The 456,455-nt window shown below is 65.6% G+C and carries 429 protein-coding genes, 3 tRNA genes, 4 pseudogenes and 1 riboswitch (1 of these 437 running past the window's edge); of the genes and pseudogenes, 238 read left to right on the top strand and 198 right to left on the bottom strand.

Translation table 11 applies throughout. From position 1 onward, the window contains the following. The 5 genes in view from icmH to O6X71_RS12955 are tightly spaced (at most 10 nt apart) and all read left to right on the top strand, a layout consistent with a single transcriptional unit that may run on beyond the window. Nucleotides 1-722 carry the 3' portion of a type IVB secretion system protein IcmH/DotU gene (gene icmH, locus O6X71_RS12975; RefSeq protein WP_353466205.1) on the top strand. The gene continues 709 nt to the left of window position 1, outside the view, so the window shows 722 of its 1,431 coding nt (coding positions 710-1,431); its start codon lies off the left edge, out of view; its stop codon occupies nt 720-722. Beyond that, entirely contained in the window at nt 722-4,225 is a 3,504-nt protein-coding gene (gene tssM, locus O6X71_RS12970; protein ID WP_353466204.1) for a type VI secretion system membrane subunit TssM, read from the top strand. Before icmH ends, tssM begins: the two co-directional genes overlap by 1 nt. Nucleotides 4,226-4,235: 10 nt before the next feature. Continuing rightward, nucleotides 4,236-4,688, top strand: a complete 453-nt coding sequence (tagF, locus tag O6X71_RS12965; protein WP_353466203.1) for a type VI secretion system-associated protein TagF — start codon at nt 4,236-4,238, stop codon at nt 4,686-4,688. Next, complete coding sequence (locus O6X71_RS12960) at nt 4,685-5,449, top strand: PP2C family protein-serine/threonine phosphatase (protein WP_353466202.1); 765 nt, start codon at nt 4,685-4,687, stop codon at nt 5,447-5,449. Before tagF ends, O6X71_RS12960 begins: the two co-directional genes overlap by 4 nt. Next, nucleotides 5,446-7,254, top strand: coding sequence for a serine/threonine-protein kinase (locus O6X71_RS12955; protein ID WP_353466201.1), 1,809 nt, complete (start codon nt 5,446-5,448; stop codon nt 7,252-7,254). The genes O6X71_RS12960 and O6X71_RS12955 overlap by 4 nt, the downstream gene beginning before the upstream one ends. 102 nt (nt 7,255-7,356) lie before the next feature. Here the strand turns inward: O6X71_RS12955 and O6X71_RS12950 are convergent, their stop codons facing one another. Continuing rightward, nucleotides 7,357-7,917: a helix-turn-helix domain-containing protein gene (locus O6X71_RS12950; protein ID WP_353466200.1), complete on the bottom strand. Its 561-nt coding sequence runs from the start codon at nt 7,915-7,917 to the stop codon at nt 7,357-7,359. 85 nt (nt 7,918-8,002) lie between these two features. On the opposite strand from O6X71_RS12950, the gene O6X71_RS12945 reads away from it, so the two are divergent. The 3 genes from O6X71_RS12945 (at nt 8,003) to O6X71_RS12935 (ending at nt 10,083) form a co-directional block, all read left to right on the top strand. Further along, complete coding sequence (locus O6X71_RS12945) at nt 8,003-8,467, top strand: DUF6456 domain-containing protein (RefSeq protein WP_353466198.1); 465 nt, start codon at nt 8,003-8,005, stop codon at nt 8,465-8,467. A gap of 39 nt (nt 8,468-8,506) precedes the next feature. After that, entirely contained in the window at nt 8,507-9,445 is a 939-nt protein-coding gene (gene dapF, locus O6X71_RS12940) for a diaminopimelate epimerase (RefSeq protein WP_353466197.1), read from the top strand. Between the two features lie 83 nt (nt 9,446-9,528). After that, nucleotides 9,529-10,083, top strand: a complete 555-nt coding sequence (locus tag O6X71_RS12935; protein ID WP_353466196.1) for a fasciclin domain-containing protein — start codon at nt 9,529-9,531, stop codon at nt 10,081-10,083. Nucleotides 10,084-10,305: 222 nt separating this feature from the next. On the opposite strand, the gene O6X71_RS12930 is transcribed toward O6X71_RS12935, so the two are convergent. After that, on the bottom strand, nt 10,306-11,571 hold the full coding sequence (locus tag O6X71_RS12930; RefSeq protein ID WP_353466195.1) for a NupC/NupG family nucleoside CNT transporter: 1,266 nt from the start codon (nt 11,569-11,571) through the stop codon (nt 10,306-10,308). A 141-nt stretch (nt 11,572-11,712) separates the two neighbouring features. On the opposite strand from O6X71_RS12930, the gene O6X71_RS12925 reads away from it, so the two are divergent. The 6 genes from O6X71_RS12925 to O6X71_RS12900 all read left to right on the top strand — a co-directional run bounded on the left by O6X71_RS12925 (nt 11,713) and on the right by O6X71_RS12900 (nt 15,704). Then, complete coding sequence (locus O6X71_RS12925; RefSeq protein ID WP_353466194.1) at nt 11,713-12,360, top strand: queuosine precursor transporter; 648 nt, start codon at nt 11,713-11,715, stop codon at nt 12,358-12,360. 121 nt (nt 12,361-12,481) lie between these two features. Then, the gene (gene argB / locus O6X71_RS12920) at nt 12,482-13,399 is read left to right on the top strand and encodes an acetylglutamate kinase (RefSeq protein WP_060526005.1); all 918 of its coding nucleotides are present in this window, start codon (nt 12,482-12,484) and stop codon (nt 13,397-13,399) included. A 205-nt stretch (nt 13,400-13,604) separates the two neighbouring features. Next, on the top strand, nt 13,605-13,907 hold the full coding sequence (locus O6X71_RS12915; protein ID WP_353466193.1) for a YggT family protein: 303 nt from the start codon (nt 13,605-13,607) through the stop codon (nt 13,905-13,907). Next, nucleotides 13,904-14,215, top strand: coding sequence for a DUF167 domain-containing protein (locus O6X71_RS12910; RefSeq protein WP_353466192.1), 312 nt, complete (start codon nt 13,904-13,906; stop codon nt 14,213-14,215). Before O6X71_RS12915 ends, O6X71_RS12910 begins: the two co-directional genes overlap by 4 nt. After that, on the top strand, nt 14,212-15,087 hold the full coding sequence (gene folD / locus O6X71_RS12905) for a bifunctional methylenetetrahydrofolate dehydrogenase/methenyltetrahydrofolate cyclohydrolase FolD (protein WP_353466191.1): 876 nt from the start codon (nt 14,212-14,214) through the stop codon (nt 15,085-15,087). The genes O6X71_RS12910 and folD overlap by 4 nt, the downstream gene beginning before the upstream one ends. Continuing rightward, nucleotides 15,084-15,704, top strand: a complete 621-nt coding sequence (locus O6X71_RS12900) for a MarC family protein (protein WP_254687058.1) — start codon at nt 15,084-15,086, stop codon at nt 15,702-15,704. Before folD ends, O6X71_RS12900 begins: the two co-directional genes overlap by 4 nt. Nucleotides 15,705-15,731: 27 nt before the next feature. Here the strand turns inward: O6X71_RS12900 and O6X71_RS12895 are convergent, their stop codons facing one another. Beyond that, nucleotides 15,732-17,519 carry an AcrB/AcrD/AcrF family protein gene (locus O6X71_RS12895; protein WP_353466190.1) on the bottom strand — a complete coding sequence of 596 codons (1,788 nt, stop codon included), beginning with the start codon at nt 17,517-17,519 and terminating at the stop codon, nt 15,732-15,734. 124 nt (nt 17,520-17,643) lie between these two features. Between O6X71_RS12895 and O6X71_RS12890 the strand changes: the two genes are divergently transcribed. Together O6X71_RS12890 and O6X71_RS12885 are read left to right on the top strand one after the other, a co-directional pair. After that, the gene (locus O6X71_RS12890; protein ID WP_353466189.1) at nt 17,644-18,069 is read left to right on the top strand and encodes a GtrA family protein; all 426 of its coding nucleotides are present in this window, start codon (nt 17,644-17,646) and stop codon (nt 18,067-18,069) included. A gap of 28 nt (nt 18,070-18,097) precedes the next feature. Beyond that, nucleotides 18,098-18,826 carry a class I SAM-dependent methyltransferase gene (locus O6X71_RS12885; RefSeq protein ID WP_353466188.1) on the top strand — a complete coding sequence of 243 codons (729 nt, stop codon included), beginning with the start codon at nt 18,098-18,100 and terminating at the stop codon, nt 18,824-18,826. A gap of 404 nt (nt 18,827-19,230) precedes the next feature. Here the strand turns inward: O6X71_RS12885 and O6X71_RS12880 are convergent, their stop codons facing one another. From O6X71_RS12880 to O6X71_RS12870, 3 genes are read right to left on the bottom strand one after another with little or no spacing between them, the layout of a single operon-like run. Further along, the gene (locus O6X71_RS12880; protein ID WP_353466187.1) at nt 19,231-20,262 is read right to left on the bottom strand and encodes a glycosyltransferase family 2 protein; all 1,032 of its coding nucleotides are present in this window, start codon (nt 20,260-20,262) and stop codon (nt 19,231-19,233) included. Between the two features lie 42 nt (nt 20,263-20,304). Further along, a complete protein-coding gene (locus O6X71_RS12875) occupies nt 20,305-22,410 on the bottom strand; it encodes a RelA/SpoT family protein (RefSeq protein WP_353466186.1) in 2,106 nt (701 codons plus the stop codon). Between the two features lie 47 nt (nt 22,411-22,457). Further along, a complete protein-coding gene (locus O6X71_RS12870; RefSeq protein ID WP_353466185.1) occupies nt 22,458-22,787 on the bottom strand; it encodes a CC_3452 family protein in 330 nt (109 codons plus the stop codon). A 184-nt stretch (nt 22,788-22,971) separates the two neighbouring features. Between O6X71_RS12870 and O6X71_RS12865 the strand changes: the two genes are divergently transcribed. Further along, nucleotides 22,972-23,400, top strand: coding sequence for a winged helix-turn-helix transcriptional regulator (locus O6X71_RS12865; RefSeq protein WP_056054707.1), 429 nt, complete (start codon nt 22,972-22,974; stop codon nt 23,398-23,400). Nucleotides 23,401-23,489: 89 nt separating this feature from the next. Here the strand turns inward: O6X71_RS12865 and O6X71_RS12860 are convergent, their stop codons facing one another. Genes O6X71_RS12860 through O6X71_RS12850 form a run of 3 tightly spaced genes read right to left on the bottom strand, consistent with a single transcriptional unit; the run spans nt 23,490 to nt 25,911 of the window. Then, nucleotides 23,490-23,915, bottom strand: a complete 426-nt coding sequence (locus O6X71_RS12860) for an acyl-CoA thioesterase (RefSeq protein ID WP_353466184.1) — start codon at nt 23,913-23,915, stop codon at nt 23,490-23,492. 1 nt (nt 23,916) lies between these two features. Further along, complete coding sequence (locus tag O6X71_RS12855) at nt 23,917-24,693, bottom strand: sulfite exporter TauE/SafE family protein (RefSeq protein ID WP_248522471.1); 777 nt, start codon at nt 24,691-24,693, stop codon at nt 23,917-23,919. Between the two features lie 9 nt (nt 24,694-24,702). Beyond that, on the bottom strand, nt 24,703-25,911 hold the full coding sequence (locus tag O6X71_RS12850) for an LL-diaminopimelate aminotransferase (RefSeq protein WP_093398371.1): 1,209 nt from the start codon (nt 25,909-25,911) through the stop codon (nt 24,703-24,705). Nucleotides 25,912-26,212: 301 nt separating this feature from the next. Between O6X71_RS12850 and O6X71_RS12845 the strand changes: the two genes are divergently transcribed. From O6X71_RS12845 to clpS, 3 genes are all read left to right on the top strand, one after another. Beyond that, nucleotides 26,213-27,931, top strand: a complete 1,719-nt coding sequence (locus O6X71_RS12845) for a PHA/PHB synthase family protein (RefSeq protein ID WP_353466183.1) — start codon at nt 26,213-26,215, stop codon at nt 27,929-27,931. 105 nt (nt 27,932-28,036) lie between these two features. Next, entirely contained in the window at nt 28,037-28,714 is a 678-nt protein-coding gene (phaP, locus tag O6X71_RS12840) for a phasin family protein (protein ID WP_353466182.1), read from the top strand. A 193-nt stretch (nt 28,715-28,907) separates the two neighbouring features. Then, nucleotides 28,908-29,243 carry an ATP-dependent Clp protease adapter ClpS gene (gene clpS, locus O6X71_RS12835; RefSeq protein ID WP_353443345.1) on the top strand — a complete coding sequence of 112 codons (336 nt, stop codon included), beginning with the start codon at nt 28,908-28,910 and terminating at the stop codon, nt 29,241-29,243. Nucleotides 29,244-29,394: 151 nt separating this feature from the next. On the opposite strand, the gene O6X71_RS12830 is transcribed toward clpS, so the two are convergent. Further along, entirely contained in the window at nt 29,395-30,078 is a 684-nt protein-coding gene (locus tag O6X71_RS12830) for a Crp/Fnr family transcriptional regulator (protein ID WP_056488277.1), read from the bottom strand. A gap of 251 nt (nt 30,079-30,329) precedes the next feature. Here O6X71_RS12830 and murA point away from each other — a divergent pair, with 251 nt between their 5' ends. Next, nucleotides 30,330-31,613 (top strand): UDP-N-acetylglucosamine 1-carboxyvinyltransferase, encoded by a 1,284-nt coding sequence (gene murA, locus O6X71_RS12825; RefSeq protein ID WP_353466181.1) that lies wholly within the window; start codon nt 30,330-30,332, stop codon nt 31,611-31,613. 404 nt (nt 31,614-32,017) lie between these two features. Here the strand turns inward: murA and phbB are convergent, their stop codons facing one another. The 4 genes from phbB to O6X71_RS12805 form a co-directional block, all read right to left on the bottom strand. Further along, complete coding sequence (phbB, locus tag O6X71_RS12820) at nt 32,018-32,740, bottom strand: acetoacetyl-CoA reductase (protein WP_353466180.1); 723 nt, start codon at nt 32,738-32,740, stop codon at nt 32,018-32,020. Nucleotides 32,741-32,770: 30 nt separating this feature from the next. Then, nucleotides 32,771-33,778 carry a ferrochelatase gene (gene hemH / locus O6X71_RS12815; RefSeq protein ID WP_353466179.1) on the bottom strand — a complete coding sequence of 336 codons (1,008 nt, stop codon included), beginning with the start codon at nt 33,776-33,778 and terminating at the stop codon, nt 32,771-32,773. Then, nucleotides 33,775-35,961 (bottom strand): xanthine dehydrogenase family protein molybdopterin-binding subunit, encoded by a 2,187-nt coding sequence (locus tag O6X71_RS12810; RefSeq protein WP_353466178.1) that lies wholly within the window; start codon nt 35,959-35,961, stop codon nt 33,775-33,777. The genes hemH and O6X71_RS12810 overlap by 4 nt, the downstream gene beginning before the upstream one ends. Before the next feature lie 159 nt (nt 35,962-36,120). Beyond that, nucleotides 36,121-37,809 carry a class I adenylate-forming enzyme family protein gene (locus O6X71_RS12805; protein WP_353466177.1) on the bottom strand — a complete coding sequence of 563 codons (1,689 nt, stop codon included), beginning with the start codon at nt 37,807-37,809 and terminating at the stop codon, nt 36,121-36,123. 37 nt (nt 37,810-37,846) lie between these two features. Between O6X71_RS12805 and lgt the strand changes: the two genes are divergently transcribed. The 6 genes from lgt to O6X71_RS12775 all read left to right on the top strand — a co-directional run bounded on the left by lgt (nt 37,847) and on the right by O6X71_RS12775 (nt 43,431). Beyond that, entirely contained in the window at nt 37,847-38,782 is a 936-nt protein-coding gene (gene lgt, locus O6X71_RS12800; RefSeq protein WP_435368482.1) for a prolipoprotein diacylglyceryl transferase, read from the top strand. Nucleotides 38,783-38,833: 51 nt separating this feature from the next. Beyond that, entirely contained in the window at nt 38,834-39,922 is a 1,089-nt protein-coding gene (locus tag O6X71_RS12795) for a class I SAM-dependent methyltransferase (protein ID WP_435368486.1), read from the top strand. Further along, the gene (locus O6X71_RS12790; protein ID WP_353466175.1) at nt 39,895-40,431 is read left to right on the top strand and encodes a GNAT family N-acetyltransferase; all 537 of its coding nucleotides are present in this window, start codon (nt 39,895-39,897) and stop codon (nt 40,429-40,431) included. Before O6X71_RS12795 ends, O6X71_RS12790 begins: the two co-directional genes overlap by 28 nt. A 151-nt stretch (nt 40,432-40,582) precedes the next feature. After that, nucleotides 40,583-41,368, top strand: coding sequence for a peptidoglycan editing factor PgeF (gene pgeF, locus O6X71_RS12785; RefSeq protein ID WP_353466174.1), 786 nt, complete (start codon nt 40,583-40,585; stop codon nt 41,366-41,368). Between the two features lie 77 nt (nt 41,369-41,445). Further along, the gene (locus tag O6X71_RS12780; protein ID WP_353466173.1) at nt 41,446-42,792 is read left to right on the top strand and encodes a cystathionine gamma-synthase family protein; all 1,347 of its coding nucleotides are present in this window, start codon (nt 41,446-41,448) and stop codon (nt 42,790-42,792) included. A gap of 120 nt (nt 42,793-42,912) precedes the next feature. Further along, the gene (locus tag O6X71_RS12775) at nt 42,913-43,431 is read left to right on the top strand and encodes a phosphoribosyltransferase (RefSeq protein ID WP_353466172.1); all 519 of its coding nucleotides are present in this window, start codon (nt 42,913-42,915) and stop codon (nt 43,429-43,431) included. A 214-nt stretch (nt 43,432-43,645) separates the two neighbouring features. On the opposite strand, the gene O6X71_RS12770 is transcribed toward O6X71_RS12775, so the two are convergent. Then, nucleotides 43,646-44,050, bottom strand: a complete 405-nt coding sequence (locus tag O6X71_RS12770; protein WP_353466171.1) for a glycine zipper 2TM domain-containing protein — start codon at nt 44,048-44,050, stop codon at nt 43,646-43,648. Nucleotides 44,051-44,206: 156 nt separating this feature from the next. Between O6X71_RS12770 and O6X71_RS12765 the strand changes: the two genes are divergently transcribed. Continuing rightward, nucleotides 44,207-45,232 carry an esterase-like activity of phytase family protein gene (locus O6X71_RS12765; RefSeq protein ID WP_353466170.1) on the top strand — a complete coding sequence of 342 codons (1,026 nt, stop codon included), beginning with the start codon at nt 44,207-44,209 and terminating at the stop codon, nt 45,230-45,232. A 71-nt stretch (nt 45,233-45,303) separates the two neighbouring features. Here O6X71_RS12765 and rpmB read toward each other — a convergent pair whose 3' ends face one another. Beyond that, on the bottom strand, nt 45,304-45,603 hold the full coding sequence (gene rpmB / locus O6X71_RS12760; protein ID WP_056053386.1) for a 50S ribosomal protein L28: 300 nt from the start codon (nt 45,601-45,603) through the stop codon (nt 45,304-45,306). A gap of 182 nt (nt 45,604-45,785) precedes the next feature. Between rpmB and O6X71_RS12755 the strand changes: the two genes are divergently transcribed. Both O6X71_RS12755 and O6X71_RS12750 read left to right on the top strand, forming a co-directional pair. Beyond that, nucleotides 45,786-46,004, top strand: coding sequence for a hypothetical protein (locus O6X71_RS12755; protein ID WP_107964197.1), 219 nt, complete (start codon nt 45,786-45,788; stop codon nt 46,002-46,004). Nucleotides 46,005-46,076: 72 nt separating this feature from the next. After that, complete coding sequence (locus O6X71_RS12750) at nt 46,077-46,505, top strand: nucleoside deaminase (protein WP_435368485.1); 429 nt, start codon at nt 46,077-46,079, stop codon at nt 46,503-46,505. 149 nt (nt 46,506-46,654) lie between these two features. On the opposite strand, the gene pepN is transcribed toward O6X71_RS12750, so the two are convergent. Further along, nucleotides 46,655-49,243, bottom strand: coding sequence for an aminopeptidase N (pepN, locus tag O6X71_RS12745; protein WP_353466167.1), 2,589 nt, complete (start codon nt 49,241-49,243; stop codon nt 46,655-46,657). A gap of 106 nt (nt 49,244-49,349) precedes the next feature. Between pepN and O6X71_RS12740 the strand changes: the two genes are divergently transcribed. Together O6X71_RS12740 and O6X71_RS12735 are read left to right on the top strand one after the other, a co-directional pair. Further along, a complete protein-coding gene (locus tag O6X71_RS12740; protein WP_353466166.1) occupies nt 49,350-51,056 on the top strand; it encodes a M28 family metallopeptidase in 1,707 nt (568 codons plus the stop codon). After that, entirely contained in the window at nt 51,053-51,889 is an 837-nt protein-coding gene (locus O6X71_RS12735; protein WP_353466165.1) for an NAD(P)-dependent oxidoreductase, read from the top strand. Before O6X71_RS12740 ends, O6X71_RS12735 begins: the two co-directional genes overlap by 4 nt. On the opposite strand, the gene O6X71_RS12730 is transcribed toward O6X71_RS12735, so the two are convergent. The 3 genes from O6X71_RS12730 to O6X71_RS12720 all read right to left on the bottom strand — a co-directional run bounded on the left by O6X71_RS12730 (nt 51,802) and on the right by O6X71_RS12720 (nt 56,122). Beyond that, nucleotides 51,802-52,722 carry a DMT family transporter gene (locus O6X71_RS12730; protein ID WP_353466164.1) on the bottom strand — a complete coding sequence of 307 codons (921 nt, stop codon included), beginning with the start codon at nt 52,720-52,722 and terminating at the stop codon, nt 51,802-51,804. The genes O6X71_RS12735 and O6X71_RS12730 overlap by 88 nt on opposite strands. Further along, nucleotides 52,719-53,720 carry a threonine aldolase family protein gene (locus tag O6X71_RS12725; protein ID WP_353466163.1) on the bottom strand — a complete coding sequence of 334 codons (1,002 nt, stop codon included), beginning with the start codon at nt 53,718-53,720 and terminating at the stop codon, nt 52,719-52,721. Before O6X71_RS12725 ends, O6X71_RS12730 begins: the two co-directional genes overlap by 4 nt. A 248-nt stretch (nt 53,721-53,968) precedes the next feature. Beyond that, nucleotides 53,969-56,122 carry a transglycosylase domain-containing protein gene (locus tag O6X71_RS12720; RefSeq protein ID WP_353466162.1) on the bottom strand — a complete coding sequence of 718 codons (2,154 nt, stop codon included), beginning with the start codon at nt 56,120-56,122 and terminating at the stop codon, nt 53,969-53,971. A 226-nt stretch (nt 56,123-56,348) separates the two neighbouring features. Here O6X71_RS12720 and O6X71_RS12715 point away from each other — a divergent pair, with 226 nt between their 5' ends. Further along, nucleotides 56,349-56,945, top strand: a complete 597-nt coding sequence (locus tag O6X71_RS12715; protein ID WP_243644306.1) for an NADPH-dependent FMN reductase — start codon at nt 56,349-56,351, stop codon at nt 56,943-56,945. A 101-nt stretch (nt 56,946-57,046) separates the two neighbouring features. Here the strand turns inward: O6X71_RS12715 and O6X71_RS12710 are convergent, their stop codons facing one another. From O6X71_RS12710 to O6X71_RS12700, 3 genes are read right to left on the bottom strand one after another with little or no spacing between them, the layout of a single operon-like run. After that, nucleotides 57,047-58,582 (bottom strand): efflux transporter outer membrane subunit, encoded by a 1,536-nt coding sequence (locus O6X71_RS12710; RefSeq protein WP_353466161.1) that lies wholly within the window; start codon nt 58,580-58,582, stop codon nt 57,047-57,049. Between the two features lie 5 nt (nt 58,583-58,587). Next, the gene (locus O6X71_RS12705) at nt 58,588-61,797 is read right to left on the bottom strand and encodes an efflux RND transporter permease subunit (RefSeq protein ID WP_353466160.1); all 3,210 of its coding nucleotides are present in this window, start codon (nt 61,795-61,797) and stop codon (nt 58,588-58,590) included. A 6-nt stretch (nt 61,798-61,803) separates the two neighbouring features. Then, nucleotides 61,804-63,024 (bottom strand): efflux RND transporter periplasmic adaptor subunit, encoded by a 1,221-nt coding sequence (locus tag O6X71_RS12700; RefSeq protein ID WP_353466158.1) that lies wholly within the window; start codon nt 63,022-63,024, stop codon nt 61,804-61,806. 213 nt (nt 63,025-63,237) lie between these two features. Here O6X71_RS12700 and O6X71_RS12695 point away from each other — a divergent pair, with 213 nt between their 5' ends. Further along, a complete protein-coding gene (locus O6X71_RS12695; protein ID WP_235518722.1) occupies nt 63,238-63,729 on the top strand; it encodes a TetR family transcriptional regulator in 492 nt (163 codons plus the stop codon). Nucleotides 63,730-63,838: 109 nt separating this feature from the next. Here the strand turns inward: O6X71_RS12695 and O6X71_RS12690 are convergent, their stop codons facing one another. From O6X71_RS12690 to O6X71_RS12655, 8 genes are all read right to left on the bottom strand, one after another. After that, the gene (locus O6X71_RS12690) at nt 63,839-64,870 is read right to left on the bottom strand and encodes a sensor histidine kinase (protein WP_353466155.1); all 1,032 of its coding nucleotides are present in this window, start codon (nt 64,868-64,870) and stop codon (nt 63,839-63,841) included. Then, entirely contained in the window at nt 64,867-65,307 is a 441-nt protein-coding gene (locus tag O6X71_RS12685) for a response regulator (protein ID WP_056053360.1), read from the bottom strand. Before O6X71_RS12685 ends, O6X71_RS12690 begins: the two co-directional genes overlap by 4 nt. Then, complete coding sequence (locus tag O6X71_RS12680; protein ID WP_353466154.1) at nt 65,304-66,809, bottom strand: sensor histidine kinase; 1,506 nt, start codon at nt 66,807-66,809, stop codon at nt 65,304-65,306. Before O6X71_RS12680 ends, O6X71_RS12685 begins: the two co-directional genes overlap by 4 nt. Nucleotides 66,810-66,884: 75 nt before the next feature. Then, nucleotides 66,885-67,664, bottom strand: coding sequence for an exonuclease domain-containing protein (locus O6X71_RS12675; RefSeq protein WP_056066586.1), 780 nt, complete (start codon nt 67,662-67,664; stop codon nt 66,885-66,887). A 27-nt stretch (nt 67,665-67,691) separates the two neighbouring features. Further along, on the bottom strand, nt 67,692-68,141 hold the full coding sequence (locus tag O6X71_RS12670) for a PH domain-containing protein (protein WP_353443267.1): 450 nt from the start codon (nt 68,139-68,141) through the stop codon (nt 67,692-67,694). 380 nt (nt 68,142-68,521) lie between these two features. Beyond that, entirely contained in the window at nt 68,522-69,895 is a 1,374-nt protein-coding gene (gene pgmG / locus O6X71_RS12665) for a phosphoglucomutase/phosphomannomutase PgmG (protein WP_353466152.1), read from the bottom strand. 111 nt (nt 69,896-70,006) lie between these two features. After that, nucleotides 70,007-70,261 carry a DnaJ domain-containing protein gene (locus tag O6X71_RS12660; RefSeq protein ID WP_353466151.1) on the bottom strand — a complete coding sequence of 85 codons (255 nt, stop codon included), beginning with the start codon at nt 70,259-70,261 and terminating at the stop codon, nt 70,007-70,009. Next, entirely contained in the window at nt 70,258-71,031 is a 774-nt protein-coding gene (locus tag O6X71_RS12655; RefSeq protein WP_353466248.1) for a division plane positioning ATPase MipZ, read from the bottom strand. Before O6X71_RS12655 ends, O6X71_RS12660 begins: the two co-directional genes overlap by 4 nt. 156 nt (nt 71,032-71,187) lie before the next feature. On the opposite strand from O6X71_RS12655, the gene panC reads away from it, so the two are divergent. Together panC and O6X71_RS12645 are read left to right on the top strand one after the other, a co-directional pair. After that, on the top strand, nt 71,188-72,027 hold the full coding sequence (panC, locus tag O6X71_RS12650; protein WP_353466150.1) for a pantoate--beta-alanine ligase: 840 nt from the start codon (nt 71,188-71,190) through the stop codon (nt 72,025-72,027). Nucleotides 72,028-72,105: 78 nt separating this feature from the next. After that, nucleotides 72,106-72,402 carry a sel1 repeat family protein gene (locus O6X71_RS12645; RefSeq protein WP_056487338.1) on the top strand — a complete coding sequence of 99 codons (297 nt, stop codon included), beginning with the start codon at nt 72,106-72,108 and terminating at the stop codon, nt 72,400-72,402. A 115-nt stretch (nt 72,403-72,517) separates the two neighbouring features. On the opposite strand, the gene topA is transcribed toward O6X71_RS12645, so the two are convergent. Then, a complete protein-coding gene (topA, locus tag O6X71_RS12640; protein ID WP_353466149.1) occupies nt 72,518-75,136 on the bottom strand; it encodes a type I DNA topoisomerase in 2,619 nt (872 codons plus the stop codon). A 384-nt stretch (nt 75,137-75,520) separates the two neighbouring features. On the opposite strand from topA, the gene O6X71_RS12635 reads away from it, so the two are divergent. Beyond that, a complete protein-coding gene (locus O6X71_RS12635; protein ID WP_353466148.1) occupies nt 75,521-76,012 on the top strand; it encodes a GNAT family N-acetyltransferase in 492 nt (163 codons plus the stop codon). Nucleotides 76,013-76,103: 91 nt separating this feature from the next. On the opposite strand, the gene O6X71_RS12630 is transcribed toward O6X71_RS12635, so the two are convergent. The 3 genes from O6X71_RS12630 to hemC form a co-directional block, all read right to left on the bottom strand. Beyond that, complete coding sequence (locus O6X71_RS12630) at nt 76,104-77,105, bottom strand: sensor histidine kinase (RefSeq protein ID WP_353466147.1); 1,002 nt, start codon at nt 77,103-77,105, stop codon at nt 76,104-76,106. 208 nt (nt 77,106-77,313) lie between these two features. Next, on the bottom strand, nt 77,314-78,975 hold the full coding sequence (locus O6X71_RS12625) for a uroporphyrinogen-III synthase (protein WP_353466146.1): 1,662 nt from the start codon (nt 78,973-78,975) through the stop codon (nt 77,314-77,316). After that, entirely contained in the window at nt 78,972-79,877 is a 906-nt protein-coding gene (hemC, locus tag O6X71_RS12620) for a hydroxymethylbilane synthase (protein WP_435368481.1), read from the bottom strand. Before hemC ends, O6X71_RS12625 begins: the two co-directional genes overlap by 4 nt. A 64-nt stretch (nt 79,878-79,941) precedes the next feature. Between hemC and tsaD the strand changes: the two genes are divergently transcribed. Genes tsaD through O6X71_RS12605 form a run of 3 tightly spaced genes read left to right on the top strand, consistent with a single transcriptional unit; the run spans nt 79,942 to nt 82,509 of the window. Beyond that, nucleotides 79,942-80,967, top strand: coding sequence for a tRNA (adenosine(37)-N6)-threonylcarbamoyltransferase complex transferase subunit TsaD (gene tsaD / locus O6X71_RS12615; protein WP_353466144.1), 1,026 nt, complete (start codon nt 79,942-79,944; stop codon nt 80,965-80,967). After that, nucleotides 80,964-81,941: an NAD(P)H-dependent glycerol-3-phosphate dehydrogenase gene (locus O6X71_RS12610; protein ID WP_353466143.1), complete on the top strand. Its 978-nt coding sequence runs from the start codon at nt 80,964-80,966 to the stop codon at nt 81,939-81,941. The genes tsaD and O6X71_RS12610 overlap by 4 nt, the downstream gene beginning before the upstream one ends. A 58-nt stretch (nt 81,942-81,999) precedes the next feature. Continuing rightward, nucleotides 82,000-82,509, top strand: coding sequence for an MmcB family DNA repair protein (locus tag O6X71_RS12605; protein WP_353466142.1), 510 nt, complete (start codon nt 82,000-82,002; stop codon nt 82,507-82,509). 139 nt (nt 82,510-82,648) lie between these two features. On the opposite strand, the gene O6X71_RS12600 is transcribed toward O6X71_RS12605, so the two are convergent. Then, the gene (locus O6X71_RS12600) at nt 82,649-83,257 is read right to left on the bottom strand and encodes an ankyrin repeat domain-containing protein (protein ID WP_244647334.1); all 609 of its coding nucleotides are present in this window, start codon (nt 83,255-83,257) and stop codon (nt 82,649-82,651) included. 78 nt (nt 83,258-83,335) lie between these two features. Here O6X71_RS12600 and O6X71_RS12595 point away from each other — a divergent pair, with 78 nt between their 5' ends. The 3 genes from O6X71_RS12595 to O6X71_RS12585 are packed head-to-tail and all read left to right on the top strand — an operon-like array spanning nt 83,336 to nt 85,038. Further along, complete coding sequence (locus O6X71_RS12595) at nt 83,336-83,917, top strand: SCO family protein (protein WP_353466247.1); 582 nt, start codon at nt 83,336-83,338, stop codon at nt 83,915-83,917. Next, entirely contained in the window at nt 83,914-84,348 is a 435-nt protein-coding gene (locus tag O6X71_RS12590; protein ID WP_435368480.1) for a YcgN family cysteine cluster protein, read from the top strand. Before O6X71_RS12595 ends, O6X71_RS12590 begins: the two co-directional genes overlap by 4 nt. A 15-nt stretch (nt 84,349-84,363) precedes the next feature. Beyond that, entirely contained in the window at nt 84,364-85,038 is a 675-nt protein-coding gene (locus O6X71_RS12585) for a M48 family metallopeptidase (RefSeq protein ID WP_353466141.1), read from the top strand. Here the strand turns inward: O6X71_RS12585 and O6X71_RS12580 are convergent. Genes O6X71_RS12580 through O6X71_RS12560 form a run of 5 tightly spaced genes read right to left on the bottom strand, consistent with a single transcriptional unit; the run spans nt 85,014 to nt 90,483 of the window. Further along, nucleotides 85,014-87,188 carry a transglycosylase domain-containing protein gene (locus tag O6X71_RS12580; protein ID WP_353466140.1) on the bottom strand — a complete coding sequence of 725 codons (2,175 nt, stop codon included), beginning with the start codon at nt 87,186-87,188 and terminating at the stop codon, nt 85,014-85,016. The two genes, O6X71_RS12585 and O6X71_RS12580, sit on opposite strands and share 25 nt — an antisense overlap. A 44-nt stretch (nt 87,189-87,232) precedes the next feature. After that, complete coding sequence (gene msrB, locus O6X71_RS12575; protein WP_353466139.1) at nt 87,233-87,643, bottom strand: peptide-methionine (R)-S-oxide reductase MsrB; 411 nt, start codon at nt 87,641-87,643, stop codon at nt 87,233-87,235. A gap of 31 nt (nt 87,644-87,674) precedes the next feature. After that, on the bottom strand, nt 87,675-88,763 hold the full coding sequence (locus O6X71_RS12570) for an NAD(P)/FAD-dependent oxidoreductase (protein WP_353466138.1): 1,089 nt from the start codon (nt 88,761-88,763) through the stop codon (nt 87,675-87,677). Beyond that, nucleotides 88,742-89,422 carry a methyltransferase domain-containing protein gene (locus O6X71_RS12565; RefSeq protein WP_353466137.1) on the bottom strand — a complete coding sequence of 227 codons (681 nt, stop codon included), beginning with the start codon at nt 89,420-89,422 and terminating at the stop codon, nt 88,742-88,744. Before O6X71_RS12565 ends, O6X71_RS12570 begins: the two co-directional genes overlap by 22 nt. Next, nucleotides 89,419-90,483 (bottom strand): type III polyketide synthase, encoded by a 1,065-nt coding sequence (locus O6X71_RS12560; RefSeq protein WP_353466136.1) that lies wholly within the window; start codon nt 90,481-90,483, stop codon nt 89,419-89,421. The genes O6X71_RS12565 and O6X71_RS12560 overlap by 4 nt, the downstream gene beginning before the upstream one ends. Before the next feature lie 474 nt (nt 90,484-90,957). Between O6X71_RS12560 and O6X71_RS12555 the strand changes: the two genes are divergently transcribed. From O6X71_RS12555 to O6X71_RS12530, 6 genes are all read left to right on the top strand, one after another. Next, nucleotides 90,958-91,419: a hypothetical protein gene (locus O6X71_RS12555; RefSeq protein ID WP_353466135.1), complete on the top strand. Its 462-nt coding sequence runs from the start codon at nt 90,958-90,960 to the stop codon at nt 91,417-91,419. Between the two features lie 386 nt (nt 91,420-91,805). Further along, nucleotides 91,806-92,738, top strand: coding sequence for a hypothetical protein (locus O6X71_RS12550; protein WP_353466134.1), 933 nt, complete (start codon nt 91,806-91,808; stop codon nt 92,736-92,738). A gap of 11 nt (nt 92,739-92,749) precedes the next feature. After that, a complete protein-coding gene (locus O6X71_RS12545) occupies nt 92,750-93,223 on the top strand; it encodes a hypothetical protein (RefSeq protein ID WP_353466133.1) in 474 nt (157 codons plus the stop codon). 128 nt (nt 93,224-93,351) lie between these two features. Continuing rightward, entirely contained in the window at nt 93,352-94,404 is a 1,053-nt protein-coding gene (locus O6X71_RS12540) for a hypothetical protein (RefSeq protein ID WP_353466132.1), read from the top strand. 84 nt (nt 94,405-94,488) lie between these two features. Further along, complete coding sequence (locus O6X71_RS12535; RefSeq protein ID WP_353466131.1) at nt 94,489-99,519, top strand: hypothetical protein; 5,031 nt, start codon at nt 94,489-94,491, stop codon at nt 99,517-99,519. Between the two features lie 17 nt (nt 99,520-99,536). Next, a complete protein-coding gene (locus O6X71_RS12530) occupies nt 99,537-99,788 on the top strand; it encodes a hypothetical protein (RefSeq protein WP_056064202.1) in 252 nt (83 codons plus the stop codon). Nucleotides 99,789-99,927: 139 nt separating this feature from the next. Here O6X71_RS12530 and O6X71_RS12525 read toward each other — a convergent pair whose 3' ends face one another. Further along, nucleotides 99,928-100,080, bottom strand: coding sequence for a hypothetical protein (locus O6X71_RS12525; RefSeq protein ID WP_353466130.1), 153 nt, complete (start codon nt 100,078-100,080; stop codon nt 99,928-99,930). A 78-nt stretch (nt 100,081-100,158) separates the two neighbouring features. Beyond that, nucleotides 100,159-100,245: transfer RNA gene (locus tag O6X71_RS12520), tRNA-Leu, on the bottom strand. A 139-nt stretch (nt 100,246-100,384) separates the two neighbouring features. Here O6X71_RS12520 and O6X71_RS12515 point away from each other — a divergent pair. From O6X71_RS12515 to O6X71_RS12505, 3 genes are read left to right on the top strand one after another with little or no spacing between them, the layout of a single operon-like run. Beyond that, nucleotides 100,385-100,732, top strand: coding sequence for an MATE family efflux transporter (locus tag O6X71_RS12515; RefSeq protein WP_353466129.1), 348 nt, complete (start codon nt 100,385-100,387; stop codon nt 100,730-100,732). Between the two features lie 41 nt (nt 100,733-100,773). Further along, nucleotides 100,774-101,307: a hypothetical protein gene (locus O6X71_RS12510; protein WP_353466127.1), complete on the top strand. Its 534-nt coding sequence runs from the start codon at nt 100,774-100,776 to the stop codon at nt 101,305-101,307. Beyond that, the gene (locus tag O6X71_RS12505) at nt 101,276-101,719 is read left to right on the top strand and encodes an MATE family efflux transporter (protein WP_353466126.1); all 444 of its coding nucleotides are present in this window, start codon (nt 101,276-101,278) and stop codon (nt 101,717-101,719) included. Before O6X71_RS12510 ends, O6X71_RS12505 begins: the two co-directional genes overlap by 32 nt. Here the strand turns inward: O6X71_RS12505 and O6X71_RS12500 are convergent. Continuing rightward, the gene (locus tag O6X71_RS12500) at nt 101,716-102,483 is read right to left on the bottom strand and encodes an MJ0042-type zinc finger domain-containing protein (RefSeq protein WP_353466125.1); all 768 of its coding nucleotides are present in this window, start codon (nt 102,481-102,483) and stop codon (nt 101,716-101,718) included. The two genes, O6X71_RS12505 and O6X71_RS12500, sit on opposite strands and share 4 nt — an antisense overlap. 165 nt (nt 102,484-102,648) lie before the next feature. On the opposite strand from O6X71_RS12500, the gene ftsE reads away from it, so the two are divergent. Genes ftsE through O6X71_RS12480 form a run of 4 tightly spaced genes read left to right on the top strand, consistent with a single transcriptional unit; the run spans nt 102,649 to nt 105,468 of the window. After that, complete coding sequence (ftsE, locus tag O6X71_RS12495) at nt 102,649-103,365, top strand: cell division ATP-binding protein FtsE (RefSeq protein ID WP_353466123.1); 717 nt, start codon at nt 102,649-102,651, stop codon at nt 103,363-103,365. After that, nucleotides 103,365-104,258, top strand: coding sequence for a cell division protein FtsX (locus O6X71_RS12490; RefSeq protein ID WP_353466122.1), 894 nt, complete (start codon nt 103,365-103,367; stop codon nt 104,256-104,258). The genes ftsE and O6X71_RS12490 overlap by 1 nt, the downstream gene beginning before the upstream one ends. Beyond that, the gene (locus O6X71_RS12485) at nt 104,255-104,791 is read left to right on the top strand and encodes a YdcF family protein (protein WP_353466121.1); all 537 of its coding nucleotides are present in this window, start codon (nt 104,255-104,257) and stop codon (nt 104,789-104,791) included. Before O6X71_RS12490 ends, O6X71_RS12485 begins: the two co-directional genes overlap by 4 nt. Continuing rightward, the gene (locus tag O6X71_RS12480; protein WP_353466120.1) at nt 104,788-105,468 is read left to right on the top strand and encodes a lysophospholipid acyltransferase family protein; all 681 of its coding nucleotides are present in this window, start codon (nt 104,788-104,790) and stop codon (nt 105,466-105,468) included. The genes O6X71_RS12485 and O6X71_RS12480 overlap by 4 nt, the downstream gene beginning before the upstream one ends. Before the next feature lie 65 nt (nt 105,469-105,533). Here the strand turns inward: O6X71_RS12480 and O6X71_RS12475 are convergent, their stop codons facing one another. Both O6X71_RS12475 and hisC read right to left on the bottom strand, forming a co-directional pair. Then, a complete protein-coding gene (locus O6X71_RS12475; RefSeq protein ID WP_353466119.1) occupies nt 105,534-106,442 on the bottom strand; it encodes a prephenate/arogenate dehydrogenase family protein in 909 nt (302 codons plus the stop codon). Continuing rightward, the gene (hisC, locus tag O6X71_RS12470; RefSeq protein WP_353466118.1) at nt 106,442-107,551 is read right to left on the bottom strand and encodes a histidinol-phosphate transaminase; all 1,110 of its coding nucleotides are present in this window, start codon (nt 107,549-107,551) and stop codon (nt 106,442-106,444) included. The genes O6X71_RS12475 and hisC overlap by 1 nt, the downstream gene beginning before the upstream one ends. Before the next feature lie 171 nt (nt 107,552-107,722). Between hisC and metX the strand changes: the two genes are divergently transcribed. The 4 genes from metX to O6X71_RS12450 all read left to right on the top strand — a co-directional run bounded on the left by metX (nt 107,723) and on the right by O6X71_RS12450 (nt 110,391). Beyond that, nucleotides 107,723-108,874, top strand: a complete 1,152-nt coding sequence (gene metX / locus O6X71_RS12465) for a homoserine O-acetyltransferase MetX (RefSeq protein WP_353466117.1) — start codon at nt 107,723-107,725, stop codon at nt 108,872-108,874. Beyond that, nucleotides 108,871-109,305 carry a GNAT family N-acetyltransferase gene (locus O6X71_RS12460; RefSeq protein ID WP_353466116.1) on the top strand — a complete coding sequence of 145 codons (435 nt, stop codon included), beginning with the start codon at nt 108,871-108,873 and terminating at the stop codon, nt 109,303-109,305. Before metX ends, O6X71_RS12460 begins: the two co-directional genes overlap by 4 nt. Then, complete coding sequence (gene metW, locus O6X71_RS12455) at nt 109,302-109,901, top strand: methionine biosynthesis protein MetW (RefSeq protein ID WP_353466115.1); 600 nt, start codon at nt 109,302-109,304, stop codon at nt 109,899-109,901. The genes O6X71_RS12460 and metW overlap by 4 nt, the downstream gene beginning before the upstream one ends. A 103-nt stretch (nt 109,902-110,004) precedes the next feature. Continuing rightward, the gene (locus O6X71_RS12450) at nt 110,005-110,391 is read left to right on the top strand and encodes a response regulator (protein ID WP_353466114.1); all 387 of its coding nucleotides are present in this window, start codon (nt 110,005-110,007) and stop codon (nt 110,389-110,391) included. On the opposite strand, the gene O6X71_RS12445 is transcribed toward O6X71_RS12450, so the two are convergent. The 6 genes from O6X71_RS12445 to O6X71_RS12420 all read right to left on the bottom strand — a co-directional run bounded on the left by O6X71_RS12445 (nt 110,381) and on the right by O6X71_RS12420 (nt 116,424). Beyond that, entirely contained in the window at nt 110,381-111,913 is a 1,533-nt protein-coding gene (locus tag O6X71_RS12445) for a sensor histidine kinase (protein WP_435368479.1), read from the bottom strand. The two genes, O6X71_RS12450 and O6X71_RS12445, sit on opposite strands and share 11 nt — an antisense overlap. A 5-nt stretch (nt 111,914-111,918) precedes the next feature. Then, nucleotides 111,919-112,518, bottom strand: a complete 600-nt coding sequence (ssb, locus tag O6X71_RS12440; RefSeq protein WP_353466112.1) for a single-stranded DNA-binding protein — start codon at nt 112,516-112,518, stop codon at nt 111,919-111,921. An 8-nt stretch (nt 112,519-112,526) separates the two neighbouring features. Continuing rightward, nucleotides 112,527-114,401 carry a ferrous iron transporter B gene (gene feoB / locus O6X71_RS12435; protein ID WP_353466111.1) on the bottom strand — a complete coding sequence of 625 codons (1,875 nt, stop codon included), beginning with the start codon at nt 114,399-114,401 and terminating at the stop codon, nt 112,527-112,529. A 9-nt stretch (nt 114,402-114,410) separates the two neighbouring features. Next, nucleotides 114,411-114,686, bottom strand: a complete 276-nt coding sequence (locus O6X71_RS12430; RefSeq protein WP_056487822.1) for a FeoA family protein — start codon at nt 114,684-114,686, stop codon at nt 114,411-114,413. A gap of 128 nt (nt 114,687-114,814) precedes the next feature. After that, nucleotides 114,815-115,468 carry a COQ9 family protein gene (locus O6X71_RS12425; protein WP_353466110.1) on the bottom strand — a complete coding sequence of 218 codons (654 nt, stop codon included), beginning with the start codon at nt 115,466-115,468 and terminating at the stop codon, nt 114,815-114,817. Then, nucleotides 115,465-116,424, bottom strand: a complete 960-nt coding sequence (locus O6X71_RS12420) for a DMT family transporter (protein ID WP_353466109.1) — start codon at nt 116,422-116,424, stop codon at nt 115,465-115,467. The genes O6X71_RS12425 and O6X71_RS12420 overlap by 4 nt, the downstream gene beginning before the upstream one ends. 84 nt (nt 116,425-116,508) lie before the next feature. Here O6X71_RS12420 and O6X71_RS12415 point away from each other — a divergent pair, with 84 nt between their 5' ends. Next, nucleotides 116,509-117,597, top strand: a complete 1,089-nt coding sequence (locus O6X71_RS12415; RefSeq protein WP_353466108.1) for an alkene reductase — start codon at nt 116,509-116,511, stop codon at nt 117,595-117,597. A 222-nt stretch (nt 117,598-117,819) separates the two neighbouring features. After that, complete coding sequence (locus tag O6X71_RS12410) at nt 117,820-118,314, top strand: hypothetical protein (protein ID WP_353466107.1); 495 nt, start codon at nt 117,820-117,822, stop codon at nt 118,312-118,314. Nucleotides 118,315-118,317: 3 nt separating this feature from the next. On the opposite strand, the gene O6X71_RS12405 is transcribed toward O6X71_RS12410, so the two are convergent. The 11 genes from O6X71_RS12405 to gltX all read right to left on the bottom strand — a co-directional run bounded on the left by O6X71_RS12405 (nt 118,318) and on the right by gltX (nt 126,887). Further along, nucleotides 118,318-118,692: a hypothetical protein gene (locus O6X71_RS12405; protein WP_353466106.1), complete on the bottom strand. Its 375-nt coding sequence runs from the start codon at nt 118,690-118,692 to the stop codon at nt 118,318-118,320. A gap of 161 nt (nt 118,693-118,853) precedes the next feature. Beyond that, nucleotides 118,854-119,669 carry a DUF1206 domain-containing protein gene (locus tag O6X71_RS12400; protein WP_353466105.1) on the bottom strand — a complete coding sequence of 272 codons (816 nt, stop codon included), beginning with the start codon at nt 119,667-119,669 and terminating at the stop codon, nt 118,854-118,856. 403 nt (nt 119,670-120,072) lie between these two features. Next, nucleotides 120,073-120,264: a DUF4169 family protein gene (locus O6X71_RS12395; RefSeq protein ID WP_353466245.1), complete on the bottom strand. Its 192-nt coding sequence runs from the start codon at nt 120,262-120,264 to the stop codon at nt 120,073-120,075. 1 nt (nt 120,265) lies between these two features. Beyond that, complete coding sequence (locus O6X71_RS12390; RefSeq protein ID WP_353466104.1) at nt 120,266-120,811, bottom strand: GNAT family N-acetyltransferase; 546 nt, start codon at nt 120,809-120,811, stop codon at nt 120,266-120,268. Beyond that, complete coding sequence (gene ribH, locus O6X71_RS12385) at nt 120,808-121,230, bottom strand: 6,7-dimethyl-8-ribityllumazine synthase (RefSeq protein ID WP_353466103.1); 423 nt, start codon at nt 121,228-121,230, stop codon at nt 120,808-120,810. The genes O6X71_RS12390 and ribH overlap by 4 nt, the downstream gene beginning before the upstream one ends. Continuing rightward, nucleotides 121,230-122,396 (bottom strand): 3,4-dihydroxy-2-butanone-4-phosphate synthase, encoded by a 1,167-nt coding sequence (gene ribB / locus O6X71_RS12380; RefSeq protein WP_435368478.1) that lies wholly within the window; start codon nt 122,394-122,396, stop codon nt 121,230-121,232. The genes ribH and ribB overlap by 1 nt, the downstream gene beginning before the upstream one ends. Then, the gene (locus O6X71_RS12375) at nt 122,380-122,991 is read right to left on the bottom strand and encodes a riboflavin synthase (RefSeq protein ID WP_353466102.1); all 612 of its coding nucleotides are present in this window, start codon (nt 122,989-122,991) and stop codon (nt 122,380-122,382) included. The genes ribB and O6X71_RS12375 overlap by 17 nt, the downstream gene beginning before the upstream one ends. Next, nucleotides 122,991-123,950 carry a bifunctional diaminohydroxyphosphoribosylaminopyrimidine deaminase/5-amino-6-(5-phosphoribosylamino)uracil reductase RibD gene (gene ribD / locus O6X71_RS12370; RefSeq protein ID WP_353466100.1) on the bottom strand — a complete coding sequence of 320 codons (960 nt, stop codon included), beginning with the start codon at nt 123,948-123,950 and terminating at the stop codon, nt 122,991-122,993. Before ribD ends, O6X71_RS12375 begins: the two co-directional genes overlap by 1 nt. Before the next feature lie 20 nt (nt 123,951-123,970). Beyond that, nucleotides 123,971-124,318: a hypothetical protein gene (locus O6X71_RS12365; protein WP_353466099.1), complete on the bottom strand. Its 348-nt coding sequence runs from the start codon at nt 124,316-124,318 to the stop codon at nt 123,971-123,973. 55 nt (nt 124,319-124,373) lie between these two features. Further along, a complete protein-coding gene (locus O6X71_RS12360; RefSeq protein WP_353466098.1) occupies nt 124,374-125,039 on the bottom strand; it encodes a TonB family protein in 666 nt (221 codons plus the stop codon). A 522-nt stretch (nt 125,040-125,561) separates the two neighbouring features. Then, on the bottom strand, nt 125,562-126,887 hold the full coding sequence (gltX, locus tag O6X71_RS12355) for a glutamate--tRNA ligase (RefSeq protein ID WP_353466097.1): 1,326 nt from the start codon (nt 126,885-126,887) through the stop codon (nt 125,562-125,564). A gap of 97 nt (nt 126,888-126,984) precedes the next feature. On the opposite strand from gltX, the gene O6X71_RS12350 reads away from it, so the two are divergent. Further along, nucleotides 126,985-127,923, top strand: coding sequence for a ribose-phosphate pyrophosphokinase (locus O6X71_RS12350; protein WP_056064113.1), 939 nt, complete (start codon nt 126,985-126,987; stop codon nt 127,921-127,923). A 73-nt stretch (nt 127,924-127,996) separates the two neighbouring features. On the opposite strand, the gene O6X71_RS12345 is transcribed toward O6X71_RS12350, so the two are convergent. Continuing rightward, on the bottom strand, nt 127,997-128,326 hold the full coding sequence (locus O6X71_RS12345) for a pilus assembly protein PilZ (RefSeq protein ID WP_332745100.1): 330 nt from the start codon (nt 128,324-128,326) through the stop codon (nt 127,997-127,999). A gap of 340 nt (nt 128,327-128,666) precedes the next feature. Between O6X71_RS12345 and sucC the strand changes: the two genes are divergently transcribed. The 4 genes from sucC (at nt 128,667) to O6X71_RS12325 (ending at nt 133,003) form a co-directional block, all read left to right on the top strand. Continuing rightward, a complete protein-coding gene (gene sucC / locus O6X71_RS12340; RefSeq protein WP_056053980.1) occupies nt 128,667-129,869 on the top strand; it encodes an ADP-forming succinate--CoA ligase subunit beta in 1,203 nt (400 codons plus the stop codon). Nucleotides 129,870-130,116: 247 nt separating this feature from the next. Continuing rightward, nucleotides 130,117-130,863 carry an electron transfer flavoprotein subunit beta/FixA family protein gene (locus tag O6X71_RS12335; RefSeq protein ID WP_056064107.1) on the top strand — a complete coding sequence of 249 codons (747 nt, stop codon included), beginning with the start codon at nt 130,117-130,119 and terminating at the stop codon, nt 130,861-130,863. Next, entirely contained in the window at nt 130,860-131,789 is a 930-nt protein-coding gene (locus O6X71_RS12330; RefSeq protein WP_353466095.1) for an electron transfer flavoprotein subunit alpha/FixB family protein, read from the top strand. Before O6X71_RS12335 ends, O6X71_RS12330 begins: the two co-directional genes overlap by 4 nt. A gap of 455 nt (nt 131,790-132,244) precedes the next feature. After that, the gene (locus O6X71_RS12325) at nt 132,245-133,003 is read left to right on the top strand and encodes an energy transducer TonB (RefSeq protein WP_353466094.1); all 759 of its coding nucleotides are present in this window, start codon (nt 132,245-132,247) and stop codon (nt 133,001-133,003) included. Nucleotides 133,004-133,006: 3 nt separating this feature from the next. Here O6X71_RS12325 and O6X71_RS12320 read toward each other — a convergent pair whose 3' ends face one another. After that, nucleotides 133,007-134,197 carry an acyltransferase family protein gene (locus O6X71_RS12320; protein ID WP_353466093.1) on the bottom strand — a complete coding sequence of 397 codons (1,191 nt, stop codon included), beginning with the start codon at nt 134,195-134,197 and terminating at the stop codon, nt 133,007-133,009. 3 nt (nt 134,198-134,200) lie between these two features. Between O6X71_RS12320 and O6X71_RS12315 the strand changes: the two genes are divergently transcribed. Then, nucleotides 134,201-135,430, top strand: a complete 1,230-nt coding sequence (locus O6X71_RS12315; RefSeq protein WP_353466092.1) for a dipeptidase — start codon at nt 134,201-134,203, stop codon at nt 135,428-135,430. Between the two features lie 168 nt (nt 135,431-135,598). On the opposite strand, the gene O6X71_RS12310 is transcribed toward O6X71_RS12315, so the two are convergent. The 5 genes from O6X71_RS12310 to O6X71_RS12290 form a co-directional block, all read right to left on the bottom strand. Then, on the bottom strand, nt 135,599-136,831 hold the full coding sequence (locus tag O6X71_RS12310; RefSeq protein ID WP_353466090.1) for an MFS transporter: 1,233 nt from the start codon (nt 136,829-136,831) through the stop codon (nt 135,599-135,601). Beyond that, complete coding sequence (locus O6X71_RS12305) at nt 136,821-137,825, bottom strand: histone deacetylase family protein (protein WP_353466088.1); 1,005 nt, start codon at nt 137,823-137,825, stop codon at nt 136,821-136,823. The genes O6X71_RS12310 and O6X71_RS12305 overlap by 11 nt, the downstream gene beginning before the upstream one ends. Nucleotides 137,826-137,916: 91 nt before the next feature. Then, nucleotides 137,917-138,474: a 2'-5' RNA ligase family protein gene (locus tag O6X71_RS12300; RefSeq protein WP_353466087.1), complete on the bottom strand. Its 558-nt coding sequence runs from the start codon at nt 138,472-138,474 to the stop codon at nt 137,917-137,919. 215 nt (nt 138,475-138,689) lie between these two features. Beyond that, nucleotides 138,690-140,255: a lysine--tRNA ligase gene (locus O6X71_RS12295; RefSeq protein ID WP_353466086.1), complete on the bottom strand. Its 1,566-nt coding sequence runs from the start codon at nt 140,253-140,255 to the stop codon at nt 138,690-138,692. Nucleotides 140,256-140,312: 57 nt separating this feature from the next. Then, a complete protein-coding gene (locus O6X71_RS12290; protein WP_056053958.1) occupies nt 140,313-140,618 on the bottom strand; it encodes a hypothetical protein in 306 nt (101 codons plus the stop codon). A gap of 262 nt (nt 140,619-140,880) precedes the next feature. Between O6X71_RS12290 and O6X71_RS12285 the strand changes: the two genes are divergently transcribed. Then, nucleotides 140,881-143,595: an ATP-dependent DNA helicase gene (locus tag O6X71_RS12285; protein ID WP_353466085.1), complete on the top strand. Its 2,715-nt coding sequence runs from the start codon at nt 140,881-140,883 to the stop codon at nt 143,593-143,595. Between the two features lie 8 nt (nt 143,596-143,603). Then, entirely contained in the window at nt 143,604-144,140 is a 537-nt protein-coding gene (locus O6X71_RS12280) for a SixA phosphatase family protein (protein ID WP_353466084.1), read from the top strand. A gap of 185 nt (nt 144,141-144,325) precedes the next feature. Here the strand turns inward: O6X71_RS12280 and O6X71_RS12275 are convergent, their stop codons facing one another. Both O6X71_RS12275 and O6X71_RS12270 read right to left on the bottom strand, forming a co-directional pair. After that, the gene (locus O6X71_RS12275) at nt 144,326-144,850 is read right to left on the bottom strand and encodes a YceD family protein (protein ID WP_192975341.1); all 525 of its coding nucleotides are present in this window, start codon (nt 144,848-144,850) and stop codon (nt 144,326-144,328) included. Beyond that, nucleotides 144,847-145,353 (bottom strand): ubiquinol-cytochrome C chaperone family protein, encoded by a 507-nt coding sequence (locus O6X71_RS12270; protein WP_353466083.1) that lies wholly within the window; start codon nt 145,351-145,353, stop codon nt 144,847-144,849. The genes O6X71_RS12275 and O6X71_RS12270 overlap by 4 nt, the downstream gene beginning before the upstream one ends. A gap of 134 nt (nt 145,354-145,487) precedes the next feature. Here O6X71_RS12270 and O6X71_RS12265 point away from each other — a divergent pair, with 134 nt between their 5' ends. The 8 genes from O6X71_RS12265 (at nt 145,488) to O6X71_RS12230 (ending at nt 154,008) form a co-directional block, all read left to right on the top strand. Next, nucleotides 145,488-145,991 (top strand): outer membrane protein assembly factor BamE, encoded by a 504-nt coding sequence (locus tag O6X71_RS12265; RefSeq protein WP_353466082.1) that lies wholly within the window; start codon nt 145,488-145,490, stop codon nt 145,989-145,991. A gap of 248 nt (nt 145,992-146,239) precedes the next feature. Then, complete coding sequence (locus O6X71_RS12260; RefSeq protein ID WP_353466081.1) at nt 146,240-147,217, top strand: glycosyltransferase; 978 nt, start codon at nt 146,240-146,242, stop codon at nt 147,215-147,217. Between the two features lie 305 nt (nt 147,218-147,522). Next, nucleotides 147,523-148,302 (top strand): hypothetical protein, encoded by a 780-nt coding sequence (locus O6X71_RS12255; RefSeq protein WP_353466080.1) that lies wholly within the window; start codon nt 147,523-147,525, stop codon nt 148,300-148,302. Between the two features lie 118 nt (nt 148,303-148,420). Continuing rightward, nucleotides 148,421-149,626, top strand: coding sequence for a nucleotidyltransferase domain-containing protein (locus O6X71_RS12250; protein ID WP_107963378.1), 1,206 nt, complete (start codon nt 148,421-148,423; stop codon nt 149,624-149,626). Next, nucleotides 149,623-151,353 (top strand): ThiF family adenylyltransferase, encoded by a 1,731-nt coding sequence (locus O6X71_RS12245; protein ID WP_107963379.1) that lies wholly within the window; start codon nt 149,623-149,625, stop codon nt 151,351-151,353. The genes O6X71_RS12250 and O6X71_RS12245 overlap by 4 nt, the downstream gene beginning before the upstream one ends. Continuing rightward, nucleotides 151,350-151,844, top strand: coding sequence for a Mov34/MPN/PAD-1 family protein (locus O6X71_RS12240; protein WP_107963380.1), 495 nt, complete (start codon nt 151,350-151,352; stop codon nt 151,842-151,844). Before O6X71_RS12245 ends, O6X71_RS12240 begins: the two co-directional genes overlap by 4 nt. A 1-nt stretch (nt 151,845) precedes the next feature. After that, entirely contained in the window at nt 151,846-152,994 is a 1,149-nt protein-coding gene (locus O6X71_RS12235; RefSeq protein WP_107963381.1) for an SAVED domain-containing protein, read from the top strand. A 309-nt stretch (nt 152,995-153,303) separates the two neighbouring features. Continuing rightward, nucleotides 153,304-154,008: an SLATT domain-containing protein gene (locus O6X71_RS12230; protein ID WP_146168613.1), complete on the top strand. Its 705-nt coding sequence runs from the start codon at nt 153,304-153,306 to the stop codon at nt 154,006-154,008. Between the two features lie 548 nt (nt 154,009-154,556). On the opposite strand, the gene O6X71_RS12225 is transcribed toward O6X71_RS12230, so the two are convergent. Beyond that, nucleotides 154,557-155,540, bottom strand: a complete 984-nt coding sequence (locus tag O6X71_RS12225; RefSeq protein ID WP_435368477.1) for a LysR substrate-binding domain-containing protein — start codon at nt 155,538-155,540, stop codon at nt 154,557-154,559. A 4-nt stretch (nt 155,541-155,544) separates the two neighbouring features. Between O6X71_RS12225 and O6X71_RS12220 the strand changes: the two genes are divergently transcribed. Genes O6X71_RS12220 through O6X71_RS12205 form a run of 4 tightly spaced genes read left to right on the top strand, consistent with a single transcriptional unit; the run spans nt 155,545 to nt 158,453 of the window. Then, nucleotides 155,545-156,636 carry a YeiH family protein gene (locus tag O6X71_RS12220; protein ID WP_181321202.1) on the top strand — a complete coding sequence of 364 codons (1,092 nt, stop codon included), beginning with the start codon at nt 155,545-155,547 and terminating at the stop codon, nt 156,634-156,636. Nucleotides 156,637-156,695: 59 nt separating this feature from the next. Then, a complete protein-coding gene (locus O6X71_RS12215) occupies nt 156,696-157,766 on the top strand; it encodes a sulfite oxidase (RefSeq protein WP_031440360.1) in 1,071 nt (356 codons plus the stop codon). Next, on the top strand, nt 157,763-158,275 hold the full coding sequence (locus tag O6X71_RS12210; RefSeq protein ID WP_107963382.1) for an MgtC/SapB family protein: 513 nt from the start codon (nt 157,763-157,765) through the stop codon (nt 158,273-158,275). The genes O6X71_RS12215 and O6X71_RS12210 overlap by 4 nt, the downstream gene beginning before the upstream one ends. A gap of 52 nt (nt 158,276-158,327) precedes the next feature. Continuing rightward, nucleotides 158,328-158,453: a hypothetical protein gene (locus tag O6X71_RS12205; protein ID WP_258191424.1), complete on the top strand. Its 126-nt coding sequence runs from the start codon at nt 158,328-158,330 to the stop codon at nt 158,451-158,453. A 125-nt stretch (nt 158,454-158,578) separates the two neighbouring features. Here the strand turns inward: O6X71_RS12205 and O6X71_RS12200 are convergent, their stop codons facing one another. The 3 genes and pseudogenes from O6X71_RS12200 to O6X71_RS12190 form a co-directional block, all read right to left on the bottom strand. Further along, on the bottom strand, nt 158,579-158,851 hold the full coding sequence (locus tag O6X71_RS12200; RefSeq protein WP_201780755.1) for a CrcB family protein: 273 nt from the start codon (nt 158,849-158,851) through the stop codon (nt 158,579-158,581). A 3-nt stretch (nt 158,852-158,854) separates the two neighbouring features. Continuing rightward, the gene (locus O6X71_RS12195) at nt 158,855-159,217 is read right to left on the bottom strand and encodes a DUF190 domain-containing protein (RefSeq protein WP_082471096.1); all 363 of its coding nucleotides are present in this window, start codon (nt 159,215-159,217) and stop codon (nt 158,855-158,857) included. A gap of 104 nt (nt 159,218-159,321) precedes the next feature. Next, nucleotides 159,322-159,654: pseudogene (locus O6X71_RS12190) on the bottom strand (chloride channel protein); the annotation flags it as partial. A gap of 161 nt (nt 159,655-159,815) precedes the next feature. Next, nucleotides 159,816-159,893: riboswitch (Fluoride riboswitch) on the top strand. 23 nt (nt 159,894-159,916) lie between these two features. Here O6X71_RS12190 and O6X71_RS12185 point away from each other — a divergent pair. From O6X71_RS12185 to O6X71_RS12130, 12 genes are all read left to right on the top strand, one after another. Next, the gene (locus O6X71_RS12185; protein WP_056056360.1) at nt 159,917-161,317 is read left to right on the top strand and encodes a voltage-gated chloride channel family protein; all 1,401 of its coding nucleotides are present in this window, start codon (nt 159,917-159,919) and stop codon (nt 161,315-161,317) included. Further along, the gene (locus O6X71_RS12180; RefSeq protein ID WP_056056363.1) at nt 161,317-161,739 is read left to right on the top strand and encodes a DUF190 domain-containing protein; all 423 of its coding nucleotides are present in this window, start codon (nt 161,317-161,319) and stop codon (nt 161,737-161,739) included. The genes O6X71_RS12185 and O6X71_RS12180 overlap by 1 nt, the downstream gene beginning before the upstream one ends. A gap of 8 nt (nt 161,740-161,747) precedes the next feature. Beyond that, on the top strand, nt 161,748-162,185 hold the full coding sequence (locus tag O6X71_RS12175; protein WP_056056364.1) for an EamA family transporter: 438 nt from the start codon (nt 161,748-161,750) through the stop codon (nt 162,183-162,185). A 22-nt stretch (nt 162,186-162,207) separates the two neighbouring features. Then, on the top strand, nt 162,208-164,064 hold the full coding sequence (locus O6X71_RS12170) for an alkaline phosphatase family protein (RefSeq protein WP_107963383.1): 1,857 nt from the start codon (nt 162,208-162,210) through the stop codon (nt 164,062-164,064). Then, nucleotides 164,061-164,639, top strand: a complete 579-nt coding sequence (locus O6X71_RS12165) for a histidine phosphatase family protein (RefSeq protein ID WP_056056368.1) — start codon at nt 164,061-164,063, stop codon at nt 164,637-164,639. The genes O6X71_RS12170 and O6X71_RS12165 overlap by 4 nt, the downstream gene beginning before the upstream one ends. A 160-nt stretch (nt 164,640-164,799) precedes the next feature. Continuing rightward, nucleotides 164,800-165,615, top strand: coding sequence for a universal stress protein (locus O6X71_RS12160; protein ID WP_107963384.1), 816 nt, complete (start codon nt 164,800-164,802; stop codon nt 165,613-165,615). A gap of 9 nt (nt 165,616-165,624) precedes the next feature. Beyond that, nucleotides 165,625-166,248 (top strand): 2,3-bisphosphoglycerate-dependent phosphoglycerate mutase, encoded by a 624-nt coding sequence (locus O6X71_RS12155; RefSeq protein ID WP_056056401.1) that lies wholly within the window; start codon nt 165,625-165,627, stop codon nt 166,246-166,248. Nucleotides 166,249-166,262: 14 nt separating this feature from the next. Continuing rightward, complete coding sequence (gene eno / locus O6X71_RS12150) at nt 166,263-167,564, top strand: phosphopyruvate hydratase (protein ID WP_056056370.1); 1,302 nt, start codon at nt 166,263-166,265, stop codon at nt 167,562-167,564. Further along, nucleotides 167,561-167,962 carry an undecaprenyl-diphosphate phosphatase gene (locus O6X71_RS12145; RefSeq protein ID WP_056056372.1) on the top strand — a complete coding sequence of 134 codons (402 nt, stop codon included), beginning with the start codon at nt 167,561-167,563 and terminating at the stop codon, nt 167,960-167,962. The genes eno and O6X71_RS12145 overlap by 4 nt, the downstream gene beginning before the upstream one ends. A 3-nt stretch (nt 167,963-167,965) precedes the next feature. Continuing rightward, nucleotides 167,966-168,352: a fluoride efflux transporter CrcB gene (gene crcB / locus O6X71_RS12140; protein ID WP_056056373.1), complete on the top strand. Its 387-nt coding sequence runs from the start codon at nt 167,966-167,968 to the stop codon at nt 168,350-168,352. Nucleotides 168,353-168,424: 72 nt separating this feature from the next. After that, a complete protein-coding gene (locus tag O6X71_RS12135; protein ID WP_056056375.1) occupies nt 168,425-168,691 on the top strand; it encodes a PepSY domain-containing protein in 267 nt (88 codons plus the stop codon). 69 nt (nt 168,692-168,760) lie between these two features. Continuing rightward, complete coding sequence (locus O6X71_RS12130) at nt 168,761-168,913, top strand: hypothetical protein (RefSeq protein ID WP_156364448.1); 153 nt, start codon at nt 168,761-168,763, stop codon at nt 168,911-168,913. Between the two features lie 100 nt (nt 168,914-169,013). On the opposite strand, the gene arsH is transcribed toward O6X71_RS12130, so the two are convergent. From arsH to O6X71_RS12075, 11 genes are all read right to left on the bottom strand, one after another. After that, nucleotides 169,014-169,769, bottom strand: a complete 756-nt coding sequence (arsH, locus tag O6X71_RS12125; protein WP_056056376.1) for an arsenical resistance protein ArsH — start codon at nt 169,767-169,769, stop codon at nt 169,014-169,016. After that, entirely contained in the window at nt 169,769-170,092 is a 324-nt protein-coding gene (locus O6X71_RS12120; RefSeq protein WP_056056378.1) for a YnfA family protein, read from the bottom strand. Before O6X71_RS12120 ends, arsH begins: the two co-directional genes overlap by 1 nt. After that, complete coding sequence (locus O6X71_RS12115; protein WP_056056380.1) at nt 170,089-171,375, bottom strand: arsenic transporter; 1,287 nt, start codon at nt 171,373-171,375, stop codon at nt 170,089-170,091. Before O6X71_RS12115 ends, O6X71_RS12120 begins: the two co-directional genes overlap by 4 nt. Continuing rightward, nucleotides 171,375-171,803 carry an arsenate reductase (glutaredoxin) gene (gene arsC / locus O6X71_RS12110; protein WP_056056381.1) on the bottom strand — a complete coding sequence of 143 codons (429 nt, stop codon included), beginning with the start codon at nt 171,801-171,803 and terminating at the stop codon, nt 171,375-171,377. The genes O6X71_RS12115 and arsC overlap by 1 nt, the downstream gene beginning before the upstream one ends. Nucleotides 171,804-171,813: 10 nt before the next feature. Next, complete coding sequence (locus tag O6X71_RS12105; protein ID WP_056056382.1) at nt 171,814-172,146, bottom strand: ArsR/SmtB family transcription factor; 333 nt, start codon at nt 172,144-172,146, stop codon at nt 171,814-171,816. A gap of 331 nt (nt 172,147-172,477) precedes the next feature. Continuing rightward, the gene (locus O6X71_RS12100) at nt 172,478-172,954 is read right to left on the bottom strand and encodes a hypothetical protein (protein ID WP_031439129.1); all 477 of its coding nucleotides are present in this window, start codon (nt 172,952-172,954) and stop codon (nt 172,478-172,480) included. Nucleotides 172,955-172,967: 13 nt separating this feature from the next. Continuing rightward, the gene (locus tag O6X71_RS12095; protein ID WP_197983136.1) at nt 172,968-174,212 is read right to left on the bottom strand and encodes a molybdopterin-dependent oxidoreductase; all 1,245 of its coding nucleotides are present in this window, start codon (nt 174,210-174,212) and stop codon (nt 172,968-172,970) included. 106 nt (nt 174,213-174,318) lie between these two features. Further along, nucleotides 174,319-175,470 carry a TDT family transporter gene (locus O6X71_RS12090; RefSeq protein ID WP_056056383.1) on the bottom strand — a complete coding sequence of 384 codons (1,152 nt, stop codon included), beginning with the start codon at nt 175,468-175,470 and terminating at the stop codon, nt 174,319-174,321. Continuing rightward, on the bottom strand, nt 175,467-176,339 hold the full coding sequence (locus O6X71_RS12085; protein ID WP_056056384.1) for a LysR family transcriptional regulator: 873 nt from the start codon (nt 176,337-176,339) through the stop codon (nt 175,467-175,469). Before O6X71_RS12085 ends, O6X71_RS12090 begins: the two co-directional genes overlap by 4 nt. A gap of 88 nt (nt 176,340-176,427) precedes the next feature. Next, nucleotides 176,428-177,411 carry a malate dehydrogenase gene (locus O6X71_RS12080; protein ID WP_056056386.1) on the bottom strand — a complete coding sequence of 328 codons (984 nt, stop codon included), beginning with the start codon at nt 177,409-177,411 and terminating at the stop codon, nt 176,428-176,430. Nucleotides 177,412-177,457: 46 nt separating this feature from the next. Continuing rightward, on the bottom strand, nt 177,458-178,627 hold the full coding sequence (locus O6X71_RS12075; RefSeq protein WP_056056388.1) for a YncE family protein: 1,170 nt from the start codon (nt 178,625-178,627) through the stop codon (nt 177,458-177,460). Between the two features lie 65 nt (nt 178,628-178,692). On the opposite strand from O6X71_RS12075, the gene copM reads away from it, so the two are divergent. The 3 genes from copM to O6X71_RS12060 all read left to right on the top strand — a co-directional run bounded on the left by copM (nt 178,693) and on the right by O6X71_RS12060 (nt 181,204). Then, the gene (gene copM / locus O6X71_RS12070) at nt 178,693-179,268 is read left to right on the top strand and encodes a CopM family metallochaperone (RefSeq protein WP_236698803.1); all 576 of its coding nucleotides are present in this window, start codon (nt 178,693-178,695) and stop codon (nt 179,266-179,268) included. Then, a complete protein-coding gene (locus O6X71_RS12065) occupies nt 179,265-180,683 on the top strand; it encodes a YncE family protein (protein ID WP_056056390.1) in 1,419 nt (472 codons plus the stop codon). The genes copM and O6X71_RS12065 overlap by 4 nt, the downstream gene beginning before the upstream one ends. A gap of 299 nt (nt 180,684-180,982) precedes the next feature. Next, complete coding sequence (locus tag O6X71_RS12060) at nt 180,983-181,204, top strand: hypothetical protein (protein WP_056019259.1); 222 nt, start codon at nt 180,983-180,985, stop codon at nt 181,202-181,204. Nucleotides 181,205-181,232: 28 nt separating this feature from the next. On the opposite strand, the gene O6X71_RS12055 is transcribed toward O6X71_RS12060, so the two are convergent. The 8 genes from O6X71_RS12055 to O6X71_RS12020 all read right to left on the bottom strand — a co-directional run bounded on the left by O6X71_RS12055 (nt 181,233) and on the right by O6X71_RS12020 (nt 191,111). Further along, nucleotides 181,233-183,011: a chloride channel protein gene (locus O6X71_RS12055; protein ID WP_082445489.1), complete on the bottom strand. Its 1,779-nt coding sequence runs from the start codon at nt 183,009-183,011 to the stop codon at nt 181,233-181,235. Nucleotide 183,012: 1 nt separating this feature from the next. Next, nucleotides 183,013-183,303, bottom strand: a complete 291-nt coding sequence (locus tag O6X71_RS12050) for a hypothetical protein (RefSeq protein WP_183128970.1) — start codon at nt 183,301-183,303, stop codon at nt 183,013-183,015. 16 nt (nt 183,304-183,319) lie between these two features. Beyond that, nucleotides 183,320-185,095, bottom strand: coding sequence for an SLC13 family permease (locus tag O6X71_RS12045; protein ID WP_056019265.1), 1,776 nt, complete (start codon nt 185,093-185,095; stop codon nt 183,320-183,322). A 37-nt stretch (nt 185,096-185,132) separates the two neighbouring features. Beyond that, the gene (locus O6X71_RS12040; RefSeq protein WP_056019268.1) at nt 185,133-185,570 is read right to left on the bottom strand and encodes a DUF202 domain-containing protein; all 438 of its coding nucleotides are present in this window, start codon (nt 185,568-185,570) and stop codon (nt 185,133-185,135) included. A 1,487-nt stretch (nt 185,571-187,057) separates the two neighbouring features. Then, the gene (locus tag O6X71_RS12035; protein WP_107963388.1) at nt 187,058-188,137 is read right to left on the bottom strand and encodes a tyrosine-type recombinase/integrase; all 1,080 of its coding nucleotides are present in this window, start codon (nt 188,135-188,137) and stop codon (nt 187,058-187,060) included. Further along, on the bottom strand, nt 188,130-189,032 hold the full coding sequence (locus O6X71_RS12030) for a tyrosine-type recombinase/integrase (protein ID WP_181321203.1): 903 nt from the start codon (nt 189,030-189,032) through the stop codon (nt 188,130-188,132). The genes O6X71_RS12035 and O6X71_RS12030 overlap by 8 nt, the downstream gene beginning before the upstream one ends. Then, the gene (locus O6X71_RS12025) at nt 189,029-189,823 is read right to left on the bottom strand and encodes a tyrosine-type recombinase/integrase (protein ID WP_171009540.1); all 795 of its coding nucleotides are present in this window, start codon (nt 189,821-189,823) and stop codon (nt 189,029-189,031) included. The genes O6X71_RS12030 and O6X71_RS12025 overlap by 4 nt, the downstream gene beginning before the upstream one ends. A 1,045-nt stretch (nt 189,824-190,868) precedes the next feature. Beyond that, nucleotides 190,869-191,111 carry a helix-turn-helix domain-containing protein gene (locus O6X71_RS12020; RefSeq protein WP_107963391.1) on the bottom strand — a complete coding sequence of 81 codons (243 nt, stop codon included), beginning with the start codon at nt 191,109-191,111 and terminating at the stop codon, nt 190,869-190,871. A 63-nt stretch (nt 191,112-191,174) separates the two neighbouring features. Between O6X71_RS12020 and O6X71_RS12015 the strand changes: the two genes are divergently transcribed. Then, nucleotides 191,175-191,645 carry a helix-turn-helix domain-containing protein gene (locus tag O6X71_RS12015; protein ID WP_107963392.1) on the top strand — a complete coding sequence of 157 codons (471 nt, stop codon included), beginning with the start codon at nt 191,175-191,177 and terminating at the stop codon, nt 191,643-191,645. A 343-nt stretch (nt 191,646-191,988) separates the two neighbouring features. Next, the gene (locus tag O6X71_RS12010; protein WP_107963537.1) at nt 191,989-192,594 is read left to right on the top strand and encodes a histidine phosphatase family protein; all 606 of its coding nucleotides are present in this window, start codon (nt 191,989-191,991) and stop codon (nt 192,592-192,594) included. An 86-nt stretch (nt 192,595-192,680) separates the two neighbouring features. Here the strand turns inward: O6X71_RS12010 and O6X71_RS12005 are convergent, their stop codons facing one another. After that, nucleotides 192,681-193,073, bottom strand: coding sequence for a hypothetical protein (locus O6X71_RS12005; protein WP_146168614.1), 393 nt, complete (start codon nt 193,071-193,073; stop codon nt 192,681-192,683). Nucleotides 193,074-193,520: 447 nt separating this feature from the next. On the opposite strand from O6X71_RS12005, the gene O6X71_RS12000 reads away from it, so the two are divergent. The 6 genes from O6X71_RS12000 (at nt 193,521) to O6X71_RS11975 (ending at nt 199,923) form a co-directional block, all read left to right on the top strand. Further along, nucleotides 193,521-194,159: a hypothetical protein gene (locus O6X71_RS12000; RefSeq protein ID WP_353466079.1), complete on the top strand. Its 639-nt coding sequence runs from the start codon at nt 193,521-193,523 to the stop codon at nt 194,157-194,159. Nucleotides 194,160-194,452: 293 nt separating this feature from the next. Then, nucleotides 194,453-195,163, top strand: a complete 711-nt coding sequence (locus O6X71_RS11995; protein WP_353466078.1) for a hypothetical protein — start codon at nt 194,453-194,455, stop codon at nt 195,161-195,163. A 48-nt stretch (nt 195,164-195,211) separates the two neighbouring features. Continuing rightward, entirely contained in the window at nt 195,212-196,126 is a 915-nt protein-coding gene (locus tag O6X71_RS11990) for a sulfite exporter TauE/SafE family protein (RefSeq protein ID WP_353466077.1), read from the top strand. A 35-nt stretch (nt 196,127-196,161) separates the two neighbouring features. Then, a complete protein-coding gene (locus O6X71_RS11985) occupies nt 196,162-196,881 on the top strand; it encodes a TIGR02186 family protein (protein ID WP_056064071.1) in 720 nt (239 codons plus the stop codon). Nucleotides 196,882-197,005: 124 nt separating this feature from the next. Next, on the top strand, nt 197,006-198,676 hold the full coding sequence (locus O6X71_RS11980; protein ID WP_353466076.1) for an ATP-binding protein: 1,671 nt from the start codon (nt 197,006-197,008) through the stop codon (nt 198,674-198,676). Between the two features lie 86 nt (nt 198,677-198,762). After that, entirely contained in the window at nt 198,763-199,923 is a 1,161-nt protein-coding gene (locus O6X71_RS11975; RefSeq protein ID WP_353466075.1) for an acyltransferase family protein, read from the top strand. On the opposite strand, the gene O6X71_RS11970 is transcribed toward O6X71_RS11975, so the two are convergent. Next, complete coding sequence (locus O6X71_RS11970) at nt 199,877-201,364, bottom strand: M23 family metallopeptidase (protein WP_353466074.1); 1,488 nt, start codon at nt 201,362-201,364, stop codon at nt 199,877-199,879. The genes O6X71_RS11975 and O6X71_RS11970 overlap by 47 nt on opposite strands. A gap of 439 nt (nt 201,365-201,803) precedes the next feature. Here O6X71_RS11970 and O6X71_RS11965 point away from each other — a divergent pair, with 439 nt between their 5' ends. The 4 genes from O6X71_RS11965 (at nt 201,804) to O6X71_RS11950 (ending at nt 205,929) form a co-directional block, all read left to right on the top strand. Then, nucleotides 201,804-204,296 carry a helicase-related protein gene (locus O6X71_RS11965; protein WP_353466073.1) on the top strand — a complete coding sequence of 831 codons (2,493 nt, stop codon included), beginning with the start codon at nt 201,804-201,806 and terminating at the stop codon, nt 204,294-204,296. Nucleotides 204,297-204,303: 7 nt separating this feature from the next. Then, nucleotides 204,304-204,597 carry an RNA-binding S4 domain-containing protein gene (locus O6X71_RS11960; RefSeq protein ID WP_353466072.1) on the top strand — a complete coding sequence of 98 codons (294 nt, stop codon included), beginning with the start codon at nt 204,304-204,306 and terminating at the stop codon, nt 204,595-204,597. A gap of 254 nt (nt 204,598-204,851) precedes the next feature. Beyond that, complete coding sequence (gene fdxA / locus O6X71_RS11955; protein ID WP_031393648.1) at nt 204,852-205,193, top strand: ferredoxin FdxA; 342 nt, start codon at nt 204,852-204,854, stop codon at nt 205,191-205,193. Between the two features lie 202 nt (nt 205,194-205,395). Beyond that, nucleotides 205,396-205,929, top strand: coding sequence for a CarD family transcriptional regulator (locus tag O6X71_RS11950; protein ID WP_056053923.1), 534 nt, complete (start codon nt 205,396-205,398; stop codon nt 205,927-205,929). 135 nt (nt 205,930-206,064) lie between these two features. Here O6X71_RS11950 and O6X71_RS11945 read toward each other — a convergent pair whose 3' ends face one another. Beyond that, nucleotides 206,065-208,350, bottom strand: a complete 2,286-nt coding sequence (locus O6X71_RS11945; RefSeq protein ID WP_353466071.1) for a TonB-dependent receptor — start codon at nt 208,348-208,350, stop codon at nt 206,065-206,067. A 165-nt stretch (nt 208,351-208,515) separates the two neighbouring features. Between O6X71_RS11945 and O6X71_RS11940 the strand changes: the two genes are divergently transcribed. After that, entirely contained in the window at nt 208,516-210,042 is a 1,527-nt protein-coding gene (locus O6X71_RS11940) for an alkaline phosphatase D family protein (RefSeq protein ID WP_353466070.1), read from the top strand. 10 nt (nt 210,043-210,052) lie between these two features. On the opposite strand, the gene O6X71_RS11935 is transcribed toward O6X71_RS11940, so the two are convergent. The 4 genes from O6X71_RS11935 to O6X71_RS11920 all read right to left on the bottom strand — a co-directional run bounded on the left by O6X71_RS11935 (nt 210,053) and on the right by O6X71_RS11920 (nt 214,860). Beyond that, entirely contained in the window at nt 210,053-211,252 is a 1,200-nt protein-coding gene (locus O6X71_RS11935) for an AMP-binding protein (RefSeq protein WP_353466069.1), read from the bottom strand. Beyond that, nucleotides 211,249-212,538, bottom strand: a complete 1,290-nt coding sequence (locus tag O6X71_RS11930) for a sensor domain-containing diguanylate cyclase (protein ID WP_353466068.1) — start codon at nt 212,536-212,538, stop codon at nt 211,249-211,251. The genes O6X71_RS11935 and O6X71_RS11930 overlap by 4 nt, the downstream gene beginning before the upstream one ends. 10 nt (nt 212,539-212,548) lie before the next feature. Then, the gene (locus tag O6X71_RS11925; RefSeq protein WP_353466067.1) at nt 212,549-212,917 is read right to left on the bottom strand and encodes a phosphonate transporter; all 369 of its coding nucleotides are present in this window, start codon (nt 212,915-212,917) and stop codon (nt 212,549-212,551) included. A 161-nt stretch (nt 212,918-213,078) separates the two neighbouring features. Further along, nucleotides 213,079-214,860, bottom strand: coding sequence for a putative bifunctional diguanylate cyclase/phosphodiesterase (locus O6X71_RS11920; protein ID WP_353466066.1), 1,782 nt, complete (start codon nt 214,858-214,860; stop codon nt 213,079-213,081). 260 nt (nt 214,861-215,120) lie between these two features. Between O6X71_RS11920 and coxB the strand changes: the two genes are divergently transcribed. The 5 genes from coxB to O6X71_RS11895 are packed head-to-tail and all read left to right on the top strand — an operon-like array spanning nt 215,121 to nt 220,684. Next, on the top strand, nt 215,121-216,089 hold the full coding sequence (gene coxB, locus O6X71_RS11915) for a cytochrome c oxidase subunit II (RefSeq protein WP_353466065.1): 969 nt from the start codon (nt 215,121-215,123) through the stop codon (nt 216,087-216,089). After that, the gene (gene ctaD, locus O6X71_RS11910) at nt 216,086-218,632 is read left to right on the top strand and encodes a cytochrome c oxidase subunit I (protein ID WP_353466064.1); all 2,547 of its coding nucleotides are present in this window, start codon (nt 216,086-216,088) and stop codon (nt 218,630-218,632) included. The genes coxB and ctaD overlap by 4 nt, the downstream gene beginning before the upstream one ends. Then, nucleotides 218,629-219,042 carry a hypothetical protein gene (locus tag O6X71_RS11905; RefSeq protein WP_353466063.1) on the top strand — a complete coding sequence of 138 codons (414 nt, stop codon included), beginning with the start codon at nt 218,629-218,631 and terminating at the stop codon, nt 219,040-219,042. The genes ctaD and O6X71_RS11905 overlap by 4 nt, the downstream gene beginning before the upstream one ends. After that, nucleotides 219,039-219,659 (top strand): cytochrome c oxidase assembly protein, encoded by a 621-nt coding sequence (locus tag O6X71_RS11900; RefSeq protein WP_353466062.1) that lies wholly within the window; start codon nt 219,039-219,041, stop codon nt 219,657-219,659. The genes O6X71_RS11905 and O6X71_RS11900 overlap by 4 nt, the downstream gene beginning before the upstream one ends. Further along, nucleotides 219,656-220,684, top strand: coding sequence for a c-type cytochrome (locus O6X71_RS11895; RefSeq protein ID WP_353466061.1), 1,029 nt, complete (start codon nt 219,656-219,658; stop codon nt 220,682-220,684). Before O6X71_RS11900 ends, O6X71_RS11895 begins: the two co-directional genes overlap by 4 nt. A gap of 114 nt (nt 220,685-220,798) precedes the next feature. Here O6X71_RS11895 and O6X71_RS11890 read toward each other — a convergent pair whose 3' ends face one another. The 6 genes from O6X71_RS11890 to O6X71_RS11865 form a co-directional block, all read right to left on the bottom strand. After that, nucleotides 220,799-221,278 carry an RcnB family protein gene (locus tag O6X71_RS11890; RefSeq protein ID WP_107955433.1) on the bottom strand — a complete coding sequence of 160 codons (480 nt, stop codon included), beginning with the start codon at nt 221,276-221,278 and terminating at the stop codon, nt 220,799-220,801. A 303-nt stretch (nt 221,279-221,581) separates the two neighbouring features. Next, nucleotides 221,582-222,454, bottom strand: coding sequence for an alpha/beta fold hydrolase (locus O6X71_RS11885; protein WP_353466060.1), 873 nt, complete (start codon nt 222,452-222,454; stop codon nt 221,582-221,584). Nucleotides 222,455-222,684: 230 nt separating this feature from the next. Further along, nucleotides 222,685-223,584 (bottom strand): pirin family protein, encoded by a 900-nt coding sequence (locus tag O6X71_RS11880; RefSeq protein WP_353466059.1) that lies wholly within the window; start codon nt 223,582-223,584, stop codon nt 222,685-222,687. Between the two features lie 4 nt (nt 223,585-223,588). Continuing rightward, complete coding sequence (locus O6X71_RS11875) at nt 223,589-223,972, bottom strand: NUDIX hydrolase (protein ID WP_435368476.1); 384 nt, start codon at nt 223,970-223,972, stop codon at nt 223,589-223,591. A 217-nt stretch (nt 223,973-224,189) separates the two neighbouring features. Further along, nucleotides 224,190-224,897 (bottom strand): glutathione S-transferase, encoded by a 708-nt coding sequence (locus O6X71_RS11870; protein WP_353466057.1) that lies wholly within the window; start codon nt 224,895-224,897, stop codon nt 224,190-224,192. Beyond that, nucleotides 224,897-225,184: a BolA family protein gene (locus O6X71_RS11865; RefSeq protein WP_093398431.1), complete on the bottom strand. Its 288-nt coding sequence runs from the start codon at nt 225,182-225,184 to the stop codon at nt 224,897-224,899. The genes O6X71_RS11870 and O6X71_RS11865 overlap by 1 nt, the downstream gene beginning before the upstream one ends. Nucleotides 225,185-225,306: 122 nt before the next feature. Here O6X71_RS11865 and O6X71_RS11860 point away from each other — a divergent pair, with 122 nt between their 5' ends. From O6X71_RS11860 to O6X71_RS11820, 9 genes are all read left to right on the top strand, one after another. After that, entirely contained in the window at nt 225,307-225,831 is a 525-nt protein-coding gene (locus O6X71_RS11860) for a J domain-containing protein (RefSeq protein ID WP_353466056.1), read from the top strand. A gap of 178 nt (nt 225,832-226,009) precedes the next feature. Next, complete coding sequence (cobS, locus tag O6X71_RS11855) at nt 226,010-227,014, top strand: cobaltochelatase subunit CobS (RefSeq protein ID WP_056052421.1); 1,005 nt, start codon at nt 226,010-226,012, stop codon at nt 227,012-227,014. A 2-nt stretch (nt 227,015-227,016) separates the two neighbouring features. Next, nucleotides 227,017-227,499: a DUF2778 domain-containing protein gene (locus O6X71_RS11850; protein WP_353466055.1), complete on the top strand. Its 483-nt coding sequence runs from the start codon at nt 227,017-227,019 to the stop codon at nt 227,497-227,499. Beyond that, the gene (locus O6X71_RS11845) at nt 227,496-227,744 is read left to right on the top strand and encodes a hypothetical protein (protein WP_353466054.1); all 249 of its coding nucleotides are present in this window, start codon (nt 227,496-227,498) and stop codon (nt 227,742-227,744) included. The genes O6X71_RS11850 and O6X71_RS11845 overlap by 4 nt, the downstream gene beginning before the upstream one ends. After that, on the top strand, nt 227,744-229,567 hold the full coding sequence (gene cobT / locus O6X71_RS11840) for a cobaltochelatase subunit CobT (RefSeq protein WP_353466053.1): 1,824 nt from the start codon (nt 227,744-227,746) through the stop codon (nt 229,565-229,567). Before O6X71_RS11845 ends, cobT begins: the two co-directional genes overlap by 1 nt. A 7-nt stretch (nt 229,568-229,574) precedes the next feature. Further along, nucleotides 229,575-229,832, top strand: a complete 258-nt coding sequence (locus O6X71_RS11835; protein ID WP_353466052.1) for a ribbon-helix-helix domain-containing protein — start codon at nt 229,575-229,577, stop codon at nt 229,830-229,832. Nucleotides 229,833-229,903: 71 nt separating this feature from the next. Then, complete coding sequence (locus O6X71_RS11830) at nt 229,904-232,390, top strand: TonB-dependent receptor (protein ID WP_353466051.1); 2,487 nt, start codon at nt 229,904-229,906, stop codon at nt 232,388-232,390. Nucleotides 232,391-232,448: 58 nt separating this feature from the next. Further along, the gene (locus O6X71_RS11825; protein ID WP_353466050.1) at nt 232,449-233,132 is read left to right on the top strand and encodes a Fe2+-dependent dioxygenase; all 684 of its coding nucleotides are present in this window, start codon (nt 232,449-232,451) and stop codon (nt 233,130-233,132) included. A gap of 151 nt (nt 233,133-233,283) precedes the next feature. Then, nucleotides 233,284-234,399 carry a PepSY-associated TM helix domain-containing protein gene (locus O6X71_RS11820; RefSeq protein WP_353466049.1) on the top strand — a complete coding sequence of 372 codons (1,116 nt, stop codon included), beginning with the start codon at nt 233,284-233,286 and terminating at the stop codon, nt 234,397-234,399. 160 nt (nt 234,400-234,559) lie between these two features. Here O6X71_RS11820 and O6X71_RS11815 read toward each other — a convergent pair whose 3' ends face one another. Both O6X71_RS11815 and O6X71_RS11810 read right to left on the bottom strand, forming a co-directional pair. Next, the gene (locus O6X71_RS11815; RefSeq protein WP_353466048.1) at nt 234,560-239,176 is read right to left on the bottom strand and encodes an NAD-glutamate dehydrogenase; all 4,617 of its coding nucleotides are present in this window, start codon (nt 239,174-239,176) and stop codon (nt 234,560-234,562) included. A gap of 76 nt (nt 239,177-239,252) precedes the next feature. Beyond that, nucleotides 239,253-240,434, bottom strand: coding sequence for a hypothetical protein (locus O6X71_RS11810; RefSeq protein ID WP_353466047.1), 1,182 nt, complete (start codon nt 240,432-240,434; stop codon nt 239,253-239,255). A 134-nt stretch (nt 240,435-240,568) separates the two neighbouring features. Between O6X71_RS11810 and O6X71_RS11805 the strand changes: the two genes are divergently transcribed. Then, nucleotides 240,569-240,644 (top strand) — tRNA-Thr (locus tag O6X71_RS11805). 258 nt (nt 240,645-240,902) lie between these two features. Here O6X71_RS11805 and O6X71_RS11800 read toward each other — a convergent pair. Further along, nucleotides 240,903-242,579, bottom strand: coding sequence for a primase-helicase family protein (locus O6X71_RS11800; RefSeq protein ID WP_353466046.1), 1,677 nt, complete (start codon nt 242,577-242,579; stop codon nt 240,903-240,905). A gap of 872 nt (nt 242,580-243,451) precedes the next feature. Here O6X71_RS11800 and O6X71_RS11795 point away from each other — a divergent pair. Further along, nucleotides 243,452-243,688 carry a helix-turn-helix transcriptional regulator gene (locus O6X71_RS11795; RefSeq protein ID WP_353466045.1) on the top strand — a complete coding sequence of 79 codons (237 nt, stop codon included), beginning with the start codon at nt 243,452-243,454 and terminating at the stop codon, nt 243,686-243,688. Nucleotides 243,689-244,016: 328 nt separating this feature from the next. On the opposite strand, the gene O6X71_RS11790 is transcribed toward O6X71_RS11795, so the two are convergent. After that, the gene (locus O6X71_RS11790; RefSeq protein WP_353466044.1) at nt 244,017-244,598 is read right to left on the bottom strand and encodes a recombinase family protein; all 582 of its coding nucleotides are present in this window, start codon (nt 244,596-244,598) and stop codon (nt 244,017-244,019) included. 316 nt (nt 244,599-244,914) lie between these two features. Between O6X71_RS11790 and O6X71_RS11785 the strand changes: the two genes are divergently transcribed. Both O6X71_RS11785 and O6X71_RS11780 read left to right on the top strand, forming a co-directional pair. Next, the gene (locus tag O6X71_RS11785; protein ID WP_353466043.1) at nt 244,915-246,051 is read left to right on the top strand and encodes a hypothetical protein; all 1,137 of its coding nucleotides are present in this window, start codon (nt 244,915-244,917) and stop codon (nt 246,049-246,051) included. Beyond that, nucleotides 246,048-246,731, top strand: a complete 684-nt coding sequence (locus tag O6X71_RS11780; protein WP_353466042.1) for a uracil-DNA glycosylase — start codon at nt 246,048-246,050, stop codon at nt 246,729-246,731. The genes O6X71_RS11785 and O6X71_RS11780 overlap by 4 nt, the downstream gene beginning before the upstream one ends. Here O6X71_RS11780 and O6X71_RS11775 read toward each other — a convergent pair. The 6 genes from O6X71_RS11775 to O6X71_RS11750 all read right to left on the bottom strand — a co-directional run bounded on the left by O6X71_RS11775 (nt 246,720) and on the right by O6X71_RS11750 (nt 251,195). Continuing rightward, entirely contained in the window at nt 246,720-247,532 is an 813-nt protein-coding gene (locus O6X71_RS11775; RefSeq protein ID WP_353466041.1) for a hypothetical protein, read from the bottom strand. The genes O6X71_RS11780 and O6X71_RS11775 overlap by 12 nt on opposite strands. Then, on the bottom strand, nt 247,529-248,125 hold the full coding sequence (locus O6X71_RS11770; protein WP_353466242.1) for a C1 family peptidase: 597 nt from the start codon (nt 248,123-248,125) through the stop codon (nt 247,529-247,531). The genes O6X71_RS11775 and O6X71_RS11770 overlap by 4 nt, the downstream gene beginning before the upstream one ends. Before the next feature lie 10 nt (nt 248,126-248,135). Next, entirely contained in the window at nt 248,136-249,089 is a 954-nt protein-coding gene (locus O6X71_RS11765; RefSeq protein WP_353466241.1) for a protease inhibitor I42 family protein, read from the bottom strand. 62 nt (nt 249,090-249,151) lie between these two features. Further along, nucleotides 249,152-249,499 carry a helix-turn-helix domain-containing protein gene (locus O6X71_RS11760; protein ID WP_353466040.1) on the bottom strand — a complete coding sequence of 116 codons (348 nt, stop codon included), beginning with the start codon at nt 249,497-249,499 and terminating at the stop codon, nt 249,152-249,154. Continuing rightward, a complete protein-coding gene (locus tag O6X71_RS11755; protein ID WP_353466039.1) occupies nt 249,492-249,824 on the bottom strand; it encodes a hypothetical protein in 333 nt (110 codons plus the stop codon). The genes O6X71_RS11760 and O6X71_RS11755 overlap by 8 nt, the downstream gene beginning before the upstream one ends. Before the next feature lie 126 nt (nt 249,825-249,950). Next, nucleotides 249,951-251,195, bottom strand: coding sequence for a tyrosine-type recombinase/integrase (locus O6X71_RS11750; RefSeq protein ID WP_353466038.1), 1,245 nt, complete (start codon nt 251,193-251,195; stop codon nt 249,951-249,953). A 445-nt stretch (nt 251,196-251,640) separates the two neighbouring features. On the opposite strand from O6X71_RS11750, the gene O6X71_RS11745 reads away from it, so the two are divergent. Next, a complete protein-coding gene (locus O6X71_RS11745) occupies nt 251,641-252,522 on the top strand; it encodes a 3-hydroxyacyl-CoA dehydrogenase NAD-binding domain-containing protein (RefSeq protein WP_353466037.1) in 882 nt (293 codons plus the stop codon). 145 nt (nt 252,523-252,667) lie between these two features. Here the strand turns inward: O6X71_RS11745 and O6X71_RS11740 are convergent, their stop codons facing one another. From O6X71_RS11740 to O6X71_RS11715, 6 genes and pseudogenes are all read right to left on the bottom strand, one after another. Further along, nucleotides 252,668-253,144, bottom strand: a complete 477-nt coding sequence (locus O6X71_RS11740) for a PilZ domain-containing protein (protein WP_353466036.1) — start codon at nt 253,142-253,144, stop codon at nt 252,668-252,670. A 135-nt stretch (nt 253,145-253,279) separates the two neighbouring features. Further along, nucleotides 253,280-253,657, bottom strand: coding sequence for a hypothetical protein (locus O6X71_RS11735; RefSeq protein ID WP_353466035.1), 378 nt, complete (start codon nt 253,655-253,657; stop codon nt 253,280-253,282). Continuing rightward, on the bottom strand, nt 253,654-254,238 hold the full coding sequence (locus O6X71_RS11730; RefSeq protein ID WP_353466034.1) for a response regulator transcription factor: 585 nt from the start codon (nt 254,236-254,238) through the stop codon (nt 253,654-253,656). The genes O6X71_RS11735 and O6X71_RS11730 overlap by 4 nt, the downstream gene beginning before the upstream one ends. Continuing rightward, complete coding sequence (locus tag O6X71_RS11725) at nt 254,235-255,842, bottom strand: sensor histidine kinase (RefSeq protein ID WP_353466033.1); 1,608 nt, start codon at nt 255,840-255,842, stop codon at nt 254,235-254,237. Before O6X71_RS11725 ends, O6X71_RS11730 begins: the two co-directional genes overlap by 4 nt. 61 nt (nt 255,843-255,903) lie before the next feature. Continuing rightward, nucleotides 255,904-256,650, bottom strand: a complete 747-nt coding sequence (locus O6X71_RS11720; RefSeq protein WP_353466032.1) for a substrate binding domain-containing protein — start codon at nt 256,648-256,650, stop codon at nt 255,904-255,906. Between the two features lie 52 nt (nt 256,651-256,702). After that, nucleotides 256,703-256,828: pseudogene (locus O6X71_RS11715) on the bottom strand (LysR family transcriptional regulator); the annotation flags it as partial. 113 nt (nt 256,829-256,941) lie between these two features. On the opposite strand from O6X71_RS11715, the gene O6X71_RS11710 reads away from it, so the two are divergent. After that, the gene (locus O6X71_RS11710) at nt 256,942-257,871 is read left to right on the top strand and encodes an alpha/beta fold hydrolase (protein WP_353466031.1); all 930 of its coding nucleotides are present in this window, start codon (nt 256,942-256,944) and stop codon (nt 257,869-257,871) included. 492 nt (nt 257,872-258,363) lie between these two features. On the opposite strand, the pseudogene O6X71_RS11705 reads toward O6X71_RS11710, so the two are convergent. After that, nucleotides 258,364-258,675, bottom strand: a pseudogene (locus O6X71_RS11705) (glutathione S-transferase family protein); the annotation flags it as partial. Nucleotides 258,676-258,714: 39 nt separating this feature from the next. Further along, nucleotides 258,715-259,137 (bottom strand): annotated as a pseudogene (locus tag O6X71_RS11700) (MarR family winged helix-turn-helix transcriptional regulator); the annotation flags it as partial. Nucleotides 259,138-259,253: 116 nt separating this feature from the next. Here O6X71_RS11700 and O6X71_RS11695 point away from each other — a divergent pair. Then, complete coding sequence (locus O6X71_RS11695) at nt 259,254-259,679, top strand: organic hydroperoxide resistance protein (RefSeq protein ID WP_353466030.1); 426 nt, start codon at nt 259,254-259,256, stop codon at nt 259,677-259,679. A 152-nt stretch (nt 259,680-259,831) separates the two neighbouring features. Here the strand turns inward: O6X71_RS11695 and O6X71_RS11690 are convergent, their stop codons facing one another. The 5 genes from O6X71_RS11690 to O6X71_RS11670 form a co-directional block, all read right to left on the bottom strand. Beyond that, the gene (locus O6X71_RS11690; protein WP_353466029.1) at nt 259,832-261,952 is read right to left on the bottom strand and encodes a GumC family protein; all 2,121 of its coding nucleotides are present in this window, start codon (nt 261,950-261,952) and stop codon (nt 259,832-259,834) included. Between the two features lie 64 nt (nt 261,953-262,016). Then, a complete protein-coding gene (locus tag O6X71_RS11685; protein ID WP_353466028.1) occupies nt 262,017-263,372 on the bottom strand; it encodes an outer membrane beta-barrel protein in 1,356 nt (451 codons plus the stop codon). A gap of 77 nt (nt 263,373-263,449) precedes the next feature. Then, nucleotides 263,450-264,001, bottom strand: coding sequence for a polysaccharide biosynthesis/export family protein (locus tag O6X71_RS11680; protein WP_353466027.1), 552 nt, complete (start codon nt 263,999-264,001; stop codon nt 263,450-263,452). Between the two features lie 104 nt (nt 264,002-264,105). Beyond that, nucleotides 264,106-264,666, bottom strand: coding sequence for a glycosyltransferase (locus O6X71_RS11675; protein WP_353466026.1), 561 nt, complete (start codon nt 264,664-264,666; stop codon nt 264,106-264,108). After that, nucleotides 264,663-265,109 (bottom strand): hypothetical protein, encoded by a 447-nt coding sequence (locus O6X71_RS11670; protein WP_056061499.1) that lies wholly within the window; start codon nt 265,107-265,109, stop codon nt 264,663-264,665. Before O6X71_RS11670 ends, O6X71_RS11675 begins: the two co-directional genes overlap by 4 nt. A gap of 412 nt (nt 265,110-265,521) precedes the next feature. Between O6X71_RS11670 and O6X71_RS11665 the strand changes: the two genes are divergently transcribed. From O6X71_RS11665 to O6X71_RS11645, 5 genes are all read left to right on the top strand, one after another. Further along, on the top strand, nt 265,522-266,247 hold the full coding sequence (locus O6X71_RS11665; RefSeq protein ID WP_353466025.1) for a metallophosphoesterase family protein: 726 nt from the start codon (nt 265,522-265,524) through the stop codon (nt 266,245-266,247). A gap of 177 nt (nt 266,248-266,424) precedes the next feature. Beyond that, nucleotides 266,425-266,697: a hypothetical protein gene (locus tag O6X71_RS11660; protein ID WP_353466024.1), complete on the top strand. Its 273-nt coding sequence runs from the start codon at nt 266,425-266,427 to the stop codon at nt 266,695-266,697. Between the two features lie 539 nt (nt 266,698-267,236). After that, nucleotides 267,237-269,792 (top strand): O-antigen ligase family protein, encoded by a 2,556-nt coding sequence (locus tag O6X71_RS11655; RefSeq protein WP_353466023.1) that lies wholly within the window; start codon nt 267,237-267,239, stop codon nt 269,790-269,792. 94 nt (nt 269,793-269,886) lie between these two features. Next, nucleotides 269,887-270,588 (top strand): polysaccharide biosynthesis/export family protein, encoded by a 702-nt coding sequence (locus O6X71_RS11650; RefSeq protein ID WP_082441380.1) that lies wholly within the window; start codon nt 269,887-269,889, stop codon nt 270,586-270,588. Nucleotides 270,589-270,611: 23 nt separating this feature from the next. Then, nucleotides 270,612-272,843, top strand: a complete 2,232-nt coding sequence (locus O6X71_RS11645) for a GumC family protein (RefSeq protein WP_353466022.1) — start codon at nt 270,612-270,614, stop codon at nt 272,841-272,843. A gap of 43 nt (nt 272,844-272,886) precedes the next feature. Here the strand turns inward: O6X71_RS11645 and O6X71_RS11640 are convergent, their stop codons facing one another. After that, entirely contained in the window at nt 272,887-273,342 is a 456-nt protein-coding gene (locus O6X71_RS11640) for a Rap1a/Tai family immunity protein (RefSeq protein WP_353466021.1), read from the bottom strand. Nucleotides 273,343-273,402: 60 nt separating this feature from the next. Here O6X71_RS11640 and O6X71_RS11635 point away from each other — a divergent pair, with 60 nt between their 5' ends. Then, on the top strand, nt 273,403-274,506 hold the full coding sequence (locus O6X71_RS11635; RefSeq protein ID WP_353466020.1) for a cell wall hydrolase: 1,104 nt from the start codon (nt 273,403-273,405) through the stop codon (nt 274,504-274,506). 2 nt (nt 274,507-274,508) lie between these two features. On the opposite strand, the gene O6X71_RS11630 is transcribed toward O6X71_RS11635, so the two are convergent. The 7 genes from O6X71_RS11630 to O6X71_RS11600 all read right to left on the bottom strand — a co-directional run bounded on the left by O6X71_RS11630 (nt 274,509) and on the right by O6X71_RS11600 (nt 279,193). After that, nucleotides 274,509-275,648, bottom strand: coding sequence for an acyltransferase family protein (locus O6X71_RS11630; protein WP_353466019.1), 1,140 nt, complete (start codon nt 275,646-275,648; stop codon nt 274,509-274,511). An 11-nt stretch (nt 275,649-275,659) separates the two neighbouring features. Next, a complete protein-coding gene (locus tag O6X71_RS11625) occupies nt 275,660-275,956 on the bottom strand; it encodes a hypothetical protein (RefSeq protein WP_056061473.1) in 297 nt (98 codons plus the stop codon). Then, nucleotides 275,946-276,368, bottom strand: coding sequence for a hypothetical protein (locus O6X71_RS11620; RefSeq protein WP_353466018.1), 423 nt, complete (start codon nt 276,366-276,368; stop codon nt 275,946-275,948). The genes O6X71_RS11625 and O6X71_RS11620 overlap by 11 nt, the downstream gene beginning before the upstream one ends. 96 nt (nt 276,369-276,464) lie before the next feature. Then, a complete protein-coding gene (locus O6X71_RS11615) occupies nt 276,465-277,565 on the bottom strand; it encodes an oxidoreductase (RefSeq protein WP_353466017.1) in 1,101 nt (366 codons plus the stop codon). Between the two features lie 10 nt (nt 277,566-277,575). After that, nucleotides 277,576-278,217, bottom strand: coding sequence for a heme exporter protein CcmB (locus O6X71_RS11610; protein WP_253071691.1), 642 nt, complete (start codon nt 278,215-278,217; stop codon nt 277,576-277,578). Then, a complete protein-coding gene (gene ccmA / locus O6X71_RS11605) occupies nt 278,214-278,756 on the bottom strand; it encodes a heme ABC exporter ATP-binding protein CcmA (protein WP_353466239.1) in 543 nt (180 codons plus the stop codon). Before ccmA ends, O6X71_RS11610 begins: the two co-directional genes overlap by 4 nt. Before the next feature lie 26 nt (nt 278,757-278,782). Then, the gene (locus O6X71_RS11600) at nt 278,783-279,193 is read right to left on the bottom strand and encodes a metallopeptidase family protein (protein ID WP_353466016.1); all 411 of its coding nucleotides are present in this window, start codon (nt 279,191-279,193) and stop codon (nt 278,783-278,785) included. A gap of 48 nt (nt 279,194-279,241) precedes the next feature. On the opposite strand from O6X71_RS11600, the gene O6X71_RS11595 reads away from it, so the two are divergent. Further along, the gene (locus O6X71_RS11595; RefSeq protein WP_055881974.1) at nt 279,242-279,538 is read left to right on the top strand and encodes a 4a-hydroxytetrahydrobiopterin dehydratase; all 297 of its coding nucleotides are present in this window, start codon (nt 279,242-279,244) and stop codon (nt 279,536-279,538) included. Nucleotides 279,539-279,676: 138 nt separating this feature from the next. Here the strand turns inward: O6X71_RS11595 and O6X71_RS11590 are convergent, their stop codons facing one another. After that, nucleotides 279,677-280,465 (bottom strand): SDR family oxidoreductase, encoded by a 789-nt coding sequence (locus O6X71_RS11590; protein ID WP_353466015.1) that lies wholly within the window; start codon nt 280,463-280,465, stop codon nt 279,677-279,679. 48 nt (nt 280,466-280,513) lie between these two features. Here O6X71_RS11590 and O6X71_RS11585 point away from each other — a divergent pair, with 48 nt between their 5' ends. Together O6X71_RS11585 and O6X71_RS11580 are read left to right on the top strand one after the other, a co-directional pair. After that, nucleotides 280,514-281,275: an ABC transporter ATP-binding protein gene (locus tag O6X71_RS11585; protein ID WP_353466014.1), complete on the top strand. Its 762-nt coding sequence runs from the start codon at nt 280,514-280,516 to the stop codon at nt 281,273-281,275. Beyond that, entirely contained in the window at nt 281,272-282,816 is a 1,545-nt protein-coding gene (locus O6X71_RS11580) for an ABC transporter permease/substrate-binding protein (protein ID WP_353466013.1), read from the top strand. Before O6X71_RS11585 ends, O6X71_RS11580 begins: the two co-directional genes overlap by 4 nt. Here O6X71_RS11580 and O6X71_RS11575 read toward each other — a convergent pair. The 4 genes from O6X71_RS11575 to O6X71_RS11560 all read right to left on the bottom strand — a co-directional run bounded on the left by O6X71_RS11575 (nt 282,807) and on the right by O6X71_RS11560 (nt 286,145). Next, a complete protein-coding gene (locus O6X71_RS11575) occupies nt 282,807-283,565 on the bottom strand; it encodes a sulfite exporter TauE/SafE family protein (protein ID WP_120299573.1) in 759 nt (252 codons plus the stop codon). The genes O6X71_RS11580 and O6X71_RS11575 overlap by 10 nt on opposite strands. Continuing rightward, nucleotides 283,558-284,763 (bottom strand): 23S rRNA (adenine(2503)-C(2))-methyltransferase RlmN, encoded by a 1,206-nt coding sequence (gene rlmN, locus O6X71_RS11570; RefSeq protein ID WP_353466012.1) that lies wholly within the window; start codon nt 284,761-284,763, stop codon nt 283,558-283,560. Before rlmN ends, O6X71_RS11575 begins: the two co-directional genes overlap by 8 nt. Before the next feature lie 228 nt (nt 284,764-284,991). Next, nucleotides 284,992-285,465 carry a hypothetical protein gene (locus O6X71_RS11565; protein WP_353466011.1) on the bottom strand — a complete coding sequence of 158 codons (474 nt, stop codon included), beginning with the start codon at nt 285,463-285,465 and terminating at the stop codon, nt 284,992-284,994. Then, nucleotides 285,462-286,145, bottom strand: coding sequence for a histidine phosphatase family protein (locus tag O6X71_RS11560; protein WP_353466010.1), 684 nt, complete (start codon nt 286,143-286,145; stop codon nt 285,462-285,464). The genes O6X71_RS11565 and O6X71_RS11560 overlap by 4 nt, the downstream gene beginning before the upstream one ends. Before the next feature lie 140 nt (nt 286,146-286,285). On the opposite strand from O6X71_RS11560, the gene O6X71_RS11555 reads away from it, so the two are divergent. The 7 genes from O6X71_RS11555 (at nt 286,286) to gyrB (ending at nt 295,167) form a co-directional block, all read left to right on the top strand. After that, on the top strand, nt 286,286-286,939 hold the full coding sequence (locus tag O6X71_RS11555) for an outer membrane protein (protein ID WP_353466009.1): 654 nt from the start codon (nt 286,286-286,288) through the stop codon (nt 286,937-286,939). Nucleotides 286,940-287,069: 130 nt separating this feature from the next. Next, on the top strand, nt 287,070-288,188 hold the full coding sequence (gene dnaN, locus O6X71_RS11550; protein WP_353466008.1) for a DNA polymerase III subunit beta: 1,119 nt from the start codon (nt 287,070-287,072) through the stop codon (nt 288,186-288,188). Further along, on the top strand, nt 288,185-288,832 hold the full coding sequence (locus O6X71_RS11545) for a YbjQ family protein (RefSeq protein ID WP_353466007.1): 648 nt from the start codon (nt 288,185-288,187) through the stop codon (nt 288,830-288,832). The genes dnaN and O6X71_RS11545 overlap by 4 nt, the downstream gene beginning before the upstream one ends. Before the next feature lie 181 nt (nt 288,833-289,013). Then, nucleotides 289,014-289,823: a Coq4 family protein gene (locus tag O6X71_RS11540; protein WP_353466006.1), complete on the top strand. Its 810-nt coding sequence runs from the start codon at nt 289,014-289,016 to the stop codon at nt 289,821-289,823. A gap of 179 nt (nt 289,824-290,002) precedes the next feature. Next, nucleotides 290,003-291,190, top strand: coding sequence for a DNA replication/repair protein RecF (locus tag O6X71_RS11535; RefSeq protein ID WP_353466005.1), 1,188 nt, complete (start codon nt 290,003-290,005; stop codon nt 291,188-291,190). Between the two features lie 87 nt (nt 291,191-291,277). Next, nucleotides 291,278-292,090 (top strand): OmpA family protein, encoded by an 813-nt coding sequence (locus O6X71_RS11530; RefSeq protein ID WP_353466004.1) that lies wholly within the window; start codon nt 291,278-291,280, stop codon nt 292,088-292,090. Nucleotides 292,091-292,632: 542 nt separating this feature from the next. Continuing rightward, nucleotides 292,633-295,167, top strand: a complete 2,535-nt coding sequence (gyrB, locus tag O6X71_RS11525; RefSeq protein WP_353466003.1) for a DNA topoisomerase (ATP-hydrolyzing) subunit B — start codon at nt 292,633-292,635, stop codon at nt 295,165-295,167. Nucleotides 295,168-295,178: 11 nt separating this feature from the next. Here gyrB and O6X71_RS11520 read toward each other — a convergent pair whose 3' ends face one another. Continuing rightward, on the bottom strand, nt 295,179-295,766 hold the full coding sequence (locus O6X71_RS11520) for an alpha-ketoglutarate-dependent dioxygenase AlkB (RefSeq protein WP_353466002.1): 588 nt from the start codon (nt 295,764-295,766) through the stop codon (nt 295,179-295,181). A 103-nt stretch (nt 295,767-295,869) separates the two neighbouring features. Between O6X71_RS11520 and O6X71_RS11515 the strand changes: the two genes are divergently transcribed. After that, nucleotides 295,870-296,517: a DsbA family oxidoreductase gene (locus tag O6X71_RS11515; RefSeq protein WP_353466001.1), complete on the top strand. Its 648-nt coding sequence runs from the start codon at nt 295,870-295,872 to the stop codon at nt 296,515-296,517. A 153-nt stretch (nt 296,518-296,670) separates the two neighbouring features. Here the strand turns inward: O6X71_RS11515 and O6X71_RS11510 are convergent, their stop codons facing one another. Together O6X71_RS11510 and O6X71_RS11505 are read right to left on the bottom strand one after the other, a co-directional pair. Continuing rightward, complete coding sequence (locus O6X71_RS11510; protein WP_259457500.1) at nt 296,671-296,796, bottom strand: hypothetical protein; 126 nt, start codon at nt 296,794-296,796, stop codon at nt 296,671-296,673. A 66-nt stretch (nt 296,797-296,862) separates the two neighbouring features. Continuing rightward, nucleotides 296,863-297,288 (bottom strand): DUF1810 domain-containing protein, encoded by a 426-nt coding sequence (locus O6X71_RS11505; protein ID WP_353466000.1) that lies wholly within the window; start codon nt 297,286-297,288, stop codon nt 296,863-296,865. A 100-nt stretch (nt 297,289-297,388) separates the two neighbouring features. Between O6X71_RS11505 and O6X71_RS11500 the strand changes: the two genes are divergently transcribed. Then, entirely contained in the window at nt 297,389-297,901 is a 513-nt protein-coding gene (locus O6X71_RS11500) for a hypothetical protein (RefSeq protein ID WP_353465999.1), read from the top strand. Between the two features lie 3 nt (nt 297,902-297,904). Continuing rightward, nucleotides 297,905-298,522, top strand: a complete 618-nt coding sequence (locus tag O6X71_RS11495; protein WP_353465998.1) for a YbhB/YbcL family Raf kinase inhibitor-like protein — start codon at nt 297,905-297,907, stop codon at nt 298,520-298,522. Between the two features lie 413 nt (nt 298,523-298,935). Here the strand turns inward: O6X71_RS11495 and O6X71_RS11490 are convergent, their stop codons facing one another. Further along, the gene (locus O6X71_RS11490; protein WP_353465997.1) at nt 298,936-299,991 is read right to left on the bottom strand and encodes a GGDEF domain-containing protein; all 1,056 of its coding nucleotides are present in this window, start codon (nt 299,989-299,991) and stop codon (nt 298,936-298,938) included. A 94-nt stretch (nt 299,992-300,085) separates the two neighbouring features. Continuing rightward, the gene (locus O6X71_RS11485) at nt 300,086-300,625 is read right to left on the bottom strand and encodes a peroxiredoxin (protein WP_136189147.1); all 540 of its coding nucleotides are present in this window, start codon (nt 300,623-300,625) and stop codon (nt 300,086-300,088) included. A gap of 90 nt (nt 300,626-300,715) precedes the next feature. Between O6X71_RS11485 and O6X71_RS11480 the strand changes: the two genes are divergently transcribed. Further along, a complete protein-coding gene (locus O6X71_RS11480; protein WP_353465996.1) occupies nt 300,716-301,558 on the top strand; it encodes an inositol monophosphatase family protein in 843 nt (280 codons plus the stop codon). A gap of 609 nt (nt 301,559-302,167) precedes the next feature. On the opposite strand, the gene O6X71_RS11475 is transcribed toward O6X71_RS11480, so the two are convergent. Continuing rightward, nucleotides 302,168-304,303, bottom strand: coding sequence for an AsmA family protein (locus O6X71_RS11475; RefSeq protein WP_353465995.1), 2,136 nt, complete (start codon nt 304,301-304,303; stop codon nt 302,168-302,170). Nucleotides 304,304-304,471: 168 nt separating this feature from the next. Between O6X71_RS11475 and rpmI the strand changes: the two genes are divergently transcribed. The 7 genes from rpmI (at nt 304,472) to O6X71_RS11440 (ending at nt 312,177) form a co-directional block, all read left to right on the top strand. Next, nucleotides 304,472-304,675, top strand: coding sequence for a 50S ribosomal protein L35 (gene rpmI / locus O6X71_RS11470; protein WP_031395289.1), 204 nt, complete (start codon nt 304,472-304,474; stop codon nt 304,673-304,675). 19 nt (nt 304,676-304,694) lie between these two features. Then, nucleotides 304,695-305,060 carry a 50S ribosomal protein L20 gene (gene rplT, locus O6X71_RS11465; protein ID WP_056054375.1) on the top strand — a complete coding sequence of 122 codons (366 nt, stop codon included), beginning with the start codon at nt 304,695-304,697 and terminating at the stop codon, nt 305,058-305,060. A gap of 303 nt (nt 305,061-305,363) precedes the next feature. Then, on the top strand, nt 305,364-305,693 hold the full coding sequence (locus tag O6X71_RS11460; RefSeq protein WP_353465994.1) for a GIY-YIG nuclease family protein: 330 nt from the start codon (nt 305,364-305,366) through the stop codon (nt 305,691-305,693). A gap of 22 nt (nt 305,694-305,715) precedes the next feature. Continuing rightward, nucleotides 305,716-306,810, top strand: coding sequence for a phenylalanine--tRNA ligase subunit alpha (gene pheS, locus O6X71_RS11455; RefSeq protein WP_282580605.1), 1,095 nt, complete (start codon nt 305,716-305,718; stop codon nt 306,808-306,810). After that, a complete protein-coding gene (pheT, locus tag O6X71_RS11450) occupies nt 306,807-309,221 on the top strand; it encodes a phenylalanine--tRNA ligase subunit beta (protein ID WP_353465993.1) in 2,415 nt (804 codons plus the stop codon). The genes pheS and pheT overlap by 4 nt, the downstream gene beginning before the upstream one ends. A 172-nt stretch (nt 309,222-309,393) precedes the next feature. After that, nucleotides 309,394-310,275, top strand: a complete 882-nt coding sequence (locus O6X71_RS11445) for an aldose 1-epimerase family protein (protein WP_353465992.1) — start codon at nt 309,394-309,396, stop codon at nt 310,273-310,275. 333 nt (nt 310,276-310,608) lie between these two features. Further along, on the top strand, nt 310,609-312,177 hold the full coding sequence (locus O6X71_RS11440) for a peptide chain release factor 3 (RefSeq protein ID WP_120299555.1): 1,569 nt from the start codon (nt 310,609-310,611) through the stop codon (nt 312,175-312,177). A 73-nt stretch (nt 312,178-312,250) separates the two neighbouring features. Here O6X71_RS11440 and O6X71_RS11435 read toward each other — a convergent pair whose 3' ends face one another. The 6 genes from O6X71_RS11435 to O6X71_RS11410 all read right to left on the bottom strand — a co-directional run bounded on the left by O6X71_RS11435 (nt 312,251) and on the right by O6X71_RS11410 (nt 317,524). Then, nucleotides 312,251-312,484 carry a hypothetical protein gene (locus tag O6X71_RS11435; protein ID WP_353465991.1) on the bottom strand — a complete coding sequence of 78 codons (234 nt, stop codon included), beginning with the start codon at nt 312,482-312,484 and terminating at the stop codon, nt 312,251-312,253. A gap of 328 nt (nt 312,485-312,812) precedes the next feature. Beyond that, the gene (locus O6X71_RS11430) at nt 312,813-313,943 is read right to left on the bottom strand and encodes an alpha/beta hydrolase (protein ID WP_353465990.1); all 1,131 of its coding nucleotides are present in this window, start codon (nt 313,941-313,943) and stop codon (nt 312,813-312,815) included. A 133-nt stretch (nt 313,944-314,076) separates the two neighbouring features. Beyond that, nucleotides 314,077-315,330 carry an amidohydrolase family protein gene (locus O6X71_RS11425; RefSeq protein WP_353465989.1) on the bottom strand — a complete coding sequence of 418 codons (1,254 nt, stop codon included), beginning with the start codon at nt 315,328-315,330 and terminating at the stop codon, nt 314,077-314,079. Between the two features lie 85 nt (nt 315,331-315,415). Then, entirely contained in the window at nt 315,416-315,721 is a 306-nt protein-coding gene (locus O6X71_RS11420; RefSeq protein WP_353465988.1) for a DUF3325 family protein, read from the bottom strand. Next, complete coding sequence (locus O6X71_RS11415; RefSeq protein WP_353465987.1) at nt 315,714-317,273, bottom strand: PepSY-associated TM helix domain-containing protein; 1,560 nt, start codon at nt 317,271-317,273, stop codon at nt 315,714-315,716. The genes O6X71_RS11420 and O6X71_RS11415 overlap by 8 nt, the downstream gene beginning before the upstream one ends. Continuing rightward, nucleotides 317,270-317,524: a hypothetical protein gene (locus O6X71_RS11410; protein WP_353465986.1), complete on the bottom strand. Its 255-nt coding sequence runs from the start codon at nt 317,522-317,524 to the stop codon at nt 317,270-317,272. The genes O6X71_RS11415 and O6X71_RS11410 overlap by 4 nt, the downstream gene beginning before the upstream one ends. 158 nt (nt 317,525-317,682) lie before the next feature. On the opposite strand from O6X71_RS11410, the gene O6X71_RS11405 reads away from it, so the two are divergent. Continuing rightward, nucleotides 317,683-319,977 carry a TonB-dependent siderophore receptor gene (locus O6X71_RS11405; protein WP_353465985.1) on the top strand — a complete coding sequence of 765 codons (2,295 nt, stop codon included), beginning with the start codon at nt 317,683-317,685 and terminating at the stop codon, nt 319,975-319,977. Here the strand turns inward: O6X71_RS11405 and O6X71_RS11400 are convergent, their stop codons facing one another. From O6X71_RS11400 to O6X71_RS11390, 3 genes are all read right to left on the bottom strand, one after another. Further along, a complete protein-coding gene (locus O6X71_RS11400) occupies nt 319,978-322,134 on the bottom strand; it encodes a histidine kinase dimerization/phosphoacceptor domain -containing protein (protein WP_353465984.1) in 2,157 nt (718 codons plus the stop codon). 79 nt (nt 322,135-322,213) lie between these two features. Then, nucleotides 322,214-323,191: a bile acid:sodium symporter family protein gene (locus O6X71_RS11395; RefSeq protein WP_435368484.1), complete on the bottom strand. Its 978-nt coding sequence runs from the start codon at nt 323,189-323,191 to the stop codon at nt 322,214-322,216. After that, nucleotides 323,191-324,213 (bottom strand): adenosine deaminase, encoded by a 1,023-nt coding sequence (locus tag O6X71_RS11390; RefSeq protein WP_353465982.1) that lies wholly within the window; start codon nt 324,211-324,213, stop codon nt 323,191-323,193. The genes O6X71_RS11395 and O6X71_RS11390 overlap by 1 nt, the downstream gene beginning before the upstream one ends. 133 nt (nt 324,214-324,346) lie before the next feature. Here O6X71_RS11390 and O6X71_RS11385 point away from each other — a divergent pair, with 133 nt between their 5' ends. Further along, nucleotides 324,347-325,282 carry a DUF808 domain-containing protein gene (locus O6X71_RS11385; protein ID WP_353465981.1) on the top strand — a complete coding sequence of 312 codons (936 nt, stop codon included), beginning with the start codon at nt 324,347-324,349 and terminating at the stop codon, nt 325,280-325,282. 268 nt (nt 325,283-325,550) lie between these two features. Here O6X71_RS11385 and O6X71_RS11380 read toward each other — a convergent pair whose 3' ends face one another. Beyond that, nucleotides 325,551-327,584, bottom strand: coding sequence for a S9 family peptidase (locus tag O6X71_RS11380; RefSeq protein ID WP_353465980.1), 2,034 nt, complete (start codon nt 327,582-327,584; stop codon nt 325,551-325,553). Between the two features lie 125 nt (nt 327,585-327,709). Between O6X71_RS11380 and O6X71_RS11375 the strand changes: the two genes are divergently transcribed. From O6X71_RS11375 to O6X71_RS11360, 4 genes are all read left to right on the top strand, one after another. Next, complete coding sequence (locus O6X71_RS11375) at nt 327,710-328,987, top strand: hypothetical protein (RefSeq protein WP_353465979.1); 1,278 nt, start codon at nt 327,710-327,712, stop codon at nt 328,985-328,987. A gap of 107 nt (nt 328,988-329,094) precedes the next feature. Beyond that, nucleotides 329,095-329,607: an RNA polymerase sigma factor gene (locus tag O6X71_RS11370; RefSeq protein WP_353465978.1), complete on the top strand. Its 513-nt coding sequence runs from the start codon at nt 329,095-329,097 to the stop codon at nt 329,605-329,607. A gap of 36 nt (nt 329,608-329,643) precedes the next feature. Continuing rightward, the gene (locus O6X71_RS11365) at nt 329,644-330,576 is read left to right on the top strand and encodes a FecR family protein (RefSeq protein WP_353465977.1); all 933 of its coding nucleotides are present in this window, start codon (nt 329,644-329,646) and stop codon (nt 330,574-330,576) included. A 2-nt stretch (nt 330,577-330,578) separates the two neighbouring features. Next, entirely contained in the window at nt 330,579-332,993 is a 2,415-nt protein-coding gene (locus tag O6X71_RS11360; protein ID WP_353465976.1) for a TonB-dependent receptor, read from the top strand. Nucleotides 332,994-333,127: 134 nt separating this feature from the next. On the opposite strand, the gene O6X71_RS11355 is transcribed toward O6X71_RS11360, so the two are convergent. Continuing rightward, nucleotides 333,128-333,619, bottom strand: coding sequence for a hypothetical protein (locus O6X71_RS11355; protein ID WP_133018471.1), 492 nt, complete (start codon nt 333,617-333,619; stop codon nt 333,128-333,130). Nucleotides 333,620-333,755: 136 nt separating this feature from the next. Here O6X71_RS11355 and O6X71_RS11350 point away from each other — a divergent pair, with 136 nt between their 5' ends. The 4 genes from O6X71_RS11350 (at nt 333,756) to O6X71_RS11335 (ending at nt 339,468) form a co-directional block, all read left to right on the top strand. Beyond that, nucleotides 333,756-336,962 carry an autotransporter outer membrane beta-barrel domain-containing protein gene (locus O6X71_RS11350; RefSeq protein ID WP_353465975.1) on the top strand — a complete coding sequence of 1,069 codons (3,207 nt, stop codon included), beginning with the start codon at nt 333,756-333,758 and terminating at the stop codon, nt 336,960-336,962. Nucleotides 336,963-337,038: 76 nt separating this feature from the next. Beyond that, nucleotides 337,039-337,311 carry a DUF1488 family protein gene (locus O6X71_RS11345; protein ID WP_056484951.1) on the top strand — a complete coding sequence of 91 codons (273 nt, stop codon included), beginning with the start codon at nt 337,039-337,041 and terminating at the stop codon, nt 337,309-337,311. Between the two features lie 65 nt (nt 337,312-337,376). Beyond that, nucleotides 337,377-338,120 (top strand): class I SAM-dependent methyltransferase, encoded by a 744-nt coding sequence (locus O6X71_RS11340; protein ID WP_353465974.1) that lies wholly within the window; start codon nt 337,377-337,379, stop codon nt 338,118-338,120. 151 nt (nt 338,121-338,271) lie between these two features. Next, on the top strand, nt 338,272-339,468 hold the full coding sequence (locus O6X71_RS11335; RefSeq protein ID WP_353466238.1) for a multidrug effflux MFS transporter: 1,197 nt from the start codon (nt 338,272-338,274) through the stop codon (nt 339,466-339,468). A 6-nt stretch (nt 339,469-339,474) separates the two neighbouring features. On the opposite strand, the gene O6X71_RS11330 is transcribed toward O6X71_RS11335, so the two are convergent. After that, the gene (locus O6X71_RS11330; RefSeq protein ID WP_353465973.1) at nt 339,475-340,950 is read right to left on the bottom strand and encodes a helix-turn-helix transcriptional regulator; all 1,476 of its coding nucleotides are present in this window, start codon (nt 340,948-340,950) and stop codon (nt 339,475-339,477) included. 185 nt (nt 340,951-341,135) lie between these two features. Here O6X71_RS11330 and O6X71_RS11325 point away from each other — a divergent pair, with 185 nt between their 5' ends. The 3 genes from O6X71_RS11325 (at nt 341,136) to O6X71_RS11315 (ending at nt 342,468) form a co-directional block, all read left to right on the top strand. After that, nucleotides 341,136-341,405: a GlsB/YeaQ/YmgE family stress response membrane protein gene (locus O6X71_RS11325; protein ID WP_056061356.1), complete on the top strand. Its 270-nt coding sequence runs from the start codon at nt 341,136-341,138 to the stop codon at nt 341,403-341,405. Nucleotides 341,406-341,491: 86 nt separating this feature from the next. Continuing rightward, the gene (locus O6X71_RS11320) at nt 341,492-341,803 is read left to right on the top strand and encodes a hypothetical protein (RefSeq protein WP_353465972.1); all 312 of its coding nucleotides are present in this window, start codon (nt 341,492-341,494) and stop codon (nt 341,801-341,803) included. A gap of 23 nt (nt 341,804-341,826) precedes the next feature. Then, nucleotides 341,827-342,468 (top strand): general stress protein, encoded by a 642-nt coding sequence (locus O6X71_RS11315; protein WP_353465971.1) that lies wholly within the window; start codon nt 341,827-341,829, stop codon nt 342,466-342,468. Nucleotides 342,469-342,595: 127 nt separating this feature from the next. Here the strand turns inward: O6X71_RS11315 and O6X71_RS11310 are convergent, their stop codons facing one another. After that, a complete protein-coding gene (locus O6X71_RS11310; protein ID WP_353465970.1) occupies nt 342,596-344,263 on the bottom strand; it encodes an MFS transporter in 1,668 nt (555 codons plus the stop codon). A gap of 32 nt (nt 344,264-344,295) precedes the next feature. Continuing rightward, nucleotides 344,296-345,744, bottom strand: a complete 1,449-nt coding sequence (locus O6X71_RS11305; protein WP_353465969.1) for a DcaP family trimeric outer membrane transporter — start codon at nt 345,742-345,744, stop codon at nt 344,296-344,298. A gap of 154 nt (nt 345,745-345,898) precedes the next feature. Between O6X71_RS11305 and acs the strand changes: the two genes are divergently transcribed. Beyond that, nucleotides 345,899-347,854 (top strand): acetate--CoA ligase, encoded by a 1,956-nt coding sequence (acs, locus tag O6X71_RS11300; RefSeq protein ID WP_353465968.1) that lies wholly within the window; start codon nt 345,899-345,901, stop codon nt 347,852-347,854. Further along, nucleotides 347,851-348,474 carry a response regulator transcription factor gene (locus O6X71_RS11295; RefSeq protein ID WP_353465967.1) on the top strand — a complete coding sequence of 208 codons (624 nt, stop codon included), beginning with the start codon at nt 347,851-347,853 and terminating at the stop codon, nt 348,472-348,474. The genes acs and O6X71_RS11295 overlap by 4 nt, the downstream gene beginning before the upstream one ends. A 313-nt stretch (nt 348,475-348,787) precedes the next feature. Here the strand turns inward: O6X71_RS11295 and O6X71_RS11290 are convergent, their stop codons facing one another. Continuing rightward, nucleotides 348,788-352,069, bottom strand: a complete 3,282-nt coding sequence (locus O6X71_RS11290) for a hybrid sensor histidine kinase/response regulator (protein ID WP_353465966.1) — start codon at nt 352,067-352,069, stop codon at nt 348,788-348,790. 235 nt (nt 352,070-352,304) lie between these two features. On the opposite strand from O6X71_RS11290, the gene O6X71_RS11285 reads away from it, so the two are divergent. The 4 genes from O6X71_RS11285 (at nt 352,305) to O6X71_RS11270 (ending at nt 358,356) form a co-directional block, all read left to right on the top strand. Further along, nucleotides 352,305-352,378, top strand: a tRNA-Gly gene (locus O6X71_RS11285). A gap of 192 nt (nt 352,379-352,570) precedes the next feature. Then, a complete protein-coding gene (locus tag O6X71_RS11280; RefSeq protein WP_353465965.1) occupies nt 352,571-355,774 on the top strand; it encodes an efflux RND transporter permease subunit in 3,204 nt (1,067 codons plus the stop codon). Beyond that, nucleotides 355,767-356,954, top strand: coding sequence for an efflux RND transporter periplasmic adaptor subunit (locus O6X71_RS11275; RefSeq protein ID WP_353465964.1), 1,188 nt, complete (start codon nt 355,767-355,769; stop codon nt 356,952-356,954). Before O6X71_RS11280 ends, O6X71_RS11275 begins: the two co-directional genes overlap by 8 nt. A 7-nt stretch (nt 356,955-356,961) precedes the next feature. Then, nucleotides 356,962-358,356 carry an efflux transporter outer membrane subunit gene (locus O6X71_RS11270; protein WP_353466236.1) on the top strand — a complete coding sequence of 465 codons (1,395 nt, stop codon included), beginning with the start codon at nt 356,962-356,964 and terminating at the stop codon, nt 358,354-358,356. A gap of 22 nt (nt 358,357-358,378) precedes the next feature. On the opposite strand, the gene trmB is transcribed toward O6X71_RS11270, so the two are convergent. Continuing rightward, nucleotides 358,379-359,059 (bottom strand): tRNA (guanosine(46)-N7)-methyltransferase TrmB, encoded by a 681-nt coding sequence (trmB, locus tag O6X71_RS11265; RefSeq protein ID WP_353465963.1) that lies wholly within the window; start codon nt 359,057-359,059, stop codon nt 358,379-358,381. A 65-nt stretch (nt 359,060-359,124) separates the two neighbouring features. On the opposite strand from trmB, the gene O6X71_RS11260 reads away from it, so the two are divergent. The 4 genes from O6X71_RS11260 (at nt 359,125) to O6X71_RS11245 (ending at nt 362,200) form a co-directional block, all read left to right on the top strand. Further along, a complete protein-coding gene (locus O6X71_RS11260; protein ID WP_353465962.1) occupies nt 359,125-359,949 on the top strand; it encodes a formate/nitrite transporter family protein in 825 nt (274 codons plus the stop codon). Continuing rightward, nucleotides 359,949-360,578, top strand: coding sequence for a phosphatase PAP2 family protein (locus O6X71_RS11255; protein ID WP_353465961.1), 630 nt, complete (start codon nt 359,949-359,951; stop codon nt 360,576-360,578). The genes O6X71_RS11260 and O6X71_RS11255 overlap by 1 nt, the downstream gene beginning before the upstream one ends. 141 nt (nt 360,579-360,719) lie before the next feature. Beyond that, entirely contained in the window at nt 360,720-361,004 is a 285-nt protein-coding gene (locus O6X71_RS11250; RefSeq protein ID WP_056061318.1) for a hypothetical protein, read from the top strand. 119 nt (nt 361,005-361,123) lie between these two features. After that, nucleotides 361,124-362,200, top strand: a complete 1,077-nt coding sequence (locus O6X71_RS11245; protein ID WP_353465960.1) for an AI-2E family transporter — start codon at nt 361,124-361,126, stop codon at nt 362,198-362,200. Nucleotides 362,201-362,499: 299 nt separating this feature from the next. Here O6X71_RS11245 and metK read toward each other — a convergent pair whose 3' ends face one another. Together metK and lnt are read right to left on the bottom strand one after the other, a co-directional pair. Further along, the gene (gene metK, locus O6X71_RS11240) at nt 362,500-363,717 is read right to left on the bottom strand and encodes a methionine adenosyltransferase (RefSeq protein ID WP_353465959.1); all 1,218 of its coding nucleotides are present in this window, start codon (nt 363,715-363,717) and stop codon (nt 362,500-362,502) included. 58 nt (nt 363,718-363,775) lie between these two features. Continuing rightward, nucleotides 363,776-365,308 (bottom strand): apolipoprotein N-acyltransferase, encoded by a 1,533-nt coding sequence (gene lnt, locus O6X71_RS11235; RefSeq protein WP_353465958.1) that lies wholly within the window; start codon nt 365,306-365,308, stop codon nt 363,776-363,778. A 366-nt stretch (nt 365,309-365,674) separates the two neighbouring features. Between lnt and O6X71_RS11230 the strand changes: the two genes are divergently transcribed. Beyond that, on the top strand, nt 365,675-366,094 hold the full coding sequence (locus O6X71_RS11230; protein ID WP_353465957.1) for a VOC family protein: 420 nt from the start codon (nt 365,675-365,677) through the stop codon (nt 366,092-366,094). 9 nt (nt 366,095-366,103) lie between these two features. Beyond that, nucleotides 366,104-366,406 carry a polyhydroxyalkanoic acid system family protein gene (locus tag O6X71_RS11225; protein ID WP_120299527.1) on the top strand — a complete coding sequence of 101 codons (303 nt, stop codon included), beginning with the start codon at nt 366,104-366,106 and terminating at the stop codon, nt 366,404-366,406. 2 nt (nt 366,407-366,408) lie between these two features. Here the strand turns inward: O6X71_RS11225 and O6X71_RS11220 are convergent, their stop codons facing one another. The 3 genes from O6X71_RS11220 to O6X71_RS11210 are packed head-to-tail and all read right to left on the bottom strand — an operon-like array spanning nt 366,409 to nt 369,163. After that, nucleotides 366,409-366,918, bottom strand: coding sequence for a biliverdin-producing heme oxygenase (locus tag O6X71_RS11220; protein WP_353466235.1), 510 nt, complete (start codon nt 366,916-366,918; stop codon nt 366,409-366,411). 5 nt (nt 366,919-366,923) lie between these two features. After that, the gene (locus tag O6X71_RS11215) at nt 366,924-367,112 is read right to left on the bottom strand and encodes a YbdD/YjiX family protein (protein ID WP_056061299.1); all 189 of its coding nucleotides are present in this window, start codon (nt 367,110-367,112) and stop codon (nt 366,924-366,926) included. Then, nucleotides 367,109-369,163, bottom strand: coding sequence for a carbon starvation CstA family protein (locus O6X71_RS11210; protein WP_353465956.1), 2,055 nt, complete (start codon nt 369,161-369,163; stop codon nt 367,109-367,111). The genes O6X71_RS11215 and O6X71_RS11210 overlap by 4 nt, the downstream gene beginning before the upstream one ends. Before the next feature lie 235 nt (nt 369,164-369,398). Here O6X71_RS11210 and O6X71_RS11205 point away from each other — a divergent pair, with 235 nt between their 5' ends. Together O6X71_RS11205 and O6X71_RS11200 are read left to right on the top strand one after the other, a co-directional pair. After that, nucleotides 369,399-369,638, top strand: coding sequence for a hypothetical protein (locus O6X71_RS11205; RefSeq protein WP_353465955.1), 240 nt, complete (start codon nt 369,399-369,401; stop codon nt 369,636-369,638). Next, nucleotides 369,631-370,617, top strand: a complete 987-nt coding sequence (locus O6X71_RS11200; protein WP_353465954.1) for a GGDEF domain-containing protein — start codon at nt 369,631-369,633, stop codon at nt 370,615-370,617. The genes O6X71_RS11205 and O6X71_RS11200 overlap by 8 nt, the downstream gene beginning before the upstream one ends. 52 nt (nt 370,618-370,669) lie before the next feature. Here O6X71_RS11200 and pyk read toward each other — a convergent pair whose 3' ends face one another. Further along, the gene (pyk, locus tag O6X71_RS11195; RefSeq protein WP_353465953.1) at nt 370,670-372,133 is read right to left on the bottom strand and encodes a pyruvate kinase; all 1,464 of its coding nucleotides are present in this window, start codon (nt 372,131-372,133) and stop codon (nt 370,670-370,672) included. An 80-nt stretch (nt 372,134-372,213) separates the two neighbouring features. Between pyk and O6X71_RS11190 the strand changes: the two genes are divergently transcribed. The 5 genes from O6X71_RS11190 to O6X71_RS11170 all read left to right on the top strand — a co-directional run bounded on the left by O6X71_RS11190 (nt 372,214) and on the right by O6X71_RS11170 (nt 374,313). After that, nucleotides 372,214-372,522, top strand: a complete 309-nt coding sequence (locus O6X71_RS11190; protein WP_107951876.1) for a DUF1244 domain-containing protein — start codon at nt 372,214-372,216, stop codon at nt 372,520-372,522. A gap of 214 nt (nt 372,523-372,736) precedes the next feature. Then, nucleotides 372,737-372,979, top strand: coding sequence for a DUF2312 domain-containing protein (locus tag O6X71_RS11185; protein WP_197942503.1), 243 nt, complete (start codon nt 372,737-372,739; stop codon nt 372,977-372,979). 86 nt (nt 372,980-373,065) lie between these two features. Further along, nucleotides 373,066-373,494 carry a hypothetical protein gene (locus O6X71_RS11180; protein ID WP_353465952.1) on the top strand — a complete coding sequence of 143 codons (429 nt, stop codon included), beginning with the start codon at nt 373,066-373,068 and terminating at the stop codon, nt 373,492-373,494. After that, complete coding sequence (locus O6X71_RS11175; RefSeq protein ID WP_353465951.1) at nt 373,491-373,790, top strand: DUF1294 domain-containing protein; 300 nt, start codon at nt 373,491-373,493, stop codon at nt 373,788-373,790. Before O6X71_RS11180 ends, O6X71_RS11175 begins: the two co-directional genes overlap by 4 nt. A 79-nt stretch (nt 373,791-373,869) precedes the next feature. Beyond that, the gene (locus O6X71_RS11170; protein ID WP_353465950.1) at nt 373,870-374,313 is read left to right on the top strand and encodes a nuclear transport factor 2 family protein; all 444 of its coding nucleotides are present in this window, start codon (nt 373,870-373,872) and stop codon (nt 374,311-374,313) included. A gap of 4 nt (nt 374,314-374,317) precedes the next feature. Here the strand turns inward: O6X71_RS11170 and O6X71_RS11165 are convergent, their stop codons facing one another. Further along, nucleotides 374,318-375,781 carry an ATP-binding protein gene (locus tag O6X71_RS11165; RefSeq protein WP_121904341.1) on the bottom strand — a complete coding sequence of 488 codons (1,464 nt, stop codon included), beginning with the start codon at nt 375,779-375,781 and terminating at the stop codon, nt 374,318-374,320. A gap of 112 nt (nt 375,782-375,893) precedes the next feature. Between O6X71_RS11165 and O6X71_RS11160 the strand changes: the two genes are divergently transcribed. The 5 genes from O6X71_RS11160 (at nt 375,894) to ruvA (ending at nt 379,842) form a co-directional block, all read left to right on the top strand. Next, on the top strand, nt 375,894-376,439 hold the full coding sequence (locus O6X71_RS11160) for a DUF1003 domain-containing protein (protein WP_353465949.1): 546 nt from the start codon (nt 375,894-375,896) through the stop codon (nt 376,437-376,439). A 29-nt stretch (nt 376,440-376,468) separates the two neighbouring features. Then, nucleotides 376,469-377,212, top strand: a complete 744-nt coding sequence (locus O6X71_RS11155; RefSeq protein ID WP_056051712.1) for a YebC/PmpR family DNA-binding transcriptional regulator — start codon at nt 376,469-376,471, stop codon at nt 377,210-377,212. Nucleotides 377,213-377,407: 195 nt separating this feature from the next. Next, complete coding sequence (gene ruvC, locus O6X71_RS11150; RefSeq protein ID WP_056484899.1) at nt 377,408-377,914, top strand: crossover junction endodeoxyribonuclease RuvC; 507 nt, start codon at nt 377,408-377,410, stop codon at nt 377,912-377,914. 331 nt (nt 377,915-378,245) lie between these two features. After that, nucleotides 378,246-379,160 (top strand): hypothetical protein, encoded by a 915-nt coding sequence (locus O6X71_RS11145; protein ID WP_353465948.1) that lies wholly within the window; start codon nt 378,246-378,248, stop codon nt 379,158-379,160. A gap of 82 nt (nt 379,161-379,242) precedes the next feature. Beyond that, nucleotides 379,243-379,842, top strand: coding sequence for a Holliday junction branch migration protein RuvA (ruvA, locus tag O6X71_RS11140; protein ID WP_107963179.1), 600 nt, complete (start codon nt 379,243-379,245; stop codon nt 379,840-379,842). Nucleotides 379,843-379,993: 151 nt separating this feature from the next. On the opposite strand, the gene O6X71_RS11135 is transcribed toward ruvA, so the two are convergent. Next, on the bottom strand, nt 379,994-380,902 hold the full coding sequence (locus O6X71_RS11135; RefSeq protein WP_353465947.1) for a 2-hydroxyacid dehydrogenase: 909 nt from the start codon (nt 380,900-380,902) through the stop codon (nt 379,994-379,996). Between the two features lie 53 nt (nt 380,903-380,955). On the opposite strand from O6X71_RS11135, the gene ruvB reads away from it, so the two are divergent. The 8 genes from ruvB to O6X71_RS11095 all read left to right on the top strand — a co-directional run bounded on the left by ruvB (nt 380,956) and on the right by O6X71_RS11095 (nt 390,457). Next, nucleotides 380,956-381,981: a Holliday junction branch migration DNA helicase RuvB gene (gene ruvB, locus O6X71_RS11130; protein WP_056061260.1), complete on the top strand. Its 1,026-nt coding sequence runs from the start codon at nt 380,956-380,958 to the stop codon at nt 381,979-381,981. Between the two features lie 12 nt (nt 381,982-381,993). Next, nucleotides 381,994-382,260, top strand: a complete 267-nt coding sequence (locus O6X71_RS11125; RefSeq protein WP_353465946.1) for a hypothetical protein — start codon at nt 381,994-381,996, stop codon at nt 382,258-382,260. A gap of 98 nt (nt 382,261-382,358) precedes the next feature. Further along, a complete protein-coding gene (gene ptsP / locus O6X71_RS11120; protein ID WP_353465945.1) occupies nt 382,359-384,632 on the top strand; it encodes a phosphoenolpyruvate--protein phosphotransferase in 2,274 nt (757 codons plus the stop codon). Between the two features lie 108 nt (nt 384,633-384,740). Next, the gene (locus O6X71_RS11115) at nt 384,741-385,709 is read left to right on the top strand and encodes a helix-turn-helix domain-containing protein (protein ID WP_353465944.1); all 969 of its coding nucleotides are present in this window, start codon (nt 384,741-384,743) and stop codon (nt 385,707-385,709) included. Nucleotides 385,710-385,817: 108 nt separating this feature from the next. Further along, complete coding sequence (locus O6X71_RS11110; protein ID WP_353465943.1) at nt 385,818-386,753, top strand: tetratricopeptide repeat protein; 936 nt, start codon at nt 385,818-385,820, stop codon at nt 386,751-386,753. Between the two features lie 193 nt (nt 386,754-386,946). Then, nucleotides 386,947-387,912 (top strand): tRNA lysidine(34) synthetase TilS, encoded by a 966-nt coding sequence (tilS, locus tag O6X71_RS11105; RefSeq protein ID WP_353465942.1) that lies wholly within the window; start codon nt 386,947-386,949, stop codon nt 387,910-387,912. A 196-nt stretch (nt 387,913-388,108) separates the two neighbouring features. Further along, nucleotides 388,109-390,016: an ATP-dependent zinc metalloprotease FtsH gene (ftsH, locus tag O6X71_RS11100; protein ID WP_243644099.1), complete on the top strand. Its 1,908-nt coding sequence runs from the start codon at nt 388,109-388,111 to the stop codon at nt 390,014-390,016. Between the two features lie 63 nt (nt 390,017-390,079). Further along, the gene (locus tag O6X71_RS11095) at nt 390,080-390,457 is read left to right on the top strand and encodes a hypothetical protein (RefSeq protein WP_353465940.1); all 378 of its coding nucleotides are present in this window, start codon (nt 390,080-390,082) and stop codon (nt 390,455-390,457) included. Nucleotides 390,458-390,591: 134 nt separating this feature from the next. On the opposite strand, the gene O6X71_RS11090 is transcribed toward O6X71_RS11095, so the two are convergent. Next, nucleotides 390,592-391,701 (bottom strand): DUF3667 domain-containing protein, encoded by a 1,110-nt coding sequence (locus tag O6X71_RS11090; protein ID WP_353465939.1) that lies wholly within the window; start codon nt 391,699-391,701, stop codon nt 390,592-390,594. Nucleotides 391,702-391,742: 41 nt separating this feature from the next. On the opposite strand from O6X71_RS11090, the gene O6X71_RS11085 reads away from it, so the two are divergent. From O6X71_RS11085 to O6X71_RS11035, 11 genes are all read left to right on the top strand, one after another. Continuing rightward, the gene (locus O6X71_RS11085) at nt 391,743-393,041 is read left to right on the top strand and encodes a glutamate-5-semialdehyde dehydrogenase (RefSeq protein WP_353465938.1); all 1,299 of its coding nucleotides are present in this window, start codon (nt 391,743-391,745) and stop codon (nt 393,039-393,041) included. A gap of 31 nt (nt 393,042-393,072) precedes the next feature. After that, nucleotides 393,073-393,327: a hypothetical protein gene (locus O6X71_RS11080; RefSeq protein ID WP_353465937.1), complete on the top strand. Its 255-nt coding sequence runs from the start codon at nt 393,073-393,075 to the stop codon at nt 393,325-393,327. Continuing rightward, nucleotides 393,324-393,611, top strand: a complete 288-nt coding sequence (locus O6X71_RS11075; RefSeq protein WP_353465936.1) for a type II toxin-antitoxin system RelE/ParE family toxin — start codon at nt 393,324-393,326, stop codon at nt 393,609-393,611. Before O6X71_RS11080 ends, O6X71_RS11075 begins: the two co-directional genes overlap by 4 nt. Continuing rightward, a complete protein-coding gene (locus O6X71_RS11070) occupies nt 393,608-394,222 on the top strand; it encodes a nicotinate-nucleotide adenylyltransferase (protein WP_353465935.1) in 615 nt (204 codons plus the stop codon). The genes O6X71_RS11075 and O6X71_RS11070 overlap by 4 nt, the downstream gene beginning before the upstream one ends. A gap of 1 nt (nt 394,223) precedes the next feature. Beyond that, complete coding sequence (gene rsfS, locus O6X71_RS11065; protein WP_056061225.1) at nt 394,224-394,631, top strand: ribosome silencing factor; 408 nt, start codon at nt 394,224-394,226, stop codon at nt 394,629-394,631. Nucleotides 394,632-394,649: 18 nt separating this feature from the next. After that, nucleotides 394,650-395,072, top strand: coding sequence for a 23S rRNA (pseudouridine(1915)-N(3))-methyltransferase RlmH (locus O6X71_RS11060; RefSeq protein ID WP_353465934.1), 423 nt, complete (start codon nt 394,650-394,652; stop codon nt 395,070-395,072). 3 nt (nt 395,073-395,075) lie between these two features. Next, on the top strand, nt 395,076-396,248 hold the full coding sequence (locus O6X71_RS11055; RefSeq protein WP_353465933.1) for a murein hydrolase activator EnvC family protein: 1,173 nt from the start codon (nt 395,076-395,078) through the stop codon (nt 396,246-396,248). A 456-nt stretch (nt 396,249-396,704) separates the two neighbouring features. Further along, complete coding sequence (locus tag O6X71_RS11050) at nt 396,705-398,093, top strand: S41 family peptidase (protein WP_353465932.1); 1,389 nt, start codon at nt 396,705-396,707, stop codon at nt 398,091-398,093. A gap of 20 nt (nt 398,094-398,113) precedes the next feature. Next, nucleotides 398,114-398,596 (top strand): disulfide bond formation protein B, encoded by a 483-nt coding sequence (locus tag O6X71_RS11045; RefSeq protein ID WP_353466234.1) that lies wholly within the window; start codon nt 398,114-398,116, stop codon nt 398,594-398,596. Then, on the top strand, nt 398,593-399,129 hold the full coding sequence (locus tag O6X71_RS11040; RefSeq protein ID WP_056061210.1) for a demethoxyubiquinone hydroxylase family protein: 537 nt from the start codon (nt 398,593-398,595) through the stop codon (nt 399,127-399,129). Before O6X71_RS11045 ends, O6X71_RS11040 begins: the two co-directional genes overlap by 4 nt. A 62-nt stretch (nt 399,130-399,191) precedes the next feature. Continuing rightward, on the top strand, nt 399,192-399,710 hold the full coding sequence (locus tag O6X71_RS11035; RefSeq protein ID WP_353465931.1) for a hypothetical protein: 519 nt from the start codon (nt 399,192-399,194) through the stop codon (nt 399,708-399,710). A 79-nt stretch (nt 399,711-399,789) separates the two neighbouring features. Here the strand turns inward: O6X71_RS11035 and O6X71_RS11030 are convergent, their stop codons facing one another. Next, complete coding sequence (locus tag O6X71_RS11030) at nt 399,790-400,422, bottom strand: DedA family protein (RefSeq protein ID WP_353465930.1); 633 nt, start codon at nt 400,420-400,422, stop codon at nt 399,790-399,792. Between the two features lie 80 nt (nt 400,423-400,502). On the opposite strand from O6X71_RS11030, the gene O6X71_RS11025 reads away from it, so the two are divergent. Further along, the gene (locus tag O6X71_RS11025) at nt 400,503-401,300 is read left to right on the top strand and encodes an aldo/keto reductase (RefSeq protein WP_353465929.1); all 798 of its coding nucleotides are present in this window, start codon (nt 400,503-400,505) and stop codon (nt 401,298-401,300) included. A gap of 144 nt (nt 401,301-401,444) precedes the next feature. Here O6X71_RS11025 and O6X71_RS11020 read toward each other — a convergent pair whose 3' ends face one another. From O6X71_RS11020 to O6X71_RS10990, 7 genes are all read right to left on the bottom strand, one after another. Then, on the bottom strand, nt 401,445-402,830 hold the full coding sequence (locus O6X71_RS11020) for a UdgX family uracil-DNA binding protein (protein WP_353465928.1): 1,386 nt from the start codon (nt 402,828-402,830) through the stop codon (nt 401,445-401,447). Between the two features lie 127 nt (nt 402,831-402,957). Continuing rightward, nucleotides 402,958-404,202: a putative DNA modification/repair radical SAM protein gene (locus tag O6X71_RS11015; RefSeq protein ID WP_353465927.1), complete on the bottom strand. Its 1,245-nt coding sequence runs from the start codon at nt 404,200-404,202 to the stop codon at nt 402,958-402,960. Nucleotides 404,203-404,421: 219 nt separating this feature from the next. Beyond that, on the bottom strand, nt 404,422-404,598 hold the full coding sequence (locus O6X71_RS11010; RefSeq protein WP_353465926.1) for a hypothetical protein: 177 nt from the start codon (nt 404,596-404,598) through the stop codon (nt 404,422-404,424). A 33-nt stretch (nt 404,599-404,631) separates the two neighbouring features. Continuing rightward, nucleotides 404,632-408,018 carry a chromosome segregation SMC family protein gene (locus O6X71_RS11005; protein WP_353465925.1) on the bottom strand — a complete coding sequence of 1,129 codons (3,387 nt, stop codon included), beginning with the start codon at nt 408,016-408,018 and terminating at the stop codon, nt 404,632-404,634. A gap of 372 nt (nt 408,019-408,390) precedes the next feature. After that, nucleotides 408,391-409,131, bottom strand: a complete 741-nt coding sequence (locus O6X71_RS11000; protein WP_353465924.1) for a thioredoxin domain-containing protein — start codon at nt 409,129-409,131, stop codon at nt 408,391-408,393. Between the two features lie 17 nt (nt 409,132-409,148). Further along, nucleotides 409,149-409,814, bottom strand: coding sequence for a thioredoxin domain-containing protein (locus tag O6X71_RS10995; protein ID WP_353465923.1), 666 nt, complete (start codon nt 409,812-409,814; stop codon nt 409,149-409,151). Beyond that, on the bottom strand, nt 409,814-410,377 hold the full coding sequence (locus O6X71_RS10990) for a DUF721 domain-containing protein (protein ID WP_192976822.1): 564 nt from the start codon (nt 410,375-410,377) through the stop codon (nt 409,814-409,816). Before O6X71_RS10990 ends, O6X71_RS10995 begins: the two co-directional genes overlap by 1 nt. Nucleotides 410,378-410,403: 26 nt before the next feature. On the opposite strand from O6X71_RS10990, the gene mutY reads away from it, so the two are divergent. The 8 genes from mutY (at nt 410,404) to O6X71_RS10950 (ending at nt 424,188) form a co-directional block, all read left to right on the top strand. Continuing rightward, entirely contained in the window at nt 410,404-411,453 is a 1,050-nt protein-coding gene (mutY, locus tag O6X71_RS10985; RefSeq protein ID WP_353465922.1) for an A/G-specific adenine glycosylase, read from the top strand. After that, entirely contained in the window at nt 411,450-412,802 is a 1,353-nt protein-coding gene (locus O6X71_RS10980; protein WP_353465921.1) for a serine hydrolase domain-containing protein, read from the top strand. The genes mutY and O6X71_RS10980 overlap by 4 nt, the downstream gene beginning before the upstream one ends. 5 nt (nt 412,803-412,807) lie before the next feature. Next, complete coding sequence (gene nudC, locus O6X71_RS10975; RefSeq protein ID WP_353466233.1) at nt 412,808-413,725, top strand: NAD(+) diphosphatase; 918 nt, start codon at nt 412,808-412,810, stop codon at nt 413,723-413,725. A 17-nt stretch (nt 413,726-413,742) separates the two neighbouring features. Beyond that, nucleotides 413,743-415,149 carry an L-serine ammonia-lyase gene (locus O6X71_RS10970; protein WP_353465920.1) on the top strand — a complete coding sequence of 469 codons (1,407 nt, stop codon included), beginning with the start codon at nt 413,743-413,745 and terminating at the stop codon, nt 415,147-415,149. Nucleotides 415,150-415,159: 10 nt separating this feature from the next. Then, nucleotides 415,160-417,196, top strand: coding sequence for a M3 family metallopeptidase (locus O6X71_RS10965; RefSeq protein ID WP_353465919.1), 2,037 nt, complete (start codon nt 415,160-415,162; stop codon nt 417,194-417,196). Beyond that, nucleotides 417,193-418,254: a PLP-dependent cysteine synthase family protein gene (locus tag O6X71_RS10960; protein ID WP_353465918.1), complete on the top strand. Its 1,062-nt coding sequence runs from the start codon at nt 417,193-417,195 to the stop codon at nt 418,252-418,254. The genes O6X71_RS10965 and O6X71_RS10960 overlap by 4 nt, the downstream gene beginning before the upstream one ends. 7 nt (nt 418,255-418,261) lie before the next feature. Beyond that, the gene (locus O6X71_RS10955; RefSeq protein ID WP_353465917.1) at nt 418,262-421,801 is read left to right on the top strand and encodes a hydantoinase B/oxoprolinase family protein; all 3,540 of its coding nucleotides are present in this window, start codon (nt 418,262-418,264) and stop codon (nt 421,799-421,801) included. 83 nt (nt 421,802-421,884) lie between these two features. After that, nucleotides 421,885-424,188, top strand: coding sequence for a glycoside hydrolase family 3 C-terminal domain-containing protein (locus tag O6X71_RS10950; protein WP_353465916.1), 2,304 nt, complete (start codon nt 421,885-421,887; stop codon nt 424,186-424,188). Nucleotides 424,189-424,519: 331 nt separating this feature from the next. Here O6X71_RS10950 and O6X71_RS10945 read toward each other — a convergent pair whose 3' ends face one another. Together O6X71_RS10945 and O6X71_RS10940 are read right to left on the bottom strand one after the other, a co-directional pair. Further along, nucleotides 424,520-426,331, bottom strand: coding sequence for a DUF885 domain-containing protein (locus tag O6X71_RS10945; protein ID WP_353465915.1), 1,812 nt, complete (start codon nt 426,329-426,331; stop codon nt 424,520-424,522). A 438-nt stretch (nt 426,332-426,769) separates the two neighbouring features. Further along, nucleotides 426,770-427,858 carry a mannose-1-phosphate guanylyltransferase/mannose-6-phosphate isomerase gene (locus tag O6X71_RS10940; RefSeq protein WP_353465914.1) on the bottom strand — a complete coding sequence of 363 codons (1,089 nt, stop codon included), beginning with the start codon at nt 427,856-427,858 and terminating at the stop codon, nt 426,770-426,772. A 161-nt stretch (nt 427,859-428,019) separates the two neighbouring features. On the opposite strand from O6X71_RS10940, the gene O6X71_RS10935 reads away from it, so the two are divergent. The 5 genes from O6X71_RS10935 (at nt 428,020) to O6X71_RS10915 (ending at nt 435,702) form a co-directional block, all read left to right on the top strand. Next, nucleotides 428,020-429,408 carry a TIGR03013 family XrtA/PEP-CTERM system glycosyltransferase gene (locus tag O6X71_RS10935; RefSeq protein ID WP_353465913.1) on the top strand — a complete coding sequence of 463 codons (1,389 nt, stop codon included), beginning with the start codon at nt 428,020-428,022 and terminating at the stop codon, nt 429,406-429,408. A 19-nt stretch (nt 429,409-429,427) separates the two neighbouring features. Then, a complete protein-coding gene (gene prsK, locus O6X71_RS10930; RefSeq protein ID WP_353465912.1) occupies nt 429,428-431,467 on the top strand; it encodes an XrtA/PEP-CTERM system histidine kinase PrsK in 2,040 nt (679 codons plus the stop codon). Then, a complete protein-coding gene (gene prsR / locus O6X71_RS10925) occupies nt 431,464-432,822 on the top strand; it encodes a PEP-CTERM-box response regulator transcription factor (protein ID WP_353465911.1) in 1,359 nt (452 codons plus the stop codon). Before prsK ends, prsR begins: the two co-directional genes overlap by 4 nt. 70 nt (nt 432,823-432,892) lie before the next feature. Next, nucleotides 432,893-434,836 carry a tetratricopeptide repeat protein gene (locus O6X71_RS10920; protein ID WP_353465910.1) on the top strand — a complete coding sequence of 648 codons (1,944 nt, stop codon included), beginning with the start codon at nt 432,893-432,895 and terminating at the stop codon, nt 434,834-434,836. A gap of 62 nt (nt 434,837-434,898) precedes the next feature. Further along, on the top strand, nt 434,899-435,702 hold the full coding sequence (locus tag O6X71_RS10915) for a DUF815 domain-containing protein (RefSeq protein WP_353465909.1): 804 nt from the start codon (nt 434,899-434,901) through the stop codon (nt 435,700-435,702). Nucleotides 435,703-435,745: 43 nt separating this feature from the next. Here O6X71_RS10915 and O6X71_RS10910 read toward each other — a convergent pair whose 3' ends face one another. Continuing rightward, nucleotides 435,746-435,982 carry a hypothetical protein gene (locus tag O6X71_RS10910; protein ID WP_353465908.1) on the bottom strand — a complete coding sequence of 79 codons (237 nt, stop codon included), beginning with the start codon at nt 435,980-435,982 and terminating at the stop codon, nt 435,746-435,748. A gap of 89 nt (nt 435,983-436,071) precedes the next feature. Continuing rightward, nucleotides 436,072-437,853, bottom strand: a complete 1,782-nt coding sequence (locus tag O6X71_RS10905; RefSeq protein WP_353465907.1) for an ABC-F family ATP-binding cassette domain-containing protein — start codon at nt 437,851-437,853, stop codon at nt 436,072-436,074. Nucleotides 437,854-437,974: 121 nt separating this feature from the next. Between O6X71_RS10905 and O6X71_RS10900 the strand changes: the two genes are divergently transcribed. The 3 genes from O6X71_RS10900 (at nt 437,975) to O6X71_RS10890 (ending at nt 440,386) form a co-directional block, all read left to right on the top strand. Further along, a complete protein-coding gene (locus O6X71_RS10900; protein WP_056061812.1) occupies nt 437,975-438,289 on the top strand; it encodes a hypothetical protein in 315 nt (104 codons plus the stop codon). Between the two features lie 23 nt (nt 438,290-438,312). Next, the gene (locus tag O6X71_RS10895) at nt 438,313-438,978 is read left to right on the top strand and encodes a response regulator transcription factor (RefSeq protein WP_056061146.1); all 666 of its coding nucleotides are present in this window, start codon (nt 438,313-438,315) and stop codon (nt 438,976-438,978) included. A gap of 97 nt (nt 438,979-439,075) precedes the next feature. Beyond that, on the top strand, nt 439,076-440,386 hold the full coding sequence (locus tag O6X71_RS10890; protein WP_056485281.1) for a sensor histidine kinase: 1,311 nt from the start codon (nt 439,076-439,078) through the stop codon (nt 440,384-440,386). 119 nt (nt 440,387-440,505) lie between these two features. Here the strand turns inward: O6X71_RS10890 and O6X71_RS10885 are convergent, their stop codons facing one another. Further along, complete coding sequence (locus O6X71_RS10885) at nt 440,506-441,408, bottom strand: prephenate dehydratase (protein WP_353465906.1); 903 nt, start codon at nt 441,406-441,408, stop codon at nt 440,506-440,508. A 146-nt stretch (nt 441,409-441,554) separates the two neighbouring features. On the opposite strand from O6X71_RS10885, the gene O6X71_RS10880 reads away from it, so the two are divergent. Next, a complete protein-coding gene (locus O6X71_RS10880; protein ID WP_056485279.1) occupies nt 441,555-442,274 on the top strand; it encodes a c-type cytochrome in 720 nt (239 codons plus the stop codon). Nucleotides 442,275-442,501: 227 nt separating this feature from the next. Here the strand turns inward: O6X71_RS10880 and O6X71_RS10875 are convergent, their stop codons facing one another. Continuing rightward, a complete protein-coding gene (locus O6X71_RS10875; protein ID WP_056484830.1) occupies nt 442,502-443,386 on the bottom strand; it encodes a TIGR00730 family Rossman fold protein in 885 nt (294 codons plus the stop codon). A 46-nt stretch (nt 443,387-443,432) separates the two neighbouring features. Further along, a complete protein-coding gene (locus O6X71_RS10870) occupies nt 443,433-444,086 on the bottom strand; it encodes an extensin family protein (RefSeq protein WP_435368483.1) in 654 nt (217 codons plus the stop codon). A gap of 234 nt (nt 444,087-444,320) precedes the next feature. Here O6X71_RS10870 and O6X71_RS10865 point away from each other — a divergent pair, with 234 nt between their 5' ends. The 5 genes from O6X71_RS10865 (at nt 444,321) to O6X71_RS10845 (ending at nt 450,156) form a co-directional block, all read left to right on the top strand. Continuing rightward, nucleotides 444,321-445,475: a phosphoserine transaminase gene (locus tag O6X71_RS10865; protein ID WP_353465904.1), complete on the top strand. Its 1,155-nt coding sequence runs from the start codon at nt 444,321-444,323 to the stop codon at nt 445,473-445,475. 194 nt (nt 445,476-445,669) lie between these two features. After that, nucleotides 445,670-447,247 (top strand): phosphoglycerate dehydrogenase, encoded by a 1,578-nt coding sequence (serA, locus tag O6X71_RS10860; protein WP_353465903.1) that lies wholly within the window; start codon nt 445,670-445,672, stop codon nt 447,245-447,247. A gap of 127 nt (nt 447,248-447,374) precedes the next feature. Continuing rightward, nucleotides 447,375-447,740 (top strand): endonuclease domain-containing protein, encoded by a 366-nt coding sequence (locus O6X71_RS10855; RefSeq protein ID WP_353465902.1) that lies wholly within the window; start codon nt 447,375-447,377, stop codon nt 447,738-447,740. Beyond that, nucleotides 447,737-448,837 (top strand): ATP phosphoribosyltransferase regulatory subunit, encoded by a 1,101-nt coding sequence (locus tag O6X71_RS10850; protein ID WP_353465901.1) that lies wholly within the window; start codon nt 447,737-447,739, stop codon nt 448,835-448,837. The genes O6X71_RS10855 and O6X71_RS10850 overlap by 4 nt, the downstream gene beginning before the upstream one ends. A 29-nt stretch (nt 448,838-448,866) precedes the next feature. Further along, nucleotides 448,867-450,156 carry an adenylosuccinate synthase gene (locus tag O6X71_RS10845; RefSeq protein ID WP_056061123.1) on the top strand — a complete coding sequence of 430 codons (1,290 nt, stop codon included), beginning with the start codon at nt 448,867-448,869 and terminating at the stop codon, nt 450,154-450,156. Nucleotides 450,157-450,214: 58 nt separating this feature from the next. Here the strand turns inward: O6X71_RS10845 and O6X71_RS10840 are convergent, their stop codons facing one another. The 7 genes from O6X71_RS10840 to O6X71_RS10810 form a co-directional block, all read right to left on the bottom strand. Then, entirely contained in the window at nt 450,215-450,682 is a 468-nt protein-coding gene (locus tag O6X71_RS10840) for a hypothetical protein (protein ID WP_353465900.1), read from the bottom strand. 56 nt (nt 450,683-450,738) lie between these two features. Then, nucleotides 450,739-451,806, bottom strand: coding sequence for a chorismate synthase (gene aroC / locus O6X71_RS10835; RefSeq protein WP_353465899.1), 1,068 nt, complete (start codon nt 451,804-451,806; stop codon nt 450,739-450,741). Next, a complete protein-coding gene (locus O6X71_RS10830; RefSeq protein WP_208622480.1) occupies nt 451,803-452,057 on the bottom strand; it encodes a DUF2442 domain-containing protein in 255 nt (84 codons plus the stop codon). Before O6X71_RS10830 ends, aroC begins: the two co-directional genes overlap by 4 nt. Beyond that, the gene (locus tag O6X71_RS10825; protein WP_107951924.1) at nt 452,026-452,286 is read right to left on the bottom strand and encodes a DUF4160 domain-containing protein; all 261 of its coding nucleotides are present in this window, start codon (nt 452,284-452,286) and stop codon (nt 452,026-452,028) included. Before O6X71_RS10825 ends, O6X71_RS10830 begins: the two co-directional genes overlap by 32 nt. Before the next feature lie 9 nt (nt 452,287-452,295). Then, nucleotides 452,296-453,099: an enoyl-ACP reductase FabI gene (gene fabI / locus O6X71_RS10820; RefSeq protein ID WP_353465898.1), complete on the bottom strand. Its 804-nt coding sequence runs from the start codon at nt 453,097-453,099 to the stop codon at nt 452,296-452,298. Nucleotides 453,100-453,110: 11 nt separating this feature from the next. Further along, nucleotides 453,111-453,986, bottom strand: a complete 876-nt coding sequence (locus tag O6X71_RS10815; RefSeq protein ID WP_235518308.1) for a YihY/virulence factor BrkB family protein — start codon at nt 453,984-453,986, stop codon at nt 453,111-453,113. Between the two features lie 82 nt (nt 453,987-454,068). Next, nucleotides 454,069-455,004 carry a DnaJ C-terminal domain-containing protein gene (locus O6X71_RS10810; protein WP_353465897.1) on the bottom strand — a complete coding sequence of 312 codons (936 nt, stop codon included), beginning with the start codon at nt 455,002-455,004 and terminating at the stop codon, nt 454,069-454,071. A gap of 94 nt (nt 455,005-455,098) precedes the next feature. Between O6X71_RS10810 and O6X71_RS10805 the strand changes: the two genes are divergently transcribed. Next, a complete protein-coding gene (locus O6X71_RS10805; RefSeq protein WP_353465896.1) occupies nt 455,099-455,242 on the top strand; it encodes a hypothetical protein in 144 nt (47 codons plus the stop codon). 115 nt (nt 455,243-455,357) lie between these two features. On the opposite strand, the gene O6X71_RS10800 is transcribed toward O6X71_RS10805, so the two are convergent. Then, on the bottom strand, nt 455,358-456,251 hold the full coding sequence (locus O6X71_RS10800; RefSeq protein WP_353465895.1) for a transglutaminase family protein: 894 nt from the start codon (nt 456,249-456,251) through the stop codon (nt 455,358-455,360). Between the last annotated feature and the right edge of the window lie 204 nt (nt 456,252-456,455).

Below are 456,455 nucleotides of genomic sequence, written 5' to 3'. Positions count from 1 at the left end.
TCATGACGCGGCTGCAGGGCGCGTTGCCGCACGTCCGGTCGCTGTCGCAGGTCGAACTCGTGCCCCACTGGCGCGGCGAGACCGCACCGGTCGGCCGGATCGGGTGGAGCGTGCTGGCGCTGGCATCGGCGGCCGCGCTCGCGCTGCTGTTGCTCGTGTATGTCGTGCTGCGGCTGATGCTGGGCTCCAGCGGTGAAACGCCGTCGTCCCGGCTGGCCGCGCTGACGCCCGACGCCCGGCTGACCTTGTCGCGCCCCGCCGCCGCGATGGCCGCGACGTCCAGCGCGCAGGCGAGCAAGCTCCGCCGGTTCCTCGAACCCGAAATCCGCGAGCATCTCGTCACGGTCGAGGAAGACGCGCAGACCGTTCGCGTCCGCACTACCGTCGGGCAACTCTTCGAGTCCGGCTCCGATGCGCTCGAACCGGGCCGCGAGACGCTGTTCCACCGCATCGGTCGTGCGATCGAGGGCGAAAAGGGCAATGTCGTGATCGAGGGGCATGCCGATAATGCTCCGGTCGCGACCGTCCGCTTCCCCGACAACATGGCGCTCAGCGAAGCCCGTGCCGAGACGGTCGGCGCGCTGGTTCGCCAGGACCTGTCCGATCCGGCGCGGGTATCCACCAAGGGACTAGGAGACACCGTGCCGATCGCTTCCAATGCGGATGCCGCGGGCAAGTCGAAGAACCGACGCGTCGAAATCGTCGTGCCGCGGCGCTACTGATGCGGCGTTTCTTCCGGAACTGGTATGCGGTGACGATCACCGCGGCGGTGCTGCTGGCCGCGCTGCTGGCGTTCGGCCTGCCCTTGTTCGTTGCGTTCTTCCGGCCCGTGCCGGTGCGGATCGGTGCGGTCGTCGCGGTCGCGCTGGGCTGGGGGCTATGGTGGTTCCTGCGCCGTCGCGCTGCGCGCCGCGCCGCCGATGCGATCGCCGCCGAACTCGCCGGGCCGAATGCTGCCGACGAGGAAGGCAAGGCGCTCGGCCGTCGCATGAGCGAGGCGCTGACCAAGCTGCGCGGCGCGGCGGGCGGAAAGCGCGATTACCTGTATAGCCGTCCCTGGTACGTCATCATCGGTCCGCCAGGCGCGGGCAAGACCACCGCGCTGCTGAACTCGGGGCTACGGTTTCCGCTCGTCGAACAGGCCGTCGGTGGCGTCGGCGGCACGCGCAACCTCGACTTCTGGTTCGCCGACGAAGCGGTGCTGGTCGATACCGCGGGGCGCTACACGACGCAGGACAGCGATACCGTGGTCGACGCGGCGGGCTGGGGCGCGTTCCTCGGACTGCTCAAGCGGCACCGGCCGCGGCAGCCGATCAACGGCGTGTTCGTGGCGATCGGCGTCGATACGCTGGTCGCGAGCGACTGTGCCGCGATCGATGCGCATGCTCGCGCGGTCCGTCGTCGGCTCGTCGAGCTGCGTCGCTCGCTCGAAACCGCGGTGCCGATCTACCTGCTCGTCACCAAGGCGGATCTGCTCGCCGGCTTCACCGATTATTTCGACGATCTCGACGTCGAGGGGCGGCGTGCCGTGCTCGGTGCGACGTTGCCGTACGCCGAGGGGCGACCGTCCGCCGAGATGCTGGCGCATGCGTTCGACGAGGCGACGCAGGCCGTCGCCGACCGTCAGGCGCGGCGGCTGTTCGAGGAGGTCGACCAGCGCCGTCGCGGCATGATGATCGGTTTCCCGGCGCAGTTGCGATCGCTGCGCGCGCGGATGATGCGCTTTGCCGACGGCGCGTTCGTCGCCGGCGACGAAGCGGCCGGCGTGCTGCGCGGCTTCTACCTGACCAGCGGCGTGCAGGAGGGGGCACCGCTCGATCGTATCCTCGCGTCGATGGCCGAGGTGTACGAACAGCCGGTCGATCCTGCGGTCGGCGCGCGTGGGCGTGCGTATTTCCTCAACCGGCTGCTGACCGAAGTGATGTTCCCCGAGGCCGGGCTCGTCACCACCGACACCAAGGCGAAGGCGCGGCGTCGCGGCCAGCTTGGCGCCGCGTTGGCGGGCATCGCTATCGCCGCGGCGCTGGTCCTGACCGCATGGGGCGTCAGCTTCGTGCGCAATCGTGCGTTCCAATCTGCGCTAGCCGGCCAGACCGCGCGTGCCGAACAGCAGTTCCGCGATGCCGGTGTCGACCTGACCCAGGTGCGCGAGGACGATGCCGACCTGCGTGCCGCGATCCCCGCGCTCGATACCCTGCGCAACCTGCCGCGGGGCTATGCCGAGCGGCGTAGCGGCGGGCCGGCGCTGACGATGACCTTCGGCCTGTACCAGCGTAGCCTCAGCCAGCAGGCCGAGGAAACGTACCGCGATGCGCTGCGCCGGGTGATGCTGCCTCGGTTGCTGCTGCGTCTGGAAGCCGTGATGAAGGCGAACGGACGCGATCCGATGCAGTTGTACGAGCCGCTCAAGGTCTATCTGATGCTCGGCCAGCAGGGGCCGATGGATGCAAGGGCGGTGCGCGCCTGGGTGACCGCGGATTGGGCTACCGATCTGTATCCTGGCGCCGACAGCCAGGCCGAGCGGACCGCGCTCACGCGCCACCTCGACGCGCTGATCGAAGACAAGGACATGGCGTCGGTCTGGCCGAACCGCCGTCCGCCGCTCGACGGCCAACTCGTTGCCAGTGCGCGGGCGGCCGTGCAGACCCTCAGTCTCGCCGACCGGGCTTATGCGGTGATGCGGCAGAAGGCAGCGTCGGCAGGGCCGGCTTGGGAAGTCGCCAACGTGCTGTCGCAGGGCGACGCACTGGCGTTTGCGTCGCCCGACACGCTCATCGCGATGCGCATCCCCTATTTCTTCACGCGTGCCGGGTACGAGAAGACCTATCTGCCGGGGCTTGCGACCGTGCAGCAAGACCTTAAGCGCGACCTTTGGGTGCTTGGCGGCGCGGAGGAAGCCGGCGTCGGTGAGGAACTGAGCAACGTCCGTCCCGGCGTCGCGGGGCTGTATGCCAAGGATTACATCGCAGCCTGGGAGGGTGTCGTCACCGCGATGAAGCCTGCCGCGTATTTCAGCGATCCGGCGGCGTTCGGCGCGCTGACCAAGAGCCCGTCACCGCTGAAGCGCGTGCTGCTCGAACTGCGCAAGAACACGATCTTCACCGGTGGCGCGCAGGCGGGTCTCGCGCGGGCGGGCCGATACGGCATGAACCGCTCGCGGCTCGGGCGGGTGGCGAACGAGATCGGCCGCGATCGATCGCGCGGGATCGATGCCGGCGACGAGATCAGCGGGTACTTCCAGCCGATGCACGAATATGTCGGCGATGGCCGCGGTTCGGCGCCGATCGATGATTTCGTCGCCGGGATCAAGGCGGCCGGGCAGGCGGTCATGGCGGCACGGTCGGTCGGCGGCGGTGGCGGTGCGGATACCACGCAGGCTCAGATGGCGGCGGCCTTGGCCTCGGTCCGTGCAGCGGCGGCCGGGGCTCCTCCGCAATTGCAGGGCTTCGTCAATTCGGCTGCGGGAGGGGGCACCCGTGCGCAGATCGGCGCGGCGAGCGGTGCGGTCGGCGACGCCTATGCCCAGACGGTGCTGCCTGCATGCCGGGGGGTTGCCCAGGAGCACTACCCTTTTTTCGCCACCGCAGCGGATGCCCCGATGGTTGAGGCGTTGCGCGTGTTCTCGATGGGCGGGGTGTTCGACGGCTTCGTCCAGCAGCGCCTGATGCCGATGATCGACACCTCCGGCCCGGTATGGCGGTGGAAGGACAACGACCCGGTCGCCGCCGCGCTCAACCCCTCGACCCCGGAAACGCTGGCGCGCGCGGTCCAGCTTCGCGAACTGCTTGCGGCGGGCCTGCCGATCAAGGTGTCGGTGGCGAGTTTCGGCACCGACGTCGGCATCGTCGAGGTCGCCAGCGGCGGAACCCGCTATCGCTTCACGCCGCAGAGCAATCAGCCCAAGCCGTTGATCTGGTCCGCGACCGGCAGCCTGCCGGAGGCATCGGTGGTGCTCTATCGCACCCCGTCCACCACGCCAGCCACGCTGGTCGCAGGAGCCGACGCACCGCCGGGCGTCGAACTCGCGAAGATCGAGACCGAAGGGCCCTGGGCGCTGTTCCGCCTGATGGACCGCGCCGAAAAGCAGAATGCCGGGCCCAAGGCGATCCGCGCCGGCTTCGGCGAGGGGCCGCAGCGCACGACGCTGACCGTGCAATTGCCGGGCACCACCAATCCGTTCAGCCGTGCGGGCCTGTGGTCGTTCCGGTGCCCGGCCAGCCTGTGATCGCGCACCTGTGACCGCGCGCCTGTTCGGCAAGCTGCCCGCGCACGGGGATTTCGTCTCGCGCGGCTGCACGCCGGTGGAGCAAGCGAGCCTCGACGCCTGGCTGACCGCATCGCTGGCGGACGCGCAGGATCGTTTCGGTGGAGAGTTCGTCGATCGCTTCGATGCGGCATTGCCCTGGAAAGGGTACGGAGCAGGTGCGGTTGGGATGATCGCCGCATCGCAGGACGCCGCCGGGCGGCGCTATCCGTTGCTGCTGGTCTGTGCCGCAACGGACGATATCGAGGATCTGATCTACGCCGCTATCGCCGAGCGCTGGGACGCTGATCGGCTCGCGACGATGGCCGAAGCAGGTCCCTCTTCGTCGATCGAGCGGTGGGAGTCCGCCGATCGCGCCATGTCGCTCGATGGCGACATGCCGCTCAATATCGTCACCGCCATGCTGGAGGCCGTCGGCGTATGAGCGTCCAATTCCGTATCGCCAGCGTCGCCGCGACGCATCCGGGGCTGGTGCGCCGGGTCAACGAGGATCGCCATGCCGAGCGGACCGCGGATGGTCTATGGGTCGTCGCGGACGGCATGGGCGGGCATGCATTCGGCGACTGGGCCGCGCATGCCGTGGTCCAGGCGATCGAGAGCGTGGATATCCCGCCGACATTCGATGCCGCGGTGCAGGCGGTTGCCGATGGCGTCCACAGCGCCAACCGCCGGATCTGGGCGGAGTCGCAGCGTCGCGAACAGCAGATGGGATCCACCGTCGTCGTGCTGCTGGTCCATGGCGATCGTTTCGCGGCCTTGTGGGTAGGGGACAGCCGTATCTACCTGCGTCGCGCCGATATGCTGGTGCCGCTGACCCGCGACCACAGCCAGGTGCAGGAGATGGTCGACCGCGGCCTGATCGCTCCTGAGGAAGCGGCGGATCATCCGCGAGGCCATGTGCTGGCGCGGGCGGTGGGGGTCGGCGCGCGGATCGCGGTGGATGTCGTCACCGATGCCGTCGAACCGGGCGATCGGTTCCTGTTGTGCAGCGACGGGCTGTCCGGGCAGGTCACCGACCCGGAGCTTGGCGCAATACTGGCGCTTCCCGACCAGTCGGAGGCCATCGAAGCGCTCGTCGCGCGCGCGCTCGATCGTGGTGCGCCCGACAACGTGACCGCGATCCTCGTCGGCGTGCAGGAAACGACCCGGCTCGAATTCGCCGAAGCCGGGAAGGTACCGTCATGACCGAGGACGACCGCACGGTCTTCGATCCCGACCGCACGGTATTCGACCCGGCAGGGGCAAGCGCGAGCGCAGGCGGTACGACGCCACAGCCACCGGCAGGCGGCACCGCGATCAAGGTTGGCGACGTGCTCAACCACATGTTCGCGGTCACCGGCTTCCTGGCGCGGGGCGGCATGGGCGAGGTGTTCGTCGGCGCCAACGTCATCACCGACGAGCGGGTCGCGATCAAGGTGATGCTGCCGGCTCTCGCCGCCGATCCCAACGTCATCACGCTGTTCCGGCGCGAGGCGCAGACGCTGACCCGCCTGCATCACGAGGCGGTGGTGCAATACCGCGTGCTGGCGCAGGAGCCCGAGCTCGGCGTCCTCTACATCGTCACCGAATATATCGAGGGCACCAGCCTCTCGGACGTGCTCGCGACGCTGCGACCGTCGCCCGAAGACCTCGGCGCGCTGTTGCGACGGCTCGCGTCGGGATTGGCGGCGGCGCATGCGCTCGGCGCGATCCACCGCGACGTCTCTCCCGACAACGTGTTGCTCCCGGGCGGGCGGCTTGGCGGCGCCAAGCTGATCGACTTCGGCATCGCCAAGGATCTCGACCCCGGCACGGCGACCGTCATCGGCGACGGGTTCGCGGGCAAGCTCGGCTATGTCGCGCCCGAACAGCTCGGCGATTTCGGCCGGACGCTGGGGCCGTGGACCGACGTCTACAGCCTCGGGCTGGTGATCCTCGCGGTCGCGCGCGGCAGCGATCTCGGGCTCGGGGGAACGCTGGTCGATGCGGTCGACAAGCGGCGCGCAGGGCTCGACCTGGCCGCCGTGCCGATACCGTTGCGCTCGGTCGTCGCGGGCATGGTTCGCCCTGATCCGGCCGACCGCCTTCAGTCGATGGGCGCGGTGCTGGCCGCGCTCGACGGCGCAGAGGTGCCTGGCGCCTTGGCCACCAACGGCCTCCCGCGCTGGTGGCCCGCCGCCGCCGCGGTCGTGCTGATGCTGCTGGTCGCGCTGGGCTGGTTCGCGTTGCGTGGCGATGCGCCGACCGCGCGGGCGCCATCCGTCGCGGTCGCTGCCGATCCGGTCGTGCGCGCCCGCGATGCGATAGACGCGGCGTTACCCTCGGTCAGTTGCACCTGGTTGCGGATCGTCTCGGTAAGCTCGAGCGCCGGCGGCCCGCGCGTCGCATTGACGGGTGTGGCCGGCAACCCGACCCAGGCCCAGACCGAGATCGTCCGCACGCTGCAGGCGCAGGGACTGACCGCCAGCGCGATCGATTTTGCCGAGGTGTCGCCGATCACCCAGTCGGGTTGCGCCGCGCTCGATGCGTTTCGTCAGATCCGGACGACGGGGCGCAATCGCCTGTCGGTGCCGCAACGTCGGTTCGAGATGCGCACCCAGACGGCCGGCTCGGCCTATGAAGGCAAGGTCGCGGCGAGTGCGATCGTCGGGATCGCAATCGGCGATCCGGCGCTCGACTTCGCGCTGGTCGGCCTGGAGCCCTCTGGGGCGATCGACATGCTGATCCCGAACCGCGCTGCTTTCGCCGAGCAAGTGCGCAAGTCGCGCGATGGTTTGCCGATCACTGATCTGGGCGGCGATCGGTATCGCCTGCAGATCGATCTGGATCATCAGGGCTGGTCGGGGTTGCTGCTCGTCACCGGTAAGGGGCCGTTCGATGCCAACGTTATTGCGCCGCCACTCGGTCAGCGCGACGCCGCATGGCGCAAGACGCTGGTCGAACGCGCTGCGGAGCGCGGCTGGCAGGCGGACATGATCTGGTTCCGATCGGTCGACGATTCGAAGGATTGAGCGAACTTCGGGTCGTACCCGTTTTCACTGAACAAAGGCCGCTGCGGCAAAATTGATACTGGCCGACAAATATCGGCGGTTCGAACCTGTCGCCCATAGTCGCTATAGTGCGCGGACCAGACGCATCGCGAGGGCTATCCAGGCGGGGTCTGAGATCGTCAGCGCCTGTGTCCCCGGGCCTGGTGGCAGAACGGTAACGCTGCCGTCGCATCCGGTCAGTCGTCCGAACGCGAAACGGCCTGCTGGTTGCGGGACTAGGACGTCGCGGTTGAGGGCGGTTGCGAAATTTTCGGGAGCTAGCGTTGCGGCCCAGATCACGTCGCCTGCGCGGTAGTCGCCGGTGCCGTTCGCAACGGTAATCGCGATCTGACCTGGCGCGACCTGAGGCGGTGGTACGGTCGTGGTGCGGCGGGGGGCGTGGGCTCCGTGGCTGTCGAGTATTGCGGCGACTGGCAGGTCCTTACGGTCCGGCAGTGTCACTAGATCGCTTGCCTCGACGCCCAGTGCGGCGGCGATCCGGTTGAGCCAGCCGATCGAGACGGTGCGCGTGCCGGTCTCCAGCCGCCCGATCGTCTGCGCGGTGGTCGGTGGATCGCACCGCCTGGCGACGTCCTCCAGCGTCAGTCCCTTGGCACGCCGGACGTCGCGAATGGCGGTGATCATCGAATGACTCCAAACCAGATAGGTTATTCTCCTGTCCTACAACCGCGCGGATATGGCAACCGGCAAGCGCAACGGGAGATGGCGGATGCGCGAACTGGTAGAGCGGACGGTCGATTCGGAGGGTGTTCCACAACCGGCTGGCACGCGTCGCGGTCGTACGGTCACCGTGAACCTTGCGGAGTCGCCGCTCGGATGGCTCCGGTCGCGCGCGCTGATCGACGTGAATCAGTTCGAGGCGGGGGAGCGGTTGCTGGCCGATTACGAACGCGCGTCGATCGCGCCGAGCGTGACGATGCGCTGGGTCGAGCGGATCGATGGCGGTGGTGGTGACGGGCTCGATCCGACATCGGCGCAGATTGCGGCGAAGCGCCGGTTCGACGCGGCGCTGGCGGCGGCGGGGCCGGGGTTGGCGGATATCCTCTGGCGCGTGGTTTGTGCGGGGGAGGGGCTGCCGGTGGCCGAGAAGGCGTTGCAGTGGCCGGCGCGGGCGGGGCGGGTCGTGCTGACGCTCGCGCTCGATCGGTTGGCCGCGCATTACGGGATCGGTTAGGCGCTCGCTTTGATCCGCGGGCGTGACTAAGTGACGGGTATGCGCTTCGACCTCATCAAATGCCACGGCTCCGGCAACGACTTTCCGCTGATCGACGCGCGCGCGTCGATCCTTGGCGATGCGGCTTGGGCTGCCGTTGCGCGGGCGTTGGCGGATCGCGATGGACCGGTGGGTGGCGATGGACTACTGTTGCTGACCGCCGGCGACGAGACCCATGCGTTCGGCATGCGGATGTTCAATTCGGACGGCAGCGAGTCGGAGACGTGCCTCAACGGCCTGCGCTGCGTCGCGCGTGCTGGGTTCTCGGCGACGGGTTCCGAAACCGCGATGGCGCTGCTGAAGACGAGCGACGCGGCCGTTCAGCGCGATGGTGATATCGCCGAGGGCGTGTTCACCGTGCGCGAGATCGCCGGCCCTGCGTCTCTGGATGCCGCGGCGTGGCCGATGCATGTCGGGACCGATCGCATCGTCGATACGCCGATCGCGCGCTTGCCGACGGACCGCGCCTTTACCGCCGTCGCAATGCCCAACCCGCATCTCGTGACGTTCGTGGATGCCGTCGACGAAGCCGAACTCGTCCGCGTCGGCGAGGCGTGCGAGGCGGCACCCGACTGGCTGCCGAATCGCGCGAACGTCAGTTTCGTAGAGGTGCGTGGCCGCGACCTGTTCGTGCGGACGTTCGAGCGCGGCGTCGGCCTCACCGACAGTTGCGGCAGCGCGATGGCGGCGTCGACCTATGCCGCGTGCCTGACCGGGCGGATCGCGTACGACACGCCGACGACGGTGTTCAACAAGGGCGGGCTGGTCCGCACGGAGGCGAGCGAGGCGGCGATGGTGACGCTGTCGGGCAATGCGACGTTCGAGTGGACCGGCACGATCGAGGTCGATCTCGACACGGCGATCGCTAGCGACCTGGTCGTCACGCGGCAGCACGACGACGAGATCGCGGCCTGGGCGGGACTTCTCGCGACGATCTGAGCACCGGCTGCGTCCTTCTCGTGGCACGCCCGTATCTCCCCGCAGTGGCGCCGCACACCGGCTCCGCACGCAGGAGAGAAGCCATGAACCACGTCATTCGTACCGCGATCGTCGCGGCCGCCGTTGCCGTCAGCGGCAGCGCGATCGTCGCTGCCCAGACCAACCCGATGGTCGGCGGCGCCGCGATGTATCCGACCAAGACGATCGTCGAGAACGCCGTCAATTCGAAGGATCACACGACGCTGGTCGCCGCGGTCAAGGCCGCCGGTCTCGTCGAGACGCTGTCGGGCCCGGGTCCGTTCACCGTGTTCGCGCCCACCAATGCGGCGTTCAAGAAGCTGCCAGCCGGCACCGTCGACACGCTGCTCAAGCCCGAGAACAAGGCGCAGCTCGCCAGCGTCCTGACCTATCACGTCGTCCCCGGCACGATCACCGCCGCCGACATCGCCGCCAAGGCGAAGGCGAACGGCGGCACCGCGACCTACACGACCGTGCAGGGCGAGCCGCTGATGTTCAAGAAGGTCGGCACCGGCTGGGGCATCATGGACGGCAAGGGCCATAAGGGCCGCGTCACGATTGCCAACGTCATGCAGTCGAACGGCGTGATCCACGTCGTCGACACGGTGATGCTGCCGTAATCGGCGATCCCGCGAGATAGCTGCCTCGCTTCCCCCCGCGAGGTAGTTTGCGTTGGGCCCGTCGCCGAAAGGTGGCGGGCCCGATTGCGTTAGGGCGCCTTCTAGTCTCGGCCCGTCATCTCGACCCACGTCATCCTGACGAAAGTCAGGACCCAGGGTAACAAGCGCTGCCCCTCGTGGCTCTGGGTCCTGACTTTCGTCAGGATGACGGATGGGTGGGATTCAGCCGATCAGCAGGCCCGCAAGCGCAGCCGACATCAGGTTCGCGAGGCTTCCTGCGGCGAGCGCGCGCAGGCCGAGCTTGGCGATCATCGGCCGCTGGTTCGGCGCGAGGCTGCCGGTCACCGCCATCTGGATCGCGATCGACGAGAAGTTTGCAAAGCCACACAGCGAGAAGGTGATGACCGCGATCGTCCGCGCGCTCAGCCCCTGCTGCGTCCCGAGCGAGATATACGCGACGAATTCGTTCAGCACGATCTTCTGCCCGAACAGCCCGCCAGCGATCCCGGCCTCGCTCCACGGCACGTTCAGCAGGAACATGATCGGCGCAAAGACGTAGCCGAGCAGCCCCTGGAAGCTCAGCCCCGGCAGCCCGATCATGTTGCCGAGCCCGCCGAGCAGCCCGTTCGCGAGCGCCACCAGCGCCACGAACGCCAGCACCATCGCGCCGACCGCGACGGCAAGGCGCACGCCGGTCTGCGCGCCCTGGGCTGCGGCCATGATCAGATTGGCGGGCTTCTCCTCGTCGTGCGTGGCCTGCGGCATCGGTTCGCCCGCCGACGATTCGCCGGGCAGGTCGCCGAGCGCGAGTTCGCCCTCTGGCGGCATCACGCGGTCGGGCATGATGATCTTCGCCATCAGGATGCCGCCGGGCGCCGCCATGAAGCTCGCCGCGAGCAGATAATCGATGCGGATACCCATCGACGCATACGCCGCGAGGATCGTGCCCGCGACCCCCGCCATGCCGCTGGTCATCACCGTGAACAACTGCGCTGGGGTAAGCCCCGCCAGATACGGCCGGATCACAAGCGGCGATTCGCTCTGGCCGACGAAGATGTTCGCCGCGGCGCACAGCGATTCAACCTTCGAGACGCCGATGACCTTCTCGATCCCGCCGCCGACCCAGCGCACCACGAACTGCATGATGCCGAGATAATACAGGATCGAGACGAGGCTCGCGAAGAAGATGATCACCGGCAACGCGGCGATCGCGAAACTTTGCCCGCCGATCTCGGGGGTCGCCATCTTGCCGAACAGGAACTCGGTGCCCTTCTGCGAATAGCCGAGCAGGTTCGCGACCCCGCCAGACATCTCGCCGAGCACGATCTTGCCGAAGCTCGAATACAGTACCAGCACCGCGATCCCGGCCTGCAACGCGAACGCGGCCCCGACGATACGCAGGCGGATCGCGCGGCGGTCGCTCGACAGCAGCACGGCGATACCGAGGATGACGGCGATGCCTGCAAGGCCGATGACTAGTCTTTCCATGGACGCCCTGCATTTTTGACTGACACGCGCGGCCCCCCGGCTGCGCAAGCGACCGACATGACACGCGAGCGGCGTGCTCGCCAGTCTTTATGATGGGGGAGTCATTTGACGGCGCGCGCGATTCCGCTAGCGTCCCGAGCGATGGATAAGCCTGTTCCCGCGTTCCCGCGTTCGCTCTTCGTTTTCTCGGTCCTGTACGGCGGCATGGTGTGCATCGCCGGCGTGTTGGGGGTGAAGCAGGTCGCGCTCGGCCCGCTCGCGGTCGAGGCGGGGATCTTCGGCTTCCTGCTGTTGGTGGTGCTCAGCAGCGCGATCGCCGAACTGCACGGCCAGAAGACCGCGACGTTCCTCGTCCGCCTCGGGTTCATCCCGCTGCTGGTGTCCGCGGCGCTGATCCACCTGGTGCTGGCGCTGCCGCACGATCCGGGGATGTACCCGCCCGCGGTCGACGCGTTCCCAGTCGTGGTCGGCCAGAGTTCGCGGATGATGATCGCCGGGCTGATCTCCTACGGGATTTCGCAGACGCTCAACGTGCTGATCTTCTCGAAGCTGTCGGGACAGGTCGGCAGCGGCGAGGGCAAGCTGGTGTGGCTCCGCGGCATGATCGCGAGCATCATCTCGCAGATCATCGACACGATCTTGTTCATCACCATCTCGTTCCTCGGCGAACGGCCGATCGTCGCGCTGATGGAGGGCCAAATGCTCACCAAGGTCATACTGTCGATCGTGCTGGTGCCGTTCATGATCACCTTCTTCGTAAAGCTCGGGCGGCGGTTGGACCGGGTCTGACCTCGTTGTTTCCCCGCGAAGGCGGGGACCCAGTCTGGGCTCCCGCCTTCGCGGGAGAACAAGGAAGCGAGAGCGACGTCCGCGTCTTTCGCTCCCTCACCCAACTGGCTAAGGGATCGGCATGACCGATCACACGCCCGATCCCGCCCTGCTCGCCAAGGCGGAAACGCTCACCGAGGCGCTGCCGTATCTGCAGCGCTATGCCGGCAAGACGTTCGTCGTGAAATACGGCGGCCACGCGATGGGCGACCCTGAATTGCAGCGCGACTTCGCCGAGGACATGGTTCTGCTCAAGGCGGTCGGGATCAACCCGGTCGTCGTCCACGGCGGCGGGCCACAGATCGGCGCGATGTTGAAGCGCCTCGGCGTCGAATCGCGCTTCGTCGACGGCCTGCGCGTCACCGATGCGGAGACCGCGCAGATCGCCGAAATGGTCCTCGCGGGCTCGATCAACAAGGAGATCGTCGGCTGGATCGGCCAGGCGGGCGGTCGCGCGGTCGGTATCTCGGGCAAGGACGCCGGCCTCGTCCTCGCACAGAAAGTCGGCCACGGCCGCGAGCCCGACAAGCTCCAGGGGATCGAGCGGCACGTCGACCTCGGCTTCGTCGGCGAGCCGATCGCGGTCGACCGGACGATCCTCGACACGCTGATCGCCGCCGATATCATCCCCGTCATTGCCCCGATCGGCATCGGTGCCGACGGCCACACCTACAACATCAACGCCGACACGATGGCGGGCGCGATTGCGGCTGCGATGGGCGCCGCGCGCTTCTTCCTGCTGACCGATATCGTCGGCGTGCTCGACAAGCAGGGCGAACTGCTGACCGACCTCGATCCCGCGCGGATCGCCGAACTGCGCGCCGACGGCACGGTGACCGGTGGCATGATCCCGAAGCTCGACACCTGCGTCGCAGCGGTCGAATCGGGTGTCGACGCCGCGGTGATAATCGACGGCCGCGTGCCACACGCGATGTTGCTGGAGATATTCACCAAGCAGGGCGCGGGCACGCTGGTGAGCGCCAACGGGCGCTCGCGGTAGGAGGTCGCCTCTCACGCCCGTCATCCTGACGAAAGTCAGGATCCAGAGCCACTAGGGTAACGCCTGTGGCTCTGGATCCTGGGTCAAGCCCAGGATGACGGAGGTTGGGAAGGCGAATCACCGGGCGAAAACCACCGACACCACAGGGCTTCTCGTTCTCCCCCCGCCACCTTATATCGGCAATACACCAGCGGAGACCTACGCCTTGATCGCCCTTCTTCAGATCGTCCAGTTGCTGCTCACCGTCATCTGGTGGATTATCGTCGTACAGGCGATCCTGTCGTGGCTGATCGCGTTCAACGTCATCAATACGCACAGTGATTTCGTCCGCACCGTATGGAATGCACTGCAGCGTATGACCGAGCCGATGTACCGCCCGATCCGCCGCGTGCTCCCGGATTTCGGCGCGCTGGATCTGTCGCCGCTGGTCGTGCTGCTGATCCTCTACATCCTCAGCAACATCGTCATTCCGAACATCGCGCAGAATTATCTCGTCGCGACCTATTGAGCGAGAAGGCCGCTTGGCGGGCGCTGGCTGACGGGCTGGCGATTGCCGTTCGGGTAACTCCGCGCGGGGGTCGCGATGCGTTGACCGCCGGGACCGAAGAGCATTTCGTCGCGAGGTTGGCGGCGGCGCCGGTGGACGGTGCCGCGAATGCTGGGTTGGTGGCGCTCGTCGCGAAGACCTTTGGCGTACCCAAGCGTGCCGTGACGATCGTCGCCGGCGAAACCGCCCGCCTGAAGCGCCTGCACATCGCCGGCAACGCCACTACGCTGGCGGAAATTGCCGCCGCGCTCTATGGGCCGCGGGCATGAGCGCGACCATCATCGACGGCAAGGCCTTCGCCGCCGGCCTCCGGGCCCGTATCGCAGACGGCGTCACCGCCTTTCGGGCCGAGGCAGGCCGCGCGCCTGGGCTGGCTGTGGTGCTGGTCGGCGAGGATCCCGCCTCCAACGTCTATGTCCGGTCGAAGGGCAGGGCGACGCGCGAGGCCGGGATGGCGAGCATCGAGCACCGGCTCCCAGCCGACGTGCCGGCCGAAGAGCTGCTCGCTCTGGTCGCGGCGCTCAACGCCAACCCGACGATCGACGGCATCTTGGTCCAGTTGCCCCTGCCCAAGCATATCGACGAGCAGGCGGTCATCTCCGCGATCGACCCCGACAAGGATGTCGATGGCTTCCATCCGATCAACGCTGGCCGTCTCGCAACCGGGCTTCCCGGCTTCGTACCCTGCACGCCGTTCGGCTGCGTCATGTTGTTGAAGAGCGTGTTGCCTAGCTTGAGCGGGCTTGAGGCTGTCGTCGTCGGCCGCTCGAACATCGTCGGCAAGCCGATGGCGCAGCTGCTGCTCCGTGAGAGCTGCACCGTGACCGTCGTGCATAGTCGCACCAAGGACGTTCCCGCGCATATTGGTCGCGCGGACATCGTTGTTGCTGCGGTCGGTATTCCGCAGATGATCAAGGGCGACTGGCTCAAGCCCGGCGCAACCGTCATCGACGTCGGTATCAACCGTACCGATGCCGGCCTCGTCGGCGACGTCGATTTCGCCAGCGCAGTCGAGGTTGCGGGCGCGATCACGCCGGTGCCGGGGGGCGTCGGGCCGATGACGATCGCCTGCTTGTTGCGCAATACTTTGGTCTCCGCAGGCCGCCGCGAAGGCGTCGCGATCGAGGAGTCGAGCCTGTGATCGAACTCTACATCTCGTCGCTGATCACGTTCTTCGTCGTCATCGATCCGCCCGGCTGCGCGCCGATCTACGCCGGGCTGTCGGCAAGCGCCTCATCCCTCCAGAAGCGGGCGATGGCGATCCGCGCGGTTGGCGTGTCCGCGCTGATCCTGTTCGTGTTCGCGCTGTTCGGCGAGGCGTTGCTTAAGGGCCTCGGGATCAGCCTGGCCAGCTTCCGCATCGCCGGCGGCATCATGCTGTTCCTTATCGCGCTCGAAATGGTGTTCGAAAAGCGCACCGAACGCCGCGAGGACCGCGCCGCAAAGGTGGCGAGCGATCCCGAGGTCGAGGACGTCTCAATCTTCCCGATGGCGATGCCGATGATCGCAGGCCCCGGCTCGATCGCGTCGGTGATGCTGTTGATGAGCCGCAACAGCGGGATCGAGCGATCGCTGGTGGTGCTCGGCGCGATGGTGACGATCCTGCTGCTGACTCTGGTCGCGCTGCTCGCGGCGGGGCCGATCATGCGGATTCTCGGCGCGAAGATCGAGGCGGTGATCACCCGGTTGCTCGGCGTGCTGCTGGCGGCGCTCGCGGTGCAGTTCGTGCTCGATGGCCTGTCGGTGGTGCTGCGTTGAGCCGCTCTCCCGCGGGAGCGGGAGAACTCAGTCCACCTTGAACAACCGCAGCGGCGACTTCGCCGGCAGCGGGAGTGGGGTCAGCCACGCCGGGATCTTGTTCTTCGCCAGTTCCGAGTAGAACCCCTTCGGACTGCGCGCCTTATAGTTGGTCGATTCGGCCGCGTTCGGACACAGCAGCAGCATCGTCGCGCCGTGGCGCCTGATGATCGCATGCGCCTCGTCCGCAGACCGTCCGAACGCGTGCTGCACGTCGAGGATCGCGTCGCCGTTCCGGTGATACGGCCCCGCGATCGCGTCGTGATGCGTGATCGTGATCAGCCGCGGGCCCATGTCGACGAAGGTGAAGATCGTCTGCGCGGGGTATTTGTTCAGCGCGAGCAGCACGGTGGTGCGCAGGCAGTCGCCGGTCGCCATGTTGACGCGCTTTTCATACGGCTTCGGCCGGTCGATCGGCAGGTATTTGAGCACCATCCCGGCGAACATCCCCGAGACGATCAGGAACGCCGCGGCCGTCCCCAGCACGCGCACTGCGATCGATCGGTTGCCGAGCAACCGCGGGATGATCAGCCAGGCGAGCGCGGTCGCTCCCGGGATCGCCAGCATCTGCGCGGCGGGTCCGGCGCGGACCTGCCACAACAGCATCGCGCAGGCGAACGCGGTGAACAGCGCGACCGCCGCCCAGCCGACTGCGCTTTGATCACGACGCGCGCGCCACGCTGCGATCGCCGCCCCGATCAGGCCGATGATCGGCAGCGTCGCGAGCGCGAACCCGACGCGGAAACTATGCTTGTAGATCGGCTTGGCCTCGCGAACATTGTCCAGCCAGTTGCGCTGCAGCTCGGGCGAAATGCCCTCGGGCCGTCCCAGGCACTGCGGGAAGACGAGGGCAAAACCGGCGACGATCGCCGCACCCGCCGCCACTGCCAGCGCCAGTCGCATCCCGCGCGACGCCGGCCCGAACCGCGCGAGCAGGAACAGCAGCATCCCCGCCGCGATCATCACGCTCAACCACACCGGCGTCAGCGCATCGCACCGCATCGCCTGGTTGGCGTTCGACGCGAACAGCGCGAACCCGAGCGTGCTGCCGCCTCCCAACGTCAGCGCATAGATCGACAGGCGTTCGGCTTCCGACCGGTCCCACACCCAGCGCAGCGCGATGATCGCGCCCGCCATCGCCGCGTAGGGCAACAGCTCGAGCCCGATCGACAGCGACACCGCGCTCGCGATCCCGACCATAGCGCCACCACGTCGGCCGTTCGCATCGCACAGGCCCGCTACCGTGAGGCTCAACATCGCGAGCTGCCAACCGTGGTGATCGATCCGCTCGGGCATGAACATCAGCATCGTGCCGGTCGCGCCGACCATGAACACGACCGCCAGCGGCCACGCATACGGGCTGATAAGCCGGCGCACCGTCGCGCCGATGCCGAGCATCGCGATCGACAGCGGCAGCAACGGCGCGATCCCGCAGGCGAGCCGTTCGGCCCAGCTGTTGCTGGTGAACAGGCGGAAGAACAGGATCAGCCCGGCGATCGGCAGGTCGACGATCCGGCTCCAGTGGATGTCGAACCCGACCGGCGGGTTCATCCGGTAGTTGCGCAGATCGTACCAGCCCTGGCCGTCGAGCAGCGCGCGGACCTGCATCAGGCGCATGTTGTCGTCGGTATCACCAAGCGACAGCCAGCGGATCTGGCCCCAGCGATCGACCATCGACCACGCCGCCACCGCCACCCAGGCGAGCAGCGTAAGCGCGATCCAATGCCGATCGAGTTCGTCCAGCAACGTCCGCCGCTGAAGTGGTGCCTGATCCAAAACGCTTTCCTCCGGCCCGCACGCACTCTAGATGCGCGGGCGTATATCAAGCGCCGCTCTATCGCGGTGCCCGTAAAGAACAAGGCACCGGCGCGATCGCCGGAGGGTAAAGAACAAGGCGGGCATGCAGGCGATTTGGCGACAGGTGGAGCAGATGCGGGCGAGCGGCGTGCTCGGCCAGCTCGTGCGCTTCGGCATCGCCGGCGGTATTTCCAGCGTCGTCTATTCGCTCGTGTACCTGCCGCTGACGGCGTATGTCTTCCCGCCACGCCAAGCGGTGGCCGCAGTGCCGTTCGCGTTTGCGGTCGCGGTGGTGGTCGGGTTCTTCCTGCACAGCCGCTGGAGCTTCAAGGGGCACGCGAAGGAGCCGGGTGCAGCGCGCCATGTGAAGTTCGTGATCGTTCAGGCCGCGGGGCTGAGTCTCAACGCGGTCATCACGTGGATCGGCACGGCGCTGTTGCATCTCCACCCTTGGATCCCGCTAGTTCCGGCCGTCTTTCTTGCCGCGATCGTGACGTTCGTGCTCAACCGTTTCTGGGTTTTCAACTGATACTTCCAATGAATTGGGCGACTTACTGATGGACCGCATCGTCTACGACCGGATGGCCGCCCACGATTCCACCCACTGGTGGTACCGCGCGCGCCGCGACATCCTGGCCGATTACCTGACCCGCTACGGCGCATTGCCGAAGGATGCGAAGATCCTCGAGATCGGCTGCGGCACCGGGCATAACCTGCCGATGCTGGCCGAGTTCGGTGAGATCGACGCGATCGAGATCGATCCGGCGGCGCGCAAGATCGCGAGCGAACGGCTGGGGAAGCCGGTCGGCGCCGCGCCTCTGCCCGAACTGCCGGGCGTGCCCCGCGCGCACTATGACCTGATCGCGGTGCTCGATGTGGTCGAGCATATCGAGGACGACGTCGCCGCGCTGAAGGCGATGGCGGATTGCCTCGCCCCCGGCGGCAAGATCCTGATCGCGGTCCCGGCGCACCAGTGGATGTGGAGCGCACACGACACCGTGAACCACCACCACCGCCGCTATTCGAAGGCCACGCTCAAGACAGCGATCGAGACGGCGGGCCTGAAGCCGGAAAAGCTCGGCTATTTCAATTCTCTGCTGTTCCCGCTGGCCGCGGCGGCACGGATCGCCGGCCGCCTCTCCGGCCGCGACGACAGCGACGACTCCCCGCCACCCAAGCTGGTGAACGCGCTGTTCGAGAAGATTTTCCGACTGGAGCGGCACATGGTGGGTCGCATGCCGATGACCCCGGGGGTCTCGATCGTGACGCTGGCGGTGCCCCGCTGACACGCGAGGGACGTACCGCCTTCTTACCGTTCGTCCTGAGCGAAGTCGAAGGACAAGCCGCGCGCACAGGGGCTTCGACTACACGCCGCACGAACGGAGGGTGGAGACTGGGACCTACCGCCAAATGCCACCCCGGCGAAGGCCGGGGCCCAGTTGGGGACCGTCACCGACTTCGGGCGCGCGTCGTTTCGGCGGCCTTTCCAACTGGCTCCCAGCCTTCGCCGAGGTGGCGAAACTCCGGGGCATTTCCCGCTGTCCTACACGCCCCGCCGGTGTCATGCTCGTCGTCCGGTTCGTTCAGGCCGTCGCTATCGGCTGTGTACTCCAGGCGCCCACCGGCTTGGCACGCGTATGACGATGAATACCCCTCTTCGCGGCCTGTCGAAGCGTTCCTTGGTGTGACTTTATCCTAACCTTTGGACTGGCAAACTCGGGGGCGCGTCATCCAGGTGCGGGGCCTCGACCGGCTCGGCGCGGAACCCGAGCGTCGCTTTCCCCTGGATCGGGCCCGCGACGTCCGCGACGATATACAGCGGCCGTCGTTTCGACTCGACATACAGACGCCCGAGATACTCGCCGATCATGCCCAGCACGAACATCTGCACCGCGCCTAGGAACACGGTGACCAGCATAGTCGAGGTCCAGCCCTGCACCGCGCTGCCCGAGAGCCAGCCGATCGCGATATAGACGAACAGCAGCAGCGATACGCCGGTCAGCGCAAGCCCCGCATGGCTGGCGAACCGCAACGGCGCGGTCGAGAAGCCGGTGACGGCGTCGAACGCGAGGCGGATCATCTTCGCCAGCGGGTAGTTCGTCTCGCCCGCCAGTCGCTCGGCGCGATCATACGGGAAGGGGACCTGCTTGAAGCCGATCCAGGCGACCATGCCGCGGATGAAGCGGGCCTGTTCGGGAAGCGACAGGAACGCATCCAGCGCCCGCCGGCTCATCAGGCGGAAGTCGCCGGTGTCGAGCGGGATCGGCGTTTCGGTCATCCGGGTCAGCAGGCGGTAGAAGGCGGCGGCGGTGGCTTTCTTGAAGACCGTTTCGCCCGCGCGCTGGCGGCGCACTGCGTAGACCACGTCGGCCTGGCTTGCCGCCATTGCCGCGCGCATGTCGGACAGGAGTTCGGGCGGATCCTGGAGATCGGCGTCGATGATCAGGATCTGCTCGCCAGCGCAGAGATCGAGACCGGCGGTGAGTGCGAGCTGGTGGCCGTGGTTGCGCGAGAGGTTGATCGCGACCAGCCGCGGGTCGGCGGCGGCGAGGCGCTGCATCACCGGCCAGCTGTCGTCGCGCGAGCCATCGTTGATCAGGACGATCTCGTAATCGTCGCCGACGGCGACTTTCGCCGCGCCGGAAATGCGCGCGTGCAGGATGTCGAGGCACGCCGCCTCGTTATAGCAGGGGACGACAATCGAAAGAGACGGGCGGTTCATCCGGCCCGTCTAGCGGTCGCCATGTGTAGTGCGCAACAAATCCTACACCCGCTCCACGGTGTGCACCGCATCCGCCGCGCGCAGGCCCGCCATCAGCCGCATCAGCTGCTGCACGTCGTGGACCTCGACGTCGATCTCGTTCGTATGGAAGCTCTTGTCGCGCGTATCGAGCCGCAGGTTGATGATGTTCGCCTTGTGCCCGCCGATGATCGACGAGACGATCCCGAGCGAGCCCGGCTCGTTCTTCACCATCACCGATATGCGCGCGACGGCGCCCTCGGTCTCGTCGCCCCAGGCGACGTCGACCCAGTCGGTCTCGTTCTCGGAACGCTCTGCGAGTTCGCCCAGCACCCGGCAGTCGATCGCGTGGACCTCGATCCCCGCATCGGGCCGACGCAAGCCGACGATCCGGTCGCCCGGCACGGGATGGCAGCACGTCGCCAAGTCGTAGGCGACTCCGGGGGTCAGGCCCTTGATCGAGATCGCGCTCGATTGCGGCGCGAGCGCATGCGTCACGTCCGCGCCCGCCGAGCCGGGCATCAGCGCCTCCATCACCGCGGCATCGGACAGCGTCCGCCGCGCGATCGCGACCATTAGCGACGAATCGTCGGGGAGCTTCAGCCGCTTCAGCGCGTGGCTCAGCGCATCCGTGCCGATCTGCGCAGGCAACCGCGTGACGATATCGTCGTACAGCGTGCGGCCCAGTGCAATCTGCTCCACACGTTCCTTCTGGCGGAGGTGGCGGCGGATCGCGGCGAGCGCCTTGCCCGTGGTCGCGACGTTGAGCCATTGCGGCTGCGGCGACTGGCCCTTCGAGCGGAGGATCTGCACCTGGTCGCCATTCTCGATCACCGTCGACAGCGGCACGACGCGGCCGTTGACCTTGGCGCCGACCGCTTGGTCGCCGAGATCTGTGTGCACCGCGTACGCGAAATCGATCGAGGTCGCGCCCTTGGGGAGCTGGATCAGCTCGCCCTTCGGCGTGAACGCGAAGATGCGATCGGTGTACATCGCCATCCGCGTGTGTTCGAGCAGCTCTTCAGGGCTCTCGGCGGTATCGAGGATCTCGACCAGGTCGCGGATCCAGCTGACTTGCCGATCGCTGCCGTTGATCTGCTGCTTGTACGCCCAGTGCGCGGCGAGGCCGAATTCGGCCTGTGCGTGCATGTCGGCGGTACGGATCTGGATTTCGATCCGCGCGCTGTCGGCGTGGATCACCGAGGTGTGCAGCGAGCGATAGCCGTTGCGCTTGGGCGTCGAGATATAGTCCTTGAACCGGCCCGGCACCATCGGCCAGCGCTGATGGATGATCCCGAGCACGCGGTAGCAATCCTCCTCGGTCGGCACGATCGCGCGGAAGGCCATCACGTCGGACAACTGTTCGAAGCTGATGTGGCGCTCCGACATCTTTCGGAAGATCGAATAGGGATGCTTTTCGCGCCCCGAGATATCCGCCTCGACCCCGGCGCGAGACAGGACCAGCTTCAGGCCCGAGGCGATCTTGGCGATGCGGTCGCCATCGCCCTTTTTCAGCTGTTCTAGGCGGCGGTTGATCGATTCGGAGGCTTCGGGTTCGAGCTGTTCGAACGCGAGCGACTGCATCTCGCGCATGAACTCGTACATGCCGATCCGCTCGGCGAGCGGCGCATAGATGTCCATCGTCTCCTTGGCGATGCGACGGCGCTTCTCGGGCTTCGAGATGTGATGCAGCGTCCGCATGTTGTGCAGGCGGTCGGCGAGCTTCACCAGCAGCACGCGGATGTCGTCGGACATCGCAAGCAGGAATTTGCGCAGATTTTCGGCGGCGCGTTCGTTTTCGGTCTGCGCCTCGATCTTGCTGAGCTTCGTCACGCCATCGACCAGCCGCGCGACGGAGGCGCCGAACAGCCGCTCGATCTCCTCGGGCGTGGCGACGGTATCCTCGATCGTGTCGTGGAGGATCGCGGTGGCGATCGTCTCCGCATCGAGATGGAGGTCGGTCAGGATCCCGGCCACCTCGATCGGGTGGCTGAAATACGGATCGCCGGACGCGCGTTTCTGGCTCCCATGCGCTTGCATGGAGAAGACATAGGCGCGGTTCAGCATCGCCTCGTCGGCGTCGGGATCGTAGTCGAGGACGCGATCGACCAGTTCATATTGGCGCAGCACGGACCGTAGATGGGGCCGGGCCGCGCCCTTTTGCAACAAAATCCTCGTTATTTCGCGTGGTTGTTGCACGCGGCCAGCGCTTCGGCGTCATAGGCCTTGCCCGCGACCGTAAAACTGGCGAGCGGCCCCACGCGCTTGGCGACCGCGGCGCAGAGGATCACGTCGCGCTGGGGTGCCTTGCTGGAGACGAATGCCGCATTCTCCCAGCGCCACGGCGTACCGTTGGTGATCAACCGCGTGGAGGTTGGCGCCGCGGCAGGGACGGCTACATAATAATTGATGGGGGCCTGGGCCGATGCCGGTGTCGCGACCAGTGAGGCGAACCCCGTCGTCAGGGCGGGAATGGCGGTCAGAAGGGCGCGGGTGATGACGGACATCGGTAGACTCCTAAAAGGTTTCTAATCGAGACCTATTCCGATTAGTTGCGAGTTGCAACTGAAATCGGAGGAGCATTTCGCTCCGGCGTTTTATGCGGTACCGTTGCTGTCCAATAAGGAAGACGCCGTGGGAAAATTGCGCGAACCCCTGCTCGAATGCAGCCTGCCCGCCGCGTTGGAGGCGATGGGTGAGCGCTGGTCGTTCCTGATCCTGCGCGCGTCGTTCAATGGCCTGCATCATTTCGAGGAGTTCCAGTCGGAACTGGGGATTGCGCGCAATATCCTGGCGAACCGGCTGGCGCGGCTGGTCGAGCATGGGATTTTGGAGCGGCAGCCTATTCCGGAGGATCGGCGCAAGATCGCCTACGGTCTGACCGACAAGGGTTTCGCGCTGCTGCCGACGATGATCGCGCTGCGGCAATGGGGCGAGCGGTGGGAGACGTGCGTGCCGGCGTTCCCGATCCTGGTCGACGCGCGCGATCGGCGGCCGTTGCAGCCGGTGTCGGTACGGTCGCATGACGGGCGCGTGCTGGGGAAGGGCGATCTAATCTGGGCGCTTCCGGGCGAGGTTGCCGGGGACGGGGTGGAGGCTGAGGCCGAGGCGGCGGAGTAACTGCCTTCGCCCTCTCTTCCTTGTTCTCCCGCGAAGGCGGGAGCCCAGTCTGGACCCCCGCCTTCGCGGGGGAACATGCTATCTAAGGTTTATTGGGCGGGCAGCGCTTCCAGCACCGTGCGGATCGTGTCCGGCAGAGCTACCGGGCGGCCGGTCTCAAGATCGACGTGCACGCTGACCATGGTGATGACGGTGTGCAATTCCCCGGTCTCCGCATGCGCGAGTTCGAAGCGTTTTGTCAGGCTCGTCGTCCCGAGCTTTTCGATCCGCACGAACGCTTCCACCGTATCCCCCAGGCGGAACGGTTTGAGGTAATCGATCTCGGTCCGGCGGACATTGAACTCGGTGGTCGGCCAGACATCCGGCAGCGCTTCGGCGATCCCGGTCCATTCCCAGAACTCGGTCACCGCGACGTCGGCATATTCGAGATAGCGCGAGTTGAAGACGATGCGCTGGCCGTCGATCTCCGCATAGCGCACGCGGAATCGCGTCGAGAAGGCGAACCCCGGCCTCATGTCAGAAGATCAGTTTCACGCCGACCAGCGCCAGCACGGTCGCGAGGACAGGCACCAGCACGCGGTCGGAGACGCGCGTGGCGATCAGGCTGCCGACGATGATGCCGGGGATCGAGCCGATCAGCAACGACACGAGCAGGTCGACGTCGACCGAGCCGAGAATCCAGTGGCCGATCCCGCCGAGCAGCGTCAACGGCACGGCGTGGGCGATGTCCGATCCGACCAACCGGTTGATGGGGAGGGTGGGGTACAGGATCAACAGCGCGGTCATGCCCAGCGCGCCGGCGCCGACCGAGGTCAGCGAGACGAGCACGCCGAGGACTGCGCCGAGCAGGATGGTCAGCATCGCCTGGCGCTCGCCGCCGACCGTACCCACGCGAGGTGTCAGCCACGCGACGATCTTGCCGCGGAAGAAGGTCGCGACTGCCGACAGGATCAGCGTCACGCCGAGCACGACGGTGATCGCGTGGCCGGTGTCGGACGATTTCTCGCCGAGGTGGTTGAGCACGAGCAATGTCGCGATCGCCGCGGGGACGCTGCCGGTCGCAAGCCGGCGGACGACTTGCCAGTCGACCGTGCCGCGCCAGCCGTGGACCGTCGTGCCGACCGTTTTGGTCGCCGACGCGTAGAGCAGGTCTGTGCCGACCGCGGTGGCGGGGTGGAAGCCGAAGACGAGCACCAGCAGCGGCGTCATCAACGATCCGCCGCCGACACCCGTCAGCCCGACGATGAGGCCGACGAGCACGCCGGCCACCGAATATAACGGATTGATATCCACGCTGGCGGGTTAGCCGGCGCCACGCGCGGGCGTGTTGACGCCCATCGACTGGAGATATTTCTTCACGTTGCGCGCCGCCTGGCGGAGCCGCTGTTCGTTCTCGACCATCGCGATCCTCACATAGCCCTCGCCGTTTTCGCCGTAGCCCACCCCTGGAGCCACCGCGACGTGCGCGTGGGTCAGCAATTGTTTGGTGAACTCAAGGCTACCTAAGTGCGCGAGCGCGGGCGGGAGCGGGGCCCAGGCGAACATGCTCGCACGGGGGCTCGGTATGTCCCAGCCGGCTCGGCCGAAGCTTTCCACCAGCACGTCGCGGCGCTTGTGGTAGAGCTGGCGGTTGCGCTCGACGATGTCCTGGGGGCCGTTGAGCGCGGCGCAGGCGGCGGCCTGGATCGGCGTGAACGCGCCGTAATCTAGGTACGACTTCACGCGCGTCATCGCTGCGATCAGCGTCTTGTTGCCGACCCCGAAACCCATCCGCCAACCGGCCATCGAATAGGTCTTGCTGAGCGAGGTAAACTCGATCGCGACGTCCTTCGCGCCCGGCACCTGGAGGATCGAGGGGGTCGGCTTGCCGTCGAAATACAACTCCGAATAGGCGAGGTCGGAGATCACCCACAGCTTGTGCTTCTTCGCGAACGCGACGACGCGCTCGTAGAAGGCGAGATCGACGACTTCGGCGGTCGGGTTCGACGGATAACCCATCACCAGCACTGACGGCGCGGGGACGGTGAACGCCATCGCGCGCTCGAGGCTCTCGAAATACGCCTCGTCCGGCGTCGTCGGTACCGCGCGGATCGTCGCGCCGGCGATGATGAAGCCGAAGGTGTGGATCGGATAGGACGGGTTGGGCGCAAGCACGACGTCGCCGGGCGCGGTGATCGCGGTGGCCAGACTCGCAAGGCCTTCCTTCGAGCCCATCGTGACGACGACCTCGGTCTCGGGATCGACGTCGACCCCGAAGCGGCGGCCGTAATAATTCGCCTGCGCTTTCCGGAGCCCGGGGATGCCCTTCGACTGCGAATAGCCGTGCGCGCTGGGTTTGCGCGCGACTTCGACGAGCTTCTCGATGACGTGCTCGGGGGGCGGCAGGTCGGGATTGCCCATGCCAAGATCGATGATGTCCTCGCCGCCCGCGCGCGCCGCCGCCCGCATCGCGTTCACTTCGGCGATGACATAGGGGGGTAAGCGTTTGATGCGGTAGAAGTCTTCGGACATGATCAGCCTCTAGCTGGAGGAGCGGGTGCTGTACCGCAGGTGAGAGGGGGCGTCATCCGCCTCATTCGTCGAGAGGGCGAAAGCTGGGGTATTTTGGCTGAGCGCAGGCGGGCGACGCCACAAATGCTCCGTCATCCTGACGAAAGTCAGGACCCAGGGTTACGGGTGGCGGCGTTTGCGGCTCTGGGTCCTGACTTTCGTCAGGATGACGGTGGGGGTGTTGCGAGCGGCGTGGTCGAATCTACATGTCCTTCCGCTGGACCGTTGCCTCGGCTAAGCTCCCGAAAAAGCAGAGGATGCCATGGCCGATACTCCTCCCGACGCCTCCACGCCGACCCTGCCCGATCTCCAGCATTGGACGTGGGTGATGGGGCGTGCGCAGCAGATGATGATGGAGCAGGGGCTTGCGGCGATGCAGGCCAAGCCCGACGGTATTCCCGCGATTCCGGGTTTCACCGACCCCGCGACACTGGAGCGCGCGCGCGATTTTTGGGCCGAGAGCCTGACGCTGTGGCAGCGGTTTCTCGATCCCGCCAAGGCGCCCGAGCCCGCGCCGGTCACCGACAAGCGCTTCAAGGCGCCGCAATGGCGCGAGCCGGTGTTCGACCTGATCCGGCAGAGTTACGAGCTGATCGGCGACCACATGCTTCGCGGCGTCGAGGCGGTGGACGGCCTCGACCCTAAGCAGAAGGAGCAGTTGCGGTTCGCGACCAAGGGGTTCGTCGATGCGATGAGCCCAACCAATTTCGCGCTAACCAACCCGCAGGTGATCGAGAAGACGATCGAGACGCGCGGCGAGAATCTGCTGAAGGGCCTCAAGAACATGATGGCGGACCTTGCTCGCGGGCAGGTGACGCATACGCCGGACGGCGCGTTCGAGCTCGGGCGCAACCTGGCGATGACGCCGGGCAAGGTGGTGAAACGCACGCCGCTCTATGAGCTGATCCAGTACAGTCCGACTACCGACAAGGTGCTGGCGACACCCTTGGTAATCTTTCCGCCGTGGATCAACCGGTTCTACATTCTCGACCTGACGCCGGAGAAGAGCTTCATTCGCTGGGCGGTGGAGCAGGGCATCACCGTGTTCATGGTGTCGTGGAAGTCGGCCGATTCGAGCATGAAGGACGTGGTCTGGGACGATTACGTCGGCGCGCAGGTCGAGGCGATCGACACGGTTCGCGCCGCGCTCGACGTGCCGGCGGTGCATACGATCGGCTATTGCGTGGCGGGGACGACGCTGGCCGCGACGCTGGCGTTGCTGGCGGCGCGGGGCGAGGCCGCGAAGGTCGCGAGCGCGACGTTCTTCACCGCGCAGGTCGATTTCGCGCAGGCTGGCGAACTGCAGCATTTCATCGACGACGAGCAGCTGAAGATGGTCGCGTCGCTGTCGCCCGAGGGGTTTCTCGACGGGCGGTACATGGCGACGACGTTCAATCTACTGCGCGGGCGCGACCTGATCTGGAACTACGTCACGCAGAATTACCTGCTGGGGCAGGATTACGTGCCGTTCGACCTGCTCCACTGGAACGGCGACACAACCAACCTGCCTGCGAAATGGCATCTGAGCTATTTGACCGACCTGTACCGCGACAATCTGCTGGCGAAGGGCGCGATCACGGTCGACGGCACGCCGATCGACCTGACCAAGGTCGCGACGCCGAGCTATGTCCAGGCGGGGCGCGAGGATCATATCGCCCCGGCCGAAAGCGTCTGGAAACTCACGCACTTGTTTGCCGGGCCGCTGAAGTTCGTACTGGCCGGGTCGGGGCATATCGCGGGCGTGGTCAATCCGCCGGCTGCCGGGAAGTATCAATACTGGACCAATCCGGGGGCGCACACGACGCTCGCCGACTTCGTTGCCGGTGCGACGGAAACGAAGGGCAGCTGGTGGCCGGATTGGGTCGAATGGTTGCGCGCGCTGGGTGCCGAGACGGTGGCGGCGGACGGTGCGCGGTTGCCGGGTGAGGGGGCGCTGAAGGCGCTCGGCGAGGCACCTGGGGAGTATGTGAAGAGCCGATAGCGCTACCTTACGTTTGCGTCATGGTGCAGTGCACAATTTTATTGTGCGGCGCGAGAATTGGTGTATGAAGACCGCGACATAACTCCGAAGAGAGGTGCGTGGATGGTGGATATCGTGAAACGAACGGCCAAGGTCGTTTCGAAGCCTGCCGCCACCGCGAAGGCTCCTCGGACCGTCGCCAAGCCGGCGAAACCGGCACCTGAGCCGATCGCCAAGACGCCGGCACCTCAACCTCTCGCGGCTGCTTTTGTATCGCCGCACACGGACATTCCCGCCCCGATCCAGGCCGCCGCGCCAACGGGGATCCCTGCCAGCGAAACAAAGGACGCCATGATGGACACGATCCAGAGCATCACCGAGAAGACCAAGGCCCTGTTCAGCGGCTCGAACACTGCCGAGTTCACCGAGCAGGCCAAGGGCGCAATGGAGAAGTCGGCGAAGATGGCGGAAGATTTCGTCGCCTTCGGCAAGGGCAACATCGAGGCGCTCGTCGAATCGTCGAAGATCGCCGCGAAGAACGTCGAAGCGCTTGGCCAGGAAGCGGCCGACTACGCCAAGACCTCGTTCGAGAGCGCGACCGGAGCCGCCAAGACGCTCGCCGCCGCCAAGTCGCCGACCGAGTTCATGAAGCTCCAGGGCGATTATGCACGCACCGCGTTCGACACGATGATCGCCGAGGGCTCGCGCTCGACCGAGCGGATGCTCAAGATGTTCGGCGAGTTCGCACAGCCGATCTCGAACCGCGTTGCGGTCGCGACCGACAAGATGAAGATCTCGGCCTAAGTCGACAGCGCGCCGCCTTCGCGGCAGTGCGTTACGAAAGGGGCGGCCGTCACGCGACGGTCGCCCCTTTTGCGTTTGCGGTTTTCGCGCGAGGTTTGCGGGCGCCCCCTTGCCCTTGCCCCCCGGCATGCCATATTTTGGCAGCATGCTTTTGACCCCTGAAATGACGACTCCCCAGCGGACGGGCGAGCAGATGGCCGAGCGCCGCGACGATGGTGGCGAGGACGGTAACGGCACCGGCGCCGGTATCGCGACCAAGACGCGCGCGAAGACCAAACAGCCGACGCCGTACCGCGTGCTGATGCTCAACGACGATTATACGCCGATGGAATTCGTCGTGCTGTGCCTACAGCGCTTCTTCCGCATGGACATGGAGGCCGCGACTCGCGTGATGCTGCACGTCCACCAGAAGGGCGTCGGGGTGTGTGGCACGTTCAGCTACGAGGTGGCGGAGACCAAGGTGTCGCAGGTGATGGATTTCGCCAAGCAGAACCAGCACCCGCTACAGTGCACGCTCGAGAAGGCTTGAGCTAACCGTCTGCTGATCCTCCCCCGCCAGGGGGAGGTGGCACCGAAGGTGACGGAGGGGGCGGCACGCGCCACCCCTGTTTCGTATCCTCCCCCTCCGTCTGGCAAGAGCCAGCCACCTCCCCCTTGCGGGTGAGGATTGAAGGAAGGGGTTACCGCGCCGGCGGCAACCAGCGCAGGTCGAGCCCTTCGAAACGGTCGATGTAGTTCGCGGCCTGCGCCAATTGCACCTCGTTGAGCAGCGTGACGCGGCCCATCTCGCGGCGGATCAGGCCGTCCTCTTCCAACTGCCGCAGCATCCGGTTGACGTGGACCGCGGTGAGGCCGGTGGCGTCGCCGATCTCCTCCTGCGTCAGGCCAAGCGTGAAGCTGTTGCCCATCGCGCGGTCGCGCATCCGCAGTCGGTTGCGCATCTCAAGCAGCAACGCCGCGATCCGCGCCTTGGCCGAGGTCCGGCCGAGCGCGGCGAGCCGGTCGGTCAGCGCGACCTTCTCCATCTGGTTCATCACCATGATCAACGCCGACAGCCGCGGATGATCGGTGACCAGCCCGGTCATTGCTGAGCGATCGAACGAACAGACCGTGCAATCGGTCAGCGCGACCACCGTTTCGGGCGAATCGCGATAGACGAGCGCGGAGACCGCCAGCATGTCGCCGGCATAGAGGAAGCGTAGAATCTGGCGGCTACCGTCGTCGAGCAGCACATAGCTCATCGCCATGCCGCGCTGCAGGATGAAGAGTTCGGCCTGCGGATCATTCTCGCGCACGAGGACGGCACCGCGACGCAAGTCTCGCGGGCGCTCCTCCAACCGCGCTAACGCAGCCTTCTCGTTCATCGACAGGTCGATGAGATCGCCGACGCGGTCGGCGAAGCAGCTGTCCGGCACTCTGTAATGGTCCCCAATGTTCGAGAACCACAGAGCAAAGCTAGGATTTCCGCGCATTAAAGTCGATCAAGCGGGGTGTGTTAGCGCTTCGGAAGGCGCGCCCGGTCCCGACGCGGGACTCGACCCCCGGCCAGCGTCCGCCTGTCGCCCGATCGATGCGCGGCCCTTGCGCAGAACGCCAGCCGCGATAGACACCCGGGATGGACCGTATTCTCATTCGCGGCGGCAATCGCCTGTCCGGGCGCTTGCCCATCTCCGGCGCGAAGAACGCCGCGCTCACGCTGATGCCGTGCGCGCTGCTGACCGAAGAGCCGCTGACGCTGCGTAATTTGCCGCGGCTGGCGGATGTCGATGGCTTCGGTCATCTGCTCAACCAGCTGGGCGCGTCGACCGCGATCCAGGGCACGCGGCCGGAGGATTTCGGCCGGGTGATGACGATCCGCGCGGGCAACCTCACCTCGACCGAGGCGCCCTACGACATCGTGCGAAAAATGCGCGCGTCGATCCTGGTGCTCGGGCCGCTGCTCGGGCGGGGCGGCGAGGCGACGGTGTCGCTGCCGGGCGGCTGTGCGATCGGCAATCGCCCGATCGATCTTCATCTGCGCGCTCTGGAAGCAATCGGTGCCGAACTGGAGATGGCGGCGGGCTATGTGAAGGCGATCGCGCCGGGGGGACGCCTGCCGGGCGGCCGTTTCCGCTTCCCGATCGTGTCGGTCGGCGCGACCGAGAATGTCGTGATGGCGGCGGTGCTCGCCAAGGGCACGTCGGTAATCGAGAACGCGGCGCGCGAACCCGAGATCGTCGACCTGTGCAACTGCCTCGTCGCGATGGGCGCGTCGATCGACGGGATCGGCACCGAGACGCTGACGATCGAAGGCCGCGACCGGCTGCACGGCGCGACCTATGCGGTGATGCCCGACCGGATCGAGGCGGGTAGCTACGCATGTGCTGCGGCGATCACCGGCGGCGACCTGGAACTGGTCGGCGTGGCGATCCCGGACATGGGCGCGACGATCGATGCGCTGGTCGAGGCCGGCGTTTCCGTGACGCCGACCAAGGACGGCGTGCGCGTTGCGTCGGACGGCAAGCTGAAGCCGCTGACGCTGTCGACCGCGCCGTACCCCGGGTTCGCGACCGACATGCAGGCGCAGTTCATGGCGATGTTGTGCAAGGCCGACGGCGCCAGCATGCTGACCGAGACGATCTTCGAGAACCGCTACATGCACGTGCCGGAACTGGCACGGATGGGCGCGGACATTCAGGTCCACGGCCGCACCGCGATGGTTCGCGGCGTCGACAAGCTGGTCGGCGCGCAGGTTATGGCGACCGACCTGCGGGCTTCGATGAGCTTGATTCTGGCGGGGTTGGCGGCGGATGGCGAGACGTCTGTGGGGCGGGTGTATCACTTGGATCGCGGGTATGAGCGGCTTGAGGAGAAGCTGAGCGCGGTTGGTGCGGATATCGAGCGTGTTAGCGATGGGTGACGGCTTGCCGTCCTAGTTTGAGCCGGGATAGCCCTCTCCCCTTCGGGGAGAGGGTTGGGTGAGGGGTAGCCAAGCAATGCTGCGCCTGGAACGACCCCTCACCCCGACCCTCTCCCCGAAGAGGAGAGGGAGCAGGTTGCCGGTCGTTTGGTGGTGGCATCCCTGCGCGCCGCGGATGATGTGGGATTCGGTCTAAGTAGTGCTACCTGTCCTAGTTCCCCCGCGAAGGCGGGGGCCCAGGATTAAGCAGTACCGTTCTTGGTTATCCGGTAGACATCCACTCAGCGCCGTCGGCAAAGCCGCCGTCGGACGGGTTCGGCTAGCCGAACCCGCCGGCCGTGCCGGGCGCTGCCCGCTTCGCTTTGCTCGCGGGCATCGGCTGCGCTTTGCGCTGCCTGCGCCCGTCAGTACATGTGCTGCCCGCCATTGATGCTCAACGTCGAGCCGGTAACGAACCCGCCCTCCTCCGAGCAGAGAAACGCTACGCCGCGCGCGATTTCGGTCGCCTGGCCCAAGCGTCCGACCGGGATCTTGGCGACGATCTTCTCCAGCACGTCGGCCGGCACCGCCGCCACCATGTCCGTATCGATATACCCAGGCGCGATCGCGTTGACCGTCACGCCCGCGCGCGCGCCCTCCTGCGCCAAGGCCTTCGTGAAGCCGTGGATGCCGGACTTGGCCGCAGCATAGTTCACCTGGCCGTACTGCCCGGCTTGGCCGTTGATCGAGCCGATGTTGACGATCCGCCCCCATTTGCGCGTGCGCATGCCGGGGAAGACGGCTTTGGCCATGTTGAAACAACCGCCAAGATTGGTGTCCATCACCTCTTTCCAATCCTGGTACGTCATCTTCAGGATGGTGCCGTCGCGGGTGATGCCGGCGTTGTTCACGACGATGTCGACGTCGCCCAGATCGGCGGCGACCTGCGCGCAGCCGGCTTGGCACGCGTCGTAATTGGCGACGTCCCACTTGTACGCCTTGATCCCGGTGCGCTCGGTGAACTCGCGGGCCCGGTCGTCGTTGCCCGCATAGGTGGCAGCCACCGTCAGTCCCATGTCCTGCAATGCGAGACTGATCGCTTCGCCGATTCCGCGCGTACCACCGGTTACAATTGCGACGCGTGCCATCAGTCTCTCTCCTCAGTGTTTTGCCGAAGGCTAGCCAGCCCGCACCCATCCTTCAAGCTCGCGCGCCAAAATGCTGCGCAACATTTCCACGCCGACCGGGCTGTCGTTGAGGCAGGGGAGATAGGCGAAGTGCGTCCCGCCAGCCTCTTCGAAGCTCTCGCGCCCGCGGATCGACAGTTCCTCCAGCGTCTCCAGGCAATCGGCGGAGAAGCCCGGCGCAAAGATCGCGACCTTGGTCTTGCCCGCCTTCGCCAGCGCGACGAGCGTCTCGTCGGTCGCCGGCCCCAGCCACTTCTGCGGCCCGAACCGCGACTGGAACGCGATCGTCAGCTCGCGCCCCATGCGCTCGCCGAGCAACCGCGCGGTCTTCTGGCAGTGGCAGTGATACGGATCGCCCTGCTGCAACGTCCGCTTCGGCATCCCGTGGAAACTGGCGACGGTCGCATCGGGCGTGAAATCGAGCGCGGAGAGCCCCTCTTCGAGCGAGTCCTTCAGCGCGTCGATATAGAGCGTGTCGTCGTAATAGGGCGGCAGCGTGCGAATCGCCGGCTGCCAGCGCAGACCGGCGAGATGCTTGAACGCCTTGTCGTTCGCGGTCGCGGTCGTTGCTGCGCAATATTGCGGGTAGAGCGGCGCGAGCAGGATGCGTTCGCAGCCCGCCGCCTTCATCGCCGTCAGCCGGTCTGAAATCGACGGATTGCCGTAGCGCATCGCCCAGTCGACGAGTACTTCCGGCCCGAACGCATCCTTCAGCGCAGCCGCCTGCAACCGCGTGATCGCGGCAAGCGGCGAGCCGTCCTCGCGCCAGACCTGCGAATAGGCATGCGCGGACTTTTTCGGCCGCGTGTTGAGGATGATGCCGCGAAGGATCGGCTGCCATGCGATCTGCGGGATCTCGACGACGCGTGAGTCGGACAGGAACTCGCCGAGATAGCGCTTCACCGATTTCGCATCGGGGCCGTCTGGCGTGCCGAGGTTCATCAGCAGCACGCCGATCTTGGGTTTCGGAATCGGGGGGTGATCGGGGGGCAGGGTCATGGCGCTGGTCTTAAAGGCAAATTGCGGATGCGGAAGCCCGTTGACGCATAGAGTGCGTTGGCGATCGCCGGAGCGACCGCGGGGACGCCGAGTTCGCCGACGCCGCCGGGCGCTTCGTCGCTGCGGATGACCTCTACCGTGATATCGGGCGTGTCGGCGAGACGGGGCAGGGTGATCGTGTCGAACCCGCGCGCGTCGGCGAGGCCGCGGGTGAAACCGGTCGAAGCGCCGAGCGCGGCGGCCATGCCGAAGATCAGCCCGCCCTCGATCTGTTGGCGAACGATGTCGGGATTGATCTGCGCACCGCAATCGACCGCGGCGACGAGGCGGTCGACCACCGGGCGCTGGTCGGGGCCGATGTGCGCCTCCGCCATGACGGCGATGTAGCTGCCGCGGAAGGCGTGGGCGGCGATGCCCTGGCCGCTGCCGGCGACGCCGCCGTCCCAGCCGCCGAGCGCTGCTGCGGTCGAGAGACAGCGCGCGAGTCGCGGTTCGCCGCCGAGCATGGCGATGCGGAACGACATCGGTTCGGACTGAGCAGTGCGCGCGAGTTCGTCGAGGAAGCATTCGGTGAAGAACGCGGTGTAGCCATGCGCGCCGCCGCGGAGGTGGCCGGTCGGGATGCCGATCTCGGCGGGGTGGTGGTCGATCGCATAGGCCGGGATGCGATAGACTGGCGTGGCACCTGCGACGGCGTAACGGTCGCCTTTGACGCCGATCAGCGCGTCTTCGGTCGCGAGGCCCGGCATCATCCGGCGGGCCATCTCGGCGCCGGTCGAGGGGGCTGCGATGTTGGCCGACCAGCCCATGATCGCGCCGTTGGGGGCGAGCCGTGCGGCCATCTTCGCGACGGCGGGTGGGCGGTAGTGATCGTGGAGCGAATCCTCGCCGCGCGACCAGACGAGGCTGACCGGGCGGCGGAGTTTGACCGCGAGCACCGCCGCTTGTTCGGCGACATCGTGTTCGAACGCGGCGCCGAACGACCCGCCGATCAGCATCGGATGGACGACGACCGCATCCTCGCTGAGGTCCGCCGCGCGCGCTGCTGCCGATCGTGCGAGCCCCGGCGCTTGCGTTGCCAGCCAGAGTTCGAGGCGGCCGTTGGAGAAGGAGGCGGTTGCGCTGCGGGTCTCGATCGGTGCGTGCAGGCCGAGGCCAGCGCGGTAGGTCGCGGTGACGAGCTTGGCACCCTGGAACGTCGCGGCGAGGTCGCCTGCCGAGGCCATCTGTGTGCCGGGACGGGCGAGCGCGGCGTCGAGTGCTGCGTCGATCGACCTGGTATCGGGGAGCGGGGTGTCGTTCTCGAATCGCGGGGCGAGGGCGTCGAGCGCCTTTTGTGCGGCCCACCCTGTCGTCGCGACGGCCGCCACCCAGCGCGGGTTCTCGACCACGGACAGCACGCCGCGGATGCGATCGGCGGCGGCGCGGTCGACCCTTGTCAGGCGCCCGCCGACCGGGCCCTGACGGATCGCGGCATGGACCATGTCGGCGAGGCGGACATCGCCCGCGAAATTGGCCGAGCCGTCGACTTTCGAGGGGGTGTCGAGGCGCGGGACGGATTTGCCGACCAGCTTGCCTGCACCCTGGATGCCGAGTGGGAGGGGATCGGGAAGGGTGAACTTCGCGGCCTCCTCGGCGAGTGCGGCGAAGCGGATGCGCTTGGTTTGGTAGGTGCAGAAGCCGGCGTCGACATTGACCTGGGTCCAGTCGGCGTCCCAGCGTTTGGCCGCCGCCATGCAGAGCAGCGCGCGGGCGCCCGCACCAGCCTCGCGACAGGCTTGCTCGAACATGCGGATCGAGCTTGATCCGCCGGTGAGCATTGGTGGTTGCGGGGTGCCTTGCGGGAGGCGGTCGAACAGGCCTTCGAACAGGTCGTGCATGCCGATCGGGTTGGCGTAGAGTGGGTTGAGGGGGGCGGGCTCGACACCGATCGTGCGCCAGTCCGCACCGAGCTCGTCCGCGACGATCTGGGGGAGGGTGGTGTAGACGCCCTGGCCGTGCTCGACCTGCGGGACGGCGACCGTGACGTGGCCGTCGGTGCCAATCTTGAGCCACGCGCCGAACGGGGTCTCGCCGGGGTTGGCGACGAGGTTGGGGGCGTAGGTTCGTGGCCAGAGACCCCAGGCGACGACAAGCCCGATCCCCGCGCCGCCGCTAATGAGTATGCCACGCCTGTTGATCATGAGTGCGCCTCTAATCCTTCTCCCCCACGGGGAGAAGGTGGCGCGGAGCGTCGGATGAGGGGGAGTGGGTCTCCGGGGCTGTGCCGGGAGTCTCACTGCCCCTCTCCCTTCCGTCGCCAAGCGGCTCCTCCCTCCCTCTCCCCGTAGGGGCGAGGGACTTTACGCCATCGCTCTATACGTTGCCTTGAGCGAGACCTTGTCGATCTTCTCCGTCCCGAGTCTTGGCAGCGGCTCTTCCGAAATCCAGATCCGCTGCGGTATCTTGAACGCGGCGATGTGCTGGTGGAGGAACGCGGTCAGATCGTCCGGGGTCAGCGTTTCGCCGTCCTGCGGCACTACCACTGCGCCGGGGACCTCGCCGAAGCGCTCGTCTGCCAGCCCGAACACCGCGGCTTCCGCGACCGCTGAGTGTTCGTACAGTGCGGCCTCGACCTCCTGGCACGAGATGTTCTCGCCGCCGCGGATGATGATGTCCTTCTTGCGGTCGACGATGAACAGATAGCCGTCCTCGTCGAGGTAACCGATGTCGCCGGTGCGGAAATAGCCGTCCACAGTGAACGCCGCGGCGGTCGCGTCGGGGCGGTTCCAATATTCCTTGAAGTTGCAGATCGTGCGGATGCAGACCTCGCCGCGCTGGCCCTGGTCGACCGGGTGGCCAGCGTCGTCGAGGATCGCGAGGTCGACCAATGGCGCGCCGGGACGTCCGGCGGAATTAGGCTTGGCGAGATAATTGCCGCGCCAGTTGCCGGTGCCGACCGCGTTGGTCTCGGTCAGGCCGTAGCCGATCAGCGGCGCGCTGCCGCCCATCTCCTCGTCGATGCGGCGGACGTGATCAACCGGGCGCGGTGCGCCCCCCGCGGCGAAATCGGTGACGGTCGACAGGTCGTACTGCGCGCGGTCGGGGTGGTTGAGGATCTCGAAGCTCATCAAAGGCACGCCGACGAAATAGGTCACGCCCTCCGCCTCGATCAGCCGCATCGCTTCGCCTGCATCCCATTTCGGCATCAGCACGAGTTTTCGCCCCATCGCGAAGCTTTGGAGGAACACCGGCACTTCGCCCGTGATGTGGAACAGCGGGATCGTCAGCAGCGTGACCGGCTGGCCGACCGGTGGGTTGCCCTGCGCGGTGGCGATGCCGACCATCATCATCGCCTGACCGAGATAGTTGAAGATGCCCTGCACGACCGCGCGATGTTCGGAGAGCGCACCCTTCGACTGGCCGGTCGATCCGCTCGTGAACAGGATCGTCGCATGATCCTCTGGCCCGAGCAGCGGCAGGTCGGCGGTGTGGTCGTCTTTCGCGATCACGGCTTCGAGCGCTTCGGCGAGCGGTCGCGAATCGTCGATCTCGACGACTGGCGTGCGCAGAGCCGCAATCTGGGCCAAGCGCCTTACCCGTGGCGGATCGGCGAACACGAGTGCGCAATCGACCTCGCCGATCGCGGTCTCCAGTTCCTCCGACTGCCACCAGCCGTTGAGCAGCGTCGTGACGCCGCCGGCCATAATGATGCCCATGTACAGGACGATCCACGATGGCGAATTGCGCATCGCGATGCCGACTCGGTCGCCCTTGGCGATGCCGTAGCCGCCGACGAGGGCGCGGGCGGTGCTCTCGGCCGCCGCGTAGACCTCGCCGAACGTCAGGCGCTCGGCGCCTGATACCAAGAAGACGGCGTCGCGGTGCTCGTTGGCGTAGTGCGCGAAATAGTAACTGAGTGCGGGCGGCGCGGCGGCGATCGTCGGCAGCGTCACGCCGAACCGCTCGGCCGACCCGAGCGCCAGCATGCCGTCGGGCGCGGTCAGCGCGGCCATCGTCGAATCCATAGCCAGGTCCAGCTCGGTCCGCATATCGCTCTCCTACTTGGTCTTATCGTTATCGGCCTTTATGCAGGGGCGAACGCGTGGGGAAAAGCCTTTGATCCTGTCGACCATCACCGCCGCTGCGGGTGCCGTAGCGCCTGCCGTCGGCAGTCACATCCGCTTCGAGGATCTGGGGCTCCACCCCGACGTCTTCTCGATCGGCTTCTTCACGCTGCGCTGGTACAGCCTTGCCTATATCGGCGGGATCCTGCTCGGCTGGTGGTATCTGCTGAAGCTGCTCGCCCAGCCCGGCGCACCGATGGCGCGGCGGCATGCCGACGATCTGGTATTCTACGCGACGCTCGGGATCATCCTCGGCGGGCGGCTCGGCTATGTGATCTTCTACGCGCCCGAGATGTTCCTGCATCCGCTGCGGATCTTCCGGCTCTGGGACGGCGGCATGTCGTTCCACGGCGGCGTCATCGGCACGTCGATCGGGCTGATCCTGTTTGCGCGGAAGCATCAGCTCAACTGGCTGCGCGTGCACGATTATATCGCGTGCTGTGTGCCCTTCGGGCTGTTCTTCGGGCGGCTGGCGAACTTCGTGAATGGCGAGCTGTGGGGCAAGCCGACCGACGTCGCGTGGGGGATCATCTTCGAGCGCACCGTGCCGTTCGGGATGGTCGAGCCGGCGCGGCATCCGAGCCAGCTGTACGAGGCGGGGCTGGAGGGCGTGGTCCTGTTCGCGCTGCTGTGGTTCGCGTTCTGGAAGACCAAGGCGCGGTATGACCCGGGCAAGCTCGTCGGGTTGTTCGTGCTGGGGTACGGGATCGCGCGGTTCACCGTGGAGTTCTTCCGCGAGCCGGATTCGCAGCTGCGGGCGTTTGCCGAGCATACCGGGCTGCACATGGGGCAGTGGTTGTGCGTGCCGATGATCGTCGGTGGCGCGTATCTTGTGGCGACGTCGGCCAAGCGGCGGGTGCGGGTGGAGTCGATCGCGGGGACGGCGAGCGTCGCTTAACTCCCCTCCCGCTTGCGGGAGGGGTTGGGGGAGGGCATGGCCGCAAACGTCATGGCCAACGATAATCCAGCCCCTCCCCTAACCCCTCTCGCAAGCGGAAGGGGAATAGACACCGCGCTTCCCGAACGTCTTGCCCGCGCAATTGCGCTCGCGGGTCCGATCCCCGTTGCGCAGTATATGGCGGCGGCGAACGCGCATTATTATGCGACGCGCGATCCGTTGGGGGCGGGGGGCGACTTCACCACCGCGCCCGAGATCAGCCAGATGTTCGGCGAGCTTGTCGGTTTGTGGTGCGCCGATCTGTGGGACCGCGCTGGTCGCCCCGAGGTGGCTTGGGTCGAACTTGGGCCGGGTCGCGGGACGCTGGCCGCCGATGCCGCGCGGGCGATGGCGAAGGCCGGGCTCCAACCGCCGGTACATTTCGTCGAGACCAGCCCGGCGTTGCGAAAGGCTCAAGCCGAGCGCGTGCCGGACGCGATGTGGCACGACACGATCGACACGTTGCCGACAGATCGCCCGCTGATCGTCGTCGCCAACGAGTTCTTCGATGCGCTGCCGATCCGGCAGTTGGTGAAGCGCGAGCAGTGGCACGAACGCCTTGTAGCTGCGCAGGACCTGTTGTTCCTGCCGATCGCCGGGAAGCCGCTCCCGGATGCCGTCATCCCTGAGCCGTTCCGCGACGCGCCCGCAGGCTCGATCCTCGAAACCTCACCTGCTGCCGTGACGATCATCCGTGGTCTCGCCAGGCGGATCGCCGCGCAGGGCGGTGCGCTGATCGCGGTCGACTATGGCTATGAGGGGCCGGCGCTCGGCGACACGTTGCAGGCGGTGCGTGGGCATGCGTTCGCCAATCCGTTCGAGGCGCCGGGCGAGCATGACCTGACCGCGCATGTCGACTTCACCACGCTGGCCGCCGCGGCACAGGCCGAGGGCGCGGTGGCGTGGGGACCGGTGACGCAGCGCGACCTGCTCGGTGCGCTCGGCATCGATTCGCGGACGTCGGCACTCGCCAAGGCGTCGCCTGCGCGGGCGGAAGCATTGGCGGCGGATCGTAGGCGGTTGATGGACGACATGGGTACGCTTTTCAAAGCGCTGGCGATCACCGCGCCGACTTGGCCGACACCGGCGGCGTTTGCATGATCGCCTATCGCGATGCCGCGCCCGCTGATGGCGCAGAACTCGCCGCGATGGCGAAGCGGTCGTTCACTGATACGTTCGGTACGCTGTACCGGCCTGAAGACCTTGCCGCCTTCTTGGAACAGACGTTCGGTGAGACGGGGTTGCCGGCGCAACTGTCCGATCCTGCCTTCACGGTGCGGGTCGCGGTGAACGAGGCCGGTGAGATCGTTGGGTTTGCGAAGATCGGCCCGGTGGCGTTTCCCGGCGATTGGTCCGCGACGGCAATCGAACTTCACCAGCTTTACGTGCGGGGTGACCAGCATGGTGCGGGTGTCGGCCCGGCGTTGATGGACTGGGCGATCGATGTTGCGCGCGCTGATGGTCGCACGGAGATGATCCTTAGCGTGTATGTGGATAACCACCGGGCGCACCGGTTCTATCAGCGTTACGGCTTCGTCGAGATCGGGCGGTATGTGTTCATGGTTGGGGAGCAGCCTGACGATGACCGGATCATGCGGCTCGTGTTGTGATGGTCGATAGTGCATCTAATCGGTACCACCCCGGCGGAGGCCGGGGTCCAATTGGAAAGGTCGCAGTAACGATGCGCAGTCCCCTGTCAGCAACGTCCCCCAATTGGGCCCCGGCCTTCGCCGGGGTGGAGCTATCGGAGGGGCGGTCGATATGACCATCGACGCGATCCGCGCGAAAGCACTTGGCGATATCCCCCACGCTTTTCTCGGACGGCGTGGCGGCGTCTCGACCGGTGCGTATGCGAGCCTCAACGTCGGCATCGGGTCCGACGACGACCCCGCCACGATCGCCGAGAACCGCCGCCGCGCGACCGAAGCCGTCCTTCCCGGCGCGAAACTCGTCGGTCTGTACCAGGTCCATTCCGCCGACGCGGTGACCGTGATCGAGCCGTTCGACGACGCGATCCGTCCGCATGCCGATGCGCTGGTCACCAACCGTCCCGGCCTCGCGCTCGGCATCCTTACCGCGGACTGCGCACCCGTCTTGTTCGCCGACGCGCACGCCGGCGTCGTTGCGGCAGCCCATGCCGGCTGGAAGGGCGCGCTTGGCGGCGTCACCGATGCGACGATCCTCGCGATGGAGGCGATCGGCGCGCACCGCGACCGGATCGTCGCTGCGGTCGGGCCGTGTATCGCGCGCGCCAGCTATGAGGTCGACGACGGCTTCATCCGCCGGTTCTGCGAGGCGGATCCGGAGAACGAACGCTTCTTCGCGGACGGTCGTGCCGTCGAGAACAGGGGCGATCATTACCAGTTCGACCTGGAGGCCTATGTCGTCAGCCGGCTCGCGGTCGCCGGGATCGGCCGGATCGAGGCGCTCGGGCTCGACACTTACACCGCCAAAGACGAGGGTGACGATCGCTTCTTCAGCTATCGGCGCGCGACCCATCGCGGCGAGCCCTCCTATGGGCGTCAGATCAGCATCATCGGCCTGTAACGGCTCCCAAAGCCCTTGCCGGTCGTTTAGGATCCGCACATCGGCTCGCACAAGACGGGCCACGCAGGAGCACATTGATGTCCGATACCCCCGAAAACGCCGGCGCAGTCCCCGCCGAAACCGAAGCGGACCTGACCGGCGTAGCCGCGCGCGTCGCACCGAAGCCCGAGGTCGAGAAGATCGGCGGGCGGAAACTGAAGCCGTCGACGCTGATGATGGGCCACGGTTACGACCCCGCGCTGTCGGAAGGCTCGCTGAAGCCGCCGATCTTCCTCACCTCGACCTTCGTGTTTCCCAACGCGGCGGCGGGCAAGCGTCACTTCGAAGGCGTTACGGGCAAGCGTCCGGGCGGGGCCGAGGGGCTCGTCTATTCGCGCTTCAATGGGCCGAACCAGGAGATCCTCGAGGATCGCCTCGGCGTCTGGGAAGAGGCGGAGGACGCGCTTGCCTTCTCGTCGGGCATGTCGGCGATCGCCACCCTGTTCCTGGCGATGGTCAAGCCAGGCGACACGATCGTCCATTCGGGGCCGTTGTACGCGGCGACCGAGACGCTGATCGGCCGCGTGCTCGGCAAGTTCGGCGTGAAGTGGCTCGACTTCCCGGCGGGTGCGACTCGTGAAGAGATCGATGCGGTGATGACCGAGGCGGCGACCGGCAACGTCGCGCTGATCTATTTGGAAAGCCCAGCGAACCCGACCAATGCGCTGGTCGATGTCGAGGCGGTCGCGGCCAGCCGTGACGCGATCTTCAAGGGTGAGAAGCCACCGATCGCGATCGACAACACGTTCCTCGGGCCGCTGTGGTTCCAGCCGCTCAAGCATGGCGCGGATATCGTGGTGTACTCGCTGACCAAATATGTCGGCGGGCATTCGGATCTCGTCGCGGGCGGCGTGCTGGGCACGAAGGAGCACATCAACACGATCCGGACGATGCGGAACACGATCGGGACGATCACCGATCCGAACACCGCGTGGATGCTGTTGCGGTCACTGGAGACTCTCGAACTGCGGATGAGTCGCGCGGGCGAGAATGCCGCGAAGGTCTGTGCTTTCCTGCGGCATCATCCGAAGGTGGAGCGTGTCGCATATCTGGGCTTCCTCGAGGACGAGCCGGGTATGGAGCGTCAGGCAGACATCTATCGGCGCCATTGCACGGGCGGCGGCTCGACCTTCTCGCTATATCTGAAGGGTGGCGAGCGTGAGAGCTTCGCGTTCCTCGATGCGTTGAAGATCGCCAAGCTGGCTGTGTCGCTGGGCGGGACCGAGACGCTGGCTAGCCATCCGGCTGGCATGACGCATCTGTCGGTGCCGGATGCGCGGAAGCAGGCGCTGGGGATCACGGACAACCTCGTCCGGATCTCGATTGGGGTGGAGGATCCGGATGATCTGATCGCCGATTTCGAGCAGGCGCTGGAGACGATCTGATTAGTGTTCTCCCGCGAACGCGGGAGTCCAGGGTCACGAGCGCTGTGCACGTAACCCTGGGCTCCTGCTTTCGCAGGAGAACGTCTAGCTCTCGCAACGGCTAGCCGGTAGCGTCGAAGAATGCCGATCTTTACCCCTATCCGTCAGCACGAGTTCGTCGCTGCTGTGCACATCCTCGCCGCCAAGGTCGTCGAGGATACCGCGTGGAAACCCGATTACATCATCGGCATAGGCCGTGGCGGGCTCGTGCCGGCGGTGTTCCTCAGCCATGCGATCGGGTTGCCGACGCTGTCGGTCGATTATTCGAGCCAGGTGAAGGACTTTGCCGACGAACCGCTGGTGAAGCTTGCCGCGCGGACGCGAGAGGGCGAGCGGCTGCTGTTCGTCGACGACATCAATGATTCGGGGCGGACCATCACGCACCTGCGTGGTGCGCTGGCGGCGGCGGGTGCTGTCGCGGGATCGGTGCGGTTCGCGATGCTGATCGATAACGTCAGTTCGGCGGAGCGGATCGAGTATTGTGCGCGGACGATCGACCGGGCTGTGACCAAGGACTGGTTCGTGTTTCCCTGGGAGGCGGTCGCGCCCGCGGCTGCGATTGCCGAGGATGCAGCGGAAGTGCCTGAACGGATCGCTTAGGCGGCAGACGAACAAAGGGCCGGCTCCCGTACGGGAAGCCGGCCCTCGCCCTCGATACGCTACGCGAGGGAACTGGGAAACTGGTTGGATGGCTCGAACGGGCGGGACGTCGGCAAAGCCGTCGTCGGTCGGGTCAGGCTGAGCCTGCCCGCCGTCCGTGCCGGCGGTTGCTCGACCGCTTTCGCGGCGAGCACCGGCCCGGGCTTTGCCGGGCTTACCGCCGGCAATACCCAGGGTTATCCGACTTATCGATCGCGTTGCCCGCCAGGCCACCACCGGCTGCACCGAGGACTGCGCCGAGCGTCCGGTCACCACGACCGGCGATGGTGTGACCTAGCAGGCCGCCGGCGAGGGCACCGATGATCGTGCCGCCGGTGTTGTCGCATCCGCGACGGCTGCGGTAGTTGTAGCGGCGGTCGTTGCCGCGATACTCGCGGTAGCCCCGGTCGTCGCCCCGATAGCCACGATCGTAGCCATTGTCGCGGTAGCCGCCACCCTGATAGCCATCGTAGCCACGCTCGTAGCGCGAGCCCCAGCGCTGCGCATCGGCGGCAGCGGGAACGAGGGCGGTCGCACCCAATGCGAGGGCACTGGCGGCGAGTGTAAAAGTCTTGAACATCGTGCGTCTCCCGTTGGGGATTTCGGCGGCGGCGGGGGCCGTGCTTCCATCCTCGATGAGACGCTTATGAGTGATTCGCATTGAGCCGAGCCTGAATGCCTCCGTTATCCGCTGTTCATGCTTCCGCGGATCGCCGGACGCCCTATGAGGGGCGCGATGCGGCGCCTGATCACTGTCCTGTTCGTCGCCGTAAGCGTCTGCGCGATCGTGCCGGCCTGGTCGGGTGAGGCGCGGCTCGACCTGCTCGGCAAGCGCGCGCAGCTGACCGCGACGCGCGTAATGCTCGACCGCACCAACCCGCGGCACGTCCGCGTCGGCGGGCTTACCTATCTGGGCGGCGTGGCGCTCGACAGTCGGGATCCGGCGTTCGGGGGATTCTCGTCGCTCGACGTCGCGCCGGCCGCGACTGGCAACCGCTTCACGCTGCTGAGCGACGGCGGCAACATCGTCCAGTTCGACATGGGCGCCGACTGGCTCCCGCACCGGGTCGCGTTCGAGAACCTCCCCGCGGGGCCGGGTATCGGCTGGGAGAAACGCGACCGCGACAGCGAATCGATGGCGATCGATCCGGTAACGGGGAATATCTGGGTCGGCTTCGAGGATGGCAATTCAATCTGGCGCTATGCCACGGGGTTCGCGCGGTACGAGGCGCGGGTGGCGCCCGAGGCGATGCGGAGATGGCCCGCGAACGGCGGGGCCGAATCGATGGCGCGGCTGCCCGACGGGCGATTTGTCGTGATCAGCGAGGAGGCGCATGTGCGTCGGCCGGACTGGTCCGGGTCGGAAGGCGAGCGGTTGCGCACGCGGCAGGCGCTGATCTTCGCGGGCGATCCGACGGGGGCGGGGGAGCCTGAGCGATTCGCGTATGAGCCGTTCGGGCGGTACGACCCGTCGGACGTCACCGCGCTGCCGAATGGCGACCTACTCATGCTCGATCGTGGGTTCAGCCTGCCGTTCCGATGGTCCAATCGGATATCGCTGATTGCCGCGCGTGACGTGGCGGCGGGGCGAATCGCACGTGGCCGTTTGATCGCGACGATCGATGCGCCGCTGATCCACGACAATTTCGAGGGGATCGACACGACGGTCGAGAACGGCGCGACGATCGTGTGGATCGTGTCGGACGACAACCAGATGTTTCTCCAGCGCACGCTGCTGCTGAAGTTCAGGCTGGATCGCTGACTCCACAAACGCCGACGGCCCGCCCTGCTAGGTGCAGGGCGGGCCGCGGTGATCGCAATACGACGTCGCTGTTAGGCGGCGACTGCCGAGGCTGCGATCTTCTTGACGACTTCGCGCTTCAGGCGACGAACGCGGAGCGACAGCTTGTCGTCCGAGACCTTCACCAGCCAGTTGTCGAGGCCACCGTTATGCTCGACGGTGCGCAGGCCGTGCGTCGAGACGCGCAGCTTGACGCCCTTCTCGAGCGAATCGGAAAGCAGCGTGACGTTCTGCAGGTTCGGGAGGAACGTGCGCTTGGTCTTGTTGTTGGCGTGGGAGACGTTGTTCCCGACCATCCGGCCCTTGCCGGTCAGTTCGCAGATGCGCGACATGTGATTACCTATTCAAGTGTCGGGAGGAACCCCGGAAAGGCGCGCGGATAGCTGGCACGCCGGCTTTCGTCAACCGATTCACGCGAAACGTGGCCGCGGTTGTCCGCAATGGGCATTGTGCAACCCACGGCGATCGACGACGTTGTTACGCTATCGAACTGTTCAATAAAAGGGGATGTCCCATGCGTACGCTTTTGTCTCTCGTCGCGATCATCGTGCTGGTCGTGGTCGGCCTGATGTATTTCGGGATCATCAACATCGACCAGACCCGTCAGGGCGTCGTCCAGGCGCCGAAGTTCCAGGCCGACGTCGCCAAGGTCACGCTCGGCACCGAGAACAAGACCGTGGCGGTGCCGACGATCAACGTCGAGAAGCCGGGCAACAGCCAGGCGCCGAACTGATCTTTACGCGGGTGTTTACGTGGGGCGAGCGGCGGGGCAGGGCCTGAGGCCATGTTCCCCGTCCCCGACCCTATGCGCCGCGCGCTCGACGCGGCACGCGATGCGGCGCTGGCTGGGGAAGTCCCGGTCGGCGCCGTTGTCGTTAGGGACGGCGTGATTATCGCGACGGGGGCGAATGCGCCGCGGGCGTTGTGCGATCCGACTGCGCATGCCGAGATCCAGGCGATTCGCGCTGCTGCTTTGGTTCTGGGGAGTGACCGCCTCGAGGGTTGCGATCTTTGGGTGACGCTTGAGCCTTGCGCGATGTGCGCCGGCGCAATCGCGCATGCCCGGATCGCACGGCTCTATTATGGGGCGGCGGATGCCAAGGGCGGAGCGGTCGAGCATGGCCCGCGGTTCTTTGGTCAGCCGACATGCCATCATCGGCCCGAGGTTTATGGGGGAATTGCGGAGACCGAGGCGGCGATGATCCTGCGGGAGTTCTTTGCGGGTCGCCGGTAGGAGCTGTGCAATTCCGTAATCCTCCCCCGCAAGGGGGAGGTGGCGCCGAAGGCGACGGAGGGGGAGGACGCCGCAACAGCGGTAGTCGCTTTCCTCCCCCTCCGTCTGGCAAGGGCCAGACACCTCCCCCTTGCGGGGGAGGATCAGGTTCAGCCTTCGAGGCTCTTGGACGCCTGTTCGAACAGGTCCTTCGAAAGTCCTGGCGTCCGCACGATCCGCTCTAGTTCCGCGCGCATCAGCCCCGCCCGCGCCGCATCGAACCGGCGCCACCGACCCAGCGGCGGGAGAAGCTTCGCCGCCGTCTGTGGGTTCAACCGGTCCAGGGCGATCAGCTGGTCCGCGAGGAACCGATAGCCGCTCCCGTCGGCGTTATTGAACGCCCGCTGGTTCGCGCCGAACGCACCGATCAGCGATCGCGCGCGGTTGGGGTTGGTCAGGGTGAAGTCGGCATGCTCGGCGAGCCCTGCGACGATCGCACCGGTATCGTCGCGCGACGACTGCGCTTGAGCCTGGAACCACTTGTCGAGCACCAGCGGGTTGTCGCAATATTGGCTGTAGAAGATGTCGAGCGCGGTGGTGCGGATCTCGGACGTGCTGCTGACCAGCGTCGTCAGCGCGCCCATCCGGTCGGTCATGTTGTCCGCCGAATCGAACTGCGCGAACGCGAGGTCCGCCGCATCCGCCGCGCCGCTTGCCGCGATATAGCCGAGTGCGACGGTTCGCAGGCGACGCAGGCCCTTGCCCTCCGGCGTATAGGCGTAGGACTGGCCCTTACCCCGCGCATACGCCTGCCGCCATTGCGCCTCCAGCCGCGTGCCGAGATCGCGGCGCAGCGCTTCGCGCGCGCGGAAGATCGCGTCGGGATCGACGACGGCCATCTGGTCGCCGATGAAGCTCTCCGACGGCAGCAACACCGCCTCAGCGACGAAGGCGAGATCGAGATCGGTATTGGCGAGCGTGTTCGCCACCGCGGCGATCACGGCCGCGTGATCCGCATGTCCGCCCGCCGAGGCGACCAACGTATCGAGCATCAACTGCTGCATCGCCTCGTAGCGCGCGAACGGATCGTCGTCGTGCGCGCTGAGGAAGGCGAGGTCGGCGGCGGTGCGGTCGCTCTCGACCACCACGGGGGCGGAGAAGCCGCGGTTGATCGACAGCACCGGGCGCTCGGCCAGGCCTTCGAACGCGATCGTGTCGAGCGTGTCGTCGAACAGGACGAGGCGGTCGTCGGTCAGCGCGGCGCCCGACTCGGCACCGAACAGCTTCACCCGCAACGGCAGCACCATCGGCGACTTCGCCGGCTGGCCGGGCGTCGCGGGTACCCGCTGCGCGAGCCGCAGCGTCGCGCGGTCGCCCTCATGCGATAGGCTCGCCGAGACGCGAGGCGTGCCCGCCTGCGAGTACCAGAGGCGGAACTGTGTGAGGTCGACCTTGCCGCCTTCCTCCATCGAGGTGACGAAATCCTCGCAGGTCGCGGCCGTGCCGTCGTACCGGTCGAAATACAGGTCGGTGCCGGCGCGGAAGCCCTTCGGTCCGAGGATCGCGGCCATCATCCGGATCAGCTCGGCGCCCTTGTTGTAGATCGTCGCTGTGTAGAAGTTCGAGATCTCCTGGTAGGATTCAGGCCGCACGGGATGCGCGAGCGGGCCGGAATCCTCGGGGAATTGCGACGCGCGCAGGCCGCGGACGTCCTCGATGCGCTTGACCGCGCGCGAGCCCTGGTCGGCGGAGAAGCCCTGGTCGCGATAGACCGTGAAGCCTTCCTTCAACGAAAGCTGGAACCAGTCGCGGCAGGTGATCCGGTTGCCCGACCAATTGTGGAAATATTCGTGCGCGACGACCGCGGCGATCGCGTCATAGTCGTAATCGGTCGCGGTATCCGGGTCGGCCAGGATGTAGCGCGAGTTGAAGATGTTGAGGCCCTTGTTCTCCATCGCGCCGAAGTTGAAGTCGTCGACCGCGACGATGTTGAACACGTCGAGATCATACTCGCGGCCATAGGTCGTCTCGTCCCACGCCATCGCGAGTTCGAGCGCCTTCAACGCGTGGTCGGTCTTCGGCAGGTCGGCCTCGCGCACCCAGATGCCGAGCGATACCTCGCGCCCCGACATCGTCGTGAAGCTGCTGCGGTTCACCGCGAGATCGCCGGCGACCAGTGCGAACAGGTAGGAGGGTTTCGGGAAAGGGTCGTGCCAAGTCGCCCAGTGGCGGCCGTCGTCGAGATCGCCCTGCGCGACCGGATCGCCGTTCGCGAGCAGCACGGGGAAGTGCTTCCTGTCGGCGGTCATCCGGACCGAATAGACGCTGAGCACGTCGGGGCGGTCGGGGAAATAGGTGATGCGGCGGAAGCCCTCCGCCTCGCACTGCGTGCAGAGATTGCCACCCGACGCGTAGAGCCCCATCAACTGCGTGTTGCGATCGGGGGCGATCTCGACCTGAGTCTCGATGACATGCGCGACGCCGGTGAGCGGGATGACGAGCTGTTCGCCGTCGATCCGCCAGTCGTTGATCGCCACGCCGTCGATCGTGACCGAAAGCGGCTTCTGGCCCGCGCCGTTGAGCCGGAGCGGTGCGGCGTGATCGCCGTTGCGCGTCACCGACAGTGTTGCCGTTACGCGGGTGGTGGAGGGATCGAGGTCGAAATCCAGTTTCGTCTCGGGGACCAGCCACTCGGGCGGGGTATAGTCCTCGCGGCGAATGACGAGCGGGTGGGCGAGACTGTTCTGGATATCGAGCATATGGTTGCGAATATAGGGCCGCGCCCGCCTATCGCCAGCCAAAGCTTGCGCGGGGGACGGTGGATGCTACGCCGCTGCAACACGTTCCCTTTGCAAGGATTTCCGGATGTATCGTCCTATCGGCGCGCTCGCGTTGCTCGCGCTTTCTACCTCTGCCCTTGCTCAGACTGCGCCCCAAGCTGCCCCCGCGCCGGCTCCGGTGACCGCCCCGAATACCGCCGAGTTGAACGCGAAGCTCGCCGCGCCGCTGCCCGCGGATCAGGCGGCGATGAAGGCGCATGTGCTGTTTCTCGCGTCGGATGCGATGAAGGGTCGCGAGGCCGGCAGCCCCGAGTTCGACATCGCCGCGCAATATGTCGCCGCGCAATTCTATGCGGCGGGGCTTCGTCCCGGTGGCGATCAGGGCGGGTATCTCCAGACCGTGCCGCTGGTGTCGTACAAGGCGGCGGGCAAGGGCGATTTCGTCTGGACCGGTCGCGGGCCTGCGCAGCCGCTCGTGTTCGGTGAGGATTATGTGCCCGCCGCGAACGGCGCGAAGGCGGAGACCAGCGTTTCGGCGCCCGTCGTGTTCGTCGGCTACGGCATCGACGCGCCGCAATATGGCCAGGACGATTACAAGGGCGTCGACGTCCGCGGCAAGATCGTCGCGTATTTTGGTGGCTCGCCCGCGCGGTTCGGCGGTGAGGAGCGCGCGTTCTTCGGCTCGGGCGGCACCAAGGCGGCGATCGCGCAGGCCAAGGGAGCGGTTGGCGTGATTACGCTGGAAAGCCCGCGCTCGGCCAAGGTGCGGACGTTCGGCAAGATGGCGGAGTTTTATGCGACGCCGCGGATGACGTGGGCGAATCCCGACGGCACCGGCAAGGTCGATGCGCCCGGCGCGCCGTCGCTCGGGACGGTCAGCATGGCCGGCGCGGCCAAGCTGTTCGCGGGTGCGAAGACGCCGTGGAGCCGGATCGTGAAGCAGGCGGACCGCGACAACGCCAAGTTCAAGGCGGTGCCGCTGGTCGGTACGCTGACCGTCGCGACCAAGACGAGCTTCGTGCCCGCGGCGAGCAGCAACGTCGTCGGCGTGATCCCCGGCAGCGATCCGGTGGTCGGCAAGGAGGTCGTCGTGCTGTCGGCGCATCTCGATCACATCGGCATCACCAAGCCAGTGAAGGGCGACGCGCTCAACAACGGCGCGCTCGACAACGCGATCGGCATCGCCAGCCTGATCGAGGAGGCCAAGCGCTTCAATGCCAGCGGGCAGGCGCCGAAGCGCACCATCATGTTCCTGGCGGTCACCGGCGAGGAGAAGGGCTTGGTCGGGTCCGATTACTTCACCAACCACCCGACCGTGCCGCTGACCTCGATCGTCGCCGACGTGAACCTCGACATGCCGATCCTGACGTACAAGTTCGAGGACATGGTGGTGTTCGGTGCCGAGCGTTCCACCATCGGGCCGATCGTTCAGAAGGCGGTGGCGGCGATCGGCGTCGGCCTGTCGCCCGATCCGATGCCGGAGGAGGGCATCTTCGTCCGCTCGGATCACTTCCGCTTCGTCCAGAAGGGGATCCCGTCGGTATTCCTGTGGCCGGGTCAGAAGGGGCCGGGCAAGGCGGCGGTCGCGTATTTCATGGCGAACAATTATCACAAGCCTTCGGACGATCTGACGCAGCCGATCCTGTGGGATCAGGGCGTGCGGTTCGTCGATGCGAACTACCGGATCGCGCGCGAGATCGCCGACGGGGCGCAGCGGCCGGTGTGGAATGCCGGCGATTACTTCGGGACGTTGTACAAGGGGCCGATGGCTGGCGCGGCGGTGGCGCCATGAGCCGGCTGCTAGTCCTTGGTCTCGGCTACACCGCGTCGCGGCTTGCCGAGCGGCTCGCGGCCGATGGCTGGCATGTCGTCGGCACGACGCGGGATGGGCGGGGTGATACGCTCCGGTTCGACGATACGGATGCGGTGACGGCGGAGGTCGCGGCGGCGACGCATATCCTGTCGTCGGTGCCGCCCGAGCATGAGGCGGACCCCGTGCTCGGGCGCTACGGTTCGCTGTTGCTTCGGACGCGGGCGTGGATCGGGTATCTGTCGTCGACGGGCGTGTACGGCGATGCGCAGGGCGCGTGGGTGGACGAGACGGCGCCGATCGGTGGCGGTCGTCGGAGCGCGCGCGCGGCGGCGGACTCGGACTGGCTCGCGATCGGTGCGCGGACGTTCCGCCTGCCGGGAATCTATGGTCCGGGCCGCTCGCCGCTCGACCGGGTGCGGCAGGGGAAGGCGCACCGGATCGAGCAACCCGGCCAGGTGTTCAGCCGCGCGCATGTCGACGACATCGTCTCGGGCGTGATCGCCGGGTTCGATGCGCCGGCGGGGGCGTACAACCTCGCGGACGACGTGCCCGCGTCGCAGAACGATGTCGTGGCGTTCGCGGCGATGCTGCTCGGGATGCCCGCGCCGCCGTTCGTGACGCTCGGGGAGTTGTCGGCGATGGGGCGCGGCTTTTATAACGAGACTCGGCGGGTCGCTAACGGCAAGGCCAAGCGCGTGCTTGGCTGGACGCCTGCCTGGCCCGACTACCGTGCCGGCCTGCGTGCGCTGAGTGCGATGACTAGGCCGATGCCGGACAGCACAGCGCCGGCGACGGCCAGCGTCGACCAGTGATAGCGCTCGAAGATCGTCGATAGCAGCATCGCGATCACCGGTACGATCACGCCCGAATAGGCCGCCTTGGCCGGGCCGATCGCGCGGATGACGTTGAAATAGAGCGGGAAGGCGAGTGCGGAGGCAAACACGCCGAGATAGAGGATGCCCGCGACATAGCCGAACCGCGGCTCGAACACCGGCGGCCCGGTGGTGATCCAGGCGAACGCCGCGTCGAGGCTCGCGCCGATCAGCATTGCCATCGCCAGCGTCGGTGCCATCGGATAGCGTTTGGCGAACGCACTGCCTTGGATGACGTTGGCGACCGAGGCGGCCATCACGCCGCACAGCGTCAGGACGATGCCGATCGTCGCCGAGCGCGGTCCGTGCGGATCGACCCGCGCTTCGTTGACGAACAGCAGGGCGACCCCCGCCATCGCCACCGCGCACCCGACCATCAGCTGCCGCCCGAGGCGCTGCTTGAGGAAGATGCGGCCGAAGATCGCGTTGGGGACGAGCAGCAGCGCGAACACCACCGCGACGAGCCCCGAAGTGACGTAATGTTCGGCGCGGTAGACGAAGTTGAAGTTGAACGTGAACAGCGCCACGCCGATCACCGCCGCGAACGCGTAGCCGCGCGCGTCGAACCTGAAGCTCTCGCGCTTGATGCTGGCGTAGATCGCCATCGCGATGCCGGCGACGAGGAAGCGGTAGCTGATCGACCAGCTCGGCGGCACCACCGCGATCTGGTCGCGGATGACGAGCCAGGTCGAGCCCCAGATCAGCGTGACGATGCCGAACGGGATCAGTACGGCCGCGCGGGTCGACTGGGGAGGATCGGTTGGGCCGGTCACAGCTCGCGGAGGGCGTCGGCGAGCAGGCCGATTGCGTCCGCAGGGCTGTCCCATGCGGTGACGAGGCGGATTTCGCCAGCGGCCCAGTCGTAGAAGTCGAAGCCTTTTGCGCGGAGGGCTGCGGCTTCTTCCGGCGTGGCGCGGAGGAACACTTCGTTCGCCTCGACCGGGTGGACGAGGCGGTCGCCTGCAGCGGCGGCGAGCTTCGTCGCGCCGTCGTTGGCGGCCTTGGCGTTGGCGAGCCAGAGGTCGTCGTCGAGCATCGCGAGGATCTGCGCGGAGAGATACCGCCCTTTCGACAGCAGCAGGCCTGCGCGTTTGCGGCGATATTGCGTGACGGCGGCGAGGTCGGGCTTGAAGAAGACCAGCGCCTCCGCACTCATCGCGCCGTTCTTGACGAAGCCGAAGCTCAGCGCGTCGACGCCGGCGCGCCACGTCATCTCGGCGGGGGAGCAGCCGACGCGCGCCATCGCGTTGGCGAAGCGCGCGCCGTCCATGTGGAAGCCGAGCCCGTGCGCCTTCGCCAGCGCGCCGATCTCCGCGACCTCATGAGGCTGGTAGACGCGGCCATATTCGGTGGCGTTGGTGATCGAGATCGCGTGCGGCTGGACGCGGTGGACGTCGTCGGGGATCGCGTCGAGGACGCTGCGGATGGTGTCGGGGGTAAGCTTTGCGCCGTCGCCGTTGGCGAGGAACAGCTTGGCGCCGTGCGTGTAGAATTCGGGCGCGCCGCCCTCGTCGTTTTGGATGTGCGCGTCGCGGTGGCAGACGATGCCGCCGTGGGGCGGGCAGAGTGCTGCGAGCGCGAGGCAGTTGGCGGCGGTGCCGGTGGGGACCCAGAGGACGGCGACGTCGGTTTCGAACAGCGCGGACAGGCGGCCGTCGAGCTGCTGGCTCCACGCGTCGCCGGCATAGGCGGTGTCGAGCGTGTCGGCGGCGGCGATCGCGGCCATGACCTGCGGGTGGATCGTGGCGGCATTGTCGGAGAAGAAGCGCATGCGTGAGACATGCTGCGATGCGGTGGTGGCGTCAACGGGGGGGCATCGGCTCAGGTGAAGATCAAAGCTGCTCTTCCACCCCGGCGAAGGCCGGGGCCCAATTTGGGGGCGGTAGGTGGCGAAGGCTGCGCGTCGTTACCGCGACCTTTCCAATTGGGCCCCGGCCTCCGCCGGGGTGGTGCCTGATGGCCGGGGTAGTGCCTAATCGCTGAGGTGGTGCTGACCGAGCGGGTGTCGTCGATAGCGAACTACTGCCCCTCGTCGGGCCCCTGTTCTTCCTCCGGCGGTCGGCGATCGTCGCGGGGGGGCGGGCCTTCCTGGCGGTCGCGGCGGGAGGGGCCGACTGAGATGGTGCCGTCCTCACCCATCTTCAGGTTGAAGCCCATTCCTTCGATCTCCCCGCCTAGCGGCAGAATGGAATTGTCCTGCTCGTCCGCCGGCAACGCATCCGGATCGACTTCCTCGACCGCGGGAGGAGGCGCGGCGATCGGTGCGATCCCCAGCGCGCTCTGCATGAAGTCGCGCCAGATCCGCGCGGGGATACCGCCGCCCGACAGGCCGGGGTTCGACGAATTGTCATCGTTGCCGACCCATACGCCGACCACCAGATCGCGCGCGAAGCCGACGAACAGCGCGTCCTTGTTGTCCGACGTCGTGCCGGTCTTGCCAAACGCGTCGACCGTCAGGTTCGCGCCACGCCCGGTACCGGTGCGGATCGAGGCCGCCAGCAGGTCGAGCATCTCGTCGTGGATCTTGCTCGGCATCTCGGTCGCGCCGCCGGTCAGCGATTGGTACCAGCCCTTCTCGCGCACGTCGGCGAGCCCGCGCGGCTGGACCGGATATTGCTCGCGCGCGATCGCGGCATAGGCGGCGGTCAGTTCGAGCAGCGACACGGTCGAGGTGCCGAGGCCGATCGTCGCCTCGCTGGGGATCGGCGTCGAGATGCCGAGGTCGCGGGCCGCCTTGATCACCGCCTTCACGCCGACCTGTTGCGTCAGCCGGGCCGCAGCGACGTTGGACGAGCGCGCGAACGCTTGGCGCAGCGTGATCGTCCCCTGATAGCGGCCGTCGCTGTTCTTTGGCGTCCAGTCGCCGATCGTCACCGGGCGGTCCTCGATCGTCGAATCGGGGGTGAGGCCCTGGCGCATCGCGGCGAGGTAGACGAACAGCTTGAAGGTCGAGCCGGGCTGGCGCCGCGCCTGCGTCGCGCGGTTGAACGGGCTTTTCGCGTAGTTCTTGCCGCCGATCATCGCGACGACGCGGCCATCGGGGCGCATCGCCACCAGCGCGACCTGCGCCTGCCGAAGCCCGGCGCGCGCGACGGTGCGTTCGGCGGCGCGTTGCAAGCGCGGATCGAGCGTCGTTTGGACGGTTGCTTCCGTCTTGATTTCGCCGGCTTGGTCGCGCGCTTCGGGGAGGATCCAGTCGGCGAAATAGGTGCCGTTGGGGAGCTGCGACGGGCGGCTGCCGAGCACGCGCTGCGGCTGGACCGCGTCGCCCTCCGCCTTGGTGAGGAAGCCCGCGTCGACCATCGCGCCGACCACGACGGCCTCCCGCTTGCGCGCGCCTTCGAGGTTCGACGTGGGGGCGAGGCGCGATGGCGCCTTGACCAGCCCGGCTAGCATCGCGGCCTGGCCGACGTTGAGCTTGTCGGGCGTGCGGCCGAAATAATGCTTGGCGGCCGCGCTGATCCCGTAGGTGTTGTCGCCGAAATAGACGTTCGACAGATAGCGCGAGAGGATCTCGTTCTTCGACAGCCATGCCTCGAGCCAGAACGCGATCATCGCCTCGCGGATTTTGCGCGTCGCCGTGCGATCCGAATCGAGGAAGGCGTTCTTCGCGAGCTGCTGCGTGATCGTCGAGCCGCCCTGGCGGACGCCGCCCGAGCCCATGTTTGCCCATGCCGCGCGCGCGATGCCGCGCGGGTCGACGCCCCAGTGCGAATAGAAGCGCCGGTCCTCGATCGCCAGGAACGCCTGCGTGACGTGCGGCGGGAGTTTCGAGGCATCGACCGACTTGCCGATGATCGCACCACGCCGTGCGATCGGCGTGCCATCGTCCGCGGTCAGTGTGATCGAGGGCGGGGTTGGCGGCTGGAGCGACTTCGACAGCGGCGCGGTGATCGCAAGCCAGATGACCGCGATCACCAGCAGGACGATGCCGATCCCCGCTCCGCGCAGGATCCAGCGACCGATCGGGCGCTTGCGTCGTGGCGCGCTGGGGGGTGCGTAGGCCGCGCCGAAGTCGCGATCATACGGGGCCGAATCTTCGCCGTCCCGCTCCGCTTCGTATTTCTGGCGCAGGCGTTCGCGTTCGGTGATCAGACGCTCGCGCTCATAGGCGTAGGGCTCGCGATCGCCGGTGGAGCCGGAACGGTTGGTGTCGAAGGGATCGGGGCGCATCGGTCGTTCCAGCGGGTCGGCCAAGCGGCGGACGTCAGGTGTATTATCGTTCTATGACAGCTCGGGCAAGTCTGTGCTTACGCCGTCCGTTCCTGCGCATGCTTAACGTGTACAGGGGCTTAGCGACAGCGGCACGACGTCCGCGTGACGAGAACCGACCGAAGCTGTTGTCATCGCGCGACGAAACGGGAAAGAGCATCGCATGACGTTCGAACAGGATAAAACCGTGGCCGCTTCCGACACTCTTCCCGCCGTTCTGCCGCTGGTCGTTGGCATCGGCGGCACGATCGGCGGCGTCTCGTCGACCGAGCGTGCACTGCGGATCGCGCTCGATGCGGTCGAGAAGCAAGGGTATCGCACGCAGATGTTCGGCGGCGCCGACATGGCGCGGCTGCCGCTGTACGATCCGAAGGCGACCACGCGGACAGCGGACGAGCAGGCGTTCGTGGAAGCCGTACGTGGTGCATCGGCGGTGATCATCGCAAGCCCGGGCTATCACGGCAGCATCTCGGGCGTGGTCAAGAACGCGCTCGACCTGCTGGAGGAGACGTCGCGCGACGAACGCCCATATCTGGCGGACATGCCGGTCGGACTGATCGCCACGGCGTACGGCTGGCAGGCGACGGGGAGCACGATCGCGGCGTTGCGCTCGATCGTCCATGCGTTGCGCGGGTGGCCGACGCCGTTTGCCGCCGCGATCAACACGCAGGTGACGAAGTTCGACGATGAGGGCGGGGCGAGCGATCCTGCGGTGCTCGAGCAGTTGCGTCTGGTCGGGCGACAGGTCGCGCGGTTCGCGCCGTTGTCCGAGCCGGCGAACTAGCCAGTCCGTCATCCTGGGCTCGACCCAGGATCCAGAGCCACGAACGGCGTCGTCAGCGGCTCTGGATCCTGACTTTCGTCAGGATGACGAAGGGGCGGGCCTTACTTCAGGCCACCGCCGAGCGAGCGGTAGAGTTCGACCGCGTTGCTGTCGCGGACGAGGCGCGTCGCCAGCAGGCTCTGCTGGGCGGTGTAGAGTGCGCGCTGCGAATCGAGCGTGTTGAGGAACGGGTCGATCCCGGCGCGGAAGCGGAGCTGCGACAGGTTATACGCGCCCGCCGCATTGTCCCGCAGCGACGTCTGAGCCTCCAACTGGCTGTTGATCGTGCCGCGACGTGCCAGCGCATCTGCGACTTCACGGAAGCCGGTCTGGATGCTCTTCTCGTACGTCGCCAGCATCGCGTCGCGCGTTGCCTTGGCGTATTGCAGGTTGCCCTTGTTGCGGCCGAAATCGAAGATCGGCTGCGTGATCGTCGGCGCGACCGACCATTGCTGGCTGCCGCTGCCGAACAGGTTCGACAGGCCGAGGCTGAGCGTACCGAACGCCGCGGTCAGCGAGATGTTCGGGAAGAACGCCGCGCGTGCCGCGCCGATATTCGCGTTGGCGGCGATCAAATTGTGCTCGGCCGCTGCAACGTCCGGACGGCGCAACAGCACCTCCGACGACAGGTTGGCGGGCAGATTCTCCAGCGTCGGCGTCTTGTCCGGCATCCGCGCGGGCAGCAGATCCTGCGTCACGGTCGTCCCGGCGAGCAGGTTCAGCGCGTTCTGGTCCTGCGCGATTAGCGTGGTCGCGTCGGCAATGTCCGAGCGCGCCTGATCATAGGTGGTGCGCGCCTGACGCACTTCGAGTTCGGAGGCGATGCCGATCCGGAAGCGATCCTGCGTAAGCTTCAGCGTCTGGCCGAACGCGCGCTCGGTATCCTGCGCGATCTTGAGGCGGTCCTGGTCCGCGGCCATCGTCAGCCACGCGGTCGCAGTCTCCGAGATGAGCGACACCTGGGCTGCGTTGCGGTTCTCTTCTGCGGCGAAATACGCTTCCTGCTGCGCCTGCGTCAGGTTGCGGATGCGGCCAAAGAGATCGATTTCCCAAGCCGAGATCCCGACATTGGCCGAATAGATGTCGGCGCGCCCGCTGCCGGTGACGGCAGTGCCCGCACCGCCGGTACCACCACCGGTGCCGCCACCCGTTCCGGTACCGCCACCGACGCCACCAGTGCCGCCGCCCGTGCCGCCGCCGACACCGCCTACGCCGCCGCCAACCGCACCGAACGGCGACTTCTGGTAGGTCGCACTGCCGGTTGCGCCGATCGTCGGGAACAGGTCCGCACGCTGGACGCGGTATTGCGCGCGCGCCTGTGCGACGTTGGCGACCGCGATGCGGACGTCGCGGTTATTGTCGAGCGCGAGGCGGATCACGCCGCGCAGGCGGTCGTCCGTGAAGAACGCCTCCCACGCGGTGTCCGCCGGCACGATGGCGTTCGCGGCGTTGCCGGCCGCATAGGCGGGTCCAGTCGGTCCGCTCGGCGCCACGGGAAGCTCCGGGCGGACGTATTTAGGGGCGAGGTTGCACCCCGCGAGCGTGAGCCCGGCAGCGAACGTGAGCGCGGTGCGGCTGGAGATCTTGGTCGAGAACATCTGGATCAGGCCTCCTGCGGCCGCTGGTCGTGGGGCGGATGGCCGCCGTCACGGTTGTCGTCACGGTTGCCGTCGTGGTCGGGCACCTGGTCGCGGTCCTGCCCCGAGCCGGCCTTGTCCTGCTTGAAGACGCGCTTCACGAGCAGGAAGAACAGCGGCACGAAGAAGATCGCGAGGACGGTCGCGGACAGCATGCCGCCGACCACCGCCCAGCCGATCGCGTTCTGGCCGCCGGCGCCGGCACCGCTCGACAATGCGAGCGGCAGCACGCCGAAGATGAACGCGAACGACGTCATCAGGATCGGGCGAAGGCGAAGCTTGGCCGCCTCGACCGCGGCATCGGCCGCGTTCATCCCGTCGCCCATCTTCTCCTCGGCGAACTCCACGATCAGGATCGCGTTCTTCGCCGCCACACCGATCGTCGTGATCAGCCCGACCTGGAGGTAGATGTCGTTGTTCAGCCCGAAGATCATCGCCGCGCCGACCGCGCCGAGGACGCCGAGCGGCACCACCAGCAGGACGGCGATCGGGATCGACCAGCTCTCGTACAGTGCCGCGAGGCAGAGGAACACGATTAGCAGCGACAGCGCATAGACCGTGGTCGACTGGCCGCCCGACAGGTTTTCCTCGTAGCTGAGGCCGGTCCATTCATAGCCGATGCCGGGTGGCAGCTTGGCCGCCATCTCCTCCATCGCCTTGATCGCGGTGCCGCTGCTGACGCCCGGCGCCGGCGAGCCCATGATCTCGAACGAGGCTACGCCGTTATAGCGTTCGAGGCGTGAGGGACCGTAGTTCCAGCTCGTCGTCGAGAAGGACGAGAACGGCGCCATCGCGTTGCTGGTCGTGCCACGGACGTAGAAGTTGCCGAGATCGGCGGGCGTCGTGCGGAACGGTGCGTCGGCCTGCACGAACACCTTCTTCACGCGACCGCGGTCGATGAAGTCGTTGATGTACGCGCCACCGAACGCGGTGCTGACGGTGGTGTTGATGTCTTGCTGGCTGAGGCCGAGCGCGCCGGCCTGCGCCTGGTCAACGTTCAGTTTCAGCTGTGGCGCATCCTCCAGGCCGTTCGGACGGACCTGCATCAGGCGCTTGTCCTGGCTGGCCATGCCGAGCAGCATGTTGCGCGCTTCGAGCAGTTTCTCGTGACCGACGCCGGCATTGTCCTTCAGCATGAAGTCGAAGCCGTTGGCGTTGCCGAGTTCCTGCACGGCGGGCGGCACGAAGCCGATCACCATGCCGGCCCGGATGCCTGCCAGCGCCTGGTTGGCACGGGCGGCAACCGCGGCGACGCCGTTCTCCTTGCCGCTACGATCTTCCCATGGCTTGAGCTGAATGAAGGCGATGCCGACATTCTGGCCCTGGCCGACGAAGCCGAAGCCGCTGATCGTGAAGATGCCCGCGGTGTTGGCCTTCTCGTCGATCATGAAGTGATCGCGGACCTTGTCCATCGTCCGTGCGGTCTCTTCCATCGGCGTACCCGACGGCATCGAGACCTGCGCGAACATCACGCCCTGGTCTTCCTCGGGGAGGAAGCCCGATGGCAGGCGGACGAAGATGAAGGCCATCGCGACCACGATCACGACATAGACCAGCATCGTGCGGACCCAGCCCTTCTCGACGCGGCGCAGGCCGTTGCCGTATTTGCCGACGCCCTTGTCGAAGGTGCGGTTGAACCAGCCGAAGAAGCCCTTCTTCTCGCCATGGCCTTCCTTGGCGGGCTTCAGGATCGTCGCGCAGAGCGCAGGCGTCAGGATCAATGCGACCAGCACCGATAGCGCCATCGACGACACGATGGTGATCGAGAACTGGCGGAAGATCACGCCGGTCGAGCCGCTGAAGAACGCCATCGGCAGGAACACCGCCGACAGCACGAGGCCGATGCCGACCAGCGCGCCGCTGATCTCGTCCATCGACTTCTTGGCGGCTTCCTTCGGGGAAAGCCCTTCCTCCTGGATCAGGCGCTCGACGTTCTCGACGACGACGATCGCGTCATCGACGAGCAGGCCGATCGCCAGCACCATGCCGAACAAGGTCAGCGTGTTGATCGTGAACCCCGCGACCTGGAGCACGGCGAGGCTGCCGAGCAACACGACCGGGACCGCTATCGTCGGGATCAGCGTGGCGCGGAAATTCTGGAGGAACAGGAACATCACGAGGAAGACGAGGACGATCGCCTCGATCAGCGTGTGGATGACCTGCTCGACCGACAGCCGCACGAACGTCGAGTTGTCGATCGGGAACGCGACCTTGACGTCGGGCGGGAACTGCTTGGCGATCCGGTTGACCTCGGCCTTGACCAGCTTGACGGTATCGAGCGCGTTGGCGCCCGGTGCCAGCTTTACGCCGAAGCCTGCCGCCTGCTTGCCGTTATAGCGCGCCTGGAAGCTGTAGTTCTCCGAGCCCATCTCGACGCGGGCGACGTCCGACAGGCGCACGGTCGCGCCGCTGGTCGCCGAGCGGACGATGATCGCGCGGAACTGTTCCGGCGTCTGGAGGCGCGACTGTGCGGTCACGGTCGCGTTGAGCGACTGACCCTTCACCGCAGGCAGACTGCCGACCTGGCCGGCCGAGACCTGTGCGTTCTGCGCGGTCAGGGCGGAGGTGATGTCGGTGACGGTGACGCCGAGGTTCGACATCTTGAACGGGTCGACCCAGATCCGCATCGAATATTGCGCGCCGAACACCTGCGTGTCGCCGACACCCTTGATGCGGCTGAGCGGATCCTGGAGCTTCGAGGCGATCATGTCGCCGAGATCGACCTGGTCGTGGTCGCCATTTTCCGAATAGGCGGCGATGATGAGCAGGAAGTTGGCGGTCGCCTTGGTCACGCGCAGACCGGCCTGCTGGACTTCCTGCGGCAGGAGCGGAGTCGCCTGTTGCAGCTTGTTCTGCACCTGGACCTGCGCGATGTCGGGGTCGGTGCCCTGCTCGAAGGTGAGCGTGATCGCGAGGTTGCCCGAGCCGTCCGACGTCGAGGCGAAGTAGCGAAGGTTGTCGATCCCCTTCATCTGCTGCTCGATGATCTGCGTCGTCGTGTTCTCGAGCGTCTGCGCGTCGGCGCCCGGATAGGACGTCGCGACCGTCACCTTGGGGGCGGCGATCTCAGGGAACTGCGCGATCGGCAGCGACCGGATCGCGAGAATACCGGCCAGCATCAGGATGATGGCGATGACCCATGCGAAGATGGGTCGATCGATGAAATAGCGTGACATGGGCGGTTACTTCCCGGCCTGCGCGGAACTGTTGCTGGTCGCACCGGACGCGTCGCCGCCTCCGGGTGCAGCGCCGGGTGCGCCGCCAGCGGGCTTGGCGACCTGCTGCGGGGCGGCAGGCTTGACGGTCGCGCCAGGACGCAGGTTGAGCAGACCTTCGACGATCAGCTTGTCGCCGGGCTTCAGGCCGCTGGTGACGATCCACTTGTCGCCGATCACGCGATCGGTGGTGACATTACGCTGCTCGACCTTGTTCTGCGCATTGACGACCAGAGCGGTCGCACCGCCGCGCGGATCGCGCGTGATGCCCGCGGTCGGCGCCATGATCGCCTGGCGACGCGTGCCCTCGACCAGCTTCGCACGGACGTACATGCCCGGCAGCAACAAGCCGTTGGGGTTCGGGAAGCTCGCGCGCAACGTCACCGCGCCGGTGGTCTGGTCGACCGTGACTTCGGAGAATTGCAGGCGACCCTCGATCGGATAGGTGCTGCCGTTCGGGAGGATCAGCTGGACGCGCGCGCTTCCGTCGCCGCGGGTTACGCCGCCGCTCGCCATCGCCTGCTTGAGATCGAGCAGCTGCGCCGCGGACTGGACGACGTCGACATAGACGGTGTTGGTGCGCTGGATCGTCGCGAGCGGATCGGTCTGGCCGGTCTGGACGAGCGCGCCGACGGTCACGAGCGACCGGCCGATGCGGCCCGAGATTGGTGCCTTGATGCGCGTGAAGCCCAGATTGACGCGCGCCGACTGGACCGCTGCCTGCTGCGCTGCAACATTCGCGCGAGCCTGTTGGGCGGAGGCGGTGGCGTTGTCTGCTTCCTGCTTGCTGACCGCGTTCAACTGCACGAGCTGGCCGTATCGTTGCGCTTGGAGCCGGGTCGCGTTGATCTGCGACTGGGCCGCGCCGAGCTGGCCCTGCGCGCTGGCGAGCGCCGCGCGATAGGGGGCGTCCTCGATCGCGTAGAGCACCTGGCCCTTGCTGACCATCGCACCCTCGGTGAACAGGCGATCGCGGACCACGCCGCTGACCTGAGGACGGACCTCTGAGGTTTCTACCGCGGCGATACGGCCGGGGAGCTCGGAGGTGAGCACGACTGCTTCCTCGCCGACCGTGACGACGCCGACGGTCGGTGTGGGCGGAGGCGGCGGAGCCTGCTCCTTGCCGCAAGCCGACAGCAGGGCGAGCGCGAAGAGCGCCACCGATCCCTTGAGGTTCAATTGCTGCATGTTAAGCATCCCGACGTCCGTGCAGATTAGGTTCACCGGAATGAACGTTCATTCCGCTTGCTTGCCCGCTAGGATTGTGCGAGCGGCCGGTCAACCTAAAAACGCGTTGGGAACATGATTTTGAGTGCAGTGCAGCATGAGATGGGGAGCCGGGAACGTATCGTCGCCGCGGCCCGTCATCTGTTTGCGACCCAAGGGTTTCATCAAACCCCGATGTCCGAACTGGCCGTGGCGGCGGGCGTTTCCGTCGGCCAGATCTATCGCCTGTTCACCGGCAAGAACGCGGTGATCCAGGCGATCGTGATGGAGGATGCAGCGGCCAAGATGGGCGAGCTGCAGACAATGAACGACTCAGTCAAATCGGAACGATTCTCGATCGAGGAAGGGTTCGTCGAACTCGCACGGCGCGCCCTGTCGAAGGGTGACGAGGCGCTGTCGTTCGAGATCATGGCGGAGGCGCATCGCAACGCGGACGTCGCCGACACGATCGCCGACCTGTGCCGCGATTTCCGCCGGATGATCCGCGAACTCGCGTGCGTCGCCAATCCGGACTTGCAGGAGAACGAACTGGAGGGCGCGGAGGAGCTGATCCTCGCCTTCATGTTCGGGCTGGGCCACCGTACGCTGTCGCGGCCGCGGTTGTCGGAGGATGAGACGGCGCGGTTGACCGGGCGGATGATCCTCGCCGCGGTGCGCGCGATCTGAGATCCCGTAGAAAACCCCGTCATCCTGACGAAAGTCAGGATCCAGAGTAACGCAACGCTGTCCTGCTTGGCTCTGGATCCTGACTTTCGTCAGGATGACGGACGACTGCCTACCGCACCGCCGCGCGGAGGGTGGCGCGGACGCCGGTGTGGGTCGGGTCGTATTCGACGATCGACTGCAGGCTCTGCGCCATCGCGCGGATGAGCTTCGTGCCGAGGCCCGTGCCGCGCGGGACGGCATCTTCGGGAATGCCGCAGCCATCATCCTCGACCGCGAGAAGGAAGACGTCGTCATCGACCCGGCGGAGCGCCACGCGGACTTCGCCGCCGCTGTTGGGATAGGCGTATTTGCACGCGTTGGTGACGAGTTCGGTGACGATCACGCCGAGCGACACCGCGCGGTCGGTGGGTAGGCGGATCGGCTCGGCGGCGAGGCTCAAGGCGCGGGGGAGCGCTTCGGTCGACCACGTCTCGGCGAGTTCGTCGACCAGCGCGCCGAGATATTCCTGCATGTCGACGCTCTCGACGTCGTTGCTGGTGTAGAGCCGGCGGTGGACCTGTGCGATCGCCTGGATCCGGCGCTGCGTATCCTCCAGCGCCTCGCGTGCGGAAGGGTCAGTCAGCGCAGTTGCCTGGAGGCGGACCATTGCGGAAACGAGTTGCAGCGAGTTGGCGACGCGGTGGTTGACCTCGCCGAGCAACGCCTCGAGCCGCGCATTGCTGGCGCGGAGGTCGGCTTCGGCGGACGCCTTCTCTTGCTCCAGCAGCGCCCGGGCGCGCACCTGTTCGAACGAGGCGGCGAGCAGGTCGAAGAAGTCTTCGCCGACCGTCTTTACGACATAATCGGCGGCACCGGCCTTCAGCGCAGCGACCGCTATGCGGCCTTCTTCGGAGCCGGTGACGTACACCACGGGGGGCGGATCGGGCAGGCGGCGGAGCGCTTCGAGGGTTTCGAGGCCGTCCATGCCGGGCATGTAGTGGTCGACCGCGATCAGATCGAAGCGCTCGGCCGCTGCCTTGACGACGCCTTCGGACCCGGTTTCGGCGACCGTCATCCGGTAGCCGCGGCGCTCCAGGGCACGCGCCGCCAGCCGCCGGATGCCAGCGTCGTCGTCGATGTAGAGGACGCGCGTTTCGTTCACTCGGCTTCGGGGACCTGGATCACCGACAGGAACAGCCCGAGCTGACGGATCGCCTGCGCGAAACTCTCATAGTTGACCGGCTTGGTGATGTAGACGTTGCAGCCGAGATCGTAGCAGCGCTCGATCTCGACCTTGTCGTCGGTGGTGGTGAGCACGACGACCGGCGTGCGCTTGAGCGGGCTGCCCTCCGCCTTGATCCGGGCGAGGATGTCGGTGCCGCTCATGTCGGGCAGGTTCAAGTCGAGCAGGATCATCGCCGGGCCACTCTTCGCAGGGCCGTCGGCGGCGTTGAACAGGAAGTCGAGCGCGGTGGTGCCGTCGGTGAAGTGACGGATATCGTTCAGGATCCCGGCGCGGCGGATGTTCTTCTCGATGAGGCGGGCATGACCCTCGTCATCTTCGATCATCACGATACCGACGGTCTTGTGATCGTTCATGCTGCGTCCTGGATGGTCATGTGGGTCGGCAGGTTGAGCCGGAAGGTCGCGCCGTCGCCGAGCGTCGACTGCACGTCGATCGTGCCGCCGAGACGATAGGCGAGGGCGCGGACATGCGCGAGTCCGATACCTTCGCCTGGCTGGTCCTGCGCGCCCGAGCGGCGGAACAGGTCGAACACGCGCTGGTGATCGCGCGGATCGATGCCGCGGCCATTGTCGACCACCGACAGGACCACGCGCCCGCGTTCGGTATGGCCTTTGACGACGATCTCGCCGGGGCGGCCGGGCTTCAGATACTTGGTCGCGTTCTCGATCAGGTTCGAGAGGATCTGTTCGAGCGCGAGGCGATCAGTGACGATTCCCGGCATCGGCCGCTCGACGCGCACCACGGCGGCGCGATCGTCGACGATGTGCTGCATCGCGCCGACGATCGTGTCGACCAGTTGCGCAGGGTCGATATGCTCGGGGGCGATCGTCCGGCGGCCTTCGCGCGCGAGCTTGAGGATAGCGTTGATCAGCCGGTCCATCTTCTGCGTCGAAGTGCGGATGAAGCCGATCGCCTCGGGCAGGTCTTCGCGCGCCGCTAACCGTGCGTCTTCGGTCAGGATGTGCGGCGCTTCGGCTTCGGCGCGATCGACCAGTTCGGCGAGCGGTCCTGCGGCGGTCGCGAGTTCGGCGGTGAAGCCCATCACGTTGACCAAGGGCGAGCGCAGATCGTGGCTGACGATATAGGCGAAGCGCTGGATTTCCTCGTTCGCGCGGCTGAGGTCGGCGGTGCGTTCCACGACCTGTTCCTCAAGCGTCTCGTTGAGGGTGCGCAGGCTGTCGCGCGATGCGGCGAGGTCGGCGGTGTAGCGGCGGATCAGCAGGACCGCGAGGATCGCGACGATCAGCAGCAGTGCTGCGGCAAGGCCGGCGACCGAGAGGAACAGCGCACTGGTGCGTTCCTGCCGCTCGGTGCGGATCGCGAGCAGGCGGACCTCGTCGGCGGCCATTGCCTGGGTGCGGTAGCGGATGCCACGCATCAAGGGGACGCTGGCGTCGACCGCGAACCGGCGCTGCGCCTCGGCGATTCGACCCGAGGCGACCAGGGTCATCGATTGCGTCCGGAGCGCGCGCAACTGGACGAAGCGCGGCTCGATCAGGTCGAGGCGGGCACCTTGCCGCGGATTGTCGCGGGTAAGATGGCGCAGCTTGCGGATCGACGGCACGAGGTTGCCCGCGCTCCGCGCATAGGCGGTGGCGAACAGCGGCTTGCCGGCCAGGATGTAGCCGCGCCGCGCCGTCTCGGATTGCTCCATCTGGATCTGGAGTGTGGCGATCGCCTGGCGGACGTCCTGCGTATGGAGGATCTCGGCGGTATAGGTGCGGTTGCGGACGGTGATCCAGCCGATCGCGATCGCGGCAGCGGCCAGCGCGATGAAGCCCAGCGTCATGAACACGACCAGCCAACGTGCGACTCGCCCTTCCGAAGAGGGCAGTTTCAGGCGTACGCGAACCATAGGACGGGCGATGTAGGCTGGCGGATGTCGTTACGCCAGCGATACTGCCGCGCCCGCCAGAGCAACGATATTGATTTAGAGCAGCAGGTCCTGCGCGCTCGCCTTGCCGACGCGGCCGCCACCGCTGCGCCGGTCCATCTCGTGGTTGGCGGTGAAGCGGATGTCGGGATCGCGATCGGTCATGAACGCCATCAGCGTCTCGTGATCGAGCTCGGACCATTCCTTGCCGCGATCGGGGCCATAGCGGACACGGGGGATGAGCCCCGGATCACGCGACCATTCGAGCAGCTGCGCAAGGCTCGCTTCGTTCAGCATGTCGCGGAGGTGGAAAGCGGTGACGTAGGCGTCGGGGAACGCGCGGTGCGCAGGCAGGCCGCGCTCGTGCTCCATGCCGTGCGGTTTGCGCCAATAGCGCAGCACCTGGTTCGAGAAGCTCGGCGAGTCGGGCCAGAGCCGCAGCGCGCATTTCCACGTGCAGATCCACTCCGCGTCGCGAGTGAGCGCGGGGGTGCAGAACTTCTGCTCAAAATCAGCGCGGTGCGCGGCGAGTGCGAGCCGGCGTGGCCACGGGTCGAGCACCTGGCGGGCGCAGTCATGCCAATACGGCGCGTCGGCGACATGCTCGTCGAGGATGTGGTGGATCGCCTGCGTCACCGGCGGGATCAGTCGGCCGGGATTGACGAGCAGGCTGCCGCCTTCGCCGTAGATCTCCCAGCGGCCGTCCTCGCCGAGCGCGACGTCCTGCCAGCCGATCTCGCAGACGCCGTGCGCGGGCGGGGCCGAACCGGTCGTCTCGAGGTCGACGACCCGGATCATCTGGGGTTGCGGTTTGGGCTTGGGATAGGGGGGCGCCATGCCCGCCATGTGGGGACAAAAGCGCGCTTAATCCAGCGCGTATGCGTCATCCACGTCGAGTTCGCGAACGCCGCGGCGCTGGCGGGCGCGGTCGACGAGCTTGCGCAGCCCTTCGCGACGGTCGCGTGCCATCGGGATATCGCGAAGCGTGAACTCGCCGCCGCTGGTGGTGCGGTCGCTTGAGGTGAGGATGATCGTGCCGATGTCGGTCATCTGGTTGAGCAGCGAATAGCCGAGGCGGACGTCCTTGATCCGGTAGAGTTCGATCTCGTCGATCGTCTTGAACAGGATGCCGCGCTTGATGATCAGGCGCTGGTCGGTGATCTCGTAGCTGGCGCTGCGGTTCTTGAGCCAGCGGACGCCGATGATGACGAAGCCGATGCCGGCGAGACAGGTGAGGAGGGTGCCCCAACCGGCAAAGCTGCCGAGCAGCCAGCGGCGCGTGCTGGAGCGAAATTCGTCGACTGGGCGCTCCACGTGGGGACTCCTTGGGGTGGTGGCGGGACGGTAGGCTGGGGTGGTGGCGAGTCAATCATGTGTGACTATCGTCCGGATACTGCCGCCACTCGCCACCTCATCGTCATCCCCGCGAAGGCGGGGATCCATAGTCTCCGAACGGTCGTGATCCATTGGGATGCCAGCCAGTCTGGGTTCCCGCGTACGCGGGAATGACGGGGGGTGGGGGGCACTTCACTGCTCGCAGCAAGTACTTCGTCTAATTCCGGGAGCGCCCTCTCCACCAGCACCACCCCGGCGGAGGCCGGGGCCCAATTGGGGGAGGTTGCTAACGGAAGACAGCGCGCAGTTACTTCCACCTTTCCACTTGGGCCCCGGCCTTCGCCGGGGTGGCGGCCTTGTTACGGTACCGATCTCACAACGCCGCTTGCCGCGAGTTGCGCGTCGACCTCTGCCAGAAGCGTATCAAGCGCCGCCTGGTCCGTCGCCTCCGCGCGCACCGTCAGCATCGCTTGCGTGTTCGAGGCTCGCAGCAGCCACCACCCGTCGGCGGTCGTCACCCTCGCCCCATCGGTCAGGTCCGTCGCCGCACCCTCGGATTTCAGGCGAGCGATCACCTCGTCCACCACCACGAATTTCCGCACATCCTCGACCGGAAACCGCAAGTCGGGCGTCGCCACCAGTGCCGGCATCGCATCGCGCAACTCGGTGAGCGAACGCCCCGACAGATGCACCGCGCGGATCAGCCGCACCGCGGCGTAGTGCGCGTCGTCGAAGCCGTAATATTCGCCCGCGAAGAACAGGTGCCCGCTCAACTCGCCGCCGATCGGCGCGCCGGTGCGCGTCATCGCGGTCTTCATGAGGCTGTGGCCTGTGGGGGCCATGACCGGCTCACCGCCCAATGCCGTGATTCGGTCGAACAAGGCCTGCGACGACTTCACGTCGGCGACGATCGGCGCGCCGGGGTGTTCGCGCAGCGCAGGTTCGACCAGAATGGAGAGAATCTGGTCGCCCCAGATCACGCGCCCCAACGCGTCGACCGCGCCGATCCGGTCGCCGTCGCCATCGAAGGCCAGTCCGAAATCGAGGTTCTTCTCCGCGACCAGGCGCTTGAGATCGGCGAGGTTCGCCTCTTCGGTAGGATCGGGATGATGGTTGGGAAAATTGCCGTCGACTTCGGCGAAGATCACATGATGCTGACCCGGCAGCAGTTGGACGAGCTTCTCGACGACCGGGCCGGCGGCGCCGTTCCCTGTGTCCCAGCCGATCCGGTACGCGCCGCCCGCATAGCCGGCCATCAGCCGCCCGACATAGGCGTCCAGCACGTCGGCTTCCGTCACTTCGCCCGCGCCTTCGCTCCACGTGCCCGAGGCGGCGAGCGCGGCAAGGTCCTGGATGTCGTCGCCGAAAAATGGCGCGTGGGCGTGCACCATCTTGAAGCCGTTATAGTCGGGGGGATTGTGGCTGCCGGTTACCTGGATGCCGCCGTCCACTTCTAGCGTCGCTTCGGCGTAATAGAGCATCGGGGTGGAGCTGAGGCCGATCCGGACGACGTCGACGCCGCCTGCGGTCAGGCCCGAGACGAGCGCGGCTTCGAGTTCGGGGGAGGAGTTGCGGCCGTCATAGCCGACGACCACGAGGTGGCCGCCGGCGGCGCGGATGCGGGTGGCGAAGCCGCGGCCGATCGCGACGGCGTCGGCGGGGCCGAGCGCTTTGCCGACGATCCCGCGGATGTCGTATTCGCGGAGCGAGGTCGGGTCGAACTGGTGAGTCATGGGCCTCTCGACGATTATGTCTCACTGCGGTTCCCCCGCGAAAGCGGGGGGCCAGGAGCCGAGAGCAATAGCGTTCGTAACCCTGGGCTCCTGCGTTCGCAGGAGAACGGTTTATCGCGCGCGCTTCAGGAGAAGGTCGCGCGCCGCGTTGACCCGGCGGGTCAGGTCGGTCGAGCCGCCGCGGTCGGGGTGGACCGAGGCGATCAGGCGGCGGTGCGCGCTGCGGATCGTGTCGGCGTTCGCGCTGCTGTCGATGCCGAGGATCGAGCGCGCTTCCGCTTCATCCGTCACCACGCGCTGCTTGGGCTTGGGGCGAAGGTAATGCCATGCCGCCCAGATAAACAGCGCGGCGACGATCCACTTCACGCGGCGACGCCTGGAACCTGCTCGACCACTTCGGGCAGCTGCAACGCCGCCATCATCTCGCGCAGTTCCTGGCGTGCGGCAACGTGGCCGAGGCCCATGCTGCCGAACGCTTTCGCATCGATCATGGTCAGCCCGGCGGGGAACATCTCGCGGTAGATCACGCGCTCGCCGAGCCCCGGGATGATCCGGAAGCCGACCCGCTTGGCGAGTTGCGCGAGCGCATCGGACACGCGGCGCATGTTGCGCGCCTCGATGTGCTGGAGGCGGTTGCGCAGCACGACCCAGTCGATCGTCGTGCCGTCAGCGCGCGCGCGCTGTTTCCGCGCATCCCAGATCAGCTCGGAATAGAAGCTCGGGCGGGTCACCTGATAGGTCTCGGGATCGACCTGGCCGATCAGGTCGAAGTCGACGAAGCTGTCGTTCATCGGCGTAACCAAAGTGTTCGACAGCGCGGCGGCGGTGCGCGCGAACGGATCGTCGCGGCCCGGCGTGTCGACGACCAGGAAGTCCGATCCCTCGCACAGCGAATGCCACAGATCCTCGAACTGGTCCTCGCTCTGGTCCGACAGCGTCGCGTGGCGCGGCATCGGCAGCACCGAGCCGTTGCGCTTCATCGTCTCGGCGCGGTTGTCGAGATAACGTCCAACGGTGCGCTGGCGGTGATCCAGATCGAGACAGGCGACGCGCGCACCCTTGGCGGCGAGCGCGATCGCGACGTGCACCGCGGTCGTCGACTTGCCCGTGCCGCCCTTCTCGTTGGCGAACACGATGACGTGCGTCGATGGCGCGCCCGTTGGAGGGGGGGCGGCAACGTGCGTCGAAGCTTGGGGTGTATCCGGGCCCGTGGCCAACGCGCGTTTCCTTATTGATCGTAACAGTCACCCTTCATAGAAGCCGCGACCGCACTTATCGAGTAGGAGTTTCACGTGGACACCGTCCGGGACCTTAATGCGTTGCGCGACAGCGTCGCCGCCTTCCGTGCGGCGGGGCAGCGCGTCGCGCTCGTCCCGACGATGGGCGCGCTCCACGCCGGCCATGTCGCGCTGATCGAGGCGGCGAAACGGCCGGGGACGAAGGTCGTCGCGTCGATCTTCGTCAACCCGACGCAGTTTGGCCCGAACGAGGATCTGTCGCGCTATCCGCGGCGCGAGATGGCGGATATCCGGATGCTCAACGAAGCCGGGTGCGACCTGCTCTGGCTGCCGTCCGTCGAGACGATGTATCCCGACGGGTTCGCAACGACCGTGCGCGTCTCGGGCGTCAGCGACGGCTTCGACGGCGCCGCGCGGCCCGGCCATTTCGACGGCGTCGCGACGGTCGTGTCGAAACTGTTCAACCAGGTCGGCCCCGATGCGGCGTATTTCGGCGAGAAGGATTACCAACAGCTCGCCGTCGTCCGGCGGTTCGTCGCCGATCTCGATTTCGCGATCGACATCGTCGGGGTGCCGACCCAGCGCGACGACGACGGCTTGGCGATGTCGTCGCGCAACATCTATCTCGACGACGAGCAGCGCAAGCAGGCGATCGCTCTGCCGCGCGCTCTGGGCGTTGCGGCGCGGGCGATCGCGAAGGGCGAGGACGTCGAGTCGGTGCTGGACGATGCACGGACGACGTTGGTCGGGGCGGGGTTCAGGATCGATTACGTTGCGCTGGCGGATGCGGAGACGCTGGCGGAGAATCCGGCGGCGGATCGCCCGCGGCGGCTGCTGGCGGCGGCGCGGATGGGCGCGACGCGGCTGATCGATAACATCGCGATAGAGTTGTAAAAAACGATCGTTAACCCATTAACCATTTCGTAGTCGGAATCGCCGCAGTCTGTTCTCAAGAACATTGGGGGCAAGACCATGGGCAGCAGTCTGAAGAACGCGAATATCGGAATCGAACGCCGTCTGGCGGATGCCGCGCGGGGCGACGACCGGGCGTGTTACGAACTCGGGATGGTGTATTCGACGGGAACGTCGGGCGTCGTCCTCGACCTGATCGAGGCGCACAAGTGGTTCAACCTGGCGGCGGTGTCGGGGAACATCGCGGCGCAGGAATGCCGGGCTGAGATCGCCGAGGACATGACGGCTCGGGAGATCTCGGTGGCGCAGCGTGCTGCGCGGGACTGGATGCAGCTGACGCAGCGGCGGGCTGCTTGAGCTGAAGGCTCCCCTTCCGCTTGCGGGAGGGGTTGGGGGAGGGGCTAACCGCGAACGTCGCGTTCGTGGGGTATTTCGGTCCCTCCCCTAGCCCCTCCCGCAAGCGGGAGGGGAATTAGGCCTCTGCTTTCTTCTTTGGCGCGGCTTTCTTGGCGGGGGCCTTTTTAGCTGGGGCCTTCTTCGCTGGAGCCTTCGCCTCGGCCACGTCCTTGGCCACTGCCGTCTTTGCAGGCGCCTTCTTTGCCGCCGGCTTCTTGGCGGGCGCTTTTTTCTTCTTCGTTGCCGGCGCCGCGGCGGCGCGGGCGTCGATCAGCGAGGCCGCTTCCTCGAGCGTCAGTTGATCCTTCTCGATCGACTTGGGCAGCGTCGCGTTGGTCGTGCCGTCGGTGACGTACGCGCCGTAACGCCCCTCCATCAGCTTGATCTCGGCCTCCGTGCGCGGGTGGTTGCCGAGCACCTTGAGCGGCGCCTGCGCCCCGCGTTGCTGGCGACCGCCACCTGCCGCCGCTTCGGCGAGCTTCACGACCGCAGCGTTCATGCCCGTCTCGAACACGTCCGCCGTCGTCTGGAGGCGGGCGTACTTGCCCGCGTGCTTCAGGTACGGGCCGAACTTGCCGATCGTCGAGATGATCGGTTCGCCGGTTTCGGGATGGTTGCCGACCGTTCGCGGCAGTGACAGCAGCTTGACCGCCCACTCCAGATTGAGCTCGCCGATATCCTTCGGGATCGACGCCATCTTGCGGTCTTCGCCTTCGCCGATCTGCAGATACGGACCGAAGCGTCCCGACTTGCGCTCGATCGGCTGGCCGGTGTCGGGATGCGTGCCGAGTGTCGACGGGCCGGCATCCGCCTCGGCGTCGCCACCGGGCTGTGCGAAACGACGCGTATATTTGCACTCGGGGTAGTTCGAGCAGGCGATGAACGCGCCGAACTTGCCGCCACGCAGCGCCAGCTGACCCTCGCCGCAATTCGGGCAGAGCCGCGGATCGCCGCCGTCCGCCTTGGCGGGGAACAGGTAGGGCGCGAGGAAGGTGTCGAGTTCGGCGGTGATCGCAGACGGCTGCTGCTCCATCACCTCGTTGGTGCGCGGCTTGAAATCGCGCCAGAACGCGTCGAGCACCGATTGCCATTGCGCGCGGCCGCCGGAGACGTCGTCGAGTTCCTCCTCCAGCTCTGCCGTGTAGTCGTAGCCGACGTATTTCTCGAAGAAGCGCTCCAGGAACGCCGTCACCAGCCGGCCGGATTCTTCGGCGAAGAAGCGGTTCTTCTCGATCCGGACATAGGCGCGGTCCTTCAGCGTCTTGATGATCGACGCGTAGGTGGACGGGCGGCCGATGCCGAGTTCCTCCATCCGCTTGACCAGCGAGGCTTCGGAAAAGCGCGGCGGCGGCTGGGTGAAATGCTGCTCGGCGTCGACCTTCTTCTTGGCGGGCGCATCGCCTTCGCGCATCCGCGGCAGGCGGCGCGCGTCCTCGTCGGCGGAATCGTCCGACCCTTCCTCGTACAATGCGAGGTAGCCGGGGAAGAGTACGACCTGGCCGGTGGCGCGCAGGATGTTGCGGCCGGTGCCGTCGGCCATCTCGACCGTCGTGCGCTCCATCCGCGCGGACGCCATCTGGCTCGCCAGCGCGCGCTTGAAGATCAGGTCGTAGAGGCGCGCGTGATCGCCGCCGCCAGCCTTGTCCTTGCCGAAGTCGGTCGGGCGGATCGCCTCGTGCGCTTCCTGTGCATTCTTCGCCTTCGACTGGTATTGGCGTGGCTTGTCGGGGACATAGCTCGCGTCGAAGCGGTTCGCGACGGCGAGACGCGCGGCGCTGATCGCGCTGCCGTCCATCTGCACGCCGTCGGTACGCATGTAGGTAATCGTGCCGTCCTCATAGAGGCCCTGCGCGATCCGCATCGTGTGATCCGCCGAGAAGCCAAGTTTCCGCGAGGCTTCCTGCTGCAAGGTCGAGGTCGTGAACGGCGGCGGCGGGTTGCGACCGGCGGGCTTGGTCTCGACCGACTGGACTGAGAAATTGCCGTCGAGCACCGCCTGCTTGGCGCGCAGGGCATCGCCTTCGTTGCCGATCGAGAGCCGGTCGAGCTTGTTGCCCTCGAACTGCGTCAGGCGCGCGGTGAAGGCGGTGCCGTCATGCTCCATCTCGGCGGTGACGGACCAGTATTCCTGCGGCTTGAAGACGTCGATCTCGCGCTCGCGCTGGACGATCAGGCGGAGCGACACCGACTGGACGCGACCGGCGGACTTGGCGCCGGGCAGCTTGCGCCACAGCACCGGCGAGAGCGTGAAGCCGACGAGGTAGTCGAGCGCACGGCGCGCGCGGTAGGCGTCGATCAGATCGTCGTCGAGCTCGCGCGGGTTCTTCATCGCCTCGGTGACGGTGGCCTTGGTGATCGCGTTGAAGGTGACGCGCTCGACCTCCTTGGGCAGCGCTTTCCGCGCCCGCAGGACTTCGCGGACGTGCCACGAGATCGCCTCGCCCTCGCGATCGGGATCGGTCGCGAGGATCAGGCGGTCGGCGACCTTGGCGAGATCGGTGATTGCCTTCAGCTGCTTCGACTTGTCCGCGTAATTCTCCCACGTCATCGCGAACGCATCGTCGGGATCGACCGAGCCGTCCTTGGGCGGCAGGTCTCGGACATGGCCGTAGCTGGCCAGGACGCGGTAATCGCTGCCCAGATACTTCTCGATGGTTTTGGCCTTGGCAGGCGATTCGACGATGACAAGCTGCATGAGAAAACCGGGGTCCTTACGTGTACGCGTACGAGGGTGGGGACGAAGGGGCGGTGCCGTCAACCCGGGTTGGTTCAGGGTGAAGTATGGAAAGTGCAGACGCTGGCACGTGTTTTCCAGAGGGAGAATACCGGCAGCGGCGATTTTGCAATCCGGCCGGGTGCCGTGACGTAGTGCTCAACGTTGTCCTCCCAGGGTCGGCAATCATCGAGCCGGATGCGGATGCACTGCGGGGTACCGAACGCAGTGGACGACGAAGCGCGTGTAGGACAGCGCGGGTTCGATAGACGGGCGGTCGGCGTGGATATTATGATGTGGAGTCTTGATGACTGGCCCCGCCGCCGGCATTCGGAGGATGACACGACCAGTCTGGCAGGAGGCTCAATGTTCGATATTCGCGAGGACGACCTGTCGGGCGATCAGACCCGATCCTTGTTGGCGCTTCATCTTGCAGGCATGCATGCCGCGTCGCCCCCTGGCAACGTCTTTGCACTCGACCTGTCGGGTTTACAGGTCTCGGAGGTGACGGTCTGGACGGCGTCGTGCAACGGCCGCGTGGCCAGCGTCGGGGCGATAAAGCTGCTCACCGACGGTACCGCCGAAGTGAAATCGATGCGCACGCACCCCGATTTCACGCGCCAGGGCGCTGCCGCAGCGATCCTCGACACGATCATAGCGTTCGCCCGAAAGCGCGGCGTAACCCGGTTGAGCCTCGAAACCGGTAGCGGCCCTGCGTTCGAGCCAGCACTCGCATTGTACCGCCGCCGCGGTTTCGTGAGCGGAGCAGCGTTCGGCGAGTATGAGGCAACCGCGTTCAACCAGTTCTTCCACCTGGAAATCCAGGGTTCGTGTCGCAGGAATTTTGGAGCTTCGTAACCGAGCTTTGAGGAGTGCCCCCTTATTCGGTCCACCGTCGACGCTGGCAATCGGCGGCGAGTTGAAGTCGCCTGTCTGCTTACGCCGGTACTCAGGTCGTGAGCCTATCCCGGCTCATCTTTAGTGTAATGACCACGCCAGCGGCTGACCATTCGTAGGTGATCGACCCGCCGAGTTGTCCGGCGACGCTGCGCCGAACGAGTTTACTCCCAAAGCCTTCTGCCGCGTCGGGCGCCTTGACCTGGGGGCCACCTTGCTCGAGCCAGGTCAGGATCACTTCGCTCTCATCCGCAGCGCTGGTCAGATCGAGCGTGCCTGTCGGTGACGATAATGCACCATATTTCATTGAGTTGGTCGCCAGTTCGTGAACGACCAGTCCGAGGCCAGTGGCGGCCGCTTCCCCAACGCCCATGCGCTCGACCGCAACCCGGATGCGTCCCTTGAAGGCGCCCATATCGTCATAGGGAGCAAGCAGCACCGAAAGCAGGTCACCCAACAATGCCGCTTTACCTTGCCCGCCTGGTAGTGGCCTGACGAGGTCGTGTGCACGCCCCAGAGCGGTCAGTCGCTCGGTCAACTCACGCGCCATATCTTCCGTATTTGGCGCATTGCGCGACGTGATCGCGGTGAGCCCAGTTGCGATCGTCAAAAGGTTTTTGACACGGTGACTCATTTCGCCAGCGAGCAGCTCATTGCCTTCCTCCGCTTGCTTGCGGCCGGTAACATCAAGGAAAATGCCGAACATCGTGCGTCCGACAATGCCTACGTCCTCGCCTTGTCCCCGTGCAGAAATCCATCGAACTTCGTTGCCGATCATGATCCTGAAGTCGGTTTCGTAGCTGCCGAGCACGGCGCGCGTTGCGGCAAATGCGGAACGCACACGGTCGCGATCCGATGGATGGATATGCGCCGACAATTCCTCGAATGTGACTCGATCCCGCCATGGCATGCCCCATAGTTCGAAGCCGCGTTCGTCCATCGTGAATGCGTCGGTGTCCACGTTCCACGCCCACAACGCGACCCCCGCCGCACGGACGGCCAAACGCAGATGTTCCGGTTTCCACTCGTGTATTTGGGGTATCTGGGCAGTCATTTGAACGTTCCCCAACCGGACGTAGCGTTCGGTGACTCGGCGTCATACACACTGAGTGGTATTTAACTAAACCGGACCGAATATCGTCCTGCGGCACCTCGGGCGCTCGCGCAAATTCACGCTGTCCGGCGACGGCAACAGCGATGCGCATTGTCGTTTATCGTCGTCGGACCGTCGATCTCCGGTCGAAAGACCGCAGCGCGTCGGGTCAGACGCCCGTCGCGTCCGGTGTTGCCTCGATCGCAGGCGCCGCCGGTTCGGGTGTCGGCATCACGACCGGAGCTGGCTGAGGCTGTCCCGGCTGGCCGATCAGGGCGGTGTTCTCGATCACGTCGAGCGCCTGGCGGGCGACGACGTAGCGCCGTGCCGCGTCCATCCAGTTGCCGGCCTGGGACGCGCCGGGGAGGCGGGCGACTTCGGCGCGCGCCGCCTCGACCTGGCCGGCGCTCAGGAGCCGTCGTGCGCGTGCGAGCCGGTCGGCTGGCATCGGCGAAGGCGTGCCCGCCTTGCGCAACACGATCAGCGTGTCGATCTGATGCTGGATCGTGTCGAGCCAGTTCTCGCCCGTCGAACTCGTGATGTCCGGCGCGATCGCATCGAGGCCCTGGCGCAGGTCCTCCAGCGTCACCGGTTGGCGCGCGGCCTGGATCAGCAGCATTGTCGCACGCGGCTGGGCCTGGCCGAACCGTAGGCGCAATTGCTCTTCCAGATAGCCGAGTCCAACTCCGCGATCGAGAGCACGCCTCGCGGCGAAGGCGACGAGCAGGCCTTCCGCCCGCGTCGCCTGCGCGCCAGCAGCGGCGGCGTCGGTAGTGATCGCCGCGGTGCGTGCCTCGAGCGCGGTCAACTGGCCCGCCAGCGTCGCCTCGCGCGTTGCCAGCACGGCCGTGTCGACCGGCGCGGCAGCCTGCGGCTGGCCATCCGGGCCGAGCGGCTGCGACGGAATATACCCGGCACTGCTCGCGCCGGCTTTCTGGCCCGCGACGGGTGTGCCTGCGGTGGTCGACCGCGTGGAGTCGAACCAGGGCAGCTTCCTCGCCGCATAGGCCATCAGCCCGAGCCCGGCGATAAACGCGAGCGCGGTGAGGGCGATGATGACGCCCATTCTGGGTCCGCGTGCCCGTGGGCTATCGGTCGGCACGTAGTCGCTCATGGCGTGCTTATCCCCGCCACGCACCGGATGGTCAATCGCGCGTATGTTCGCACGTGCAGCAGCGAGTGCTACGAGTGCCGGATCGCTCGGTTGCGGGGCGATCGAGACGGTCGCCCAGCCGGTTCCGGCCGCTTCGGCGACGGCGGCGCTGATCGCGGCGATTTCGATTCCGGACCGGTCGATCCCCGCCGTATCGAGCATATCGTTCAACCGGGTCGCGGCGCGTTCGGAGTGCAGCAGCACGACGGTATCGGCGAACGACTGCGCCACCGTCGCGTCGATCGGGAGGTCATCGCTCGCGTAGACCGTGACGGCCTCGATCCCGTCGCCGGTCGGGGCACGATCGCGCCCGGCCAAATGGAGCAGGCGCGCGAAACCCCGGTCGCGCGCTTCGGAAACGGCATCGCGGGCGTCGCCCGACCCGGTCACCGCGACCGCAAAGCCCGCGTCGGTTGCCGCCGCCGCGGTCGCCGCGCCGACGGCGACCACCGGCAGGCGCTTCAACGCGTCCAGTCCTGCGCCGCCATGCCGCACCGCGTTCGCGCTGGTCAGCAACAGTCCGTCGAACCCTGCCGAATGGGGCACGCTCCAGTCGACCGGCGTTACGGCGAACAGCGGAACCTGCCGTACGTCGAGCCCGAGCGCCCGCAGCGCCGCCGCGGTCCGCGCATTGCCGGGCTCCGGCCGCACGACGACGACCGCGTGAGGCGACGTCATGCCGCGAACAACCGGCGGACGCTCGCCGGCGCGCGCGTAAGCAAGTCGACCGCCAGCATCGTACCCAGGTCTTCATCCGCACTGCCCTCGATCGATCCGGCGACGTCGCACGTCCCGTCCTCGGCGATCAGCTCGGCGCGCAACGTCAGCGTCTCCCCCGCCAGCGACGCGAGCGCCGCGACCGGCGAGTGGCAATCCGCCCCGAGCCGGGCGAGCAACGCGCGCTCGGTCAGCACGCACAGGCTGGTGTCGGCGTGGTCGATCGCGGCGACGATCGCGTGCGCGGCACTGCCTTCGAGAACCTCGATCCCGACCGCGCCCTGCGCCGGTGCGGGCAGCATGATGTCGGTCGGGATCGCATGGCCGTCCTCGCGCCCGAGGCGATCGAGCCCGGCCGCGGCGAGCAGCGTGGCGTCCATCTCGCCGCTCGCCACCCGGCCGAGCCGCGTATCGACGTTGCCCCGGATCAGCACGATCTCCAGGTCGGGCCGCAGCCGCAGCATCTGCGCGCGGCGTCGCGGCGAACTCGTCCCGACGACGGCGCCCGGGCGCAGGTCGGCAAAGGTCTCCGCACCGATCAGCCGATCGCGCACGTCGGCGCGCGGCAGCATCGCGGCGATCCTCAGCGTGTGCGGCCGGATTGTCTCGACGTCCTTCATCGAATGCACCGCGCAGTCGATGTCGCCGTCGTGCAGCGCGCGGTCGAGTTCCCTGGTCCACAGCGCCTTGCCGCCGATCTCGGCGAGCGCGCGATCCTGCACGCGGTCGCCGGTGGTACGGATCACGACCGTCTCGACCTTGTCCGCCGACCAGCCATGCGCCACGCACAACGCATCGCGGACCAAGCCTGCTTGGGTGAGCGCCAGCGGCGAACCGCGCGTACCGAGCCGAAAAACTGTCATGCTGCGTGCCATGCAGAAAGGGGCCCCCTTCGACAAGCTTCACGCGGGCCTATACAGACACGCGATGATCATTCTCGGCATCGAATCCTCCTGCGACGAAACCGCCGCCGCGCTCGTCACCGGCGACCGGCAGGTCCTCGCGCACCGGCTGCTCGGGCAGGAAGCGGCGCACGCTCCGTTCGGCGGCGTCGTACCCGAGATCGCCGCGCGCGCACATGTCGAAGCGCTGGAGCCGCTGATCGTCGCGGCGCTGGCCGACGCGAAGCTGACGCTGGCCGACGTCGACGCGATCGCCGCGACCGCGGGGCCGGGGCTGATCGGCGGGGTGATGGTCGGGCTCGTCACCGGCAAGGCGCTCGCGCACGCCGCGGGCAAGCCGTTGATCGCGGTCAATCATCTCGAGGGCCACGCGCTGTCGCCGCGCCTGTCGGATCCCGACCTGGAGTTTCCCTATCTGCTGTTACTGGTGTCGGGCGGACATTGCCAGTTGCTGCTGGTCGAGGGCGTCGGTGCGTATCGTCGGTTGGCGACGACGATCGACGATGCGGCGGGCGAGGCGTTCGACAAGACTGCCAAGCTCTTGGGGCTGGGCTTCCCGGGAGGTCCCGCGGTCGAGCGGGCCGCGGCGTTGGGAGATCCAAAGGCTGTCCCCCTGCCGCGCCCGCTGAAAGGCTCGGCCGAACCGCATTTCTCGTTCGCCGGGTTGAAGAGCGCGGTCGCGCGTGTCGTCGGCCAGTATTCGCCCGAGGATATCGCCGCGTCGTTCCAGGCGGCGGTGGTGGACTGTCTGATCGACCGCACAACCAAGGCGCTGCGGACCTCGCACGGTGCCACCGCACTCGTCGTCGCCGGCGGCGTCGCGGCCAACACGGCGGTCCGTACCGCGTTGCAGGGGCTCGCGAGCGCCCACGGGCTCCGCTTCGTCGCACCGCCTCTGTGGCTGTGCACCGACAACGCCGCGATGATCGGCTGGGCAGGCGCCGAGCGGTTTGCCGCTGGCCTCACCGATCCGCTCGATGTCGCCGCGCGTCCGCGCTGGCCGCTCGATCCGAATGCCGAAGCGGTGCGTGGCGCAGGGGTGAAGGCATGAAAATCGGCGTCATCGGTGGCGGCGCGTGGGGCACCGCCCTGGCTCAAGTCGCAGCCTATGGTGGTCGTGAGCTGATCCTGTGGGCACGCGAGGGCGCGGTGGTCGAGTCGATCAACACCGCCCATGAGAACACGCTGTTCCTGGCCGGCGTCGCGCTGTCGCCGACGATCCGCGCGACCGACGACCTCGCGGCGCTGGCGGACATGGATGCGATCCTCGTCGTCGCACCCGCCCAGCACGTCGGTAGCGTCCTCGCGGCCGCCCCGATCGGCCGCATTCCGCTCGTGCTGTGCGCGAAGGGGATCGAGGCGGGAAGCAAGCGTCTCGTCGGCGAGGTCGCGCGCGCGGTGCATCCCGATGCGCCGATTGCGGTGCTCTCGGGACCAACCTTCGCGCACGAAGTTGCTGCCGGGTTGCCGACCGCGGTGACGCTGGCCTGCGAGGATGCCGCGCTCGGCGAGCGGCTCGCGACACGCCTCGCGGCGCGGCATTTCCGCACCTACGCCTCGACCGACGTCGCGGGTGCGGAGATCGGCGGCGCGGTGAAGAACGTCCTCGCGATCGGTTGCGGCGTCGTCGAGGGGGCAGGGCTCGGCCAGAACGCGCGCGCCGCGTTGATCGCGCGCGGGTTCGCCGAGATGACGCGGTTCGGCCTGGCACGCGGCGCGCGCGCGGAGACGCTGGCCGGGCTTTCCGGGCTGGGCGATCTCGTGCTGACCTGCTCCTCGACTAGTTCGCGCAACTTCTCGCTGGGAGTCGGCCTCGGGCGTGGCGATTCGGCGGCAACCTTGCTGGCAGATAGGCGGACCGTCGCGGAAGGCGCCTTTACCGCCCCCGTCCTCCGCGAAGCCGCCCGCGACGCGCGCGTCGACATGCCGATCACCGAAGCCGTCTGCCGCCTGCTGGAGGGCGCGCCGGTGAGCGACGTCATCGGCGACCTGCTCGCCCGGCCTCTGAAGGGCGAGGCGGGCTGACCGCCAGGCAATCCGCGAATGGGCTTGCCTCGTTCGCGGATTGTTCTATTTCCGGCGCATGCTCGACATGCCGCCGGACTCCTGCATCGACAAACCTGGATCGCCACCCGATTCGGTGATGTGTGCCGCCGACGTGGCGCGCGGCGTGATCCGGATGTTGCTGCGCCACGATCTCACCGCGATGACCGAAGTGCCGCTCGACGGCGGTCGCCGTGCCGACCTGATGGCGGTGGATACGCGCGGGCAGATCGTGATCGTTGAGATCAAGGTGTCGCGCGCCGACCTGCTCGGCGACGGGAAGTGGCCGGATTATCTCGGGCATTGTGATCGGTATTTCTGGGCGGTCCCGGCCGGGTTCGACGTCGGGCCGTTGAACGGGCCCGCGTTCCTGCCGGAGCGGACGGGGATCATCGTGGCGGATCGCTACGACGCGGCGATCGTGCGCGAGGCGCATACCGTGCCTCTGCCGGCGCATGTGCGGAAACGGTGTACGCTCGCGTTCGCGCGACGCGCGGCGCGGCGGCTGATCGCGCAGATGGACCCTGATGCGGACGGGTTGGCATTCTGAGACTAAATCCTCCCCCGCCAGGGGGAGGTGGCACCGCAGGTGACGGAGGGGGAGGACACGGAGCAGAGGTTTCCCTTCCTCCCCCTCCGACTGGCAAGCGCCAGCCACCTCCCCCTGGCGGGGGAGGATTAGGAAAAGTTCAGAACTTCGGGCCCGAAACCGCCTTGCGCACCTTCTTCGGCGCATCTTCCAGCAGCTTGCTCACGATCGGGTTGCGTCCATCCTGCTTGGCATAGGCGCGCGCGGACATGCCCGCCATGATGTCCGCCTGATCGGGATCGGCGTTCTCGGCCAGCAGCACCCGGATCATGCCCACGTCACGGCGCTGCACCGCGCGGATCAAGGGAGTCTCGCCCGCCGAGTTCGCCAGGTTCGGGTTCGCCCCCGCTGCGGTCAGGATCGGGATCATGTTCGTCTGGCCCAGCGTCACTGCGAGCAGCAGCGGCGTATTGCCCTTGCCGTCGCGCAGGTTCGCGTCCGCACCCTTTTGCAGCAGGAAGCGCAGATACACCTCGTCGCCGCGCTTGATGACGATGTGCAGCGCACCTTCGCCGCTGGTCACGTCGCGCGTGTTGATGATGTTGCTGCCGGGCTTGCCGAGCATCTCCAGCACCTCGTTGTTCTTCGCGTCGCGCACCGCGGACAGGAACTTGTACCCCTCCGACTGGCCTTGCGCGAACGCGGGCGCCGCGACGCAGGCGAGCGCAGGCGTCAGGAGGGTAGCGGCGAGCATCAGGCGGATACGCATCGAGAGACTTCCTTGGTTCGTCCTGGATATCGGTGACGCTTGCGCCGCAGTAGCGAACAGATCAAGGCTGGCGGGACCATGACCCTCCGTTTCCTTCTCATACCGGCACTCGCCTTATCCGCGTGCACAGCCTCGGCACCGCCCGCCAAACCGCCGCTCGAAGGCGCCCGGATAGGCGGCGCCTTCACGCTGATCGACCAGAACGGGAAGACCGTCACCGAACAGGCGTTCGCGGGCAAATACCGGATCATGTATTTCGGCTATACCTTCTGTCCCGATGTGTGTCCGACGGATGTCCAGGCGATCGGCGCTGCGGTGAAAAAGCTCGAGGCGAGCGACCCTGCGCTTGCCGCGAAGATCGTGCCGGTGTTCGTGACCGTCGACCCGGCGCGCGATACGCCTGCGGTGCTCAAGCAGTTCATCTCCGCGTTCCACCCGCGCATGGTTGGGCTCACCGGCACCGACGCGCAGATCGCGCAGATCAAGACCGAATATGCGGTGTATTCGAGCAAGGGCGACGCGTCGCCGGGTGGCGGCTACCTCGTAAACCACTCGCGCCAGGCCTATCTGATGGACCCGGACGGCAAGCCCCTCGCTTTGCTGCCGCAGGAACAAGGGCCCGACGCCGTGGTGACGGAAATCAAGCGCTGGGCCCGGTGAGCGCGCGCTTCTGGGAAGATACGCCGATCGAGCAGCTCGACCGCGGCCAGTGGGAAGCCTTGTGCGACGGCTGCGGCAAATGCTGCATCCACAAGCTCGAGGACGAGGATACGGGTGAGCTCGTCGCGACCAACGTCTCGTGCCGCCTGCTCGACCGGCGCAGCGGGCAATGCTCCGATTACCGCCATCGCCACGCCTATGTCCCCGAATGCGTGAGGCTGACGACCGGCAACGTCCGCGGGATCGACTGGCTGCCCTCGACCTGCGCCTACCGCCTGCGCGCGGCCGGCGAGCAATTGCCCGAATGGCACTACCTCGTCTGCGGCGACCGCGAGGCCGTCCACCGCGCCAAGCAATCGGTCCGTGGCTGGACGATCAGCGAGGACGAGGCCGGCGAGCTCGAATACCACGTCATCGACCGGGAACTGTGACGCAGTGATAGCCCGATGATCGAGGGCCTGGAGATCGTCCGTCACCCGCGCGCACGCCGCGCGCGTCTGTCGATCGATCCCGCGAGTGGCCGGGCAAGGCTGGTCCTGCCCAAGCGTGCGGCGCTGAAACAGGCGCTGGCCTGGGCCGAGGATAAGGCAGGCTGGATCGCCGAACAGCGCGCCTTGCTCCCGTCGCCCCGCCCGTTCGTGCCCGGTGCGGTCCTCACCGTCGCCGACGAGCCGTTGACGATCGAGTGGACCCCGGGAAGCCGCCGCACCGTAGTTCGCGAAGGCTCGGTCCTGTCGCTATCCGGCCCTTCAGAAACCATCGCCCGTCGCGTCGAAGCATGGCTCAAACGCACCGCGCTCGCCGTGCTGGAGACCGAGACCGCCGAATACGCCGCCAAGGCGAAGGTCAGCGTCGCGCAGGTCGCGGTCGGCGATGCCAAGGGCCGCTGGGGAAGCTGCGCGTCGAGCGGGATCATCCGCTACAGCTGGCGGCTGATCCTCGCACCAAGCTGGGTCCGTCGCGCCACCGTCGCGCACGAAGTCGCGCACCGCGTCCACATGAACCACGCGCCGGTCTTCCACGCACTCGTGGAGCAATTGTACGGCGAAGACCCGACGCCCGCGCGCGTCTGGCTACGCACGCACGGCGCGGAGCTTCACTGGTTCGGACGCTCTTCCTGATCGCTCTGGAAGCGCTGCGTCTGCACCTGGTCGCGTGGCACATCGCGTTGGAGAGGTTGCCGGCCAGCCGGTGACGGCTCACGCCGCTCACGCCCGGTGACCCGGTCGATCCAATCCTGGTTCATCTGCTGTGGAGGCGGAGCAGGTGCCACCTCGGGCTGATCCGCATCGGGCCGCGGGATCGTGTCGCCGGTCTGCGCGTCGGTCGGCACCGGCGGCTGGCCTTGCTCGATCGGATTGCCGTCCGCGTCGACCGCCATCTGGCCATTGTCTGGCTGGCCAAAATAGCTCTCCTCGTCGGGCTCGAGCTGCCATTCGGGTAGCGTGACCTTCGTATCGAACTGCTCGATCGGACGGTTGGCTGTCGCAGGCTTCATGAACGCAGCCCAGGCCTTGGCCGGCGCGGTGCCGCCGTGCAGGCCGGCGATCGGCTTGGCATCATCGCGACCCATCCACACGCCCGTAGTGATCCCGCTGGAGAAGCCGAGGAACCAGCCGTCCTTCGATGCGGTGGTCGTGCCGGTCTTGCCCGCGACCGGGCGACCGATCTGCGCCGCGCGACCGGTGCCGGTGTTCACCGCGGTTTGCAGCAGGTCGGTCATCTCGGCGGCGACATAGGGCGCGACCAATACGTGGCTACGGTCGACCTCATGCGTGTAGATCGTCTGGCCGTTGGCCGTGACTCGCGTGATCCCGTACGGCGTCACCGCCACGCCCTTGCTGGCGACCGAAGCGAACGCCCGCGTCATGTCGATCACGCGGACTTCCGACGTGCCCAGCACCATCGACGGATGCACGTTGACCGGCGTGGTGATGCCGAACCGCCGCGCCATGTCGGCGACCGTGTTGAAGCCGACCTCCTGGCCGAGCTTGGCGGCGACGGTGTTCAGCGAATAGGCGAACGCGGTCCGCAGCGAGACCGCACCGGAATTGCGTCGCGAATCGTTGCGTGGGCTCCAGCCGTTGATCGTGACGGGTTCGTCGACGATCGAGTCCTCCGGCTTGTGGCCGGCCTCCAGCGCGGCGAGGTACACGAACAGCTTGAACGATGAGCCCGGCTGGCGGACCGCCTGCGTCGCGCGGTTGTAGATCGACGACACGTAATCCTTGCCGCCGACCATCGCGCGCACTTCGCCGCCACGATCGAGCGCGACCAGCGCGCCCTGTGCGCCGGGTGGGGCATTGGCGCGGATCGCGTCGTCCGCCTGGCGCTGCATCGTCAGGTCGAGCGTCGTCCAGACTTCGAGCGGTTCGGTGGTCTCGTCGATCAGCGTATCGAGCTGCGGCAGTGCCCAGTCGGTGAAGTACCGCACGCTGTTCTGCTTGGGCTCGGGCGCCAGTTTCAGCCCCGAGACATCGGCATCGGCAGCCTCCGACGCGGTGATCGCGCCGGTTTCCTGCATCGTCTCCAGCACCACCCCGGCGCGGCCCATCGCGGCCTCGGCATCGGCGGTCGGCGAATAGTTGGAAGGCGCCTTGACGAGGCCGGCGATAACCGCAGCCTCGGCGAGGCTCAGGTGATCCGCACCGTGTCCGAAGAACTTCCGCGAAGCCGCGTCGATCCCGTAGGCGCCGCCGCCGTAGTAGACCTTGTTCAAATACAGTTCGAGGATCTGGTCCTTGCTGAACTTCCATTCGAGCGCGAACGCCAGGATGCCCTCGCGGAATTTGCGGCCGAACTTCTTCTGGTTGTTGAGGAAGACGGTCCGCGCGAGCTGCTGCGTGATCGTCGACCCCCCTTGCGTCCAGTGACCACGATCGAACCGCACCTTCACCGAGCGCGCGATACCGACCGGATCGACGCCGATATGCGAGCGGAAGCGGCGATCCTCGACCGAGACGGTCGCGTCGCGCATCACCTTGGGGATCTGTCCGTAGGGCAGCCACTCGCCGAAGCTCGGCCCCATCGACACGATCACGGTGCCGTCGGCGGCATGGACGCGGATCATCTGGCCGTTGGGCGACGACTTCAGGCTGTCGAAACTGGGGAGCTGCGACATCGCGATATACACCGCGATCGCCAGCGCACCGAGCGCGAGGACGCCGATCCCGACCATGACCTGGAGAAAGACGACCAGCCGCCGCCGCCAGCGTGACGCCGGGGGAGTTGGGGACCGACGGGACGGGGGAGCAGAACGCGTACGAGCCATGTGGCCGCAGAATTACGCGCGATGGTCCCGCCCTACAAGCGACATCAGGCCGCGACGTTCGCTTTGCGCGGCCGGAATTCGAGCGATAGGGAATTCATGCAATAGCGCTGCCCGGTAGGCGGCGGACCGTCCGGGAAGACGTGCCCCATATGGCTGTCGCAGCGCGCGCACCGCGTCTCGATGCGCGTCATACCGTGGCTGCGATCCGCGTGATCGGTGACCGCGTCGGGGCCGATCGGCTGGGTAAAGCTCGGCCACCCCGAGCCGGAATCATATTTGTCCGCGCTGTCGAACAGCTCGTTGCTGCACGCCGCACAGCGGTAGATGCCGTCGGCCTTGTTGTCGTTCAGTACGCCCGCAAAGGCGCGCTCGGTGCCGCCCTCACGCAGAACATGATATTGCTCGGGCGTGAGCCGCTTGCGCCATTCGGCCTCGGAAAGATTGAGCTGGTCCATGGACATGCATCTCGTGCTGGCGGGGCGGCTTTCAAGATTGCCCCAATCTGGTTGCGTTGGCGATGACCTGGATCAGTGTGGGGCGCAGGAAAGGAAGCAGCCACGCCGCACGTTCGCTTTCGGCGATATTGCGGACGATGCCGGCGATACCGATCGGGCGGGCGAGGCGGCGGGCGAAATCCTCCTGCCATGACGATGCGGCTGCGGGGCCACCGTTCTCGTAGGCGCGCGCGGCTGAGACTCCGCTGGCGAGCGCGATGCCCATGCCTTCGCCGGCGAGCGAGGGGATCACGCCGGCCTGATCGCCGAGACGGAAGAGCGCGTCGGCACCGGTGTGCTGGCGCCAGCCGTAAGGGACGTTGGCGATCGCATCGATCTGTGCGCTGGGGTCGATCAGTGCGACCCATTCGCCGAGTGCGGGCATCTCTCGGCCGAGGGCTTCGAGCAATTGCGCAGGGGAGCCGGCTGCCTGAAGCCTTGACCGGTGAACCGCCATGCAGAGGTTCGCGGTGCCGTCCTCCTGCATCGCCAGGCCGGCGTAGCCGCGGTCGAACAGGTGAAGCTCGATGCCGCCCGCGAGCGCTTTGCTAAGCGCAGGCGAAGGCGTGATCCGAACGCGGATCCCCAGCGTTGGGTCGAGGCCGCGTGCCTCCTCGGGGCGCGCCATCCCGCGAACGTCGTGCTTGCCGCTGGCCAGAAACAGCGCATCGGCCGCGATCGTCGCGCCGTCCGCAAGTCGTGCGCTCGTCGCGTCGATCTCGCGCACGGTGACACCGCGCTCGACCGGCGTGCCCAGCCGTTCGGCCTCTGCCAGCAGCACGGTATCGAGCCGGTGGCGCGTCACCGAGACCGCGGGATGGGGCAGGGCGGCTTCGGCCCGGCGATTGCCCGCGAAAATGCGCGCGCGCGTCACCCGCTCGGGGTTCAACGTGTCCGGGTCGATCCCGAGCCCCGCCAGTGTCTCTAGCGTCCGCCAACTCAGGAACCCGCCGCAGATCGCATCACCGGTCTCGCGTGATCGCTCGACGAGCAGATGCGGCAGGCCGGCACGCGCCAATCCGATAGCGGTCGCGGCACCGGCGAGCCCGCCGCCGACGATCAGCGCAGGCGTTCGACGCATAACCGGAACGGGAATACGCGGCGGACCTTCGCCTCGGTGATGCCGGCCTCGGCGAGCAGCGGCGGCCATTCGTCGGGGCGATAGCTTCGCGCGATCGACAGCGTCCCGTCGTGGCGCACGATCGGATGCCAGCGTGCGATCGTCGCAAGGACGGGGAAACCCCAGTGCGCGAAGCCGTGGCGGTGGAGGTCGTTGACGAACCACCCCGCGCTCGCATGTCCTTCCATGAACCGCAGGAACGCGATCAGCTGGTCGTGGCTCATGTGATGCGCGACGAGGCTGCTGACGATCACGTCCCACGGCTCATGCGCGAGGTCGGCATAGTCGCCCGTGACGTAGCGGATGTCGCCGCCATGCGCCCGCGCCGCCTGCTCACTGCGCGGGTTAAGGTCGACCCCGACCAGTTCCGCGTCGATACCCTTCGCCTTCGCCCAGCGTGCGATCCGCCGCAGCATGTCGCCATCGCCGAACCCGACGTCGAGCAACCGGAAGCTTTTCCGCCCCGCAGTCGCCCGCGCGAGAAAGTTGAGCGTCGGGCGGCGCGCCATCGTCACCGTGTTGACGGTGGCAAGATCGCCGACGACGTCCGCATAGGTTGCCGCATCGAGATCGTCGGCATCCATCTGCTCCTCGGCCTGGCTGCGGACCGCGAGGCTCATGCCGCGCTCCGGAACCCGAAGCCCTCCGCTGCCAGGCCGGGCCCGAACGCGAGCGCCACGCCGTGTTCGACCGGTGGCCCGGCGAGCAGTCGCTCGAACACGAACATCAACGTCGCCGACGACATGTTGCCATTGTCCGCCAGCACCTGCCGCGACGCTGCCAGCGCCTCGGGCTTCAGGTGCATCGCATGCTCGACCGCATCGAGGATCGATCGCCCACCGGCATGGACAGCCCAACCGTCGATCGATTCGGGCGGCTGACCCGCACTCACGATCGCACGGAATTCCTCGTCGGACAGCGCGGCGGCGATCCGTCCCGGCACCTCCCCCGACAAATGCATCGCAAAGCCCGCATCGGTAACATCCCAGCGGATCAGCTGCTCGCTATCGGGTAAGGACGCGGCGAACGGTGCTTCGAGCGCGAACCCGGTCGCATCCGCCGTCACCAGCGCCGCAGCAGCCCCATCGCCGAACTGCAGCATCGCCAGCAGTGCCTCGATGTCGTTGGCCGGTTGCAGGTGCAGCGTGGAAAGCTCGACCGTCACCACCAGCACGCGCGCGTGCGGCTCGGAGCGGACGATGTGCCGCGCACTTCGCAACGCGACGATCGCCGCGTAACACCCCATGAAACCGATCAGCAGCCGCTCGACGCTCGGCGAAAGGCCAAGCCGACGCGCGATGATCTGGTCGATCCCCGGCGCGACGAACCCTGTGCAGCTGGCCACGACAAGATGCGTGATGCCCTCGACCGCAACCTTCTCGCGCAACGCCTCGATCGCGCGGATCGCGAGGTCGGGCGCATGCTCGGCATACAGCACCATCCGCGCGCTCGTCCCCGGATGCGGTTCGGTCGCGTAGAAGCCGGAATCGTCGACCGGCGAGCCACCCCCCGCGGTCGGCGGCAGCACAGACCAGCGGTGCCCGATCCCCGACCGCGACGCCATCCGGTCGAAGACGCGCTCGGCACGGGCATCGACGCGCGATCGCGCCCAGGCGATGAACGCCGCGTGGATATCGTGACCGGGAACGGCGGACCCTACGGCATTGAGATAAGCGGACACGATACCCTTTCCTGCGATCGACGCCCAACGCATGGCACGTTCGATCGGACTATGGGACGCACGCGATATCGATTCATCGCAAATCGGTGTTTCGCTGCTGGCATGATCTGCCGGGTATGAAGCATCCGCAAGGCGGACTCACGCGTCTCTGTATAAGTACAATAGCGAGCCTTTGATCGAAACCGAAACGGGCGTCTGGCGCGACAATAAGATCCATAACGATTTGATTAATATATAATAAGTTTGAGTGTGATACCTAAATGTAGTTGTATTTGGATGTGACTGTCCTGTTAGTTAACAAAATGGAGGGACGCCGCCGGCTTTTTGGCGTTTAGTCCGAATATCAGGGTGTCTCAGCCTGTATCTGGGATGGTCGAAGGTTTGCGTGCGATAGCAGCGACAGGTTGCGGGCACGCGGTTTCGATCGCGTATCAGGGTCGATGGTAACGGGTCGATGGCAACGGGGAGCCTTTGGTGAAAAACGAAACCGTCGTGGAATTGGTCAAGGATCTGACTGCCAAATTGTCGGCGGTCGCGGAGGAGTTCAACGGACGGGTCGCCAAGGCTGCCGAACCGGCACCGGTAGGCAATGAACCGAACGACGCCGCGCTCGTCGAACATGCGAATGCGGTGCTCGAGCAACGGCGATTGCGGCGGAAGTTCCTGCCTGGCGAACTGTTCCACGAACCGGCCTGGGACATGCTCCTGGCGCTTTTCGCATCGCGCGACGACCGTATGCCGATGAACATCAAGGCGCTGGTCAGCATGTCCGACGCACCCGTCACCACGTCGCAGCGCTGGATTGAGCATCTCCACAAGTTGAAGCTGATCGACCGCGTCACCGACCCGACCGACCGGCGGCGCGTCGAGATTTCGCTGAGCTATACCGGCGACCAGCAGATGAAGGCCTATCTGCGCGCGCTTCTTCGCGGCTAACCCAGTCACCACGCTGCCAAGACCGGCCGCGGCGCGTCTTCTTTGAAGCGTGTCGCGGCCGCTTTTTTTACGTATTACACAATAAAGCCATTACGGGTTCAAGTTGCTTGCGATTCAACAGCAATGCAAGATGATGCCGTTTCACAGTGTAATATACTGAGCTTAAAGTTCGAAACGGATGTCGTCACATTAACTATCATAGTTTTGCTTTATGATCCCATTTTGATTTCGTAGTATTTGATTAAGTGGCTTCGGACAATTTGTTCCCGATCAAAGGATTGGGAAGAAAATTGATTCGTCTGATGTCACAGCATGGGGGAAAGAGCGGGCGGTTTCGACGCGTCGCAGCGGCACCGTGTCTGCTGACATGCATTCTGAGTACAGGATTGTCCCAGCCGGCGCTTGCCCAGGCGCCGGCTGTCGCGACGTCGATCGGCACGCCCGCGGGTACGCCGATCGTCAATACCGCCGGCCTTCGGTACGATGCCGATGGTACGGCGCAGTCGACCAGCTCGAACACCGTCACGATCATCGTCGCCGAGCGGCTCGACGTGGCGCTGGTCCGCGACGGGCGGGGCGCGGTCGTCGTCACCGCGCAGCCGGTCGCCATTCCCTTCACGCTGACCAACCTCGACAACGGCACCGAATCGTTCGTGCTGGCCGCCTCCGTGTCGCCCGGCGCGGCCGTGTTGCGCACGCTGGTGATCGATACCGACGGCGATGGCCTCTACGATCCTGCCAAGGACGTCGCGCCGGTCGATGGCAAGACGCCGCTCTTGTCGCCCGGCCAGTCGCTCAAGCTGCTCGCGATCCTGGTTGCCACGCCGGAGGGCGGCGCCGCGAACGCCGTGCTGACCGTCACCGCGCGCTCGACGACGGGATCCGGCGCGACGGGCAACGTCTATCCCAGCGCGGGTGATGGCGGCGGCGATGCGGTGGTCGGACCGACCGGCGCACTCGCCACCGTCTCGGTCCCGCTCGGCACCGCGCTCGCGGGCCCGGTGCTGCTCAAGAGCCAGTCGGTGCGTGCCGCCGACGGATCGCAGACCGCTGTCCGCGACGCGGTCATCACCTACACGCTCGAGGCGCGCTTCACCGATGCCGTCAGCGGCGCACGGATCGCCGACCCGATCCCCGTCGGCACGGTGTTCGTCCCCGGCAGCCTGACGCTCGACGGTGCGCCGCTCAGCGATGGCGCGGACGACGACGCCGGGCGCTTCGACCCGAGCACTGCGCAGGGCGCCGGCGTCACCGTCGCGCTCGGCCGGGTCGCCGCCGGGTCCAGCCACACCGTCCAGTTCAAAGCCAAGATCCAATGAGGAGCCAAGCCATGATTACGCGTCCAATGACTGCCGCCGTTCTGGTCGCCACGGCCGCCGCAGCCTCCGCGGCTGCCGGTCCGTTGCAGGTCAGCAGCAGCATCCTCGTCGAGGCCCGCAGCGCCGCAGCCGACGGCACCACCCGGGTTACGCTGGTCAAGCCGACCAAGGTGACGCCGGGCGACAAGGTGATCTTCGTTCTCGCCTATCGCAACAGCGGCGCGCAGTCGCTGGCGAACGTGGTGCTCGACAACCCGTTGCCGCGCCAGATCGCCTACCGATCGGCCAATCCCGGTTCGCCCGCACCCGACGTCTCGGTCGACGGCAAAACTTACGGTTCGCTCGCCACCCTCCGCGTCCGCAGCCCCGATGGCAGCACGCGCGCGGCGAGCCCCAACGATGTCACCAGCGTCCGGTGGCGCCTCGCAAGTCCGTTAGCGGCGGGTTCGCAGGGCCAGTTCGCGTTCCAGGCCGTCCTCAAATGATCCGGCCCATCTCTCTCTCCACACCTGACCAAAATCATCACAGAAGGAAGACCTAAACGATGTACGCAAAAGGGGTAATACGCACGCTGCTGGCCGGTACGGCCGCCATCGTGTCTGCAGGGACTGCAATGGCGCAGACCGCACCGGGACCAGCAGGTACCGCCGCCGGGACGACCGTCACCAACACCGCGCAGGCGAGCTATCTGGTCAACGGCGTCCAGCAGTCGGCAACGTCGAACGCCGCGACGTTCGTGGTCGATCGCAAGGTCAACCTGACCGTCGCCACCAACCAGCCCGCCAACACGCAGGTCTCGGTCGGCCAAGCGGGCGCCGTCCTGACGTTCAAGGTGACGAACAACACCAACGGCATACAGGATTTCCTGCTGTCGACCAGCCAGACGCCGATCCAGGGGCTGTTCACCGGCGACAATTTCGACGTGACCAACATCAAGGTGTTCGTCGATTCGAACGGCAACGGCACCTATGACGTGGGCGCAGATACCGCCACGTACATCAACGAACTCGGTGCCGATCAATCGGCGATCGTGTTCATCGTCGCGGATGTGCCCAACGTTCAGGCGGTCTCGCTCGCGGGTGTCACGCTGATCGCGCAGGTCGCGGCGGGCGGCGATGCGGCGGCGCAGGGCGCGGCCCTGGTGCCCAGCCTTCTCGCCAACGACGACAACGCGGTCGACGTGGTCTTCGCGGACAATGATTCGGATGGTCTTGGCCCCGATATCGCCAGCAACGGCTATGGCCGTGCGGCACTTGGCTATGAAATCACGACGCGCAACGTCAACCTGACGGTGACGAAGTCGTCGGTGGTGATTTCCGATCCGGTCTCCGGCCTGTTGCTGCCGAAGGCAATTCCGGGTGCGGTCGTGCAATATTGCTTGGTCGTCAACAACGCGACGCTGCTGGTGCCTGCGAGCAACGTCAATCTCACCGATATCATTCCGGCCAATACGACCTATCAGCCGGGATCGATCACGATCGGTGGGCTGGGCGTCGGCGGAGCATGCGTGCTGAACGGCTTCCCTGCGAACGACGACGGATCGGCGATCCCGCTGACTCCGTTCACCGGCTCGTACAATGCCGGCACGAAGAAGGTGACCGCGACGATTCCGACCCTGCTCGGCGGGACGTCGGTAGCGGCAAGCTTCCGCGTGACGATCAACTAAGTCCCACCACCCAGTCTCCGCTCCTCACGAACAAGGAACGACCGATCCCGGCGCGTGGAGACGCGCGTCGGGAGAGGACCCTTCATGTCCAGCTTCCGTCGCCTTTCGCGCCTTTGCGCCCTGCTCCTGACGCTCCTGCTCGGGCTGATCGTCGGCACCCTGCCGGCGGCCGCGCAGACGGGTGTCCAGACGACTCGTATCCAGAATACCGCGACGCTGTCGTTCGACGACGCGGCCAGCGATTCCGGCGTACGCGCGGTGCCGTCCAATACGGTTTCGCTCGACGTGAACCGGGCCAAGCGCCCGACCACGCTCACATTCCACCTCCCGCCGCCCAATTACGACCTGACTGGCGCGACGTGTCAGACCACCCCGACCTTCCAGTTCACACCCGCGCCGATCGACGCGGCAACCTTCGCCAAATCACCCTGGGTCGCGGCGATCGACATCTATGCCGACATGATCCTGGTGCTCGACAATCAGGCCGGCAACCACGACCCGGACGCGCGCGAGACGTCTGTCATCGCAGTCGATGTCGGCACGATCCACACGACGCTGACACTCACCGAGACCGCGGCCGACAGCGGCATCTTCGCCGGCGGCATCCCCGCCAGCGCGACCGGCAAGCATCCCGAACTCGCCGCCTGCGACATCCGCAACATGCGCGGCGCAACGATCAAGCTGAGCTTTGCCGAGGATGGCTACAGCCTTGCCTCGATGGCGTCGCTGCTGATCGATCCGGCCGGCTACACGTTCGATTCGCGGACCGGTGCGCTGGTCGACGGCACGACCGTGTCGCTGGTCGACGATGCCGGCCAGCCCGCCACCGTGTTCGGCGACGACGGCGTCAGCCGCTATCCCTCCACCGTCGTCACCGGTGAGGCAGTCACCGACGCCAGCGGCCGCGTGTACCCGGGTGAGACCGGCCGGTACCGATTCCCACTCACCGCACCCGGCCGCTATTACCTGAAGGTGACGCCGCCCGGCACCTACACCGCGCCGTCGACCGTCGATCGCGCGACGCTCGCCGCGTTGAAGGATCCGCAGGGCACACCGTTCATCCTCAACGATACCAGCTTCGGCGGATCGCTGACGCTGTCGACGCCCGAGCCATTTTCGGCCGACATCCCGCTCGACAGTCCCGGTGCAGGAACGTTGCTGCTGACCAAGGTGGCATCGGTGCGTGAAGCGGCGCCGGGCGATTTCGTCCAGTATCTGCTGCGCATCACCAACCGCGATTCGGTCCCCGCGCGCGGGCTCCACGTCGCCGACACGCTGCCCAAGGGACTACGCTACGAACGCAATTCCGCGCGCGGCGGTGACGAGCCGACCGTGTCGACCGACGGCCGCGGCCTCGATTTCGTCATACCCGTGCTCGCCGCAGGTGCCTCGGCCGAACTGAAATACGTCGTCAGCATCGCTCCCGGCGCACCCACCGGCGAAGCGCTCAACCGCGCGCGCGTCGTCGGACAGGGCACCGTCACCAGCAACGAGGCTGCCGCCTCCGTCCGTTTGCGCCCGCTGCTGTTCACCGACGCGATGACGATCATCGGCCGCGTGACCGAGGGGAATTGCGGCGATCCGGTCGACAAGCGCAAGGGCGTGCCCGGAATCCGCCTGCTGATGGAGGACGGCACGTTCGTCTCCACCGATCGCGACGGGCTGTACCATTTCGAGGGCGTCCGCGCCGGGCGCCACGTCGTCCAGATCGACACGTCGAGCATCCCCGCGACGCACGCACCGGTCGCCTGCGACATCGACACGCGCCAGGCGAACAGCCCGATCTCGCGCTTCGTCGAGGGCGACGGCGGCCTGCTCAAGCGCGTCGACTTCCAGCTCAAGCCGACCGGCAAGGCTGCGTCGGCGGACGCGGGCCTCCCCGTCACGGTCGCCGATGCCGCCGTCGCCGCGGGCAGCCGCGACTGGCTGGCGGGCGATCAGACGGCCGGTATCGATTGGCTGTTCCCACAGGCCGACCACAACCCCCGCGCGCCGATCGTCCGCGCGGTCGTCAAGCACGCGCCCGGCCAGCGTGTCGCGCTGACGATCAACGGCAAGCAGGTCGAGCCGCTCGCGTTCGACGGCACCGATCAGCGCGACGGTACCGACATCGCCGTTTCGCGCTGGACGGGTATCCCATTGATCGACGGCGACAATCGGCTTCAGGCGCGCGTGCTCGCCGCCGACGGTAGCGTCGTGAAGACGCTCGACCGCATGGTGCATTACTCAGGGCCCGGCGTTCGCGCGGTGTTCGACGCCGCCAGCAGCCGGCTCGTCGCCGACGGCCTGACGCGCCCGCTGATCGCGGTACGCGTGACCGACAAGACCGGTCGTCCGGTGCGCGCAGGCACGCTGATCCCCTTCACCGTCGACCAGCCCTATACCGCGGCGGTCGAGGCCGAACTCGAACAGGGCCGCCAGCTTGCCGGTCGCGAGCGGTCGTCCACCACCGCGCAGGTGGTCGGCGACGACGGTCTGGCCTTCATCGCGCTCCAGCCGACCACGCAGGCAGGCGCCGTCCACGCGATCGTCTCGCTGACCGAGGACAAGATCGTCCACAGCAGCGAAGTCCGCGCCTGGCTGGCCGCATCGCAAAAGGATTGGGTCGTGGTCGGGTTCGGCGCAGGCTCGCTTGGCTACGACATGCTCAGCAAGCGCCAGTCGGGGCTGCCCAGGTCGCAGCGCAACAGCGTCGTCACCGATGGCCAGCTTGCTTTCTATGCCAAGGGTCGCGTCAAGGGCTCGTGGCTGGCGACGATCGCCTATGACAGCGACCGCAAATACGATCCCGACCGCGGGCTGCTCGGCACGATCGACCCCGACCGCTATTACACCGTCTACGGCGACGGCTCGCGCCAGGGCTATGACGCGGCAACCCGCCGGAAGCTGTACCTGCGGCTCGAGCGTCGTGAGTTCTACGCGCTGTTCGGCGATTTCGAGACCGGCTTCACCGATACGCAGCTGACGCGCTACAACCGCACGCTGAACGGCATCAAGACCGCGTATGAGGGCAAGCGAGTGCGTGCGACCGGATTCGCCGCGCATACCGACACGCTCTATTCGCGCGACGAAATCCAGGGCAACGGGCTGTCCGGTCCCTACCGCCTGTCGGGGCGTAACATCGTGCCGAACAGCGACAAATTACGCCTCGAAACCCGCGATCGCTTCCGCTCCGAACTGATCGTCGCCAGCACCGAACTCACCCGCCACATAGACTACGACATAGACACGTCGATGGGCACCGTCCGCTTCCGCCAGCCGATCCTGAGCCGCGACGGCAACCTGAATCCGATCTTCATCGTCGCTGACTACGAGGTCGAGGGCGGCAGGTCGGCGAAGCTCGCAGCCGCCGCGCGCGTCGCGACCAAGCTCGCCAACGGCCGCGTCGAAGTGGGCGCTGCGGTGATCCGCGACGAGACCGTCGGCAAGGCCACCGTGCTCGGCGCAGACATCAAGGCGCGCGTCGATGCGACCACTGAACTGCGCGGCGAGATCGCCAAGGGCGGTCGCGGCGGGCTCGGCCAGGGCCTCGCCTATCTGGCCGAGGTCGATCACCACGGCACCAAGCTCGACCTGCTCGCCTATGCCCGCCAGCAGGACACCGCGTTCGGCGTCGGCCAGCAGAACCTCGTCGAGGCGGGGACGCGCAAATTCGGACTCGACGGCCGGCTACGGCTGACCGATCGGCTGAGCGTGACCGGGGTCGCCTGGTACCAGCAGCAGTTGACCAACCCGGGCACGCGCGCCGCTGGCGAGGCCCGCCTCGAATACCGCCGCGACACCGGCACGATCTTCGTCGGCGGCCAGTTCGCGTCGGACCGCGGCATGGACGGCAAGAACCGCGACAGTCGTCTGCTGACGGTTGGCGGCACGCAGGCGCTGTTCGGCAATGCGGTGACGCTCACCGGGCAGACGCAGTTCGCGCCCGGTGGCGACAGCGACAGCGTCGACTTCCCGATCCGCCACCAGATCCAGCTCGCCTATCGGATCAAGCCCGGCATCCGCCTGATCGGCGGATACGAGATCGCGAACGGCGACGGCTATGTCGCGCATACCAAGCAGTTCGGCGTCGACGTCGCCCCCTGGAACGGTGCCAAGCTGATGAGCACGCTCAACCAGCAGGCGATTGGGGAAAACGGTGCGCGGACCTATGCGCAATACGGGCTCAGCCAGTCGGTGCCGCTCGGCAAGGACTGGACCGTCGACGGTACGCTCGACGCGAGCAACACGCTGAAGGGGCAAATTCCGGACGGCGCGGTCGTCAACGCGTTCCAGCCGGTCACCTCAGGCGGCTATGTCGGGCAGGACCAGACCAATGGCGATTATGCCGCGGTGACGCTCGGCGCGACCTACCGCCAGGCACGCTGGTCGGTGAACGGGCGCCTGGAATATCGCAACGCCGACAGCGGCGATCGCTGGGGGATCACCACCAACTTCCTGCGCACGCTGGGGCAGGGCAAGACACTCGCGTCGAGCATCAAGGGGTATACGATCAAGGACAAGACCGGTGCGGTCGCCACCTATGCCACCGCCGACGTTGCGCTCGCGCTGCGTCCACTAGACAGCCGCTGGTCGGTGCTCGAACGGCTCGAATTGCGGCACGAGAGCGCGGATGCCGGGTTTACCGACACCAATTCGCTCGGCGTGCCGGCGTACGGTGGCGGCGATCAGGTGACGTCGCGGATCATCAACAACTTGGCGATCAACTATCGCACCGGTCCGGAAGGGCTCGGCCACGGCACCGAGGCGACGCTGTATTACGGTGCGAAGTACGTCGCCGGGCGCTTCGCCGACGATACCTATGACGGGTATATCGACGTGACCGGGTTCGAGTTGCGCCAGGATGTCGGCACGCGGTTCGACATCGGCGTCAGCGGTTCGGTCCAGCATGCGTGGGAGCGTGGCGCTTGGTCCTGGAGCGGCGGGCCGTCGGTCGGCGTGTCGCCCGCGCAGAACACGTGGATCAGCGCCGGCTACAACGTGTCCGGCTACCGCGACCGCGATTTCGAGGACGACCGCTACACGCGGCAGGGGCCGTACGTGACGATGCGGCTGAAATTCGACCAGACGACGATCGGTGGCGCCACGCGCGCGCTGTTCGGCGGGCGACGATAATAATGGGAGAGAAACATATGCCGATGCCGAGCCAGCCGACACCCATGCCACTGCCGCGCGACTTCACCGACCACGGTCCGTGCGTCGAGGACCTCGCACGGGCGTTTGCGGCGCAAGATGCGGCGACGAGCGAGGCGCTGATCGAGACGCTGGCGACGCAGGCGATCCGCCAATGGCGGCTCGACGACGCGACGTTCTGGCAACGCGTGAAGTTCCAGGCGCGAATGATCCGGGCAAGGCAAGGGTCAGGGAGTTCGGGGAAGCACTGAGCGTGAAATCCTCCCCCGCCAGGGGGAGGTGTCGCCGAAGGTGACGGAGGGGGAGGACGGCGATGACGCCTGTTCCGTGTCCTCTCCTCCGTCTGGCAAGCCCCAGCCACTTCCCCTGGCGGGAAGAATTTTAGCGACACTATTTCTCGTCGGTGGTCAGCTTCACCTTGTTCGGCAGCTTCTTCCCCTTGGTCCGGCGCGAGGGCAGCTGGACGGGGTTCTTCTTCTTCCACTGCGCAAACGTCATCGGCCCCTCGGGCGTATCGATGACCGTGTCGTCGATCGAACTCATGCAATGCCTCCGCAAAGCCCAACGCACAGCTGCGAAAGGGGGACCCTCGAAGGGGGTGTTTACTCGATCAGAAAAAAATGGTGCGGCCAAGAAGACTCGAACTTCCACGGGCTTTCGCCCACAACGACCTCAACGTTGCGCGTCTACCAGTTCCGCCATGGCCGCCCATGAAACATCACCGGGCGGACCCGGCATCTGGTAGGCGAGCGCCACTAGCAAGGGTTTGAACGCTACGCAACGCCCTTTGCGAAAAAGCCTTCGTTCGGTACCGCAAACAATGGCTGCGCCCTTTCTCTCTACCGATATGAAGGCTGAAACCCGGCGCATTCTCGCGCTGGCGTGGCCGGTGATGCTGACGAGCCTCAACTGGACGATCCTGCACGTCACCGACGTGATCGTCGTAGGCCTCGTCGGCGCGCATGAGGTTGCGGCGCTGGGTGCGAGCCGGTCGCTGACGTTCATCGCGATCGTCACCGGTCTCGCATGGCTGTCGGGCGTGCTCGTCCATACCGCGCGGGCCGACGGGGCGGGGGATCTGCCGCGGACCGGGCAGGTGCTCCGCGAAGGGTTGGTGCTGGGGTTGCTACTCGGGCTCGTCGTAGGTGCCGTGATGTTCGTGTTCGCGGACGGCATGCTCGCGGGATCGGCGTAGCACCCGCGCTGGTCGAGCCGGCCGGGAGGGTCGTGCGGGTGATGGCGTTCACCTATCCGCCGCAGCTGATGATCGTCGCCGCCAGCTTCTTCCTGGAGGGCGTCAGTCGACCGCGCCGCGTCGCTGTGGTCAACCTGTCGATCCTGCCGCTCAACGCAGTGCTCGCCTGGGCGATGTCGGGCGGTCATCTCGGGCTGCCGGCGATGGGGGCTGTCGGGGCAGCGACGGCCACCGCGATCGCGTCGGGATTGGGGGCGGTCGGGATGATCGCCGCGGCGCTGACCTTGCCGCGCGCAAAGGAGCGCGACGTTCGGCGAATCGATCTGGCCGCCTGGCGCGGGGTCCCGGCCGGGATCGCGGCGCTGGCGGTGTTCGGGATCGTCCCCGCGGTCGCGTCGGGGCTGGAGCTTGCCGGCTTCTCGATCCTGATCGCACTGTCGACGCAGTTCGGCGACGACGTCGCGCACGCGTTCCAGATCGTATTCTCGGTCCACAATGTCACGTTCGGGTTGGCGCTTGGGCTTGGCTCCGCGTGTGGCGTCCGTGTCGGCTGCGGTGGGCGAGGGCGATCCTAAGGCCGGTATCTCGCGTGCGCTGATCGCGACCGGGTTGTCGATGCTCGCGCTGGGCGTGTGCGGGATCGTGCTGATCGTCGCGCGGGGGCCGATCGTCGCGGCGTTTCCGGCCGATGCCGCGACTCATGCGGTCGCACTGGCGATGCTGCCGGTGTGGGCGCCGTTCATCCTGTTCGACGGCGCGCAGGTGGTACTGGTCTACGCGCTCCGCTCGCTCGGCGATCAGGTCGTGGCGGGCGTGAACAGCATCGTAGTGTATTTCATCGTCACCGGTGGCGCGGGCTGGTGGCTGGTGCGCGCCGGCGTCGGGCCGATGGCACTGGTCTATGCCTCCGGGCTCGGGATGCTGACCGCGGCGCTGTTGCACGGCGCGCGGTTCTGGATCGTGAGCCGGCGTTTGCGGCCCGCCTAGCGGGTCGCCTCGCCCGCAAAGCTCAGTTCGAGCCGCTTCGAATTCGCCGGCACGTTCAGCGTTGCGGAGTTGAAGTCGATCGCACCGCCCGGCGCCAGCGTCCTCTGCTGCGGCGTGATCGTCCAGCTATACACCAGCCGCCCCTGCGCATCGCGGAGTTCGGCGCGGATATCGGGCACGCGCTGGCGCTGGTTCGACGGGTTGGTGACCTGGCCACTGACCGCGAACAGTTCCGAGCCGTTGTCGAGTTCTCGCCGCTCGATCGGGTTGTCGCGCAGCCGCAGCGGAGTCTCGTCGCTGCCGATCCCAAGACCTAGCTTCGCCGCGACTCCGGGCGCACCGAGATACACGATCGCTCCCGCCGCGATCAGCATCAGCAGCCCGGCAAGCACCGCGACGATCGTCCAGCGGCGCGTCGTGTTGCGGCGCAGGCGAACCGGCAAGTTTTCGATCTGCGGGGTTGCCGGCGGAACGAATGTGGGTGCTACGACCGCAGGCTCGGGCGCGACCGGTGCGGCAGGAGCGAAAGGTGCGAACCGTTCGGTCGGCTCCGCGATGGGCGGCCTTGCTAGCGGAGCAAGCGGTGGCGGCGCAGGTGCGAGCGGAGCAGATTCCGGGACCTCCAGCGCATCCTCGACGTCCGGTGCGGCGGCCTGGAACCAGCTATGCTTGCAATTGGCGCAGCGCACGGTGCGCCCCTCGGTCCCGATCGCGCTGTCGGGGACCAGATAGCGCGTGCTGCACTCGGGACATTGGAGAATCATGGGTACGCTTCACCAGCGGCCGCCGGAGCGCGACCGTATCTCGTGCCGAATAAGCACGCGGCCCGCATATGTGGCAAGCTTGAAGCGGCGCGGGCTTTCATGCGAAAGCGCCGATACGGGCATTGGCACGGGCAACAAGCGGGCGAGAGCGGGCGCAACCACGTCATGGCGAATATCGTCCAATTCGAGAATGTCGGGCTTCGCTACGGCACGGGCCCTGATGCAGGGCCGGAGACGCTGGCGGACCTCAGCTTCACGCTGCGCAGCGGTGCGTTCTATTTCCTCACCGGCGCGAGTGGGGCGGGGAAGACCTCACTGCTCAAGCTGTTGTACCTTGCACAACGCCCAACGCGCGGCGTGATCCGGCTGTTCGGCGAGGATGCTGTGGTGTTGTCGCGCGACAGGTTGCCCGGATTCCGCCGGCGGATCGGCGTCGTCTTTCAGGATTTCCGGCTCGTCCCGCATCTGTCGACCTGGGACAATATCGCGCTGCCGTTGCGCGTGGCGGGGATGCCAGAGGCGGACATCGAGCAACCGGTGCGCGAGATGCTTGCCTGGGTCGGGCTCACCGAACGTGCCGACGCGCGACCCGCGACGCTGTCAGGTGGCGAGCAACAGCGCGTCGCGATCGCCCGCGCGGTGATCGCACGCCCCGAGATCCTGGTCGCGGACGAGCCGACCGGGAACGTCGATCCCGACATGGCCGAGCGGCTGCTCCATCTGTTCGAATCGCTCAACAAGCTGGGCACGACCGTCGTGGTCGCGACGCACGATTTTCATCTGCTGGGGCGGATACCGGGCGCGCAGATGATGCGGCTTGATCGCGGGCGGCTGCTCGATCCGACGGGGGCGCTGCGTTATCCGCCGACGCGGCCCGAATGATGAGGGTGTCGAAGACGCGATCATCGGTCGAGCGCCGCGTGCTCGACGAAGCGGGCGGCCTGCGCGCGATGACGTGGGTGATGGCGATCATGCTGTTCCTGACGATGCTTGCCGCCGCCTTGGGGCTGGCGACCGCGGGTGCGGCGCGCTTGCTCGATGGGCAACTGGCGGGCCGGCTGACGGTGCAGGTCGTCGATGGCGATCCGGTCCGTCGTGACGCGGTTGCGGCGCGGGTGCTGGCGGCGTTGCGGACGATGCCGGCAGTGGCGACGGCAACGCCGGTCGATCGCGCCGAACTCACGCGACTGCTACAACCCTGGCTCGGGTCCGATGGTGCAGACCCGCAATTGCCGGTGCCCGCGATGATCGACGTCGACCTCGCCGATCATGACGAAGCCTCCGCGGTGCGGGTCGCAGCCACAGTGCGGCGCCTGAGCCCGATCGTCCGCGTTGATCGCCACGAGAGCTGGATGTCGCCGGTCAACGACGTGATGCGTTCGCTGACGTTCCTCGCGCTGGCGCTGGTCCTGCTGATGGCGAGCGCGACAGCCGCGGTCGTCGTGCTCGCCGCACGCGCGGGGCTGGAAACGCACCGCGAGACGATTGCGGTGATGCACATGCTCGGCTCGACCGATCTCCAGGTCGCGCGTCTGTTCCAGCGGCGAATCGCGCTCGACGCGACGATCGGCGGACTTGGCGGCGGTGTCGCGGCGTTGCTGGTGGTAGCGTTCGTCGGCATCCGGTTGCACGGACTGGGCTCCGAACTGCTCGGCGGGGTGACGCTGGGCGGAGTCGACTGGGTGGCGCTGGCGATACTGCCGATCGCGTTCGTCGTCCTCGCCACGCTCGCCGCCCGCGTGACGATCGTCCGTGCGCTAAGGCATATCCTGTGATCGTGCGGTTCCTAGGCATCATGGCGCTCGCCTGGGCGTTCGGGTTCGCGCTGTTCATGCTGCTGCTGCCCAAGCCGCTCGACGGGTTCACGACGGATGCGATCGTCGTGCCGACCGGTGGGGCAGGGCGGATCGACCGCGGCATCGCATTGCTCCGCGATCACCAGGCGAAGCGGATGCTGGTGACGGGCGTCGCGCCAGGGGTGCGGCCGATCGATCTCGCGCTGGAGTATCGTACGTCGCCGGCGTTGTTCGCATGCTGCATCGATCTCGGCGCGGACGCGGTCGATACGCGCTCCAATGCGGAGGAAACTGCGCAGTGGGTGCGCGTGCACAAATACCGGTCGGTGCGGCTGGTGACGTCGGACTGGCACGTCGCGCGTGCGCGGATGGAACTGGCCGCGGCGCTCGACAAGAATGTCGTGATCCTCGGCGATGGCGTGCCGGGGACGCCGCGGCTCGGGACTTTGGTCAACGAATATAACAAGTTGATCCTTCGCCGGATCGCATTGTGGATTGGATTTGGCGGATGATCTGGCTGCGCAACTGGGCGTTCATGCTCGTTTTCTACACGATTTCGGTGCCGATCGTGGTGACCGTGCCGATCTCGGCGCTGTTCGGCTCCCGCGCGGTAATCGTGCATTCGACGATCTGGACGCGTTTCCATCGCTGGTGCGCGCGCGCGATCCTCGGCGTGCATATCCGCGTGGAGGGGACGCGACCGACCGAGCCGGCGTTCTACGCGTGCAAGCATCAGGCGATGTTCGAGACGCTCGAATTGCAGGCGCTGCTCGACGGTCCGGCGATTGTGCTGAAGCGCGAACTGGCGGATATTCCGGCCTGGGGCTGGGCGGCACGGCGCTACGGCGCGATCGTCGTCGACCGCGAGGCGTCGGCCAAGGCGATGCGGAACATGATGCGCGAGGCAACCGCGGCGAAGGCTACGGGGCGATCGATCCTTATTTTTCCGGAAGGGACGCGGGTGTCGCCGGGCGAGCATCCGCCGCTGAAGCCGGGGTTTGCGGGGCTGTATCGTGCGTTGAAGATGCCAACGGTGCCGATCGCGTGCGACAGCGGGCTGGTGTGGCCGAAAAAGGGGCCGAAACTGCCGGGTGTGATCACCTTCCGGTTCGGCGAAGTGGTGCCGCCGGGCTTGCCGCGCGAAGAGGCGGAGCGGCGAGTCCATGCGGCGATGAACGCGCTGGACTAAACTAAGCAGACGACCACCCCGGCCTTCACCGGGATGGTGCCTTTTAGGTAGAGCGTCGCACTTCCTTACCCGTGCGTACGCCCGAAATCCTGGACGTCGTCGTCCTGCCCTTGCTCGACGATACTCCGCCGGATCGCCCGAGTCCGCGTGAACAGGTCGAACAACGCATCGCCATCGCCCCAGCGGATCGCGCGCTGGAGGTGGCTCAGATCCTCCGAGAACCGCTGCAACATCTCCAGCACCGCCTCGCGGTTGTTGAGGAAGATGTCACGCCACATCGTCGGGTCGGATGCTGCGATCCGCGTGAAGTCGCGGAACCCGCCGGCGGAATATTTGATGACCTCCGACTGCGTCACTTCCTCGAGATCGCCCGCGGTGCCGACGATCGTGTAGGCGATCAGATGCGGCAGATGGCTGGTGACGGCGAGGACTCGGTCGTGATGCTCGGGGGCCATCGTCTCGACCTGCGCGCCAAGCCTGCGCCAGAACTCGGAGACGCGCTCGACCGCGACCGGGTCGGCGCCCTCGGGGGGCGTGACGATGCACCAGCGGTGGCGGAACAGCGTTGCAAAGCCGGCTTCGGGGCCGCTCCGCTCGGTGCCTGCGACCGGGTGCGCGGGGATCACCGTTGCTCCCGGCAACGCTTCGGTCAGCGCGCGGACGATCTCCGCCTTGCAACTGCCGACGTCGCTGACGACCGCATCAGCGGGGAGTTCGGCCGCGAACTCACTCGCGACCGCTCCCATGATCCCGACGGGGACGCATAGGATCACGAGGTCCGCGTCGATCACCGCTGCGCCGGCCGAGCCCGCAACGTCGTCGCAGAACTGGAGCCGGTCCGCCGCTTCGCGCACGGTCGCATCGGCGTCGTAGCCGGTGACGCGCACCGTCGGCATCGTCGCCTGCACTGCGCGCGCCACCGACGAGCCGATCAGTCCCAGCCCGATGATCGTGACGCGCGCGAACGGGAGCATCAGGCCGCTTCGACTAGATCGCGCAGCGCCGCGGTGACGCCACGCGTTTCCTCCTCGGTGCCGATCGTGATGCGCAGTGCGTTGGGCAGGCCCTGACCCGGCAGCCAGCGGACGATGTAGCCTGCGTCCATCAGCCCGTGATACGCGGCATCGGCGGTCAGCTTGCCCTCGAACAGCACCAGAACGAAGTTCGCCTTCGACGGCACGGCACGAAGCCCGGCATTGCCCATCTGCCCGATCTGCTCGACGAACCAGCCGCGCCACGTGTCGTTATGTGCGCGCGTCGCATCGACGAAAGCGGTGTCGCCGATCGCGGCGACCGCGGCGGCCTGACCCGCGGTGGTGACGTTGAACGGCGCGCGGATGCGGTGCATCGCGTCGATGATCGGCGCGCAGGCATAGCCCCAGCCGATCCGCTCAGCGGCGAGCCCGTGGATCTTCGAGAAGGTCCGCGTGACGAGCACGTTCGCCTCGGTCATCGCCAGCGCGAGGCCGGCATCGTCCTCTTCCGGCGAAAGATATTCAGCATAGGCCTGGTCGAGCACGAGCAGCACCGACTTCGGCAGCCCCGCATGCAGCCGTGCGATTTCCGCGCGCGGCGTGAACGTGCCGGTCGGGTTGTTCGGATTGGCGACGAACACCACGCGGGTGCGCTCGGTGACCGCGGCGAGGATCGCGTCGACGTCGGTCGCATAGTCGCGGTCGTCGACGATGACGGGCTCGGCGCCGACGCGGCGCGTCGCGATCTCGTAGACCGCGAAACCGTAGCGGACGTGGATGATCTCGTCGCCGGGACCCGCATAGGCGCCCGCGACCAGATGGAGGATCTCGTCCGAGCCGGTGCCGTAGATCACGCGCGCCGGATCGAGGTCGTAATGCGCCGCCAGCGCCTCGCGCAGTTCCGCCGCACCCGCATCCGGATAGCGTTCCAGCGTGCGGTCGGCGGCGTCGAATGCGGCCTTGGCGGCAGGGCTGGTGCCGAGCGGGTTCTCGTTCGACGACAGCTTGATCACCGTGCGGCCATCATCGGTCGTCGAGCGGCCGGGCGTGTACGGCGCGATGCCCATGATCCAGGGCTTCGGCGCAGGGGCGGGCGTGATGTTTGTCATGGCCGCGGGACATAGCGGGCGCGGTGGCGCGGTGGCAAATTTTTGTGCGTGGTGGGGACGGACTTCACGATCCTCCCCCGCCAGGGGGAGGATCAAGGAGCGCCCGCTTCGCATCACCACGGGACGACCGTCGCGCTGGCATGACCGTGGCCCCCTATGGTAGCGCGCGGCATGCTCGACACGCCTGCCATCGACCCCAGCATTGACCCCACGACCGACCAACGCTTCGGCCTCGCGCGTCGCGTCACGTTGCCGGGACCGCTGCGGCTCGATGGTGGCGTGCTGCTGTCGCCGGTCGATATCGCCTACGAGACCTACGGCACGCTCAACGCCGATGCGTCGAACGCGATCCTAATCTGCCACGCGCTGACCGGCGACCAGCATGTCGCCTCGCATCACCCCCGCACCGGCAAGCCCGGCTGGTGGACGCGGATGGTCGGCGAGGGCAAGCCGATCGACCCTGCGCGGCACTTCGTCGTCTGCGCGAATGTGCTTGGTAGTTGCATGGGGACATCGGGGCCGGCGACGATCAATCCCGCAACCGGACGGCCTTGGGCGATGAGTTTCCCGGTCATCACGATCCGCGACATGGTGCGTGCGCAGGCGATGCTGCTCGATCATCTCGGCGTCGGCGTGCTCCATGCGGTGGTCGGCGGATCGATGGGCGGGATGCAGGCGCTAAGCTGGCCCGCAACCTTCCCCGAGCGCGTGAAGGCGTGCGTCGTGATCGCCTCGACCGCGCGCCATACGGCGCAGAACATCGCGTTCCATGAGGTCGGGCGGCAGGCGGTGATGGCCGATCCGAACTGGTGTGGCGGCGAGTATCATGACGATGCGGCGCCGACCGCCGGGCTCGCGGTCGCGCGCATGGCGGCGCATATCACGTATCTGTCGGAAGCAGGGCTCACCGAGAAGTTCGGCCGCCGCCTCCAGGCGCGCGACGCGAAATCGTTCGGGTTCGACGCGGATTTCCAGGTCGAGAGCTATCTGCGCCACCAGGGGCTCGCGTTCACCGACCGGTTCGATGCGAACTCGTACCTCTACATCACGCGCGCGATGGATTATTTCGATCTGGCCGAAGAGCATGGCGGGCTGCTCGCCAACGCGTTCCGCGCGACCAAATCGCGGTTCTGCCTCGTCAGCTTCGACACCGACTGGCTCTACCCGACCGCTGAATCGCGCGCGATCGTCCAGGCACTGAACGCAGCTGGCGCGCCGGTCAGTTTCGTCGAACTGTCGAGCCCATACGGCCATGATGCGTTCCTGCTGGAGGCGCCGGATCTCAACCGGGTGGTCGACGGCTTCCTGAGGGCCGGCCGATGACGATCATCCTGTCTGACGACGCGAGCAAGTTGCAGGTCGACCGCATCCACGGCTGGCTTGCGAGCAGCTATTGGTCACCGGGGATCGAGCGCAGTCTGGTCGAGCGCGCGATCGCCGGGTCGCATTGTCTCGGCGCGTACGAGAACGAGCAGCAGGTCGGCTTTGCGCGAATGATTACGGATCACGCGACGTTCGCGTGGCTGGCGGACGTATGGGTCGACGAGTCGGTGCGCGGGCAGGGGCTCGGGCGGTGGATGGTGAACTGGTTCCTGGAGCATCCTTCGTTTGCCGGGTTGCGCAGGTTCGGGCTCGTTACCGCCGACGCGCACGGTGTGTATGCGGACCTTGGTTTCCATCCGCTGGTTCGTGCCGATCGCTACATGGAGAGGCTCGCACCGGGCCTCGCCGAGCAATTGCGGAGTGCGCCATGACGCCCCCTGAGACATTGCGGACCGACCTCGCCGTCATTGCCGAGAACGTCGCGCAGGGCAGCCGGGTGCTCGACATCGGCTGTGGCGATGGTGCCCTCATGGCCGCACTCCGCGATACGCGCGACGTCGACGCACGCGGGCTGGAGATCGATGCGCACAACGTGGCGTCGGCGGTCGCCCGCGGGCTGTCGGTGATCCAGGGCGATGCGGATGTCGACCTTGCCGGCTATCCCGACGGCAGCTTCGACTACGCGATCCTCAGCCAGACGCTGCAGACCGCCCGCGCGCCCGATCTCGTGCTCGATCACCTGCTGCGGATCGGCCGGCGCGCGTTCGTCAGCTTCCCCAATTTCGCGCATTGGCGCGTGCGGCTGTCGCTGCTCTGGGGCGGGCGGATGCCGGTGACCCGGCAGTTGCCCGAGAGCTGGTACGACACGCCGAACATCCACCACGTCACGATCGACGATTTCCGCGCCTTCGTGAAAGCGCGCGGGATCACCGTCGAGGACGCCTGGTTCCTGTCGGGCGAAAAGCGCACCGGCGCGGGCGGTGCCAACCTGCTCGCCGAGCATGCGGTGTTCCTGCTGCGTCGGTAATCGATTGCGGAAATTTGCGACGATTGGGCCATATCGGGACAAGCGGTTGATCTAAATCACCGAATTGGCGGAACCGATTAGCGGGCGACTGGTTACTTCGCCGATGACCAAGACCGCCCTCATTGTCGAAGACGAAATCTTCGTCGCGCTCGACCTTGAGAGAATTCTCATGGATGCCGGCTACGGCGTCGCGGGGATCGCCGCGGACCGCGACAGCGCGATGGCGGCGGCACCTGGGTGCAACTTCGCGTTCGTTGACATTAATCTACGCGACGGACCGACCGGGCCGGAGATCGCCAGGCGGATGGCGCAGGACTACGGCGTCAAGGTCGTGTTCGTGACCGCCAACCCTGCCCAGATCGGCGATGCGGAATGCCTTGGGTACATCCGCAAGCCGTTCAGCGATGCAGCGATTCTGGCCGCGGCGGCGCTGGCCTGCAACGATGATCCCGTCGCCCATGACGACGTGATTCGCGTCGTCAACGGCTGAAGGCAGCTTTCGGAATCTTCAGGTCGACGATCAAGCCGTCGTCGTTCCAGGTCCGGTTTACGCTACCGCCTAGCTGACGCACGGCACTCATTTCTATCAACTGCGTGCCGAAACCCGCCGGAGTCGTGGGCTTGGCGACGGACGGGCCACCCTGTTCGCACCAGTTCAAGCTCACCGTGTCGTCGTTCGCCGTGACGGCGATCCGAACCGTGCCGAGTTCGGTCGCAAGCGCGCCGTACTTCGTCGCGTTGGTGGCAAGCTCGTGAAACAGCAGGGCGAGCGGCGTGGCCGAGCGATCGTCGATCGTCACGTCGTCACCGGTGACGCTGATACGTGCGCCGTTGATTCGCTGATACGGCTCAAACAATTCCTGCAAAAGGCCGTGCAGACTGTTCTGCGCGGCGGCCGGACGCGAGTTCGCGCTGTGCGGGCGGACGAAGTCGTGCGCGCGGCCAAGCGCGTTGATCCGGTGGCGCAGGTCGGTCGCGATGCCCGCGAACTCGGGTTTTCCCCGCGCGGAAAATGCGATCAGCCCGGCGATCACCGCGAAGATGTTCTTGATCCGGTGACTCAGCTCCTGACTGATGATCTCGCGCTCTTCATAGGCAAGCTTCTGTTCGTGGATGTCGGTGCACGTCCCGAACCAGCGCTGGATCGCGCCGTTTTCGTCGTGCACCGGCAGCGCACGGCCGAGCACCCAGCGATACGTACCGTCGAAATGCCGCAGCCGGTATTCGATGTTGTACGGCTCGCCGGTGTCGAGGGACTGGCGCCAGATCGCCCAGGCGCGATCCTGATCGTCGGGATGGAACATGTCGTTCCAGCCTTCGCCATCGGTCGTTCCCGCGGGAGCACCGGTGAACTCGTACCAGCGTGCGTTATAGTAATCGTGGAAGCCGTCGGGCAGCGTCGACCACACCATCTGTGGCATGGTGTCGGCGAGCGTGCGGAACTTCAGGTCGCTCGCTTCCAGCGTACGCCGCGCCTCGGCCTCGGCCATCGCCTGCTCGCGCGCGGTGCGGCGGTCGTCGAGCCGGCCCATCGCCGCCTTGGCCAGCAGCGTGAGGCCGTCGCGCTGGAACCGGGTGAGGCCTTCGCGAGGCTCGTTCGCGAGCACGCAGAGCGCCCCCAGCGGCACACCCTCGCTGGAGACGAGCGGCGCGCCGGCGTAGAAGCGCACATACGGCTCGCCCGTCACCAGCGGATTGTCGACGAAACGCGGGTCGGCCTGCGCGTCGGGGACTTCCATCACCTCGTGATGGTGCATCGCGTGCGCGCAGAACGACATGCTGCGCGGAGTCTGCTCCAGGTCGAACCCGGTCCGCGCCAGGAAACGCTGATATTCCTCCTCGACCAGGCTCAGCAACGCGACCGGGGCACCGCACAGCTCGGCTGCGAACGCCACGATGTCGTCGAGCTGGCCTTTCGCGCGCGCGCCGGCAACGTCGTAGGCCGAGATCACGCGGGAGCGCTCGGCCTCGTCGAACGTGGCGGTCTTGGGAACGGAATACAGCGTCGTCACGGCAATCAGAACGGCACGTCGTCGTCGAGATCGTCCGAGAAGCCGCCGGTCTGGCCGAAGCTGCCACCGCGTGCGCCGCCACCGCTACCGCCACCCGAGGGTGCGCTGCCGCCGCGACCGCCACCGCCGCCGCCGTAACCGCCGCCGCCCGACGAACCACCGCCGAAGTCGTTGCCGCCGCCACCGCCGGCCCAGTCGTCGCCACCGCCACGGCTACCACCGCCGCCGCCTGCACCACCGCCTGCGCCGCCGTTCGGACCGTCGAGCATCGTCAGGACGCTGTTGAAGCCCTGCAGCACGATCTCGGTCGAATATTTGTCCTGGCCCTGCGCGTCCTGCCACTTCCGGGTCTGGAGCGCGCCCTCGATATAGACCTTCGAGCCCTTGCGGAGGTACTTTTCGGCGACGTTCGCGAGACCTTCGTTGAAGATCGCGACCGAATGCCATTCGGTCTTTTCCTTGCGCTCGCCCGACATCTTGTCCTTCCAGGACTCGGATGTCGCGATGCGCAGATTGACGACCTTGCCGCCGTTCTGGAACGCCTTGCTCTCCGGGTCGCGACCCAGATTGCCGACGATGATGACCTTGTTGACGCTGCCTGCCATGATGCCCCTCAGAGGCCGGCGAACACCGCCAGCCAATATGTGATTCCAGCCATGATGTAGGCGGCGGCGAACAAATAGCCAACCATGAAGGCGGGCCATTTCCACCCATTGGTCTCCCGACGGGTGACGGCGATCGTCGAAATGCACTGCGGCGCGAAGACGAACCACATCAGGAAGGCGAGCGCGGTCGGCAGGCTCCAGCGACCGCGGAGGTTCTCGATCATCGCCTTGCCGCCTTGGTTGCTGTCGGGGTCGTCGATCGCATAGACCGTGCCGATCGCCGCGACCGCGACTTCGCGCGCGGCCATCGCGGGGATCAGCGCGAGGACGATGTCGCGGTTGAAGCCGATCGGCGCGAATACCGGCGCGATGCCGTTCGCGATCCGCCCGGCGATCGAATAATCGACCGCCGAGATCTTCGGTGCGCCGGTGGGCTGTTCGGGCGGCTTGGGGAAGCTCAGCAGCACCCACAGGATGATCGTCGAGGTCAGGATGATGCCGCCGGCGCGCTTCAGGAAGATCTGCGCGCGGCTCCACAGGCCGATGCCGACGTCGCGCCACTGCGGCCACTGGTATTTCGGCATCTCCATCATGAAGCCCGACGACACGCCCTTGGTGACCGTCCGGCGCAGCACCAGCGCGGCGACGAACGCGCCGACGATGCCCATCACGTACAGCCCGAGCATCACCAGCCCCTGCAACCCGACGAACGGCAGCACCTGCGTGTTGGGAATGAACGCGCCAATGATCAGCGTGTAGACCGGCAGGCGCGCGGAGCACGTCATCAGCGGCGCGATCAGGATCGTGGTCAGCCGATCCTTCTCGTCGTCGATCGTCCGCGTCGCCATGATGCCGGGGATCGCGCAGGCAAAGCTCGACAGCAGCGGGATGAACGCGCGCCCCGACAGGCCGACGCTCGCCATCACCCGGTCCATCAGGAACGCCGCGCGGACCATGTAGCCGCTGGCCTCGAGCACGAGGATGAAGAGGAACAGGATCAGGATCTGCGGCAGGAACACGATCACCGCGCCGACGCCGGCGATCACGCCGTCGACCAGCAGCGAGCGGAGCAGCGAATCGGGGAATTCGGCGGTCAGGAACCCCTGCAACGCGGTAAAGCCCGCATCGATCGCGTCCATGAACGGCTGCGCCCAGCTGAACACCGCCTGGAACATCAGGAACATGATCGCGAGCAGCAGGATCGGCCCGGCGACGGGATGCAGCGCGACCGCGTCGAGCATGTGCGTCCAGCGGCGGACCTGCGTCTCGGATACGGTCGCCGACGTTGCGATCTGGCGGGCGCGGCGCTGGAGCGTGACGATATCGTCCTGCACGCTTCCGTCGGATTTGCGCAGGCGCATCGGGCCGTTGACGACGATGCCGGACAGCGCTGCCTTGAGTTCGTCGAGGCCACGCTTGCGCACCGCGACGGTCGGGATGACCGGCACGCCGAGTTCGCGTTCGAGAACCTTCGGATCGAGCTTCAGCCCGTCGCGCTCGGCGAGATCAACCATGTTGAGCGCGACGACGACCGGCAGGCCGAGTGCGATCAGCTGGAGCGTGAAGCGGAGATGGTTGTCGAGATTGGCGGCGTCGATGACGACGACCAGCGCGTCGGGAAGGCGCTCGCCGTCCTGCGTACCGGTGACGACGTCACGCGTGACGCGCTCGTCGGGGGAGGAGGGTTCGAGGCTGTACGCGCCGGGGAGGTCGACCAGCTCGATCGGCCGGCCGTCGTCGAGCATCAGCCGCCCGACCTTCCGCTCGACCGTGACGCCGGGATAATTTCCGACCTTCTGGCGTGCACCCGTCAGCGCATTGAACAGCGCGCTTTTGCCGGCATTGGGATTGCCGACCAGCGCAACCAGCGGTGCTGCATTCATTTTATGGGATTATTCAGCCGCGGCAGGCATTGGCGAGACGTGGATCGCGCCCGCGACCGCGCGGCGGAGCGCGACGGTCATCCGGCCGATGCGGCAGGCGATCGGGCCCTGGCCCAGCGTCGCGCGGTGCAAAACCTCGACATCGACACCTTCGTCGAAGCCCAGTTCGCGCAGTCGGCGCGCCTCGGGATCGGCAAGTCGCGCCCATTCGATCGCGGCAACGATGCCATGCTGCTTGCGGGGCAGCGTTTCGAGGCTGACGGAACGATCGGGGCGAGTGTCCATGATGCGAGTGATTATCAGTAACGCCCGGGGAAGGGAAGCCCTAACCGTCGTTGGTTACGACCGCCTCGACGTCTCGCGATCCGGAGGAAAGTTAGGATACATAGATACTTAGCCGAGTGTTGGTGGCTTCAGGCAGTTGGATAGCGCAGGCGGCCGACGAATCGTGACAGGCTGAAACCGTGCTCGGTGCGCTTGAGGAAGCCCGCCTTGGCCTTTTCGAACTGCATGATCCCATTGATCCGGCGACCGAGGAACGCGCGGGTTTCCGCCAGACCTTCGCTTTCGTCGTCGAGGAAGACCGTGATCGTGGATGCATACACGCCGAGCAGGATGGTCCTCTTGGTGTAGTAATTATAGTCGGTCGTGATGTCGCCGGCGGCACGCCAGATCGTGTCGACCGTCCGCCAGCCGAGCCGCGTCGCCTTCGCCAGGTTCTGCGGGAGCGCGAGGATCGCCAGCGCGCGCCGCAGCGACTCGCGATCGATCGACGTCGCGTCGAGCCGCGCCTCGACCAGCGCGGTGATCTTCTCGCGGATCTTCATCAGCGCGAGCCGTTCGGGCGGCACCGCGGCCAGCATCACGTCATCAATATGCGCGAACCACGCGTCGATCATGTCGACCGGGCCGTCCTTGAACGCGAGCGCGGCGATGTCGGTGTCGATCCCCTCGGCCTGCGCAGCCATGTCGCGCGCGGCATCGCTCCAGCCGTCGAACGCCGCGTTGGCAGCGATACCGGGGGCGAGCTTTGCGCGGATTTCGTCGAGCGTAAGGTCCTGGGTCATACCGTCTCCTGCCGTTCAAAATCAGGCGTATCAAGCGTGTCTTCAAGGGGGACTTCCGGGGGAGGTCCCCTGCGGACGAGCACCAGCGCGACCGCGACCATCACGACCCCGACCAGATCCGCCGCGCCGAGCCGCTCGCCATACACCAGCCAGCCCACCACGCCGGCGACCACCGGCTGGATCAACAACGCGATCCCGATCACCAGCGGCGAGAAGCGGCCGAGCGCATAGATCATCAACCCCTGGCCGAGCACCTGGCTGCACAGAGCGAGCCCGATCAGCGGCCCCCAATGCGTCGGCATCACCCGCTCGCCCATCGCCAGCGCGAACACGAGCAGCGGCACGATCCCCGCCAGCGTGGACAAGGTCAGCGCGGACAGCGGCGCCAACGTCGCCCGCGCGCGCGCCATCAGGATGAAATAGACCGTGTAGAGCAGCCCCGCGAGGATGCAGAGCAGGTCGCCGATGAGGTTTTTCGCATCGAGCTGATACGAGCGACCCAGCAACAGCGCAGCGCCCGTCGCCGCCAGTACCAGCGCCCAGCCCTGCGTCCGCGTCGGCCACGTCTTCGCGATCAGGAAGCCGTAGATCGGAAAGATCAGAGTCGCCGCATTGCCGAACAGCGTCGCATTGGCGAGCGTCGTGCGCCGGATCCCGAGATGCCACGCACCGAGATCGGCCGCGAAACACACGCCGCCGACGATCAACCCGATCCACACGCCGCGGCTCAACCGGGTCGGTCGCGCGCCCTGCTGGACCGCCAACGCGATCAGGAACGGTACCGCCAGCGTCAGCCGCCAGAACCCCGCGGCCACCGGCCCGACCTCGGTCGCGCGCACGAACCATGGGCCGAACGCCAGCGCGACGTTTGCCACCACCAGCGCCGCGAAGGCGATAAGTCCCGGCGCGGCAACACTTTCCGTAACCGGCGTCAAACCGTGCGGCGTATCGGGCACGCTAGATAATCTTTGCGGGTCGGGACGATGCATGCCGCCCTGTAGCCTCCTATCTTCCGCCCGTCAGGCCAATAAGGAGCCCCCATGCCTAGCCTTTTCGATCCGATTACCCTTGGTGCCGTCGAAGCGCCGAACCGCATCATCATGGCGCCGCTCACCCGCGGGCGTGCCGACAGGGATGCGGTGCCGACCGATATCATGGTCGAGTATTACACGCAGCGTGCGAGCGCCGGCCTGATCATCTCGGAAGCCACCGGCATCAGCCGCGAAGGCCTTGGCTGGCCGTTCGCGCCGGGTCTGTGGACCGATGCGCAGGTTGCCGCCTGGAAGCCCGTCACCGACTCGGTCCACGCCGCCGGCGGCCGGATCGTCGCGCAGCTCTGGCACATGGGTCGCCAGGGCCATTCGTCGGTCTACGAGACGCAGCCCGTGTCGTCGTCGGTAACCGCGACCGAAGGCCAGGCCCACACGTTCGAAGGCAAGAAGGACTTCGAGGTCGCGCGACCGCTGGAGACCAACGAGATCCCGCGTTTGCTAAACGACTATGAGCTGGCAACGAAGAACGCACTCGCGGCCGGCTTTGACGGCGTGCAGATTCACGCGGCGAACGGCTATCTGATCGACCAGTTCCTGCGCGACAACGCCAATTTCCGCACCGACGAATATGGCGGGGGAATCGAGAACCGCGTCCGCCTGCTCCGTGAAGTCGCCGAGCGCGTGATCTCGGTTGCCGGCGCCGACCGCGTGAGCGTCCGCCTGTCGCCCAACGGCGATTCGCAGGGTGTCGACGACAGCAACCCCGAGGCGCTGTTTACCGCCGCTGCCAAGGCGCTGTCCGATCTCGGCATCGCGTTCCTCGAACTGCGCGAGCCCGGCCCCGATGGTACGTTCGGCAAGACCGACGTGCCGAAGCTCAGCCCGGCGATCCGCAAGGTGTTCAACGGCGTGCTGATCGTGAACTCGGACTACACGACGGTCGAGGAGGCACAGGCCGAGCTCGATTCGGGCAATGCCGACGCGATCACCTTCGGTCGCACGTTCATCGCGAACCCGGACTTGCCCGAGCGCCTGCGGACTGGCGCGCCGCTCGCGAAGGACGACGCGAAGACGTGGTACAGCCAGGGCCCCGAGGGTTACATCGACTACCCCGCGCTCGAAACCGCGAACGCCTGAGCTTGATCTTCCCCCGCAAGGGGGAGGTGGCAGGCGCCAGCCTGACGGAGGGGGAGGCACGCGCGAACCGCCGTTCCGTGTCCTCCCCCTCCGTCACCTGCGGCGACACCTCCCCCTGGCGGGGGAGGATCACGAAGGGCTGCCTCTGGTCACCCGCGCCGCCATCGCTTAGCAGCGCGCTTCCGCGCTCTGAGTAGCGTACCGGTGACGACAGGATATCTAATGACCGACGGCTGGCCGAGCGGCGGCAGGGGAACGGGGCCGCTCATGCCCGGCACCGCCGACCGGGCCGCAAAGCGTGCGGAGGAGCGTGCCAACGGCCGCGAGCAGCGCGCAAAGGAGCGGCTTGCCGCGTCTGAACAGCGATCCGAGTCGCGCGCCGCCCAACGTGATCTCCAGTCCCAGGAGCGCGAGCGCGCCCGCGAAAGCCGGCGGATCGAAGAGGATCAGCGGATCAAGGCGCGGCTCGATGCGCCGCCGACCAACGACGTCGAGGCGCTCAAGATTTCCAAACGCCGCCGCTCGGGCGCGCTCTCGCGCAGCGGCGAGGAATCGAAGACTGACCGCGACACCCGTAGCTACAAGACCATCGTCGACACCGCGCGCATCCGCACGCTCGCCGATCGCGGCGCGTCGGTGGCGGGGCTTGCCGGCGCGTTCGGCATCACGATCGAAGAGGTCGGGGCGGCTTTGCTGGAAACGGCCCCGCAGGACTAGGAGTCAAGTGGCGGTATGATCACCGGCCAGCCATGCCTTCGCCTCATCGATGTCGAGGAACGTCCGGCAATTCTCGGCCTTCAGATAACGTTCGGTCTGGAGCTTGGCCAGATGCGAGGCGACTACCGCAGCGATCGGTGCCGACGTCACCTTCAGCGCCTTGGGCATCATCGCCTCCAGCGCATCGACGACCTTCAAAGGCTGGATCGCCGCCTTGCGCAGGTCGGCGAGCACGACGAACCGGCCGTGATACAGCCGGGCTGCCGATCCCCGGGCTAGCAGTTCCGCAGAGAACGCCGCAGTCGTCGCGACCGACCAGAACCCCTCGGTGACGATGTTGAGTGTCTTGGTCGGGACGTCGAAGCTGATCGTGTACATGACGATCTCCGTAACGTCCGCGGCTTAACGATCCCCTGATGCACACGTGATTTTTGCCAAGGGCGATCATTCCCGTTCTTCCACGAGGGCGGAAGCCAAGGTCACGAACGCCATCGTTGTACCGCCCGCCTTAGCGGGGGGACATGGGAGAGAAGAAAGCTCTAATCGGTACCTGGCAGGTCGACATGGATCCGGCGGAAGCGCGCCTCGACCAGGCTGTACGCACCGAACAGCGCCAGCCCGATACCAGTCAGCGCGAGCAACCACTTGCCGCCCGGTTGCGATTGCAGCCGTTCCAGTGCCTCTGCCACGCCGCCCGCGTCGCTGGCATGCGCGGTCCATGCAGCCAGCCCGAACAACCCGGCGACGATCAGGAACACGAGCGCCCGCGCCCCGTAGCCGATCCTCCCCATCGTGCAGACATAGCCGGGCGCAGGGGCGTCGCCACGCAGGTCGTGAATGAAGTCGCCGCGCCACGCCTTCTGCGCCTGCTGGAAGGCGGCGACCAGCACGCCGACTGCGACAGCGCCGACGAGAACCCGTCCCGCCGGTTGGTCGAGCAGCAACGCGGTCCAGTCGCGCGCGCTCTCGTCGCCGGGCGAGACGGCGGCGTCGCGCGATCCCGTCTTCATAGCGAGCTTGGCGGCGGTCCAGGCGAGGATCAGGTGCGCGATGCCGCTGACGACGTGGCCGATCCGCTTGAGGCTGCCCTTGACGTCGCTGCCGATCTGCTCGGGGTTCGCCGCCGCCTCGGTCAGTCGCCAGATCGCGTAGCCGAGCAGGCCGGCGGCGACGATCGCGAGCAGTACCGGGCCGAACGCCTCGTCCGCCATCGACCCGATCGCGCCCTGGTTGTCGGCGATCTTGCCACCCCGCAACGCGGCGTCGACCGCGAACCAGCCGACGAGAATATACACCACCCCGCGCGCGGCGAAGCCGAGTTTGGCGAGCAACGTCGCATTCGCATCCGAAATCATGACCGCCCCTTTGTTACGGAGGCATAACGGCGCGACGCGCGTGACGTTCCTGTGGTGAGGTAGTTGAGGACGGTTGGCTCGACTTCTGACGATCTTGTTTCCCCGCGAAGGCGGGGATCCAGTCTGGGCTCGCGCCTTCGCGGGAGAGCAAGTAAGGCATCATGCCGCACAACTACCGACACGTACTCGCTCAACGGGCATCGGCACCGTGGTCGTTGCGGACGGCGTGGCCGATCTGCCTTCGGTTCCGCCGAAGCTATCATGATTTTCGCCGTTCTAGGGCTCAGACCTGATCGACCTTTCCTGTGACGGGTCAGGATCGTAAATCGAACGTTGGTTCGGTCTGACGCTGCCAAGAGAAAGGGCCCCGGGACGACTTTGCTGTCGGAAGGGTGAGGGTGAGTTACTCCTCAGACGTTTCGGTCGTGGGATTATCGAGCCTCGCGCCATCGAGCGTTCTCTTGATCCGAGTCTTCGCAGCCGCGTCCGCAGCCTTCTGCGCCGTGGTCCGCCCGAACAGGCTGCGGTTCCGATCCGCCTTCGATGAAGCCTCGTCACGAGCCCGCTGTTTCCGAGCGAGTCGCAGGTTGATCACGTCACCCACGGCCTGCTCTCCGCGCTCGCCAGTCGGCAGCACTCTGACCCCAATCGTCCACCGGCAGCAATTCGAGCGGCGGGGGAAGTTTAGTTGGGCCGCGGTTGGTCGACCCGAGCCGTTGCGCAAGCGCGATCGACTCGGCGTTGTCGGGTGCGATGGTGTGGATGATGTCGGTCCAGCCGAGCACGTCCACCGCATAGTCGATCGTCGCCGTCGCAGCCTCGCTCGCGAACCCGCGACCGGCGAACTGCGATGCCAGTCCCCAGCCGATCTCAGTACCCGGCCAGTCTTCGGGCTGCCACGGACCGACGCGACCGATCCATTCGCCGGTAGCGCGCAGCGTCACGGCGAACATCGAGAAGCCGCGAATGCTCCACGCGCCCGTCATCGCGCACAGCCCACGCCAGGCGACGCTGCGCGACTGCACGCCGCCGAGATGGCGCATCGTCGCGGGATCGGCGTGGAACGCATACCACGCCTCGGCATCCTCCGGTCCCAAGGGCCGGAGCAACAGGCGCTCCGTCAGGAGCGCCGGTGCGATCATGCGATGAAGCGGTCCTTGAGCGCCAGCATCGCCAGCGCCGCGTTCGCCGCGCCACCGCCCTTGTCGCCTTCGGTGGGCTTCGCGCGGGACAAGGCCTGCGCCTCGTTCTCGGTGGTCAGGATGCCGTTGCCGATGGGCAGGCCGTCCATCGTCAGCTGCATGATCCCGCGTGCGCTTTCGCCCGCGACGATCTCGAAATGATAGGTCTCGCCGCGGATCACGACGCCAAGCGCGACATAGGCGTCGAACATCTCGCTCTCGGCGGCCAGCGCGATCGCGCCGGGGACTTCGAGCGCGCCTGGCACGGTGATCGTCTCGTGCGTGTGGCCGGCGGCTTCGATCGCGGCCTTCGCGCCCTCGACGAGGAGGTCGTTGAGGTGATCGTAGAACCGGGCTTCGACGATGAGGAGATGCGCCATCAGTTGCTCTTTTCCGTGTTCAGGGACGCGATCGGGCGCTCGCCGACGATCGACAGGCCATAGCCGTCGAGGCCGACCAGCGTGTGATGCGTGTTGGTGATCAGCACCATGTCGTGGACGCCGAGTTCGGTCAGGATCATCGCACCGACGCCGTAGTCGCGCAGTTCCTCCATGTCCGGGGTGATCTCCGCGCCCGCCTTCTTCATCACCGCCGAGGTGAAGGTGTTGCTGCGCGGGCGGTTGATGACGACGATCACGCCCGCGCCCTCGTCCGCGATCATCTGCATCGAACGCGCGAGGATGCGGCCGCGATCGCCGGATTCGCCGAAGATGTCCGCGAACGGCGACAGCGCGTGCATGCGGACCAGCGTCGGCTTGGCCGGGTCGATCTTGCCCTTGACCAGCGCGACCTGCTCGGTGCCGGTCGCCTTGTTCCAGAACGTCAGCGCGCTCCAGTCGCCACCCCATTCGGAGGTGAACTTCGCCTCGGCGCGCTTCTCGACGAGGTGATCGTGGCGGCGGCGATAGGCGATCAGGTCGCGGATCGTGCCGATCTTGACGTTGTGGAACTGCGCGAAGGTGACGAGGTCGTCCATCCGCGCCATCGTGCCGTCCTCGTTCATGATCTCGCAGATCACGCCCGAGGGGTTGAGCCCGGCGAGCCGCGCGACGTCGACCGCGGCCTCGGTATGCCCGGCGCGGATCAGCACGCCGCCGTCGCGCGCGACCAGCGGGAAGACGTGGCCGGGAGTGACGATGTCCGACTTGCCCTTGGTCGCATCGACTGCGACCGCAATCGTGCGCGCGCGATCGGCGGCGGAGATACCGGTGGTGACGCCTTCGAGCGCCTCGATCGAGACGGTGAACGCGGTCTCATGACGCGTGCCGTTGTTGCGGCTCATCAGCTCGAGCCCGAGTTCCTCGGTGCGATCCCTGGTCAGCGCGAGGCAGATCAGGCCGCGGCCGAACTTCGCCATGAAATTGATCTTCTCCGGCGTCGCCATCTGCGCGGGAATGACGAGGTCGCCCTCGTTCTCGCGGTCCTCGTCGTCGACCAGGATGAACATCCGGCCGTTGCGCGCCTCGTCGATGATCTCTTCCGGGCTCGAGAGGTAGCCGTGCTTCAGACGGGCCAATTCGGACGAACGTTCAGCGGGCAGAGGCACGGTAATGCTCCATTCTTTGGAGGTAGCGGGCAAGGACGTCGATCTCGATGTTGACCGACTGTTCCACGTGGATCTTTCCGAGCGTGGTGACCGCCCAGGTATGCGGAATGATGTTGAGGCCGAATTCGACCTCCCCGTCGATGTCTTGAACGCTGTTTACCGTGAGCGAAACGCCGTCGACCGTCACCGAACCCTTGGGCGCGATGAACGGCGCAATGTCTGAACCCGCGCGGATGGTGACGCGGTGCGAGCCGCCTTCCTCCGCGAGCGCGACAACAGTGCCGAGACCGTCGACATGGCCCGTGACGATATGGCCGCCGAGTTCGTCGCCGAGCTTCATCGCGCGTTCGAGGTTGAACTTGCGGCCCTCGGTCCATTGGTCCTTGGCCGTGCGGCTGATCGTCTCGCCGGAGACGTCGACCGCGAACCAGTTCGGGCCTTTATCCACGACGGTCAGGCAGACGCCCGAGCAGGAGATCGACGCCCCGAGATCGACGGTGGCGGTATCATAGGCGGTGCTGACAATGACGCGGGTGTCGCCCTGCGACTCCACGGTTGTGACGGTGCCTATGTCAGTGACGATTCCGGTGAACATTATGCCTCGTTTCGTTCGCGCTCGTAGACCTCGAGCCGGTCCATGCCAAGTTGCCGCGCATCGACGATCGCCCAGCGACCATGTGCTTTGGTCAGGTCGGTGAGGCCGATGTCGCGGAGTGCGTGCTTGCCGCCGCCGATCAGGATCGGCGCGCGGTAGAGAAGGAGCCGGTCGACCAGATCCGCCGTCAGGAACGCCGACGCTACGGCCGCCCCGCCTTCGACGAGAATGTGGTCGACACCGGGGAGGGTGGCGATGTCGCGCGGAGCGGCGATGACGGTCCAACCGGGCAGGTCTTTGACGGTTGCGGATAATAGCACGCGTATCGGTCCGCGAGCTTCCAACCCCGGCAACCGCACGTCGAGTCGCGGCGTATCGGCGTCATACGTGCCGCGACCGACGAGGATCGCTTCGTGCCGACTCCGCTCGAGATGCGCGTGGGCGCGAGCTTGCGAACCGGTGATCCAGCGACTCGAGCCGTCCGGCATCGCGATGCAGCCGTCGAGCGAGGTCGCGAGCTTCAGGGTGACGTGGGGACGGGCGAGCGCTTGGCGAGTGAGAAAGCCGGCCATCGAACGTCTGGCTTCGTTCGCGCGAATACCACGCGTCACGGCGATGCCAGCGGCCGCCAGCCGGGCAAAACCCTGGCCCGCCGTTCGCGTGTCGGGGTCTTCGAGGGCGGCAACGACACCCGCAACGCCGGCCTCGGTCAGCAAGTCGCTACAGGCTGGCCCACGCGGTGACCGATGTGCGCACGGCTCCAGCGTCACGTAAGCCGTAGCCCCTCGTGCTTTCGCACCAGCCTCGGCCAAGGCCATCGCCTCGGCATGCGGACGTCCGCCCCCCTGCGTCCAGCCGCGCCCGACCACGCGACCATCGGCGACGATCACGCAGCCGACATTGGGATTGGGTACGGTCCGTCCACGGCTGCGTTCGGCCAAGGCCAGCGCAACCCCCATCCAGCGCGTGTCGGGCTGGGTCAGATGCCCATGGCCTTCAGCTTGTCGTCCAGCCGCTTGAACGACTCGCGCTGGGCGTCTTCGCGGGCCTTCTGTTCGGCGACCGCCTTGGCCTTGATCGGTGCGTCGATCTTCTGCTGAGCTTCGATCTGCGCATCGGTGCGATCCGCCGGCCATTGCTCGACATAGATGATCTTCGGGCGGTATTCCTTCTCGACGTACGAATCCTTCATGAACGCGTAGATCAAGAAGCTGGTGACGCCGAGCGCCGCCACGAGAAAGATGAGCTCGTACGGCCGGCGCTGGCTGAGGAAGAGCCGCAGGTCGCGATAGGCGACGATCGGCGTGAAGCGACTGAAAAAGCCCATGTCGCGCAAGATAGGGGGGCGGAGCCGGCTAGGCCAGCCCCGCGCCCCTCAAGCTTTAGTTCTGGAGGACAAACGTCAGCGCCATCGATCGCCACGCCTCGACGGGGACGCCGTCGCGGGTTGCCGGCTTGAACCGCCATTTCGCCAGCGCGCGATCCAGCGTCGCGCGGTAGAACGCGTCGGTGGTCGCGCTGACCCGCTCGACCTGTTTCACGCGACCGTCGGTGCCAACAAGCACGCGGATCACGACCCGGCCCTCGCGTTCGGCGCGGCGTTCTTCGGACGGGTAGCTAGGCTGGAACTCGGCGGCATAGCGCGGGTCGATGCCGGGCTGGACGAACAGCGGCGAAAGCTTGGGCGGATCGACCGCGACGGTGCCAGTGCCCGTGCCGTCGATGCCGATCGGCGGCGTGTAGGGGAGCGGATCGGGGGCGACCTTGAAGCCGGTCTCCGTCTGCGTCGGTACCTGCGGGATCGGTGCGTCGGGACGCGGGGCGGGGCGCGGTTGCTGGCGGATCAGCGGATCGGCGGGCGGTACCGGCTCGGGTGGCGGCGGCGGCGTGTACGGCACATAGGTCACGAGGGGCTTGTCGGGCACGAACGGCAGCACGTTCGGTGCCGCAAAGAACAAGGCTCCGATGACCGCGCAGTTGATCGCCAGCGCGACGCCGAGGCTCCCGGGATTGAATCCGCCCGTCCGGTTCAGTCGATCCGCGTACATTACCGTCTCCTTCGCTTCTCCTCGAGGATGGCGGCGAGATAGGTACCGCCGGTTGGGATGGTACATCATTACATTCTAGGGGCAAGGGGTTTGGAGGGGGTGGGCGCGAGGTAAGCTAACCTTGCTTCGCTGCTCTCGAGCGATGTTTGCCGGTTGGCCCCAATTGGCTCGGCCAACCTACCGTACTGCGCTGGCGGTCACATTCTTCGGCCACGTGCACCACCCCGGCGAAGGCCGGGGCCCAATTGGAAAGGTTGGAATAATGGAGCGCGGCACCCGTTCGCGACGTCCCCCAATTGGGCCCCGGCCTTCGCCGGGGTGGTGGTGAGAGGGAAGTGTGGTGCGTTACTTCTTCCGAACGCGGGCAAAGTGACCGCCAGCAAAGTATTGTCTGTAACTATCGGATCGGTCGCAGCCCGCCCTTCCTTGTTCTCCCGCGAAGGCGGGAGCCCAGACTGGACTCCCGCCTTCGCGGGAGAACATGTTTTTACCAGGGACCGAACAACTTGCGGGGATGTTCGATCAGCGCACCGCCAACCGCTCCATAGCCCGCTCCCGCCCGATCAAGGGCAGCAACGCCGCCATGTCCGGCCCATGATCGCGCCCCGTCAGCGCCCGTCGCAATGGCAGGAACAAAGCCTTCCCCTTGCGTCCCGTCTCCGCCTTCAACCGAGCCGTCAGCGCGTGCCAGGGATCGCTCGACCAATCGATCTCACCCGCCGCCACCAGCGCCTGATCGAGATACGCCGCGTCGATCTCGCCCTCGACGGCAACCGGCCCCTCGATCACGCCCCACCAATCCGCCGCATCGGCCAGCGTCACGAGGTTCGGCCGGACCGCCTCCCACGCCGCCACGTCCATGCCCTCGGGCAACCGTTCGGCCACCGCCTCGAACGGCAGCGCATGCAGGATTCGCGCGTTCAACGCCGCCAGTTCCGCCTCGTCGAACCGCGCCGGCGCCCGCCCGAACCGCGCAAAGTCGAACCCCGCGATCAGCGGCGCGGCGTCGGCGATCGGCTCGACCGGGTCGCTCGTCCCGATCCGCGCCAGCAGCGCGCGGACCGCCTGCGGTTCGATCCCGACCTCACGGAAATGATCGACGCCGAGCGAGCCCAGTCGCTTCGACAGTTTCCCCTCCGCACCGGTCAGCAACGCCTCGTGCGCGAACCGCGGCGGCGCGACGCCGAGCGCGGCAAACATCTGCAACTGGAGTGCGGTGTTGGACACGTGATCCTCGCCGCGCACCACGTGCGTCACGCCCATCTCGGCATCGTCGATCGCCGACGGCAGCATATACAGCCACGACCCGTCCGCGCGCCGGATCACCGGGTCGCTCATCGTCTTCGCCTCGAAATGCGCCGCGCCGCGGATCAAATCGTCCCAAGCGATTGCCGAGTCGTGATCGAGCTTGAACCGCCAGTGCGGTTTTACGCCATCCGCCTCCAGCTTCGCCCGCGCATCGTCATCCAATGCCAGCGCAGCGCGATCGTAGATCGGCGGCAACCCGCGCCCAGCCTGGATCTTCCGCTTCAGGTCGAGCTCCTGCGTGGTCTCGTACGCCGGATACACGTGCCCGCTTGCGACCAGTGCCGCGAACCGCGCCTCGTACAGCGCGAACCGCGCCGACTGCCGCTCCTCCGCATCGGGCGTCATCCCGAGCCAGTCGAGATCGGCACGGATCGCGTCGACGAACTGCTCTTCGCTGCGTTCGGGATCGGTATCGTCGATCCGCAGCACGAACTTGCCGCCATTGGCGCGCGCGAACATCCAGTTGTGGAGCGCGGTGCGGATGTTGCCGACGTGCAGCCGGCCGGTGGGCGAGGGGGCGAAACGGGTGATTACGGTCATCCCGCCGCTGTACGGAGCGGCGCGGCGGCGGGCAAACCCTTCCACCACGCGATTCGTGCGCCTAAGGGGTGCGGAATATCGAGCGGGAAATAGCTTCATGAAACTGATGACCGGCAATTCGAACCTGCCGCTGGCGCAGGAAATCTCCGCCTATCTCGAGATTCCGCTGACCGACGTTAGTGTGCGGCGGTTCGCAGACGAGGAGGTCTTCGTCGAGATCAACGAGAACGTCCGCGGCGAGGACGTGTTCGTGATCCAGTCGACCGGCTATCCCGCCAACGACAATCTCATGGAATTGCTGATCATGATCGACGCGCTCAAGCGTGCGTCGGCGCGGCGCATCACCGCGGTGATCCCGTACATGGGCTATGCGCGGCAGGACCGGAAGCCGGGCCCGCGCACGCCGATCTCGGCCAAGCTGGTCGCCAACCTGATCACCGTCGCGGGCGCGAACCGGGTGCTGTCGGTCGACCTGCATGCCGGGCAGATCCAGGGCTTCTTCGATATCCCCACCGACAATCTCTATGCGGCGCCGGTGATGTCGGCGGACATTCTGGCGCGGTTCAAGGGCAAGAACCTGATGGTCGTGTCGCCGGACGTCGGCGGCGTCGTTCGCGCCCGCGTGCTCGCCAAGCGACTCGACAACGCCCCGCTCGCGATCGTCGACAAGCGTCGCGAGCGCGCGGGCGAATCGGAAGTGATGAACATCATCGGCGAGGTTGAGGGGCGCTTCTGCATACTGGTCGACGACATCGTCGATTCGGCCGGGACGTTGTGCAACGCGGCGGCTGCGTTGAAGGAAGCGGGTGCCGAGGACGTGGTAGCCTATGTCACGCACGGCGTTTTGTCGGGTGGTGCGGTTGCCCGAGTCGAAGGCTCGGAACTGCGCGAGCTGGTGATTACCGATTCAATCGGGAACCACGAAGTCATCAAAGACGCACATGGCAAGATCCGCCACCTGCAGATCGCGCCGCTGCTGGGTGAAGCGATCAAGCGGATCGCGGATGAGACGAGCGTGTCGAGCTTGTTCGACTGACGAAAAATTGTTTCCCCGCGAAGGCGGGGACCCAGACTGGGCTCCCGCCTTCGCGGGAGAACACTCTAGCGGCTTACCGCTGCGACAATGCCACGATATGATCGAACACCGCCGGATGCAGCGGCTTGGCGAACGCACACCCGTATTTGAACTTGTCGCGCCATGCGACCACCGCTTCAAGTGCTGCCAAGCCAGGTAAGGTCAGCCATACGACCGTCCCCGGCCACAACGTAAAGCTCGTCTCCGCGCGAAACCCCGAGAGCGACAAATCCGTCACCTCGATCTCGAATCGCGTCTGGCCCCGATCGCGCAGGTGAGCGCGCATCTTGACGGCCTTGCGTAGCGCCTGACGGAGCTCCTCGCCGGTCGGTTCGGCGGGGGGGATGGGGACGGGCTGTGTCATGTCCGGAACACTGCTCCCCAAGTGGTTACTAATCTCCAAACGCCTTACGATTCGGCCGCTTGAGGTTTGGCCGCGCGTGGCTGGACGAATGCACCACCGGCACCGGCGGGGTAACTGCGGAACGCGATGATGCGGAGTCGGATAGCCATGGCCCTCCTGTAGAGGCGGCGGGGCGCGCCGCAAAAGGAATTGCTTTAGATCAGGCCATCCGGGGTCATTAAATCGTTCTAATGATAACGACACGCAACTGCAAATGCCTTAAGGGTGGATTTGCTGGCCGCCCTGTGCTTTACGCGCAACCAATTCCCGAGTTTCCTAAAAATTGCGTGGAGCCTTCCCGATGAACATCCATGAATACCAGGCCAAGGAACTGCTGGCCAAGTTCGGCGTCCCCGTGCCTGCCGGTTTCGCGGCACTGACCGTCGAGGAGGCCGTCGAGGCCTCGAAGAAGCTTCCCGGACCGCTCTATGTCGTCAAGGCGCAGATCCACGCCGGCGGCCGCGGCAAGGGCAAGTTCGTCGAGCTCGGCCCCGACGCCAAGGGCGGCGTCCGCCTCGCCAAGACCGAGGACGAGGTTCGCGCGGCAGCGACCGACATGCTCGGCAACACGCTCGTCACCATCCAGACGGGCGACGCGGGCAAGCAGGTCAACCGCCTGTACGTCACCGACGGCGTCGACATCGACAAGGAATTCTACCTCGCGCTGACGCTCAACCGCACCACCGGCCGGGTGATGATGGTCGTCTCGACCGAAGGCGGCATGGACATCGAGGCCGTCGCGCACGACACGCCCGAGAAGATCCAGTCGATCGATATCGACCAGGCAACCGGCTTCATGCCGCATCACGGCCGCGCCGTCGCTGCCGCGCTGAAGCTGACCGGCGATCTCGCCAAGCAGGCGGCGAACACCGCGTCGAAGCTGTATGACGCGTTTATGGGCACCGATGCCGAGCAGATCGAGATCAACCCGCTCGCGGTCACCAACGACGGCAAGCTGATGGTGCTCGACGCGAAGGTCGCGTTCGACGGCAACGCGCTGTTCCGCCACAAGGATCTGCTCGAACTGCGCGACGAGACCGAGGAAGATCCCGCCGAGCTTGAGGCGTCGAAGTACGACCTCGCCTACATCAAGCTCGACGGCGACATCGGCTGCATGGTCAACGGCGCCGGCCTCGCGATGGCGACGATGGACATCATCAAGCTCAACGGCATGTTCCCCGCCAACTTCCTCGACGTCGGCGGTGGCGCCAACAAGGAGAAGGTGACCGCGGCGTTCAAGATCATCCTCGCGGATCCGAACGTGAAGGGCATCCTCGTCAACATCTTCGGCGGCATTATGAAGTGCGACATCATCGCCGACGGCATCGTCGCCGCGGCGAAGGAAGTGAACCTCTCGGTACCGCTGGTCGTCCGCCTCGAGGGCACGAATGTCGAGAAGGGCAAGGAGATCCTCGCGAACTCCGGCCTCGCGATCGTTCCCGCGAACGACCTTGGCGATGCCGCGAAGAAGATCGTCGCAGAGGTGCAGAAGGTCGCGGCCTAACCGCCTTCGACCTCGCATACTGATTCTGCGAAAAGAGGGGCTCGGACGGAAACGTCCGGGCCCTTTTTCGTTTATGTCGCACACTGTTCGGCAGGTGGTCCGATCGGCATCTCGCCGTGACGCTACGGCATAGCGATGTTTCCATACCGGACTTGCGAAAACGACGCGAAACGGCCATCTGTCGCGCCAACGCCGCCATACTTTGACGGTGATCGAAACGAATGATTTCACCTTGGAAGGAACCCCGATGAAGGTGCTGGTGCCGGTCAAGCGCGTGCTTGACTACAACGTGAAGCCCCGCGTGAAGGCGGACGGAACGGGCGTCGATCTGGCGAACGTCAAGATGAGCATGAACCCGTTCGACGAGATCGCGGTCGAGGAAGCGATCCGCCTGAAGGACAAGGGCGTCACCGAGATCGTCGTCGTCTCGATCGGCGAGCAGAAGAGCCAGGAAACGCTGCGCACCGCGCTCGCGATGGGTGCAGACCGCGCGATCCTGGTCGTCAGCGAGACCAAGGTCGAGCCGCTCGGCGTCGCCAAGATCCTCGCCAAGATCGTCGAAGAAGAGAAGCCCGACCTCGTCATCCTCGGCAAACAGGCGATCGACGATGACAACAACCAGACCGGTCAGATGCTCGCCGGCCTCCTGAACTGGGGCCAGGGCACGTTCGCGTCGAAGGTCGAGATCGCCGACGGCTCGGTCAACGTGACGCGCGAAGTCGATGGCGGCGCGGAGACCGACACGCTCAAGCTTCCCGCGATCATCACCACCGATCTTCGTCTCAACGAGCCGCGCTATGCCTCGCTGCCGAACATCATGAAGGCGAAGTCTAAGCCGATGGCGCAGAAGACGCCGGCCGATTTCGGTGTCGACGTGACGCCGCGCCTGACCACGCTGAAGGTGGTCGAGCCCGCCAAGCGCTCGGCCGGGATCAAGGTCGCCGATGTCGACGCGCTGGTCGGCAAGCTCAAGGAAATGGGAGTCGCCAAGTGAAGACGCTCGTCTGGGTCGAACATGACGGTCAGGCCGTCAAGGATGCCACGCTGTCGGCGGTTACGGCCGCCTCGCAGCTCGGTGAAATCCATCTGCTGGTCGTCGGTCAGGGCGTCGACGGCGTCGCTGCCGCGGCTGCGAAGATCGCTGGCGTTGGCAAGGTGCACGTCGCCGACGACGCTGCGTTCGCGCATGCGCTCGCCGAGAACGTCGCGCCGCTGATCGTCGAGCTGATGGCCAGCCACGACGCATTCGTTGCGCCGTCGACAACGCATGGCAAGAATATCGCGCCGCGTGTCGCCGCGCTGCTCGACGTCATGCAGATCAGCGACATCCTGTCGGTCGAGAGCGAAGACACGTTCACGCGGCCGATCTACGCCGGCAACGCCATTGCAACCGTGCAGTCGACTGACGCGAAGAAGGTCATCACGGTGCGCGGCACGGCGTTCGCCAAGGCTGCGACCGAGGGTGGCTCGGGCGAAATCGAGGCGGTCGCGTCGACCGGCGACAAGGGTCTGTCGACCTTCGCCGGCTCGGAGATCGCGAAGAACGAGCGCCCCGAGCTGACCAGCGCGAAGATCATCGTTTCGGGCGGCCGTGCGCTGGCCTCGAGCGACCAGTTCCATGCGATGATCGATCCGTTGGCCGACAAGCTCGGCGCCGGCGTGGGTGCATCGCGCGCCGCGGTCGACGCGGGCTACGCCCCGAACGACTATCAGGTCGGCCAGACCGGCAAGATCGTCGCCCCGGAAGTGTATGTCGCGGTTGGTATCTCGGGCGCGATCCAGCATCTTGCCGGCATGAAGGACTCGAAGGTCATCATCGCGATCAACAAGGACGAGGACGCGCCGATCTTCCAGGTCGCGGACATCGGCCTGGTCGGCGATCTGTTCAAGATCGTGCCGGAGTTGACTGCGAAGCTGTAGGCCTGAGCGAGGCGTGCAGCAGCACGCCGCTGCGAAGCGAAGCGCAGGTTCGCACGCGAAAGGCCGGCCGGCGGCGCTCCAGCGCCGACCGACGGCGCGGGATTTACTCCCGCGTCGCGCGCCAAGAACAGGCGGTGTGACGTAGGTCGCACCGCCTGTTCTAGTGTCTGCCGAACGTACAGGTCTGCCGACGCCGAACCGGTTTTGTTCACAAACCCAGGTCAATTTCACCCAAAGTGACCGCCTCCCCGGCGAAGGCCGGGGCCCAATTGGGAAACGGAGGTAACGACGGACGGTCCTTCGTTACATAGACCTTTCCAATTGGACCCCGGCCTACGCCGGGGAGGTGCATCTGTCGAAGCGAGATCAGTACCGAATACGTCCGGCGTACTGAGATCGTTCTCGCGGCCTCACGCGCAGTTGCCGCCCACCGCACGCCTCCCCAACTACCCAGCATGTACGGCGTCCACCCGAACCCGCGCGACCGCCTGATATCCGCGGCCAGCGCCGCGCTACTCTGCGCCATCGTCGGCTACGCCCTCATCCTCGGCCTCGGCGTCAGCATCCCCACCGCTATCCCCAACGCGCTGAAGACGTTCGCCGTTGGCCCCACACCCCCTCCACCGCCGCCTGATAAAATCGTCCCCCGCCCCGCGAAAAGCCACCGCCCCGTAGGCGCAGCGTCCCCTGCGAACCTCCGCTCGAAGGCAACCGAACTCGTCGTTCCCAACCCGATCGTCCCCCCGATCGTTCCACCGCCCCCGGTTATCGTCACACTGAAACCGGGCCCCGGTAGCGACGCCACCAGCGGCGCGGCCCCCATTCCCGGACCAGGGACCGGCGCAGGCGGCGAAGGGAACGGCACCGGCAGCGGTCGCTCCGGAAATGGCGACGGCGACGGTGGCGACGAAACCCCGCCCCGTCTCCTGAAAGGCCGCTTCAAGAACAAGGATTTCCCCAACGCCGAGGCGGTGATCGGCGCGGGCGGGGTCGTCGGCGTGCGCTACACGGTCGAAACCGACGGCCAAGTCACGCACTGCATGGTCACGCGCTCCAGCGGAAACGGGGTGCTCGATGCGACCACCTGCCGCCTGATCGAGCTCCGCTTCCGCTACCGCCCCTGGCTCGACGCCGCCGGCCGCCCGGTCCGCTCGACCGTCGTCCACAACCAGGAATGGGTGAACCAACTCGGTCCCCCGTCACGCAGTAACTGAAGCCTACCGCCCGAGCCGTCCCCCGCTCAGCACCCGCGCCATTGCTGGTGAAACCGCCATCAACCCCCGCCCCAGAACGACCGTAGTCCCGAGCACCAGCAACGGCTGGACCAGCAGATACGCCGGATACAGCGCTGCCCCCAGCGCACCGGTCGCCAGCCCAATCACCGGCCCGAACAGCCACAACAGCACCAGGTGATCGCAGAATGCGAGAAATCCATAGCGCTCGATCCTACGCAGTCGCTCCGCGACGCCACTTCCCGCCAGCGCCCAGGCCAGCCGCCAGAACAGCACCGCCGAGGCCAATCGAAACAGTATGTCGAACGCCGCCATCACATGCGGATGTGCGTCGAAGAAGACGTTCCCCAGCAACGCGGCCCAGAGTCGCGGCGCGATCAGCACCACGAACGGCAGCGCGCAGAGGACAACAGGCCACCCCGCCACCTTCTCTGCCACGCCAAGCCGCCGCACGGCGATCCCCGCGGTAAAGAACAGCAGGATCTGCGGCCTGAGGAGCAGCGGGACGTGCACCGATGACAGGCTCCATACGACCACCACAAGCGCGACCAGCGCCAGCCAGATACTCGACGCACGCACCAGCAGCGGCGCGAGCATCATGCAGACGAACAGGTCGCGCAGGAATGGCATCTGCACGTTGACGTCGTTCGCCTGCACGAGCGGCACCAGTTCGTTGAGGGTCCAGCCGATGCTGGTCGGCGTCGGCGCTTTCAGGTCGCCGAACGTCGCCGCCGCCCCCACCAGCACAATCGCGATCGCGTTCCACAGAACCATCGGCAGCAGGATCGTCCGCGCCTTGCCGAGCACGAACGCCGCGTAGCCCTGGCGCGTTGCGGTCGAGACGACCAGCCAGCCGGAGATCATCCCTAGCAGCGGCACAGCGCTACGTCCGAACACTTCGCCGAGCACCGTTCGCAGCACCGCCTGCCAACTGAACGCCACCGCCGCCAATTCCTCGGCAGTGCGTCCGGTCCAGGCGTGGACGTAGACGATCCCCATGATCCCGATCAGCCGCGCGATTGCGATCGCGGTGGAGAGCCGGCTATCCGCCTCGCGCGCCGGTTCGACCATTCCCGTGTACAATTCGGACCTCTTCTCACGTTCGGCGAGCGCCTTACCCGGCTTGTCGCGCGCGAACACCTCCTTCAGGATGGAGCGGACGCCATGGGGGACCAAGACATGATCGCCGCATTCCTGCTGCTGGCCGCGCAGGCGAGCCCCGACGCTGCCCTATCGCGACGCGTCGAACGCGTGCTTGAGCGCAGCCCGGTGATCGACGGGCATAACGACCTCGCCTGGGAAATCCGCGAATTGCACGACGCGAAGGTCGAGGCGGTCGATCTCTCAGCCGACACAGCGCGGCTGCCGAACCCGCTCCAGACCGATATTCCCCGCCTGCGCAAAGGTCATGTCGGCGGGCAGTTCTGGTCGGTCTACATTCCCGCCGATGCGCCGCGCGCGGTGGAGATGACGCTGGAGGAGATCGACATCGTCCGCCGTTTCGTCGCGGCGAACCCGGCGACGTTCGAACTCGCCACCACTGCCGCGGACATCCGTCGGATCGAGAAGGCCGGGCGGATCGCCTCGCTGATCGGCGTCGAGGGCGGGCATCAGATCGACGGGCGGCTCTCCGTACTGCGCCAATATCGCGCGCTCGGTGTGGCGTACATGACCCTGACGCACGGCAAGAGCCTGAACTGGGCGGACAGCTCGACCGACGCACCGCGCGCCAACGGGCTCAGCGACTTCGGGCGGCAGGTGGTCGCGGAGATGAACCGGATCGGCATGATCGTCGACGTCTCCCACGTCTCGGACGCAACGATGGCGGCGGCTTTGGCAGCGACCAAGGCGCCGGTCATCGCCTCGCACTCCAGCGCGCGGGCGATCGCCGACGCGCCGCGGAATATCCCCGACGACCTGCTCCGCGCGATCGGCGCGAATGGCGGCGTGGTGATGGTGAACTTCTACCCGTCGTTCCTGTCGGGCGCATGGCGCGGCTGGGACGTCGCACGCTCGGCCTATGCGAAGCGCGTCGGCGTGCCGGCGAACGTCTACGGCGCGAAATTGCCTGTGCCTTTGGCGAGCTGGGACGCGGCGCATCCGGAACCGCAGGTCACCGCCGCGACGGTCGCCGATCACGTCGAGCATATCGCGAAGGTCGCGGGCCATGATCATGTCGGGATCGGCGGCGATTTTGACGGGATCCAGGGGACCGGGCCGATTGGCCTGAAAGGTGTCGACGGGTATCCGCTACTGTTTGTCGAACTGGCACGGCGGGGGTGGAGCGATGGCGACATGGCGAAACTGTCCGGCGGCAACGTCCTGCGCGTCATGGAACGGGTCGAAGCCGTCGCGAAGGGGATGGCGGCCCTGCCGCCGGTCGATGCGACTGACGTGGCGTCGCGGTAGGGCGAATTCTGCCGTTGGATAATCGTCATCCCCGCGCAGGCGGGGATCCATATTCTCAAGCGCGCGCGATCCTATCGCAAGGCCAGCCAATATGGGTTCCCGCCTCCGCGGGAATGACGGGTATGAGGCTGCACTGCCGGGTAATACTGACCAGATGACAGCCCCGCCTCACGGATCGGGCATCCGCTGCGGTACCGGCGGCTCGATCACCAGCGGCGGCACGTCACGCAGCACCAGCCCGATCACCAACGCCGCCACACCGAGCAGCAAACAGAACGCCGTCACCCCCGGCCATCCGGCATGCGTCCACGCGAACCCGCCGGCGGATCCCAGCACGCTCGATCCCATGTAGTAGAAGAACAGGTAGAACGCCGCCGCCTGTCCGCGCGAGCCCTGCGCCCGCCGGCCGACCCAGGCACTCGCGATCGAATGCGCGCCGAAGAAGCCGATCGTCACCACCGCGATCCCCACGATCACCAGCACCAGCGGCGTCATCGCGGTCAGCGCGACTCCGGCGATCAGCAGCACGACCGGAATCCAGAACACCTTCCGTCGCCCAAGCCGCCCAGCGAGCGTGCCGAACTTCGCCGAACTCACCGATCCGAGCACGTAGAGCAGGAACACGCCACCGACTGCCGCCTGGCTGAGGCCGTAGGGCGGGCTCATCAACCGGAAGCCTGCATAATTATAGATCGTGACGAACACGCCCATCAACAGGAACGCCTCGAGATACAACAGCGGCATCGCGCGATCGGTGAACAGCGATCCGGCACTCCGTAAAAATGCGCCAGGCCGTCCAACGTTCGGCGTAAAATTGCGCGAGAGTGGTGCGAGCCGGCGGAATGCCTCCGCCATTGCGAGGCCAGCGACGCCGACTGCGGCGAGCGCCCAGCGCCAGCCTTCGAGATCGGCGACGACGCTCACGACCAGCCGCCCAGCCATCCCGCCGAGCGCGCTGCCCGCGATATACAGCCCCATCGCCGCGCCGACCGAGCCCGCGTCGACCTCCTCCGCGACATAGGCCATCGCCACCGCAGGCACGCCCGCAAGCGCAACGCCGGTCAGGAATCGCAGCACGAGCAAGCCGCTCCACCCCGGCACGACCGCCGCCCCCAACGTCAGCGCGCCGGCCGCGAACATCGCCGCGATCATCAGCGGCCGCCGGCCGACGCGGTCCGAGACGAACCCGGCGAACAATATGCCGATCGCGAGCGGTCCGGTCGCGAGCGACACCGCCAGCGAGGCGCCCTCCGCGGTCAGCCCGAACTGGGCAGCGAACAGCGGCAGCAACGGCTGCACCGAATAGAGCAGCGAAAAGGTCGAGAACCCTGCGAACAGCATCGCCAACGTCAGGCGACGATAGGCCGGCGTGCCGAGAGCGATAGGCGCTTCAGAAGCCACTCAGGAAGCTCGCGACGTTGTGGCCGAGCGCATCGACCGCGTAGCCGCCCTCCATGACGATCGCAGTCGGCCAGCCGCGCCCGGCGATGTCGCGTGCAAGGACCGCATAGTTAAGCGTCGTCAACTTGAAATGCGAGATCGGATCGCCCTCCCACGTGTCCGCGCCGAAGCTGACGACGAGGAGGCCGGGATCGAACGCGGCGATCGCGTCGAGCGCAGTGGTTTGCGCGGCCCGAAACGCATCGATCTGCGTGCCGTGGGGCAGGGGGAGGTTCAGCGTGGTGCCGAGCCCTTCGCCTTCGCCGGTTTCGTCGGCATGGCCCCAGTAGAACGGATAGTCGGTCTTCGGATCGGCGTGGACCGAGGCGTAGAACACGTCGCTCCGGGCATAGAAAATGTCCTGCGTACCGTTGCCGTGGTGATAGTCGATGTCGAGGATCGCGACACGGTCGACGCCGGCGTCGCGCGCGGCCTGCGCGGCGATCGCGGCGGTGTTGAGGTGGCAATATCCCCCGCAATAGTCCGCGCCGGCATGGTGGCCGGGCGGGCGGCACAGTGCGAACGCCGCGCGGTCGCCGTCGAGCACGGCGTGCGTCGCGGCGAGCGCGGACTGCGCGCTGCCATAGGAAGCGGCCCAGGTCTCGGGTGTGATCGGCGTGGTCGCGTCGAAGCTGTGCGCGCCGATCAGCGCGTCGATCCGGGTGAGGTCTAGTGGCCGGCGGCCGCGGATCGGGAACGTGTAGGGGATCGCATCGCCCTCTCGCCCCGCCGCGCGCCACAGTCGCGCGGCGTCTTGCAGAAACGCGACATAAGCGGGGGAGTGCACCGCAAGGATCTGCGCCTCGCCGCGATCCTCCGACGTCTCGACGGGACCGATAGCACGCAGGATCGCGTCGATCCGCGCGGGCGTCTCGGCATAGGCGGTGAACGCGCCGTTGTGGAGTTCGCGCGCAGGGGCGTGGGTTCGCTGGGCGTCGTCGAAGAACAGCCGCATGTTCGCTCCTTGGTGCGCGGTCACGAGGGAAGAACCAACCGATCGCGTCCGGGGTCCTACGGGATCGCGCGCGTTCGGCAAATTCGAAGGCTTAGAACAGCGTCAGTTGCCGATCGTCGTCGCGGCTCAGCAGCCAGCGCCCGATCACGTCGTGCCGGGTCCGGCCGACATGACTATGGACTAGCACGAACGCATCCACGTCCCAGCCGATCGGCGCGATGGGTTGCGTGAACGACACGCCGTCGCGGTAGCCGAGCGTCATGTGCGGACTGAACCGATAGCCTTCGCGGGCGCGTAGCCCTGCCGCCTCGCGTGCCACCGCAATCCGCTGATGCAGTGCGGCGAGCGAGGCGTTCTTGTGGCGCGGACGCAGGGCTATGGAGCGATCGCTGCCGACCGCGGTGTCGAACTGGAGTGCGAAAAGCGCGGCTTCGACCGCATCGCCGATCGCTTTCAGGTCGCGTTCCAGCGCGGTCGAGACGCGATCATGGTCGTCGAGGATATCGATCGTCACGTGCAGATGCTCGGGGCGCAGCTTCTCCCGGTCGGTTTCGAACCACGACGCTGCAGCGGTGATCTGACGCGCGAGCGGAAGCGGCGGGCGGATCGCAAAGAACAGGCGATGACGGGCGAGCGGTCGATGAAACATGCGGTTTCCGAATCGGGAGACGTGGGTGTGTTGCTAATATGTTCCACTGCTTTCGTCTAGTTGGCGCGCGCGATCGTACGACTCAAACACCACCCCGGCGGAGGCCGGGGCCAAATTGGAAAGGTCAGAGTAACGACACGCTGCGCTCCGTTAAGCGCGTATCCCAATTGGGCCCCGGCCTTCGCCGGGGTGGATTTCTCCTCCCGGATACGTTCTTAGCGCGCCAACGCTTCCGCGATCAGTTTCCGCGAGTTCTCCACGCCATACAGCGCAATGAAGCTCCCCATTCGCGGGCCCTGCTCAGAGCCGAGCAACGTCTCGTACAGCGCCTTGAACCAGTCGCGCAGGTTTTCGAACCCCCCGGTCTTGCCGATCTCGTAGACGATGTTCTGGATATCCTCCGCGCTCGCCTCCGGCGGCAACGCGGCGAGTTCCGCATCGAGCCGCTCCAGCGCCGCGACCTCGACACCCTCGGGCGCGCGGCGCTTCAACGTCGGCGCGACGAAATCGCGACTATAGGCCAGCGCATAGCCGATCAGCCGGTCGAGCTCGGGGTATTTGTCTGCCGACGCATCGGGCACGTAGTTCGCTAGATAGCCCCAGACCTGCTCCTTGCTCGCATCGCCCATCACGCCGACGAGATTGAGCAACAGTCCGAACGTCACCGGCAACTCGCCCATCGGTAGCTTGCCGTCGTGGATGTGATGGACCGGATTGCCGAGCTTCTGCTTCAGGTCCTGGCCGGCATAATTGCCGCGGAACTGCCAATAGTCGTCCACCGCGCGCGGAATCACGCCCATGTGCAACGACTTCGCCTTCTTCGGCTCGCGATACGCATAGAACGCGAGGCTCTCTTCGGGGCCGTAGGTCAGCCACTGTTCGAGGCTCAGCCCATTGCCCTTCGACTTCGATATCTTCTCGCCATTCTCGTCGAGGAACATCTCGTAGTTGAAGCCCTCGGGCGGGCGGCCGCCGAGCACGCGCGCGATCTTCGACGACTGCGTGACCGAATCGATCAGGTCCTTGCCCGCCATCTCATAATCGACGCCGAGTGCGACCCAGCGCATCGCCCAGTCGACCTTCCACTGAAGCTTGGCCTTGCCGCCAAGCACGGACTGCTCAATCCGCTGGCCTTCATCCTCGAAGGCGATCAGCCCGGCTTCGGCATCGATCACCTCGATCGGCACCTGCAGCACGATGCCGCTGGTCGGCGAGATCGGCAGCACCGGCGAATAGGTTGCGCGACGTTCTGCCCGCAGCGTCGGCAGCATCACGTCCTGGATGCCCTGGAAGTGGCGGAGCACACCCTTCAACGCCTCGTCGAAGCGACCCGACGTGTAATATTCGGTCGACGACGCGAACTCGTAGTCGAAGCCGTAGCGGTCGAGAAATTCGCGCAGGATCGCGTTGTTGTGTGCGGCAAAGCTCGAGTGCGTGCCGAACGGATCGGGGATCTGCGTCAGCGGCTTGCCGAGATGCTCGCGCAGCATGTCGCCGTTGGGGACATTGTCCGGCACTTTCCGGAGACCGTCCATGTCGTCCGAGAACGCGATCAGCCGCGTCGGCGTGTCGGAGAGCGCGTGGAAGGCGTTGCGCACCATCGTCGTGCGCAACACTTCGTTGAACGTGCCGATGTGCGGCAGGCCCGACGGTCCGTAGCCCGTCTCGAACAGCACCGGATCGCCCGACTTGCCGTTCGGATAGCGCTTGAGGAGTTTGCGCGCCTCCTCGTACGGCCAGGCTTTGGACTCGAGGGCGGCGGTGCGGATGTCGTCGGTCATGATACAGCGCGACTAGCGCGTGCATTCGTGTCCGTCACCCCCACCGCCGCTTGCGACTCAGCGGCAACGGTCCTTCGCGGTGATCGTCCGGTCGACCGCACGGCCACCGAGCGCACCCGCTGCACCGCCGGCCAGCGTGCCGAGCAGCCCGCCACCGACCGCATTGCCGAGCACCGCGCCGCCGACGCCGCCTGCGACGAGGCCGGTCGTGCCGCTCGAATGACGGCAACGCTTGGCGCGGTAACGGCGGTCATGCCCGCGATATTCACGCTTCGAGCGTGCTTCGGCCTTGCCCGTGGGGATGACGGCGGCGGCCGGGATTGCGAGCGAGAGCGCGCTCAGCGCCATGAGAAACTTCCGCATGATGATCGTCCCTGTTGATGTAGGTAAAGTTCGGTATTGATGAGTGCGCAACGCACGTGGACCGTGCCGGTTGCGTAACGGCCGATATCGGTGAGCTTGTTGGTGGAGGTTTGCACAACCGCGAAGGGTGCAGCACTTCAGGCTGAAACCTACGACAGCGTGTTTCCCTGCGGAGGTGGGGATCCAGACCGGGCTCCCGTCTTCGTGGGAGAACAAGCAGCGAGAGGTTGCCCTTTCGTTCTCATTGCAGCAAGGTCGCGCAGTGCTTCGCTATCCCGCCCTCCACGCCAGCCACGCCGGCATCTGGATCGCGAATGCGGACGGTGCGCGTCCGATCGGGCGGGGCGAGGCGATCCGGATCGCGGCCGATACGCCGGTCATCATGCTTAACGCGCCGCTGGTCGGCCAACGCCTTGGCTACCCCGATCTGTCGGGGCTCGACCTGCTCGAACTCTACGCTTTCCTCCGCCCCGCGCAGTTCGCGGTGCCGACGCCGAAGGGGATCGCGCGGGTTGCCGGTCTCGACGTGCCGACCGAGGATGCGGAGGTTGCGCCGTTCCTCCTCCGCGCGGCCGAGGCGATGCTCGCGCTCACCGACACCGACTGGCCCGAACGGGAGGGCGCCTGGACGGCCGCGCAATCGCTGTTCCGCCTTCGCTGGCCTTGGGCGCCGGTCGTCGCCGAGCGGCTGAAGAAGCCGTCCGTCAACGAACGCTGGCTTTTCTCGTCGCTCCCCGAATGGGAGGAGCACGCGCCGCGACCCGCTCCGCGCACCGTGACGATCGAGCCCGGCGATGCCGAAGCGCGCCTCGTCGACCTGACCGGCCACGGTGCCGAGGAACGCCCCGGCCAGCGCGCCTATGCCGGCGCCGCCACGGCTGCCTTCGCGCCACGGGCGATGCGCGACACGCCCAATCTGGTGCTCGCCGAAGCGGGGACCGGGATCGGCAAGACGCTTGGCTACCTCGCCCCAGCGTCGCTGTGGGCCGAGAAGGCCGGCGGCGCGGTATGGATCTCGACCTACACCAAGACGCTGCAACGCCAGCTCGGCCAGGAAACTGCGCGCCTGTATCCCGACGCCACGATCCGGAAAGCCAAGGTCGTCACGCGGAAGGGCCGCGAGAATTACCTCTGCCTCCTCAACCTCGAGGACGCGCTGCAGGGCGGGTTCGCCGGCCGCGCGGCGATCCTCGCGCATCTCGTAGCGCGCTGGGCTGCCTATAGCGCGGACGGCGACATGGTCGGCGGCGATCTGCCCGGCTGGCTGCCGACCTTGTTCCGCCGTAACGGCTCGACCGCGCTGACCGACCGGCGCGGCGAATGCGTCTATGCCGGCTGCCCGCACTACCGCAAATGCTTCATCGAGCGCGCCGCCCGCGCCTCGTCCGACGCCGACATCGTGATCGCCAACCACGCGCTGGTGATGGTCAACGCCGCACGGGGCCGCGAACTCGCCACCCGGCCGACGCGCTACGTGTTCGACGAGGGGCATCACATCTTCGACGCTGCCGATTCGATGTTCGCGACCGCGTTGACCGGTGCCGAGACGATCGAACTGCGCCGCTGGATCCTCGGCCCCGAATCGAGCGGTCGCGGCAGGCGGAGAGGGCTCGCCGCGCGCCTGTCCGACCTCGCCAGCTATGACGAACAGGGTGCGCGGGCGATCTCCGACGCGGTCACCGCGGCGGGGGCGTTGGCGTCCGACGGCTGGCTGCAACGCCTCGGTGAAGGTGCGCCGTTCGGACCGATCGAGACGCTGCTCGCTGCCGTCCGAGGGCTCACCTACGCGCGGGCCGAACAACCGGGCGACGCGGGTTATGGGCTGGAGACCGAACTCGCCGAACCCGACGCGACGCTGATCGAGGCCGCCGCGCCCGCCGCCGCCGCGCTCGACGCGCTGGTCCGCCCACTCGTCACGCTCGGCCGCCGCCTCGAAGCCGTGCTCGCCGAAGCGCCCGACTGGATGGACGCGCCCGCCCGAGCCCGAGTCGAGGGCGCGATCGCCTCAATCGGTTGGCGCGCGGAGACGGTGGCATCGTGGCTGTCGCTGCTCGCGCGCGTCGGCGGGCCGGTCGACGGCGATTTCGTCGACTGGCTCGCGGTCGACCGGATCGAAGGCCGCGAGTTCGATATCGGGCTGCATCGCCACTGGCTCGACCCGACTCGGCCGTTCGCCGAGATCGTCCTCAAGCCCGCGCACGGTGCACTGGTTACCTCGGCGACGCTGACCGGTGGCGGTGATTGGGAAGTCGCCGAAGCCCGCACCGGCGCGCCGCATCTCCTGCGCCCCGCCGCCCGGTTCGAGGCGAAGAGTCCGTTCGACTATACGCGTCAGGCCGAAGTCCTGATCGTCACCGACGTGAAGCGCGGTGATATCGGTGCGCTCGCCAACGCCTATGCGCAGTTGATCGTCGCCAGCCGCGGCGGGACGCTCGGGCTGTTCACCGCGATCCGGCGCCTGCGCGGCGTGCATGGCCGCATCGCCGATCGACTCGCGCGCGAAGGCCTGCCGCTTCATGCGCAACACGTCGATCCGATCGATACCGGCACGTTGGTCGACATTTTCCGCGACGATCCGGGCGCGTCGCTGCTCGGCACCGATGCGCTGCGCGACGGCGTCGACGTCCCCGGCGAATCGCTTCGGCTTGTCGTGATGGAAGGCGTACCCTGGGCGAAACCCTCCGTTCTGCACGCCGCGCGCCGGCTCGCGGGCGGCGGCTCGGCGTATGACGACCGGCTCGTCCGCGCGCGGCTCGCGCAGGCATTCGGGCGGCTGATCCGCCGCGCCGACGATTCCGGCGTGTTCGTGATGCTCTCCGCGGCGATGCCCTCGCGGTTGCTCAGCGCGTTCCCGCCGGGGGTGCCGATCGCCCGCGTGACGCTCGAAGAAGCGGTGGCCCGAGTCGCAAGCCGGCTTTCCTCCAATCCACTTTCTTCTGGCGCGCCGGTAGGGCATGAAAGCCGCGAACCGGCTTGAGGATTGCCATGAAGACGTTGACGCTGTTGCGCCACGCCAAGTCCGGCTGGGACGATCCGGTAGCGCGCGATTTCGATCGCCCGCTCAACGCCAAGGGCAAGCGCGCCGCGGCGATGGTGGGGCGGCACATGCGGTCGCTTGGGCTCGCGTTCGATCATGCGATCGCGTCGCCCGCGGTGCGGGTTTCGGAGACCCTGGAGCAGATTGAATCGGGCTATGGCCGGACGATCGCGCCGGACCTGGATCGACGGGTGTATCTGGCGTCTGCAGCGACGTTGCTGGATGTGGTGCACGGGTTTCCGGCCGAGGCGGAGAGTGCGTTGTTGGTCGGGCATAATCCGGGGTTAGAGGATCTTGTCCTGATGCTGGTCGCGGATGGGGCCGATCCGCTGCGTGATGCGGTTGAGGATAAGTATCCGACGGCGAGCATTGCTGAGCTTCAGTTCGAGGGGGAGTGGGGGGACATCGCAACCGGTACGGCTCGGCTCACCCGGTTCATCCGGCCGCGCGATCTCGACCCGACCTTAGGTCCCGACGCAGACTAAACCATGTTTCCCCGCGAAGGCGGGGACCCAGCCTGGGCTCCCGCCTTCGCGGGAGAACAAGGGGGTGGGGTTTCCCGTCACGCGCACCATTCAAGTAAGCGCCCACCCCGGCCTTCGCCGGGGTGGGGCCGGTGTGTGGATAGGCTAATCCTTATCCCTTACCCCTTATTTCCCCAGCAGGCCGCTCAGCCCTTCTCCGCCATCCTCGCCTTAAGGTCCGAGAACGCATTTGCCGGCCGAAACTCGTCCTCGCTGATCACGCCCGCCGCCGCCAGCGCCGCCGCCGCGTTGGGCCCGCGCGGGAACGGATCGATCGACAGCGCAAGCGTGTCCGCCGCCGCTTCGCCAAGATCGATAGTGCCACCCTCGATCGCGACCGTATCGAGCGCGTCGTCGGACAGTTCGACCTCGTCGCCTTCCGAAACGAGCTGATCGACGAACAGCAACGCAACCGGCTCGTCGATCTTCGTGTCGAGCGGCTCGTCGGTCACCGAACATGCCTGCACAGCAGCCCCGGTCACGCGGCCCTTTACGACGATGCCGCTGTCGGTCCGCTTGATCCCCAATCGCGCGTCGAGTCGCGTGATCGACAGCAGCGCGAACCGCTTCGCCAGCGCCGCGCGCTCGTCCTCGGTCGCGGCGATCTCGACGATCCGCTCGCGCTCGCCGATCGTGTCGAGGCGTTCGGGACGGCTGAACTCGGGCTTCACGGCAGTTCTCCAGATAACAGATTCGGTAGTGGCGTCGCAGCCAGCCCCGCATGAAACGTCATCACCGACTCGCGGACATGCGTCAGCGCGGAATGGTCCGGCTGAGCACCCCGATACAGGTTCCGCACCAGAGCCGGCGCGATATCGCCTGCCGCCAATCCGTCGCGATATGCACCGAGCCGCCCGCCAAGCATGCTCATCATCTTGCCGATATGCTTGCCGACGATGATGTCGCCGATCCCGATCTCACGCAGCTGCCCGTCCATGTCATCGACGAACCGCTCCGCCAGACGTGCCGCAGGCTCGCCGCCCGCCGGCTCCACCTCGAGTCGAAGCATGACGATCGCCAGCAACGTCGCGATCATGTCGAAGCGGCCGTCGACCGTGTCCGGCACCGCGCCCTCCCGGTACCAGTGTTCCGCGCGGGCTCGACCAACGACGGCGTTATACAGCGGCAGCGCCTCGTTGGGCTTCTCGCCGAGCAGTCTTCCCAACCAGCTCAAAATCTATCGTCCTCAACACGAAGCCGCGCTTCGGCTTGTTTGCCCGCGCATCCTCGCATATCGAGGCGATCGGCGGCCGATGCAATCGCGTGGGACCCGTCACGTGTTTTCGCGTGCCCCGGTTGGGAGTTTATATGAGCGTGTTTTCCGCCCGTACGGGTCTCGCCGCAACACTCGCGGTCGCCGCATTGGCGAGCGGGGGCTGCACCCAGCTGCGCTCGCACCAGGGCTATGTCGTCGATACTGACCTCGTCAACTCGGTCCAGCCGGGCGTCGATAACCGCCAGTCGGTGCTCCAGACGCTGGGCAAGCCAACGCTTGCGGGCCAGTTCGACCAGGGCGACTGGTATTATCTCGCGCGCGACAGCCGCAACCTCGCGTTCCGCAATCCGCGGCCGAACGCGCAGATCACGCTGCAGATCAGCTTCGACCAGAAGGGCACCGTCACCGCGATTCGCCGCGGCGGGCTCGACCAGGTTGCGTCGATCACGCCGTACGGCAAGAAGACGCCTACGCTCGGCCGCGAGCGCGGCTTCTTCCAGGATCTGTTCGGCAATATCGGCACGGTCGGCGCGGCGGGCGCAGGCGGCGGCGGCAATGGCAGCAACACTGGAGGCGGCGGCCGCAATCGGCCGTAACCTCTTAGGTCGAATGTCTAGTGTGGGGGCGGCTTAGGCCGCACCGCGTGCTACGCATCGGTGCGGCCGGGCCGGGCATCATCGGCGCCGATCCCGAAAGGGGGGAAAGGGATCATCGTCGTAACGCACGTTCGACGCGATGGTTCGCCTTCCGGCCGAAATTTCACAAAAACGGCAAACATCCGTTCTCGATGCGACTATATCCGTTGCGGCGGCAACCTGCGGTACCCTGTGGTCGGGGGTGTGGCTTGGGCGAGTCGCTGTGGATCATCGACGCGTTCGCGCGCGAGATGCTGCTGTTTGCAGGCGTCGGGCTGTTCCTCGGCGGCATCGACGATCTGCTGGTCGATCTGGTCTATATCGGTCACCGGATCAGATATGGTGGTCGGCCTCGCCTGACCCTCGCCACCTTGCCGTCGCCGCGTATCGCCGGACGGATCGCGGTGTTTGTCGCGGCGTGGGACGAGGTCGCGGTGATCGGCGGAATGCTGACGACTGCGCTCGATCGCTACGACCACGATCATTACCGAATCTACGTCGGTGCCTATCCGAACGACCGGGGGACGATCGATGCGATTGCCACGGTCGCCGAGTGCGACCCGCGTATCAGGCTCGTGATCGGGCCACGCGACGGGCCGACGACCAAGGCAGACTGCCTCAATACGCTGTGGCATGCGTTGTGTCGCGACGATCTGCGCGAGGGTGCGGAGCGGCCGACCAAAGCGGTCGTGCTGCACGATGCCGAAGACGTCGTGCATGCCAAGGAACTGCGCGTGTTCGACAGCCTGATCGAGCGATACGACGTGATCCAGCTTCCCGTCCTGCCGCTGGTCCACCGCGGCGCGCGGCTGGTGTCGGGTCATTATGCCGACGAGTTCGCCGAATCCCATGCCAAGCAGATCGTCGTCCGAACCGCGCTGGGCGCCGCGATGCCGCTTGCCGGCACGGGCTGTGCGATCGCGCCGGCCGTCCTTGCGATGATCGCGCAGGCGCGGGGCGGCGATCCGTTCGATGCGACCAGCCTGACCGAGGATTACGAACTATATGGAGTCCAAGATAAGACGTATTATGTCGGCAAGATATTTATACCGACTTGGCAGCTCGTCTTGAGGCCAACAGCCCGATGCGGGCTGCAGCCGTTCCATATAATAATTGCCGCTAATGCGGTTCGGCGCCGCCAAAATTGGTGGATTGCGGACTGGCCGCTTTCGAACGGTCGGCCCTGAAAAGCTGTCGCTCGTTCAGGAAGCACGCCAAAGGATACCGAACTCCCGTATCCCGAATGCGGCGGAGTGGCGGAGTGGCGGAACGGCGTGCTCATCGATCGGTGTCCACAATAGGCGCTGGCTTGCGTATGGACCTTATCGAACGGCTTCGGCCTGCCACCAACCCCGCCGCTCTCGCGTCGGGACTCGGCTTGTCGGGCGCTCGGGAATACGCCTCAGTTCAGGTCTTCCGCGAAACGGGGTTGATCGAGCCGTGGCCCGCCCCATAGCCGACATCTCGAGCGTCGAAGTTGGAAAGCGGCCAATTGGACGCAGCGTCGGGGGGACGAATGAAGGTAAGGATCAATCTCAGCCTTGCGGATTATGTCCGCATCGGAAACGCGAACACTGAAGGGCTGCTGGCCGGTCATCACGCACTGATGCCGCTCGTCAATGACTACTACGACTTCTTCGCGACGAAGCTGTGGAGCGACGGACAGCCGATACGGGAGGTGCCGATGTTCCTCTCGACCAACGCGTTCATGATATGGACGAGCGGCGTGCGCATGGCGCTGAGTGGTCACGAGACGGCCATCTACCCGCTTTTTCGAACCGCTCTCGAATCCGCCTGCTACGCGCTGCTCATCTCGCTCGATCCCGCGCTTGAGTCCATCTGGTCGGACCGCGACAAGGGAGATGTGGAGCGCAAGGCGTCGAGGAAGGCGTTCGGCGGGGCGGTCGCGGATGTAGTGAAGCATCTTGAAGCCGAGCAGTCGGGTTTGGGCGACTTCATCAGCTCGCTCTACGAGACGAGCATCGATTACGGCGCGCATCCCAACACTCTTGCGATCCGCAACCATGTTCAGATCGGGCCGAAAACGACCGAGCAGAAGAGGTTCGATCAGGGCAGCATCTACCCTGGTGACTCCTTCCAAGTGTTCCGCGCCCTGACATCGGCGGCGGAATATGGTCGCGGCATCGCGCTGGTGCTCATCCACTGCCTTCCGGGCATGACGCCTACGGTGGTCGAGCCTCTCCGCGCGCTTCAGCTCGAGTTCGCGCGAATCATGGAGATGGAGACGCCCGACGCCGAGAAGCAGGACTGATGAGACGCGCTCGTGGACAGCTATTCGATCCGGAATGGCTCTTCGATGACTTGAAAATCCGGCTGCCGGCTACCAAGAACATATAGGGAATAGATGCATCCTAAAGGGGTAGTTCGCGATGGCCACCGTAACCAGCACGTCTCGCCGCTACATCGAGGCCCTCGTCGACGAGCTCGACATCAGCGATAGCAGATACGAACAGGCCAATGAGAGCTATATGTCGCTTGGGCGCTGGCTTAACAGGCCGGCATCTTCGATCGCAGCGTATGCACCCGCTGTCTACGTGCAGGGCTCCTTCGGCCTCGGGACGGTGATCAAGCCAATCAATCTTACGGAGGAATACGACGTCGACGCGGTCTGCGAGCTGAAGGACCTTGGGAAGTCCCAAGTCACCCAATTCGCGCTCAAGACCATGGTCGGTGCGGAAATCGAGGGATACCGCCGCTCAAAGTCGATGTCGAAGCCGCTGCGCGAATGTCGTCGCTGCTGGGCGCTCGACTATGCCGATGGCGCCCAGTTCCACATGGACGTCGTGCCGGCGCTTCCGAACGGAGGTTCGGTCCGCAAGCTGCTGGAGGCCCGCTCGCTCGATACGCGATGGGCGTCAACTGCGATCGCCATCACCGACAAGGAGCGCTGGGACTATGCGATCAAGACCGACGACTGGCCTCGATCAAACCCCAAGGGCTATCTGGAGTGGTTCCGGTCCCGCATGATCGTGGCGCTGAACGAGCGCAAGCGTGCGCTCGCGAAGTCCATGAACGCAAGCGTCGAGAAAATCCCCGACTACAAGGTGCGGACGCCCTTGCAGGCGTCGATCATGATCCTGAAGCGTCACCGCGACATCATGTTTCAGGACGACCGGAGCAACTCTGCCCCGATCTCGATCATCATCACGACGCTGGCGGCTCACGCCTACAGCGGCGAGGAGGACGTGGCCGACGCGCTGTTTTCAATCCTGTCGGGAATGGAACGGCACATCCTGCGTGACGGAAGGGGCGCCGCGTTCATCCCGAACCCGAGCGATCCCATGGAGAACTTCGCCGACAAGTGGGCGGAACGCCCGGAGCGCGAGTCGGCTTTCTTCCGTTGGCTGAGGCAGGCTCAGTCCGACTTCTCGCGCATCGCGCAGCTCAACACGCAAGCGGGCATCGCCGAGGTACTCTCTCCCCATGTCGGTGCCGAGCTCGCGAAGCGTGCCGAAAGCCGATCCGGCGGCTCGAGGTCCATGCTGCGCAGTGCAACAGGCTTCGTCGCGGCCACGTCGTCGCCATCGTTCGGCTCCACGCCCCGCGTTCCCAGCAAACCTCAAGGCTTTGCATGATCTGGTGGGCGTCCCAACCCAGCCGTGCCCGAAGCGAACGTCGTGCAATAGCGGATCTCCAGGAGCGGTCGGACTGGCTCCGCGACGTCACCTGGCGGCTGACGCCCCAGGCGCGCCTTTGCGCCGACTTCGACCTGGTTCGGCTCGGTGAGGCCGTTCCACTGACCCTGACCTATCCCGGCTTTTTTCCCGATATGCCGCCCCAGATAACGCCGCGCGACGGAGCGAGACTGACCGGCCACCAGTGGGGCGCGGGAGGCGAGCTCTGCCTGGAGTACAGACCCGACAACTGGGATCCCTCGGTCACCGGGGCCATGATGATGGAGAGCGCTTACCGGCTTTTGACCGGCGAGCGGCCAGCGCCAGGCGAATACGCCAGCGTCGCGAGCGCTCACCGCATGACTGTCGGCCAGAACACGCGCGGCTCGTCGAACAGGCTTCTGGTCCCGGCGGATCTTGCCGCGATGATCGCGCAGCTGGCCCTTCATCAGCCGGTCGAGTTCGAGGCAGCCGAACACCTGGCGACCGGTCACTGGCTCGCCTTCCCGCGGCGGCTTGGATCTGCCGAATTGCCGATCTGGACCGGGGCTGAGATCTTTCCCGACCTCACCAAGAGGAAGGGCTTCGCCGTAAGGCTAGTCGCCGCTCTCGGCGGCAGGGTCCTTCCCACGTTCGAGTTCTTCGATGCGGTTGTCCGTAGCACGGAGCGCGAGGATCTCATCGCCAGGCTCGACTCGGCGACTGAGGAGTTCACCATGCTGGTTGAGTGTGACGGAGCGATATTCATGATGTCGCTCGCGCCCGGCACCGGCAAACGTTACGTGTTCGACTATGCCAGCGTTGCCTTGCCCGAGGACGCGCCGAGGTTGCCCGCCGAATACGGTCGGCTCGCAAGGGCGTCGGTCGCGATCGTCGGTTGCGGGTCGGTCGGCTCGAAGGTGGGGGCCTCGCTTGCGAGGGCCGGGGTCGGCCGCTTCGTTCTCGTGGACGGCGATCTCGTCTTCCCTGGCAACGTCGTGCGCAATGATCTCGACTGGCGCGCGGTCGGCCTGAACAAGCCCGATGCGGTCTCCCAACGCATTAAAAGCATCCTGCCATCGGCCATGGTGAGCAGGCGTCGGCTGCTGCTCGGCGGCCAGGAGAGTTCGGCGTCGACGGAGTCGGCTCTCGAGGAGATCGGCGGGTGCGACATCATCGTCGACGCGACTGCCGATCCGCAGGTCTACAACCTGTGCGCCGCGATCGCACGCGACGAGCGCAGGCCCATCGTATGGGGCGAGGTCTTCGCAGGAGGGATCGGTGCGCTCGTCGGGCGGCTGCGGCCCGACGTGGAGCCGGTCCCGCACCAGGCCCGCCGGCAGATTCTGGACTGGTGCGCGTCATGCGGGGTCGAGGTGCCGCAGGGGCGGGCAAACCAGTATGGACTGGATCTCGGAGAGGACCTCCCGCCGCTGATCGCCGACGATGCCGAGGTGTCCCTTCTCGCCGACCACATGTCGAGGTTCGTCCTTGATACGCTCTCCAGAAGCGAGACCATCTTCCCGCACCCCGCCTACGCGATCGGCTTCCGCAAGGGGTGGATTTTCGAAGCACCTTTCGACACCTGGCCGATCTCGCTATCGCTCGAGGAGGCGTGGGGGCCGCAGCAGGACGAGGGTCTGGAGGACGAGCTGCGGGCGTTCACGGCCGAGTTCTTCCCCGCATCCCCGGAAGGGCCTGCCGAGTGAACCTGCTGGTGCCCAGGGACGTGCGCGTCCGTCTAAACAACACCGTGAGGGCCGCGGGACGGCTGGAGATCGGCGGGGTGCTCATGGCGGAACAGCTTGCGCCCGGCCGATTTTCGCTCGTCGACTTCACGGTCGATGCCGAGAAGGGCGGCGCTGCGCATTTCGTGCGGTCCGTGGATCATCATCGGGAAGCCTTGGCCGCGTTCTTCGATCGGACCGGGTCGGATTTCGCGCGCTTCAACTATCTCGGGGAGTGGCACTCCCATCCCAACCACCCGCCGGTGCCGAGCACGGAGGACTTGCGATCCATGCAGGGGCTGGTCGGCGGCGAACGGGACATACCATTCGCGCTGCTTCTCATCGTTCGGGCAAGCTGGCGACGGCTTCTGCTAAGCGCCACCTTGTTCCAGCAGGGGGCGGCGCCGGCACCCGTCGTGGTCGAGATGGACAGCCGCGAAGAACAAGAGACCGCGCGCCTCGGGAGGAGCTAGAATGTCCAAGTCGAGCATACCGCAGAGGATCCAGTCTGCCGTCTGGGCTCGGGCGGGAGGACGCTGCGAATACCGCGGCTGCAACGTCGATCTCGTCGGCGACCTGATCGCCGGCAAGGACGGCGGCCTCTTCGGCTTCATCGCCCACATCGTAGCCGACAGCGTCAAGGGCCCGAGGGGGGACGAGCGGCGGTCGCCGGAGCTGGCCGCGGACCTCGGCAACTTGATGCTCCTATGCCATCGCCACCACAAGCTGGTGGACGTCGACGAGGTCGCGAGCCATCCTGAGGAAGTGCTGCTCGCGATGAAGGAGGAGCATGAGACCCGGATCGCCACGAACACCGGCATCAGCGCGGAGTATGCCTCACACGTGCTTCGCTTCGGCGCTACGATCGGCCCCAACGAGGCGCTGCTGTCGACCCAGGCCATCTTCGCCGCGATGCCGCCGCAGCGTCATCCGGCGACGCGGCAGACGATCGACCTGGAGCTGCTGAACCAGGTCTTCCGGGATGACGAGGCCGAATATTGGGCGATCCAGAAGCGTAACCTCGACCAGCTCTTCCGCGAGAAGGTCCAGGGCCGGATCGAGCGGCAGGAGATCAAGCACCTCAGCGTCTTTGCGCTGGCACCTCAGCCACTGCTGATCGAGCTCGGTCGCCTCATCTACGACATTGTGCCGACCACGGTCCACCAGCGTCACCGCGAGCCGGAGACCTGGAACTGGCAGCGTGATCGCCCGCCACTCGATTTTGTAGTGTCTCGTCCTCCTGAGAACGCAAGCGGACCAATTGCTCTTAAGATCGCGGTCAGCGGCGTCGTGAACGACGATCGGATCGTCGCCATCCTCGGCGAGGACGCCGCAATCTGGTCCATCACGATCGCGGATCCCGGCAACGACGTGGTTCGCCGACCTGAGGACCTGTCGGCCTTTCGGCGCACGCTGCGGGCGGTGTATGGCGAACTGCAAGCCCGCTACGGCGAGAGCACGCTCCTCCATCTCTTTCCTGCCATGCCCGCTTCGTTGGCGGTCGAGACGGGGCGGGTCTGGATGCCGAAGGTGAACCTGGCGATGAAGATCTACGACCACGTTCGGAATGTCGGGTTCGTCCCCACTTTTACGATCGGCGCGCCGAAAAGGACCGACGACTGAAGCTGTGGCTGCTCCGCTTGGTTCGCGACCTCCGTTTCAGCTGCTGCCCCGCGGCGCGCTGAGCGGGTCTGCTAGTTCAGCAGCCGGTTCTCCCGCAAGGGTCGGGCGCCTATATCGACAGAACGACCGCAGGGTGTCGCGATCTGAAGGAACGTCCGGTTCCGGATCACAATAGCAATCCGTGAGCGAGCGCTTTGGGTCTGTCGGAGCGTTTAGCTTCACGTGAGGTGCTGTACGGTTCCTAGCTATTGCCCTCGGGCTCAAACAAGGCGACGTTCGGGAACGACGACGGTAAGGTAAGGGGCAACAGTGACCGACGCGCGGAACTCGACAGACGGCAGCAACGATGCGCTAGGATTTGCTCCCGAGCAAATTGACGACCTGATGAGCAACATGCGTAGTACGGCAGGATCGCGATTCGCGGCGGCAAAGCGGCTGGAACACCGGGATCGATCGCTCACTCGGCTCACGGCATTTGCATCAGGATATATAATCATCCTGACTGTTCTTCCGTACATTCTGAAGACCGAAACCGATCTGACAGATAAAATTAATCTAGCGACGATTGCTATCGCTGTCGTGATTCTTGTGTCATCCTTGCTGCAATACTCCAGTGGAGACGTATTACGGGCAGAGCAATTTCACAGGTCAGCCCTTGAGCTTAAAGAGCTTCGACGAGAAATAAAAGCTCGCCGCAGTACAATGAGCGCTAATGAGTTCCTCACTGACTCTGCTAAGTATAGCAGAATTCTTGAAAAATACGCGGTGAATCATGATGATATCGACTACCTGCGTTACCAGCTGGAGAACGCGAAGGATTTTGGGGTAGACGATTGGAAAGCCCGGATCGGTTGGTTGCAGCTAAAAATTGCAAATAGTCGACCAGCCACTGCGTTACTCGCTGTGACTGCGCTGTGTCTCGCACTTGGTTTCTATGGGTTGACACAAAGCGCCAAGAGTACCGCCGCCGGGTCGGCCGTACTCTGCAACAACTGTGTAATTAAACCCAGCTAAACTTGGTAGGCTAGATGAGATTTTTGTAGGCGCGGAACCAGGTGCAGAATGTTGGCTATGGCACGGAGATGAACGGGCGACCGAAGTTGGGTAGCGTTCAAGCCGCGGTGAACGTCCGGTACTGGGTCACGGAGGCGCGGCAGCTGGCGACCAACTCACGCCGTTCCTCAGCAAAGGGGTAAATGGCGGCTTCTCTCAAAACCTGCCACTCACCCTACGCGAACACGATGTTCGGCTTCGCGACCCCTCCAAGCCATCCCCCTGTTGAGTGAGAGGCGATTGACCTGCCATGTCGGAAAACACCCGTTTGTCGTGCATCCAGGATGGCGACAGGGTTTTCCGCCGTAATCGATGCCTTCAGGGACAAAGGCGTCGTCCCGGCACGGTCTGCTGAACAACAGCTACTGCCAGATCCGGCCGCTCGTGGGCGATGTCCCGTCCTACTATGGCGCAAATCTGGTGGAGTGCGGTCAGACAGGTTTCAGCAAGGAGATGGCGATCGCGGGCGGTCCCACAAAGGATGGCGTTTTGAGAATGCCGATGCGTACCTACCGCCGCTGCAACCCGATCACGTCCAACAGCGCATCCGCGGCTTTCGTGCGATAGCGTTCCTTATGCCGCAGCCCGAAGAAGGGGCGAGGAGCGAATGTGATCGGTGCGACGTGCAACAGACCTGCCTTGATGGCCGGGTCGACCACCAGCGCCGACAGGACAGCAACGTCCACCCCAGCCTCCACGGCCGTTCGGACGCTTTCATTAGACGGCATCGTCAGCGCCACGTCGAGGGCAGCCGGATCGACCCCCAAGCCGCGCAACTCGCTATTCAACGTCGATCGCGTGCCTGATCCAGGCTCCCGTTGCACCCAGCGCGCTCGTCGCAGCCATGTCGCGTCGATGTCGATGTCGGCGAAAGGTTGTGCTCCGACGAGCAACAGCTGGTCTTCGCCGATCGGCCAATGCGCCAACGCTGGATCTTCGATCTCGCCCTCGACAATACCCAGATCGGCCTTGCCGTCATTGACGTGTACCGCGGCCTGCCCGGTGTTGCCGATCGACAGTTCGATACTGATCGCCGGATAGCGCTCATGGAAAGTTGAAAGGATGGGCGGCAACCAGCAGACGGCGATGGTCTGGCTGGCGACGAGGCGCAGCGTGCCCCGCTTCAGTCCGCCAAGCTCCTCCAGCACCGTCTCGGCCGCGTCGGCCCGCGCAAGAACTCCGCGAGCCTCGGTCAGGAACAGCCGTCCGGCCTCTGTCAGAGCGATGCCGCGCCCGACGCGGTGGAAGAGCTTGGTTGCGTGTCGCTCCTCAAGCGAGGCGATGGCTGCGGAAGCCTCTGACTGCGTGACGTTTAAGGCCGCGCCGCGACGGTCATATGCTTGCGCTCGGCCACGCCGACGAAGATGCGCAGTTGCTCCAGTGTCACACCGCACCTGATATAGAAACCGATCACGATTGACGATCGGAATGACAACAAGGCTAAGTTGGAGCGATCGGTAGGCAGGGTTTAGATCGTGCGACGGAAGGAACACCGCCGTGGCCAGTTTTGCCTATCCCGATCGTATATTCCCGACCGTCCAGACTAGCAGATTGCCCGCGCTGCTGCCCGGCGTCGGCCTCTGCCTCGCCGTCACCGGCTCGGCCTACGCGCTGGAGGTGGGCGAGCGCGCACTGGCCGGCAAGGCGTGGCTGGAGGCGCTGGTGCTCGCCATCCTGATCGGCACCGCCGTGCGCAGCCTGTGGACCCCGGATGAAAGGTGGCACGAAGGCATCGCATTCAGCGCCAAATACTTACTGGAGGTGGCGGTCGTCCTGCTCGGTGCTTCGGTCAGTGCCGCGACCATCTTGGCGGCCGGGCTGCCGCTCCTCGCCGGTATCGCCGGCGTGGTCGTGAGCGCAATCCTGCTCAGCTTTGGGATCGGCCGATTGCTCGGCTTGCCAACGCGGATGGCGCTGCTGGTGGCTTGCGGCAATTCAATCTGCGGCAACTCCGCCATCGCGGCCGTGGCACCGGTAATCGGCGCCGACAGCGACGACGTAGCTGCCTCGATCGCGTTCACGGCGGTACTGGGTGTGGTGGTAGTGCTTGGCCTGCCACTGCTCGCGATTGCGCTCGGCATGGGCGGGCTCGCCTTCGGGGCGCTCGCCGGGCTCACTGTCTATGCCGTGCCGCAGGTGATCGCAGCCGCCTCGCCGTTGGGCGCCACCGCCGTGCAGATGGGTACGCTCGTCAAGCTGGTGCGCGTGCTGATGCTCGGGCCGGTGTGCCTTGTTCTGTCGCTGGTGGCGCCTCGTCTCGCGCCGCAGTCGGTTCCCGAAGGCGAGTTCGTCGCCGGTGCGCCTACGGCCAAGCGGATGGACCTCGCCCACCTCGTGCCCTGGTTCATCATCGGCTTCCTCGCACTGGTCGCCTGCCGCTCGCTAGGTCTGGTGCCGACCGTCGCCATCGCGCCGATCGGCCGGAGCGCCACGCTGCTGACCGTCGTTTCCATGGCGGCGCTCGGGCTCGGCGTGGACGTCCGCACCGTCGCCAAGGCCGGGGGCCGCGTGACCATGGCCGTCGTGTTGTCGTTGCTCGGCTTGGCCGCGATCAGCCTGACGCTGCTGGCCGCGCTGCACATCGCATGATCGGGCAAGATAGTGAGGATGAGGCCGAGGCCAAACCGATTGTCAGGCGTTACAATAGCATGAGCGAGCTGATGATAGAGCGGAACCCCGAGCCCTACAACGCCGAGCCGGTGCCCGGCGCCTTGATCGAGCGGTTTTTGACGCCACAGAACCTGTTCTATGTGCGCAGCCATGGGCCCGTGCCGGACCTGCCGGCCGATCACCGGATTGAGGTGGGCGGGATCAGTGTGGGCGAGTGCTCCATCTCGATTGCGGAGTTGAAGGCGCGCTTTCCGGTCCGGACTGTCACGGCTGTGCTTCAATGCGCCGGCAACCGCCGGACCGATCTCCAACAGGTGGGCAAGACTTCAGGCGATCCATGGGACATAGGCGCGATCGGCAATGCCGAGTGGACGGGCGTGCGGCTCGCAGACCTGTTGGATGCAGTTGGAGCATCGGACGCGTCCAACCTGTTCGTCTGCTTCACCGGCGCTGACGAGGTGGATGTGGAAGGCGAGGTGGCACCGTTCGGCGTCTCGATCGCTATGACCAAGGCGCGGGCGCCCGACGTGCTGCTCGCCTGGGCGATGAACGGCGAACCGCTGGCACCCGAGCACGGTGCGCCGTTGCGTCTGGTCGTGCCAGGCTATGCTGGCGTGCGTAGCGCCAAGTGGCTGACCCGGATCGAGGTCAAGGACACGCCCTCCGAGGCGCCGATCCAGGCGCACGATTACAAGCTTTTTCCGGCCGACGTGACCAGCGAGACGGCGGACTGGACGCAAGGGCTGACGATCAACGCCATGCCGCTCAACGCCGCGATCTGCTCGCCTGGTTCGGGCGAGAGCCTGCCCGCGGGCAAGGTCCGGATCGAGGGCTATGCCGTCGCCTATGAGCGCGGCGTGTCGCGGGTAGAGGTGTCGCTGAACGGCGGTCGAGACTGGCGGCAGGTCGATTTCTCCGACGATCCGGACGGGCAGTGGAGCTGGCAGCGCTGGTCGCTAGATGCGGAACTGCCCAAGGGGCGCCAGCACCTTGTGGTGCGCGCGTTCGACGATGCGGGCCAGGGTCAGCCCGAACTACCCGATACGATGTGGAACTTCGCCGGATACCTCTGCACGGCCTGGCACCACGTCCACGTGCTGGTCGAGTGAATCCGCCGCCTTTGTCGGTCGATCTCGCCTTCTGGGTCGACGCGATCGGCAGGATGATCGTGGCGACGGCGGCCGGCATGACGCTCGGCTGGGAACGGTCACGCGAGAACCGACAGATCATGGGTCTGCGGACGCTAGGGCTGGTCGGGCTCGCGAGTTGCATCGCCGTCCAGGCGATCGTCCACAGCGGCTTGCCGAACGTGAACGCCGATGCAGCAGGTCGGGTGATGCAGGGCATCCTATCCGGCGTCGGCTTCATCGGCGCGGGCGCGGTCCTGCGCGTCGGCAGCGGGCAGGAGGTGCATGGGCTGGCAACGGCGGCGTGCATCTGGGTGTCAGCGACGCTCGGAGCGGCAGCGGGATTGGCGGTGTGGCCACTGCTTGTGGGCGGTCTGCTGCTGGCGATGCTCGTGCTGTTCGTCGGCGCACCGCTCGAACGCCGTATCCGCGAACGCGCCCGGCAGACCCCGGCCGAAGCGGACCGGCGGGACGCCGAGCAGAAACCCTGAATAATCCTTGGCGCGAAACGGTGTACCAGTAGTTTTGCAGACGGAGGACTTCATGAGCGATATCGACAAGAAGAAGCCCACCACGCAAGAATCGGCCGAGATTCTGGAGCTGGAGGAGTCGGTCCGCGCCAAACACAAGGCGAAGGTTGACAACGTCAAGGAAGATGATCGCTTCTGAGCCGGTTGGCGCCGCTAAGCCGGGCTGAAGGAGCGAACGAGAGCGAGGCCGCCGAACAGCGCGAGCACGCCCAGCCCAACCGATCCGACAACATAAAGGGCAGCTTGCCCGACTTCGGCTCTCTCCTAATGCAAGGCCGCTTCCAGCGAGAAGGTCGAGAAGGTCGTGACGCCGTCCAGCCCGCCGGTGGTGAGGAACAATCGCCATCCCGGGCTCGATCCGCTTCGCAACAAGAACCAGCCCCCCAGCAGACTCATAAGGAATGAGCCGAGCACGTTGATGATGGGCGTTCCGATCGACAGGTCGGGGCCGAACAGGCGCAGGCTGAGGCCGTTCAGCCCATACCGCAGCATGCCGTCGGAACCAGCCCCGGCGAACACAATCAGGTATGGCCCCATGCCTCAGCCAACCAGCTCGGCCGTATCCGCATCTTCCTGGCGCAAGCCCGCCGGGCTGACCGTCCAATGCTCCAGGTGCTTGTAGACGATGACCTTGTTCGCAAGCAGGTCGCCATGCGCCCGGCAGAAGCCTTCGAGCTGCTCGCGCTGGCCGATCAGTTCGACACACATGGTGAGGTGTGGATCGGCGATCTCGGCGCCGTTCTCATGCACCGGGCCGTGGTTGCTGTAGCCGTAGTGGGTATAGTGGGCGACAGCGTTCATGATTCCGTCCGCCTTGGCCTGCGCGACGAGCGTTCGGTCGAGCGGCTTGGCAGCCCAGCGTGAGCGCGTGCCCGGCTTTACCGCCTTATCGGCTAGCTTCATGTAGATGCGGACCAGCCGATCTCGGTCTGCGACACGTGGTGGGCGTCGGACATGGATAAGCCTTCCGTGAGGTAAGGAGCGAACAGGTCTGAAAGGTCGGACACGGGACGGAGCGCGCGCGCATCGCGCAGCGTCAGGTCCGGCGGCAGGGTGCTGCCCGCCCGCTTCGGCACCGCCACCCGTTGCGACAGGTAGATGCCGTTATGCCCGGAGCAGGCGTAAGCGACGAAACAGGCGACCGCGACCGGCACTGCGGTCTCGGCGCCGAACAGCTCGACGCCCATGATCGTGCAGGCGAGCGGCGTATTGGCCGCGCCCGCGAACACCGCCACGAAACCGAGCGCGGCAAGGAGGTCGACGGGGACACCGATCGGGCCGGCGAGCGCATGACCCAGCACCGCGCCGATGAAGAACAGCGGCGTGACCTCGCCGCCCTTGGGCGGCGGCTCTTCGCCTGCTCCGCCGGCCACAGCAATCGGATGGCTGCGAGCAACAGTATCGGTCCGTCAGTTATCCTGCCGTTTCGGGCCTGTCATCCGGCAACCATACAGTTTCATTTCTACATCGGATTGACGTTGCCGCACCGCGGCGACATATAGCGGCCGAAGGCGATGGATTTCCGCCTGGCTATGTTGGCCGAACCGCCCTCGCAAGGGCCGATGATTCCTACCGGGCGCCGCAAGGCAGCAAGGAGGAATTGTGCGCGCGACGTTTCGCAATCTCTATAACGAATTAAATTTGGCCGCTTTTTTTCGCGATCGCCATGACCATGCCCTGTCGGTGTTGCGCTGGACGCTGATCCTCGTGCCGATGGCGGCGCTGGTGGGAACACTCTGCGCGGCTTTCCTCTGGAGCCTCGACGCCGCGACACAGGCGCGGTTCGACTATCCCTGGCTGCTTTACCTCCTGCCCTTAGGCGGAGCGGCGGTCGCGTTGCTCTATCACCTGACCGGCCGTTCGGTCGAAGCGGGCAATAATCTCATCGTCGAGCAGATACACGAGCCCGGAGGCGGCGTTCCGCTGCGCATGGCACCGTTGGTCTTCATCGGCACGATCGCCACTCATCTCTTTGGCGGTTCCGCAGGGCGTGAGGGCACTGCGGTCCAGCTCGGCGGCAGTCTCGCCAGCGCCGTTGCCGGCCTCTTCCGGCTCGATCCTGCCAGCGTCCGCATTCTGCTTATGGCAGGTGTCGCAGCCGGCTTCGGTGCGGTCTTCGGGACCCCGCTCGCCGGGGCGGTGTTCGCACTCGAGGTGCTGGCCGTCGGACGTATCGAATACGGCGGCATCATCCCCTGTCTGCTAGCCGCGCTGGTCGGCGACTGGGCATGTCACGCCTGGGGCATCCATCATACGCCTTACCACATCACCTATGTGGCCTCCGCGAGCGGTGCCTTGTTCGTCGAGCCGGTGTTGCTCTTCAAGGCGGCAATAGCCGGCGTAGCGTTTGGTCTCGCCGGACTTGTGTTTGCAGAAGCCAACCACGCCTTCGGCGGAGTTTTGAAGCGCCATATCCCTTACGGCCCTGCGCGTGCGGCGCTGGGCGGGGTGCTGGTCATCGCGCTGGTCTGGATCGTTGGTACACGCGCTTATCTCGGCCTAGGCGTATGGTCGGCCATTCCCGGTGATCCCACGATCGCCGGCTTTTTCACCGGCCCTGCCGATCGGTGGAGCTGGGCGCTCAAGATGCTGTTCACGGTCGTGACGCTTAGCGCCGGCTTCAAGGGCGGCGAGGTGACCCCACTATTTTTCATCGGCGCAGCGCTCGGTAATGCGCTCGGTTGGCTGCTTGGCGCACCGCTCGATCTGTTCGCGGGACTAGGCTTCATTGCGGTGTTCGCTGGCGCGGCCAATACGCCGCTCGCCTGCACGATCATGGGGATCGAGCTGTTCGGAGCGGCCCACGCCGTCCCAATCGCAGTCGCTTGTTTCATCGCCTACATCTGCTCGGGCCATAACGGCATCTACCTGTCGCAGCGGATCGCGGTGCCAAAGCGCGCGTCTCGCGCGCATACCGGGGCTGCGACCCTGCGCGATGCTCGTGCGTCACGGCGCGGCCCCCGTCCATCCCCGACCCCCGTCATCACCAAGGAGCATGACTGATGTCTCAACAGCATAAGGTGACGCCGAGCGAGATCGGTATGATCCGCATCTATCTAAAGCCATCCGACAAGATCGCGACCGGATCGCGCAGCTTCTGGTCGCGCAAGCCGCTCTACCGTGAGCTTGTCGCGCAAGCGAAGCGCGACGGCATCATGAACGCGGTCGCTCACAACACGCACTACGGCTACAGCAATCACGGCCCGGTGCGCGAAAATGGTTCCGAAATCGCCGATCCGCACCTGACCATGTGTGTCGAGTTGATCGGGCAGCGCCACGAACTGGAACGCTTCTGCGAAGCACATGGCGAGATCCTTGGTGGCAAGGTTATCGTCTACAAGCATCTCGAACACTGGAGCATTGGCTCTGCCGGTATCCGTCACGAAGATGCCGCGCCCGCGATCCTCGCGGCAGAGCCGGAGTGAGCGCGAGGATGAGAAGCACCGCTTCAGCGTCCTGGCTCGTCTGGGCATTGGGCTCCGCCGGCTTCGCCGCGATGACCGCGATTTTCGCGAAGATCGGCGTCGAAGGGATCGACTCCGATTTGGCCACGCTCTTTCGGACGCTGGTGATAGTTGCCGTGCTGACCATCCTTCTTGCGGTCACGGGCAAATTTCAGCCACTCGATGCGATCAGTCCGCGAAGCTGGCTGTTCCTTGCCCTTTCGGGCCTTGCGACGGGTGCCTCCTGGATTTGCTACTTCCGCGCCTTGAAGATCGGCGATGCCGCCCGCGTCGCACCGATCGATAAGCTGAGCGTCGTCCTCGTCGCGGTGCTCGGCGTGGCGTTTCTCGGTGAGCATCTTTCCACCCGCGGCTGGCTTGGGATCGTCCTGATCGGTGCGGGAGCCGTGCTCGTCGCCCTTGCCTGAACCTCGAAACCGGAACCCAACGATGCGCCTCCTTGCGACACTCTCTGCGACCCTGGTCCTCACGGTCTCGCCCACGGTTCAGGCGCGCACGCCAAAGCGCCACCCGGCGCCCCACAATGTCATTCTTGTCGTGATCGACGGCCTGCGAGGCAAGATCGTCACATCCCAGAGCGCGCCGACGCTCGCGCAATTGCGGGACACCGGCACCTATTTTTCCAACAGCCACTCGGTCTTCCCGACGTTCACCACCGCCAATGCGTCGGCGCTCGCAACCGGTCACCAGCTCGGCGACACCGGAGACTTCAGCAACACGATATGGACTCGTGCGCCGATTGCTGCAGCTGCCGGCAGCGTGACGCCCTTCCTCGAGAACGATGCTGTTCTGGGCGAGGTCGACGAGCATTTCGGGGGCAATTACCTCAACGAGACCACCGTTCTCGAAGCGGCGCGGCAAGCAGGGTACGGCACGGCCGCGATCGGCAAGCTCGGTCCCGCATTGATCCAGGACCATCGTGCACGCGACGGAGCCACCACACTCATCATCGACGATTCAACCGGGCGTCCCGGCGGGATTCCGCTGTCTGCCGACGTTGCCGCTCGCCTCACGCAGGCAGGGCTTGCGCTGCAAGCACCGGACCGCGGCAGTAACGGACGGTCCGGGGATGCCCGAATCCCCGGAACGACGAGTGCCAACCGCGTGCAGCAGGACTATCTCATCGACGTCGCGACCCGGGTCGCTTTGCCGGTCTTCCGAAAGCAGCACCGGCCGTTCGCCATGGTGTTCTGGTCGCGCGATCCCGATGGCACGCAGCACAATCAGGGCGACAGCCTCAATCAGCTGACGCCGGGCATCAACGGTCCCACGACCTTCGCCGCGATCCGCAATGCCGACTATGATCTAGCGAAGCTGCGCGCAGCACTCGATCGCTTGGGTCTTGCGAAGACGACCGACATCATCGTCACGTCGGATCACGGCTTCTCTACGATCTCCAAAGAAAGCCGGACCAGCTCCGCAGCACGCGGGCGCTATGTCGATGTTCCCGAAGGTTTCCTACCGCCCGGCTTCCTTGCGCTTGATCTGGCGTCCGCCTTGAACATGCCCGTATTCGATCCAGAAGCGGGCAACACGCGGGTCGCGGACGGCAAGCATCCGAGCCGCGGCAACGCGGTGCTCGGTGCCGATGCGACGAGACCTGACGTAGTGGTGGCGGCAAATGGCGGGTCCGACCTCCTCTATCTACCGACCCGCGATCCTGCCCTAGCGGCACGGGTCGTTTCCGCACTGCTGGATCAGGACTATGTCAGCGGTATCTTCGTCGATGACCGCCTGGGAGCAATCGCCGGAACACTGCCGCTTTCCGCGATCAATTTGAAGGGCGAGGCACTCCCGCCGGTGCCGTCGATCGTCGTCAACTTCCGATCCGCCAACACCGGGTGTGCGATTGCGACAAACTGCCAGATCGAAGTCTCCGATACGACCCTCCAGCAGGGGCAGGGCATGCACGGCAGCTTCGGCCGCGGTGACACATTGAACTTTACCGCAGCGACCGGCCCGGACTTCAAGCGCGGCTTTGTCGATCCAGCACCGGTCAGCAATGTCGACGTGGGCCGCACCATGATGGCATTGCTGAATCTCCTCCCCACCCCGCGCGGCCATCTGACCGGCCGGGTACTGCGCGAGGCGATGCCGGGTGGAACGGTGCCGCGCTACGAGGGGCGCGAAGAGCGCTCGCAGCCTGCTGCCAACGGCCTCGCGACCGTCCTGCAATATCAGCAGCTGGGCGGCATCCGCTATCTCGATGCCGGCGGCTTCCCCGATCGGACGCTCGGTATAGGAACAGCATCCGTCCCATCGGGTGAAAAGGCGATGCGGCGATGAACCGGCTCCCACAGATTTGGCTCGTCCGTCACGGTGAAACCGCTTGGAGCGTTTCGCGGCAGCATACGGGACGGACTGACATCTCGCTGACCGAGGCAGGAGAAGCCGCGGCGAAACGAATAGCCGAACGTCTGCCAAGCTTGGACTTTACCGCCGTCTGGTCGAGCCCTTCGATACGGGCGCGCCGGACCGGGGAATTGACCGGTTTCGCGACCCGCCTGGTGCCTGCCGACGATCTCGCGGAATGGGATTACGCCGCCTACGAGGGACGAACCAGGAAGGAGATCCTCGCCGACCGCCCGGACTGGAACCTGTTCCGCGACGGCTGCCCGCAAGGAGAGACTCCGGAGGCGGTCGCAGCCCGAGCCGATCGCGTCATCGCATCGCTGCGTGGGCGCAACGCCGATGTCCTGATCTTCTCGAGCGCTCATATTCTCCGCGTGCTGACAGCGCGCTGGCTCGGCTTACCCGTCGGGGCCGCTGCCTATTTCCTGCTCGATACGGCCAGCATCAGCGTCCTCGGGTACGAACATGATGGCGACGAGCCGGTCATTCGGTCGTGGAACCAGTCATGATGCGCCTTGTGACGCGGTACTTCGCGTATCCAAATGAGGGTGCCTGGATGGGATGGGCGGGGAAGAGCCATCCTGCGCCGTCGCAAGGGTTCAAACGATCCGGTGCCCAGCATTCCGGAAACTTCACACACGCCTTCACCCCCGCCCGGGAGACGATGCCATGAGACTGCTTGCCGTGATTGTCGGTGCCGACAGCGCTGCCGCCTGCCTCGATGCGGCGGTTCTCGCCGCCAGATCTCTTGGCGAGTCATCGATCGAGGCCCTCAATGTTGTCGTCGATCCCGAGCAGATCGCGGTTGCGAGCGAGGAGATCGACTTTCAACGCCTACGCGCGCGCGACGAGGGGACAGCCCAAGAGCGCGCGGATGCGGCGCGGGCCGCCTTCGTTGCCTGGACCGCAGCTACCAGCGATGACACACCCGAGGTCGCCTGGCGCTCGATCGTCGGCACCGAAGAAGCGACGGTCAAACAGGAGGCGGCAAATGTCGATGCGCTGATCGTCATCGCGCGCGAGCAGACGATGGACGGCGGCGACGCCCTGCACGCCGCAATTTTTTCGACCGACAAGCCCGTCCTCATCGTCCCGGCTGGGTGGAGAGCCGGCGCGCGAACCGGCTTCGAGCACATGGCCGTCGGGCTCAGCGACAGTGACACGGCGTGCCACGCCATTGAGGAGGCAGCCCCGTGGCTTCGTGTCGCCAAGCGTGTCACGGCAATCCGCATCGGTGAAGAAACCGATCCGGCGCTGGGCTTGGAAGCCTTGCTCGACGAAATCTGTGTTCGTCACGAATTGCATGTGGTGCCGCGCTCCAGCGAGAATCTGGGTGCCCAGCTCGTCGCCGAAGCGAAAGCGATCGGCGCCGAGCTTCTCGTGACCGGCGCCTATCGGCACAACCAGATCATCGAGTGGTTCATGGGCGGCACGACGCGCCACATCCTCGCCGCTGCCGATATACCCCTGCTGATGGCGCACTGAGGGGTGACGATGCTCCCGCACGCGCGTCTGGTCCTCGTTCGACACGGCGAAAGCGAAGCCAACGCAGCCAACCGATTTACTGGTTCTGCGGATCCGGCGCTAACGCCTCTGGGGCACCGTCAGGCCGAGGCGATCGCACACCGCCTGATCGCGCAAGGCATTCGGCCTGCACGGATTTTCCGCTCTACCCTTCGGCGTTGCGCGGACACGACGGCTATCGTCACTGCCGTGATGGGGGCACCAGATGTCCCTATCACGGTAGACCGGTCGCTCAACGAGCGCGATTACGGTGCGCTCACTGGTCTCAACAAGACCGAGGCGTCGGATCGCTACGGTAAAGATCAGGTCCGCCAATGGCGACGCTCCTATGCGGCTGCCCCGCCACACGGCGAGAGCCTGCGCGACACCGTCGCGCGCGTGCTCGCCTATTACGTTCGGACGATGCTGCCTGCCGTGATGAGTGGCGGCACGACACTCGTCGTCTCCCACGGCAACGCGTTGCGGGCGCTGGTTATGGCGCTCGACGGCCTTGATGCCGCCCGGGTCGAGACCCTCGATATCCCGACCGGAGGCGCGATCCTCTACGATTTCAGTTACACGACCGCGATCATCGGTCGCGCTATCCTTCAGTGACAAGGACTCCGACCATGCCGGCCAGCAGCCACATCACCAGCCTCCGTGCCCTCGAGATCCTCGACTCCCGAGGCTATCCGACTTTGTCCGTCACCGTGACCTTGGACAACGGCATCACAGCATCGGCATCGGTGCCGTCGGGTGCGTCGACAGGCGCACATGAGGCCGTCGAGCTCCGCGACAACAACCCCGATCGTTTCGCCGGAAAGGGTGTTCGGCAAGCCCTGCAGAACGTCGAAGGCGAGATCGGCAGCGCGATCATCGGAATGGATGTCTGCGCGCAGCCGGACATCGACCGGGTGATGATCGAACGCGATGCCACGCCGAACAAGGCGCGGCTTGGCGGCAATGCGATTCTGGGTGTTTCGATGGCGGTCGCGCGCGCCGCATCATCGGTGCTCGCGCAGCCGCTTTACGAGACGCTCGCCGGTACGACCGACTACCTCCTTCCGATGCCGTGCATGAACGTCCTGAATGGTGGCAAGCATGCCGATAGCAGCCTCGACTTTCAGGAATTCATGATCGTTCCGGTGGGAGCCTCCAGCTTCGCCGAAGCGATGCGCTATGGTGCGGAAACCTATGCCGCATTGCGCGACCTCCTCCATGGTCGCGGCCTCAAGACGGCAGTCGGCGACGAAGGCGGATTTGCCCCGAACCTCAAAAGCAACGAGGCCGCCTGCGAGTTGATCGTCGATGCGATCGAAGCCGCGGGTTATCGACCGGGTACAGACATCGCCATCGCGCTCGATCCAGCCGCATCGTCCTTATCGGATGGGGAGCAATACGATCTTGCGCGGTCGGGAACGGGCCTGCTCGACCGCGCAGGCTTGCTCGCGCTCTACGGGCGCTGGATCGATGCGTATCCGATCGTTTCGATCGAGGACGGGTTCGGTGAGGAGGACTGGCAAGGGTTCATCGACCAGACCGTAAGCCAGGGTAGCCGGATCCAGATCGTCGGCGACGATCTCCTGGTCACCAATCCCCGGATCATCCGGGAAGGCATCGCTCGAAAAGCTGCCAACGCAGCCCTCATCAAACCCAATCAGATCGGCACCGTCACGGAGACGATCGAGGCGGTTCGCATCTGCCACGCTGCGGGATGGGGAACGATGGTGTCGCACCGGTCGGGCGAGACCACGGACGCCTTTATCGCCGATCTCGCGGTTGCGGTCGGCGCCGGGCAAATCAAATCCGGCGCACCCTGCCGGGGTGAGCGTTTGGCCAAATACAACCGACTGATCGAGATCGAAGCCGAGCTCGGCGCCAAAGCACGTTTCACCAATCCCTTCGTGTCGCGACCGAAGCCCCGGACGTGACGGATCTACCCTCGCTGATCGCTCCGATCGTCCTCGGCATCGTCGAGGGATCGACCGAGTTCATCCCGGTTTCCTCTACCGGCCATCTCATTTTGACCGAACGACTGATCGGCTACGAAGGGCGGCAAGCCGGGATCAGCGATGTCGTCATTCAGGTCGGGGCGATCCTCGCGATCTGCTGGTTGTACCGCGCGCGGCTCTGGTCGGTCGTCTCCGGCTTGTCGTCCGATGCCGACGCCCGCCGCTTCTCGAGAAACGTGCTGGTCGCCTTCCTTCCCTCGGTCGTGGTCGGCGCGTTGGCGCATGATTTCATCAAGCGCCTTTCGGTGCACCGTTTCCAATTGTTGGTCGCCGCTCTCCTCTCGGTGACGGCAGTTCAGATGATAGTGACGGGGTGAACGATGCCGATCTGGCTTGGCTTTCTGGTCGTGTTCCTGGGCTCGGGCGTGGGCGGCATGCTGCGTCACGGCGTCGGCATCGTGGCACTACGTCTTATGGGGCCAACCTTCCCTTGGGGAACCTTGGCCATCAACGTGGTCGGCTCGGCGCTGATGGGCATGATGATCGGCCTGTTTGCCGCCAAGAGCATCGAAAATGCGGAGTTGCGCCTGTTCGTGACGACGGGACTTATCGGCGGATTTACGACCTGGTCGACCTTCTCGCTCGATGCCGTGACATTATGGGAGCGCGGCGAGACCGGCGCCGCGATCGGCTATGTGCTGGCAAGTCTTGTTCTCTCGGTCGTCGTTCTGGCGATTGCTCTCGTTATCACCCGACGGTGGGGATGATTTCGGAACGATCGGCGCGCGGGCCGCATTGGATTCAGAGTTTCCATGGACCTTTAATCGGACGTCTTTTCCATGCTCAAATATCTCGCTGCCGGCGCGCTGGCACTCGTCATCGCTTCCCCCGCCCTCGCTGACGACGATCGGGTGACCCCGCGCCAGCGGGCCTCGACGCTTACCGCCTTGAAGCGGATCGGCTGCACTGCGCCACGCTCGATCGAGCGCGACGATGGTGGCTTCGAGGTCGACGACGCACGCTGCCGTGGCGGCCGCTATGACATCAAGCTAAACCGCAACTTCAAGGTCGTTTCCCGCGAAAAGCAGGACCGCGACGACGACTGATCCGACGCCTGCGCGTCTCCTCGCATCTAATAGCGAGCCTTTGGCGTTGATGCTTTAAAGGAGACGCATATGGCCGAGACGGACAAGGATGAGCCGACCACGCAGGAAACCGCGGAGATGGTCGAAGTTGGCGAAATGGTCGCCTCGGAGAAGCGTAAAGACGACCGATCGTCTCCAGAAGCGCCGGGGCTAGGGGACAACATCGAACGTCGCGAAGACTGATCACGTAGTCGGTTTCGACGGTCGACGACTAACAGCCCAGCAGGCCATTGGCTGGTATTGCACAGTAGCCGCTCTGATCTTCCATCGCGTCGGGGCGAGGTCAAACACCTCGAGGGGGTGCCGTGGTCGCGATAGTCGACAAGTCTGTCGTCAGGTCGATCCCTACGCGAACTTCCTTGCGCTCGGAATAGCGGTCGACGAGTTGTGCCGCGTGCGGGCGCAGCAGCACCGTGAACCGCACCAGTTCCTCCATTACGTCTACGATGCGGTCATAATAGCTCGACGGCTTCATGCGATCGTCCTCGCCGAATTCGGCGAACGCCTTGGCGACGCTCGACTGGTTCGGTATCGTCACCATTCGCATCCAGCGGCCGAGCACGCGCAGCGTGTTGACGCTGTTGAACGACTGCGAACCCGCCGATACCTGCATGACTGCCAGCGTGCGTCCCTGCGTCGGTCGCATCCCGCCCATCGAGAGCGGCAGATGATCGATTTGGAGCTTCATGATGCCGGTGATCTGGCCGTGCCGTTCAGGGCTGCACCACACCTGACCTTCCGACCACAACGACAGTTCACGCAGCTCGTGGACGGCCGGATGGTCGTCGCCGACGACCTGATCGGGCAACGGCAGCGCCGAGGGATCGTAAATGCGCGTTTCGCATCCGAAGAATTGCAGTAGTCGCGCCGCTTCCTCGACACACAGCCGCGAGAATGACCGCTCGCGCAAGGAACCGTAGAGCAGAAGGATTCGTGGCGGCGGAGCACCCGCGCCGAGGCCATGAGCAGGTCGTTCGATCGCATAGCTTCGATCGAGCGCGGGCAGATGGTCGGGGTCGGAGAGCGTTCGAACAGGCATCAGGCGGTTCGTGGTCCCAAGAGGATGATACAGGTGCCGATCAGACAGAGCGCCGCGCCGCTCACATCCCAGCGATCGGGCCGCACGCCTTCGACGGTCCAGAGCCAAGCAAGCGATGCACAGATGTAAATGCCGCCGTAAGCGGCATACGCTCGTCCCGCGGCATCGCTGTCCACGCGGGTGAGGAGCCATGCGAACAGGATCAATGAGACGACGCCCGGAGCAAGCCACAAGGGTGACTTCGCCATGCGAAGCCAGGCCCAGAAGGCAAAGCATCCGCCAATTTCAGCAAGCGCCGCGCCGATGTAGATCAGGGCTGTCATCCGATCGTGATCCTCAATGCCAAGGCGGCAAGCGTGACCAGCAATACCGGCACAGTCAGCGTGATACCGACACGGAAATAATAGCCCCATCCGATCCGAACACCTTTCTGGCCGAGGACGTGGAGCCATAACAGCGTTGCGAGCGAGCCGATCGGCGTCAGCTTGGGGCCAAGATCGCAGCCGATGACATTGGCGTAGATCATTGCTTCTTGCACGGCGCCAGTGGCATGGGTCGCGTCGATCGACAGCGCGCCCACCAGTACGGTCGGCATGTTGTTCATCACGGACGACAGGATGGCCGCGATCACGCCTGTCCCGAACGCCGCCCCCCACACGCCGCCCTGAGCGGTGCGATCGAGCAGCGCGGCGAGATGGTCGGTCAGGCCCGCGTTTCGCAGCCCGTAGACGACCAGGTACATGCCGAGAGAGAAGATCACGACCTGCCACGGTGCGCCGCGCAGCACCTTGCCGGTCTGGATCACATGGCCCCGTCCCGCAATTACCAGCAGCAGGATCGCGCCGGCAGCGGCAACGGCGCTGACCGGCACGCCGATCGGTTCGAGCAGGAAGAAGCCAGCGAGCAGCAGCGCGAGGACGATCCAGCCGGCACGGAAGGTCGCGGGGTCTCGGATGACATCGCGCGGCGCGCGGAGCGCCCCCACGTCATAGTCTTCTGGGAGGTCGCGCCGGAAGAACAGCAGCAGCACGCCCAGCGTGGCGGCGATCGACACCAGATCGACCGGGACCATCACGGACGCATATGTGCCGAACCCGATCTTGAAGAAGTCGGCTGACACGATGTTGACGAGGTTCGAGACCACCAGCGGCAGGCTGGCCGTGTCGGCGATGAACCCGGCCGCCATGACGAACGCCAGCGTCGCCTTGTCCTTGAACCCCAGCGCGCGCAGCATGGCGATGACGATCGGCGTGAGGATCAGCGCCGCACCATCATTGGCGAACAACGCCGACACCGCCGCGCCGAGCAGCACGATCAGGACGAAGAGTCGGCGCCCATGTCCCCTGCCCCAGCGCGCAACGTGGAGCGCCGCCCATTCGAAGGATCCAGCTTCATCGAGCAACAGGCTTATGACAATGATCGCGACGAATGCAGCCGTCGCGTTCCAGACGATGCCCCAAACGACCGGGACGTCGGACAGCGTGACGACGCCCGCGAGCAGCGCCAAGACGGCCCCGGCGATCGCGCTCCACCCGATTCCGAGCCCCTTGGGTTGCCAGATGACGAGCACGATCGTGACGACGAAGATCAGGACGGCAAGAAGCATCAGGCGATGCGCTGGCCCGAGGCGTTTACCACCTGTTGTCCGTCTTCCTTCGCGAACGCGCCGCGCTGATCGCCCGGCAGCAGATCAAGCACGGCTTCGGACGGCCGGCAGAGCTTCACGCCGAGCGGTGAGACGACTATCGGCCGGTTGATGAGGATCGGGTGCGTCATCATCGTATCCACCAGCGCGTCGTCGGACAGCGATGTGTCGCCCAGGCCGAGCTCCGCATAGGGCGTACCCTTTTCGCGTAGCAGCTCGCGGGGCGTTATGCCGGCGCGGTCGATCAGCTCGACCAGCAGCGCGCGCGAGGGCGGGGTTTTCAGATATTCGACCACGTGCGGTTCGATGCCGGCATTGCGGATCAGGCCTAGCGTGTTGCGCGACGTGCCGCACACGGGGTTGTGATAGATCACGATATCGACGGCCACGGGCGTCCTTTCAGCAGCATGGGGTGAGTTCGGCGATCAGCGGGGCGCACAGCTCCGCGTTGCCGGCGCAGCAATCCTTGACGAGAAAGAGCGTTAGCGCGCGCAGGCCGTCGAGATCGGCACGATAGATGATCGAGCGGCTATGACGTTCGGATCGCACCAGCCCGCCACGGGCGAGGATGCCGAGGTGTGCGGACATCGTGTTTTGCGGTACGTCGAGCTGACGGGCGATTTCGCCGGCAGCCAAGCCATGCGGTTCGTGCCGCACCAACAGGCGGAACACGTCGAGGCGTGTTCCTTGTGCGAGCGCGCCGAGCGCTGAAATTGCCGTGTTGTTTTCCATATATCCAGGATAGCAGCTATATGGTTTCGGTCCAGACGTTGATAGCACCAAGTAGGCAGGCAGTCGGCACCCTACGCTCTTTTCCGAAGTCCCCAACGAGTGGGGCGGGACCCCGCGGGCACGGCTCTATCGGCCCGCTGGGCGTGCCGACCGAGCCATCGTGCCGGCGTCTCGGCCCTGCCGGTGACGATTCTCGCGTAAGGTGTGCCACATGGCACACCTGCGAACGCGCAGGGCGCGAGCAGTGTTTCGATTGGCGTCGACGCCCTCCCCCGGAGGCCACGCCGCACAGCACTTCGCGCGCAGAACCGCGTGTCGTGAGTTGATGGGCTTAGCCTGATCCCCCCGATACGTCGGGCGCAGCCTTCGGATCGGGGTCTTGCGCCTTGCCCTTCGCGGCACCCGGCTGCTTTGCGCTCATGGCGGTCAGATAAGCGACGATCGCCGGCACGTCAGCCTGTGCAACGGGAGCCTTGTAGACCTCGCGCATCTTGGTGACCTCCGCGGTCCACTGGTCGGAAGAGAGTGGCGGCTGGTTCAGCGCCATGCTCGCCGAATGACACGAGGTGCAGTTGGCGTTGATGACGTCCGCATGCGGACCAGCCGGATATTGCCCTTCGTCGGTCGGGAGATCGACCGAGGTGGACGCCAGCGAGAAGCCGCGCGCCGAAACGCTTGGCGGCGGTGGTGCGGCCGGGGCGGCAGGCGGCGGGGCTATGCGGCTGTTCGGGGCACCGATCGCAAGTAGCAGAACGACGGTCGCGCCGACGAACCCAAACGACAGCGTGCCGATGGAAGGCGTTTTCATGGGGGAGCGCTCCTCAGCCGACGACGATGTTGGTGGTTTCAATGTTGCCGCGCATGAACCCGCCCGGGTTCCAGATCGGCGTCATCGGCTGCGCGATGCCGGCGGTGTTCCAGCAGCGCGACATCAGCCTGGTCGGGCCCGCATGCGTGAGCGGCACCTGCGCGTCCCAGCGGCGGAAACTGTATTTGCCGTGATCGGGGCCGAGCGTCGTCTTGTACCAGGTCTTGCCGTTGTCGGTCGACACATCGACCTTGGCGACGCCGCAATCGCCCCCCATCGCAATGCCGCCCAGCGGGATCGACCGGTCGAACGCGATCGCCTGCCCTTCGTCGAGGCTCGTGACCCAACTGCGCGGGATCATCTTGTTGATCGGAACGGCCGGGAAATCCTTCTGGCCCGGCCGCACGTTCGCGCCGGGCGTGTCAGGGATTTTGTACGCCTTGGCCATCCAGTAACCGTCGTCGGGCGCGGCGAGCACCTCGATGTCGTTCAGCATCTTGACCCAATAGGTCGAATACCAGCCGGGTACGATCAGCCGGACCGGGAAGCCGTTGAGGAGCGGCATCTGTTCGCCGTTCATCCCGAAGGCGAGCATCACTTCGCCGTCGCGTGCGTGGTCGATCGACAGCGACTTGGCGAAATCCGGTCCACCCGCGACCACCGGCTGGTCGAGCGCACCGAACCGCACTGCAACCGCGCCCGGCTTCACGCCGGCGATGTCGAGCACGTCGCGCAGGCGCACGCCGAGCCATTTGGCGTTGCCCATGGCCCCGTGACGCCACTGCGCACCGGCAACGGGCGGCTGGAACAGCGCACGCGAATTGCCCGAGCATTGGTTGATCGCCGCCAGCTCGACGCGTGGCAACTTCAGCAGTTGCGCGAGCGAGATTGACAGCGGCCGCGTGACCGCGCCGTGCACCTTGATCCGGAACGCCTCGACATCGATCGCGGTGGGGATGTCAGCCCAGTGCCAGCGGACGAAGAACTGGTCGTTTGGCGTGAAGACGTCACCATTGAACACGCTCATCGGCGTTTCCAGCAAAGGCGGGTGGATACGCTGGAGGATCATGTTGCCCTTGCCAGGGAACGCACTGGTCATCGGTCGTTCCGACGGACCGCCAGGCAGGTGCAGATCGACAATGCTCTGCGCCAGCGCGGGTGCGGCGATCAACGCGCCGCTGCCGATCGCAGCCTCTGCGAGAAAGCGACGGCGGTTCGTCGCCTGCGCCAGTTTCATATCCAGGCTGTCCACCAGCATTCTCCCTTCGATGTCATGCTCTTATGCGCGATCCGTCCGACGGTCTGCCCGGTACGGGTCGATCGGATGCGCCGGTTCGATCCGGCAGGACGATCAGTTCGGCCCATCAATTGGCTTGGGCGATGCAGGGCGACACGAACAGGTTTCCGCGCCAGCCGCCTGTGACCGTCTTGGCGCCGACCAGCAGCCACATCGCTGCGAGCGCGATGGTAAGGACGGTGCCGACGATCCCGAAAAAGCCGAGCTGGAGCGTCGTGCCGAGCTTGAAGGTGGCGACCGTGTAGACGCCGAGCGGGAAGGTGTAGCCCCACCACCCGAGGTTGAACGGAATGCCCGCGCGCCAGTAGCGGATCGTGATCAGCGTCGCGAGCGCCAGCCACCACAGGCCGAAGCCCCAGAGCAGCAGCCCGGCGATCGTGCCGATCCCCTGCGCTACCGCGCCGATCTGGCCGAGGCCGTTGGCGGCGAGGATCGCGGGCGCGTCGCTGCCGAGCACCAGCATCCCGAGCGCACCGGTGCCGATCGGGCCTAGTGCGAGCCAACTCGATGCGGCCATGCTCTCGTGCGGCAGCTTGTGCAGCGCCATCCGCAGGATGAGGATCGCGAGGATGCCGAACGCGACCGGCACCGAATACGCCCAGAGGACAAAGGAGGTCGCCAGCACCACGAACTGGTGGTGCGCGTCCGCCAGATGCGGTGCGAGCAGGCCTCCGCTCGCGCCTGCGACCTCGGCCGCGACCACTGGCAGGAGCCACACCGCGGTCATGCCGTCGAGCGAATGTTCGTGCCGGGTAAACATGAGGTAGGGGATCGCTACACCGCAGGCGAGCGACATCGCGACGTCGATCCACCACAATGTCTCGGCGATCGGGATAACGCCGGCGCCGAACCGCGGCAGGCCGAACGCCAGGAACCCGTTGATGATCGTCGCGAGGCCCATCGGGATCGTGCCGATGAACATCGACACGGTATTGTGCCCGAAGATCCGACGCGCCTCGTGCCCGAACATCGTCCAGCGCGCGGTGTAGAGCCCGGCGAACAGCGTGAAGAGCGCGATGTTGAAATACCACAACGCCTCGCCGACCGGGTGCAGCGATGCGCCGACGCCCGGCACCTGCGGCAAGGCCAGCGCGAGGATGCCCGTGCCCATCGTAGCGGCGAACCAGTTGGGGGTGAACTGGCGGATCATCTCGCGCGGAGAATCAAGCCGGCTGAGCGGCTTCAGACCATCGAGAACGGGTTTCAGATCGGCAGTCACTTCCCAGTCTCCTTGATGAGATCGGTCAGCGCGTCGGCCGCCCGGGTACGATAGCGCTCCTTGTGCCGCAGCGCGTAGAATGGACGCCGCGGCAGACCGAGCGGCAGATCGTGCAACGTGCCGGCCGCGATTGCAGGTGCGACGACATGCTGCGACAGCACCGCGACGCCCGCGCCGGCCTCGACCGCGCTGCGGACCGCCTCGTTCGATGGCAGGGTCAGCGCTATGGTAAGGTCCGACGGATCGACGCCGCGCTGGCGCAACACCTCCTCGAACGACGAGCGCGTGCCCGATCCCTGCTCGCGGACGATCCAGCGCGCGGTCCGGATCCAGTCCTCGTCGATCGTGTCGGCAGCGCGGTCACTCACCAGCACCATGCGGTCGTTCGCGACGGTCCAATGCGCGAGCGCGGGCTCGTCGATCACACCCTCGACGAAGCCAAGCTCGACTGCACCGTCGAGCACGCGCGCCGCGGCCCCTTCCGTGTTGTCGATCGCCAGTTCTATCGTGATGGACGGGTAGCGCGCATGAAACGCCGCCAGCTGGCGGGGTAGCCAATAGCCCGCGATCGTCTGGCTCGCGACCAGCCGCAGTGTGCCGCGCTCCAGTCCGGCATATTCGGCCAATGCAAGTTCTGCACTGGCAGCACGGCCAAGCACTGCGCGTGCGTCGACCAGAAACATACGGCCCGCTTCGGACAGTTCGATCCCACGGCCGACCCGGTGGAACAGCGGCACGCCGTGCCGCGCTTCTAGCGCGGCGATGGCAGCGCTTGCGGCCGACTGCGTCACATTGAGCGCTTCGGCAGCGCGCGTCATGTGCTCGCGCTCTGCGACACCGACGAAAATCCTGAGTTGTTCCAGAGTCATGCCCGATCTCCTTGCCCCAATGATAGGGAAAGGAGATCAATCGCACCAACCAAATATTATGGTCGTTTCAATCATAATTACAGATTGGTCATTTCAGAATGTCGATAACCGCCTCACGTTCATCGACCAGTTCGGCAATCGTGCGATCGAGCATCGTTCGCTGGAATGGATCGAGGATCAGTCCTTCGATACGCACATAGCCACCGCTTTTGCAGAGCACCGGCACGCCGCACACCAGCCCTTGCGGGATACCGTAGGAGCCGTCTGACACCACGCCCATCGACACCCAATTGTCGCCTGCGCCGTGCACCCAATCGCGCAGATGGTCGATCGCCGCATTTGCGGCCGATGCGGCCGAGGACGCACCCCGTGCTTCGATGATCGCGGTGCCGCGCTGCGCAACGGTGGGGATCAGGGTCTCGCGGTACCAGGCCTCGTTTCCGATACGGTCGGCAAGCTTTTGGCCATCGAGTTCGGCATTCCCCCAGTCGGCAAACATCGTCGGCGAATGGTTTCCCCAGACGACGAGCTTTGTAATCGCATCGACACCGACACCCGCTTTGGCCGCAAGCTGTCCCTGCGCGCGATTGTGATCGAGGCGGATCATCGACGTGATGTTTTCGGCAGGGAAACCCGGCGCGCTTTGCGCAAGGATCCAGGCATTTGTGTTGGCGGGATTGCCGACGACCAGGATCTTGGCGTCGCGTTTGGCCACTGCGTCCAGCGCTGCGCCCTGCGTCTTGAAGATCGCTGCGTTGGCAGCGAGCAAATCACGGCGCTCCATGCCCTTCGAGCGGGGACGAGACCCGACCAGCATGGCCGCATCGATGTCCTTGAAAGCCACCATCGGATCATCAGTAATGATCACATCTGCCAGCAGCGGAAACGCGCAATCCTCCAGTTCCATGACCACGCCGCGTACTGCGTCCAGCGCCTGCGGCACGTCGAGCAGTTGAAGGATAACGGGCTGGTCCGGTCCGAACACGTCACCCTGCGCGACCCGGAAGAGCAGCGAATAGCAAATTTGTCCTGCGGCACCGCTGATCGCGATCCTGACGGGGGGCTTGGTCATTTTGGAAAGGGCTTTCGTTGGAAGATTACAGACGGTGTGAGACCGATTAACGCGCCGCCAGGGCAAGCGCCGCATCGCGCCCGGATGGCACCAGATTGGCGAGACCTTTTCCTGATCTTACGGCACCAGGAACGTAGATCAGGCTTTGCGCATCCGTACTGATCGGGATCGTCGACACGGTGGTGTACGTCAGCGTGTCGATCCCAGCGACCTTGTTGGTTCCGGCCAGGCTGGCATAGATCCTCGTACCATCGCCCGACGGCCAAACCGCACTCGGAGCCGCTTGTAGCGGGACGGTTGCCACAGCCTCCAGGCTGTCGGTTCTATAGACCTTGATTGCAGGTTGATCGCCGCCAACGCTGACATAGGCAAAGGAATCGTCTGCGCGCTGGGCGAAGTTGACCGCGCCCGTCGCTGGACCAGTGTTTATCACTTCGTGTACCGCAAACGGCGGTTTGGCAGCAAAGACCGTGGTCGTGCCGCTCTCGCGGCGTGTTGCCCAGATCTGTTTGCCATCTGGCGAGACCGCGATTGCTCCCGCACCTGCACCGTTGCTGGCAACGTGTCCGACGACGCGCCGATCCTCGACGTCGACAACCAGGATGGACGGCCTTTCAGTAAGCGATACAAAGGCATAGCGTCCGTTTGGCGACAGGATGGTCGCGCCCGCTCCGCCACTTGCTGGTACGCGGGTGATCTCCCGCGCGGTCTTAGGATCCACGACCGCGATGGCATGTTCATCGCCGAGCGAAACCCAGAGTTCGTGCCCATTGGGCGTAAACGCGACGGCGGTAGGCGACGTCTGGAACACGGTCCGGCCTCGTTCCGTGTTCGTGGCCAGATCTACGAGCGTCACACTGTGCTGCGCTGATGCCGATACCGCCAGGGTCCGCCCGTCACGCGTTGCAGCCAGGTGCTGGACTCTGGGGCTGGAAAAGCTGGGCTCAGCTATCGCGCTTTTGGCGAGGTCGATGCGTCCCAGTTCGTTGCCCGCTGCAGGATCGATGACAACGATCTTCGTCGATGTAGGGTCAGACACATAGATCCGGTCATGATGGCTGAGGTCGATATCAGCCTTCGACCACGGTGCCTGAACCGCCTTGATATCGTAGGGAAAGTCGTCCGCCGCAGGTGCAGCCCAATAGGCCTGAGCGATCACCGGGACTGGCGCTACGGAGGCCAACATCGCGGCAACCAAAACGATCGCAGCTTTCATCGTTTGATCCTTATCGCGGATCCGGCGGGTGATCGTGCCAGTCCGATGCCGTTAGATCGACCGATATGTCCCCTGCGTCCAACGCATGGTCGCGATGGTTTCAATACGAAAACGCGATCATAGATCGCCTACCGTTCTTGTTAGATGATCAGAACAACCATGCTTATGCGTTGGATCGACGGCTGCGCCGCGATCATTACGCTGTCACGCTCGGCGTTGATCGCTCGCGTGTCATAAATGGGAACACTAAAGGCATGACGATGAAATTTCGCACGGCTTTGCTAACGGCGATAGCCGTGTCCGTATCGACGGGTGCTTTAGCGCAAACGGACGGTTTCGCGTCCGCAATGGATGCGGCGATGGCGCGGATGCACGGCGCGATGATGACCGGTTATTCGAGCGATCCCGATCGCGACTTCGCCAAAATGATGATCCCGCATCATCAGGGCGCGATCGACATGGCCGAAGTCGAACTGCGGTTCGGCAAGGATGAACGCCTGCGCCGGCTCGCCCAGGGAATCATCGTCGAACAGCGTCAGGAAATCGCGGTGATGCAGGGCATCCTATCCGAAGGCGGCGCGTTGCTGCCTCACACCGAACCGACCGCGACCGGTCACCCCCATCACGGAGACCGTCCATGAAGCGTTTTACCTTAACCGCCTGTGCTGCCCTGTCTTTTTCGGCCCCGGCATTTGCGCAGCAGGTACCGAACGCGACCCCCGACATCCCTGTTAGCGCGCACGACCGGTTCTACACTTCGGACCAGTTCTCCAACACCGTGTCGGTGATCGATCCGTCGACCAACACGCTGCTCGGCGTCATCAAGCTCGGCGACCAGACCCCGGCCAATCTCAGCCCGCTCTACAAGGGGCAGCTGCTCGTGCACGGCATGGGCTTCTCGCCCGATCGCAAGACGCTGGCGGTAATATCGATCGGCTCGAACTCGGTGACGTTCATCGACACTGCGACCAATGCCGTGAAGCACACGACCTATGTGGGCCGATCGCCGCACGAAGCGTTCTTCCGCCCCGACGGTCGCGAAGTCTGGGTCGCGGTGCGCGGCGAGGATTATATCCAGGTGCTCGACGGTAAGACCTTCGCGCCGACCACGCGCATCCCCGTTCCTAATGGCCCCGGCATGACGATCTTTTCGCCAAACGGGAAATACGGTTACGTCTGTTCGAGCTTCTCGCCCGAGACAGTTGTGATCGACACCGCCTCGAAGAAGATCGTCGGTCGCGTCAAGCAGGCGAGCCCGTTCTGCCCTGACATCGCCGCGACGCCCGACGGTAAGCAGGTCTGGTTGACGCTCAAGGACGTCGGCAAGGTCATGGTGTTCGACGCCAAGCCACCCTTCGCAGTGCTCAAGACGTTCGATACCGGCGCGATCACCAACCACGTCAATATCGCCCGCAATAAGAATGGCCAGTTCGCCTTTGTGACGGTCGGCACCGAGAATGTCGTGAAGGTGTTCCGCACCACTGACTTCGTGCAGGTGGCGAGCATCCCGGTCGGCGCGCTCCCGCACGGCCTATGGCCGTCGGGCGACGGCACGCGGATGTATGTCGGGCTGGAGAACGCCGATGCGGTCGCGGCGATCGACACAGCAAGCAACACCGTCATCGCGACGATTCCAATCGGTCAGGGGCCGCAAGGCGTGGCATATGTTCCCGGCGCGGTGCCGGTAGGCGATGGCCGTGCAAACCTGGTGCCGCTCGCGCAGGCCGGCATGAAGATCCAGCTGACTCTATCCGGGACTGGGCGCAGCCAGGTCACGCTGTTCGATCAAGGCCAGGTCCAGATTTTGCAGGCGGCGGTTGCGGGCCTCAGCCCAAAGATGCCCTATGTCCTTGGATTATCCTCCCACGCTGACGGCAGCGGCGTGATCCAGCCTCTGGCGAAGTTCATGACCAATCCGGCGGGCGGCGCGATAGTAAACACGCTCGGACCGCTCCGCCAGATCGTCAGCGACGCGAAAGGCGACATGCGCCGTTACCTCGTCATTGCTCCGGGCGACCCGATGATGCCGGGCGCTGTCGTTCAGGTGCAAAAATGAGGATTCCGGTGAAACCTGCGCCCCGCTGTCCGTGTCCGGTATATTCGGCATGACGCTGGGCTAGGTCGACACGACGTCTCGAGAGTGTCGGAAAGCACTTGTTTGTCGCACAATGGTGATTACGACTGGGTTTTCTACATATCGGGCCGCTGAATGCCGACAATGGGAAGGAAAGCGGACTGGCTGCTTTAGAGAGGGCAGGTGCGCTCCACTACCTGGTGCACTTCCATTTCGTCGCAGCAGGATGCCTTTACGCCTAGCTCATTACAGGCCCCGATCCGGCGCCGCATCGGCCTTCCGTGCCTGCCCGCCTGATAGTGCTGGGGGTCGCCGTCGTGATCCACTCGATCATGTCGCAGCTGCTCTACGCCGGGCTGTTCGTCGCCATATCCGTGCCGGTTGAACAGTTTCGCCGCGGTGCGGAGCTGATGTCAGTACATGGCGCCCAACTCGCCGGAATGGGTCTGCGATGCGGCATGTTCTGGGTCAAAATCGAAGCCCGGCTTAAGCGAGACCGGTAGGACGAAGCGTTTGCTGCGTGCCGGCTGGTCAGCTTTCTCCAAACAACTCACGTTGCGCCTTGTCCAATTCCTCTGCGTAGCGGCGTCGCGCATAGCTCTCGGAGAGGATGCCGAGAACTGCCCCGTCGCTTCCAACTACCGCCAGTTCGTCCGCACCTTCGGTATCGAACGTAGTCATGACGCTTCTGATGTCTGAATCCGGCGTAAGGGCGAGACCCGTGTGGATCGCCAGCGACCCGATCGGTGCCTTCTGATCGACCTCTTCGGCAAATGCACTGGCAGTCTGTACGATACCGCCATAATTTTCGTGGTCATCGACTAGTAGGACCCGACTTGTGGAACCAAGCGGAAACGCCCGACGAAACTCGGCGATCGTCGTGTTGCACGGCGTAGCCCTTTCGACACGTCGCATCATCTTGCCCGCTGTAAGCGTTCTGACCCAGCCGACATCGCGGGCGCTTTTGATGGTTTCGCCCCGGAGATGCAGGCGCCACGTAGAAAAGGAATAGCCGAACAGCTCGCGGACGATGGTGGACGAGACCAGCGATGCTGCAATGGCCGCGCCGGCAAGGGAGAAGTCGTGGGTCGCCTCAAGGACTAGCATCGCCATCGTCATCGGCCCGCCAACTACGGCGACCGCTAATGCGGCCATCCCCACCAGGGCCGCATTGTGCGGGTCGATCACAGGCGATCCGACAATCCATTCGAGTGAACCAGCAAACAGGTGACCCAGCAGGCTGCCCAAGAACAAGGATGCGAAGAACAGGCCACCGCGGAAGCCAAAGCCAAGTGAGATGATGGAGGCCGCGCACTTGACGACGAAGATGGCGGCGAGGAAGCGCAGCGATACCTCGGCTTCAAGATTGAGGTGGAGGGCGCCGTGACCAGCAGAGAGAATTTGCGGCGTGAGCATCGCCAGAGGGATGAGCAGAAGACCGCCCAATATCGGCCGGCAAATCGAGGGTATCGGCAGTTTGCGTGTAGCTGCTTCCATCTCCGCAACAGCCCGCATCAGCAGTATACCAGCGCCAGCGGCACAGGCCCCAAGACCGGCGTAGAGAAGGTAGTGGAACGTCTCGATCTGTTCGCCTGCATTAGCCGCAACCAGATACGGTTGAGCACCAAACGCCTGCGCCACAAGGACACTCGCCAGGCACGCCGCAGCGACAGGTGCCAGCGCTGATATCGTATAGGCCCCGATTACGATCTCAAAGGCATAGAAGGCCCCAGCTAATGGAGCCCCGAATGCACCTGCGATGGCGGCGCCCGTTCCGGCGCCGACCAAGATGCGCAGATCGGACCTGCGTAACGCAAACCAGTTGCCGCTGAGCGAGGCGACGAGCCCTCCCAACTGCGCATACGCCGCCTCAAGCCCCACAGACGCACCGAAGCCGTTGGAAAGGATCGTTTGCCCGGAGATAACGAGGCTGTCGGACCATGACATGCGACCACCATGAAGGGCGTTCGCCTCTACAGCGTCGACCATCCGGCGCCGGCGAGCATGAGTAACCCAAGAGAAGAGTGCGAGGACGGCTCCACCAGCCGGCAGGGCAAGTAGAGCAAGGTAAGGGATCGTCGTGGCCGCACTCAGCCTTTCATCCGGCGACAAGGCATAAAGCAGATGCTGCATCGCCTGTGCGAGCGTACCCTGGACGACACTGAGCAATCCGGCTGCACTGCCGATCATGATGGCCAGCACGATGAGTGCAGCTTCGCTGGATCGAAAAGCTTTACGGAGCCACGATGGCGCCACCCGACCAGATCCAGGTGGACTAGCTGCGCTATCGATCAGTGGCGCTGAAGCCATGTCAGTCGGCGTCCTGCATCAAGGTTGCAAACAGGGCTGCGGCGAGAACGGCGCTCGAAAGCCACATCACAATCGACAGCGTCCAAGACGTCGCCAGTCCAGCTGCCGTGATTGTTGCAAGCAGTAGGACGATGAGAACGGGCATGGCTGCCCGCGAGTGGAAAAAACGCATGAAGCCGCCTACGCCTGCTACATCTGCGGTGCCACAACCTTCCGAGCCGCCCGGTACGCTTCCTCGCCACGGACGCCATTCAGTATCTTCGAACGCCTGCGGCTTGGCCATGCTGCCCATCAACAGTACCCGGCGATCAGTGCAGTGGCCAAGTCCACATCACTAGAGGCGTACCAACCAAGACCACCAGAACCGATAGTGGTGCGCCCAGCCGGGCGTAATCGCTGAAGCGGTAGCCCCCAGGACCAAAAACCAAGGTGTTACACTGATGCCCAATCGGCGTCAGGAAATCGCATCCTGCCCCGATAGCGGTCCCGATGAGGAAGGCTTCGGGGCGATATCCGAGGTCATGCGCGAACACCGCCGCGATTGGCGCCATCACCAAGACCGTCGCGGCATTGTTGAGAAACGGCGTCACAGCCATCGCCGCTACGAGGATCAGGGCGACCGCGCCCCATGGCGGCAAGGAGGCCGCCAGATGGGCAAGCGAGGTCGCGAGTACATCCGACGCGCCGGTGGTGCGCAGGGTTTCACTGACCGGAATGAGCGCGCCCAGCATGATGAGAATTGGCCATTCGACGCCATCATAGGCATCTCGCAGCGGTAGCGCTCCGGTCGCCATCATTAGACCGGCAGCGGCGAAGAAGGCGACGGCCACAGGCACATAGCCGGTCGCGGTTACGGTCATCGCCACCGCGAGGATGATAAGTGGTAGGAAGCGACGCTTCGAACTTCCCAGACGCAGGGCACGCTCTGCCAGCGGCAGCGTACCGAGGTCACGCATGCGTTCCGGCAAGAGTGTGAGGGGTCCTTGAAGAACAATGACATCGCCGGCGCGCAAGACGGTCTCGCTGAGCTGCTTGGTCAGCCGTTTGCCGGCGCGCGATACCGCGATGAGATTGACGCCATAGCGTTGCTGAAGCCGCAGTCGTCCAGCGGACTGGCGGACCAACACGGAGCCGGTGGTGATGACCGCCTCAATGACGCCAACCTCATCATCTTCGCTGCCTTCCGGTAGGTCACGATGCTGTCCGGCAAGTGCTAGGTGGTCACCCGCAATGACACGCTCAAGCGTATCCGGGTCACCGCCCAAGATCAGCGTGTCGCCGGCAGCCAGAAGGAACTCGGCCGTAATGCTCGTGCGCACATCGTCACGGACAACATTGGCGATCGTCACCTCATTATCATGACGGTCGATGAAGGACTCAACCGTTTCGCCGACAGCGGGCGATCCGTCTTGGATGGTCGCCTCAGTGACATAGTCCGTGATGTTTAGAGCTTCGCCCATGGTCGGCGCTGCGCGGCGTTCCCTGGGCAGGAGGCGGTAGCCGAAACGCAGGAAAATGAGGCCGACCACAAGCAGGCCCAGCCCCGTTGGCAGATAATCGAACATGCCGAACGGCTCACCGGTCATCTGCTCTCGTACTCTGCTGACAATAATATTCGGCGACGTACCAACGAGGGTCATCAACCCGCCAAGGAGCGAAGCGAACGACATCGGCATCAGGAACACCGAGGGGCTAGTGTCCGATTTCTTCGCCGTCTGCACGGCTGCCGGCATCAGCATAGCCAAGGCACCGACGTTCTTTACGAGCCCGGACGATACCCCGACTGCCGTAGTCAGCACCACGAGTTGCGACCGGACGCGTGTCACGCGCCGCGCCAGTATCCCGAGCGCGCTCTCGATTAGGCCGGAACGCTGCATTGCCGATGAGATCACCAGCGCCGATCCAACGATGATAACGATGTCATCGGAAAAGCCAGTAAATGCCGCTTTGGGCTTCACCAATCCCAGCGACAGCCCGGCAAGCAGGGCGATGATGGCCGTGACATCATAGCGAAATCGGCCCCAAAGAAAGAGGCCCATCATGCCAATCAGCAGGCCAATCGACATAAGTTGCGGCGTGGTCATGCAAGCAGAATCCGTAAAATGGCGATAGTCACGCCGGTTATTGCAGCCAAATCCCGACGAGTGCCGCCAAGACGGCAATCGCTAGGAAGCCGTTCACAGAGATCAGCAACCAAGCCGGCAGTCGCTGAGTGTCGGGCCGCGGTGGGGCGATAGGAATCATTTCACGCCAGACCGCTGCAACGAAGCAGAAGCCGCTGAACAGGATCAGGACGGTTGCGGTCGCACCGGCAAGCCAGCCGGGCACGATGTTCTCAAGCAATGCGCGGGCGCCAATTCCTGCGGCTAGAGCGGCAAGCCCGGTACGGACCCAGGCTGCGTAGGTGCGCTCCGCTGCCATGACTGTTCGATCGGCAGCAAGCTCCGTGCGCCGATCGGCGCTATCTGCTTGCTGCTTGGCGCTATGCTCCAACCGGTCCGCACCGTGAACGAATGGGCCGTTGAAATCACGGGTCAATGACAGTCGTTCGTTGGCCATGGATGATCAACGATACCCACACGCTTTCAGCACATCGAATGTTAAAAAGGATCATGCCGAATAAGTTATCGAGGTTAGCAGATCCCCCGCCTTCACAGGTGTCAAAACCGGCTGGTTGCGGCACGAAACCTTTCTCGAAAACGATCCAGACCGTGCGAAAACTCCAACCCCGAATGTAGCGTACTAATATAGCTGCGTGTCGGTTGCCAGGTGATTGGCTATCTTGCGTCGCAGCCATATCTGGCGACGTTATGTTTCGAGCATCACGTCTGTATCGGGGGCGGCGGTGAGTTTTCGCACGGTCTGGATCGAATTTCGGGAATGTCCGGGTTGGGCAGGAAAGCGGAACGGCGGCTTTCGGGAAGGTGCTGGCGATGGCCGACATTCTGTGGCGCTGCCTCCTTTTACAGGAGTATCTATCGTTACATTCACACGCTCGGCGGTCTGCTACGATCGAACTCCATTTTGAAGATTCCGTCAGACCTCAAAACATAGGTGCAATGATGCCAATCTTCCTGACTCTCTTTAAGCATGTCACGCCTTAGGGCGGATAGAGCATCATTGACGGATCGGTTCATGGTTCTCTCACCTTCCACCCCCTCAACAAGCTTACCGTTGCACACGACATCGTAGCGCCTCTGTATCCAGTCGTCATGAACTTCTGCCACGATCCATACTTCGGATACAGAAGCCGCTAGCATTGGAGCAATTGCGAGGGCGATGCTCTCCAGCTGACGGCTACTTTCCATTTCTGCATTTACCTCCGATACCAGATTATATCAGCGTAATCGCTTTTGCGATCCATTTTACCGCGCTTGCCCATTGGCCGTAACTAGACAGCTTTACCAATCCCGAGCGCCCCGATTGCAACTCATGTCTGGAAAGTTCCCCATAATCCCACTGAACGAATGACTACTACCGGGACTCCGAATTACTAACCCGAGCGTCCGGGTGTGGGCGTGAACGGCCCTGCCGTTTTTAAGCGCCGACTAGCCCCGCCAGTGTCGGAAAACACATGATAGGCGACGCAGAGCACCGCAAATTCTGGAGAATTGCGGCGTGGGGCGGTGGCGCACGTGCTCTAGGTTCGCACTATTGCGCGAGATACCCTGTCGGATGGAGAAAGTGCGCGACAACCTCGGAGGCGGGGTTTTTCGTTAGGGGAGCCGCGGCTGTTATTTTGGCGTGAGATCGAAGCCCCGCGGAGTCGCTACCGTGCAGGCTGGCGCGATGCCGAGCAAATCTCGGAAGCCCCGCGAATGGCCGATTCATCCGAAACCCGACATTCCCGGCCGATTGCCCGAACGACTGCTTCGTCCCAACTCAAGCCGTTCGACCGGTATAAACCAACGGCCGAAGTTGGGAAGCCGGAAAGAGCCCGCCAGTGTCGACTATTGGGTCATTCCGTTGATCTTGCTGCCTGTACGCTGCTGTTCGACACGGAACGCTCAGCGGGCGAAAACTAGCCGCTTTCGGCGAACGGCTTGTTAATTACTTTTGGAAAAGCGGGCATCTGATTTCAACTTAGTTACAGCTGCCTCGAGGCCGTCCGCAGGCTTCCGCACTGCCTGCAGCATGCTCATAATGTTCGAAGCGCGGGAACCGAACCGTCCCGCTTTTATGCCGAGCCCTCCGTGCGATGTAAGGATCTCAAGCTTCTCATCAGGATCAGCATGTAGATAAATCTCGGTGGAATGGATCGAAGCGTGACCAAGCCACAGAGCCACCTTTCTTATGTCGCGAGTGACCTTGAGCATGTGCATGGCGCAGCTGTGCCTCAAAACATGCGGCGTGATATTCTTCGGCACAAGGGTCGGGACTGTTTTGGCTGCAATCTGAGTATATTTCGCGAGACGCGCTGCGAAGCCATCGCGCGTTAGCGGCAAGCCAAGCCGGCTCAGAAAAACATGATCGTACGGCACATTCGGCCTCTCCGAATACCAGGCGCGAAGAAGGCGGACGGTCTCGGGGCCCAGCGGCAGAATTCTAGCCCTTCGCCCCTTTCCCATCACGTGCAAGGTTGGCTTTGGACCGAGGTCGAGGTCACCGAGCGAAAGCGCCAAAACCTCAGACACACGTAAACCGCATATGTACGTGATGCTCAGCATTGCCCGGTCCCGGATCCCGTCTTTGTGCCTCATATCGGGCACCCCAAGTATGGCTTTAACCTCATCGGTCGAGAGCCAATCGATCACGGGAACATCCGCTCTCTTTGCCCCCAGCGCGCGTATGCGAGCGGCTTGCTCCATCGCTGCCGGAATTTTCATTTGCACATATCTGAAGAATGATCGGATCGCCGCCAGCCGCAGATTGCGCGTTCGCCGTGAATTTTTCCGAGTCTTCTCCAGATCATCGAGAAATTGGAGGACGATCTCCGCTGTGATGTCTTCCAGGTGGAGGCGGTCGATATTCATCCGCGTCGCCTCGGCGATAAAACGGATCAGCAAAATGAACGTGTGTGCGTAGCTCGCACGCGTCAGTTGGCTGAGCCCGCGATCTCGAACGAGATGTTCGTTGAGATAGCTAGACAGGACGGGAGCCAAATCATGTTGGTGATCGTCACGCATCGAGCACCTCCTCGATCGCCAAGGCCATCGATTCTTTTGTCTCGGTCGAAATCTCCAAATACCAATAGGTGCTAGCTGCGCTGACGTGGCCCAGATAGGTCGACAGGGCGACCATATGGTTGGAAATCAGTTTCCGGTCCGACCCGCACGATGCCAACGATCGAACGGCAAACGTATGCCTGAGGTCGTGTATTCTCGGCAACCTGCTACCGTTTCGACTAGTCATATTTAACTTTGTTGTGCATTTTCGAAACATGGCGCAAATCGAGTGGTCAGACGGAGTCCTGTTATTGTGGATTACGAATAACCTTTCTTTGTTCAAAGGATCTGGGCGGTTGGTGAGGTAAACTCTTAGAGCCCTAGCGGTACTTTTGTGGATATGGACGATCCTGTCCTTTCCGAACTTCCCGCGCCTAATCATGATCTCGTTATTTTTGAAGTCCTGGAGCAAAATATTTCGGGCTTCGTTTATCCGTATGCCCGTCGCGGCGATAAGGCCGACAATATGCTTATAGGTGGCAGCATCGTAGGTATGCGCCAGCGGCAAGCGTCCCAATTCGACAAGGATCTGCTGTATCTCGCCATCGGTGTAGATAAAGGGAATAGGGCGTCTCGGCCGACGAACCGGCCGCACGTATTCTTCTGCCAAGACGTCATGACGGGGATCCTCTGCGCTGAGAAATAGGCCAACGCGACGAATGGAAGCCAAGAGCTCATATCGCCTGCGGGGCTGACATTTCTGCTCTACCCAAGCGATTGCGTCTGCACTGCACAGATGATGAGCGCCGCGACCTGCCGAGAAATGCGCAAAGTTTCGCAGGTCGCGATCAAGATCAAGATCTCGGTACCCAAGCTGTTCCCTTAGCTGCAGATAGCGCTCAATGGCCTCGATCACGACCGGCCTCCCAACCAAGGTTCTGCGAGACGTTTAAGCATTGGCTCGTTGACCTTCGCGTAGATGGTCGTCGTATCCACCGATCGATGCCGCAAGATTGTGGCTACATCTTCGAGGCTTTTTCCGTCCCGGAGAAGTTCGGTAGCAAGCGTATGGCGAAAAACGTGCGCTCCACCTTCGAGACCGCATCGAGCGAGCGCTTTGCGGGCGATACCTGATATCTCTGAGCCATTCGCAAGCGGCATGTGCGGGTGAGGCACACGCAAAAACAGGGCCTCTGAGCGTGAGCTCGGGCGCCCCTTCTCGAGATAATCTAAAACAGCGTCGCCTGCTCCTTGAGTGAGTGGGACAATCGAACCCCGTCCGCCCTTACCCTCAATGCAGAGCTTAGCCTCGGTCCAGTCCAGATCACTGAGTTTTAGCTTCCAAACCTCAGAAGCTCGAAGCCCAAGTTCGGCCAACAGCGTGAGGATCGCTCGTTCCCGGATTCCGTACGATGTGCTCAGGTCGCAACTGTCGATGACCTTGTTCACGATACCGGTGTCAAGCCTGCGCGGAACCGTCGAAAGGCGATAAGTTGGTCGAGAGATCAGCGCATTTGCTAAGGAAGCGTTGCAATGCCCTTCAAAAGCTCGGAACCGCATGTAGCTGCGCACGGAGCGGATGAAACGGCTCTGCATTGCGGGAGTGCGCTTCGCGAATTCGAGGACGGCTAATTCCCTGATTGCCGTAGCGGAATAGGCCGAAGCGTCTTCTCCAAGCCTTGGCAACCAGCTCATTACGTCGAGCACGTAGTAATAAATTGTCCGAGGCCTCAGCCCCCTTTGGTCGGTCAGCCAAGTGCGATACCGCACCACGGTCGAAGATGGGTGCGATCTCCGCCGTTTCTGCAGGAATATTCCGTTTTTAAAAACGGGGTTCTCACCATTCCGAAACCGTAAAAAGCGGTCAACTGCAACCCGGCGTCGCGACTTGGCCTGAGCACCCGGCCTTCCAGACCGAATGTGCATACCGCAGCGGCAGGAGTGGCCGACAAAGTCGTCGAGGATATGATCGCTAAGGCATGACTCTGGGATACCTCTGAGCCGTAGCCAAACTATCAGATGAAGTGCGGTTCTGGCTTGTCGCTTTGCCTGATCCGGATGCACCCCCTCCTGAGTGAGCGCTTCGAGGAAATCCGCGCAAATGTCCGGGTCATTTGAGTCCCACCCATTCGAATCGATGATTCCCTGATACTGGAGGAACAAGTAAAATCTGGTAACTGCAACCGTCTGGGATGGAGATAAACCGCGAGCGGGCCAACATGCATGACTGCAATTGTGTTTCCAAAAGTTCTCCAAATTCTCCCATTTTATATCACATATCTTGACATTTTCAATCTCCAAGTATCGCAAAAAATGGTTTATAGTGCCACGATAACTTAGGAATGCTCCGGAATATCCAGCAACATCGACCAGAATTCGAATTACATCTTCGGATCTTTTAATATTAGAAAATTCTATGCATTTAGCGAATGCTCTGATTATCCGAGAGATCTCCTGGTAAGCTTCACTCGCTTTGGCGCTATACGATTTCATCATAGGTCGGCTCTCGCATGCAATTGCGGGAAAGGCGCTTTGAAATGCCATCGATCCGGTAGCTCCCTTCATCAAATTGGAAGCGCGGAAGACAGGCGCGCTCCACCGGCAGCGGAAGCGGTCCGCTTGACATGGCGTCAGCACACGAGGAGAAAGGTGTCGGTTACGACCAATCTCGAAGAGGCTCAGCTCTGCAAAGCTGGGCCTTTTCTCTTTCGCGCGGTTTTTGTTCGACCCTTTTCGGAGGGCCAACCGGCAATCACGGCACCTTCATCGCTACCTCCGTTCCAATTCGCCTGTATCGCTCAGGCCAGAGATCCTCGACGTCACAGCCAAGCTCCGCCGCGATTTGAGTCTCAATCCGGCGAGACCTCCGGAACCCGCGGCTTACCGTTGAAACCGTGGTGGGCGTAACGTTGAGATGGCGGGCTACCGCGCTCAGGCTGCTCCCTTTGAGTTGGAGAGCAGCTTTGATGCGGTTATGGCGCTTCTCATCAATCATGTTCGGCTCCACACTTTAAGACTAAATGCCGAAGTGCTATATATCTCCACCAGAAGGTGATAAATGTCGTACGTCGATCCGGCAACTGAAAAGCACGAAGAAAGCCGTGACACGGAGGGGCTAGCTAAGCGTCTGAGGCTCGCCCGCGAGCATGCTGGACTTACTCAGCAGCAGTTTGCCGACCGAATCGGCTATTCCCGGCGCCAAGTCCTGTCCTGGGAAAACGCAACAAACGTGCCTCCTGTTTGGGCGTTAGCTGCGGTGCGAAAGGCGTTCGATATTGATCCCGAGTGGGTTCTCTCTGGTCCGGGACTGATCCCTCTTAGGCAAGTGTCCTTGAGCCCTCCTGACCGACGCCACCGCCTTTGGGGTGAGGTGAGGAGATTGGCCAAGCGCGCTAGGCTAACCCTCCCAGAAGAGGTCATACGCAATTTCGCCGATCTGATCGCGCGAGAACCGGAAAACGCGGAAGAGGCAGCGAAGGAACGCGTTCGTGATGCCTTTCATGCATTGTCCACAGGAGGCCGCTTTTGAGGCGAACTGACTTCCCCACCAAACTTTCCGATCAATTTGAGCAGGAACTCCGCGATCGCGTTGCTCAAGCTAGAGCGAGCAGTTTCCGAAGACCGAATTGGCCTTTAATAGTTGTGATGCTCATATTCTCAGATGCTCTTTTTATAGCATCTGGAGCAATGGGAATTTTGATGCGGGAAACCATCCGAAACTATCTGTTTCTAGCTGCGATCGTACCCGGTCTGATATTAATTGTATTACTTCACTGTGGCTCACTGAAAATCCGCTCTTGAAGTGCCGGTAACCTATCATTCGACAAATGATATTGAATTTTTTCATTCTACATGAAAGTTGGGGTGATATGATAACGGCAATATTTGTAAGGCATGGTCAAAGCACGGGTAATGCAGGATTCCCATGTCACGATCTCGCAGAAATTGAGCTTACGGAATTGGGCCACCAGCAAGCACGTGAGCTCGCCGCTTCGTGGACAGACACTCCGTCTTTAATTGTGACCTCGCCATATCGAAGAACGCAACAAACAGCAGCCAGGACTGTTGCAAGATTTGCGGACGTGCCGGTAGAGGTCTGGCCAATCGAAGAGTTCACATATCTGGAGCCGTCTCGCTGGAATGGCACTCGTAGCGATGAGCGCATGCCACATCTCGAACAGTACTGGAGTGAGCTTGACCCCTCATACTGTGATGGTCCGGGAGCAGAAAGCTTTGCCACATTGCTTCGTCGAGCCGAGGCGACACTCAATCGCCTTGCGAAACTGCCGGCGCGGTCGATTGTCCTTCTCTTCAGTCATGGCCAATTCATTCAGGCGGTTCGTGCGGTCGTTGCCGCGCCCGACACAGATGACCGAGGCAAGATGAGAGGTTTTTGGCGGAAGTGTGAAGCACCCGCCATCAGCAATGCTCAGTGCGTAAAACTCCATCATAGCTTCGGTCGCTGGGCAATCGAATAGATCTAATAGTAGATAAAAAGAGCGTCTTAGCTGTCGGCGAGCACGACAAGCGGTAACGCAAAGACTACGACGCGCTGAATATGTCTCTACCCTTCGTCGAGAACGCTCTTCGCCTCCTCGATCCCGAAACTCCACAGCGGACCATCATAGCCGTGTTTGCGAGCTTGATCGGCTTTCCGTTTTTCTCGCGACGTGAAATCATCAATCGCCGATTGAGGGAATTGCAGCTTTGCCATTGGCGCTGTCCTCGTTCCGGTGACGGTCAAAAATCCATTCGCGGTCAGTTGTCGAATAGCGGCGCTTACTGCGCCTTTGGAATAGCAGGTAAGCGTGGTGAGATCATCTCGATCGAACGGTACAGGACGGAAAAATGCCCCTTTTCGTTCCGCAAGTACGCCGAACACGGAGCGGCCAGTTGGGGTGATTGGCGAAGTTTGCGAGAAAACTGCCTCACGCCCAAAGGCGGTCAAAACCGCCACTAGCAGGTCAACGGCTTCCTTCCGCCGCTCGGTTGCCCGTGAATCTCGTCTAGAACGCATCGTCGCCTCCGTCCAATATAGAGGCGATGCCCGGCCAAAGCCGGGCGTTCGTAACCCTGCACGTCGCACAAGGCGCCGCCGCTTTTAGGCAGAACCCTGGACATATGCGTCGGCCACCCGGCCGAGAAACTCGACCAGATCGACGTAGCAGTGGGGTTACGACGCCCCGCGAGCGGGATTGACCGCATCGCCTGGGCTGATTCGCAGAATGGCGCACCCAGGGCAATGACTGAGTGCTCCATCGAGAAGAACATTTAGGCTTGTTAAAAAATACGGATCGGGTGCTTAAAGTTATGTGGACGGCTATGTCGTGACGGTCGTCACGCAGCAGCGCTAGATCTAGCTCAAATCAAGATTACTATGTGCACGGGATAATACGAGTTGGGCTTGCGACTGGCCGAGCTAGGCGCACGCGGCATTTTCGCGCGCGTCGCGGCGGACGACACGGGGACCGTGGTCGCCGTGCGGGCATATTTCCCAGGTACGCTGGGCGATTCGGTACGACAGAAGACGCGCTGGATGACAGGGATCGCACTTGCCGGCTGGGATCGTACCGGCTGGGGGCGGCCCCGCGCGATAGCCGACCACTGGATGCGGATGCGCGATCGACGCGCGCCGCTTGCGGTCGTGATTCTCGCGGTCGGTTATCTCGCAGTGCCCATATGGCTGTTGTCGCTGGTGCTGCACGTCCATGTCGCTGAGACGTCGCCCTATGCGAACGGCGCCTACCCGATCGCGTTCTGGCTGCTCGTCGCCAATGGCGCGTTGCTGGCGTGGCGATTGACCATGCGGATGGTGTTCACGGGGCGCAGTTACGGCATGCGCGAGGCGATCTGGGCGCTGCCGCGATTCCTGGTCGGCAATCTCGTATCGTTGATCGCCGCACCGCGCGCGGTGTTCGTCTATATCGGCATGCTGCGCGGTGCGGCACCGGTTTGGGACAAGACGCGGCACGAGTTTCCCGATCTGTCGCCCGACGACGTCGTCACCGTCAACGATCCAGGCCTCGCCGCCGCCGCACGATGAGTGTCGGGCGCCCGCTGCGCTTTCTCGCCTTGGCATTAGGCGGATGGGTCATGGTCCGCGTGGCGTTGTTGTTGCCGGAGGTCGCCTCGCTTCCCCCGTCGGACATGATCCCACGAGTGATCGAAGTGCTAGTGCCGAAAGTTGCCGCAGCAGTTTTCGCGGGACAGCGCGTGCCGCCGCGCGTTGCGATCGTCCCATACGGTGCTGTCGCGCCGCTGATGGTCTTCAAGCCGCGACCATGGCAATCACCAACAGCTACGCCGCAAGTGTCAGTACCGCGAGATCTTCCCGATTTGCCAGCTGCGGCAGAGACGCAGACCCATACTCAGACATACGCCATTCCGTCGCCGGTAGCGCCGCCCTTGGTCGCCAACGGGCGAAGTCGTCTCAGCGGAAGCGCATGGCTGCTCGCGCGTGGCGGTCTCGCTGGTACGGTGTCGGGCGGGCAGCTCGGCGCATCGCAGGGCGGTTTGCGACTGGCCTATGCGCTCGGCAGCCAGCGTAAGGTCGCGCTGGTGGCGCGCGTCGCCACGCCGCTCAAAGGTGCCGGACGGGAGGCGGCGTTCGGGATCGAATGGCAACCGACGCGGCTGCCGATCCGCCTCGTTGCCGAGCAACGGTTCGCGCTCGATGGTGGACGTGGCGGACCGACGATCGGCGTGATTGCCGGCTATGGTCCGGCCGACGTCGCACCCGGCCTCCGTCTGGAAGCGTACGGTCAAGTCGGCGCAATCGGGCGAGACGGGATCGAAGGCTTTGTCGATGCCTCTGGACGACTTACGCACCCGATCGGGACGCTCGCCGGGGCAAAGGTCGATGTCGGTGTCGGTGTGTGGGGAAGCGCGCAACGCGACGCCGAGCGTTTCGATATCGGACCCTCGATCGCCGCCGCGCTACCGGTTGCACACAAGACTATCCGCCTCACACTCGACTGGCGCGAACGCATCGCCGGCGGCGCGCGTCCGGGCTCGGGCCCCGCTCTGTCGATCGGTAGCGACTTCTGACAGGTCGAGCCTAGCCCCGCCCGCGCAATCCGGTGTAACGCTGCGGCCGTGGATCTGTATCTCCCCGTCGCCAACCTGTCGGTCAACGCGCTCATCATCATCCTGCTCGGCGGGGGCGTCGGGCTGTTGTCGGGGATGTTCGGCGTCGGCGGCGGCTTTCTGACGACGCCGCTGCTGATCGTCTACGGCATTCCACCGACCGTCGCCGCTGCCTCGTCCGCGAGCCAGGTAACCGGCGCCAGCGTTTCCGGCGTGTTCGCGCATTTCCGGCGCAAGGGTGTCGATACCAAGATGGGCGGGGTGCTCGTCGCAGGCGGCATCCTCGGCTCATTCTTCGGGGCATGGCTGTTCCGCTTGCTTCAGCAAAGTGGCCAGATCGATACGGTCATCGCGATCGTCTATGTCGTCATGCTCGGCTCGATCGGTGGCCTGATGGCGAAGGAATCGATCGGCACGATCGGCCGCGCGCGGACCGGGCGGCCGCCGAAGGCACGCAAACGCCGCCATCACCCGCTCGTCGCCGCACTCCCGCTCAGGACGCGCTTCTACGCGTCGGGGCTCTATATCTCGCCGCTCGCGCCGCTGTTGCTGGGGTTCTTCACTGGCATCCTGACGATCCTGCTTGGCATCGGTGGCGGGTTCATCCTCGTCCCTGCGATGATCTACCTGCTCGGGATGGCGACGTCGGTGGTGGTCGGCACGTCGCTGTTCCAGACGCTGTTCGTGACCGCGGTCGCGACGATGGTCCACGCAACCACCACCAAGGCGGTCGACATCGTGCTGGCGGCGCTGCTCCTGCTCGGATCGGTTGTGGGGGCGCAGGTCGGCGCGCGGTTCGCGACCAAGTTCCGCCCTGAATATCTGCGTCTCGGACTTGCGGTCATGGTGCTGTTGGTCGGCGCGCGTATCCTGCTCGGACTCGTCTGGCGCCCCGAGGAGATCTTCTCGGTCACGCTGTCGTGAAACCTGGCTGGCTAGTTCTGCTCGCGCCGCTGCTGATGGCGCAGGCGAAACCCGTGCTCGTCCCCGACGTGTCGCAGCGCAATATCGAGATCGCGTACAGCTTCACCGGTGCCGAACTGCTGCTGTTCGGTGCGATCCTCTATCCCGGCGGGCGCCTGCCGACCGGTGAGCAACCCACCGACATCGTCGTCGTCGTAAAGGGCCCGACCCAGTCGATCCTGATGCGCGAGAAGGAGAAGGTTGCCGGTATCTGGGTCAACGCCGCGCGCCTCAGGTACCGTTCGGCCCCCAGCTTCTACGCGATCGCCTCGTCGAAGCCGATCGACCGCCTCGTCGACGACCGGACACGCGCGATCTACGAGCTCGGCCTCGACAGTCTGCAATTGTCGCCGGCGTCGAGCGCACCGGCGCCGATCCAAGACCGCTTCCAGAAAGGGCTCGTCGACCTCAAGCGCCGTGCCGGCCTATATTACGAGGCGCCCCGCGCGGTCGAGATCACCGACGGCGTGCTCTACCGCGCGCGCGTGTCGATCCCCGCTCGCGTGCCCGTCGGCCGGTTCACTGCGGAGACGTTCCTGATCCGCGACGGGCGGGTCCTGGCGGCCGCGGTTCGCGATATCGACATTCGCAAATCGGGCTTCGAGCGATTCGTCGCCCGCGCCGCAGACCGTTCGTCGGTAACCTACGGGCTGGTCGCGGTCGCACTGTCGGTGTTCCTCGGCTGGGCAGCAGGATGGATCGCGCGCAGGGTTTAGCGCGTCGCAGCGACCAAACGCGGACCGACGCACCGGTTTTCTCAGCAAGTTCAACGCCATCGTCATCGGATATTTACAATTATCGCGGCAGGGTCGGTCCGAAATGACTGGAGACCTTGCGGCTATGAGCGACATGCCGGGACCCGGCGCATTCTTGCGCGCGGCACCCCTGACGGGCGGATTCGCTGGCACCAGCGCTGCGGCGGCACCCGTGGGCGTCGTCTTCGCGATCGCCGGATCGAGCAGCCGTATCCTGCTCGATCGCGCTGCGATCGCGGTGCTGCACGCTGTTTCCGATCCCGTCGTCGCAGCGGCCGGACAAGTCGGCAGCCAGATCAAGATGCGTGTCGGCGCGACGTGGCTGGTCGCCAACATCCGCTCGCTCAAGCTGGAGGATGCCGCGGGGACCTGCGTCGCGGCGGAGATCGACTATCTCGGCGAAGGCGACGAGGACAAACTCACCGGCAAGCTCTATCGATTCCGCCGCGGCGTGACGCGCTATCCGATGCCCGGCTGCGAGGTGTTCCCGATCACCACGGCCGACCTGCAACAGGTCTATGCCGCCGACGACCGTGCGAACATCACGATCGGCACGGTCTATCCGACCACCGATATCCCGGCTGCGCTGTACGTCGACGCGATGCTCGGCAAGCATTTCGCGCTCGTCGGTTCGACCGGCACCGGCAAGTCGACCAGCGCCGCGTTGATCCTACACCGCATCTGCGAACTCGCGCCGCAGGGCCATATCGTGATGATCGATCCGCACGGCGAATATGCCGCCGCGTTCAAATCGAATGGGGCGATCTACGACGTTTCGAACCTGCAGATGCCGTATTGGCTGATGAACTTCGAGGAGCATTGCGAGGTCTTCCTGACCAGCAGCGGCTCCGCGCGGCAGTTCGATGCCGACATCCTCGCCAAATGCCTGCTCGGCGCGAAGGCGAAAAGCCGTCTGGGGCAGGAGATCGCAAAGCTCACCGTCGACGCGCCGATACCCTATATGCTCAGCGACCTGACGACGATCATCAGCGCCGAGATGGGCAAGATGGACCGCGCTGGCGACACCGCGCCCTATCTTCGGCTCAAGTCCAAGATCGACGAGATCAAAGCCGATCCGCGCTACGGCTTCATGTTCTCCGGCATGCTGGTGGCGGACACGATGGCGAGCTTCCTCGCGCGCATCTTCCGCCTGCCAGGCGACGGGAAGCCGATCTCGATCATCGACGTGTCGGGCGTACCGTCCGATATCACCTCGGTGGTCGTCGCGGTGCTCGCTCGGATGACGTTCGACTTCGCGATCTGGTCGCGCAACGAACCGCAGCGGCCGATCCTGCTCGTCTGCGAGGAGGCGCATCGCTACATCCCGGCAGGGCAGGAGGCGAACAGTTCGGTCGGTCGAATTCTCGGCCGAATCGCCAAGGAAGGCCGCAAATACGGCGTGTCGCTGGGCCTCATCACGCAGCGTCCGTCCGATCTCGCGGAAGGTGTGCTGTCGCAATGCGGCACGATAATCGCGATGCGCCTGAACAACGATCGCGACCAGGCCTTCGTCCGCGCGGCGATGCCGGAAGGCGCACGCGGCTTCCTCGATTCGATTCCCGCACTGCGCAATCGCGAATGCATCATCTGCGGTGAAGGCGTGACGATCCCGATCCGCGTAAGCTTCGACGGGCTGGAGGAATCGAAGCGGCCAGCGTCGGGCGATCCGCTGTTCTCCGAACTGTGGCGCGACGTGGGCGGCGAAGACCAGATCATTGGCCGCACGATCCAGCGCTGGCGGGCACAGGGGAAATAGCGGTCCGCCGCCGGGTGTTACCGTCGACACGGCGGTTTGCCTGCCCGAAACATTCCCCCTACTCTGTCCGCGACAAGGGGGGCGCCATGATGGCAAGTGTTGCGGCGGTCGCCCGCGATGGCGGAGTTGGCGCCGAGGGGCGAACATCGTCGCGTATCGAGATCCTCGATGCGCTCCGGGGCGTCGCGGCCCTGCTGGTCGTGTTCCAGCATATCGCCGAGGGCATCATCAAGATGCACACGCTGCCCCCTGCATGGGAGCACGCAGGTCGCCTCGTGTTTGGCGACACCTTCAACTTCGGGCGGTTCGGCGTCGCACTGTTCTTTCTTCTCAGCGGCTTCGTCATCCCGTTCAGCTTTCGCACCGATCGTCCGCTGCGCGGGTTCGTCGTCAGCCGCGTGTTTCGGCTGTATCCGGCATATTGGCTATCGCTGGGTTTCGCACTGCTCATGCTCCATACGATCGGGGCGCAAGGTCCCACGGCGCTGACGATCGTCGCCAACCTGACGATGATCCAGAAATATGTCGGCCAGCCGGATGTCGTTGCGGCATATTGGACGCTGGCGACTGAACTGGCCTTCTACGCGATGGCCGCGGGACTCGTCGCGGCCGGACGGTTGCGCACGCCGATGGTGCTGGGCAGCGGCGTCGGCGGATTGCTGGCGGTGGCATTGCTGCTGGCACTGGCATCGCCGTTGCTCGGCAGGCGATTGCCGGCAGACCTCCCGCTTCATCTCGCCCTGATGCTGTTGGGAACACTGCTTCGGCTGGCGATACTCGAAGGCGATAAAGTCGCCCGGCGACTGGCACAGGAACTGGTCGTGGCATTTCTCGTCGTGATGACCATCGTCCAGTTCGTGACGCTGCCGCCTGGCGACGCCGATGGTTTCATGCATCCCCTTGCGCCGACGCTCGGCTATGTCGGGGCGCTATTCGTGTTCGTCGCTTTTGCCGGCCGGCCGTCCGGCTTTGGCCGCGTGGCGACGTGGTTGGGCGCCGTTTCGTATTCGATATACCTGTTCCATGGCACGATCGTCATGGCGCTCGAGCCCATGCTCGTCAGGGGACGACCTGGGTTGGCGCTGGCGTATGCCGTGCTGGTGCTAGGCGCTACGCTTCTTGTTGCTGCGATCGTCTACCGCTGTGTCGAGCGTCCCATGATAAGGCTCGGCCACCGCGTCATGGGAAGCTCGCCGCGAGCTAACCCCCGACGCGCACTGCCAGTAATTGCGCCACCTTCGCCTTGAACGCCCGCAATTTCTCCCCCGACAACTGCGCGACACTGGCGAACGAGATCGAGCGCGGGTTGATGGCCGCCCCGTTCCTCCACACTTCCCAGTGCAGATGCGGGCCGGTCGACATGCCCGTCGAGCCGACATAACCTATTACCTGGCCTTGCCGGACCCGCGTGCCCGATGACACCGCGATCCGGCTCATATGGCCGTAGCCGCTCGCCATGCCGCCGCCGTGAGCGAGCTTGACGAAATTGCCGTAGCCGCCGGTCCGGCCTGCGAACGCAACGATGCCATCGGTCATCGCGTGGATCGGCGAACCATAGGGCGCGCCGATGTCGAGGCCCTTGTGCATCCGCGTGAAGCCCAGCAGCGGGTGGAACCGCATGCCGTAGTTCGACGTGATCCGGCCGGTGACCGGCATGCCAGAAACGGCGCGGCGTTCGGTCTGGCCGTTCGCATCGAACCAGCCGCCGCGACTCGATTCGTCATCGGCATCGACGTTCGTCGCGTCCGGCGCGAACCGCACGAGCTGCACCTTGCGTTGGCCCTGATCGATCCCGGCGAAGAGTAGGTCGCCCATCCGGGTCTCACCGGTTGCGGCACGCTCACGCTCCACGATGACGTCGAAGGTGTCCGCCGCCGTCACGTCGTGGCCGATCGAAAGTCGCGTCGAGATCGCCTTGATGAACGACTCCACGGCCTTTCCGGGAACACCGGCGGCGCGCGCGGATCGGTACAGGCTGGAGCCGACCAGGCCCTGGATGCGCAACGGCGTCGTATCGACCGCGATCGGCTTGCGGTTCACGGTCAGCCCGCCCGCGCCGCGCGTCAGCGACAGCGACAGATCGAACCGCGCGCGGAAATCGAGTTGCTCCAACGGCCGCGCGACGGTGCGATCCGGCCGACGTCCGAGCGTGAGCGCGATCCGCGTGCCCGCCGGGATGGCCTTCGGATCGACCGACTGCGCGACCAGCGCCGCCGCGGCCTCGGCATCGTTTCGGCCGACGCCCGCGCGCATCAGCGCCCGGTCGAACGCATCGCCCTGGCCGAGCGTCGCTGACAGTTCGAGCGTCGGGCGCTCGGGCGCATTGGCGAGCGGAGCAACGAGATCGTTGGCCGCCATCCGCCGCCCGGTGGTCGCGCCCTGGCCGAGCGGCGCAATGCCCTGCGCCCGCGTTTCCTCCCACTCGGCACCGGCGAGCGGCGACGGCACTGCACCGACCAGCGGCTTGAACCCCGGCGCCAGCATCACCGTCGCAGCGCACAGCGCGGTGCAGGTCGCGAGGCCGCGCCACCAGTCGCGACTGCCGATCCGTGCGCCGAGATCGGGCACCCAGTCGATCCGCGAAGGCGCAGCATTTGGCGCGATATCCGGTTGCCGATCGAGCGCACGACCAAAGCCGCGTGCCCCGCCGCCCGCCAGTTCCAGCGCCTGATCCTTCTGCAAATACACGCGTGCCCGCCCCGAAATCGTCCGAATTCTCGTGCGCCGTCTCACGCCCGGCGCGAGTGTCGGGTTGTGGCGAGGACATGCTAAAGTCAAATTAACCGGGGCGATTGTGGGGCTTGGCGGCGGCGGGGCGTGCTTGGGTTGGGGCGGACGAGCTTAGGGACTGATGACCCTGCTTCCCTGTCTGGGTTTTAGAAGGCGTCCGAACTTTATCCACCACCCCGGCGAAGGCCGGGGCCCAATAGGGTAGGCCAAGGTGATGAAGCGCGGACCTCCGTTAAGCCTGTTCCCCAATTGAGCCCCGGCCTTCGCCGGGATGGTTTTAGATTGAGGCGGACACCGAAGCTCGACGATCGAGTGAACCCAACATTCACCCCGCCAACACCGCGCAATTCCACCCAGGTCATTGCGCCAGCCCACTTTACCCCCGATGTTGCCCGCCATGAGCGACGAAGTCTCCGCTGGCGTGACCGCGGTTCTCGGCCCGACCAACACGGGCAAGACGCACCTCGCGATCGAGCGCATGTGTGCGCATTCGAGCGGTATGATCGGTTTCCCGCTGCGCCTGCTCGCGCGCGAGGTCTATGACCGCGTTGTCGCGATAAAGGGCGCGAACCGAGTCGCGTTGGTCACGGGCGAAGAGAAGATCGTTCCGCCCGACGCGCGCTGGTTCCTCTGCACTGCCGAGTCGATGCCCGACCGCGACGTCGCCTTCGTCGGTATCGATGAAGCGCAACTCGGTGCCGATCCGGAGCGCGGCCACGTCTTCACCGACCGGCTGCTGCGCGCGCGGGGGCGCGAGGAGACGATGATCCTCGGCTCCGAAGCGCTGCGGCCGATGATCAAGAAGCTCGTCCCCAGTGCGGAGATCGTCAACCGGCCACGCTTCTCGACGCTGACCTATGCCGGCGCGAAGAAGATCAGCCGGCTGCCCAAGCGCTCGGCGATCGTCGCATTCTCGGCGGAGGAAGTGTACGCGGTTGCGGAGATGCTCAGGCGTCTGCGCGGCGGTGCGGCCGTCGTCATGGGGGCTCTCTCCCCGCGTACCCGCAACGCGCAGGTGGCGATGTTCCAGGCGGGCGAGGTCGATTATCTGGTCGCGACGGATGCGATTGGGATGGGGCTGAACATGGACGTCGCGCACGTCGCGTTCGCCAGCCTCAACAAGTTCGACGGTAAGCGCCAGCGTCGCCTGACGGTGGCCGAGATGGCGCAGATCGCGGGGCGTGCGGGGCGGCACCAGCGGGACGGCACGTTCGGGGCGCTGTCCGACGACGGCCCCGGCGCGTTCCTCCCCGAGGAAGTGCTGGCGATCGAGGAGCACCGGTTTCCGCGACTCGAGAACCTGTATTGGCGGCAGGGTGAGCCTGACTTCACCAGCATCGATGCGCTGGTCGCAAGCCTCGAAGCGCGCCCGCCCGCTGGTGTTTTGCGCGCCGCGCCGCAAGCCCTCGACCTCGGCGTCTTGAAGCGGCTGGCGGAGGAGGGCTGGGTGCGCGAGCGGGCGCGGCATCCGGCGATGGTCGCGCGGTTGTGGGCGGCGTGTGGCTTGCCTGATTTCCGCAAAGTCGGCCTCGATCCGCATGCGCGGTTCGTGTCGCGGGTGTTCGGGCATCTCAGCGAGGGGCGGGGGCATATTCCCCACCAGTGGTTCGCCGACGAGATCGCGCGGCTCGATACGGTGGCGGGCGACGTGCCGGTGATCGCCGGGCGGATCGCGGCGACGCGGATCTGGGCGTATATCGCGCAGCGCGCCGACTGGCTTGCCGAGCCGACCTTGTGGGCGGCGCGGACCGCGGCGCTGGAGGAGCGACTGTCGGATGCGCTGCACGCCAGCCTGACGCAGCGGTTCGTCGACAAGCGCACGACCGCGCTGATGCGTCAGATCGGTGCGGATGCGGGGGCGCTGCCCGTGGTGATCGGGCCCGAGGGCGAGGTGATGGTCGAGGATCATCCGATCGGCCGGCTCGACGGGTTCCGCTTCACCGTCGCCGCCGATGCTCGGGCGAGCGACAAGCGCCTGCTGCTCGCGGCGGCGGAGAAGCGTCTCACCGGCGAGCGGTCGCGGCGCGGGCAGTCGCTGGTCGATGCGCCCGACGCCGATATCGCGCTCGACGATGCGGCGCAGATCATCTGGGCAGGGCATCCGGTTGCCAAGCTGGGCGCGGGGCCGTCGTTCGCGCGGCCGAAGCTGATTCTCGACCGGTCGCTCGATTGCCTCGACAAGCCTGCGCGCGATCGAATCGAGGTGCGGCTGGTGCTGTGGCTCGGGGCGATGCTCAAACGCCGGATCGCCGTGCTGGTCCACCTCGCCGAATTGAGCCGTGATCCGAATGCCACGCCGGCGTTGCGAGCCGTCGCGAGTGCGATCGAGGACGCTGGCGGGATCCTGCCGCGGTTGCCGATGCGGCTGGCGCTCGACGCGATCGATCCCGAGGAGCGCAAGCGGTTGCGCAAGGTCGGCATCACGGTCGGCGCGCTCGACGTGTTCGATGCGCGGTTGCTCAAGCCCGAGTCAGCGCGCTGGCGGCGCATCCTCGCAGCAGCCCGCGGTACGCCGATCGCCGCTCCGCGCGATGGGGCGACCGTGCTGGCACGTGGCAGCGAGGGTGCGGTCCTGGAGGCAGGGTTCCGTCCGCTTGGACTCCAGGCGGTCCGGATCGACCTGATCGAGCGCATCGCGCGCGCCGCGCACGACTCGCGGCAGGGTCGTACGCCGTTCGCGCCCGATCCTGCTCTGGCGACTTCGATCGGCGTCGATGCCGCGTCGCTGGAGCGGTTGATGACCGAACTCGGGTTCAAGGCGCTGGCGGGGGACACGCCGCGCTGGGTCTGGCGCGGACGTCCGCCGGCGCGGGCTGTGGCGCCGGCCCCGATCGATCCGTCGCGGCAGAACGCCTTTGCCGGGCTCGCCGCACTGGTCCGCCATGGTTGAAGGCGCGATGCGGATCGATCGGTTCCTGTGGTTCGTGCGGCTCGCGAAAACGCGCAGCGCCGCGCAGGCAATCGCCGAGAAGGGGCATCTGCGCATCGACGGCCGCCCGATCGATCGCGCGCATTGCCCGGTGCGGATCGGGAATGTCCTGATCTTCGCAGCAAACGACCAAGTCCGCGTCATCCGGATCGAGGCGCTGCCCACGCGGCGGGGGCCGGCGCCCGAGGCGCAAGGATGCTATCAGGATTTGATAGCGGGGAGGACGCCGGCCGGTACCGTCCGCGACCCGGCTTCCGAATGACTGACGAGGCTCGACACGAGCAATCGCCGTCATCCTGACGAAAGTCAGGACCCAGAGCCACGAGACGCCGTCCTTGGTGTGCTGGATCCTGACTTTCGTCAGGATGGCGGAGGAGGGCTTGAACAGTGCGGGATCGAAGTGGCAAAGCCTGATAACGTCTCGCAGAAGGCTTGCTATGATTGACGCGAGGGGCAGGCGCGCATAGTCGCTGGCGCGTTCGTCGCCGGAAAGGAATCCGGCCCAGGAGTTCTGCAATGACCTACGTCGTCACCGATGCCTGCATCCGCTGCAAGTACATGGACTGCGTGGAAGTGTGCCCGGTCGACTGCTTCTACGAAGGCGAGAACATGCTGGTGATCAATCCCAGCGAGTGCATCGACTGCGGCGTGTGCGAGCCCGAATGCCCCGCCGAGGCGATCCTGCCCGACACGGAAAGTGGCCTCGAGCAGTGGCTCGAGCTTAACACGACGTTCTCGGCGCAATGGCCCAACGTCACGCGCAATGACAACCAGACGCCGCCGGATGCCGACGCGATGAAGGGTGTCGAGGGCAAGTTCGACAAGTATTTCTCGCCCGAACCCGGCGCAGGCGACTGAGAAGAGGCGGCGAATCCCGAAAAGGGCAAGCCGCCTGCCACGTTCGGCTGGTAATTTTGTTGCAAAGCTGCTAGATGGGTCCGCGACGGGCGCGATGATCTACGTCATCCGCTTGACGTGTAGACCTATCCCTCCCCCGATGCAGCAGCGACGAGTCCTTCGTCGAGGCGTCGCGGCGAGGCCTGATCCGGAAAGGCCCCAAATGGCTGCCAAGGCACTGTCCTTCGATGTCGGTGATTTCGTCGTTTATCCCAAGCACGGGGTCGGCCGTGTGATCGAGCTCCAGCGCTCGGAAATCGCCGGCATGACACTGGAACTCTACGTCCTCCGGTTCGAGAAGGAGCGCATGACGCTCCGCGTGCCGACCAACAAGGCCGAAAGCGTCGGCATGCGCAAGCTGTCGTCCGACAAGACGATGCGCGAGGCGATGGATACGCTCAAGGGCAAGCCCAAGGTCAAGCGCACCATGTGGTCGCGCCGTGCGCAGGAATATGAAGCCAAGATCAATTCGGGCGACCTCGTGTCGATCGCCGAAGTGGTCCGCGATCTGTTCCGTGCCGACGACCAGCCCGAGCAGAGCTATTCCGAGCGCCAGATCTTCGAAGGCGCGACCAGCCGTCTCGCCCGCGAACTGGCGGCGATGGAAGAGCTCGACGAGCCAAAGGCGCAGGAGAAGATCCTCGACATCCTCCGCGCCGCGGCCGCGATCTACAACAAGGACAAGGTGCCGGCGTAACGCTTGGTTCTTTGACGAGACGAAAGGGCGGTCCTGCGGGGCCGCCCTTTTTTTATGCGTCTCGATCCGGGGATCGAGCGCGACCACCCCAAAGGGGCACTTGTGATTCGGTCTCCCCGTACGCTTCCAGGCGCATCAAAAGCGCCGGCGGATCGTCCCGAATATTTGGCGGGGCGATCCCGCCTGCATCGTGTTGTTGAGCGACGCCGCGGTGTTGAAGAACTGGCCCGATCCCAGCGCAGCGATGTATTTCTGGTCGGTCAGGTTCACCGCGTTGACCTGGATCTCTACGCCGGCGAGCGCACTCGTCGCCGGGAAGCGATAGCCGATCGCAGCATCGAACAGCGTGTAACCCTTGACCGTCACGTCGCCGGTATAGGTGACGTTGCGTCGCGAGGTGAAGGCGCCCGCGACGTTCCCGAAGACCACGCCGTCGTCGTAGTTGATCTCGCCCTTGGCAAGATGCGCCGGCGTGTCGACGGTGCGCACGCCCTTGGTCGCGACGAAGGCGGCGCCGTTGACGGTATCGTCGTCATATGTGCTGTCGTTGTACGAATAGGACGCGATCAGCGCGAGCGACCGGGCCACCTGATACGTCGCGCCGATCTCGACGCCGCGGCTGGTCACGCTGCCGACATTCTGCAGGATGCTCGGGTTGCCGAGGATATTCGCGCCGCTGAACGCCGCGAGCAGGCGGTTCTTGAACTTGACGTCATAGCCCGCGATCACGCCGCGAAGCTTGCCGAGGTCGAACCGCCAGCCGCCCTCGATCGTGCGCGAGGTCTCGGGCTTCAACGTATCGCGGATCGCCTCGAAACCGACCTGCGTCGTGCCGAACGGACCACGGAACGAACTGATATAGGCGCGCATGTTCTCGGCATAATTGGCGAAGAACTCTTGCCGACCGAGCTTGTAGGTCGCGCCGAGCTGCGGCTGGAACCAGTCCTTGGCGGCGATCTTGCCGTTGATGAACGGGGTGCCGAACGTCGTCGTGATCCCGTTGGCGACGCGCGTGCCTTTGAACCCGCCCGCGATCGTCAGCGCGTCCACGATTTTCCAGCTGTCGCTGACGAAATACTGGTTCGTGACGGTGGTAAGGTCGGTCAGGAAATCGCTGCGGAACGGGTTTGCCAGGAAATCGGTGACGTCGGGACGGTTGGTCAGGCTCGCCGCGTAGTAATTGCGATCGGTACGGGCCTGGTTGTCCTCATGCCAATAGCCGACCTGGAGCGTGTGGTCGCCGAGGCGTGCGGTTGCCTTGGCGATGCCGCCGTCGCGGTTGATGCCGTATTCGGTCGTACGCACGGAGAGCGCGAAGCCGTCGGGGGAGAACACGGCGGGCGTGTAGATCCCGCCGCTGCCCTTGTCGTAATGATGGTAGTATGTCGCGGTCGCGTCGAGCCAGTCGGCGACCGGCACGTCCAGCGTCATCGCGCCGAGCCAGTCGCGCCGCACGCCGCCGCTGTCGTAATAGGTGTCGTTGACGTTGGTGTAGGGCGTCGGGAACACGACCCCGGCGGTCGGGAAGGGCAACGCGCGCTTGGCGGCGGCGGCGGTCTGGTTCGCGCTGACCTGCGACAGCAGAATCGCGGTCGCATAGTCGGGGCGCAGGAAGTCTAGACCGTAGCCGATCCGCTTGAGCGTCGCGGGCGACAGATCAGCGTAGTTGCGCTCCTTGTGGAGCGAGTAATTAAGCCAGCCGGTCAGCGTCGCGTCGCCCAGCTTCTGGACGATCTTGCCGTTCACCTTGGTGTCGGACTGGTTGCCATACCCTTTCCACTTGCTCGCGTCGTGCACCACGCCCGACACCGACAGCAGCGTGCCAGTCGACAGTTCACCGCTGTCGAGGCGGCCATACAAATGCACGGTGTCGTACATGCCATAGGTCAGCGCGACCTCGCCGCCGGCCACTTGCGACGGCGCGCGCGAGACGAATTCGAGGTTGCCGCCCAGATTGCTGGTCGAGGCGATGCCGAGCGAGCCGGCGCCCTGCGACACGTCGACGCGGGCGATGTTCTCGGCGGCGATCGCGCGGCTGACGTGGAGGCCGTTATGGCCGTTGTAGAACATGTCGCCGAGCGGGACGCCGTCGAGCGTATAGCCCATCTGGCTCTGGTTGAAGCCGCGCACCGACAGGCGCGTGCCAAGCTCGTAGCTACCGAACGGATCCGAGCTCTGGAGCGCAACACCCGGCAGGCGGGCGACCGCCTTCAGTGGCGAACTACCGGGCGGGAGGATCTCGATCGCTTTGCGCGACACCGTCTGTTCCTGGCGGACTTTCCCGGTGCCGTAGACGACGATCTCGCCGTTGGTATCGGGCACGTCCTGCGCAGGCGCGGTGGGTGCAACCTGGGCAAAAGCGGGGCCGGCGATGGCCAGCATCGCGCTCGCCGAGGCAAGCAGAAGCGTCTTCGAAATCACTGGAGGGTCCCGCCTGTTGAATTTTTGGAGCGTCGCCGCTGGAGCGGCAATCGTTGGCGCCCGCCTAGCTGTCGCTCGGGTCGCTTTCGTTACGGCGACGCTACGGAATTGTGACGTTTCGTCGAAGTGTCACGGGCTGGTCATCGGACGACGATAGGCGACCCCATGACCAATCCGGATTTCTTGTGGCATCGGCGTGCCGTGTTGGGTGCCATGGCTTCGCTTGCCGCGCTTCCCTCGATCGCGGTCGATGCCGCCGCGCGCAGCGATGCCGACCCGTTCGCGCTGGGTATCGCGAGCGGCGATCCCGATACCGACGGCTTCGTGCTGTGGACCCGGCTGGTAGGCGCTCGCGCAGAGCCGCTCGCAGCATCGGCGGTGATCGTCCGGTACGAGATCGCCGCGGACGCCGCGTTTCGGCACATCGTCCGCTCCGGGCAGGGCCTCGCGCATCCCGAGCGCGCGCATTCGGTCCATGTCGAGATCGTTGGACTGCCTGCGGGACGCCCGTATTGGTACCGGTTCCATGCGCTCGGCGCGACCAGCCCGGTCGGTCGCGCGGCCACCGTGCCGAAGGTCGCGGACCGGCTGCGGCTTGCGGTGACGTCGTGCCAGCATTGGGAGCAGGCACGGTTCGGTGTCTACCGCGACATCGTCGCTGCCGAGCCCGACCTCATCCTGCAACTTGGTGACTACATCTACGAACAAAGCTATCCCGACGGTACGCGTGTCCGCGATTTCGGAGCACCCGAACCACGCAATCTCGCCGGCTATCGCCAGCGTCACGCGCTCTACAAGACCGACCCCGACCTTCAGGCCGCGCATCGTGCCTGCCCGTGGGTAGTGACGTGGGACGATCACGAGCTGCTGAACGACTATGCCGGGCTCGCCAACCGCGAAGGCCTTCCCCCGGCGCTGTTCGCACCTCGGCGGGCCGCGGCGTACCAGGCATATTTCGAGCATATGCCGATCCGCCCGAGCCTCTGGCGCGGCAAGCGCGAACCGCGGCTGTATCGGGGCGTGGATTGGGCGGACCTAGCTTCGCTGTCGGTGCTCGACACACGACAGTATCGGAGTGCACCACCCTGTGCCGCGCCGAACGTCGCGCGCAACGTGAAGCTCGACGCATGCGCAGAGGCCGCAGCACCAGCGCGGACGATCATGGGGGCGGCGCAGGAACGGTGGCTGTCCGATCGCCTGGCGCGCGAGCACCGGCCCTGGTCGCTGGTCGCGCAACAGGTGTTCTTCGCACCGCTATGGCTGGACGGTGCGCGGCGATCGACCTTCAGCGACCAATGGGACGGCTATGCTGCCAACCGCGAGCGACTGCTCACCGAGATGCGCCGACCGGCGGTACGCAATCCGGTAGTACTCAGCGGCGACGTGCATTCCTTCTGGGTCAACGACCTGGACGGACCCGGCGGCGCGCCGATCGGCAGCGAGATCGTCACCTCGGCACTCGGCGCCGCATCGCCCCCCGCCGGGCGGTTCGGCGACGTCGAACGCAACAATCCACACATACGGTTCCACGACGTCGAGCATGCCGGATGGGTGAGGATGGATATCGACCGGTCCGCCGTCCACGCGGACCTTCGGATGATCGCCGACCGTACGCGGGCCGACAGCGTCGTTCGGTCCGGAGGGACCTTCACGTCCTCGTCCGGATCGCGGCGGATGACGGCAACAAGCTGAACGCAGTCCCTCAAACCCAGTCTGCCAGCTTGCCCATCTCGCCGCGCGGAAGGCTGCTGCCGTAGCTAAAGCTCCTAGGTCGCTCGGGGGCGGTCAGCCTGTCGGCGACCACGCGATCGAGCGCAGCGGACAGGTCGGCGGTGTCTTGTCCATCGCCGGTGACGATAAACGCTTTCAACCGCCCGTTCGCATGGAGCCGCACCGCGACGTCCGCCACACCGTCGGTATCGCGCAATATCCGGGCGACGCGGTCCGGCCAGACATTATGCCCACCAACCTGGACGGCCCCGTCGCGCCGCCCGATGGGTCGTAGCGTGCGGTCTCCCGTTCGGTCGATCCTGTCGGGGAGTTCGACCCGTGCGCCGCCGCGATCGATGAGATCCCAATCGCCATCGTCGTGCGGTGCCAAGCGCCAGCGCGGCAACAGGTCGTACGTGGATGCCGGCACCTCGCGGATCGCGATCGCGCTCGTTTCGGACGCGCCGTAGACATCGACCAGACTCGCCAGTCCCGCCGCCAGAACGCTGGTCGCGACGCGATCGTCGAGCACGCCCGCCGAACTGATGCCGACGACGTCGTTCGGAAAATGCTTCACGATCCGTGACAGGGCCAGCCACTGCTCCGGCACCGCGACAACCATGTCGCCCGGCGTCAGGTCCAGCGTTGCACCGATCGTCCGAACGACGACGGGTATGCCCAGCGCGTCCGGCAGCAGCGCGGTCCAGACCATGCCGTACAGATGATGCGCAGGAACCATCGCAACGATCCGCCGGCGATCAGCGAAGCGTGTGCCGAGATAGGCGGCCTCGTCGAGCAGATCGGCAAGTGCGTGGCTGCAAGCGCGCGGCGTGCCGGTCGACCCCGATGTCGTAACGGTTATCCGGCGATCGGCGGTTTCGCGGTCCGCCATGATCCAGTCAATCCACGCCCCGACCCGCCCCGGCGACTCCGCACCGAGCCGGTCGTCATCCAGACCCAACGTCTCCGCCAGCGCGCCAAGCGCGCCCAGTTGCTCGATCGAGTCCAGCCCCAGCCCGTCGTCACCGATCTGCATATCTTCGGACCAGTCGACCGCCGGCAGGCGGGACAGGTCGCCATCCCGGAGGCGGCGTATTTCTGCCGTCACGACCGCGCAGGTGATCCGATGCGCGGCCGATCGCTGGAGCCCGCATACCGCAACGCCCCCGACCACGCTGTCGCCGACAGTCACGCCGCGTCGGACTGGATGTCGAAAACCTGGTTCCGGCCAGCTCGCTTGGCGGCGTAGAGGCGCTTGTCCGCCAGCGCGATCAGCGCGTCGATCGAGCCATCGGCTTCCTCCAGCGTCGCGCATCCCAGGCTTGCGGTGACTTGCAACAGGCCGCCCGACGTCTCCACCGCGACGGTCGCGATCTCGGCGCGCAGACGCTCGGCAAGTGCCATCGCCTGCTCGCGATCATAGCGGGGGAGAAGGACGCCGAACTCTTCACCGCCGAGGCGCGCGAACACCGCGCTCGGCGGCAGCAACGCGGTGCAGACATCGGTCACGCGGCATAACAGGATGTCGCCGGCGGGGTGTCCGTGGCTGTCGTTGACCGCCTTGAAATGATCCAGGTCCAGCGCGATCAGCGACAGCGGCTCGCGCAGATCGCGCCAGCGAGCCTGCGCTTTCGCCATCGCTTGGCTGAAGTGTCGTCGATTGGCCGCGCCGGTCAGGTGATCGGACGTCAGCAAGCGCCGCAAATCCCCGGTAGCCGCCTCGCGTCGCGGCACGTCACGTAAGACGACCGAGAAACGACGAGGTTTCGAGGGATCACCTGCGGACCGCGCGACGACCAGCCGCTGGCACCAATAGCGTTCGCCATCTGCGCGTTGCTGCCACCCCTCCTGCAGATGCCATCCCTCCCGACCGGCGATCACCAGTTGCTCGTCGAGGCGCATGTCGCCCCCGGGCATGTCGGTGCTGAGGACGTCCGCCAGATTATGACCGGTGACGTCGGCCGGCGCGTGCCCCGTCTGGCGCAGGAAGCAGCTATTGGCGGACGCGATCTCGCCCTCTGGCGTGATCGTCAGCGCGGCATAGCCGTCGACGTCGTCGAGCAAAGTGGCAAACCACGTGTCCGCTTGGCGCAGGCGGTTTTCCTGGACGACCTGCTGGCTGACGTCGGCGAGCGTGGCCATCAATCGATCGGGACCGAGCTTGACCAGCGTACAGGCCAGCACCTTCGGCATCATGCCCTGCCGTCCCGGTCCGAGTTCGACGAAGATCCGGTGCCCGTCGCAGATCCGACCGGTGTCCGGTACGAACGCCGATGCCATGCTCCGCAATTCGGGCGCGTGCTGTTCGAATGCAGAGAACAGGTTGCTTGCATTTCGGGCACCGGAAAGCGGCAACAGATGCTGCATCGCATGCGGGTTCATCATGCCGATCTCGCCCTGTGCGTCACATTCGATCAGGCCGACCGGACAGGCGTAGAGAAATTCGAGTAGCTCCTGCTCGCTGGACATGTCGGTCATTCGCCTGGCCTCAGCGTTCGATCAACACGTAGCGTCGCAGGATCTCCGCCGTCGCAAGCAGGCGTAGCCGGACCTTGGTCGGCCGCATGCGCAACGTCAGGACGTACGGGACGATGTCGTCGAGTTCGGGTTCGTCCTCGAACCGCTGCGCCACCATGAAGTTGTTCATGCACTGCGCCACCGCTTCGAAGAACGGGACACCGATCACGGTTGCGGGATCGAGTCCCGACAGCCGTGCTTCCGTCGCATTGTAGGTCTGCACGATCGTATCCGCGACGAAGCCGACGACTCCGTACGGCAACGCATCACGCTCCTGCTCGCTCATCGCGTCGAGATCGCGCAATGCTACGGTCTCGAAACTCGACTCAATCCCTGACACGGTTCGCGACTCCTTTCCAATGCGTCATGGGCGCACATCCTTTAATTATTGCCTTCATTTCAACGATATGAAGGCGCCAACACCCTGTTTGGCGATGACATGTCCGAACGCACGCGCGCGACAATGGGCGCAACGTATCTCGGCATTATTAACCGGGGATGTCAGACATAGTGAGGCATATTTGTTTCGCCCTTTTGTCGATCCGAAAGCCAGGCCGCGAACTGATCGGCCTCCATCGGCCGCGCGAACCAGAAGCCTTGCGCCTCTTCGCACCCCAGCTTCGTCAGGATCGCAGCCGCCTCCGGCGTTTCGATGCCTTCCGCCACAACACGGTAGCCCAGCTTGTGCGCAAGACCGATCATAGTCTCCACCAGTACGAAATCGGCTCCGGCCATTTCGGTCAGGTTCTGCATGAACGTCTGGTCGATCTTCACGATCCGCGCCGGCAGGCGTTGCAGATAGGCAAGGCTGCTGTGCCCGGTCCCGAAATCGTCGATCGCCAGGCAGATGCCCGTCTCCGCCAGTTCGCGCAGCATAGCGAGTGCCTGGTCCGGCTGATCCATGATCGCACTCTCGGTCAGCTCGATTTCCAGCCGTTCCGGTCGCAGGTTTCGCGTCAGTAGCGCCTGCTGGATCCGCTGAATGAGATCCGCCTCGCCGAGGTTGGCCGCGGAGATGTTCACCGACAGCACTGGCGCGATACCCGCGGGATTCCATGCCACGAGTTGATCCATCGCCCTGTCGAGCACCCACTGCGTCGTCGGCCGCGCAAGCGAGGTCTGCTCGATGATCGGGATGAACTCGGCAGGCGATACTTCGCCCAGCCTCGGATGTCGCCAGCGCAGCAGCGCTTCCGCACCGAGGCAGCGGCCGGTCGCCAGTTCGATCCGCGGCTGGTACATCAGCCGTAACTGGTCACCCGCTTCGAGCGCGGCCCCGAAATCCTGCAAAAGCCCGTATTGGCGGCGGTGCGCGGTGTCGTTTGCGGGCGAATGAAGGGCGATCGCGTCGTCCATGCCCCTCGCGTCCTGCGCCGCGCTGGCCGCACCGCGCAGAACGTCGTCGGCCGATACGGTGCCGACGATGAACGATCGTACGCCGATCGCGACGTTCGTGACGAACCGGACGGACGACGACGCGTGCATCGTCTCGAAGCTCGACTTGAGGAGCGTCACATATGCCAGTTGTTCGACCCCAGGCGGCGAGATGAACGCGAACTGGGCGTTGCCGACCTGATAGGCAATCCGTCCTGGCCCCAACGTCACCCGGAGCGCCTGCGACGCTTCGCGAATGAAGTCGTCGACGCGCGCCAGCCCCAGTGCGCGCGTGATCCGGCTGATCTGATCGTCGCGTGCCATATCGACGACGACGGCGAACCGTTGCTCGCCCGGATGGTCTCGCTCGAGATCCATCAGGTCGTCGCGAAACTGGTTCCTGTTCGGCATGCCGGTGACGGGATCGATCCGTCCGAACGCGTGCTGCAATTCGATCTGCGCCATGACCATCGCGGCGAGATCGACCAACGCGGCAAGCTCGGCTTCCGTAGCCTTTCGCGGTTCGGTTCCCAGTACGCAGAGCGATCCAAGGCCGTAGCCGTCACGGGTGACCAAGGGAGCACCGGCATAGAAACGCGTGCCGGCGCGGCCCAGCACGCTGTTCGCGTAGCAAGGATCGGCGTGAAAATCCTCGATGACCAGCAGCCGCGACGACTCGGCGACCTGCGCGCAGGGCGCCTTGTCGCGGGGGATGCTGCAATGCTCGACCCCCACGCGCGACTTGAACCACTGGCGATCGCGGTCGGTCAGCGATACCGCCGCGACGGGAAGTCCGAAGATTTGGCTCGCCATCCGGGTAATGCGGTCGAAGCCCTCGCTGGGTGGAGTATCAAGCAACTTCAGCTGATACAGCGCATCCAGCCGGGCTTCTTCGTGATCGTCGCTCACACGATTCCTTTCACGTTCCCGCCTATATTCAAAACCTTAATGGTTTAATCTATGACAGACAACGTGAGAGCAACCTGCATTGCACTCTTGGCGCAAAAGTCAGGGCGGCGGGTGGTTTCGGGGGTGGCGGTGACCATGCGCAGGGAGACGGTCGAGATCGCGGCAGACGATTGCCAGCATGAACTATTTGTCATTTTTTGGTTTACGCCGCGTCGCAGCACAGGTTAGGAGAGACGCTTCTAAAGGGTGGCAAGGTGATGATGCGGAAGGCTATTTTTCTTTCCGTGGGCGCATGCCTGCCGCTGTTGGCGGCATGCAACCGGCACCAGTCGACGCTCGCGCCGTTCGGCGAGGAGGCGGACAAGGTCCTCTCGATCACCATCGTTCTGGTCATCGGCGCGATCATTCTCGCGGGCGGGCTCGCGCTGCTGATGCGCCACGCGATGCGCGCGCCGGAGGGTCGGCTGACGCACAAGGGCGGGATGAAGCTGGTGCTGTGGCTCGGCGGCATCGGGCCTTCGATCCTGCTGCTGGGCCTGCTGCTCTACGCCCTCCCCGCGATGCGCCCGCGCGAGGTCGCCAATAGCGATCTGCGGATCGGCGTCGAGGGCGAGCAATTCTGGTGGCGCGTCCGCTATGCGCCGCTCGGCGGATCGGTGGTCGAGACTGCGAACGAACTTCGCCTCCCCGTCGGCCGCACCGTCGAACTGTCGCTCCGCAGCCCCGACGTCATCCACAGCTTCTGGGTGCCCGGGCTGGCCGGCAAGATGGACATGATCCCCGGCCGAACCAACCGGCTCGTCGTCCGCGCCACCAAGGCGGGCACGTACCGCGGCGTCTGCGCGGAGTTCTGTGGGCTCGGCCATGCGCTGATGGCGTTCGACGTGATCGCGATGGAGCCCGCCGCATTCGAGCGCTGGCTCGCCGACCAGCGCAAGCCCGCTATCGTTACCGCGTCGCCCGGCGCGCGCCTGTTCGCAAGTTATGGCTGTAGTGGGTGCCACAGCGTCCGCGGCGTCGGCCCGGTCGCGAAGATCGGTCCAGACCTCACCCACTTCGGCTCGCGTCCGACACTCGCCGCGGGTGTGCTGCCGATGACCCACGCCAACATCGCCGGCTTCGTCCGCGATCCCGGCAAGACCAAGCCCGGCGTCCGCATGCCCGCCTTCCCGCAGATGTCGGCCGCCGAAGCCGACCAGATCGCAAGCTATCTTCAGGGGCTCAAATGACTACCGAGAGCACCCAGTATATCGCGCCCGACCAGAATGATCCCGCGGTCCGCAAGGGCCAGGAAGATCGTTTGCGTGAAGTCTGGAAGCCGCCGACGGGCTGGTTCTTCCGCTGGACCGACGTCAACAACAACCGGATCGGCGTTTGGTACACGCTGACCGCGTTCGGCTTCATGCTGTTCGCGGGCGTGCTCGCGCTGATCATGCGGACGCAGCTGGCGGTGCCGAACAACGATCTCGTCACGGCGAACACGTTCAACCAGCTGTTCACGCTGCACGGCTCGATGATGATGTTCCTGTTCGCGGTGCCGATGTTCGAGGCGGTCTCGATCATCCTGCTGCCGCAGCTGCTCGGCGCGCGCGACCTGCCGTTTCCGCGGCTGTCGGGGTTCGGATATTGGAGCTTCCTGATCGGCGGCGTGTTCGTGTCGGGCTCGATCTTCTTCGACGCGGCACCCGATGGCGGCTGGTTCATGTACCCGCCGCTGACGACGCGGACCGATCTGAGCGGGCTCGGCGCGGACATCTGGATGCTGGGCTTGAGCTTCATCGAGGTATCGTCGGTGGCGGCCGCGGTCGAACTGATCGTCGGCGTGCTGAAATGCCGTCCGCCGGGCATGCGGCTCAACCTGATGCCGCTCTACGCCTGGTACATCCTCGTCGTCGCGGTGATGATCCTGTTCGCGTTCCCGCCGCTGATCGCGGGCGACGTGCTGTTCGAGATGGAGCGGCTGCTGAACTGGCCGTTCTTCAACGCGGAGAAGGGCGGCGATCCGCTGCTGTGGCAGCATCTGTTCTGGATCTTCGGCCACCCGGAAGTCTACATCGTCTTCCTGCCGTCGATCGCGCTGTTCGCGATGCTGATCCCGACGTTCGCGCAACGGCATCTGCTCGGCTATCCGTGGATCGTGCTGGCCGCGGTCGGGACGGCGTTCCTGAGCTTCGGGCTGTGGGTCCACCACATGTTCACGACCGGGCTGCCGAAGATCAGCCTCGCGTTTTTTGCGGCGGCGTCGGAAGCCGTTGCGATCCCGACCGGCGTGCAGATATTCGTGTTCATCGCGACGCTCTGGGCGGGCAACGTCAAGAAATCGACGCCTTTGCTTTATGCGAGCGGGAGCCTGGCGGTGTTCGTGATCGGCGGGCTGACCGGCGTGATGGTGGCCGTGGCGCCGTTCGACTGGCAGGCGCACGACACCTATTTCATCGTCGCGCATCTGCATTACGTGCTGATCGGTGGCACGCTGCTGCCACTGTTCGCCGGGCTGTATTATTACTGGCCGCTGATCACCGGCAAGAAGCTGAGCGACAACCTCGGGCGGATCGCGTTCTGGATCATGTTCGTCGGCATGAACGTGACGTTTTTCCCGATGCACCTTTCAGGCCTGCTCGGCATGCCGCGGCGCGTGTTCACCTATCCCGAGGAGCTCGGGATCGGCGGGCTCAACCTCGCCTCGACGATCGGGTCGTACATGTTCGCGACGGGCGTGCTGATCGTCTGCATCGACCTCGCGCTGTCGCCGCGTCGCCCGAAGGCGCCGCGCAACCCGTGGAATGCCGGGACGCTCGAGTGGCTCGCGCATCCGGACGACGAGGATTGGGGTATCCGTTCGGTGCCGCTGATCGAGAGCCGCTATCCGATCTGGGACCAGAAGAACTTCGTCCAGAAGGTCGACGAGGGCCGCTTCTTCCTGCCCGACGCGGAGGAGATGCGGCGCGAGTCGATCATCACCACCGTGCTCGATGCGCGCCCCCTCCAGGTGATCCGTCTCGGCACGCCGAGCGTGAAGCCGATGATGACCGCGGTCGCGCTCGCGGGCGTGTTCATCCTGACGACGTACCACCTCTATATCTGGTCGGCGGTCAGCGGCGTCGCGACGCTCGCGTGCGTGCTCTGGTGGCTGTGGACCGGTACCGCCGAGATCCCCGAAAAGCCGACCAAGCATATCGGCCACGGCATCGAGGTGCCGCTCTATACCTCGGGGCCATCGGCGCCGGGCTGGTGGGCGATGTTCATTACGATGATGGCCGACGCGACTGCGTTCTCCGGCCTCGTGTTCGGCTATTTCTTCTTCTGGACGATCCACAATGATTTCCCGCCGAGCGGCGTGGGTCTCAACGGGCCGGGCGTGTTCTGGCCGATGGTCGCGCTGGCGCTGACGCTCACCGGCTGGGCCGCAACCGTCGGCGCGCGCGAAGTGCATCGCCGCGGCAACGTCGCTGCCGGCCGTGCGCTACTGGTGGTCGGGATCGTCGCGACGCTGGCGAGCCTGTTCGCCGGGCTTGCGGGGCCGTGGTATTCGGGGCTCAATCCCGAGCTCCATGTCTATCCGGCTATCGTCTGGACGCTGGCAATCTGGACTGCGGTGCACGCCGCGATCGGGGTCATCATGCAGGCGTACACGCTCGCGCGCAGCCTCGCAGGCAAGATGACGCCGGTCTATGACGCGGACCTGCGCAACATTACCGTGTACCACCATTTCCTCGCGCTGACGGGAATCGTGACGTTCTGCACGATCGGCCTGTTCCCGGGTGTCGCATGACCGAGCCCGAGCGGAAGCCCAATGCTGAGCGGAGGCACTGGGCGCGCGACCTGAAGGTCACGCTGTGGACGCTGATTGTCCCGCCGACGATCTGGGCCGTGCATTTCCTGTTCTGCTATCTGTGGGTCGCGGTGACGTGTGCGAAATCGTCGAGACCGGGAACGGCGTTGACCGGCTTCCCGCTCGCGACGCTGATCGCGACGATCGTTGCGCTGCTGGGGATCGTCGCGGCGGGCTATATCGCGCGCGTCCAGTCGGAGACGCCAGGCGATCCGGCCCCGCACGAACAGGGCACCGCCATCGACCGTCTCCGTTTCCTTGCACTGTCGACGCGGTTGCTGGCGGGGCTGAGCTTCGTCGCGGTGATCTTCACGGCGCTGCCGGTCATCGTGTTCGGCGATTGCCGATGAGGCGCGCGAGCCTCGCACTAGGCGTCGCGCTAGTCCCGCTCGGCTGGGCCTTCGCCGCAGCACCGCTCGGCATGGTCGGCCACATGGCGGGTCACATGATAGCAGTCGCCGTCGCCGCGCCGTTCCTGGCGTACGGGGTTGCCGGTTCGCGTTGGGACCCGGCCGAGCGCGGGCCGACGGTCGTGACCCCACTCGCTATGTCGCTCGTCGAACTCGGCGTCGTATGGCTCTGGCACCTCCCCGCGCTGAGGCTCCGCGTCGACATGCAGCCGCTCGCGCTGCTCATCGAACAAGCGAGCTTCCTGATCGCTGGCATCCTCCTTTGGAGCGCAGTGCTCGGCACACGCATCGGCGGTGCGACCGACCGCCGCGCGTCGGGTGTGGCAGCCTTGCTGCTGACATCAATGCACATGACATTACTCGGAGCGCTGATCGGCCTCGCCCCGCGCCCCCTCTACGCGATGATGGCGATGCACCCGGCAACACACGGCCTCGACGCACTTGAAGACCAGCAACTCGGCGGAGTCGTCATGCTGATGGTCGGCGCGGCGAGTTATTTCATCGGCGGGCTCGCGATGCTCGGCGGACTGTTGAAGACACGGAGCGCGACCGCATGACGATCCGGATAACCTGGGCGCGCGCCGCCGCCGCCATAGTCGGACTGGCGCTTGCCGGGCTGTTGTTCGCGTGGTCGGGGGTGTTCAACATCGCCGCATCGTCGGGCCATTGGAAGATCACCGACTGGTTCCTCCACTGGACGATGCGCAACTCGGTCCGCACCTACGCCGCGGTCACCGCGCCCGACGATCCCAAGGCGAACGAGGGTCTCGTCAGTGCCGCCGGCCTGTTCAAGGCAAGCTGCGCCTCGTGCCACGGCGCGCCCGGCGTCCGCCCGCTCCCCGTGATGCAGGCCGCGACGCCCCCCGCTCCGAACCTGTCGATCAACGCGCGCGAGTGGACCGACAAGCAGATCTTCTGGATCCTCAAGCACGGCGTCAAATATACCGGCATGCCCGGCTGGGCCGCGAAGGACCGCGACGACGAAGTCCGCCGCATGGTCGCCTTCGTCCGTCCGCTGCCTGAGATGTCGCCCGCAACCTATCGCTCGCTGACCGAAGTGCCGGGTGTCACCGATGCCAAGATCGCCACCTGCGCCGGCTGTCACGGTGCCGACGGACGTGGCCGCGGCCAGCCCGACATGCCCATGCTCGGTGGGCAGAGTCCCGCGTATCTCCGCGCGGCGCTGGAAGCTTATGCAACCGGCAAGCGGCAAAGCGCCGTGATGTCGAATGCGGCTGCAACGCTGACGCCGGAGGAGATGAGGCGGCTAGCGGATCACTTCGCGGCGATGCCGGGCATCGGCCGCGCAACACCGTCAGGCTCCGCCGAAGCAGCAAAAATCGACCGTGAAGGCCTTCCCAAGGTCCAGCTTCCCGCCTGCGCGAGCTGCCACGCCCCTGGAAAACCCTATCCCGTCTTGGCGGGCCAGCGGGCCAGCTACATCGCCCAACGCCTCCGCAACTGGCGTGGCGACGAGACGGTCGTCGATGCCCGTAAATCGCAGGCGACGATGCCGGTCATCGCTCGCCGCATTCCCGAGGACATGATCGACCCGCTAGCGCACTACCTCGCGGGCCGCTGACCATGGTTCGTCCACACAATTGCGGCGTTTGCCGTCTCGAGCGTTCGATAATCTCGAGACGGTGGATGGGTGGGCGCCAAACCTAGCTGGGAATGGCGCCCGAGACCGACTGAATCAGTAGAAGAAGCCGTTGTTGACCTGCACGACACGACCTGAGCGGGTGTCGACCAGGACAACGTCGCGGCCATAGCGCACCCAGCGCTGATACCCGTAGGCCGGGCGCGACAGGCGGTACGTCTGGTAGTCGTTCACCCAATAGTTGCGGCCGTAATATTCGGGCGCGAACCGGTAGCCGACGCTGACCGGGCGATAGCGATAGCCGCGCGGGCCGGCATAGGCTGGACGGCGATAGAGGTTGCCGTGCGTGCGGCGATAGTCGCGCCAGTCCTCGCGCGCTTCGCGGCGGTCCTCGCGTAGTTCCTGGCGAGCTTCGCGGACATCGCCGCGGTCGCCGTAACGACGTGCGCGGTCGAGATCGCGACGGCTCTCGCGGATTTCACGCTGGTCGCGGCGGACTTCGCCGTAGCTTTGCGCGGTGGCGAAGGTGGGGACGAGGGTGGCGGCGGCGACGGCCGCAAGGATCATCTTACGCATGACTGCTCTCCTATGTTCGACGCCGGATCAACGGCATGGACAGGGTTTTGCTCCGGCGCCGCTGAACGATCACAGAATGTGATGGTCAGGATTCAGACAGGTGCTCGGTTGTGGTCGAATGCTACGCGAACCTGCGCCGCCGGATACGGTCCCCCCCCGGCGAAGGCCGGGGTCCAATTGGAAAGGTCGCAGTAACGGAGCGCCGCCTCGAGTTACGGCCGTCCCCCAATTGGACCCCGGCCTTCGCCGGGGGGGGGGGCTTGTCGTAGGCCGGATTGCGCACATCGCGCATTGATGATCGTGTCAGATACCCCAGTTGCGCATCGCCGCGACCACAGCGTTGGGCTTTTGCCACGGCACGAAATGCCCCGCATCGATCTTCTCGATCGTGAGGTCGGGCACGTAATCGCCAAGCTCGAGCTGGCTCGGCAACAACGCGCTGTCCTGCATCCCCCATACTACCAGCACCGGCATCCTGGTCGGCGGGAACGGTGCGTCGAGGAACGCGGGACGGGGCGGGGCCTCGTCCATTTCGGGCACGACGATCGCGCTGGCACGGTACCAGTTGAGCATGCCGGTGATCGCGCCGGGCTGGCCCCATTCGTCGAGATAGGCGGCCTTGTCCTCGGCCATCGCGGCGAGATCGGCGTGTTTCGAAAAACTGGTGTCGAAGAAGGTTTCGAGCCCGATCGATTCGATATGCTTCTCAAGATCGGGGTTGCGGAAGGCGCGGATATACTGGCTGGCGGCGCGCTGTTCGAGGTCGTCGAACATGGTCCGCTGGAAGACGAGCGGGTGGGGCGCGTTGATGATGACGAGCTTGGCGATGCGCTCCGGGTGACGCAGCGCGGCCATCCACGCGACCGCGCCGCCCCAGTCGTGGCCGACCAGCGTGAAGGTCTCGATCTTGAGGTGGTCGGCGAGTGCGATCAGGTCGGCGACGATCTTGTCGGGGGTGTAGCTGTCGACGCCCTCGGGTTTTGACGAGCGCGCGAAGCCGCGTTGATCGGGCGCAACGACATAGTGATCGCGGGTAAGATCTGGGGCGATGTCGCGCCAGGTCCGATGCGATTCGGGGAAGCCGTGGAGCAGGATTACAGGCGGGCTCGCCGGGTCGCCGCTGATCGCGACGTCTAGTTCGACGCCCGTGGATAACGCAATGCGTTGCAATGTCATGATTCCCCTCCCGCTCGCGGGAGGGGTCAGGGGAGGGCCTGCCCGTCGCGCCGCCCTTGGAACATGCCCTCCCCCGACCCCTCCCGCAAGCGGGAGGGGAGATTACGTCTTCTGCTCCCCTCCCGCTTGCGGGAGGGGCTGGGGGTGGGCTCGCGGCCTGTCAGAAACGGGCATGGGCGGTGATGGCGCGTGCCCACCCCTACCCCCTCCCGCTTGCGGGAGGGGAGGAGTTACGGATAGCTTACCGTCTTTGGAATCGCTGGGATTTCGATCCATTCCTTTTCGTCGCCGGGCACTTTCGGGAAGTTGCCCGCATTCCAGTCGCGCTTCGCCTGCTCTATACGATCCCGGTTCGAGCTGACGAAGTTCCACCAGACATGGCGCGGCGTCGTGAACGCATCGCCGCCGCACAGCATCGCGCGGCCGCCATGCGCGGACCTCAGCGTTGCGGAGATACCGGGGCGGAGGACGTACAGCACCTGCGGCTCCAGCTTCACGCCCTCCAGCGTCGCCTCGCCCATCGCGAGGTAGATCGCGCGCTCCTCCGCCGCGGCATCGATCGGCACGCTCGCGCCCGGATCGAGCGCGATGTCGGCGTAGATCGTCCCCGAATAGGTCGTGGTCGGCGCGGTCTGGCCCCACAGGCTCCCCATGATAATCCGCGAGCGCGCGCCGTGCGCCTCGATCGTCGGCAGCTGCGCCTTGGTGACGTGCTCGAACGCCGGGTCGATCTCCTCGACCGCCTCGGGCATCGCCAGCCAGGTCTGGATGCCCGACAGGTTCGGCCCCTCGGCGCGCTCGTCGCCGGGCGAGCGTTCGGAATGGACGATGCCGTGGCCCGCGGTCATCAGGTTGACTGCGCCCGGCTCGATCCGCGCCTGCGTGCCGAGCGAATCGCGATGATCGATCGCGCCGTTGAAGAGATAGGTGACGGTCGACAGGTTAATGTGCGGATGCGGCCGCACGTCGATGCCTTGGCCCACGTCGAGATGCGCCGGGCCCATCTGGTCGAAGAACAGGAACGGCCCGACCATAGTCCGCTCCTTGTTCGGCAGCGTGCGGTGGACCTTGAACCCGCCGAGATCGTGCGTCGACGGCAGGATGGTCTGGAGGACGAAATCATCGAGCATGGCGTTATCCCTTGGCAGGTTCCGTGGCGTCGAGGAGTTCGACCAGATCTGCTGGATAGAGCGTTTCGTGGAAGCCCGCGATGTCGTTTCGGGAAAACCAGCGGTGACCGACGAGCAGTTGCTTCTCCTGTTCGGTGAGATTGCCCGCCTTCACGTCGCAGCTGTCGACGTCGATCCGGAAGTAGCGCTCGTCAGCGGTGACCTCCACACCTTCGAAGGTGCGGAAGTCGACGACGCGGCGCGCGACTTCGGGGCCGCAGTCGATGTCGAGGCCGACTTCCTCCCAGAGTTCGCGACGTGCGGCCGCGGCGTAGGTCTCGCCGGGATCGACTGCGCCGCCCGGCGTGCACCAGAGCGGCGGGCGATCGGCGGGGGTGAAGCGGAACATCAATACGCGATCCTGGCCGTCGACGAGGAGGATGCGCGCTGCTGGGCGTGGGGTCCTCATAGCCCGGTGCACCACCCCGGCGAAGGCCGCGGCCCAGTTGGAAAGGCCGATATGATGGAGGGCAGCCCGTCGTTACCCCTGACCCCCAACTGGACCCCGGCCTTCGCCGGGGAGGTGTTGGTTGGCGAGGTGCTGAGTGTTAGAACACTGCCAAGCCTCATTCGGCATCCAGTTCCGGATAGGCGCGGAAGATGCCGTCGGTGTTGAAGGCGAGGCGACGGTCGCTTTTCAGATAGGCCCTAATGCCGGGCAGCTCGGCGACTTGATCGTGGATGCGGACCAGGTTCGGATAGTCGGGTTCGAGCGTCTTCATCCGCTTCGGGAACATGTACCGCAGCCCCTCGATCACCTGGAACAGCGACGTATCGGCATAGCTCCATTTGTGATCGATCAGCCAGTCGCCCGTATTGGCCTGCGCCGCATCCTCGAAATGACCAAGATATTTCGGCATCCGCGCCTCGCGGAACTGCTTCGCCGCACGTGCCGCCTCAGGCTTCTGGTCGTCGTAATAGTCCATCATCGCGACCGGATGATGGACGTTGTGGACCTCGGCGACGAGGTCGGCGATCGTCAGCTGGAGCTGGTTGAGCCACAGCCGGTCGGCCATGTTCGATGGTGCAAGGCCGTGACGCTCGCCGAGATACATCAGAATGTTGGCGACCTGCGCGATCACGAGGCCGTCGAGCTCCAGATACGGCGGCGCGAACGGCGTCCGTCCGGTGCGGTCGTTCAGATCAGCCAGCAAGCCCTCCTCGCCTACGCCGCGCGCGCAATCCTCATACGCGATCTCCGCCCCTTCGAGTGCGAGCCGGACGAATTCGCCGCGCCCCTGGATCGAAGGCCAGTACCAGAGCTTGTACGCCATCAGATTTCCCCGGGTGCGCGGGCCTTGATGGCGAGTGCGTGGATCTTCGTGCTCAACAGTTCGGCGAGCGCCTGGTTCACGAGCCGCTGGCGGGCGACGCGATTAAGGCCTTCGAACTGCGGGGTTTCCACTTCGACGCGGAAATGCGTCTCGCCGGTGCCGTCGTCGCCCATATGGCCGGCGTGCAAGCCGCTCTCGTTGACGACGGTCAGCTGCGTCGGGGCGAGTGTCGCGGTAAGGCGGGCGGTGATCTGGTCCTGTACGGAGCCGGTGGCGAGGTCTGTCATGCTCCCTATATAGCCCGTTTTGGAAGCGCGGGGAGCCGGTGGCGGACGACGATCGAAAAGAGCGGAAAGAACGCCCCAGCCCACGGTTTCACGGCCGCGTCGAAGGGACGGGGCGCGTCTGCATGTGGCGCGACTGCGAGGAGCCCGGCGAATTCCGTGCGCCACCACTGGAGGGGCCGAGCGACGGCGGACCGCCGCAGTTCCGCTGGTTCTGCCTCGAGCACGTCCGCGCGTTCAACTCCGGCTATAATTTCTTCGACGGAATGACCGCGGACGAGATCCACCATGCGCAACGCCCGATGGCGGGCTGGGAACGCGAGACGCGGGCGTTCGCGCATGGCGGCGGCGACACCCCGCCGAAATGGGCGGACTTCGCCGATCCGATCGATGCGATCGGTGCGCGGTTCGGCGAGCGGATGGCAGCCGCGCGCAAGGACGGTCGCGTGCTCTCTGACGGCGAGCGGCGCTCGTTGCGCGTGTTGGGGCTTGGCACGGACACCGACCGGACGGCACTCCGCAAACGCTACAGTGAACTCGTCCGGCGCTATCATCCCGATCGCAACGGCGGCGACCGCGCGCACGAAGCGGAATTGCAGAAGGTGATCGCGGCGTACCAGCACCTGAAAGGCGCGACCGCATTTGCCTGACAAGCCGGGAACGTGATCCATACTTACTCTGATCGATATTTCACGCCGCCCGATCCGGAACCCGCTGCTATTCCGGCGGTTCGTCTAACTCTTCCGGTCAATCGCCCGACCAATCGTACAGCGGCGGTTGAGTAACTGCCCGTGCTTGGCCTAGAGCTACCGGGAACACGAGGCCAACATGACCGATATCCCGAATACCCAGCCAGATAGCCGCGAGACCACGATCCTCGACGCACCCGACCGCATGGTGAAGGTGCGCGAGATGTTCGGGATCGATTCCGACATGGAAGTGCCGGCGTTTTCCGAAGCCGACGAGCGCGTGCCCGATCTCGATCCGGCATACGTCTTCGACGCCGACACCACGCTCGCCGTGCTGGCGGGGTTCGCGCATAACCGTCGCGTGATGGTCCAGGGCTATCATGGCACCGGCAAGTCGACGCATATCGAGCAGGTCGCGGCGCGCCTGAAATGGCCGTGCATCCGCATCAACCTCGACGCGCATATCAGCCGCATCGACCTGATCGGCCGCGATGCGATCGTCCTCAAGGACGGCCAGCAGATCACCGAGTTCCGCGAAGGCCTGCTGCCCTGGGCGTTGCAGACCCCGACCGCGCTCGTGTTCGACGAATACGACGCCGGCCGCCCGGACGTGATGTTCGTGATCCAGCGCGTGCTGGAGACCGAGGGCAAGCTGACGCTGCTCGACCAGAACCGCGTGATCCGCCCGAACCCGTGGTTCCGCCTGTTCGCGACCGCCAACACGGTCGGCCTCGGCGACACGAGCGGGCTGTATCACGGCACGCAGCAGATCAACCAGGGCCAGATGGACCGCTGGAACATCGTCGTCACGCTCAACTACCTGCCCGCCAAGGTCGAGGCGCAGATCGTGCTCGCCAAGTCCGGCGAATACGACAAGCCCGAGGGCAAGAAGACCGTCGAGAACATGGTCCGCGTCGCCGACATGACCCGCAAGGGTTTCGTCAACGGCGACATCTCGACCGTGATGAGCCCGCGCACGGTGATCACTTGGGCACAGAACGCGCTGATCTTCGGCGACGTCGGCTTCGCGTTCCGTCTCTCGTTCCTCAACAAGTGCGACGAGGCGGAGCGGCCGCTGGTCGCCGAATATTACCAGCGCGTGTTCGGCAAGGACTTGCCTGAGAGCGTGGTGGGCAAGGCCTAAGCGTGGCGATCGCCTGTACCTTCGCGCTGAACGGGCGGTCGATGTCGACCCTGGTCGCGCCGGGTGTGGGAAGCTTCGCAGCCTTTTCCGGCTCGGGTCGATGGCGGAACGATCCGAAGGGCGTGGGGGTGGCGAAGATCGGGCCACTGCCCGAAGGACGCTATTACATCGTCGATCGCGAGAGTGGCGGGCGATTGGGCTGGTTGCGCGATTTCGTCAAGGATAGCTGGTCGGGCATCGATCATTCCAGCTGGTTCGCATTGTTGCGTGACGATGGCCGCTTGGACGATGAGACGTTCGTCGGCCATATCCGACGCGGCGAGTTCCGGTTGCACCCGGTCGGCCCGATGGGCATCAGCGAAGGCTGCGTGACCTTGCAGCGGCTGGCCGACTTCGTCCGACTGGCCGCGGCGTTGCGGAACGCTCAGCCGCTTGCGATCCCTAAGGGCGGTGGTCGCGCCTATGGCATGATCGAAGTATCGTGATGCGGTCGACCCTGTCGGCAATCGCCGTGCTGGCGATCACTATCGTCTTGTGGATGATGTTCGGGCGTATCCACTGGCCCGAGGACGTCGGATTGGCGGTAAGCCACCTGTCCGGCGCGTTGGGTGGCATCGGGATCGAGGATACTGAGAACTTGTTCATGCTGCTGAGCTTCCTCTTCGCACTGGTCATCGCCGTCGTCGCGGTGGCGATAGCACGTCGATACGCACTACGTGGAACACGCTGATGGCCAACGAAACCCCTCTCGATCGCTTCAAGGCGGTTCTTGCCGGCACCGCGCGTGCGATCTCGGAGGAGCCGGAGGTCGAACTCGCGTTCACCGCGGACGCACCGACGCAGAGCGGCAAGCACATCAAGGTGCCGATGCCCGCGCGCGCCCTGCCACTTGAGCAGGTCGCGGAGGCGCGCGGGTTCGCGGACGGCTTCGCGCTAAGGTTGAAGCATCACGACATCGCGCTGCATAACCGTGCGGCGCCGGTCGAGGCGGTGGCGCGTGCGGTGTTCGATTCCGTCGAGACTGCACGAGTCGAAGCACTTGGATCGCGTGGCTATGCGGGCATCACCGAGAACCTCGACCGCGCACTCGACGTCCGTCTGCGCGCCGATCCGATCACGCGTGCGCGCAATCGCGACGAAGTGCCGCTGTCCACCGCGCTCGGCCTCATGGTCCGCGAGCGGCTGACGGGGCAGGAATCGCCTGCGATTGCCGCGCCGGGCCTCGCGCTGGTGCGCGAATGGATAGAGAGCAAGACCGATCTCGACGCGCTCGCCTATGCGCTCGACGACCAAAAGGCGTTCCAGGGCCTTGCGCGGAAGATGTTGCAGGAGCTCGAACTGGTCGAAGGCGATCAGGTCCCCGAGGAGAGCGACGAAGGCGGCTCCGAGGACGAGGGCACTGACGAGCAGCAGCAGGACGAGGGCGACGAAGGCGACGATCAGGGCGAGGACGGTCAGGGCGAAGTCGAGGCGCGCGGCGAACAGTCGGAGCAGCAGAACGAGGAAAGCGACGGCCAGGAGCAGAGCGACGAGTCGATGGACGACATCGACGGCGAGCCCGGTGACGACGGCGAGGAAGGCATGCAGCCGGTCCGCCCGAACCGTCCTTTCGCGGACATGGGCGGCGCGTTCGACTACAAGCCGTGGACGACGAAGTTCGACGAGGTGATCGCCGCCACCGAGCTGTGCGACGCCGACGAACTGGCGCGGCTGCGAGGCTATCTCGACCAGCAACTCGTGCACCTGCAATCGACCGTGTCGAAGCTTGCCAACCGGCTCCAGCGACGGTTGATGGCGCAGCAGTCGCGGTCGTGGGATTTCGATCAGGAGGAGGGCATCCTCGACGCGGCGCGGCTCGCACGCGTGATCGTCAACCCGACGCTGTCGCTCAGTTACAAGGCCGAGCGCGAGACCGATTTCCGCGACACCGTCGTGACGCTGCTGATCGACAATTCCGGCTCGATGCGCGGGCGCCCGATCTCGATCGCGGCGATCAGCGCGGATATCCTCGCACGTACGCTGGAGCGCTGCGGCGTGAAGACCGAGATCCTCGGCTTCACGACACGCGCCTGGAAGGGCGGGCAGAGCCGCGAGACGTGGCTGGCCGCTGGGCGTCCGCCGCAGCCGGGGCGGCTCAACGACATCCGCCACATCGTCTACAAGCGCGCCGACGAGCCGTGGCGGCGCGCGCGCAATTCGCTGGGCCTGATGATGCGCGAAGGCTTGCTGAAGGAGAATATCGACGGCGAAGCGCTGATGTGGGCGCATGCGCGTCTGGTCGCGCGGCCCGAGGAGCGCCGTATCCTGATGGTGATCAGCGACGGCGCCCCGGTTGACGATTCGACGCTGTCGGTGAACTCCGGCTCGTATCTGGAACGTCATCTGCGCCAGGTGATCGGCTGGATCGAGAGCAAGTCCCCGGTCGAGCTGGTCGCGATCGGCATCGGCCACGACGTCACCCGCTATTACGCGCGCGCCGTGACGATCATGGACGTCGAGCAACTCGGCGGGACGATCATCGAACAGCTGGCCTCGCTGTTCGATACCGAGTGATCTGCGCATGACCGCGGGTGGCCTCATTGCAGCGCCCGCGGGAGGCTTCCACGGACCCGTCAAGCGCTCGATCACGATCGCCGGCCACCAGACCTCGATCAGCCTAGAACCCGTTTTCTGGCAGGCGCTGGAAGCCGCCGCGATGCGCCTCACCTTGCCCTTGTCGGCGCTTGTCGCCGAAATTGACGCTATCCGCATACAAGCGAACGCTCCCCCGAACCTCGCTAGCGCATTGAGATCGTGGCTGTTTTCAAACCCAGCATGAGAATTAGTCGCAATAGCGTTGACAGTGAGAACGACTCTCAATAGCGAACCCGCAACAATAAGGGGTTTCGCATGTCTGGTCCTTCGTCGCGTTCGTCCGTCGCGCCTGCATTTCTTGCGCTTTCGTGCGTAGGGTTCATTGCCAGCGCACCAGCCTACGCTGCCGACCGCCCAGCTGAATCGGCAAAGGTCCACGCGGCCGACGACCAGGAAAAGCAGCTCAACCGCGACGAAATCGTCGTCAACGGCAAGACCGTTCCCGCGACCACGCTGGAGAGCCCGAAGGCGACGCGCAGCCTGCTCGACACGACGCAGACGGTCACCATCATCGGCGACCAGACGATCCGCAAGCAGAACCTGCTCACCTTGCGCGACGTGTTGCAGACGATCCCGGGCATCACCTTCGGTGCGGGCGAAGGCGGCGGCGGATACGGCGACAGCATCAACCTGCGTGGCTATTCCGCCAACAACGACATCACGATCGACGGCGTCCGCGACAGCGCGCAGTATAGCCGCAGCGAGACGTTCAACCTGCAACAGGTCGAGGTCTATAACGGCGCGAACAGCGTGTTCGGCGGTGGCGGATCGGTTGGCGGCACGATCAACCTCATCACCAAGCGTCCGCAGGCGGAGACGCTGACGGTCGTGTCCGGCGGCGTCGGCACCGACGATTATTACCGCACGACACTCGACTCGAACGTCCGCGTCAGTGACCTCGTCGCGGTCCGTCTGAATGCGGTCGCGCACAAGAACGACATTCCTGGCCGCGACGTCGAGAACAACAAGCGTTGGGCCGTCGCGCCGTCGCTGATCGTCGGCGTCGAGGGCCCGACCAGCCTGACGCTGCAATATCTGCATCAGGAGGACGAGAACGTCCCCGTCTATGGCGTGCCGTACTTCCGCAATGCGGTGAACAACGGACCGCTGCCGGGTGCCGACAACTCGGCCTATTACGGCATCCGGAATCTCGACAAGCAGGACATCACCGTCGATCAGGCGACCGCCACGGTCAGCCACAGCTTCTCCGACAAAGTCTCGATCCGCAACCTGAGCCGGTGGCAGCGCGTCCAGCAGGACTCGCTGACCAGCGCGCCGCAGGGTGTGTTCTGCCTGTCGACCGGGTTCCAGCCGCAGCCGCTGACCAACGTCGCGACGACGCCGGCGGTTTGTATTGCCCCGACGGCAACCGCTCCGGGTCAGAACATACCCGGTACCTATTATCCCAGCGGGCCGCGCGGTTTCGTGCGGAACCAGGAAAACCAGATCCTCTATAACCAGACCGATCTCCGTTCGGTCTTCGATACCGCGGGGCTCGAGCATACGCTGGTCCTCGGCGCGTCGGTCTCGCAAGAGGATTACACGATCGTCACGGGCAACACGCTGCGTACCGCGACCGGTGCGACGGTCGCCCAGCCACCGATCAACCTCGCCAACCCGAACACCGACTACACCGGCCCGTTCAACTTCATCCAGGCCGGCCGGTCGCAGGGCACGACGAGCAATGCGGCGGTCTACGCCTTCGACACGATCAAGGTGATCCCGCAAATCGAGGTCAATTTCGGCCTGCGCTACGAACATGCCAAGGGCCGCTTCCGCGCCGATACCTTCTCGGTCGTGCCCGACGCGACGCTCGGCACCTATACCCGTGGCCTGAACCAGACGAGCGACGAGACGCTGTTCTCGTACCGCGGCGGCATCAACTTCAAGCCGATCGAGACCGTCAGCCTGTATGCGTCGTACGGCAACGCCACCACGCCGACATCTGCGACCGTCCGGCTCGGTTGCGGGACGCTGATCAATGCGCCCGCTGGCCAGCTCGACCCATGTGACGTGAAGCCGGAAAAAGCGGTGAACTACGAACTCGGTGCGAAAGCCGACCTGTTCTCGCGCAAGCTGCAACTTACCGCGGCCGTGTTCCGTAACGAGCGTACCAACTACCGCGTCGCCACGAACGACCCGATCGTCACGACGCTGGGCGTCAATGACGGCCGTTCGCGCGTCGACGGCATCGCGCTCGGCGCAAGCGGCAGCATCTCGCACGCCTTCTCGATCTTCGCCAACTACACGTACCTGAAGGCGAAGGTCATCCAGAGCGTCTCGAACTTCTGTCTCGCCAATCCGGGTCCGGTCCGTACGACCGTCGGCACGACCACGACGACGACCAATCCGTGTGGTAACTCGGCTGCGATCCTCGATACGCAGGCGGGGCAGGAGCTCACCAATACGCCGAAGCATTCGGGCAGCCTGTTCACCACCTACACGCTGCCGTTCGGCCTCCAGCTCGGCTACGGCCTGACCTATCAGGGGGCGTTCGCGCTCAACAACAGCGCGCTGGCCACCCCGCTCGCGCCGACGACCGTGGTGACTCCCGTCTTCCACTCGGCGGATTACCTGACGCACCGCGCGTTCCTGTCGTACACCGTCGGCAACGGCCTGACCGCGCAGCTCAACGTGCAGAACTTCACCAACGAGAAATACTACACCGGCATCCGCAACAATGGCTGGGCAACGCCTGGCGAGGCGCGCTCGGTGCGGCTGACGCTGTTCTACAGCCTGTGAGGCTCGGCGGCGACGCGGGCAGTTTGCCGGTATCGCCGCCGCATTCTAGAGTGACGCCATGTTGATCGCGATCCCCGACGTCCTCGATGCTGCCGGCGTCGCCCGTGTCCGCGCGCTGATTGACCACGCCGAGTGGATCGACGGCAATGCCACGTCGGGGCCACAGAGCGCGCTCGCCAAGCGCAACGAGCAACTGCCCGAGGACTCGGCCGCCGCGCGCGAGGCGGGCGGGATCGTGCTCGACGCGCTTGGGCGATCGGCCTTGTTCGTGGCGGCGGCGCTCCCGCTGAAGGTGTTTCCGCCGTTGTTCAACCGCTACGCCGGCGGACAGGATTTCGGGCTGCACGTCGACAACGCGATCCGGATGAAGCGCGGCACCGATTTTCGCATCCGCAGCGACCTGTCCGCAACGCTCTTCCTCGACGATCCCGAGACCTATGACGGCGGCGAATTGGTGATCGAGGACCAGTTCGGGCCGCAATCGGTCAAGCTGCCGGCAGGGCATATGGTCCTCTATCCGGCGTCGAGCCTGCACCGGGTGACGCCGGTCACGCGCGGGGTGCGTACCGCGTCGTTCTTCTGGCTCCAGTCGATGGTGCGTGACGACGGCGCGCGGCGGATCCTGTTCGATCTCGACCAGGGCGTGCAGGCGGTTGCGGCGGCGCAAGGGCAGGGCGATCCGGCCACGGTGCGGCTGACGGGCGTGTACCACAATCTCCTGCGCCGCTGGGCCGACGCGTAATGCCGCTCCGTCATCCTGACGAAAGTCAGAACCCAGAACAAAGCAGCGCACCCTGCGTGACCCTGGGTCCTGACCTCGTCAGGATGACGGGTGTGTGTGGATGGACTTGCGCGCACTCGCCATGCCACGCTCCCCACACAGGGAGTAGATAATGAGCAAGCTGGCGATGCGGCGCGCGTGGTTCCAGGTCCACAAGTGGATCGGGCTGGTGCTGGCGATCCTGATCATCCCGCTGTCGCTCAGCGGCGCGGCGCTGGTTTGGCATGACGCGCTCGACCGGATCGTCGATCCGGCGCGCTATGCGGTTTCGGGGAGGACCGTGGTCGGGCTCGACAGCTATGTCGCGGCGGCGCGCGCTGCGTTGAAGCACGGCGAGCGGATCGCGACGCTGACGATGCCCGACGACGGCGGTCCGGTGGTCGTTGCGGCCAGTTCAGCCAGTGCGCCGACCCGGCCAGGGCCTCCCCAGCGGACCATGGTGTATCTCGATCCACCGACGGCGCGCGTGCTGGAGGTGTCGCCGTCGAACGGCGGGCTCGTGCGGTTCCTCCACGTCCTGCACGGAAGCCTGCAACTGCCCGGCGTCGGGCGCTCGATCGTCGGCTGGATCGGCGTGGCGATGATGGTGTCGTGCTTTACCGGGCTGTGGTTGTGGTGGCCGACGGTTGGGAAGTGGACGCGTGGGTTCCGGTTCCGGCGGCACCGTGACGTCGAGACCAACCTGCATCACCTGTTCGGGTTCTGGATCGCGTTGCCGCTGTTCGTGCTGTCGCTGACCGGTGCGTGGATCTCGTTCCCGCAGGTCTTTGGGAAGCTCACCGGCGAGACGTCGCGGCCGAGAGGCGGTCCCGATCGCGGCGCGATGATGCGCGCAAAACCGCTGGTGTCGCCCGCGCAGCCACTCGCGGTGACGATCGGCAAGGCCCGCGGCATCGTCGACAATGCACCGTTGCGGAGCGTCACCTGGCCGACCGACCTCAGCGCGGACTGGACGGTAACGTTTCAGGGCAGGGGCCAGGGCGGCAGCACGCCGATCGGGGTGAAGGTCGCGGACGACACCGGCGGCGCGACCGCGGCACCGGCGCGGCCTCAGGGCGGCGTGGGGCGGTGGATGCGGCGGATCCACGACGGCACCGATATGGGTGCGCTGTGGCAGATCGTGATTTTTCTGGGCGGGATATTGCCCGCGGTACTGGCGGTGACCGGGGTGATCATGTGGTGGCGCGCGCGGAAGTGGAAGGCGGAGCTGGCAGCGCGGCGGGCGTAACCTGTCCCTCGCCCCTCCGGGGAGAGGGAAGGAGGATCCTCTCGGCGACGGGAGGGTGAGGGGTGGTGGGGACTCGCGTCCCGAGCCCCATTACCCTTACCCTCCCACGCGCAAGAGCAAGCGGCCCCCGCCCTCTCCCCGCAGGGGAGAGGGACAGCAGTCACCGCCCCAGCAATACCCGCGCCTGCCCGGCGATCTGCGCCAGCATCGCCGCATTCGGCACCGCCGCATGGCGCGCGCGGTCGATCACCGCCTTGAACTGCGCCACCCGGGCAGCGTTCGTCAGCAGCCATTTTTCGACAGCACCCTGCGGATCCTGCGCCCCGCACCGCGCCAGGAACTCCAGCCGCAATTGCTGGAAGTCGCGTGCCAGCCCGGCGACGAGCAGCCGCTCCCAGGGATCGGTCGGACTGATCCGCGCCGCATTCGCCTGCGCCCAGTCGAGCCCCAGCGCCTGCCCGAGATGCGTGAACGCCCGCGTCACCACCGCCTCGTCGAGCGCCATCCGCTCGCCGAGATCCGCCAGCCCGACCGCACCGTCCATCTCGAACAGGCGGACTACCTTGCGCACCAGATCGCCTGGCGCACCGACCGCTTCGAGCTGTGCCGCGATACGGCTGCTCTGCGCGCTCGCCTCTTCGAGCAGTAACGCCGCGGTCTGGCTGTCGAGCTGCGTGATCCCCTTCGCCAGCCGCGCGAGGACTTCGCCCGGCACGGCGCCCGGCGCCGACACGCGCAACAGGTCGGCGATCTGCGAGCGCGTTGCGACCGCTACCTCGTCGAACAGCGCGATCCGCGCCGCCTCCGGCATTACGGCCGTCTCGATCTCTGCCCACAGGGCCGGCAGGTCGAACAGGCGCTCGGCGACGACGAACATCGCCGCGATATCGCCCATCGCCGCGCCTTCCTCTTCCGCCAGTTCGAACGGGTAGAGGATGCCCAATCGGTTGACGATCCGGTTGGCAAGCTTGGTCGCGACGATCTCCGGCCGCAGCCGATGCTCGTCGATCGCCGTCTCGAACCGCTCGCGCATCGCCGCCGGGAAGGCGGCATGCAGGTCGGGCTTGAGCGCGTCGTCCTTCGCAATGTCGCTATGCTCGATCGCATCCTGCAATCCGAGCTTGGCGGTCGCCAGCAGGACGGCGAGCTCAGGCCGCGTGAGCCCCAGACCATCCTGTCCGCGACGGAGCAGGATATCGTTCGACGCGAGCCCCTCGACCGCACGATCGAGCCGCCCGGCGCCCTCGAAGATCTCGATCACGCGCACATAGCTCGGCATCGCGACCGCACCATCCGCCTCGGCGATCGACAGCGCCAGTGTCTGGAGCCGGTTGTCCTCCAGCACCAGGTGCGCGACGTCGTCGGTCATGCTCGCGAGCAGCGTGTTGCGGTCCTCATAGTCGAGCCGGCCCTCGATCATCTCGCGGTTGAGCGCGATCTTGATGTTGACCTCGTTGTCCGAGCAGTCGACGCCCGCCGAATTGTCGATGAAGTCGGTGTTGATCCGCCCGCCCCGCGCCGAAAACGCGATGCGCGCCGCCTGCGTGACGCCCAAATTCGCACCCTCGCCGATGGCGATGACGCGCAGATCCTCGGCGTTGACGCGCAGGCGGTCGTTGGCCGGATCGCCGACCGCGACGTTCGCCTCGGACGCCGCCTTCACATAGGTGCCGATGCCGCCGAACCAGAGCAGGTCGGCCGGCGCCTTGAGGATCGCCGAAATGAGCGCGCCCGGCTCCATCTCGCTCGCGGTTATGCCGAGCGCAGCCTGCACCTCAGGCGACAGCTTCACGACCTTGGCGGTGCGCGCGAACACGCCGCCGCCCTTCGAGATCAGGCTGGCGTCGTAATCCGCCCAGCTCGACCGCGGCAGCGCAAACATCCGGTTGCGCTCGTCCCAGCTGGTCGCGGGATCGGGATCGGGATCGAGGAAGATGTGACGGTGATCGAACGCCGCGATGACCTTCAGCGTCTTCGACAGCAGCATGCCGTTGCCGAACACGTCGCCCGACATGTCGCCGCAGCCGACCACGGTGATGCTCTCGCTCTGCACGTCGAGCCCGCGTTCGGCGAAGTGCCGCTGGACGCTGAGCCATGCACCCTTGGCGGTGATGCCCATCGCCTTGTGGTCGTACCCGACCGAGCCACCGGAGGCGAACGCGTCGCCCAGCCAATAGCCGCGTTCGAGCGCGAGCGCGTTCGCCACGTCGCTGAACGTCGCGGTGCCCTTGTCCGCGGCGACGACGAAATACGGGTCCTCGCCATCGAGGATCGTCACGCCCTCGGGATGCACGACCTTGCCCTCGACGATGTTGTCGGTGATCGACAGCAAGGTCCGGATGAAGATGCGGTAGCTCTCCGTCCCCTCGGCCAGCCATGCGTCGCGGTTCGACGGGGCAGGGAGCTGCTTTGGATAAAAGCCGCCCTTCGCGCCGGTCGGCACGATCACCGCGTTCTTGACGCGCTGCGCCTTCATCAGCCCGAGAATCTCGGTGCGGAAATCGTCGCGACGATCGGACCAGCGCAGGCCACCGCGCGCGACCGGGCCGGCGCGGAGGTGGATGCCCTCGACGCGCGGCGAGTAGACCCACACCTCGCGCCACGGCACGGGGGCGGGGAGGCCCGGAATCAGATGGCTGTCGAGCTTGAACGCGAGCGCTTCCGACGCGGCCGGCGTGAACGCGTTGGTGCGTAGCGTCGCCGCGATCAGATTGCGATACGCGCGCAGAATACGGTCGTCGTCGATCGCCGTGACCGCGTCGAGCCCGGCTTCGATTGCCTGGTCCGCCTCGATCGCGTTGCCCGGGTGCTCCGGATGATGGACCGCGGTGAACCGCGCGATCAGAGCGGCCGCAACTTTCGGCGCACGCCGCAACGCGTCGACCACGGTGGTCAGCCCATACGGAAGCCCCGCCTGGCGCAGATACCGGAACCACGCACGGAACAGCACGATCGCTTCGGGACGCATCCCGAGTTCGACGATCAGGCGGTTGAACGCATCGTTCTCGGCCGCGCCCTCCAGCACTGCCGCGATCGCGCCTTCCAGCACGGGCGCGTCGCTCTGCTGCGCCGCGTCGTTCGCCTCCAGCACGAAGTCATGCACGAACGGCACGCTGTCGTCGCGCAACTGCGTCGGCAATTCGCCGATCACGCGGAAGCCGAAATTCTCCAGCACCGGAACTGCGTCGGACAGGGGGAGGGCACCACCCAGCTTGTAGATCTTCAGCTGCGGATCGGTGCCCGCTTCGCCCGGAACGAGGCGCACGCCGCGTGCATCCGCGTCGTTCAATGCGGCGATGCGCTGGATGTCCTCGGCAGCTTCGGCCGCCGTGCTGAGGTTGCGATAGTTCTGTGGGAACGCCGCCGCCCATTTGAGCGCGAGACGCGCCGCACGCGGTGGCGGCAACGTCTCGACCAGTGCGGCCTCGACGTCCGACACCCAGCCGCGCACCATCCGTTGCAACCGGAGCGCGAGCGGCGCGACGTCGGGCATCCGGCCATCGCCGCGCAGATCGAGCGTGTAGCGGATCATCGCGACCTCGCCGTCCTCGAGCGCGATCGACCAGTTGAGCACGCTCGCATTCGCCGCTTCCGCCAGCATGTCGCCGATCGCGACGCGGCGGCTGGTGGTGACGTCGTCGCGCGGCAGCCAGACGAACCCGAACAGGTGACGCCCGAGCGCGGACTCGACCAGCACCAGCGCCGGCCGCGGCCGATCCGCAATGCTCATCGCAGTCAGCGCCAGATCCTCCAGCGCATCGGGTGCGAACGCGATCACCAGATCGTGCGGAAGCGCGGTAAAGGCATGCGTCAGCGCCTTGCCGGCATGCCCGCGCGGATCGAATCCGAACTTCGCCTTCATCGCGGCAAGGCGCGTACGCAACACCGGCACGTCGCGCGGCATCGCCGCCAGCGCTGCGCTGGTCCACAGCCCGCTATAGATCGACAGCCCGGCGACCGTCGCGCCCTCCATCACCGGCACGACGACGAGGTCGAGCGGCACGGCACGGTGTACGGTCGAGATAAGATTCGACTTCAGCAGCAACGGCGCATCGTTGCCCGCCTCGAACCACTTGATCGCGAGTGCGCGCGAGGCCTCGGCAAGGATCGGCACACGGTGCTCGTTGCGCGCGATACCCAGCGCGGCATGACCGCTGCCGTCGCGGTGCCAGATCTGGTGCCCGAGCAGTGTCAGATGGCCGCCCAGGAACCACTGCAACAGCGCGGCACCTTCACCCTCGGGTAGCATCGCAATATCGTCGTCGAGCGTGGCTTGCATCGCGCGCCAGTCACCCACAGCGGCACGGACGTCGGCCAGCACTGCGGTCAGATCCTCGATCAACCCCCGACGGTCACGCGCATCGGCGCGTTCCATTTCCAGATAGATCATCGATTCGGGCCGACCTGCACCCTGGCCGTCGGCGTCGATCGCGTGCAGCGTGCCATCGGGCGCGCGCGTCGTGCGGACCACGGGGTGGATGATCCGATCGACCGCGATGTCCTGCGCGCCGATCGCCGCCGCAATCGAATCGACCAGGAACGGCATGTCGTCGTTGATGATCGCAAGCCGCATCCGCCTCCGCGTGTCGTCGCCGCTGATCGGCTCGATCGCGATCGCCGGTGCACCGTCGTCGCGGTGCGCGGCGGTCGCGGCGACGAACGCCGCGGCCTGCGCGACCTCGCTCGCCCCGAAGTCCCTCAGTTCGCCCGGAAGGGCCCGTTCGGTCAACCGGCCCGCAAGGGTCTCGGTGAGCGTGTTCAACGATTGGTTCGCCATAGGTCAGGGCCTATGCGCCCGCTAATCGCCTATCTCAACCCTTGTGGCAGGTGCGAAGGAATATGCTGCGGCGCACCTAGAATTCAGAGCGCTCAGCCGCTGCGGCCGCGGCGAGATCACCGTCGAAACCGCCGAGAAAGCTCGCGAAACCGCCTGCCGGCACCTGGTGCCGCTGGGCGTGCCGCAGCACCGCTGCGAACGTCGCCAACCGGGTCGCCTCAAAATTCGCGCCAAAGACCAGCGCGACGATTTGCGTCATCGCGTCCGTTTCACCCGACATGCAGGCAGCAGAAAGTATCGCGCTGAAATCATCGTCGTCCTGCTCGGCCGACACCGCAAGATCATGCGCCCGACCCAGCGTCCGGTGCAGCGCCGCCCGACTGCGCGCTTCGGCCGCACGGACCTGCGCCGCGCTCTCGCGCGCGATCGCCAGTTGCTCGCCTAGCGGCCCGACTAGCACATAGTCGGCGGGCAAAGGGTCATCCAGCACCAGCGCCGGCAAGGCCGCGGGCTCCGGTTCGGTAGGCATGATATCGAAGCCACCGCTCGGCCCATCCGCCCACACCTGCGCGGTCGCGCCCGAGCCATACGGCGTCGCGTGAACGGCAGCACTGAGCTCCGCGGACAGCGCCGCCTGAAGATCGGCGTCCGCGAGCTCCTTCCAATTGATCACGCCGTAGATGAAATCGATCGTCACGCCTCTCGACGCAGACGGGTCCGACGCGAACGGGCCCGACGCAAACGGCATCAGGATGCCGCGGTACAGAGTCGTCCGTCCCCGGCTGCTGACGAATTCCGCCTCGAAGCCGATCGGCGCGCGATTGGCGATGATCTGCAGGTAATGATCGGTCAGCCGCGACAGCAGCGACCGGCTCGGGACGTCCGCGATCGTCGCGATCGGCCCCTCGAGCCCGCATTCCTCGCGCAGCGCGCGGCCGAGATACGCAATCTTCGGGTCGCCCATGCCCTGACTGAAATCGAGCAACACGCTGTGCGGGCCGAAATCGGTGATCGTCTCGGGCTTGAGATCTGCGATCGACGGGTAGGGGCGGTCCTTCAGCAGCGATACCCAGTGATTATAGGCGCGCACGTGCATCCGCCGCTCGTCGCCGCCCAGATCGAACATCACGTCGTTGACGCCCGCATCGGCCGAATCGCGCGCGCCGGCGTCCGCGGTCGCCCGTGACGCATCCCGCGCTAGCGCCACGCTATCCGCGCCCACTGCGCGTCCATCCTCTACGCTGCGCGCCGTCGTCATGCCCAAAGATCCCCGTATCGTCGCCCCGCTTGTGCACCGCGCTTGGTAAACACAGAGTAAACTCGCAAACCGCTTGTCAGCCCGCAAAACCGCTGGTAGTTGCCGCCCCCTCGACCGGATACATCCGTCATCGGGCCGCTTTAGCTCAGCTGGTAGAGCATCGCATTCGTAATGCGGGGGTCACAGGTTCGAGTCCTGTAAGCGGCACCACATCTTGTAGTCTAAGTCTATGAGAGCGTTGAGAAAACCTGGGTTTTTTCTCTGGGAACCCCTCAGGCGTTCCCACATATCATAACGGCTTGACGCGCACCTTGACGGACGACGGGCCGGAAATTCTGACCCATGTAACGCTACGTTGGCGTTCCCATTTCGACGAGAAATGTGTGGGTTCCTCAGTGCGGCGTTGGTCCGTCAATGCAAAAAGGGCCCCCTGACGGGAGCCCTTAGTAACCATGTATCGTAGCCTAATTAATTAGAAGCGACTGCTTTAAGATGTCCCGTACGCTTGGGCACCTGATCTGTTTCCGACCTCGTCGGCGGAGCAATCTCCAGTCCCTTATGGCGGCGGATATGGGCGCGACACTCGCTCGCAGACGGAAATTCAACCCAACGCGCATCGTTCTGGAAGCCGGCCTTTGTCACGACCATGGCATTGCACCACTCACGTACAGTGAGTTCAATGAGGTCATACGTTGCAAGCTTTTTACCGTGATAATGATCCGCAAGATAATCCCGTACAGCTTTGCGCAGCTCCTTCATCGAAATTGAACGGCCATGTTCTTCATCAAGGTAAATGCCTCCTTCCAGTAGACCATCGCATTCATACATTCCGTCCTTCACGAGAGAATACCAAAACCTCTCGATCCCTCGCAACGACTCTACTACCTGTTCCTTGAGCCCCGACGTAATGGGAGCGGTATTAATACTGTCCCAACCATTCTCTGGCTCGTAGGTAAGTAGGTCGTAAAGCATAGCTTCGAGTCCACCATTGTTCATTTGTTCGATCATGGCCTTAAAATAGACTGTATCGCCGCGATGCTCGTCGGAGCAATCGAAGATCGCATACCGACGCTCATCGTCAGAGGCGGGAACCACCCAGCGATCATTCGAGATCATTCCGACTCGCATATAGTTGTTCGCCATATATGAGTCCAAACCCTTGCGCTCGATCGAAAGAGTAGGGCTGCTGATCAAATCCTTGAGGATAGCTTCCTTGCCCGGATCGCCAGCCCAAAAGGCTTCTTCCATCAGCAGTAGGATGCAGTTTTCGTAAGGAGCGTTGAAGTTGCTGAGGACTCGTTTACTATCTGCGATCTTATAGAAATAGTTGCTCATCAGCTTCTGAATAAAGTCAAACACAATCGACTTACCGGTTCCCTTCTTTCCGCGGATTACGACCGCTACGGAGGGCTTCGATCCTGGATGCTGAAAGATATGGGCAAGCCACGTCATGAACCATACAAACTGCTCGGGATTATCATTGCAAATCATGCGACGAATATGATCCTGAAGGAGCTGCCAACTTCCCGACTTTGGCTCGACGTCCCACCCATAAAATAGATTATAGATCTTTGGATCTTGAACGCCCGGCGCGAACCGAATTTCATCGTATTCACGACGACCAGGCCACTCACGCCACTCGTTAAACATGACTTTTTTCTGTGTACCCCCACCTTCTCCCTTGACGTAGACGATCCTAGTCGCTTCCCGCGTCTGGGCATCTCTTTGACTCAAGAAATTCGGGGGCTTGTTCTTATTCGGTTGCCAGATGAAGCATAGGTTGTTGCCGCGAAGGCCAACTGCGCAGCGTTCATTGAGTTCAAGGAGATGTGCCTGCTGGGCAGGCGAATATCCAGACAACAATGCGGGATCGACCTCAACGCAATTGTTGTTTGGCCTTTGTAGAGCCGGAACGTGCTTCACGGCGAGTGTCGTCAGATCATAGTAGGGAACATCGTCAAGCTCACCCAGTATGTCGGAGGGGATCAATACCTCGCCAGGAGCTGGACCCGTGAATGGCGACCCGTCATTAAGGTAAAGCCCCCCCTCATCAAAGACGACTGATGGCGGAGGAAACATCGCGAGCCCATTGCCGGGAACGAAAATCGCGACACTCTCACCTTCGTCGGTCGTGGCGTCGATCATCAGATTGTCGTTTTCGATTACGGCCCAGGTCACTGACTCGAAATCTCGTGTAACTAGTTCAAAGCCAGTGGCTGGATCGAAAAGCCGGATATTTCCTTTCGTCCTAGAAAACAGGCGAGAGAATACTGACGCCATAAAGCGCTCCATAAAATATAGAAGGGAGGGAGGCACGGCCGACAGCGTACGGACCGTGATTTGGGAGAAGCAGGCGATGTCCTTCGCCGCTGGATCGACCCTCTAGGCCGCTGGCATTGTCGAATCGTGAACTGAAAATTCAGCCGAACAAAATAGTCGGGATAGCCTGTCGGTCAGGCGGAAGAATTCCTGTGGAAGAAGGAGGGGGGGCGCATCGACCATGCCTGCGAGCGTTCTGCCTTACTACACATTGCACGTAACGGCGTTTCGGCTTCGATAGGTGCCGCTGGCGGATATTCGTGCTGGCACTGCTGCGTATGCGGGGCCGGCGACCGCTTCGTATGGGCGTTTCAGCATGTTCACGTTTTGCGAATTAGCGTGGCGCTATCAGTGTCGTCGCCCGGTTTTGCCTGTTTTACTTCTTTCTTTTCAACCCAGAAAAGAATTCTAGAAGAGCAGTGGTAAGCCATAACGTCGTGCCTACCAGCTGCGTTAGTAGCCTGATAGGTAAGTCAACCACAGCGCTAAGTTCGATTAGCACGACTATTGAAACGCCGTGGTTCGTTCGGGTCCGTTTATACCCGATCGTTTGAAGACTGGCTAAGCAGTCTTGCACAATCAGTATATCCTCGTGCCCAACGGGGGACAATCGACGAGGACCGAGGCTTTCGTGGATCTGTAGGCTTGGGGCGAATTAGCCGGGCTTTTCCATCACTCTCAATATGAAATGAACTACAATGCGATCTTGTCATATCGATCTGCCTCATAATACAGTCAATCATCACTCGCGCGATCGGCTCATGCGCCTTATTGAGGTGAAAGCCACTGTAGGTCTTGGGAAGACTCGGATTTACGAGCTAATCAAGGAAGGTAATTTTCCCGCTCCGTGCAAACCCGGAGGCTCTGCTTCTCGGTGGAGTGAGAATGAAATAAATGCATGGGTATCGGAATGCGTATCCGAGCGCGTACATTGATTATCAAGTTTATCTTGCGGCGAGTGATGAGCGTAACGGGCCACTGGCTGTTGCTTATTCAACTCTGATCGAGGTCACTGGATCGGGTAAATAGAACTCTACGCACGCGTCATCGGCATACTACGCGTACATTGATAGTACCGCGATGTTTGCAGTGATGGCGTGCTGCGTGGAGTTAATATCCCACCGGTGGGTCCAGCTTATAACTTTAATACCGAGCAGATAGCGTTAAAACTCTAATTCTCTAAAGGCGCACTTAGGGAATGCCACCCTGTCAAAAGGTATATACCCCTTTGGGTCCCCCCCCCCCCTTTTTTTCCGGCGTCCATCATGCTTGCCGGCGTTTTTCTGCCCGCTGGATCGCGGCCCGACTCACGCCGTACTCTTTGGCGAGCAACCCTAGCGATTTACCCGCAGCGCGTTGTGCCTGAACTAACGCCAGTTGAGCCGCCGACAGTGCTGAGGGGCGTCCTAACACCTTCCCCTCGGCCTTCACTCGCGAGAGGCCCGCTTGGGTACGTTCTATCAACAAATCGCGCTCGAATTCGGCGACGGCTGTCAGGACGCCCATCGTCATTTTCCCTGCTGGGCTCGTCAGATCCACGCCGCCCAAGGCCAGGCAGTGGACGCGAACCCCCAAGACATCCAGCCTTTCGACCGTCGCTCGGACGTCCATTGCATTGCGACCTAGCCGGTCAAGCTTGGTCACAATAAGAATATCGCCACTCTCCAAGCGATCAATTAACCGAGCGAACCCGACCCGTTTTGCCGCTGCCACCGACCCTGAGACAATTTCGGCCGTTACCCTCTTGGGATCGACGTGAAAGCCAGCTGCTTCGATCTCGCGGGCCTGATTATCGGTATTCTGGTCACTAGTGCTGACCCGGCAATACGCGAATGTTCTAGACATGAGCTGATCCTGTATCGAAATCCTGCATTGATAATGCACGTGTATCGAAAGCCGTGTCAAGCTACATTAAGATACAGGTGACCGGGCTGTATCGTAAATGAACGTTTTAGATGCAGCCGATGTTGGCGTTTTACCAAGTTGCGCAAGCGAGCCCGATACCTATTTCATGCGCGTCTGTTGCGCATACCCTGACTCAGTATCGATAACGGGATTGTTGCTGACCACACCCTGAGGTCTCACGAAGGTTCGAAACGTTTGGCGAACGAGGTTGATCGTTGTAACTGATCGTAATCAGGGACGGCGAGGCGAGAAGCGAATGACGACCGTAGGCGATTTTGAAATGCAAATTGCCAGGACCGATCGACGTCCAGTATCCGACGCTCTCCGTATTGCCGTTTATGGTGTTTTCGGGGAACTTGGTTCGCTGATGAGCGAGTTCAAGAAGAAGGCGCGGGAGGGAGCAAGCTATACCTCACTTCATCAGACACTCGTTGAGGAGGGGGGTGATCTACTTTGGTACTTTGGTGCTTTGGCAAAGTCCCTTGGTCGCCCATACTCAGAATTATTGACGGCGGCGTTAGGCATCGAGATTGTTGCGGACACGCGCATTCAATACATAGAGGAGGCGGTGCGTTCGATCTCCTTCCCGGTGGGGGGGCGTGATCCCTGGCTTCATGCCGGAGAGTTTGCGGGGACGTTGGCTGCTCACGCTAGCGCCGAGACCGACGTCTCGGAGTTATTTGCGATTGCCGCGATGGGTTTGAAGGCCGCTCTCGTGGCGTTCGTAGCATCAGGCATTGGCCTAGAAGGTGCGATAACAGCCAATATTACAAAGAGCTTATCACGTTTTCCAGTCAGCCAAGTACCGCTACCGTTGTACGACGATCGGCCATTGGCTAATGGGAAGACGATCCCGAAAGACGAGCGAATTCCAAGGGTTCTGCCCTTCGAGTTTAGCGAAACGGCGGTAGGCAGCCGAACAATGGTGGTTCAGAAGGTTTTCACGATAAAAATCGGAGACCCTCTAACTGATAATATTACTGATGCCGATGACTATAGGTTTCACGATGTCTTTCACCTTGCATACGCCTCAGTTTTAGGCTGGTCACCAGTTTTGCGTTCACTCTTAAAGGTAAAACGGAAAAGCTTTCCTGAATTCGACGAAAATCAAGATGGTGCACGGGCCATCTTAATTGAGGAAGGGGTTTCGACATTCGTCTTTAACCAGGCTAAGCACCATCTCTTCGAACACCATACGGGTGTGGATTATAAACTACTTGCGATGATCAAGGAGTTTGTGCGCGGTTATGAAGTCGAAGACCAGCCATTTTGGGCTTGGGAGAAGGCTATCTTGAGAGGCTTCGCCGCGTTCCGCTTCCTGAAGCGTGAGCGCAAGGGGCTTATTACTATGGACTTGAAGAATCGCGATATTACGTTCGAGGATAGAGCATGACACCCCCTCTCTGGGTAAATCAATTTTGTCAGAATATTGCCGCCGTCGATTTGCCTCTCGTGTTCAATCCGTACTCATCGTGTTGTCAAATTCACGATCGTCCTGATGCAGCGTTAATTCGGCTCAACAACCTAAGTCGTATTTTGACTCACCACGCGGGCTCAGTGGTGCAAAGCATCTGGTTTGGTCGAGACCTTGGATACCGTGGAGGACGTCGAACTGGGTTGGCTCTGACCGATGAGGCTACAATGCTCTCCGGCTATGCACGCATCGGTCAGAACGCGCTTGTTAAGGCCACCCATGGGCCGGTCCAGTCGGAGCGAACAGCTTCAGTTATCTGGGACTTCATTTCCCGATTGTCGCACTTGCCGGTCTTATGGAATGCGTTTCCGCTGCATCCTCACGAGAGCGATAACCCCTTAACTAATCGCACTCACACGGCAAAAGAGCGTCAACAAACGGCTTGGACAATTTCGGAGCTGACGGAACAGTTTCCTGCGGCTGTGCTAATAGCGATCGGTAACGACGCATCGAAAGCTCTAACTGAACTTGGATTAAAGCACGAAACAGCACGTCATCCAAGTTACGGCGGTCAGCGGGATTTCATTGCAAAGATGGAAATAATACATGACCTCCCGCCTGTAATTCGTCCGGTCGTTCAGAAAAGTTTATTTGCGTAACGCAATGCCGTTGCAACGACCAATCATTGCGGTCGTTGCACCTGCCCCCCCTAAGTGACCGGATACATCCAACGTCGCTTCGGATGCTATTATCGTCAATGGCCCTGAGGAAATGCCTGCGCTAGCAGCGACGAAGCTTTGCAGGCGGGCCAATCCTACGAGGTTTCCAAGAGCCCGTGCGATATACCAGTGCGATCGGTAAAACGCCGTAAGCCGCAACGCCCCGTCGCTATCTATCTTGAACGATAAGTGGCTTAAGCATGGGCCGCCTACTTGGTACCGAGTATCTAATTCTGGCTGAAATGTAGGAAAATCCAATGCCGGATCATCTAAACTCAACTCGAAGTGGGTCTTAGATCCTCTACTAGTTTTAACCCTTTTCTTCGCTTTTAGGATTATCGCCTCTAGTGGGTTAAATTGCTTACCGGCAATCTCCATAAGTGAGCCATCCGCGTTTTTGCGGGAAATCATACGTTCGAAATACGTTCCCCACTGTTTTTTAACGCGTGGGAACACATCCGCGAGGTAGTAATCATAAAACTCATCAGACGGTTGGCTACGATAAGTGTCTAGTGGGAATATCGTATTCGCGACGGTTTCAACGGAGTGAAGCCCAGACTGCAATGCATACTGATCAAACTCTCGAATGACTTCAATATCATTTGGCATGAATCTGTTCGGTTTGCTAACAACGTAAACGAGGTTGTAGCAATGGCCCGAATTTTTTCGTAACTCGCTGACAGCTTGGAGCCATGCTGATACTGTAGAATCCGTATCCGGTAGCGCAATTAGACTCTTCACGTTGCCCCTCCAAAGAACAGTGTTAAGCTGGATCGCTTCTCAAGGTATGCAGACGTTGCCCATTTATAACCAGCGGTTCCCCATCCTTCTCCCCAAGAATTCCTTACGTGAAACCACCGGATAGAGTTCTCTAGTTTAGTGCCAGATATTACGATTGCATGAAGAGCTTCCTCAGGTTTAATTTTATCCTCCGTCAGAAGGCCGTATTGTTCGTAGAACTCCTCGCCAATACCTAGAACTAGGACAACCGGATTCCCATTCTTTAGTGCGGCAACGATCATATCTACACTAAAAGCGGAAAAATCAGTAATGATACGGTAGTAGGCCGGGTCCTGAGCTAAACATGTAATAGAATTGTACGGCCATGCCGACTCGGTTGTTTGTCCCGGCGATGCCAGAACTGCTTGAGCCATCATTGGTGAGATAGCGTCAGCGACATTGCAACCAGCAAGCGCTACAGCCTGCAGGTGCAAGCTATCTGGTGATAGTGGCTCGTCGAGTGAAATCGTTCCGCGATGTGCGTCGCTACAAGCGAAAGACAGGCATGTCCCTCGTTGGCCCTGATCTCTCGCGGAACTGAGCTTGAACGACAGATCAAAATCGTCAGAGATTTTGAATCATCCGTCTACGATTGGCCCTGGACAACCCTTTTTCTTGATCTTCTATCAAGAAATTAAAGGACGCTGTATCGATTGCATCCCGCTCCCAAGGGCGTCCATAAATAAAATCTGCGTTAGTTCCGCCTTGGCCCTCTGCTTCGAACTGGAAAAGCTTCTCTGAAGGGCCTCCGACCGTCTCGCCGGGCAAGACTATCTCAGTACGCATGAGCGAAAGCTTTTTTCCTGGTAGCTGGTTTGCCCTCCATAAGAATCCTGCGCCTGCTTCCTGTCGAAGTTTTATAGTTGCGGTGTCGCCGATTGATAGGGGGACGCAGGATCCTGCATCGTTTTTCGTGAGAAGCCAAGCATCTGCACGAGAATCAGCATTCTCCTTAGTATGATTTAGATCGGTTTTGACTGACTTTGGCGTCCGAGATAATAGAGTGTCACGCTCAGCTTCGCTAATGAACGAGTTGCGTTCGAAAGAACGAACTGTTGCGTCATAGCTCGCGCCACATCTTAGAGACATCTGGTAAGCCACCTGAGGTGTTCGAAGCGAAGACTTTGCCCAACCCTGCTTCCTCGCATGGAAGGTTAGCAGCCATCTGGGCAGTAGGAACTCTCCGGCGAACGAGTCTGCTTCAATTTCTTGCAAATATGAAGCGAAGCCCAGAACGGTCTTGCTCGACTTATTAGCGGCGGCCCGTCTTAAGACATCGCCGCTATCCAAGCTGGGTTTGTGATCCATTACAGCATGACCCAACTCATGGGCAGCAGTAAAGCGTTGCACTGATAAAGGTCGGTTTGTGTTTATAAGCACGCCGGGCTGATCACCTCTTAGGTATGCTCCAAGAAGGCCTTTTAGGGGTTTAAATACGACCCTTACGTCCAACCAGGCTAGAGCATCGAAGACGTCGATCCGTTCAGATGTAGATGTGAATCGCGCTCGTGCCTCCACGAGCGTCAGTACGCGCCCCGCTTCCTTGGCACCATGTAGGCGAGACAGTCGAATAGCCTGATTCAAGCGTGGGCGTCTTCAGAACGTGACTTCAAGTAGGTTGCAAAGCGTTGCAACTCGCCAATATCGTCGTCGGATAGATCCTCCGCAGCACGTGCAAGAAACTCTGTTCGTTCGGCCGCCGCTTTAGCATCAACATCGCCCAGAAAATAAGCTATGCCACGGCCGAGAGCCTTACTAAATACCGGCAGCAATGTAGCTTCCGGGGCGTAATCCCCGTTTTCAATTTCGATTAGCCTAGACTCGTTCAGTCCAATCATTTCAGCAAGCTCAGAGCGCGAAAGGTCCAAATACTCGCGCGCTTCCCGAATTCTTTCTCCTAGGGGAGACCCTTCAAGATAATCAGGCATTTACCTTGCCCTTCTTCTTTTTATCGTAATAAGCTTCGAGCTTCGGCATTAAATCGGCCTTCATTTCTTCAAAGTCGGCGTATCCGCCGGGTTGAATTATTGATTCTGGAATGTGGCCAACGTTTAAAACCTCTTCAATCGTGATCAGCGCCCGGACTGCCCGATGCGAGTCGATTTCCATAAGCGGATTCATCACGTCCACAGTACCCGTGGGTTCCGGCGGTAATTCCGCGTCTTCAGCTTCGGCTTCCCACCATTCATCAAGCGCGGAGTCGACATCGCTTTGCGGAAAAACGGAAACGAACGAGCCCATGGTCTGATTCATCGCTACCTCCAAACGTCAAGTATCGCTTATAACCTGGCAGAAAGCAACGCTCAGCGTTCCGGCTATGTTCTCATCGGTGGTACTGCTTTCAGGGGCGGGGCGGAGCTCGCTATGTTGGCATCAGCATCACTGTTGCGAGGAGAAACCCGAGGCATCGAATTCGGGCGCCGCCGCGAAATTACCCCACGCATCTAGGAGGGTTCGCCGCATCTTGATGAATGTGGTCCGCTTGTAAGCGCGTACTACCTTGTCAGGCACGATATGAGCGAGCGCAGCCTCGGCAACGGGATCCGGGATATTGGGCATCTTCTCGGCGGCCCAATCTCGAAAAGAGCTGCGGAAACCGTGCGCGTCATACGGCAAACCTGCGGTTCGCAGGACCTTTGACATAGTCATGTCCGACATCATCACTCCCCGAGAGCCGGGAAATATATGTTCCGTATGAGGCGGCCCTGTTTCGCCTCTTATCAACGCTAGCAGTTGAACTGCGGCGTGATTGAGCGTGACGACATGTGCCTCGCTACCCTTCATCATCGATGCCGGCCTGTTCCACTCCCTTTTTGCTAAGTCGATTTGATCCCAGCGAGCTGCACGAACTTCGCCCGGACGCGCAGCAGTCAGAATTTGAAAAAGCAGCGCGCGTTTACCTGTCGTTGGCGCATCCGCGTGCAATTGAGCAACAAAGGCCGGTATCTCGCCGTAAGGCATCGCAGAGAAATTACCCCCCTTCGGCTGTCGGGGGAGGCCCACAGTTACTGATCGGCTCGGCGCTTCGGTTGGACGCCAGCCCTTGCTGTGGGAGAAATTCAAGACTGTGCCGATACGCTGCCGAACTTTGCGCGCCATGTCCGGCTTGGTCATCCAAATTAATGACAATGCGGCAGTGATGTCTCCGGCCGTGATGCCGTCGACGCGTTGGCGGCCCAGAGTAGGGTAGGCATGGTTTTCAAGCGATCGAAGAAATACCTGCGCGCCCTTTTCCTTCCAGCCATCTTTCAGTGCTATGTGGGCGGCCTCTGTTGCTTCTCTGAAGGTGGGGGTGGATCGCCGTTCGCGATCCCGCTCGGCAATTGGATCGAGGCCGGATTTTGCGGCAATCCGAATGAGTTCAGCCTTCTCGCGCGCCTCGCCAAGAGACAACACCTTTCGCTGCAAAATTGGAATCGTAATGGGGCCAGCAACATCTCCGATCGCCTTTCGCGGGCTTTCCCTGAAGCTACCCAAGCCAATGTCTCGGCGTTTCCCGTCAACCTGGACGCGTAATAACCACGATTTAGCGCCAGTCGGTTTCACAAGCAGGTATAAGCCGCCGCCATCTGCGTGGCGGCCCGGCTTGGCATTCTTCATCGAAAGGGTCGTTAGTCGAGACATGTTGTACCCCTATTCGTTCCCTCATTATTGTCTGGATCTGGGCGGCAGTCAATGGCCGCACGCGAACACTTCGAGCGTAAATCTCGTCTGAAAATAATAGGTTATGGCCACCACCGGACGATAGCGGACTGTTGGTTCTAGTCCTGTGAGCGGCACCACCTTAAATCATTGGCACACCAATCGCTCAGTGCATTATCGCACGACCGCTGTGACACGCAACCGTCGAGGCGATCTGCGAAATTGCGCGCGTTGCGTCTCGGATCGGATGGCGCCCGTCACCTGACAGACCGGCTGTCGCCGCGGGGGCGTATTCAGCGAGTGGCGGCGGTTCGACGACGATCGGGGCGACGCCGAAAAGATCGGTTTGCACAGCATCGCTGCAGCCAATGCTCTGGCGGCGCGGGGAAAAGCGGCTAGGGACGGGGCAAAGATCGAGGAGAGAGACATGAGCGTGACGGAACAGACGATCGGCGTGATCGGCGCGGGGCAGATGGGCGCCGGGATCGCGCAGGTGTCCGCACAGGCAGGGTACCGCGTATTGCTCGCCGACGTGTCGCTGGAACAGGCCGAGAAGGGCAAGGCGGGGATCGCCAAGGCGCTCGCGCGGCTGGTCGAGAAGGAGAAGATCGCCGGCGACGCGCGTGATGCGGCGCTCGCGCTGATCGAGCCGGTCGCGAGCGTGGCCGACATGGGCGACTGTGCGATCGTGGTCGAGGCGGCGACCGAGCGTGAGGTGGTTAAGCGGGCGATCTTTGCCGAGGTCGGCAAGGTGCTGGGGCCGGACGCGATCCTGGCATCGAACACGTCGTCGATCCCGATCACGCGGCTGGCGCAGGCGGCGCCCGATGCGGCGCGGTTTATGGGCGTGCATTTCTTCAACCCGGTGCCGGTGATGCGGCCGATCGAGCTGATCCGCGGCCTCGCGACGTCTGACGCCACGGTGGCGACGGTCGAGGCGTTCGCGAAGAAGCTCGGCAAGCAGGTGGTGCATGCAAACGACGCGCCGGGCTTCATCGTCAACCGCGTGCTGATGCCGATGATCAACGAGGCGTGCTTCGCGCTGGGTGAGGGCGTGGCGAGCGTGCGTGACATCGACCTCGCGTGCCAGTTGGGGCTGAACCATCCGATGGGCCCGCTGACGCTGGCGGACTTCATCGGTCTGGATACCTGCCTGGAGATCACGCGCGTGCTGTTCGAGGGGACGGGCGATCCGAAGTTCCGGCCGGCGCCGGTGCTGGTCAAGTATGTCGAAGCGGGCTGGTTCGGTCGGAAGACCAAGCGCGGCTTCTACGATTATTCGGGCGCGGAGCCGGTGCCTACCCGGTGAGGCTGGCGCGCCGACCGGATCGACCGATCGGCTCTGACGTCGGCCTGCACCGCACGCGATAGCAGGTGGTCTTGGTGGCGTGCTGCGGTGGGTCGAACGGTCGGCGCGGCAGCGCCGACCAGCGTCGCCGCATCACGTCATCGTGTCACTGGGCCGCGCCGTCGAGCAAGACGACCGCGGTCGCGAACGGCGCGGACAAGGCATGATAACTCGATACGGCGGCGAAGCCTGCGACACCGGCGCCGAGCGCCGCGATGCAGATGAATTGGAACGCGGACGAGCGATGGCTGCTCTTGGCGAATAGATCGACCTTGCGCGGGGGCGAGTCCGCGCGCGAAGCGCTGCGTCGATCGATCGTCTTGGAACGGCGATCGAGTACGGGCTCGCTCAATAACGTGGCGAGACTGATCGGATCTTGCGTTCGCACGCCGAAACGGCTGCCCCCGTTCCACACCACCCGGCCGATGATGACGAGCGTCCCGCGGCGGATCTCGACATAGGTACCAAGCGGCGGCGGTTCGCTGCTCGAGACCAGCATACCCTTGTCCGACAGCTCATGAATGCATCCGCTCGACCATTTGCCGCCGACGTTCATGCGACAGGGAACGGAAAGTTCCTTCATAGCGTGCAATTCTCATCCGATCTGGGTGGATCATCGTCTAAAAACGATATTCCGGTAGCGGATCGGCCCCAATCCGGGAAATATACCGATACGTGTGTTGGGCTGCCGATTGCGCGAACGATCGCCCGATACCGGTTAGCGCGCGTCGAGCGACCAGCCGTTCCAGCTTTCCAGCAGCCGGCGACCACGGGCGACAGCATCGCCTGTACTTGCATCGGGCTCGCCCGTCCGGTCGTCGATCGCCGCCAGCCATTTCCGCCGTACCGCGCCGACGTCGTCGGGCAGCATGTACCGGTGCCACAGACGCGCGACGCGCTGTTCGCGGAACAGCTTTTCGAGCACGCCGCCAAGACCGTGCACGGGCAACGCCGCATCGCGTTCACGCAGGGCGCCGGCCAGATGCGCGGGGTAGATCTCGCACTGCGTCTCCAGCAGGTTGAGGATCGCGCGTTCCAGGCGGATGTTCTCCGCGACCTCGGTCACTGCAGGTTTCCGATCGACCGCGCGGCTCACCGCGCGAGCGCGATAAGCTGGGCAATCCCATTGGTGCCGGTCTTCGCGACGATCGCGGCACGGTGATCCTCGACCGTCTTCGGACTGATGTCGAGCGCGGCGGCAATCGCCTGGTTATTGTGGCCCTTCACGAGCAGGTCGAACACCTGGCGCTGCCGCGGCGTCAGTGTCGCGGTTCGCGCATGCGCCGAACGTTGCGTCTTGGACCAGGCCACCCCCTCTGCGATCGACGCGAGCAACCGATCCTCGTCGATCGGCTTTTCCAGATAGTCGAGACCGCCGTAGCGACGGACCGCGTCCACCGCGTTGGCGGTCGTCGGCCAGGCGGTCATGAAGATGATCGCGACCGCCGGATCGAGGATCCTCACGCGATCGGCAAAGTCGAACCCGTCGATGTCGTTCATCATGACGTCGGTGACGATGCAGTGCGCCGGCGCGCGTTCGTAGATTTCGAGCAAGGGGGCGGGATCGAGGAACGGCTCCGCGACATGGCCGTGACGACGAAGCAGCCGCGCGACGGTCGCGCCAAGATCCTGATCGTCATCGACGACATAGACCAGGCCATGGGCAGGGTCGGTCATTTGGGCTCTCCAACGAGCGGAAGGGAGATGGTCGCGCGCGTTTCACCGGCGGTATCGGTGGTCCGCGTCAGGCTGCCGCCATGCGCCTCGACGATCGCGCGGGCGACCAGGATGCCGACGCCCATGCCGGGTTGCGCCAGTTGCGTCGGCTTGCATCCGTTGACGACGGCGAGCTGAACCCGGTCGACGGTCCGCAACACGCCGAGCGATACGCGACCATCGTCACAGGCCTGGACCGCGTTGCGCACCAGATTGACGATCGCCTGCGCCAGTTCGACTTCCTGCGCGAGGATGACCAGATCCGGCGCGACGGCGTCGATCGACAGCGTGACGCCCTGCGCCTTCGCCTCGGGTTGCGCCAGCGCCGCGACCGTATCGATCAACGTTGCGAGCGGCAGGGGCGTGGGGAGGTCGACCGTGCGGCCGCCAAACCGACGCAGCCGGCGGACCAGCGTCGACAGTGCGGCGGCCTTGCGATCGATCAGCGCCGCAGTGGAAGCGATCTCGACATCGGCGGAGACCGTCAGTTCGTGCAGATGCTTGGCTTCGATCGCCAGCGTCGACAGCGGCTGGCTGATCTCGTGGATGACCGCCACCGACATCGCCCGCAACGTCTTCAACCGTTCGGCCTGGAACAACAGGCGATCGCGGCGTTCGAGATCGATCCGCACCCTGGCCTGCGCATCCGCGAAACTGCCCGCCAAGTACCCGACGACCATGATCGAGGCGAGGCTCATGTGCAGCGCGAGGCGCTCGCCCATGTCCATCGGCATCGCCGTCTGCGGCAGGACCATCGCCGCGACGACGACGATTGCCAGCCAGCTCGCCAGTCGTCCGAACCGCAACCCGATCCACGCGACCGCGAGCAGTACGGGCGTATGGGGCGTGCCCAGACCTATCCTCGCGAGCAGGATCTCAATCGCGAACGACGACGCCAGGATCAGCACGGCTTCCGCGACCGACGCTGCGCTCGGCCACTTGGGCCGCAACGCGCTACCCGCCGCGAGGTCCGCGACCCAGAGTAACGGTGGCGCGAGCAGCAGGACGCCGAGCAGGTCGCCGACCACGAACCCGGTCAAGGACGTCACTGTCTCGCGCAGGCCTGAAACGCCGGTCAGGTCCGGACGCAGCAATGACCAGGGAAGCGCGGCCAGTGCGGCGGCGGCCGGCGCACCGACCGCGGCGAGACCGAGAGGCATCGGGGCGACGCTCATGCTCGTCTGCGCGCGGTCCGCCATCGTCCGGACCAGCAGCACGACGAGCCCGTAGACGAGGGGTGGCCGCATCACGCCCAGAAGCTGGGTCCCCCATCCCGCGGAGCCGAAATCAATTACGCCGGTTACGACCTGCACGAACATCTCGGTCAGCATGATCGCAAGGATCAGTTGGGGGCCCCGCCGCCACAGCAGCGCGATACGCAGGCCGGCGGCGGGATAAAGCAACGAATAGAAACCTCGCCCACCCCATCCTGCGGCAATGTGATGCGCCGTCCAGAATGCGACCGCATAGCCGATCAGCCAGGGAAGGTCCGCGACTTTGGGGAGGAGGGCGGTGGCACAAGACGGGAAGCGGGACGCCGCAAGGGGCTTGGCGAGCGTGGTCATTGCGGCATCCCTGCCAGATCGAAGCGTCCTGGACTATCCGGGCGAATCCCTGACTGCGATCCTAGCGCGGGATTAACCCGGCGGTCCCGCTCGGGGGCGAATCCCAATAGGGCGGCTCGCCGAACGTCGCCCTCAGGCTCCGGGTCAAGGCCGCGATCTTCGCCGATGCGCTGCGCTCCCGCGGATAGGCGATATGGAGCTCGGCACCTTCGGCGTCGCAGCCGGTATCAATCCTGATCAGCGCACCGGTCGCCACGTCGGCATGCGCGAAGAAGTTGGGCAGCAAGGTGATGCCTAGCCCGGCCAGCGCCGCACCACGCATCACGAGCCCGTTGTTGACGCGGAGCGCGGCCCGCGGCCGCACGACGGTCCATCCGGCGGGACCCGCGAAACGCCAGTCCGCGTCACGGTTCGCGTACAGGATGCCGCAATGCGCCTTCAGATCGGCGACGCTTTGCGGCATGCCGTGGCGGGCGAGATAGGCGGGCGACGCCGCCAGAATACGCTGGCTGGTGGCGTGTCGCTTGGCGACCAGTCTGGTGTCGGCGATCGTGCCGTGGCGGATGACGGCGTCGAAGCCGTCCGCGGCCGCATCGACGAAGCGATCGTCGAGCTCGAGCGTCAGGTCGATGGCGGGATGGTCGGCGAGGAAGCGGTAGAGTGCCGGTCCCAGATGCAGCACGCCGAAGCCGACCGGTGCGGACAGGCGAAGCGGCCCGACCAGCGTGCCACGCCGCGCCGCCATCTCCGCGGCGCCCTCCGTCGCTTCGAACAACATCCGCTGCGCGCGGCAGGAAGGTCTGGCCATCCTCGGTCAGCGACAGTTTTCGAGTCGTGCGCTGGATCAGGCGCGTATCGAGCAGTCGCTCGAGCTCCGTCAGTCGTTCGCTTATCACCGACTTGGCATTGCCCAAGCGCCGTGCGGCTGCGCTGATCGACCCGGCCTCGGCCGTGGCGACGAACGCGGCGATACCGTCGAGCTTCATCATCGTTCGACAATCCCGGAAGGCGGTTTCAGCTTTTGCCGGCTAGTGCGGACGGTGCTCGCGCGTCACGCTCCTGTCCAGTTGCAGCGGCCATGCTGCCGGGGAGTATCGCGATGCTACGACACGCCGTTGCCGCCGTCCTGGCGATACTCGTCGCCGCGCCCGCGCCCGCACCCGCGCTGGCACAGGTCCAGCCGTTCCCGCCCGGCTTCACCGAACGCGATATCGTGACGAACGGCACGACGATCCATGTCCGCTCGGGCGGCCACGGCCCGGCGGTCCTGCTGCTGCACGGCTATGGCGAAACCGGCGACATGTGGGCACCGCTCGCCACCGATCTGTCGCGCGACCACCTGGTGATCGTTCCCGACCTGCGCGGCATGGGCCTCTCCTCGAAACCGGCAGGCGGCTACGACAAGAAGACGCAAGCGGCTGATATCGTGGGTGTTCTCGACGCGCTCAAGATCGGCAGAACCGATCTGGTGACGCACGATATCGGCAACATGGTCGGCTATGCCTTCGCCGCCCGGAACCGCGACCGCGTTACCCGGTTCGTCCTAATGGACGCGCCTTTGCCGGGCATCGGGCCGTGGAACGAACTGCTGAAGAACCCGCTGCTCTGGCATTTCCGATTCGGCGGTCCCGTTATGGAGCGGCTCGTCGCAGGTCGCGAGCGGATTTATCTCGACCGGTTCTGGAACGAGTTCTCGGCGTCAGCGGCAAAGTTCAGCGAAGCCTCCCGCGTGCATTATGCCGCGCTCTATGCCCGACCCGGCGCGATGCACGCGGGCTTTGCGCAGTTCGCCGCGTTCGACCGCGACGCAGGGGACAATGCCGGCTTCGTGGCGGCGGGCAAGCTGACCATGCCAGTGCTCGCCATCGGTGGCGCCAAGTCGTTCGGACCGATGATGGCGACGGTCATGCGGTTCGCCGCGAGCGACGTGACCGAGGGCGTGATACCGGACTCGGGCCACTGGCTAATGGAAGAACAGCCCGCTGCGACCATTGCGGTCGTACGGGGTTTTCTCGATACTAAACGATAAGGAGCGCGCCGCTCGCCGACCCCTCAACACTTCCCGGTTAGCCGGGCCAGGAGAAGCGGATATTGCCAGCGGCCAACCCGTCCAAGACGACGTCGATCCCACCCGATCTAACCATCCACTCCGGGCGGCGGTCCCGGTATTCGCGGCGTCGCCCACCGGTCGTGTAGAGATCAGAAGCTCGGCCATCTTCGCCGCGGCGGCATCGAATTCGGCGAACGTCTTTGCCACAGATCGCCGCTTCCCGATGTGCCGGTGCCAGCGATCGAGTTGTGACCTCGGTTCCGGCCCCAGCCCGTAATGGACCGAGCGATTGACCATCGGCGCGGCAGCGGCATAAGCGCAGCCGAAGCGATCCCCCCCAAACCAGTTGGCATCGCCCAGCCGATCAGTCAGCCAAGCCTGTAGGACCAACGTGTCGCGCGCGCCCGCGGCCTTCAACCGATCCGCCAGAGCGCCGGTCGCCCGTCGGAACCAGAGGATCTCGCCAAACTCCTAGTTCACGGTCTCATAGCGCGTAGCGCAAACCTTTTCGGTCTCGTGCGCAAAGGCACGGGCGAGCGGGTCGGCTGGCAACAGCGTGGCATCGGGCCAACGCTCCTGCAGATATTCCATGATGATCGTCGACTCGAACACGGTTGCGCCGTCGATCACCAGCGTTGGCACCTCGCCGCGCGGATTGGCAGCCGCGAACGGGGTGTCGCGCCGACCCGTGCCGAAATCGTCGGGCAGGACCGCTTCGAACGCGAGCCCCTTCTCCCGCAACGCGATCTTCACCTTCTGCGCATAGAACGACAAGGGGTGGTCGTAGAGCCGCGTTACGAGTGTCACTGCGTGGTCGCCGGCGAGCGCACGCCGCAGCGCCGCAACCTCCGCATTCAGCGCGGTGAGACGATCCGGCGTCATGCCGGATCGCTCGACGATCAGCGGTCCTAGGCACCCGGTCTCAGTCCAGCGCGTCCTGCCGGTCTCGGTCAGTCGTACGCGCACCTGTCGTTCGTCGGCGGGATTGCGGATGCGCGTGACCAGCCCTGCCGCCTCCAGCCGTTTCGCCAATGGCGTGATCGTGCTCGGTTCGAGCGCAAGCCGTTCGGCGATCGCGCCGATCGAACAGCCATCCTCCGCCTCGTTGAGCGTCTGGAGGACGAGGAATTGTGGGTAGGTGATCCTAAGCCGGTCCAGCACGGGCTTGTACGCACGATTGATCGCGATCGTCGCCGAGTACAGCGAAAAGCAAAGCTGGTCATCAAGGGGCAGGGGATCGGGCATGGCGTGCTCCTTCACAGACAACCGTACATAAACTACTTATCGCGGCAAATCTTACTGGACTTTGGTACCGCGCCTACCTAGATGTTTATCGCGATAACAAATATGGAGATTTCAGCATGTCCGTTGATGTAAAATACACCACCGAAGCTACCGCAACCGGCGGCCGCGACGGCCACGCACGGTCGCAGGACGGTCGTTTCGACGTCGCACTCTCGACGCCGAAGGAACTGGGCGGCGCAGGCGGCGACGGCAGCAACCCCGAGCAACTGTTCGCAGCTGGCTATTCCGCGTGTTTCATCGGCGCACTGAAGGTCGCTGGCCAGCAGTTGAAGGTAAAGCTTCCCGACGATGTCTCGGTGACCGCCAAGGTTGGTATCGGCCCGCGCTCGGCTGGCGGTTTCGGGATCACCACCGACCTGACCGTGTCGTTGCCAGGCATCGACCGCGCCGAAGCCCTGCGTCTGGTTGATGCCGCACACGAGATTTGCCCCTATTCGAATGCCACGCGCGGCAACGTCGATGTCGGCCTGACGCTCGTCTGACGTCCGAAGATCAACGTCACGGGCGTACGTCAATAACAACGTCCCGCGCCCGACCGTGATAGCGTAGTGCTGGATCGGTCAGGCGAAGGGGTCCGTGCGTATTCAGTACGCGGGCGTCTACGAACTCGAGATTTGCGGCGGCGTGGTCATCATCACGCTTCTTGGTAATATTCCGAATATTGCTTCGAATAGTAATAATACGATCCGACTGCCTGCGAACTCGTATCGACCATCGTAAACATCGAGCCGACCAGGTTCGCGCCGTCCGACTTCAGCCATGCAGCGGCCGACGTGACGGCGTGCTTTGGCGTGTTGTTCCAGCGGATCACGAGAGCGACCGCATCGGCCAGGGCCGCGAGGAAGCGACCATCCGCCAGACCGACGAGCGGCGGCAGATCGAGGATGATCGTGTCGTAGCGCTCGGACAGCTGCTCGAGGATCTTCGGCATCAAGTCGTTGCCGAACAGATTCTCGGACGAGAAGAATGGCTTGTGAATGATGATCTGGTCGAGATTCTGCAACCCGCTCGGCTCGATCGCCTCGTCGAGCGTCACGTCGCCGTGGAGCAGTTCGACCAGGCCGACGCCATCGGCCTTGGTCTGCGTGATCATCCGCAACTGCGCACGCCGGACGTCGGCATCGACGATGATCGTCTTGTCCCCGTTCATCGCCATAACGCGCGCGAGTGCCAGCGCGGTAGTGGTCTTGCCTTCGCCCGGCAGCGCCGAGGTAAGCGCGATGATCTTCGGCCGAGTCTGGCCGCGGACGCCGAGCAGCGAGGCGCGGGCATTGCGCAACGCTTCGGAATATTGCGACGTCGGCTTGTCGATCACGATGTCGGCAGGGTGATCCTGCCGGATATTCGGGATTGCCGCGATCAACGGCACGCCCAGCTCGCTCTCGACTTCGTCGATGCTGCGCATGCCGGTGACCAGCATTTCCTGCGTCACGATGACCGCGATGCCGACGCCGAACCCGGCGATGAGCGACAACAGGAACAGCAGCGGGCGGTTCGGCCAGCTGGGCGACTGTGGCGGCTCGGCATTGTCGATGATCTGCGCCTGCGCGATCGAGTTCTGCGCGGCCTGACGCGATTCGAGCGCCATCTGCGACATCTTCTCATACGCGTCGTGCTTGCCGTCGGCGTCGCGCTGGAGGCTGGCGGCGATGACCGAGGCACGGGCGTTGCCGGCCTGCTTCTGTTCGAGTTGGGTCATCGACTGGCGCAGGCTGGCCGCCCGTGCGTCGGCAGCGCCTGCATCGGCGTCGAGCGATCGCACGACGCGACCCATTTCCTTGTTCAGCTCGGCATCGATGCCGGCAACCTGGTCGCGAACCTTGATGAAATCTGGGTGGCGTTCGCCGTAGCGCCCACGGACGTCTTCGAGCGTTTGCGACAAGGATGCGCGCTTGCTCCGCAGATCCTGGATGGTCGCCGACTGGCGGACATCGGAGATCGAGTCGAGCGCGCCGCGGCGGACCTGCTGTTTAGCCGACTGTTCCTTCGACCGCGCTTCGGCAGCAAAGGATTCGGCGGACGCCAGCTGCAATGACAGCGGTGCGACCTGCTGGTCGACGATCGTTCCGGTCTGGTTCGAGGCACCGCGCACGATGCCGGCCTGTGCCTGATACTGCGCGACTTTCTCATCAGCGACGCGGATTTCGGCCGCCAGTTCATCCATGCGCTTCTGGTACCAGGTGGTCTGGCGCTCGGCGGTGCCGATCTTGTTGCCCACCTTGGTATCCAGATAGCCGGTCGCGAATGCATTGGCGATGCGCGCGGCCTTGTCAGCGGATTCCGAATTGAAGCGGATCGCCATGATATAGGTCAGGCGGTCGCGCGCGACGTCGAGGTGGCTGTTGACCGACCGGGCGACGACATCGAGCTTGGCTGCCGGCGACAATGCAGGCTTGCCTTCGGGGGGCGGGCCGCCACCGAATTCCGGATCGTTCAGCAGGTTGAGCCGCTTCACCACGACGCGTGCCAAATCGAGCGAGCGGATCACCGACACCTCGGTCTCGATCGCTTCGCTGGCAAGCTGCGCCTGCGCTTCGCTGGCGGTGCGCGCCAGCGGGTTGCGGCTCGGATCGATCTGGATGCGGGTCACGCCCTGATAGACCGGCGTGATCCGCAGCGTCAGGATGATGCCGATTGCGGCGACCACCGCGGTGATGCCCAGGAGGATCAGGATGCGCCGGCGGATGACATCACGCACCGTGCGGATCACGTCGCTCAACCGGGTCTCGGGCTCTGCCGCGTTCACGACCTTCATGTCAGGATTTTCCTAAGTATCTGGCGGACAGGCCGTTGTTCTTCAATTGAGACATGGTTGCGTCCTATCGTCTGATACGGATCGAGAAACGTGCACGCAACTCGTCAAAAGGATTGCCGAGGCCGACGCCGCTCGGTTTGTTGGATCCGTAGCCGATGTTCGCGTCGAGACCGAGCCATCGTGTGATCTGGTAGCGGCTGCCGACTTCCGCACGATAGACTTGCGTGGAACTCGATCGCTCCGGATACTCGCGCTTGCTGACTTCGCCGCCGACCGTGACGATCAGATTGTACAGAAGTTCGTGATCGACCGTGACTCGAATCCGATTGTCCCAGGAACTGCCTGCGTTGGACAAGTCGACGTCGATCAACCGGCGTTGCAGGAGAATACCGACCGTCGTCAGTTCGCTGGGAAACCAGTCCGCACGCGCCTCGACCGACAGGCCGCTCGTCGTGCGATACGTCTGGCTCGCGTCGAACTTGCGATAACTATAGCCGATGCCGACGGTGCCGCGCGCGACGCCGGCGATATCGAAATTCGATCCGAATACGCCGCGATAGCCGTTCGAATCGCGGTTGGGTGTGCCAAAGGCCTGCGCTAGGCCATAGTTGTTCCGGTCGGCCTCGAGCCGCGCGTAGAGCGACAGGCTGGGGCTGAAGCCGAGTTCATAGGTGCCGGTGCCGGCATAGGTGACGCGATCGCGATACCGCTGGTCACGGATCAACCCGTCGGCAAAGCGCACCGAGCTGAATTCGTACGAGGTGCGATCGATCGTCCCGATCACGCGCGACCGGCCCGAATCGTACGACGTCCGGGTTCCCAGGAACGTTCGCAGATACCGCGACGGCTCGATCAGATTCGCGACGACGTCGGCGGAGAACGGCGACTCGTACGTCCGGTCTGCCTGTGCGTCGAGCCGGACCGTCAGGTCGCGCGTCACGTCGATGCGACCGCTGCCCTGGACGTTCCACGCATCCTGGTTGCGGATGGTCTGCTTGGCGAAACGCCGGATGTCCGCGGCGCCGGTAAGCCGGAACTGATGCACCGACCAGTCGGACGCGACGTTCACATAGGGTTCGAACGACGTGTAGACGTCGGCTTTCTTGTTCGTGTTGTCGTTGAAAATGTTGTCGCTGTAACCGATCGACGTGTTCAGCTGCGGGTTTACGATTAAACTGCCCAGCCGGACGCCCAGCGCGTCATATTCGGGCCGCCCACGTTCGACGACACCCACATTGTGACCGCGATCATAGTCGTCACCGCTGGTTGTCGCCGGCGGCAGCAACAGGCTGCTGGTCTGCGCGGCGGCAACGGCGGGGGTAAGCGCGGACGCTGCTATCAATGTACCGCGAAGCCACAGCGGGGCTGTCCGGTGCCTCGACGCGGCGCGCGTCTGCGTAATGCTGCGTACCCCCGTCATATCGTCCGCGTCCCAGGTCCGGCTCGTCGGAAACAAGCGATAGCGTATCGACCGGCCTGACCGGATCGTGCCCGGTATCAGAAAAACCGCTCCGTCAGACGGATCGTGTCGCCCGGATAGATCCGCAGGTTGGGTGTCAGGACAAATTCCTGCTCATATTGATCGCCGAACCGGCGGATGCGGACCGTCGCCTTGCGCGCACGGGGCGTATAGCCCTGTGCCGTGGCGATCGCATTCAAAGCGGTCAGCCCGCTCAGATAAGGATATTGGCCGGGCGAGCGGACTTCGCCGAGGATGAAGAACGGGCGGTAGGTCGCCACTTCCATGTTCACGCGCGGATCGCGCAGATAGCCATCGGACAGGCGTGCCTGCACCTCCTGCGTGACGCGCTCGATCGGCTTGCCCGCGACCTTCACGTTGCCGATCAGCGGCAGCGATATTTCGCCGTCGCTGCTGACCGAGAAATCGCCGCTCAATTGCGGTTCATTGTAAACAATGACGCGAATCTTGTCGCCGGCGCCCAGTTTGTAAATGTCGTCGTTGGCTGCGCCCTCGGCATAGCGTTCGCCGCTGGAAATGGGGGGCGGTCCGGATTTCGAACATCCGGCAAGCGCAAAGGCGGCTAGCAAGACAAAAGCCGCTCTATTTTTCACGCAAACCCCCATTTACACTGTCAGTTCTTGGCTAACATGCCAATAATAAAGCATCAAGGTAATTTGTTGCATCGCGGTATCTATCGGAGACCGGGCCTGTCAGGCTCACCGGCTCGTTTGCTGGAGAGAAAATGCCGTAGTTGTCGGATCTTGGAGGCCTTGGCGGGTCGATGAACGATCTCCGCCAGTTGCTCGACAAACGCATCCGAGGCGATGGTATTGAGGGTCGGATACGCAGTCAGGTCATCGACCCGCTCGAGTAGCGCGCGCAGTTCGACTTCCGTGTCTGCAGGGTAGATGCCGGGGCGATCGCCAAATTGCCGCAAGGTCGCGAACTGGTGGCCGTTGCGATGTTCGCCCAGTTTGTGGTTTCGCGGCATCACGATGATCGGCTTGCCGAATTCCATCGCGGTGATGATCGATCCCATGCCGGCGTGACACACCATCACGCGACACTCCTGCTGCAGATCGCGGAAGACGTCGTAGGCGACGTGCGCAAAGCTCTTCAGGGCGACCGGGCGGTAGCGGGTCGGACCAACCTGCGCGATCACATCGGAACGACCATGGTCGACAGCCCACCCGTCGACCGCGCGGATCAGGCGATCGAAGGGTAATTGCGTACCGACGGACACCAGAATCACAGGATTTGCCCTAGGTAACGCAGCGACGGGTTCTCGTCGGCGAGATGTTGCCACTGCGCGATTCGCAGATCGGCGAACGGCTTCACGAGGCGCCCCGACAGCGACAATGTTTCACTGTTGGCGATGCTGTCGATCCAGATAGTTCGTGCGCCGAACATCTTGGCGATCATCAGCGCCAGCGCGCCCGGCGCGGCACCGGTCGACACGACCAAGTCTGGATCGAACGCGCGAAAGACCCTCAGCAAGCCAAGCAGGGTAGGTGCCATCGCCCATGCCGAATCCCGCGCGGTATCGGCAATTTCGAGAACCTCGCGGTCGCCGAGCGGGGGCGTCATGCCTTTGGACGTACTGACGAATTGGCAGTCCGCGCCGACGAACGCCGCGCGAAGGCGGTGAAGTTCGATCCAATGCCCACCGGCCGAGGCGACAAGCAGGACGCGCATTGGGGTGCCGCTATCCGGATTTACCGGGAAGCGCAAATGATCGATCGATGCAACGGGCGTATTCGTTCGCCGCGGCGTAGAATCCACCGTGGATGCGGCAGTATCGCTGTCGTTGCCCGGGTTCACGAAGAACCGCTCGGGCAGGGAGCGGGCTGACGTTGATCCGACCTCAGCCACTTTGTCGCGTCCCCATCTTGCGCCACCAGTCCATCGGGATCATGCTCGACTTGGTGCATACCGTCCGTGACTGGCTCTCTTCAATCATCGGCCAGCCCATGGGATGTGCAGTGCTCCACTATCGCAGACTTTGATATTCCAGCAATCGAACCAATTGATCGCAATGGCATATTCAAGTTAGATCGTCGCGCTTCCCCCACGACCTTGCGGGAAACGCTATACCGGAGATGTTGCGTTGCCAAGCACCGATTCTGGTGACCGAATATATGCCATCGGTGACATCCACGGCCGATACGACCTTCTCCAGATGTTGATCGCGCGGATTGGCGAGCATTCCGCAAGTTTGCCGCCGGCCCGCTCGCTGTATGTGGTTTTGATCGGAGACGTCGTCGATCGCGGGCCGCAAAGCGCCGAGGTGCTGATGATGCTCTATGGTCTTCAACGCCAGAACAGCCGCGTCATCGTCCTGCTCGGCAACCACGAAGAGGCGATGCTTCAGGCACTCGACGGCGATCCGGATGCGCTGCGACGCTGGCTGGCGGTCGGCGGCGATGCGACGCTTGCGAGTTTCGGCATCGCTCCCCTGCGCGGCGAGGATGATCCCCGCGACTATATGAACAGCGCGCGCCGGGCGATCCCGCGACGGTTGCTCGCCTGGCTTCGGCAATTGCCGCTCAGCGTCCAGTCCGGAGACTATTACTTCGTCCACGCGGGGGTTCGTCCCGGTGTCGCGCTCGCCCGCCAAGTCCGCGAGGACATGTTGTGGATCCGCCGCGAGTTCCTGCGCCATGAACGCGACTTTGGCGCGATCATCGTCCACGGCCACAGCATCACGACGAACGTCGACATCCGGGAGAATCGGATTGGTATCGATACGGGTGCGTATCAATCAGGCATACTCAGCGCGATCTACCTCGAAGGTGAAAAAAGAGACATAATTGCTGTCTCTTTGCCGAACTGATCGGTCAGATGTGAGCAGTTGCAGCAAATTGTAAGGAATGAACGGGCTTGTTGTAAGGAAGACACCCTTTGTACAATTAATCTAGTTTAACGCACGGTTCGTCTACTTGACTCTTCTGCAAGCAAGTGAGTAACTGAAGTACAGGCGCGAAAACGCCGTTTTCAGGGGTCGAGAAACATGTTCAAAAAGATCATTCTTGGAGCGGCGATCGCTAGCCAGGCATTCATCGGTGCAGCGTATGCAGCACCGGCACGTCCGCAAGCAGTAAGCTTCGACAGCGTGAAGATGGTCGATGCTGCTGGTTCGCCGACGCGCATCGGAACGTCGGCCAAGCGCAAGAACGACATCGCTGGCGCGCCATTCCTGCTGCCGCTGCTCGGGGTCGTTGCCCTGGTTGCAGTGGTTGCGGTCGTCGCCAGCGGTGGTGACGACGACTCCAGCCCGAACTGATCGGCTGACGCGGCCTCGCTAGGCGCGTGATCGCGAGAGTCATTGAGGCGAAGCATTCGAACGAGTGCTTCGCCTTTATCTTTTATGTGCCTTTCAGTGGTTTTTGATCCACGGTCGCGTTCGGTAACGTCAAAAACGTCCGGACGGTGGCGTCGATGACTTGCCGGCTGGGGGCGTGATCTTCGCCAATTGCTGTGGATCGACGAATCCGCACGATCGTCCCGTCCGATTGCGACGATCGGTCGCCTGACGAGCTCACCTGCCTGTCCCAGTCCTTATCGAAGCGGTCCATCGATGGCTTTACGTGACGTACGATCGCTGACGGCAAGCGCGGGATTGCATGACCCGGTGGACATGATCGTCATGCTGTGCCGCAGCGAGCACCATTGCTACAGTGCGTGGGGGCGTTCCGCATGAGCGGCATGGACGCGCGCCGCAACTCTAGAAGAGAGAGTGGCCGGTCTAGCGGACGGTCGAGCGGACGGTCTCGCACTCATAGGTTCGGTTTGTCGGCGCCATGGCGGGGTCATGCGCCGTTGGTGGTGTTCCTGGCCGTCCTGTTGTTCGGCGGGGGCGCGGGCAATGGCTATCCGCTGATCGAACTCGCCGCGCAAATTCTGGCACTTGTCCTGATCGTCCGCGTCGCGCGTCCGACACCCTCCGAAATCAACACGCTTGCGTCCGCGAAGCCCGCCACGAGATCGGTTGCACTGAGCCGCTTCCTGCTGGTGTTCGCCGCTGCGGCGATCCTGCTGGTGGCGCAACTCGTTCCACTACCCGCGGGCTGGTGGCACAGCCTGCCGGCGCGCGAGACGGCGGTACAGATCTTCACGCTACTCGGCTGGACGACGCGGTGGCACGCGTTCAGCATGACGCCCGACACGACGTTTACCGCGTTGCTCACGTTGCTCGTGCCGCTGGCCGCGATGCTGACGGTGGCGACGCTTCCGCTCCAGTCGCGAGTGACAATGCTGAGGCTGATCGTCATCGCCGCGGTGATCTCGACGGTGCTCGCCGCGTTGCAGGTCGCGGCCGGCGGCAGCGCGCCGGTCCTGTACGACACCGCGCATCGCGGATTCGGTGTCGGGTTCTTCGTCAACCGCAATCATCAGGCGACGTTCCTGCTGGTGTCGATCGTCTTCGCGGCGGTGCCGGGCGTGATGGGCACGGGGGCGGCGCGCCGGCTCGGGATGCTCGGCGTCATCGGCTTCCTGTCGCTCGGCATTCTCGCGACCAGTTCGCGCACCGCGTTGCTGTTGCTCCCGATTTCGCTGATCGTCGCATTCGCCCTGGTCGGCGACGTCCGGCGCACCGGCAAGTCGGTCGCTGCCGCCGCCGCGCTCTATGTCGTCGGCGGGCTCCTGTTGTTGCGCACCGATCTGGTCCAGCGCCTGTTCGCCCGCTTCACCACGGTCGCCGAAGAACTACGCTATCAATATTGGGAGAACTCGCTCTACATCGTCCGCGAGACGTTCCCGTTCGGCACGGGCTTCGGCAGCTTCGAGCGAGTGTATCGCAGCGTCGAACCGCTGGGGCAGGTGTCGCCGCTGAGCGTCAATCACGCGCACAATGATTTCCTCGAACTCATCCTCGAAGGGGGACTGCCCGCGGCGATCCTAATCGCTGCGGGATTGATCGTGCTGATCGTCGCGCTCGTATCGGGTTGGCGCCACGCAGGCGAGCGCGGCGCGAGCGACCGGCAGGGCGGAGATCGCCACGCCGGCACGCGTCAGGAGCGCGCGACACTGGTCGCGGGTGGTGCGGCGATCGCGCTGATCCTGCTATTCTCGCTGGTCGATTATCCGCTGCGCATGGCGGGGATCGCAGGCCTGTTCGGCGCCGCGCTCGGCCTGATCGCCGCGGTTGGTCGTCCTCAGTCCCGCACGACCGCGTCCTTCGCCTGGACGCCCTCGACGATAACGATGACGATCGTCGCGGCCATTGTCGGGTTGGCGGCGAGTGGCGATGCGGCGGGTCGCTTCCTGACGTTACGCGGCCAGCCCGCGGCCGCGACGACGGTCTCGCCGTGGTCGGCCAGCGCCTGGTCCGCGTTAGCCAATGCCGAGCAACTCGCCAGCCAGCCAGCCGCGGCACGCGCTGCCGCGGCCCGTGCGCTGGCGATCGACCCGGTCGACGCGGGGGCAGTCCGCGCACACGGCTATGCCGATCTCGCGCTTGACCAGCCGGTTCGCGGCAGCGCGTTGCTGCAGGCGGGCGCCGCGCTAGGCTGGCGCGATACGCTGATGCAATTGTGGCTGGCGGAACGCGCGCTGGAGGTTGGCAGCACCGGTGTCGCCGCGGAGCGCATCGACGCGCTGTTGCGCCGTGCCCAGCTGCCCGACGCGATCATGCCGCAGATGCGCCGCACCTATCTGTCGCCCGGCGGCGTGGACGCGGTCGTCGCGCGCCTCGGCGATGCGCCCAAATGGCGGCAGGGTTTCTTCAACCTGATCGCCAAGGACGCAGCCGAATCGGTGCCGCGCACGCTCGAGTTTCTTGGCAAGCTGCAGAAGGCGGGCGTCACCGCGACTCCGCTGGAAACTACGCTGATCCGCTGGCAGCTCGGTGACAGGGGCGACATCGCCGGCGCGCGTCAGGTCTGGCTCGGGAGCGGTGGCCGCGGGCTGGTCGCGGATGGCGGGTTCGAGGCGTTGCCGTCACCACTGCCGGGTGGGGTCATCCCCTATGCCTGGGGCGCACCGAGCTTGCCGGGCGTACGCGTGATCCCGGCGGATCGCGGCGCGGACGGCAGCGGCCACGCACTGCAGATCGTCTCGGACGGGCTGTCGAGCGGCACCGCGCTGGCGCAGGCGATAACCTTGCCGCCGGGCCGCTGGCGGGTGAGCGCCATGGTTCGCGGTGCCGACGTTCCGGCCACGCTTTCGCTGACATGCGCCGGTCGACCTAGCCCGGTTTCGACCGACGGCATCGCGCTCGACGGGCGAGGGGCGGGCTGGCGGCACATGGCTGGTGTCGTCACGGTCGGAACCGGCTGTCCGGTGCAGATCCTCGGGCTCAACCTGCGCGAGCGTGGTGGGCAACCCGGCGTGTTCTGGATCGATTCGGTTCGCATCGCCGCCGCGGCCGGGCAGTGACGTCCATGCAGGCGCCGGTAACACAGGTTAGACGCTTGACCGAGTGCACCGGGTAGTGCGAGGGTTCGTCATTCCAAAGGGGCAAGATCAACGGATGCGAGCGACCTTGATAGGGGTGGTCGCGCTGAGCGCCATGCTCGGCGCGTGCGCCGACGATAATGTCGGCCCTAACCTCCGAACCGGCGAAGCCGCGTATGAGACGATCCCGGCGCCTGTGGGGGCGCCACGGGTGCAGGATTATCGTATCGGCGCGCTCGATACGCTGGACATCGTCGTGTTCCAGGAAGCCGACATTTCGACGCGTGGGGTCGTCGTCGATGCCGCGGGCGTTATATCGATGCCGTTGATCGGACGGATCCAGGCAGCCGGCAACACCAGCACGCAGCTCGCCGACCTGCTCGCCGCGAAGCTGGCCGAGCGGTTCTACGTCAATCCGCAAGTCACGGTCACCGTCGCCAGTTCGGTTGCGCAGCGCGTCACCGTGCAGGGCGACGTCAAGGAGCCGGGCATCTATCCGATTTCCGGGCCGACCACGCTGCTCGACACGATCGCGCTCGCCAAGGGCGAGAGCGAGGACGCGTCGTTGCGCGAGGTGATTGTGATCCGCTACATCGACGGCAAGCGGATGGGGGCGGTGTTCGATCTGAAGCGCATCCGCCGCGGTGACGATGCCGATCCCGCGATCGCGGCTCGCGACACGATCATCGTCGGTCATTCGACGGGCAAGTCGGCCTGGCATGATATTCTGCGCGCGGCACCGTTGCTCGCGGGCTTCGGCGTCTTCGCGCAATTCTAAGATCACAGGAAGAGAACTGACTCATGGGGAGTGTCGACGTCTCTCAGGGCGCTCTCACGCCGAACGACCGGCGGAACTTCGGTTCGGCCCCTGGGTCGAATTTCGCCGAGCGCGAGGATTTTTCCGTTCCCGAGGGCGAGGAGGACGAACCGGCGATCGATCTTCGCGCAGTCTGGGCGACGATCTTCCGCAATCGCTACATGATGATCGCGATCGTCGGCGTCGCGCTGATGCTCGGCATCGCCTCCGCGTTGCTGATGCCGCGCAAGTACACCGCGCAGTCGAGCATCCAGATCGACCAGCAGGTTGCCAAGGTTCTCGGCACCGAGGATTCGGAGCCGCAGGTCGCCGGCAGTGACGCCGATCGCTTCCTCCAGACGCAGGCGGACGTGCTCAACAGCCGGGCGATCGCGCGCCGCGTTTCGGACAGCCTTGCGCTGAGTGCGAACGACGATTTCCTCAAGCGGATGACCGGCGCGCGCCAGATCGAGATCAAGCCGGGCGATGCCAGCCTTGCCGATCAGGTCGTCGACGTCCTGCAAAGGAACCTGACGATCGACCTTCGCCGCAACTCGCGCGTCGTCCACATCATCTTCACCAGCCGCGACCCCGCGCTCGCCGCAGAGATCGCCAACAGCTACGCGACCAATTTCATCGAGGGGAATATCCAGCGGAAATTCTCCGCGTCGTCCTATTCCCGCCGGTTCCTCCAGAACCAGCTCGGCCTCGCAAAGACCCGCCTCGAAGGGTCGGAGCGCGACCTGATCGCCTACGCCCGATCGGCGCGATTGATCGATGCCAGCGCGGGCGCGCGCCAGCAGGAAGCGGACAACGCGCCGCGCTCGCTCGTCACCGCCAATCTCATCCAGCTCAACGCCGATTCGGCGACGTCGGAGGCCAACCGCCTGCGGACACGTGCGCGGTGGGAGCAGGCGCGTCGGGCGCCGCTGATGTCGCTGCCCGAAGTGCAGTCGAACGAGGCGGTCCAACGCCTGTCGCAGAAGCGCGCCGAGGATATCGCCAGCCTCAGCGAAGTCCGCCGTCGCCTGAAGCCCGACCACCCGGTCGTGATCCAGGCGCTTGCCGAGATCGCCACGCTCGACCAGCAGATCCGCCAGCTTGCGGAGGTAACGCGCAAGTCGATCGAGAACCAGTATCTGACCGCCGAGCGTCAGAACCGCGCGCTCATCCAGCAGGTCACCGCGCTTCAGGGCGCCACGCTCGCCGAGCAGGGCCGCAGCGTTCGCTACAATATCCTGCGCCGCGAGGTGGATACCAACCGCCAGCTCTATGAAGGCCTGCTCCAGCGCTACAAGGAAGTCAGCGCCGAGGCGGGGATCACGACCAACAACGTCTCCAGCGTCGATACCGCCGAACAGCCCCGTCGTCCGACGTCGCCGCGGCCGCTGTTGAACGTCGCGCTCGCGCTGATCGCCGGGCTCGCGCTGGCGATGCTGTATGCGTTCGGTCGGGACTATCTCGACGATTCGATCCGCGATCCGCAGGACGTCGAGCAGAAGCTGCACATCCCGCTGCTCGGCGTCGTGCCCGACACGCGGGGCGATTCGCCGCTCGACGCGCTCAACAATCCGAAGTCGGAGATCGCCGAGGCGTATCACGCGATCCGGACGTCGATCGAGCTGTCGTCGAACCAGGGTCCGCCGCGGTCGATCCTCGTCACCGGCAGCAGCAAGTCGGAGGGCAAGTCGACCACCTCGTTCGCCCTTGCGCGCGACTTCGCCGGGCTCGGCCGCCGCGTCCTGCTGGTCGATGCGGATTTGCGGCGTCCGTCGCTGCACCGCACGCTGGGGATCACCTTGCCCGAGATCGGCCTTTCGTCGGTCCTTGCGCGGATGACCGAACGCGGCGCGTCGATCCTGCCGACCGCGTTCCCCGGGCTCAGCTTCCTGCCGAGCGGGCGGCTGCCACCGGATCCCGCGACGCTGTTCGCGGGGACGGCGATGCAGGATCTGCTCGCCGCGCTGGAGGCGGACTACGATGTCGTGATCGTCGATGGTCCGCCGGTCCTTGCACTCGCCGACGCGGCGCAGTTGACGGCCGCCGCACAGGCCACCGTGTTCGTCGCCGAAGCCTCGAGCGCGCATTTCGGACAGGCACGCAACGCCGTGTCCCGCCTGCTCCGCGCCGGCGGCACCGTGATCGGCTGCGTCATGACCAAGTACAACGCCAAGAAGGCGGGCTTCGGTCAGTCTTACGATTATTACCGCTATCGCTACGACGACGCGTCGAAATAAGCCGAACCGCTGCTCCGGTTTGGGCCGGAGTAGCTAGCGCGGGTCAGGGTTTGCCGCTCCGAGACGGGGCAGGCGGCGTCCCGCGCGAGCCGCTACCGCAGGCATAGCGAATCTTCAGCGCGACGACGACGACCGAGGCTGCTTCGCCGGACAGGTCGGAAGGCTTGTCGCGCAGATAGTCGATGAACGCCTGGCGCAAATCGCCCTGCGGGACATGCCGGGGCACGCAGAATTCGCGCTGGTTCAGCCACGCCTCGTACGCGCGGACCGTGTCATGCACGCCGGTGATATAGGCGAAGCAATAGGACGCGTCGGCCGGCACGTTGGACAAACAGCGCTGCCGCAGCTGCCCCGCGCTGAACAACCCCCCGGCGAGCGGCCCCGCGGATACTTGCGAGGTCGAAGCTTGCGGGGCGGAAGCCTGCGGCACCGGCCCATTGGGTTTCTGGGACTGGACCAACAGCGGCGCGGCGAGCAGCAGGACGAGGGGCATGACCATGATCGCCCGTCGTTACGCGCTGGCGCGGTGCGCTTCAATTCACTAACACCCGACGAAGCAATGGCTCTTCTCGACCTTATTCGGCGACAGGCGCCCGCGTCGCACGAGCCGGCGCCCTCGACGCTGATCCTCGATCCGAACACCGTTTCGTCGCTGCCGCCGGTGCGTCGGTTTCACCTGGGCGTGATCGTGCCCGCCCTGCTGGCGCTGATCCTGATCGGAGGATCGATCATTGTCGCAGTCGTCAGCCTCCGGACGCCGCCGGACAAGACGTTCGACGCGACCGGTGGCACGCGCTGGGCGAGCACCGCGCGGATCGAGGCACCGTTCGCACCGAAGACGATGCGCCCGCTGACGCCCGAGCAGGCGGTGGCCTGGAACGCTGCCGCGCCGACCGTGGCGAAGCGCGTCGAATCGGCGTCCACCTTCGCGCTGCGGACTGGCAAGGCGGAAGATTACAGCCGTTCGCTACAGTGCCTGACGATGGCGGTCTATTACGAGGCGGGCAGCGAATCGGACGATGGCGAGCGCGCGGTGGCGCAAGTCATCCTCAACCGGGTGCGCCATCCCGCGTATCCCAAGACGGTCTGCGGCGTCGTCCTCGACGGATCGCAACGCAGGACCGGCTGCCAGTTCACCTTCGTCTGCGATGGCGCGCTTGGCCGGTTACCGTCGCAGAAGGGCTGGCTGCGCGCCTCGCGGATCGCGACGTCGGCACTGGGCGGCGCGGTGTTCGCCCCGGTCGGCTGGACGACGCATTATCACGCCAACTACGTCGTGCCGTATTGGGCATCAAGCCTGGAAAAGGTCGCGGCGATCGGCGCGCACATCTTCTACCGCTGGAACGGTCCGGCCGGGCGGGGCGGTGCATTTCGCGGCGTCTATGCGGGCAACGAACCGGCGATGACCCTGCCCGCAACCGTCGTTACCCCGACGGCGACGGACGCAGCGGCTACGGTGGCCACCGTATCCGGTGCCGTTGCGCCGAGTGAGCGACCCGTCCTCAGCGGCTATCGCGCCAGCCTGCCCGACGATTCCCCGGTGCCGACGGTCAGCCTTGGCGAACGTCGCGTGCTGCCGCGTGGTCCCGAAGTCGGCGACAGCAGCGCTTCGCCGCCGACTCCAGAGCGCCGCGTCCTGCCGGTATCGCCTACCGCCAACTAACCTCAGGGGGCGACGAGTTCGGCCCTGGACGGACGCCGTCCACGCAACGCTTCCGCGATCGGCAGCTCGATCAGCCGCCAGGACAGCCACCCCACGCCGAAGCACACTGCACAGGCGAGCACCGCCATCGCGAGCAGCGCCGGTAGGCCGGATGCAACGATCGACACGGTCGCCGACGCGAATGCGCCCAGCACGAAGCTGTGCGTGAGATAGATGCTGTAGGACGCATTGCCGAACGCACGCGAGAAGGCCGCGAACCCGTCCGACCGTCGCGTCGTCGCGGGCGTCGTGAGCACGGTCACCGCCACTGCTCCTGCGATTGCCGCCATCGCGACGACCTGGTTCGAGTCGATAGTGGCGACCCCCAGCGCGGCCAAGGCGACGAATGCGATCACCGACATCGGCAGCACCGGCAGGCGGTCGCCGATCCGGTGGCGGACGAGCGCGATCATGATCCCGATCGCGAAATAGGCCATGATCGGCCGCGTGAAGACATAGGCGGCGACCGACATGCCGACGCGGTCGGGTGGCGCATCGATGCCGGTCCCCGCCGCGATGAGCAGCACCAGCACCGCCAGCACGAGGAACGCGCCGCGCCGCGCCAGCACCGCGAGGCCCGCTGCGAACAGGAGGTAGAAGGACATCTCGTAATGCAGCGTCCACCCCAGCTCGTAGATCGGCTGGATCAAACCGTTGGCGCCGCGGTGGGGAATGAACGCGAACGACAACAGGAATTCGGCCACGTTCGGCAGGCGCGCCGCGACAATGGTCCGTGCGCCCATCGCCTGCGCCAGCCAGCCGAACGCCACGATCATCAGCGTCGTCAGATAATAGAGTGGTGCGACCCGCAGGAACCGGTTGCGCAGGAACGACCAGCCCGATGGCGGCGGCCGCTCCTCCCGCAGCGCGATATAGACCATGATGAAGCCGCTGATCGCGAAGAAGGTGGCTACGCCGGTCTGGCCGAGCCGGGTCGTGAAATCGGGCAGGTCATGGGTAATCGCACCGCGCCGGACATAGCGCTCCAGTAGGTGCTCGACGACGACGCCCGACGCCGCCAGTCCACGCAGCAGCTGGAGCGGCGCGATCTGGTCGCGGCCTAGCGCCGCATCGCGGGAGAACAGCCGCGAAACCAGCGGCACGCGCGCGCCAATCACGCCAGCCGCAGCATGACGATGGTCGCGTTCAGCGCAAACCCCAGCGCGACGCTCTTGATCATCTCGCGTGGCGTCACCGGCAAATTGGCATTGATGATCGCCGCGACCAGTGAGGTCGACGCGGCGAACAGCAGCAGCGACCACCAGCTCGGCCAGGTCGCGTTCTTCACATGCGCCCAGTCGGTGATCAGCGGGAGCAGCACCATCAGGAAATGCCCGAAGCACGCCGCCAGCCAGTGCGACAGGAACCGCGGCAGGCTTTCGCCGAGTTCGAGATGCGGATCACCGCTCATCGACGATGCTCCGTTCGTCCTGTTCGGCATGCGCGACCAGCGTACCGATCAGGATCTCGTAATAGGCGGCATTCGCCTCGATCTCGTCGTCGGCGTCCGCCTGCGTCGCGCCGCCCTGTCCCGCCGCCGCCCGAGCCGCGCGGATCTGCCATTCGGCCATGTCGCGCCAGGTCGCCACGTCGCGCGCGGCGATCGCCTGTTGCGCAAGCCCGATCAGGATGACGAACGCGCCGAGCACCGCGACTGCGACTGCCAGGTAGTAGCCATGCGCCCAGATCGCGCGCAGCCAGAAGCCGTAGATGACCGTGACGATCACCACGATCAGCGCCACCAGGCAGATCGCATCGATCAACCGACCGATCCGCTTGGGCCACCGCGATTGGTTGAGGCCATGGTGAAGGGGGTCGGGCACGTCGCGATCCTGTCAGAGAAGATCCGGATCGGCAACCGACCGGAGGTGCTTCGCAAGCGACGCATTCGATACCCGCGCGGCGCCCGGACGGATCGTTCAGATTTGTACAGTCGCGGTCGGTAAGGCGCGGGCTGCGGCGTCCCGCTCGCGATCGGTCAGCGCCAATGCCGTCGTCGCGCCGGTCTTCGCGGACAGGAACGCCGCCTCGACGACCGCCATTACCGCTAGCGCTTCGATCGGCGCGACCGGGTTTTTCGCTGCGCCCCGAACCGCCGCCGCGATTCCACGGTAATAAAGACGCTGATCGCCGGGTATCGCGCGCTGTTCGCGTTGCCCGTTGGCGGCGTGGATCACGAGCGGATCGGGATCCTCGCCCCAGTTCGCGTCGCCCGGGCGCATTCCGCTTAAAAGCTGCGCCTCCTGTCGATCGGCACATCGCTTCGTCATGCTGCCGGCGGTGCCGTGCACGGTGAAGCGGTCGACACCGCCCGCGACCAGCATGCTCGCCTGGAGGATCACGCGGCGCGCGCCATAAGACAGGACGACATGCGCCCAATCGTCCGTCATCGCACCCGGGCGCTGCGCCGCGATCGAGGCCTGCACCCGGTCCGGCAGGCCGAACAGGAGCAGCGCCTGATCGACCAGATGCGGACCGAGATCGTACCAGACGCCGCTGCCCGGCCCCGATCGCTCGCGCCAGCGGTCGCGGACGTCTGGCCTGAACCGGTCGAAATGCGATTCGAAATGCGTGACGTCGCCGACGATACCGCAGTCGATCGCGGCGCGCACGGTCAGGAAATCGCTGTCCCAGCGGCGGTTGTGGAAGACGGACAGCAGCACGCCCCGATCTTCCGCCAGCGCGACAAGCCTGCGCGCTTCGTCCAGGTCGAGCGTGAACGGCTTGTCGATCACGACATGCTTCCCCGCCGCGATCGCGGCCCTCGCGAGCGGTGCGTGCGTCTCGTTCGGCGTCGCGATTACAACGAGGTCGATATCCTCGGCCGCGATCAGCGCATGCGGATCGGGGTGGACCGCCATCCCCGGAAAGTCCGCCTGCACCCTGTCGGCATCGCGCGACGACACCGCGCGAAGCTCGAGCCCCGCGACCGACGCGATCAACGGGGCATGGAAGGTCTTGCCCGAGAACCCGTATCCGATCAGCCCGGCGCGTACGGGGCTGGCTTGCTCGTCGGTCATGCTCATCGCCTCAGTCCATGCCCGCGCGGATCGCCGCCGCCGCCAGGAACGGCGCGCCCGCGACTAGCACCAGGCTGACCGCGGCGAGCAGTTTCACCGCGCCCGCGCCGCCGGCCGGGTCGAGCGATCCCGCGCCGAAGATCAGCAACGGGACCGCGAGCGGCAGCATGACGAGGCCCGTCACTGCCCCGCCGCCGCGCACCCCCGCGACCAGTGCGCTGGTGGCAACCGCGAGCGCGGCAAGGCCAGGCGTGCCGATCAGCAGACCGATCTCTACCCGGAGCAGCGTGTCGGCCGACAGGTTGAGCAGGCCCGCGGCGATCACCGCGGCGAGCATCAGCGGGGGGCCGAAGCTCAGCCAGTGCGCGATCGTCTTTGCGAGTGCGACCAGCGCGAGCGACATCCCGCGGACGACGAACTGGTCGAACACGCCCGCCTCCAGATCGGGACCGACGAGCCGCTCGACCGGCAACAAGGCTGCGAGCAGCGCCGCCGTCCAGATTACCCCGCCACCGATCCGCGCGAGCAACGCCGCGTCGGGGCCGATCGCGAACGGGAACAACGTCGCGACCAGCAGGAAGAACGCGACCACCAGCGTCGCGCCACCGCTCGACACGCTGCGCCGCAGATCGCGACGGATCAGCGCGATCACAACGCGATCTCCTGCGCGTGGGGAAGCGCCAGCGGCAGGTGCGTGGCGACCAGTGCGATCCCGCCGGTGGCGCGGTGCTCCGCGATCAGCGTTTCCAGTCGGGCGATCGACACCGTGTCGAGCCCGTTGGCGGGTTCGTCGAGCAGCCACACAGGCGCCCCGCTGGCGGCAACGCGTGCGATCGACGCGCGGCGGCGTTGCCCGGTCGACAGCAGGCGGACCGGAATGCCCGCGAGCGCGTCGAGATCGAGGGCGGACAGCGCGTGGGCGATCCGGGTATCGGGGGCGGGCGCAGTGTCCAATGCGGCCCAGAAACGGAGCGCGTCGATGAGCGTGCGGTCCGAGTCGAGCGCACTCGCCTCGGTCAGCAACGCCTTGTCCGCGTCACAGGTTACGGCGCCTTCGAACGGCGCGAGCAGGCCGGCGGCGATGCGGATCAGGCTCGATTTGCCGACGCCATTGGGGCCGGTGACGATCGCCGCATCGCCCGGCCCGAGGTCGAACGACACGCCCGAGAACAGCAATCTTCCGCCCCGCATGCACGCAACGTCGCGAAACGCGAGACTCACGTCGCGCTATCCTCCAGCGCGTGCATGTCGTCGTCGCTCAGGCCGAAATGATGGCCGATCTCGTGGATCGTCACATGCGCGACGAGATCGTCTAGTCGGACGCCGGTCTCGATCCATTCCTCCAGGATCGCGCGGCGGTACAGCACGATGCGATCAGGCATCGGCGCGACGTCCATCGACGATTTCTCGCCGAGCGGGCGGCCGTGATACAGCCCCGACAGGTCGAGCGGATGTTCGAGGCCCAGCGCCGCCAGCGTCTCGTCGTCGGCAAACTCCTCGACCGCGAAGACGATGTCGCCGAGATGCTCCGCGAACTGCTGCGGCAGCCTGGCGATCGTCGCGCGGCAGATCGCCTCGATCGTGTCGGCGTCGGGGGCCTCCCCGGATATTGTCGCTTGCCCGCTCATGCCGCCAGCCATACGCGTCGGCGAACTGTTGCGGCAAGGGAGAGCCCGATGATCGAAGCGCTGAACGATACCGAGCGGGCCGAGGCGCTCGATGGGCTCGACGAGTGGGATTACGACGATGCGCGCGACGCGATCACGCGGACGATCGTGTTCGCCGATTTCGTCGAGGCGTTCGGCTTCATGACGCAGGTCGCGCTGATCGCCGAACGCGCGAACCACCACCCGGAGTGGAAGAACGTCTGGAACCGTGTGGAAATCCTGCTGACGACGCATGACGCAGGCGGGCTGTCACCGCGCGATATCGAGATGGCCGAAGCGATCGACGCGATCGTCGGCGACGCCTGAGACTACGGGGGCCTTATAGTACACCCCCCCCGGCGAAGGCCGGGGCACAGGTGGGGGACGAAGCTGGCGGAAGATCGCCCGTCGTTACATCTCTTCCCCAACTGGGCCCCGGCGTCCGCCGGGGGGGTACCAGAAGCTCTACTTCCGCATATCCCGCTGCATCCGCTTCCGCAGCGCACCAGGCATCCACCGCGCGGCGAACGCCATCCGGTGCGCGGTCTTCCCCACGAACGTGTGGACCTTGTCGCCGTGCACCGCGGCCCAGGCTGCCTCCGCAACCTTGTCCACGCCGGTCAGCTCCAGCCCGGCACCCGTCACCGTCTCGCGGATCGAGTGGTTGGTGTTCCCCGCCGCGGAATCGAGCAGCGGCGTGTCGATGAAGCTCGGTACGATCGAGCGCACCTTGATGCCGTCCGCCGCCCATTCGCCGTCGAGCGCCTCGGTGATCGCGCGCACCCCGAACTTGGTCGCGGAATAGGGCGCGAGCCCCGCCGAGCCATAGATCGCCGACGCCGACGCGGTGTTGAGCAGGCACGATCCCGGCGTCCGCTTCAGATACGCATGGCCGATCCGCGCCCCGTTCAGCGCGCCAACCAGGTTGATCGCGATCACCCGGTCGATCTCGGCGAAATCGGTCTCCGCGAGCGGTCCGCCCGATCCGATCCCGGCATTGTTGAACAGCACGTCGAGCCGCCCGCCGGTAGTCGCGACGAACGCATCGAGCGACGCCACCCACGCATCGCGGTCGCGCACGTCCATCTGATAGGTGCTGACCATCCCCGCGGGCAGCAGCGCGGCGGTCTCGGCAAGCCCTGCGACGTTGACGTCGGCGAGCCCGACCCGCCAGCCCTTCCGCGCGAACAATATCGCGGTGGCGCGGCCGATCCCCGATCCGCCGCCGGTGATGAAAATGCCCTGCTGGCTCATACCCTCTCCATTTGATTTTCCGGTATGTTTCCCGCATCCTGCGCGCAGATGCCAGACAATTCCCCAGCGCTCGCTTTCGAACGCGTCACCAAACGATACGGTTCGACGATCGCCGTCGACGGCGTTTCGCTGGAGATCGCACGCGGCAGTTTCGTCGCGCTCGTCGGCACGTCCGGTTCGGGCAAGTCGACGCTGCTGAAGACGCTCAACCGACTGGTCGAGCCGAGCGATGGCCGCGTGACGATCGACGGTGCCGACGTCGCCGCCGAGCCCGCGCCCGAACTGCGCCGCCGGATCGGCTACGTCTTCCAGAATATCGGCTTGTTCCCGCACATGACGATCGCCGAAAACATCGCGATCGGCCTGCGCATCGCCGGCCGCACGGACGAGGCGAAGGTCGGCGAACTGCTAGACCTCGTCGATCTGCCCCGCGATATTGCCGGCCGTATGCCCGACGCACTCTCGGGCGGCCAGCGCCAGCGTGTCGGCATCGCCCGCGCGCTCGCACCCGGCGCTAAACTGCTGCTGCTCGACGAGGCGTTCGGCGCGCTCGACCCGGTCACGCGCGATGCGCTCGGCACGCGGATCCGCGAACTCCACGACCGGCTCGGGCTGACCACGATCCTCGTCACGCACGACATGGCCGAGGCGCTGCTGCTCGCCGACCGCGTCTTGGTGATGAAGGCCGGGCGGATTGTCGCCGACGCCACGCCCGCCGACCTCGTCGCCGGCAAGGGCGGCGACGACGCGCAGGCACTGGTCCAGGTGCCGCGCGCGCAGGCCGAACGCTTGCAGGCGCTAGTCGCATGAGCGCGTTCCTCGACGCGCTCGGCCGCGTGCCGCCGCTGCTCGCCAACCATGTCCTGCTGTCCGCGGCGGCGCTGCTGCTCGGCATCGCGATCAGCCTGCCGCTCGGCATCTGGTCCGCGCGCAACGCGACCGTGGCGCGCGTCTCGCTCGGCTTTGCGAGCCTCGTCCAGACGATCCCGAGCCTCGCGCTGCTCGCCTTATTTTATCCGCTGCTGCTCAGCCTCTCCGCGCTGGTCGGGGGCGGCATCCCCGCATTGGGCTTCCTCCCGTCGCTGATCGCGCTGACTCTGTACGCGCTGCTGCCGATCCTGCGGAATGCGGTGGCAGGGCTGCACGGCATCGATCCCGCGGTGATCCAGGCGGCGGACGCGGTCGGCATGACGCCTGCGCAGAAACTGCGGCTGGTCGAGGCACCTCTGGTCGCGCCCGTGCTGATCGCCGGCATCCGCACCGCGGCGGTCTGGACGATCGGTGCCGCGACGCTGTCGACGACGGTCGGCCAGCCGAGCCTCGGCGACATGATTTTCGCGGGGTTGCAGACGCAGAACTGGGCGCTGGTGCTCGCCGGTTGCGTGTCGGCGGCCGCGCTCGCGCTGGCGGTCGACGCGCTGATCGGGGCGATCGAATACGGCATCCGCGCGCGCCGCCGCTGGCTCTGGATCGCAAGCGCGGTGGTGCTGGTGTTGGGCATCGCGGCGGCGACCGCCCCGCTCTGGCCCAAAAGTGGCGCAGACCGCACGGTCGTCGTGGGCGCAAAGAACTTCGCCGAGCAATACATCCTCGCGCGGCTGATCGGCGACCGGCTCGAACAGGCCGGCTACACCGTCGAATATCGCGATGGCCTCGGCTCGGCGGTCGTCTTCGGGGCGCTCTCCGGCGGGGATATCGACGTCTATGTCGATTATGCCGGGACGATCTGGGCGAACGAGATGAAGCGCAACGACGTCCCCGAACGTCCGGCGATGGTCGCCGCGATCAGCGACTGGGCGAGTCGCGAGCATCATGTCGGCCTGGTCGGGTCGCTCGGGTTCGAGAACGCCTATGCCTTCGCGATGAAGGGCGACGAGGCGAAGTCCAAAGGCATCGCCAGCCTCGACGATCTGGTGAAGGCCGCGCCGGGCATGACGCTCGGCAGCGATCTCGAATTCCTCGAACGCCCCGAATGGGCCGCGGTGAAGCGCGCCTATCCGCTCCGCTTCGCCAAGACGACGCCGTACAGCCCGACCTTCATGTACCGCGCGCTGGAGAGCGGCAATGTCGACGTCATCTCCGCCTTCTCGTCCGATGGCCGGATCACCGCGGACGGGCTTACCGTGCTGACCGACCCGCGGCGTGCGATCCCCGGCTACGACGCAATCCTGATGGTCGCGCCGAAGCGGGCAGGGGACGCCAAGTTCCTCGCCGCGCTGAAGCCTATGGTCGGCCGCATACCGGTCGAGGCGATGCGCGCCGCGAACTACCGGGTCGACCGCGATACCGACAAGGAAACGCCCGAGGCCGCGGCGAAATGGCTCGCTGCGAAGACCGGGCTTCAGGAATAGGCGCGGTAGAAGAACACGATCGTCGTCGCGATCGTCACCAGCAGCGTCCACACGCGGATCACCTGGGGCGACAGCAACAACCCGAGTTTCGCGCCGAAATGCCCGCCGACGATCCCGCCGATCAGCATCGGTACGCATAGCGCCCACACCACCATCCCGGTCGCGATGAAGATGATCGTCGCGGCGAGGTTGGCGACCGCCAGCATCAGCGTCCGCGGCGGCGCGAGCGTGGCGGGTGTCGCGCCCGATAACAGCCCCCACGCGGCGGTCAGCATCAATCCGACGCCGCCGCCGAAATACCCGCCATAAATTCCCAGCAACGCCTGCACCGCGACTAGCGACTTCGGCCCGATCTCGACCCGCGACCGGAGCCACAGCGATGCGCGCGTGCCGAACGCGATCGCGAGTGTCGCGAACAGCAGCAGCCACGGCACGATCAGGTCGAACGCACGCGCCGACGTTGCGACCAGCAACAGGCTGCCGACCAGGCCGCCGACGAACGTAATTCCCGCCATCGTCTTCATGCTGACGCCGGAGATCGGCTGCAGCCCATGCCGGTACGCCCACGCACTCGCCATCGCGCCCGGCTGGAGCGAGACGTTGCTCGTGGCATTGGCGAAGGTCGAGGGCACGCCGAGTCCGATCAGCGTCGGCATCGTCGCAAAGCTGCCGCCGCCCGCCAGCGCGTTCATCGCCCCGCCGAGAACGCCAGCCCCTGCCGCCAACGCGACCGCAGTCCACTCAAGCAAAAGCGTCGGACTCGGCGGCGGCCTCGCGATCGATCTGCGCGCGGCTCTTCTTCTCCGACGCGGTCTTCAGCTGCCCACATGCCGCATCGATGTCGCGCCCGCGCGGCGTCCGCACCGGCGCCGAAATCCCCGCGCCGAACACGATGCTGGAGAACGACCTGATCCGCTCCGGCGTCGAGCATTCGTAGGTCGCACCCGGCCAAGGATTGAACGGAATGAGGTTCACCTTCGCCGGCAGTTCGTACTTCCGCAGCAACCGCACCAGCTCGCGCGCGTCGTCGTCGGAGTCGTTCTTGTCCTTCAGCATCACATATTCGAACGTGATCCGGCGCGCGTTGTTCGTGCCCGGATAATCCGCGCACGCCTGCAACAATTCCTCGATGCCGTACTTCCGGTTGAGCGGCACGATCTCGTCGCGCACTTCCTTGGTCACCGCATGCAGCGACACCGCGAGGTTCACGCCGATCTCGGCCCCCGCGCGCGCCATCATCGGCACCACGCCCGACGTCGACAACGTGATCCGGCGGCGGCTCAGCGCAAGGCCCGCACCGTCCATCACCAGCTTCAGCGCGTCGCGGACATTCTCGAAATTGTAGAGCGGCTCGCCCATCCCCATCATCACGATGTTGGTGAGCATCCGCCCCTCGGGCTGGCTCGGCCATTCGCCGAGCGAATCACGCGCGAGCATCACCTGGCCGACGATCTCGGCGGGCGTCAAATTGCGCACCAGTCGCATCGTCCCTGTGTGGCAGAAGGTGCAGTTCAGCGTGCAGCCGACCTGGCTCGACACGCACAGCGTGCCGCGATCCGCGTCGGGGATGAACACCATCTCGTAATCCTGCGCATCGTCCGATCGCAGCAACCACTTCCGCGTCCCGTCGGTCGACACCTGCGCCTCGACCACGTTGGGCCGGCTGATCACGAAGCGCTGCTCCAGCCACGGGTGCATCGTCTTCGAGATGTCGGTCATCGCCGAGAACTCGGTCGCGCCCCGATTATAGATCCAGTGCCACAGCTGTTTCGCGCGCAGCTTGGCCTGCTTCTCCTCTAGCTGCGACGTCTCCAGCGCCATCCGCAGATCGGCGAGCGACAGCCCGAGCAGGTCGATCCGCCCATCACTGCGCGGCACGAAGCTGCGGGGAACGGGCACGGGATCGATGTGCCCGGGAATAGGCATGAGGTTCGCGGCGGTCTGCATGCGCGAGCCCGTAGCGGAATTTTCGTGATTTTTCTACTGGCTGCGGGAAGGGGGTGGAGTAAGCGCAATCAGGCAGGACGTAGCTTAAAACAACCACCACCCCGGCGGAGGCCGGGGCCCAGTTGGAAAGGTCGTTGTAACGGAAACTGAGTGTCGTCACACTCGTCCCCCAATTGGGCCCCGGCCTTCGCCGGGGCGGTGCCAGCGGGCGGGGGCTCGCCCGAAGTTTCACCCTCCGCTACACGCCAACACGGCCGCATCGATCGCAGTCGCCCCCCCCGAAAGCGCATACACATCGACAAACGGCCGCCCCCCAACGCCGACCGCCTCGACACTCATGCTCCGCCCAGACCGCATCGCCGCCACGATCGCTCGATCGCTCGGCGCATCGCTCGCCCACGCATCCAGCCCATTCGCCACCAGCGCGAATCGACGCTCGCCGATGGTCAGCGTCACCCCCGCCGATCGATCCCGCTCGCGACTGAGCCGCACATACAAGGACGCGCGCAAACCCCGCTTTGGCCACGTCGCGACGCCGGCAAACCCGGACGAACGCCCCCCCGCCATCACCGGCCGCGCAATCGCGTAACACCGCGCCGGGCTGGCATCGCGAAACGCACCCCAACCCTTGTAGATGCCGATCGTCTCACGCGCCGCCGCCGGAGCAGCGATCGCCAACGCCAGCAGGACTGCGAATTTCACGCCGGAGCGAACCCCGTACCCAGATGTGGCACCGTCGCGCGACCATGCTCGACCAGCGTAACCGACCCCTGCGGCAACCCCTTCGCAACCGGCGCGCCGAGCATAGGATCGATCGCCGCACCGGTCATCACGCCCAGCATCACCCGACTCGAAATCCCGTGCATGATCACCAGCCGATCTCCCGGATCCTCCGCCGTATCCGCCAGCCACCCGCCGACTCGTGCCGCGATCTCCGCATAGGTCTCGCCGTCCGGCGAAGGCTTCAGCGTCCCCCCCGGCAGCATCACCGGCCCGACCTCGTCGACGACGTCCGCATAATAGCGCCCGCCCCACGATCCCATGTCGATCTCCACCAACCGGGCATCGGTACGCGCGTCATGCCAATCCAGCTCCAGATGTTCGCAGATCACTGCGAGCGTCTGCAAGGCCCGCCCGGTCGGCGAAGCCCACAACGTCAGCGCCGGCTTCACCCCCAGCAGTTCCCTTAACGCCCGCCCAAGTTCGTCTGCCTGCGCGAACCCAACGCGCGTCAACGGCGTATGCGCCGCATCCCCCTGCAATCGATGCGCCGCGTTGAACACGGTTTCGCCGTGCCGCGCGACGAAATCGCGACCTTTCCGTAGGGCCGGAATGTCGGTTGATCGGGCGTCCACTTCACCCTGCCGTTGGCTTGGAATCATGGCCCGCGTTTCAACCCCCTGTGGCGCAAAAGCAACGGATTTCCGCGTTTATCTGGGGTTCATGCAACGCCCGCGCGGTTGGTCCATTGGAGCGGTCCGCCCCGCGTAATGGGGTGCCAGTTTAGTAAGGAGTAACCTCAATGCGTACGCTCATCGCCGTCTCGCTGCTCGCCACCACCGCAGTCGCAGCACCCGCCCTCGCGCAGACCAACCCGACCTTCACCGGCCCCCGCGTCGAGGCCACGCTCGGCTACGACCACACCGGCGCCGGCAGCAGCGTGTCCAACAACAACGGGCGCGACGACCAGAAGATCGACGGCCTGCTGTACGGCGGCGGCATCGGCTACGATATCGCGACGTCGGACAACATCGTGCTTGGCGCCGAAGCCGAACTGACCGGTTCGACCGCGAAGAGCGACCGCAACGACTACACCAGCGACTTTGGCTATGGCCGCGTCAAGCAGGGCCGCGACATCTATGTCGGCGCGCGCGCGGGCTATGTCGTCACGCCGACGACGATGCTGTACGTCAAGGGCGGCTACACCAACTCGAAGCTCGAAGTGCTTGCCGGGAGCACCAGCCAGACCACCGACAATAATTTCAAGCTCGACGGCTGGCGCGTCGGTGCGGGCGCCGAGCATGCGATGGGCCCGAACAGCTATGCCAAGCTCGAATACCGCTATTCGAACTATGAACGCGGCAACATCGACTATGCGACCGGCGGCACCAGCAGCCGCTTCGACGTCGACACGGATCGCCATCAGGTCGTGGCGAGCTACGGCTTCCGCTTCTGATCCGGTTAACCCTGAATTTACCTGCATGATCGAAGGGTCGGGGTGCTTGCCCCGGCCCTTTGTTGTTGGGTAGGTAGGTTTGGAGTTGCCCCCGGTATCGAGTCAGACCGCGGCGGCATGGGGGATTTTCATGAAGGCGACGATCGAACGCGCAACGCTCCTCAAGGGGCTGAGCCATGTCCAGTCCGTGGTGGAGCGGCGCAACACCATCCCCATCCTGTCGAACGTGCTGATCGAGGCGACCGCCGAGGGCACGCTGAAGCTGATGGCGACCGACCTTGATCTCCAGATCAACGAATCGATCGCGGCGGCGGTCGACCAGCCCGGCGCGACCACAGTGTCCGCGCACACGCTGTTCGACATCGCGCGGAAACTGCCCGAAGGTTCGCAGGTCCAGTTCGCCGCGTCGGAAGGCCGGATGAGCATCGTCGCAGGCCGCGCGCGCTTCTCGCTCGGCACGCTGCCGCGCGACGATTTCCCGGTGATCGCCGAGGGCGAACTGCCGACCCAGTTCGAACTGCCCGCCGAGACGCTCAAGCAGATCATCGACAAGACGCGCTTCGCGATTTCGACCGAAGAGACCCGCTATTACCTCAACGGGATCTTCCTGCACGTCGCCGACGGCGACAGCTCGAACCCGGTGCTGAAGGCCGCCGCGACCGACGGCCACCGTCTCGCCCGCGTCACGCTGCCGCGCCCCGAGGGTGCCGAATCGATGCCCGACGTGATCGTGCCGCGCAAATGCATCGGTGAACTGCGCAAACTGCTCGACGAGGTCGACGGCTCGGTCGGCGTCTCGCTGTCGCCGACCAAGATCCGCTTCGACCTCGGCCAGGCGATCCTGACCTCGAAGCTGATCGACGGCACGTTCCCGGATTACAGCCGCGTGATCCCGACCGGCAACGACAAGATCCTCAAGATCGATCCGAAGAGCTTCATGGAAGGCGTCGACCGCGTTTCCACGATCGCGACGGAGAAAACGCGTGCGGTGAAGATGGCGCTCGACCGCGACAAGATCACCTTGTCGGTGACCTCGCCCGAAAACGGCACTGCAGCGGAGGAAGTCCCCGGCGATTACGTCGCGCTGCCGTTCGAGATCGGCTTCAACAGCCGCTATCTGATGGACATCCTCGCGCAGATCGACGGCGACATGGTCGAGGTGCATCTGGCGGACGCCGCCGCCCCGACGCTGATCCGCGAGAACGACAAGTCGCCCGCGCTGTACGTGCTGATGCCGATGCGGGTGTGAGCGATACCTGCTCAAATTGCGGAGCCGTGCTCAAGGTTGGAATGATTTCGTCAAATCAACCTTTGTCTCCGGGCCGGCTTCGCGTGATTAACTTGGCCAGTTCCGAGCATCGCGATGCCGCATGCAACAAGTGCGGGGATCCATTGTACCGAGATGCGACGGAAGCGCTGGAATTGGAGTCACGCGAACTCCGCGCCAAGCTAGCAGCGGTTTTGTCGCATGTTCCTATCGTCTCATTGCAGCAGCCGATGGGTTGGACCTATGAGCCGCTTGGAATAATTACCGCGCAAACAGTGACCGGGACGGGCATTTTCTCGGACGTTGCGTCTGCCTTTACCGATCTGTTTGGCACTCAATCTGGTGCATATAACGCAAAATTGCGTGACGGCGAAAACCTATGCAAAGCGTCACTGCGGGCCCAAGCTATCGAGCAAGGCGGCAATGCAGTTCTGGGCGTAGATGTCGATTACGCTGAAGTAGGCGGGCAGCGTGCCATGTTGATGGTGTGCATGACAGGCACTGCGGTGTCCCTGACGGAAGTCGTCCCAGACGATCCCGCGTTTTTCGATGCAACGCGAGACGGTGCTTCACTCGCTAAGCGGGCGAGAGATATTCAAGATGCACTGCAAACCGCTAAGGTCTGATCGACGTATTCAAGGAAAGCTTTCTTCAGCGGATTCGTCATATCGGATTTGACAAAGAGCGGATCGAACGAGGTGACCTGCTGGCGGAGAGGTTAGTTCGTTCAAGCCGAGATCATCCGTCCTGATTGACTCCACGCTCAGCGCTCAATACTAACAGTAATGTCAGTAAGGAGTCGACTCGATGGCGAAGCTTCCTCCGTTTCCCGGTACGACCGGTCGTCGCGATTGGCGTACGGCGTTCGATGCGATCAAGAAATTGCTCGCGAACGGCGACGACACCACGCAGGTGTTCCGGATCATGCGCGCGTTGAACGTCGGCAATGCGCCGATGAACTACGCGCGGTTGATCGCCACCGAGCAGGGCGGGCGGATCGCCTATGACCGCGTCGAACTGGCGCAGCGTTTCTCTGACCCCGCGTTCGTCGCGAGCTTCGCGCCCGGCACTGTCGGGGCGGCGTATCGCACTTTTCTCGAGACGACGGGCTATTCTGCGGACGGTCTGGTCGAGGTTTCGCGGCTTACGCCGAGCGAGGACGACATGGCGCATCCCTATGCGTGGTTCGGCCGGCGGGTGCGCGACACGCACGACATCTGGCACGTGCTGACCGGCTACAAGGCGGACGAAAGCATGGGCGAGGCGGCGCTTGTAGCGTTCAGCTACGCGCAGGTCGGCGGGCTCGGCTGGGCGCTGATCGGTTCGGCTGCGGCACTCAAAAGCATGCGCGTCACCGGCAGCAAGCTGTTCGCCAAGGCGGTCTGGGAAGGCTATCGCAACGGCCGCAAAGCGAAGTGGGTGTCGGGCGAGGATTATCTCGAACTGCTCCACGAACCACTGGAGGCCGCGCGCGAACGGCTCGGGATCGTCACGCCGGTCGCGTATCTGCGGGCGCAGCGCGAGCTCGGGCCGGCGCTAGCGTCGTATCTCAGCACGCAGAAGGCGGCGACCGCGACGGCCGCACCCGCGATGGCGCCGGAGCGGATCGCCGCCTGACGCGAGGCTCGATAGTGGACCGGGCGTATTGCTGGCGCAGATTGGTCAGATCGGTCCCTTACTCCGTTCGTGCTGAGCGAAGTCGAAGCACCGGTGCTTGAACCGCGCCTTCGACTTCGCCCGCGGCGAACGGAAAAGGGCGATGCAATTGGCTCTGAAAGTCCTCTAAGGCCAAGGCAATGCTGTCGCGCCTCGTCCTTACCGATTTTCGCAATCACGCCGACCTGACGCTGGCGCCGGGACCAGGGTTCGTCGTGCTGACCGGAGAGAACGGCGCGGGCAAGACGAATATCCTGGAGGCGGTGTCGCTGCTCGCCCCCGGCCGCGGGCTGCGCCGCGCCGCGCTCGGCGAGATGGCACGACAAGGCGGGGCAGGCGGATTCGGCGTAGCGGCCACATTATTCCCCTCCCGCTTACGGGAGGGGTTAGGGGAGGGCGCGACGTACGTACTGGCGTCCGCTCCCGAGGAAAACGCGCCCCTCCCCCGACCCCTCCCGCAAGCGGAAGGGGAGTTAGAAGCGGAACAGGACGCACCCGCAGTCGGCGAAGTCGACGTCGCAACCGGCACGCTCGCCTCAGCCCCCGAACGCCGCATCGTCCGCATCCAGGGCGCCACCACCACCGCCAACGCACTCGCCGAGTGGCTGACGATCCTGTGGCTCACCCCGGCGATGGACCGCCTCTTCGTTGCCCCCGCCGGCGAACGCCGCGGCTTCCTCGACCGCCTCACGCTCGCACTCGCCCCGAGCCACGCGCACCACGCCGCCCGCTACGACGCCGCGATGCGTGCGCGAAATCGCCTGCTCGCCGACGAAGGCCGTCCCGACGGCGACTGGCTCTCCGCGCTCGAAGCGCAGATGGCCGAGCACGGCGCCGCGGTCGATGCCGCCCGGCGCGAGACGGTCACGCTGCTCGGGACGAGGCTCGCGCATCAGGACGACGGCCCATTCCCCCGCGCCGGCCTGACACTCGAAGGCTGGGCCGGCGACACCACGCGCCTGCAAACCGACCTCGCCCAGGGCCGCGCGCGCGACGCCGCTGCCGGGCGCACGCTCAGCGGCCCGCACCGAGTCGACCTCATCGTCACGCACCTCGACAAGGACCGCGCCGCCTCGCTCGCCTCCACCGGCGAGCAGAAGGCGCTCCTTCTCGGCATCGTCCTCGCGCACGCCGACCTCGTCGCCGAACGCACCGGCCAGCCCCCCGTCCTCCTCCTCGACGAGGTTGCCGCACATCTCGATCCAGCCCGTCGCGCGGCGCTGTTCTCTCGGCTCGCAGGCCGCGGCCAGGTGTGGATGACCGGCACCGAAGACGCGCTGTTCGACGCGATCGGCACGCAGGCAACGCGGATCGCGGTCGGGCGTTAGGCTGAACGCGCGCTGTCGAGCAGGCTCACCGCGCGTTCAAGTGGGCGCGGGCAAAGCTCCGTCCATCGAAGACACGGAGAGACCAAGATGACCCGGAATTTCACGCGCGCAGCCCTTGGCGTCCTGATGGTCGCAGCAACCACCGCCCCCGTTTTCGCGCAGGTCCGTGACGGCGGACGGCCCGAGGGTCGCTACGACATGAGCCGTGCCCCCTGGTTACGCCCCGGCTATCGTCTGGAAGGCGCAGGCGTGCCGGTGCTCTTCCCCGAACTGCGCAATACGCCGCGTGGTCGCGCATTCGTGATGCCGAACTTCGACGCGAACGGCGATGGCCGGATCAGCCCGCGGGAAGCCGACGACGCCAACCGCGAATTCGCGCGCATCGCCGGCCCCCGCCGCGACCGCTTCGACTGGGATGCATACGGGCGTGACCCGGGCGGCTATCGCGGCGACCGCGGCGGCACCACGGTGGTCGAGACCACGACGACGTGGGACCGCGGTGCGATGCGCAACTACGGCTTCCGCCAGACCCCGCGCGGCGCGACGCTGACGTTGCAGGAGGACGTGCTGTTCCGCACCGACAGCGACGTGCTGCGTCCCGGCGCGATCGAGAAGCTCCGTCCGCTCGCCCGCTATTTGCGCGGCAACCCCGGTGTCCGCGTCGCGATCGACGGCTTCACCGACTCGCGCGGGACGGACGCGCATAACCAGGACCTGTCCGAGCGTCGCGCGGCGAGCGTCCGCCAGGCGTTCGACGACATGGACGTGGTGCGCGCGCGGTTCAGCGTCGTCGGCCACGGCGAGAACCAGCCCGTCGCGACCAACGCAACGCCGGCCGGCATGCGCCTCAACCGCCGCGTCGAAGTGACCCTGCTAGGCCAACGCGCCGACCGGTTCTGAACCAAGGACTCCCTCACCCCTCCGGGGAGAGGGAAGGGGCCCGCCGCGCTTGCGGTGGGAAGGGTGAGGGGGAGTGAGGCTCAGGCCCGCACCCCAACTCCCCCTCACCCTTCCGTCGCCTACAGCTCCTCCCTCCCTCTCCCCAAGGGGAGAGGGACACCATCGCCTCCACTAGATTACACCACCCCGGCGAAGGCCGGGGCCCAATTGGGGGACATTGCCGACGAAGTGCAGTTCGTCGTTACTACGACCTTTCCAACTGGACCCCGGCCTTCGCCGGGGCGGTGCTGCCTTGGCCGGGGCGGTGCTACCTTCGCCGGCGCGGTGCTAGGGTGCGCGCGCTGTCCTACATAGCCCACCCCTGTCACCATCCCCGCATGGCGATCCCAACCCCCTCGAAACCAGCCTGCCCGACCCTCGAAGTGCGCACGCGCCGCAAAACGCTCCCAGCGTCTGCACTTCGTGCACTTCCGGCGCGGCACGCCTCACCCCTACAGGCCATTTCGCTTCCGTTTCGGCCCTCGAATGCCTATATACTCGGCATGGCATCCAACCCCGAAACCAACAATCCCAACCTCCCGAACATGGGCGACTATGGCGCGGACTCGATCAAGGTCCTGAAGGGCCTCGACGCGGTCCGCAAACGCCCCGGCATGTACATCGGCGACACCGACGACGGTTCCGGCCTCCACCACATGGTGTTCGAGGTCAGCGACAACGCGATCGACGAGGCGCTGGCCGGGCATTGCGACCGGATCGACATCGTCCTCAACGCCGACGGCTCGGTCTCCGTCACCGACAACGGCCGCGGTATTCCCACGGGCATCCATACCGAGGAAGGCGTGTCCGCAGCCGAGGTCATCATGACCCAGCTCCACGCCGGCGGTAAGTTCGAGAATACGAACGACGAGAACGCGTACAAGGTCTCGGGCGGCCTGCACGGCGTCGGCGTCTCGGTCGTCAACGCGCTCAGCGAATGGCTCGACCTGACGATCTGGCGCAATGGCGAGGAGCATTACATGCGCTTCGCGTTCGGTGACGCGGTCGCGCCATTGAAGGTCGTCGGACCCGCTACGGAGGGTCAAAAAGGTACTCGCGTGACGTTCTTCCCGTCGCCCGCCACCTTCAAGATCACCGATTTTGACTTCGACAAGCTCGAACACCGGTATCGCGAACTCGCCTTCCTCAACTCCGGCGTCCGTCTGTTCCTCTCCGACGCGCGGCACGAGGAGATGAAGACCGTCGAGCTCTATTACGAGGGCGGTATCGCCGCGTTCGTGAAGTATCTCGATCGCGCCAAGGTGCCGTTGATGCCGGAGCCGGTCGCGATCAGCGGCACCCGCGACGACGTCACGATGGACGTCGCGCTCCAGTGGAACGACTCGTACTATGAGAACGTCCTCGCCTTCACGAACAACATTCCGCAGCGCGACGGCGGCACGCACATGGCCGCGTTCCGCGCCGCGCTGACCCGCACGCTCAACAACTACGCCGAGAAATCGGGGCTGTTGAAGAAGGAAAAGGTCCAGCTCACCGGCGAGGACATGCGCGAAGGCCTGACCGCGATCGTCTCGGTCAAGCTGCCCGATCCCAAGTTCAGCAGCCAGACCAAGGACAAGCTCGTCTCGTCCGAAGTCCGCCAGCCGCTGGAAAGCCTAATGGCCGACAAGATGGCCGAGTGGCTCGAAGAGAATCCCGCGCACGGCAAGGCGATCGTCGCCAAGATCATCGACGCCGCCGCCGCCCGCGAAGCCGCCAAGCGCGCCCGCGAACTGACGCGTCGCAAGGGCGTGATGGACATCGCCTCGCTGCCCGGCAAGCTCGCCGACTGCCAGGAGCGCGATCCCGCCAAGTCCGAACTGTTCCTGGTCGAGGGTGACTCGGCAGGCGGCTCGGCAAAGCAGGGCCGCGATCGCCATTTCCAGGCGATCCTGCCGTTGCGCGGCAAGATCCTGAACACCGAGCGCGCGCGCGAGGACCGCATGCTGTCGAGCCGCGAGATCGGCACGCTCATCACCGCGATGGGCACCGGCATCCGCGACGACTTCAACGCGGACAAGCTGCGCTACCACAAGATCGTCATCATGACCGACGCAGACGTCGACGGCGCGCACATCCGCACGCTGCTGCTGACGCTGTTCTACCGTCACATGCCCAAGATCATCGAGGGCGGCTATCTCTACATCGCCCAGCCACCGCTCTACAAAGCGACCAAGGGCCGGTCGGAAGTGTACCTCAAGGACGACGCGGCGCTCGACGAGTATCTGGTCGATGCCGGCGTCAACACGATGGTGCTCGACGGTCCCGGCGGCGGTCGCTCGGGTCGTGACCTCAAGGATCTGGTCGATCACGCGCGCCGGATGCGGACGCTCATGCGCTACGTCCCCAAGCGCTATGATGCCGGGATGATCGAGGCGCTGGCGCTCGGTGGTGTTTTCGATCCGGAGGCGTCGGTCGAGGATCGTACTTCGCGTCTGGAGATCGTCACGCGTCGTCTCGAACTCGATGACGGCGATGCCCGCTGGACTGCGGTGCTGACCGAAGACGGCGGCATCCACTTCCAGCGCGCATGGCGCGGCGTCACCGACCACCACATCATCGAAGCGAGCTTCCTGGTGTCGGCCGAGGCGCGCAAACTGCACGCGCTGTCGGGCGAACAGTCCGAGAGCTACGCGCACACCTCGAATCTCGTCCCCGCGAGCAAGGCGTCACAGGCGGAAGAGCCCGACGCCGAAGAGGGTGCGGAACCCGAAGCCGGTGTGATCGGCTCCGCCACCGCTGTCGTCGCAACCCGCGGCTCGACGCAGGTGTCGCGCCCGAGCCACCTGCTCGACGCGATCCTGACCGCCGGACGGAAGGGTCTCGCGATCCAGCGCTACAAGGGTCTGGGCGAGATGAACGCGGAACAGCTCTGGGAAACCACGCTTGATCCGTCGGTCCGCTCGATGCTCCGCGTCACCGCGGTCAACGCCGAGAGCGCGAACGAGATCTTCACGCAGCTGATGGGCGAAGTCGTCGAACCCCGCCGCGAGTTCATCCAGGACAACGCGCTCAACGTCGCCAACCTAGACGTCTGAAGAGGGAACCGTCAGCGCCGGTTTGGCCGCGCGCTGGCGGTAAAGCTGCGGAAGGTGATCGACCAGCGTGTCACCTCCATCTCGGCGATGCTGTGCTCCCAGTCGTGCCGCGCCTCGCCGCTGAGATGGTACACCGACCGCGGCGGCAGGGGCACGGCGGCACGGTCGAAGCCGCCCGCCTTGCGCCGCCGGAACCGCATCGTCGCCGGCACACCCAGCGAAATGCCGACGACATGCTCGAACACCGGCCGATCGCGATGCCAGCCGATCCCCGCCCCCGGATCGTACCGGATCAGCAACGCCTGGACGAGCGCGTCCTCGGGCAGTTTTGCAAACGCGGCGGCGCGCTGGCGGATCGGCAGCAGCCAGCCGGGCAACGGATCGGTCTCGCCGAACCGGCTCGTGTCGAAGTCGTAATGCCAGCCGAACGACTTGGTCAGCCGCTTGCCGAGCCAACCCTGGAACTGGAACGGCGCCAAGTCCTGTTCGTCGATCCGGGCGATCAACATCGCCTCCTCGTCCCGGCTGAGCAGCGCGTCGCGATACTCGAGCCCAGGCAGGACGGGCGTGCCGAAAAGATCTGCGGTCGGATTTGCCATCGAGCGGATGTAGGGATGTGGGCGGCCATCGCCAGCCGAAAGCCCCGCGGTTGCTCATCCGACCGCCTGCATCTACCGAGGTGCGCGCTTTCCGGAGACTGACATGACCGCCCATCTCAAGATCGATTTCGTGTCGGACATCGCCTGTCCGTGGTGCATCATCGGCCTGCGTGCGCTGGAAGAGGCGGTGGCTCGGGCGGCGGACGCGCTAGACGCCAAGATCGTCTTCCAGCCGTTCGAACTCAATCCGGCGATGCCCGCAGGCGGCCAGAATATCGGCGAGCATATCGCGGAAAAATACGGGTCTACGCCCGAGCAGTCGGCGGCGAACCGCGCGATGATCGTCGATCGCGCGCGAGAACTCGGCTTCACGATGGCGATGATCGAGACGAGCCGGATCTACAACACGTTCGACGCGCACCGCCTGTTGCACTGGGCGCAGATCGAAGGGGGCCAGGCGGCCCTCAAGCACGCGCTCTTCACCGCAAATTTCACTGACAATGTCGATCCAGGCGATCACCGCGTGCTGGTCGATGCCGCGACAAAGGCCGGACTTGATCCCGTTGCCGCAGAAGAGGTGCTGCGATCGGGACGCTACGCGGACGAGGTTCGCGCGGCGGAGGAACTGTGGCGCGCTCGCGGCATCAATGCGGTGCCGGCGATCGTGATCAACGACCGGCATCTCATCTCGGGCGGCCAGCCCGTCGAAGTCTTCGAACAGGCACTACGCCAGATCGCCGCGGCCGGCTGACCCGGGTCGGGCGATCAGGCAGCAGGATTAAGTTGTTTGACGCGTAACTGTCGCGGGCACACTGCACTGCGCCCGATCGACCGGAACAACGGAAGACGCCCCGTCATCGTCCGGTCGAAGATCTTGCCGGAGCGGTACCCACCCCGGCGTGCCTCAGTTCAGCGTCGTCATCTCGACGGGCTTGCCCTTGGTGGTCGGGTTGGACGCGTTCGCCTTGGGTGCCTTTTCGGCCTTGGGCTTGCGGACTTCCTTGCTCGATTTCTTCTGGCTCTTCGCCATCACGGCACCTCATGGGGCGGAAGGCCCCGCCGCGATGCTACACCTTTCGCAGGCGATACACCCGTCTTATCGCGGACCCGACGCAAGCAGGTCCAATGTCGCCCGGTCGTCCTCGCCGCCGAAGAACCGGTCGAGCGCCGCGCGGAACGGCGAAGGATCGTCGGCAACCGCAGCGAACAGCGTCATCGACGACCGCAACTTCACCGCATCGATCCCGCCCAGAATCGCTTCGGCCGATCCGGGCGCGGCCGTCACCGTCCGCGTGACCTCGATCAGTCGCGGCCCGAGTATCGGATGCGCGAGATACGCCCGAGCCTCGTCCGCCCCGGCGATCGCATAGGTTCGCGCCATGGCGCTTTGGCCCAGTCCGGCGATCTGCGGGAAGATGAACCACATCCAGTGACTGCGCTTGGCCGCGCGCTCCAATTCCGCCAGCGCCTGCGGATAGACGCCGTCCTGCGCAGCGACGAAACGATCGAGATCATGCTCCATGCACCCGAGATGGTCGCATCGGCTCCGCTCCGCAACCACGATGCCGGTCGATGCGTTGCAAAGGGGGTTGAGGAGATCAGGTGATGACGACGGTGCGATCATGAGGACGGCAATCGCGGTCGCGTTGCTCGCGGTACCGCTCCTCGTCGGCGGATGCGGACGCAACGACGATCCCACCAAGACCGCCGCGCCGAGCGGCTTCACCCCGCCCGAGACCCGCGCCCCCGCGCCAATTGCAGGCCAGGCGCAGACCACGCCGATCACCGCCTATGTCGGCAAATACCCGCACGATGCTGTCGGCGGCGTCGATTTCTACGACCGCACCGACGTTGCGACCGGCCTCGTCAATGCGGTCGGCGATGCGAAGCTGCGCGAGATGATCCGTGGTCGATCGGGTCCCGCTACCCCCGTTTTCAAGATGGGCGACCGCGTCGCCTCCTGGGGCTGCGAAGAGCATAATTGCGGCGACCACAATTGGACGGTGATCGTCGACCCCAAGCGCGGCAAGACCCAGGTCTGCTACCATGACGCAGCCAAGATGGGCCCGCAGAGCGACTGGTATGACGGCGCAGCCCCCGCCCGTCGTGCCGAAACCTGCCCGTCGGAAGGATAAGCCATGCTCGAACACATCCCCGCCTGGCTTGGCCATGCGATGAGCGGCCTGCGTGCCGGGATCGACAAGCTGGCGATCGTCCAGCTCGGCGAGAACTTCGAGACCTTGACCCTGACCAGTCCGGCGTTCGCGCACGAAGCACGGATGCCGCCGCGCTTCACTGCGGACGGGGAAGGCGTGTCGCCACCGCTCGTGTGGAGCGAACCGCCGGCAGGGACCGAGCGCATGGTATTGATCGTCGAGGATGCCGATGCTCCGGCGCCGCAACCCTTGGTGCATGCGATCATCTGGGGACTCGAGGCAGATGCGGGCCATCTGGCGGAGGGCGCGATCGCTGCTGACGGTGAGGGCGACGCGAAAGGTCGCGATGTCGGTCGTAATTCCTATCTGCGCGAAGGCTGGTTGCCGCCCGATCCACCGAGCGGTCACGGCGAGCATCGCTATGCGTTCCAGGTCTTCGCGATAGGCGCGGGGGCAGGGGATGTCGGCGCGACGCCCGGGCGCTCTGCGGTCATCGAGGCCATCACCGGGCATGTGCTGGCGGCAGGGCTGTTGATCGGCACGTATTCTCGCGAAGAAGAGGCCCCCGTGGGGCCGGTGGGGCTTGCCTCACCCGCCTGACTATGACGCTCGCCAGGCGCCCCGTCGTTCAGGCGAGCGCGCCGCCGGTGTGGGTCGCGATCAGCAGGATGGTGGTCGAAAAGGCGATGAGGCCGATGAGGATGCTGCGGTTCATGATGGGTGTCCCGATCAGGCGATGGGGGTGATCGGGACGGCGGTGCCGACTGCGATGGCTGCAAAGAACAGTGCGCCGACGAGCGAGAAGGCAATGCGCTGAGCGGTTTCGAAACGGATCGACATGAGATAGTCCTTCGATGGTCGGGCGCCGGACCATCCGGCTGCCGATATCGAATGATTTGCATGGTGCGTGCCAGTTTATTAACTATTTGATTTTGCACGATTTCTTGTTTCCGCGAAGATCAAGTTGGTACAACGCACCATTTCTACGTCGCAAATCGCGCCAACCCTCGGGATCAACCCGCGCAGACCCGATCGCGACCGTCCTTTTTCGCGGTGTAGAGCAGCTGGTCGGCACGCTGGAACGCGGTTTCTGCGGCCTCGTCGGCATGGATCGCGGTCACGCCCGCCGAGACGGTAATCACGCCGAGCGCAGTGTCGGTCTCGCGGTTGCGGAAGCGTTTGGCGGCAACCGTCGCGCGGACGGAATCGAGCATGTCCGCAGCTTCGGCCAAGGCGATCCCGCCGAGCAGCACCGCGAATTCCTCGCCGCCGTGGCGGACGACGAGATGTGGCGCGCATTCGGCCGCCATCGCCTGGCCGATCGCGGTGAGCACGCGGTCGCCGACCCCGTGGCCGTGCACGTCGTTGATCCGCTTGAACCGGTCGATATCGCACAAGGCGAGGCAATAGGGCCCGGCATCCCTGTCGCGCGTCGCGAACGCTTCCTCGAACGCGCGGCGGTTGGGCAGGCCGGTCAGCACGTCGCGGCGCGCCGTATCGCGCGCTTCGATCAGCTTTGACCGCAGCGAATCAGCCTCCGCGGTGGCCGCTGCCAGACGCACTTCGCTGTCGTGGATACGGGCGATCATCGCGCTCGTGATTTCCGCGATCTCGTCGATCTCCGCCAACTGCGTGATCGACGCCGCGCTCTCGGCCAGTTCGCGGCCAAAGCCATGCGTCTCGGCCTGGATCGTCCGCACGATCTGCACGAAGCCATCGACCTGCTGCTGCGTCTCGATCACGAGCGCGATCGCGGTATCGGGTGTCCGATCGGGGTTGGTGTCCGCCGCTCCGTTGGCCCGCCGCGATCGGCCCGACGGGGGCTCGTCGACGACCGTTCCACCTAGACGCTCGATATCCGATCGGGTGAGACGAACACCGTCCTGCGTCAAGGCGGCGACCTCCGCAGCCAACTGGCTCTCGGGCGCCGACATCACGGCATAGGCAAACGCGTAATGCGCGGGATCGGGGCTCAGCTTCTGTTCGTCGAGGAACGCGCCGATCCGCTCGAACAGCGTCGTGTCAGGTCTTGCGCCCCGTATCGATCCGGCCACTCGTACGTCGCGCATGTCATCCCCCGCGTCCCCGCCAAAGCGATAGACCCGAAAGCGTTATCATAATGTCACCGGACCGGCAGGTATTTGCCGGTCCGGTTTCGATCGATTACTTACCCGTCAGCTTCTGGACCGCAGCAAGCGTCGTCGAGACATGCGCCTCGGGGTTCATCTCGTCATGGACGAACGCGATGCGGCCGTCCTTGGCGATGACGTAGCTGGTGCGCTTGGTAATGTCGCGCCCACCCATCTGCTTGCCGAGCGCGACGTCGTAGCCCTTGACCACGTTCGGCCCGGCGCTGGCGACCGCGAACTTGCCCGCGCACTTCTCGGCCGAGAACTTGCTGAGCGTCTCGACATTGTCGGCCGACATGCCGATCACGGTCGCGCCGGCCTTGGTGAACGCCGGGATTGCTTCCGCAAACGCATGCGCCTCGGCGTTGCAGCCGCCGGTGTAGGCCGCCGGGAAGAAGTAGAGCACGACCGGGCCCTTCTTCAGCTGTTCGGCGAGGTGAACGGTGAACACCTTGCCGGCGATCGCGCCGCGCGTGGTGAAATCCGGCGCCTTGGCGCCGGGCGCGAGTGCCGCCAGCGCAGGCGCCGCGACGAGGAGGGCAGCGGCGGTAGCAAGTGTCGAGACGAGGCGCATGGATGATACTCCGTTTAGATCGCAATGACCTACGCTGGCGTGATCGATCCGTCCATTGCCCGTGACGCTCGCGCTCGATAGGCTGGAAATATGCCAGTAACCCAAGCCGATATCGATCTCGCGCACCGCCTCGCGGATGCTGCGGGCCACGTCATCCGACCCTATTTCCGCCATGAGCACGGCGTCGAGATCAAGGACGACCAGTCCCCCGTCACTCGCGCCGACCGAGAAGCCGAATCGGCGATGCGCCGGCTGCTCGACGCCGAGCGCTCGGGCGACGGCATCGTCGGCGAGGAGTATGGCGAGAAGGCGGGCGTCACCAACCGCAAATGGGTGCTCGACCCGATCGACGGCACGCGCAGCTTCACTGTGGGGCGCGCGATCTTCGGGACGTTGATCGCGCTTGTCGAGGATGGCTGGCCGGTACTCGGGATCATCGACCAGCCGATCCAGCGCGAGCGTTGGGTCGGTGTCGCGGGGCGTCCGACGACTTTGAACGGCGTACCAGTCCGCACGCGCACCTGCCGCGAACTGGCAGGCTCGACGATTGGCACCACCAGCCCGCACCTCTTCGATGAAGTCGACGTCCCGCACTATTTAGCGCTGGTCGCGGCGATCTCGGGCGGCAACCCGCGGCAAGGGCCGGTCTATGGTGGCGACTGCTACAATTACGGCCTGCTCGCTAGCGGGCATCTCGACGTGGTCTGTGAGTCAGGCCTGAAGCTTTACGACTTCGCGGCGCTGGTGCCGGTGGTCGAAGGCGCGGGCGGGCGCATGTGCGACTGGAACGGCGACCCGCTGACCGCAGACAGCGAAGGCCATGTGCTCGCGATCGGCGATCCCGCGCGCATGGACGACGTGCTCGAGGCGATGCATCGGTTGCAGGATGACGGGCACGATCACGATGCGCATGACGGCCACATCCATGGGTAAAATTTCCCCTCTCGCCTGCGGGAGGGGCTAGGGGAGGGTACGATGTACGTACCGGCGTCCGGCATGCGATTATCTCCTCCCCAACCCGCAAGTGGGAAGGGAGCAAAAGGCGTCATCGCAAACCGCAACGCCACTACACCATCACCCCCCCCTCCGTCATCCCGGCGGACGCCGGGACCCACGGACACGGAGCGTTAGCCGTCTACGCGCATCTAACCATGGGCCCCGGCGTCCGCTGGGGTGACGGGGTTGGTGCGGTAAGCAATAGTGCTTCGCAATGGCAACGTCGTAGCCAAGCCGCTATCCAACCCGAACGCTGCGATCTAGCCCGAGCAGCGAATGTACTTCACACCCATCAGCAATAACGGGCCACAACCGGTCACAGCCGACAACCCCGGCCACAGCCAGCAACTGGCCAAGGGCAACAACCCGCCCCCATGTCCACCATCGAGCCCCGATCACACCCCAATTCGTCATCCCGGCGGACGCCGGGACTCATGGACATGCAACGCTAGCGGCCTAAGCGCGCCCAACCATTAGAACTAACGCGCGCACGACGACAGGAAGAGCAAGGTAGGGACGGGGGGGCGTACCATCCTCCCCGCGCCCTCAGAAGATCCCCAGGAACTTCTTCTTCTGCCCCTTCCGCTCCGCAGCATTCGTCTTCCCGTCCTCGGCCTTGGCGGTCGTCCCATGCCCCACGTCGTCACGCGGCTGGCCCTTGGTGGTCCGCTGCGCCGCCGCCGTAGCTCCGGAGAGCACCGGCCCGCACGCGGTAGACTTCGCATCGCCGACATCGACGAACGCCAGAATCCCCGCGACCGGCGTCGCCACCAGCGCGAGCCCAAGCCCGCTCCCGACCCGCGCAAGCAGGTCCTTCGAGATCACGCTGAGCTTCGGCGCCGCAAACAAACCGCCGACCCCGACCGGCGACTGCCCCGCGAACAGGCTGAACTTCTTCGAATCCGCCCGAAACGCCAGATCCACCGCCTCGTTGCGGAAGCTGAAACCGCCACGGCCGACGATCACGTTCTTGCGCGTGTCGATCAGGATCGGGTCCGCCGCCGCGACACCGCCGCGCACGGTAAAACCGATCAGCCCGCAATTGATCTGTACCGGCTCGTCCAGCTTCCCCTGGAACATCCGCTGCGCAAACGTGCCGATATCGAGTTCTGCAAGCTGCACGTTGCGCACCGAAAGCGCGCCCGACGGCAACACGAACGCGATCCGCCCGCGCGATGACGCCAGCGAATCGTGGATCGAGTCGCCCCGGCCATCAAGCTTGATGCGACCCTTGACGGTTCCGGTTGTCCCAGCCTCGGTCAGCCCATAGCCCTTGAGCAATCGACCCAGCGGCGTCGGCGCGAGCCGGATGTCGTAGGACACCGCGCTCGGCCGCGCGCGCGTATCGAAGATCACGTCCGAGGCCACGTTGCCGCGCGCCATCGAGAAGGTCAGCGGAGATAGCGCCAGCCGCCCACGCTCCAGGTCGAGCGTCAAGTCGATGTTGGAAATCGGCAGGTTGCGCGACTTCACCACACCGATCGTCCATTTCAGGTCGGCATCGAAGATCTGCATCGTCGCGACCGGCAAATTCCCGTCAGGCAGCAGACGTTGCGGTGCGGCGCCCGTCGCGGCGGCGGCGGCCACCGCTCCTTTCGACTCGACGATGTCGGGATTGAAGCCGATGAACGGCGCCGCATCGATGATGTCCAGGCTCTTGGTCGTGAGGACCGAATCCAGATGGATGCGCGCGCCGTTGGTAATCGTCAGCTTGCCCGCGAGATCGGTCCGGCCCGCAAAGCCGCGCAGGTGCGTGAAGGCGTATTCGTCGCCCTGCTTGATCAGCTGCGCGCGCAGTTTGTAGGTCCGCGTGTTCGGGATCGCGACGTCGATCACCCCCAGCAGCGTCGACAGGTTCGCGCCGCGTGCGGTGACGGCGAGCGGTACGTTCTCGACATCGGCGATGCTCGGCAGCGTGCCCGCGACGTCTATCACGTTCCCCGCCGCCCGCGCCCGCGCGACCAGCTTGTTCTGCCCGCGATTGGCGGTCGCGTCCGGTGACAGTAGTTGCGCGGTCACGGTGAACGGCGTCTCGCGCAACCGCCCCTTGCCGGTCAGCCCGACCGCACGGCCGATCGTCGCGTCGACCGAGCGGATATCGGCGACCTTGAGGTCCGCCAGCACGCGCATCCGCGGATCGAGATAGCGCACCGTCGTGCCCGTGACCGTCGCAACGTCGATCCGCGGGAATTCAAGCGGCTTGCCACCCTTCTTGTTCGAGAACGTCCAGGTGTTGACCGAATGCGCCGCGTTCCACTCGAGATCGACCGCGCCGTTGACGAGATCGAGCCAGTACAGCCGCCGCTTGCCGAAGAGCAGCGACAGCGGTGCGATCCGCGTGTCGAGCCTGTCCGCCTGGAACAAATTGGGCTTGCTCGCCCAATCGGGGTTCGAGAGCGTGAAGTTCTCCGCGTACAGCTTGATGCGGAACGGCGCGAAATACAGCTGGAAATCGCCGCGCACGGTCAGCGTCCGGTGCGTGAGCGAGCCGACGACGCGCTCGAACGGGTGCTTCAGGAAACGCCCCTTGGTGATGTACAGCACCAGCCAGATCGCGACGATGACCGCGACGATCCCGAGCAGGATGTTGCGCAGTATCCGCCGCTTGCGACGTTTTTGCACGGAGGCTGCTTCCGGGGCCGCGGAAGGGGTCTCGATCGGCTGCGTCGGGCTGTCGTCCATGCTTGGCCTATCGCACGACAGCCGCGTCAGTTCCACAACGGTTGATATGGCGGATCATTGCGTCTATGCGGCCCGCTTCCTCGAAGGGAACGCGTTCGACGAATCGCCCGGCCAGTGTGGGCTGCCGCGGCGATTTCAGCGTCCTCCTTCGTAACCGAAAGGATAAAAATGCCCAAGCTGAAGACCAAGAGCGGCGTCAAGAAACGCTTCAAGCTCACCGCCACCGGCCTGCTCAAGCACGGCGTCGCCGGCAAGCGTCACCGTCTGGCGCATCACAACGGCAAGTACATCCGTCAGAACCGCGGCACCAAGCTGCTGTCGAAGGCCGATACCGCAGCAGTGAAGGCCTGGGCGCCTTACGGCCTGCGTTGAGCTGAGAAGGAATTAGACAATGGCACGCGTAAAACGGGGTGTTACCACCCGCGCCAAGCACAAGCGTATTTTGGTTCAGGCGAAGGGCTATTATGGCCGTCGCAAGAACACCATCCGCATCGCCCGTCAGGCCGTCGAGAAGGCCGGACAGTACGCTTACCGTGACCGCAAGGTTAAGAAGCGCACGTTCCGTGGCCTCTGGATCCAGCGCATCAACGCCGGCGTCCGCGCCGAGGGCCTGACGTATTCGCAGTTCATGCACGGCGTGAAGCTTGCAGGGATTGAACTCGACCGGAAGGTCCTGGCCGACATCGCCATGCACGAGGGCGCTGCATTCAGCGCGATCGTCGCCCAGGTGAAGGCGGCGCTTCCCCAGGCCGCGTAATTTCGCGACCGAGGTGAGGTTTGGAAGGGCGTCGGTGGGAGACCACCGGCGCCTTTTCTGCGTTTGGGGGGGGCGAACGCGCTGGTGCCGAGAGGTTCTGAAGCTTCCCAAATTCCCCAAGCTCCCCAAATTCCGTGGTCCCCAAACCCTCATCCGTCATCCCGGCGAACGCCGGGACCCACGGTTACGGTGTACCCGGCGATAACGTGCTACCATCACCCGCCCGCTACCGTGGGTCCCGGCTTCCGCCGGGATGACGGAGCTAGATTGCACCGGAGTAGCGAGCACAAAGGGGAGCACGAAATGCGCGAAACCTTCCAGCCGTGCGTCTACATCCTCCACTCCCGCCGCCACGGCACGCTCTACATCGGCGTCACCTCAAACCTCCTCGCAAGGCTAGTTCAGCACCGAGAGGGGTTGATCCCCGGCTTCACTCGCCGGTACGGCATCAAGCGTCTCGCCTATTACGAGATGTTCGACACGATGGAGGCCGCGATCGTTCGCGAGAAGCGGCTGAAGGACTGGCGAAGAGCGTGGAAGATCGACCTGATCGAAGCGCGTAACGAAAATTGGGACGATCTGGGTATCGGCCTCGGGCTGCCCCGCCTAACCGAACCCGCCCTGGGAGTATGACGTGACCGAAGACCTGAACCAGATGCGCGACCACATGCTGACGGCGATCGCCGCCGCATCCGGCCTCGACGCGCTCGATGCGTGCCGGGTCGAGGCTCTCGGCAAGCAGGGCACGATCACCGCGCTGCTCAAGACGCTCGGCAAGATGACGCCCGAAGAGCGCCTCGTCCAAGGCCCGCAGATCCAGGGCCTCCGCGAAGCCGTCGCCAACGGGATCGCCGAGCGCAAGGCCACGCTCGAACGCGCCGCGCTCGACGCGCGCCTCGCCAGCGAAACGCTCGACATGACGCTCCCCGCGGATGCCACGCCCGCCGGCACGATCCACCCGGTCAGCCAGGTCATGGATGAACTCGCCGAGATCTTCGCCGACTTGGGCTTCGCGGTCGCGACCGGTCCCGAGATCGAGACCGACTGGCACAATTTCACCGCGCTCAACATCCCCGAGACGCACCCGGCGCGCGCGATGCACGATACTTTTTATCTCCAGCAGGGGATCGACGCGAAGACCGCCGGCACCGCCGACGAAAAGACGACCTTCTCGCTGCTCCGCACACACACGTCGCCGGTCCAGATCCGCACGATGTTGAGCCAGAAACCCCCGATCCGCATCATCGCCCCCGGCCGCACCTACCGCTCGGACTCCGACGCGACGCACACGCCGATGTTCCACCAGGTCGAGGGCCTGGTCATCGACAAGGGCATCACGCTCGGCCACCTGAAGTGGACGCTCGAAACCTTCGTGAAGGCGTTCTTCGAGCGCGACGACATCGTGCTCCGCCTGCGCCCCAGCTACTTCCCGTTCACCGAACCCTCGGTCGAGATCGACGTCGGCTACACGCTGGTGAAGGGCAAGCGCGTCGTCGGCGGCGCCGAGCCCGATGGCTGGCTCGAAATCCTCGGATCGGGCATGGTCCACCGCAAAGTCATCGAAGCGTGCGGGCTCGACCCCGACGAATGGCAGGGCTTCGCGTTCGGCTGCGGCATCGACCGCCTCGCGATGCTCAAATACGGCATGGACGACCTCCGCCCGTTCTTCGACGGCGATATCCGCTGGCTCAAGCATTACGGCTTTTCGAGCCTCGACGTCCCCACCTTGTCCGGCGGAGTCGGCGCATGAAGTTCACCCTCAGCTGGCTCAAGCAGCACCTCGAAACCACTGCGACCCTCGACCAGATCGTCGAAGCGCTGACCCGCATCGGCCTCGAAGTCGAAGGCGTCGAGAACCCCGGCGAGAAGCTCGCCGCGTTCAAGATCGCCAAGGTACTCAGCGCCGAACGCCATCCGCAAGCCGACAAGCTCCAGATCCTGTCGGTCGACGCCGGTAACGGCCCGCTGCAAGTCGTCTGCGGCGCCCCCAACGCGCGCGCCGGCCTGGTCGGCGTGTTCGGCGCACCCGGCGCGTACGTCCCCGGCCTCGACGTCACGCTGAAGCTCGCGAGCATCCGCGGCGTCGAATCCAACGGCATGATGTGTTCGACGCGTGAGCTGGAACTCGGCGAGGATCACGACGGCATCATCGAACTGCCGGCGGACGCGCCGATCGGCACCGCCTACCCGGACTATGCGGGCCTGACCGATCCGGTCATCGACGTCGCGATCACACCCAACCGCCAGGACTGCATGGGCGTCCGCGGCATCGCGCGAGACCTCGCCGCGGCGGGCCTCGGCACGCTTACGCCGCTGACGTTCGATACGTTCACGAGTGAGGGCGCAGGTCCAGACGTCCGCACCGACGACACAGCAGGCTGTCCAGCCTTCTTCGCCCAAACCGTCACCGGCGTAACCAACGGCGAGTCCCCCGAGTGGATGCGCCGCAGCCTCATCGCGATCGGCCAGAAGCCCATCTCCGCGCTCGTCGACATCACCAACTATCTGATGATCGACCTCGGTCGCCCCCTGCACGTCTACGACCGCGCCAAACTCTCCGGCGGCCTCGTCGCGCGGAAGGCCAACGACGGCGAGCAGGTCATCGCGCTCAATGGCAAGACCTACACGCTCGACGCGACCATGACCGTCATCGCCGACGACGCGGCCGTGCACGACATCGGCGGCATCATGGGCGGCGAGCATTCGGGCGTCTCGGCGGACACCACCGACGTGCTGATCGAATGCGCCTATTTCGATCCCGACCACATCGCCCGCACCGGTCAGAAGCTCACGCTCACCTCCGACGCGCGCAGCCGTTTCGAACGCGGCGTCGACCCGGCGTTCCTCGAAGACGGCCTCGCGATCGCCACCGCGCTCGTCCTCCACATCTGCGGCGGCACGGCCAGCGACGTCACCCGCTCGGGCGAGCCCCTGCTAGAGCCCCGCGTGATCCACTACGATCCGCGCTTGAGCGCAGACCTCGGTGGCCTCCACGTCGCCCCCGAACGCCAGGCGCGGACCTTGTTGTCGCTCGGCTTTACGATCGGCGCGATCAAGTCCGCCGATGCGTTCAGCGACGCGCTGTTCTCGACGATCGAGGGCAAATGGCCGGTTACGATCCCGACCTGGCGCCGCGACGTCGATGGCCCCGCCGATCTCGTCGAGGAAGTCGTCCGGATCGAGGGCATCGATAATATCCCCTCGACGCCGCTCCCCCGCATGCCCGGCGTCGCCAAACCGACCGCCACACCCGAGCAGAAGCTCGAACGTCGCGCACGTCGCGCGGCGGCTGCCCGCGGTCTCGACGAAGCGGTGACGTGGAGCTTCCTCTCGGAGGCCGAAGCCGCGCCTTTCGGTGGCGGCGCATGGACGCTCGCCAACCCGATCAGCGAAGACCTCAAAGTCATGCGCCCCTCGCTACTCTCCGGCCTGGTCGCAGCGACCGGCCGCAACCTCAAGCGTGGCCAGCAGAGCGTCCGCCTGTTCGAGATCGGCCGCCGTTATCTGGCCGACGCCGAGCGCGCGACTCTGGGCGTAGTCCTCGCCGGCGACCGCCGCCCCCGTGGCTGGCGCGATGGGAAAGCGGCGACCTTCGACGCGTATGACGCGAAGGCCGAAGCTGTGGCGCTTCTCGCGGCCTCGGGCGCGCCGGTGGATAACCTGCAAGTGATGGGGGAGGCCGGCGACGCCTGGCACCCCGGCCAGTCCGGTACGCTCCGCCTCGGACCGAAGACGGTGCTGGCAAGCTTCGGCATGCTCCATCCGTCCGTCCTGAAGGCCTTCGACCTCGACGGCGCCGTCGCCGCGGTAGAAGTCTACCTTGACGCGATCCCGCCCAAGCGCGCGTCTGGTTTCACCCGCCCGGCCTACACGCCGCCGGCGCTGCAAGCCGTCCGCCGCGACTTCGCCTTCCTCGTGCCGGCGGCGCTCGCCACCGACACGCTGGTCCGCGCGGTCAAGGGCGCCGACAAGGTCGCGATCGTCTCGGCCCGCGTGTTCGACGTGTTCACCGGGCAGGGCGTCGAAGAGGGCCATAAGTCGGTCGCGGTCGAGGTCGTTCTGCAACCGACCGCCAAAAGCTTCACCGACGAAGAGATCAAGGCGATCGCCGACAAGGTGGTAGCGGCCGCCGCAAAGCAGGGCGCGAGCCTGAGAGGATAACGCTCCCCCAAACACCACCCCGGCGAAGGCCGGGGCCCAAGTGGAAAGGCCGGTGTAACGGAGCGATGCGCGTCGTTGGCAACATCCCCCAATTGGGCCCCGGCCTTCGCCGGGGTGGAGTGGGGTGAGCGTTTTGAAGCCTCGCGCGTTTGAAGCTCACGGAAGGAATCCCATGACCGACCTGATCACGATCGCCAACGACCACCTCACCGCGCAGATCAACCCGCACGGTGCCGAGCTCACCCACCTCCACGACGCCGACGGCCGCGAGCTGATGACCAACGCCGACCCGGCCTTCTGGACCGGTCGCGCCCCGATCCTCTTCCCGGTCGTCGGCGTCGCCAACGAAGGCGTCATCCGCCTCGACGGCCAATCCTACCCGATGCAGAAGCACGGCTTCGCCCGCCGCTCGACGTTCGACGTCGTCGCACAGACCGAAACCTCCGCCACTTTCCGCCTCACCGACAGCGAAGAAACCTGCAAAGCCTACCCCTTCGCCTTCGCGCTCGACATCGTCTTCACGCTCGACGGCGCGTCGCTCGGGATCGAGGCGCGCATCCACAACCGTACCGACGCGCCGATGCCGGCAAGTTTCGGCTTCCACCCCGCCTTCGCCTGGCCCCTCCCCTACGGCAAGCCTCGCGCCGATCACCGCATCACCTTCTCGGCCGACGAACCCGGCAAGCTCAAGGCGATCACCCCCGACGGCCAGATCGCCGCCGACGAGCGGCCCTCGCCGGTCGAGGGCCGCGTCATCGCCCTGCGCGACGAGCTGTTCGCCAAGGACGCGCTGGTCTGGGACCCGATCCATTCCGACGCCGTCACCTACGGCGCCAAGACCGGCCCGCAATTGAAGATCGCCTTCCCCGACACGCCCAAGCTCGGCATCTGGACCAAGCCCGGCGCGGCCTATGTCTGCGTCGAGCCATGGCACGGCATCGCCGACCCCGAAGGCTATACCGGCGACTACCGCGACAAACCCGGCGTGTTCGAGATCGCCGCCGGCGGCATGAAGCGCATCGAAATGAGCGTGACGCTGGTCCAGGGGCACTGACGAACCCCCCTCCCTGAAAGGGAGGGGCAGGGGGTGGGTCGGTTTCCGCATCAAGGCACGGTTGCCACCAAAGCTGACCTACCCACCCCCAACCCCTCCCTTCCAGGGAGGGGAGAGCGATGCGTTTGAGGAGCAGACGGGGTCCTGTCACAGCACCCCGCTCCAAGCCCCCTCTGTCCTACACGCCCCGCATCTGCCAATAGCACGCGATGATCGCTGCATGCCGCCTCCTCCCGATCCCGCCGCGTCCCGCGCGGGAAGGGGATTGCGAGCGGCACGTAGCCTGAACTTCCTTACCTTCCGAGCCCAGACTCGGCGCACCGGACCCACGCCATGACCCAATTTCCCCGCCGCACCTTCGCGATCATCTCGCATCCCGATGCCGGCAAGACCACGCTGACCGAGAAACTCCTCTACTTCGGCGGCGCGATCCATCTCGCTGGCGAGGTGAAGGCGCGCGGCCAGACGCGGCGCGCGCGCTCCGACTGGATGAAGATCGAGCAACAGCGCGGGATCTCGGTCACCTCGTCGGTGATGACGTTCGAGCGGCAGGGCATCACCTTCAACCTGCTCGACACGCCGGGCCACGAGGATTTCTCCGAGGACACCTACCGCACGCTCACCGCCGTCGACTCGGCGGTCATGGTGATCGACGCCGCGAAGGGCATCGAGCCGCAGACGCGGAAACTGTTCGAGGTCTGCCGCCTGCGCAACGTGCCGATCATCACCTTCGTCAACAAGGTCGACCGCGAGGGCCGCGACCCGTTCTCGCTGCTCGACGAGGTGGCCGAGATGCTCCAGCTCGACGTCTGCCCGATGAGCTGGCCGGTCGGCATGGGCGGCGAGTTCGAGGGCGTCTACGATCTCTACGCCAACACGCTGAGCCGCCCCGAAGGCGACAGCCGCGAGTTCATGGGCAAGGCGATCCCGTTCACCGGCATCGACGATCCTGAGCTTGCCAAGATCCTCAGCCCCGAAGCGATGGTCCGTCTGAACGACGAAGCCGAACTCGCACAAGGCGGCTATTCGAGTTTCGACCCCGAGGCTTATCGCGCGGGCAATCTGACGCCGGTCTATTTCGGCTCGGCGCTGAAGGACTTCGGCGTCGCCGAACTGATCGCCGCACTCGCCGACTACGCCCCGCCACCGCGCGCGCAACCGGCCGAGCCGGCGCCCGTGTCCCCGGATGAGCCCGAAGTCACCGGCTTCGTGTTCAAGGTGCAGGCGAACATGGATCCCAACCACCGCGACCGGATCGCGTTCATGCGGCTATGCTCGGGCGTGTTCAAGCGCGGCATGAAGCTCACCCCGACCGGCCACGGCAAGCCGATCGCGGTGCACTCGCCAATCCTGTTCTTCGCGCAGAACCGCGAGCTGGCGGACGAGGCGTTTCCCGGCGACATCATCGGCATCCCCAACCACGGCACGCTCCGGGTCGGCGACACGCTCAGCGAAAAGGCCGCGATCCGCTTCACCGGCCTGCCGAACTTCGCGCCCGAAATCCTGCGCCGCGTCGTGCTGAAGGACTTCACCAAGACCAAGCAGTTGCGCAAAGCCTTGGACGACATGGCCGAGGAGGGGGTGACGCAGGTATTCTACCCCGACATCGGCTCGAACTGGATCATCGGCGTCGTCGGGCAGCTCCAGCTCGAAGTGCTGCTCTCGCGCCTCGATGCGGAATACAAGGTCGCGGCGGGACTCGAGCCTGCGCCGTACGAGACCGCCCGTTGGATCTCGGCGGAAGACCCGCTCGAACTCAAGACCTTCGCCGAGATCAACCGCGGCGCGATGGCCAAGGACCGTGACGGCAACCCCGTCTTCCTCGCCAAGAGCGCCTGGGAAGTGAACTACATCGCCGAGCGCTATGCCAAGATCCGCTTCGCCGCGACACGCGAGCGGTAGGATACCGGATCGGCCGGCAAGGTTTTCTAAGGCTGCTAGAAGTCTTCGACCCTCGCCGGTCGCGATTGCAGGATCACAAAGTCTGGTCTGTTTTGCCTGGCGACCGATAATGGCGCCGCTCCATCAGGCGCCTCGCGGGATTTTCCCGCAAAAATTTCATTGCCCAGTTGTCGCGTTTGATCGGCTTGCGATGCCGATGGCGCCGCGCGCCGTAACGTCTGGTACGCGCAAGCTTTTGTTGCCACCGCACCACGCCTGCAATGGCGGCAACGAGTATAACGCCCGCAACCATGACTTGAACGTTCATCTATCGGCCCCGCTTCCAATAGACTGAGTATCAAATATCAGGCTGATTTGTAATTAAATTGTGCATCATGCTCAAGTTAAGACGTAACTCTCTGAGTAAGCTGTCCTAATATTAGCGGAATAACGAGAGCTGAGAAATATCAACTGACCATGTCATGTAGATAAACCTATCCTACATCAACGAGCTTGGTGAGCCAAAAGGCGTTGATAACGGGTACTTATCAATAGTCGTGCGGGTAACTTGCGGAATTTCGCAACTGGCCAACCGGCTTGATCGCAGCAGCAACAAAAAGGGCCGGGGTGATCCGCTTCACCCCAGCCCATCCTAATTAACGCTTCGGCTTGGCGGCAAATGCTGCCTTCAGCCGCGCGATCGCCAGCGTGTTGGCATCCTGTGCCCCACGCACGACCATGCCCATTCCGAAGAACTCGTGCGTCACACCCGGGAAGGTACGCTGCTCGACCTTGTCACCCGCCGCGCGCATCGCCGCTGCGAGTGTCTCGCCATCGGAGCGCAATGGATCGATCTGCGCGTTGATGATCGTCGTCGGCGGCAGGCCACGCAGGTTCGCCTTCACGAGGTTCAACCGCGGGTCCTGCGCATCGGCAGGGCTGGTCTGGTAATAATAACCGAACCACTTCAGCATAGCGCCGTTCAACGGCTTCGCATTCGCCGAATCCATCCGCGACGGCAGCGTCATGCTGCTGTTCGCGATCGGGTAGACCGACACGATGTGCAGCGGCGTGGTCAGCCGGTTGTCGCGCGCATAGATTGCCGTCGCGACCGCCAGGTTACCGCCTGCGCTTTCGCCTGCGACCGCGATCTTGCGCGGATCGCCACCCCAGCTTGCCGCATTCTGCAGCGTCCAGCGATATGCGGCGGCTGCGTCGTCATGCTGCGCCGGGAACTTGAACTCCGGTGCATGGCGATACTCGACCGACACGACGATCGCACCAAGCTGTTTGGCGAGCAGACGCGGCGCTGCGTCATAGGTGTCGACCGTTGCAATCACCCAGCCGCCGCCGTGATAATAGACGACGACCGGCAGGTTCTTGGCGTTGGCGAGCGATGCCGGCTTGTAGATCCGGGCGAACTGGTTCGCGTCGCTGCCATAGGGCACGTCGCGCGTCGTCACGGTCGCGTCGGGCGTTGCCGACAGGCCGTGCTTGATCATGACCTGCTTGGCGCCATCGGCTGCCGACGGCTGCATCCGCGCGACGGCTGGCGTGAGCGTCTCGATCGGCTTGCCACCGAGCGCGGCGAGCTGGTCGAGCACGACCTGCATGTCGGGCGCGGCCTTTGCCGGCTGGGTCGCCGTCGGTGCGGGCGGCGGCGGTGGTGGCGCATCGACCGACCGTGCGGACTGCGCAATCGCGCCGCTCGTCAGGGCGATACCCGATGTCGTGATCAAGGTCGCGGTGGCGAGCGCCATCAGCGTGCGCGATGAACGGTTGGTCATGCGGTATGGTTTCCTGTTTCGAGTGCCCCCACTCGCCGGCTAGAACCGCGTGATCGGGTTTACGTTCCCGCAGACCCGTGTAACCAACGCTTTTCACACGTGTTTTTTGCTGCCGAAGTTGCTCTACGTCGTATCAGAATGGCGCAGCGCGTCCTGCGACCCAGGTTTCGACGACCTTGTCGACGTCGGCGATCGAGCGGGATGGATCGCCATCGACGACCAGCAAATCGGCGCGCGTTCCGGCCACGATCACGCCGCGATCGCGCAATCCGAGCAGGTCCGCGCCCGCAGCCGTGGCAACCCGCACGGCCTGCGCCGGAGTTAGCACGCCGGCGTCGTACAAGGTCTTCAGGTTACGCAGGTTCATCGCCAACGATTTCCGCGCATCGGCGGTCTTGGGGTCGGCCAGGATTTTTGCACGCCACGCCGGATCGTCGACCTGTTGCGCGAGGGCAGGCGACAGCGCGGCGCGAGCGAACGGCGTCCGCGTCCACGGTGCGCGATCGGCCCAGGCGAACGTCGCCTCGTCGAGTTGCAGCGTCGGGATGTACCAGATGCCCTTCGCCTTCAGCGTCGCGACGAACGCAGGGGGCACCGGCGTGTCGCGGATACCGTGCGCGATGATGTCCGCGCCCGCCGCGACGATCGCCTCCGCATCGGCGAGATCGTGGATATGCGCCGCGACGCGCAGCCCGCGCGCGTGCGCCTCGGCGATCACCGCGCGGTAGACGGCGGGGCTCATCTTGACCGGCACGCTGCCGCCGAAATCGTCGAGCCACAGTTTCACGAGGTCGGTCTTCTCGGCGGTCATCATCGCGACCGCCTTGCGGGCTTCCTCAGGCGTCGAGGGACGGAACAACTGGTCTGGCCCGACCTTGAGCATCGCCTGCGGTGGTGCGCCGTTGGGGACGCCGATCCCCTGCATCACGCCGAACAGGTCCGCACCGTCGATCCGTCCGGCATGCGCGTCTGCGCGTATCCCGACGAACGCCGGACCGTTGTTGCCGAGCGCCGTCACCGTCGTCACGCCGTAGCGGCGATACTGGGCGAGCTGCGCGACGATGTTGGCGCGGTTGTAGTTCTTCGCGCCCGTCTCGGTGCCACTCACCTGTCCGACGTGACTGTGGTCCGAGACGAGGCCGGGCATCACGGTCCGCCCCCGATAGTCGCGCCGATCCGCGCCCGCCGGCACCGCGACCTTGCCCGCCGCGACGATCCGTCCGTTCGCGATCACGATGGTCGCGTCGTCCACCGGTACGCCGCCGCGGCCGTCGATCAACCGGACACCGGTCAGCGCGATCGTCTGCGCGGTAGCGGATCCGGCGGTGAGGGCCGATGCCGCAAGGGCGATCGTGCAGAGGCGAGCGGAGATTTTGGTTCGGCGCACGATGACGTCCTTCTCGGGAGGATGCGCCGACTGGACGCTATTCCCCTGAAACGTCAGCGGATCGCGCCCGTTCCGATCTGTGATGTCAGCGCCGAACGCGCGCGACCTTCAGCGCGATACGGACCGGCTGCATCGTCTCGACTGGCTTGAACGACAGCAGCATCACCAGCGCGACTCCAGCGATCGACGCCGCGCCGAGGAACCGCACGAAACGCTCGCCGGTCAGCGGCGCGCCACAGTGGAACAGCGCCACCGCGAGCACGAGTGCCGCGACTAGGCGCAACGCGCGGATCGCGGACGGCGCAACGATCCCGAGGTCGCGGCGATATCTGAACGCGGTCGCCGCAAGCAGCAGCCAGCCAAAGAAGCACAGCATCGTGGCTTCAAGCATGAACGGTCTCCGAGAGTGTTTTGCGGATCTTTGCGACGGGTTTGCTTCGGGCTGAGCGCCATGCGCCGAGTGCGAGCAAAGCGGCGACCGCGAGCATGGCGAAGTCGAACGCTGCGAACAGCGTGTCGCCGGACAGCATCGATCCGGGCAGCCCGCGCGATGTGGTGAGCGTATCGGCCACCGGGATCGTCGCGAACGCGAGCGCGCCGATCGCGAACCCCTCGGTCCACGCGCGGCGCGCCGGTCGCAGCAATTGCACGACCGCAACGCCGCCCCATACCCAGAACATCGTCGCGACTTCGGCATCGGCGCGGTTCGCGGCGTCGGCCGGGATCACGCGGTTGGCGAGCAGATAGGCGGCCATTCCGATCGGCAGGCCGGCGATGACGCCGATGTTCAGCCGCTCGACCAGCTTCAGCCCGAAGAACGGCGTCGCACCCGGCTTGCGACGCTTGGCGGTCCACAGCAGCAGCCCGGTACCGACCATCGCCGCGCCGGTCAGCCCCAGCACGAAATAGGCCCAGCGCAACGCAGGGCCCGCGAACTGCGCGACGTGCAGCCCGAGCATCACGCCCGCGGTGGCAAGCGCGGGCCCGACATCGGCGGCACCCTTCAGGAACCGCCCGTCGCTGCCGGCGTAGGTGACCGACGGCCCGCGTCCGTTGAGCGAGGCGCTCGAATGGCGGTACAGCGTTACCGTGCTCGCGGCGTCGTTAGGATTGCGCACTACGACGGTTGCCACGGACGCACCGAAGCGCCGCTCCGCATCGGCGACCAGCGGGCCGATCGCGACTAGCGGAGCCGGCGTACCCGTCGCTTCGCGCTCGGTCGGCGTGCCGAACGCGGCTTGCGCGAAATCGGCGGGCTTTGCGTAGTTCGCGACGACCGGCCACGGCATGTACATCGCCACCAGCGTGATCAGCCCGGTATAGGTGATCATCGCGTGATAGGGGAGCGCGAGGACCGCCGAGACGTTGTGCGCGTCGAGCCAGCTACGCTGCCCCTTGTTCCAGCGCAGCGTGAAGAAGTCCGCAAAGATGCGCTTGTGCGTGATCACGCCCGACACGATCGCCCCGAGCATGAACATCGCGCACAACCCGGCCAGCCAGCGTCCCCAGGGATGCGGCAATTGCAGCTGGAAATGGAAGCGATAGAAATGCTCGCCGCCGCGCGTCTCGCGGGCGCGGACGACGTCGCCGGTCGCGGGATCGAGCACGATCTCCGGCGCGCGACGCTTGGCGGCCTTGGGGTCCGGCTTGCGCTGTTCGAAGATCCGCGTGACCGCGGTCCGCGCATCGGGGAGATAGATATACCATTGGATGTCGTCCGCGCCGACTCGTTGCAGGTGCGTTACCGCAGTCTGTGCGGCATGCGCGGTCGAGACGGGCGTCGCGCGGAACTCAGGCTGCATCCACTGCGTGATCTCGGGCCGGAAATAGCTCGCGGTGCCGGTCAGGAACATCGCGAACAGGATCCATCCCGCCAGCAACCCCAGCCAGCCGTGGATCCACGCCATGCTCTGGCGCAGCGTAGTTCCGACCGCCGAGGTCATGGACGAACGCCAAGTAGCCAGAGCAATCCGCCGCCGGAGATCGCGATCCCCCACACTGCGGCCGCTACTCGCAAAAGCCGGTGTTCGTGAAAGCACCACAAGCCGATGCCGGCATAGATCGGGAACGACAGGATCATGCCCCAGCTCGTCGCTTCGACGCGCGCGATGGGCAGTAGGCGGGCAATCAACGTCGCCAGCACGGCCGCCGCGACATAGCCGCCGACCAGCGCCGTCACGCTGCGTATGGCCATGCTCGAGACGAGCGGGCGCACTCTTCGGCCCGAGGGAAAAGGGCCGGCTTTCAGGATCCGGCCGTGCATGAACATTTTGTCATTTTTCCTTGCCGCGCTTCCAAACCGCCTTTAGCGGGTTTTGCGAGTCATTATCAATATCAAAGTGGGTATCGCTTATGCGGGAACGTTTCATGGTCGGGATGCTGTTGGGGACGGCGTTGGGCAGCATCGCAGTGCCGGCATTCGCGGCCGAGCATGTGCTGGCCCCGGCAGTCGTTGACGCGGTCGACCCTGCGCCGACGGACGATGATATCCAGACGCGCAAGGACGAGATCGTCGTCAACGGCGAGCGTATCCGCAAGACCGGCAGCACCGGCACCAAGACCGAGACGCCGCTGATCCGCACGCCGCAGGTCATCACCAGCATCGACGAGAAGGAACTGACGCTCCGTAACGCGCTGTCGATCAACCAGGCGCTCGGCTATGTCGCGGGTGTCTCGCCCAACCAGCGCGGCAACGTCGCCACCCGCTACGACCAGCTCTACGTCCGCGGGTTCGCGCCCGGCCAGTATATGGACGGGATGCGGCTGCTCGGCGGCGTCTATTCCACGCCGCAGATCGACTTTCACTTGGTGGAGCGCGTCGACGTCATCAAGGGCCCGGCTTCAGTCCTGTATGGCAACTCGACCCCGGGCGGACTGGTCAACCTCACCAGCAAGGTCCCCTATGCGGAGTCCGGCGGGCGGATCGAGCTGGCGGGCGGCAATTTCGACCTGTTGCGTAGCGCGATCGACGTGAACCAGCCGCTCGACAAGGACCACAAATGGCTGTTCCGCGTCATCGCCGGCGCCGAGCGATCGGACGGGTTCGTCGCGATGACCGGCAACCGGCGCTATTATGCGCGGCCGATGCTGACTTTCGCGCCGGACGAGGCGACCAGCGTGACGCTGATCCTCAACTACCAGCGCGATCCGGAATCTGCGTCGTACAGCGGCGTGCCGGTCTACGGCTCGGCGCTCCCCAATCCGCTTGGCCAGTTCGCGACCGACTTCAACGTGAGCGAGCCAGCGTACGAGGCGTTCGATCGCAAGCAGAAATCGGCTACACTCTTGTTCCGCCACGACTTCAACGACAAGCTGAGCTGGGCGATCAGCGCGCGCTACCTCGACGTCGACCTCCATTATCGCCAGATCTACCTCTCCGCGTTCGCCACGACCGGTACGGGCGCCAATCGCAACACCGATTTCTCGACGATCGTGCGCGGCGGCGGCGGGTCGGATGAATCGTTCCGGACGATCACGATCGACAACCACGCGACCGCCAAGTTCGCGACCGGACCGTTGCAGCACACGCTGCTCGCGGGCGTCGACTGGCAGAACAACCAGGGTAACAACGACCAGCAGTTCAACACCGGCGTCACCACCAATCCCGCGACCAGCATCCCGAACCTGAACCTGTTCGCGCCCGTCTATGGCGGTGTGCAGCCGAACTTCCCGCTCACCCAGACGCGCAGCTTCCGCAAGATCGACCAGGTCGGCGCCTATGTGCAGGACCAGATCGCGATCGGCGGGCTGCAACTGATCGCGAGCGGCCGCTACGACTGGTACGACCAGACGACGGTGAACCGCAACGCCGCGGCAGGAACGGCGAGCGGCGTGACGCGGCTCCACCAGACCGCGTTCACCGGACGCCTCGGCGCGCTGTACGAGACCAAGTTCGGCCTCGCGCCGTTCGTCAGCTATTCGGAAAGCTTCGAGCCGCAGACCGGCACAGGCTTCGACGGCGCATCGTTCGTGCCGGTCACCGGCCGCCAGTACGAGGCAGGACTGAAGTACCAGCCACGCGGCACCAACGCGTTGTTCACGCTCTCCGCGTTCGACCTGCGCCGTCAGAATGTGCCGACGACCGATCCCGCCAACCCGAACTTCTCTATCCAGATCGGCGAGGTCGCGGTGCGCGGCATCGAACTCGATGGGCGAGGGGAGATCACGCCGGGCCTGACCGTCACCGTCGCCGGCACTTATACCGTCCCCGAAGTCACGCGAGGTACGCCGGTCGTCGGCACCGGCGATCAGCTGAGCGGCGTCACCGGCACCAAGCCGCTCGGCATATCCAAGTGGAGCGCGTCGAGCTTCGTCAACTACGACCTGTCACGTACCGGAGGCGGCGCGCTGTCCGGGTTCAACATCGGCGGCGGCGTGCGGTATGTCGGCAAGTCCGACGGCACCGCGACTCGCGTGGAGGCGAACCAGACGCTCACCACGCGGTTCCAGTCCCCGGGCTATGTGCTGGTCGATGCGGTGCTCGGTTACGATCTCGGCAAATTCGACGAGTCGCTGAAGGGCCTGAGCCTGACCGCGAACGTCGCCAACCTGTTCGACAAGCGCCACATCGCCAGCTGCTTCTTCGTCAACAGCTGTTACTTCGGCGCCTCGCGCACCGTCGTCGGATCACTACGCTTCAACTGGTGATCAGCGGACGTCGTCGACCGGCGCTGTCAGGATCACGCGCAGGCCGGGCATGTTGTCGTCCTGCTCGATCGTGCCCGACAGCCCGGCGACGATGGCGTTCATCATCCGGCTGCCGAAGCCGATCCGCGTGCCCGATTTGCCGACGCCCTGGTCCGCGACGATCAGGCGCAGCCGGTTGCGATGCTGTTCGAGGATGATGTGGATCGGGCCGGCATTGCCGCGATAGGCGTATTTGCTCGCGTTGATGACGAGTTCGGTCAGCACCAGCCCGATGTTCACCGCGCGATCGGTGGCGACCAGCACGGGCGCGAGATCGAGCGTCATCTGCGCCGCCCAGTCCTCGCCCAGCGACGTCTGCATGTCGCCCGCGAGTTCCTCGATATAGCGCGACAGGTCGACCGACTCGACCTGGTCGTCGCGGTACAGGCGGCGATGCACCAGCGCGACCGCGGCCAGCCTTGCCTGCGCCTCGGCGAGATGCTCCTTCACCTTCGCGTCGTCGGACGATTTCGCCTGCAACGACAGGAACGCCGCGACCAGTTGCAGGCTGTTCTGCACGCGGTGATTGACCTCCTTCATCAGGACGTCCTTCTGCGCGATCAACGCATCCTTGTCGGCGAGCGTCCGTTGCAGGTCGGCGTTGAGCAGGCGCAGACGCTGGTTGATATGCGCGTCGTGGAACGCGCGACGCAGGCGGTGCGCGGCCTCGATCTCTTCCCGGGTCCAGCGCCGCGATCGACCGCTGACTGCCTGTGTCCACGATTCGAACGACGTGCGCGGAGTCAGTACCGCGTTGGGATCGACCGATACCGCCTTGTGCGGATTGCCGGCCCATTCGACTTCTTCGATCTGCTCGGCACGGAACCACAACAGCACCGCTCCCTCGTCGACCAGCGGCAGCGCGAGCAGGCCGCTCGCCTGCGCACGATAGGCTTCGGCGCGGGGCAACAGTGCCGACAATTCATGCGTGGTGAACGGCTCGATCACGCCCCGCGTGCGTGCCCATGCGGCGAGATCGAGAATGTCATCCTTGCCGGGACACGGCCCATCGGTATCGACGATCGTGCCCTCGACATAGGCGAAGCCGTCGCCATCGAGCATCCGCCGGAGATCGTCGCGCAACGCGGCGACGATGCTGCGCGGCGCCGGTTCGGTCGCGAGCTTGGGGATGACCGCATCCTCCGCCGCGCGCAGCCGCAGCCGCTCGCGGTACGTCTCCGCCTCTTCCTTCGCGCGGATCTGGCGCGCGAGCCCGCCGGCCAGGGTTGCCGACGCCGCGCGGATATCGGGAGTCAGGCCCTTCGGCGAGCCGTGATGGCAGGCGATCAGGCCCCAGAGCAGCCCGTCCTTGACGATCGAGATTGACGCCGACGCCGCCACGCCCATATTGGCTAGATAGCGCAGATGGATCGACGACACGCTGCGCAGCGCGACGTCGCTCAGGTCGAGCGTCTCGAACCCGGCCGGGCGCAGCACCGCGGGCGCGTAGGCGATCGTCGGGATCGTCCGCGTCCGGTTGCGCACGTACAGCGCGCGCGCTTGTTTGGGGATGTCCGACGCGGGGAAATGGTGGTTGAGGAAGGTGCCGAGCCCCGTCGCCTTGTCCTCCGCCATTACGCGGCCCGCCTCGTCGTCGAGGAAGCGATAGACCATGACGCGGTCGAATCCGGTCAACTGGCGGAATGCGGTCGCGGCGCGCTCGCACAACGTCTGGAGGTTGCTCGCGCGCTCGAACGTCATCGCCATCGCGTTGAGCCGGCCGAGCATGCCGGCCGCAGTGACCGGCTCACCTTCGACGGGTTCGAGTTCGACCAGCACGTGTTCAGAGGTGCGGTGGAGGGTGATATCGAACCGCTCGGTCGGGCCCGCTACCGGCAGTCCGGCAAGCGCGACGCCGGCGACCGTGTCGGTGGCCGTGAGTGTCGCACCGATATCCTGCGCCAACAGCGCCGAGAGGTCGCGGCCGAGCCAGTCGGGGCTCAGGCGGGTCTCGAGATCGCCCGCGCCCGCCACGACCGTCAGGCTGGTCGCATCGGCGACGAGCAACAGGCCATGCGGCTGGATCGCACCGGGGATGTGGATCGGCTCGCGGTCGCACGCATTGAGGTCCAGCCCCACGCCATCGGTGGAACCGGCAATATCGCTCGACGCGTTCATCTACCCGAAACTCTCCTATCGAGCCTCGATCATGCAGCCCCCGGCGGAACAAAGCAAATACCCGCAGCGGGTTACGATATTAATCTGAAGCAATATCGCGTGGCGCGGACTTGGCATAGCGGCGCGCGATCACGGCGCAGGCGATCAGCTGCAACTGGTGGAACAGCATGACGGGCAGCAGGATCACGCCGACCTGCGCGGGCGGGAACAACACGCCCGCCATCGGCACGCCCGACGCGAGGCTCTTCTTCGAACCGCAGAATTGCAGCACGATCGCATCCTCGCGGGGCAGCTTCATCAGTCGGGCAACGGCAAACGTAAGCCCGAGCACGAACGCGAGCAACGCCGCACACAGCAAGCCGATGAGGATCAGGTCGCCGATCGATAATTTGGTCCACAGCCCCTCTACCACCGCGGCGCCGAACGCGCTGTAGACGACCAGCAGGATCGAGCCGCGATCGACCACGGTCAGCAGGCTCTTGTTACGCGTCACCCACGCACCGATCCACGGCCGCAACAGATGGCCTGCGACGAACGGCACGAGCAGTTGCAGCACGATCGCCTCGATACTCTCGATCGAGATCCCGCCGCTGCCCGAGGTGTTCATCAGCAGCGCGACCAGCGCCGGCGTGACGAGAATACCGAGCAGGTTCGAGAACGACGCGCTGCACACCGCCGCCGCGACATTGCCGCGCGCGATCGCGGTGAAGGCGATCGACGACTGCACGGTGGAGGGAAGCAGCGTCAGAAACAGCAACCCGGCGGCGAGCGGCCCGGTTACGAACGGCAGTGCGGTCAGCCCGAGCCCGAACAGCGGGAACGCGACGAAGGTGATGGCGAGCACCGCCAGATGCAGCTTCCAGTTGCGCAGGCCCGACAGAATCGCATCGCGCGACAGCTTCGCGCCGTGCAGGAAGAACAGCAGGACGATGCCGATATCCGCCGCGTAGCCGACGATCGTCGCCATCTCGCCGCGTGCCGGCAGCAGGCTCGCCAGCACGACGGTGCCGAGCAGCATCAGGATGAACGGCTCGAAGACCGCCAGGAACCGCCCGATCACGGATGCGCCTTCACATAGGCGTCGAGCGTCGCGAGGTGGCCGCTGAGCGCCTCGTCATCCAGGAAACTGCCGAGGAAGCTGTTGCGCGCGAGCGTCACGACCTGCTCGCGAGACAGGGTCTTCGCGCGCGCCGTCTGGCGGAAATTCTCGCCGATATAGCCGCCGAAATAGGCCGGATCATCCGAATGGATCGTCGCGCGCAGGCCGAGATCGAGCATCCGGTCGATCGGGTGATTCTGCAGCCTGTCGACGTTGCGCAACGCGACGTTCGACAGCGGGCACACGGTCAGCGTCATCGCGTCGCGTGCGAGGCGAGCGACCAGCGCCGGATCTTCCAGCGCGCGATTGCCGTGGTCGATGCGGTCGACTTGGAGGATGTCGAGCGCCTCGTGGATGTACGCCGGTGGCCCCTCCTCGCCGGCATGCGCGCACAGCATCAGCCCGGCATCCGCCGACGCCGCGAACACGCGCGCGAACTTCGATGGCGGATGGCCGACTTCGGACGAATCGAGCCCGACGCCGATGAACTGGTCGAGCCACGGCTCCGCCTGCGCGAACGTCTTGAACGCGTCGTCTTCGTCGAGATGGCGCAGGAAGCTCATGATCAGCCCCACCGACATGCCGTGCTTCGCCTGTGCTTCGTCGATTCCCGCGAACAGCCCGCGCGCGACGACGTCGAACGGGATGCCGCGATGCGTGTGCGTCTGCGGATCGAAGAAGATCTCGGCATGCACCACGCCGTCCTGCGCGACGCGGTCGAAATAGGCGACCGCCAGATCGCGGAAATCCTCTTCGGTCTGAAGCACCGCAGCGCCCGCGTAGTAGATGTCGAGGAAGGTCTGGAGATTGGTGAAACTGTACGCCGCGCGGACGTCCTCGACGCTCTTGAACGGGATCGCGACCTTGTTGCGTTCGGAGAGCGCGAACATGAGCTCAGGCTCCAGACTGCCCTCGATGTGAAGGTGCAGTTCCGCCTTGGGCAGGTTCGTTATGAAGTCGTCGTTCGGGAAGGGGGTCATGATCCGTCCTGTCGCTTGCGTCGCGGTGGCTGCAACCATTCCGCCCGCCACGCACTACCGCAAGAGCGAAAGCCGTTGCATGACAATCCTGTCACGTTACCGAGCGCCGACACCTACGCGAAGGACACCATCGATGCCGACAGGATTGGTCGCACTGCTCGACGACATTGCCGGGATCACCAAGCTCGCCGCCGCCAGCCTCGACGATATCGCCGCGACCACCGGCAAGGCGGGCAGCAAGGCGATCGGCGTGGTGGTCGACGATGCGGCCGTGACGCCTCGCTACATGGTCGGTTTCGAGCCCAAGCGCGAACTGCCGATGATCGGCAAGATCGCGCTAGGGTCTTTCCGCAATAAGCTCGTTTTCATCCTGCCGGCAGCGTTGGCGTTGAGCGCGTTCGCACCGTGGTTGCTGACGCCGTTGCTGATGATCGGCGGCACCTATCTGTGCTTCGAGGGCGCGGAGAAGATCCTCGAGGCGTTCGGCGGCGGCCATGCCGAGGAGGTTGTTGCCGAGCCGGTCGATGCCGCGACGCTTGAGGCACAGAAGGTCTCCGGCGCGATCCGCACCGACTTCATCCTCTCCGCCGAGATCATGGTGATCGCATTGTCGGACGTGGCGACCAAGCCGATCTGGGAGCAGGCGATCGTCTTGGCGCTGGTCGGCATCGTCATCACCATCGGCGTCTACGGCGTGGTCGCGCTGATCGTGAAGATGGACGATATCGGTCTGCATCTGGCGCAGCGCAGCAGCGCGGTCGTGCAGGCGATCGGGCGTGGGCTGGTGAAGGGCATGCCGATCGTGATGTCGGCGCTGTCGGTGATCGGGACGGCGGCGATGGTGTGGGTCGGCGGCCAGATCATCGTTCACGGGATCGAGGAGTTCGGGTTCACGACGCTGCCGCACTGGATCCACGATACGGCGGAGGCAGCTTCGCATGCGGTGCCGTTCGCCAAGGGGGCCGTGAACTGGGCGATGAACGCGTTCTTCTCGGGGATCGTCGGGTTGATCCTGGGTGGCGCGATCGCACTGGGCTTGCATGCGGTCAAGAAGCCGAAAGCGCACTGACCGGGAGAGCGTTGCCCGCTCTTCCTTGTTCTCCCGCGAAGGCGGGAGCCCAGTCTGGGTCCCCGCCTTCGCGGGGAAACATGTCGCGGTTGTAACGCGCTACCACCACCACAAAACACCACCCCGGCGAAGGCCGGGGCCCAATTGGGGAACGGAGGTAACGATGGATAGCCCGTCGTTACTGCAACCTTTCCAATTGGGCCCCGGCCTTCGCCGGGGTGGTGCTCATTTTGCCGGTGTGGCAGCTTCGGAGGGAAAGAGGCAGCCCCTACTTGGCCGTCCACTTCCCCATCCAGCCCAACACTTCCCCATACCATTGCCGCGAGTTCTTCGGCTTCAGCACCCAGTGGTTCTCGCCCGGGTTCACCAGCAACCGCGACGGGACTCCACGCCGCTGCAACGCGGTGAACGTCGCCAGCCCCTGCGTGTAGGGAATGCGGAAGTCTTTCTCGCCGGTGATCACCAGCATCGGCGTCTTCCACTTCGCCACGTAGTTGACCGGGTTCCATTTCTCGAACGCCTGCGGGTCCTCGTAATAGGCTTTCCCGCCATGCTCCCATTCGTCGAACCAGAGTTCCTCGGTCTCGTACGCCATGGCGCGCGCGTCGAACACGCCGTCATGCTGGACGATGCACTTGAAGCGATCGGGCCACTGCCCCTCGATCCAGTTCATCATGTAGCCGCCATACGACGCACCGAGCGCGCACGCATTGTCGGCATCGAGCCACGCGAACTTGTCGGTCGCGGCAGCCAGCCCCTTCTTCAGATCCTCGAGCGGCCAGCCGCCCCAGTTGTTGCTGATCGCGTCGGTGAAGCCCTGTCCGTAGCCGGTCGACCCGTGGAAATCGACCGCGACCAGGCCGTAGCCCGCGCCCGCGAACACCGCGGGATTCCAGCGATACGACCAGCTGTTGTTGCTCGATCCCTGCGGGCCCCCGTGGACCATGTAGGCAACCGGGACCTTCCCCGTGGAACCGTACGGCTTCACCGCATAGCCCCAGACGGTGTCCGCGTTCGCGCCCTTGAAGTTGAACCGCGTGACCGTCGGCATGTCGATCCCGGCAAGCTTGGCGGCGTTGACCTGCGTCAGCCGCTGCGGCGCACCGGAGCCGGCGACACGGTAGAAATCGTCCGGCGCGGTCAGGCTGTCGATCGCCACCACTGCACCACGCGGGGTAATCGCAACCGCGGCGACGTGACCTTCCTGCGTCAGCCGCGTGACGGCACCGCTCGTCGCGTCGACGCGGAACAGCGGCGTCTCCTGCGTGTCGTCCGCCGTCACGTAGAGCGACTTCGAGTCCGGCGCCCACGCGATCGAGCCGACCGACCGGTCCCAGCGCTCGGTCAGCGATACCGTCTTGCCGCTGGCGATGTCGCGCAGCGTCAGTACCTGGCGATCCGCCTCGAACCCCGGCCGGCGCATCGCGAAGTATGCAAGCGTGCGGCCATCGGGCGACACGGTCGGGAGGTTGTCCGTCGCCTTGTTCGCCGCGGTCAGGTTGACCGGCGCCGCCGAACCGTCCGCGGGCACCGAGAAGATGTCGAGATTGGTCGACAGCGACTCGATCCGGCCGGCTTCGCGCAGCGCGAAATAGACGGTGCGGCCGTCCGGGCTCCACGACACTTCCTCGCCGCCACCGAACGGCTTCGATGGCGCATCGCCGACCAGCGCGCCGACCAGCGGAACGCCGTTTCCGGTCGCACCGGCGGCGGTCAGCGGCAACACGAACAGTTGCGAGCGCGTGCCGTCCGCCCAAATATCCCAATGCCGCACGAACAACTGGTCGTACGTCCGCCCGGCGCCCGCATTCGGATCCTTCTTCACCATCGCCGGCTCGAGGCTCGGCGCACCTGGCTTGCGATCGGCCCAGACGAGCAGCTTGTCCCCCGTCGGCGCGACCTTGAAGCCGCTGAACCCGCCCTTGAAGCTGGTCAGCTTGCGCGGCGTGCCGCCCGTGACCGGCACCGACCAGACCGCATCCTCGCCGCCCTTGTCGGACGTGAAATATACGGTTGTACCAACGATCTGCGGGTCGTTCTCGTTGACCTGCGGATCGGCGAGCAGCTTCACCGGCGTTGCGCCCGGCGTGCTCAAGTCGAGCCGCCAGAGATCGTAGCGCCCCTTGTCCGCCGCGAGATCGGTCTCGCGCTGCGCCCAGACGAGCCAATGCCCGTCCTGCGACGCGGTCGGCGCACCAACGCGGCTGAGCATCGTCACGTCGTCGATGGTGAGTTGCCGGGCGGCGGCAGGGGCACTCGCAAAGGCGAGCACGGCGAGGCTGGCGGAGAGCATGATTTTCATGGCGTGCTTGATAGGACGCTTGCGAGATCGCGCGCAATCACCTCGATCGCTTGCGTGAAAGCACCGGTTCAGATCATGGCGGTATGACGCCTCAGAAGACCCGCGCGCCCAGGATTTCGTCGTTCATGTTCACTATATCTGTTCGGTGGTTTCTGGCGGCGACGTTGCTCGCACTCTGGGCCGGGCCGTCATCGGCGGCGCAAGTGCAACTGCCGGTCGATGCGCTCATGCAGGATGCGGGAGAGTATGCGATCCGGTTCGGCGTGCCGTTCGACGAAGCGCTTCGACGGATGCGTGCGCAGGGCGCCAGTGTGCCGACGACCGACGCGCTGCGCGAAACCTACAAGGATCGCTGGGCCGGCATCGCGATCGAGCATCAGCCGAATTACCGCATCGTCGTGCTGTTAACCGGCACCGATCCGGTCGCGGATCAGTCGGTGATGGCGGGCGGGATGGTCGTGCCGATCGTCTTCCGCACCGGCGCACTTGCGACGCGCGAGGCGGTGCTCGCGGCGATCACGGCGTATCAGGCGAAGATACGCGAGTCCCTCCCGCACCCGCCCGGACTGGGCGTTGATCAGCGAACCGGCGAACTGGTCGTGATGATCGCGTCGGGCGATGCCGATCTCGACCGCGACGGAGCGCTGCGCACCCGGATCGCGACGATGACCGGCGTTCCGGTGCGGATCGAAGCCGTTGATAAGCCGCCCGCGGACATGGCGCAGGATCAGGTCGCTCAGGTCCCCACGCTCATACCCACCCCGGTCGATAGCGGCGCGATCGAGGGCGGCGGGCGCGTCGTCGGGACGGTCGATGGCAAGCGCTATGCCTGCACGACCGGCTTCGTCGTGTCCGACGGCGTGCGCAACGGCGTGGTCACCGCGGCGCATTGCCCGGACACGCTGTCTTATGTCGGCAAGCGCCCCTCGGACGGCAGCCGCGAGGAATGGCCGCTGGCGTTCGTCGGGCAATGGGGCTGGGGGTATCAGGACGTACAGGTCAACGTCGCGACCGCGCCTGACGTCGGCTACGCACCTTTGTTCTACGCGGATACCGCCAAGACGGTTGCGCGGCCCGTCGCCACGTGGCGCTACCGCACGAGCACGCGCGCAGGCGACTTCGTGTGCCATCGCGGCGAGCGGACCGGCTACAGCTGTGCGGTGATCGCGATGGTCGATTTCGCGCCGGCGGGCGATCTGTGCGGCGGCGCGTGCCTGCCGACCTGGGTCGCGGTCGAGGGGCCGACGTGCAAGGCCGGCGACAGCGGCGCGCCGGTGTTCGAGGGCAGCACCGCGCTGGGCCTCGTCAAGGGCGGCACCTACCGCCGCGACGGGACGTGCCTGTTCTATTACTATATGTCGACCGACTACCTGCCGCAGGGCTGGACGCTGTTGCACCAGTAACCCGGTACGGGGCGCGCTGATTGTGTCTCCCCGCCAAGCGCTGTACGTCCCGCCGGGAACACGGTGCCGCCGAGCGCCGATCGGCGGCCTATCGACACGGGCATGACATGGACTCCTCGGGCCTTGAGGCCGTCTTCCTAGCAAATCGCGATACGCTGTTGCGGTTCATCCGTTCGCTCGGCGCGGGCGATGCGGAAGATCTGCTGCAAGAACTGTGGGTGCGGATCCAGACCGCCCCGACCGGACCAATCGCGTCGCCGCTGTCGTATCTCTACCGGATGGCGAACAACCTGATGCTCGATCGACACCGCGCGGTGCGGCAGGCGAAGAAGCGTGATCGCGAATGGACCGAGGCAACGGGGGGACCATCGCTGGACCGCTCCGAGGAGCCCTCCGCCGAACGCGTCGTGATCGCACGCGAGCAGGCGGCACTGGCGGAATCGGCATTGCAGTCGGTCGGCGACCGGGCGGCGCGTATCTTCCGACGTCACCGGATCGACGGGGTCGAGCAGCGTGTGGTCGCGGCGGAGTTCGGGGTGAGCCTCAGCACGGTCGAGGGCGACCTGCGCAAGGCGTATCGCGCGATGATCGATGCAAAGCGACGTTACGATGAGGCTTGATCGCAACGTCTCCGTCTTCGGCTATAGGAGGCCATGATGGCGGAGCATGACGACATCGAAGCACGCACGCTGAACGAGACCGCGCTGGACTGGGTGGTCCGGACCGGCAGCGATGCGTTCGACGACTGGCCGGCGTTCCACGCCTGGCTGGAGGCGGACCCGCGCCATGCGGCGGCGTATCATGCGATGGCGATGGATATCGAGGAGATGGCGGCGGCGGTGCCTCCCGTGCAGGCCGCGCCTATCGTCATGCAGCCTGCGCGGAGGCGCTGGCCGGTTTGGGCCGGTGGAGCGATCGCCGCGTCGCTCGCGCTGTTCGTGGGGTATGAGTCGATCGAGACGCGCGCGCATCCTTATGCCGTCGAAACCGCGGCGGGGACGATGCGGACGGTTCGGCTTGCCGATGGCAGCACGATCGCAATGGGTGGTGCGACGCGCCTGATGCTCGACCACAACGACCCGCGGGTCGCGACGCTCGAGCGCGGCGAGGCGATGTTCGTGGTCCGGCACGACGACCGCGATCCGTTCGAGGTGAGTGTCGGCGGCGCGCGTCTGGTCGATGTCGGCACCGCGTTCGACGTGAAGCGCGCGCGGGGCGAAACGCGTGTCGCGGTCTCGGAAGGCGCGGTCGACTATAATCCGGGCCGCGACGGCATCCGGCTCGTGAAGGGGCAGGGGCTGGTGGTGCGCGACGGCAAGGCGACCGTGACCACGGTCGATGTGGCCAGCGTCGGATCGTGGCGCGACAGCGTGCTGGCGTATGAAGGCGCGACCTTGGCGGAGGTCGCGGACGACCTGTCGCGCGCGCTGGGCGTGGACTTGCGCGCCGATCCGGGCGTTGCGACGCGCGCGTTCAGCGGCAGCATCGCGACCGCCAAGCTGTCCGGCGATCCCCGCCTCGCCGCGCCGTTGCTGGGTGTCGCGATCCGCAAGCGTGGCGGTCACTGGGTGATGTCCTCCCGCTCGTGAGGATGCGCGGATGTCTGGTCGTCGCGGCGCTCGCCGTCGCCGCTCCCGCGCAGGCGGGGCAGGGGGCGGTCGACTTGCCGGCGGGGCGTCTTGGGGACGCTGTGCTGGCGCTCGGGCGGCAGTCGGGGACGAGCATCGTCGTCGGCGATCCGGCCTTGTGGGCGCGGCGCGTGCCCGCGGTACGCGGACGAATGAGCGCGCGCGAGGCGCTCGACCGGCTGGCGACCGCGGCGCATGCGGACGTCGTCGCAGCGGGCGCTTTCGGGTGGCGGCTGACTGCCCGCACGCCCCGCGTCGTTCGGGTGAAGCGGCCGAAAGTCGTGCCGATTGCCGCACCGCCGGCGGTCCAGGGCGCGGACATCGTCGTCACGGGCAGCAAGCGCGACGTCCGGCTGCGCGATTTCGCAGGGCAGGTCGCGTTGCTCGATGGCGTCGATCTCGCGCTCGGTGGTGCGGGCGGGACCGAGGCGATCCTCGCGCGGCTGGCGAGCGTGTCGTCGACGCATCTTGGCGCCGGGCGTAACAAGCTGTTCATCCGCGGCATCGCCGATTCCAGCTTCACCGGACCGACCCAGACCACCGTCGGCCAGTATTTCGGCGACCTGCGGCTGAGCTACAACGCGCCCGATCCCGATCTGCGGATGTACGATATCGCCTCGGTCGAGGTGCTCGAAGGGCCGCAGGGGACGCTGTACGGCGCGGGGTCGCTCGGCGGGATCATCCGTACCGTGCCCAATGTGCCGGAGATGGGCGCGGTGTCGGCATCGATCGCGGGCGGGCTGTCGGCGACGTGGCACGGCGATCCTGGCGCTGACCTCGGCGCGACGCTGAACGTGCCGCTCGGCGAGCGGGTCGCGCTACGCGTCGTTGGCTACGGCGTGAGCGAGGGCGGGTATATCGACAATCCCGTGCTCGACCGGCGCGACGTGAACCGGACGCGGATCGGTGGCGGGCGGGCGGCGCTGCGGCTCGATGCGGGGAATGGCTGGACGGTCGATCTCGGCGGCATCGGGCAATGGACCAAAGGCGACGACAGTCAGTACGCCGACCGCGACGCGCCGCCGCTGACGCGTTCGAGCGCGATCGTGCAGGGCTTCTCCGCGGACTACACGATGGGGCAGGTCGTCGTATCGGGCGCGATCGGCGGATTGAAGGTCAAGTCCTCGACCGGGATCGTCAGCCAGACGCTGACCGAACGGTACGACGCGACCCTGCCAGCAGTCGATCCGACGCTACCGATCACCAACTGGCCTGCATTCGGCAGCCCCCTGACGACCGCCGCGGGCAGCCCGCGCGTGTTCGCGCAGCGCAACGCGACCGACATGATCGCGAACGAGACGCGGGTATGGCGGCCGATGCGGAACGGGTTCGGCTGGGTGGTCGGCGCCAGTTACACGCATAATCGCACACGGTTGTCGCGCTCGCTCGGCCCGGTCGATGCGCCTGCACCAGTGACGGGCGTGACCAACAGCATCGACGAGGCGACGCTGTACGGCGAGGGAAGCGTGCAACTGGTGCGAGGGGTGACCGCCACCGCCGGCGCGCGGGTGACGCGGGCATCGCTCGCGGGGACCGGCGAGGACATCGCGCCGGCGCGGCTGGAAACGGTCGCGCTCGCCCGTGCGCGCGTGACGGCGGACCGGATCGAGACGAGCGTGCTGCCGTCCGCCTCGCTGATCGCGGCGGTGTTGCCGAAGGTGTCACTGTACGGGCGCTACCAGCAGGGGTTTCGGCCCGGCGGGCTCGCGATCGAGAGCGATTTCGTCCGGCGGTTCGAGAATGATCGCGTGCGGACGCTGGAGACCGGCATGCGCTTCGGGCTCGCCGGGGTCGATCGCGCGTACCTGACGGCGAGCGTCTCGCACACGATCTGGCAGGATATCCAGGCCGACTTCATCGACGCGACCGGCCTGCCGAGTACCGCCAACATCGGCGACGGGCGGATCTGGACGTTCAGCGCGGCGGGCGGGTGGAAGCCGGTCGCCGGGCTGACGCTCGACGCGGGCTTTACCTACAACGACAGTCGCGTGACCGAACCGAGCGCAGCGCTGTTCGTGGCGCTCGCGCGGATGAGCCAGGTGCCGAACATCGCGCGTTATGCCGGGCGGCTGGGGGCGGATTACCGGCGTGATATCCGGCGGGATCTGGAACTGCGGGTGTATGGCTGGGCGCGCTATGTCGGGCGGTCGCGGTTGGGTGTCGGCCCGGTGCTGGGCGAAGAGCAGGGCGATTATCTCGATACGGCGCTGACGGCGCGGATCGGGCGGCCGTCGTTGGGCGTGACGCTCGGGGTTACGAACCTGACGGATAGCGTCGGCAACCGGTTCGCGCTGGGGACACCGTTCCAGGTCGGGAGTGGCCAGATTACCCCGCAACGTCCGAGGACCATCCGCATCGGCCTGGACGCCGCCTTCTAACTTCTCCTCTCCCTGGAAGGGAGGGGTCGGGGGTGGGTCGGCTTCCGCGTGTTCTAGCGGTGGTGGCTCGAGCGGGCCGACCCACCCCCAGCCCCTCCCTTTCACGGAGGGGAGCCCAGAAGCGCCTGATCAACTCACCCCTTCGCGTTCACCAGTGCTCGCTGATCGGCCGGCAGCAACGCCAGCGCCGTCTTGTAGCAATCCTCCACATGCGAATTACCGACCAGCTTCATCGCCCCGAAGCTGATCGTCGCCGCCACCGCCGAACCCGCGAACGGCACGAACTTCGCCATCGATCCCACCGCGATGCGAGCGCCGACGCGGCGGAGGAGCGCGACGACGATACGCTTCGTCACCATCCGGCCGATCATCGTGTTGCCGAGACTCGACGCCATCACAAGCGCCTGCTGCGCAAGCTGCGGCTCGAGCTTCTGCACCTGTTCGTGATCGAGCCCGAAGCGCTTGCTGATCTCGGGCAGCAGCTTGGTAAGCAGGCCGATGTCCGCGACGATGTCCGCGCCGGGGATCGGCACGACGGCCGCACCTGCCGACATCATCGACCGCGTCGTGACGAGGCGCTTGCTGTCGTCGCGGATGCGGTCGAGTTCGGCGATGGTGGTGATCATGCTGGCGTTTCCCTGAAGATATCCGCCGCACAACGCGCCGCCTCGGCCATTGTGCCGCACCATGCCGCATCAACGTTAAAGGTTCGCAGGCCGCGTCTCCGTCCTCTTCTCGAAAACACATCGAAAAGGGTTCCGTATGCGTCGTCTCCTGCTGACCACCACCTGCCTGTTCGCGGTAACGACGGGCGCCCAGGCGCAGACCGTGATCGACACCAAGCGGACCGACGCGGTGCGGACCTCGACGATCAAGGCCGGCGCCCCCGACAATATCCGCATCGCCGCCGCGGGTTCGGTGACGCCGACCACCGGCACGGCGGTAACCGTCGACAGCGTCAACTCGGTCACCAACGAAGGCACGATCCAGGTCACCAACGCCGACGGATCGACCGGCATCCTCGCCAACGCAGGTACCGGCGGCGGCATTACCAACGCCGCGACCGGCAAGATCATCATCGACGAAAGCTATGTCGCGACCGACACCGACAAGGACGGCGACCTCGATGGCCCGTTCGCGGCCGGCACCGGACGGACCGGAATCCGCACCGCGGGCGCGTACACGGGCGCGATCGTCAACAGCGGCGCGATCACCGTGAAGGGCAACAACTCCGCCGGCATCTGGCTCGGCGGGCCGCTGACCGGCGCCTTCACGCATGACGGCCAGACCGCGGTCACCGGCAACGGATCGACCGGCGTGCGGATCGCCGACGTCACCGGCAACGTCCGGCTCGCCGGTACGATCGCGGCGATCGGGCAGGGCGCGGTCGCCGCGCGCGTCGATGGCGACATCGCGGGTGCGCTGGTGGTGCAGGGCGCACTCGGCTCGACCGGCTATCGTTATGCGACGGCACCGGCCGATACAACCAAGCTCGACGCCGACGATCTGTTGCAGGGTGGATCCGCGCTGGTCGTCGCGGGCAACGTCTCGGGCGGCATCATCTTCGCGATCCCGCCCAAGGACGCGAGCACGACCGATACCGACGAGGACAAGGACGGTCTTCCCGACGCCACCGAAGGCTCGGCGGCGATTACCTCGTTCGGCGCAGCGCCGGCGGTGCAGATCGGATCGGCCACGCGTGCCGTCGCGATCGGCGCGGTCGCCGGCACAGGGACCGGCTTCGGGCTGATCGTCGACGGCGGCATCGCGGGCAGCGGCGTCTATGGCGGCGTCGAGGGCAATGGCCTGGCGATCGGTGGCCTTGGCGGCGCAGTAACGATCGCAGGCGGGATCGGTATCAACGGCACCGTAGCGGCAACCGCGAACGGCGCGAGTGCGACCGCGTTGAAGCTTGGTACGGGCGCGTCGACGCCCGAGATCCGCAACGCCGGCACGATCTCCGCGGCAGGCGGCGGCACGACCGCATCGCGTTCGACCGCGGTCCTGGTCGACACCGGCGCATCCGTCGCGACGATCCGCAACAGCGGCACGATCAAGGCGACCGCGCAGGCCGCCGACGGCACCGCGATCGCTATCCTCGATCGGTCGGGCACCGTCACGCTGGTCGAGAATAGCGGCGGGATCGGCGCATCGGGAGCACTCGCCACCTCCGAGCGCAACGTCGCGATCGACCTTTCGGCGAACACGACCGGCACGATCGTTCGCCAGACCGCAGTCGCGACCGGCATCGCGGCGCCCGCGATCGTCGGCGACGTCCGCTTCGGCAGCGGCAACGACGTATTCGACGTCGCGGACGGCACCGTCACCGGCACCGCGCGCTTCGGCACCGGCAACAACCGCCTCGCGCTGTCGGGCGATGCCAATTTCTCCGGCGGCGCAGTGTTCGGCGCTGGCAACGACGCACTTACTCTCGCCGGGACCTCGGTGTTCAGCGGCGCGGCGGACTTCGGCGGCGGTACCGACACGCTGACGCTCGGCGGCACGTCGCGCTTCTCCGGCACGCTCGTCAATTCGGGCGGCCTCGCGGTCGCGGTCAACGGCGGCACGCTCGACATCACCAAGGCCGCGTCGATCGCGTCGCTGTCGGTCGGCGGCGGCGGTATCCTCGCCGTGACGCTCGACAAGACTGGCGGCACCAGCACGGCGATCCAGGTCGCCGGCACGGCATCGTTCGACAAGGATTCGAAGCTCGCCCTGAAGCTCACCAGCGTCGTCGATGCGGAAGGCCGCTACACGGTCCTTCGCGCGGGCACGCTGACTGGTGCCGCAAACCTGACCGCAACCACGACGACGCTCCCGTTCCTCTACAAGGGCAGCATCGCGACCGGTACGGGCAATGACCTGGCCGTCGATATCGCGCGCAAATCGTCGATTGAGCTCGGGCTCAACCGCTCGCAGGCGTCGGCGTACGACGCGATCTACAAGGCGCTCGGTAACGACGCGAAGGTCGGCGGCGCGTTCCTCAACATCACCGAAGCCGAGGCGTTCCGCGGTTCGGTCCGCCAGATGTTGCCCGACCATGCCGGCGGCACGTTCGAGACCGTGACGATGGGCTCGCGCGCAACCGCCCGCCTGCTCGCCGACCCGCACGGCCCGTTCAAGGACGAGGGCAAATGGGGTTATTGGGTGACCCAGGTCGCGTGGGGTACGTCGAAGAGCGTCGCCGATACCGCGGGCTACGACGTCAGCGGCTGGGGCGTTTCGGCAGGTGCGGAGTACAAGACCGGTGTCGGCAATTTCGGGACCTCGCTCGCCTATCTGCACGGCCAGGATGCCGACGACGGCACGGACAACGAGGTGAATTCGGACCAGTATGAGCTGGCCGGATACTGGCGCGGGCATTGGGGCGGCCTGCAGGCCAATGCCCGCGCGTCGGGGGCCAAGGTGAAGTTCGACGGTGTCCGTCAGTTCGCCGGCGCGATCGGCGCCGAGGCCGTTGCCCGGACCGCCAAAGGCAACTGGGACGGCACGCTGTACGCGGCGTCCGGCGGCCTGTCGTACGAGGCGGGCACCGGCATGCTCACCTTCCGCCCGGTCCTCGCGATCGATTACTACAAGCTCAAGGAGGACGGCTACAGCGAGACCGGCGGCGGCAAGGCGATCGACCTCGTCGTCCGGTCACGGACCAGCGACGAACTGGCGGTCACCGGCAGCGGCGCACTAGGGCTGAACTTCGGCGGACCCAAGTTCGAGAACGGCTGGTTCCGCGTCGAAGCTGAAGGCGGCCGTCGCCAGATCGTCGGTGGCGGCCTCGGTGCGACCACAGCGTCGTTCGAAGGCGGCCAGTCGTTCACGCTGACCCCCGACAAGCGCACCAGCGGCTGGGTCGGCAAGCTGCGCGGCGTCGGCGGCAACGGCATCTTCCGGATGGGCGGCGAGTTCAATGCCGAGCAGCAACAGGGCCGCGTCGCGCTGTCGTTGCGCGCCAACCTCCAGATTGGGCTTTAGGCAACCGCACTTTTCGGGGGTGGAATGGCTCGATTCCGCCCCCGGACTGTTGTCGGCGCATAGCAGGAGCGAAGATATGGCCGAAGACCGTTTGAACATCGACACCAAGACCCTCGAGGACAATAGCGACCTGCGCCAGGTCGAGTTCGAGGCCGAAGTGAGCGAGGAACGCTATCAGTTCGCGGTCCAGTACGACGTGCTCGAAGCGCTCAGCACGGTATCGCCCGAAGGCGACGCCGTGACGATCTTCAAGCAACACGCCGAGGAGATCGCGGAGCTCGGCGTCGTCGCACTGGCGCGCGATCCCGACCAGGAGATCGTCGTCATCAGCGAAAACGATCTGGACTAGCGCCGGCTTCGGGTCGATCCTCCCCACCGAGCCGGCATTGTCGTCCGGACGGTGGGAGACGGATGATGAAAACGATCTGGACGAGCGTTGCAGTGGCGATGACCATCGCGGCGAGCACAACCGCAGCGCATGCGCAGAAGGTCAGCCCCGCGGTCACCAGCGCGCTCGCCGATCCGGCGCGCGCCGACCAGCAAGGCGATGATGCCCGCCGCAAGGCCGCCGACGTGCTCGCCTTCTCCGGCGTGCGGCCGGGTAACGTCGTCGTCGATTACTTGCCGGGTGCCGGCTATTGGACCCGCATCTTCACCGGCGTGGTCGGACCCAAGGGCCATGTCTATGCAGTGTGGCCGGCAGCCGGCGCGAAATACGCCGAGAAGACATTGCCCGCACTTCAGGCGCGCAATCTCGCCAACTTCACCGCCGTCGTCCAGACTACCAACCTGCCGACCTCGCCCAAGCCGGTCGACCTGTTCTGGACCGTGCAGAACTACCACGACATCGCCAATAACGGCGGCGGCGAGGGCGCGTTGAAGGCGTTCGACAAGGCGGTGTTCAACATGCTGAAGCGCGGCGGCATCTACGTCGTGATCGATCATGCGGATGCCCCCGGCAGTGGCCTTAGCGGGACCGAGACGCGGCACCGGATCGACCCGGCCACGGTAAAGGCGCAGGTCCAGGCGGCAGGGTTCAAGTTCGTTGGCGAATCCACCGCACTGCGCAATCCGGCCGACGATCACACAAAGCCGGTGTTCGACCCCGCGATCCGCGGCACGACCGACCAGTTCGTCTACAAGTTCAAGAAGCCGTAAGCGCATCGGCGACTGGTCGACGGCATCCTCGTCGTTCGATCAGTCGCCATCGCCTTCCCGTCATCGCGATCGAGTCCAGCGCTCGGGCATGGCGTTCGAGCCGGGACAGTCCTAAGCGACTTCGATGAACGACAAAATTGCTGCCCCATCGATGCGTCCAGGCGAGTTCGTCGCCTTCATCGCCGCGTTGATGGCGGTCAACGCACTCGGCGTCGACCTAATGCTGCCCGCGCTCGCCGATATCGGTCACCAGCTCGGCATCGCCACCGCGAATCACCGCCAGTGGATCATCACCGCCTACATGCTCGGCTTCGGCGCGGGGCAGCTCGTCTACGGGCCGCTCGCCGATCGCTACGGCCGCCGGATCATCCTGCTCGTCACGCTCACGGGCTTCGTCGCGGCGAGCATCTTCGCCGCCGGATCGCAGACCTTTGCCGCGCTGCTCGGCGCGCGCGTTCTGCAGGGGCTGATGTCCGCATCGACGCGCGTGCTCGCGGTCGCGATCGTGCGGGATCGGTATTCGGGCCGCCAGATGGCGCGCACGCTGTCCGTGGCGCAGATGATCTTCTTCCTCGTGCCGATCATGGCGCCCAGCCTGGGGCAGGTGCTGCTCGCATTCGGTCCGTGGCGGTTCATCTTCTACGCGCTGGCCGGCTTTGCGGCGTTCGTCCTCGCGTGGTCGGTGACGCGGTTGCGGGAATCGCTGCCGGTCGAGCGCCGCTCGCCACTGTCGTTCGCGTCGCTCCGCCAGGCGTACACGCTGACGCTGACCAACCGGTACTCGGCAGGTTATGCGGTCGCGGCGTCGATGACGTTCGGCGGGATCATCGCCTTCGTCTCGTCGGCACAACAGATCTTCGTCGACGAGTTCCATGCCGGCGAGCGGTTCACGATCCTGTTCGCGGTCTGTGCGTTTTCGATGGGGTGCGCGTCGTTCGCCAACAGCCGGCTGGTTGAGCGCCTCGGCACGCGCCTCATATCGCAGGCCGCGGTGCTGGGGCTGATCGCGCTCTCGGTGGTCCACATCGGCGTGATCGCCGCGGGGTCGGAATCGTTATGGACCTACATGCTGTTCCAGGCGCTGAGCATGACGTGCATCGGCCTGTGCGGCTCCAATTTCGGGGCAATGGCGATGGAGCCCGTCGGGCACATCGCCGGCACTGCGTCGTCGATCCAGGGGTTCATCACCAGCGTCGGCGCGGTGATCGTTGGCTCGCTGATCGGTCAGTCGTACAACGGCACGACCTATCCGCTGGCGATCGGCTATCTCGCGATCGGGCTGGGCGTGCTGGCGGTCGTGTACGTGGTCGAGGGCGGCAAGCTGTTCCACGCGCACCACAAGGCCTGATACGCGTTACGCCCCGACGCCGCGTTCGTGCGCCCACACGATCGCGGCGCTGCGCCGGTTGACGCCGATCTTGGCGTAAAGCCGCGCGACATGGTTGCGGACTGTGTTCCGCGACAGGTCGAGCCGGGTGGCGATCGCCGCATCGTCGAGGTCCTGGCAGATCAGTTCGAGCACCTCGCGCTCGCGCTTGCTGAGTTCGGTGGTGGGGGGCGTCGCGCCCGAGCTGGCGCGTGGATTTCGCAGCGTCGCCAGCTTGTCCATGATCGACCGGCTGAGCCAGTTGGCGTCCTTCATCACCGCGTCGATCGCCTCGACCAGTTCGAGTTCGCCGCGGCGGCGCGCCGTGATGTCCTGGTACAGCCACAGGACGCAGGGCGTGCCGTCGACGCTGATCCGTTCGGCGGAGACGAGGCAGTCCAGCGTCTCGCCGTTCTTGTGCAACAGGCGGACATCGTGGCCGCGAATGCCGTTCCGCTCGCGAATCTCGGTTTCCAGTTCCACCCGCTGCGCGGCGTCGTTCCACAGCTGGAGATCGTCGGCGATCCGGTCGACGACCGCGTGATCGGTGTAGCCGGTGAGGCTCTTGAACGCGGCGTTGACCTGCACGATGCGGTTCTCGTCGCCCTTGGTGATGACCATCGCGACGGGGGCCATCTCGAACACCGATGCGAAATGCCGTTCGCTCGCCTGTAACGCCAGTTGCGCGCGCCGCCGGGGCTCGAGGTCGGCGAAGGTGAACAGCAGGCAGTCCTCGTTGGCGAGTTCGATCGGCTGGCCCGCGAGGATGACCAGCGTCTTGTCGCCCCCCGCGAGCGGCAGTTCCGCCTCCAGTTGTGGCACGGTCTTGCCGGCCGCCACGCGTTCCTTGACGAACGGCTTGCGCTCGACCTCGGCGAGGAAGTCGAGATCGAACAGCGTCTTGCCGACGATCTGGTCGCGGTCGTAGCCGGAGAGATCGAGGAACCCCTGGTTGACCAGGACATAGCGCTGGTCGGCGACCCGCATGATGAGGGCAGGGGCGGGGTTCGCATGGAACATCGCCTGGAACCGGTCCTCCGCGTCGAACCGTTCGGAGACGTCGTTGATGACCATCCCCAGGCAATCGGGATCGCCGCCATCCTCGTCCATGACGATGTCGCGGACCTGATGCACCCAGCGCGGCTCGTCCGCATCCGGTGACGAGACTTCGACGATCAGGTCGGGAAAGCTCTCGCCGGCGAGCAACCGCATCAACGGATATTCGCGGCGCGGCAGCTTGCGACCGTCACGGTACCGAAGCCTGAAGCGCGCCGCGTAATCGTCCGCGGTCTCGCCCAGGTCGGCCAACGTCTTCACCCCGTGCATCTTCAACGCCGCCGGGTTCGCGCTGAGGATAATGCCGGTCGGGTCCATCAGGATCACCCCTTCGAGCAACCCGGTCATGAGCTGTTCGAGATGGTGCAGCGTCGGGGCGTGGAGCGGCTTGCCGTTGGTCTTGGTCATGCCTGTCCAGCGACCAAAAGGGGGCTCCGGTTCCGCGCCCGGCGCTACATTTGTACCAATACGACGGGTATGTGAGCACCAATCGCAAAATCCTGGCGCGGCGCCGAAACTGAACGGATCGGCGATCCCGACTGTTGAGCCCCCTGTACCATCAGCCAGTATCATCATCGTCCAGGAGCCTCATTATGAACCTCATCATTCTTCTCGTCGTCGGCGGGCTCATCGGTTGGGTCGCCAGCATGATCATGCGCACCGATGCGCAGCAGGGCATCTTCCTCAACATCGTCGTCGGCATCGTCGGCGCGTTGCTGGCCGGCTTCCTGATCACGCCGCTGATCGGTGGCGCATCGATCATGGACGGCGCGCTCAACATCCAGTCGATCCTGATCTCGCTGGTCGGCGCGGTGATCCTGCTCGCGATCGTCAACATGTTTCGTCGCGGTACGGTTCGCTGATCGGACCGGGAGGCGGCGTGGTCGACATGCCGCCTCCCACCCGGCGAACGCCCCCGTTTCCCAAACCAGAAACTCAGGAGAGTATCATGACCGTTCGAGCATTCATGGCATGCGGCGCAATGCTGCTGGCGTCCGGCGCCGTCGCGCAGACCGCAACGCATGCCGGCGCGCACAACCCCGCCGTCAAGAGCAACGATGCAGCCCATGTCGCGGCTCCGGCCAAGGGCGCCAATTCCTTCTCCGAGGACCAGGCCCGCGGTCGACTGACCAAGGCCGGCTACCAGTCGGTCTCGCGCCTGGCGAAGGACAAGGACGGCGTCTGGCGCGGCAGCGCGACTAAGGCCGGCAAGAAGGTCAATGTCGGGCTCGACTACAAGGGCAACGTGACCGCGCGCTGATCCATTTTTCCAGGAGAGAAACGATGACCAAGACCCTTACCCGCCTGTTCGACGACTATTCGGATGCGAAGTCCGCCCTTAACGATCTTGAGCGCCTCGGCGTACCGCATGACTCGATCAGCATCGTCGCGAACAACGCTGATGGCGCGCACGGCGATCACGATACGTCTCTGGACGACGTCAACGATCGTGGCGATGTCAGCCGCGGTGTCTCGACCGGTGCGGCCGTCGGCGGCGTCGGCGGTCTGCTCGCCGGGCTAGGCCTGCTTGCGATCCCGGGCCTGGGGCCGATCGTCGCAGCCGGCTGGCTCGCGTCGACCGTCGTCGGTGCCGGTATCGGTGCAGCGGGCGGTGCCGCCACCGGCACGATCGTCGGTGCACTGAAGGACGCGGGTCACACCGAGGACGAAGCGCACGTCTATTCGGAAGGCGTCCGTCGCGGCGGCACGTTGCTCAGCGCACGCGTCGACGACAGCCTTGCAACCGAGGCCGAAGCGGTTCTCGATCGTCATCGTTCGGTCGATGCGACGACGCGCGGCGCGGCCTATCGCCAGGACGGCTGGACGCGCTTCGACGAGGCAGCACCCGCGTACACGCGCGACGAAGTCGTTGCCGAGCGTGGCCGCTATGGTTCGGTATCGTCGACGAACTCGACGACCTACTGAACGATGCCGTCATGATCCTTGCCGCCAGCGTATCGGGCGGCGGGTGTGACAGCGTCGGAATAGCGAAGGGGTCGGTTTGGGTTCAATCAAACCGACCCCTTCGTCGTTCAACTACAGGCCGAAGACCTTAGCCGTGCAGTGACCGACGGAACGTTTCTGGCAGGAACACCAGCCCGACCAGCACCGTCACCGCGCAGGCGACGATCGGATACCAGAGGCCGTAATAGATATCCCCCGTCGCCGCGACCATCGCGAACGCCGCGGTCGGCAGGAACCCGCCGAACCAGCCATTGCCGATATGATAGGGCAACGACATGGAAGTGTAGCGGATCCGCGTCGGGAACAACTCGACCAGCAGCGCCGCGATCGGCCCGTAGACCATCGTCACGTACAGGACGAGCAGGACGAGGATCGCGATCACCATCGGCTTGTTGATCTGTGCCGGGTCCGCCTTTTCGGGGTAGCCTACTGCAGTCAGTGCGACCTTTACTTCCGCACCGAACGCCTTGATCGCCGCTGCCTTGTCAGGGCCCGACACGACCGCGGGGTTGACGACCGGGATGGTCGTGCCGCCGATGTGGATCTGCGCGACGGTGCCCGCGGGTGCGATCACGTTGGCATAGGAGATGCCGGCCTTCGCCAGATACGCCTTGGCGATGTCGCACGAGCTACTGTCGAACTTGTTCTTGCCGACCGGATCGAACTGCACCGAGCATTCGTCGGGATTGGCGACGACGCTCACCGGCGAATTGGCCTGTGCTGCATAGAGCGCCGGGTTGGCGGCCTTCGACAGCGCATGGAACAGCGGCATGTACGTCAGTGCCGCAAGCGCACAGCCGGTCAGGATGATGTATTTGCGCCCAATCTTGTCCGACAGCCAGCCGAAGAAGATGAACGCTGGCGTCGCGATCAAGAGCGCGATCGCGATCAGGATGTTGGTGGTGGGTCCGTCAACGCGCAGGTTCTTCTCGAGGAAGAACAACGCGTAGAACTGGCTGGTGTAGAAGATGACGCCCTGGCCGACGACCGCACCGAACAGCGCGATCAGCACGACCTTCAAATTGCTCCACTGCCCGAACGCTTCGGTCAGCGGCGCCTTCGAGGTCTTGCCTTCGTCCTTCATCTTCTGGAACACCGGGCTCTCTTCGAGCTGCATACGAATCCACAGCGACACCGCGAGCAGCGCGATCGAGACGATGAACGGGATACGCCAGCCCCATGCCGCGAACGCCTCTTCGCCTACGAGCGTACGCACGCCGATCACGATCAACAGCGCCGCGAACAGGCCGAGCGAGGCGGTGGTCTGAATGAAGCTGGTGAACAGCCCGCGCTTCTTGTCGGGTGCGTGCTCCGCGACATAGGTCGCAGCGCCACCATATTCGCCGCCGAGCGCGAGGCCCTGCAACAGGCGCAGCACGACGAGCGCGATCGGCGCGGCGACGCCGACCGACGCGTAGCTCGGGAGCAGGCCGACGAGGAAGGTCGACAGGCCCATGATCGCCATCGTCACGAGGAAGGTGTTCTTGCGCCCGACGACATCGCCGATCCGCCCGAACACCAGCGCACCGAACGGCCGCACCGCGAACCCTGCTGCAAACGCCGCGAGCGCAAAGATGAACCCGGTCGTTTCGTTGACGCCCGAGAAGAACTGCGCGGTGATGATCGTCGCGAGCAGGCCGTAGAGGTAGAAATCATACCATTCGAACACCGCGCCGAGCGACGACGCGATGATGATGAGCGGCTGGCTCTGCTTCACGTGCCCGAGGGGCGAAGCATCCCCTGTTGTAGTCGCCATGGCAGTGTCCTCTCAGGTGGAGCGATTATGTTTTAGAACGAGTAGCGTGCGGCGAGTTCGCCGCGGTCGAGCTTGCCGACCTGGCCGTCGACCAGCCGTCGTTCCGCGTGGCGGAACTCGACACCCAGATCGATGGCCTTGATCGGCGAGAAAAACAGGTTGGCAGACGTGCTCCACGCCGACGCGCTGGCGCCGATCGGTTCGCCGCCGGTCGGATAATCGATCGACTGGACGCTGCCGATGAAGGTCGAGCGCAGCTTGTCGGTCCAGCCGAGCTTAAGCGCCGCGAAGCCCGCGGTGAGGCTGGGCGTCCGCAACTCCGCTCCCGGCACCGCCGCGAAGACGGCGTCGGGCGCAAGGTTCAAGCCGACATACCGGCCGATGCCGTCGCCGTGCGTGACCATGAAGCGGATATCGGAACGACCCGACACGTCGAGCGGCACCTTGCCCGCGAACGACACACCCCAGCCCGTCGCACTCTCGTTTAGCGGTCCGGTGTCGATCGTCAGCTTGCGCGCCAGCCCCGCCAGCGAGAACTCGCCGAACGCGGCCTTGTAGTTCAGCCGAGCCGCGACGTCGGGCAGGCGATCGTCCGCATTCTCGACGATCGCGGCAGAGGTCAGGCCGGTCGACGCCGTCTCCGGGTTCTCGGCCGCGACCGACACCGTCAGCGTATCGCTCAACTTGCGTGTATACCGCACCTGAGCCTGCCGAACGAACACGCTACCCTCCGACGGTCCGATGAAGTCGGTCGTCTCGGGCAGTGCGCCGATATACTGGAAGGTCGTCCATTCCTGACCGAACAGCCAGTTGTCGTAGGTGAAGAACGCGCGACGCAGACCGGGGTTGTAGCCACTGACGACGCGCTGGTTACCCTGCGATCCCGGCACGACTTGGAAATCGACTTCCAGCAGACCCTTCAGGCTGTGTCCCGCGATCGGCGTGTCGGTCGCCAGCACGATCCGCGTCTGCTTGGCGTGCGATTCCAGGCTGTTGCCCTCGTTGCGACCGCCGACCGGGATCATGCTCGGGAAGTAGAAATCGCGCCCGACCGATTCTGGCGCGATGTTGCCCCCGCTGTAGCGACTGACCGATGCCCAGGTCTTGATGAAGCCGTTCAGCTTGACCGTCGTCCCCGCGACCTTGAACCCGTCGGTCGACGCTGCGGCGGGTGCTTTCGCTTCGGCAAGCGCGGTCGGCGCGGTCGGGCCGACGGGGGCCGTCGGATGCAGGTTGTTTGGCGCGGACGCGACCGCGGTCGGTGCGGCGGTCGACGTCGCCGAAGCGGCAGGTCGCGGCGCGGCCGCAGCCGTCGCCCGCGCTGCGTTCAGCTCGCCGCGCAGGTCCTGCACCGCCGCTTCCAGTGCCTTCAGCCGAGTTTCCAGCTCGACCTCGCGCGCCGTCTGCGCTTGCGCCACGCCGGGTACCAGCGCGGTGCCCGCGAGCAGCGCCGTCAAGGCCAGCCGTTTCTTGAACGCCATGAATGTCATCCCCGTCTCCGCACTTTTCCACTGGTCTTACGCGTGGAATTAGTACGGTCATCATGGCGCATTGCGTCCCCCGGTCCACCCCTTACTTTGGTGCGGGATGATCGCCCGAACGTGACCGCGTACAGCGCGGCAAAAGGAGAGCCAGATGACCGAGGCAAGCTATCCCGTCCCCGCGGCATGGGCGAAGGACGCCCTGATCGACGCCGCCGCCTATGACCGGATGTACGCCGAGGCCGCGACCGATCCCGACGCGTTCTGGGCGAAGGAGGCCAAGCGCCTCGACTGGATCGTGCCACCGACCAAGATCAAGGATACCTCGTTCGACGAGAGCGACTTCCACATCCGCTGGTTCGAGGACGGCCAGCTGAACGTCGCCGCCAACTGCGTCGATCGCCACGCCGACGCACGCCCCGACGCGACCGCGATCCTGTGGGAAGGCGACGACCCCGCCGACGACCGCAAGATCAGCTATGCCGAACTCCGCGACGAGGTGTCGAAACTCGGCAATGCGCTGAAGGCGAAGGGCGTCAGGAAGGGCGACCGCGTCACGATCTATCTGCCGATGATCCCCGAGGCGGCGTTCGCGATGCTCGCCTGCGCGCGGATCGGCGCGATCCATTCGGTGGTGTTCGGCGGCTTCTCCCCCGAGAGCCTGTGCAACCGCATCCACGACTGCGACAGCCGCATCGTCATCACCGCCGACGAAGGCCTGCGTGGTGGCAAGACCGTGCCGTTGAAGGCAAACGTCGACGCCGCGCTCGACCATGGCGACCTCGCGGTCGAGACCGTCATCGTCGTCCGCCGCACCGGCGGCAAGGTGACGATGACCGACGGTCGCGACTGCTGGTATGCGGACTGCGTAGAGGGCCAGTCGACCGACTGCGCACCCGAACCGATGAACGCCGAGGACCCGCTGTTCATCCTCTACACCAGCGGCTCGACCGGCCAGCCCAAGGGCGTGCTCCACTCGACCGGCGGCTATCTGGTGTGGGCGTCGATGACGCACGAATACGTCTTCAACTACCGCCCCGGCGAGATCTTCTGGTGCGCGGCGGACGTCGGCTGGGTCACCGGCCACACCTATTCGCTGTACGGCGCACTTGCGAACGGCGCGACCACCGTGATGTTCGAGGGCGTGCCCAATTACCCCGATCACAGCCGCTTCTGGCAGATCGTCGACAAATACCAGGTCAACATCCTCTACACCGCACCGACCGCGCTCCGGTCATTGATGCGCGAGGGCGACGACTGGGTGACGCGCACCAGCCGCAAGTCGCTGCGCCTGCTCGGCTCGGTCGGCGAACCGATCAATCCCGAGGCGTGGAACTGGTACCATAACGTCGTCGGCGACGGCCGCTGCCCGATCGTCGATACGTGGTGGCAGACCGAAACCGGCGGACACATGATCTCGCCACTGCCGGGCGCCACCGCACTGAAGCCCGGCAGCGCAACGAAACCCCTGTTCGGCGTGATGCCCGAACTGGTCGATGCGGACGGCAAGGTCCTGGAGGGCGCGGTCGAGGGCAATCTCGTCATCGTCGACAGCTGGCCCGGCCAGATGCGGACTGTATGGAACGATCACGAGCGCTTCTTCCAGACGTACTTCTCGACCTACCCCGGCAAGTATTTCACCGGCGACGGCTGCCGCCGCGACGAGGACGGCTATTACTGGATTACCGGCCGCGTCGACGACGTCATCAACGTCAGCGGCCACCGCATGGGCACCGCCGAAGTCGAGAGCGCGCTCGTCGCGCATTCGAAGGTCGCCGAAGCCGCGGTCGTCGGCATGCCGCACGACGTGAAGGGCCAGGGCATCTACGCCTACGTCACCTTGAACGCGAACGCCGAGCCGAGCGAGGAGCTGCGCAAGGAACTGGTCCAGTGGGTCCGCCGCGAGATCGGGCCGATCGCGACCCCTGACATCCTTCAGTTCGCGCCCGCGCTCCCGAAGACGCGCTCGGGGAAGATCATGCGCCGCATCCTGCGCAAGATCGCGGAGAACCAGCTCGACCAGCTCGGTGACACCTCGACGCTCGCCGATCCCGCGGTGGTCGACGCACTGATCGCCGGCCGCGAGGAGGCCGCTCCCGTACCGGCATGACCCGCACGATCCTCATCGCCGACGATCACCCATTGTTCCGCCAGGCGCTCAAACTGGCAGTCAGCCGCGCTGCGCCCGACGCGGTGGTGATCGAGGCGGGCCAACTCTGCGAGGCGGTCGACGCGGTGCGCGGCGCTGAGCGGCTCGACCTGATCCTGCTGGACCTGCGCATGCCGGGATCGGAAGGGTTCGCGGGCGTGGCTCTGCTCCATGCCGAGCGTCCCGACACGCCGATCATGGTGATCTCGTCGGCCGACGAAGCCGAGGCGGCACCTCGTGCGCGGGCTTACGGGGCGATCGGCTTCGTCTCGAAAACCGCCGACCTCGCGACTCTTGAAAGCGCCGTAGCCCGAGCCCTCGCCGGCGAACGCGACGCGCCGATCGAAGGCGCCTCCGTAGATGACATGGCGACACGCGTCGCCAGCCTTACCCCCACCGAACTGAAGGTCCTCCTAGGCGTCCTCGCCGGCCGCCTGAACAAGCAAATCGCCTTCGACCTCGGCATCTCCGAAGGCACGGTCAAAGGCCACATGACCGCCATCCTCCGAAAACTCGGCGTCCAGAACCGCACGCAAGCCGTCCTCGCGGCGCGGGCAATGGACATCCACTTCGCGGACTAAGGCAGATCATGCCACTCGGACAAGACCCAGTCCGCAATCCAACGGCAGCACATAATTCCTTGTTCTCCCGCTAAGGCGAGAGCCCAGTCTGGATCCCCGCCTTCGCGGGGAAACATGCCTTGCTCGAAAGGTAGAATACTGACTGGTTCCGACAGCCAGCCACTTCAGCTGAATGCCGCCCCATTTCAATCCTCCCCCGCCAGGGGGAGGTGGCGCCGGAGGCGACGGAGGGGGAGGAACACGCAACAGCAGTTCCCTCTTTCCTCCCTCTCCGTCAGGCAAACGCCTGCCACCTCCCCCTTGCGGGGGAGCCTCAACTCCCCAGCGCCGCCGCAGCAGACGCATCCTCGATAAACCGCCACAAATCCGCCGGCACCACCGGCTTCGTCAACACCACCAGCCCAACACACCGCGGATCGTCAGCAACCGCACGGTCCGCCGTCACCAGCGCAATAGCCGGCGCCGGCACCATCGCTCGTAACCGAGCGACCACATCCAACCCGTCCTCCACCTCGTCCAAATGAAAGTCGACCAGCGCCACATCCGGCTCCTCGTCCGCCGCCAATTCCATCGCCTCGGCGATCGTCGCCGCCAGCAACGGCACGCACCGCCGCGCGCGCAACGCCGCATCGAGCGCCGCGAGGATCGTCGCATCATTGTCGAGACACAGCACCCGCAACCCCGGCACCAGTGCGCGCGTCGCAGAGGGCGTCGGCAGCGCTACGTCCAGCCCGGCCGGCGCAAGCGGCACCCTCACCGCAAACGTCGTCCCCCGCCCCAATTCCGACCGCAACTCCACCGCAACCCCAAGCAATCGCGCGATCCGCCGAACGATCGCCAGCCCCAGCCCGACGCCACCGCCCGCGCTTCCCTTGCTTTCCAGCCGCTCGAACTCCTCGAAGATCCGCTCGCGGTCCCCAGCCGCGATCCCCGGCCCGTTATCCCGCACCTCGATCAGCACATCGTCGCCACGCCGTCGCGCCCCGATCCAGATCCGCCCATCCGCCGAATAGCGCACCGCATTCGACAGGAAATTCTGCAGGATCGACCGCAGCAACGACCGATCCGTCGCCACGCTGAACGCCCCCGGATGCGCCGCCAGCACCAGCCCGCGCTCCGCCGCCAACGGCCGGAACTGCACCGCCAGTTCCTCGATCAACGCCCCCAACGCGAACCGCTCGACCTTCGGCACCACGCCCCCTGCATCGAGTCGCGATACATCGAGCAGCGCGCGCAGCAACGTGTCCGCGGACCCGATCGCGCCATCGATCGCGCGCACCAGTTCCGCCTGATGCGGCGCCCTGTCTTCGGCCAGCGCCGCGCAGAACAGCCGCGCCGCGTGCAAGGGCTGCAACAGATCGTGGCTCGCCGCCGCCAGGAACCGCGTCTTGTCGCGCGTCGCGGTCTCGGCGATCGCGCGCGCCTCGCCGAGCATGTGGTTCGACCGCGCGAGATCCTGCGTCCGCGCCGCCACCCGCGCCTCGAGATCGGCCTGCGCCTCCTTCTCCGCGGTGATGTCGGTGAAGCTCTGGACGTACCCGCCCCCCGGCATCGGCCGTCCGACCATCTTGATCCACCGCCCCGATGGCCGCTGCCGCTCGAAACTATGCGGCGTCCCGCGCGCGAGATGGGCCACCCGCCGACCGACATGCGCCGCGATATCGCCCGCGATACCTTCGCGCTCGGCATTGTAGCGGATCAGGTCGGCGATCGAGCGGCCGACGACGACATAGCCCTCGGGATAGTCGAACATCTCGACATAGCGCGGATTCCACGCGACCAGCCGCAGGTCAGCATCGATCACGCTCACCCCCGGATCGATCGTCTCCAGCGTCGCGGACAATAGCGTGCGCGAGAACCGCAGCGAGCGCCCGCGCTGGTCGAGCAGCCGGACAACGTCGCTGACGTCGATTGCCGACCCGGCGATGCTCGACGCGACGATCTTGCGCGCCGACGGCGCGCCGATCACGCCCGCGATCAGCCGCTCGGCGGTACGCGCGGCAGGGCCATCGATCGGCGCGCGCAGGTCGGGAGACGCCACGCCGATCACCTCCGCCTCGCCATCGCCGACGAACCGCGCGACCAGCATCCGCAACTCGCCCAACGTCGTGACGTGGTCGAGCGCAGCGTTCCCCCGATGCCGATCGCGCAAATGCAGCCCGGCCATCAGCGCGACGTTTACGCCAAGGCTCCACACGGTGCCATTGACCAACGGCGAGCCGATCCGCCAGCCGAGCAACGCATCGGGATCGAGCCACCCCCGCGTGAACTGCGCCACCGCCGGGCCGACACCCTCGCCGATCGACGGCAGCAAGAGGCAGTAGATCCAGACGACCACGCCCCCGACTAGCCCGGCACGTGCGGCCGTATGGTTGGCGAAGTTCCACCCCACCGTCGCGATCAGCGCAGGCGCGAACTGTGCGACGCCCGCGAACGCGATCAGTCCGATCGACGCCAGCGGCAGGTCCGCACCGAGACTCCGCCCATACACCAGCGCGACCGCGACGATCGCGGCGATGATGACGCGCCGCACGCGCAGCATCCGTCGACCAAGCTCGCCTTCGCCCGCCTCGCCGTGTCGCCGGAGCAGCAGCGGCGCGAGCAGGTCGTTGGTCGCCATCGTCGACAGTGCGATCGTCTCGACCACCACCATCGCCGTCGCCGCCGAAAACCCGCCGAGAAACGCGAGCAGCGCGACCAAGTGATGCCCCTGCTGTAACGGCACCGCCAGCACGTACAGATCGGGCTCCGCATCGCCCGGCAACAGCGTCATCCCGGCGAGCGCCAATGGCAGCACGAGCAGCGAGATCACTACCATGTACGCGATGAACGGCGCGCGCGCTCGGGCGATGGGGTCCGGACCCTGCGCTTCGATCACGCCGACATAGAATTGCCGCGGCAGGCACAGGATCGCGAGCGCCGACAACAAGGTACGAACCCAGAAATCGGATGTCAGCGCACCCCAGGTGAAGCCGGACCGAAGCCGCGCCATCGGCGGCGCCAGTATATCCGCCGGCACGTCGGCCAGTAGCGCCACCGTCACCACCCCGAGCACGACGAAGCACAACAGCTTGATCAGCGACTCCGCCGCGATCGCCGCAACGACGCCGGGGTTGCGCCCGGCGACCTCATACCGCCGCGCGCCGAACACGATCGCGAACACCGCGAGCAGCAACGCGACGAACGTGCCAACTTCCGCCGAACTCCCTACGCCCGCGATCGCGCCGAAACTCAGCGTCACCGACCGCAACTGGAGCGCAATGTACGGCACCGACGCGAGCAACGCCGTCCCCGCGACGATCGCCGCGGTCCCGCGACTCCGCCCATAGCGCGCGGAGATGAAGTCGGAGATCGAGCTCGACCCTTCCTCGCGCGCCAACCTTACCAGCCGCGCGAGAAACTTCGGTGCTAGCAGGAACACCAAAGCCGGGCCGAGATAGATGGCGAGGTAATCCCACCCCCGCGTCGCCGCCGTGCCGACCCCGCCGAAGAACGTCCAGCTGCTGCAATACACCGCCAGCGACAGCGGGTAGGCGATCCGCTGGAGCCGCGCCGACAGCCCGCGCCGGTCGACGATCCAAGCGATCCCGAACAACAGCGCGCCATAGGTCAGGATCGCGACGATGACACTTGGCCCGACGATGGCAGCGCTCCGGTTCAGGATTGAGCCGACGATCTAGCACAGGACGCGCGCTCGGCGTCGACCGGTATGTGACGCGCCGCTACGGCTAGCGGCTTGCGCCGATCACCCGCCCGCGCTATCGCCGCACCGCTTCCGTGTTGGAAAACTACCGGGAGCCTGCTTGGAAACCCAACGGTTTCAATAGCATGCGGGTATAGTACAATGGTAGTACAGCAGCCTTCCAAGCTGAATACACGGGTTCGATTCCCGTTACCCGCTCCATCCCCGATCGAAATCACCGGACCGCGCGCGTAGCGACCGGTACGCGTGCGTTCGCGGTCATCACGCCAGAAACGTAAGCAACATTGACCCTTGCATTTCCCTGCTGCGCTGCCGCAAAGAGGGACTGTCGGGCAGGTCTGGCGGCTCCGGGAGTCGCCACCAGTCGTGCCGCGTTCGGATTGGAGTCTCTCCGTGATCGGTATCGTCAGGGTCGCCCTATCGCGCCCGCTCACCTTCATCGTCATGGCCATTCTGGTCGCGGTCATCGGCGTGCTGGCGGCCGTGCGGACCCCGGTCGACATCTTTCCGGACATCAAGGTGCCGGTGATCGCTGCGGCGTGGACATACCAGGGCCTGTCGCCCGACGACATGGCGGGGCGGATCATCACCCCGTACGAGCGCGTCCTGTCGACCACCGTCAACGACATCGACCATATCGAGAGCCAGTCGATGCCGGGCATCGGCGTCGTGAAAATCTATTTCCAGCCGGGCGCCGACATCCGCACCGCCACCGCGCAGGTCACGTCGGTATCGCAGACGGTGCTGCGCCAGTTGCCGCCGGGCGTCACCCCGCCGCTGATTCTCAACTACAGCGCGTCGACCGTGCCGATCCTGCAGCTCGCGCTGTCGGGCGTCGGGCTGTCCGAGGGCAAATTGTTCGACACCGCGGTCAATCAGATCCGTCCGGGGCTGGTCACCGTGCCGGGCGCGGCGATCCCGTATCCGTCGGGTGGGCGTCAGCGTCAGGTGCAGATCGATCTCGACCCGCAGGCGCTGCAATCGAAGGGTTTGTCCGCGCAAGACGTCGGCCTCGCGATCGCCGCGCAGAACCAGATCAACCCGGCCGGCTTCGCGAAGATCGGCGGGTTCCAGTATAATGTCCGCCTGAACAACGCGCCGGGCTCGATCGACGAGTTGAACAACCTGCCGGTGAAGGTCGTCAACGGCGCGACGATCTACATGCGCGACGTGGCGCATGTCCGCGACGGCAGCGCGCCACAGACCAACGTGGTGCATGTCGACGGGTCGCGGTCGGTGGTGATGACGATCCTGAAGAACGGATCGACCTCGACGCTGGCGATCGTCCAGGGAATCAAGGATGCGTTGCCGGCGATCCAGGCGACCTTGCCCGATAGCCTCAAGATCGTGCCGATCGGCGACCAGTCGCTGTTCGTGAAGGCGGCGGTCGAGGGGGTCGTCAAGGAAGGCGCGATCGCCGCGGCGCTGACCAGCCTGATGATCCTGCTGTTCCTCGGGTCGTGGCGGTCGACGGTCATCATCGCGATCTCGATCCCGCTGGCGATCCTCGCCGCGATCATCGCGCTGTCGGCGACCGGCCAGACGCTGAACGTCATGACGCTCGGCGGCCTGAGCCTCGCGGTCGGCATCCTGGTCGACGATGCGACAGTGACGATCGAGAACATCAACTGGCATCTGGAACAGGGCAAGAGCGTCCGCCAGGCGATCCTCGACGGCGCCGCGCAGATCGTGACGCCCGCGTTCGTGTCGCTGCTGTGCATCTGCATCGTGTTCGTGCCGATGTTCTTCCTGCCGGGCGTCGCGGGTTTCCTGTTCGTGCCGCTCGCGCTGTCGGTGGTGTTCGCGATGATCGCGTCGTTCGTTCTTTCGCGGACGCTGGTGCCGACGATGGCGATGTATCTGCTCAAGCCGCACGGGGGCGACGTCCATGCTGCAGGAACGCCGACCTCGCGCAACCCGCTCGTCCGGTTCCAGCGCGGTTTCGAGGCGCGGTTCGAACGGTTTCGTGGCGGTTATGGCCGGTTGCTGGAACGCGCGTTGGCGACCGGAAAGCCGTTCCTGCTCGGCTTCCTGGCGGTGGTCGCGCTGTCGATGCTGCTGATCCCGTTCCTCGGCCAGAACTTCTTCCCCGCGGTCGATGCCGGCCAGATCACGATGCACGTCCGCGCGCCGATCGGCAGCCGGATCGAGAGCACGTCGGCACAGTTCGACCGGATCGCGCGTCGCGTCCGCCAGATCATCCCCGCGAACGAACTGGTCTCGGTAGTCGACAATATCGGCCTGCCGGTCAGCTCGATCAACGCGACCTACAACAATTCGGGCACGATCGGTCCGCAGGACGGCGACATCCTGATCCAGCTCGCGCACGAGCATGCGCCGACCGCGGATTACGTGCGCAAGCTGCGCGAGACGCTGCCCGGTGCGTTCCCCGGCGCGACCTTCTCGTTCCTGCCCGCGGACATCACCAGCCAGATCCTGAACTTCGGTGCGCCCGCGCCGATCGACGTGCAGATCACCGGCAAGGATGCGGCCGGCAACTACGCCTATGCCCGCACGCTGCTGCGCAGGATCGCGGCGATCCCGGGCGTTGCCGATGCGCGCATCCAGCAATCGGCGCGGTATCCCGAATTGCGCGTCAACATCGACCGCAGCCGGATCGGCCAGCTGGGCCTGACCGAGCGCGACGTCACCGCCAGCGTCGGGTCGTCTCTGGCCGGCACGATCCAGACCGCGCCGGTCTATTACCTCAACCCCGAGAACGGCGTGTCGTACAGCGTCGTCGCGCAGACCCCCGAATACCGCGTCGGATCGATGAGCGACCTGTCGAACATCCCCGTCACCGGCACCAATGCGGGCGGTACGTCGCAGGTGCTCGGCGGGCTCTCCACGGTCGTCCGCGGCACCTCGCCCGCGGTCGTCTCGCACTACAACATCGCGCAGGCGATCGACATCTACGCGACCCCCAACGGCCGCGATCTCGGTGCGGTAGCGGGCGACATCAAGCGCGTGCTGGCCGACGCAAAGGCGTCCGCGCCAAAGGGTACGACGGTCGCGCTGCGCGGCCAGTATGCGACGATGAACAGCGCGTTCTCGGGGCTTTTCTTCGGGCTGATCGGCGCGATCGTGCTGATCTATCTGCTGATCGTCGTCAACTTCCAGAGCTGGCTCGATCCGTTCGTCATCATCACCGCGTTGCCGGGCGCGATCGCCGGCATCGTCTGGATCCTGTTCCTGACCGGAACGCCGCTGTCCGTGCCAGCCCTGACCGGCGCGATCATGTGCATGGGCGTCGCGACGGCCAACGCGATCCTGGTGGTGAGTTTCGCGCGCGAGCGGCTCGCCGAGCTGGGCGATTCGCACAAGGCGGCGATGGAGGCGGGAATGACCCGCTTCCGCCCGGTGCTGATGACCGCGCTGGCGATGATCATCGGCATGTTGCCGATGGCGCTGGGCATGGGCGAGGGCGGCGAGCAGAACGCGCCGCTCGGCCGTGCGGTGATCGGGGGGCTGATCGTCGCGACGTTCGCGACGCTGATGTTCGTGCCCGTCATCTTCAGCCTCGTGCACCGCAAGGACGCAGAGCGCGCCGCCGCCAAAGCCCGCCGCGACGAGATTCTAGAGGAAGCGCATGTCTGAGATCGTTCATCCGGATCCCGTCGCCACCGAACCGCAGCGCGGGTCGCTGAAGAAAATCGGCATCGTCGCGGCGGTGATCGCGCTGGCGCTGGTGGCGTTCGGCATCTTCACGCGGCATCGCTCGGACTCGCAGTTGGCGACCTGGACGACCGCACAGTCGACGCCGATCGTCACCGTGATCCGCCCGACCGCCGAGGGCGCGAGCGATGCGCTGACGCTGCCGGGTAACGTCCAGGCGTATAACAGCGCCGCGATCTACGCGCGGACCACGGGCTATATCCGCAAATGGTTCGTCGACATCGGCGATCCGGTCCGCGCCGGCCAGACACTGGCGATCCTCGACGCGCCCGAAGTCGACCAGCAGGTCGCGGCCGCGCAGGCCGATCTTCAGACCGCCCGCGCGAACCGCTCGCTCGCCGCGTCGACCGCGACGCGCTGGCGCGATCTGCTCGCCAAGGATGCGGTGTCGAAGCAGGAGACCGACGAGAAGATCGGTGACCTCGCCGCCAAGTCCGCGATCGCCAACGCGGCGTCGGCCAACGTCCGCCGGCTCGGCGCGTTGCAGGGCTTTACCCGCCTGACCGCGCCGTTCTCGGGCGTCGTCACGAGCCGCTCGACGCAGGTCGGCGCACTGGTGACGGCGGGCACCGCGGCCTCGACGCCGCTGTTCACGATCGCCGACGTCAACCGCATGCGGATCTATGTCCGCGTGCCGCAGGCCTATTCGGGGCAGACCCGGCAGGGGATGCACGCGACGCTGACCGTGCCCGAATATCCGGGACGCGACTTCGACGTGATGCTGACCCGCAGCGCCGACGCGGTCGATCCGCAGTCGGGCACAGTTCTGGTCGAGTTGCAGGCGGCGAACACCGATCGTGCGCTGAAACCGGGCGCCTATGCGCAGGTCAAGTTCCCGGTCGGTGCGGGCGGCACCGGCGTACGGCTGCCGTCGAGCGCGCTGGTGATCGGCGCGAAGGGCACGCAGGTCGCGGTCGTCGGCAGCGACGGCAAGGCGCATCTCAAGACGATCACGATCGGCCGCGACGATGGCGACAGCGTCGCGATCAGCGCGGGGCTCAGCGCAAGCGACCGCGTGATCGACAGCCCGCCGGACTCGCTCCAGACCGGCGACCCGGTCCGTATCGCGCCTTCGACAGGACCCGCCCGTGCTAAGCGCTAGGCTGGGCATGGCGGCGGTCGTGGCGGCGGGCTTGGCCGGGTGCTCGCTCGCGCCGCCGTACAGCATTCCGCCTAGCCCGGCGGCTGCGGCGTACAAGGAACTCGGACCGCAAGGGCAGGGGCCCTGGCAGCCAGCCGCTACCGACACGTCGCTTCCCGCCGCGTGGTGGACCGCGTTCGACGATCCGACGCTGACCGCGCTCGAAGCGCGGATCGAGGCGGGCAATCCCGACCTCGCCGCCGCCGTCGCGCGCTACGATCAGGCGCGCGGTCTGCTCGGCGAGTCCCGTGCCGCGCTACTGCCGTCGATATCGGTAGGGGCCGACGGTGGCCGTTCGCGCGTATCCGCCGGCCGACCGCTCTCGCCGGGCAACGCCGCGACCTACAACAATCTCTCGGTCGGTGCATCGCTGGCGTACGAGATCGACCTGTTCGGCCGCGTCCGCAATTCGGTCCGCGCGGATACCGCCTCGGCGCAGGCCAGCGCGCAGGACGTCGTCGCGGTTCGTCTCGGGCTCCAGGCATCGCTCGCGGATTCTTATTTCCAGATGCGCGGTCTCGATGCGCGGACCGTGCTGCTGCGGCAGACGGTGGCGGCGTTCCAGCGCGCCTACGACCTGACCGATACGCGCCACACCGGCGGCATCGCCTCGGGAATCGACGTCAGCCGCTCGGCCGCGTTGCTGTCGAGCGCACGCGCGGAGCTGTCGGCGGTCGCTGGCGCACGTGCGGCGTTCGAGCATTCGATCGCCGCGCTGGTCGGCGAGACCCCCTCGACCTTCGCAATACCCGTCGCGGACACATTGCAGCGTCCGCCCGCCATCCCCGTCGGCGTACCCTCCACACTGCTGCAACGCCGCCCCGACATCGTCGCGGCCGAGCGCCGGATCGCCGCCGCCAACGCCCAGATCGGCGTGGCACGCGCAGCCCAATACCCGTCGCTCACGCTCGGCGGGTCGGGCGGGTTCGAGGCGGGCAACGGCAACATCCTCCGCGCCTCCAACAGCTTCTGGGCGTTGGGGCCGCTATCCGCCGCGCTCGCGATCTTCGACGGCGGGGCACGGCGCGCCCGCGTCCGCATCAGTCGCGCGCAATATGACGAGGCGGCGGCGTCCTACCGCTCGACCGTTCTCACCGCCTTCCGCGAAGTCGAGGACGACCTCGCCCGCTCGCGTGCCCTGGTGGATCAAGAACGCGACCAGCTGGCCGCGACCCGCGCGGCCGAACGCACGCGAGACCTTGCGCTCATCCGCTACCGCGACGGCGCGTCCGATTATCTCGACGTGGTGACGGCACAGACCGCGGCGCTCGACGCGCAACGCCTGTTGCTCGAAGTGCAGAGCACGCGGCTACAGATCGCGGTCGACACCGTCCGCGCGATCGGCGGCGGTATCGCGACCTGACTATCGAACCGCCGCCGCCGGGTCAGACCCGCAGGTAGCGGTAGTACCAGACCTCGTGGCCCTGCCGCCGGGCTTTCCGCTCGTACCGCGTCTCGGGCCAATCGTCGGGGCGGGTCAGGAAGTCGTGCGGCGTCTTCGCCTGCCATTCGAAATCGCGGCGGGCGTTCATGATCATCATCGACCAGCGGCAATAGGTCGGATCGTCGGTGCCGAGGCGAAACTCTGCGCCTGGCTTCAGCTTGGCGGCGATCGTGTCGAGCGGGCCGTGGTTGACCATGCGGCGCTTCGCATGGCGCGCCTTCCGCCACGGATCGGGATGCAGCAGATACAGCCGGTCGAGGCTCGCGTCGGGCAGCCGCTCGATCACTTCGAGCGCATCGCCCATGTGCAGCCGGACGTTGGTCAGCTCGCCGTCGCGGATGTGCGCAAGTGCGCCGACGACACCGTTGAGGAACGGTTCGCAGCCGATGAAGCCGACGTCGGGGTTCATCGCGGCCTGTCCCGCCAGATGCTCGCCTGCGCCGAAGCCGATCTCGACATGGAGGGGGCGGTTGTCGCCGAACAACGTCATCGCATCGATCGGCCCTTCCTCGGGCACCGACAGGTCGGCGAGCGTTTCCTCGACGAGCGCGGCTTGGCCCAGGCGCAGCTTGTGGCCCTGGCGACGGCCATAGAGGCGGCGGATAACAAAAGGATCGTTCATCGCCGCGCGCTCTAGCGGGCGATTGCGCCGGAGCAAAGCGCGACGCGGACCGTTGCACGCTCGTAATGGTCGACAACGCTTCCAATCCGCCCGGCGAAGACGTCGAGGACCTCAAGGCCGCCGATGCGCAGGACCTGCACAAGGCGGTTCGCGAGGAGGGCGAGGAAGAACTCGACCGTCCGGTGTCGTCGCTGTTCTTCTCCGGGCTCGCCGCGGGCATGGCGATCGCCAGTTCGCTGATCGCGGAAGGCGCGCTGCACCACGCGCTGCCCGATACGCCGTGGCGTACGATCATCGTCTCGCTCGGCTATCCGATCGGGTTCCTGGTCGTGATCCTGGGGCGGATGCAGTTGTTCACCGAGAGCACGATCACCGCGATGTTGCCGCTGGTGACCAAGCCGTCGGGCTGGGCGTTGCGGCGCACTCTGCGGCTCTGGAGTGTCGTGCTGGGTGCCAACCTCATCGGGACGGCGCTGGCCGGCGGGATGATCGCCGCGGGCCTGCTTGGCGGCAGCGAGCTTCGAACCGCGATGATCGAGGTGTCGATGGCGATCACCGAACTCTCGCCGGGTGCGACGTTCGTCAACGCGATCCCGGCCGGATTCATGATCGCGATCCTCGCCTGGTCGCTGCCGAATGCGCGCGAACAGTCGTTCCTCGTGATCGTCGCGATCACCTATGTCGTCGCGATCGCCGCGTTCAGCCATTCGATCGTCGGATCGGTGGAGGCGTGGCTGCTGCTGTTTTCGGGTAAGGTCGGCGTCGCCCAGGCGCTTGGCGGGCTTATGATACCGGCGATCCTCGGCAACTTGCTGGGCGGTGCGGGGTTGTTCGCCTTGCTCGCGCATGCACAGGTGCGCGGTGAAATGGACGGACAGGGCGAAAACTGATGGGCAAGACCAAGGACGCCGCGAAGGCCGTCGAGAAGGCGGACCGCAAGGCGACGCACAAGGCCGCCGAGCACCGTGACCAACCGCTGGTCAAGGCGACCGGGTTCCTCGCCGAGATCGGTGACCAGCCGCAGCTTGTGGCGACGTCGATCGGCACGGTCGTGATCGGCCTGATCGCGCGCAGGCCGGACGTGATCCGTGGCGGCGTGCGGATGCTGGCGGCGCATGCGGCGGCGACCTTCGTCAAGTCGGCGATCAAGGCATCGGTCGACCGCACCCGCCCCGAAAAGGCGATCGAGGACGGCAAGGCGCGGTTCGAGCCCGGCAAGAGCGACGATCACGATCAGACGTCGTTCCCGTCGGGCCACACGGCGGGCGCGGTTGCGGTCGCGCGTGCCGCTTCGCGCGACATCACGGGCGCCGGGGGTCCGGCTGCGTTGATCTCCGGCGCGGTCGCGGCGGCGCAACCGGTGAACGGGAAGCACTACCTCTCCGATCTCGTCGTCGGTGCCGCAGTTGGGTGGATCGCCGAAGCGCTCGTCAGCGCGGTCTTCGACCGGGTCGCGCCCGCGGTCGAGACGGCGGTGGCGAACAAGGCGCCTCTGTTGATCGAGCATGCCAAGGCCTGAATGGTTCGACGCAACCGAGTGTTACCCGTTGACCACAGATTGCGGTGAAATCGATATTTGTAAGGATCGGCAAGGGGATAGCGGAACCGTTACGCCCGCGTGACGGTTGCCACCGCATCGTAACCAGAACGGACTATCCCCATGAAGAAGCTTTCCATCGCCGTCACGCTCGCCGCCATGGCCGTCTCGCTCGCAGCATGCGGCGGCAAGGGCGATGACAAGCTCGGCAGCCAGGTCGAAAAGGCCGCGGACAACCGTGCCGACGCACTCGAAGCGACCGCCGACAACCTCGAAGAGCAGGCCAAGGCAGTCCGCAAGGACGGCGACCGCCAGTCGGACGCGATCGACGATGCCGACGTGAACGCGCAGGCGATGCCGCAGGCGCAGAAGGATGCACTGGTCAACGGCAGCGAAAAGCTCCGCTGATCTTGTAGGCGCACACCAGCGCCGGCGTCTTGGCCGCCTTCCGGTACACACCGGAGGGCGGCTTTGACGTTTTGAAAGGGCCGGCTCGATCGGTCGCTATTATGACGGGGGACACGGCAATGATCGACAGGCATCGACTGGAAACGGGGGGCTTCATCGCCTTCCTGGTGGCGATCACGATCGCGTTGTGCGTGGTCGTGTCGACGTTCGCGGCGGCGCTGTTGTGGAGCGCACTCGCGGCGATCCTGTTCCAGTCGCTGTACCAGTGGCTGCTCAAGCGCTGGCCCGACCGCCGCAACCTCGCCGCCGCGCTGACGTTGCTAATCATCTTCGTCGCCGTGATCATCCCGACGCTGTTCATCGGCAGCCTGATGATAGACCAGTCCGCCTCGGTCTACGCCAAGCTGCAAAGCGGCCAGATAAACTTCGGCGCGTATTTCCAGCAGATCCATGATGCATTGCCGAACCGGATCCAGGGCGCGCTGGACAAGGCCGGGCTCAACAGCTTCGAACAGGCGCAGTCGCGGGTGTCCAACATCCTCGGCAACAGCGTCCGCTCGATCGCCGGGCAGGCGCTATCGATCGGCCGTAACGCAGCCGCGTTCCTGCTGTCGTTCGGCGTCGGCCTGTACGTCACGTTCTTCCTCCTCCGCGACGGCGACAAGGTCGGCCCCGCGATCCGCCGCGCGCTGCCGTTCGAGCATTCGGTGGCGGCGAAGCTGGTCGACAAGTTCGTGGCCGTCGTGCGTGCGACGATCAAAGGATCGGTGATCGTCGGGCTCGTCCAGGGTGCACTGGGCGGCCTGACCTTCTGGATCGTCGGCGTGCCCGCCGCCCTGCTCTGGGGCCTGCTGATGGCGCTGACGTCGCTGCTGCCTGCGCTCGGGCCTGCGATCGTGTGGGTGCCGGTTGCAGTGTATCTGCTGGCGACGGGCGCAATCTGGCAGGGCGTGGTCGTGATCGTCTCGGGCGTAGTGGTGATTGGCTTGGCCGACAACATCCTGCGGCCGATCCTGGTCGGGCGCGATACGGGGATTCCGGATTATATCGTGCTGGTGACGACGTTGGGTGGGATCGAGGTCGTGGGGCTCAGCGGCATCGTCGTCGGCCCGTTGGTTGCGGCGCTGTTCCTGACGGCGTGGCAGATCCTGACGGAGCAGCGGCATGCCCAGATTTCCCTCGTTCGTCCTGAGTAGCTGCTGAGCCTGTCGAAGTGGCGTATCGAAGGGCAGCTTGGCAAGCGGAACGCGCCACGTCCTTGATAACCCTCTCCCCTCGGGGAGAGGGAGGGGCCCGTACGGCGAAGCCGGGTGGGAGGGTGAGGGGGAGTGAGGCTCGGACCCTCTCCCCAAAGCCCCTCACCCTTCCGTCGCCAAAGCGGCTCCTCCCTCCCTCTCCCCAGCGGGGAGAGGGACCGGACGCTCAGCCCGAAACAAAAAAGCCTCCCGCGGACCGATCCGCGGGAGGCTTTTTCGTAACCCCAAAGGCGTCGCTATCAGGCGACGGCAGCCTTCAGCGCATCGACCAGATCGGTCTTCTCCCAGGTGAACGTATCACCCTCTGGCTCGCGACCGAAATGCCCATACGCCGCCGTCTTCTTGTAGATCGGCGCGTTCAGCTTCAGGTGCTCGCGAATGCCCTTCGGCGTCAGGCGAACGAGCTTCGGCAGGACCGCCTCGAGCTTGGCTTCCTCGACGGTACCCGTGCCATGCGTGTCGACATACACCGACAGCGGCTCCGCAATTCCGATCGCATAGCTCAGCTGGATCGTGCAACGACGCGCGAGGCCGGCGGCGACGACGTTCTTCGCCAGATACCGTGCCACATACGCCGCCGAACGATCGACCTTCGTCGGATCCTTGCCCGAGAACGCGCCGCCGCCGTGCGGGGCCGCGCCGCCGTAGGTGTCGACGATGATCTTGCGCCCCGTCACACCGGCGTCGCCGTCCGGGCCGCCGATCTCGAACTGGCCGGTCGGGTTGATGTAGATCGCGGTCTCGTCGGTGATGAAGCCGTCGGGCAGCACGTCCTTGAACACGCCCATGACATAGTCGCGCAGCACCGCGTATTTGGCGGGATCGGCGTTGTCGCCCTTCTCGCAATAGCCCGGCGCGTGCTGCGTCGAGACGACCAATGCAGTCGCGCCGACCGGCACTTCGTTCTCGTACGACAGCGTGACTTGGCTCTTGGCGTCGGGCTCGAGGAACGGCGCGGCGCCCGAGTGGCGATCTTCGGCCATCTTGGCGAGGATCTTGTGGCTGTAATACAGCGTCGCGGGCATCAGGCCTGGGGTCTCGTCGGTCGCGTAGCCGAACATGATGCCCTGGTCGCCGGCGCCCTCGTCCTTGTTGCCGCTCTCGTCGACGCCCATCGCGATGTGCGCGGACTGGCCGTGGAGGTTGTTCTCGAAGCGGAACGTCTCCCAGTGGAAGCCCGACTGCGCGTAGCCGATTTCCTTGACCGTGTTGCGAACCGCAGCCTCGATCTCTTCCAGCACGCCATCGGCCCACTGGTCGTTCTCGTAGATGCCCTTGCCGCGAATTTCACCAGCGAGGACGACGAGTTGCGTGGTCGTCAGCGTCTCGCAAGCGATGCGAGCCTCGGGATCCTTGGCGAGGAACAGGTCGACGATCGTGTCGCTGATCTGGTCGGCGACCTTGTCGGGATGGCCTTCGGAGACCGATTCGGAAGTGAAGAGGAAAGACTTGCGCATGCGGGCCTCTTTGCCATGCTCTGAAGCGAGCGTCATATAAGGAAAGCTTTATATGACCCTAGCGCTGGCGACGGCGCAGGGCAACCGCGGTAACGAGCATGAGTAGGGCAACGATCGCCGCCATCGCGTTGCCGACGCGCGAGAACAGCGTAGGCGGCAGCGCGGACGGCATTGGCTGCTCGATCGCACCGGCGGTCTCGTGCGGGACGGTCGCGACGAGGCGACCATCGGCAGCGATGATCGCCGAAATACCGGTCGGCGTGGCGCGAAGGATCGGCAACCCTTCCTCGATCGCGCGCATCCGGGCCTGAGCCAGATGCTGTGGCGGGCCCCATTTGCCGAACCACGCATCGTTCGAGGGATTGAACAGGATGCGGGGGCGGTGCGCGCGATCCACGACCTCACCCGAGAAGATGATCTCGTAGCAGATCTGCATGCCGATCGAACCGAAGCCCGGCAGCGTAAGGTTCGCAGGGCCCTTGCCCGAAGTGAAGTCGATATCGCCGGGCACGAGCCGCGCGAGGCCGAGCGGCTTCAGCAGCCACGGCATCGGGAGATACTCGCCGTATGGCACGAGGTGCGCCTTGTCGTAACGGCCACGCAGCCGCGCCTGCGCATCGAGCGCGAACACCGAGTTCGCCGCGCCGGAGATCTGGTCCTTGGCGTTGAACTCGAGCGCGGTGCCGCCGATCAGCAGGATGTCTTGCGGGCCCAGCAACCGCGCCATGCGGCGGCGGAGGTAGAGCGGGCTCGACCAGCCATAGGCGTAGAACGGGTAGCCGTCCTCGACGTAATCACGGACGACGCCCTCCGGCCAGACGACCAGGCGCGGGGTGGCGCCGCCTTGGCCAGATAGCTTTTCGAGCGCGGTAAGGACGCGCTCGCCATCGGTCTCGCTGCGGTCTTCCTGGCCGATATCGGGCTGGACCACGCGGACCAAAGGCGTGCCGGGAGCGGGTGGCGGTGCATTCGTCCAGAGCGCGGACAGTGCTGCGAGACCGAGCGCTGGAAGGGCGACGGCTGGCAGCGTCCAGCGGCGCACCGCGAGCATCAGCAATGCGCCCGCGGCGAGGATCGTCACACCCGACAGCGCATAGGTGCCGATCCACGCGGACAGCCGCGCGACACCGATCGCGGGGAGCCAGACGACGCTCAGTGGATCCCACGCATAGCCGGTGAACAGCGTCGCGCGCAGCCACTCGGTCGCGATCCAGGCTCCGGCGAAGACGAACACGAACGTCGCGTCGGGGGTGCCGGGCCGTCGTGCGATCCGCCACGCCAGGCCTCCTGCAAACATCGGGAACACCGCCAAGTACAGCGCGAGACCGACCGCCGCGAAGTACCCCAGCACCGGCGGCATCGCATCCTGGAAGTCGAACGCATGCTGGAACCAGTTGTTGTTCACGGTAAAATGCCCAACCCCGAACACCCACCCGCGCCACAGCGCCCCACGCAGAGTCGGTGCGTCATGGACGATCTTCATCCACAGCGCGAACGCGATCAGCGTCAGCGGCCAGAGATCGAGCGGAGCGAACCCGGTCGCGGCAAGCGCACCAAGGACGAGGCAGGTAAGGGCAGGGTAGCGGTTCACGCTCGCGCTATGGCGTGGCGGGGAAGGGGGGGCAATGTTTTCGGTGTGATGGGGCGGGGGGATGAGGAGCTCTTCCCGGCGTCTAGCAACACCCCGGCGAAGGCCGGGGCCCAATTGGAAAGGTGGGAGTAACGACGCGCTGCCTCCGTTAGCAACGTCCCCCAATTGGGCCCCGGCCTTCGCCGGGGTGGTGTTGCAGTATGTGAAGGTGTCCCCGCATCGAAGTTTGTTCTCCCGCGAAGGCGGGAGCCCAGTCTGGGCTCCCGCCTTCGCGGGAGAACAAGAGAGGGCCACCGTCCGGTAGGTGGAAAACCCCACGCAATCCTCCGGGTCGACGAACCCACCACCACGACCTATCTTCCTCCAATGACCCTACGCCCCTTCCACCTAGCCTTCCCGGTCCACGACCTCGCCGCAGCCCGCACCTTCTACGCTGCCACTCTCGGCTGCCGCGAAGGCCGCTCCAGCGACCACTGGATCGACTTCGACCTGTTCGGCCACCAGATCGTCGCGCACCTCGACCCCGCCGCCAAACCCGTCGCGGTCGAGAACGCGGTCGATGGCCACGCCGTCCCGGTCCCGCATTTCGGCGTCGTCCTGACGATGGACGACTGGACCGCGCTCTCCGAACGCGTCACCGCCGCCGGCGTCCAGTTCGGGATCGCACCGTACATCCGCTTCAAGGGCGAGCCCGGCGAGCAGGCGACGATGTTCTTTCTCGATCCCAGCGGCAACGCCCTCGAGTTCAAGGCGTTCGCCAACGACGACATGATTTTCGCGACTTAAGGAATAGACATGGGCACTCCCATCACCGTCGACGTCCCTCATCAGCTCGGCAAGACCGCGGTCCGCGCGCGGCTCGACGGGGGGATCGGCAAGATCAGCGACAAGATCCCCGGCGGGTCGGTGACTGAGCAGCGCTGGGATGGCGATACGCTGCACTTCACCGTCCAGGCGATGGGCCAGACGATCGCGAGTGCGGTCACCGTGTTCGAGACCAACGTCCACGCAGTCGTCGACCTGCCCGGCATCCTCGGCCTGTTCGCGAGCAAGGTGCAGGACATGATCCGCAAGGAAGCGCCGAAGCTCCTGCGCTGAGATCAGGCCGGGGCGCGTCGATACAGCTCGAACGCCGCCTTTGCGCCGACGATGGCCTCCTCGATCCAGGCGTCGTCGGCCGGCTCGCCGTCAATCGCGGCAAGCAACGCGCGCCACTCGCCCGACAGATGTTTCGCGCCGAGATACGCCGAGGGCATCCCGTCGGGTACCGAGCGCGACAGCATGATACCGCCAAGCCGCGAGCCCTCGACCACATACATCGCGCCCCAACCGGCGGCCGTGCTAGGCGAGACGTCGAACGTCATTGGCGCGGGCATATCCTCACCTAGCGCGGCAAGATCCTCGGCCAGCGCCGCTTCTCGCGACCGCACCGCCGCCAGCCCCGGGATTGCAGCGAGCCACGCCTCGACCGCCGGCAATGCTTTGGCGTGCGCAATCAGGAACGCGCGGTAATCATCCGCATCGGTCAGGTCGTAGCGACCGAACCCCGCATCGACCGCGTCGTGATCGCTCGCCGTCGCCGCTCGGAGTCGCGCGACGGTCGAAAGCACGTCGGTCAACAGCAACGTCCCCCGCCCTTGCTGCCGTACCGCGCCTCCTGCCGATCTCGGAAGAACGCGCGTTCGTCCATCGGCGCATGATCCGGATGCCGCTCCGCCATGTGCTGCCGATACGCGGCGTAGGACGGCACGCCGACCATCAGCAACGCGGTCTCGCGCGCCTTTGCATAAAGCGCGCGGATCATTCCGCGGCCACCAGTTGCGGCGGGACTTCGGTCACCGTCGGCCGATCGATCTTCAGCGCGGCAAGACACGTGCGGATCCCGAAGAACACGATCGACAGAACCACCGCGAGGAACAGCGCGCAAAGCCCCGCATCGATCCGGTCGTTGAGAACGATCCGCTGCATCTCCGCCATCGTCTTGGCGGGCGCGAGCAGTTCGCCCCGCGCCGCCGCGTCCGCGAACCTCGACGCGTGCGCAAGGAAACCGACCTTGGGATCGCTCGCGAACAGCTTCATCAGCCCGGCGGTGATCGTGCACAGGCACAGCCACGCGGCGGGCAAGATCGTCACCCACGCGTAACGCTGGCGTTTCATCCGGAACAGCACGACCGTCGCCAGTACCAGTGCGACTGCCGCGAGCATCTGGTTCGAGATGCCGAACAGCGGCCACAGCGTGTTCACCCCGCCAAGCGGATCGGTGACGCCTTGGTACAGGAAGAAGCCCCAGGCAACGACACACAACGCGGTCGCGATCAGCCCCGGCACGATCGCCGAGGCATTGCGGAACGACGGCACCGCGAGCCCGATCAGGTCCTGCAGCATGAAGCGTCCGGCGCGCGTGCCCGCATCGACCGCGGTGAGGATGAACAGCGCCTCGAACAGGATCGCGAAGTGATACCAGAACGCCTTCATCGCCTGCCCGCCGACGAGGTGGCTGAAGATCTCCGACATCGCCACCGCCAGCGTCGGCGCGCCGCCCGTGCGGCTGACGATCGTGGTCTCGCCGACGTCCTTCGCGGTCTGCGCTAGCAATTCGGGCGTAATCGGGAAGCCCATCGCGGTGACCTCGGTCGCGGCGGAGGCGAAGTCGGTGCCGACCACCGCCGCCGGGCTGTTCATCGCGAAATACACGCCGGGATCGAGGATCGACGCGCCGACCAGCGCCATGATCGCGACGAAGCTCTCCATCAGCATCGCGCCATAACCGATGAACTGCGCGTCGCCTTCGCTCGCGATCAGCTTCGGTGTAGTGCCGCTCGCGATCAGCGCGTGGAAGCCCGACACTGCGCCGCACGCGATCGTGATGAACAGGAACGGGAACAGCCCGCCCGACCAGACCGGGCCGCTGCCGTCGATGAACGGGGTCAGCGCAGGCATCCGCAGCGGTGGCGCGACGACCGCGATACCGATCGCCAGCGCGACGATCGCGCCGATCTTGAGGAAGGTCGACAGGTAATCGCGGGGGGCCAGCAGCAACCATACGGGGAGGACGGAGGCGACTGCGCCATAACCGACCATCAGCACGCAGAGCTGCACCGGGGTCAGCGTGAACAGCGGTGCGAGCGTCGGCGAGGCGGCGACGGTACCGCCATAGACGATCGCGGCGAGCAGCCCGATGACGCCGAGAACGGAGACTTCGCCGACCTTTCCGGGCCGGATCCAGCGCGTGTAGATACCCATCAGGAACGCCAGCGGAATCGTCGCGGCGACCGTGAACAGCCCCCATGGACTGCCCGCGAGCGCGCGCACCACGATTAGCGCGAGCACCGCGAGGATGATGACCATGATCGCGAACGCACCGATCAGCGCGATCACGCCGGGAACCGCGCCCATCTCCATGCGGATCAGTTCGCCCAGCGACCGCCCGTCGCGCCGCATCGAGATGAACAGGATCATGAAATCCTGCACCGCGCCGGCGAGCACGACGCCGGCCAGGATCCAGAGCGTGCCGGGGAGATAGCCCATCTGCGCGGCAAGCACCGGCCCGACGAGCGGCCCTGCACCGGCGATGGCGGCAAAGTGATGCCCGAACAGGACGTTGCGGTCGGTCGCGACGTAGTCGAGGCCGTCCGCGCGGCGCAGCGCCGGGGTAGGCCGCGACGGATCGAGCTGCATCACATGCCGCGCGATATATCGTGCGTAGAACCGATACGCGATCAGTTGGACCGAGACGGCGGCGGTGACAATCCAAAGCGCGTTGACATGCTCGCCACGCTCGAACGCCACGACCGCAAGCGCACAGGCCGCGAGCAGCGCAAGAGCTCCCCAACCGATCTTTTCGCGTAAAGTCATTGCGTTCGCGCTCCCGTGCTTTCTCGAAAGCGACATCGCGTATTCGCCGGGGGAGCGCTAGCCCCCCCCGCGACCGCGTCACAGCAATGCTCCCGGGAAGACGTGGTGGTGGGCCGACACGATCACTGGTTCATCGTCGACATGATGAAAAATTTCGGTGCCGTACCGGTCTGCGGACGGTTCTGTTAACCAGTCGGATCTATACGGGAACAGCCCGTCACGCAGAGGACGCATCGTGCGCATTACCGAACTTCAACCGACTCCCACCGGTGCCGAACCGCTCGATATTCCGGCGGAACTGCTCGACAGCGTCCTGCGTCATCAGAGCCACCTGGCGAGCCTCGTCGCGAGCCTGCGCGCGGCGGGCCTGTCGGAGGACATGGTGGAGTCGAGCGTCCGCACGCTCGTCGACAGCTATGCCGATGAATTGACGGTCGCGATCCGCGGGATGATGAAGGCACCCCCTCATGGATGACACGCGGCTGTACGACGACGATGCGCGGATCGCGGCGCTCCACCGTCTCAATGTGCTCGATACCGCCGTGGAGAAGCCGTTCGAAAAGATCGTGACGCTGGTGCGGACCGTGCTGGCGGTGCCGATCGCAACGGTGACGCTGGTCGATCGCGATCGCCAGTGGTTCAAGGCACAACGTGGCCTCGACCACCAGGAAACGCCGCGGGCGATCTCGTTCTGCACGCACACCATTCAGCAGCGCGAGCCGCTGATCGTCGAGGACGCGCATCTCGATACACGTTTTGCCGCCAGCCCGATGGTCGTCGGACCGCCGCATATCCGAAGCTATGCGGGCATCCCGCTGCGCACGCCCGAGGGTTATAACGTCGGCTCGCTGTGCGCGATGGATACGCGCGCGCGGCGGTTCAGCCCTGCCGACATCGCCATCCTCTCGAATTTCGCGAACATCGTCTGCGACGAACTCGAATTGCGGCTGATCGCGCAGGTCGATCACCTGACCGGCGCGCTTACCCGCCGCGGGTTCGTCGAACAGGCCGAGCGCGAGATGGCGCGGTCCCGCCGCTACGAGCGGCCAAGCACGCTGGTGATGCTCGACGTGGATCATTTCAAAATGGTCAACGACACCTATGGCCATACGACCGGCGATCAGGTGCTGCACCAGCTCGCCAAACTTGCCGAAGCCACGCTTCGGCCGATCGACGTGTTCGGCCGATTGGGCGGCGAAGAATTCGGTATCCTGCTGCCGGAGACAGGCGCGGACGAGGCACTGATCGTTGCCGAGCGCCTGCGCGAATCGATCGCCGGATACGCGATGCAGTTGTCGAACGGTGCGACGCTCACTGTGACGGCAAGCTTCGGTGTCGCCGTGCTGGCGCCCAACATGACCTCGGTAGCAACCTGGATCGAGCAGGCAGACGCGGCGCTCTATGCCGCCAAGGCTGGCGGCCGGAACTGCACGCGGTTGGAACTCGTCGAATAAACGCCGACGTCGCCCACAGGAAAATACCGGCGACGTCAGGAGTACCGGCGCCTTAGCGCTGCGAGTGGTGGCCCTTCAGCTCGTCGCCGACGATCCGCACCACATGCAGCACGTTGGTCGACCCAGGCGTCCGGAACGGCACGCCCGCCAGCACGATCACGCGGTCGCCGGCCTTCGCCATACCGTGACGCAGCGCCATCCGCTTCGACTTCGCCACCATGTCCTCGAACGACTCGACGTCGCGTGTATGCACGGCATGCGTCCCCCACAGCAGCCCGAGCCGCCGCGCGGTCTCCTGGCTCGGCGTCAGCACCAGCAGCGGCACCGACGGCCGCTCGCGCGCGATCCGGCGCGCGGTCGAGCCCGAGGTCGTGAAGCAGATGATCGCCACCGCCGACACCGTCGCGGCGATCGTCTTCGCCGCCTCGGCCAGCGCGTCGGCAGTCGTCGGATCCGGCTTCATCACGGTGAAGTGCATCCGGTCGCCATGCTCGGGGTCGGACTCGACCGACACGCCGATCGCATCCATCATCGCCACCGATTCGACCGGCCACGCGCCCGCCGCGCTCTCAGCCGACAGCATGATCGCGTCGGCGCCATCATACACGGCCGTCGCGACGTCCGACACTTCCGCCCGCGTAGGGGAGGGCGACGTGATCATCGACTCGAGCATCTGCGTCGCGACCACCACCGGGCGGCCCATCCGGCGCGAAACCTCGACGATGCGCTTCTGCAGCGGGGGCACCTGCTGCGGCGGCAGTTCGACGCCGAGATCGCCGCGCGCGACCATCACGCCGTCGCAGGCCTCGACGATCTCCTCGAGCCGCTCGATCGCCGCCGGCTTCTCGATCTTTGCCATCAGCGCCGCCTTGCCGCCGATCAGTTTCCGCGCTTCCCACAGATCCTCGGGACGCTGGACGAACGACAAGGCGATCCAGTCGACGCCCTGGTCGACCGCGAAGTCGAGATCGCTGCGATCCTTCTCGGTCAGCGCCGCCATCGGCAGCACCACGTCGGGGACGTTCAGCCCCTTGCTGTTCGACAGTGCGCCGCCGACCTCGACGCGGGTCGTGATCTCGCGAGGGCTATGCGACACGACGCGAAGGACGAGCTTGCCGTCGTCGAGCAGCAGGCGCGCGCCCGGCTCGATCGCCGCGAATATCTCATCGTGCGGCAGTTCCACCCGCGTTGCGCCGCCCGGCGTCGGGTCGCGGTCGAGCACGAACGTCGAGCCGGTTTCGAGCACCGTGCGGCCGCCGTCGAACTTGCCGACGCGCAGCTTCGGCCCCTGGAGATCGGCGAGGATGGTCGACGGACGACCATATTCCTTTTCCAGCGCGCGAATCGCCTGGATCACGGCGATCTTCGACTGCTGGTCGCCGTGGCTCATGTTGATTCGGAACGCGTCGGCGCCGGTGCGGAAGAGCGTCGCGATCATCTCGGGCGTGCTGCTGGCAGGGCCTAGCGTCGCGAGGATGCGGACTTTCCGCAAACGGGGAGCAATGGCGTGGGTCATGCGGTGCGATTCCTGGGGGAGGTCTTTGCCGCGACGGGCCTTAAACCCTATCTCCGCGGGATCAACCACGGAGCACATGAATGAACCCCGAAACCGACTCGCTCGATACGCTCGACGATGCCGTAGCGGCACAGGCCTTTCGCCGCCTGATCCGTCATCTCCGCCACCGCGAGGATGCGCAGAACGTCGACCTGATGGGTCTGGCCGGTTTTTGCCGCAACTGCCTGTCCGACTGGGTCGAGCAAGCGGGCGGTCTGTCGAAGGATGCCGCACGCGAGACGGTCTACGGGATGCCGTACGCAGAGTGGAAGGCGCATCACCAGGGTGACGCGACGCCTGAGCAGCTCGAACGGATGAAGGCGAGCGTCGCGAAGAACGCGGTGGTCTGAGAACGGCTGCAATGGATTCGCGACGATCCCCCGCAGGGTCGCTTGAGCCGAACACGGTAAACGCCTAGACGCTGGCCCGCACCCAATTCGGCATGATTCAGGACGTCTCCGGACGGCGATCACCGGTGCGGGCTTGTATCTTGATTGGCTTTTGACCGGCGCGCGGGCGCTGGCGAGTGGGGAATTTTCGATGTCTGACGAACGGCAACACGGCATGGGCGGCGGCGCGGTCGCAGCGGACGAACTGCGCCTGCTGATCGAGCGCGCCGAGCGTCTCGAAGAAGAGAAGAAGGGTATTTCGGACGACATCAAGGACGTGATGGCCGAAGCCAAGGGCCGCGGTTACGATCCGAAGGCGATTCGGAAAATCCTGTCGATCCGGAAGAAGAAGAAGGAAGAGTATCAGGAGGAGGAAGCGATCCTCGAAGTGTATCTCCAGGCGTTGGGGATGATCTGAATTTCACGAGGGCGGTGAGACGGCCAAACGCGTTGGTTTTGACGTGCTTAACGAAACTGTCATCGGTTGCGGCTTAGTGTCCGGCTATGAACATCCGTTTCCTCGCCGCCCTCGCGCTGGCCACTATGGCCGCCCCCGCCCAGTCGGATGAGGGGGCGGCCAACGCCAGCTTCTGCCAGCGGATCGCGACCGAGCTCGGTATGAAGACGGCGAAACCGTCTGACGGCCACGCCGCATGGGAGCTGAAGACGCTCGGCGGCCTGGGTACCGCGCTGTTCGGTGGATCGAGCTATGTTTCGATGGGGCTCGGTCCGGCTGAAGACTCGGTCATCACTAACGCACGCCAATATGTCGATGCGTGTGCCAGCGTCGCCAACGGGATGGTATGCACTGTCACCGGGCCGGCGGAATTCCAGATTGGCGTGAAAAACCACATGGTCAAGATGCGCGCGAATGCAGGCGAGCGTGCACAGGTCAGCATGGTAAAGATGCGCATCCGATGCGAGGACCGTTGACCGCGCCGAATATTGCGCTTGCTGTCGTCATGGGCGTCCTCTTGCTGGTGCTGGTCAACGTCATCACGGTCGCCGCGTTCGCGCTCGACAAGCGGCGATCGCTGACGGGCGAATGGCGGATTCCTGAATCCCGCTTGCTCTGGCTCGCCGCACTTGGCGGCAGCCCGGGCGCGTTCTGGGCGCGCAATCGCTACCGGCACAAGACACGGAAGCAACCATTCGTCGGTCGGCTCCAGCTCATCGCGATGGTACAAGTTGGCGTCGTCGCAGGTCTCGCCATCGCGTTCGCATTCTAGGTTCGGCAACCGGCAGCGTCATTGCTGCACCCGAAGCTTAGGTGTATTGCCGTTATACAACATTGCATCGGGGGCAAGCATGCGGGTATTTTTGGGGATTGCGGCGGCGGCGTTGGTTAGTGCTCCCGTCGCGGCGCAATCGGTTGAGGTCGATACCCAAAAACTCGGTCAGCGGGCCGAGGCGTTCGTCCGGGTCCGCAACCAGTTCGATCAGGCGCCGATGATCGCGATGATGGCGCCCGAATACCAGGAGGTGTCTCCGGTCGGCGAGGTCGATTCCCGCGAGCGCGTGATCGGGTTCTACGCAGCCGACAAGAAATCGGCGGCACCGCCGATGACGATCACCGAAACCGTCGCGCGGCCCGCCGGCACGATCGGCGTCGTCACGATGCGGATCGCCTACACCATGCCCGGCAAGGACGGTCAGATGCAGACGCGCGCGCTGCGGGCCGGCTTCGTTGCGCGACGGATCAAGGGCGACTGGCAGTTCGTGTCGTTGCAGTTCACCCCGATCCGCGGATGACGACCTACGCCGCCTCCGCCGGCAGCGTCGTCCAGCCCAGCCCTGGGATTGTGATCGAGCGTTTGCCGGCCAGATCGGTCCGGCACACGATCAGTTCGCGGCTTTCGATGTAGCCAATCAGGCGCTTCACACGGCCGATCGAACTCGTACCATAGGTCGCTGCGATGCGCGCGTCAGACGGGCAGGGCTCGCCTTCACGTGCCGCGCGGGCCACCAAAAGGAACGCGCCGAGCATATCGTCGGGCAGCCCGCTCGCCACATCGAGCGCCGCCGTCCACGCCTCATCGGTCATGTCGAAGATGCCGGCGCGGGCGCAACTGAGACGCCGGACGAAGCCGGGCAAATCGAGCGGTGGTTTCGCCAAGCCCCCCATCCGGCACCGCACCTGGAAATCCTGGAACAGCACCGATGGCGGGCGCAGCGTCGACTCCGGATCCTCGACGATCGCGCGGAAGACGTCGGCGTAGACCGCCTCGACCTCGTCGTCAGTCTTCTCGGGCGGCGGCGGCGCCGCGGTGCGTGGCTCGGGCGGGCGGGCGATGCCGTCGAGCAGTTCCTCAGCCGGCACGCGACGCGGGCGCGAATCGAACATCAGGCCGAGTTCGGGCGCGTCGACCACCGGCTCGGACAACAGGTCCTGCAGGTCCATCGGCGCAGCGCTGGGGAGGGGGGTCAACTTCGGGCTCCCGCTGCGCGCGGAGGTCGCGACGTCGCCGATCTTCACGGTGATCGGACGCCGCGACACCGCGGGGCCGAGCGCCATGAACGTGCCGCGCTGGAGATCGCGAATCGCTTCCGCCTGGCGTCGCTCCATGCCGAGCAGATCGGCCGCGCGTGCCATGTCGATGTCGAGGAAGGTGCGCCCCATCAGGAAGTTCGACGCTTCCGCCGCGACGTTCTTCGCAAGCTTCGCCAGCCGCTGAGTCGCGATCACGCCGGCGAGACCGCGTTTACGCCCGCGGCACATCAGGTTGGTCATCGCCGCCAAAGAGGCACGGCGGACCTCTTCCGAGACCTCGCCGCCCGTCACCGGCGCGAACATCTGCGCTTCGTCGACCACCACCAGCACCGGATACCAATGCTCGCGCGGCGCATCGAACAGCGCGGACAGGAACGACGCGGCGCACCGCATCTGGCCTTCGACCTCAAGCCCCTCAAGGCTCAGCACCGCGGACGTCCGATGTTCGCGCAACCGCGTCGCGATCCGCGCGATCTCGCGTTCGCTATAGTCGCCCGCCTCGATCACGACATGACCATGCGGCCCCGCGAGCGTCACGAAGTCGCCCTCGGGATCGATCACGATCTGCTGGACGTGCCCCGCCGATCGTTCGAGCAGCCGGCGCAGCAGATGCGATTTTCCCGATCCCGAATTGCCCTGCACCAACAGGCGGGTGGCGAGTAGTTCCTCCAGGTCGACGCCGACGGCAGTACCATTGCCGTCGGTGCCCATATTCACGCTAACCGTCATGTCGCGCGTTTGGCAGGTGCGGGCGTGTGGGAGCAAGGAGTCTTTGTCGCTTGCGTCGCAAGCCCGGCTTTGCGCGCTGGCATAATCCGCATTCCGGGCTAGGGCGCAAAACATGGCTACGAAACAATCCCTGCTCGCCGATCTCTCGCAGCGACTGCTCGGCAAGGCGCCGGGCGACCTCGACGACGAGGAACGCCGCGTCCTCGCCGGCATCGAGGCCGGGACGACGGTCAGTCGCGACGCTGCCGACGTCTCGGACGAGCGATCGACGTTCGGTGAACGACTGTCGGACCGGGTCGCGGCGATCGGTGGGTCGTGGGGGTTCATCATCACGTTCAGCGCGGTGCTGATCGGCTGGATGCTGCTGAACTCGGACATCCTCGCGCATTTCGGGCGCGCGTTCGATCCGTATCCCTACATCTTCCTCAACCTGCTACTGTCGACGGTCGCCGCGATCCAGGCGCCGGTGATCATGATGAGCCAGAACCGGCAATCGGCGAAGGACCGCCTGGCCGCCAGCCTCGACTACGAGACCAACCTGCGCGCCGAACTCGACATTTTGCGCGTGCACCACAAGATCGATCATCTCGTGCTCGCCCGCCTGGACGCCATCGAAGCGAAAATCGACGGTCTGGCGAAATCTGCGCCTGACGCCTAAGAGCGGGGCCATCAGCTAAAGAGGCACCGATGGCAGGCCATTCCAAATACAAGAATATCATGTACCGCAAGGGCGCGCAGGACAAGAAGCGCTCGTCGGCGTTCAGCAAGCTCAGCCGCGAGATCACGGTCGCGGCCAAGATGGGCCTGCCCGACGTCGACATGAACCCGCGCCTGCGCGCGGCGGTCAACGCGGCCAAGGCGGCGTCGTTGCCCAAGGAGAACATCCAGCGCTCGATCGACAAGGCTAGCCGCGGCGATGCCGAGAATTACGAAGAGATCCGCTATGAGGGCTTCGGTCCCGGCGGCGTGTCGCTGATCATCGAGGCGCTGACCGACAACCGCAACCGCACCGCGACCAACGTGCGTGTCGCGGTCGGCAAGAACGGCGGTAACCTCGGCGCGGGCGGTTCGGTCAGCCACGCGTTCGACCGCGTCGGTCTGATCTCGTATCCGGCGAGCGCGGGCGATGCCGACACGGTGTTCGAAGCGGCGCTCGAAGCGGGTGCCGAGGACGTCACGTCGAGCGAGGACGGCCATGAGGTCTGGACCGCGCAGGGCGACCTGCACGAGGTGGCCAAGGCGCTGGAAGCCAAGCTCGGCGAGGCCGAAGGCGCGAAACTCGCCTGGCGGCCGCAGGTCATGGTTGCGGTCGGTGCGGACGATGCGGCGACGCTGTTCAAGCTGATCGACGCGCTCGACGACGACGACGACGTGCAGACCGTGTGGGGCAATTACGAAATCTCCGACGAGATCATGGAAACGCTCGGTTGAGATGAAGAAGGTTGGTTCACGCGGAGACGCGGAGACGCGGAGAGTTGTGCTTCGCGGCGACGTCCTCCGCGCCAGCGGCCTCATATCGGTAGGCCAGCCTAGCGGTGTGAGAGTCCCGCTGACGCGAGACGATAGCCAAAAGCGCGCCCCCTCCGCGCCTCCGCGTCTCCGCGCGAACCAACCTTCTCCCTTCTCGTGATTATCCTCGGACTAGACCCCGGCCTCGGCACCACCGGCTGGGGCGTCATCCGCGCCGACGGCAATCGTCTGAGCCATATCGCCAACGGCCAGATCAAGACCGACCCGTCGATGGCGCTCCCCCGCCGCCTCACCGCGCTCTACAACGCGCTGATCGACGTCATCCGCACCGAACGCCCCGACGGCGCCGCGGTCGAGGAAGTGCTAGGCAACACCAACGCGCAGTCCACGCTCAAGCTCGGCCAGGCGCGCGGTGTCGTGCTGCTCGCCGCGGCGGGCGCAGGGCTGCATATCGGCGAATACCACCCCTCGACCGTCAAGAAGGGCGTCGTCGGCACCGGTGGCGCGGACAAGAAACAGATCCAGGCGATGATGGCCGTGTTGTTGCCCGGCGCCAAGCTCGCCGGCCCCGACGCCGCCGACGCGCTGGCGGTCGCGATTACGCACGCGCATCACGTTGCCAGTGCCGCCGCCCTGGCGCGACGCAGCGGCGTAGGTGCCTGATCGACCACCTACGTTGATGCCCAACTAAAGCGAGGCGGAACGGCGTCGGCTTGGCTTAGGATTCAGGCGAGCGCGCCAGTGTTCGCTGGGCGCCAAAACTAAGGCCAAGCCATATCCGCTCGGACAAAACTTGGTTCATTTTGAATGAGATCGGCGCCTACCCGCTATAATTACACATCAATCAAGTTTTTATAGCCAAGCCCGTACCGCTGTGGCAGCGCGCCCATGAAGTTTAATTTAGATTAAGGGCAGCGCGATGCTTGTCGAACACGTACGAGGTGGAACGAACAGCAACAATGTTCCGGCCTCGGCGTTTGCGATGCCCGCGGGCATGACGATGCGGTACGATCTGCCCGATCCGACGCTGTCCGAGTATTTGACGGGGTATGCGATCTACGCCTCGAACGACCGCGCGCCGATGCTGAACTGGTATCTACCCGCACCGGCGATGATCTCCGTGCTGGTCGACGCCGGGCCGCTGACCGTGTCGGTCGGCAACCATCGCTTCGGCCCGCTCGATCGCGCAAGCTTCTACGGTCCGACCAGCCGCGCCTTCCGGACCGAGACGCATGGCGGGATCGCCGTGGGCATCGGCCTCAGCGCGCTGGGCTGGTCGCGGCTCACCGCGCGGTCGGCGGGCGAATTCCACAACCGAGTGGTGCCGCTCAGCTCGGCGCTGGGATCGGACCTCTCCGCGCGGCTGGTCGAAGGGCTCGACGCGCTCGACGACGACACGATGATCAAGCCGTTGCTCGATGCGGTGTTCGGTGCGTTTTTCACCCGCCCGCACCCGCGCGAGGATTTGATCCGCGCGTTCACCGCATTGACCGTCACCGACGGCGTGATCGAGATGAAGGACGTCGCCGACCGCCTCGACATCCCGACGCATGAACTGCGCCGCATGGCGACGCGCCATTTCGGCATGCCGCCAAAGCTGTTGCTGAGGCGCGCGCGGTTCCTGCGATCGTTCATCAGCCTGATCCGGACGGACGGCATGGCGGACTATTCGAAGATCGACAGCAGCTATTTCGACGCCTCGCATTTCCTGCGCGATGCCGGCACGTTTCTCGGTACGACGCCGCGCCGCTTCATCGCGTCCGACACCGTATTCCTGCGCGCCAGCCTGCGTGCCCGCGCGATGGTGATCGGCGCGCCGACCCAGGCGCTGCACGAAATCGCGAAGGCCGCTGCGCCCGTCCAGAACCGTCCGACGGGCGAGCAGGGTCGTCCGCAACCGAACGCCTGACCGGCGTGCGCGTCGATCGAGCCGGGAAGCCGGTATTTTGACGGGATGACGTCGCGCCGTCGATGTTCTACCGCCTGATCCAATGATCGTGCATCTCAAAGGACGGCTGGACTCGACCGGCATCGACCATGCCGTGATCGACGTCGGCGGCGTCGGCTATCTGGTCGGCGCCTCGGCGCGCACGCTGTCGGCCTTAGGCCCGATCGGTGAGGCTTGTACCGTGTTCACCGAATTGCTGGTGGGCGAGGATTTCCAGCGGCTCGTGGGGTTCTCCAGCGCGGACGAGCGCGACTGGTTCCGGTTGCTGACTGGCGTGCAGGGGGTCGGTGCCCGCGTTGCGCTGGCGATCCTGTCGGCGCTGGAGCCGGTCGATTTGAGCCGTGCGATCGCCAGTGGCGACAAAGCGATGGTCGCGCGCGCCAACGGCGTCGGACCCAAGCTCGCCCAGCGTATCGTGATGGAATTGAAGGACAAGGTCGGCGGCATCGCGCTTGGTCTCGGACCGGCGGTAGTCAACGCTGCGCCGGGCGCGTCAGCGGATGCGGTGTCGGCGTTGCTCAATCTCGGGTTCCGGCCGAACGAGGCGAGTGTCGCGGTGGCCGCGGCGGACGAGGAGTTAGGACCGGGCGCTTCGCTCGATGCACTGGTCCGGCTGGCGCTACGCAAGGCGTCGAAGTCTTAGTTTCGGACTCGTTCAGTCCGTTCTTAACCCTCCGCTCGTTCCCACCTTCCGTTCGTGCTGAGCGAAGTCGAAGCACCTTCTCTTGGGGCACACACTTCGACGTCGCTCAGGGCGAACGGAAAGGGGGGCTTGGTTTCCCAAGGTCCCTGTCTCAAAGTGCAGTCGGCAGTGGTCGTCCGGCAAAATGCGCATCGAGGTTCGCAACCACCAACGCCGCCATCGCCGCCCGCCCATCCACGGTCGCGCTACCCTGATGCGGTGACAGGACAACCTGATCCAGCGCCTTGACCGCGTCGGGAACCGCAGGTTCGTCGGCGAACACATCGAGCCCCGCCCCGGCGATCGTCCCGTCCTGAAGCGCCGCCACCAGTGCCGGTTCGTCCACCAGACTACCCCGAGCGATGTTGACGAAAATACCGTCCTCGCCAAGCGCCGCGAGAACACCCGCATCCACGATATGCGACGTCGCCTCGCCCCCAGGCGCTGCGATGATCAGCACGTCGCACGCCGCCGCCAGCGAAGCGATGTCGGCATGAAACACGCCTTCGAAATCCGGCTTGGCCGAGCGTGCGGTGTAGTGGATCTCGCTCGCAAACGGCGCAGCCCGCCTAGCGATGGCCTTGCCGATCCGCCCCAGCCCGAAGATCCCGATCCTCCGCCCGCTAGCCCGGCGCGCAAGATCGACCTGCCACCCGCCGCCCCGCACCGCACGATCGTTCGCGACGATCCGCCGCTGCACCGCCAGCATCAGCCCGATCGCAAGATCTGCGACATCGTCGGTCAGCACGTCTGGCGTCGTCGTCACCGCGATGCCCCGCGCCTTGGTCGCGGCGAGGTCGATCCCGTCATACCCGACGCCGTTGATGGCAATGATCTCCAGCGCGGGCAGGCGATCGAGCAACGCCGCATCGACCACGCTGCTCCCGCCACCTACGATCGCGCGCGTCGTCGTCGGCGGATTCGCACGGTGCAACGTGAAGCGCTCGGCAAGCGTCGCCTCCAGCGCGGGCGAGACTCCGCCCAGCAGATACAAGTCGGGGTGCGAGGTGTCGTTGGTCATCCCACACCCATAGCCGCCTTGCCCCCTTCACCGCGAGCGCGCTATCGCAGGATGTGACCGATACAGACCGCATCCTGACCGCCGCCAAGCGTCCCGAAGACGTCGACGCCGCGCTGCGCCCGAAGACGCTTGACGAATTCGTCGGGCAGAAGGCCGCGCGCGAGAATTTGCGCATCTTCATCCAGGCGGCGAAATCGCGCGGTGATGCGCTCGATCACGTGCTGTTCTTCGGCCCGCCGGGGCTTGGCAAGACGACGCTCGCGCAGATCGTCGCGCGCGAGATGGGGGTGGGGTTTCGCGCCACCTCGGGCCCGGTGATCGCCAAGTCGGGTGATCTCGCCGCGCTGCTGACCAATCTCGAGGACGGCGACGTGCTGTTCATCGACGAGATCCACCGGTTGCAGCCCGCGGTCGAGGAAGTGCTGTACCCGGCGATGGAGGATCGTGCGCTCGACCTGATGATCGGCGAGGGACCGAGCGCGCGATCGGTGCGCATCGACCTCCCGCGGTTCACGCTGATCGGCGCGACGACGCGGCAGGGCTTGCTGACGACGCCGCTGCGCGATCGCTTCGGCATCCCGGTGCGGCTGCAATTCTACACGGTCGAGGAATTGGAGCGCGTCGTCACGCGAGCGGCGGGACTGCTCGGACTGGGCATCGCCAAGGACGGCGCAATGGAGATCGCGCGACGGGCCCGCGGCACGCCGCGCATCGCCGGGCGGTTGCTGCGAAGAGTGCGCGATTTCGCCAACGTCGCGGGGCACGAGACGGTCGACGCGCGCGCGGCGGATGCTGCGCTTAACCGGCTGGAGGTTGATTCGCTTGGGCTCGATGCGATGGATCGCCGTTATCTGATGATGATCGCGGACATCTACCGCGGCGGCCCCGTCGGGGTGGAGACGCTGGCGGCAGGCCTCAGCGAACCGCGCGACACGATCGAGGAAGTGATCGAGCCATACCTGATCCAGTTAGGCTTGATCGCGCGGACCGCGCGTGGTCGGTTCCTTAATGCGGGTGGTTGGAAGCATCTTGGGCTGAATCCACCGGCCGGGAGCCAAGATGGTTTGTTCGACGCCTAGAGGGGCATTCTGATGGCTGACACAATAACCGAAGTTCATTCCTTGGCTTCGGCTGACAATTGGTATTTCGAGGATTACGCAGCGTCTAGCGCGGCTGGGCTTCGACCCGTTGCATGCTTTGCTTTAGTCTCCAGCATTGATCCTCAATACGCCAGCCTTGGACAATCTCGGTCTGTGGTTCCTATACCCTCGGAGCAGATTGGCGCCGCCCTGATCGGCGTTGAAATTCCGCAATCCGATATTGTCCATGTCAACGAATTGAAGGGAAGGTTCGGCTAGTTCGAGAAGCTGCATCCACGCTCCGCGATAGCTTCACTTCCGTCGAACTTCTTTTTTGCCCCGTGGCACCCAAGCGTTTCATCTGATAGCCAACGCGAATGCCCCTTTCGGCCGCCGCCTCCGCCCGCGAAATCCTCACCAGCCTTCACGACGTGATGGCGTCGCGCACGTCCGCGCAAGCCAAGCTCAACGCCGTCGTCGGCATCATCGCCACCGCGATCGACAGCGAGGTCTGCTCGATCTACCTGTTGCGCGAAGGCGTGCTCGAACTGTTCGCGACCCGCGGCCTCGACCAGGCCGCCGTCCACGTCACCAAGCTCGCGCTCGGCGAAGGCCTGGTCGGCACGATCGCCGAGGATGTCGAGGTGCTCAACCTCGACGAAGCCGCCAGCCACCCCGATTTCGCCTACAAGCCCGAGACCGGCGAGGACCGTTTCCACAGTTTCGCTGGCGTGCCGATCATCCGCCGCGAGCGCTCCGTCGGCGTCCTGGCCGTCCAGCACACCGACCGTCGCAAATATGCCGACGTCGAGATCGAGGCGCTGCAGACGGTGGCGATGGTGCTTTCCGAACTGATCGCCAATGCGGGGCTGATCGACACCACCGGCGGCGGCGCGGATCGGCCGCAGTCGACCGCGGCGATGCGCATCCCCGGCCAGAAGCTGGTCGACGGCATGGGCGCGGGCTGTGCGGTCTATCACCAGCCGCGCATCCACATCGAGCACACCGTCGCCGAGGACACCGATGCCGAGCGCCACCGCGTCTATGCGGCGTTCGACAAGATGCGCGAAGGCATCGACCGGATGACGCGCGAGGCCGAGTTCGGCGTCGGCGGCGAGCATGTCGAGGTGCTCCAGACCTACAAGATGTTCGCCTATGACGAGGGCTGGGCGCGCCGGATCAACGAGGCGATCGACTCCGGCCTGACCGCCGAGGCGGCGATCGAGCGCGTCCAGCAACGCACCCGCCAGCGCATGCGCCAGATCGACGATCCGTTGCTCGCCGACCGGATGCACGATCTGGAGGACCTGTCGAACCGGCTGCTCCGCATCGTCTCGGGCCAGATGGGCACCGCCGCGCAGATGGGCCTGCGCCAGGACACCATCCTCATCGCGCGCAACCTCGGTCCGGCCGAACTGCTCGAATACGACAAGCGGCGATTGAAGGGCGTGATCCTCGAGGAGGGCTCGCTCACCGCGCACGTCACGATCGTCGCGCGCGCGATGGGCGTACCCGTGCTCGGCCGCGTCCGCGACATCCGCCGCCTCGTGGCGGAGGGTGACATGCTGTTGCTAGACAGCGCTGAGAGCAACGTCTTCGCACGCCCCTCGGCAGCGATGGAGGAAGCGTTCGAGGCGCGCCTCGCGATGCGCCAGAAGCGCAAGGCGGCGTTTGCTGCACTGCGTGACGTGCCGCCGATCACCAAGGACGGCCACCGCCTGACCCTGATGGTCAACGCAGGCCTGCGTGACGATGTCGCCGCCCTCGACGTCACTGGAGCCGACGGCATCGGCCTGTTCCGCACCGAGTTCCAGTTCCTCGTCTCCGCCACGCTACCGCAGCGCGAACGCCAGCAGCGGCTCTACCGCGAAGTGCTCGACGCGGCGGGCGATCGCCCGGTGATCTTCCGCACCGTCGACATCGGCGGCGACAAGGCGCTGCCGTATCTTAACAAGGAAGATGCGGACGAGGAGAATCCGGCGATGGGCTGGCGCGCGTTGCGCCTCGGCCTGGAGCGCGACGGGTTGATGAAGGTGCAGGCGCGGGCGCTGCTTGAAGCCGCCGCCGGTCGCACGCTCAACGTGATGTTCCCGATGGTCAGCGAGCCATGGGAGTTCGACGAGGCGCGTGCGCTGTTCGAGGCGCAGCGGACCTGGCTCGAAGGGCGCGGGCGGAAGATGCCGCTCGCGATCCGCTACGGCGCGATGCTCGAAGTGCCGGCGCTCGCCGAGATGCTCGACATCCTGCTGCCGAAAATCGAGTTCCTGTCGATCGGCACCAACGACCTCACGCAGTTCCTGTTCGCCGCCGATCGTGCCAATCCGAAGCTCGCCGAGCGCTACGACTGGCTCAGCCCGTCGATCCTGCGCTTCATCGCGCGACTGGTCGCACCGGTCCGCGACGCCTCGGTCGACCTCGCGGTCTGTGGTGAGATGGGTGGGCGTCCGCTGGAGGCGATGGCGCTGATCGGGCTCGGCATCGAGCGGTTGTCGATCACCCCCGCCGCGGTCGGCCCGATCAAGGCGATGACGCGCTCGCTCGATCGCGCCGCGCTCACCGCATACATGGCAGGACTGCTGGCCAACCCGCCGCGCGACATGCGCGGTGCGCTGACCACGTGGGCAACCGAGAACGGCGTCGAAATCGTCTGATCGGCGGAAAGCTGCGGTTAAGACGTTCGGTGCGTTGACACGGCTAAGGGCCTCTGAAAGACGGGTGCCATGGCGGGCAACGCTACGCGCCCGCGCTCGGAGATAAGAATGGACGAGGTCGAGACCGGCCAGAACGCAGCACCCGCTCAACCAGAGCGTGCTGGCGACATTCTCCGCAAGGCGCGCGAGGCGCAGGGCCTGACTGTCGCGGACATTGCGACGCGGACCCGCGTGCCGCTGCGTCACCTCGAGGCGATCGAGGCGTCCGATTATTCCACGCTGCCGTCCTCGACCTACGCGGTCGGGTTCAGCCGTGCCTATGCGCGCGCGATGGGCATCGACGAGGTGCAGATCGCCAACATCGTCCGGAGTGACGTCGCCAAGCTCGGCAGCAAGAAGCCCGAATACGAACCGTACGAGATGACCGATCCGTCGCGCGTGCCCTCGCGCGGGCTGGCGATCGTCGCGCTGGGCATCGCGATCGCGGTGCTGGTGCTGGTCGGGCTGTGGTACGGTACCGACATGTTCCGCGGTTCGAACAACGCCTCGCCCACGACGCCGGTCGCCGAGACCGCGCCGAACCCTGCCGCGCAGACCGCGCAACCCGTCCCTGCGCCTGCCACGCCGGCCAACGGGCAGGTCACGCTGACCGCCTCGGACGAGGTGTGGATGCGCGTCTACGATGCTGACAACAAGACGCTCTACCTTGGCACGATGAAGCCCGGCGAGAAGTTCGACGTGCCGAAGGATGCCAAGGACCCGAAGATCAACATCGGTCGCGCGGACAAGCTGGCGGTGACGCTCAACGGCGCCGCAGCCCCTGCGCTCGGCACGGGCGAACGCGCGATCAAGGACGTGTCCGTGGGTGCCCCGGCGATTGCCGCGCGGATCGCCGGCACGCCCGAGCCTCAGGCCACGCCAACCGCGACCGGAGCGACTTCAACGCGTTCGCCGGAGCGGCCGCGGACTGCAAGCCGTCCCCGCACGCCGCGTCGCCCACTGAGCGAAACCCAGCGCGCCAACCTCGACGCGGCCGCCAACCCGCCGCCTGCCGCTACGGCAACGCCCAATCCGTGATTGCGGCGGACCGCCAAGGTCTAAGGCGCCAGGGTCTTAAGGCTGGCGACAGGATGGGTAGTGCAGCTATACCCGGACGATTAACCAATCCACCGGGGGGTGTGGCCCATGCGTAAGTCAATTCTGGTCGGCGTCTGCCTCGCGGCGCTGTTGCCCGCTGCCGTACAGGCACAAAATGTCGAGGGCCGCGTCGGCAAGCTCGAAAGCGAAATGCGCGCGGTACAGCGCAAGGTGTTCCCCGGTGGCGCGGGCCAGATGCTCCAGCCTGAAGTCCGCGCGCCACAGAGCGAGCAGGGCCCCGGACCTGGCTCGCCCGCGACCAGCGCGCTCGCCGACGTGAACCAGCGCGTCACGTCGCTCGAACAGCAGATGACCTCGCTCACCGAGCAGATCGAGCAGAACCAGAACCGCACCCGTCAGTTGCAGGACGCGTTCGACAATTACCGCCGCTCGAACGACGCGCGGTTGAAGACGCTTGAGACCGGCCCTGCACCGATCGCGACGGGGGCGGGGGCTGGTGGCCCGATCGAATCCGATGATCAGTCGAGTGGACAGTCGAGTGGTCCATCACGCCCAACCACGCGCCCCGAAGCCGCGAGCAAGCCCGGCGCGGCGACGCCGACCAAGGTCTCGGTCGAGAAGCCCTCGACCGGCGATCCGGCGGAGGACGAGTATATGTACGGCTATCGCCTGTGGGCCGCCAAGCAATACCCGCAGGCGGAGGCCCAGCTGAAGAAGGTCGTCGCCGACTATCCGAAGAGCAAGCGCGCCAGCTACGCGCAGAACCTGCTCGGCCGGTCGTATCTCGACGAAGGCAAGCCGAGCCTCGCGTCGATGGCGTTCTACGACAATTACAAGAAGATGCCCGAGGGGGAGCGCGCGCCGGATAGCTTGCTGTATCTGGGGCAGGCGCTGACCAAGCTCAACAAGCCGGCGGATGCCTGCAAGGTGTATGACGAGCTGAACGACGTCTACGGCGCCAAGATGGCGGCGGCGATGAAGGGGCAGGTCGCCGCCGGTCGCAGCGCGGCGAAGTGCAAGTAAGGCATCTTCCAGTGCGCACGCGTACCTGCCTGTCCGTGATCTCACGTCGCACTTTACCACCCCCCCGGCGGAGGCCGGGGCCCAATTGGCAAGGTCGTCGTAACGAAGGGCTACGCGCAGTCATCACCGTCCCCCAATTGGGCCCCGGCCTTCGCCGGGGTGGCGACCTTTCCACGGTCAGGACTGTCTTCGCATGACCGAAGAAGGACGCCGCTTCGCCGCCGACTTCGCGCGCTTGGCAGGCGACATCACCAACCCGCTGTTCGCCGTCTCCGGCGGCCCCGACAGCATGGCGATGCTCACCCTCGCGCACGAAGCCCTCCCCCCCGGCTTCACGGTCGCCAGCATAGACCACCGCCTCCGCCCCGAAGCGGTGGAGGAGTCCGCGATGGTCGCCGCGCATTGCGCCACGCTCGGTATCCCCCACGCGACGCTCGCCCCCAGCGAACCGATCACCGGCGCCAGCATCCAGGCGCAGGCCCGCACCACGCGCTACGCCCTCCTCACCGATCACGCCAGTGTGATCGGAGCAGGCGCGCTCGTGACTGGCCACCACGCCGACGACCAGGCCGAGACGTTCCTCATGCGCGCCGCCCGCGGGTCGGGGCTGGCCGGTCTCGCCGGCGTCCGCGCCCGCACCGAAGTCCACGGCGTAACGGTCGTCCGCCCCTTGCTCGACTGGCGCCGCGCCGAACTCCGCGCGATCGTCCGCCGCGCGGAGGTACCGTTCTTCGACGATCCCTCGAACCACGACGACCGTCACGATCGCACCCGCTTCCGCCGGTTGCTCGACCAGAACGAATGGCTCGGCACGCCTAATCTCGCGCGCGCCGCCGCGGCGCTCGCCGAGACCGACACCGACGTCCGCGCGATGGTCGACTGGATCTGGACCGAACGTGCCAAGGTCGGCGGCGGCGAGGTGAAGCTCGCGGTCGAGAACCTGCCTCGCGAAATCCTTCGCCGCCTCGCGCGCCGCGCGATCGGCACGGTCCGCACCGACGCCGGCATCGTCGCGCCCGAATGGACCGAGGCCGCCAATATCGAAAGCCTGCTCGACTCGCTGATGACCGGCAAACGGACCACTCAAGCCGGGATCATCGCCAGCGTTCGCGGCGACGTCTGGCGCTTCCGCGAGGCACCACCGCGCCGAACCGCTTAGCGCGCCCGTCCGTTCACACTGATCAACGCAAGTCGCGCGTTGTTCCATTGCCATTAACCTGCGCACGCTTATCTTGTGCGGTGAAAGGTATCGTGCACCCATGAGCGACAACGACAACCGCGGTCAGAAGCCCCAGGGCCCCGGAAACGGCGGCCCCGGCAATGGCGGTCCCGAAAACGGCGGCGGCAATCCTTGGATGAAAAGCCTGCTGATCTGGGTCGGCATCCTGCTCGCGCTGGCGCTGTTCGTGACCATGTTCGACGGCCGCACCGCGGCGTCGGGTGGTAACACGATCGCGTATTCGGCGTTCCTCGACAAGGTCGACGAGGGCACCGTCAAGGACGTCAACATCTCGCGCGATATCATCTCGGGGACGCTGTCCTCGGGCGAGAAGTTCAAGTCGTACCCAATCCCAGACTCGACGCTCGTGCCGAAGCTGCGCGAGAAGGGCGTCTCGATCAGCGCGAAGCCCGAAGAGGGCCCGTCGATGCTGGCGCTGCTCCTCTATCAGTCGCTGCCGTTCCTGCTGTTCCTCGGCATCGCGTTCTTCGTCCTGAAGCAGATGCAGAAGAATTCGGGTTCGGGCGCGATGGGCTTCGGCAAGAGCCGCGCGAAGATGCTGACGCAGAAGGAGGGCAAGGTCACCTTCCAGGACGTCGCCGGCATCGACGAGGCTCGCGAAGAGCTGGAGGAGATCGTTGAGTTCCTCAAGGACCCGACCAAGTTCGCACGCCTCGGCGGCAAGATCCCCAAGGGCGCCTTGCTGGTCGGTTCGCCCGGTACCGGCAAGACGCTGCTCGCTCGCGCGATCGCGGGTGAAGCCGGCGTGCCGTTCTTCACGATCTCGGGCTCCGACTTCGTCGAGATGTTCGTCGGCGTCGGCGCGAGCCGTGTCCGCGATATGTTCGAGCAGGCGAAGAAGTCCGCACCTTGCATCGTCTTCATCGACGAAATCGATGCTGTGGGTCGTCATCGCGGTGCCGGTCTCGGCAACGGTAACGACGAGCGCGAGCAGACGCTGAACCAGCTGCTCGTCGAGATGGACGGCTTCGAGGCGAACGAAGGCATCATCATCATCGCCGCGACCAACCGTCCCGACGTGCTCGATCCGGCGCTGCTGCGTCCGGGCCGTTTCGATCGGCAGGTCACGGTGCCGCGTCCGGATATCGAGGGTCGCATCAAGATCCTTGAAGTCCACATGAAGAAGGTGCCGCTTGCCCCCGACGTCGACGCTCGCGTCATCGCACGCGGCACGCCCGGCTTCTCGGGTGCCGATCTCGCCAACCTCGTCAACGAGGCAGCGCTGCATGCGGCGCGCAAGGGCAAGCGCCTGGTCGCGATGGCCGAGTTCGAAGAGGCCAAGGACAAGGTCATGATGGGCGCCGAGCGTCGCAGCATGGTCATGACCGACGATGAAAAGCGGATGACCGCGTATCACGAGGCCGGCCATGCCGTCGTCGCGATGCACGAGGCTGCTTCGGATCCGATCCACAAGGCGACGATCATCCCGCGCGGTCGTGCATTGGGCATGGTCATGCGTCTGCCCGAACGGGACTCGTACAGCTATCACCGCGATAAGATGTACGCGAACCTCGCCGTGTCGATGGGCGGCCGCGTCGCCGAGGAAGTCATCTTCGGCTACGACAAGGTGTCTAGCGGAGCCTCGGGCGACATCCAGTACGCCACGGGTCTGGCGCGCGACATGGTCACGCGCTGGGGCATGTCGGACAAGGTCGGCCCGCTCGAGTACGGCGAGCCTGAGGGCGAGTCGTTCCTGGGTTACTCGTCGAGCCGTCCGTCGCGCATGTCGAACCAGACCGCGCAACTGATCGACGACGAGATCAAGCGGATCGTCGAAGGCGGTCTCGACCGTGCCAAGCAGGTGCTGAGCGATCATGTCGACCAGCTCCACACCGTGGCCGGCGCGTTGCTCGAGTTCGAGACGCTGACCGGTGACGAGATAAAGAAGCTGATCGCCGGCGAGGATCTCGATCGTCCGGATCCGGGTGCCAAGGCGTCGACCGTCCCGCGTGCGGGCACGTCGATCCCCAAGACCCGCCGTCCGTCGGGACCTTTCGGGACGCCAACCCCTTTGGGGGCGTGATCCGGTTCACCGGACAGTCACTTAAGTAGCTCTATGGGCGGTCTTTTCTCGGAAAGGCCGCCCATGTCGTATTTGCGTTCCAAGGCTGTCGTCGCAGCATTGCTCATGGTCGGCGCGGCAATGCCGGCAAGCGCGGCGATAACCGTCGGCACCTTCCTGGCCCGCGCCAATGCGTTGCGCGACCAGGGCCCGATGGCGCTCATGTCGCCCGACCTCCCCGCCCTGAAGGCCGAAGCCAAGGCCGCAACCAATCAGTTGAAGGCAGAACGCGCCGCCCGCGCCGCCGCCGGCAAGCCACCGATCGCCTGCGTTCCGGAAGGCGAGTCCGTCGGCATCATGGACATGCTCGACGGCCTGAACGAACTCCCCGCCAGCTACCAGAAACGCCCCCTCAAGGACGGCTACGCCCGCGTCCTGGCGAACCTCTACCCCTGCCGTTGAGATGTCTGGGAGAGGTTGAGAAGGTCTTCTTTCATCCGTTCGTCCTGAGCGAAGTCGAAGGGCATGCCCCGCACGCAGGTGCTTCGCCTTCGCTCAGCACGAACGGGAGTTGGCAGGACCCGCCCTAATAACGTTCAGTCCGTCAAACCATGCAGCAACAGCAGTACGATAAACGCCAGCAAAACCGTGAACGCGAACGTCAACAGCGCCACCGTTCGCCAAGCCGCCGACCACTTCCGCAACTCATAAGCCCCCCGAAGCTGCGCGAACATGTGAACTGGCGGCACGAACATCGCCGCCATAACGATCCAGCCCTCCGCGACGCCTATAACGCCCGCTATGATCAACACGATCGTCAGGAGCATCATGAACGCGAGCGAATAGGTCACGAAAATAGCGTGGTCGTAGAGGTGATGTCGGCGTCGCCAGAGGAAAAGAAGCGCCATGAACGGCACGGATAATGGAATCAGCCCCCAGCTGTATTTATACGCGCTGGTCTGCAGTTTGTAGAACATCAGGCCCGGATTGCCGTTCGCCTTGGCGATCCCGTGGTCGAGCCGTTCCCAGCCGGTCTTGAAATCGCCCAGGTCGACCAGCGTACCGTTGGCGCCGCCATTTTGCATATCCGCGGCGACCCCGAGTGCACGGACAGTGGTACGGAGCGCGCTCGCCTGCCGATCGAGCGTGGCAAGCTGTTCTCCCGAATATTTGGCGGGTGCACGCTTCGCAACCTCCTGCTGCGCCTCGACTTTGTTCAGCGCGAGGCGAGCCCTGGCGGCCTCGCGCGCATAGTCGGACGTCTTGCCGGTGCGCTCGTCCCGGATGAAGTCCTTCGTCATTTCGCCGCCGACCGCGCCGATCGTCGCGAACATCAGGAAGACGGTGAACAGGAACAGCGCCAGCGGCGACACGAACCGCGCCCGCTCGCCATTGACGTACCGCCGCGTGAGCGCACCCGGATGCAGCACCAGCAGCGGCAAGGTCCGCCATATCTTGCCTTCGAAATGGAAAACCCCATGAGCAATCTCATGCCCGATCCCGCCCAGCGAGCGGTGGACGTGCGCCGATTGGCCGCAAGCATGGCAGTGCTCGCCCAGCAACCGCGTCCCGCAATTCAGGCACAGCGCAGCGGCCGGACCATGGCCGGTATGCGTGCCATGCGCTTCGCCCGCGCTCGGTTCGAACGCGCGCCCGACGATTGTACCCGTGGCGATATCCGCCGCTGCCCCGATATCCCCAGTCATGCGTCCCCCTGCAATATCGGTAGCGTAACGAGTTCGCGACGTTGGCGCGAGAGGCTTCGCATGTTACCGCGGCGACTATGGCCGACGTAGAAAACCCGACCGAAATGATCGCTGAAATGGGCGCGCGCGCGCGCTCTGCCGCGCTGGTTCTAGCGGCGATGCCGTCGGCGCTTAAAGCCGCGGCGCTTGCATCGGCGGCGGAGTCGATCCGAGCGGCATCCGCTGAGATCGTTGCGGCGAACGCGGAGGACATGACGCGCGCGGGCGAGGCAGGTTTGTCGGGTGCGCTGCTCGATCGGTTACGGCTTGACGAAGCGCGGGTCGCGGCGATGGCTGACGGCGTCGCGGCCGTGGCAGCGCTGGCGGATCCGGTCGGGCAGGTGATCGATTCCAGCGAGCGCCCGAACGGCCTCAAACTCTCGCGTGTCCGCGTACCGATCGGCGTCATCGGCATCATCTACGAGAGCCGCCCCAACGTCACCGCGGACGCCGCGGCACTGTGCGTAATGGCGGGTAACGCCGCGATCCTGCGCGGCGGGTCGGAAGCGGTGAAGAGCAATTGCGCGATCCACGCGGCACTGGTGGCGGGACTGAAAGAGGGCGGGGTGCCCGTCGACGCGGTACAACTCGTGCCGACTACCGATCGCGCGGCGGTCGGCGCGATGCTTAAGGCGGACGGGGTGATCGACCTGATCATTCCCCGCGGCGGCAAGAGCCTCGTGGCGCGCGTCCAGGCCGAAGCGCGCGTGCCCGTCCTCGCGCATCTCGATGGCATCAATCATGTCTTCGTGCATGCGTCGGCCGATCCCACGATGGCCAAGGCCGTGGTCGTCGATGCGAAGATGCGCCGCACCGGTGTCTGCGGGTCGATGGAAACGCTGCTGGTCGACCGTGACTATGCGGACGCACCCGCCCTGATCCGAAGACTCGCTGCAACGGGCTGCGAAGTCCGCGGCGACGCAAGCGCGCGTGTCCTCGTTCCCGAGATCGTAGCCGCCACGGCGGCCGATTGGGACTCAGAGTATCTCGACGCGATCGCCTCGGTAGCGATCGTCGATGGACTTGAAGGCGCGGTAGAGCACATCGCACGCCACGGCTCGCATCACACCGACGCGATCGTTGCCCAAGACGCGGCGGTTGCCGAGCGCTTTCTGACCTCAGTCGACAGCGCGATTGTCCTCTGGAACGCCTCTACCCAGTTCGCCGACGGCGGCGAGTTCGGGCTCGGCGCGGAGATCGGCATCGCCACCGGCCGCCTCCACGCTCGCGGCCCGGTCGCGCTCGAAGGCCTCACCACCTACAAATGGATCGGCCGCGGCACCGGCCAGGTGCGTGGTTGATTGTAAGAGGTGGAAAGCGCATGTTCGCGACATGACGGACGCATCGACCTTGATGATCGCGATCGAACCCGGCGTTGCCGACAAACTCGCAACACTGGCGCAGCGCCGCGGCGTCGGCGCTAGTGCCATCGCCGCCGAAGCGATCGCGCGTCGCGTCGACGAAGAACTCGAATTTCTCGACTTCATTCAGGCCGGCGAGGACTCGATCGCGCGAGGCGATTATCTCACCCAGGAGGAAATGGAAGCTTGGTTTGCGCAACGGCATAAGACCGCCGACGCTGCATGAGGGGCGTAAGATGGTCGCGCGACGCGCAGGCCGATCTTGCGACGATCAATGACGAGTTCGACAAGATCGATCCTAATACCGCGAGCCGGGTTGGCACCTCGGCGGTAAACGCAGCCAGATTTCTGGCGGATTATCCGGGCGCGGGGTCGGCGGTGCCAAATACCCGACTGCGTAAATGGCGCGTCGCAGGTACGCCTTACATCCTGCTCTATCGGTTGGCGGACGATGACCTGTTCATCGTCCGCGTCATTCATGTCGCGCGTGATCGACAGCAGTTCCTATGACCCACGTCGGCATCCTCGGCGGGTCGTTCAATCCCGCGCACGGCGGGCATCGCGGCATTACGCTTGCGGCGATCGACGCGCTCGCGCTCGACGAGGCGTGGTGGCTGGTGTCCCCCGGCAACCCGCTCAAGGACGCGGCCAACGACATGGCGCCGCTCCCCGCGCGCCTCACATCCGCCCGGCATATGGCCCGCCGCGCACCGATCCGCGCGACCGATCTCGAGGCGCGGCTGCACACTCGCTACACGCTCGACACGATCCGCAAGCTCAAGCGCCGCTACCCGAAAATCCGGTTCATCTGGCTGATGGGGGCGGACAATCTCGCGGACTTTCACCGGTGGAAGAACTGGCGGCAGATCGCCCGCGAGGTTCCGATTGCGGTAATCGCGCGTCCGGGATATGACGGGCGCGCCCTCGCGGCCCCCGCGATGGGTTGGCTGCGGCGCTTCCAACGGCGCACAGACCATGCGAAGAGCTGGACGACGTGGAGATTGCCGGCCCTCGTGCTGTTGCGCTTCCGACCCGACCCGACCTCCGCAACCGGCCTGCGTGCCAAAAATCCCGACTGGGTTCAGCACGTTGCTGGTCCGGTAGTCTTACCCAGGAGCTGACTTGGCCACTTCCCCTACTGCCCCTCGCGCGACCGACCCCGAAGAGGTTGAGGCGCTGCATCGCCTGATCCTCGCGTCGCTCGACGACGACCAGGCGGTCGAGACCATCTCGATCCCGCTCGCGGGCAAGACCAGCATCGCCGATTACATGGTGATCGCCAGTGGTCGTTCGACCCGTCAGGTCGCCTCGATGGCGCAGAAGCTGGCCGAGCGGATCAAGGCCGAGTTCAAGCGCCCCGTGAAGATCGAAGGCCTGCCGACCGCAGACTGGGTGCTGATCGACGCGACCGACGTCATCGTCCACCTGTTCCGCCCCGAAGTCCGCAGCTTCTACAATCTGGAGCGGATGTGGGCATTCGGCGACGCACCGGCGCCGCCGCCCGTGCCGACCTTTACCGACGAAGACTAGACCCACTTCGAGGCGGCGGTGCTGCTCCACATCGTCGCCCGCGGTCGGATCGGGCGCTCGCCCGAGGCCGACCTCGTCGACCGCTATCTGAAGCGGATCGTCTGGCGGACCAAGGTCAGCGAGCTTCCCGACACCGGCGGCAAGATCCCGCTGGTCGGTGAGCAGACTAGGCGCATCCTGCTCGACGAGAAGGGCGAGACGCTGTCCTCGACGCAGTTCGCGCAGAAACTCGAGCGATGGCGCGACGACGGCGTGCGCGAGGCGCGGTTCATGATCGGCGCTGCCGACGGCTTCGACGATGCGGCGCGCGACGAGGCGGACCTGCTGTTCTCGTTCGGCCGAGCGACCTGGCCGCATCTGCTCGCCCGCGCGATGCTCGCCGAACAACTGTTCCGCGCGACCAGCATCCTTGCCAACCATCCCTATCACCGCGAAGGGTGATGCATGAGGGTAGGGGGCGTTCTCGCGATCGCGGCGCTGTTCGCGGCGGCGGGCGTAACCGCACAGACTGACGCGCCCGAGTTGGCGACCGAGCAGCAACGGCTGGTCGCGGCGAAACGCGACGCCGCGCTCGCCGCCGCCCGCGCCGCCAAGCTCGCCGCAGCGGCCACGCAGGAGCGCAACGCCGCCGACAAGGCGCGCCGGGAAGAGCAGGCGCTCGCTGCCCGCGTGACCGCCGCCGAAGCGAATCTGGCCACCGCCAGTGCGCGCGTAACGCTGGTCGAGCGCCTGCTGTCCGATCAACGCGCCAAGCTCGGCCGTGCGCAAGCGCCCGTCGCACGGCTGCTCGCGGCGCTGCAATCGCTGGCACGCCGTCCGACGATCGTCGCGGTCGCGCAGCTCGGATCGGTCGACGACCTCGTCCATGTCCGCGCGGTGCTCGGCAGCGCGCTCCCCGTGGTCCGCCGGCGTACCGAAGCCGTCCGCATCGAACTCGCCGAAACGCGACGCCTGCAAGCCAGCGCCACGCTCGCCGCCAAGGCCTTGGCAGACGGTCGCGCGCGCCTGGAGAACGACCGCATCGCGCTGGCCACTCTTGAAGCGCGCCATCGCCAGCGCAGCCAGTCGCTCGGCCGCGGCGCGCTCAGCGAGTCCGATCGCGCGCTGGCGCTTGGCGAACGTGCACGCGATCTCGTCGACGGCATGGCGTCCACCACCAACGCCAAGGCGACCGCAGCCAGCCTGATCGCGCTCGCCGGCCCGATCCCCCGCCCGGTCGCGCCCGGCACCAGGCCCCCGGCGCCACCGCGCGGCGTGTACCGCACGCCGGTGACGGGCAGGCTTGTCACCGGCTTCGACGAGGTTTCGGACTCCGGTGTCCGATCGCGCGGCCTGACCTTCGCCACCGCCCCCCGCGCGCGCGTCGTCGCACCCGCGGCTGGCACGGTCCGCTACGCGCGTCGTTTCCGCGACTACGGGACGATCGTCATCATCGACCACGCCGACGGTTGGACCAGCCTCGTCACGGGCCTCGCGACAACCTCCGCAAAGCCCGGCGACCGCGTCGCGATGGGCGCGCCGCTCGGCACCGCCCCCCGCGAAGATCCGAGCATCACCGTCGAGCTCCGCCGTCGGGGGCGACCTGTCGATGTGGCTGCACTAATAGGGGTGCGCTGATCGGCGCGGAGAGATCAGCATCCGATTGCGTGGCCCGACTTTCCCAAAACCACCCCGTCACCCTGGATTGGTTCCGGGGAGCTACCGTTCCGCAAACCCAAGTCTCTCGATCGTGCGGAACCGTGGATGCCGGAACGAGCTCGGCATGACGGAGCACGGTGGAGGAGACTTGCCGCCCAAATCTGATGAGCGCCGCTTTCGATCCTCCCCTGCAAGGGGGAGGTGGCTGGTGTTAGCCAGACGGAGGGGGAGGCAAGCGAAACCGCTGCCCCGTGTCCTCCCCCTCCGTCACCTTCGGCGACACCTCCCCCTGGCGGGGGAGGATCGAAAGCGTCCCAGTCAGCCCCCATTAACCCCGACCCGCCTTCACTCCGCGCGCGCGTTGCCGCCAGCGTTCCGCTACGCTACGCCGTCACGACCGTACGACACGTCATTTCTCAGGTTGCAGGACCATCGATGCCTCGTCCTATACTGCGTACCCCGTTCCTTGCCGCGACTGCGATCGTCGGCGCGCTGACGCTGATCCCGCTCGCCACCTCCGCGATGGCGGCAGTCGACACCGACACCTACCGCGAGTTCGACCAGTTCCTCGACGTGTTCAACCGCGTGAAGGCGGAGTATGTCGACAAGGTCGATGACAAGACGCTGATCAAGGGCGCGATCCAGGGCATGCTCGCCAGCCTCGATCCGCACTCCAGCTATGTCGATGCGCTCGACTACGAAAACCTCCGGATCATGACCGAAGGCAATTACGGCGGCCTCGGACTGACGGTGCAGATGGAGGACGGCGCGATCAAGGTCGTCGCCCCGCAGGAAGACTCCCCCGCAGCTCGTGCCGGTGTCAAATCCGGCGACTACATCACGCATATCGACGGCAAGCTGATCTACGGCGATTCGCTCGACGAGGCGGTCGGCAAGATGCGCGGCAAGCCCGGCAGCAAGATCACGCTCGGCCTCGTCCGTCCCGGCCGCGACAAGCCGCTCGACGTGACCATGATGCGCGAGATCATCGTCCAGAAGCCGGTGAAGTGGGAAGTCCGCGGCGACGTCGGCTATATCAACATCAACACCTTCAGCGAGAACACCGGCGCCGATACGCGTGCGGCGATCATGGCGATCGACAAGTCGCTCGGCCACCGCCCGCTCGGCTACGTCGTCGACCTCCGCGAGAATGGCGGCGGCCTCCTGACCCAGGCGATCGAAGTCAGCGACGCGTTCCTCGATCACGGCGAGATCGTCTCGCAGCGCGGCCGCGAGAAGACTGATATCGAGCGCTATTACGCCAAGCCCGGCGACGACGCGCACGGCCTGCCGGTCGTCGTCCTCACCGATCCCGGCACCGCGTCCGCGTCCGAGATCGTCGCCGGCGCGCTGCAGGATCATCACCGCGCGCTGATCATGGGCGAGCGCAGCTTCGGCAAGGGCTCGGTGCAGACCGTGCTCCAGCTCGGCCCGGAGACCGCGCTCCGCCTGACCACCGCGCGCTACTTCACGCCGTCGGGTCGGTCGGTGCAGGAAGGCGGGATCGAGCCCGACATCAAGGTGCCGCAGCTCACCGATCCCGATTACAAGTCGCGCCCGGTGTTCCGCGAGGCGGACCTGCGCAAGCATCTGATCAACGAGGTGAAGGCGGACAACGCGGTGCTCGAGGAGGATACTAAGACCGATCCGCGCTTCTCGCAGACCCCCGACCAGTTGAAAAAACAGGGGATCGACGACTTCCAGCTCTACTATGCGCTGAAGACGGTCGCGCGCCTCGGCGGGGCAACGCAGGTCGCCGCCGCGACCAAGCCGCGCCCGATCAAGCCCGATCCCACGGACACCACCAAGGCGCCCACCAAGTGAGCGTGCGTCGCGGGCTTGGCATGACCAAGAACGAAGAGATCGCGCGCGCCATCGCGTTGTTGCTGCCGGCGTTCCTGCTGCTCGGCGCGCTCGGCTCGCAATATCTTGGCGGGCTCTATCCGTGCGAGATGTGTCACTGGCAGCGCTGGCCACACTATTCGGCAGTGCTGATAGCGGGCGCGACGTTCTTGGTCCCCGGCCGTTCGCTGCGGGCGTCGCTGGTGATCATTGCCGGGCTGTTGATCGGTCTCAGCGGGGTGATCGGCGTCGCGCATGCTGGCGTCGAATATCATTGGTGGAACGGCTTTACCGCCTGCACCACGACCGTGTCGATGGCCGGCACGACCGCCGCCGAGCGCCTCGCCGCGATCATGAACGCGCCGATGGTGCGTTGCGACTCGCCACAGTGGAAGCTGCTCGGCATTTCGCTCGCTGGGTTCAACGCGATCTTTTCCCTCGTCGGTGCGTTCACCATATTCGCACTCATGAGGAAGACGAGATGAGCGGCTGGAAGCCAGGAGACGCCAAGCGGGCGACGGATTCGATGATTCGCGTTGACCAAGCCGGCGAATACGGCGCGATCCGCATTTATGCGGGCCAGCTTGCGGTGCTCGGCGATCGCCACCCGGCATCGCGCTCGATCCATCACATGGCGCAGCAGGAAGAGCGGCATCGCGCGTTCTTTGACAAAATGATCGTGGAGCGCCGCGTGCGCCCGACGGTGCTGCAGCCGATCTGGAAAGTCGCGGGCTTCGCGCTAGGCGCCGTGACGGCCGCAATCAGCCCGCGAGCTGCGATGGCGTGCACGGCCGCGGTCGAGACCGAAATCGACAAGCATTACGAGGAACAGCTCGTTCAGCTTGGCGCCAGCGATCCCGAGCTATCGGCAGCGATCCTCGATTTCCAGGCCGAGGAACTCGAGCACAAGGCCACCGCGATCGCTGCGGGGGCCGAAGAGACTCCGGGTTATCCGGTGTTGAGCGCCGCGATCCGGCTCGGCTGCAAGGTCGCGATCGCGACCGCCAAGCGGATCTGAGATACTGCCGATACAATGAGATACGGCCAGTGACTGAAGTACGGATTGTGGGAGTGATGCGTATGAAAATGCTTTTTGCGACGGCGTTGCTCGTCGCCGGACCCGTTGCGGCGCAGACGGCGCAACCTGCTCGCCCCGTAGCGCCGCCAACGCTGGCGCAGATACCCGCCAAGGGACCGACGCTGGCGCCGGCTCTGCCCGGCGCTACCGGCAAGTCGAAGCCGATTTCGGCCCCCGGCGAAGTCTCGCGCAGTGCGCCCATCAACGGCGTCTTGACGCTATTCGGCAACGAACGCTGCCCGACCAACCAGAACGGCGAAGAGATCGTCGTCTGCGTCCGCCGCAGCGCGCAGGAGCAATACCGCGTTCCAAAGGAACTCCGCGAGTTCGTCGTCACGCCCGAGAATGCAAGCTGGGCGACCAAAGCGCAGGGCACGATGGACGCCGGGTCGGGCGTCAACACGATCGGCAGCTGCTCTGCAGTCGGCGCCGGCGGTGCCACTGGCTGCTTCGGCCAGCGCGTTCGCGAATCGCGCCTGGAAAACAAGACGCGCGCCGCAGAAGTGCCTGTCCTGCCCTGAACAGTATGATCATCGTTCCTCTTCCTGTTGGGAGGAGGAACGCAAATCCAAGGCTATCGTATAGAACAGCGCACCGCGGTTACGGGTGGTGCTTCAGTCCGCGCACCCGGTGCCATATATAGAAGCCGACGAGTGCGATCAGGACGACGCCGATCAGCAGGTCGGCGCTGTGGAAGGCGGCCTTCACGCGCGGATCGCTGTCCCATTTGTCGCCGAGCTTCATGCCGACCCACGCCAGCCCGAAGCACCACGGCCATGACCCGATGAACGTGTAGACGTGGAACGGCACCAGCTTCATCCGCGCCACTCCGGCGGGGAAGGCGATGAACGAGCGGATCACGGGGAGCAGGCGGCCGATCAGTACCGCAGCCGAGCCCCAGCGCGCGAAGAACCGGTCCGCCGCGTCGAGCTCGCCCGGCCCGATCAGGACGAAGCGACCCCAGCGCTCGGCCATCGGCCGGCCGCCGCGCTTACCGATCTCGTACGCTACGATCGAACCAAGATTGCATCCGATCGCGCCCGCGGTCGCGGCGAGATACAGGTCGAACCGCCCGGTCGAGACGAGATAGCCGGCGAAGGGCATGATGATCTCGGACGGCAGCGGGATGCACGCGCTCTCGATCGCCATGAGCAGCGCGATGCCGACATAGCCACCCGACGAGATGACGCCGATCGTGAAGGTGGCCAGCACGGCCAGAATCTTTTCGAACATGGCTCGGTCGATTGCGCGAACCGGGCGCGGAAGGGAAGAGCCAATCGGAACCGCCGGCCGTGTCGTGCGCTGTTTGCGGCATGACAGATATTACACTGAACGACGGCCGCACGATGCCCCAGCTCGGCATGGGCACGTGGCAGATTCCCGACAGTCAGGCTGCGGCGATCGTCCGCTCCGGGCTCGATATCGGCTTCCGGCTGGTCGACACCGCCGCGATCTACGAGAACGAGCGTGGCGTCGGTGACGGCTACAAGGGCTCGGACGCGTTCCTGACGACCAAACTCTGGAACGACCGGCAGGGTGACGCCGAAGCGGCGATGGACGAGAGCCTTGCGCTGCTCGGTGTCGAGTCGGTCGACCTGTACCTGATGCACTGGCCGGTGCCGAAGCAGGACAAGTATGTCGAAGCATGGAAGGATATGATCGCGCTGCGCGATGCCGGGAAGGCCAAGTCGATCGGCGTGTCGAACTTCCTTCCCGAACATATCGACGCGATCGTCGCTGCGACCGGCGTGACGCCGGCGGTCAACCAGATCGAACTTCACCCGAATTTCCAGCAGCACCAGCAGCGTGCGTATCATGAAGCGCATGGCATCGTGACGCAGAGCTGGAGCCCGTTGGGGCAGGGCAAGACATTGTTGCAGGACAGCGCGATCGTCCGGATCGCGGACAAGCATGGTCGGAGTGCGGCGCAGGTCATCCTGGCGTGGCATTTGGCAAACGGCTTTTCGGTCATCCCGAAGGCGTCGGATGCCGAGCATCTCGCGGACAATTTCGCGGCTTTGGATCTGACGCTGGATGACGAGGACATGACCGCGATCGAAGCGCTCGACGACCCTGCTGGCCGGTTGGGACCAGAACCGAACGTGATGTGAGTAGCGGAGACGCCGCTCTAACTTGCTCCGTCATCCTGACGAAAGTCAGGACCCAGGGTTACGGAGGATAGCGATTGTGGCTCTGGTTCCTGACTTTCGTCAGGATGACGGGGGGGGTAAACTGGTACGATATGCCGCCGAGGATCAGCCGATCCGCCCGCCTACCGTTCGCAAATCCTCGACGAACCGCGCGTATTCCTCCGCCGCATGCGCTGGGTCCGGCAGCCGCAGCAAATAGCTCGGATGCACCGTAATCCATGCTTCCCCGCCATCGGGCAGTTGCAATGCCCGTCCACGCTCGCGGCCGATCGTCATCACTTTCCCGAACAACGACCGCGCGGCTGTCGCCCCTAATGCGACAGTCACCTTCGGCTTGATCAGCATCTGCTCCTGCTCGATCCACCAGCGGCAGGCGTCGATCTCGCCGCCGCTGGGCTTGGCGTGGATGCGTCGTTTGCCGCGTTGTTCGAATTTGAAGTGCTTCACGGCGTTGGTGACGTAGGCGCGTGAGCGGTCGACGCCGGCTTCCGCCATCGCCTTGTCGAACATCTGGCCGGCGGGGCCGACGAACGGGCGTCCGGCGATGTCCTCTTGGTCGCCGGGTTGCTCACCGACGAACATCAGCGGGGCATCGACCGGGCCTTCGCCGAACACGGTTTGCGTCGCGGGTTTGTAGAGCGGGCAGCGGGTGCAACCGGCGGCCTCGTCGCGCAGCGCTTCCCATGCGATCAGGCTGTTGCCGCCGACGTTGTCGCGCGCTTTTTGGATCATGCCGCTCTCCCTTGCTTGCGCCGCTGCAAGCAAGCCCGGCACCAGCGCGGTCTCGGGCATGTTCTTCCAGTATTTCTTCGGCATCTCCTTCAGCATCGCGCCGATCTTCACGCGCGCCGGGTTGAAGATGCTGGCGTAGTACGTCTTCCAGACCTCTTCGGTCGGATCGCCGTCGGGGGCATCCGACTTGCTCGCGCCGGGGCCTTCGCTGAGCGCCTTGCCGTCCCAGTGGATCGAGACTTCGGGCGTCAGGATTGACCAGCGCATGCTGGCGAAGCGGTTGACGAAGAAGGCTGCATTGGCGCGGACGATGTGGTGGTCGGGTTCGAACCAAGCGACGAAGCGGGTGCCGCCGTCTTCCTCGACCTCGCGGAAGCGGAGGAAGGCGCGCATCTTGTGAATGTCGCGGCGGACGTCCTTGGCGATCCTGTCGAGGCGGCGGACGAGCGGATCGGCGCGGTCCTCGATCAGTTTTTGTTCGCGGCGGAGGCGGGCAAGTAGCGTGTAGAGCAGGGCGAACCGCTCGGGATCGCTGCCGAGGATCGCGCTGCGGGCTAGGTCTATAAAGGCGCGGGGGACGGAGAACGCGCCGGGGGGCGGGGCGGGCGCGGGTTCGGCGACGGTCGCGAACAGGTCGACGGGTTCGTCGCCGACTTGCCAGACGACGTCGTCGGGGGGGACGTCCTCGGCGATCAGGCCACGTGCGGCGTCACGCCAGCCGTCGAAGTCGTCGGGTTCGGATAGGGTTACGACGCGCATGTCTTCCCTCCTCCCTGGAAGGGAGGCGCCGGGGGTGGGTTGCTTTCGAGGGAATGCCGCGTCTGCCCCAAGCCGACCCACCCCCAACCCCTTCCTTCCAGGGAGGGGGGCAGGGTGCGCGTCGGCGTCACGCGAACATTTCCATCTGCTTGGGTTTCGGGGCGACGATGGGTCGGAGTTCGGCCTTGTCCGCTAGCGTCACGGGGCGCCAGTCCTCGGCGATGATGAAGGGGCGGAGCTTGGCGACTGACACGGTCAGCCGGGCGATGTCCGCCAAATGCAGGCGGCGCCAGCGGCGGCTGGTGAGGATGCCGTTGACGGCTTTAACGCCGAGTCCGGGGACGCGGAGGAGCATTTCGCGGGGCGCGCGGTTGACGTCTACGGGGAAAGACCCGCGGAATTTGAGCGCCCAGGCGAGCTTGGGGTCGATGTCGAGCGGGAGCATGCCGGTCGCGTCGTCGGCGGCGGCGACCACCTCGTGCGGTTGGAATTCGTAGAACCGCATCAGCCAGTCGGACTGGTAGAGACGGTGCTCGCGCATCAGCGGCGGTCGTTGCAGTGGCAACACTGCGCTCGCATCCGGGATCGGGCTGAACGCCGAATAATACACCCGGCGAAGGCCGAAGCGGTCGTACAAGGTCGATGCCTTCCGGACGATATCGCCGTCCGTCGCGGCATCCGCTCCAACGATCATCTGCGTCGACTGGCCGGCCGGGGCAAACTTCGGCGCCGACTTGTACTTTGCCTTGGCGTCCTTGCCGTCGATGATCGACGCCTTCACCTCCGCCATCGCGGTCTCGATGCGGACGCCGTCCTTTTCCGGGGCAAGACGCTTGAGGCCGTTTGCGGTCGGGAGTTCGACATTGATCGAGACGCGGTCCGCGTACAGCCCAGCCTGGTGGACGAGCTCGGGATCGGCGTCGGGGATCGTCTTGAGGTGGATGTAGCCGCGGAAATGATGGTCCTCGCGCAAATTCCGCGCGACCTCGACCATCTGCTCCATCGTGTAGTTCGACGACGCGATGATGCCGGACGAGAGGAACAGGCCCTCGATGTAATTGCGCTTGTAGAAGGCGATGGTGAGATCGACGACTTCCTTCGCCGTGAAGCGGGCGCGGCGGACGTTCGAGCTCTTGCGGTTGATGCAGTAGTGGCAGTCGAAGATGCAGCTGTTGGTCAGCAGGATCTTCAGCAACGAGATGCAGCGCCCGTCGGGCGCGTAGGCGTGGCAGATGCCCATGCCTTCGGTCGAGCCCAGCCCCTTGCCGTCCTTCGAATTGCGCTTGGTCGTCCCCGACGACGCGCAGGATGCGTCGTATTTGGCTGCATCGGCGAGGATCTCGAGCTTTTCACGGGTGTCGAGTTGGGCCATTCGTTCGTCTTACGTTCCGCGAAAAGGGGTGTCGAGTGATGGAGATCAACTTGTCGCTATGTCGCTGATGCGGGGCGGTTCTCGGTCGTGGCGGCAGAGTGAAGTATAGAAAGTGCAGACGCTGGGAGCGTTTTCGCAGGGCCGGTTTCCTAGGATGAAAGTCTAACGATCGAGGCGTCGGAACGCTGTCATGATCGGGGCGTGTAGGACAGCGATCAGTTAGCCGAACACGTAGCGGATCAGGTCGACCATGCCGCCCAAGCTGACGGGCAGGAGCAGCAACAGGAACAGATAGACGAAGACCAGGCGGGTAAGCGCTTTCTCGTGCCGATACACGGGCTTGCGCGGAGGCAGGTCCTCCTTGCGCGGCCAGATGCTGGATTCGTCGAGGAACATCGAGGGTCAACGTCGCGAACGGGGATTGTCTCCCTACGCGGTTGCAATGAGTCCGGTCGCGGCTTGTAGGTCGACCGAGACCAGCCGGCTGACGCCGCGTTCGATCATCGTCACGCCGAACAGGCGATGCATGCGGCTCATCGTGACGGCGTTGTGCGTGACGACGAGGTAGCGCGTGTCGGTGTCGCGCGACATGCGGTCGAGCAGGTCGCAGAAGCGCTCGATATTGGCGTCGTCGAGCGGCGCGTCGACCTCGTCGAGGACGCAGATCGGCGCCGGGTTGGTGAGGAACAGGCCGAAGATCAGCGCGACCGCGGTCAGGGCCTGTTCGCCGCCGGACAGGAGCGTTAGCGACTGGAGGCGTTTGCCGGGTGGTTGCGCCATGATCTCAAGGCCGGCTTCGAGCGGGTCGTCGGAGTCTATCAGTTCCAGATGCGCTGCGCCGCCGTCGAAGAGGGTGGTGAAGAGGCGCTGGAAATGGCCGTTCACCGCCTCGAACGCGGCGAGCAGGCGCTGGCGGCCTTCACGGTTGAGCGTGCCGATCGAGCCACGCAATCGGTTGACGGCTTGCCCGAGTTCATCGCGTTCGACCGCGTTGCCGCGCGCGGACTCTTCGAGTTCGGCGAGTTCGGTTTCGGCGACGAGGTTGACCGGGCCGATCCGCTCGCGGTCGGTGGCGAGACGGTCGTGGATGGCGGACTCGTCGGCTGGCGCGTGGACGTCTGCGACCGCGAAGCCGAGACGTTCGGGGAGCACCGGGGCGGGGCATTGGAAGCGCTCGCCCGAGAGGCGGCCGAGATCGAGGCGGCGTGCTTCGTGGTTTTCGACGCGGGCGATCGCGCCGGCGCGGGCTTCGCGGGCGACGGCGAGCGCTTCGGTGGCGGCGCGGTGGGTGTCGTCGGCGGTGCGGGCGGCGGTTTCCGCGGTGCGTTCGGTGGCGAGGAGCGCGTCGGCGGTTGTGCGCGCTTCCTGGTGTTCGGCGTCCAGCGTGGCGATCTCTGCGTCGAGGGCGGCGGGGCGAGCGGCGATCGCGGCTAAGTCGGTGCCGAGCGTGGTTTCGCGCGCGTCCATGGCGGCGATGCGTTTGGCGGCTTCACCGGCGCGCGCGCGCCAGCTTCGGGTGTCGGCTTCCGCTGCGGACAGGCGTTCGCGGTGGGCGGCGATGCTGCGGTCGAGCGTGGTGCGATCGGCGCGGGCCTGCGCGACGGCGGCGCGGGCGCGTTCGGCGTCGTATTGGAGCGTGGCGACCTGGCGCGCGTTGGCGGTGCCGTCGGGGACGGCGGCCATCGCGGCTTCGGCGCGGGTGCGGTCGGCGTGCGCGTCGGCGACGTCGTCGGCGATACGCTGCGCGCGAATGTCGAGGTCGGCGCGCTGGGTGGCGAGGCGTTCGAGCGCGGCGGCGGCGCGGTCCTCCTGGCGGATGGCGTCGCGCGCGGCGGTTTCGGCGCGTTGCAGGGCGGCGCGGGCGGTTTGTGACTGGCCTCTAGCCTGGGCGATCCGCTCGTCGATCACGGCGCGCGTTTGTTCGGCGTCGTCCAGCGCTTTGGCCGCGGCGGGGCGGGTGGCCTGGAGTGCGGCGAGGCGGTTGCGGCGGACGAGGCGTTCGGCGGCGGCCGCGCCGGTGCCGGTTGCGGTAAAGCCGTCCCAGCGGCGGAGTCGGCCGTCTCGGGTGACGATGCGCTGGCCGACGGCGAGGTGTTGCTGGCCGTCGGTGTCGACGACGAAGACCTGTGCGAGCCTGCGGGCGAGGGCGGGGGGCGCGTCGACATGCTTTGCCAGCGGTTCGGCGTCGGCGGGCGGGGCGGGGTCGTCTTCGCGGGGCGCGGCGCCGGCCCATGCATCGAGGTTGATGTCGAGATCGTCGCCGAGCGCGGCGGCGAGTGCGCGTTCGTAGCCGGTGCTGGCGGAGACGTGGTCGAGCAACCGGTCCCGACCGCTGCGCTGCGTTGCCTTGGTGAGTGCGGTCACTTCGCTGTCGATCGCGGCGAGGTCTGCGCGGGCGCTGGCACGGGTGGTTTCGGCGGCGTCCCGCGCGCTGGTCGCGGCGGCTTCGTCGGTGTCTGCCTGGGTGATGGCCTGACGAGCGGACTCTGCGGCGGCGGTCGCGGTACGTCGGGCTTCGGCGGCGGTTTCGCGCTCTGCGGCTAGCGGCGCGGGGTCGCCGAGGGCGCGGAGGGCGGCGGCGATCTGCGCAGCGTCACGATCGGCGCGGTCGGCGCGGGTGCGGGCGGCGGCGAGGGCTGCGCTGGCGACGCGGACTTCGGCGGCGTCGCGGGCTTGCGTGGCGAGCGCCTGGGCCAGCGCGACCTCGGCGTCACGGGCGCTGCGTTCGGTTTCGGCGAGTGCGGCGTCGAGATCGGGGATCGCGGCGGTGGCATCGGCGATCGCGGTGTCGAGCGTCTTGGCCTCGTCGGCGAGGCGGGCGAGCGCGGCGGCGGCGTCGCTGGCGAGCGATCCTTCGCGGGCGCGGTCGTCGGCGATCCGGGCGCGCGTGTCGGTGAGGTCGGCGATCCTGCGCTCGACGCTGGCCTTCTCGGTTTTGAGCGCGGCGAGGCGGTGGGCGAGGTCGCCGACGAGGTCGCGCGCGGCGAGCGCGGCGGTGCGGGCGGTGGAAACGGCTTCGATCGCACGATGCTGGTCTGCGGCGGCTGCGCGTTCCGCTTCGGTGAGTGCGCGGACACGGGTTTCTGCGGCGCTGGCTTCGGCTTTGGCGGCATCGGCTGCGGTGGCGGCTTCGCGCCAGCGGGCGAAGAGCGTGCGTGCTTCGGCGACGCGGATCTGCGCGGAGATGAGGCGGTAGCGTTCGGCGGCGCGGGCTTGGCGTTTCAGCGTGGCGGCGCGCGCGTCCTGGTCGGAGATGATCTCGTCGAGCTTGGCGAGATTGGCTTCGGTGGCGCGGAGCTTGCCCTCGGCGTCTTTGCGGCGGACGTGGAGGCCGGCGATCCCGGCGGCTTCCTCCAGCATCGCGCGGCGGTCGGCGGGTTTGGCGGCGATGACGGCGCCGATCTTGCCCTGGCTGACGAGCGCGGGGGAGTGCGCGCCGGTGGCGGCGTCGGCGAAGAGCAGGCCGACGTCCTTTGCGCGGACGTCGCGGCCGTCGATCCGGTAGGCGGAGCCGGCGCCGCGTTCGATCCGGCGGACGATTTCGCGTTCGTCACCACTTATTTCGGCGAGGATCGAGACTTCGGCGAAGTCGCGTGGGGGGCGGGTGGCGGTGCCGGCGAAGATCACGTCTTCCATGCCGGCGCCGCGCAGCGATTTCGCACTGGCTTCGCCCATCGTCCAGCGGAGGGCTTCGAGGAGGTTCGATTTGCCGCAGCCGTTGGGGCCGACGACGCCGGTGAGGCCGGGTTCGATGCGGAGATCGGCGGGGTCGACGAAGCTCTTGAAGCCGGTGATGCGGAGGCGCTTGATCTGCATTCTTGCGCCCCCCGACGACTAAAGTTGGATCCTATCGCGAACCGAACCCCGAACCTTGCGTCCCCGCGAAGGCGGGGACCCAGACTGGGCTCCCGCCTTCGCGGGAGAACAAGAAGGGCAGGCTGCCTTGGACACGCCCACCACACTTGGTGCTTCTCCCCACCCGTTCGTGCTGAGTAGAGACCGAGTAGCTTCGCTTAGAAGCGTATCGAGGGCTCGTATCGAAGCATGGGTTGCGCACGCCAACCTGTCCTTCGATACGCCGTCTCGATACGCTCCGTTGGAGCTACTCGACAGCTACTCGGGACGAACGGGGGTGGGGTGGGGCGTTCGTCCCGAATGGACTTAGTGGGCGCTTCAATGGCGTGCGGCTCACGCCCCAGCCGCCTTCAGCGCCTTCTCCATCTGATCCCAGCTCACGACCTGATCGAGCTTCCTGTCGTTGATCAGGAACGTCGGCGTGCCCGTGACTGTCCCGGCCTGCATCGCGTTCTCGGTCGGCTTGGCCATCACTTCGAGCTGCTTCTGATCCGCTAGGCACGCGCGCGCCTTCGCTTCCGGGATCCCGCGCTGCTTGACGAAATCGATTGCGCCCATCTGTTCGGCGAGCTTGGTCGCGACGACCGTCGGCGGCTGGTTGGCGAGCGCCTTCTGCTGGTCTGGCGTCATCGCCTGGAGCTTGTCGAGGAAGGCGATCTGGTTGCCGTACATCTGCTCGAGGATCGGGAAGAACGGTGCGACGCCGCCGCACTGGCCAAGCAAAGTCAGCGCCACGTCAGGTGCGCCGTGGACGAGGAAGTCGCGGAATTCGAAGCTGACCTTCCCGGTCGAGACATATTTTTCGGTCAGCGGCTTGTAGGCTTCGCGGCCGAACGCGCCGCAGGTCGGGCACGAGCGTGCGCCGTATTCGACGAGCTTGATCGGCGCGTTCGGGTTGCCCATCAGGTAACCCTCGGGGGTCTTTACGACCGTCTCGGTCCAGTTCTGGCCGGCGGGGGCTGCGGCGGCTGCTACCGGCGCGGCGGCGGGCTGGTCGACGTTGCCGGTCGAATCGTTCTTCGAGCAGGCGGCGAGCGCGAGCGGCAGGACGGCGAGGGCGATTACGAACTTCATGCTGTTACTCCAGTGGGTTACTTGGCGCCGGCCTTGCGGAGCGCGGGTTCGAGCTGTTCCCAGCCCACGTGCGGGACGATCTTGCCGTTGAGGTAGAAGGTCGGCGTCGAGTCGATCTCCTTCGGCGCGTCGGCGGTCAGTTTGACGATGCGGTCGATCTCGGGCTGGTTGGCGAAACACACGTTTATCGCGGCGTCCGATAGCCCGCGCGCCTTGATCATCGCGGTCAGGCCGGAGCCGTCGGCGTTGGCGCGGATCTGGGCGGCCGCGGGGTACATGGCGAGGCGCGCGGCGTTGCCCTCCTGATACTCGATCCCGCGCTCGAGCCATTTTGGCTGCGCGGCGAAGATCGCGGACGAGGTGGCGGAGAAGCCTTTCGGGCCGGTGCAGCGGGCGAGGATCGCCGCCGACAGGTCGAGCCGGTCGCGGATGAAGTGGCGGAACTCCAGGCTGGTCGAGCCCGATGCGATCATCTGGCGCTTGAGCACGGGTTCGGACTTCACCGAGAAGTCGGCACAGTGCGAGCAGGTGTAGCTGGCGTATTCGACGAGCTTCACGCGCGCGGCGGGGTTGCCAATCAGGTACGCGCCCGAGGGGAGGATGCGCGCGGTCTGCGACCAGTCGCGCTTGGGCGCGGCACCGGTCAGCAGGAAGAGAGCGAAGACGGCAAGGAGGACGCGCATCAGTTGATCCTGGGAAGGCCGTGCGTCGAGGCGACGCCGGCGGCGAGGGATTCGAGGACGGCGCGCAGTTCCGGGTCGGCGATGCCCTTCAGGCTCATACCGAGATCGACGGGGACTGGGCGGATCGAAGGCGGGGCCTTGCGTGGGACGGGGGCGGCGACCTCGCCCTGGCGGATCGCGACCTTCACGATCGCGGCGTACCCGAAGAAGCGGTTCACGCGCTCGATGATCTCGGGCGCGATGTGCTGCATCATCGGGGCGTGCGCGCCGCGGACGGTGAGGGTGAGGACGCCGTCCTGCTTCTTGCCGACCGGGAAGCGGATCGATTCGGGGATGCTCGCGCCCGCCAGTTTCGCGCCGACGATCTCGGGCCAGCGGCTGACGATCGACGATTGGACGAAGCCGAATCGCCGGAATGCCGCGCCGCCGATCGCGGGCAGCAGCTCGGCGACCGCGCGCGAGCGGTTCTCGCGCGGGGCGTCTGGGTCGGTCCTGCCTTTCACGCGCTTCGTCGCCGGCTTGGGCGTCGCAGATTTAGGCACAGAAACGGGCGGCTTGCTCATCTGCGAACCCATGCCATAGGCGACGCGTGAACGCCAAGCGCTCTTCGGTCTCCGGGGCCCTGCTCGACTGGTATGACGCGCATCGTCGCGACCTGCCGTGGCGCGCGAAGCCGGGCGAGGCGGTCGATCCGTACCGGGTGTGGCTGTCCGAGGTGATGTTGCAGCAGACGACGGTGGCGGCGGTGACACCGCGGTTCCTGGCGTGGACCGCGCGGTGGCCGGATTTCGCAAGTCTGGCGGCGGCGGACGATGCCGATGTGATGGCTGCGTGGGCGGGGCTTGGGTATTACGCTCGGGCGCGCAATCTGGTGAAGGCGGCGAAGGCCGTGGTCGCGGAGCATGGCGGTGTGTTTCCGCGGACCGAGGTGGAACTGCGCGCGCTGCCGGGGCTCGGCGCATATACTGCGGCAGCGGTGGCGGCGATCGCGTTTGGCGAGCGCGCGGTGGTAGTCGATGCGAATGTCGAGCGGGTGGTCGCGCGGGTGTTTGCGATTCAGACGCCTTTGCCGGCTGCGCGACCGGCAATTCGGGCGGCGGCGGATTCAATTACGCCGGATACTCGCGCGGGGGATTTCGCGCAGGCGATGATGGATCTGGGGTCGGGGATCTGCACGACGCGCGCGCCGAAATGTTTGCTGTGTCCGATCCGCGCGCATTGCGAAGGCTTTGCTCAGGGCGCGCCCGAGCGGTTGCCGGTGAAGGCGAAGAAGGCGGCCAAGCCCCAGCGGTACGGGACGATCTTCTGGCTGGAGCGCGACGGGCAGGTGCTGCTGGTGCGGCGGCCGGACAAGGGTTTGCTCGGCGGGATGCGGGCGTTTCCGACCGGGCCTTGGGGTGAGGCCGCACCCGGTTTCGAGGATGCACCGGCGCAGGCGGATTGGCGGATGCTGGACGAGACCGTGGCGCACGGATTTACCCATTTCGATCTGCAACTGACGCTTGCGGTGGCGACGGTCGAGGCGCATCAACCGCGCGTTCCAACGGCAAGCGAATGGTGGCCGATCGACGAGCTGGATACCGCCGGGCTCCCGACCGTTTTCGCCAAAGCCGGCAAGACCATACGGAGAGCTGCATGAAATTGGTGCACTGGATTTCGACGGGGGGCCTTGCCGCATTGGCTGCCGCCACGGCCTATGCCCAGCAGGCGCAACCGCGTCCGCAACCTTTGCGTCAGGCTCGGCCGACACCGCGGATGACGATCCCGGTCAACGCGCTGCTGCCTGCGACGTCTGCGCTGTTCGACGGCTATGTCGCGCAGGACAAGATGCCGGGGATCGTCGGTGCGTTCGGCGCCGGCGACGGTCCGACACTGTTCCCGTCGGCGGGGAAGATCAGCGACGCCCCCAATGCTCCGGCGGCAGGCCCCGATTCGCTGTGGCGCGTCTATTCGATGTCCAAGCCGATCACGGGGATGTCGGCGATGATGCTGGTCGAGGACGGCAAGCTCAACCTCGACGATCCGGTCAGCAAATATATCCCCGCGTTCAAGGACATGAAGGTCGCGACCAGCCCCGACACGTCGCTCGCCACGCGGCCCGCCGTGCGGCCGATCACGATCCGCAATTTGCTGACGCACACCGCCGGGCTCGGCTACACGATCGTCACCAAGGGGCCGCTGCTCAAGGAATATGAGCGGCTCGGGATCCTGCCGCTGTCGGTCAGCGCAGCGATGGAAGAGAAGATGCGACCCGCGCGTCCGAAGTCGCTCGAGGAGTTCGCCAACCGCGTCGCGACGCTGCCGCTGATCGCCGATCCCGGCACCAAGTGGAGCTATTCGATCGGGCTCGACGTGATGGGGCGGGTGATCGAGGTCGTGTCGGGCATGAGCTTCGAGCGGTTCGTGCAGACGCGGCTGTTCGATCCGCTCAAGATGAAGTCGAGCTTCTGGCAGGTGCCGCAGAGCGAGGTCGGGCGGCTGGCGACCAACTATGCGTTCGTCGGGGACGCGCGGACGCCGCTCGATCCGGCGGCGAACTCGGTGTTCCTGCAGAAACCGAGCTTTCCGTATGGCGGCGCTGGCCTCGTGATGTCGGCGCGCGATTACGACCGGTTCCTGCACATGATCCAGGACGGCGGCACGCTCGACGGCGTGCGCGTGATGAAGCCCGAGACGATCGCGCTGGCGACGTCGAACCTGTTGCCGGCGGGCGTCGTGTTCGGCGGAGTCGGTGGCGGCACCGGGGGAACGCAGGGGAGCAACATGGGCTTCGGCGCGGGCGGTTCCGTCGTGCTCGCGGATACGCCGAACGGGCCCGGCAAGGGCACCTATGCCTGGGGTGGTGCGGCGGGCACGATCGCGTGGGTCGATCCCGCGAAGCATTCGCGCGGCAACGTGATGGTTAATTACTTCCCGGCGGACCGGATACCGCTCCGCCAGCAGGTGGTCGCGGCGCTGCTCCAGGATGCGGCGAGGTTGCGCCGATGAGCGTGATGGACGCACCTGGGTTTACCGGTGGGACGCTCGACCGGTCCGATGCATTGCGTCACGATCCGGAAGGGCTGGCGGCGGCGCAGCGCGATTGGCGTGCGCGGTTGCTGGTGCTTGATGGGCTGCTGCCCGGCACGACCGACGACGGGCATCTCGCCTGGACGTCGATGGCGGACATGCCGGACGATGCCGAGCCGATCCTGCTTGGGCTCGACGAGACCGGGCGGCCGCATTTCGCGGCGCTGCTGGCGGGCATGCGCGTCGACAATGCGCCGGCGATGCGGTCGCCTGCGCTGATGGCGGTGCTGGCTGCGCTCGCGCCCGGTGAGGCAGCGACGTACGCAGGTGCGCGGAGTGTGATCGATTGGCACGTCCGGCATGGGTTCTGCGCGAAATGCGGTTCGCCGACCGAGATGTTCCGGGCGGGGTGGGCGCGGAAGTGCCCGAACTGCGGGACCGAGCATTTCCCGCGCGTCGATCCGGTGGTGATCATGATCGCCGAGCATGACGGGCGGGCACTGCTCGGGCGCGGCAAGGGGTGGCCGGCGGGGCGGTATTCCGCACTCGCTGGTTTCGTCGAGCCGGCCGAATCGATCGAGGAGGCGGTCGCGCGCGAGATCCTCGAGGAGTCGGGGGTTCGGGTCGGCAAGGTGCGCTATGTCGCGAGCCAGCCCTGGCCGTTTCCGTCGTCGCTGATGATGGCGTGCGTCGCGGAGGCCGAGGACGATGCGATCACGCTCGACGTGAACGAGCTCGAGGATGCGATGTGGGTGCCGCGCGAGATGGTGCGTGCGGTGTTGCGCGGGGAGGAGGGGCCGTTCGTCGCGCCGCCGCCCTATGCGATCGCGTACACGCTGCTCACGGAATGGGCTCAAGGAATGGGCGCTGCGTCAGCTTCGGATGGACGGCGCGGGGTATAGTCTCGTAACGGCGATGCATGACTCCGCTGACCTTTGATCGCCCGGACGAGCAGACTCGCGCTCGCCCCGATTGCCACCAGGCGATCAGCATCCTCGACCTGTTCACGATCGGGATCGGGCCGTCGAGTTCGCATACCGTCGGGCCGATGCGTGCTGCATGGTTGTTCGCCGACCTGGTCGCGGACGAGACGCCGGTGGCCGTGCGCGTCGACCTCTTTGGTTCGCTCGCGCTGACCGGGCGGGGGCATGCGACCGACAGCGCGGTCATGCTGGGCCTGAGTGGTGCGCAGCCCGAGACGATCGATCCGGACCTGATCCCGGTACGCCTCGCGGCGATCCGGTCGAGCGGGCGGCTGATGCTGGCCGAGCGGGTGGAGATCGGGTTCGAGGAGAGCCAGCACCTCCTGTTTCATGCGAAGACGTTCCTGCCAGGGCACCCCAATGCGGTGACCTTCACCGCGTCGTTCGGTGACGGGCGCAGCGTCGAGCGGACCTATTTCTCGATCGGTGGCGGGGCGATCGTCGAGGCGGGCTCGGGGCCGGTGAAGGCCAACATCCTGTTGCCGCGGCCGTTTTCGTCCGGCGCGGAACTGCTCGCGACCGGGGACGCGACGGGGATGACGATCGCCGACATCGTTCGCGAGAACGAGATCGCGTGGCGGCCGGAGAGCGAGACCGCTGCGTTCCTCGATGCCGTCCGTGGTGCGATGTTCGCGTCGATCGATCGCGGGTGTCGGCAGGGGGGTATCCTGCCGGGCGAGCTGAAGGTGCCGCGGCGGGCGAAGGCGCTGTTCGAGGGCTTGCAGGCGCGCGATACCGCGGCGGATCCGTCCGCGGTGTTCGAGTGGGTGAGCCTGTATGCGCTCGCCGTGAACGAGGAGAATGCCGCGGGGGGCCGAGTCGTGACCGCGCCGACCAACGGCGCGGCTGGCGTGCTGCCGGCGGTGCTGCGCTTCTACGAAACGTTTACGAAGGACTCTACGCCGAAGGGTGCGCATGATTTCCTGCTGACCGCGGCGGCGATCGGGTTTCTCTACAAGAAGCGCGCGTCGATCTCGGCCGCCGAGATGGGGTGCCAGGGGGAGGTCGGCGTCGCGTGCTCAATGGCGGCGGGGGCGCTGGTCGCGGCGCTTGGCGGGACGAACGAACAGATCGAGAATGCGGCGGAGATCGGCATGGAGCACAACCTCGGCCTGACCTGCGATCCGATCGGCGGGCTGGTCCAGATCCCGTGCATCGAGCGCAACACGATGGGTGCGATCAAGGCGATCAACGCTGCGTATCTGGCACTGCGGGGGGACGGTCGCCATATCGTCAGCCTCGATGCGGTGATCGAGACGATGCGCCAGACCGGTGAGGACATGCGCTCGCAATATAAGGAGACGTCGCTTGGTGGCCTGGCCGTCAACGTCGTCGAATGCTGAAGGATTTCCCATGACTGCCCCGACGAACCCGCTTCTCGATACGCTGTCGCTGCCCCGTTTCGCGGAGCTCTCGCCCGATCAGATCGCGCCAGCGCTCGACGAGGCGATCGCGCGGCATGAGGCGATGGTCGAGGCACTGACGACCACGCGGCCGACCGATTTCGCGGGCGCGTGGTTGCCGTACGAGCGTGCGAATACCGAGATCGGCGCGATCTGGTCGGCGGTGTCGCATCTGCACGGCGTCGCGGACACCCCCGAACTGCGCGCGGCGTATTCGGAGGGACAGAAGCGGCTCGTCGAGAACGACATGAAGGTCGGGCAGAACCGCGATTTGTACGAGGTGTTCGTCGCGCTGAGCGTGTCGCCTGAGTTTGCCGATTTGCCGACCGAAGATCGGGTCGCGGTCGAGCAGGCGATCCGCGACTTCACGCTGTCGGGCGTCGCGCTGGAGCCGGAGGCGCGCGATCGGTTCAGCGAGATTTCGGTCGAGCTTTCGGGGCTGTCGAACGAGTTCGGCAGCGCGGTGCTGGATGCGACCGACGCGTGGTCGGAGCTGGTGACGGACGAGGCGAATCTTGCGGGGATTTCGGACGCGGACAAGGCGATGTTCGCGGATGCGGCCAAGGCGAAGGGGCAGGCGGGCTGGCTGGTCACGCTGCAACAGCCGAGCGTCAACGCGGTGCTCACGTTTGCCGAGAACCGCGAGTTGCGCGCGCGCACGTACCGCGCGTTCGCGACGCGCGCGTCGGACCAGGGGCCGAACGCCGGCGAGTTCGACAACAGCGCGCGGATCGCGCGTATTCTTGAGTTGCGGCACGAGGGCGCCAAGCTGCTCGGCTTCACCGATCCGGTCGCGTGGTCGCTGGAGACCAAGATGGCGCCGAACGGCGCCGAGGTGATCGCGTTCCTGCGCGATCTGGCGCGGCGCGCGAAGCCGGCAGCGGAGCGCGACCTTGCCGAGCTGAAGACGTTTGCCGCCGAGCAGCTCGGGATCGCCGATTTCGAGCCGTGGGATGCGGGCTTCGTGTCGAACCGGTTGCGGCAGGATCGCTATGCGGTCGATGCGCAGGTGGTGAAGGCGTATTTCCCGGTCGCGCGCGTGATGGAAGGCTGGCAGACGCTGATGCAGCGGCTGTTCGGGATCAGGCTGGTCGAGCGCGACGACGTATCGCTGTATCATGACGATGCGCGATTCTTCGACGTGGTGGACGAGAGTGGGACGGTGTTCGCCGGGCTGTATCTCGACCTGCACGCGCGTACCGGCAAGCGTGGCGGCGCGTGGATGGCGCAGGCGCGGCCGCGGCTGCACGACGGCAATACCGTGACGGTGCCGGTCGCGTATCTCGTCTGCAATTTCGCGCCCGATGGCGGTGAGACGCCGTCGCTGCTGAGCCACAACGACGTGACGACGCTGCTGCACGAGACCGGCCACTGCATCCACCTGCTCTTCACCAAGGTGAACCGGCCGAGCATCGCCGGCACCAACGGTTTCGAATGGGACGCGATCGAGCTGCCGAGCCAGTTGATGGAGGATTTCGCCTGGGACAAGGACGTGCTGACCGGCATGTCCGGCCACTACAAGACCGGCGAGAAGCTGCCTGCCGACCTGTTCGAGCGGATGGTGAAGGCGCGGCATTTCCAGGCGGGGATGTTCATCCTGCGCCAGGTCGAGTTCGCGCTGTTCGACCTGTTGCTCCATCTCGGCACGATGGGCAGCGATCCGATCGAGGTGATCGAGGCGGTGCGCGACGAGGTGGCGGTGATCCGCCCGCCCGCATGGCACCGCTTCCCGCACGCGTTCAGCCACATTTTCGCAGGCGGTTATGCGTCGGGCTACTACAGCTATCTCTACGCGGAACTGCTCGCGGCGGATGGCTTCGAGGCGTTCGCGGAGGCTGGCCTCGTCGATCGCAAGACCGGCGACCGCTTCCGCGAGGAAGTGCTCGCGCGTGGTGCGACACGGCCGGCGGCGGACAGCTTCCGTGCATTCCGTGGGCGTGACCCTGAGCCGACCGCGATGCTGGTCCGTCACGGGCTGCAAGGGTGACGAAGCGCGTCGAGCGGCGTTGGTTGTCGGAAGCGGTACGGCGGATCGAGGCGGACTATAACCGGTCCGCCGACACGCATCTGATCCGCGTGGATTTGCCGCGGTATCCCGGCATCGTGCTGTATCTGAAGGACGAGAGCTCGCACCCGACCGGCAGCCTCAAGCACCGGCTCGCACGGTCGCTGTTCCTGTACGCGCTGTGCAACGAATGGATCGGGCCGGAGACGACGGTGATCGAATCCTCGTCGGGGTCGACCGCGGTGTCGGAGGCGTATTTCGCGAAAATGCTGGGGCTGCGGTTCATCGCGGTGGTTCCGGCGACGACGGCCAAGCCGAAGTTTGACGCGATCCGCTTTCATGGCGGCGAGATCCACATGGTCGACGATCCGCGCACCGTATACGCGGTCTCGCGCCGGCTCGCGGCCGAGACCGGCGGGCATTATCTCGACCAGTTCACCTATGCCGAGCGCGCGACCGACTGGCGCGGCAACAACAACATCGCCGAGAGCATCTTCGCGCAGATGGCCGAGGAGGAGCATCCGTGCCCGTCCTGGATCGTCTGCGGCGCGGGCACCGGCGGCACGTCGGCGACGATCGGGCGCTTCATCCGCTATTGCCGCCACGACACCAAATTGTGCGTCGCCGATCCGGTGCACTCGGTGTTCCATCGGCATTTCGAGGATCGTTCGGTGGTCGCATTGCCGGAAGGGTGCGCGTCGCGGATCGAGGGGATCGGGCGGCCGCGGGTCGAGCCGAGCTTCGTGCCGAGCGTCATCGACCGGATGATCGCGGTCGAGGATGCCGACAGCGTCGGTGCGATGCGCGCGCTGTCCAATCGGCTCGGCCGGCGCGTCGGCGGCTCGACCGGGACCAACCTCTGGGCGTGCTCGCAGATCGTCGAGGAGATGGCGGCGGCAGGCGAGACGGGGAGCATCGTCACGCTGTTGTGCGATGGCGGCGACCGCTATGGCTGCACCTATTACGATGACGCTTGGCTCGATGATCGCGGGGTCGCGTGGACCGGGGCAGCGGCGCGGATGACGCAATTTCTGGGCTGAGTAACCGATGACCGCATGGCAGTTCTGGATCGATCGCGGCGGCACGTTCACCGACGTCGTCGCGCGGCAACCGGACGGGCGGATCGTCACCGCCAAGCTGCTGTCGGAAGATCCCGAGCGCTACGGCGATGCCGCGGTCGAGGCGATCCGGCGGCTGACGGATGGGGCGGACGTGCCGCTTGAACTGCGCATCGGCACCACGGTCGCGACCAACGCGCTGCTCGAGCGCAAGGGCGAACCGACGGCCCTCGCGATCACGCGCGGGTTCGGCGATGCGCTGCTGATCGGCCACCAGGAGCGCTCGGATATTTTCGCGCGCGACGTGAACCGTCCGCCGCCGCTGTTCGCGCAGGTCGTGGAGATCGACGAGCGGGTCGGGGCGGAGGGCGATGTGCTCCGGCCGCTCGACGGCGATGCGGCGCGCGCGGGGTTGCGGGCTGCGTTCGACAGCGGTTTGCGCGCCGTCGCGATCGTTCTCATGCACGGCTATCGCTTTACGGCGCACGAGGAGGCGCTGGCGGCAATCGCAACCGAGATCGGCTTCACGCAGATTTCGGTCAGCCACCGCGTCGCGCCGTTGATCAAGCTCATCGGGCGCGGCGATACGACCGTCGTCGACGCGTATCTGTCGCCGGTCGTCGATCGCTATGTCGCGGGCCTCAGCGACGCGCTGGGGCAGGGGGCGCTGTTCATGCAGTCGTGGGGCGGGCTGATCGACGGCGCAGGCTTTCGCGGCAAGGACGCGATCCTGTCGGGCCCCGCGGGCGGCATCGTCGGCATGGCCGCGACCGCGCGCGAGGCCGGGTTCGAACAGATCATCGGCTTCGACATGGGCGGCACCTCGACCGACGTGTCGCACTATGCCGGCACTTATGAGCGCGATACTGAGACGCTTATCGCTGGCGCCCGCATCCGCGCGCCGATGCTGCGAATTCACACCGTCGCGGCGGGCGGCGGTTCGATCTGCCGGTTCGACGGCGAGCGGCTGATCGTCGGCCCCGAGAGCGCGGGCGCGGTGCCGGGGCCTGCGTGCTACCGCCGCGGCGGGCCACTGACCGTGACTGACTGCAACGTGATGCTGGGCAAGGTGCGCCCCGAATTCTTCCCCGCGCTGTTCGGACCGGAAGGTGACCAGCCGCTTGATGCCGAGGCGGTGACCGCCCGCTTCGCGGAATTGCCGCTCGATCCGCAGGTCGCGGCGGAAGGGTTCGTGGCGGTGGCGGTGGCGAACATGGCGAATGCGATCCGGACGATCTCCGTCGCGCGCGGGCATGACGTGACGCGCTACACGCTCGCCTGCTTCGGTGGAGCCGGGGGGCAGCATGCGTGCCTCGTCGCCGATGCGCTGGCGATGGACCGCGTGATGATCCACCCGCTCGCCGGGGTGCTGTCGGCGTACGGCATGGGGCTCGCCGATCGTCGCGTGCTCCGCGAGGCGACCTCGGGTGCGGCGTTCGCGAATTACGATGAGATCGGCGCAGCGTTGGACGGGCTGGCGGAGGCCGCGCACGAAGCATTGGTAGCGCAGGGCGTCACGGCGGACGACGTGCGGATCGAACGCCGCGTGCATCTGCGCCGAGGCCAGACCGACCACACCATCGAGCTCGATCTCGACGAACCGGCCGTGATGATCGCTGCGTTCGACGCCGCCCATATCGCGCAGTTCGGTTTCGCCAGCGAAGCACCGCTGATCGCCGACCGGATCGTCGCGGAGGCGATCGCCGAGAGTCCGCCGATCGACGCCGCGCTCGTCGCGTTCCCCGAAGAGCCAGCCGCGCCGCTGTCGGTCGCGCCCGTCTACATGGCCGGCGCATGGCACGACACGCCCGTCCTTGCCCGCGAAGGCCTCCCCGCCGGACACGCGATCGATGGCCCCGCGCTGATCCTCGACAGCGTCTCGACCACCATCGTCGAGCCCGGTTGGCGTGCGCGCGTCGATCCGATCGGCAATCTGATCCTCGACCGCATCGCCCCCCGTATCGGTGCCAGCGTCGGCACCGAGTCCGATCCCGTCCGGCTCGCGATCTTCGCCGGACTGTTCATGAGCATCGCCGAGGAGATGGGCGCCGCGCTCCAGCGTTCCGCGGCCTCGGTCAACATCCGCGAACGCCTCGACTTCAGTTGTGCTCTGTTCGACGCGCACGGCAACCTCGTCGCGAACGCGCCGCACATCCCCGTCCATTTGGGCTCGATGGGCGAGAGCATCCGCACGATCATCGACGCGCGAGGCGGCGGCGCAGACGGCCGCGGTATCCGCCGGGGCGACGCCTATGCGCTCAACGCCCCCTATCGTGGCGGCACGCACCTTCCCGACATCACCGTCATCATGCCGGTCTTTGCAGATGACGGCGATGCGCCCGCCATCTTCGTCGCAGCCCGCGGCCATCATGCAGACGTCGGCGGGATCACCCCCGGATCGATGCCGCCCAAAAGCCGCTCGGTCGAGGAAGAAGGCGTGCTGCTCGACGACGTGCTGGTGGTCGACGAAGGGCGTTTCCTCGAAACCGAACTACGCGCGGTGTTCGCCAGCGGGCCGTATCCCGCCCGCAACATCGACCAGAACATCGCCGATCTCGCCGCGCAGTTAGCCGCCTGTACGCGCGGCGCGACTGGTCTCACACGACTCGCGAACGAGTACGGCACCGAGGTCGTCGCGGCCTACATGGAGCACGTCCAGGCCAATGCCGACGCCGCCGTCCGCCGCCTGATCGCAACGCTCGACGATGGCGCGTTCGCCTACGAGATGGACGACGGCGCCGTCGTCCGCGTGGCAGTCCGCGTCAACCGCGATGCCGCGACGATGGAGGTCGACTTCGCCGGCACCAGCGATCAGCGCCCGACCAACTTCAACGCGCCCGTCTCGATCGTCCGCGCCGCCGTTCTCTACGTCGTTCGCGCACTGATCGACGAAGCCGTGCCGCTCAACGACGGCTGCCTGCGCGGCGTGACGATCCGCGTGCCCGACGGCTCGATGCTCAACCCGCGCTACCCGGCCGCGGTCGTCGCCGGCAACGTCGAGACCAGCCAGGTCGTCACCGACGCGCTGTTCGGCGCGCTCGGCGCGATGGCGGCGAGCCAGGGGACGATGAACAACTTCACCTTCGGCAACGACACGCACCAATATTACGAGACTATTGCGGGAGGAGCAGGTGCGAGCCCCGGCTTCGACGGGGCGTCCGTGATCCAGACGCACATGACCAACAGCCGGCTCACCGACCCGGAAATCTTCGAGACGCGCTTCCCCGTATTGCTCGAGAAATTCTCGATCCGCCGCGGTTCGGGCGGGGCAGGCGCACACCACGGCGGCGACGGCGCGACACGGCGTGTGCGGTTCCTCGAAGGCATGACCGCCTGCATCCTCGCCAACCGCCGTCGCGTCCCGCCGTTCGGCATGGCGGGCGGCGAAGGCGGCGGACTCGGCTCGGCGACGGTCGAGCGCGCGGATGGCGGCATCGAGCACCTCGGCTCGACCGCCAAGGTCGACATGCACGCCGGCGACGTGTTCGTAATCGAGACGCCCGGCGGCGGCGGCTTCGGCAAGGCTTGATCACGCACGGGGTGCGACGGCTGGTTGCGATACCGCGACGAACGCGGCACACACGGCATTCTATCAGCCTGGAAAGCCAGCCCATGACCGCATCCCGTTCCCGCGCCCTGGTCGTCCGTTTGCTCGCGGGATCGGTGCTGGCGATCGCAGCGCCCGCCGTGGCGCAGACGACCAACAACGCACCCGGTGCGGCGGCGGGGCGGACCGAGGCTCCCAAGGCGCGGCCGTGGATGAACACCGCGCTGGGCGCCGATGCGCGCGTCGATCTGCTCATCAAGGAGATGACGCTTGACGAGAAGTTGCAGCTCACCTTTGGTTACTTTGCGACCAATGCAGACTGGCTGAAGACGCCGGTCAAGAACTGGGTCTATCCCAAGGATGGCCTGCCTGCATCCGCCGGGATCGTCCCCGGTATCCCGCGGCTCGGCATTCCCAACCAGTGGCAGACCGATGCCGGCGTCGGCGTCGCCAGCCAGCGCGGGCCGACGCCGCGGCTGCGTACCTCGCTGCCCTCCGGGATCGCGACCGCGGCGACCTGGAACCCCGAACTCGCGCAAGCCGGCGGCGCGATGATCGGCAACGAGGCGTTCCTGTCGGGCTTCAACGTGCAGCTTGCGGGCGGGATGAACCTGACGCGCGAGCCGCGCAACGGCCGCAATTTCGAATATGGCGGTGAGGATCCGTTGCTGGCGGGCGTCATCACTGGCCACGAGATCAAGGGGATCCAGTCGCAGCACGTCGTGTCGACGATGAAGCATTACGCGTTCAACGGGCAGGAGACGAACCGCAACAACATCGATCACAAGATCGGCGAACAGGCTGCGCGTCAGTCCGACCTGCTCGCGTTCGAGATCGCCAACGAGGTCGGCCAGCCCGGCTCGGTGATGTGTTCGTACAACCGCGTGAACGGTCATTATGCGTGCGAGAACGATTGGTTGCTCAACACCGTCCTCAAGCGCGACTGGGGCTTCAAGGGCTATGTGATGTCCGACTGGGGCGCGACGCATTCGACCAGCGAGGCGGCCAATGCCGGGCTCGACCAGCAATCGGGCTGGGCGTTCGATCGCTCGGCGTACTTCGCGGATGCGCTGCGCGAGGCGGTCAACAACGGTCATGTTACTGAGGCACGCGCGACCGACATGGCGCGGCGCGTGCTGTGGGGGATGTTTTCCGTAGGAGCGTTCGACACCGTCGTGGCGGGCGATCGCGCGACGACGATCGATTACGCCGGGCATGCCGCGGTAACCCGCGCGGATGCGGAGGAGGGCATCGTCCTGCTCAAGAACACCGCGGGGCTGTTGCCGATCGCCAAGACGGCCAAGTCGATCCTGTTGATCGGCGCGCACGCGGATGTCGGCGTGCTGTCGGGTGGTGGGTCTTCGCAGGTCTATTCGCATAATGCCCCGGCCAATGGCCTAATCGTGGCAGACGAGTTCCCGAGCGGGTTCCCGGGGCCGAAGACGTATCACGCGTCGTCGCCGATGAAGGCGTTGCAGGCGCGGACCGGCGCGACCGTGACGTATCTCGACGGCAAGGACGTCAAGGCGGCTGCCGCGGCGGCGCGGAAAGCGGACGTCGTCGTTGTGTTCGGCGAGCAATGGACGGGCGAGTCGTTCGACGTGCCCGACCTGAACCTGCCGGCTGGCCAGAACGCGCTGATTGATGCGGTTGCGGGGGCGAACAGGAAGACGGTGGTCGTGCTCGAAACCGGTGGCCCGGTGGTGATGCCGTGGCTCGGTAAGGTCGGCGCAGTGCTGGAGGCGTGGTATCCGGGCACGGCTGGCGGCGAGGCGATCGCGCGCGTGCTGACCGGCGAGGTCAATCCGTCGGGGCACCTGCCCGCGACCTTCCCGGCGTCGCTCGCGCAGATCCCGCGCCCGAAGCTCGAGGGCGATCCCAAGCTCGACCGCGATTCGCATCCGATGGGCAATTACGACATCGAGGGCGCCGCGGTCGGCTACAAGTGGTTCGACAAGACCGGCGCCAAGCCGCTGTTCCCGTTCGGTTATGGGCTGTCCTACACGAACTTCGCGATGAGCGGTTTGACCGCGGCGCCTCAGGGCAAGGGGATCAAGGCCGGGTTCTCGGTGAAGAACACCGGTGCGGTGCAGGGCAAGGCGGTCGCGCAGGTCTATGTGTCGGGTGCGGGCTGGGAGGCGCCGAAGCGGCTGGGGGCTTTCCGCAAGGTCGATCTCGCGCCGGGTTCCGAGCAGCCTGTTTCGGTGACGGTGGATCCGCGGTTGCTGGCGACGTTCGACGTCGCGAGCGGCGGGTGGAAGATCGCTGGCGGCGACTACAAGGTGATGCTGGCAACGTCGGCGGCGGATGTCGTGCAGACGGTTACGGTGCGGGTCGCGGCGCAGACGCTGGATCGTGGGGGGAAGTGAGGGCTGGTCCGTTCGTCCCGAGTAGGCGGCGAGTAGCTTCGTAGGAGCGTATCGAGACGGCGTATCGAAGGACCGGTTGTCGCGCGGAACCTGTACCTCGATACGAGCACTCGATACGCCCAAGAGGGCTACTCGGTCTCTACTCGGCACGAACGGATGTGGGCTGGTGGCCTGACTAGACGCGAACAGGGTTGAGGTCTCTGGCGAGAGACGCGGCAGCAATGGTTGATTGCGAACCAAGCGTAGTTGGCACTCCAGACTTTCCGTGTCCTCCCCCTCCGTCACCTTCGGCGCCACCTCCCCCTGGCGGGGGAGGATCAGAGCGCTTCGGTTATCCCCGCGCCTTCATCGCCGCGATCCGCTCGTCGACGCGGCGTTCCAGGATCGTGAGCGGCATTGCGCCTTCCTTCAGGATGTCGTGGAACTGCTTCAGGTCGAACTTGTCGCCTAGCGCGGCCTTCGCCTTCATCCGTGCGCGCGTCCAGGCCATGTGGCCGACCTTGTAGCTGCAGGCCTGGCCTGCCTGCGTGCAATAGCGCTCGACCTCGCGCTGCGTGCGGGGCCGGGCAAAGCCGGTCGTCGCGACCATGTAGTCGGTCGCCTTCTCACGGCTCCAGCGCTTCGCGTGGATGCCGGTATCGACCACCAGACGCGTCGCGCGGAACAGGAACGACTGGAGATACCCGGCGCGCTCCAGCGGCGACGCATAGGCACCGAGTTCGTCGGCGAGTTGCTCCGCGTACAGCGCCCAGCCTTCCGAATAGGCCGAGAAGAAGCCGATCTTGCGGAGCGTCGGGATGTCCTTCGATTCCTGCGCGAGGCTGATCTGGAGGTGATGTCCGGGCACGCCCTCGTGATACGTGAGCGATGGCAGCGTGTATTTCGGCCAGTCGCCGACGTCCTTCAGATTGACGAAGTAGATCGCCGGACGGCTGCCATCGAGCGAGGCGCGGTTGTAATAGCCGTTCGATGCGCCGTCCTGGATCTCGACCGGGACCGCGCGGATCTCGAGCGGCTGCGTCGGCACTTCGGAGAAGGCCTGGGGAAGCTTGGCGTACATCGCCTTGATGCCGTCGTTCAGGCCGGCGATCAGCTCGGCGCGGCCTTCCGGCGTGTTCGCGTAGAGCTGGTCCGGCGTCACGTTCAGCTTCGCCAAGCGCTCGCCGACCGTGCCGGTCGTGAAGCCCTGCGACTTCAGGATCGTGTCGAGTTGCGCGGTGATCTCCGCGACCTGTGCGAGGCCGATGCGGTGCACCTCGTCCGGGCTCATCGTCGTGGTGGTCGCCTGGTTCAGCGCCATCGCGTAGATCGCGTCGCCATTGGGCACGCGCCAGATTCCGTCGCCGGGCTTGGTGGTCGGCTTCAGCCGCTCGATCAGCGCGATCTGGCGGTCGAGCGCGGGATAGACCTTCGCGTCGACGATCTTCGCGGCGCGTGCCTGCCAGTCACCGGTCAGGCCCTTCGCCGCCGCGCGCTTCACCAGCGACTGGACAATGCTCGACGTGGCGGCAGGCTGGCTGCGAAGTTTTCGCATCTGGCCGAGCGTCAGGTCGAGCGACCAGCCGGGTGCGAGCAGGCCGCGGGCTGCCTCTGCCTGCTGCATCGCGCTTTCCTGATCGAGCACCGTGCCGAACTGGTCGAGCCGCGACAGATACGCCTCGGCATCCGGGGTGGCGTTGATGGTGTGCGCGGTGTTGAGGAAGTCGGGTACCTGGAAATAGGCGCCTCCCTGCTGGAAGATCCGGTAGGGGCGGATCGGGCTGTCCATGCCGAATTTCTCGGGCGCGGCGATCTGCGTGCTGAGCGAATAGCGGACGACTTCGAGGTTGAGCTTGGCGGCCGGCGACAGGCCTGCGCCGTCGTCGCGGGCTAGGCTGGCGAGCGCGGCTTTGGTCTCGCTCACGTCGCGTGCGCGCTTTTCCGGCGTGCGCGGCGAAAGCTGGCTCTTAAGGCCCGCAAGAGGCCCCTTGTCGAGACCCAGCGATGTCGCGAGTTCGGGCGACCGGGCGACGCTCGCCTGGAATATCCGCTCGAAATCGGCGTTGAGCGCGGTGTCGCCGCTCGACTGCGCGAAGGCCGACGACGGCAGCGTAGTGGCGAGCGCGGCGACGCCGCCCGATGCGAGGAACTGGCGACGATCCATGACGAACTCTCCCGTGAACTTTTGCGCATCTAAGCCGATCGCCGCGCGGACCGCCAGCGCTTCGGGATCGGAATTTCGGCGCGTCTGCGACCGGAACCGGCGTGGAAGATGCGTTCGTCGCGAAACCGCCGGAACAAGCGCGGATATCGTCGGTTTGACCCGAGAGCCCGGCGGTGTCCTTACCCCCCCCGAAGGATGCCGTCGGGTGTATGCGTAGGTGAGGTAGACGTGCGAAACGAGACATCCAGGCGTGAAGCCGGCGCACGATTGCACGATGTCGGCGAAACGTTGCGTTCATCCTGGCAGACGCCGACGGACACGATGATCACCGAGGACATTCCGACGTTGCTGACGCGCCTGTCTCAGGTGCCGAAGACCCGCAAGAAACCGTAATTCGACCGGCCCGGCGTGCAGCCGGACCGATCGTGCATCCCGACCTCAGTTCGTCGGCGCTGCCTTCTTCGCAGAGTCCTTCATGGCCTCGATCAGCTTCTTCACTTCCTGGCTGCGGCCGCGCGGCATGATGAGGACGTCGTTGCCGCTCGCGACCACGATCAGGTCCTCGACGCCGACCAGCGAGACGCGGACGCCGTCGCTGCGGACGAAGCAATTCTTCGTGTCGATCGCGAGCACGGCGCCGTCACCGTGGCTGCGGTGCGCGTTGCCGTCGCCGTCGGTGTCGCTGATCGCGTGGAGCGCGTCCCAGCTGCCCACGTCGTTCCAGCCCATCGCGACCGGCACAACCGCGACCCGGTCCGCCTTTTCCATCACCGCGTAATCGATCGAATCGTCGGGCGAGGCGGCGAAGGCGACCGCGTCGGGGTAGATCCGCGAGCCCTCGGTACGTGCCTTGTCCATCGCCTCCTGCGTGGCGGTCAGGATGCCCGGATCGAACTGTGCGAGCGCCTCGAGATAGGCATCGGCGAGGAACAGGAAAATTCCGCCGTTCCAGGCATGGTCGCCGCTCGCCAGCATGGACTGCGCCTTGTCGAGCGGGGGCTTCTCGACGAACCGCGCAACGCGGTTGACGCCGGGTTGCAATTCGTCGCCGATCTGGATCCAGCCATAGCCGATCTCGGGCGCATCGGGGGCGATGCCGAACGTGACGAGCCAGCCTTGCGTGACGAGATGCATCGCCGCCTCGATCGCGGCATGGAAGGCCGGAATGTCGCCGATGACGTGGTCCGATGGCATCACCAGCAACGCGTCGCCGCCACCACCCGCGGCGATCGCGGCGAGCGCGATGGCGGGTGCGGTGTTGCGACCGATCGGCTCGAGGATCAGTGCCTGCGGAGTTGTGCCGGCCTCGGCCAGCTGCTGTTCGACGAGGTCCGCGTGACGCGCATTGGCGACAACGATCGGCGCGGCGAAGCGTTCGCCGAACGCGCGGCCCGCGGTCAGTTGCAGCATCGTCTCGTCCGCGGTCAGCGCCAGCATCTGCTTGGGCATTTCGGGGCGCGACATAGGCCAGAGGCGCGTGCCCGAACCGCCTGAAAGAATAACGGGAACGATCTTACGTGCGGTCATGAAGCCTCCTGCTGGCGCCGAGCTATAACGTGGCAATTTCGCGCGCCAATCGCCGAATGATCGGATTGGCATGCCGTCTTCAGGCTTTTTTGGTGTTTTACTGCGAAACGTGGCGTTCAGGTGTCGGAAGCGTTTACACTGGTGCGTCGGGATAGCGGACGATGATACGGCTCTTCAAGCATTACGTACCCTATGCGGTCCTCCTGCTCGGCCTCGTCGATGCGGTGTTGTTGATCGCGTCGGCGGAGATCGGCTGGATCGTCCGCGCGCATCAGATCGGCATGGAGGTCGGCCCGATCCATACCCGGATCGCGCAGTTGCTGACGTTCGCGCTCGCATTGCAGGTCTCGCTGGTCGCCGTCGGCGCGTACGGCGTCGCGTCGTTCCTGTCGCTGCGCTTTGCCGCGGCGCGGCTGGCAGTCGCGCTCTCGCTGGGCGTGATGTTCCTGTCGCTGATCTTCTTCCTCGTCCCCCCGCTCGCGTTGTGGCGATCGAACCTGTTGTACGCGACGGTGATCGCCACCGTCCTGCTCGTCACGGTGCGCGCGGTGCTCGGCAAGACGCTCGGCGGCGAGACGTTCAAGCGACGGATCGTCGTGCTCGGTGCCGGCACGCGCGCCGCGCGGATCGAGACGCTCGCTGCGCAACCCGGCGTGAACTTCGTCGTCGCGGGCTACGTCCTGATGGGCGAGGCGGACCCGGTCGTCCAAGGCGCGATGCCGCGCGCCGATATCCCCAATCTCGCCGCGCATATCGTCGACCAGAATGCGAGCGAGGTCGTGCTGGCGCTCGACGAACGCCGCAACGCCCTGCCGATGAAGGATCTGCTCCGCGTCCGCACAACCGGCGTGCAGGTCAGCGAGATATCGAGCTTCCTCGAACGCGAGACGGGACGCATCGACCTGAAGAGCGTCAACCCGTCCTGGCTGATCTTCTCCGACGGGTTCGCCTCCAGCCGGATGCTGTCGAGCGTGTTCAAGCGCGTGTTCGACATCGTCGCCAGCGGACTGCTGCTGGTCGTTACCTTGCCGATCATCCTGCTCACCGCGATCGCGATCAAGATCGAGTCGAAGGGGCCGGCCTTCTATCGCCAGCGACGCGTCGGGCTCTACAACGAGGGCTTCGATATCCTGAAGCTGCGGTCGATGCGGCAGGATGCGGAGGTCGCGGGCAAGGCGGTCTGGGCGGCGGAGGACGATCCGCGGATCACGCGCATCGGTCGCTTCATCCGAAAAGTGCGCATCGACGAACTGCCGCAGACCTGGACCGTGCTGAAGGGCGAGATGAGCTTCGTCGGCCCGCGCCCCGAACGCCCGCAGTTCGTCCAGCAGCTCGAGGAGCAACTGCCGTTCTACGCCGAGCGGCATATGGTGAAGCCCGGGATCACCGGCTGGGCGCAGATCAATTATCCATATGGCGCGTCGATCGAGGACGCTCGCCACAAGCTCGAATACGACCTGTATTATGCGAAGAATTATTCGCCGTTCCTCGACATGCTGATCCTGTTGCAGACTCTCCGCGTGGTGTTGTGGCCGGCGGGCGCGCGGTGATTTTTGTAGCTGACCGCGCGTGATCGCGACCCTGGTCCTGTGGAGCCATGCGCTTGCTGCGTTGCTGTTCGGCGCGGTGGCGCTTGGGCAGATGCGGCGGCCGAGCGGGCATTGGCCGCATCGCGCGTTGCTGGCGGCGCTGGTCGCAACGAGCCTGTGGGCGCTCGCGGTCGCGGGGATCGGGTCGCAGGACATCGCCGCGCGCGTCGCGGCGAGCGTTCGCGATGTCGCTTGGCTCGGGTTCATGCTGGCACTCGTCCGCCGCGATCGCACGGGCAACCGGGCGCTGGACGCGGTGTATCTGGTGGTGATGACGCTCGCCGGTGCGGCGGCGCTGCTTGCTTTCGTGGAAGTTGCCGTCCTTCACGACGAGGCGTTCGCTGCGGTGGCGTCCGCCCGCGCGATGCTCGGCATGATGGGGGCAGTGAGCGCGCTCGTCCTCACGCATCACCTGTATCAGGCGGCGCCGGCGTCGCGAGGCGGAGTCCGGCTGGTGATGCTGGCGCTTGCGGCGATGTGGGGCGTCGACCTGCTGGTGGCGGCCTTGGGCTATGCCTCGACGGTGGCGGCGCCGATCGCATTCGTCGCGCGGGGCGTCGTGATGATCGGCGTCGCGGCTCTGCTCGTCGTCGGCGTGCATCGCAGCGGCGAGTGGACGCTCGCCTTGTCGCGACCGATCGCGGTGCGCGCCTTGTCGGCGATCGCGCTGGTCCTCTACGCGGGTATCACCGCGCTTGCGACCGCCATCGTCGCCAGCCTTGCCGGGCCATATGCTCGGGTGGCGCAGACGGCGATCGTGTTCGGCGCGACGGCGATGGTGGTAGCGCTGCTGTCGACGCCCTGGCTGCGGGCATGGGCCAAGGTGAAGGTGGCCAAGCACCTGTTTCGCCATCGGTATGACTACCGTGCCGAGTGGCAGCGCTTCACCGATACGCTGGGTCGGCCCGATTCCGGCGCGGAGTCGCTCGATTGTCGCGTGGTGAAGTCGATCGCCGACCTGACCGACTCGCCTGGGGGGCTGTTGCTGGTGCCCGATGGAGCGTCGTTGGGACCGGGCGCGACGTGGAACTGGATTGGGATTGCCGATGGTCCGCGCGACGAGACGTTGGCGCGGTATCTCGCACAGCACGCGCGGATCGTCGAACTGGATCGCGTCCGTGCCCGCACCGCGCCGAGCGATGACATGGCGAGCGTTCCCGACTGGCTCCGCGAATGTCCCCAGGCGTGGGCGATCGTGCCGCTGGTGCACGGCGGCACGCTGATCGGCGCGATCGTGCTGGCGCGCCCGCCGGTGGACCGTGCGCTCGACTGGGAGGATTTCGACCTTCTCCGAGTCGCAGGGCGGCAGGCAGCGAGTTATCTTGCCGAGGATCGCGCGCATGCGGCACTGGCGGATGCGGCGCGGTTCGCCGAGTTCAACCGCCGGTTCGCGTTCATCCTGCACGACATCAAGAACCTCGTCAGCCAATTGACGCTGGTCGCCCGCAACGCAGAGCGGCACGCCGACAACCCCGATTTCCGCGTCGACATGGTCGCCACCCTCAAGGACTCGTCCGATCGCATGAACGCGCTGCTCGCCCGCCTTTCGCAGCACGGACCCATCCGGGGCGAACCGCTCCAGCCACTCGACGTCGCCGCGATCGTCGAACGAGTCGCGACCGGCCGCAAGGCGCAGCACCCGATCGTCGCACGCGGCGGTCCGGCCTGCGCGCTGGGGCACGCGGCCCGACTCGAACAGGTTCTGGGGCAGCTCGTCCAGAACGCGGTCGAGGCTAGCGCTGCGGATGCGCCCATCCTGTTGGCGGTCGAGACGATCGGCGAACAGGTCGCGATCGACGTGATCGACCATGGCTGTGGCATGACGCCGGGCTTCGTCCGCGACCAGCTGTTCAAGCCGTTCGTGTCGTCCAAACCCGCCGGCTTTGGGATCGGCGCGTTCGAGGCGCGGCAACTGGTGCACGCGATGGGCGGCACACTCGATGTCGCCAGCCGCGAGGGGGAGGGCACGCGCTTCCGCATCCTGCTGCCCGCAGTCGCGGCGCTGGAGGTGGCGGCGTGAGCAGTAACGAGCGCCCCGTCCTGCTGATCGTCGAGGACGACCTTGGGCTGCAGCGGCAATTGCGCTGGGCGTATGAGGGGTATGAAATCGTTGTGGCGAGCGATCGTGCGCAGGCGCTAGATGCGGTGCGCGCGCATGAGCCTGCGGTCGTCACGCTGGACCTCGGCCTGCCGCCCGATCCGGACGGAGTCACCGAAGGGTTTGCGACCCTGCGCGACATCCTCGCGATGAAGCCGGATACCAAGGTGATCGTCGCCTCAGGGCACGGCGCGCGCGAAAGTGCGTTGCAGGCGATCGCGGATGGTGCCTGGGACTTCTATGCCAAGCCGATCGACATCGACGCGCTCGGGATGATCGTCAGCCGTGCCTTCCATGTCCATGCGCTGGAGGCCGAGAACCGCCGCCTGGCAGCGCGGATCGATGCGGGTGGGTTCGGCGGGTTGATCAGCGCTTCTCCCGAGATGGCGGTGGTCACGCGCACGCTGGAGCGAGTCGCGCCCGCCAATGTCTCGGTGATGCTGCTCGGGGCGAGCGGCACCGGCAAGGAACTGCTGGCGCGCGGGCTGCACGATGCGTCACCGCGGTCGCGGGGGAATTTCGTCGCGATCAACTGCGCGGCGATTCCGGAGACTCTGCTGGAAAGCGAGCTGTTCGGTCATGAGAAGGGTGCGTTTACCGGTGCGGTGAAGACGACCGAGGGCAAGATCGAACAGGCCGCGGGCGGTACGCTGTTCCTCGACGAGATCGGCGACGTGCCGCTCACGCTCCAGGTGAAGCTGTTGCGGTTCCTCCAGGAGCGCGTGATCGAACGCGTCGGCGGCCGGAAAGCGATCCCGGTCGATACGCGCATCGTCTGCGCGACTCACCAGAATGTCGACGCGATGGTCGCGGACGGGCGGTTCCGCGAAGACCTGTATTACCGGCTCGCGGAGATCGTCGTGCGGATACCGACATTGGCCGAGCGGACCGGCGACGCGGTGCTGCTCGCGCGGCACTTCGTCACGCGCTATGCTCGGACGATGAACCCCGTCGTCACCGGCCTGGCCTCCGATGCGCGCGCCGCGATCGACGGCTGGGGCTGGCCGGGCAACGTCCGCGAACTGGAGAACCGGATCAAGCGCGCGGTCATCATGGCCGACGGCAAGCTCGTCACGGCGACCGATCTCGACCTCGACGGCAAGGGCGAGGAGGCCGCCGCGCTCAACCTGCGCGCGGCGCGCGAACTTGCCGACCGGAAGGCGATCCGCCAGGCGCTGGCGCGCGCCGACGGCAATATCTCGGGCGCATCGCGGTTGCTCGGGATCAGCCGTCCAACCTTGTACGACCTCCTGAAAAGCTATGATCTCCATGCCTGAGACCGGATCCGCGGCGACGCACACGCATCGGTATCCGTTGCTGAGCCGGGGCCGGCGGCGGCGCCTGAAAATGCGCAGCGTCGTTACCGCGAGATATACACGCCTAGTTGCGATCGGCATCCTGTGTCTGCTGATCGTCGGTATCGCGATCGCCCTCGCGACCCGTCCGCCACGGCCAGATGCGCGTCGGTCGCTGGTCGACAGCCTGACGACGCTGGCAGCAGGAAACTACAGTGCCGCGCGGACCAACGCGCAGGCCGCGATCAAAGCTGCCCCGACGCTGGGGATCGCGCATGCGGTACTGGCGCGCGCGTATCTCGAACTCGGCGACGGGCTTGCAGCGGAGGCGGAACTGGCGCGGGCGACCGATGCGGGGTTGCCCGCGGATCGCCTGCATCAGCTTCAGGCACATGCGCGATTGCTACAGGGCGACCCTGATGGCGCGATCGACGAGGCGGCGCAGGCGCAACCGCGATATACCGGGTACGCTGCGCGAATCCAGGCGCGGGCGCTGGCGTCGCAAGGCAAGCCGGTAGAGGCGCAGGCGGTGCTTCGGGCGCTGCTCCAGCAGGCGCCTACCGATGGCGCGGCGTGGACGGATCTCGGCCGTATCCGGTTGACGGCGGGCGATGTCGGCGGTGCGTCGGTCGCGGCGGCGCGCGGGGTGACGCTGGCGCGGGGCGAACCTGCGGCGCTGACGCTGCAGGGGGAGGTCATTCGCAGCCGCTACGGGCTCGTTGCCGCGCTGCCGTGGTTCGAGGCAGCGTTGCAGCGCGACGCCTATTATCACCCCGCGCTGATCGAATATGCGGCGACGTTGGGCGAGGCGGGGCGGAATGCCGATATGCTGGCGGCGACGCGTCGCGCGCTGTTGGCGCGGCCGGGCAGCCCGCAGGCATTGTACCTTCAGGCGGTATTGGCCGCGCGCGCAGGACGCGTCGATCTGGCGCGCGGGCTGCTGCAGCGAACCGGTGGCGCGGTTGCCGGTTTGCCGGGGGCGATGCTGCTGTCGGGCAGTCTCGACTATGCGGAAGGCAAGTTCGAACAGGCGGCGGTGACGTGGCGACAGTTGGTCGCGATCCAGCCCCTCAACGTGACGGCGCGCCGATTGCTGGGCGCGGCGCTGCTTCGGTCTGGGGACTCGCAGGGCGCGCTGGGCGTGCTGCGGCCGATCGGGATGCGCGCCGATGCGGACAGTTACGCGCTGACGACGATCGCGCGGGCGTTCGAGGCGACCGCGGATACGTCAACCGCGGCGCAATTCCTCGATCGTGCGGCGGGGGGGCGGACGGCGCCTTCTGCAATCTTCGGTACGGACGATTCGGTGGGCGCATTGTTGGCCGTGGCCGATGCTGCGTCGAACGACCCGACCTATGTGCTGGGGGTGATCCGCGGCCAGATCGCGCGTGGGGATACTGCCGGCGCAATTGCTCGAGCGCGTGCGCTCGTCACGGCGAGCCCCGGCGCACCTGCCGCGCAACTGGCGCTTGGGGACGCACTGGGTGTTGCCGGGCGCTATCCCGAGGCGGCCGGCGTCTTTGCGCGGGCGGCGGATCTATCGTTCGACGAACCGACGATGTTGCGTCTGGTCGATGCGCTTGGCCGGGCTGGGCGCGCGCAGGACGCAGCGGCCTCGCTGGCGCTGTATCTGTCGCAGAACCCGCAAAGCCTGACCGGATTGCGCCTGCTGGGGCATTGGCAGGTCGCGTCTGGGGATTGGGACAAGGCGATCGAAACGCTGGAAGGCGTGCGGCGGAGGGTCGGCAATCGCGATGGTGGCGTCTTGATCGACTTGGCGCTCGCCTATGCCGGCAGCGACGATGGCGCCATCGCGGTGCGCTATGGCAAGGCTGCGTACAGCCTCGCGCCGATGAACGCGGCCGCGGCGGACGCTTACGGCGTCGCCCTCGCCGCGAGCGGGAATAGTGATGGTGCGCGCCAACTGCTCGACAAGGCGGTCCGACTCGCGCCGGGCGATGCGGTAATCGCGAGCCACCGCCGCCAGCTTGGCTGAACGCTACCGGTCCTGCCTTCGGAACCCTTGCCTCTGGGAAGGCGTACCGTCAGAAGCCGCGCATGACCGATCCGCTGGACCGCATCGCCGCCGCACTCGAGCGACTGTCGCCACCGCCACCACCGGCTGCCGATCCGCGCGCCCATTCTGCGTACGTCTGGCGTGGTGGGGTGCTCCAGCCCGCGCGCGGGTTTGCGCCGTTGCCGCTCGATATGCTTATTGGTGTCGATCGCCAGAAGGCGTCGCTGCTGGCCAATCTGCGCCACCTCGCGGCGGGTCATGCCGCGCAGGACGTCCTGCTGTGGGGCGCACGGGGAACCGGCAAGTCGGCGCTCGTCAAAAGTGCGGTGGCGGACGTGCAGGGTTCGGGCGGCGATATCGCGCTGGTCGAGGTCACCGAGCTTGCCGGGCTGCCGACGCTGTTCGCGGCGTTGGCGCAGGTGAGGCGCGCATTCGTCGTATTCGTCGACGACCTCGGGTTCGACGTCCCGGCAGAGGCGCGTGCGCTTCGGTCTATGCTGGAGGGTGGGGCGGAACCCCGGCCTGCCAATGTACGATTGCTAGTTACCGCCAATCGCCGACATCTGGCGCCGCGAGACATCGCCGAACAGGAAAGTGCGATAAATCCGCGCGATTCAGCGGACGACCATCTCGCGCTGTCGGACCGCTTCGGTCTGAGCCTCGGCTTCCATGCGCTTGATCAGGACGGGTATCTGGCGATCGTTGCGGCCTATGCGGCGACACATGATCTGGAGTTCGAACCGGGCGAAGCCATCGGTTGGGCTACGCGTCGTGGCAGCCGCTCGGGCCGTATCGCGTGGCAGTATGTCGTCGATCTAGCCGGTCGCGCTGGCAAGGCGTTGTAATCTCAAAACGATGGGCCGGTGCCGAAGCACCGGCCCGGCAACATCAGTTGCTGTCCGAGTTGTCGTCCTTGACGATCGCAATGACGCCGATGGCTGCAACGCCAGCTGCGATCAGGATTGCGAAGATGCCGCCGCCGCCAGCGAGTTCGCTCTTGCTGGTCGTTGCCGAACCAACACGTGCGTTCGAAACCGACAGTGCTGCCGGAGCAGCCGACGCTGCAACCGAGGTGGTCATCATTGCAACGGCGAGTGCGCCGCCGGTAAGGGCCTTAAGCTTCATAAATATCTCCAAAATAGTCGTAGTCCCATGCATCGCAACGCAACATTTGTCAATGAGTTCCAGCGTAAACTCATTCCGGTTCAACCTGTTCAGGACGCCCCTTCGACCATTTCGGCAAGCTCAAGCCACCGTAACTCGGCCGCTTCCTTTTCGGCGCGAGCGGTTTCGATCGCCTTCGTCAGTTTGGCGAACGTCGCATTGTCGCGCATATAGAGGTCCGGCTTGGCAAGCTTGACCGCATCGGCTGCCATCTGCGCGTCGAGTTCCTCGATCCGCTTGGGCAGCAACTCGTAATCGCGCTGGTCCTTGTACGTCAGTTTCGCACGCGGGGCGGCGGCTGGCGGCGCGGTGGCCGAGACCTTCTTCGAGGCGCGCTTGCCGGTCGTCGTCGAGACGCGACGCTTTTCCCAGTCCTCGTAGCCGCCTGCGACGACATCCACTGTGCCCGAGCCGTCGAGGCCGAGCGTGATCGTCACGGTCCGGTCGAGGAAGTCGCGGTCATGGCTGACGATCAGTACGGTGCCGTCGTAATCGCCAATCACCTCCTGCAATAGGTCTAGCGTCTCGAGATCGAGATCGTTGGTTGGCTCGTCGAGCACCAGCAGGTTCGACGGCTTAGCGAACTCGCGCGCCAGTAGCAGGCGGGACCGCTCGCCACCCGACAGCGAGCCGATCTTCGCGTCGACCATGTTGGGGTCGAACAGGAAGTCCTTCAGATAGCCGTGGATGTGCTTCCGAACGCCGAGCACGTCGATCCACTCGCCGCCGTCGACGACGACTTCGCGGACCGTCTTCTCGTGGGCCATCAGGCTGCGCTGCTGGTCGATCACCACCGCATCCAGGGTTTGGGCGAGCTTGATCGTGCCACTGTCGGGCTGGATCTCGCCGGTCAGCAGCTTCAGCAGCGTCGACTTGCCGGCGCCGTTGCGGCCGACGATGCCGATGCGGTCTCCTCTGGTTACACGAAGCGTCAGGTCGCCGATGATCGTGCGGTCGCCGTATACCTTGGTGACGTTCTTCGCGTCGATGACGACCTTCGACTTGGTGTCGTCGCTGGCGGTCGTCAGGTTCGCCGAGCCCTGCGGCCCGATCATCGAGGCGCGTTCGGCGCGCATCTCGTGCAGCTTGGTGAGACGGCCCTGGTTGCGCTTGCGCCGCCCGGTGACGCCGCGGAGCAGCCAATGCTCCTCCAGCTTCAACCGCGCATCGAGCTTCTCGGCCTGGCGCTGTTCCTCGGCGTACACCTGCTCGGTCCATGCCTCGAACCCGCCAAAGCCGATTTCCGCGCGCCGGATCGCGCCGCGATCGAGCCACAGCGTCTGCTTGGTGAGGCGAGTCAGGAAGGTGCGGTCATGGCTGATCACGACGAACGCGCCGCGGAAGCGCTTGAGCCAGTCCTCGATCCATTCGATCGCGCCGATGTCGAGATGGTTGGTCGGCTCGTCGAGCAGCAGCACGTCGGGATCCTGCGACAGCGCGCGGACGATCGCCGCCCGGCGTCGCTCGCCGCCCGACGCGGAAGCCGCCTCGCGCGACAGGTCGATGCCGAGCTGGTCGGCGATCGAATCCGCCTCGTAGTTCACCGGCGCATCGTCGCCCGCCATCACGTAATCGCGCAGCGTCGCGAAGCCGCGCAGATCGGGCTCCTGCTCGAGGATCACGACGCGGGTTCCGGGGACGATCGTCCGGCGCCCCTCGTCCGCCTGGACGCTGCCGCCGAGCAGTTTGAGCAAGGTCGTCTTGCCGGCGCCGTTGCGGCCGATCAGCGCGAGCCGGTCGCGCGGTCCGATATGGATGTCGAGATTGCGAAAGAGCCATCCCGAGCCCTGGACGAGTCCGAGGCCTTCGAATGCTAAGATTGGTGCTGCCATGTTCGCGCCACGTAGGGGTGCGAAGTGATGCAGGCAAGTTACACCGCGCGGGCTTCGTGCTGTCGGCGGCCTGTCGCGATCATTCACAGGCTGTTCAATGCGGGAGGCCTATGCCACCGCCATGAAGATGCTGCTTTTCCTTGCAACCCTGGCCGCTGCGCCGTTCCTGATGGGTGCCGCCCCCATGCTGGCGGGCGAACCCCCGCAGCGCCGCAGCGACCAGATGTCGGCGTTGCAGGCGCGCAAGACCGGAGCGCCGTCTTTGCGCGAGATCGAGTCGCGCGTGATCCCGACGATGCGGGGTGCGCAGTATCTCGGCTCCGACTATGATTCGGGCAGCGCCATTTACACGCTGAAATTCCTGCGCGATGGAACCGTCATCTGGGTCGACGTCGATGGTCGTAACGGCCAGATCGTCGGCCGAACGGGTCGCTGAACACTGTAATCGAGAGGATTGTCATGCGCGTTCTGATCGTCGAGGACGAGCCGAATCTCGGCCAGCAATTGAAGAATACCCTGGAAGGGGCCGGCTATGCGATCGATCTCGCGGTCGATGGCGAGGAAGGGCATTTCCTTGGTTCGACCGAGAATTACGACGCGGTCGTGCTCGATCTCGGCCTGCCCGAGATCGACGGGCTGACGGTGCTCGATCGCTGGCGCAAGGAGGGCAAGACGATGCCCGTGCTGGTGCTGACCGCGCGCGACAGCTGGTCGGACAAGGTCGCGGGCCTCGATGCGGGCGCGGACGACTATGTGGCGAAACCGTTCCAGAGCGAGGAGCTGATCGCGCGTCTGCGTGCGCTGATCCGTCGGGCGTCGGGCAATGCTTCGTCCGAGCTGACCGCGGGCGACATCCGCCTCGACACGCGCAGCGGCAAGGTGACGCGCGCCGGCGAGCCGGTGAAGCTGACCGCGCAGGAATACAAGCTGCTGAGCTACCTGCTGCATCACAAGGGCAAGGTCGTCAGCCGTACCGAGCTGATCGAGCATATCTACGACCAGGATTTCGATCGTGATTCGAACACGATCGAGGTGTTCGTGACGCGCATCCGCAAGAAGCTCGGCCAGGACGTGATCACGACGATCCGCGGGCTCGGCTACAGCCTCGAAGATCCGGACGCCTGATCGGCTGACGATGGACAGCGCGCCGGTCACAGACACGCCGATAGCGGACGGGCCGATCCGCGTGCCCGCCGCGGTCAAGGGATCGCTGTCGCGGCGGATGATCCTGATCGCGGCGGTGTGGATCGGCGTGCTGCTCAGCGGCGGCGGGTTCGCGCTCGACCGGGTGCTGTCGGCAGCGGTGACGCGCAATTTCGACGACCAGCTGGAATATGTGCTGCGGTCGCTGCTCAATTCGTCCGAGATCGGCCCTGACGGCGAGGTGATCTTCTCGCGTGAGGCGGCGGCCGACCAGCGCTTCGTCGAGCCGTATTCGGGGCTGTACTGGCAGGTGTCGGGCAAGGGTCGCGAGGATTTCCCGTCGCGTTCACTATGGGACCGCCGGCTCGCGTTCGGCGGCACGCATGACGACCGCAACGCGCATTTCTATGACAGTACGCAGTTTCCGGACGAGAAGCTCCGCGTTGTCGAGCGCGATGCGGTGATCCCCGGGTCGAAAGTGCATTGGCGGTTCCAGGTGGCGCAGAGCCGCGACGGGCTCGATGCGCAGATTACGACGTTGCGGCGGACGCTGGTGCGGAGCTTCGCGCTGCTCGCGCTCGGGCTGATCGTGATGGCCGCGTTGCAGACATTCTATGGGCTGTGGCCGCTGCGGCGGGTGCGCGAGGAGATCGCGCGGATGCGCGCGGGGCAGTCGAACCGCGTGTCGAGCGCCATGCCGGTCGAGGTCGCGCCGATGGTCGAGGAACTGAACGCGCTGATCGAGCATAACGAGCGACAGGCGGAGGAGGCGCGGCGGCATGCCGGCAACCTCGCGCACGCGCTGAAGACGCCGCTGACGGTGATCATGAACGCGGCGACGGCGCAGTCGGACGACCTCGCCGACACGGTCATCCGCGAGGCGCGGACGATGCGGCGGCAGGTCGACCATCACCTCGCGCGGGCGCGGGCTGTCGGGCGGCGTGGGTCTGCGCATAGTCGTGCGGATGTTTGGCCGAGCCTTGAGTCGGTCGAGCGGGCTGTCGGCCGGCTGTACCGGCATGTTCGGATCGACGTGACCGGGCCGCGTGGGTTGCAGGTGCATGTCGAGCGGCAGGATCTCGACGAGATGCTCGGTAACCTGATCGAGAACGCGGCGAAATATGGTGGCGGTAGCGTGTTCGTGACGGTCGGCGCGCAGTCGGGCTTCGTCGAGTTCCTGGTGGAGGACGACGGGGTCGGTATTCCGGAAGAGGAGCGGGTGCGTATCTTCGATCGGGGTGTGCGGTTGGATACGGGTAAGCCGGGGACGGGGCTCGGGCTGGCGATTGTGCGTGATGTGGCGGAGATTTACGAGGGGACCGTCGCGCTCGAGGAGAGCGAGGATCTTGGTGGGTTGCTGGTGCGGCTGAGGTTGCCGGCAGCTAATTAAATCGGCCCGTCAAACGCCTAATTTCCGTTCGTGCTGAGCGAAGTCGAAGCACCGTCGTTTTGGGCATTTCCTTCGACTTCGCTCAGGACGAACGGGGGTTTAGCACTCCCCCCGTATGGTCACCCCCGCGATCGTGCCTGCCGATACGTTCCTAGCACGCGCAGCCATTTCGAATGGAACCCCAGTTCCTCCAGCGCGTGGTCGAGGTTAGCGTCGCCCGGCTTGCCGACCACGTCCGCATAGAATTCCGTCGCGGAGAAGCTGCCGTTGCGCTGATAGCTTTCGAGCTTGGTGATGTTCACGCCGTTGGTCGCGAACCCGCCGACCGCCTTGTAGAGCGCGGCGGGGACGTTCCTGACCTCGAAGATCAGCGTCGTCATCCATTCGCCGCCGACCGGATCCTGCGCCGCGGGAGGCTTGCCGCCGCGCGCCAGCACGACGAACCGCGTGGTGTTGTGGTCCGCATCGGCGATATCCGTCGCGAGCAGCTCAAGGCCATATAGCGCCGCAGCGGCGGGCGGCGCGAGTGCGGCGATCGCAGGGTCGCCCAACTCCGCCACCACTGCCGCCGCGCCGGCGGTATCAGGATAGCTCACCGGCTCGATCCCGTGCGCCTTCAGCCAATGCCGGCATTGGCCGAGTGCCTGCGGATGGCTCATCGCCTTGCGGATGCCGTCGCGCGGGCCGCATGCCATCAGCGCATGGCGGATCGGCAGGAAATGCTCGCCGGTGATCACCAGCCCCGATTCGGGGAGCAGGAAATGAATGTCGGCGACGCGGCCGTGCAGCGAATTCTCGATGGGGATGATCGCGCAATCGGCGCGGCCGTCCTTCACCGCGTCGATCGCGTCGGAGAAATCGAAACAGGGCAGGGGCAGGCCGTCGGGGAACGCCTCGACCGCGGCGACATGGCTGTTCGCGCCCGGTGCACCCTGGAACGCGACGGCGCGCGCGGGCTCGGCGGCGGCGGCGTCGGTCATCCGCGCGACGATCGGGCGGGCGGGTGCGGCGAAGTTTTCCATGCGCCGAGCGCCTAAAGCGCGCTGCCTGCCTGTTCAAGCCGCGTAAAGCGCCGCCGCCCGCCATACACCCGCCCTTCAAGCGCGGCTTGCGGTGCGCGCTCGCGTTTTCTATGGCTATCCCAAACAGAACAGGGCGGATGCACAAGATGGACAATCGGACCAATACGATCGCCGGCTGGGTGCTCGCAGGCTGTGGTGCGGCGCTTGGGCTGTCGATCGTCGGCGGGATGATGTTCCACGGCGAGCGCCCCGAGAAGATGGGCTATGCGATCGAGGGCGTCGTTGCCGAGGGCGGCGAGGGTGCGGCCGCCGAAGTGCCGATCGCCTCGCTGCTGCCGACCGCCGACGCCGCCAAGGGCGCCGAAGTGTTCAAGAAGTGCGCCGCCTGCCATACCATCAACCAAGGCGGCGCGAACGGCGTCGGCCCGAACCTGTACGGCACGGTCGGCGAGGAAATCGCCAAGGGCAAGGCGGGGTACGCCTTCTCGTCGGCGCTGGCCGGGATCGGCGGCAAGTGGGACTTCGACAAGCTGAACGCGTGGCTGACGTCGCCGCGCAAGTTCGCGCCGGGGACGAAGATGACGTTCGCCGGGCTTGGCAATGCGCAGGACCGGGCGAACGTGATCCTGTATCTGAACCAGCAGGGCTCGAACCTGCCGTTGCCGGCGGCACCTGCGGCTGGCGCTGCTCCGGCGGCTGGCAAGGATGCGGCGGCTAAGGATCAACCGGCGACGGCGAATGCGGCGGAAGCGGCGGCTACGAAGGGCGCGCCGACTGCGGACATCGCGAACACCGGGACGCCCGCGTCGGGTGCGCCGTCGGTGGATCCGGAAGCAGCTCGCAAGGGCGCCCGCTCGGAGAAGTAATTGCTACTGGCGGGGATGATCAGCGGCGCCTTACCCTCCCCCCTTGTTGGGGAAGAATGGGGCCAAGATTAGGGGCGCCGTCTACGTTCCCATCCCGCTCCACTCCGTCATCCCGGCGGAAGCCGGGACCCACGGTTGCCGTGCGCTCCATAAGCGGACGCTCCGTGTCCATGGGTCCCGGCGTGCGCCGGGATGACGGAGTGGTGGTAGTTGGGAAAAGGGAAAGCTTAGCCCTCGGCGGCTTCCTTCTCCGCCCGCTCGCGGTAGAACGACTGGACCGCGTCCCAGGCCTCGTCGGCGGTCTCGACGTAGCGGAAGATCCCGAGGTCCTTCTCGCTGACGACGCCTTCCTCGACCAGCGCGTCGAAGTTCACGACCCGCTCCCAGAACTGGCGCCCGAACAGCAGCACGGGGATCGGCTGGATCTTGCCCGTCTGGATCAGCGTCAGCAGCTCGAACAGTTCGTCGAACGTCCCGAACCCACCCGGAAACGCGGCGAGCGCGCGGGCGTGGAGCAGGAAGTGCATCTTCCGCAGCGCGAAATAGTGGAACTGCACCGACAGCGACGGCGTGACATACGGGTTCGGCGCCTGCTCGTGCGGCAGGACGATGTTCAGCCCGATCGACTCGGCACCGACGTCGTCCGCGCCGCGGTTGGCGGCTTCCATGATCGACGGACCGCCCCCCGAACACACCACGAACTGCCGCCAGCCACGCTCGTCGCGGGGCAGCACGCTGACCTTGGCCGCAAGCTCACGCGCGACGTCGTAATATTTCGACTTTTCGACCAGCCGCTCGGCGATCTTCTTCGACTTCTCGTCGGTCGCGAGCTTCAGCAAGGCCTGCGCCTTCGACGGCTCGGGGATGCGCGCGGAGCCGTAGAACACGAAGGTCGAACCGATCTTCGCCTCGTCGAGGACGAGTTCGGTCTTCAGCAGTTCGAGCTGGAACCGCACCGGCCGCAGGTCTTCGCGCAACAGGAAATCCATGTCCTGGAAGGCGAGCCGGTAATGCGGGTGCTGCGTCTGGGGTGTGGAAACGGAGTCTCGGGCGGACTCGGCATCCTGGCTGGCGTTCGGAAAAACGCGCGATGGTACTCGTGTATCGGTCATTCAGGCGCGATTAGAGGAAACGCGGGGGGAGGGCTAGAGCGGTGCGCTAGCGGCAGAAATTGGCGCGGTCGTCTTCGAGGTGGAGGTGGTTGCGGTGCGCGGCGTTGTAGTCGGGGCTGAGCACCGTGCCGAACCGCTTGCACGCCGACGCGCGGATCGTCTGGAGGAACTGGCGGACCTGCGGGTCGGACGAGTTCCAGTCGTTGAGCACGGTGATTCGCCGCCCGTCCTTCAGCACGAACCCGCCGACGTCGATCGCGTTGGCGATCGCGTGGCCCGAGCGGCGGCTGGTGTTACGCGCGGAGCCGACGACGTTGCGACACGCGTAACTCCCCATGCTGTCGATCCGCGCGAGTTCGCTGCCGAGCATCTGGTACGCGGCGGGCGCGACCGCGTTGCGCGTCCAGCCGATGAACGCGCGCGCCGCGCCGCAGCGGACCGCGGTGAGGTTTGCGACGGGTACGCCGATGTCGACGAGCTTCACCGTACCGTTCAGGCCGCATCCGGGCCCGGTCTCGCGGTCGGGGAGGACCTGGAACGAGACGTGCAACTCGCGAAGGTCGGCGAGGCACTGCGCGGTCTCGCGGCTGCTGGGGACGGAGAGGTTGGGGCGGGTCTTGGTCGGCGCCGTGGGGCGATCTGCGCGTCCGCAGGCGGCAAGCGTGAGGGCCAGAAAAACGATTCCCAACCACTCCGTCATGCCGGGCTTGTTCCGGCATCCGTCCATCGTCTTGTCCCCCATGCCTAAGGCCGTGCGGCACGGTGGACCCCGGGACAAGCCCGGGGTGACGGAGCGAGTTTGGCGCGCGGTGGGGCGAGTCCCGTCGCCACGCGCTTGCAATCGAACGCGGTTGACACCCACGCGAACGCCGTTAGGGCCGGCGACGGGCCACGCGGTCCCAACGCCGCGCGTGCTCTCTGTGAGGAGAGATACATGACTGATACGACCTACGTACCCGCTACAGGTGCGCCTGCGCTGCCCGCTACGAAGCCGGCTCGTCCCTTTTTCAGCTCCGGTCCCTGCACGAAGCCTCCCGGTTGGTCCGCGGACAAGCTCGCCACCGATTCGCTCGGTCGCTCGCATCGCTCGAAGATCGGCAAGACCCGCCTCCAGTACAGCATCGACCTGATGCGCGAACTGCTCAAGCTCCCCGATACGCATCGCATCGGCATCGTCCCCGGCTCCGACACCGGCGCGTACGAGATGGCGATGTGGACGATGCTGGGCGCGAAGCCCGTCACCGCGCTGGCGTGGGAAAGCTTCGGCGAAGGCTGGGTGACCGATGCGGTCAAGCAGCTCAAGATCGACCCCACGGTGGTGCGCGCCGATTACGGCCAACTGCCCGACCTGGACGCGGTCGACTGGTCGAACGACGTGCTGTTCACCTGGAACGGCACCACCAGCGGTGTGCGCGTCCCCAACGCGGACTGGATCCCGGACGACCGCGAAGGTCTATCCTTCGCCGATGCGACCTCCGGCGTGTTCGCCTACGATATCGACTGGACGAAGATCGATGTGGCGACCTTTTCGTGGCAGAAGGTGCTCGGCGGCGAGGGCGCGCACGGCGTGCTGATCCTCGGGCCGCGCGCTGTCGAGCGTTTGGAGAGCTACACGCCCGCGTGGCCGCTGCCGAAGGTGTTCCGCCTAGTCTCGAAGGGTAAGCTCACCGAGGGCGTGTTCAAGGGCGAGACGATCAACACGCCGTCGATGCTGGCGGTCGAGGATGCGATCTTCAGCCTCGAATGGGCGAAGTCGCTGGGCGAGGACGGCTTGATCAAGCGGTCGGATGCGAATGCTGCTGCTTTGGACAAGATCGTCGCGGAGCGCGACTGGCTGGGGCATCTGGCGGTCGATCCGGCGACGCGGTCGAAGACCAGCGTGTGCCTCACGGTCGAGGGTGCGGACGAGGCGCTGATCAAGGCGATGGCGGCGGCGCTCGAAAAGGCTGGCGCAGCGTATGACGTGGCGGGTTACCGCGATGCGCCTCCGGGCTTGCGGATCTGGTGCGGCGCGACCGTCGACACTGCCGATATCGAGGCGCTCGGCCCCTGGCTCGACTGGGCCTACGCGACTGCCAAGGCGGCTTAACTAGCTACCGCGTCTTTTACGTCTTCCTTCCAACAACTGCCCCATTCCGTCATCCCGGCGCACGCCGGGACCCATGGACACGGAGCATTCGCTCATGAAGCGAACCGCTACCGTGGGTCCCGGCTTCCGCCGGGATGACGGGGGAGTTGGAATAGGGACGCGGCCCAATTCACCGAATTCCCAGGAGCAATCCCATGCCAAAAGTCCTCATTTCCGACAAAATGGATCCCCGTGCGGCGCAGATATTCCGCGAGCGCGGCGTCGAGGTCGACGAGATCACCGGCAAGACGCCTGCCGAACTCATGGCGATGATCGGCGAGTATGACGGCCTCGCGATCCGCAGCTCGACCAAGGTGACCAAGGAAATCCTCGAGCACGCGACCAACCTGAAGGTTGTCGGCCGCGCCGGGATCGGCGTCGACAACGTCGACATCCCCGCCGCGTCGGCGAAGGGCGTGGTCGTGATGAACACGCCGTTCGGCAACTCGATCACCACCGCCGAGCACGCGATCGCGCTGATGTTCGCGCTCGCCCGGCAACTCCCGGAAGCTGACGCTTCCACGCAGGCCGGCAAGTGGGAGAAGAACCGCTTCATGGGTGTCGAGCTGACGTCGAAGACGCTCGGCCTGATCGGGGCGGGCAATATCGGCTCGATCGTCGCCGACCGTGCGCGCGGCCTCAAGATGAAAGTCGTCGCGTTCGATCCGTTCCTGACGCCCGAGCGGGCGATCGAGATCGGCGTCGAGAAGGTCACGCTCGACGAACTGCTCGCGCGCGCCGATTTTATCACGCTGCACACGCCGCTGACCGACCAGACGCGCAACATCCTCTCGGCCGAGGCGCTCGCCAAGACCAAGAAGGGCGTGCGGATCATCAACTGCGCGCGCGGTGGCCTGATCGACGAGGTCGCGCTGAAGGCGGCGCTCGATTCTGGCCAGGTCGGCGGCGCTGCGCTCGACGTGTTCGTTGAAGAACCCGCCAAGGCATCGCCTTTGTTCAACACGCCGAACTTCGTCAGCACGCCACATCTCGGCGCATCGACGACGGAGGCTCAGGTCAACGTCGCGATCCAGGTCGCCGAGCAGATGGCCGATTTCCTGATGTCGGGCGGCGTTACGAATGCGCTCAACATGCCGTCGCTGTCGGCCGAGGAAGCGCCGAAGCTGAAGCCGTACATGGCGTTAGCGGAGAAGCTCGGGTCGCTGGTCGGTCAATTGACGACGGGCGCGGTGTCGCGAATCTCGGTGCATACCGAGGGCGCGGCGGCCGATCTCAACGCCAAGCCGATCGTGAGTGCGGTGCTGGCGGGCTATCTCCAGACGCAGACCGCGACCGTCAACATGGTGAATGCACCGGTGTTGGCGCGTGAGCGTGGTCTTGAGGTGCGTGAAGTTCGCACCGAGCGTGAGGCGGATTACCATACGCTGCTCCGCGTCTCGGTGAAGACCGAGGATGGTGAGCGTTCGGTGGCGGGCACGTTGTTTGGTGATTCAGCACCGCGGTTGGTGGAACTGCTGGGGATCAAGATCGAGGCTGATCTGGCCGGGCCGATGCTGTATGTCGTCAACGAGGATGCGCCGGGGTTCATCGGTCGTCTCGGGACGGCGCTGGGCGAGGCTGGGGTGAACATCGGGACGTTCCATCTTGGCCGTCGTTCGGCCGGTGGCGAGGCGGTGCTGCTGCTCTCAGTCGACGAAGCTGTGACGCCGGACTTGTTGACCAAGGTCCGCGCGCTCCCCGGCGTGAAGACCGCAATGGGCCTCAACTTCTAAGCCTGTTAGGCTTCTTGCTTAAGCCCTCTCCCCTCCGGGGAGAGGGTTGGGTGAGGGGTAGTTGGGAGGGGCATCGCTCGCGGCGCCCCTCACCCCGACCCTCTCCCCGGAAGGGGGAGAGGGAGCAGTGAAGGTCGACGACCTACTTCTCGATCGCGCCAAGCGGATGCGGCGGGAGCCGACTCCTGCGGAGGCTAAGCTCTGGCGTCACCTGCGTGGTCGACAGATAAGCAACACAAAATTCACTCGCCAGTTCGTCATCGGCCCTTACATCGCCGACTTCGCCGCCCGCGACGCGAAACTCGTCATCGAGGTTGACGGGGATACGCATAGTGACCAAGCGCGCGACGCAAGCCGAACGGATTGGCTCCAAAGACAGGGATATCGCGTGATACGGTTCAGCAACGCCGACATCATGTCCGAGATGGACGGAGTCTGGTGCGTCATTTCTGCTGCGCTTATTGCAGCTCCAGCACCGGAGGTTCAGCAGTGACCGCACTCCTCCCCGAAGGTTTCCGGGATCGCCTCCCCCCGTTCGCCGATTCGGCAGCGGCGCTGGAGGCCCGCGTGCTCGAAGCAGCCCGTCTCAACGGCTATGAGCGCGTCGATCCGCCGCTCGCCGAATTCGCCGATGGGCTTGAGATGCGACTGAAGGCTGGCGGCCTCCACGACGCAGTGCGCTTCGTCGATCCGGTGTCGCAGCGGACCCTGGCGATCCGGCCGGACATCACCGCACAGGTCGCGCGGATCGCGGCAACGCGGATGGGGCACCACCCTCGGCCGGTTCGGCTGAGCTATGCGGGGTCGGTGCTTAAGCTGCGGGCGTCACAGCTCGCGCCCGCGCGTGAGACCCGGCAGATTGGCTGCGAGCTGATCGGCTTGGACTCGGTCGCCGCCGCGCAGGAACTCGTCGCGGTCGCGGTCGACATGGTCGCCGCCGCGGATGTCACTGGCGCGTCGATCGACTTCACGCTCCCCGACCTCGTGCCGACACTCGCCGCCGGCCCGCTCCCCGTCGCACCTGAGCAGATCGCCACCCTGCGTGACCGCCTCGACGCGAAGGACGCCGGCGCCGTCGCTGCTCTTGCTCCCGCCTATCTTCCGCTGATCGAGGCCGCAGGGCCGTTCGATCAAGCGATGGACCGCCTCCGTGCGTTCGACACGACCGGTGCGCTGGCTTCGCGCCTTGACGGTCTCGCGCGCATCGCCGAGGCACTCGACGGCCGCGTCGCGCTCACGCTCGATCCGACCGAGCGGCACGGCTTCGAGTACCAAACCTGGCTCGGCTTCTCGCTCTTTGCCGACGGCAGCGCACGCGAAGTTGGTCGCGGTGGCACCTATACCGTGGTTCACGAGAACGGCGCAGAGGAAGCCGCTACCGGCTTCTCGCTGTTCGCCGACGCCTTGGTCGAGCGTGTCGCCACCGTCGACCGCCGCCGCCTCTTCCTCCCGTTCGGCACGCCCGCCAGCGAAGGCGCAGCGATGCGCGCGCAAGGCTGGGTTACCGTCGCCGCACTCGACGCCGGCGACACCCCCGAAGCACAAGTCTGCACGCATCTATGGGTAGCAGGCGAGCCCCGCGCGCTGTAGTCGCTGCGCGTAATCTCAGGAGATAGAGTTTGGCCAACGTAGCAGTCATCGGCGCGCAATGGGGCGACGAAGGCAAGGGCAAGATCGTCGACTGGCTCGCCGAGCGTGCCGACATGGTCGTGCGGTTCCAGGGCGGCCACAATGCCGGCCACACGCTGGTCGTCGGCGACAACGTGTACAAATTGTCGCTGCTCCCGTCGGGCATCGTCCGCGGCACGCCGTCGTTCATCGGCAATGGCGTGGTGCTCGATCCTTGGGCACTGAAGGACGAGATCGCGCGATTGGGCGCACAGGGCGTCGTAGCGACCCCGGAGACGCTGCGGATCGCCGACACCTGCGCGCTGATCCTGCCGTTCCACCGCGACCTCGACGGTCTGCGCGAGGATGCGAGCGGCGCCGGCAAGATCGGCACGACCCGCCGCGGCATCGGACCTGCATATGAGGACAAGGTCGGTCGCCGCGCGATCCGCGTGTGCGATCTCGCGCATCTCGACGATCTCGGGCCGCAGCTCGATCGTCTCACCGCGCATCACGACGCGCTGCGTGCAGGGTTCGGCGAACCGCCGATCGATCGCGCACGCCTGATCGCGGAACTGCGCGAGATCGCCGGTTTCGTGCTGCCGTTCGCCAAGCCTGTATGGCGCGATCTCAATGCCGCGCGCTCGGCCGGCAAGCGCATCCTGTTCGAGGGTGCGCAGGGCGTATTGCTCGACGTCGATCACGGCACCTATCCGTTCGTCACCTCGTCCAACACCATCGCAGGCGCCGCAGCCGGCGGGTCTGGCCTCGGGCCATCGGCGGTCGGCTTCGTGCTCGGCATCGCCAAGGCATACACGACGCGCGTCGGCTCGGGGCCGTTCCCGACCGAACTCGAGAACGAGACCGGCGAGCGTCTCGGCGTCCGTGGCCATGAGTTTGGCACCGTCACCGGGCGGAAACGTCGCTGCGGCTGGTTCGACGCGGTGCTGGTGCGCCAGGCGGCGGCGGTTGGCGGCATCACCGGGATCGCGCTGACCAAGATCGACGTGCTAGATGGGTTCGAGACCGTATCGATCTGCACCGGCTACAAGTTGCGGGGCGAGACGCTCGATTACTTCCCGGCGCATGCGGCGGACCAGGCGCTGGTCGAGCCGATCTACGAGACGATGGAAGGTTGGCAGGAGACGACTGCCGGTGCGCGCAGCTGGGCCGACCTGCCGGCGCAGGCGATCAAGTACATCCGCCGGATCGAGGAGCTGATCCGCTGCCCCGTGACGTTGGTGTCGACCAGCCCGCAGCGTGCCGATACGATCCTTGTCCGCGATCCATTCTCGGACTGATACGAAAAAAGCCGGGCGATTGCTCGCCCGGCTTTTCAGTTACTGTAAGACGGTGGGATCAGCGCGGGGTGGTCGTGCCGGTCGTCCCGCCTGTGGTCGAACCCATCGTCCCGGTGGTCGTGCCACCCATCGTGCCGGTGGTGCCGCCCATGGTGCCCGTCGTACCAGTCGTGCCGCCCATCGTGTCGGCGCCCATCGTGCTACCGGTCGTGCCTGACATGGTGCTACCCGTCGTGCCGGTGCCGCTCGTGGTGCCCGACGTCGTACCGCGCGTACGGCTGCGAGCCTTGGTGCCACGCTGGGTGCGCGTCGTCGTGGTCGAACGGGTGCTGGTCGAGGGGTTGGCCTGATCCATCGTGCCGGTCGACATGCCGCCGGTCGTGCTACCTGCGGTCGAACCGCCCATGGTACCGCCGCTCATCGTACCACCCGTGGTGCCGCCCATCGAGCCGCCGGTGCTCGTCTGTGCCATTGCAACGCCCGGAATGATCAACGCTGCTGCTGCGATCGAAGTCAGAATACGCATTTCGCTCTCCTATGTTATTGAAGAGCAAGCGCTTCAGTCCTGCATAGGTTCCGACGTCAGCCGCATTGGCCCCGATGCAGCAGCGCCTGGTCGGCGAGGACGAGCGCCACCATCGCCTCGACCACGGGGACTCCGCGGATGCCGACGCAGGGGTCGTGCCGTCCCTTGGTGGCGATCGTCGCGGCCTCGCCGGTCGGGCTGATCGTCTCGACCGGGGTCAGGATCGAGCTGGTCGGCTTGAACGCGACGCGAAGCCGGATCGGCTGGCCGGTTGCGATCCCGCCGGCGATCCCGCCCGCATGGTTGGCGAGGAATTCGGGGCCATCGACGCCCGGCCGCATCGGATCGGCATTCGCTTCGCCTGACAGCGCGGCGGCGGCGAACCCGTCGCCGATCTCGATGCCCTTGACGGCGTTGATGCTCATGCAGGCCGACGCGAGTTCGGAATCGAGCTTGGCGTAGAGCGGCGCCCCCCATCCGGCCGGCACGCCGGTCGCCTTGCACGCGATCACCGCGCCGAGCGACGAGCCGGATTTCCGCGCGGCGTCGACGAGCGCCTCCCAACGGAGTGCGGCTTCGGCATCGGGGCAGAAGAACGGGTTCTGGTCGATCTGCGCGTCGTCGAAGTTGGCCGGATCGATCGCATCGCCACCGATCGCCTCGACCCATGCGCGGACGCGGACTTGCGGGACGACGAGCCGCGCGACCGCTCCTGCGGCGACGCGTGCGGCAGTCTCGCGCGCGGAGGAGCGGCCGCCACCTCGGAAATCGCGAAACCCGTATTTCGCGTCATAGGCATAGTCGGCGTGGCCGGGGCGATAGGCCTTGGCGACGTCGGAATAGTCCTTCGAGCGCTGGTCGACATTCTCGATCATCAGGCTGATTGGCGTCCCCGTCGTCCGCCCCTCGAACACGCCCGAGAGGATGCGAACCGTATCTGGCTCACGCCGTTGCGTAGTGAAGCGCGAGGTGCCGGGGCGACGCTTGTCGAGCCAGGGCTGGATATCGGCTTCGGTCAGCGGAATGCCGGGTGGGCACCCGTCGACGATCGCACCCAGCGCAGGCCCATGAGACTCGCCCCAGGTGGTGAAGCGGAACAACCGTCCGAACGTATTGAAGCTCATGCGGCGTTGCGGTTCGTGCGTGTCATGTCACCGCGACCGGCAATCAGGCCCTGGACCGATATGTCCTCGTCGAGCTCGTCCCAGTGCAAGCCGCTCGGACTGATCCAGACTTTGCCCCGATCGGCGGGTGAGCCGTGCAGCAATCGTGGATACCAGGCGAGCGGAACACCCAACGTGCGGCCATCGTCGAGCCGGACCCACATCTGGTCCTCGTCGAATTCAACGCTCGTCGGGCGTACCGAAATGCTCATGCCATGCGCTCACGATCTCTGGCCTGCGAAGGCTTATCTGCTCGGTGAGCCATCGCAGGGTGCGTGCATCCAGTCCACGGTTATCGGCCATCGCCACTTCGGGATAAAGCCAAAACTTCGCATCACCCTCACCGCGCTTTGCGACGTGCACATGCATAGGCTCGCGCGGATCGCCTTCGCTTGAGTAGAAATGGAAGCGAAACCCACGATCGGAAAAGATCACGGGCATCGCCGAACTCTATACCAAGGCGATATCGGGGGCGTCTTCGGCTTTCATACCGATCACGTTGTAGCCGGCGTCGACGTGGTGAGTTTCGCCCGTGACGCCCGAAGCCAGGTCGCTCAGCAGATACAGCCCCGCGCCGCCGACGTCGTCGATCGTCACGTTGCGCTTCAGCGGCGAATTCAGCTCGTTCCACTTCAGGATCAGGCGGAAATCACCGATGCCGCTCGCAGCCAGCGTCTTGATCGGCCCCGCCGATATCGCATTCACGCGGATGTTGTCGCGACCCAGATCGACCGCGAGATACTGCACGCTCGTCTCGAGCGCCGCCTTCGCCACGCCCATCACGTTGTAATGCGGAATGACCTTCTCCGCGCCGTAATAGCTGAGCGTCAGCATCGCGCCGCCCTCGGTCATCATCTTGGCCGCGCGCTGCGCCACCGCGACGAACGAATACACCGAGATGTTCATCGTCATCAGGAAATTGTCGAGGCTGGTGTCGACGAACCGCCCACGCAGCTCGTTCTTGTCCGAAAAGCCGATCGCGTGGACGACGAAGTCGATCGTCGGCCATTCCTCGGCAAGCTTGTCGAAGGTCGCATCGAGCGTACCCATGTCCGACACGTCGCAATCGAACAGCCGCGCCACGCCCAATTGCTCGGCGAGCGGGCGGACTCGCTTCTCCATCGTCTCGCCCTGGTAGCTGAACGCGAGTTCCGCGCCCGCCTCGGACAGCTTCTTGGCAATCCCCCAGGCCAGCGACTTGTCGTTCGCCAAGCCCATGATCAGCCCACGCTTGCCCGCCATCAAACCGTTCACGCCGTCCCCGCCTATACCTGCATATCCGTAGCAGGCTGCTCTAGCGTTGTTTCGGGTGGTTCCGCCAGTGCTGCGTTGAGATGCGCGCCGAATACGAGACCGAGCCCGATGACATAGAAAAATAACAGCATGATGACGACACCCGCCAGGCTGCCATAGGTCAGGTCGTAGCCGCCGAGCCGCGACAGGATCACCGGCAGCAACGCGGTCGCGCTGACCCACCAGGCGGTCGTGAACAGCGCGCCTGGCCATTTACGGCACTTCGAATAGCGATAGCGCGACGGGGTGACCGAGTAGAACAGCAGGTACAGCGCGCCGAACATGAGCAGGCCGGGGATGAGTCGCGACAGCCCGACCCAGCCGGCGGCGTCCTGCGCGAAGGGGACGAGGCGATAGATGAACTGCTCGGCCGCGGTGAGGATGCCCTGGACGAGGAACGACAGCAGCGCGATCACCACGGACAGGATGATCACCGCTGACGAACCGAGCCGCGATTTCCAGAACGGTGCGGTCGCCTTGATCCCGTACGCGCGGTGGAAGATGTCGCGGATCGTCTCGACGAAGCTGCCGACCGTCCACAGTCCGACCAGCGCACCAAGCCACAACAGCGACCCGGTCCGCGCAGCGAGCACGTCGGCGATCGGCTTACGCAACAGGTCGCCGACGTTGGGCGGCAGGACGTTGAGGAACGACTCGACCGCGCGCACCGTCTCGACGCTCTGCCCGAAGATCGACAGGATCGCGGCGGCGACGATGAAGAACGGGAACACCGTCATCAACGCGAGATAGGCGAGGTTCCCCGCGTGGATGAAACCATCGTTGAACACGCCGACGGCCGCCCGCTTGACGATCTCGAACGCGTAGCTGCCTGGCCTGACCTTCGCCATGCCGCGAGTGAGACGGGCGCGCGTCGCACCATGATCGTGCGCGCGCGCTTCGGGCGTTAGGGTATTGTCATTCACAACGGGTTCAGACGCCCATGGCCCCCCGCGGGTTCCCGGCTTCGCGACCGTCCCAGCTTTCGATGAACGCGGTCAGCGCCGCATCGCTGGCGGGAATGTCGATCATGAGAGTGACCAACTGGTCGCCCCGCGTGCCGCCCTTCTTGTGAAAACCCTTGCCTTTGAGGCGCAGCGTCTTGCCCGAGGTCGTGCCCTTGGGGATGGTCAGCATCACCGGCTTGTCGACCGTCGGTGCCTTGATCGAGCCGCCCAGCACCGCCTCGGCGAGCGTAATCGGCAGGTCGAGGCGGACGTCGTCGCCGTCGCGTGTGAAGAACTTGTGCGGTTGGATTTCGATCGTCAGGATCGCATCGCCCGCGCCGCCCGGACCCTGCTCGCCCTTGCCGGCCAGCTTCATCTGCGTGCCGCTCTCGACCCCGGCGGGGAGCTTGAGATCGAGCGTCTTGCCGTCGGCGAGCGTGACGCGCTGCGGCTCCAGCGTCGCCGCCTCGACGAACGGGACTTGAAGGCGGTACGCGGCATTCTCACCCTTAGGCTGCGGCCGACGCCCGAAGCCGCCGGAGAACCCGCCCCCACCGCCACGTTGCGCGCCACCGAACAAGCCTTCGAAGATGTCGCTCATGTCGGCACCGCCGGCGCCGCTCTCATAGCCTTCGCTGCGGAAGCCGCCGCCGGGCTGGGGTCGCCCGCCGCCGCCGCCGAAGCCGAACGGCGACGCCGGATTGCCGTCGCCATCGATCTCGCCGCGATCGAACCGCGCGCGCTTGTCCTTGTCGTTCAGCAGGTCGTACGCGTTGGTCACCGTGCTGAACCGCTCCGACGCCTTCGGATTGTCCTTGTTGCGATCGGGATGAAGCTCCTTCGCGAGCTTGCGGTACGCCTTCTTGATGTCGGCTTCGGTCGCGTCGCGCGCTACACCCAGAGTCTTGTACGGATCGGCCACTTACGTCCCCATTCTAACTTGCGCGTCTATGTGGGGCGGTGCGCAGCGCAACGCAATTGCGCGCGGGGTGTTTGGTAGCACGAGAGGAACGATCATGACCGACAAACAACCGATGCAGGGCGTGCCCAAGAACGACGACGGTGCGAAGGAGAAGGACGGCGTGAACAACGCGCCGGCCAAGGACAAGGGCGGCGAGAGCGGCGGTGGCTCGTATCCGAACCCGCACGACGAGAAGTAACGCCGCTACATTCCAGACCCACCGTGTTCTCCCGCGAAAGCGGGAGCCCAGGGTAACAATGGATCACGTTCGTGGCCCTGGACTCCCGCTTTCGCGGGAGAACGGATTTCGGAAGTTACGCCTGAACTGTCTCATCCAAAGGCGCGACGTCGACGCTGACGTCCATGTTCTGCGCGCCCGACCCGAGCACCACCCCGTCGACCGGGGCGATCTCGGCATAGTCCCGCCCGACCGCCATCACGATGTGATCGCTTGCCATCCAGATCCCGTTAGTCGGATCGACCCCGACCCAGCCGCGCACCGGCCCGCACCACAGCAACACCCAGGCATGCGTCGCATCCGCCCCGACCAGCCGCGGCTGACCCTCGGGTGGGATCGTCCGGATATACCCCGACGCATACGCCGCCGGCAGTCCCGCTGCGCGCAGGCCCGTGATCATGATCTGCGCGAAGTCCTGGCACACGCCCTTGCGCTGGAGGAACGCCTCGTGCGGCGGCGTATCAACCAACGTCGCGTCCGCGTCGAATTCGAACTCCACCTGGATCCGCCGCGCGAGCGCGATTCCGGCTTCCAGTGCGCCCCGGGAAGGATCGAGATCCACCGCGCAATAGTCCGCGATCGCCTGGTCGAGCGGGATCAGCGGCGAGGGATAAATGTAATTCGCCGGGCTCGCCGCAGAGAGGTCGGTGCTCGCCCGCGCCATCGCCGCGATCTCTGCGAGCGTTGGATCGCTCGCGTCCGGGACGGGGACGAGCCGGTCGACCGTCATCCGCGACCGGCTCTCGATCGTCAGATGCCGCACCGGGCTGTCGACCACGAGTCGCGTGACATTGGCGAGTCCCGCCTCCGCGCGCGCCGGGCTGGTCCGCCCAGCCGGATGCACCGACAGCGCGTAGCTATCCAGCCGCTGACCCGGCCAGTCGATCGGCTTCAACCGCAGATTGCACCGCGCGAACTTCACGCTCGCGCCGTAGTCGAACGTCGTGACGTGGCGGATATCGTAGATCATGATCTGCTCCCTCTCCCCTCCGGGGAGAGGGCTGGGGTGAGGGGTAGCCAAGCAGCGCGGCGCCTGGAACAGGGCCCCCCCCCCCCCCCCCACCCCCCCGGGGGGGGGGGGGGGGGGGGGGCGGGGGGGCCCCCCCCCCCCCACCCCCCCCCCCCGCCGGGGGGGGGGGCCCCGCCGGGGGGGGGGGATCGGGGGCGGGACCCG

Source organism: Sphingomonas faeni, assembly GCF_040407505.1.
In the GTDB taxonomy this organism is placed as follows: domain Bacteria; phylum Pseudomonadota; class Alphaproteobacteria; order Sphingomonadales; family Sphingomonadaceae; genus Sphingomonas; species Sphingomonas faeni_E.
This window is presented reverse-complemented; position numbering and strand designations above follow the sequence as displayed.

Coding starts and splice junctions, on each gene's coding strand:
- tssM (WP_353466204.1), top strand. CDS start 722: ATGCGGCGTTTCTTCCGGAACTGGTATGCGGTGACGATCACCGCGGCG.
- O6X71_RS12960 (WP_353466202.1), top strand. CDS start 4,685: ATGAGCGTCCAATTCCGTATCGCCAGCGTCGCCGCGACGCATCCGGGG.
- O6X71_RS12955 (WP_353466201.1), top strand. CDS start 5,446: ATGACCGAGGACGACCGCACGGTCTTCGATCCCGACCGCACGGTATTC.
- O6X71_RS12950 (WP_353466200.1), bottom strand. CDS start 7,917: ATGATCACCGCCATTCGCGACGTCCGGCGTGCCAAGGGACTGACGCTG.
- O6X71_RS12945 (WP_353466198.1), top strand. CDS start 8,003: ATGCGCGAACTGGTAGAGCGGACGGTCGATTCGGAGGGTGTTCCACAA.
- dapF (WP_353466197.1), top strand. CDS start 8,507: ATGCGCTTCGACCTCATCAAATGCCACGGCTCCGGCAACGACTTTCCG.
- O6X71_RS12935 (WP_353466196.1), top strand. CDS start 9,529: ATGAACCACGTCATTCGTACCGCGATCGTCGCGGCCGCCGTTGCCGTC.
- O6X71_RS12930 (WP_353466195.1), bottom strand. CDS start 11,571: ATGGAAAGACTAGTCATCGGCCTTGCAGGCATCGCCGTCATCCTCGGT.
- O6X71_RS12925 (WP_353466194.1), top strand. CDS start 11,713: ATGGATAAGCCTGTTCCCGCGTTCCCGCGTTCGCTCTTCGTTTTCTCG.
- argB (WP_060526005.1), top strand. CDS start 12,482: ATGACCGATCACACGCCCGATCCCGCCCTGCTCGCCAAGGCGGAAACG.
- folD (WP_353466191.1), top strand. CDS start 14,212: ATGAGCGCGACCATCATCGACGGCAAGGCCTTCGCCGCCGGCCTCCGG.
- O6X71_RS12890 (WP_353466189.1), top strand. CDS start 17,644: ATGCAGGCGATTTGGCGACAGGTGGAGCAGATGCGGGCGAGCGGCGTG.
- O6X71_RS12885 (WP_353466188.1), top strand. CDS start 18,098: ATGGACCGCATCGTCTACGACCGGATGGCCGCCCACGATTCCACCCAC.
- O6X71_RS12880 (WP_353466187.1), bottom strand. CDS start 20,262: ATGAACCGCCCGTCTCTTTCGATTGTCGTCCCCTGCTATAACGAGGCG.
- O6X71_RS12870 (WP_353466185.1), bottom strand. CDS start 22,787: ATGTCCGTCATCACCCGCGCCCTTCTGACCGCCATTCCCGCCCTGACG.
- O6X71_RS12865 (WP_056054707.1), top strand. CDS start 22,972: ATGGGTGAGCGCTGGTCGTTCCTGATCCTGCGCGCGTCGTTCAATGGC.
- O6X71_RS12860 (WP_353466184.1), bottom strand. CDS start 23,915: ATGAGGCCGGGGTTCGCCTTCTCGACGCGATTCCGCGTGCGCTATGCG.
- O6X71_RS12850 (WP_093398371.1), bottom strand. CDS start 25,911: ATGTCCGAAGACTTCTACCGCATCAAACGCTTACCCCCCTATGTCATC.
- O6X71_RS12845 (WP_353466183.1), top strand. CDS start 26,213: ATGGCCGATACTCCTCCCGACGCCTCCACGCCGACCCTGCCCGATCTC.
- clpS (WP_353443345.1), top strand. CDS start 28,908: ATGGCCGAGCGCCGCGACGATGGTGGCGAGGACGGTAACGGCACCGGC.
- O6X71_RS12830 (WP_056488277.1), bottom strand. CDS start 30,078: ATGAACGAGAAGGCTGCGTTAGCGCGGTTGGAGGAGCGCCCGCGAGAC.
- murA (WP_353466181.1), top strand. CDS start 30,330: ATGGACCGTATTCTCATTCGCGGCGGCAATCGCCTGTCCGGGCGCTTG.
- phbB (WP_353466180.1), bottom strand. CDS start 32,740: ATGGCACGCGTCGCAATTGTAACCGGTGGTACGCGCGGAATCGGCGAA.
- hemH (WP_353466179.1), bottom strand. CDS start 33,778: ATGACCCTGCCCCCCGATCACCCCCCGATTCCGAAACCCAAGATCGGC.
- O6X71_RS12810 (WP_353466178.1), bottom strand. CDS start 35,961: ATGATCAACAGGCGTGGCATACTCATTAGCGGCGGCGCGGGGATCGGG.
- O6X71_RS12805 (WP_353466177.1), bottom strand. CDS start 37,809: ATGCGGACCGAGCTGGACCTGGCTATGGATTCGACGATGGCCGCGCTG.
- lgt (WP_435368482.1), top strand. CDS start 37,847: ATGCAGGGGCGAACGCGTGGGGAAAAGCCTTTGATCCTGTCGACCATC.
- O6X71_RS12795 (WP_435368486.1), top strand. CDS start 38,834: ATGGCCAACGATAATCCAGCCCCTCCCCTAACCCCTCTCGCAAGCGGA.
- pgeF (WP_353466174.1), top strand. CDS start 40,583: ATGACCATCGACGCGATCCGCGCGAAAGCACTTGGCGATATCCCCCAC.
- O6X71_RS12780 (WP_353466173.1), top strand. CDS start 41,446: ATGTCCGATACCCCCGAAAACGCCGGCGCAGTCCCCGCCGAAACCGAA.
- O6X71_RS12775 (WP_353466172.1), top strand. CDS start 42,913: ATGCCGATCTTTACCCCTATCCGTCAGCACGAGTTCGTCGCTGCTGTG.
- O6X71_RS12770 (WP_353466171.1), bottom strand. CDS start 44,050: ATGTTCAAGACTTTTACACTCGCCGCCAGTGCCCTCGCATTGGGTGCG.
- O6X71_RS12765 (WP_353466170.1), top strand. CDS start 44,207: ATGCGGCGCCTGATCACTGTCCTGTTCGTCGCCGTAAGCGTCTGCGCG.
- rpmB (WP_056053386.1), bottom strand. CDS start 45,603: ATGTCGCGCATCTGCGAACTGACCGGCAAGGGCCGGATGGTCGGGAAC.
- O6X71_RS12755 (WP_107964197.1), top strand. CDS start 45,786: ATGCGTACGCTTTTGTCTCTCGTCGCGATCATCGTGCTGGTCGTGGTC.
- O6X71_RS12750 (WP_435368485.1), top strand. CDS start 46,077: ATGCGCCGCGCGCTCGACGCGGCACGCGATGCGGCGCTGGCTGGGGAA.
- pepN (WP_353466167.1), bottom strand. CDS start 49,243: ATGCTCGATATCCAGAACAGTCTCGCCCACCCGCTCGTCATTCGCCGC.
- O6X71_RS12740 (WP_353466166.1), top strand. CDS start 49,350: ATGTATCGTCCTATCGGCGCGCTCGCGTTGCTCGCGCTTTCTACCTCT.
- O6X71_RS12735 (WP_353466165.1), top strand. CDS start 51,053: ATGAGCCGGCTGCTAGTCCTTGGTCTCGGCTACACCGCGTCGCGGCTT.
- O6X71_RS12725 (WP_353466163.1), bottom strand. CDS start 53,720: ATGCGCTTCTTCTCCGACAATGCCGCCACGATCCACCCGCAGGTCATG.
- O6X71_RS12720 (WP_353466162.1), bottom strand. CDS start 56,122: ATGCGCCCCGATCCCTTCGACACCAACCGTTCCGGCTCCACCGGCGAT.
- O6X71_RS12710 (WP_353466161.1), bottom strand. CDS start 58,582: ATGTTCTCGACCAAGATCTCCAGCCGCACCGCGCTCACGTTCGCTGCC.
- O6X71_RS12705 (WP_353466160.1), bottom strand. CDS start 61,797: ATGTCACGCTATTTCATCGATCGACCCATCTTCGCATGGGTCATCGCC.
- O6X71_RS12700 (WP_353466158.1), bottom strand. CDS start 63,024: ATGCAGCAATTGAACCTCAAGGGATCGGTGGCGCTCTTCGCGCTCGCC.
- O6X71_RS12695 (WP_235518722.1), top strand. CDS start 63,238: ATGTCCGAACTGGCCGTGGCGGCGGGCGTTTCCGTCGGCCAGATCTAT.
- O6X71_RS12685 (WP_056053360.1), bottom strand. CDS start 65,307: ATGAACGATCACAAGACCGTCGGTATCGTGATGATCGAAGATGACGAG.
- O6X71_RS12680 (WP_353466154.1), bottom strand. CDS start 66,809: ATGGTTCGCGTACGCCTGAAACTGCCCTCTTCGGAAGGGCGAGTCGCA.
- O6X71_RS12675 (WP_056066586.1), bottom strand. CDS start 67,664: ATGGCGCCCCCCTATCCCAAGCCCAAACCGCAACCCCAGATGATCCGG.
- pgmG (WP_353466152.1), bottom strand. CDS start 69,895: ATGACTCACCAGTTCGACCCGACCTCGCTCCGCGAATACGACATCCGC.
- O6X71_RS12645 (WP_056487338.1), top strand. CDS start 72,106: ATGGGCAGCAGTCTGAAGAACGCGAATATCGGAATCGAACGCCGTCTG.
- topA (WP_353466149.1), bottom strand. CDS start 75,136: ATGCAGCTTGTCATCGTCGAATCGCCTGCCAAGGCCAAAACCATCGAG.
- O6X71_RS12635 (WP_353466148.1), top strand. CDS start 75,521: ATGTTCGATATTCGCGAGGACGACCTGTCGGGCGATCAGACCCGATCC.
- O6X71_RS12630 (WP_353466147.1), bottom strand. CDS start 77,105: ATGACTGCCCAGATACCCCAAATACACGAGTGGAAACCGGAACATCTG.
- O6X71_RS12625 (WP_353466146.1), bottom strand. CDS start 78,975: ATGACGTCGCCTCACGCGGTCGTCGTCGTGCGGCCGGAGCCCGGCAAT.
- hemC (WP_435368481.1), bottom strand. CDS start 79,877: ATGACAGTTTTTCGGCTCGGTACGCGCGGTTCGCCGCTGGCGCTCACC.
- tsaD (WP_353466144.1), top strand. CDS start 79,942: ATGATCATTCTCGGCATCGAATCCTCCTGCGACGAAACCGCCGCCGCG.
- O6X71_RS12610 (WP_353466143.1), top strand. CDS start 80,964: ATGAAAATCGGCGTCATCGGTGGCGGCGCGTGGGGCACCGCCCTGGCT.
- O6X71_RS12605 (WP_353466142.1), top strand. CDS start 82,000: ATGCTCGACATGCCGCCGGACTCCTGCATCGACAAACCTGGATCGCCA.
- O6X71_RS12600 (WP_244647334.1), bottom strand. CDS start 83,257: ATGCGTATCCGCCTGATGCTCGCCGCTACCCTCCTGACGCCTGCGCTC.
- O6X71_RS12595 (WP_353466247.1), top strand. CDS start 83,336: ATGACCCTCCGTTTCCTTCTCATACCGGCACTCGCCTTATCCGCGTGC.
- O6X71_RS12585 (WP_353466141.1), top strand. CDS start 84,364: ATGATCGAGGGCCTGGAGATCGTCCGTCACCCGCGCGCACGCCGCGCG.
- O6X71_RS12580 (WP_353466140.1), bottom strand. CDS start 87,188: ATGGCTCGTACGCGTTCTGCTCCCCCGTCCCGTCGGTCCCCAACTCCC.
- msrB (WP_353466139.1), bottom strand. CDS start 87,643: ATGGACCAGCTCAATCTTTCCGAGGCCGAATGGCGCAAGCGGCTCACG.
- O6X71_RS12570 (WP_353466138.1), bottom strand. CDS start 88,763: ATGCGTCGAACGCCTGCGCTGATCGTCGGCGGCGGGCTCGCCGGTGCC.
- O6X71_RS12565 (WP_353466137.1), bottom strand. CDS start 89,422: ATGAGCCTCGCGGTCCGCAGCCAGGCCGAGGAGCAGATGGATGCCGAC.
- O6X71_RS12545 (WP_353466133.1), top strand. CDS start 92,750: ATGATTACGCGTCCAATGACTGCCGCCGTTCTGGTCGCCACGGCCGCC.
- O6X71_RS12540 (WP_353466132.1), top strand. CDS start 93,352: ATGGCGCAGACCGCACCGGGACCAGCAGGTACCGCCGCCGGGACGACC.
- O6X71_RS12535 (WP_353466131.1), top strand. CDS start 94,489: ATGTCCAGCTTCCGTCGCCTTTCGCGCCTTTGCGCCCTGCTCCTGACG.
- O6X71_RS12530 (WP_056064202.1), top strand. CDS start 99,537: ATGCCGATGCCGAGCCAGCCGACACCCATGCCACTGCCGCGCGACTTC.
- O6X71_RS12525 (WP_353466130.1), bottom strand. CDS start 100,080: ATGAGTTCGATCGACGACACGGTCATCGATACGCCCGAGGGGCCGATG.
- O6X71_RS12515 (WP_353466129.1), top strand. CDS start 100,385: ATGAAGGCTGAAACCCGGCGCATTCTCGCGCTGGCGTGGCCGGTGATG.
- O6X71_RS12510 (WP_353466127.1), top strand. CDS start 100,774: ATGGCGTTCACCTATCCGCCGCAGCTGATGATCGTCGCCGCCAGCTTC.
- O6X71_RS12500 (WP_353466125.1), bottom strand. CDS start 102,483: ATGATTCTCCAATGTCCCGAGTGCAGCACGCGCTATCTGGTCCCCGAC.
- ftsE (WP_353466123.1), top strand. CDS start 102,649: ATGGCGAATATCGTCCAATTCGAGAATGTCGGGCTTCGCTACGGCACG.
- O6X71_RS12490 (WP_353466122.1), top strand. CDS start 103,365: ATGAGGGTGTCGAAGACGCGATCATCGGTCGAGCGCCGCGTGCTCGAC.
- O6X71_RS12480 (WP_353466120.1), top strand. CDS start 104,788: ATGATCTGGCTGCGCAACTGGGCGTTCATGCTCGTTTTCTACACGATT.
- O6X71_RS12475 (WP_353466119.1), bottom strand. CDS start 106,442: ATGCTCCCGTTCGCGCGCGTCACGATCATCGGGCTGGGACTGATCGGC.
- hisC (WP_353466118.1), bottom strand. CDS start 107,551: ATGACAAACATCACGCCCGCCCCTGCGCCGAAGCCCTGGATCATGGGC.
- metX (WP_353466117.1), top strand. CDS start 107,723: ATGCTCGACACGCCTGCCATCGACCCCAGCATTGACCCCACGACCGAC.
- O6X71_RS12460 (WP_353466116.1), top strand. CDS start 108,871: ATGACGATCATCCTGTCTGACGACGCGAGCAAGTTGCAGGTCGACCGC.
- metW (WP_353466115.1), top strand. CDS start 109,302: ATGACGCCCCCTGAGACATTGCGGACCGACCTCGCCGTCATTGCCGAG.
- O6X71_RS12450 (WP_353466114.1), top strand. CDS start 110,005: ATGACCAAGACCGCCCTCATTGTCGAAGACGAAATCTTCGTCGCGCTC.
- ssb (WP_353466112.1), bottom strand. CDS start 112,518: ATGGCAGGCAGCGTCAACAAGGTCATCATCGTCGGCAATCTGGGTCGC.
- feoB (WP_353466111.1), bottom strand. CDS start 114,401: ATGAATGCAGCACCGCTGGTTGCGCTGGTCGGCAATCCCAATGCCGGC.
- O6X71_RS12430 (WP_056487822.1), bottom strand. CDS start 114,686: ATGGACACTCGCCCCGATCGTTCCGTCAGCCTCGAAACGCTGCCCCGC.
- O6X71_RS12425 (WP_353466110.1), bottom strand. CDS start 115,468: ATGACCCAGGACCTTACGCTCGACGAAATCCGCGCAAAGCTCGCCCCC.
- O6X71_RS12415 (WP_353466108.1), top strand. CDS start 116,509: ATGCCTAGCCTTTTCGATCCGATTACCCTTGGTGCCGTCGAAGCGCCG.
- O6X71_RS12410 (WP_353466107.1), top strand. CDS start 117,820: ATGACCGACGGCTGGCCGAGCGGCGGCAGGGGAACGGGGCCGCTCATG.
- O6X71_RS12405 (WP_353466106.1), bottom strand. CDS start 118,692: ATGTACACGATCAGCTTCGACGTCCCGACCAAGACACTCAACATCGTC.
- O6X71_RS12400 (WP_353466105.1), bottom strand. CDS start 119,669: ATGATTTCGGATGCGAATGCGACGTTGCTCGCCAAACTCGGCTTCGCC.
- O6X71_RS12390 (WP_353466104.1), bottom strand. CDS start 120,811: ATGATCGCACCGGCGCTCCTGACGGAGCGCCTGTTGCTCCGGCCCTTG.
- ribH (WP_353466103.1), bottom strand. CDS start 121,230: ATGGCGCATCTCCTCATCGTCGAAGCCCGGTTCTACGATCACCTCAAC.
- O6X71_RS12375 (WP_353466102.1), bottom strand. CDS start 122,991: ATGTTCACCGGAATCGTCACTGACATAGGCACCGTCACAACCGTGGAG.
- ribD (WP_353466100.1), bottom strand. CDS start 123,950: ATGGGGGTTGCGCTGGCCTTGGCCGAACGCAGCCGTGGACGGACCGTA.
- O6X71_RS12365 (WP_353466099.1), bottom strand. CDS start 124,318: ATGGGCTTTTTCAGTCGCTTCACGCCGATCGTCGCCTATCGCGACCTG.
- O6X71_RS12360 (WP_353466098.1), bottom strand. CDS start 125,039: ATGTACGCGGATCGACTGAACCGGACGGGCGGATTCAATCCCGGGAGC.
- gltX (WP_353466097.1), bottom strand. CDS start 126,887: ATGACCGTAATCACCCGTTTCGCCCCCTCGCCCACCGGCCGGCTGCAC.
- O6X71_RS12350 (WP_056064113.1), top strand. CDS start 126,985: ATGAAACTGATGACCGGCAATTCGAACCTGCCGCTGGCGCAGGAAATC.
- O6X71_RS12345 (WP_332745100.1), bottom strand. CDS start 128,326: ATGACACAGCCCGTCCCCATCCCCCCCGCCGAACCGACCGGCGAGGAG.
- sucC (WP_056053980.1), top strand. CDS start 128,667: ATGAACATCCATGAATACCAGGCCAAGGAACTGCTGGCCAAGTTCGGC.
- O6X71_RS12335 (WP_056064107.1), top strand. CDS start 130,117: ATGAAGGTGCTGGTGCCGGTCAAGCGCGTGCTTGACTACAACGTGAAG.
- O6X71_RS12325 (WP_353466094.1), top strand. CDS start 132,245: ATGTACGGCGTCCACCCGAACCCGCGCGACCGCCTGATATCCGCGGCC.
- O6X71_RS12315 (WP_353466092.1), top strand. CDS start 134,201: ATGATCGCCGCATTCCTGCTGCTGGCCGCGCAGGCGAGCCCCGACGCT.
- O6X71_RS12305 (WP_353466088.1), bottom strand. CDS start 137,825: ATGCGGCTGTTCTTCGACGACGCCCAGCGAACCCACGCCCCTGCGCGC.
- O6X71_RS12300 (WP_353466087.1), bottom strand. CDS start 138,474: ATGTTTCATCGACCGCTCGCCCGTCATCGCCTGTTCTTTGCGATCCGC.
- O6X71_RS12295 (WP_353466086.1), bottom strand. CDS start 140,255: ATGACCGACGACATCCGCACCGCCGCCCTCGAGTCCAAAGCCTGGCCG.
- O6X71_RS12290 (WP_056053958.1), bottom strand. CDS start 140,618: ATGCGGAAGTTTCTCATGGCGCTGAGCGCGCTCTCGCTCGCAATCCCG.
- O6X71_RS12280 (WP_353466084.1), top strand. CDS start 143,604: ATGAAGACGTTGACGCTGTTGCGCCACGCCAAGTCCGGCTGGGACGAT.
- O6X71_RS12265 (WP_353466082.1), top strand. CDS start 145,488: ATGAGCGTGTTTTCCGCCCGTACGGGTCTCGCCGCAACACTCGCGGTC.
- O6X71_RS12250 (WP_107963378.1), top strand. CDS start 148,421: ATGGCCACCGTAACCAGCACGTCTCGCCGCTACATCGAGGCCCTCGTC.
- O6X71_RS12245 (WP_107963379.1), top strand. CDS start 149,623: ATGATCTGGTGGGCGTCCCAACCCAGCCGTGCCCGAAGCGAACGTCGT.
- O6X71_RS12235 (WP_107963381.1), top strand. CDS start 151,846: ATGTCCAAGTCGAGCATACCGCAGAGGATCCAGTCTGCCGTCTGGGCT.
- O6X71_RS12215 (WP_031440360.1), top strand. CDS start 156,696: ATGAGCGAGCTGATGATAGAGCGGAACCCCGAGCCCTACAACGCCGAG.
- O6X71_RS12205 (WP_258191424.1), top strand. CDS start 158,328: ATGAGCGATATCGACAAGAAGAAGCCCACCACGCAAGAATCGGCCGAG.
- O6X71_RS12200 (WP_201780755.1), bottom strand. CDS start 158,851: ATGGGGCCATACCTGATTGTGTTCGCCGGGGCTGGTTCCGACGGCATG.
- O6X71_RS12195 (WP_082471096.1), bottom strand. CDS start 159,217: ATGAAGCTAGCCGATAAGGCGGTAAAGCCGGGCACGCGCTCACGCTGG.
- O6X71_RS12180 (WP_056056363.1), top strand. CDS start 161,317: ATGTCTCAACAGCATAAGGTGACGCCGAGCGAGATCGGTATGATCCGC.
- O6X71_RS12175 (WP_056056364.1), top strand. CDS start 161,748: ATGAGAAGCACCGCTTCAGCGTCCTGGCTCGTCTGGGCATTGGGCTCC.
- O6X71_RS12170 (WP_107963383.1), top strand. CDS start 162,208: ATGCGCCTCCTTGCGACACTCTCTGCGACCCTGGTCCTCACGGTCTCG.
- O6X71_RS12165 (WP_056056368.1), top strand. CDS start 164,061: ATGAACCGGCTCCCACAGATTTGGCTCGTCCGTCACGGTGAAACCGCT.
- O6X71_RS12160 (WP_107963384.1), top strand. CDS start 164,800: ATGAGACTGCTTGCCGTGATTGTCGGTGCCGACAGCGCTGCCGCCTGC.
- O6X71_RS12155 (WP_056056401.1), top strand. CDS start 165,625: ATGCTCCCGCACGCGCGTCTGGTCCTCGTTCGACACGGCGAAAGCGAA.
- eno (WP_056056370.1), top strand. CDS start 166,263: ATGCCGGCCAGCAGCCACATCACCAGCCTCCGTGCCCTCGAGATCCTC.
- crcB (WP_056056373.1), top strand. CDS start 167,966: ATGCCGATCTGGCTTGGCTTTCTGGTCGTGTTCCTGGGCTCGGGCGTG.
- O6X71_RS12135 (WP_056056375.1), top strand. CDS start 168,425: ATGCTCAAATATCTCGCTGCCGGCGCGCTGGCACTCGTCATCGCTTCC.
- O6X71_RS12130 (WP_156364448.1), top strand. CDS start 168,761: ATGGCCGAGACGGACAAGGATGAGCCGACCACGCAGGAAACCGCGGAG.
- arsH (WP_056056376.1), bottom strand. CDS start 169,769: ATGCCTGTTCGAACGCTCTCCGACCCCGACCATCTGCCCGCGCTCGAT.
- O6X71_RS12120 (WP_056056378.1), bottom strand. CDS start 170,092: ATGACAGCCCTGATCTACATCGGCGCGGCGCTTGCTGAAATTGGCGGA.
- O6X71_RS12115 (WP_056056380.1), bottom strand. CDS start 171,375: ATGCTTCTTGCCGTCCTGATCTTCGTCGTCACGATCGTGCTCGTCATC.
- O6X71_RS12105 (WP_056056382.1), bottom strand. CDS start 172,146: ATGGAAAACAACACGGCAATTTCAGCGCTCGGCGCGCTCGCACAAGGA.
- O6X71_RS12100 (WP_031439129.1), bottom strand. CDS start 172,954: ATGAAAACGCCTTCCATCGGCACGCTGTCGTTTGGGTTCGTCGGCGCG.
- O6X71_RS12095 (WP_197983136.1), bottom strand. CDS start 174,212: ATGCTGGTGGACAGCCTGGATATGAAACTGGCGCAGGCGACGAACCGC.
- O6X71_RS12085 (WP_056056384.1), bottom strand. CDS start 176,339: ATGACTCTGGAACAACTCAGGATTTTCGTCGGTGTCGCAGAGCGCGAG.
- O6X71_RS12080 (WP_056056386.1), bottom strand. CDS start 177,411: ATGACCAAGCCCCCCGTCAGGATCGCGATCAGCGGTGCCGCAGGACAA.
- O6X71_RS12075 (WP_056056388.1), bottom strand. CDS start 178,627: ATGAAAGCTGCGATCGTTTTGGTTGCCGCGATGTTGGCCTCCGTAGCG.
- copM (WP_236698803.1), top strand. CDS start 178,693: ATGTCCCCTGCGTCCAACGCATGGTCGCGATGGTTTCAATACGAAAAC.
- O6X71_RS12065 (WP_056056390.1), top strand. CDS start 179,265: ATGAAGCGTTTTACCTTAACCGCCTGTGCTGCCCTGTCTTTTTCGGCC.
- O6X71_RS12055 (WP_082445489.1), bottom strand. CDS start 183,011: ATGGCTTCAGCGCCACTGATCGATAGCGCAGCTAGTCCACCTGGATCT.
- O6X71_RS12050 (WP_183128970.1), bottom strand. CDS start 183,303: ATGGGCAGCATGGCCAAGCCGCAGGCGTTCGAAGATACTGAATGGCGT.
- O6X71_RS12045 (WP_056019265.1), bottom strand. CDS start 185,095: ATGACCACGCCGCAACTTATGTCGATTGGCCTGCTGATTGGCATGATG.
- O6X71_RS12040 (WP_056019268.1), bottom strand. CDS start 185,570: ATGGCCAACGAACGACTGTCATTGACCCGTGATTTCAACGGCCCATTC.
- O6X71_RS12035 (WP_107963388.1), bottom strand. CDS start 188,137: ATGCGTGACGATCACCAACATGATTTGGCTCCCGTCCTGTCTAGCTAT.
- O6X71_RS12020 (WP_107963391.1), bottom strand. CDS start 191,111: ATGATTGATGAGAAGCGCCATAACCGCATCAAAGCTGCTCTCCAACTC.
- O6X71_RS12015 (WP_107963392.1), top strand. CDS start 191,175: ATGTCGTACGTCGATCCGGCAACTGAAAAGCACGAAGAAAGCCGTGAC.
- O6X71_RS11985 (WP_056064071.1), top strand. CDS start 196,162: ATGGCGCAGGCGAAACCCGTGCTCGTCCCCGACGTGTCGCAGCGCAAT.
- O6X71_RS11980 (WP_353466076.1), top strand. CDS start 197,006: ATGAGCGACATGCCGGGACCCGGCGCATTCTTGCGCGCGGCACCCCTG.
- O6X71_RS11975 (WP_353466075.1), top strand. CDS start 198,763: ATGATGGCAAGTGTTGCGGCGGTCGCCCGCGATGGCGGAGTTGGCGCC.
- O6X71_RS11965 (WP_353466073.1), top strand. CDS start 201,804: ATGAGCGACGAAGTCTCCGCTGGCGTGACCGCGGTTCTCGGCCCGACC.
- O6X71_RS11960 (WP_353466072.1), top strand. CDS start 204,304: ATGCGGATCGATCGGTTCCTGTGGTTCGTGCGGCTCGCGAAAACGCGC.
- fdxA (WP_031393648.1), top strand. CDS start 204,852: ATGACCTACGTCGTCACCGATGCCTGCATCCGCTGCAAGTACATGGAC.
- O6X71_RS11950 (WP_056053923.1), top strand. CDS start 205,396: ATGGCTGCCAAGGCACTGTCCTTCGATGTCGGTGATTTCGTCGTTTAT.
- O6X71_RS11940 (WP_353466070.1), top strand. CDS start 208,516: ATGACCAATCCGGATTTCTTGTGGCATCGGCGTGCCGTGTTGGGTGCC.
- O6X71_RS11930 (WP_353466068.1), bottom strand. CDS start 212,538: ATGACCGACATGTCCAGCGAGCAGGAGCTACTCGAATTTCTCTACGCC.
- coxB (WP_353466065.1), top strand. CDS start 215,121: ATGCGGAAGGCTATTTTTCTTTCCGTGGGCGCATGCCTGCCGCTGTTG.
- ctaD (WP_353466064.1), top strand. CDS start 216,086: ATGACTACCGAGAGCACCCAGTATATCGCGCCCGACCAGAATGATCCC.
- O6X71_RS11905 (WP_353466063.1), top strand. CDS start 218,629: ATGACCGAGCCCGAGCGGAAGCCCAATGCTGAGCGGAGGCACTGGGCG.
- O6X71_RS11900 (WP_353466062.1), top strand. CDS start 219,039: ATGAGGCGCGCGAGCCTCGCACTAGGCGTCGCGCTAGTCCCGCTCGGC.
- O6X71_RS11895 (WP_353466061.1), top strand. CDS start 219,656: ATGACGATCCGGATAACCTGGGCGCGCGCCGCCGCCGCCATAGTCGGA.
- O6X71_RS11890 (WP_107955433.1), bottom strand. CDS start 221,278: ATGCGTAAGATGATCCTTGCGGCCGTCGCCGCCGCCACCCTCGTCCCC.
- O6X71_RS11885 (WP_353466060.1), bottom strand. CDS start 222,454: ATGACATTGCAACGCATTGCGTTATCCACGGGCGTCGAACTAGACGTC.
- O6X71_RS11880 (WP_353466059.1), bottom strand. CDS start 223,584: ATGCTCGATGATTTCGTCCTCCAGACCATCCTGCCGTCGACGCACGAT.
- O6X71_RS11875 (WP_435368476.1), bottom strand. CDS start 223,972: ATGTTCCGCTTCACCCCCGCCGATCGCCCGCCGCTCTGGTGCACGCCG.
- O6X71_RS11870 (WP_353466057.1), bottom strand. CDS start 224,897: ATGGCGTACAAGCTCTGGTACTGGCCTTCGATCCAGGGGCGCGGCGAA.
- O6X71_RS11865 (WP_093398431.1), bottom strand. CDS start 225,184: ATGACAGACCTCGCCACCGGCTCCGTACAGGACCAGATCACCGCCCGC.
- O6X71_RS11860 (WP_353466056.1), top strand. CDS start 225,307: ATGTGGCGCGACTGCGAGGAGCCCGGCGAATTCCGTGCGCCACCACTG.
- cobS (WP_056052421.1), top strand. CDS start 226,010: ATGACCGATATCCCGAATACCCAGCCAGATAGCCGCGAGACCACGATC.
- cobT (WP_353466053.1), top strand. CDS start 227,744: ATGGCCAACGAAACCCCTCTCGATCGCTTCAAGGCGGTTCTTGCCGGC.
- O6X71_RS11835 (WP_353466052.1), top strand. CDS start 229,575: ATGACCGCGGGTGGCCTCATTGCAGCGCCCGCGGGAGGCTTCCACGGA.
- O6X71_RS11830 (WP_353466051.1), top strand. CDS start 229,904: ATGTCTGGTCCTTCGTCGCGTTCGTCCGTCGCGCCTGCATTTCTTGCG.
- O6X71_RS11825 (WP_353466050.1), top strand. CDS start 232,449: ATGTTGATCGCGATCCCCGACGTCCTCGATGCTGCCGGCGTCGCCCGT.
- O6X71_RS11820 (WP_353466049.1), top strand. CDS start 233,284: ATGAGCAAGCTGGCGATGCGGCGCGCGTGGTTCCAGGTCCACAAGTGG.
- O6X71_RS11815 (WP_353466048.1), bottom strand. CDS start 239,176: ATGGCGAACCAATCGTTGAACACGCTCACCGAGACCCTTGCGGGCCGG.
- O6X71_RS11810 (WP_353466047.1), bottom strand. CDS start 240,434: ATGACGACGGCGCGCAGCGTAGAGGATGGACGCGCAGTGGGCGCGGAT.
- O6X71_RS11800 (WP_353466046.1), bottom strand. CDS start 242,579: ATGATCGACGCCACGACCGACGAAGGTGAGAGTGTCGCGATTTTCGTT.
- O6X71_RS11795 (WP_353466045.1), top strand. CDS start 243,452: ATGCGATCTTGTCATATCGATCTGCCTCATAATACAGTCAATCATCAC.
- O6X71_RS11790 (WP_353466044.1), bottom strand. CDS start 244,598: ATGTCTAGAACATTCGCGTATTGCCGGGTCAGCACTAGTGACCAGAAT.
- O6X71_RS11785 (WP_353466043.1), top strand. CDS start 244,915: ATGACGACCGTAGGCGATTTTGAAATGCAAATTGCCAGGACCGATCGA.
- O6X71_RS11780 (WP_353466042.1), top strand. CDS start 246,048: ATGACACCCCCTCTCTGGGTAAATCAATTTTGTCAGAATATTGCCGCC.
- O6X71_RS11760 (WP_353466040.1), bottom strand. CDS start 249,499: ATGCCTGATTATCTTGAAGGGTCTCCCCTAGGAGAAAGAATTCGGGAA.
- O6X71_RS11755 (WP_353466039.1), bottom strand. CDS start 249,824: ATGAATCAGACCATGGGCTCGTTCGTTTCCGTTTTTCCGCAAAGCGAT.
- O6X71_RS11750 (WP_353466038.1), bottom strand. CDS start 251,195: ATGTCTCGACTAACGACCCTTTCGATGAAGAATGCCAAGCCGGGCCGC.
- O6X71_RS11745 (WP_353466037.1), top strand. CDS start 251,641: ATGAGCGTGACGGAACAGACGATCGGCGTGATCGGCGCGGGGCAGATG.
- O6X71_RS11740 (WP_353466036.1), bottom strand. CDS start 253,144: ATGAAGGAACTTTCCGTTCCCTGTCGCATGAACGTCGGCGGCAAATGG.
- O6X71_RS11730 (WP_353466034.1), bottom strand. CDS start 254,238: ATGACCGACCCTGCCCATGGCCTGGTCTATGTCGTCGATGACGATCAG.
- O6X71_RS11725 (WP_353466033.1), bottom strand. CDS start 255,842: ATGACCACGCTCGCCAAGCCCCTTGCGGCGTCCCGCTTCCCGTCTTGT.
- O6X71_RS11720 (WP_353466032.1), bottom strand. CDS start 256,650: ATGGCCAGACCTTCCTGCCGCGCGCAGCGGATGTTGTTCGAAGCGACG.
- O6X71_RS11710 (WP_353466031.1), top strand. CDS start 256,942: ATGCTACGACACGCCGTTGCCGCCGTCCTGGCGATACTCGTCGCCGCG.
- O6X71_RS11695 (WP_353466030.1), top strand. CDS start 259,254: ATGTCCGTTGATGTAAAATACACCACCGAAGCTACCGCAACCGGCGGC.
- O6X71_RS11690 (WP_353466029.1), bottom strand. CDS start 261,952: ATGAAGGTCGTGAACGCGGCAGAGCCCGAGACCCGGTTGAGCGACGTG.
- O6X71_RS11685 (WP_353466028.1), bottom strand. CDS start 263,372: ATGACGGGGGTACGCAGCATTACGCAGACGCGCGCCGCGTCGAGGCAC.
- O6X71_RS11670 (WP_056061499.1), bottom strand. CDS start 265,109: ATGCGCGTCCTGCTTGTCGCCTCGGCCGGTGGGCATTGGATCGAACTT.
- O6X71_RS11660 (WP_353466024.1), top strand. CDS start 266,425: ATGTTCAAAAAGATCATTCTTGGAGCGGCGATCGCTAGCCAGGCATTC.
- O6X71_RS11650 (WP_082441380.1), top strand. CDS start 269,887: ATGCGAGCGACCTTGATAGGGGTGGTCGCGCTGAGCGCCATGCTCGGC.
- O6X71_RS11645 (WP_353466022.1), top strand. CDS start 270,612: ATGGGGAGTGTCGACGTCTCTCAGGGCGCTCTCACGCCGAACGACCGG.
- O6X71_RS11640 (WP_353466021.1), bottom strand. CDS start 273,342: ATGGTCATGCCCCTCGTCCTGCTGCTCGCCGCGCCGCTGTTGGTCCAG.
- O6X71_RS11635 (WP_353466020.1), top strand. CDS start 273,403: ATGGCTCTTCTCGACCTTATTCGGCGACAGGCGCCCGCGTCGCACGAG.
- O6X71_RS11625 (WP_056061473.1), bottom strand. CDS start 275,956: ATGAGCGGTGATCCGCATCTCGAACTCGGCGAAAGCCTGCCGCGGTTC.
- O6X71_RS11615 (WP_353466017.1), bottom strand. CDS start 277,565: ATGACCGACGAGCAAGCCAGCCCCGTACGCGCCGGGCTGATCGGATAC.
- ccmA (WP_353466239.1), bottom strand. CDS start 278,756: ATGCGGGGCGGAAGATTGCTGTTCTCGGGCGTGTCGTTCGACCTCGGG.
- O6X71_RS11600 (WP_353466016.1), bottom strand. CDS start 279,193: ATGAGCGGGCAAGCGACAATATCCGGGGAGGCCCCCGACGCCGACACG.
- O6X71_RS11595 (WP_055881974.1), top strand. CDS start 279,242: ATGATCGAAGCGCTGAACGATACCGAGCGGGCCGAGGCGCTCGATGGG.
- O6X71_RS11590 (WP_353466015.1), bottom strand. CDS start 280,465: ATGAGCCAGCAGGGCATTTTCATCACCGGCGGCGGATCGGGGATCGGC.
- O6X71_RS11585 (WP_353466014.1), top strand. CDS start 280,514: ATGCCAGACAATTCCCCAGCGCTCGCTTTCGAACGCGTCACCAAACGA.
- O6X71_RS11580 (WP_353466013.1), top strand. CDS start 281,272: ATGAGCGCGTTCCTCGACGCGCTCGGCCGCGTGCCGCCGCTGCTCGCC.
- rlmN (WP_353466012.1), bottom strand. CDS start 284,763: ATGCAGACCGCCGCGAACCTCATGCCTATTCCCGGGCACATCGATCCC.
- O6X71_RS11560 (WP_353466010.1), bottom strand. CDS start 286,145: ATGATTCCAAGCCAACGGCAGGGTGAAGTGGACGCCCGATCAACCGAC.
- O6X71_RS11555 (WP_353466009.1), top strand. CDS start 286,286: ATGCGTACGCTCATCGCCGTCTCGCTGCTCGCCACCACCGCAGTCGCA.
- dnaN (WP_353466008.1), top strand. CDS start 287,070: ATGAAGGCGACGATCGAACGCGCAACGCTCCTCAAGGGGCTGAGCCAT.
- O6X71_RS11540 (WP_353466006.1), top strand. CDS start 289,014: ATGGCGAAGCTTCCTCCGTTTCCCGGTACGACCGGTCGTCGCGATTGG.
- O6X71_RS11535 (WP_353466005.1), top strand. CDS start 290,003: ATGCTGTCGCGCCTCGTCCTTACCGATTTTCGCAATCACGCCGACCTG.
- O6X71_RS11530 (WP_353466004.1), top strand. CDS start 291,278: ATGACCCGGAATTTCACGCGCGCAGCCCTTGGCGTCCTGATGGTCGCA.
- gyrB (WP_353466003.1), top strand. CDS start 292,633: ATGGCATCCAACCCCGAAACCAACAATCCCAACCTCCCGAACATGGGC.
- O6X71_RS11520 (WP_353466002.1), bottom strand. CDS start 295,766: ATGGCAAATCCGACCGCAGATCTTTTCGGCACGCCCGTCCTGCCTGGG.
- O6X71_RS11515 (WP_353466001.1), top strand. CDS start 295,870: ATGACCGCCCATCTCAAGATCGATTTCGTGTCGGACATCGCCTGTCCG.
- O6X71_RS11510 (WP_259457500.1), bottom strand. CDS start 296,796: ATGGCGAAGAGCCAGAAGAAATCGAGCAAGGAAGTCCGCAAGCCCAAG.
- O6X71_RS11505 (WP_353466000.1), bottom strand. CDS start 297,288: ATGGAGCATGATCTCGATCGTTTCGTCGCTGCGCAGGACGGCGTCTAT.
- O6X71_RS11500 (WP_353465999.1), top strand. CDS start 297,389: ATGAGGACGGCAATCGCGGTCGCGTTGCTCGCGGTACCGCTCCTCGTC.
- O6X71_RS11495 (WP_353465998.1), top strand. CDS start 297,905: ATGCTCGAACACATCCCCGCCTGGCTTGGCCATGCGATGAGCGGCCTG.
- O6X71_RS11490 (WP_353465997.1), bottom strand. CDS start 299,991: ATGCGCGACGTACGAGTGGCCGGATCGATACGGGGCGCAAGACCTGAC.
- O6X71_RS11485 (WP_136189147.1), bottom strand. CDS start 300,625: ATGCGCCTCGTCTCGACACTTGCTACCGCCGCTGCCCTCCTCGTCGCG.
- O6X71_RS11480 (WP_353465996.1), top strand. CDS start 300,716: ATGCCAGTAACCCAAGCCGATATCGATCTCGCGCACCGCCTCGCGGAT.
- O6X71_RS11475 (WP_353465995.1), bottom strand. CDS start 304,303: ATGGACGACAGCCCGACGCAGCCGATCGAGACCCCTTCCGCGGCCCCG.
- rpmI (WP_031395289.1), top strand. CDS start 304,472: ATGCCCAAGCTGAAGACCAAGAGCGGCGTCAAGAAACGCTTCAAGCTC.
- rplT (WP_056054375.1), top strand. CDS start 304,695: ATGGCACGCGTAAAACGGGGTGTTACCACCCGCGCCAAGCACAAGCGT.
- O6X71_RS11460 (WP_353465994.1), top strand. CDS start 305,364: ATGCGCGAAACCTTCCAGCCGTGCGTCTACATCCTCCACTCCCGCCGC.
- pheS (WP_282580605.1), top strand. CDS start 305,716: ATGCGCGACCACATGCTGACGGCGATCGCCGCCGCATCCGGCCTCGAC.
- pheT (WP_353465993.1), top strand. CDS start 306,807: ATGAAGTTCACCCTCAGCTGGCTCAAGCAGCACCTCGAAACCACTGCG.
- O6X71_RS11445 (WP_353465992.1), top strand. CDS start 309,394: ATGACCGACCTGATCACGATCGCCAACGACCACCTCACCGCGCAGATC.
- O6X71_RS11440 (WP_120299555.1), top strand. CDS start 310,609: ATGACCCAATTTCCCCGCCGCACCTTCGCGATCATCTCGCATCCCGAT.
- O6X71_RS11435 (WP_353465991.1), bottom strand. CDS start 312,484: ATGAACGTTCAAGTCATGGTTGCGGGCGTTATACTCGTTGCCGCCATT.
- O6X71_RS11430 (WP_353465990.1), bottom strand. CDS start 313,943: ATGACCAACCGTTCATCGCGCACGCTGATGGCGCTCGCCACCGCGACC.
- O6X71_RS11420 (WP_353465988.1), bottom strand. CDS start 315,721: ATGCTTGAAGCCACGATGCTGTGCTTCTTTGGCTGGCTGCTGCTTGCG.
- O6X71_RS11415 (WP_353465987.1), bottom strand. CDS start 317,273: ATGACCTCGGCGGTCGGAACTACGCTGCGCCAGAGCATGGCGTGGATC.
- O6X71_RS11410 (WP_353465986.1), bottom strand. CDS start 317,524: ATGGCCATACGCAGCGTGACGGCGCTGGTCGGCGGCTATGTCGCGGCG.
- O6X71_RS11405 (WP_353465985.1), top strand. CDS start 317,683: ATGCGGGAACGTTTCATGGTCGGGATGCTGTTGGGGACGGCGTTGGGC.
- O6X71_RS11400 (WP_353465984.1), bottom strand. CDS start 322,134: ATGAACGCGTCGAGCGATATTGCCGGTTCCACCGATGGCGTGGGGCTG.
- O6X71_RS11390 (WP_353465982.1), bottom strand. CDS start 324,213: ATGACCCCCTTCCCGAACGACGACTTCATAACGAACCTGCCCAAGGCG.
- O6X71_RS11385 (WP_353465981.1), top strand. CDS start 324,347: ATGCCGACAGGATTGGTCGCACTGCTCGACGACATTGCCGGGATCACC.
- O6X71_RS11380 (WP_353465980.1), bottom strand. CDS start 327,584: ATGAAAATCATGCTCTCCGCCAGCCTCGCCGTGCTCGCCTTTGCGAGT.
- O6X71_RS11375 (WP_353465979.1), top strand. CDS start 327,710: ATGTTCACTATATCTGTTCGGTGGTTTCTGGCGGCGACGTTGCTCGCA.
- O6X71_RS11370 (WP_353465978.1), top strand. CDS start 329,095: ATGGACTCCTCGGGCCTTGAGGCCGTCTTCCTAGCAAATCGCGATACG.
- O6X71_RS11365 (WP_353465977.1), top strand. CDS start 329,644: ATGGCGGAGCATGACGACATCGAAGCACGCACGCTGAACGAGACCGCG.
- O6X71_RS11360 (WP_353465976.1), top strand. CDS start 330,579: ATGCGCGGATGTCTGGTCGTCGCGGCGCTCGCCGTCGCCGCTCCCGCG.
- O6X71_RS11355 (WP_133018471.1), bottom strand. CDS start 333,619: ATGATCACCACCATCGCCGAACTCGACCGCATCCGCGACGACAGCAAG.
- O6X71_RS11350 (WP_353465975.1), top strand. CDS start 333,756: ATGCGTCGTCTCCTGCTGACCACCACCTGCCTGTTCGCGGTAACGACG.
- O6X71_RS11345 (WP_056484951.1), top strand. CDS start 337,039: ATGGCCGAAGACCGTTTGAACATCGACACCAAGACCCTCGAGGACAAT.
- O6X71_RS11340 (WP_353465974.1), top strand. CDS start 337,377: ATGAAAACGATCTGGACGAGCGTTGCAGTGGCGATGACCATCGCGGCG.
- O6X71_RS11335 (WP_353466238.1), top strand. CDS start 338,272: ATGCGTCCAGGCGAGTTCGTCGCCTTCATCGCCGCGTTGATGGCGGTC.
- O6X71_RS11330 (WP_353465973.1), bottom strand. CDS start 340,950: ATGACCAAGACCAACGGCAAGCCGCTCCACGCCCCGACGCTGCACCAT.
- O6X71_RS11325 (WP_056061356.1), top strand. CDS start 341,136: ATGAACCTCATCATTCTTCTCGTCGTCGGCGGGCTCATCGGTTGGGTC.
- O6X71_RS11320 (WP_353465972.1), top strand. CDS start 341,492: ATGACCGTTCGAGCATTCATGGCATGCGGCGCAATGCTGCTGGCGTCC.
- O6X71_RS11315 (WP_353465971.1), top strand. CDS start 341,827: ATGACCAAGACCCTTACCCGCCTGTTCGACGACTATTCGGATGCGAAG.
- O6X71_RS11310 (WP_353465970.1), bottom strand. CDS start 344,263: ATGGCGACTACAACAGGGGATGCTTCGCCCCTCGGGCACGTGAAGCAG.
- O6X71_RS11305 (WP_353465969.1), bottom strand. CDS start 345,744: ATGGCGTTCAAGAAACGGCTGGCCTTGACGGCGCTGCTCGCGGGCACC.
- acs (WP_353465968.1), top strand. CDS start 345,899: ATGACCGAGGCAAGCTATCCCGTCCCCGCGGCATGGGCGAAGGACGCC.
- O6X71_RS11295 (WP_353465967.1), top strand. CDS start 347,851: ATGACCCGCACGATCCTCATCGCCGACGATCACCCATTGTTCCGCCAG.
- O6X71_RS11275 (WP_353465964.1), top strand. CDS start 355,767: ATGTCTGAGATCGTTCATCCGGATCCCGTCGCCACCGAACCGCAGCGC.
- O6X71_RS11270 (WP_353466236.1), top strand. CDS start 356,962: ATGGCGGCGGTCGTGGCGGCGGGCTTGGCCGGGTGCTCGCTCGCGCCG.
- trmB (WP_353465963.1), bottom strand. CDS start 359,059: ATGAACGATCCTTTTGTTATCCGCCGCCTCTATGGCCGTCGCCAGGGC.
- O6X71_RS11260 (WP_353465962.1), top strand. CDS start 359,125: ATGGTCGACAACGCTTCCAATCCGCCCGGCGAAGACGTCGAGGACCTC.
- O6X71_RS11255 (WP_353465961.1), top strand. CDS start 359,949: ATGGGCAAGACCAAGGACGCCGCGAAGGCCGTCGAGAAGGCGGACCGC.
- O6X71_RS11250 (WP_056061318.1), top strand. CDS start 360,720: ATGAAGAAGCTTTCCATCGCCGTCACGCTCGCCGCCATGGCCGTCTCG.
- O6X71_RS11245 (WP_353465960.1), top strand. CDS start 361,124: ATGATCGACAGGCATCGACTGGAAACGGGGGGCTTCATCGCCTTCCTG.
- metK (WP_353465959.1), bottom strand. CDS start 363,717: ATGCGCAAGTCTTTCCTCTTCACTTCCGAATCGGTCTCCGAAGGCCAT.
- O6X71_RS11230 (WP_353465957.1), top strand. CDS start 365,675: ATGACCCTACGCCCCTTCCACCTAGCCTTCCCGGTCCACGACCTCGCC.
- O6X71_RS11225 (WP_120299527.1), top strand. CDS start 366,104: ATGGGCACTCCCATCACCGTCGACGTCCCTCATCAGCTCGGCAAGACC.
- O6X71_RS11215 (WP_056061299.1), bottom strand. CDS start 367,112: ATGATCCGCGCGCTTTATGCAAAGGCGCGCGAGACCGCGTTGCTGATG.
- O6X71_RS11210 (WP_353465956.1), bottom strand. CDS start 369,163: ATGACTTTACGCGAAAAGATCGGTTGGGGAGCTCTTGCGCTGCTCGCG.
- O6X71_RS11200 (WP_353465954.1), top strand. CDS start 369,631: ATGGATGACACGCGGCTGTACGACGACGATGCGCGGATCGCGGCGCTC.
- pyk (WP_353465953.1), bottom strand. CDS start 372,133: ATGACCCACGCCATTGCTCCCCGTTTGCGGAAAGTCCGCATCCTCGCG.
- O6X71_RS11190 (WP_107951876.1), top strand. CDS start 372,214: ATGAACCCCGAAACCGACTCGCTCGATACGCTCGACGATGCCGTAGCG.
- O6X71_RS11185 (WP_197942503.1), top strand. CDS start 372,737: ATGGGCGGCGGCGCGGTCGCAGCGGACGAACTGCGCCTGCTGATCGAG.
- O6X71_RS11180 (WP_353465952.1), top strand. CDS start 373,066: ATGAACATCCGTTTCCTCGCCGCCCTCGCGCTGGCCACTATGGCCGCC.
- O6X71_RS11170 (WP_353465950.1), top strand. CDS start 373,870: ATGCGGGTATTTTTGGGGATTGCGGCGGCGGCGTTGGTTAGTGCTCCC.
- O6X71_RS11165 (WP_121904341.1), bottom strand. CDS start 375,781: ATGACGGTTAGCGTGAATATGGGCACCGACGGCAATGGTACTGCCGTC.
- O6X71_RS11160 (WP_353465949.1), top strand. CDS start 375,894: ATGGCTACGAAACAATCCCTGCTCGCCGATCTCTCGCAGCGACTGCTC.
- O6X71_RS11155 (WP_056051712.1), top strand. CDS start 376,469: ATGGCAGGCCATTCCAAATACAAGAATATCATGTACCGCAAGGGCGCG.
- O6X71_RS11145 (WP_353465948.1), top strand. CDS start 378,246: ATGACGATGCGGTACGATCTGCCCGATCCGACGCTGTCCGAGTATTTG.
- ruvA (WP_107963179.1), top strand. CDS start 379,243: ATGATCGTGCATCTCAAAGGACGGCTGGACTCGACCGGCATCGACCAT.
- O6X71_RS11135 (WP_353465947.1), bottom strand. CDS start 380,902: ATGACCAACGACACCTCGCACCCCGACTTGTATCTGCTGGGCGGAGTC.
- O6X71_RS11125 (WP_353465946.1), top strand. CDS start 381,994: ATGGCTGACACAATAACCGAAGTTCATTCCTTGGCTTCGGCTGACAAT.
- ptsP (WP_353465945.1), top strand. CDS start 382,359: ATGCCCCTTTCGGCCGCCGCCTCCGCCCGCGAAATCCTCACCAGCCTT.
- O6X71_RS11115 (WP_353465944.1), top strand. CDS start 384,741: ATGGACGAGGTCGAGACCGGCCAGAACGCAGCACCCGCTCAACCAGAG.
- O6X71_RS11110 (WP_353465943.1), top strand. CDS start 385,818: ATGCGTAAGTCAATTCTGGTCGGCGTCTGCCTCGCGGCGCTGTTGCCC.
- tilS (WP_353465942.1), top strand. CDS start 386,947: ATGACCGAAGAAGGACGCCGCTTCGCCGCCGACTTCGCGCGCTTGGCA.
- ftsH (WP_243644099.1), top strand. CDS start 388,109: ATGAAAAGCCTGCTGATCTGGGTCGGCATCCTGCTCGCGCTGGCGCTG.
- O6X71_RS11095 (WP_353465940.1), top strand. CDS start 390,080: ATGTCGTATTTGCGTTCCAAGGCTGTCGTCGCAGCATTGCTCATGGTC.
- O6X71_RS11090 (WP_353465939.1), bottom strand. CDS start 391,701: ATGACTGGGGATATCGGGGCAGCGGCGGATATCGCCACGGGTACAATC.
- O6X71_RS11080 (WP_353465937.1), top strand. CDS start 393,073: ATGACGGACGCATCGACCTTGATGATCGCGATCGAACCCGGCGTTGCC.
- O6X71_RS11075 (WP_353465936.1), top strand. CDS start 393,324: ATGAGGGGCGTAAGATGGTCGCGCGACGCGCAGGCCGATCTTGCGACG.
- O6X71_RS11070 (WP_353465935.1), top strand. CDS start 393,608: ATGACCCACGTCGGCATCCTCGGCGGGTCGTTCAATCCCGCGCACGGC.
- O6X71_RS11055 (WP_353465933.1), top strand. CDS start 395,076: ATGAGGGTAGGGGGCGTTCTCGCGATCGCGGCGCTGTTCGCGGCGGCG.
- O6X71_RS11050 (WP_353465932.1), top strand. CDS start 396,705: ATGCCTCGTCCTATACTGCGTACCCCGTTCCTTGCCGCGACTGCGATC.
- O6X71_RS11045 (WP_353466234.1), top strand. CDS start 398,114: ATGACCAAGAACGAAGAGATCGCGCGCGCCATCGCGTTGTTGCTGCCG.
- O6X71_RS11040 (WP_056061210.1), top strand. CDS start 398,593: ATGAGCGGCTGGAAGCCAGGAGACGCCAAGCGGGCGACGGATTCGATG.
- O6X71_RS11035 (WP_353465931.1), top strand. CDS start 399,192: ATGAAAATGCTTTTTGCGACGGCGTTGCTCGTCGCCGGACCCGTTGCG.
- O6X71_RS11030 (WP_353465930.1), bottom strand. CDS start 400,422: ATGTTCGAAAAGATTCTGGCCGTGCTGGCCACCTTCACGATCGGCGTC.
- O6X71_RS11025 (WP_353465929.1), top strand. CDS start 400,503: ATGACAGATATTACACTGAACGACGGCCGCACGATGCCCCAGCTCGGC.
- O6X71_RS11020 (WP_353465928.1), bottom strand. CDS start 402,830: ATGCGCGTCGTAACCCTATCCGAACCCGACGACTTCGACGGCTGGCGT.
- O6X71_RS11015 (WP_353465927.1), bottom strand. CDS start 404,202: ATGGCCCAACTCGACACCCGTGAAAAGCTCGAGATCCTCGCCGATGCA.
- O6X71_RS11010 (WP_353465926.1), bottom strand. CDS start 404,598: ATGTTCCTCGACGAATCCAGCATCTGGCCGCGCAAGGAGGACCTGCCT.
- O6X71_RS11005 (WP_353465925.1), bottom strand. CDS start 408,018: ATGCAGATCAAGCGCCTCCGCATCACCGGCTTCAAGAGCTTCGTCGAC.
- O6X71_RS11000 (WP_353465924.1), bottom strand. CDS start 409,131: ATGAAGTTCGTAATCGCCCTCGCCGTCCTGCCGCTCGCGCTCGCCGCC.
- O6X71_RS10995 (WP_353465923.1), bottom strand. CDS start 409,814: ATGCGCGTCCTCCTTGCCGTCTTCGCTCTCTTCCTGCTGACCGGTGCC.
- O6X71_RS10990 (WP_192976822.1), bottom strand. CDS start 410,377: ATGAGCAAGCCGCCCGTTTCTGTGCCTAAATCTGCGACGCCCAAGCCG.
- O6X71_RS10980 (WP_353465921.1), top strand. CDS start 411,450: ATGAAATTGGTGCACTGGATTTCGACGGGGGGCCTTGCCGCATTGGCT.
- nudC (WP_353466233.1), top strand. CDS start 412,808: ATGGACGCACCTGGGTTTACCGGTGGGACGCTCGACCGGTCCGATGCA.
- O6X71_RS10970 (WP_353465920.1), top strand. CDS start 413,743: ATGACTCCGCTGACCTTTGATCGCCCGGACGAGCAGACTCGCGCTCGC.
- O6X71_RS10965 (WP_353465919.1), top strand. CDS start 415,160: ATGACTGCCCCGACGAACCCGCTTCTCGATACGCTGTCGCTGCCCCGT.
- O6X71_RS10955 (WP_353465917.1), top strand. CDS start 418,262: ATGACCGCATGGCAGTTCTGGATCGATCGCGGCGGCACGTTCACCGAC.
- O6X71_RS10950 (WP_353465916.1), top strand. CDS start 421,885: ATGACCGCATCCCGTTCCCGCGCCCTGGTCGTCCGTTTGCTCGCGGGA.
- O6X71_RS10945 (WP_353465915.1), bottom strand. CDS start 426,331: ATGGATCGTCGCCAGTTCCTCGCATCGGGCGGCGTCGCCGCGCTCGCC.
- O6X71_RS10940 (WP_353465914.1), bottom strand. CDS start 427,858: ATGACCGCACGTAAGATCGTTCCCGTTATTCTTTCAGGCGGTTCGGGC.
- O6X71_RS10935 (WP_353465913.1), top strand. CDS start 428,020: ATGATACGGCTCTTCAAGCATTACGTACCCTATGCGGTCCTCCTGCTC.
- O6X71_RS10920 (WP_353465910.1), top strand. CDS start 432,893: ATGCGCAGCGTCGTTACCGCGAGATATACACGCCTAGTTGCGATCGGC.
- O6X71_RS10915 (WP_353465909.1), top strand. CDS start 434,899: ATGACCGATCCGCTGGACCGCATCGCCGCCGCACTCGAGCGACTGTCG.
- O6X71_RS10910 (WP_353465908.1), bottom strand. CDS start 435,982: ATGAAGCTTAAGGCCCTTACCGGCGGCGCACTCGCCGTTGCAATGATG.
- O6X71_RS10905 (WP_353465907.1), bottom strand. CDS start 437,853: ATGGCAGCACCAATCTTAGCATTCGAAGGCCTCGGACTCGTCCAGGGC.
- O6X71_RS10900 (WP_056061812.1), top strand. CDS start 437,975: ATGAAGATGCTGCTTTTCCTTGCAACCCTGGCCGCTGCGCCGTTCCTG.
- O6X71_RS10895 (WP_056061146.1), top strand. CDS start 438,313: ATGCGCGTTCTGATCGTCGAGGACGAGCCGAATCTCGGCCAGCAATTG.
- O6X71_RS10890 (WP_056485281.1), top strand. CDS start 439,076: ATGATCCTGATCGCGGCGGTGTGGATCGGCGTGCTGCTCAGCGGCGGC.
- O6X71_RS10885 (WP_353465906.1), bottom strand. CDS start 441,408: ATGGAAAACTTCGCCGCACCCGCCCGCCCGATCGTCGCGCGGATGACC.
- O6X71_RS10880 (WP_056485279.1), top strand. CDS start 441,555: ATGGACAATCGGACCAATACGATCGCCGGCTGGGTGCTCGCAGGCTGT.
- O6X71_RS10875 (WP_056484830.1), bottom strand. CDS start 443,386: ATGACCGATACACGAGTACCATCGCGCGTTTTTCCGAACGCCAGCCAG.
- O6X71_RS10870 (WP_435368483.1), bottom strand. CDS start 444,086: ATGACGGAGTGGTTGGGAATCGTTTTTCTGGCCCTCACGCTTGCCGCC.
- O6X71_RS10865 (WP_353465904.1), top strand. CDS start 444,321: ATGACTGATACGACCTACGTACCCGCTACAGGTGCGCCTGCGCTGCCC.
- serA (WP_353465903.1), top strand. CDS start 445,670: ATGCCAAAAGTCCTCATTTCCGACAAAATGGATCCCCGTGCGGCGCAG.
- O6X71_RS10840 (WP_353465900.1), bottom strand. CDS start 450,682: ATGCGTATTCTGACTTCGATCGCAGCAGCAGCGTTGATCATTCCGGGC.
- aroC (WP_353465899.1), bottom strand. CDS start 451,806: ATGAGCTTCAATACGTTCGGACGGTTGTTCCGCTTCACCACCTGGGGC.
- O6X71_RS10830 (WP_208622480.1), bottom strand. CDS start 452,057: ATGAGCATTTCGGTACGCCCGACGAGCGTTGAATTCGACGAGGACCAG.
- O6X71_RS10825 (WP_107951924.1), bottom strand. CDS start 452,286: ATGCCCGTGATCTTTTCCGATCGTGGGTTTCGCTTCCATTTCTACTCA.
- O6X71_RS10815 (WP_235518308.1), bottom strand. CDS start 453,986: ATGGCGAAGGTCAGGCCAGGCAGCTACGCGTTCGAGATCGTCAAGCGG.
- O6X71_RS10805 (WP_353465896.1), top strand. CDS start 455,099: ATGACCGACAAACAACCGATGCAGGGCGTGCCCAAGAACGACGACGGT.
- O6X71_RS10800 (WP_353465895.1), bottom strand. CDS start 456,251: ATGATCTACGATATCCGCCACGTCACGACGTTCGACTACGGCGCGAGC.